At 64.2% G+C, this 461373-nt stretch carries 406 protein-coding genes, 11 pseudogenes and 2 riboswitches (2 of these 419 cut by a window edge); of the genes and pseudogenes, 191 read left to right on the top strand and 226 right to left on the bottom strand.

What is annotated here, in order from left to right; all coding sequences use genetic code 11:
• The 8 genes in view from KH389_RS12455 to KH389_RS12490 are tightly spaced (at most 23 nt apart) and all read right to left on the bottom strand, a layout consistent with a single transcriptional unit that may run on beyond the window.
• A protein-coding gene (locus tag KH389_RS12455) for an O-antigen ligase family protein (protein ID WP_054914458.1) crosses the window boundary here: on the bottom strand, nucleotides 1-296 show its 5' end (the start). 1075 nt of this gene lie to the left of the window's left edge; 296 of the gene's 1371 nt are visible here — the first part of the coding sequence; the start codon lies at nucleotides 294-296; the stop codon falls past the left edge of the window.
• Nucleotides 293-1378: a glycosyltransferase family 4 protein gene (locus tag KH389_RS12460; RefSeq protein WP_100632730.1), complete on the bottom strand. Its 1086-nt coding sequence runs from the start codon at nucleotides 1376-1378 to the stop codon at nucleotides 293-295. The genes KH389_RS12455 and KH389_RS12460 overlap by 4 nt, the downstream gene beginning before the upstream one ends.
• Before the next feature lie 8 nt (nucleotides 1379-1386).
• Nucleotides 1387-2979, bottom strand: coding sequence for a GumC family protein (locus KH389_RS12465; RefSeq protein ID WP_043860605.1), 1593 nt, complete (start codon nucleotides 2977-2979; stop codon nucleotides 1387-1389).
• A 20-nt stretch (nucleotides 2980-2999) separates the two neighbouring features.
• Complete coding sequence (locus KH389_RS12470) at nucleotides 3000-4022, bottom strand: polysaccharide biosynthesis/export family protein (RefSeq protein WP_043860606.1); 1023 nt, start codon at nucleotides 4020-4022, stop codon at nucleotides 3000-3002.
• Between the two features lie 23 nt (nucleotides 4023-4045).
• On the bottom strand, nucleotides 4046-4693 hold the full coding sequence (locus KH389_RS12475) for a CpsD/CapB family tyrosine-protein kinase (protein WP_043860607.1): 648 nt from the start codon (nucleotides 4691-4693) through the stop codon (nucleotides 4046-4048).
• Entirely contained in the window at nucleotides 4694-5440 is a 747-nt protein-coding gene (locus tag KH389_RS12480; RefSeq protein ID WP_043860608.1) for a sugar transferase, read from the bottom strand.
• Nucleotides 5437-6519 carry an NAD-dependent epimerase gene (locus KH389_RS12485; RefSeq protein ID WP_213607420.1) on the bottom strand — a complete coding sequence of 361 codons (1083 nt, stop codon included), beginning with the start codon at nucleotides 6517-6519 and terminating at the stop codon, nucleotides 5437-5439. The genes KH389_RS12480 and KH389_RS12485 overlap by 4 nt, the downstream gene beginning before the upstream one ends.
• Nucleotides 6516-7868: a UDP-glucose dehydrogenase family protein gene (locus KH389_RS12490; protein ID WP_043860610.1), complete on the bottom strand. Its 1353-nt coding sequence runs from the start codon at nucleotides 7866-7868 to the stop codon at nucleotides 6516-6518. The genes KH389_RS12485 and KH389_RS12490 overlap by 4 nt, the downstream gene beginning before the upstream one ends.
• Before the next feature lie 408 nt (nucleotides 7869-8276).
• Between KH389_RS12490 and KH389_RS12495 the strand changes: the two genes are divergently transcribed.
• On the top strand, nucleotides 8277-9974 hold the full coding sequence (locus tag KH389_RS12495) for a sulfatase-like hydrolase/transferase (protein WP_058540222.1): 1698 nt from the start codon (nucleotides 8277-8279) through the stop codon (nucleotides 9972-9974).
• 18 nt (nucleotides 9975-9992) lie between these two features.
• Here the strand turns inward: KH389_RS12495 and KH389_RS12500 are convergent, their stop codons facing one another.
• The 4 genes from KH389_RS12500 to KH389_RS12515 are packed head-to-tail and all read right to left on the bottom strand — an operon-like array spanning nucleotide 9993 to nucleotide 13447.
• A complete protein-coding gene (locus KH389_RS12500) occupies nucleotides 9993-10553 on the bottom strand; it encodes a PqiC family protein (RefSeq protein ID WP_123753060.1) in 561 nt (186 codons plus the stop codon).
• A 17-nt stretch (nucleotides 10554-10570) separates the two neighbouring features.
• On the bottom strand, nucleotides 10571-12226 hold the full coding sequence (locus tag KH389_RS12505; RefSeq protein WP_100632732.1) for a PqiB family protein: 1656 nt from the start codon (nucleotides 12224-12226) through the stop codon (nucleotides 10571-10573).
• Nucleotides 12219-12851 carry a paraquat-inducible protein A gene (locus KH389_RS12510; RefSeq protein ID WP_043860614.1) on the bottom strand — a complete coding sequence of 211 codons (633 nt, stop codon included), beginning with the start codon at nucleotides 12849-12851 and terminating at the stop codon, nucleotides 12219-12221. The genes KH389_RS12505 and KH389_RS12510 overlap by 8 nt, the downstream gene beginning before the upstream one ends.
• Nucleotides 12848-13447 carry a paraquat-inducible protein A gene (locus KH389_RS12515; protein ID WP_043860615.1) on the bottom strand — a complete coding sequence of 200 codons (600 nt, stop codon included), beginning with the start codon at nucleotides 13445-13447 and terminating at the stop codon, nucleotides 12848-12850. The genes KH389_RS12510 and KH389_RS12515 overlap by 4 nt, the downstream gene beginning before the upstream one ends.
• 130 nt (nucleotides 13448-13577) lie before the next feature.
• Here KH389_RS12515 and KH389_RS12520 point away from each other — a divergent pair, with 130 nt between their 5' ends.
• Nucleotides 13578-14498 (top strand): aldo/keto reductase, encoded by a 921-nt coding sequence (locus tag KH389_RS12520; protein ID WP_043860616.1) that lies wholly within the window; start codon nucleotides 13578-13580, stop codon nucleotides 14496-14498.
• Nucleotides 14498-15763 carry an NTP/NDP exchange transporter gene (locus KH389_RS12525; RefSeq protein ID WP_213607421.1) on the top strand — a complete coding sequence of 422 codons (1266 nt, stop codon included), beginning with the start codon at nucleotides 14498-14500 and terminating at the stop codon, nucleotides 15761-15763. Before KH389_RS12520 ends, KH389_RS12525 begins: the two co-directional genes overlap by 1 nt.
• Before the next feature lie 90 nt (nucleotides 15764-15853).
• Here KH389_RS12525 and KH389_RS12530 read toward each other — a convergent pair whose 3' ends face one another.
• A complete protein-coding gene (locus KH389_RS12530) occupies nucleotides 15854-16735 on the bottom strand; it encodes a bile acid:sodium symporter family protein (protein WP_043861212.1) in 882 nt (293 codons plus the stop codon).
• 302 nt (nucleotides 16736-17037) lie between these two features.
• Between KH389_RS12530 and KH389_RS12535 the strand changes: the two genes are divergently transcribed.
• The 3 genes from KH389_RS12535 to KH389_RS12545 are packed head-to-tail and all read left to right on the top strand — an operon-like array spanning nucleotide 17038 to nucleotide 20189.
• Nucleotides 17038-18447, top strand: a complete 1410-nt coding sequence (locus KH389_RS12535) for a circularly permuted type 2 ATP-grasp protein (RefSeq protein WP_043861213.1) — start codon at nucleotides 17038-17040, stop codon at nucleotides 18445-18447.
• Nucleotides 18448-18450: 3 nt separating this feature from the next.
• The gene (locus tag KH389_RS12540) at nucleotides 18451-19401 is read left to right on the top strand and encodes an alpha-E domain-containing protein (RefSeq protein WP_043861214.1); all 951 of its coding nucleotides are present in this window, start codon (nucleotides 18451-18453) and stop codon (nucleotides 19399-19401) included.
• Nucleotides 19398-20189 carry a transglutaminase family protein gene (locus tag KH389_RS12545; protein WP_058540219.1) on the top strand — a complete coding sequence of 264 codons (792 nt, stop codon included), beginning with the start codon at nucleotides 19398-19400 and terminating at the stop codon, nucleotides 20187-20189. The genes KH389_RS12540 and KH389_RS12545 overlap by 4 nt, the downstream gene beginning before the upstream one ends.
• A 111-nt stretch (nucleotides 20190-20300) precedes the next feature.
• On the opposite strand, the gene KH389_RS12550 is transcribed toward KH389_RS12545, so the two are convergent.
• Nucleotides 20301-21482 (bottom strand): acetyl-CoA C-acetyltransferase, encoded by a 1182-nt coding sequence (locus KH389_RS12550; protein ID WP_058540218.1) that lies wholly within the window; start codon nucleotides 21480-21482, stop codon nucleotides 20301-20303.
• Nucleotides 21483-21607: 125 nt separating this feature from the next.
• On the opposite strand from KH389_RS12550, the gene KH389_RS12555 reads away from it, so the two are divergent.
• Nucleotides 21608-22498 carry a LysR family transcriptional regulator gene (locus KH389_RS12555; RefSeq protein WP_213607422.1) on the top strand — a complete coding sequence of 297 codons (891 nt, stop codon included), beginning with the start codon at nucleotides 21608-21610 and terminating at the stop codon, nucleotides 22496-22498.
• Here KH389_RS12555 and KH389_RS12560 read toward each other — a convergent pair.
• From KH389_RS12560 to KH389_RS12585, 6 genes are all read right to left on the bottom strand, one after another.
• The gene (locus KH389_RS12560) at nucleotides 22495-22986 is read right to left on the bottom strand and encodes an Lrp/AsnC family transcriptional regulator (RefSeq protein WP_043861218.1); all 492 of its coding nucleotides are present in this window, start codon (nucleotides 22984-22986) and stop codon (nucleotides 22495-22497) included. The two genes, KH389_RS12555 and KH389_RS12560, sit on opposite strands and share 4 nt — an antisense overlap.
• A 122-nt stretch (nucleotides 22987-23108) precedes the next feature.
• Nucleotides 23109-24401, bottom strand: a complete 1293-nt coding sequence (gene gabT, locus KH389_RS12565; protein ID WP_043861219.1) for a 4-aminobutyrate--2-oxoglutarate transaminase — start codon at nucleotides 24399-24401, stop codon at nucleotides 23109-23111.
• A 52-nt stretch (nucleotides 24402-24453) separates the two neighbouring features.
• Nucleotides 24454-25914 (bottom strand): NAD-dependent succinate-semialdehyde dehydrogenase, encoded by a 1461-nt coding sequence (locus KH389_RS12570; RefSeq protein ID WP_054914469.1) that lies wholly within the window; start codon nucleotides 25912-25914, stop codon nucleotides 24454-24456.
• A 247-nt stretch (nucleotides 25915-26161) separates the two neighbouring features.
• The gene (locus KH389_RS12575; protein ID WP_100632735.1) at nucleotides 26162-27715 is read right to left on the bottom strand and encodes a PucR family transcriptional regulator; all 1554 of its coding nucleotides are present in this window, start codon (nucleotides 27713-27715) and stop codon (nucleotides 26162-26164) included.
• 129 nt (nucleotides 27716-27844) lie between these two features.
• Nucleotides 27845-28888, bottom strand: coding sequence for a polyamine ABC transporter substrate-binding protein (locus KH389_RS12580; protein ID WP_043861222.1), 1044 nt, complete (start codon nucleotides 28886-28888; stop codon nucleotides 27845-27847).
• Nucleotides 28889-29103: 215 nt separating this feature from the next.
• Nucleotides 29104-30495: an aldehyde dehydrogenase family protein gene (locus KH389_RS12585; protein ID WP_054914471.1), complete on the bottom strand. Its 1392-nt coding sequence runs from the start codon at nucleotides 30493-30495 to the stop codon at nucleotides 29104-29106.
• A gap of 106 nt (nucleotides 30496-30601) precedes the next feature.
• Here KH389_RS12585 and ptrR point away from each other — a divergent pair, with 106 nt between their 5' ends.
• From ptrR to KH389_RS12615, 6 genes are all read left to right on the top strand, one after another.
• Nucleotides 30602-31474 (top strand): putrescine utilization regulator PtrR, encoded by an 873-nt coding sequence (ptrR, locus tag KH389_RS12590; protein ID WP_088515131.1) that lies wholly within the window; start codon nucleotides 30602-30604, stop codon nucleotides 31472-31474.
• Nucleotides 31475-31592: 118 nt separating this feature from the next.
• A complete protein-coding gene (locus KH389_RS12595; protein ID WP_043861224.1) occupies nucleotides 31593-32339 on the top strand; it encodes a hypothetical protein in 747 nt (248 codons plus the stop codon).
• A gap of 87 nt (nucleotides 32340-32426) precedes the next feature.
• Nucleotides 32427-32642, top strand: coding sequence for a PLD nuclease N-terminal domain-containing protein (locus KH389_RS12600; protein WP_043861225.1), 216 nt, complete (start codon nucleotides 32427-32429; stop codon nucleotides 32640-32642).
• A gap of 130 nt (nucleotides 32643-32772) precedes the next feature.
• Nucleotides 32773-34716, top strand: a complete 1944-nt coding sequence (locus KH389_RS12605; RefSeq protein ID WP_054914472.1) for a LodA/GoxA family CTQ-dependent oxidase — start codon at nucleotides 32773-32775, stop codon at nucleotides 34714-34716.
• A gap of 5 nt (nucleotides 34717-34721) precedes the next feature.
• Nucleotides 34722-35780 carry an NAD(P)/FAD-dependent oxidoreductase gene (locus KH389_RS12610; RefSeq protein ID WP_244988722.1) on the top strand — a complete coding sequence of 353 codons (1059 nt, stop codon included), beginning with the start codon at nucleotides 34722-34724 and terminating at the stop codon, nucleotides 35778-35780.
• 86 nt (nucleotides 35781-35866) lie between these two features.
• Nucleotides 35867-36691, top strand: a complete 825-nt coding sequence (locus tag KH389_RS12615; RefSeq protein WP_043861228.1) for an ABC transporter ATP-binding protein — start codon at nucleotides 35867-35869, stop codon at nucleotides 36689-36691.
• Here KH389_RS12615 and KH389_RS12620 read toward each other — a convergent pair.
• Complete coding sequence (locus tag KH389_RS12620; RefSeq protein WP_426429156.1) at nucleotides 36659-37447, bottom strand: IclR family transcriptional regulator; 789 nt, start codon at nucleotides 37445-37447, stop codon at nucleotides 36659-36661. The genes KH389_RS12615 and KH389_RS12620 overlap by 33 nt on opposite strands.
• 227 nt (nucleotides 37448-37674) lie before the next feature.
• Between KH389_RS12620 and KH389_RS12625 the strand changes: the two genes are divergently transcribed.
• From KH389_RS12625 to qhpG, 9 genes are all read left to right on the top strand, one after another.
• Entirely contained in the window at nucleotides 37675-39765 is a 2091-nt protein-coding gene (locus KH389_RS12625) for a TonB-dependent receptor (protein WP_058540521.1), read from the top strand.
• Between the two features lie 64 nt (nucleotides 39766-39829).
• A complete protein-coding gene (locus tag KH389_RS12630; protein WP_213607423.1) occupies nucleotides 39830-41140 on the top strand; it encodes an NtaA/DmoA family FMN-dependent monooxygenase in 1311 nt (436 codons plus the stop codon).
• Between the two features lie 3 nt (nucleotides 41141-41143).
• Nucleotides 41144-42082, top strand: a complete 939-nt coding sequence (fepB, locus tag KH389_RS12635; protein ID WP_213607424.1) for a Fe2+-enterobactin ABC transporter substrate-binding protein — start codon at nucleotides 41144-41146, stop codon at nucleotides 42080-42082.
• Nucleotides 42083-42085: 3 nt separating this feature from the next.
• Nucleotides 42086-43090 (top strand): FecCD family ABC transporter permease, encoded by a 1005-nt coding sequence (locus KH389_RS12640; protein WP_054914475.1) that lies wholly within the window; start codon nucleotides 42086-42088, stop codon nucleotides 43088-43090.
• Complete coding sequence (locus KH389_RS12645) at nucleotides 43087-44124, top strand: FecCD family ABC transporter permease (RefSeq protein ID WP_213607425.1); 1038 nt, start codon at nucleotides 43087-43089, stop codon at nucleotides 44122-44124. The genes KH389_RS12640 and KH389_RS12645 overlap by 4 nt, the downstream gene beginning before the upstream one ends.
• Nucleotides 44125-44293: 169 nt before the next feature.
• Nucleotides 44294-46207: a sigma-54-dependent Fis family transcriptional regulator gene (locus KH389_RS12650; protein WP_088515045.1), complete on the top strand. Its 1914-nt coding sequence runs from the start codon at nucleotides 44294-44296 to the stop codon at nucleotides 46205-46207.
• A gap of 5 nt (nucleotides 46208-46212) precedes the next feature.
• On the top strand, nucleotides 46213-47946 hold the full coding sequence (locus KH389_RS12655) for an ABC transporter ATP-binding protein (RefSeq protein WP_116055342.1): 1734 nt from the start codon (nucleotides 46213-46215) through the stop codon (nucleotides 47944-47946).
• The gene (qhpE, locus tag KH389_RS12660) at nucleotides 47936-48616 is read left to right on the top strand and encodes a subtilisin-like serine protease QhpE (RefSeq protein WP_213607426.1); all 681 of its coding nucleotides are present in this window, start codon (nucleotides 47936-47938) and stop codon (nucleotides 48614-48616) included. The genes KH389_RS12655 and qhpE overlap by 11 nt, the downstream gene beginning before the upstream one ends.
• Entirely contained in the window at nucleotides 48609-49913 is a 1305-nt protein-coding gene (gene qhpG, locus KH389_RS12665; protein WP_213607427.1) for a flavin-dependent monooxygenase QhpG, read from the top strand. Before qhpE ends, qhpG begins: the two co-directional genes overlap by 8 nt.
• A gap of 4 nt (nucleotides 49914-49917) precedes the next feature.
• Here qhpG and KH389_RS12670 read toward each other — a convergent pair whose 3' ends face one another.
• Nucleotides 49918-51237 carry an alginate export family protein gene (locus KH389_RS12670; protein ID WP_213607428.1) on the bottom strand — a complete coding sequence of 440 codons (1320 nt, stop codon included), beginning with the start codon at nucleotides 51235-51237 and terminating at the stop codon, nucleotides 49918-49920.
• Between the two features lie 303 nt (nucleotides 51238-51540).
• Between KH389_RS12670 and ccsA the strand changes: the two genes are divergently transcribed.
• The 6 genes from ccsA to KH389_RS12700 all read left to right on the top strand — a co-directional run bounded on the left by ccsA (nucleotide 51541) and on the right by KH389_RS12700 (nucleotide 60259).
• On the top strand, nucleotides 51541-53727 hold the full coding sequence (gene ccsA, locus KH389_RS12675; protein WP_244988705.1) for a cytochrome c biogenesis protein CcsA: 2187 nt from the start codon (nucleotides 51541-51543) through the stop codon (nucleotides 53725-53727).
• Nucleotides 53728-53967: 240 nt separating this feature from the next.
• A complete protein-coding gene (peaA, locus tag KH389_RS12680; RefSeq protein WP_213607523.1) occupies nucleotides 53968-55485 on the top strand; it encodes a quinohemoprotein amine dehydrogenase subunit alpha in 1518 nt (505 codons plus the stop codon).
• Between the two features lie 72 nt (nucleotides 55486-55557).
• Complete coding sequence (gene peaB / locus KH389_RS12685; protein WP_104572474.1) at nucleotides 55558-56988, top strand: quinohemoprotein amine dehydrogenase maturation protein; 1431 nt, start codon at nucleotides 55558-55560, stop codon at nucleotides 56986-56988.
• A gap of 1 nt (nucleotide 56989) precedes the next feature.
• Nucleotides 56990-57313, top strand: a complete 324-nt coding sequence (gene qhpC / locus KH389_RS12690; RefSeq protein ID WP_213607429.1) for a quinohemoprotein amine dehydrogenase subunit gamma — start codon at nucleotides 56990-56992, stop codon at nucleotides 57311-57313.
• Between the two features lie 31 nt (nucleotides 57314-57344).
• Nucleotides 57345-58502: a quinohemoprotein amine dehydrogenase subunit beta gene (peaD, locus tag KH389_RS12695; RefSeq protein WP_082405698.1), complete on the top strand. Its 1158-nt coding sequence runs from the start codon at nucleotides 57345-57347 to the stop codon at nucleotides 58500-58502.
• Nucleotides 58503-58558: 56 nt separating this feature from the next.
• Entirely contained in the window at nucleotides 58559-60259 is a 1701-nt protein-coding gene (locus KH389_RS12700; protein ID WP_210014419.1) for an AMP-binding protein, read from the top strand.
• 56 nt (nucleotides 60260-60315) lie between these two features.
• Here the strand turns inward: KH389_RS12700 and KH389_RS12705 are convergent, their stop codons facing one another.
• The 6 genes from KH389_RS12705 to KH389_RS12730 all read right to left on the bottom strand — a co-directional run bounded on the left by KH389_RS12705 (nucleotide 60316) and on the right by KH389_RS12730 (nucleotide 70101).
• A complete protein-coding gene (locus KH389_RS12705) occupies nucleotides 60316-62313 on the bottom strand; it encodes a peptidase U32 family protein (RefSeq protein ID WP_078480936.1) in 1998 nt (665 codons plus the stop codon).
• 139 nt (nucleotides 62314-62452) lie between these two features.
• Nucleotides 62453-67726 (bottom strand): putative Ig domain-containing protein, encoded by a 5274-nt coding sequence (locus tag KH389_RS12710; RefSeq protein ID WP_104572472.1) that lies wholly within the window; start codon nucleotides 67724-67726, stop codon nucleotides 62453-62455.
• A gap of 120 nt (nucleotides 67727-67846) precedes the next feature.
• The gene (locus KH389_RS12715; RefSeq protein WP_058540207.1) at nucleotides 67847-68392 is read right to left on the bottom strand and encodes a GNAT family N-acetyltransferase; all 546 of its coding nucleotides are present in this window, start codon (nucleotides 68390-68392) and stop codon (nucleotides 67847-67849) included.
• Nucleotides 68385-68924, bottom strand: a complete 540-nt coding sequence (locus KH389_RS12720; RefSeq protein WP_043861237.1) for a phage tail protein — start codon at nucleotides 68922-68924, stop codon at nucleotides 68385-68387. The genes KH389_RS12715 and KH389_RS12720 overlap by 8 nt, the downstream gene beginning before the upstream one ends.
• Before the next feature lie 35 nt (nucleotides 68925-68959).
• Nucleotides 68960-69517 (bottom strand): phage tail protein, encoded by a 558-nt coding sequence (locus KH389_RS12725; RefSeq protein ID WP_116053949.1) that lies wholly within the window; start codon nucleotides 69515-69517, stop codon nucleotides 68960-68962.
• 29 nt (nucleotides 69518-69546) lie between these two features.
• Nucleotides 69547-70101 carry a phage tail protein gene (locus tag KH389_RS12730; protein WP_054914486.1) on the bottom strand — a complete coding sequence of 185 codons (555 nt, stop codon included), beginning with the start codon at nucleotides 70099-70101 and terminating at the stop codon, nucleotides 69547-69549.
• Between the two features lie 433 nt (nucleotides 70102-70534).
• Between KH389_RS12730 and KH389_RS12735 the strand changes: the two genes are divergently transcribed.
• Nucleotides 70535-71308, top strand: coding sequence for an ABC transporter ATP-binding protein (locus tag KH389_RS12735; protein ID WP_043861240.1), 774 nt, complete (start codon nucleotides 70535-70537; stop codon nucleotides 71306-71308).
• A 30-nt stretch (nucleotides 71309-71338) separates the two neighbouring features.
• On the opposite strand, the gene KH389_RS12740 is transcribed toward KH389_RS12735, so the two are convergent.
• On the bottom strand, nucleotides 71339-72265 hold the full coding sequence (locus KH389_RS12740; protein WP_229590118.1) for a class I SAM-dependent methyltransferase: 927 nt from the start codon (nucleotides 72263-72265) through the stop codon (nucleotides 71339-71341).
• 259 nt (nucleotides 72266-72524) lie between these two features.
• Here KH389_RS12740 and KH389_RS12745 point away from each other — a divergent pair, with 259 nt between their 5' ends.
• The 8 genes and pseudogenes from KH389_RS12745 (at nucleotide 72525) to betI (ending at nucleotide 82892) form a co-directional block, all read left to right on the top strand.
• Nucleotides 72525-73865, top strand: a complete 1341-nt coding sequence (locus tag KH389_RS12745) for a diguanylate cyclase (RefSeq protein WP_173925049.1) — start codon at nucleotides 72525-72527, stop codon at nucleotides 73863-73865.
• Nucleotides 73866-73923: 58 nt separating this feature from the next.
• Nucleotides 73924-75000, top strand: coding sequence for a hypothetical protein (locus KH389_RS12750; protein WP_196932212.1), 1077 nt, complete (start codon nucleotides 73924-73926; stop codon nucleotides 74998-75000).
• A 188-nt stretch (nucleotides 75001-75188) separates the two neighbouring features.
• The gene (locus tag KH389_RS12755; RefSeq protein ID WP_213607430.1) at nucleotides 75189-76088 is read left to right on the top strand and encodes a proline iminopeptidase-family hydrolase; all 900 of its coding nucleotides are present in this window, start codon (nucleotides 75189-75191) and stop codon (nucleotides 76086-76088) included.
• A 269-nt stretch (nucleotides 76089-76357) separates the two neighbouring features.
• Nucleotides 76358-77725 (top strand): annotated as a pseudogene (locus tag KH389_RS27320) (APC family permease).
• Nucleotides 77726-77883: 158 nt separating this feature from the next.
• Complete coding sequence (locus tag KH389_RS12770; protein WP_213607433.1) at nucleotides 77884-79380, top strand: aldehyde dehydrogenase family protein; 1497 nt, start codon at nucleotides 77884-77886, stop codon at nucleotides 79378-79380.
• 10 nt (nucleotides 79381-79390) lie between these two features.
• Nucleotides 79391-80575: an iron-containing alcohol dehydrogenase gene (locus KH389_RS12775; protein ID WP_054914492.1), complete on the top strand. Its 1185-nt coding sequence runs from the start codon at nucleotides 79391-79393 to the stop codon at nucleotides 80573-80575.
• 60 nt (nucleotides 80576-80635) lie between these two features.
• Nucleotides 80636-82078, top strand: coding sequence for a purine-cytosine permease family protein (locus KH389_RS12780; protein ID WP_043861246.1), 1443 nt, complete (start codon nucleotides 80636-80638; stop codon nucleotides 82076-82078).
• A gap of 166 nt (nucleotides 82079-82244) precedes the next feature.
• Nucleotides 82245-82892: a transcriptional regulator BetI gene (gene betI, locus KH389_RS12785; protein ID WP_052504246.1), complete on the top strand. Its 648-nt coding sequence runs from the start codon at nucleotides 82245-82247 to the stop codon at nucleotides 82890-82892.
• Nucleotides 82893-82896: 4 nt separating this feature from the next.
• On the opposite strand, the gene KH389_RS12790 is transcribed toward betI, so the two are convergent.
• The 3 genes from KH389_RS12790 to KH389_RS12800 form a co-directional block, all read right to left on the bottom strand.
• Nucleotides 82897-83067, bottom strand: a complete 171-nt coding sequence (locus KH389_RS12790; protein ID WP_173925048.1) for a hypothetical protein — start codon at nucleotides 83065-83067, stop codon at nucleotides 82897-82899.
• A 140-nt stretch (nucleotides 83068-83207) separates the two neighbouring features.
• A complete protein-coding gene (locus tag KH389_RS12795) occupies nucleotides 83208-83894 on the bottom strand; it encodes a hypothetical protein (protein ID WP_213607434.1) in 687 nt (228 codons plus the stop codon).
• A gap of 67 nt (nucleotides 83895-83961) precedes the next feature.
• Entirely contained in the window at nucleotides 83962-84684 is a 723-nt protein-coding gene (locus KH389_RS12800; protein ID WP_213607435.1) for a hypothetical protein, read from the bottom strand.
• Nucleotides 84685-84772: 88 nt separating this feature from the next.
• On the opposite strand from KH389_RS12800, the gene KH389_RS12805 reads away from it, so the two are divergent.
• Nucleotides 84773-85405, top strand: coding sequence for a dTMP kinase (locus KH389_RS12805; protein WP_104572467.1), 633 nt, complete (start codon nucleotides 84773-84775; stop codon nucleotides 85403-85405).
• Nucleotides 85406-85430: 25 nt separating this feature from the next.
• Here the strand turns inward: KH389_RS12805 and KH389_RS12810 are convergent, their stop codons facing one another.
• Nucleotides 85431-85646: a TIGR02450 family Trp-rich protein gene (locus tag KH389_RS12810; RefSeq protein ID WP_054914496.1), complete on the bottom strand. Its 216-nt coding sequence runs from the start codon at nucleotides 85644-85646 to the stop codon at nucleotides 85431-85433.
• A 133-nt stretch (nucleotides 85647-85779) separates the two neighbouring features.
• Nucleotides 85780-87090, bottom strand: coding sequence for an MFS transporter (locus KH389_RS12815; protein ID WP_104572466.1), 1311 nt, complete (start codon nucleotides 87088-87090; stop codon nucleotides 85780-85782).
• Nucleotides 87091-87350: 260 nt separating this feature from the next.
• Here KH389_RS12815 and KH389_RS12820 point away from each other — a divergent pair.
• Both KH389_RS12820 and KH389_RS12825 read left to right on the top strand, forming a co-directional pair.
• A pseudogene (locus KH389_RS12820) lies at nucleotides 87351-88314 on the top strand (bifunctional GNAT family N-acetyltransferase/nucleoside diphosphate kinase regulator).
• 318 nt (nucleotides 88315-88632) lie between these two features.
• Complete coding sequence (locus KH389_RS12825; protein ID WP_213607436.1) at nucleotides 88633-90075, top strand: tetratricopeptide repeat protein; 1443 nt, start codon at nucleotides 88633-88635, stop codon at nucleotides 90073-90075.
• A 43-nt stretch (nucleotides 90076-90118) separates the two neighbouring features.
• Here the strand turns inward: KH389_RS12825 and KH389_RS12830 are convergent, their stop codons facing one another.
• The 3 genes from KH389_RS12830 to KH389_RS12840 form a co-directional block, all read right to left on the bottom strand.
• Nucleotides 90119-90844: a hypothetical protein gene (locus KH389_RS12830; RefSeq protein WP_196932219.1), complete on the bottom strand. Its 726-nt coding sequence runs from the start codon at nucleotides 90842-90844 to the stop codon at nucleotides 90119-90121.
• Nucleotides 90845-90927: 83 nt separating this feature from the next.
• Complete coding sequence (locus tag KH389_RS12835) at nucleotides 90928-94461, bottom strand: hypothetical protein (RefSeq protein ID WP_213607437.1); 3534 nt, start codon at nucleotides 94459-94461, stop codon at nucleotides 90928-90930.
• A gap of 78 nt (nucleotides 94462-94539) precedes the next feature.
• Nucleotides 94540-94857 (bottom strand): hypothetical protein, encoded by a 318-nt coding sequence (locus KH389_RS12840; protein WP_043861263.1) that lies wholly within the window; start codon nucleotides 94855-94857, stop codon nucleotides 94540-94542.
• 224 nt (nucleotides 94858-95081) lie between these two features.
• Between KH389_RS12840 and KH389_RS12845 the strand changes: the two are divergent.
• Nucleotides 95082-95222, top strand: a pseudogene (locus KH389_RS12845) (IS3 family transposase); the annotation flags it as partial.
• Between the two features lie 38 nt (nucleotides 95223-95260).
• A complete protein-coding gene (locus tag KH389_RS12850; RefSeq protein ID WP_213607438.1) occupies nucleotides 95261-95614 on the top strand; it encodes a hypothetical protein in 354 nt (117 codons plus the stop codon).
• A gap of 132 nt (nucleotides 95615-95746) precedes the next feature.
• On the opposite strand, the gene KH389_RS27765 is transcribed toward KH389_RS12850, so the two are convergent.
• Together KH389_RS27765 and KH389_RS12860 are read right to left on the bottom strand one after the other, a co-directional pair.
• Nucleotides 95747-96112, bottom strand: a complete 366-nt coding sequence (locus KH389_RS27765) for a LysR substrate-binding domain-containing protein (protein ID WP_420831965.1) — start codon at nucleotides 96110-96112, stop codon at nucleotides 95747-95749.
• Nucleotides 96009-96356, bottom strand: a complete 348-nt coding sequence (locus KH389_RS12860; RefSeq protein WP_213607440.1) for a LysR substrate-binding domain-containing protein — start codon at nucleotides 96354-96356, stop codon at nucleotides 96009-96011. The genes KH389_RS27765 and KH389_RS12860 overlap by 104 nt, the downstream gene beginning before the upstream one ends.
• A gap of 56 nt (nucleotides 96357-96412) precedes the next feature.
• Here KH389_RS12860 and KH389_RS12865 point away from each other — a divergent pair, with 56 nt between their 5' ends.
• The 3 genes from KH389_RS12865 to KH389_RS12875 all read left to right on the top strand — a co-directional run bounded on the left by KH389_RS12865 (nucleotide 96413) and on the right by KH389_RS12875 (nucleotide 98410).
• On the top strand, nucleotides 96413-96664 hold the full coding sequence (locus KH389_RS12865; protein ID WP_244988723.1) for a carboxymuconolactone decarboxylase family protein: 252 nt from the start codon (nucleotides 96413-96415) through the stop codon (nucleotides 96662-96664).
• Nucleotides 96665-96839: 175 nt separating this feature from the next.
• Nucleotides 96840-97436, top strand: coding sequence for an anti-phage protein KwaA (gene kwaA, locus KH389_RS12870; RefSeq protein WP_244988706.1), 597 nt, complete (start codon nucleotides 96840-96842; stop codon nucleotides 97434-97436).
• A 2-nt stretch (nucleotides 97437-97438) separates the two neighbouring features.
• Nucleotides 97439-98410, top strand: coding sequence for a Kiwa anti-phage protein KwaB-like domain-containing protein (locus KH389_RS12875; RefSeq protein ID WP_213607441.1), 972 nt, complete (start codon nucleotides 97439-97441; stop codon nucleotides 98408-98410).
• A gap of 468 nt (nucleotides 98411-98878) precedes the next feature.
• Here the strand turns inward: KH389_RS12875 and KH389_RS12880 are convergent.
• Nucleotides 98879-99072: pseudogene (locus KH389_RS12880) on the bottom strand (transposase); the annotation flags it as partial.
• A gap of 330 nt (nucleotides 99073-99402) precedes the next feature.
• On the opposite strand from KH389_RS12880, the gene KH389_RS12885 reads away from it, so the two are divergent.
• The 4 genes from KH389_RS12885 to KH389_RS12900 all read left to right on the top strand — a co-directional run bounded on the left by KH389_RS12885 (nucleotide 99403) and on the right by KH389_RS12900 (nucleotide 102662).
• On the top strand, nucleotides 99403-100032 hold the full coding sequence (locus tag KH389_RS12885; protein ID WP_213607442.1) for a YaaW family protein: 630 nt from the start codon (nucleotides 99403-99405) through the stop codon (nucleotides 100030-100032).
• The gene (locus KH389_RS12890; RefSeq protein ID WP_213607443.1) at nucleotides 100023-100991 is read left to right on the top strand and encodes a hypothetical protein; all 969 of its coding nucleotides are present in this window, start codon (nucleotides 100023-100025) and stop codon (nucleotides 100989-100991) included. Before KH389_RS12885 ends, KH389_RS12890 begins: the two co-directional genes overlap by 10 nt.
• 685 nt (nucleotides 100992-101676) lie before the next feature.
• Nucleotides 101677-102108: an N-acetyltransferase gene (locus KH389_RS12895; protein ID WP_213607526.1), complete on the top strand. Its 432-nt coding sequence runs from the start codon at nucleotides 101677-101679 to the stop codon at nucleotides 102106-102108.
• 53 nt (nucleotides 102109-102161) lie between these two features.
• Nucleotides 102162-102662, top strand: coding sequence for a DUF4019 domain-containing protein (locus KH389_RS12900; RefSeq protein WP_213607444.1), 501 nt, complete (start codon nucleotides 102162-102164; stop codon nucleotides 102660-102662).
• Between the two features lie 320 nt (nucleotides 102663-102982).
• On the opposite strand, the gene KH389_RS12905 is transcribed toward KH389_RS12900, so the two are convergent.
• Together KH389_RS12905 and KH389_RS12910 are read right to left on the bottom strand one after the other, a co-directional pair.
• On the bottom strand, nucleotides 102983-103297 hold the full coding sequence (locus KH389_RS12905) for a hypothetical protein (RefSeq protein ID WP_213607445.1): 315 nt from the start codon (nucleotides 103295-103297) through the stop codon (nucleotides 102983-102985).
• Nucleotides 103287-103736: a hypothetical protein gene (locus tag KH389_RS12910; protein WP_213607446.1), complete on the bottom strand. Its 450-nt coding sequence runs from the start codon at nucleotides 103734-103736 to the stop codon at nucleotides 103287-103289. Before KH389_RS12910 ends, KH389_RS12905 begins: the two co-directional genes overlap by 11 nt.
• A gap of 172 nt (nucleotides 103737-103908) precedes the next feature.
• On the opposite strand from KH389_RS12910, the gene KH389_RS12915 reads away from it, so the two are divergent.
• Nucleotides 103909-104181 (top strand): helix-turn-helix domain-containing protein, encoded by a 273-nt coding sequence (locus KH389_RS12915; RefSeq protein ID WP_213607447.1) that lies wholly within the window; start codon nucleotides 103909-103911, stop codon nucleotides 104179-104181.
• A 283-nt stretch (nucleotides 104182-104464) separates the two neighbouring features.
• Nucleotides 104465-105613, top strand: a complete 1149-nt coding sequence (locus KH389_RS12920; RefSeq protein WP_244988707.1) for a tyrosine-type recombinase/integrase — start codon at nucleotides 104465-104467, stop codon at nucleotides 105611-105613.
• 110 nt (nucleotides 105614-105723) lie between these two features.
• Here KH389_RS12920 and KH389_RS27325 read toward each other — a convergent pair.
• Nucleotides 105724-105891: pseudogene (locus tag KH389_RS27325) on the bottom strand (IS5/IS1182 family transposase); the annotation flags it as partial.
• 385 nt (nucleotides 105892-106276) lie between these two features.
• On the opposite strand from KH389_RS27325, the gene KH389_RS12925 reads away from it, so the two are divergent.
• Nucleotides 106277-106888 (top strand): hypothetical protein, encoded by a 612-nt coding sequence (locus KH389_RS12925; protein WP_213607448.1) that lies wholly within the window; start codon nucleotides 106277-106279, stop codon nucleotides 106886-106888.
• 206 nt (nucleotides 106889-107094) lie between these two features.
• Here KH389_RS12925 and KH389_RS12930 read toward each other — a convergent pair whose 3' ends face one another.
• On the bottom strand, nucleotides 107095-111123 hold the full coding sequence (locus KH389_RS12930) for an NACHT domain-containing protein (RefSeq protein WP_213607449.1): 4029 nt from the start codon (nucleotides 111121-111123) through the stop codon (nucleotides 107095-107097).
• A 485-nt stretch (nucleotides 111124-111608) separates the two neighbouring features.
• On the opposite strand from KH389_RS12930, the gene KH389_RS12935 reads away from it, so the two are divergent.
• Complete coding sequence (locus KH389_RS12935) at nucleotides 111609-112991, top strand: tetratricopeptide repeat protein (protein WP_213607450.1); 1383 nt, start codon at nucleotides 111609-111611, stop codon at nucleotides 112989-112991.
• Nucleotides 112992-113002: 11 nt separating this feature from the next.
• On the opposite strand, the gene KH389_RS12940 is transcribed toward KH389_RS12935, so the two are convergent.
• Nucleotides 113003-114222 (bottom strand): IS3 family transposase gene (locus KH389_RS12940; protein ID WP_213607451.1). Its coding sequence is split into 2 segments (ribosomal slippage): nucleotides 113003-113874 and nucleotides 113874-114222, totalling 1221 coding nucleotides; the frame shifts between segments, so codons are not numbered across the junction.
• 68 nt (nucleotides 114223-114290) lie between these two features.
• Here KH389_RS12940 and KH389_RS27770 point away from each other — a divergent pair.
• Nucleotides 114291-114377, top strand: coding sequence for an SEC-C metal-binding domain-containing protein (locus KH389_RS27770; protein ID WP_420831971.1), 87 nt, complete (start codon nucleotides 114291-114293; stop codon nucleotides 114375-114377).
• A gap of 275 nt (nucleotides 114378-114652) precedes the next feature.
• Nucleotides 114653-114805 (top strand): annotated as a pseudogene (locus tag KH389_RS12950) (sigma 54-interacting transcriptional regulator); the annotation flags it as partial.
• A gap of 117 nt (nucleotides 114806-114922) precedes the next feature.
• Here the strand turns inward: KH389_RS12950 and KH389_RS12955 are convergent.
• From KH389_RS12955 to KH389_RS27520, 11 genes and pseudogenes are all read right to left on the bottom strand, one after another.
• Nucleotides 114923-115681 carry a hypothetical protein gene (locus KH389_RS12955; RefSeq protein ID WP_213607453.1) on the bottom strand — a complete coding sequence of 253 codons (759 nt, stop codon included), beginning with the start codon at nucleotides 115679-115681 and terminating at the stop codon, nucleotides 114923-114925.
• The gene (locus tag KH389_RS12960) at nucleotides 115681-116574 is read right to left on the bottom strand and encodes a TIR domain-containing protein (RefSeq protein WP_213607454.1); all 894 of its coding nucleotides are present in this window, start codon (nucleotides 116572-116574) and stop codon (nucleotides 115681-115683) included. The genes KH389_RS12955 and KH389_RS12960 overlap by 1 nt, the downstream gene beginning before the upstream one ends.
• 133 nt (nucleotides 116575-116707) lie before the next feature.
• Nucleotides 116708-117883, bottom strand: a complete 1176-nt coding sequence (locus KH389_RS12965) for a hypothetical protein (protein WP_213607455.1) — start codon at nucleotides 117881-117883, stop codon at nucleotides 116708-116710.
• Between the two features lie 256 nt (nucleotides 117884-118139).
• Entirely contained in the window at nucleotides 118140-118805 is a 666-nt protein-coding gene (locus KH389_RS12970) for a hypothetical protein (RefSeq protein ID WP_244988708.1), read from the bottom strand.
• An 85-nt stretch (nucleotides 118806-118890) separates the two neighbouring features.
• A complete protein-coding gene (locus tag KH389_RS27330) occupies nucleotides 118891-118968 on the bottom strand; it encodes a hypothetical protein (protein ID WP_338053210.1) in 78 nt (25 codons plus the stop codon).
• 89 nt (nucleotides 118969-119057) lie between these two features.
• On the bottom strand, nucleotides 119058-119546 hold the full coding sequence (locus tag KH389_RS12975) for a hypothetical protein (RefSeq protein ID WP_213607456.1): 489 nt from the start codon (nucleotides 119544-119546) through the stop codon (nucleotides 119058-119060).
• A gap of 45 nt (nucleotides 119547-119591) precedes the next feature.
• Entirely contained in the window at nucleotides 119592-119807 is a 216-nt protein-coding gene (locus KH389_RS12980; protein ID WP_213607457.1) for a hypothetical protein, read from the bottom strand.
• Nucleotides 119804-120200 (bottom strand): annotated as a pseudogene (locus KH389_RS27335) (diguanylate cyclase domain-containing protein); the annotation flags it as partial. The gene KH389_RS12980 and the pseudogene KH389_RS27335, both read right to left, overlap by 4 nt.
• 152 nt (nucleotides 120201-120352) lie before the next feature.
• Nucleotides 120353-120643 carry a hypothetical protein gene (locus tag KH389_RS12990; protein ID WP_213607458.1) on the bottom strand — a complete coding sequence of 97 codons (291 nt, stop codon included), beginning with the start codon at nucleotides 120641-120643 and terminating at the stop codon, nucleotides 120353-120355.
• Nucleotides 120644-120722: 79 nt separating this feature from the next.
• Complete coding sequence (locus KH389_RS12995; RefSeq protein WP_213607459.1) at nucleotides 120723-121241, bottom strand: amino acid ABC transporter permease; 519 nt, start codon at nucleotides 121239-121241, stop codon at nucleotides 120723-120725.
• Complete coding sequence (locus tag KH389_RS27520; RefSeq protein WP_274611464.1) at nucleotides 121241-121375, bottom strand: hypothetical protein; 135 nt, start codon at nucleotides 121373-121375, stop codon at nucleotides 121241-121243. Before KH389_RS27520 ends, KH389_RS12995 begins: the two co-directional genes overlap by 1 nt.
• Before the next feature lie 129 nt (nucleotides 121376-121504).
• On the opposite strand from KH389_RS27520, the gene KH389_RS13000 reads away from it, so the two are divergent.
• From KH389_RS13000 to gmtX, 5 genes are all read left to right on the top strand, one after another.
• Nucleotides 121505-122809, top strand: coding sequence for an SIR2 family protein (locus KH389_RS13000; RefSeq protein WP_244988710.1), 1305 nt, complete (start codon nucleotides 121505-121507; stop codon nucleotides 122807-122809).
• Nucleotides 122806-124527: an ATP-binding protein gene (locus tag KH389_RS13005; RefSeq protein ID WP_213607460.1), complete on the top strand. Its 1722-nt coding sequence runs from the start codon at nucleotides 122806-122808 to the stop codon at nucleotides 124525-124527. The genes KH389_RS13000 and KH389_RS13005 overlap by 4 nt, the downstream gene beginning before the upstream one ends.
• Nucleotides 124528-126329: 1802 nt before the next feature.
• Nucleotides 126330-127787 carry a gamma-mobile-trio recombinase GmtY gene (gmtY, locus tag KH389_RS13010; protein ID WP_213607461.1) on the top strand — a complete coding sequence of 486 codons (1458 nt, stop codon included), beginning with the start codon at nucleotides 126330-126332 and terminating at the stop codon, nucleotides 127785-127787.
• Complete coding sequence (gene gmtZ / locus KH389_RS13015; protein ID WP_213607462.1) at nucleotides 127777-130368, top strand: gamma-mobile-trio integrase GmtZ; 2592 nt, start codon at nucleotides 127777-127779, stop codon at nucleotides 130366-130368. Before gmtY ends, gmtZ begins: the two co-directional genes overlap by 11 nt.
• On the top strand, nucleotides 130343-131011 hold the full coding sequence (gmtX, locus tag KH389_RS13020; RefSeq protein WP_213607463.1) for a gamma-mobile-trio protein GmtX: 669 nt from the start codon (nucleotides 130343-130345) through the stop codon (nucleotides 131009-131011). The genes gmtZ and gmtX overlap by 26 nt, the downstream gene beginning before the upstream one ends.
• Nucleotides 131012-131217: 206 nt before the next feature.
• Here the strand turns inward: gmtX and KH389_RS13025 are convergent, their stop codons facing one another.
• The 3 genes from KH389_RS13025 to ydiJ form a co-directional block, all read right to left on the bottom strand.
• Nucleotides 131218-131622: a DUF2251 domain-containing protein gene (locus tag KH389_RS13025; protein ID WP_078480972.1), complete on the bottom strand. Its 405-nt coding sequence runs from the start codon at nucleotides 131620-131622 to the stop codon at nucleotides 131218-131220.
• A 78-nt stretch (nucleotides 131623-131700) separates the two neighbouring features.
• Entirely contained in the window at nucleotides 131701-132420 is a 720-nt protein-coding gene (locus KH389_RS13030) for a TraX family protein (protein WP_213607464.1), read from the bottom strand.
• Between the two features lie 37 nt (nucleotides 132421-132457).
• Nucleotides 132458-135496 carry a D-2-hydroxyglutarate dehydrogenase YdiJ gene (gene ydiJ, locus KH389_RS13035; protein ID WP_213607465.1) on the bottom strand — a complete coding sequence of 1013 codons (3039 nt, stop codon included), beginning with the start codon at nucleotides 135494-135496 and terminating at the stop codon, nucleotides 132458-132460.
• 159 nt (nucleotides 135497-135655) lie between these two features.
• Here ydiJ and KH389_RS13040 point away from each other — a divergent pair, with 159 nt between their 5' ends.
• From KH389_RS13040 to KH389_RS13050, 3 genes are all read left to right on the top strand, one after another.
• Nucleotides 135656-136552, top strand: coding sequence for a LysR substrate-binding domain-containing protein (locus tag KH389_RS13040; RefSeq protein WP_078480977.1), 897 nt, complete (start codon nucleotides 135656-135658; stop codon nucleotides 136550-136552).
• A 211-nt stretch (nucleotides 136553-136763) separates the two neighbouring features.
• Entirely contained in the window at nucleotides 136764-145364 is an 8601-nt protein-coding gene (locus KH389_RS13045; protein WP_213607466.1) for a glycoside hydrolase family 94 protein, read from the top strand.
• A gap of 26 nt (nucleotides 145365-145390) precedes the next feature.
• Nucleotides 145391-146113, top strand: a complete 723-nt coding sequence (locus tag KH389_RS13050; RefSeq protein ID WP_043862791.1) for a Crp/Fnr family transcriptional regulator — start codon at nucleotides 145391-145393, stop codon at nucleotides 146111-146113.
• A gap of 18 nt (nucleotides 146114-146131) precedes the next feature.
• Here the strand turns inward: KH389_RS13050 and KH389_RS27775 are convergent, their stop codons facing one another.
• Complete coding sequence (locus tag KH389_RS27775; protein WP_081315094.1) at nucleotides 146132-146218, bottom strand: hypothetical protein; 87 nt, start codon at nucleotides 146216-146218, stop codon at nucleotides 146132-146134.
• A gap of 456 nt (nucleotides 146219-146674) precedes the next feature.
• Here KH389_RS27775 and KH389_RS13060 point away from each other — a divergent pair, with 456 nt between their 5' ends.
• A complete protein-coding gene (locus KH389_RS13060) occupies nucleotides 146675-147382 on the top strand; it encodes an MgtC/SapB family protein (RefSeq protein ID WP_043862787.1) in 708 nt (235 codons plus the stop codon).
• A 6-nt stretch (nucleotides 147383-147388) separates the two neighbouring features.
• On the opposite strand, the gene KH389_RS13065 is transcribed toward KH389_RS13060, so the two are convergent.
• The 4 genes from KH389_RS13065 to KH389_RS13080 all read right to left on the bottom strand — a co-directional run bounded on the left by KH389_RS13065 (nucleotide 147389) and on the right by KH389_RS13080 (nucleotide 149643).
• Complete coding sequence (locus KH389_RS13065) at nucleotides 147389-148306, bottom strand: pyridoxal-phosphate dependent enzyme (protein ID WP_054914512.1); 918 nt, start codon at nucleotides 148304-148306, stop codon at nucleotides 147389-147391.
• A 52-nt stretch (nucleotides 148307-148358) separates the two neighbouring features.
• Nucleotides 148359-149045 (bottom strand): helix-turn-helix transcriptional regulator, encoded by a 687-nt coding sequence (locus KH389_RS13070; RefSeq protein WP_054914513.1) that lies wholly within the window; start codon nucleotides 149043-149045, stop codon nucleotides 148359-148361.
• Nucleotides 149046-149140: 95 nt separating this feature from the next.
• Complete coding sequence (locus tag KH389_RS13075; protein WP_043862785.1) at nucleotides 149141-149410, bottom strand: hypothetical protein; 270 nt, start codon at nucleotides 149408-149410, stop codon at nucleotides 149141-149143.
• Nucleotides 149411-149433: 23 nt separating this feature from the next.
• Nucleotides 149434-149643, bottom strand: a complete 210-nt coding sequence (locus tag KH389_RS13080) for a hypothetical protein (protein ID WP_043862784.1) — start codon at nucleotides 149641-149643, stop codon at nucleotides 149434-149436.
• 220 nt (nucleotides 149644-149863) lie between these two features.
• Here KH389_RS13080 and KH389_RS13085 point away from each other — a divergent pair, with 220 nt between their 5' ends.
• Nucleotides 149864-150775, top strand: a complete 912-nt coding sequence (locus tag KH389_RS13085) for a LysR substrate-binding domain-containing protein (RefSeq protein WP_043862783.1) — start codon at nucleotides 149864-149866, stop codon at nucleotides 150773-150775.
• Nucleotides 150776-150900: 125 nt separating this feature from the next.
• Here the strand turns inward: KH389_RS13085 and KH389_RS13090 are convergent, their stop codons facing one another.
• The 7 genes from KH389_RS13090 to KH389_RS13120 form a co-directional block, all read right to left on the bottom strand.
• Nucleotides 150901-152172: a DUF2599 domain-containing protein gene (locus KH389_RS13090; RefSeq protein WP_078480984.1), complete on the bottom strand. Its 1272-nt coding sequence runs from the start codon at nucleotides 152170-152172 to the stop codon at nucleotides 150901-150903.
• A 36-nt stretch (nucleotides 152173-152208) separates the two neighbouring features.
• Entirely contained in the window at nucleotides 152209-152703 is a 495-nt protein-coding gene (locus KH389_RS13095) for a DUF2599 domain-containing protein (protein ID WP_116054000.1), read from the bottom strand.
• A gap of 283 nt (nucleotides 152704-152986) precedes the next feature.
• Entirely contained in the window at nucleotides 152987-154027 is a 1041-nt protein-coding gene (locus KH389_RS13100; protein WP_043862780.1) for an ABC transporter substrate-binding protein, read from the bottom strand.
• A gap of 133 nt (nucleotides 154028-154160) precedes the next feature.
• Nucleotides 154161-155321 (bottom strand): acetylornithine deacetylase, encoded by a 1161-nt coding sequence (gene argE, locus KH389_RS13105; RefSeq protein ID WP_043862779.1) that lies wholly within the window; start codon nucleotides 155319-155321, stop codon nucleotides 154161-154163.
• Nucleotides 155314-155988 (bottom strand): DUF1028 domain-containing protein, encoded by a 675-nt coding sequence (locus tag KH389_RS13110; protein ID WP_043862778.1) that lies wholly within the window; start codon nucleotides 155986-155988, stop codon nucleotides 155314-155316. The genes argE and KH389_RS13110 overlap by 8 nt, the downstream gene beginning before the upstream one ends.
• 10 nt (nucleotides 155989-155998) lie before the next feature.
• The gene (locus tag KH389_RS13115) at nucleotides 155999-156409 is read right to left on the bottom strand and encodes a RidA family protein (protein WP_003182257.1); all 411 of its coding nucleotides are present in this window, start codon (nucleotides 156407-156409) and stop codon (nucleotides 155999-156001) included.
• Entirely contained in the window at nucleotides 156409-157740 is a 1332-nt protein-coding gene (locus KH389_RS13120) for a flavin-containing monooxygenase (RefSeq protein WP_420831966.1), read from the bottom strand. Before KH389_RS13120 ends, KH389_RS13115 begins: the two co-directional genes overlap by 1 nt.
• Nucleotides 157741-157906: 166 nt before the next feature.
• Here KH389_RS13120 and KH389_RS13125 point away from each other — a divergent pair, with 166 nt between their 5' ends.
• Entirely contained in the window at nucleotides 157907-158422 is a 516-nt protein-coding gene (locus KH389_RS13125) for a GNAT family N-acetyltransferase (protein WP_058540185.1), read from the top strand.
• A gap of 61 nt (nucleotides 158423-158483) precedes the next feature.
• Here the strand turns inward: KH389_RS13125 and KH389_RS13130 are convergent, their stop codons facing one another.
• Entirely contained in the window at nucleotides 158484-159506 is a 1023-nt protein-coding gene (locus tag KH389_RS13130) for a DNA-binding protein (protein WP_116054003.1), read from the bottom strand.
• 177 nt (nucleotides 159507-159683) lie between these two features.
• Between KH389_RS13130 and KH389_RS13135 the strand changes: the two genes are divergently transcribed.
• Nucleotides 159684-160634 carry a site-specific integrase gene (locus tag KH389_RS13135; protein ID WP_213607467.1) on the top strand — a complete coding sequence of 317 codons (951 nt, stop codon included), beginning with the start codon at nucleotides 159684-159686 and terminating at the stop codon, nucleotides 160632-160634.
• A 42-nt stretch (nucleotides 160635-160676) separates the two neighbouring features.
• Here KH389_RS13135 and KH389_RS13140 read toward each other — a convergent pair whose 3' ends face one another.
• Nucleotides 160677-160892 (bottom strand): TOBE domain-containing protein, encoded by a 216-nt coding sequence (locus tag KH389_RS13140; RefSeq protein WP_043862773.1) that lies wholly within the window; start codon nucleotides 160890-160892, stop codon nucleotides 160677-160679.
• Nucleotides 160893-161133: 241 nt separating this feature from the next.
• Between KH389_RS13140 and KH389_RS13145 the strand changes: the two genes are divergently transcribed.
• On the top strand, nucleotides 161134-162309 hold the full coding sequence (locus KH389_RS13145; protein WP_213086009.1) for an acyl-CoA dehydrogenase family protein: 1176 nt from the start codon (nucleotides 161134-161136) through the stop codon (nucleotides 162307-162309).
• A gap of 10 nt (nucleotides 162310-162319) precedes the next feature.
• Complete coding sequence (locus tag KH389_RS13150; RefSeq protein ID WP_043862771.1) at nucleotides 162320-163420, top strand: sigma-54 interaction domain-containing protein; 1101 nt, start codon at nucleotides 162320-162322, stop codon at nucleotides 163418-163420.
• On the opposite strand, the gene KH389_RS13155 is transcribed toward KH389_RS13150, so the two are convergent.
• The 13 genes from KH389_RS13155 to KH389_RS13215 form a co-directional block, all read right to left on the bottom strand.
• Complete coding sequence (locus tag KH389_RS13155) at nucleotides 163421-164830, bottom strand: MFS transporter (RefSeq protein ID WP_236176280.1); 1410 nt, start codon at nucleotides 164828-164830, stop codon at nucleotides 163421-163423.
• Between the two features lie 6 nt (nucleotides 164831-164836).
• Nucleotides 164837-166057 (bottom strand): acyl-CoA dehydrogenase family protein, encoded by a 1221-nt coding sequence (locus KH389_RS13160; RefSeq protein WP_043862769.1) that lies wholly within the window; start codon nucleotides 166055-166057, stop codon nucleotides 164837-164839.
• 28 nt (nucleotides 166058-166085) lie between these two features.
• A complete protein-coding gene (locus KH389_RS13165) occupies nucleotides 166086-167924 on the bottom strand; it encodes an ABC transporter ATP-binding protein (protein ID WP_116054009.1) in 1839 nt (612 codons plus the stop codon).
• Nucleotides 167925-167927: 3 nt separating this feature from the next.
• Entirely contained in the window at nucleotides 167928-169577 is a 1650-nt protein-coding gene (locus KH389_RS13170) for a dipeptide ABC transporter ATP-binding protein (RefSeq protein ID WP_058540182.1), read from the bottom strand.
• Nucleotides 169574-170464, bottom strand: coding sequence for an ABC transporter permease (locus KH389_RS13175; RefSeq protein ID WP_063611979.1), 891 nt, complete (start codon nucleotides 170462-170464; stop codon nucleotides 169574-169576). Before KH389_RS13175 ends, KH389_RS13170 begins: the two co-directional genes overlap by 4 nt.
• Before the next feature lie 29 nt (nucleotides 170465-170493).
• Nucleotides 170494-171546, bottom strand: coding sequence for an NADP(H)-dependent aldo-keto reductase (locus tag KH389_RS13180; protein WP_100632764.1), 1053 nt, complete (start codon nucleotides 171544-171546; stop codon nucleotides 170494-170496).
• 22 nt (nucleotides 171547-171568) lie between these two features.
• Entirely contained in the window at nucleotides 171569-172912 is a 1344-nt protein-coding gene (locus tag KH389_RS13185; RefSeq protein ID WP_054914522.1) for an LLM class flavin-dependent oxidoreductase, read from the bottom strand.
• 25 nt (nucleotides 172913-172937) lie between these two features.
• Nucleotides 172938-174173, bottom strand: a complete 1236-nt coding sequence (locus KH389_RS13190) for an acyl-CoA dehydrogenase family protein (RefSeq protein WP_104572449.1) — start codon at nucleotides 174171-174173, stop codon at nucleotides 172938-172940.
• A 25-nt stretch (nucleotides 174174-174198) separates the two neighbouring features.
• A complete protein-coding gene (locus tag KH389_RS13195) occupies nucleotides 174199-175131 on the bottom strand; it encodes an ABC transporter permease (RefSeq protein ID WP_054914524.1) in 933 nt (310 codons plus the stop codon).
• Complete coding sequence (locus tag KH389_RS13200) at nucleotides 175128-176843, bottom strand: ABC transporter substrate-binding protein (protein ID WP_116054012.1); 1716 nt, start codon at nucleotides 176841-176843, stop codon at nucleotides 175128-175130. The genes KH389_RS13195 and KH389_RS13200 overlap by 4 nt, the downstream gene beginning before the upstream one ends.
• Nucleotides 176844-176898: 55 nt before the next feature.
• Entirely contained in the window at nucleotides 176899-179028 is a 2130-nt protein-coding gene (locus tag KH389_RS13205) for a TonB-dependent receptor family protein (protein WP_244988725.1), read from the bottom strand.
• 297 nt (nucleotides 179029-179325) lie between these two features.
• Nucleotides 179326-180465, bottom strand: a complete 1140-nt coding sequence (locus KH389_RS13210) for a glycerate kinase (protein ID WP_054914526.1) — start codon at nucleotides 180463-180465, stop codon at nucleotides 179326-179328.
• A gap of 134 nt (nucleotides 180466-180599) precedes the next feature.
• Nucleotides 180600-181700 (bottom strand): sugar diacid recognition domain-containing protein, encoded by a 1101-nt coding sequence (locus tag KH389_RS13215; protein ID WP_213607468.1) that lies wholly within the window; start codon nucleotides 181698-181700, stop codon nucleotides 180600-180602.
• A 160-nt stretch (nucleotides 181701-181860) separates the two neighbouring features.
• Here KH389_RS13215 and KH389_RS13220 point away from each other — a divergent pair, with 160 nt between their 5' ends.
• The gene (locus tag KH389_RS13220) at nucleotides 181861-183165 is read left to right on the top strand and encodes an MFS transporter (RefSeq protein ID WP_078480999.1); all 1305 of its coding nucleotides are present in this window, start codon (nucleotides 181861-181863) and stop codon (nucleotides 183163-183165) included.
• Between the two features lie 135 nt (nucleotides 183166-183300).
• Entirely contained in the window at nucleotides 183301-184308 is a 1008-nt protein-coding gene (locus tag KH389_RS13225) for an aldo/keto reductase (RefSeq protein WP_213607469.1), read from the top strand.
• Here KH389_RS13225 and nahK read toward each other — a convergent pair.
• From nahK to KH389_RS13240, 3 genes are all read right to left on the bottom strand, one after another.
• On the bottom strand, nucleotides 184286-186934 hold the full coding sequence (gene nahK, locus KH389_RS13230) for a hybrid sensor histidine kinase/response regulator NahK/ErcS' (protein ID WP_213607470.1): 2649 nt from the start codon (nucleotides 186932-186934) through the stop codon (nucleotides 184286-184288). The genes KH389_RS13225 and nahK overlap by 23 nt on opposite strands.
• Nucleotides 186864-188027, bottom strand: coding sequence for a nitric oxide-sensing protein NosP (gene nosP, locus KH389_RS13235; protein ID WP_213607471.1), 1164 nt, complete (start codon nucleotides 188025-188027; stop codon nucleotides 186864-186866). The genes nahK and nosP overlap by 71 nt, the downstream gene beginning before the upstream one ends.
• Before the next feature lie 219 nt (nucleotides 188028-188246).
• Nucleotides 188247-189428, bottom strand: coding sequence for a porin (locus tag KH389_RS13240; RefSeq protein ID WP_043860154.1), 1182 nt, complete (start codon nucleotides 189426-189428; stop codon nucleotides 188247-188249).
• A gap of 337 nt (nucleotides 189429-189765) precedes the next feature.
• Here KH389_RS13240 and KH389_RS13245 point away from each other — a divergent pair, with 337 nt between their 5' ends.
• Nucleotides 189766-190836, top strand: coding sequence for an enoyl-CoA hydratase/isomerase family protein (locus KH389_RS13245; protein WP_043860155.1), 1071 nt, complete (start codon nucleotides 189766-189768; stop codon nucleotides 190834-190836).
• A gap of 16 nt (nucleotides 190837-190852) precedes the next feature.
• Nucleotides 190853-192004, top strand: coding sequence for an acyl-CoA dehydrogenase family protein (locus KH389_RS13250; RefSeq protein ID WP_213607472.1), 1152 nt, complete (start codon nucleotides 190853-190855; stop codon nucleotides 192002-192004).
• Nucleotides 192005-192071: 67 nt separating this feature from the next.
• Here KH389_RS13250 and KH389_RS13255 read toward each other — a convergent pair whose 3' ends face one another.
• From KH389_RS13255 to pedF, 3 genes are read right to left on the bottom strand one after another with little or no spacing between them, the layout of a single operon-like run.
• Complete coding sequence (locus KH389_RS13255; RefSeq protein WP_213607473.1) at nucleotides 192072-192998, bottom strand: quinoprotein relay system zinc metallohydrolase 1; 927 nt, start codon at nucleotides 192996-192998, stop codon at nucleotides 192072-192074.
• Between the two features lie 8 nt (nucleotides 192999-193006).
• A complete protein-coding gene (locus tag KH389_RS13260) occupies nucleotides 193007-193762 on the bottom strand; it encodes a quinoprotein dehydrogenase-associated SoxYZ-like carrier (RefSeq protein WP_043860158.1) in 756 nt (251 codons plus the stop codon).
• Between the two features lie 3 nt (nucleotides 193763-193765).
• Nucleotides 193766-194203 carry a cytochrome c-550 PedF gene (gene pedF / locus KH389_RS13265; protein WP_043860159.1) on the bottom strand — a complete coding sequence of 146 codons (438 nt, stop codon included), beginning with the start codon at nucleotides 194201-194203 and terminating at the stop codon, nucleotides 193766-193768.
• Between the two features lie 273 nt (nucleotides 194204-194476).
• Between pedF and exaA the strand changes: the two genes are divergently transcribed.
• Nucleotides 194477-196348 carry a quinoprotein ethanol dehydrogenase gene (gene exaA, locus KH389_RS13270; protein ID WP_043860160.1) on the top strand — a complete coding sequence of 624 codons (1872 nt, stop codon included), beginning with the start codon at nucleotides 194477-194479 and terminating at the stop codon, nucleotides 196346-196348.
• Between the two features lie 102 nt (nucleotides 196349-196450).
• The gene (locus KH389_RS13275) at nucleotides 196451-197101 is read left to right on the top strand and encodes a pentapeptide repeat-containing protein (protein ID WP_043860161.1); all 651 of its coding nucleotides are present in this window, start codon (nucleotides 196451-196453) and stop codon (nucleotides 197099-197101) included.
• Nucleotides 197102-197118: 17 nt separating this feature from the next.
• Here the strand turns inward: KH389_RS13275 and KH389_RS13280 are convergent, their stop codons facing one another.
• Complete coding sequence (locus tag KH389_RS13280; protein ID WP_043860162.1) at nucleotides 197119-197763, bottom strand: response regulator; 645 nt, start codon at nucleotides 197761-197763, stop codon at nucleotides 197119-197121.
• Between the two features lie 156 nt (nucleotides 197764-197919).
• On the opposite strand from KH389_RS13280, the gene KH389_RS13285 reads away from it, so the two are divergent.
• Both KH389_RS13285 and KH389_RS13290 read left to right on the top strand, forming a co-directional pair.
• The gene (locus tag KH389_RS13285) at nucleotides 197920-198456 is read left to right on the top strand and encodes a PQQ-dependent catabolism-associated CXXCW motif protein (protein WP_213607474.1); all 537 of its coding nucleotides are present in this window, start codon (nucleotides 197920-197922) and stop codon (nucleotides 198454-198456) included.
• A 45-nt stretch (nucleotides 198457-198501) separates the two neighbouring features.
• Nucleotides 198502-199167 (top strand): response regulator transcription factor, encoded by a 666-nt coding sequence (locus tag KH389_RS13290; protein WP_043860164.1) that lies wholly within the window; start codon nucleotides 198502-198504, stop codon nucleotides 199165-199167.
• Here the strand turns inward: KH389_RS13290 and KH389_RS13295 are convergent, their stop codons facing one another.
• Nucleotides 199168-199971: a hypothetical protein gene (locus KH389_RS13295; protein ID WP_213607475.1), complete on the bottom strand. Its 804-nt coding sequence runs from the start codon at nucleotides 199969-199971 to the stop codon at nucleotides 199168-199170.
• A gap of 592 nt (nucleotides 199972-200563) precedes the next feature.
• Here KH389_RS13295 and KH389_RS13300 point away from each other — a divergent pair.
• Nucleotides 200564-201637: a 3-deoxy-7-phosphoheptulonate synthase gene (locus KH389_RS13300; RefSeq protein ID WP_043860165.1), complete on the top strand. Its 1074-nt coding sequence runs from the start codon at nucleotides 200564-200566 to the stop codon at nucleotides 201635-201637.
• 133 nt (nucleotides 201638-201770) lie between these two features.
• Here KH389_RS13300 and KH389_RS13305 read toward each other — a convergent pair whose 3' ends face one another.
• From KH389_RS13305 to KH389_RS13330, 6 genes are all read right to left on the bottom strand, one after another.
• Complete coding sequence (locus KH389_RS13305; protein ID WP_213607476.1) at nucleotides 201771-202925, bottom strand: hypothetical protein; 1155 nt, start codon at nucleotides 202923-202925, stop codon at nucleotides 201771-201773.
• A 370-nt stretch (nucleotides 202926-203295) separates the two neighbouring features.
• A complete protein-coding gene (locus KH389_RS13310; RefSeq protein WP_213607477.1) occupies nucleotides 203296-204576 on the bottom strand; it encodes a hypothetical protein in 1281 nt (426 codons plus the stop codon).
• A gap of 11 nt (nucleotides 204577-204587) precedes the next feature.
• Nucleotides 204588-205817, bottom strand: coding sequence for a hypothetical protein (locus tag KH389_RS13315; RefSeq protein ID WP_213607478.1), 1230 nt, complete (start codon nucleotides 205815-205817; stop codon nucleotides 204588-204590).
• A gap of 116 nt (nucleotides 205818-205933) precedes the next feature.
• Nucleotides 205934-206944: a hypothetical protein gene (locus KH389_RS13320; protein WP_213607479.1), complete on the bottom strand. Its 1011-nt coding sequence runs from the start codon at nucleotides 206942-206944 to the stop codon at nucleotides 205934-205936.
• Nucleotides 206945-206967: 23 nt separating this feature from the next.
• Nucleotides 206968-207888 (bottom strand): hypothetical protein, encoded by a 921-nt coding sequence (locus KH389_RS13325; RefSeq protein ID WP_104572440.1) that lies wholly within the window; start codon nucleotides 207886-207888, stop codon nucleotides 206968-206970.
• A gap of 72 nt (nucleotides 207889-207960) precedes the next feature.
• Nucleotides 207961-212094: an RCC1 domain-containing protein gene (locus KH389_RS13330; RefSeq protein ID WP_213607480.1), complete on the bottom strand. Its 4134-nt coding sequence runs from the start codon at nucleotides 212092-212094 to the stop codon at nucleotides 207961-207963.
• A gap of 76 nt (nucleotides 212095-212170) precedes the next feature.
• On the opposite strand from KH389_RS13330, the gene KH389_RS13335 reads away from it, so the two are divergent.
• From KH389_RS13335 to KH389_RS13380, 10 genes are all read left to right on the top strand, one after another.
• Nucleotides 212171-212452 carry a peptidylprolyl isomerase gene (locus tag KH389_RS13335; RefSeq protein ID WP_043860171.1) on the top strand — a complete coding sequence of 94 codons (282 nt, stop codon included), beginning with the start codon at nucleotides 212171-212173 and terminating at the stop codon, nucleotides 212450-212452.
• Nucleotides 212453-212521: 69 nt separating this feature from the next.
• Nucleotides 212522-214363, top strand: coding sequence for an extracellular solute-binding protein (locus tag KH389_RS13340; protein ID WP_244988726.1), 1842 nt, complete (start codon nucleotides 212522-212524; stop codon nucleotides 214361-214363).
• Nucleotides 214360-215418, top strand: a complete 1059-nt coding sequence (gene yejB, locus KH389_RS13345; RefSeq protein ID WP_058540166.1) for a microcin C ABC transporter permease YejB — start codon at nucleotides 214360-214362, stop codon at nucleotides 215416-215418. Before KH389_RS13340 ends, yejB begins: the two co-directional genes overlap by 4 nt.
• Nucleotides 215418-216440 carry an ABC transporter permease gene (locus KH389_RS13350; RefSeq protein WP_213607481.1) on the top strand — a complete coding sequence of 341 codons (1023 nt, stop codon included), beginning with the start codon at nucleotides 215418-215420 and terminating at the stop codon, nucleotides 216438-216440. Before yejB ends, KH389_RS13350 begins: the two co-directional genes overlap by 1 nt.
• Before the next feature lie 28 nt (nucleotides 216441-216468).
• Complete coding sequence (locus KH389_RS13355; protein ID WP_058540164.1) at nucleotides 216469-217863, top strand: sigma-54 interaction domain-containing protein; 1395 nt, start codon at nucleotides 216469-216471, stop codon at nucleotides 217861-217863.
• A gap of 726 nt (nucleotides 217864-218589) precedes the next feature.
• Nucleotides 218590-219981, top strand: coding sequence for a GntP family permease (locus KH389_RS13360; protein WP_058540163.1), 1392 nt, complete (start codon nucleotides 218590-218592; stop codon nucleotides 219979-219981).
• A gap of 10 nt (nucleotides 219982-219991) precedes the next feature.
• A complete protein-coding gene (gene hbdH, locus KH389_RS13365; protein WP_213607482.1) occupies nucleotides 219992-220762 on the top strand; it encodes a 3-hydroxybutyrate dehydrogenase in 771 nt (256 codons plus the stop codon).
• A 68-nt stretch (nucleotides 220763-220830) separates the two neighbouring features.
• Complete coding sequence (eco, locus tag KH389_RS13370) at nucleotides 220831-221310, top strand: serine protease inhibitor ecotin (protein WP_054914544.1); 480 nt, start codon at nucleotides 220831-220833, stop codon at nucleotides 221308-221310.
• 91 nt (nucleotides 221311-221401) lie between these two features.
• The gene (locus KH389_RS13375; protein WP_038611202.1) at nucleotides 221402-221677 is read left to right on the top strand and encodes a peptidylprolyl isomerase; all 276 of its coding nucleotides are present in this window, start codon (nucleotides 221402-221404) and stop codon (nucleotides 221675-221677) included.
• 150 nt (nucleotides 221678-221827) lie between these two features.
• Nucleotides 221828-224278 carry an autotransporter family protein gene (locus KH389_RS13380; protein ID WP_213607483.1) on the top strand — a complete coding sequence of 817 codons (2451 nt, stop codon included), beginning with the start codon at nucleotides 221828-221830 and terminating at the stop codon, nucleotides 224276-224278.
• 3 nt (nucleotides 224279-224281) lie between these two features.
• Here KH389_RS13380 and KH389_RS13385 read toward each other — a convergent pair whose 3' ends face one another.
• The gene (locus tag KH389_RS13385) at nucleotides 224282-224908 is read right to left on the bottom strand and encodes a LysE family translocator (RefSeq protein WP_043861489.1); all 627 of its coding nucleotides are present in this window, start codon (nucleotides 224906-224908) and stop codon (nucleotides 224282-224284) included.
• A 101-nt stretch (nucleotides 224909-225009) separates the two neighbouring features.
• Between KH389_RS13385 and KH389_RS13390 the strand changes: the two genes are divergently transcribed.
• Entirely contained in the window at nucleotides 225010-225342 is a 333-nt protein-coding gene (locus KH389_RS13390; RefSeq protein ID WP_058540160.1) for a hypothetical protein, read from the top strand.
• Here KH389_RS13390 and KH389_RS13395 read toward each other — a convergent pair.
• Entirely contained in the window at nucleotides 225335-226024 is a 690-nt protein-coding gene (locus KH389_RS13395) for a metallophosphoesterase (RefSeq protein ID WP_058540159.1), read from the bottom strand. The genes KH389_RS13390 and KH389_RS13395 overlap by 8 nt on opposite strands.
• Before the next feature lie 84 nt (nucleotides 226025-226108).
• On the opposite strand from KH389_RS13395, the gene KH389_RS13400 reads away from it, so the two are divergent.
• The 4 genes from KH389_RS13400 (at nucleotide 226109) to KH389_RS13415 (ending at nucleotide 227411) form a co-directional block, all read left to right on the top strand.
• Nucleotides 226109-226336, top strand: coding sequence for a hypothetical protein (locus KH389_RS13400; protein ID WP_043861486.1), 228 nt, complete (start codon nucleotides 226109-226111; stop codon nucleotides 226334-226336).
• A gap of 62 nt (nucleotides 226337-226398) precedes the next feature.
• Complete coding sequence (locus KH389_RS13405; protein WP_043861485.1) at nucleotides 226399-226623, top strand: hypothetical protein; 225 nt, start codon at nucleotides 226399-226401, stop codon at nucleotides 226621-226623.
• Between the two features lie 119 nt (nucleotides 226624-226742).
• On the top strand, nucleotides 226743-226955 hold the full coding sequence (locus KH389_RS13410; RefSeq protein WP_043861484.1) for a hypothetical protein: 213 nt from the start codon (nucleotides 226743-226745) through the stop codon (nucleotides 226953-226955).
• A gap of 204 nt (nucleotides 226956-227159) precedes the next feature.
• A complete protein-coding gene (locus KH389_RS13415) occupies nucleotides 227160-227411 on the top strand; it encodes a hypothetical protein (RefSeq protein ID WP_043861483.1) in 252 nt (83 codons plus the stop codon).
• A gap of 53 nt (nucleotides 227412-227464) precedes the next feature.
• Here KH389_RS13415 and KH389_RS13420 read toward each other — a convergent pair whose 3' ends face one another.
• The 4 genes from KH389_RS13420 to KH389_RS13435 form a co-directional block, all read right to left on the bottom strand.
• The gene (locus tag KH389_RS13420; protein WP_078480403.1) at nucleotides 227465-227647 is read right to left on the bottom strand and encodes a DUF6021 family protein; all 183 of its coding nucleotides are present in this window, start codon (nucleotides 227645-227647) and stop codon (nucleotides 227465-227467) included.
• Between the two features lie 84 nt (nucleotides 227648-227731).
• On the bottom strand, nucleotides 227732-227911 hold the full coding sequence (locus KH389_RS13425; protein ID WP_080922870.1) for a hypothetical protein: 180 nt from the start codon (nucleotides 227909-227911) through the stop codon (nucleotides 227732-227734).
• A 104-nt stretch (nucleotides 227912-228015) separates the two neighbouring features.
• Complete coding sequence (locus KH389_RS13430) at nucleotides 228016-228189, bottom strand: hypothetical protein (protein WP_167400190.1); 174 nt, start codon at nucleotides 228187-228189, stop codon at nucleotides 228016-228018.
• A 121-nt stretch (nucleotides 228190-228310) separates the two neighbouring features.
• Complete coding sequence (locus KH389_RS13435) at nucleotides 228311-229354, bottom strand: ABC transporter substrate-binding protein (RefSeq protein WP_054914548.1); 1044 nt, start codon at nucleotides 229352-229354, stop codon at nucleotides 228311-228313.
• A 192-nt stretch (nucleotides 229355-229546) separates the two neighbouring features.
• Here KH389_RS13435 and KH389_RS13440 point away from each other — a divergent pair, with 192 nt between their 5' ends.
• Nucleotides 229547-231499 (top strand): oxidoreductase, encoded by a 1953-nt coding sequence (locus KH389_RS13440; protein ID WP_116054065.1) that lies wholly within the window; start codon nucleotides 229547-229549, stop codon nucleotides 231497-231499.
• A 45-nt stretch (nucleotides 231500-231544) separates the two neighbouring features.
• A complete protein-coding gene (locus KH389_RS13445) occupies nucleotides 231545-232147 on the top strand; it encodes a helix-turn-helix domain-containing protein (protein ID WP_043861479.1) in 603 nt (200 codons plus the stop codon).
• A 47-nt stretch (nucleotides 232148-232194) separates the two neighbouring features.
• Here the strand turns inward: KH389_RS13445 and KH389_RS13450 are convergent, their stop codons facing one another.
• From KH389_RS13450 to KH389_RS13460, 3 genes are all read right to left on the bottom strand, one after another.
• Nucleotides 232195-232368: a hypothetical protein gene (locus KH389_RS13450; RefSeq protein WP_167400191.1), complete on the bottom strand. Its 174-nt coding sequence runs from the start codon at nucleotides 232366-232368 to the stop codon at nucleotides 232195-232197.
• Between the two features lie 40 nt (nucleotides 232369-232408).
• Nucleotides 232409-232603: a hypothetical protein gene (locus tag KH389_RS13455; RefSeq protein ID WP_054914550.1), complete on the bottom strand. Its 195-nt coding sequence runs from the start codon at nucleotides 232601-232603 to the stop codon at nucleotides 232409-232411.
• 82 nt (nucleotides 232604-232685) lie between these two features.
• A complete protein-coding gene (locus KH389_RS13460; RefSeq protein WP_043861503.1) occupies nucleotides 232686-233201 on the bottom strand; it encodes a DUF4142 domain-containing protein in 516 nt (171 codons plus the stop codon).
• Nucleotides 233202-233397: 196 nt separating this feature from the next.
• Between KH389_RS13460 and KH389_RS27525 the strand changes: the two genes are divergently transcribed.
• Nucleotides 233398-233532: a hypothetical protein gene (locus tag KH389_RS27525; protein WP_255001044.1), complete on the top strand. Its 135-nt coding sequence runs from the start codon at nucleotides 233398-233400 to the stop codon at nucleotides 233530-233532.
• Nucleotides 233533-233795: 263 nt separating this feature from the next.
• On the opposite strand, the gene KH389_RS13465 is transcribed toward KH389_RS27525, so the two are convergent.
• From KH389_RS13465 to KH389_RS13490, 7 genes are all read right to left on the bottom strand, one after another.
• On the bottom strand, nucleotides 233796-234854 hold the full coding sequence (locus KH389_RS13465; protein WP_043861477.1) for a linear amide C-N hydrolase: 1059 nt from the start codon (nucleotides 234852-234854) through the stop codon (nucleotides 233796-233798).
• Nucleotides 234855-235401: 547 nt separating this feature from the next.
• Entirely contained in the window at nucleotides 235402-235752 is a 351-nt protein-coding gene (locus KH389_RS13470) for a copper-binding protein (RefSeq protein WP_078480399.1), read from the bottom strand.
• Entirely contained in the window at nucleotides 235749-238907 is a 3159-nt protein-coding gene (locus tag KH389_RS13475; RefSeq protein ID WP_058540155.1) for an efflux RND transporter permease subunit, read from the bottom strand. Before KH389_RS13475 ends, KH389_RS13470 begins: the two co-directional genes overlap by 4 nt.
• Nucleotides 238904-240388 carry an efflux RND transporter periplasmic adaptor subunit gene (locus tag KH389_RS13480; RefSeq protein ID WP_213607484.1) on the bottom strand — a complete coding sequence of 495 codons (1485 nt, stop codon included), beginning with the start codon at nucleotides 240386-240388 and terminating at the stop codon, nucleotides 238904-238906. Before KH389_RS13480 ends, KH389_RS13475 begins: the two co-directional genes overlap by 4 nt.
• Nucleotides 240385-241641, bottom strand: coding sequence for a TolC family protein (locus tag KH389_RS13485; protein ID WP_213607485.1), 1257 nt, complete (start codon nucleotides 241639-241641; stop codon nucleotides 240385-240387). Before KH389_RS13485 ends, KH389_RS13480 begins: the two co-directional genes overlap by 4 nt.
• Nucleotides 241642-241741: 100 nt before the next feature.
• On the bottom strand, nucleotides 241742-242083 hold the full coding sequence (locus KH389_RS27340; protein ID WP_054914555.1) for a hypothetical protein: 342 nt from the start codon (nucleotides 242081-242083) through the stop codon (nucleotides 241742-241744).
• 340 nt (nucleotides 242084-242423) lie between these two features.
• On the bottom strand, nucleotides 242424-242594 hold the full coding sequence (locus KH389_RS13490; protein ID WP_167400192.1) for a hypothetical protein: 171 nt from the start codon (nucleotides 242592-242594) through the stop codon (nucleotides 242424-242426).
• Between the two features lie 225 nt (nucleotides 242595-242819).
• Here KH389_RS13490 and KH389_RS27585 point away from each other — a divergent pair.
• The 3 genes and pseudogenes from KH389_RS27585 (at nucleotide 242820) to KH389_RS13500 (ending at nucleotide 246154) form a co-directional block, all read left to right on the top strand.
• Nucleotides 242820-243131 (top strand): annotated as a pseudogene (locus tag KH389_RS27585) (site-specific integrase).
• A 71-nt stretch (nucleotides 243132-243202) separates the two neighbouring features.
• Nucleotides 243203-244789 carry an ABC-F family ATPase gene (locus KH389_RS13495; RefSeq protein WP_043861471.1) on the top strand — a complete coding sequence of 529 codons (1587 nt, stop codon included), beginning with the start codon at nucleotides 243203-243205 and terminating at the stop codon, nucleotides 244787-244789.
• A gap of 171 nt (nucleotides 244790-244960) precedes the next feature.
• Nucleotides 244961-246154, top strand: a complete 1194-nt coding sequence (locus KH389_RS13500) for an MFS transporter (RefSeq protein WP_213607486.1) — start codon at nucleotides 244961-244963, stop codon at nucleotides 246152-246154.
• Here the strand turns inward: KH389_RS13500 and KH389_RS13505 are convergent.
• A complete protein-coding gene (locus tag KH389_RS13505; protein WP_420831941.1) occupies nucleotides 246148-247179 on the bottom strand; it encodes an alpha/beta hydrolase family protein in 1032 nt (343 codons plus the stop codon). The genes KH389_RS13500 and KH389_RS13505 overlap by 7 nt on opposite strands.
• A gap of 133 nt (nucleotides 247180-247312) precedes the next feature.
• A complete protein-coding gene (locus tag KH389_RS13510; RefSeq protein ID WP_054914558.1) occupies nucleotides 247313-247924 on the bottom strand; it encodes an FMN-dependent NADH-azoreductase in 612 nt (203 codons plus the stop codon).
• A gap of 128 nt (nucleotides 247925-248052) precedes the next feature.
• On the opposite strand from KH389_RS13510, the gene KH389_RS13515 reads away from it, so the two are divergent.
• Together KH389_RS13515 and KH389_RS13520 are read left to right on the top strand one after the other, a co-directional pair.
• Nucleotides 248053-248961: a LysR substrate-binding domain-containing protein gene (locus KH389_RS13515; protein WP_043861502.1), complete on the top strand. Its 909-nt coding sequence runs from the start codon at nucleotides 248053-248055 to the stop codon at nucleotides 248959-248961.
• Nucleotides 248954-249313: an MmcQ/YjbR family DNA-binding protein gene (locus KH389_RS13520; RefSeq protein WP_043861467.1), complete on the top strand. Its 360-nt coding sequence runs from the start codon at nucleotides 248954-248956 to the stop codon at nucleotides 249311-249313. The genes KH389_RS13515 and KH389_RS13520 overlap by 8 nt, the downstream gene beginning before the upstream one ends.
• A gap of 63 nt (nucleotides 249314-249376) precedes the next feature.
• On the opposite strand, the gene KH389_RS13525 is transcribed toward KH389_RS13520, so the two are convergent.
• Together KH389_RS13525 and KH389_RS13530 are read right to left on the bottom strand one after the other, a co-directional pair.
• Nucleotides 249377-249778 carry a DUF1294 domain-containing protein gene (locus KH389_RS13525; protein WP_236066268.1) on the bottom strand — a complete coding sequence of 134 codons (402 nt, stop codon included), beginning with the start codon at nucleotides 249776-249778 and terminating at the stop codon, nucleotides 249377-249379.
• A gap of 1 nt (nucleotide 249779) precedes the next feature.
• Nucleotides 249780-250610, bottom strand: a complete 831-nt coding sequence (locus tag KH389_RS13530) for an undecaprenyl-diphosphate phosphatase (RefSeq protein WP_213605661.1) — start codon at nucleotides 250608-250610, stop codon at nucleotides 249780-249782.
• 284 nt (nucleotides 250611-250894) lie between these two features.
• Here KH389_RS13530 and KH389_RS13535 point away from each other — a divergent pair, with 284 nt between their 5' ends.
• The 9 genes from KH389_RS13535 (at nucleotide 250895) to KH389_RS13575 (ending at nucleotide 259027) form a co-directional block, all read left to right on the top strand.
• Entirely contained in the window at nucleotides 250895-252529 is a 1635-nt protein-coding gene (locus KH389_RS13535) for a methyl-accepting chemotaxis protein (protein ID WP_043861500.1), read from the top strand.
• A 151-nt stretch (nucleotides 252530-252680) separates the two neighbouring features.
• The gene (pnuC, locus tag KH389_RS13540; RefSeq protein WP_100632791.1) at nucleotides 252681-253247 is read left to right on the top strand and encodes a nicotinamide riboside transporter PnuC; all 567 of its coding nucleotides are present in this window, start codon (nucleotides 252681-252683) and stop codon (nucleotides 253245-253247) included.
• Nucleotides 253244-253795, top strand: a complete 552-nt coding sequence (locus KH389_RS13545; protein ID WP_078480387.1) for an AAA family ATPase — start codon at nucleotides 253244-253246, stop codon at nucleotides 253793-253795. The genes pnuC and KH389_RS13545 overlap by 4 nt, the downstream gene beginning before the upstream one ends.
• A 295-nt stretch (nucleotides 253796-254090) precedes the next feature.
• Nucleotides 254091-254543, top strand: coding sequence for a hypothetical protein (locus KH389_RS13550; protein ID WP_370409168.1), 453 nt, complete (start codon nucleotides 254091-254093; stop codon nucleotides 254541-254543).
• 1 nt (nucleotide 254544) lies between these two features.
• Nucleotides 254545-255117, top strand: coding sequence for an adhesin (locus KH389_RS13555; protein WP_213605662.1), 573 nt, complete (start codon nucleotides 254545-254547; stop codon nucleotides 255115-255117).
• 65 nt (nucleotides 255118-255182) lie between these two features.
• On the top strand, nucleotides 255183-256178 hold the full coding sequence (locus tag KH389_RS13560; RefSeq protein WP_043861462.1) for a hypothetical protein: 996 nt from the start codon (nucleotides 255183-255185) through the stop codon (nucleotides 256176-256178).
• 60 nt (nucleotides 256179-256238) lie between these two features.
• The gene (locus KH389_RS13565; protein WP_043861461.1) at nucleotides 256239-256919 is read left to right on the top strand and encodes a C39 family peptidase; all 681 of its coding nucleotides are present in this window, start codon (nucleotides 256239-256241) and stop codon (nucleotides 256917-256919) included.
• A gap of 33 nt (nucleotides 256920-256952) precedes the next feature.
• The gene (locus KH389_RS13570) at nucleotides 256953-257693 is read left to right on the top strand and encodes a hypothetical protein (RefSeq protein WP_213605663.1); all 741 of its coding nucleotides are present in this window, start codon (nucleotides 256953-256955) and stop codon (nucleotides 257691-257693) included.
• 47 nt (nucleotides 257694-257740) lie between these two features.
• Entirely contained in the window at nucleotides 257741-259027 is a 1287-nt protein-coding gene (locus tag KH389_RS13575) for a hypothetical protein (protein WP_213605664.1), read from the top strand.
• Nucleotides 259028-259115: 88 nt separating this feature from the next.
• On the opposite strand, the gene KH389_RS13580 is transcribed toward KH389_RS13575, so the two are convergent.
• Nucleotides 259116-260441 carry a sigma-54 dependent transcriptional regulator gene (locus tag KH389_RS13580; RefSeq protein WP_043861458.1) on the bottom strand — a complete coding sequence of 442 codons (1326 nt, stop codon included), beginning with the start codon at nucleotides 260439-260441 and terminating at the stop codon, nucleotides 259116-259118.
• 323 nt (nucleotides 260442-260764) lie between these two features.
• Here KH389_RS13580 and KH389_RS13585 point away from each other — a divergent pair, with 323 nt between their 5' ends.
• Nucleotides 260765-261031: a hypothetical protein gene (locus KH389_RS13585; protein WP_054914565.1), complete on the top strand. Its 267-nt coding sequence runs from the start codon at nucleotides 260765-260767 to the stop codon at nucleotides 261029-261031.
• Nucleotides 261032-261148: 117 nt separating this feature from the next.
• Here KH389_RS13585 and KH389_RS13590 read toward each other — a convergent pair whose 3' ends face one another.
• Genes KH389_RS13590 through cobW form a run of 4 tightly spaced genes read right to left on the bottom strand, consistent with a single transcriptional unit; the run spans nucleotide 261149 to nucleotide 267652 of the window.
• Entirely contained in the window at nucleotides 261149-261817 is a 669-nt protein-coding gene (locus KH389_RS13590; protein ID WP_229589463.1) for a vWA domain-containing protein, read from the bottom strand.
• A complete protein-coding gene (locus tag KH389_RS13595; protein WP_213605665.1) occupies nucleotides 261814-262821 on the bottom strand; it encodes a magnesium chelatase ATPase subunit I in 1008 nt (335 codons plus the stop codon). Before KH389_RS13595 ends, KH389_RS13590 begins: the two co-directional genes overlap by 4 nt.
• Before the next feature lie 7 nt (nucleotides 262822-262828).
• A complete protein-coding gene (gene cobN / locus KH389_RS13600) occupies nucleotides 262829-266578 on the bottom strand; it encodes a cobaltochelatase subunit CobN (protein ID WP_213605666.1) in 3750 nt (1249 codons plus the stop codon).
• 3 nt (nucleotides 266579-266581) lie between these two features.
• Nucleotides 266582-267652, bottom strand: coding sequence for a cobalamin biosynthesis protein CobW (gene cobW, locus KH389_RS13605; RefSeq protein ID WP_213605667.1), 1071 nt, complete (start codon nucleotides 267650-267652; stop codon nucleotides 266582-266584).
• 98 nt (nucleotides 267653-267750) lie between these two features.
• Nucleotides 267751-267949, bottom strand: a riboswitch (cobalamin riboswitch).
• 56 nt (nucleotides 267950-268005) lie between these two features.
• A riboswitch (cobalamin riboswitch) is annotated at nucleotides 268006-268234 on the top strand.
• Between the two features lie 113 nt (nucleotides 268235-268347).
• Here cobW and KH389_RS13610 point away from each other — a divergent pair.
• The 6 genes from KH389_RS13610 to KH389_RS13635 all read left to right on the top strand — a co-directional run bounded on the left by KH389_RS13610 (nucleotide 268348) and on the right by KH389_RS13635 (nucleotide 274627).
• Nucleotides 268348-268533 (top strand): CbtB domain-containing protein, encoded by a 186-nt coding sequence (locus KH389_RS13610; protein ID WP_043861453.1) that lies wholly within the window; start codon nucleotides 268348-268350, stop codon nucleotides 268531-268533.
• 11 nt (nucleotides 268534-268544) lie between these two features.
• The gene (locus KH389_RS13615) at nucleotides 268545-269234 is read left to right on the top strand and encodes a CbtA family protein (protein ID WP_054914568.1); all 690 of its coding nucleotides are present in this window, start codon (nucleotides 268545-268547) and stop codon (nucleotides 269232-269234) included.
• Nucleotides 269234-269638, top strand: coding sequence for a cobalamin biosynthesis protein (locus KH389_RS13620; protein ID WP_213605668.1), 405 nt, complete (start codon nucleotides 269234-269236; stop codon nucleotides 269636-269638). Before KH389_RS13615 ends, KH389_RS13620 begins: the two co-directional genes overlap by 1 nt.
• A gap of 28 nt (nucleotides 269639-269666) precedes the next feature.
• Nucleotides 269667-270413, top strand: coding sequence for a precorrin-4 C(11)-methyltransferase (gene cobM, locus KH389_RS13625; RefSeq protein ID WP_043861450.1), 747 nt, complete (start codon nucleotides 269667-269669; stop codon nucleotides 270411-270413).
• 295 nt (nucleotides 270414-270708) lie between these two features.
• Nucleotides 270709-271323, top strand: a complete 615-nt coding sequence (locus tag KH389_RS13630) for a response regulator transcription factor (RefSeq protein ID WP_043861449.1) — start codon at nucleotides 270709-270711, stop codon at nucleotides 271321-271323.
• Between the two features lie 7 nt (nucleotides 271324-271330).
• Complete coding sequence (locus KH389_RS13635; protein ID WP_213605669.1) at nucleotides 271331-274627, top strand: transporter substrate-binding domain-containing protein; 3297 nt, start codon at nucleotides 271331-271333, stop codon at nucleotides 274625-274627.
• An 8-nt stretch (nucleotides 274628-274635) separates the two neighbouring features.
• Here the strand turns inward: KH389_RS13635 and KH389_RS27780 are convergent, their stop codons facing one another.
• The 3 genes and pseudogenes from KH389_RS27780 to gntR all read right to left on the bottom strand — a co-directional run bounded on the left by KH389_RS27780 (nucleotide 274636) and on the right by gntR (nucleotide 277064).
• Nucleotides 274636-275208, bottom strand: a complete 573-nt coding sequence (locus KH389_RS27780; protein WP_420831972.1) for a methyl-accepting chemotaxis protein — start codon at nucleotides 275206-275208, stop codon at nucleotides 274636-274638.
• Nucleotides 275209-275220: 12 nt separating this feature from the next.
• Nucleotides 275221-275955 (bottom strand): annotated as a pseudogene (locus KH389_RS27785) (PAS domain-containing protein); the annotation flags it as partial.
• An 89-nt stretch (nucleotides 275956-276044) separates the two neighbouring features.
• Entirely contained in the window at nucleotides 276045-277064 is a 1020-nt protein-coding gene (gntR, locus tag KH389_RS13645; RefSeq protein ID WP_054914573.1) for an HTH-type transcriptional regulator GntR, read from the bottom strand.
• Nucleotides 277065-277271: 207 nt separating this feature from the next.
• Between gntR and KH389_RS13650 the strand changes: the two genes are divergently transcribed.
• Nucleotides 277272-277811, top strand: a complete 540-nt coding sequence (locus KH389_RS13650; RefSeq protein ID WP_043861445.1) for a gluconokinase — start codon at nucleotides 277272-277274, stop codon at nucleotides 277809-277811.
• A 100-nt stretch (nucleotides 277812-277911) separates the two neighbouring features.
• Complete coding sequence (locus KH389_RS13655; RefSeq protein WP_043861444.1) at nucleotides 277912-279264, top strand: GntP family permease; 1353 nt, start codon at nucleotides 277912-277914, stop codon at nucleotides 279262-279264.
• Between the two features lie 80 nt (nucleotides 279265-279344).
• Here the strand turns inward: KH389_RS13655 and yiaY are convergent, their stop codons facing one another.
• From yiaY to KH389_RS13675, 4 genes are all read right to left on the bottom strand, one after another.
• Nucleotides 279345-280493, bottom strand: coding sequence for an L-threonine dehydrogenase (yiaY, locus tag KH389_RS13660; protein ID WP_054914574.1), 1149 nt, complete (start codon nucleotides 280491-280493; stop codon nucleotides 279345-279347).
• 78 nt (nucleotides 280494-280571) lie between these two features.
• Nucleotides 280572-282134, bottom strand: coding sequence for a threonine ammonia-lyase, biosynthetic (gene ilvA / locus KH389_RS13665; protein ID WP_043861442.1), 1563 nt, complete (start codon nucleotides 282132-282134; stop codon nucleotides 280572-280574).
• A gap of 190 nt (nucleotides 282135-282324) precedes the next feature.
• Nucleotides 282325-282777 (bottom strand): PACE efflux transporter, encoded by a 453-nt coding sequence (locus KH389_RS13670; RefSeq protein WP_043861441.1) that lies wholly within the window; start codon nucleotides 282775-282777, stop codon nucleotides 282325-282327.
• Nucleotides 282778-282933: 156 nt separating this feature from the next.
• Nucleotides 282934-283605 carry a DUF3313 domain-containing protein gene (locus KH389_RS13675; RefSeq protein WP_043861440.1) on the bottom strand — a complete coding sequence of 224 codons (672 nt, stop codon included), beginning with the start codon at nucleotides 283603-283605 and terminating at the stop codon, nucleotides 282934-282936.
• A gap of 81 nt (nucleotides 283606-283686) precedes the next feature.
• Here KH389_RS13675 and KH389_RS13680 point away from each other — a divergent pair, with 81 nt between their 5' ends.
• A complete protein-coding gene (locus KH389_RS13680; RefSeq protein WP_054914577.1) occupies nucleotides 283687-284334 on the top strand; it encodes a DUF1345 domain-containing protein in 648 nt (215 codons plus the stop codon).
• Between the two features lie 278 nt (nucleotides 284335-284612).
• On the top strand, nucleotides 284613-284870 hold the full coding sequence (locus tag KH389_RS13685; protein ID WP_043861439.1) for a DUF1652 domain-containing protein: 258 nt from the start codon (nucleotides 284613-284615) through the stop codon (nucleotides 284868-284870).
• A 9-nt stretch (nucleotides 284871-284879) separates the two neighbouring features.
• On the opposite strand, the gene KH389_RS13690 is transcribed toward KH389_RS13685, so the two are convergent.
• From KH389_RS13690 to KH389_RS13730, 9 genes are all read right to left on the bottom strand, one after another.
• Entirely contained in the window at nucleotides 284880-286958 is a 2079-nt protein-coding gene (locus KH389_RS13690; protein WP_058540139.1) for a putative bifunctional diguanylate cyclase/phosphodiesterase, read from the bottom strand.
• A gap of 229 nt (nucleotides 286959-287187) precedes the next feature.
• A complete protein-coding gene (locus KH389_RS13695) occupies nucleotides 287188-288690 on the bottom strand; it encodes an efflux transporter outer membrane subunit (protein WP_116054217.1) in 1503 nt (500 codons plus the stop codon).
• A complete protein-coding gene (locus KH389_RS13700) occupies nucleotides 288687-291794 on the bottom strand; it encodes an efflux RND transporter permease subunit (protein WP_213605671.1) in 3108 nt (1035 codons plus the stop codon). Before KH389_RS13700 ends, KH389_RS13695 begins: the two co-directional genes overlap by 4 nt.
• Nucleotides 291791-294889 carry an MdtB/MuxB family multidrug efflux RND transporter permease subunit gene (locus KH389_RS13705; protein WP_058540138.1) on the bottom strand — a complete coding sequence of 1033 codons (3099 nt, stop codon included), beginning with the start codon at nucleotides 294887-294889 and terminating at the stop codon, nucleotides 291791-291793. Before KH389_RS13705 ends, KH389_RS13700 begins: the two co-directional genes overlap by 4 nt.
• A complete protein-coding gene (locus KH389_RS13710; RefSeq protein WP_078480367.1) occupies nucleotides 294886-296172 on the bottom strand; it encodes an MdtA/MuxA family multidrug efflux RND transporter periplasmic adaptor subunit in 1287 nt (428 codons plus the stop codon). The genes KH389_RS13705 and KH389_RS13710 overlap by 4 nt, the downstream gene beginning before the upstream one ends.
• Before the next feature lie 256 nt (nucleotides 296173-296428).
• Nucleotides 296429-296929 (bottom strand): thiol peroxidase, encoded by a 501-nt coding sequence (gene tpx, locus KH389_RS13715; RefSeq protein WP_043861433.1) that lies wholly within the window; start codon nucleotides 296927-296929, stop codon nucleotides 296429-296431.
• 152 nt (nucleotides 296930-297081) lie between these two features.
• Nucleotides 297082-298359, bottom strand: a complete 1278-nt coding sequence (locus tag KH389_RS13720) for a serine/threonine transporter (RefSeq protein WP_043861432.1) — start codon at nucleotides 298357-298359, stop codon at nucleotides 297082-297084.
• A 228-nt stretch (nucleotides 298360-298587) separates the two neighbouring features.
• The gene (locus KH389_RS13725) at nucleotides 298588-299790 is read right to left on the bottom strand and encodes an amino acid aminotransferase (protein WP_043861431.1); all 1203 of its coding nucleotides are present in this window, start codon (nucleotides 299788-299790) and stop codon (nucleotides 298588-298590) included.
• A gap of 137 nt (nucleotides 299791-299927) precedes the next feature.
• Nucleotides 299928-300944 (bottom strand): Ldh family oxidoreductase, encoded by a 1017-nt coding sequence (locus KH389_RS13730; protein ID WP_213605672.1) that lies wholly within the window; start codon nucleotides 300942-300944, stop codon nucleotides 299928-299930.
• Between the two features lie 148 nt (nucleotides 300945-301092).
• Between KH389_RS13730 and KH389_RS13735 the strand changes: the two genes are divergently transcribed.
• The 6 genes from KH389_RS13735 to KH389_RS13760 all read left to right on the top strand — a co-directional run bounded on the left by KH389_RS13735 (nucleotide 301093) and on the right by KH389_RS13760 (nucleotide 306363).
• Nucleotides 301093-301962 (top strand): MurR/RpiR family transcriptional regulator, encoded by an 870-nt coding sequence (locus KH389_RS13735; RefSeq protein ID WP_043861429.1) that lies wholly within the window; start codon nucleotides 301093-301095, stop codon nucleotides 301960-301962.
• Between the two features lie 29 nt (nucleotides 301963-301991).
• Nucleotides 301992-302750, top strand: a complete 759-nt coding sequence (locus KH389_RS13740) for an ABC transporter substrate-binding protein (protein WP_054914583.1) — start codon at nucleotides 301992-301994, stop codon at nucleotides 302748-302750.
• Nucleotides 302751-302859: 109 nt separating this feature from the next.
• Nucleotides 302860-303579 carry an ABC transporter permease gene (locus KH389_RS13745; protein WP_043861427.1) on the top strand — a complete coding sequence of 240 codons (720 nt, stop codon included), beginning with the start codon at nucleotides 302860-302862 and terminating at the stop codon, nucleotides 303577-303579.
• On the top strand, nucleotides 303576-304286 hold the full coding sequence (locus KH389_RS13750) for an ABC transporter permease (protein ID WP_043861426.1): 711 nt from the start codon (nucleotides 303576-303578) through the stop codon (nucleotides 304284-304286). The genes KH389_RS13745 and KH389_RS13750 overlap by 4 nt, the downstream gene beginning before the upstream one ends.
• A gap of 24 nt (nucleotides 304287-304310) precedes the next feature.
• Nucleotides 304311-305555 carry an NAD(P)/FAD-dependent oxidoreductase gene (locus tag KH389_RS13755; protein ID WP_054914584.1) on the top strand — a complete coding sequence of 415 codons (1245 nt, stop codon included), beginning with the start codon at nucleotides 304311-304313 and terminating at the stop codon, nucleotides 305553-305555.
• A 19-nt stretch (nucleotides 305556-305574) separates the two neighbouring features.
• Nucleotides 305575-306363: an amino acid ABC transporter ATP-binding protein gene (locus KH389_RS13760; RefSeq protein WP_043861496.1), complete on the top strand. Its 789-nt coding sequence runs from the start codon at nucleotides 305575-305577 to the stop codon at nucleotides 306361-306363.
• 99 nt (nucleotides 306364-306462) lie between these two features.
• Here KH389_RS13760 and KH389_RS13765 read toward each other — a convergent pair whose 3' ends face one another.
• Together KH389_RS13765 and KH389_RS13770 are read right to left on the bottom strand one after the other, a co-directional pair.
• Entirely contained in the window at nucleotides 306463-306756 is a 294-nt protein-coding gene (locus KH389_RS13765; RefSeq protein ID WP_054914585.1) for a hypothetical protein, read from the bottom strand.
• A gap of 158 nt (nucleotides 306757-306914) precedes the next feature.
• Complete coding sequence (locus KH389_RS13770) at nucleotides 306915-308645, bottom strand: hypothetical protein (protein WP_213605673.1); 1731 nt, start codon at nucleotides 308643-308645, stop codon at nucleotides 306915-306917.
• Nucleotides 308646-308842: 197 nt separating this feature from the next.
• On the opposite strand from KH389_RS13770, the gene KH389_RS27530 reads away from it, so the two are divergent.
• From KH389_RS27530 to KH389_RS13795, 5 genes are all read left to right on the top strand, one after another.
• Nucleotides 308843-309634, top strand: a complete 792-nt coding sequence (locus KH389_RS27530; protein WP_153046083.1) for a hypothetical protein — start codon at nucleotides 308843-308845, stop codon at nucleotides 309632-309634.
• Nucleotides 309635-309636: 2 nt separating this feature from the next.
• The gene (locus tag KH389_RS13780; protein ID WP_054914588.1) at nucleotides 309637-311277 is read left to right on the top strand and encodes a hypothetical protein; all 1641 of its coding nucleotides are present in this window, start codon (nucleotides 309637-309639) and stop codon (nucleotides 311275-311277) included.
• Between the two features lie 37 nt (nucleotides 311278-311314).
• Complete coding sequence (locus KH389_RS13785; RefSeq protein ID WP_058540130.1) at nucleotides 311315-311953, top strand: glycine zipper domain-containing protein; 639 nt, start codon at nucleotides 311315-311317, stop codon at nucleotides 311951-311953.
• A 30-nt stretch (nucleotides 311954-311983) separates the two neighbouring features.
• Nucleotides 311984-312445 (top strand): DUF4870 family protein, encoded by a 462-nt coding sequence (locus tag KH389_RS13790; RefSeq protein WP_052504253.1) that lies wholly within the window; start codon nucleotides 311984-311986, stop codon nucleotides 312443-312445.
• A 306-nt stretch (nucleotides 312446-312751) separates the two neighbouring features.
• Complete coding sequence (locus KH389_RS13795; protein ID WP_043861344.1) at nucleotides 312752-313567, top strand: gamma-glutamyl-gamma-aminobutyrate hydrolase family protein; 816 nt, start codon at nucleotides 312752-312754, stop codon at nucleotides 313565-313567.
• Nucleotides 313568-313647: 80 nt separating this feature from the next.
• Here KH389_RS13795 and KH389_RS13800 read toward each other — a convergent pair whose 3' ends face one another.
• Entirely contained in the window at nucleotides 313648-314565 is a 918-nt protein-coding gene (locus KH389_RS13800) for a LysR family transcriptional regulator (RefSeq protein ID WP_213605674.1), read from the bottom strand.
• Nucleotides 314566-314677: 112 nt separating this feature from the next.
• Between KH389_RS13800 and araD1 the strand changes: the two genes are divergently transcribed.
• The 4 genes from araD1 (at nucleotide 314678) to KH389_RS13820 (ending at nucleotide 320261) form a co-directional block, all read left to right on the top strand.
• Complete coding sequence (gene araD1 / locus KH389_RS13805; RefSeq protein ID WP_058540128.1) at nucleotides 314678-315676, top strand: AraD1 family protein; 999 nt, start codon at nucleotides 314678-314680, stop codon at nucleotides 315674-315676.
• Nucleotides 315677-315739: 63 nt separating this feature from the next.
• Nucleotides 315740-317056, top strand: coding sequence for an MFS transporter (locus tag KH389_RS13810; RefSeq protein WP_371920431.1), 1317 nt, complete (start codon nucleotides 315740-315742; stop codon nucleotides 317054-317056).
• 30 nt (nucleotides 317057-317086) lie between these two features.
• Entirely contained in the window at nucleotides 317087-318643 is a 1557-nt protein-coding gene (locus tag KH389_RS13815; protein ID WP_058540127.1) for a UxaA family hydrolase, read from the top strand.
• Nucleotides 318644-318674: 31 nt separating this feature from the next.
• Entirely contained in the window at nucleotides 318675-320261 is a 1587-nt protein-coding gene (locus tag KH389_RS13820; RefSeq protein WP_213605675.1) for an aldehyde dehydrogenase (NADP(+)), read from the top strand.
• A gap of 67 nt (nucleotides 320262-320328) precedes the next feature.
• On the opposite strand, the gene KH389_RS13825 is transcribed toward KH389_RS13820, so the two are convergent.
• The gene (locus tag KH389_RS13825) at nucleotides 320329-321951 is read right to left on the bottom strand and encodes an ankyrin repeat domain-containing protein (RefSeq protein ID WP_213605676.1); all 1623 of its coding nucleotides are present in this window, start codon (nucleotides 321949-321951) and stop codon (nucleotides 320329-320331) included.
• Between the two features lie 34 nt (nucleotides 321952-321985).
• Nucleotides 321986-322315: a hypothetical protein gene (locus KH389_RS13830; protein WP_043861351.1), complete on the bottom strand. Its 330-nt coding sequence runs from the start codon at nucleotides 322313-322315 to the stop codon at nucleotides 321986-321988.
• Between the two features lie 319 nt (nucleotides 322316-322634).
• Between KH389_RS13830 and KH389_RS13835 the strand changes: the two genes are divergently transcribed.
• Nucleotides 322635-323708 (top strand): NAD(P)-dependent alcohol dehydrogenase, encoded by a 1074-nt coding sequence (locus KH389_RS13835; protein ID WP_043861352.1) that lies wholly within the window; start codon nucleotides 322635-322637, stop codon nucleotides 323706-323708.
• Between the two features lie 9 nt (nucleotides 323709-323717).
• Here the strand turns inward: KH389_RS13835 and KH389_RS13840 are convergent, their stop codons facing one another.
• The gene (locus tag KH389_RS13840; RefSeq protein WP_054914596.1) at nucleotides 323718-324740 is read right to left on the bottom strand and encodes a hypothetical protein; all 1023 of its coding nucleotides are present in this window, start codon (nucleotides 324738-324740) and stop codon (nucleotides 323718-323720) included.
• A 125-nt stretch (nucleotides 324741-324865) separates the two neighbouring features.
• Between KH389_RS13840 and thpR the strand changes: the two genes are divergently transcribed.
• Together thpR and KH389_RS13850 are read left to right on the top strand one after the other, a co-directional pair.
• Nucleotides 324866-325408: an RNA 2',3'-cyclic phosphodiesterase gene (gene thpR, locus KH389_RS13845; RefSeq protein WP_043861354.1), complete on the top strand. Its 543-nt coding sequence runs from the start codon at nucleotides 324866-324868 to the stop codon at nucleotides 325406-325408.
• A gap of 44 nt (nucleotides 325409-325452) precedes the next feature.
• Entirely contained in the window at nucleotides 325453-326163 is a 711-nt protein-coding gene (locus KH389_RS13850; protein WP_054914597.1) for a hypothetical protein, read from the top strand.
• A 150-nt stretch (nucleotides 326164-326313) separates the two neighbouring features.
• Here KH389_RS13850 and KH389_RS13855 read toward each other — a convergent pair whose 3' ends face one another.
• The 4 genes from KH389_RS13855 to KH389_RS13870 all read right to left on the bottom strand — a co-directional run bounded on the left by KH389_RS13855 (nucleotide 326314) and on the right by KH389_RS13870 (nucleotide 330104).
• Nucleotides 326314-327207, bottom strand: coding sequence for an AraC family transcriptional regulator (locus KH389_RS13855; RefSeq protein ID WP_054914598.1), 894 nt, complete (start codon nucleotides 327205-327207; stop codon nucleotides 326314-326316).
• Between the two features lie 105 nt (nucleotides 327208-327312).
• Nucleotides 327313-327660, bottom strand: a complete 348-nt coding sequence (locus KH389_RS13860; protein WP_043861356.1) for a cupin domain-containing protein — start codon at nucleotides 327658-327660, stop codon at nucleotides 327313-327315.
• Nucleotides 327661-327669: 9 nt separating this feature from the next.
• A complete protein-coding gene (locus KH389_RS13865; RefSeq protein WP_104572362.1) occupies nucleotides 327670-329076 on the bottom strand; it encodes an NAD(P)/FAD-dependent oxidoreductase in 1407 nt (468 codons plus the stop codon).
• Entirely contained in the window at nucleotides 329073-330104 is a 1032-nt protein-coding gene (locus KH389_RS13870) for an ABC transporter substrate-binding protein (protein WP_213605677.1), read from the bottom strand. The genes KH389_RS13865 and KH389_RS13870 overlap by 4 nt, the downstream gene beginning before the upstream one ends.
• 176 nt (nucleotides 330105-330280) lie before the next feature.
• On the opposite strand from KH389_RS13870, the gene KH389_RS13875 reads away from it, so the two are divergent.
• Complete coding sequence (locus tag KH389_RS13875) at nucleotides 330281-331762, top strand: PucR family transcriptional regulator (protein ID WP_213605678.1); 1482 nt, start codon at nucleotides 330281-330283, stop codon at nucleotides 331760-331762.
• Nucleotides 331763-331765: 3 nt separating this feature from the next.
• On the opposite strand, the gene KH389_RS13880 is transcribed toward KH389_RS13875, so the two are convergent.
• The 8 genes from KH389_RS13880 to KH389_RS13915 form a co-directional block, all read right to left on the bottom strand.
• Nucleotides 331766-332704 (bottom strand): LysR family transcriptional regulator, encoded by a 939-nt coding sequence (locus KH389_RS13880; RefSeq protein ID WP_213605679.1) that lies wholly within the window; start codon nucleotides 332702-332704, stop codon nucleotides 331766-331768.
• A gap of 27 nt (nucleotides 332705-332731) precedes the next feature.
• Nucleotides 332732-333706 (bottom strand): quinone oxidoreductase family protein, encoded by a 975-nt coding sequence (locus KH389_RS13885; RefSeq protein ID WP_213605680.1) that lies wholly within the window; start codon nucleotides 333704-333706, stop codon nucleotides 332732-332734.
• 125 nt (nucleotides 333707-333831) lie between these two features.
• Nucleotides 333832-334140, bottom strand: a complete 309-nt coding sequence (locus KH389_RS13890; protein WP_043861362.1) for an AzlD domain-containing protein — start codon at nucleotides 334138-334140, stop codon at nucleotides 333832-333834.
• On the bottom strand, nucleotides 334130-334846 hold the full coding sequence (locus tag KH389_RS13895) for an AzlC family ABC transporter permease (protein ID WP_043861363.1): 717 nt from the start codon (nucleotides 334844-334846) through the stop codon (nucleotides 334130-334132). Before KH389_RS13895 ends, KH389_RS13890 begins: the two co-directional genes overlap by 11 nt.
• 161 nt (nucleotides 334847-335007) lie before the next feature.
• Nucleotides 335008-335505 carry a VOC family protein gene (locus KH389_RS13900; RefSeq protein ID WP_213605681.1) on the bottom strand — a complete coding sequence of 166 codons (498 nt, stop codon included), beginning with the start codon at nucleotides 335503-335505 and terminating at the stop codon, nucleotides 335008-335010.
• 37 nt (nucleotides 335506-335542) lie between these two features.
• Nucleotides 335543-336481: a DNA-binding transcriptional regulator DsdC gene (dsdC, locus tag KH389_RS13905; RefSeq protein ID WP_213605682.1), complete on the bottom strand. Its 939-nt coding sequence runs from the start codon at nucleotides 336479-336481 to the stop codon at nucleotides 335543-335545.
• Nucleotides 336482-336495: 14 nt separating this feature from the next.
• Nucleotides 336496-337848, bottom strand: a complete 1353-nt coding sequence (locus KH389_RS13910; RefSeq protein ID WP_116054272.1) for a D-serine ammonia-lyase — start codon at nucleotides 337846-337848, stop codon at nucleotides 336496-336498.
• A 37-nt stretch (nucleotides 337849-337885) separates the two neighbouring features.
• Nucleotides 337886-339229 (bottom strand): GntT/GntP/DsdX family permease, encoded by a 1344-nt coding sequence (locus KH389_RS13915; RefSeq protein WP_078480339.1) that lies wholly within the window; start codon nucleotides 339227-339229, stop codon nucleotides 337886-337888.
• A gap of 217 nt (nucleotides 339230-339446) precedes the next feature.
• Between KH389_RS13915 and KH389_RS13920 the strand changes: the two genes are divergently transcribed.
• Nucleotides 339447-341159 carry an amidase gene (locus KH389_RS13920; protein WP_043861368.1) on the top strand — a complete coding sequence of 571 codons (1713 nt, stop codon included), beginning with the start codon at nucleotides 339447-339449 and terminating at the stop codon, nucleotides 341157-341159.
• 201 nt (nucleotides 341160-341360) lie between these two features.
• On the opposite strand, the gene KH389_RS13925 is transcribed toward KH389_RS13920, so the two are convergent.
• The 5 genes from KH389_RS13925 to KH389_RS13945 all read right to left on the bottom strand — a co-directional run bounded on the left by KH389_RS13925 (nucleotide 341361) and on the right by KH389_RS13945 (nucleotide 347865).
• Nucleotides 341361-342596: a saccharopine dehydrogenase family protein gene (locus KH389_RS13925; RefSeq protein ID WP_043861369.1), complete on the bottom strand. Its 1236-nt coding sequence runs from the start codon at nucleotides 342594-342596 to the stop codon at nucleotides 341361-341363.
• 26 nt (nucleotides 342597-342622) lie between these two features.
• Nucleotides 342623-343720 (bottom strand): carboxynorspermidine decarboxylase, encoded by a 1098-nt coding sequence (gene nspC, locus KH389_RS13930; protein WP_043861418.1) that lies wholly within the window; start codon nucleotides 343718-343720, stop codon nucleotides 342623-342625.
• A gap of 157 nt (nucleotides 343721-343877) precedes the next feature.
• A complete protein-coding gene (locus KH389_RS13935; protein ID WP_058540112.1) occupies nucleotides 343878-346283 on the bottom strand; it encodes a TonB-dependent siderophore receptor in 2406 nt (801 codons plus the stop codon).
• A gap of 110 nt (nucleotides 346284-346393) precedes the next feature.
• Complete coding sequence (locus KH389_RS13940; RefSeq protein ID WP_054914610.1) at nucleotides 346394-347359, bottom strand: DUF4880 domain-containing protein; 966 nt, start codon at nucleotides 347357-347359, stop codon at nucleotides 346394-346396.
• Entirely contained in the window at nucleotides 347356-347865 is a 510-nt protein-coding gene (locus tag KH389_RS13945) for a sigma-70 family RNA polymerase sigma factor (protein WP_043861372.1), read from the bottom strand. The genes KH389_RS13940 and KH389_RS13945 overlap by 4 nt, the downstream gene beginning before the upstream one ends.
• Nucleotides 347866-348031: 166 nt before the next feature.
• Here KH389_RS13945 and KH389_RS13950 point away from each other — a divergent pair, with 166 nt between their 5' ends.
• The gene (locus KH389_RS13950) at nucleotides 348032-348778 is read left to right on the top strand and encodes a hypothetical protein (protein WP_058540110.1); all 747 of its coding nucleotides are present in this window, start codon (nucleotides 348032-348034) and stop codon (nucleotides 348776-348778) included.
• A 52-nt stretch (nucleotides 348779-348830) separates the two neighbouring features.
• Here KH389_RS13950 and KH389_RS13955 read toward each other — a convergent pair whose 3' ends face one another.
• Both KH389_RS13955 and KH389_RS13960 read right to left on the bottom strand, forming a co-directional pair.
• Entirely contained in the window at nucleotides 348831-349262 is a 432-nt protein-coding gene (locus KH389_RS13955) for a hypothetical protein (RefSeq protein WP_043861374.1), read from the bottom strand.
• A 50-nt stretch (nucleotides 349263-349312) separates the two neighbouring features.
• Nucleotides 349313-349609: a DUF3144 domain-containing protein gene (locus KH389_RS13960; RefSeq protein WP_043861375.1), complete on the bottom strand. Its 297-nt coding sequence runs from the start codon at nucleotides 349607-349609 to the stop codon at nucleotides 349313-349315.
• 221 nt (nucleotides 349610-349830) lie between these two features.
• Between KH389_RS13960 and KH389_RS13965 the strand changes: the two genes are divergently transcribed.
• Entirely contained in the window at nucleotides 349831-351507 is a 1677-nt protein-coding gene (locus KH389_RS13965; protein ID WP_054914613.1) for an MFS transporter, read from the top strand.
• Nucleotides 351508-351548: 41 nt separating this feature from the next.
• Here the strand turns inward: KH389_RS13965 and KH389_RS13970 are convergent.
• Nucleotides 351549-352781 (bottom strand): annotated as a pseudogene (locus KH389_RS13970) (M20/M25/M40 family metallo-hydrolase).
• 106 nt (nucleotides 352782-352887) lie between these two features.
• Between KH389_RS13970 and KH389_RS13975 the strand changes: the two are divergent.
• The 3 genes from KH389_RS13975 (at nucleotide 352888) to KH389_RS13985 (ending at nucleotide 355158) form a co-directional block, all read left to right on the top strand.
• Complete coding sequence (locus KH389_RS13975; protein ID WP_213605683.1) at nucleotides 352888-353289, top strand: GFA family protein; 402 nt, start codon at nucleotides 352888-352890, stop codon at nucleotides 353287-353289.
• A 137-nt stretch (nucleotides 353290-353426) separates the two neighbouring features.
• Nucleotides 353427-354605, top strand: a complete 1179-nt coding sequence (locus tag KH389_RS13980; protein WP_080922866.1) for a GGDEF domain-containing protein — start codon at nucleotides 353427-353429, stop codon at nucleotides 354603-354605.
• A gap of 31 nt (nucleotides 354606-354636) precedes the next feature.
• Nucleotides 354637-355158 carry a GNAT family N-acetyltransferase gene (locus tag KH389_RS13985; RefSeq protein WP_043861419.1) on the top strand — a complete coding sequence of 174 codons (522 nt, stop codon included), beginning with the start codon at nucleotides 354637-354639 and terminating at the stop codon, nucleotides 355156-355158.
• 35 nt (nucleotides 355159-355193) lie between these two features.
• Here KH389_RS13985 and KH389_RS13990 read toward each other — a convergent pair whose 3' ends face one another.
• On the bottom strand, nucleotides 355194-355793 hold the full coding sequence (locus KH389_RS13990; RefSeq protein WP_058540104.1) for a DMP19 family protein: 600 nt from the start codon (nucleotides 355791-355793) through the stop codon (nucleotides 355194-355196).
• Between the two features lie 184 nt (nucleotides 355794-355977).
• Here KH389_RS13990 and KH389_RS27345 point away from each other — a divergent pair.
• The 7 genes and pseudogenes from KH389_RS27345 to KH389_RS14020 all read left to right on the top strand — a co-directional run.
• Nucleotides 355978-356520, top strand: a pseudogene (locus KH389_RS27345) (GNAT family N-acetyltransferase); the annotation flags it as partial.
• Between the two features lie 69 nt (nucleotides 356521-356589).
• Nucleotides 356590-356889 (top strand): nuclear transport factor 2 family protein, encoded by a 300-nt coding sequence (locus KH389_RS27350; protein ID WP_274611465.1) that lies wholly within the window; start codon nucleotides 356590-356592, stop codon nucleotides 356887-356889.
• Nucleotides 356890-356979: 90 nt separating this feature from the next.
• Complete coding sequence (locus KH389_RS14000) at nucleotides 356980-357603, top strand: SMI1/KNR4 family protein (protein WP_054914615.1); 624 nt, start codon at nucleotides 356980-356982, stop codon at nucleotides 357601-357603.
• Between the two features lie 19 nt (nucleotides 357604-357622).
• A complete protein-coding gene (locus KH389_RS14005) occupies nucleotides 357623-358141 on the top strand; it encodes a GrpB family protein (protein ID WP_054914616.1) in 519 nt (172 codons plus the stop codon).
• Between the two features lie 100 nt (nucleotides 358142-358241).
• Nucleotides 358242-358823, top strand: a complete 582-nt coding sequence (locus KH389_RS14010; RefSeq protein WP_100632819.1) for a hypothetical protein — start codon at nucleotides 358242-358244, stop codon at nucleotides 358821-358823.
• A gap of 173 nt (nucleotides 358824-358996) precedes the next feature.
• Complete coding sequence (locus KH389_RS14015; protein WP_043861384.1) at nucleotides 358997-359293, top strand: hypothetical protein; 297 nt, start codon at nucleotides 358997-358999, stop codon at nucleotides 359291-359293.
• A 97-nt stretch (nucleotides 359294-359390) separates the two neighbouring features.
• On the top strand, nucleotides 359391-359915 hold the full coding sequence (locus KH389_RS14020) for a M15 family metallopeptidase (protein WP_100632820.1): 525 nt from the start codon (nucleotides 359391-359393) through the stop codon (nucleotides 359913-359915).
• Nucleotide 359916: 1 nt separating this feature from the next.
• On the opposite strand, the gene KH389_RS14025 is transcribed toward KH389_RS14020, so the two are convergent.
• The gene (locus tag KH389_RS14025; protein WP_213605685.1) at nucleotides 359917-361119 is read right to left on the bottom strand and encodes an MFS transporter; all 1203 of its coding nucleotides are present in this window, start codon (nucleotides 361117-361119) and stop codon (nucleotides 359917-359919) included.
• A gap of 137 nt (nucleotides 361120-361256) precedes the next feature.
• Here KH389_RS14025 and KH389_RS14030 point away from each other — a divergent pair, with 137 nt between their 5' ends.
• Entirely contained in the window at nucleotides 361257-361844 is a 588-nt protein-coding gene (locus tag KH389_RS14030) for a TetR/AcrR family transcriptional regulator (protein ID WP_100632821.1), read from the top strand.
• A 48-nt stretch (nucleotides 361845-361892) separates the two neighbouring features.
• Here KH389_RS14030 and KH389_RS14035 read toward each other — a convergent pair whose 3' ends face one another.
• From KH389_RS14035 to KH389_RS14050, 4 genes are read right to left on the bottom strand one after another with little or no spacing between them, the layout of a single operon-like run.
• Nucleotides 361893-362378: a DUF2165 family protein gene (locus KH389_RS14035; protein ID WP_244988634.1), complete on the bottom strand. Its 486-nt coding sequence runs from the start codon at nucleotides 362376-362378 to the stop codon at nucleotides 361893-361895.
• A 13-nt stretch (nucleotides 362379-362391) separates the two neighbouring features.
• Complete coding sequence (locus KH389_RS14040) at nucleotides 362392-363828, bottom strand: efflux transporter outer membrane subunit (protein WP_213605686.1); 1437 nt, start codon at nucleotides 363826-363828, stop codon at nucleotides 362392-362394.
• Nucleotides 363825-366926 carry a MexW/MexI family multidrug efflux RND transporter permease subunit gene (locus KH389_RS14045; protein ID WP_043861391.1) on the bottom strand — a complete coding sequence of 1034 codons (3102 nt, stop codon included), beginning with the start codon at nucleotides 366924-366926 and terminating at the stop codon, nucleotides 363825-363827. Before KH389_RS14045 ends, KH389_RS14040 begins: the two co-directional genes overlap by 4 nt.
• Nucleotides 366923-368020, bottom strand: a complete 1098-nt coding sequence (locus tag KH389_RS14050; RefSeq protein ID WP_210015374.1) for an efflux RND transporter periplasmic adaptor subunit — start codon at nucleotides 368018-368020, stop codon at nucleotides 366923-366925. Before KH389_RS14050 ends, KH389_RS14045 begins: the two co-directional genes overlap by 4 nt.
• 155 nt (nucleotides 368021-368175) lie before the next feature.
• Between KH389_RS14050 and soxR the strand changes: the two genes are divergently transcribed.
• Both soxR and KH389_RS14060 read left to right on the top strand, forming a co-directional pair.
• On the top strand, nucleotides 368176-368628 hold the full coding sequence (gene soxR / locus KH389_RS14055; protein ID WP_058540094.1) for a redox-sensitive transcriptional activator SoxR: 453 nt from the start codon (nucleotides 368176-368178) through the stop codon (nucleotides 368626-368628).
• A gap of 726 nt (nucleotides 368629-369354) precedes the next feature.
• Nucleotides 369355-369522 (top strand): hypothetical protein, encoded by a 168-nt coding sequence (locus KH389_RS14060; protein WP_158255587.1) that lies wholly within the window; start codon nucleotides 369355-369357, stop codon nucleotides 369520-369522.
• On the opposite strand, the gene KH389_RS14065 is transcribed toward KH389_RS14060, so the two are convergent.
• Nucleotides 369510-370310 carry an aminoglycoside phosphotransferase family protein gene (locus tag KH389_RS14065; protein WP_213605687.1) on the bottom strand — a complete coding sequence of 267 codons (801 nt, stop codon included), beginning with the start codon at nucleotides 370308-370310 and terminating at the stop codon, nucleotides 369510-369512. The genes KH389_RS14060 and KH389_RS14065 overlap by 13 nt on opposite strands.
• Entirely contained in the window at nucleotides 370303-370917 is a 615-nt protein-coding gene (locus KH389_RS14070; RefSeq protein WP_043861398.1) for a hypothetical protein, read from the bottom strand. Before KH389_RS14070 ends, KH389_RS14065 begins: the two co-directional genes overlap by 8 nt.
• A gap of 217 nt (nucleotides 370918-371134) precedes the next feature.
• Here KH389_RS14070 and KH389_RS14075 point away from each other — a divergent pair, with 217 nt between their 5' ends.
• Nucleotides 371135-371824 carry a B3/B4 domain-containing protein gene (locus tag KH389_RS14075; protein WP_100632828.1) on the top strand — a complete coding sequence of 230 codons (690 nt, stop codon included), beginning with the start codon at nucleotides 371135-371137 and terminating at the stop codon, nucleotides 371822-371824.
• Nucleotides 371825-371841: 17 nt separating this feature from the next.
• On the opposite strand, the gene KH389_RS14080 is transcribed toward KH389_RS14075, so the two are convergent.
• The 4 genes from KH389_RS14080 to KH389_RS14095 form a co-directional block, all read right to left on the bottom strand.
• Nucleotides 371842-372327 (bottom strand): P-loop nucleotide/nucleoside kinase family protein, encoded by a 486-nt coding sequence (locus KH389_RS14080; protein ID WP_213605688.1) that lies wholly within the window; start codon nucleotides 372325-372327, stop codon nucleotides 371842-371844.
• Between the two features lie 69 nt (nucleotides 372328-372396).
• Nucleotides 372397-372828: a carboxymuconolactone decarboxylase family protein gene (locus tag KH389_RS14085; protein WP_213605689.1), complete on the bottom strand. Its 432-nt coding sequence runs from the start codon at nucleotides 372826-372828 to the stop codon at nucleotides 372397-372399.
• Nucleotides 372829-372855: 27 nt separating this feature from the next.
• Entirely contained in the window at nucleotides 372856-373476 is a 621-nt protein-coding gene (locus KH389_RS14090) for an FMN-dependent NADH-azoreductase (RefSeq protein WP_213605690.1), read from the bottom strand.
• Entirely contained in the window at nucleotides 373473-373919 is a 447-nt protein-coding gene (locus KH389_RS14095; RefSeq protein ID WP_213605691.1) for a GNAT family N-acetyltransferase, read from the bottom strand. The genes KH389_RS14090 and KH389_RS14095 overlap by 4 nt, the downstream gene beginning before the upstream one ends.
• A gap of 89 nt (nucleotides 373920-374008) precedes the next feature.
• Here KH389_RS14095 and pdxR point away from each other — a divergent pair, with 89 nt between their 5' ends.
• Nucleotides 374009-375406, top strand: coding sequence for a MocR-like pyridoxine biosynthesis transcription factor PdxR (gene pdxR / locus KH389_RS14100; RefSeq protein WP_213605692.1), 1398 nt, complete (start codon nucleotides 374009-374011; stop codon nucleotides 375404-375406).
• A gap of 95 nt (nucleotides 375407-375501) precedes the next feature.
• Nucleotides 375502-376371, top strand: coding sequence for an AraC family transcriptional regulator (locus KH389_RS14105; RefSeq protein WP_213605693.1), 870 nt, complete (start codon nucleotides 375502-375504; stop codon nucleotides 376369-376371).
• A 124-nt stretch (nucleotides 376372-376495) separates the two neighbouring features.
• Here the strand turns inward: KH389_RS14105 and KH389_RS14110 are convergent, their stop codons facing one another.
• Together KH389_RS14110 and KH389_RS14115 are read right to left on the bottom strand one after the other, a co-directional pair.
• A complete protein-coding gene (locus tag KH389_RS14110; RefSeq protein WP_213605694.1) occupies nucleotides 376496-377443 on the bottom strand; it encodes a FecR domain-containing protein in 948 nt (315 codons plus the stop codon).
• The gene (locus KH389_RS14115; RefSeq protein WP_213607531.1) at nucleotides 377440-377955 is read right to left on the bottom strand and encodes a sigma-70 family RNA polymerase sigma factor; all 516 of its coding nucleotides are present in this window, start codon (nucleotides 377953-377955) and stop codon (nucleotides 377440-377442) included. Before KH389_RS14115 ends, KH389_RS14110 begins: the two co-directional genes overlap by 4 nt.
• A gap of 187 nt (nucleotides 377956-378142) precedes the next feature.
• On the opposite strand from KH389_RS14115, the gene KH389_RS14120 reads away from it, so the two are divergent.
• Nucleotides 378143-380590 carry a TonB-dependent siderophore receptor gene (locus KH389_RS14120; protein ID WP_058540085.1) on the top strand — a complete coding sequence of 816 codons (2448 nt, stop codon included), beginning with the start codon at nucleotides 378143-378145 and terminating at the stop codon, nucleotides 380588-380590.
• A 173-nt stretch (nucleotides 380591-380763) separates the two neighbouring features.
• Here KH389_RS14120 and KH389_RS14125 read toward each other — a convergent pair whose 3' ends face one another.
• The 4 genes from KH389_RS14125 to KH389_RS14140 form a co-directional block, all read right to left on the bottom strand.
• On the bottom strand, nucleotides 380764-381987 hold the full coding sequence (locus tag KH389_RS14125; RefSeq protein WP_213605695.1) for an amidohydrolase family protein: 1224 nt from the start codon (nucleotides 381985-381987) through the stop codon (nucleotides 380764-380766).
• A 61-nt stretch (nucleotides 381988-382048) separates the two neighbouring features.
• On the bottom strand, nucleotides 382049-382288 hold the full coding sequence (locus KH389_RS14130; protein ID WP_058540084.1) for a DUF2790 domain-containing protein: 240 nt from the start codon (nucleotides 382286-382288) through the stop codon (nucleotides 382049-382051).
• 78 nt (nucleotides 382289-382366) lie between these two features.
• Nucleotides 382367-382837, bottom strand: a complete 471-nt coding sequence (gene cynS, locus KH389_RS14135) for a cyanase (protein WP_043861410.1) — start codon at nucleotides 382835-382837, stop codon at nucleotides 382367-382369.
• Between the two features lie 29 nt (nucleotides 382838-382866).
• Entirely contained in the window at nucleotides 382867-383508 is a 642-nt protein-coding gene (locus KH389_RS14140; protein WP_054914637.1) for a carbonic anhydrase, read from the bottom strand.
• Between the two features lie 111 nt (nucleotides 383509-383619).
• On the opposite strand from KH389_RS14140, the gene cynR reads away from it, so the two are divergent.
• The 4 genes from cynR to KH389_RS14160 all read left to right on the top strand — a co-directional run bounded on the left by cynR (nucleotide 383620) and on the right by KH389_RS14160 (nucleotide 389380).
• Nucleotides 383620-384519: a transcriptional regulator CynR gene (gene cynR, locus KH389_RS14145; protein WP_116054324.1), complete on the top strand. Its 900-nt coding sequence runs from the start codon at nucleotides 383620-383622 to the stop codon at nucleotides 384517-384519.
• Nucleotides 384520-384655: 136 nt separating this feature from the next.
• The gene (locus tag KH389_RS14150) at nucleotides 384656-385660 is read left to right on the top strand and encodes a sensor domain-containing diguanylate cyclase (RefSeq protein ID WP_081315089.1); all 1005 of its coding nucleotides are present in this window, start codon (nucleotides 384656-384658) and stop codon (nucleotides 385658-385660) included.
• A 210-nt stretch (nucleotides 385661-385870) separates the two neighbouring features.
• Nucleotides 385871-386239, top strand: coding sequence for a hypothetical protein (locus tag KH389_RS14155; RefSeq protein WP_078480310.1), 369 nt, complete (start codon nucleotides 385871-385873; stop codon nucleotides 386237-386239).
• Nucleotides 386240-386944: 705 nt separating this feature from the next.
• Complete coding sequence (locus KH389_RS14160) at nucleotides 386945-389380, top strand: membrane-bound PQQ-dependent dehydrogenase, glucose/quinate/shikimate family (RefSeq protein WP_213607532.1); 2436 nt, start codon at nucleotides 386945-386947, stop codon at nucleotides 389378-389380.
• Between the two features lie 65 nt (nucleotides 389381-389445).
• Here KH389_RS14160 and KH389_RS14165 read toward each other — a convergent pair whose 3' ends face one another.
• The 5 genes from KH389_RS14165 to KH389_RS14185 all read right to left on the bottom strand — a co-directional run bounded on the left by KH389_RS14165 (nucleotide 389446) and on the right by KH389_RS14185 (nucleotide 397297).
• Entirely contained in the window at nucleotides 389446-390900 is a 1455-nt protein-coding gene (locus KH389_RS14165; protein ID WP_213605696.1) for an efflux transporter outer membrane subunit, read from the bottom strand.
• Nucleotides 390897-394070, bottom strand: coding sequence for an efflux RND transporter permease subunit (locus KH389_RS14170; RefSeq protein ID WP_213605697.1), 3174 nt, complete (start codon nucleotides 394068-394070; stop codon nucleotides 390897-390899). Before KH389_RS14170 ends, KH389_RS14165 begins: the two co-directional genes overlap by 4 nt.
• Nucleotides 394067-395224 (bottom strand): efflux RND transporter periplasmic adaptor subunit, encoded by a 1158-nt coding sequence (locus KH389_RS14175; protein ID WP_213605698.1) that lies wholly within the window; start codon nucleotides 395222-395224, stop codon nucleotides 394067-394069. The genes KH389_RS14170 and KH389_RS14175 overlap by 4 nt, the downstream gene beginning before the upstream one ends.
• Nucleotides 395225-395344: 120 nt before the next feature.
• Entirely contained in the window at nucleotides 395345-396247 is a 903-nt protein-coding gene (locus KH389_RS14180; RefSeq protein ID WP_054916663.1) for a GGDEF domain-containing protein, read from the bottom strand.
• Nucleotides 396248-396424: 177 nt separating this feature from the next.
• Entirely contained in the window at nucleotides 396425-397297 is an 873-nt protein-coding gene (locus KH389_RS14185) for a universal stress protein (protein WP_043859950.1), read from the bottom strand.
• 333 nt (nucleotides 397298-397630) lie between these two features.
• Here KH389_RS14185 and KH389_RS14190 point away from each other — a divergent pair, with 333 nt between their 5' ends.
• From KH389_RS14190 to KH389_RS14200, 3 genes are all read left to right on the top strand, one after another.
• Nucleotides 397631-398053 (top strand): NUDIX hydrolase, encoded by a 423-nt coding sequence (locus KH389_RS14190; RefSeq protein WP_213605699.1) that lies wholly within the window; start codon nucleotides 397631-397633, stop codon nucleotides 398051-398053.
• A 310-nt stretch (nucleotides 398054-398363) separates the two neighbouring features.
• The gene (locus tag KH389_RS14195; RefSeq protein WP_201023423.1) at nucleotides 398364-399011 is read left to right on the top strand and encodes a hypothetical protein; all 648 of its coding nucleotides are present in this window, start codon (nucleotides 398364-398366) and stop codon (nucleotides 399009-399011) included.
• On the top strand, nucleotides 399004-399588 hold the full coding sequence (locus KH389_RS14200; protein WP_157811410.1) for a hypothetical protein: 585 nt from the start codon (nucleotides 399004-399006) through the stop codon (nucleotides 399586-399588). Before KH389_RS14195 ends, KH389_RS14200 begins: the two co-directional genes overlap by 8 nt.
• A 100-nt stretch (nucleotides 399589-399688) precedes the next feature.
• Here the strand turns inward: KH389_RS14200 and KH389_RS14205 are convergent, their stop codons facing one another.
• Nucleotides 399689-400915 carry an MFS transporter gene (locus KH389_RS14205; RefSeq protein ID WP_043859956.1) on the bottom strand — a complete coding sequence of 409 codons (1227 nt, stop codon included), beginning with the start codon at nucleotides 400913-400915 and terminating at the stop codon, nucleotides 399689-399691.
• 353 nt (nucleotides 400916-401268) lie between these two features.
• On the opposite strand from KH389_RS14205, the gene KH389_RS14210 reads away from it, so the two are divergent.
• Nucleotides 401269-401517, top strand: coding sequence for a hypothetical protein (locus KH389_RS14210; protein WP_231390615.1), 249 nt, complete (start codon nucleotides 401269-401271; stop codon nucleotides 401515-401517).
• A gap of 59 nt (nucleotides 401518-401576) precedes the next feature.
• Here KH389_RS14210 and KH389_RS14215 read toward each other — a convergent pair whose 3' ends face one another.
• The 12 genes from KH389_RS14215 to KH389_RS14270 form a co-directional block, all read right to left on the bottom strand.
• The gene (locus KH389_RS14215) at nucleotides 401577-402146 is read right to left on the bottom strand and encodes a DJ-1/PfpI family protein (protein WP_116054342.1); all 570 of its coding nucleotides are present in this window, start codon (nucleotides 402144-402146) and stop codon (nucleotides 401577-401579) included.
• Nucleotides 402147-402232: 86 nt separating this feature from the next.
• A complete protein-coding gene (locus KH389_RS14220) occupies nucleotides 402233-403567 on the bottom strand; it encodes a di-heme oxidoreductase family protein (RefSeq protein ID WP_213605700.1) in 1335 nt (444 codons plus the stop codon).
• Nucleotides 403564-404865: an ABC transporter substrate-binding protein gene (locus KH389_RS14225; RefSeq protein WP_116054345.1), complete on the bottom strand. Its 1302-nt coding sequence runs from the start codon at nucleotides 404863-404865 to the stop codon at nucleotides 403564-403566. The genes KH389_RS14220 and KH389_RS14225 overlap by 4 nt, the downstream gene beginning before the upstream one ends.
• Nucleotides 404852-406894 (bottom strand): TonB-dependent receptor plug domain-containing protein, encoded by a 2043-nt coding sequence (locus KH389_RS14230; protein WP_116054348.1) that lies wholly within the window; start codon nucleotides 406892-406894, stop codon nucleotides 404852-404854. The genes KH389_RS14225 and KH389_RS14230 overlap by 14 nt, the downstream gene beginning before the upstream one ends.
• Before the next feature lie 319 nt (nucleotides 406895-407213).
• On the bottom strand, nucleotides 407214-407729 hold the full coding sequence (locus KH389_RS14235) for a hypothetical protein (RefSeq protein ID WP_116054351.1): 516 nt from the start codon (nucleotides 407727-407729) through the stop codon (nucleotides 407214-407216).
• 95 nt (nucleotides 407730-407824) lie between these two features.
• Entirely contained in the window at nucleotides 407825-408085 is a 261-nt protein-coding gene (locus tag KH389_RS27790; RefSeq protein ID WP_116054354.1) for an RHS domain-containing protein, read from the bottom strand.
• A gap of 198 nt (nucleotides 408086-408283) precedes the next feature.
• The gene (locus KH389_RS14245) at nucleotides 408284-408733 is read right to left on the bottom strand and encodes a hypothetical protein (RefSeq protein ID WP_078480297.1); all 450 of its coding nucleotides are present in this window, start codon (nucleotides 408731-408733) and stop codon (nucleotides 408284-408286) included.
• A 352-nt stretch (nucleotides 408734-409085) separates the two neighbouring features.
• Nucleotides 409086-409703 carry a hypothetical protein gene (locus tag KH389_RS14250; protein WP_147303878.1) on the bottom strand — a complete coding sequence of 206 codons (618 nt, stop codon included), beginning with the start codon at nucleotides 409701-409703 and terminating at the stop codon, nucleotides 409086-409088.
• Nucleotides 409704-409708: 5 nt separating this feature from the next.
• Nucleotides 409709-414358 (bottom strand): RHS repeat-associated core domain-containing protein, encoded by a 4650-nt coding sequence (locus KH389_RS14255; protein WP_244988635.1) that lies wholly within the window; start codon nucleotides 414356-414358, stop codon nucleotides 409709-409711.
• 116 nt (nucleotides 414359-414474) lie between these two features.
• Entirely contained in the window at nucleotides 414475-414654 is a 180-nt protein-coding gene (locus KH389_RS14260; protein WP_058540718.1) for a hypothetical protein, read from the bottom strand.
• 138 nt (nucleotides 414655-414792) lie between these two features.
• A complete protein-coding gene (locus KH389_RS14265) occupies nucleotides 414793-415389 on the bottom strand; it encodes a hypothetical protein (RefSeq protein ID WP_148071514.1) in 597 nt (198 codons plus the stop codon).
• 294 nt (nucleotides 415390-415683) lie between these two features.
• Nucleotides 415684-416259, bottom strand: coding sequence for a hypothetical protein (locus KH389_RS14270; RefSeq protein WP_213605701.1), 576 nt, complete (start codon nucleotides 416257-416259; stop codon nucleotides 415684-415686).
• 325 nt (nucleotides 416260-416584) lie between these two features.
• Here KH389_RS14270 and KH389_RS14275 point away from each other — a divergent pair, with 325 nt between their 5' ends.
• The 5 genes from KH389_RS14275 (at nucleotide 416585) to KH389_RS14295 (ending at nucleotide 422681) form a co-directional block, all read left to right on the top strand.
• Nucleotides 416585-416893 carry a DUF6124 family protein gene (locus KH389_RS14275; protein ID WP_054915325.1) on the top strand — a complete coding sequence of 103 codons (309 nt, stop codon included), beginning with the start codon at nucleotides 416585-416587 and terminating at the stop codon, nucleotides 416891-416893.
• Between the two features lie 148 nt (nucleotides 416894-417041).
• The gene (locus KH389_RS14280; RefSeq protein WP_213605702.1) at nucleotides 417042-417572 is read left to right on the top strand and encodes a sigma-70 family RNA polymerase sigma factor; all 531 of its coding nucleotides are present in this window, start codon (nucleotides 417042-417044) and stop codon (nucleotides 417570-417572) included.
• On the top strand, nucleotides 417569-418549 hold the full coding sequence (locus KH389_RS14285; RefSeq protein WP_213605703.1) for a FecR domain-containing protein: 981 nt from the start codon (nucleotides 417569-417571) through the stop codon (nucleotides 418547-418549). Before KH389_RS14280 ends, KH389_RS14285 begins: the two co-directional genes overlap by 4 nt.
• Before the next feature lie 97 nt (nucleotides 418550-418646).
• Nucleotides 418647-421112 (top strand): TonB-dependent siderophore receptor, encoded by a 2466-nt coding sequence (locus tag KH389_RS14290; protein ID WP_081315130.1) that lies wholly within the window; start codon nucleotides 418647-418649, stop codon nucleotides 421110-421112.
• Between the two features lie 1407 nt (nucleotides 421113-422519).
• Complete coding sequence (locus KH389_RS14295; RefSeq protein WP_078480115.1) at nucleotides 422520-422681, top strand: DUF2986 domain-containing protein; 162 nt, start codon at nucleotides 422520-422522, stop codon at nucleotides 422679-422681.
• Nucleotides 422682-422691: 10 nt separating this feature from the next.
• Here the strand turns inward: KH389_RS14295 and gcvA are convergent, their stop codons facing one another.
• The gene (gene gcvA / locus KH389_RS14300; RefSeq protein ID WP_100633997.1) at nucleotides 422692-423579 is read right to left on the bottom strand and encodes a transcriptional regulator GcvA; all 888 of its coding nucleotides are present in this window, start codon (nucleotides 423577-423579) and stop codon (nucleotides 422692-422694) included.
• Between the two features lie 129 nt (nucleotides 423580-423708).
• On the opposite strand from gcvA, the gene KH389_RS14305 reads away from it, so the two are divergent.
• Nucleotides 423709-424344, top strand: coding sequence for a glutathione S-transferase family protein (locus KH389_RS14305; RefSeq protein WP_244988636.1), 636 nt, complete (start codon nucleotides 423709-423711; stop codon nucleotides 424342-424344).
• A 22-nt stretch (nucleotides 424345-424366) separates the two neighbouring features.
• Nucleotides 424367-425413, top strand: coding sequence for an LLM class oxidoreductase (locus tag KH389_RS14310; protein ID WP_088515344.1), 1047 nt, complete (start codon nucleotides 424367-424369; stop codon nucleotides 425411-425413).
• 3 nt (nucleotides 425414-425416) lie between these two features.
• Here the strand turns inward: KH389_RS14310 and KH389_RS14315 are convergent, their stop codons facing one another.
• From KH389_RS14315 to KH389_RS14325, 3 genes are all read right to left on the bottom strand, one after another.
• Nucleotides 425417-426067, bottom strand: coding sequence for a hypothetical protein (locus KH389_RS14315; RefSeq protein ID WP_213605704.1), 651 nt, complete (start codon nucleotides 426065-426067; stop codon nucleotides 425417-425419).
• Nucleotides 426068-426109: 42 nt separating this feature from the next.
• Nucleotides 426110-426841, bottom strand: coding sequence for a carbon-nitrogen hydrolase family protein (locus KH389_RS14320; RefSeq protein WP_213605705.1), 732 nt, complete (start codon nucleotides 426839-426841; stop codon nucleotides 426110-426112).
• Nucleotides 426842-426979: 138 nt separating this feature from the next.
• Nucleotides 426980-427462: an Lrp/AsnC family transcriptional regulator gene (locus KH389_RS14325; protein WP_043860522.1), complete on the bottom strand. Its 483-nt coding sequence runs from the start codon at nucleotides 427460-427462 to the stop codon at nucleotides 426980-426982.
• Between the two features lie 130 nt (nucleotides 427463-427592).
• Between KH389_RS14325 and KH389_RS14330 the strand changes: the two genes are divergently transcribed.
• Nucleotides 427593-429053, top strand: a complete 1461-nt coding sequence (locus KH389_RS14330) for an L-lactate permease (RefSeq protein ID WP_213605706.1) — start codon at nucleotides 427593-427595, stop codon at nucleotides 429051-429053.
• Here KH389_RS14330 and KH389_RS14335 read toward each other — a convergent pair whose 3' ends face one another.
• Nucleotides 429054-429863, bottom strand: a complete 810-nt coding sequence (locus tag KH389_RS14335) for a sulfite exporter TauE/SafE family protein (RefSeq protein ID WP_213605707.1) — start codon at nucleotides 429861-429863, stop codon at nucleotides 429054-429056. It lies immediately after the preceding gene.
• A gap of 105 nt (nucleotides 429864-429968) precedes the next feature.
• Here KH389_RS14335 and KH389_RS14340 point away from each other — a divergent pair, with 105 nt between their 5' ends.
• Nucleotides 429969-430766 (top strand): AraC family transcriptional regulator, encoded by a 798-nt coding sequence (locus tag KH389_RS14340; RefSeq protein WP_043860525.1) that lies wholly within the window; start codon nucleotides 429969-429971, stop codon nucleotides 430764-430766.
• A 1-nt stretch (nucleotide 430767) separates the two neighbouring features.
• Here KH389_RS14340 and KH389_RS14345 read toward each other — a convergent pair whose 3' ends face one another.
• Nucleotides 430768-431652, bottom strand: coding sequence for a DMT family transporter (locus KH389_RS14345; RefSeq protein ID WP_058540706.1), 885 nt, complete (start codon nucleotides 431650-431652; stop codon nucleotides 430768-430770).
• Nucleotides 431653-431775: 123 nt separating this feature from the next.
• Here KH389_RS14345 and KH389_RS14350 point away from each other — a divergent pair, with 123 nt between their 5' ends.
• Both KH389_RS14350 and KH389_RS14355 read left to right on the top strand, forming a co-directional pair.
• Nucleotides 431776-432339 (top strand): helix-turn-helix domain-containing protein, encoded by a 564-nt coding sequence (locus KH389_RS14350; RefSeq protein WP_054915334.1) that lies wholly within the window; start codon nucleotides 431776-431778, stop codon nucleotides 432337-432339.
• Nucleotides 432340-432377: 38 nt separating this feature from the next.
• Complete coding sequence (locus tag KH389_RS14355; RefSeq protein ID WP_043860528.1) at nucleotides 432378-432875, top strand: hypothetical protein; 498 nt, start codon at nucleotides 432378-432380, stop codon at nucleotides 432873-432875.
• Between the two features lie 21 nt (nucleotides 432876-432896).
• Here KH389_RS14355 and KH389_RS14360 read toward each other — a convergent pair whose 3' ends face one another.
• The gene (locus KH389_RS14360) at nucleotides 432897-433379 is read right to left on the bottom strand and encodes a MaoC family dehydratase (protein WP_054915335.1); all 483 of its coding nucleotides are present in this window, start codon (nucleotides 433377-433379) and stop codon (nucleotides 432897-432899) included.
• Nucleotides 433380-433415: 36 nt separating this feature from the next.
• Entirely contained in the window at nucleotides 433416-434033 is a 618-nt protein-coding gene (locus tag KH389_RS14365) for a LysE family translocator (RefSeq protein ID WP_043860545.1), read from the bottom strand.
• Nucleotides 434034-434181: 148 nt separating this feature from the next.
• Here KH389_RS14365 and KH389_RS14370 point away from each other — a divergent pair, with 148 nt between their 5' ends.
• Entirely contained in the window at nucleotides 434182-434634 is a 453-nt protein-coding gene (locus KH389_RS14370; RefSeq protein WP_043860530.1) for an Lrp/AsnC family transcriptional regulator, read from the top strand.
• 102 nt (nucleotides 434635-434736) lie between these two features.
• Complete coding sequence (locus KH389_RS14375) at nucleotides 434737-435357, top strand: helix-turn-helix transcriptional regulator (RefSeq protein ID WP_229589228.1); 621 nt, start codon at nucleotides 434737-434739, stop codon at nucleotides 435355-435357.
• On the opposite strand, the gene KH389_RS14380 is transcribed toward KH389_RS14375, so the two are convergent.
• From KH389_RS14380 to KH389_RS14395, 4 genes are all read right to left on the bottom strand, one after another.
• Complete coding sequence (locus tag KH389_RS14380) at nucleotides 435340-436233, bottom strand: sterol desaturase family protein (protein ID WP_213605708.1); 894 nt, start codon at nucleotides 436231-436233, stop codon at nucleotides 435340-435342. The genes KH389_RS14375 and KH389_RS14380 overlap by 18 nt on opposite strands.
• Nucleotides 436234-436331: 98 nt before the next feature.
• The gene (locus KH389_RS14385; protein ID WP_100633977.1) at nucleotides 436332-436862 is read right to left on the bottom strand and encodes a glyoxalase superfamily protein; all 531 of its coding nucleotides are present in this window, start codon (nucleotides 436860-436862) and stop codon (nucleotides 436332-436334) included.
• A 178-nt stretch (nucleotides 436863-437040) separates the two neighbouring features.
• Entirely contained in the window at nucleotides 437041-437886 is an 846-nt protein-coding gene (locus KH389_RS14390) for a TIGR03915 family putative DNA repair protein (RefSeq protein ID WP_054915340.1), read from the bottom strand.
• Nucleotides 437883-439103, bottom strand: a complete 1221-nt coding sequence (locus KH389_RS14395; RefSeq protein WP_213605709.1) for a putative DNA modification/repair radical SAM protein — start codon at nucleotides 439101-439103, stop codon at nucleotides 437883-437885. Before KH389_RS14395 ends, KH389_RS14390 begins: the two co-directional genes overlap by 4 nt.
• A 280-nt stretch (nucleotides 439104-439383) precedes the next feature.
• On the opposite strand from KH389_RS14395, the gene mrdA reads away from it, so the two are divergent.
• Together mrdA and KH389_RS14405 are read left to right on the top strand one after the other, a co-directional pair.
• Complete coding sequence (gene mrdA, locus KH389_RS14400; RefSeq protein ID WP_213605710.1) at nucleotides 439384-441276, top strand: penicillin-binding protein 2; 1893 nt, start codon at nucleotides 439384-439386, stop codon at nucleotides 441274-441276.
• A 101-nt stretch (nucleotides 441277-441377) separates the two neighbouring features.
• Entirely contained in the window at nucleotides 441378-442448 is a 1071-nt protein-coding gene (locus KH389_RS14405; RefSeq protein ID WP_244988637.1) for a transketolase-like TK C-terminal-containing protein, read from the top strand.
• Here the strand turns inward: KH389_RS14405 and KH389_RS14410 are convergent.
• Nucleotides 442437-442883 carry a MarR family winged helix-turn-helix transcriptional regulator gene (locus KH389_RS14410; protein ID WP_043860537.1) on the bottom strand — a complete coding sequence of 149 codons (447 nt, stop codon included), beginning with the start codon at nucleotides 442881-442883 and terminating at the stop codon, nucleotides 442437-442439. The two genes, KH389_RS14405 and KH389_RS14410, sit on opposite strands and share 12 nt — an antisense overlap.
• Before the next feature lie 131 nt (nucleotides 442884-443014).
• Between KH389_RS14410 and aceE the strand changes: the two genes are divergently transcribed.
• On the top strand, nucleotides 443015-445687 hold the full coding sequence (aceE, locus tag KH389_RS14415) for a pyruvate dehydrogenase (acetyl-transferring), homodimeric type (RefSeq protein WP_213605711.1): 2673 nt from the start codon (nucleotides 443015-443017) through the stop codon (nucleotides 445685-445687).
• A 107-nt stretch (nucleotides 445688-445794) separates the two neighbouring features.
• Here aceE and KH389_RS14420 read toward each other — a convergent pair whose 3' ends face one another.
• A complete protein-coding gene (locus KH389_RS14420; RefSeq protein ID WP_213605712.1) occupies nucleotides 445795-446112 on the bottom strand; it encodes a DUF2388 domain-containing protein in 318 nt (105 codons plus the stop codon).
• Nucleotides 446113-446267: 155 nt separating this feature from the next.
• Between KH389_RS14420 and KH389_RS14425 the strand changes: the two genes are divergently transcribed.
• Genes KH389_RS14425 through KH389_RS14435 form a run of 3 tightly spaced genes read left to right on the top strand, consistent with a single transcriptional unit; the run spans nucleotide 446268 to nucleotide 449167 of the window.
• Nucleotides 446268-447326, top strand: coding sequence for an NAD(P)-dependent alcohol dehydrogenase (locus KH389_RS14425; protein ID WP_213605713.1), 1059 nt, complete (start codon nucleotides 446268-446270; stop codon nucleotides 447324-447326).
• A 37-nt stretch (nucleotides 447327-447363) separates the two neighbouring features.
• Nucleotides 447364-447987 carry a glutathione S-transferase family protein gene (locus tag KH389_RS14430; RefSeq protein WP_043860541.1) on the top strand — a complete coding sequence of 208 codons (624 nt, stop codon included), beginning with the start codon at nucleotides 447364-447366 and terminating at the stop codon, nucleotides 447985-447987.
• Nucleotides 447965-449167, top strand: coding sequence for an MFS transporter (locus KH389_RS14435; RefSeq protein WP_078480128.1), 1203 nt, complete (start codon nucleotides 447965-447967; stop codon nucleotides 449165-449167). The genes KH389_RS14430 and KH389_RS14435 overlap by 23 nt, the downstream gene beginning before the upstream one ends.
• Nucleotides 449168-449447: 280 nt before the next feature.
• Here the strand turns inward: KH389_RS14435 and KH389_RS14440 are convergent, their stop codons facing one another.
• On the bottom strand, nucleotides 449448-450338 hold the full coding sequence (locus KH389_RS14440; RefSeq protein WP_054915345.1) for a DMT family transporter: 891 nt from the start codon (nucleotides 450336-450338) through the stop codon (nucleotides 449448-449450).
• Nucleotides 450339-450443: 105 nt separating this feature from the next.
• Between KH389_RS14440 and KH389_RS14445 the strand changes: the two genes are divergently transcribed.
• Nucleotides 450444-451775 (top strand): aminotransferase-like domain-containing protein, encoded by a 1332-nt coding sequence (locus tag KH389_RS14445; RefSeq protein WP_054915346.1) that lies wholly within the window; start codon nucleotides 450444-450446, stop codon nucleotides 451773-451775.
• Between the two features lie 10 nt (nucleotides 451776-451785).
• Here the strand turns inward: KH389_RS14445 and KH389_RS14450 are convergent, their stop codons facing one another.
• The 3 genes from KH389_RS14450 to KH389_RS14460 all read right to left on the bottom strand — a co-directional run bounded on the left by KH389_RS14450 (nucleotide 451786) and on the right by KH389_RS14460 (nucleotide 456330).
• On the bottom strand, nucleotides 451786-454074 hold the full coding sequence (locus tag KH389_RS14450; protein WP_213605714.1) for a TonB-dependent receptor: 2289 nt from the start codon (nucleotides 454072-454074) through the stop codon (nucleotides 451786-451788).
• Between the two features lie 81 nt (nucleotides 454075-454155).
• Complete coding sequence (locus tag KH389_RS14455) at nucleotides 454156-455274, bottom strand: aryl-sulfate sulfotransferase (RefSeq protein ID WP_213605715.1); 1119 nt, start codon at nucleotides 455272-455274, stop codon at nucleotides 454156-454158.
• Between the two features lie 66 nt (nucleotides 455275-455340).
• Nucleotides 455341-456330, bottom strand: a complete 990-nt coding sequence (locus KH389_RS14460) for an ABC transporter substrate-binding protein (protein WP_078480130.1) — start codon at nucleotides 456328-456330, stop codon at nucleotides 455341-455343.
• Nucleotides 456331-456376: 46 nt separating this feature from the next.
• Between KH389_RS14460 and KH389_RS14465 the strand changes: the two genes are divergently transcribed.
• Together KH389_RS14465 and KH389_RS14470 are read left to right on the top strand one after the other, a co-directional pair.
• Nucleotides 456377-457504, top strand: coding sequence for a GlxA family transcriptional regulator (locus tag KH389_RS14465; protein WP_238596423.1), 1128 nt, complete (start codon nucleotides 456377-456379; stop codon nucleotides 457502-457504).
• A gap of 27 nt (nucleotides 457505-457531) precedes the next feature.
• Nucleotides 457532-458008: a hypothetical protein gene (locus KH389_RS14470; protein ID WP_043860504.1), complete on the top strand. Its 477-nt coding sequence runs from the start codon at nucleotides 457532-457534 to the stop codon at nucleotides 458006-458008.
• 161 nt (nucleotides 458009-458169) lie between these two features.
• Here the strand turns inward: KH389_RS14470 and KH389_RS14475 are convergent, their stop codons facing one another.
• Together KH389_RS14475 and KH389_RS14480 are read right to left on the bottom strand one after the other, a co-directional pair.
• Nucleotides 458170-458649: an HIT family protein gene (locus tag KH389_RS14475; RefSeq protein WP_213605716.1), complete on the bottom strand. Its 480-nt coding sequence runs from the start codon at nucleotides 458647-458649 to the stop codon at nucleotides 458170-458172.
• Nucleotides 458646-459116, bottom strand: a complete 471-nt coding sequence (locus KH389_RS14480) for a hypothetical protein (protein ID WP_054915351.1) — start codon at nucleotides 459114-459116, stop codon at nucleotides 458646-458648. The genes KH389_RS14475 and KH389_RS14480 overlap by 4 nt, the downstream gene beginning before the upstream one ends.
• Before the next feature lie 113 nt (nucleotides 459117-459229).
• Here KH389_RS14480 and KH389_RS14485 point away from each other — a divergent pair, with 113 nt between their 5' ends.
• Nucleotides 459230-459532, top strand: a complete 303-nt coding sequence (locus tag KH389_RS14485) for a DUF7693 family protein (RefSeq protein ID WP_043860502.1) — start codon at nucleotides 459230-459232, stop codon at nucleotides 459530-459532.
• Here the strand turns inward: KH389_RS14485 and KH389_RS14490 are convergent.
• The 3 genes from KH389_RS14490 to xth form a co-directional block, all read right to left on the bottom strand.
• On the bottom strand, nucleotides 459529-459858 hold the full coding sequence (locus KH389_RS14490) for a hypothetical protein (protein ID WP_043860501.1): 330 nt from the start codon (nucleotides 459856-459858) through the stop codon (nucleotides 459529-459531). The genes KH389_RS14485 and KH389_RS14490 overlap by 4 nt on opposite strands.
• A gap of 72 nt (nucleotides 459859-459930) precedes the next feature.
• Nucleotides 459931-460656, bottom strand: a complete 726-nt coding sequence (locus KH389_RS14495; RefSeq protein ID WP_213605717.1) for a DUF72 domain-containing protein — start codon at nucleotides 460654-460656, stop codon at nucleotides 459931-459933.
• On the bottom strand, nucleotides 460653-461373 hold the 3' portion of the coding sequence (gene xth / locus KH389_RS14500; RefSeq protein WP_043860499.1) for an exodeoxyribonuclease III. The gene runs 68 nt beyond the window's last position; 721 of the gene's 789 nt are visible here — the last part of the coding sequence; its start codon lies beyond the right edge, outside the window; the stop codon is at nucleotides 460653-460655. The genes KH389_RS14495 and xth overlap by 4 nt, the downstream gene beginning before the upstream one ends.

The raw sequence follows: 461373 nt of genomic DNA on the forward strand, positions 1-461373 counted from the left end.
CACATGGAGCTGCGCAGGCGTTCGCCCGGCAGCTGCCCCACGGCCAGTTGCAGCAGCAGCACCATGGCCAGCGCGGCGCCGATGAATTTCGAGGCGGTCAGCTCGCTGTCCTTGAACAGGCCCTCAAGCGGCACCAGGGTGATGATGGCCAGCAGGCCCCACGCCGGGCGGCGGTACAGCACCAGCACGCCGGCCAGGCCGATCACCGCGCCGGGGGCCAGGAACGGGTAGGGGCTAGCCAGCAGTACCACGCTGACGATCGCCAGCAGGCCGATCAGGGACAGGGGAATGATCATGCGCAGGTCTCCTTGGCCGCACCTGCCGTGCCGCGATAGACCTGGGCCCAGCGTTGCGCCAGCGTCGGCAGGTGATAACGTTCACGTTGGGTGCGTCGTGCCTGGGCGATCAGCTCGCCGGCCTGGGCCGGGTCGAGCATCAGCGCTTCGAGCTGGGCGGCCAGTTCGTCCACCGCCAGGGGCGGTGCCAGCAGCCCGCTGCGCCCGTGCTCGATCACGTCGGGGATGCCGCCGACACCAAAGGCCACCACCGGCACGCCATCCTGCATGGCTTCGAGCAGGATCATCGGGGTGCCTTCGGTGCGCGAGCTGATCACCAGCGCATCCAGGCGCGCCATCCATTGGCGCATGTCTTCCTGAAAGCCTGGCAGGCGGATGCGCTCGTGCAGCCCGGCGGCATCGACGCGGGCCTGCAGGGCTTCGCGTTCCGGGCCGTCGCCGAGCATCACCGCGTCCAGGTGCGGGTGGCGCTGGCACAGCGGGATCAGCGTATCGAGGAACAGGTCAGGGCCCTTTTCGCTGCTCAGGCGCCCCACGTAGCCGGCCAGCCAGCGTTCGTGGCCGTGGGCATGGGCGGGCAGGGCGCCAGCATCCGGCAGGCCGTTGGGGATGACATCGAGCTTGCGCTGCGCCACGCCGGCACGCAGGTGGATCCGGCGGATGCTCTCGGCCACGCACACCACCTTGCCGATGGTGGCGGTGCGGCACAGTTGCAGGCTCAGCCAGGTGTACAGCCGCTGCTTGCGGCTGCTGGGGGTGAAGCCGTGCTGGGTGGCGACCATCGGCAGGCGCCACAGGGTGGCGCCCACCCAGCCGAACAGCAGGCCCTTGAAGTTGTGGCTGTTGATCAGCGGCTGCTGGCTGCGGTACTGGTCCAGCGCCCGCAGCACCTCGCGCAGTCCGTTGCAGGTGCGACAGTCCACGCCGGCGGCGGCAAAGCGCGCCACCAGCGTCTGCGGCGCGCCCAGAAACAGCACCACGTGCTGTCCCGGGGTGGCCTGGCAGTGGTCCAGCAACATCCGTTCGGCGCCATAGAAGCCGCCACTGCCCAGCAGGTGGATGATCGGCCGCTGCGGGCTCATGGCTGCGTTCAATTGCGCACCCAGTGCACCAGCCGTGGCAGCGACCAGCCCTTGTGCGGGTTGTGCGTTTCCGGGGTCTGGTCGTTGATCACCAGCAGTACCGGCAAGCCCAGCTGCTGGGTGATCTGCGCCGGGTGCTTGAAGCGATGGTCGAAGAACTCGCGCACGTACACCAGGGCGATGCCCAGCAGCAGGCCGGTCAGCATGCCGAACGGAATGATCAGCATCGGCTTGGGAAAGGCCGGCTCGGCGGGCTCATAGGGCGCACTGAGAATCCGTGCGTTGGACACGTCACCCGACAGCAGGCGCTCGCCACGGGCTTCCTCGTAGCGCTGGGTGTAGGTGAAGAACGCCTTGTGCAGGGCATCGATCTCGGTGTCCAGCTGACGCGCCTTGCTCTGGGTTTCCTGCAACTGGTGCACGCGGCTCTTGTAGTCGGCGATGCGCTGGGTTTTCTGCGCGATCACGTTCTGCACCACGGCCAGGTCCTTCTCGCGCTCCTGGATACGGTTGGCGACGATCTTGAGAAACTGCTGGCGGGTCTTGGCGATCTGCTCGCGCTGCAGCAGCATCTGCTCGCTGCCGGGCTGGAACACTGCCAGGTCGCTGACGTAGGTCAGTACCTGGGTGGTCAGCTGCTCGCCCAGTTGCTTGATCTCGCGGTCCTCGAAGGCCACGTTGTCGACGGTCTGGGTGAAGGTGAAGGGGAAGGCGAAGTCGCGCATGTTGGCGTTGCTGGCCGCAGCCAGGCTGGTCTTGAGGTATTCCAGCCACTGCTGGCTCTGCAGCAGGCGATCGCGGTACTGGTTGAGTGCCTGTTCCTCGGTGTTGATGGCATTGAGGCGGAAGGTGATCTCTTCCTTGGGGTCGGACGAGCCGATGCCTTCGAGCATGCCCAAGCGCTTGCTTTCCAGGTCATCCATGCGCACCTGGTACTGCATCTTCTTCTGCTCGTAGAACTCCTGCGGCAGTTCGTTGGACTGCAGGTTCTGGCGGTTGCGCAGGTAGTTGTCGAGCAGACGGCTGACAAACAGCGTACCGACCTTGGGGTCGGGGAAGCTGTAGGTGATGGACACCACGTTGGAGCCGGGCAGGGTCTCGATCTTCAGGTCCTTTATCGCGTCGTCGGTCAGGGTGTCGAGCTGGGTATCGCGTACCGGGTCGACCTCCAGCCCGAACAGGCTGCGCACCGGGTTGACCACATACTCGCGCAGCGGGTTGACGATCAGGCTGCGGATCGGCCCGAACACCAGGCGCTGCAGCAGGCCGGGGGGCACGTCATACAGGCCCTCGTCGCGCAGCTGGGTGATGGTCTGGCGGATCAGCGTGGGTGAACGCAGGATGTTGCTCTCGGTCTCCATGTCGGCCAGCGAAGGCGGAATGAACTTGTCGGTCTCCTGGGCCAGGGCGGTGTTGGTATCGCTCTGGGAGAGCTTTTTCGACTGCACGATCACTTCGGCCGTGATGTCGAAGCTCTGCTTGAGCACCAGCGGCAGCAACAGGGCAATCACTGCGAACACCAGGAATACCCGCTTCACCAACTGACGGTTGGCGAAGAGGATCCTGAAGAATTCATGCAGGTAGTTTTCTTTGGTAGTCATGCGCGTGCACCTGCCTGGGTTTAGTTATCGCTGTCTTTGTTGTCGACGCGGTAGGAGAAGCTGAAGCCCACCCCCTGGAACAGCACCACGTCGGCCAGTTGCCGGGCCAGTTCGCCGGCGCTGGCCAGCTTGGTCTTGGGCACGTAGAGCATGTCGTCGGGCTGCAGGTAGGCCACCTGCGCGGCGCTGGCGTCCAGGGCCTTGTCGACGTTGTAGGGCACGGCCTGCACCTGGTTGCCGTTGCGCCGCATGATCACCACCGAGTCGAGCCGGGCCTTGAGGCTGGGCCCGCGGGCCAGGGTCAGGGCTTCGAGCACCGATACCGGGCGCCGGATCGGATAGGCGCCGGGCTGGGCCACCTCACCGAGCACATAGATCTCGTTGACCGCAGTGGACTTGAGCATCACGTCCACCGTCATGCGCCCGGGCAGGTCGGCGTAGCGCTTGTTGAGGAAGGTCTGCAGTTGGGTGACGGTCATGCCCTGCAGCGGCACCGCGCCCACCTCCGGAAAGCTGGCCTGGCCGTCGGTGCCCACGGTGATCTCGCGGCTCATGCCGGTGGCGGGGTGGTTGAGGGCGCTCTTGAGGTTCTGTTCGTTGGTCAGCGGGCTGATCACCTGCACGGTCATCTGGTCGCGGTTGGGCTGGAACAGGCGCTTGTTGCGGTAGGCCTGCTGGATGGCCTGGCGCGCTTCGTCCGGGGTCATCCCGGCGACGTTCACCGAGGTGTTGGCCCGTGGCAGTTCGATGGTGCCATCGGGCAGCACCAGCTGGTTGCCGTTGAGCGAGCTGGCCGCAAGGAAGCCCAGGCCGACGGTGTCACCGGGCTGGATGCGATAGGCCTGCGAGCCGCTGGTGCTGATATGGAAGATCACATCGAGCACGTCCCCCGGGCGCAGCGCCTGCTCGCCGCGTGGCAGCTCGGTGTCCTGGGCGTTGGCCGCGTTGGCAGTCATGATCTGCACCGGCATCTGGCGTGGCTCCTGGCTGGTGCAGGCTGCCAGAGGCAGCAGCGCCAGCAGGGCGAACAGTTTCACATTCATAGCGTCATCCTTAGCCTGGCTGCTCAGAGATTGTTGTAAAGCCATTTGGGCATGTAGTAGCGGCGTCGGTTGAACACGCTGCCGATCAGCTTGGCGCCGGCCTGGGTCAGGCGCTGGGCGGCGGCCTGGGCGACCTCCCAGCGGGTGTCCTCGGCGGTGACCACAAGGATCACGCCATCGACCAGGGTGCCGATCACCAGGCTGTCGACGCTGGAGTACACCGCCTCGCCGTCGATGACCACGAAGCGGTAGTGCGCGCTGAGCTGGCTCAGCAGGGCACGCAGGCGGTCCGGGTTGAGGCGTTCGTTGCCACGCCGGTACTGGCCGCACGGCAGCATGTCGAAAGGCTGGTCGGACACCCGCACCAGGCAGTCCTGCAGCACGGGCGGGGTGTCCTGCTCGAACAGCAGGTCGCGAAAGCCGGGCAGCTTCTGCAGGCCCATCTGCTGGGTCAGGCTGTTGCTGGTAGGGCTGCTGTCCACCAGCAGTACCGGTCCGCCGCTCATCAGCGTCAGCTGCTTGGCGAAGGCCAGCGCACTGGTGCTGGTACCGCTGCCGGTATTGGCCGCGGTCAGCAACAGCACGCGCTGCTCCTGGTCCAGCACGGTGGACGTCAGGTTGGTTTCGCTGGGGGTGGCGATGGTCAGACTTCTCGAAGTAGAACCGTCCATTCAACTTGCTCCGTGGCCGCTGAAGACTTTGAAGGGGGTCTTGAGCAGGATCTTCAGGTCCAGGCTCAAGCTCTGTTCGGCGATGTAGCTCAGGTCAAGCTCGACCCGCTGGTCGAAGTCGATGTTGCTGCGCCCCGAGATCTGCCACAGGCCGGTCATGCCGGGGTAGATGCTCAGGCGCGCCAGGTGGCTGTCCTTGTAGCGATAGGCGTTGAAGGAGGTCGGGCGAGGGCCCACCAGGCGCATTTCGCCGCGGATCACGTTGAACAGGTTGGGCAGCTCGTCCAGGCTGCTGCGCCGCAGGAAGCTGCCGATGCGGGTTACGCGCGGGTCCTTGTCGATCTTGAAGTCGATGGCGTCGGCGCCGTGCTTGTTCAGGTGGCGCACCGACTCCTTGAGGTCCTCGGCGTTGGCGACCATGGTGCGGAACTTGTACATGCCGAAGCTGCGCCCGCGGTAGCCGGTGCGCTGCTGCACGAAGAACACCGGGCCGGGGCTGCTCAGCTTGACCAGCACGGCCAGCACCAGCAGCAGCGGTGAAATCAACAGCACGATCATCAGCGCACCGATGAACGACAGTACGCGGTTGGTGCGCGACAGCGTCCAAGGCCGCCCGCCGGCGCGCCCGGTCATCCAGCCACGGCCCTGCATGTGAATCGCCGCATCGATGCGCATGCGGTGATTGGGGTCCATGCGTTTGTCCTGGCGCAGGGCCTGGGTTTCAGCACTTTTCTGTTGGCCTGTCATACCACCCTCCGTTGATGCTCGGGCGCGGCAACCGGCGTTTGCCCGATGGACCGCACAGCGTCGTCGGGCGTGTGCGCGTAATAATCGACGAACCAGGCGACGAAGCGGCGCAGCCCTTCGTCTAGCGAGATGCACGGGGTGAAGCCGGTGGCCTGGGCTAGGGCACTGGCATCGGCGCAGGTGTCCAGCACGTCACCTGGCTGCAGGGGCAGCAACTCGACCTGGGCGGTGCGCTGCAGGTGTTTTTCCAGCAGCGCCACGTAGTCGGTCAGCGCCACCGGCCGTTGCCCGCCGATGTTGTAGATGCGCCAGGGCGCGTGGCTGCTGGCCGGGTCGCTGGCCAGGCGGTCCCAGGCCGGGTCGCTGACCGGGGCCAGCGGGATCAGGCGCACCAGGCTTTCGACGATGTCGTCGATGTAGGTGAAGTCGCGCTGGTGCTGGCCGTAGTTGAACAGCTTGAGCGGGTGGCCCTGGCTGATGGCCTGGGCGAACTGGATGGGCGACATGTCCGGGCGCCCCCACGGGCCGTACACCGTGAAAAAGCGCAGCCCGGTGGTGGGGATGCCGAACAGGTGGCTGTAGCTATGGGCCATCAGTTCGTTGGCCTTCTTGCTCGCGGCGTACAGCGACAGCGGATGGTCCACTGCGTCCTGCACGGCATAGGGTGTGCGCTGGTTGCTGCCGTACACCGAGCTTGAGGAGGCATACAGCAGGTGCTGCACCGGATGGCGGCGGCAGGCCTCAAGCATGTTGAGGAAACCCACCAGGTTGCTGTCCACGTAGGCGCGCGGGTTGTCCAGCGAATAGCGCACCCCGGCCTGGGCGGCCAGGTGGATCACCACCTCGGGGGCGACCTCGGCGAACAGCGCCTCGATGCCTGGGCCGTCGGCCAGGTCCAGGCGGCGCAGGTCGAAATCGCCGGCCTGGGCCTGGACCCAGCGCACGCGGTCTTGCTTGAGCGCGGGGTCGTAGTAGTCGTTGAAGTTGTCCAGGCCCACGACCTGATGGCCGTCGCGCAACAGGCGCAGTGTGCAGTGTGCGCCGACGAAGCCGGCCGCACCGGTGACCAGTATTCTCATGGCGCCGATACCTGCGGTTGTACCTGGCGCAGGCCGATGCCGCTGTAGGTCAGGCCGAAGGTTGCCACCTGTTCGGGGCTGTAGAGGTTGCGTCCGTCGATGATCAGGCGTTGACGCAGCTTTTGCGCCAGCAGGTTGAAATCCACCACGCGGAAGGTTTTCCACTCGGTGCAGATCACCAGCGCATCGGCATCTTCCAGGGTGTCGTCACGGGTGGCGCACAGTTGCAGGTCGTCGCGGTAGCCATACAGGCGCCGGCATTCGGCCATGGCTTCGGGGTCGAAGGCGCGCACCGTGGCGCCCTCGGCCCACAGCGCCTCCATCAGGTAGCGGCTGGGGGCTTCGCGCATGTCGTCGGTATTGGGTTTGAAGGCCAGGCCCCACAGGGCGATGGATTTGCCCTTCAGGCTGCCGGGGAAGCTGCGCTTGAGCTTGCTGAACAGGATCTGGCGCTGGCTGTCGTTGATTTCGCTCACGCTCTGCAGCAGGCGCAGCGGCATGCCGCTGTGTTCGGCGGTATGCAGCAGCGCACGCAGGTCCTTGGGGAAGCACGACCCGCCAAAGCCACAGCCCGGGTAGATGAAGTGGTAGCCGATGCGTGGGTCCGAGCCGATGCCCTTGCGCACCGATTCAATGTCGGCACCGAGGAACTCGCTGAGGTTGGCCAGTTCGTTCATAAAGCTGATGCGCGTGGCGAGCATGGCGTTGGCCGCGTACTTGGTCAGCTCGGCGCTGCGGTTGTCCATGAACATGAGCTTTTCATGATTGCGGCAGAACGGCGCGTACAGCTCGGACAACTGCTGCTGGGCCTGGTCATCGGCGGTACCGACGATGATCCGATCCGGGCGCATGCAGTCGGCCAGGGCGCTGCCTTCCTTGAGAAACTCGGGGTTGGAGACCACCCGCACCTGCAGTTGATGCTTGCCCAGCCGGTCGAGTTCCTCGCGGGCGAGCGCGGCCACCTTGTCGGCGGTGCCCACCGGCACGGTGGACTTGATGATCAGGGTGCGGTGCGCCGCCATCAGGCCGGCGATCTGCCGGGTGACGCCCAGCACGTGGGAAAGGTCGGCCGAGCCGTCTTCGTCCGGTGGGGTGCCGACTGCAATGAAGATCAGCTCGGCGTGGGCGACGGCATCGCTGGCCTGGGTACTGAACGACAGCCGACCTTCCTTGATGTTTTCCTCGAGCATGCCCGACAGGCCAGGCTCATGAATAGGTGGAACACCTTGTCGCAACTGACTGATTTTATGGGCGTCTACATCGACACAAAGTACCCGGTGACCTACGTCAGCCAAAGCGGCAGCTTGCACAAGTCCGACATAACCGGTGCCAAATACGCTCACATCCATGCTGGCGTGCCTCGTATGGAGTAATGAAAGTGAAACAGCGGGTGTGAATTCGGTATAGACCAGCTGAGCCGGTTTGTGTCAAACCTATGGCATGTATCTGTAGAGTTACAGGTGGTAGGAGTTCCACTGTTTTGCCATCAACCCTTTTCCAATCCGTACCTTAGCGTCGAAATGGGCTGGCACTTGGCCGGTTGTCAATGCGATGAACGGTCGTAGCCCGCGTAAAACGTGGCTCGTGGAATGTGGGTTGTTTCGCGAATGCATCAGATTCCCGCTTGAAAAACGTCATAATCGGCGCCCTGCATTTCGTCATTTTTTTGACAAACTGTGGTTTGCGCTTTGTCGGCATCCTGCTACCGTGTGGGAAACCTCAGTGGGCTGGGGGGAAACATTTCTGGCGGGGAAGTCATGCGCGTTTACATCAAGGGACTGTTGCTGCTGGTCTACCTTCTGAGTTTCCATGCGTACTACCTCGAGCGTCTCGAGGCGATCGGGCTGGGGGTGGCACTGGTGTTGTATGCCGGTGTATTCGTGCTGCTGGTGGCTGCCCTGTGGCTGTGCGCGAACATACGCCAGGGCCTGGTGCGCTGGCTGTTTGCAGTGGGGTTCTGTGCCAGCGCGGTGTTTTTCGACGCCTATACGCGCATAACCGCCGAATACCTCACCTACAGCGCCTTCGTTTCGATGGTGTATTCGGGTGGGTTCATCGGCGAGGCGCTTGAGCAGTACCACAGCGTGATCCTGGGGGTCGCGGCCAAGGGGCTGCTGTTGCTGCTGGGGCTGGGCCTGCGCCCGGACCCGGTGCAGCGGCTGCCCGGCACCCTGGCGTGGGCCGCACCGCTGCTGGGCCTGGCGCTGTTGACCGGCATCCTGTTCGTGCGTGCCGGCGAGGGCGCACGCGGCCTGCCGGTGATGTACACGCCGCTGGCCTACCTGAACCTGTTCCTCTACGAATCGCTGCACGACAGCGTGGGCCCGCGCCAGCCAGTGACGCTGGCGCGCAGCGGCCCGCCATTGGCGCGCGATATCGTGCTGATCATCGACGAGAGCGTTTCGGGCAACTACCTGGACCTCAATACCCCCAACGGGGTCACCAGCAACCTCACCCACCCCCAGCCGGGTGCCAGCATCTTCAACTACGGCTATGCCGCCTCCATCGCCAATTGCAGCGCCGACACCAACGTCACGCTGCGCTACGGCGGCACCCGCAGCGATTACCTGCGCATCAACTCGACCCTGCCGTCGATCTGGCAGTACGCCAAACAGGCCGGGCTTGGCACCGTCTACATCGACAGCCAGCGCACCGGCGGCAACCTGCAGAACCTGATGGATGCCACCGAAAAGCGCGACATCGACCAGTTCATCCAGTTCGATACCACCCCGGTGCGCGACCGCGACATGGCCGCACTGCAAAAGCTCGTGGAGCTGCTGGGCGACGGCAAGCCGCAACTGATCGTGATCAACAAGGTGGGGGTGCATTTTCCGGTGCACGACAAGTACCCGGATGCGTTCATGACCTACACGCCGGCGTTGCCGCGGGGCCACTATGCCGACATCGCCGATACCGGTCAGCGCGACGGGTTCAGTGGTACCCCGCAGGACTGGGTGCTGTACCGCAACTCGTACAAGAACAGCGTGCTGTGGAGCGTGGGCGAATTCTTCAAGCGCCTGTTTGCCCAGGCCGACCTGAGCCAGGCGGTGATCATCTACACCTCCGACCATGGCCAGGACCTGCATGAACGCGGCAACCCGGGGCTCAACACCCATTGTGGCGAGAACCCGGTTGAGGAAGAGGGCCTGGTGCCGCTGGTGGTGATCCAGGGCCAGGGCCTGAAGACCCTGGACTGGCAGGCGCAACTGGCGACCAACAAGGACCGCTCAAGCCACTACAACATCTTCCCCACGCTGCTGCAGTTGCTGGGGTATGACGCCGCGGCGGTCGAGCCGATCTACGGACACGCGCTCAACGTGCCGACCAACGATCCGTTCAGTTTCAACTACCGCTTCAATGCACGCCTTGGTGCCAAGCCCGAGTTCAAGCATATCGACCTGGACGTGGTGGTCACACCGGGGCCGCAGGGCATGCCGGTGGGCACGGCCCAGTGAGCTGACCGGGCCGATGCCTCAGGAACCGGAGGCCGGGCACCCGGCCCGGGTGTCATCGGCCGCCTGGGCTATCAGCCCTGCAAGACGCGCCACGTTGCGTTGCTGGGCTGCTACCAGCTCGGCAATCCCGGTGCCCGCCGCACTGCGTACCAGGCTGTGGCAGCGCAGGGCGGGGCGGTTGGCATCGCCGCCCAGGGTACGCAGGCGCCAGCGCGCCTCCAGCAGGGCGTATTGCCCGGGTACCGAGTCGAAGCGCTGCACCTCCAGGCGCAGGCCCAGGGTGCGCGGTGCATTGCTGTTGAGCTGGCCGCTCAAGGCGCTGCGCAGTTCATCCACCAGGCTGGCGCCCCACCATTCACTGTCGAGCACCGCCAGGCCGCTGTCGCCCTGACGCACGACGATCTGCTCGCGGTCGACCTGGGGCGGCACGCTGATGGACTCTATGCGCACGTTTACCGCACGGGTCGCCCCGGCCTGCAGCTGCGCAGGCACCAGGGTGTGGTAGTGCACCGGCTCGCTGCGACAGGCCGCCAGCAACAGCGCGATGCCAAGCAGCGAAGGTTTGAGCAGATAGGTCATGGGGCGGGCTCCAGTGCTCATTGGCGCGAGGAAGGTTGCAAGGCATCGGCAGGGGCATTGTCGGGCCGCCCGCGCAGCAGCGACTCGGGGTTGCGCTTGAGGTAGTCGGCCAGCTCGCGCATCGAGCGGGTCATGCGGCCCAGGTCGTCCAGGGTCTGCGACAGCTGCTCACGCTGTGGCGAGTCGTCGGCCAGGGTCGCATTGGCACTCTTGAGCGTGGTGCTCATGTCCTGCAGCGTGCCCTCGATGCCGGGCAGGGTCTTGCCGTTGAACTGCTTGAGCGCCTTGCGCAGTTCCACCAGGTTGGCGTCCAGGTTGCCGGCGATGCGTTCGATGGGCAGCTTGTTGATCTTCTCGACCATGGCCTGGAACTGCTCCTGCAGTTGTTCCAGGCTGCTGGGGATGGTCGGGATGGTGATGGGGCGCGCGCTCGGGTCGAAGGTCACCTTGGGCGCCTTGGGGTAGAAATCCAGGGCGATGTACAACTGCCCGGTCAACAGGTTGCCGCTGCGGGCCTGGGCGCGCAGGCCGTTGTCGATGAAGGTGCCCATCAGGCGGACGCCGGCCTGTTCATCGTCAGGGTTGTGATTGAGCACCTTGAGCATCTTGGTATGCGCCTGGCCCAGGCGTTGCGGGTAGATCACGATGCCCACATTCACCGGAAAAGTGCGGGTCTTGGCGTCGAAGTCGAGGTTGATGGCGACGACCCGGCCGAATTCCATGCCCAGGAACTCCACCGGTGCGCCCACCTTGAGCCCGCGCAGCGACTGGTCGAAGCGCAGCGCCAGGTACTGCGCCTTGCCCGCCGGCGGGGCGAGGGCGGCGGGGCGGTCGTCGAAAAGCTCGAAGGTCTTGTCCTCGGCTGCCGGCTGGTCGTCGGGGCTGTAGTCCGGGGCCCTGAAGGCCACGCCGCCGACCATCAGCGACGACAGCGACTCGGTGCGCAGGGCAAAGCCGTTGGCACCCACCTCGACATCCACGCCGCTGGCGTTCCAGAACCGCGTGTTGTCGGTGACGAAGGCATCGTTGGGGGCGTGCACGAACACTTCGACATTGACCCCTTTGCCGTTGGCGTCCAGCGCGTACGACACCACCTGGCCGACCTGGATCTTGCGGTAGTACACCGGCGAGCCGACGCCCAGCGAGCCGAGGTCGGAGGCATGCAGGTTGAAGCGCTTGCCGGGTTCGCCGTAGGTGATTGGCGGAGGTGTCTCCAGGCCGGTGAAGGTCTTGGCGCGGGTGTCCGACTGCCCGGCATCGGCGCCGATGAAGTCACCGGAGAACAGCGTGTCGATACCCGTTACGCCGCCCGCACCGATGCGCGGGCGCACCACCCAGAACAGCGAGTCCTGGCGGGTGAAGTTCTCGGCCTGCTTGACCAGCTTGATGGTGGCGGTGACGCTCTTCTGGTCCTGGCTGAGCTCCACTTCGCTGACCTGGCCGATCACCACGTTGCGGTACTTCACTGCTGTCTTGTTGGCCTCCAGCCCCTGGCCGGTCTTGAAGGTGACCTGGATACTGGGGCCTTCCTGCAGCCAGTTGTGCACCACCAGCGAGATGCCCACCAGCACTGCCACGATCGGCACGATCCACACCAGCGACACGCTGAAGCGCCGGGTCTGCACCGCCGGGCGAGCCGGTTGTGCCGCGCTGTGGTTGCTGTCTTCACTCATGCGCGGGTTCCTTGCCGTTGGGCGGTTGCCAGATCAGGCGGGGGTCGAAGCTCATGGCCGCGAGCATGGTGAACACCACCACCATGCCGAAAAACAGAATGCCCAGGCGCGGCTCGATGTCGCCCAGGGCCTGGAACTTGACCAGCGCGGCAACCAGCGCCACCACGATCACATCGAGCATCGACCAGTAGCCGATCAGCTCGACGAAGCGGAACAGCTTCGAACGCTGGCGCTGGGCCCAGGTACTGCCGCGCTGCACCGTCACCAGCAGCAGGCCCAGGGCCACGAACTTGGTGGCCGGCACCGCGATGCTGGCGATGAAGATGATCAGTGCGATGTCCCATGAGCCATGGGCCCAGAACTCGAGCACGCCACTCATGATGGTGCTGTCGTCGCCGGCACCGAACAGCTTGGTGTTCATCACCGGCAGCAGGTTGGCCGGGATGTAGAACACCAGGGCGGCGATCAGGTACGCCCAGGTTCGGGTCAGCGACTCGGGCTTGCGCTCATGCAGCGGCGCTGCGCAGCGAGGGCACTGGGTGGGGTGGTCGCGGTTGTCGCAGGCCAGCCCGCAGGCATGGCACAGCACCAGGCCCAGCTCGCTGGCCAGCGGCGGCGCGTTCAAGACAGGTACACCCACAGGTCGCGGATATCGCGCCCGGCCAGGCGGATCATCAGCAGGCTCAGGGCGGCCAGGGCGATCAACCCCAGGCCTGGCAGCACATCGAGCAGCCCGGCCAGCTTGAACACCGCCACCATCGACCCCAGCAGGCACACCTCCAGCATGCTCCACGGGCGCAGGGTTTCCAGCCAGCGCATGCACAGGCTGAAGGCCGGCGAGCGGCGTCGGCCCAGGGCATGCACCAGCACCCACAGCAGCAGCAACAGCTGGAACATCGGCGCGATGATGATCGCGATGGCGGCCACCAGGGCGATGAAGGTGATCGGCCCGGTGGCCAGGGCGCGCACCGAGTCCCATAACGTGGCGCTGTTGTGCAGGCCTTGCAGGCTGATGCTCATCACCGGGTAGAAGTTGGCGAACATCCACAGGATCGCTGCAGTGAGGCTCAGCGCCAGGCGCTGCTGTACATCCAGGCCGTTATGGCGCTGCAGCACGGCGCCGCAACGCAGGCATAGCGCTTTCTGGTGTTTGGCGAGCTCGACCCGTTCATACACGCAGTCGCAGTGTTCGCAGATGATCAACCGATCGGTGCTGGCCACGCTTGGCACTCGCAACAGGGACTAGCTCAATATAGAAGCGCATGGCAATTGAGCAAATCGGCGCCGTTGGGCCATGGTCTATGCTTGACCCTTTGACCCCTTCCAACGCCGCTTTGCAGGAGGCCTGCGCATGCCTACGCGTCGCCGTTTTCTCGCCACCAGTGCTGCCCTGGCCGCTGGCCTGGGGCTGCTGCTGAGCCGCCCGCACGCCCTGGCGCAGCCCCACACGGCGCTGCTCGAGCGCAAGGTGCCGTCCACCGGCGAGGCCTTGCCGGTGATCGGCGCCGGCACCTCGGGCAGTTTCGAGGTGACGGCGGGTTCCCCCGAGTACCAGCAGCTCAAAGCGGTGCTGCAGGTGTTCTTCGACGGTGGCGGCCGGGTCATCGATACCTCGCCCAACTATGGCGGCGCCGACGCGATACTGGGCCAGTTGCTGGAGGAGGGCGGTTGGCGCGAGCGCACCTTCCTGGCCACCAAGATCGCCGCCGACAGCCAGGCTGCGGCGCAGGCGCAATGGGCCCAGACGCTGCGCAGCCTGCGCACCGACAAGGTCGATCTGCTGCAGGTGCACAACCTGCGCGACTGGCAGCGCCAACTGCCCTACGCCCGTGAACTCAAGGCCCAGGGCAAGACCCGTTACGTGGGCGTTACCCATTACACCGATGGCGGGCTGGACGAACTGGAGCGCATCCTGCGCCGCGAGCCGCTGGACTTCATCCAGATCCACTATTCGGTGAATGCGCCTGGCGCCGCGCGCACGGTGCTGCCGCTGGCGCAGGACAAGGGCGTGGCGGTACTGATCAACCGCGCCTTCGACGATGGCAGGCTGTTTGCCAGGGTCAAGGGCCAGCCGTTGCCGGGCTGGGCCAGCGAAGCCGGCATCGGCAGCTGGGCGCAGCTGTTTCTCAAATTTGCCCTCAGTCACCCGGCAGTGACGACCGTGATCCCGGCCACCAGCCGCCCGGACCGTCAACGCGACCAGCTCAAGGCCGGCAGTGGCGCGTTGCTCGACACGGCCCGGCAGCAGGCGCTGATCAAGATGTTCGGCTGATGCGCCTGCTGGGCCGGCTGTTCACCTTTCACGACGACGAAACCCCGGCGGTGGTGGGCGGCCTTGCGCTGTTCTTCCTGCTGTTCGCCGGCTATTTCATGCTGCGACCGGTACGCGAGACCATGGGGGTGGCCGGCGGCATCGACAACCTTCAATGGCTGTTCACCGGCACCTTCATCGTCACCTTGCTGGCATTGCCGCTGTTCGGCTGGGTGGTGGCGCGGGCCCGGCGGCGCAGGATCCTGCCCTGGACCTACGGCTTTCTGGCAAGCAACCTGCTGGCCTTCGCCCTGGTGTTCGCGGTGCAGCCCGACAACCTGTGGGTGGCCCGGGCGTTCTACATCTGGCTGTCGGTGTTCAACCTGCTGAGCATCTCGCTGGCCTGGAGCGTACTGGCCGACCTGTTCAGCAACGAGCAGGCCAAGCGCCTGTTCGGGTTGCTGGCAGCCGGTGCGAGCCTGGGCGGGCTGGTGGGGCCGATACTGGGTACCCTGCTGGTGGGCGTGGTCGGGCATGCCGGGCTGGTGTTGCTGGCCACGCTGTTTCTGCTGGGCAGCATCGGCGCGGCAACCTACCTGCAGCGCTGGCGCGACCGTGCGCCCTTGCCGGCGGAGGCCGAACACCCGCGCTCCCGGCCGCTGGGCGGCAACCCGTTCGCCGGGGCCGGCGAGGTGCTGCGCTCGCCCTACCTCTTGATGCTGGCGCTGTTCGTGGTGCTGCTGGCCAGCATCAGTACCTTCCTGTACTTCGAGCAGGCGCGGCTGGTGGCACAGACCTTTACCGATCGCACCCGCCAGACCCAGGTGTTCGGCCTGATCGACACCGTGGTGCAGGCGCTGGCGATCCTCACCCAGTTGTTTTTCACAGGGCGCATCGCGCGGCGCATGGGGGTGGGCGTGTTGCTGGTGGCGGTGCCGCTGGTGATGGTGGCCGGCTTCCTGTGGCTGGCCCTGGCCCCGGTGTTTGCGGTGTTCGTGGTAGTGATGGTGGTGCGCCGTGCGGGGGAGTATGCGCTGGTACGGCCGGGGCGCGAGATGCTGTACACCGTGCTGCCGGCCGAGCAGAAGTACCGCGCCAAGAACTTCATCGACACGGTGGTCTATCGCGGTGGCGATGCGCTCAGTGGCTGGGTCAAGCGCGGGCTGGATGTGCTGGGTGAGCACCCGCAACTGGCGATGCTGATCGGGGCGGGGATTGCGCTGGGGTGGGCGGCTACCGGGGGCTGGCTGGGCAGACGGCAGCGGCGATTGGAGCAACGCAATTGAACGGTGTTGGCTTGCTTCGCCGGCAAGGCCGGCGCCTACAGGGGGTTGCGCCGTTCACAGAACCCCGTAGCAGCCGGCCTTGCCGTGCAGTCAGTCGAGCACTGCCACCGGTTCCGGGTTGCGGCTCACCCACCAGCCAAACCCGGCGGCGGTAAAGAACATGATCAGGCTGTACAGCGCCGCCGGAATGGCCATGGTCGAGTTGTTGAGCAGGGTCGGGCTCAGCGCCAGTGCAATCGCCAGCGTACCGTTGTGGATGCCGATCTCCATGCCGATGGCGATGGCCTGGCGCTTCGGAATCTTCAGCATCCGCGGCACATAGTAGCCCAGCCCCAGGCTCACCAGGTTGAACAACAGCGCGGCTGCGCCTACCAGGGGCGCGTACTCGACCACCGTGGCCCAGTCTTTCATCAGCGCCAGCATCACCGTGCCGGCCAGGAACAGCGCCGCCACCAGCTTCATCGGTTTCTCCATGCGCGCCGCGAAGGCCGGGGTCAGGCGCCGCACCAGCATGCCCAGCGCCACCGGCACCAGCACGATGGCAAACACCTGCAGCACCTTGGCGAACTGCAGCGGGATGGCCTGGTCGGCGCTCATGAAGTAGCTCAGCGACAGGTTGACCAGCAGCGGCATGGTCAGGATCGCGATCAGCGAGTTCACCGCCGTCAGCGTGATGTTGAGCGCCACGTCACCGTGCGCCAGGTGGCTGAACAGGTTGGCGGTGGTGCCGCCGGGCGAGGCCGCCAGCAGCATCAGGCCGACCGCCAGGGCCGGTGCCAGGCCAAAACCGTTGGCAATCAGAAAGCAGATGAAGGGCAGCAGCAGGATCTGGCACACCAGGCCGATGACCACCGGCTTGGGGTATTTCACCACCCGGGCGAAGTCGGCCAGGGTCAGCGAAAGCCCCAGGCCGAACATGATGATGCCCAGCGCAACGGGCAGGAAGGCGGTCAGCAATGGCGAAGCGGTCATGGCAGCAACTCGCAGAAAAGAGGTGTCGGCATTCTAGGCCACCAGATCGCCATGTGCTGCTGGGGAGGCCCCGTAGATACAAGTCTTTACGAAAAGGTGCGCAGCGGGCACCGGGCAGGTTGCGCGCACCGTTATGGGGCAAATGCATGCACCGCTCGGGTCGCCCGCCGCGCTCAAGGGGCGTGGCAGAGCGATTCCCGGGCGTTGGGCACAGCCCTTGCTAAAGTCTGTTGAAAGGCCCGGGTACTGGAAGACAGCAGCCAATTAGAAGAAGCCGTTACGAACACGGCGAGGAGTGGGGTATGTCCGGAGCTTTTTTTGACGAAATGTATGCCGCAGGGGGCCAGTGTCGCCCGCATTACCGCGAGTTTGCCCGCTGGCTGGCGGACACGCCGCTGGAACTGCTGGCGCAACGCCGCCGCGAAGCCGACCTGCTGTTCCACCGCGCAGGCATCACCTTCACGCTCTACGGTGACGAGCAGGGCACCGAACGCCTGATCCCGTTCGACATCATTCCGCGCAGCATCAAGGCCAGCGAATGGCAGGTAATCGAGCGTGGCTGCATCCAGCGGGTGCAGGCACTGAACATGTTCCTGGCCGATATCTACCATGAACAGCGCATCCTCAAGGCCGGCATCATCCCGGCCGAGCAGGTGCTGGCCAACGAGGGCTACCAGGTGGCCATGCGCGGCCTGGGGCTGCACAGGGGCCTCTATGCGCATATCGCGGGGGTGGACCTGGTGCGCGATGGCGACGGCAGCTACTACGTGCTCGAGGACAACCTGCGCACCCCCAGCGGCGTGAGCTACATGCTCGAAGACCGCAAGATGATGATGCGCCTGTTCCCCGAGCTGTTCGCCGCCCAGCGCATCGCGCCCATCGACCATTACCCCAACCTGCTGCTCGACACGCTCAGGAGCGCCAGCCCGCTGGACAACCCCACGGTGGTGGTGCTGACCCCGGGGCGCTTCAACAGTGCGTACTTCGAGCATGCGTTCCTGGCCCGCGAAATGGGGGTGGAACTGGTGGAAGGCGCCGACCTGTTCGTGCGTGACGACCGCGTGTTCATGCGCACCACCTGCGGCCCGCAGCCGGTGGACGTGATCTACCGCCGGCTGGATGACGCCTTCCTCGACCCGCTGACCTTCAACCCCGAGTCGATGCTCGGGGTGCCCGGCCTGATTGCCGCCTACCGCCTGGGCAACGTGGTGCTGGCCAATGCGGTCGGCACCGGGGTGGCGGACGACAAGTCGATCTACCCCTACGTGGGCGAGATGATCCGCTTCTACCTGGACGAAGCGCCGATCCTGAAGAACGTGCCCACCTGGCAGTGCCGCAAGCCGGCCGAGCTGTCCCATGTGCTGGCCAACCTGGAGCACCTGGTGGTCAAGGAAACCCAGGGTTCGGGCGGCTACGGCATGCTGGTGGGGCCGGCGTCGACGGCAGCGCAGATCGAAGCATTCCGCCTGCGCCTCAAGGCCCGCCCGCAGGACTACATCGCCCAGCCCACCTTGTGCCTGTCCACCTGCCCGACCTTTGTCGAAAGCGGCATTGCCCCGCGCCATATCGACCTGCGCCCGTTCGTGCTGTCGGGCAGCCAGACTCGCCTGGTGCCCGGCGGCCTCACGCGGGTGGCGCTGCGCGAAGGCTCGCTGGTGGTCAACTCGTCGCAGGGCGGCGGTACCAAGGACACCTGGGTGGTGGAGGACTGAACCATGCTTTCAAGAACCGCTGCAGACCTCTACTGGATGTCGCGTTACCTGGAGCGCGCGGAAAACCTCGCGCGCATGCTCGAAGTGAGCTATTCGCTGTCGCTGATGCCCCAGGCCGGGCGCAGCGACGGCCACGCGGAGCTGGCCATGTCGCTGCTGGCGGCCGGCACGCTGGAAGACTACAAGGCCCGCCACGGCGCGCTCGACACCGAGCACATGCTGCACTTCTTTGCCCTGGACGAGGCCAACCCCGGCAGCATCTACTGCTGTTTGCGTGCGGCGCGCAGCAATGCCCACGCCGTGCGCGGGCGCATCACCGCCGACATGTGGGAGAACATCAATGCCACCTGGCTGGAGATGCGCGCCATTGCCGGCAACGGCCTGGGCCGCTACGGCATCAGCCAGTTCTGCGAATGGGTGCGGGAGCGTTCGCACCTGTTTCGCGGGGCCACCTCGGGCACCATCATGCGCAACGAGGCCTATGGCTTCATTCGCCTAGGCACCTTCATAGAGCGCGCCGACAACACCTTGCGTCTGCTGGATGCGCGCTACGAGATGTTTGGCGAGGAGTCGGAGGAGGTCAGCGACAAGTCGGCCCGTGGCTACTACCAGTGGAGCGCCTTGCTGCGCGCCCTGTCGTCGTTCGAGGCGTTCAACGAGATCTACCGCAACGCACCGAACGCCGAGCAGGTTTCGGAAATGCTGCTGTTGCGCGCCGAGGTGCCGCGCTCGCTGCATGCCTGCATCCAGGAGCTGGACCTTGAGCTGTCCAACCTGCCCGGCATCAACGGCCGCCCGGCGCAGCGCCTGGCCGCCGGCCTCAACGCTCGCCTGCGCTACACCGGCATCGACGAGATCCTCGATGCAGGCCTGCACGCCTGGCTGATCGAGTTCATCGATCAGGTCCGCGACCTGGGCCAGGCCATTCACGACGCCTACCTGGAGGTGGTATGAAACTGTCCATTCGCCACGACACCACCTACAGCTATGCCAACGAGGTGTGCACCAGCATCCAGTTCCTGCGCCTCACGCCCCAGGACAGCGAGCGCCAGCGGGTCATCGACTGGCAGGTGGACATGCCGCGCAAGGTGCGCAGCCAGCTCGACCCCTATGGCAACGTGCTGCATGTACTGACCCTGGACGAGCCCCACGGCGAGATCGTGCTGTGCGCCCACGGCCAGGTGGAGATCGACCCCACCCGCGAGGTGGAGCCGGACCTGCAGTCACCGCTGCCGTTTCTGCGCAGCAGCCCGCTGACCGCCGCCGACGATGCGCTGCTGGCGTTTGCCGCACAGCATTGCGGCGAGCGGCGCGACAGGGCGGCGCTGATCGAGCTGATGAATGCGCTGGCCGAGCACATGCCCTACAGCCCCGGCACGACCGAGGTGGGCACTACCGCAGCCGAGTCGTTCGCCAGGCAGGCGGGGGTGTGCCAGGACCATACCCATGCGTTTCTGGCCTGTGTGCGCAGCCTGGGTATCCCGGCGCGCTATGTGTCGGGCTACCTGTGCACCGAGGACGCCACGCACCTGGCCAGCCATGCCTGGGCCGAAGCCTGGCTGGGGGAGGGCTGGTACAGTTTCGATATCACCAATCGGCTGGCCAGGCCCGAGCGCCACCTGAAGCTGGCGGTGGGGCTGGATTACCTGGATGCGTGCCCGGTGCGCGGAATGCGCCGGGGCGGGGGGATGGAGCACATGCTGGCCAAGGTGCAGGTGGAACTGATGGTGCAGGTGCAGTAGCCAGGCGATGCAAGGTGTCGACGCCATCGCGGGTCAAGCCCGCTCCCACAGGATTGCCGGGGCCCCTGTGGGAGCGGGCTTGACCCGCGACGAGGCGCTGCAGATCGAGGGTCAGGCGCGCTCGATGGCCAACGCCACACCCTGCCCACCACCGATGCACAGGGTTGCCAGGCCCTTCTTCGCATCACGCTTGATCATCTCGTGCAGCAACGACACCAGCACCCGGCAACCCGAGGCACCGATCGGGTGGCCCAGGGCAATCGCGCCGCCGTTGACGTTGACCTTGCTCGCGTCCCAGCCCAGCTCCTGGCCCACCGACAACGCCTGGGCCGCGAAGGCTTCGTTGGCTTCGATCAGGTCCAGCTGATCCAGCGACCAGTCGGCCTTCTGCAGGCAGCGACGGGTCGCGCTGACCGGGCCGATACCCATGATCGCCGGGTCCACGCCCGCATTGGCATAGGCCGCAATGCGCGCCAGTACCGGCAGGCCCAGGGCCTTGGCCTTGGCCGCGCTCATCAGCAGCACCGCCGCTGCGCCGTCGTTGAGGCTCGAGGCGTTGCCCGCCGTCACGCTGCCGTCCTTCTTGAACGCCGGCTTGAGCTTGGCCAGCGACTCGGCGGTGGTGCCGGCGCGGGGCTGTTCGTCGGTGGCGAACACCAGCGGCTCACCCTTGCGCTGCGGGATCTGGATCGGGGTGATCTCGTCGGCAAAGCGGCCGGCCTCGATGGCCGCGCAGGCCTTTTGCTGCGAGGCGGCGGCAAAGGCGTCCTGGGCCTCACGGGTGATGGCGTACTTGTCCACCAGGTTCTCGGCGGTGATGCCCATGTGGTAGTCGTTGAAGGCATCCCACAGGCCGTCGCTAATCATGCTGTCGATCATGCTGGCATGGCCCATGCGCAGGCCGGTGCGCGCGGCAGGCAGCACGTAGGGGGCCAGGCTCATGTTCTCCATGCCGCCAGCGATGATCACGTCGGCGTCGCCACAGCGGATCGCCTGGGCGCCCAGGTGCAGGGCCTTGAGGCCCGAGCCGCAGACCTTGTTCAGGGTCAGGGCCGGTACCGCATGGGGCAGGCCGGCCTTGATCGCGGCCTGGCGCGCCGGGTTCTGGCCGCTGCCGGCGGTGAGCACCTGGCCCAGAATCACCTCATCCACTTCGCTGCCGGCCAGCCCGGTCTGCTCCAGCAGGCGGCGGATCACCGCTGCGCCCAGCTCCGGGGCCGGGATGGCGGCCAGCGAACCCTGGAAACTGCCGATGGCGGTACGAGTGGCCGCGACAATGACGACGTCTTGCATGGAATATTCTCCTTGTTAGTGGTCCAGTGGCGTGAGTGTTGCGCCATTACATATATTTGTTAAGTTGATTTTTGAGATGGATTGATCGATAAACCTCAACAATTCCCCCTTTTGCCGGAGTCAGCATGACCGTCAAGCAGCTGCGTGCCTTCTGGGCAGTGGCCCAGAGCCTGAGTTTTGCGGTGGCCTGCGAGCGTCTGCACCTGTCGCAGTCGGCACTGAGCCTGACCATCAAGTCGCTGGAGGAGGGCCTGGGCGGGCGGCTGTTCACGCGCACCACGCGCAACGTCACGCTGACCCCGGAAGGCGAATCGCTGCTGCCCCTGGCGCGCCGCCTGCTTGCCGACTGGGACAACGCCGAGGACGAGATCCGCCAGCGCTTCACCCTGCAGCGCGGGCGCGTGACCATTGCGGCGATGCCGTCGTTCGCCGGCAACCTGCTGCCGCCCATCCTGAAGAACTTTCGCACCCGCTACTCGAACATCGGGGTCACGGTGAACGACGTGATCAACGAACAGGTGCTGGAGATGGTGCGTGACCGCCAGGTGGAGCTGGGGGTGGCGTTCGAACCGTTCGAAGGCTCGTCGCTGGTGTTCTCGCCCCTGTACGTCGACCGGTTCACTGCCGTGGTGCCGCTGGATTCGCCCCTGGCCGCGCTGGATGAAATCGACTGGCAGACCTTGCTGCAGCAGCCGTTCATTACCTTGCAACGGCCCTCGAACGTGCGCGTGATGCTCGAAGAGCACCTCAAGGCGCGCGGCATGAAGCTGGCGGTGGAGTTCGAGAGCCATCAACTGGTGACAGTGGGTCGCATGGTGGCCAGCGGGCTTGGGGTCAGCGCGGTGCCGGCCCTGTGCGCCGGCCAGATGCACGAGCTGGGCGCGCGCTGCATCACCCTGCGCGACCCGGTGGAACGTGCCATCGGGGTGCTGAGCAAGCCGGGCCACGAACTGTCGGCTGCGGCCCAGGCGTTGTTCGACAGCCTGCATGAACAGCAGGCCGAGGCCAGGCGCTAGACGGCGGCGAGCAGGCTGCGCAGGGGCACCTTGTTCTTCATCACCGGCGACTTGATCACGATGTAGCTGAAGTACTTCTCGATGCCGATGTTCTGGTCGAGGATGGTTTCCATCAGCTCCTGGTAATGCTGGATGCTGCTGGTCAGAAAGCGCACCAGGTAGTCATAGCCACCGCTGATCAGGTGGCATTCGAGCACCTCGTCGATGTTGCGGATGCTCGATTCGAATTTCTGAAAGTCGGAGCGTTTGTGGTCGCTCAGTGTGACTTCGGTGAAGATGGTTACCGAGTTGGCGAACTTGGCCAGGTTCAGGTGGGCTTCGTAGCCGCTGATATAGCCTGCCGCCTCGAGTCGCTTGACCCGTTGCAGGCACGGGCTGGGCGACAGCCCCACGGCTTCGGCGAGGCTGACGTTGGTCATGCGGCCGTCTTTCTGCAACTGGACCAGGATGTTGATATCGATCCGATCGAGCTTGGTTGCCGCTTCCATTCCTGACTCCTGAAATGCGGGATGACAAAAAAACACACTTTCACCCACGGGGCCTTCGCTGGCAAGGCCGCTCCCGGCGGGAGCCGGCATTGCCAGCGAAGGTGGCGCCGCAGAGGGGCGGATTACGCCGTAGCGCGGGTCAACGCCTGGTCGAGCATGCGCAGCGCTTCGGAAATCTGCGCCTCGGTGGTCACCAGCGGTGCCAGGAAGCGCACCACGTTGCGGTACACGCCGCACTTGATCACCAGCAGGCCGGCTTCACGGGCCTGGTCGATGATGGCCTGGGCCAGGTTCGCGTCCGGGGTCTGCGCGGCGTCGTCGGCCACGATCTCGATGGCCTGCATGAAGCCCAGGCCACGCACGTCGCCGATGCACGGGTAGCGGTTCTGCAGGGCCAGCAGGCCTTCACGCAGTTGCACCGCACGCTGCTCGCCCTGGGCCAGCAGGTCTTCTTCCTCGAACAGGTCCATCACCGCCAGTGCAGCCGCGCAGGCCACGGCGTTGCCGCCGTAGGTGCCGCCCAGGCCGCCCGGGGTCGGCGCGTCCATGATCTCGGCACGCCCCACCACACCCGACAGCGGCATGCCGCCGGCCAGGCTCTTGGCCACGGTCACCAGGTCAGGCTGGATGCCCGAGTGCTGGAAGCCGAACGGCTTGCCGGTACGCCCGAAGCCTGCCTGGATCTCGTCCAGGATCAGCACGATGCCGTGGCGCGTGCAGCGTTCGCGCAGGGCACGCAGGAAGGCATCGGGGGCACGCAGGAAGCCGCCATCGCCTTGCACCGGCTCGATCAGGATGGCCGCCACGCGGTCGGGGGCCACGTCGGTGGCGAACAGGTGGTCGAGTTCGGCCAGGGCGTCGTCACTGCTCACGCCGCGGTATTCGTTGGGGTAGGTGGCGTGGTAGATCTCGGCCGGGAACGGGCCGAAGTTCTGCTTGTACGGCTGGCTCATGCCGGTCAGGGTGACGCCCAGCAGGGTGCGCCCGTGGAAGCCGCCGCGGAACGAGATCACCGCCGGGCGGTTGGTGTAGCCACGGGCGATCTTGATGGCGTTCTCCACCGCTTCGGCGCCGGAGGTGAACAGCACGCTCTTGTAGGCTTCGCCGCCACCGACCATGGCGTTCAGGCGCGCTGCCACGTCGATGTACGACGCATAGGCCACCACCTGGAAGCTGGCATGGGAGATCTCGCCCACCTGGCGGCGCACGGCCTCGACCACACGCGGGTGGTTGTGGCCGACGTTGAGCACGCCGATGCCGCCGACGAAGTCCAGGTAGCGCTTGCCGTCCACGTCCCACAGCTCCGAACCCTGGGCGTGGCTGACCACGATCGGGTGGGCGGTGGCGATGCCGCGGGGTACGTGCTGCTCGCGCAGGGCCAGCAGGCGTTGATTTTCAGTCAGTGCAGAATTCATGGTGCAGCTCCATTAACTAACGATGGTGTCAGGGGTTCGGGAACGCAGGTATTCAGTCGAGGCCGCCCATGTGCCAGGCCTTGATTTCGAGGAACTCGTCCAGGCCGTACTTGGAGCCTTCACGGCCGGTACCGGACTGTTTCATGCCGCCGAACGGGGCCACTTCCATGGAGATGATCCCGGTGTTCAGGCCGACCATGCCGAACTCCAGGCGCTCGCCCACACGCCAGGCGCGGCGCATGTCCTGGGTGAAGTAGTAGGCGCCCAGGCCGAACGGGGTAGCGTTGGCGATGGCCAGGGCCTCGGCTTCGTCCTTGAAACGGAACAGCGGGGCAACCGGGCCGAAGGTCTCTTCGGTGGCCAGCAGCATGTCGGTGGTGGCGTCCAGCAGCACGGTCGGCTGCACGAACAGGCCGGTGTCGTCGGGCATGCCGCCAATCGAGATGCTGGCGCCTTTTTCCACCGCATCGCCGATGTGGCTGGCTACTTTTGCGACGGCGGCGGCGTTGATCAGCGGGCCTATGGTCACGTTCTCGCCCAGGCCATCACCCACCTTCAGCTCGGCCACCGCAGCCCGCAGGCGCTCGGCGAAGCGGTCGTAGATGCCGTCCTGCACCAGAATGCGGTTGGCGCACACGCAGGTCTGCCCGGCGTTGCGGAACTTGCTCAGCATCACCCCGGCAATCGCCAGGTCGAGGTCGGCGTCGTCGAACACGATGAACGGCGCGTTGCCACCCAGCTCCAGGCTCAGGCGCTTGAGGGTGTCGGCGCACTGGCTCATCAGCAGCTTGCCGATGCGCGTGGAGCCGGTGAACGACAACTTGCGCACGGCCTGGTTGGCGGTCACTTCGCTGCCGATGCCGGCAGGCAGGCCGGTGAGCACGTTGAACACCCCGGCCGGGATGCCAGCACGATCTGCCAGTACCGCCAGGGCCAGGGCCGACAGCGGGGTCATCTCGGACGGCTTGACCAGCACGGTGCAGCCGGCGGCCAGAGCCGGCGCGCATTTGCGCGTGATCATCGCGTTGGGGAAGTTCCACGGGGTGATGGCCGCCACCACGCCGATCGGCTGCTTGAGCACCAGGATGCGGCGGTCGTTGGTGGGCGCGGGGATGGTGTCGCCGTAGATGCGACGGGCCTCTTCGGCAAACCATTTGACGAAGCTGGCGCCGTAGCCGATTTCGCCGCGCGACTCGCTCAGGGGCTTGCCTTGTTCGGCGGTCATGATCAGCGCCAGGTCTTCCTGGTTTTCCAGGATCAGGCTGTACCAGGCTTCCAGGTGACGTGCGCGGGTGGCGGCGGGGACTTCGCGCCAGCTTTCGAAACGGGCCTGGGCGGCCTCGATGGCGCGTCGCGTCTCGGCGGCGCCGAGGGCCGGGACCCGGGCGATTTCGCTGCCGTCGGCGGGGTTGATCACGGCAATCGTTTCGCCGTTGTCGGCATCGATCCAGCTGCCATTGACGTAAGCGCGTTCGACAAGCAGCGAGGGGTCACGCAGTGTGCTTTTCAACATGGAGAGGGTGCCTTCTACGGGTCCGGTGAATGGCACGATTGTAAGAACAGGCACGCAGTGACCGATGCCGAGATGGCCGCTTGGGCCAGGCATAAATGCCGTATTGAGGGGGTTGGCAGCACACTATGCTGCGGGGGGTGTTCGAGGTGTCTCCAGCGCCGGTCAAGCCCGCTCCCGCAAGGCCACTGACGGCCTGCTGGAGCGGGCCTGGCCTCGCCACAGGGCGGTACAGGCAGCAGATTGTTTGTCAGGCGTCGTTCTGCAGGCGGTACATCTCGGTCGCCACCTGCAGCTGAAAGCGCGCCTGCGGGTTCTCCATCGACAGCTGCAGCAGCTCTTCGATGCGCTCCACGCGGTAGCGTAATGTGCTGATGTGGATGTCCAGGCAGCGGGCGCTGCTGGCCAGCTGAAAGCCTTCGCTGGCCAGGGTGCACAGGGTTTCCATGAGCATGGCGCCGTTCTTGTGCCGGGTCAGCGGGGTCACCAGGCGCTCCAGCAGCATGCGCCGTGCATCGTCGTCGCCCATCAGCGCCCGCGGAAACAGCACTTCGTCAAACCCATGCAGCTTGCCCGGGCGCAGCAGCGGCAGCAGGGTGGCCACATCTCCGGCGCCCTGGGCCATGCCTGCCACGCCCCGGTGCACGCGGCTGGCGGCCATGGCGCCGCCGTCCAGTCGAATATGCTTCCAGATCGACTCGGGCACCACATCGGCCGGCACGATCAGGCTGATCTGGTTCAGCGACACCGACAGCAGGGGCGCGATTCCCAGCCCCTGCATGATCTCGGTGATGCGCTCGGCCTGCTCCTTGCGCCGCTGGAAGCCCTCGCGGCTGAGGGGAATCGGCTCGTCCAGCAACACCAGGCACACGCGGTAGTCGCGGGTATGACACCAGCCGGACACCAGCGCACGTTCGATGGCGCGCGGCGTTTCGGGGAACTTGCCTTCCAGCAGCCCTGCCACCAGGGCATGGCCCAGGCGGTTTTCCTGGTCCAGCAATTCGCGTTGATGGGACAGCTGCAGGGCGGCGATCAGCGCAGCATGTTCCACTGCGCGGCAGTGCAGCTCCTCGAAGCTGTCCCGCTGGCCCTTGAGCCACACCACCCCGACCCGCTCGCCCTGCAGGCGGATGGGGCAGCCCAAGCGAAACGCGCCGGCATCGGCGTCCAGCTCCAGCACCTGCGGCTCGACCCCCTGCAGCAGGTTGGCCTGCTCGTTCAGGTGGCGCATCACGGCAAGCTCCACGGCGTCATTGGCCGGCTCGCTGGCCCCCAGCACACTGCCGGAGCTGGCCACGATCAGCGCCGGCAGTTCCAGGGCGCTGGTGAGGGCGCTGGCCAGGCTCTGCAGGTTGTCGGCCTCGATGGCAGCGCGGGTGAGCATGCGGTGGATAAGGTCGGAGCGACGGATGATGCGGGTCTGGAAGTTGATGATCTGTTCGAGAACCTGCTGGGTGATGTCGCTGAAGGCGACTTCCCAGGGCAGTTCCAGCAAAGGGAAACAGCAGCGGTCGGCCTCTTCGATGGCCGCCTGGGGGAAGTGTTCGTGAAAGTGCGGGACTGCCATCACGACCCCGGCCAGGCCCAGCTCGGCCAGCCGGCGAACCATGTCACGGCATTTTTGCGGGTCTTGCGGCCAGTTGTAGCCGGTGGTCAGCAGCAGGTCGCCCTTTTTCAGCCAGTTGAAGATGTCGGGGTGATCGACGATATGCACCCACGCCAGGTCGCGGTCCAGGCATTGCCTGCCCGCGACCACGGTGGCCTGGCTGAGGGAGGTCTGTTCCAGGGCTGTGGCGAGTTTCATGTGCAATCCACGATCCAGACACGATAGAGGATCGCAGTCTAGCGGACTGGACATGGCTGCGGGGAGGGCCCTGGACAGGAGAATAGAACCTGTGCGCTGATCATCCATGAGGCGCACAGGGAGGGGAAATCAGGACTTGCTAGCCCAGGCGTTGAACTTCTGTTCAAGCGTTTCTGCGTTCTCGAGCCAGAACTCGACGTTTACCCGCAGTGCATTCTTCTGGTTCTCTGCCGCGGTGGGCAGGTCGTCAGCCAGCGACTTGTCGAGCATTTCGGCGGCCTTGGTGTTGGACGGGCCGTAGGCCATCTGCTCGGTGTAGAGCTTCTGCTGCTCAGGCTGCATGGCGAACTTGATGAAGTCGTAGGCCTTGTCCAGGTTCTTGGTGCCGCGCGGGATGGCCCACTCGTCGAACTGGTACAGGTTCTGGTTCCAGACGATCTTCAGGTTGCTGCCGCTCTGCTGTGCAGCGTGGATGCGGCCGTTGTACGAGGACGCCATCACCACATCGCCAGCCACCAGGTACTGCGGCGGCTGTGCACCGGCTTCCCACCACTGGATGTACGGCTTGATCTCGTCCAGTTTCTTGAAGGCGCGGTCCACACCTTCTTTGGTGCTGAGCAGCTTGTAGACTTCGGCAGGCGGCACGCCGTCGGCCATCAGGGCGAATTCCAGCGAGCCACGGGCAGACTTGCGCAGGCTGCGCTTGCCCGGGAATTTCTTCACGTCCCAGAAGTCGGCCCAGCCGGTAGGGGCGACCTTCAGTTTGTCGGCGTTGTAGGCCAGCACGTTGGACCACACGAAGATACCGACGCCACAGCCGTCGTCACTCTTGGTGCCTTCGATCCAGTCGCCCGGCGTGCCGAGGCGTTCGTAGTCGAGTTTTTCGAACAGACCTTCTTCACAGCCACGGGCACGGTCGGTGTCTTCGGTATCGAGCACGTCCCAGGTCACGGTCTTGGTGTCGTTCATGGCGATGAGCTTGGAGATTTCACCGTTCCACTCGCCAGCGATCACCTGGGTCTTGGTCTTTTCTTCGTAGGGCTTGTAGAACGCGGTGACCTGCGCGGCCTTGCTCGCGCCACCATAGGAGATCACCGTGAGCTTGTCGGCAAAGGCACTGTTGGCCAGCATCAGGCCACCGAGCACGGTGAGGGTGAAGAGTTTTTTCGACATTCGAACGCTCCAATCAAGACTGTTATTTCGAGTTATGTTTGGCAGTTGCAAGCGGGCGCAAAATAGATGAAAGGTGCTGATTTTTATAGTGGCAAGGTGCCTGCTGTGTTTGAGAGTGAGTTGAGGCTAATGGATAAGCGCTGCCATGGGTATCTATTAAACGCAGGATAAGCCTATTTTTTTATCCTGCGCTTTATAGGAAGGTGCTTTGTACTTTAGTGGCGATCGAACCATACGGTCTGCGCGTTGCAGAACTCGCGAACGCCGAAGTGCGAGAGTTCGCGGCCAAAGCCGCTCTTCTTCACCCCTCCGAAGGTCACGCGAGGATCACTGGCGCTGTAGCCGTTGATGAACACGCCGCCGCACTCCAGTTCGTCGGCCAGTTGTCGGGCCAGTGCCGCATCGCGGGTGTACACGGTCGAGGTCAGGCCGAATTCGCTGTCGTTGGCCAGCTGCAGGGCGTGGCGCGCATCCCGGGCAGTGATGATCGAGGCCACCGGGCCGAACAGCTCCTGGCGGAACGAGGTCATCTGGTCGGTGACGTCGGCCAGTACCGTGGGCGCGTAGTAGTTGCCCGGGCCTTCGACCTTGTGCCCGCCCAGCAGCAGCGTGGCGCCTTCGGCCAGGGTGGCCTGGACCTGCTGGTCGAGCTCGTCGCGCAGGTCATGACGCGCCATCGGCCCCAGGTAGGTGTCGGCCAGCAACGGGTCGCCCATCACCAGCGCGCGGGTTTTCTCGACGAACTTGCGGGTGAATGCCTCGACCACGCCGGCTTCGACGATCAGCCGCTTGGCTGCCGCGCACACCTGGCCGGTGTTCTGGTAGCGGCCGATCACGGCAGCCTGCACGGCGGCATCCAGGTCGGCATCGTTCAACACGATGAACGGGTCGGAGCCGCCCAGTTCCAGTACGCATTTTTTCAGCGCGGCACCGGCCTGGGCACCGATGGCGGCACCGGCACGCACGCTGCCGGTAAGGGTCACGGCGACGATGCGCGGGTCGACGATGGCCCTGGATACGCCCTCAGGCGTCACGTTGAGCACCTCGAACACGCCTTCGGGGAATTCGGCCTGCTGGAACGCATCGCGCAGCAGGTAGGCCGAGCCCATGACATTGGGCGCGTGCTTGAGCACGTAGGTGTTGCCGGCGATCAGCGCGGGTACCGCACCGCGCAGCACTTGCCACAGCGGGAAGTTCCACGGCATCACCGCCAGGATCGGGCCCAGTGGGCGGTATTCGATGTGGGCCTTGGCGTCGGGTACCTGGGTCGGCTCGGGGGCCAGCATGGCCGGCCCGTTCTCGGCGTACCACTCGCACAGCTGGGCGCACTTTTCCACTTCGCCGCGGGCCTGGGCCGCAGGCTTGCCCATTTCCAGGGTAATCATCCGCGCCATGGCCTGGGCGTTGTCGCGCAGCACGCCGGCGAGTTTCACCAGCAGGGCCGAGCGGGTGGCCAGCGGGGTACGCCGCCAGCCGGCAAACCCGGCAGCGGCGCGGCCCAGGGCGGCGTCCATCAGTGCGTCGGTTTCATAGGCGTAGTGGCCGATGCGTTCACCGGTGGCCGGGTTGATCGAGAGGGCATGGGTGTGGCTGGTTATGTCGGTCATGGCGGGCGTTCCTGTCAGAAGGGAAACAGGGGCCCAGCGTAATGCCGTGCTAATCTTTCGAAAACTGAATAATAAAAACGGTTTCTTTCACGTTTGGAGAATGTTTTTGGACCTGGTACAGCTTGAGATCTTCACCGCCGTGGCCGAGCACGGCAGCATCAGCGCAGCCGCCCAGCACATCCACCGCGTGCCGTCGAACCTGACCACGCGGATCAAGCAGCTGGAAGCCGACCTGGGGGTGGAGCTGTTCATTCGTGAAAAGCTGCGCCTGCGCCTCTCGCCGGCCGGCTGGACCTTCCTGGAGTACGCCAAGCGCATCCTGGCCTTGGTGGAGGAGGCCCGCCTGACCGTGGCGGGGGAGGAACCCCAGGGGGCGTTCTCGCTGGGCTCGCTGGAAAGTACCGCAGCGGTGCGCATCCCCGCGTTGCTGGCGGCCTACAACCAGCAGTACGCCAAGGTAGAGCTGGACCTCTCCACCGGGCCGTCGGGCACCATGATCGAGGGCGTGCTGTCGGGACGCCTGGCGGCGGCCTTCGTCGACGGCCCGGTGCTGCACCCCTCGCTGGAGGGCGTGCCGGTGTTCGAGGAGGAGATGGTCATCATCGCGCCGCTCAACCATGCGCCGATTCACCGTGGCCAGGACGTCAACGGGCAGAGCATCTATGCGTTCCGGGCCAACTGTTCGTACCGCCATCATTTCGAGCGCTGGTTCACCCAGGATGCCGCCGTGCCGGGCAAGATCTTCGAACTGGAGAGCTACCACGGCATGCTCGCCTGCGTGAGCGCAGGGGCGGGGCTGGCGCTGATGCCACGCAGCATGCTCGAGAGCATGCCGGGGTGCGCCACGGTCAGCGTGTGGCCGATGTCGCAACGTTTTCGCTACCTGCGCACCTGGCTGGTATGGCGCAGCGGCACGGTATCGCGCAGCCTGGCGATGTTCGTGAAACTGCTGGAGGAGCGGGGCGCGGTGCTCCAATAGTGCGGCGTGGCGCCACTGCGGTCTGGCGGTTATCGCACTTTTTGCGTTTTTTTGGCTCTATTCATCGCCAGGCCGCGTCGATCCCCGACGCGGCCCGTGAATTCAGACCCCGGTGCCGATGGTTTATCCGCTTTGCGTTCCACCCCAGCGCGTGCTGCGCCGGCTGTTGCTGGCGGGCACGCTGATGGCCTGCGCCGCTGGCTGTACCCAGCAGCAGGGGCGCGATATCGCCACCCAGCTGGGCAACGGCCGGCCCCAGGAACTGTTCCAGACCAGCGTCGATCGCATGGCCACGCTGTCGATGCAGGACAACCTGCAGAGCCTGTACCTGTTGATGAGCAAGCTGTACCTGCGCAACCCCAACCAGTGGCGCGAATCGGGCTTTCTCGATGCTGCCAGTGCCGAGCGGCAGATCCGCCAGGCCATCGAGCAGCGCCAGGCCTTGCCGCAGCTGGGCGAGCGCCGCGACCTGGCGGCACTGAGCTATGCCCTGAGCCCGGAGTTCAGGGGCGACCGCGTTGGCGCGTTCATCTACGCCATCGGCAGCATGCTGGTGACCGCCCATGGCGGGCGTACCGAATTCTTCATCACCGACACCATCGACCCGCAGTTCGTCAGCAACGCAGCGCGCAACATCGAGAAGGCCACCTGGCTGCTGAGCCAGCGCCAGGATGCCAATGGCGTGCTGTTGCTGTTCTCCAACGAAATCTCCGAGGCGGGCAGCAACCTGAGCTTTGCCGTGGAGTTCGGCAAGATCGTCGCGCGCCTGGACCTGCTGACCCAGATGCTCGACGAGCGCTACCGGCGCATCGGCCTGAACTATGCGCAGAGCCTGTTGCTGATGAACTTTCTGCCGGTGCAGTGAGGTGTCTGCCTGGCGCCTTTGGGCGCAGATTCACTGAACCATCGCGGCGTCGCCTGACCTAACGCAATACCATTCGGGAGATGACGCATGCAAAACAACGGTTATATCTGGATCACATTGGCGGTAATCCTGGCCCTGGTGGAACTGTGGGCCATCAAGAGCATCATCGGCAGCAAGAGCAAGGCCGACCGCAAGATGTTGTGGATCGTGCTGGTGGTATTCGTGCCGCTGGTCGGCCTGATCGTGTGGGGCGTGGCGGGGCCCAAGGCGATCAACAACAACGCGGCCTCTCGCAACGGCTGACTCAACGGCGCAAATTGAGCTTCGGATTGCTGGCTGACATGGCCATTTGACACCCCTCCATTCGCCATCTAGCGTTGAGCGCGAAATTGCGCATTCGCGCAGACCCCACTGGCAAGGAGGCTAGACGGCCATGATCAGCCCGGCATCGATCAAATCCATTCGTGTGCACCCAGGGCTCGGCGTTGCCCGTGTCGGCAACGCCGATGGCGATGAGGAGTACGTACTCGCCGCGCAGGTGCCAGGGGCACTGGCCAGCAGCGCCGACGGGCAATTTCGCGATGCCAGGGGCCAGGTGCGGCGCCAGGCCGTGCGCTTTCGCCTCTATGCCGAACTGCACGATGGCACCGTACAGGAGCTGAGCCTGGACGACGGCGTGCAGATCGAATGGACCGTGGAAGTCGCCAACCTCAAGGCCGGCTGGTACGCCTTCGAAAACGCCATGGACCTGCCCGGCCAGTACGCCATCGCCGAAAAACGGCGCAACCCGCACGTGACCGGCACGCAGCGCCAGGCCCTGGACATCCGCCCCGGCCCCAGGACCATCAGCGGCCGCCGCCAGCAAGGCAAGCCCTTCCATTTCGACACCGGCACCTTCCACGGCAAACCCGTGTACCTGGGCGAACTGCGCACCGACGAGGCCGGGCGCCTGATCGCTCTCGGCGGGCACGGCCACAGCGCACCGCGGGTGGACAAGACCCCACCGACAACCTTCGCCAACAACGACGACTGGCACGACGACGTGTCGGACGGCCCGGTGTACGCACGGGTGACGTTCAACAATGGCCAGAGCCTGGATGCCGAGCCCGGCTACCTGGTGGTGACGCCCCCCAACTACGCGCCAGGGCTGTTCGGCGTGGTCACCATGGAAGAGGTGGTGCGCGACCTGTTCGTGCGCCAGGGTCAGCTGCCGGCCGAGCCGGGCTGTTCGTTCACCCGCGATATCTGGCCGATCTTCGAGCGCATGACCCACATGCAGTGGACCAACCAGGGCCTGTTCATGCTCAGCGGCCACGGTTCGCCACTCGATACCCAGAACCCCGACGTGGTGGCCCGGCTGGCCGACCCCGGTGAGGCCAGTGCGGACTTTCGGCGCAAGGTCTTCGCGCTGTTTCGCGACCCCGCCAGCACCGCCGAGTTCGCCCCGGCGCTGTTGCCCCTGTACGGCGACTATTACGGCGACTACGACCTCGACCCCCAGCCGCCATCCGCGGTCGGGCTCGCGGTCACCCCGCTGATGTACCAGGCCTTGAGCCAGTGGGTGCAAGGCGAATTCGTCGCCGACTGGCAGGGCGCGCCGGTGCCGGCAGACTTCGACACGCTCGAACCGCGCGCCCAGGCCCAGGCGCTGGACCGCGCCGGCCTGCATGAATGCCTGGGCGGCCCGTTCCACCCGGGCATCGAACTGACCTGGTTCATGCGTGTGCCCAGCGTGTGGCGCAGCCCTTATCGCCTGGCGGTACTGCCCCAGGGGCAGGCGGTGCGCCAGGATTTCGGTGACGAACTCACGCCACAGGTGTGCCTGGCACCCCAGGGCCCGCTGGACGGCGTGGGCCCGGGTTCGCTGACCCGCGCGCTGGGCGTGCCGTGGCAGACCGACGAGGCCTCGTGCCTGTCGGATGCCGAGTACGAGCCCAGTACCTACCTGTCGTTCCCCAGCTACTGGGGGGCCCGCGTGCCCAACCAGGTACTGAGCAGCGAGGCGTGGGAGCGTGTGGGCGCAAGACGTACCACGCCAGCGCAGCAGCTCAAGCATTTTTCCTACCGCGAGGACTGGCTGCGCGACCTGAAGGGCAGCTACTTCACGCGCATCAACCTGATGGTGAGCCACTGGTGGGAGTTGGGCATTCTGCTGGCCCATGACGCCACCCCCGAGGCGACCGCACTGGGGTTGCCGGCGCGGGCCTGGATCGAAAGCGGGCGGCCCGAGCGGGTCACCGGCTCCAATGCCAAGCTCGACCTGCTGGCGGTGATCGAGGCCCTGGATTCGCCGCCACCGTTGCTGGGCGAGACCGAACTGGAGCCGCCCAGGCAGAAGGTACCGCCACGTCGTCGGCTGCGCAGGGACGAGATTTGAACCCCGTGCACGACGTGCTGGTGGTGGGCGCCGGGCCGGCCGGCACGGCGCTGGCCATCCGCCTGGCGCAGGCCGGGTTGCAGGTGGGGCTGGTGGAGCGTGAACCCGAGGCGGCGCTGCGCCCCGGCGAGTGCCTGTCTCCCGAGGCGTTGCCTGCACTTGCCGCACTGGGGCACGCCGACCTGCTCGACGACAGCACCGTGGCGCGACGCTGCTGCGGCGTGCAGTCGATCTGGCTGACCAGCGAGCCGGTATTTCGCGACTACTTCTGCGAGCGCGCCGCCCATGGCGCGTTCCTGGAACGACGGGTGTTCGACGCCCGGCTGCGGGAAAGGGCGGCGGCGCTTGGGATCACCCGTGAAGACGACGTGCGGGTGACCCATGCCGATTTTGCCGATGACGGCATCACCCTGGGCGGTCGGCGAGGTGAACACCCCTGGCGCGGGCAGGCACGTTTCGTGGTGGATGCCACCGGCAAGGCCAGTTGCATCGCCCGGCTCGGCGGGGCACGGCGCCAGCGCCTGAGTCGTCAGGTGGCCGTCGCGGCGCGCCTGCCCCGAGGTGGCTCGGAACTGGCCGACACCGAGTGGCTGCTGATCGAGGCGGATGCCCAGGGCTGGTGGTCCGGGGCCACCACCGCCAGCGGCCAGCGTCACCTGGTGCGCTTCTTTCCCGGCGGTGACGGTCAGCGCACCGCGCCGCAGTTGGCCGAGCAACTGCAGCGCACGCGCCTGATGCAGCGCTATGCAGGTGCCGACGAACTGGCCGCAGCGCAGGTTCAGGTACTGGATGCCGGCTGCAGTGCACTGCAGCGCTGTGCATCGGCGCACTGGCTGGCAGTGGGCGAGGCGGCCATCGCCTTCGACCCGGTGTCGTCCCAGGGGCTGACCCACGCGCTGGGTGCCACCGACCTGGCTGCCCGCGCCATCCTGGCCAGGTTGCAGCAGGGCCGTCTGGACCTGCTGCACCAGTACGACCGGCACACCCGTATCACCCTGGGGCATTCGCTCAAGGGCCTGGCGCGGCACTACGCGCAGTGCCAGCCGTTGATGGCCGCGGGCTGAGGGCAGGGCGCCGGCGTTCCGGATTGCGGAATAAATTCCTCATCTGCAATACTGGCGCCGAATCCCTTCACTGGAACACCCTCTCCATGACGTATCGCCTGCAGGCTGACGCCGTGACGCTTCGCTACGACCAGCGCACGATCTCCACGGACCTTTCGGTGGCTATCACCGAAGGGTCCTTTACCGTCATCGTCGGCCCCAATGCCTGTGGCAAATCCACCTTGCTGCGGGCCTTGTCGCGCCTACTGGTGCCTTCGAGCGGCACGGTGCTGCTCGATCAGGTCGATATTCACACGCTCGCGGCCAAGGACGTGGCCCGGCGGCTCGGCCTGCTGCCCCAGAGCGCGGTTGCGCCCGACGGCATCACCGTGGCCGACCTGGTGGCCCGCGGGCGCTACCCGCACCAGTCGTTCCTGCGCCAATGGTCGCAGGCCGACGAACAGGCCGTGACCGCAGCCATGCAGGCGGCGCAGGTCAGCGAGCTGTCCGAGCGCCTGCTGCAGGAGTTGTCCGGCGGCCAGCGCCAGCGGGTATGGATCGCCATGGTGCTGGCGCAGCAGACGCCGGTACTGCTGCTCGACGAGCCCACCACCTACCTCGATATCGCGCACCAGATCGAACTGCTGGAGCTGCTGGCCGAGCTCAATCGCCAGGGCCGCACCATCGTCGCGGTGCTGCATGACCTCAACCAGGCGTGCCGCTATGCCTCGCACCTGATCGCCATGAAGGCCGGCGCCATCGTCGCCCAGGGCGACCCGGCGCGCATCTTCACCGAGGCCCTGGTGCAGGAGGTGTTCGGCGTGGCCTCGATGATCATCGCCGACCCGGTCAGCGGCACGCCGCTGCTGGTGCCCTTGTCGCGCGAGCGGGCGGTGGTGTCAGGCGCCTTGCCACGGCAGGCCGCCGGTTGACTGGTTGACCCGGCTGGCCGCCCGGAACAGCGCATCGCGGTCTTCGGGCGTCTTGAGCTGACCCAGGTCGGTCACCGTGGTCACCACACACACGATCTCGCCCTGGGCGTCGAACACCGGCGCGGCCTGCCCGGTTACATTCGACAGCAGGTGGCTGGTCTTCTCGGCCCAGCGGCTGCTGCGCACCTCGTCCAGCACAGCCTTGGCCGGCGCCGTGCCGCGAAAGTGCGCCGGTTGCAGCTTGCGCGCCGCATCGATGGTGGCCTTGGGCAGGAAGGCCTGGAACACCAGCCCGCAGGCGGTGTTGTCGATGGGCAGCACGTCGCCCAGGGCCAGCGGGTTGATCGAGAAGAACGCGCTGCGGTACCAGCGCACCAGCGTCGGGCCACGGTCGGTCCAGATCGCCACGCCGCCGCTGGCCGCATGCTGGTGGGCCAGCGCCTTCATGTGCTGCGCGGCGATCTCCACTGCATCCACCCGCTTGAGCGCACCGATACCGATGCTCAGCGCCGCCGGGCCCAGGTCGTACAGGCTGCTGGCCGGGTCCTGCCTGGCCAGGCCCTCCTTGACCAGACTCTGCAGATAGCGGTGCGCGGTGGACGCGCCGGTCTGGGTGCGCCGCGCCACTTCCCCCAGGGCCAGTTCGTGCTCGGCGCTGGCCAGTACGTTGAGAAAGCGGGCGGCGATGGCGACGGACTGAATGGTGCCCGAACGTTTTTCGCCCGGCGCGTGCGGGGCGTCATCCGCAGCTGGAATGGTTTTTTTCAACGGGCCTCTCCTCATCGCCGGCTGGCGGCTGGTCCTCATCAGGCATCAAGTGCGCGCCGCTTGTGCGCGGCGTCGGTGCGCATGATACCGACTTTTCCGAGCGCTGGCCGGGCCCCTGGATTTACCACATTGCAGAATGAATTCTCTATTGAGGAATTAAGTGGCCACATGATACCTTTCGCACAAACGATTATGATTATCATTTGGAGCGTATCTTGAAGGCCTATTCACCCCTTGAACTCACCTGCGGTTTCAGCGTGCTGACCCTGGCGACCGTGCTCGGCATGGCGCCTGCGATGGCCGATGATGCCGTTGCTGCCCCGGGCAAAGGTGCAGTCACTTTCGAACCGATCATGATCACCGGGGAAAAGCTCGAACGTGACCTGAAGAACACCGCCTCCTCGGTGTCGGTCAAGACTGCCCGCGACATCGAGCGCCAGAACACCGGCAACGCCAGCGTGCATGAAGTGCTCAATGACGTGCCCAACGTGATCTACACCGACTCGGTAGGCGCGCCGATCATCCGCGGCCAGGACACCCAGGGCCCGAACAACGGGCAGAACCAGTTCTGGGGCGGCACCGTGCCACGGGCCACCATCAACCTGGACGGCCACTACCTGAACTACAACGAGATGTTCTTCGGCGCCACCTCGGTGTGGGACGTGGACAGCATCGAGGTGTTCCGCGGCCCGCAGACCACCTCGCAAGGCGCCAACGCCATCGCCGGCGCGATCATCGTCAACACCAAGGACCCGACCTTCACCCCCGAGGCCGCCTACCAGGCCGAGATCGGCAACTACAACGCCAAGCGCACCTCCATCGCGCTGTCCGGGCCGCTGATGGGTACCGACCTGGCCGGGCGCCTGGCGGTGGACTACTCGGCGCGCGATACCTTCATCGACTACACCAACCCCAACTTCCAGAAGGGCAAGACCGACCACGACTTCAGCGCGCTCACCACCCGCGCCAAGCTGCTATGGCTGCCCACCGACATCCAGGGGCTGGAGGCCAAGTTCACCTTCTCGCACAACGAGAGCAACCGCCCCACCCAGGAAGCCGCCTCGGCGCCGTACCACAAGCTCGATCACACCACCACGACCATGCCCAGCTGGGAGCAGAGCACCAACACCAGCGTGCTGGACGTGAGCTACGACTTCGACAACGGCCTCAAGCTGATCAACCAGGCGCAGTATTCGTTGTCCAGCGTGCAGCGCTACACCGGCATCCCGGGGCAGGGCGACGCCGACATCAAGCAGAAGAACCTGTCCAACGAAACCCGCCTGGTGTTCGGTGACCAGCACAGCGTGCTCAGCGGCGCCACCGGCCTCTACGTGGCGCGCACCAGGACCGACGAAACCCTCAACCTGGCCGGGCTGTCGGCGTTCGACGACACCAAGGAAAACCTCGGCCTCTTCGGCGAGCTGAACTACCGCCTGAGCGACCTGTGGACCCTGAGCACGGGCCTGCGCTTCCAGCAGGACCGTATCGAGCGCGACGGCAACTCGGTGCTGGCGCCCACTGCGCTGGACTACCAGAAGACCTTCACCGCCGTGCTGCCCAAGGTATCGCTGGCCTACGCCGCGACCCCGGACTGGACCGTGGGCGCGATGGTCAGCCGCGGCTACAACCCGGGCGGTGTCTCGCTCAACCTGTCGACGCGCCAGTGGCAGTACTTCAAGGAAGAGTCGGTGTGGAACTACGAGCTGTTCACCCGCGCCAGCCTGCTCGATGACCGCCTGCGCCTGAGCGGCAACCTGTTCTACATGGACATGAAGGATTCGCAGTACAACATTCCGGTGGTGATCTCCACCGGGATCAGCCAGTCCTACACCATCAATGCCGAGAAGGCTCACGCCTACGGCATGGAACTGAGCGCCGACTACCAGCTGCTCGACAGCCTGACCCTCAAGGCCAGCGCCGGCACCCTGCGCACGCGCATCGACCGCATCACCAGCAACGACAGCTACCAGGCCAACGAGTTTGCCAAGTCGCCCGGCTACACCCTGAGCTTCGGGCCCAGTTGGGACGTGACCGACAAGCTCAACCTGTCGGCCCAGGTGCGGCATATCGACGGCTACTACTCCGACACGGCCAACAACTCGTCCTATTCGGTCGACTCCTACACCCTGACCGATGCCCGCGCCAGCTACCAGTTCACCCCGGCGGTGGAACTGTACGGCTACGTCAAGAACGTGTTCGACGACCGCTCGGCCACCTACCTGCAGCAGAACCGCGGCATTGGCGGCACCGAGGCGAGCATGACCACGCCACGCATGTTCGGCGTGGGCGTCAAGGGCTCGTTCTGAATCAACCCACTGTCAACGGCGGCCCTGGGGCCGCCGTACTCGATCACTTGCACCCGGAGCTTTGATGACCTCGCCCAAGCGACTCCATATCGGCCTTTCACTGGCCCCCACCTGGCTCAGCGGCGACGCCTGGCGGCGCGCCGACAGCAACGTCGAGGGCCTGTTCACCAGTGCCTTCGCCATCGATCTGGCGCAGCGCGCCGAAGCCGCGCACCTGGACTTCGTGTTCCGCCCCGACGTCAGTTGCCTGCCGGTGGAAATGCTCGAAAGCGGCCCTGGCTTCACCAGCCTCGACCCCACCATCCTGCTGGCCGCCGTGGCCCAGCAGACCTCGCACATCGGCCTGGTGTCGACGGTGTCGACCACCTTCTATCCGCCGTATGTGGTGGCGCGCCAGCTGCAATCGCTGAACTGGATCAGCAACGGGCGCGTGGGCTGGAACATCGTCACCGCCTTGCAGGGGCACGAGAACTTCGGCCTTGAGCAGATGCCCGACGCCGACGAGCGCTATGCGCGGGCGGCCGAGTTCACCGAGCTGGTGCACCAGCTGTGGGGCAGCTTCCCGTTCGAGGCGCTGACCATCGACCGTGCCAATGGCTGCTATGCCGACACCACCCAGGTGCGCCCGGTCAACCATGAGGGCACCTACCTCAAGGTCAAGGGCCCGCTGAACCTGCCAGCCTTCCCCGGCACGCGCATTCCGCTGATCCAGGCCGGTGCCTCGGAGTCGGGGCGGGATTTCGCCGCCTCGGTGGCCGACCTGGTGTTCGCACCCACGCCCGACAAGGAAGCGGCGCTTGAACTGCGCCGTGACCTGGGCCGGCGCGCCGAACGCCACGGCCGCTCGGCGCAGGCGATCCGCCTGCTGCCGGGCCTGAGCCTGTACCTGGCCGACACCCGCGAGCAGGCCCGGGCGGTGTTCATGCAAACCCACGGGCGCATGAACCGCGCGCGCAAGCTGGCCTCGATCAAGGAAATGACCGGGCTGGACCTGGCCGACTGGCCCCTCGACCGCCCGGTGACCCGTGCCGACCTGCCGGTGGTTGCGCCGGACGCCTCCAGCCGTACCCACAGCAGCCTGCTGCGCCGGCTGATCGAGCGCGAGTCGCTGAGCATCGACCAGCTGCTGCTGCGCCCCGAGGTGATCTCGGCGGCGCACTGGCAGGTGGTCGGCACCGTCGACGATGCCTTCGAGCAGATCGCGGACTGGGCTGCCAGTGGCGCCATCGATGGCTTCATAGCCGCGCCCGGTGGCTCGGTCGAGTCGCTGAACCTGTTTCTCGACCAGTTGATGCCACGCCTGGTGCAGGCCGGCCTGTTCCGCGAGGGCTACAGCGGCTCGACCTTCGCCCACCACCTTGACGAGCAGGGCTAGACGATGAAAAAGATTGTGGTGGCCGTGCTGGCCATCGTCGCTGTGGCCAGCGCCTCCCTGTGGCTGGCCCGGCAGCCCGCCGAGCTTGCGGACGAGGCGCCGACGGCGTCGGCGCAGGCCTCGCCCAAGCGCATCGTGTCCACCTCGCCGAGCGTGACCGGCATCCTGCTGGCCATGGACGCGCCGTTGGTGGCCAGTGCCGCGACCACGCCCAGCCGCATCTCTGATGCCAAGGGCTTCTTCACCCAGTGGGCCGAGGTGGCCGACCAGCGCGGCGTGCAGGTGCTGTACAAGAACCTGGTGTTCGACCTCGAAGCGGTGGTCGGGCAGGCGCCCGACCTGCTGGTGGTGTCGGCCACCGGCGCCGACAGTGTGCTGCCCCACCAGGCCGAGCTGCAGGCCCAGGGCATCGACACGGTGGTGGTCAACTACGCTAACCACAGCTGGCAGGAGCTGGCGCGCCAACTGGGGCAGGCCAGCGGCCTGCAGGCGCAGGCCGAGGCGGCCATCGAGCGCTTCGACGCCTACGCCGCGCAGGCTGCAGCGCGCATCACGCCACCTGCCGGCGCGGTCAGCGTGGTGGGTTACAACCTGGGTGGCAGCTATTCGGTAGCGCGCCTGGACAGCCCCCATGCGCAGCTGCTGGCAGCTCTCGGGTTCGCGGTGGCCGGCTTGCCGCAAGGGTTGCAAGGGCAGGTCAAGCGCAGCTCCGACGTGGACTTCATCTCCCGTGAAAACCTCTCGGCGGCCATCACCGGCGACACGGTGTTCCTGCTGGGCGGCAGCGACGCCGACGTGCAGGCGTTTCTCGCCGACCCGGTGCTGGCCAACCTGCCGGCGGTGGTGCACAAGCGGGTGTATGCACTGGGGCCCAGTTCGTTTCGCATCGACTACTACTCCGGGCGCGAGATGATCGACGCCGTGGCGCGGGCGTACCGCTGAGCCATGGTGCGATCAAGACGTTGTCAGGGCCTGCTGCTGGGGCTGCTGTTGCTGGTCGTGGCGGTGCTGGCGAGCCTGGTGGTGGGGTCGCGCAGCATCGGCGTGGCCCAGGTGTTCGAGGCGCTGTCGGCCTACGACCGGCTCGATGACCAGCACCTGATCGTGCGCGAACTGCGGGTGCCGCGCACGCTGGTGGCGATACTGGCCGGGCTGGCGCTGGGCCTGGCCGGTGCGATCATGCAGGCGGTCACCCGCAATCCGCTGGCCGAACCGGGCCTGCTGGGCATCAACGCCGGGGCCGGGGTAGGGGTGATCGTCGGTGTGGCCGTGCTGGGCCTGAGCAGCATGAGCGGCTACGTGTGGTGCGCCTTCGTCGGCGCCGGGCTGGCCGGGGTGGCCGTGTTCATGCTGGGCCGTGCCCAGGAGACCGGCACCAACCCGGTGCGCCTGGTGCTGGCCGGCGCCGGTCTGTCGGTGATGCTGGCCTCGGTCACCGGCATCATCATCCTCAATGCGCCGGCGCAGGTGTTCGACCAGTTTCGCCACTGGGCATCGGGGTCGCTGGAAAAGAGCGGCTTCGAGGCGGTGGGCGTGCTGGCGATGGCCGTGGTGCCGGGCGCTGTCACGGTGCTGGCGCTGGCCGGCAGCCTCAATGCCATGGCCCTGGGCAAGGACCTGGGCCTGGCGCTGGGGGTGAACGTGCGCCTCACCTGGCTGCTGGCCTGCCTGGCGGTGATGCTGCTGGCCGGCGCTGCCACCGCCGCCGCCGGGCCGATCGGCTTTGTGGGGCTGGTGGCGCCGCACCTGGCGCGCCTGCTGGTGGGCCCGGACTACCGCTGGATCCTGCCGTACTCGGCACTGTTTGCCGGCGTGCTGCTGTTGGGGGCCGATGTGCTGGGCCGGGTCGTGGCGGCGCCGGCGGAAGTGGCGGCGGGTATCGTCGCGCTGCTGATCGGCGGGCCGTTCTTTATCGCGCTGGTGCGCACATTCCGGTTGAGCAAGCTATGAACACTACCGCTACACGGGTCGTCCGCCTGGCCGCCCTGTCGTTTCGCTGGCAGCCACGGGGGTTGCTGGTGTGTGCCGTGCTGGTGCTGCTGGCCCTGGGGCTGGGGGTGCTGCTGCTGGGCATCGGCACCTTGCCGTTGACGCCGGGCCAGGTGCTGGCCAGCCTGCTGGGGGCAGGGCCGAGCCCGACCACCGAGCGCATCGTGCTGCGCGTGCGCCTGCCCCGGGTGCTCACCGCGTTGTGCGTGGGCGCTGCATTGGGCATGGCCGGCTCGATCTTCCAGTCCATCTCGCGCAACGCGCTGGGTTCGCCCGACATCATCGGTTTCACCACCGGGGCGGCGAGCGGGGCGATCGTGCAGATCATCCTGTTCGATGCCGGCCCGCTGGGGGCGTCGCTGGCGGCGGTGATCGCCGGCGTGGGCACCGCTGCGCTGGTATTCGTGCTGTCGATGAAGGGCCGCACCACCGGCGGCTATCGCCTGGTGCTGGTGGGCATCGGGGTGGGCGCGATGCTCTCGGGGCTCAACACCGTGCTGCTGGTGATGGGCAACCTCGACCAGGCCATGTCGGCGCAGATCTGGCTGGCCGGCTCGCTCAACACCCGCACCTGGTCGCATGTGCTGCCGGCGGCGCTGGGCCTGCTGCTGGTGGTGCCGGTGGCGGTGTACCACGCACGGCGCCTGAACATCCTCGAACTGGGTGACGACAGCGCCGCCCAGCTGGGTGTGGCGGTGGAGCGTACCCGCTTGCTGATGGTGATGGCGGCGGTGGGCCTGACCGCGATCGCCACCGCGGCGGCCGGCCCGATCAGTTTCATCGCCCTGGCCGCGCCGCAGCTGGCACGGCGCCTGACCACCTCGGCGCAGGTGCCGCTGGTGAGCGCAGCGCTGATGGGGGCGGTACTGCTGTTGGCCGCCGACCTGCTCAGCCAGCGTTTTGTGGCCAACCTCAACCTGCCCATCGGGCTGACCACCGGCCTGCTGGGCGGGGTGTACCTGCTGTGGGTGCTGGCGCGCAATCGGCGCGCCTGAAAGAAGGACGACACGTCGCGATTCATCACCTTTACGTAAACGTAACCTTGTGCCACTCTGCCGATCAGGTTGTCGGCGCCTGCGGGTGACGGCCCTGCAAATCTCAAGCACACTCCCTTGAGTTACATTGCCTTAAGTGCACAACGTTCGACGGGCGCTGGAGTAAGCGATGGCACGCACCATTCTAATAAAAAACGCCGCTGACCCTTTGCAGGAGTCACGCCAGGCACGCATGAAACTGGTCCATGACGGGGAGTTGCCGCTGGGCATGTTGCGCGACGAGATCGATGCCTCGTGGCGGCGCAGCCTCGGCCATGGCCTGAGTTGCCTCGAAGGCGAGCGGCACGAGCTGGCCGCCCCGCAGCGCGGTGAACTCAAGCGCCTGCTGGAAAGCAACCGGCTGCTGATCGACGCCGCCACGCCGGAGCTGGAGTACCTGGTGTCGCGCCAGGGCAAGGGCGGCATCATCATCCTCGGCGACGCCCAGGCCAACGTGCTGGCCATCGAGGGCAACACCGAGCCACTGCGCCAGACCGGGTTGCGCGACCTGCACCCGGGCAGTTGCTGGAGCGAGTCGGTGCGCGGCACCAATGCCATCGGCACCGCCGTGGTGGAAGGGCGCCCCACGCTGATCAACTGCGGCGAACACTACCTGGACCGCCTGAGCCCGTTCTCCTGCACCTCGGTACCGCTGCGCGACCCGCGCGGCGAGATCATCGGGGTGCTCGACCTGACCCGCGAAGGCGTCATGGCCCAGCCCCAGGACAACCTCTCGACCCTGCTGCTGGCTGCCGGCAACATCGAAAGCCGCATGTTCGGCCTGTGCTACCCCGAGCAACTGGTGGTGGCCTTCCACAACCGCCCGCAGTACCTGGGCAGCGCCTGGCACGGCCTGCTTGCCCTGAGCCTGGACGGCGAGGTGCTGGCGGCCAACGACCAGGCCTGCGCCTTGCTGCAGGTATCGCGCGCCGCCCTGGTGGGGCGCAGCTGCAGCGACCTGATCGGCGAACGCTCCAGCGCCTTCATCAGCCGGGTATGGCAGGGCGGCATCAGCAGCGTGCAGACCGCCAAGGGCGAGTTCTACTTCCGCTCCCAGCACCTGCCGCGCCAGCCCGTGATTGCCGCGACACCTGCACCCGCTGCCCCGGTGGCCGCGCAGAAGAGCGTCGACCTCGAGGCCCTGGCCGGGCGCGACAGCAGCCTTGCGCGCACCTTGCGCATGGCCCTGCAGGGCCTGAAGAACGAACTGCCGGTGCTGCTGCTGGGCGAAACCGGCACCGGCAAGGAAGTGGTGGCGCGCGCCCTGCACCAGGCCAGCCCGCGTGCCGGCAAGCCGTTCGTGGCGGTCAACTGTGCGGCCATACCCGAGGGGCTGATCGAGTCCGAACTGTTCGGCTACCGCGAAGGGGCCTTCACCGGCTCGCGCCGTGGCGGCATGGTCGGGCGCCTGATGCAGGCCCACGGCGGCACCCTGTTTCTCGACGAGGTGGGTGACATGCCGCTGGCCCTGCAGGCACGCCTGCTGCGGGTATTGCAGGAGCGCCGGGTGGCGCCGCTGGGCGCCGGCGAAGAGCAGGACATCGACGTGGCGGTGATCTGCGCCACCCACCGCGACCTCAAGCGCCACGTGCTTGAGCAGCAGTTTCGCGAAGACCTCTACTACCGAATCAACGGCGTGAGCCTGCGCCTGCCGGCACTGCGCGAGCGCGACGACCTGGGCACCCTGATCGACAGCCTGCTGCACAAGTTCGGCGCCCACGGCGTGCGCCTGAGCAAGGAGCTGGCCGCGTTGCTGAACAACTACGACTGGCCCGGCAACATCCGCCAGCTGGAGATGGTGCTGCGCTCGGCGGTGGCCATGCGCGAGCCGGGCGAGCCACTGCTGGGCCTGGAACACCTGACCGACTGCCTGCTCGAAGACCTCAGGGGCAGTACCCAGCAGCCCGGCAGCATCCGCGAAAACGAGGAGGAGCTGATCCGTGGCGCCCTGGCGCGTCATCACGGCAACATCACCGCGGCAGCCGATGCCCTGGGCATCAGCCGCGCCACGCTGTACCGCAAGATCAAGCAGCTGCGCAGTTGAACCGCCTGGGTCGAGTGCTGCTGCGCCTGGTCAATACCGACGACCCGCAGCTGATGCGCCGGGCGCTGGCCTGGCTGTACGGCTTCGTGCGGCCCCACGGGCGGGCGATCGGCGTGCTGCTGGGGTTGTCGCTGGGCGCCTCGCTGCTGGTGCTGGCCCAGCCCTGGCTGGTCAAGACCCTGATCGACGAGGGCCTGCTGGCCAAGGACTTCGAGGTGCTGTGGCACATGGCGGCGATCATGGTTGGCGTGGGGCTGGCGAGCACCGTGCTGTCGGGGGTCAACCGCTACCTGCACACGCGCCTGTCGGGGCGCATCCTGTTCGCCCTGCGCGACGACCTGTATGGCCACCTGCAGCAGCTGTCGCCCAGCTTCTACGGGCGCAAGCGGCTGGGCGACATCCTTTCGCGGCTCGATGGCGACGTCGCGGAAATCCAGCGTTTTGCGGTGGATTCGCTGTTTTCGGCGGTTTCCAGCCTGATCGGCCTGGTGGGCGCGGTGAGCCTGATGCTGATGCTGTCGTGGCAGCTGACCCTGCTGCTGGCGGTGCTGATTCCCATCGAGGTGCTGTGGCTGCGCTGGATGCGGCGCAAGGTCGAGCGCGAGGTGCGCCAGCTGCGCGAACGCTCGGCCGATGTCTCGTCGTTTCTGGTCGAGACCCTGCCGGCGATGAAGTTCATCCAGGCTGCGGGCCAGCAGCAGCGCGAAGCCGGGCGCCTGGGGCGACTGGGCCAGGGCTACATGGGGCAACTGCTCAAGGTGCAGGTGACCGAGTTCCTGACCCAGGCGGTGCCGGGCACCCTGACCTCGCTGTGCCGCGCCGCGGCGTTTCTGGTGGGCGGCTACTGGGTGATCCAGGGCACCTGGCAACTGGGCGCGCTGATTGCCTTTTCCACTTATCTGGGCATGGCGGTGGGGCCGGTGCAGAGCCTGTTGGGCCTGTACGTGGCGGTCCAGCGCATGGCCGTGAGCCTGGGCCGGGTGATGGAGTTGCAGCAGGAGCCGGTCAGCGTGACCCAGCCGGCCGCGCCGCAGCCGATGCGTGACGGCGGCGGCGAGCTGCGCCTTGAAGGAGTGTGCTTTGCCCATGAGCAGCGTCGTGGCGCGGTGCTGCAGGATGCCCGGGTGTGCATCGGCGCCGGGCTCAAGGTTGCCATCAGCGGCGCTTCGGGGGTTGGCAAGTCGACCCTGATCGACCTGCTGCAACGCTTCTACGACCCGGACCAGGGGCGCATCCTGCTCGACGGCCAGGACCTGCGCGACCTCGATCTGCTGGCACTGCGCCGGCGCATTGCGGTGGTCAGCCAGGACATCGTGCTGTTTCGCGGCACCCTGGCGCAGAACCTGGCCTACTGCCGGCCCGACGCGAGCCGTGCAGAACTGGAACAGGTGGTGGGCCTGGCGCGCCTGGACAGCCTGGTGCACAGCCTGCCCCTGGGCCTGGACGGGCCGCTGGGTGAACGTGGGCAGCAGTTGTCCGGTGGGCAGAAACAACGCATCGCGATTGCCCGCGCCCTGTTGCAGCAGCCATCGATCCTGGTGCTCGACGAAGCCACCTCGGCGGTCGACGAGGCCACCGAGCGCGAGGTGATCGCGGCCATCGACCAGCTGTTCGCCGGGCGCACGCGCATCCTGATCAGCCATCGGCCGTCCACCCTGGACGGCGCGGACCTTCACCTGCACCTCGAGGACGGGCAATTGCGCTGTGTACAGCCGCAGCCCGTGCGGCATGGGCACTAGCCTGCGTGTCGGGGTGATCGACAGCGGGTGCTCGGCGCATCAGGCCGGGCCTATCGCCGGTGGCCGGCGTTTCTGGCTGGAGCACGGCGAGTTGCGCGAGGGGCAGGTGCAGGCCGATGTCCTGGGGCATGGCAGCCGGGTACTCGACTGCCTGCTGGCCCAGGGCGGTGCCGGCGAGGTGCTGGTGGCGCAGGTGTTCGACCGCCACTGGCAGACCTCGGCATTGCAGGTGGCGGCGGCGCTGCTGTGGCTGGTGGAGCAGGGCGCGATGCTGGTCAACCTGAGCCTGGGCCTGCAGCAGGACCGCAATGTACTGCGTGCGGCCTGCGCCGTGGCCGTCGAGGCCGGGGTGCTGCTGTGCGCATCGAGCCCGGCGCGCGGTGCGCCGGTGTACCCGGCGCGTTATCCGGGGGTGATTCGGGTAACCGGCGATGCCCTCTGCGCGCTGGGCCAATGGTCGTGGCTCGACACGCCCCAGGCCGATTTCGGCGCTGCGGTCGATCCGGCCAGCGGCGTGGCGGGGGCGAGCCTGGCCAGTGCGGCGCTGTGCGGCCAGGTGCGCGCACTGTTGACGGCGCAGCCGAACGCGGGTCGCGAACAGGTACTGGAGCATCTGCGCCAACAGGCCGCCTTCATTGGTGCAGAACGCCGTGGGGGCGTGCATGGCTGAGCCGCGCATCCTGATACTGGGCGCCGGGCCCGCAGGCGCGGCGTGCGCCATGGGGTTGCAGCGCCTGGGCTACACGGTCGAGCTGGTGTGTGACTGGCGCCGGTTCGAGGCGGTGGAGGGCGTGTCCCAACGGGTGCTCGACGGCCTGCGCCATGCCGGCCTTGGCAGCGCACTGGAACAGGCAGCCATGCCCGCGCGCCGCCAGGTGCACTGGAACGGCCAGCAGCAATGGCTGAACCAGGAATGCCTGCTGGACCGCCGCCGCTTCGATGCCGCCCTGCGCGATGACCTGCGCCGGGCCGGCGTGGGCTTGATCGAAGCACGGGTGAGCAAACTGCACAGCACGGCGCACGCGCACCAGGTGCAGCTTAACGATGGCCGGGTGCTGCATGCCGATTTTCTGGTGGAGGCACGCGGGCGCCAGGCCCCGTTGACGGCGAGCCGCCTGCGCGGCCCCGAAAGCGTCAGCCTGCTCAGTGTGTGGCAGGGCGCGCCGGCCGAGCCGGTGTCGGCGGTGCAGAGCCTGGCCGACGGCTGGGCCTGGATGGCGCGCCTGGCCGATGGCCGCTGCTATTGGCAGATCAGCCTGGACAGCAGCGCCGGCGGTCTGCCGGGCAAGGCGCACCTGCCTGAGTACTGTGCCCGGCGTCGGGGCGAATCGGCACTGGTGGCCGAGGTATTCGGCGCGGCGGCCGGGCAGGCGGTGCCGGTGCATGCGCGCAGCAGCACGGCGATCCTGGCAGGCGCATGCGCGGGGCACAACTGGCTGCGCATCGGCGACGCCGCCATGGCGGTGGACCCGCTGTCGGGCAACGGCATCTTCCAGTCGCTTTCCTCGGCCCTGCAGGCGCCCGCAGTGATCAACACCCTGCTGCGCCGCCCCGGGCAGCAGGCGCTGGCCCTGCGCTTTCATCAGGAACGTATCGAGCAGCTGTTCCTGCGCTTCGCCCGCATCGGCCGGGATTTCTATGCCCAGGAGGCAGACAAGGCCGGGCAAGCGTTCTGGGGCCCGCGCCAGGTGTGGCCGGATGCGCAACCACTGCACCTGGCCGGGGACTTCCGCCAATGGCAGGTGCAGCAGCGCCCGGTGGTGAGCCACGGCTTCATCGAACAGGCCGAGGTGGTGGTGGGGCCCGACCAGCCGCTGGGTATCTGGCACCTCGACGGCGTGCCGCTGGCCCCGTTGGTACGTGGGGTTCAGGCCGGTCAGCCATTGCAGTGGCTGCTGCACGGCAGGCCGGCGCCGGAACAGGCCAGGCTGCGCGGCTGGCTGGCCGCGCAGGGGTACCCGGTGTGACACCTCAGAAAAAGGTGCCCACCAGCAGTTGCAGGTAGGTGCTGGTGTCGCTGCTGCCCAGCTGCAGGCCGCCGTTGTCGGCACTGCGATCAGGCTTGTAGAAACCCAGCAGCGGGCTGATCAGCAGGTGCTCGTTGACCATCCACTCCACGTACAGGTCCAGCTCGCGGCCACCCAGGTTGCCACGCGCCTTGTCCAGGGTATCGAAGTCGAAGTACAGCGCGCCAAGGGTCAGGTTCTCCCGTGGCGTGGCCTTGAGGCCCACGTGATGCACCTGGCTGTTGCTGTTGAACGGGCCGGCATAGTTGGCCGCGACCTCGCCCTGGAACCAGGTGCCGTAGCCGCGGCTGGCCCCGTAGAACAGCGGGTCGAAGGCATTCGAGAAGCGGCTGTAGCGGTAGGTGGCGGTCGGGCTCCAGGGCACCTCGGAGAAGGTCCAGGCGCCTTCCAGGTACCAGGCGTTCTCGCGCCCGCTGCGTTTGTCCTGGGTCACGTATTCGGCGGCCACCTCCAGGTCCTTGACCCCCAGGCTGCCGCGCCCGCGCAGGCTGACAGTATCCATGCCATCGCGCTCCTGCAGGCCCAGGATCGACGCATAGCGCCGGTCGACATCCAGGCCGCGAATCCATGAAATGCCCAGGGTGCCGGCTTCGCCCACCTGTTCGAGGTTGGCGATGGCAAGCTCGGTATCGGCCTGGTAATGGTTGTCCGACTTCAGCCACATCAGGTCGCCGCGCAGGCCCTCGCTGCCGCCCAGGCGCAGTACGGCCGTGCGGTCGAAGGCCTTGCGCGCGGCCAGGTAATAGGCGCCGCCGCGGTTGAAGTTCGCGCCCAGGTCGACCTTGCCAAGGTTGACCGGATCACCCTGGATCAGAAAGCCGTCGCCCAGGGTCAGCGTCTGGCGGCCGGCGGAAACGTCCACGCCGTCCTTGCCCAGCGCCGGGAACAGGTCGCCGGAGCGCCAGCCCAGGTAGGCATCCTCGACGCCGGTGCGCCGTTCGCTGCCCAGGGTCAGGCCGGCGGCGTCGCCGTCGCCCCAGGTACCGGAGCTGACCAGGTTGAACGCGCCGTAGGCCGTGCCCGCAGCGCCCAGTGCCTGGCTCGCGCTCAGCCCATACTTGACGTAGCCCTCGCGCCAGGCACTGCTGCCGGGCTGACGGTTGCCGCCCACCGCGTAGCTTTCGTCACTGTGAAATACGCCGAACAGGGCCTCGAGGTCGGCGTTCAGCACGCGGCCCTCGTTGTTGTACAGCTCGTGGGCCTGGGCGCTGCAGGCCATGAGGGCAAGCGTCAGCGCCAAGGGCGTGCGGGCGGCTCGAATCATCGGTGTGCTCCTTTCTTGTTGTTATCGAAGGTGTGCAGCGAGCTGCACCGGCCCAAGCAACTACTGCGCCATGCCTGCACGACGCGTTCAACCCGATGAAATGTCGGCGATTTGTCTCCCAGCCCGGCGAGATCGAGGCGGGCCGTACTGTCTCAGCCGCCCATCGACTGTCTCAGAACGGCACACACGCACGCACTCCCAGGATGCCTTGAAACCGGCCAAGCTGCTGTTCTGGCAGGTGAAACCTGGCCTGGCGCAGTACTTGTATGGCCGCTTGCACAACAACAAGAAGGAGTAGGCGTCGTGAGCGATCTGCGATGGGATACGTGCTGGCCACCGGCCCTGGGGCTGCTGCTGTGCTGCGCGCTGCTGTGGTGGCTGCCCCAGGTGGGCAACCTGCTGCTGGTGCTGATTGCCGGGCTGGTGGTACTGGGCGCCGTGCGCGCCCGGCTGCGCCAGATACTCTGGCGGCTGGCGCTGGTGGGGCTGTGTGCGGCGTGCCTGAGCCTGGTGATGCACCTGCTGGCCGACCATTTCCAGCTGCGCTACATCTGGCTGTACAGCAGCGCCACGCTGCCGGCCTACCTCAAGGTCGCCAACCTGTGGGGCGGCGATGAAGGCACCGTGCTGCTGCTGGCTACCCTGTGCATGGGCATCGGCGTGCGCAATGCCGCGCTGCCGGGCTGGGCCGGGCGCGCCAATGCGCTGGTGGCGGCCTGGTACACCCTCACTGCCGCAGGGTTGGGGCCGTTCACGGCAACGCCGGCCGACTGGCTGGCGGCCCAGGCGAGCCAGGGCATGAACGCACACCTGCAGACGATCTGGATGGCGTTTCACGCGCCGCTGATTATCGCCGCCTATGCCTGGGCCATCGCCCCGGCCGGTGCTGCGCTGGATGCACTGGCACGTACCGGCGACGCCTACGGTGCGCTGGCATGTACCTACGGCAGGCGCGCCTGGCTGGTACTGACCGCCGGCATCGGCATGGGCATGGTGTGGGCGCTCGAAGACTTCACCTTCGGCCAGCTATGGCACTGGGACCCGGTGCAGACAGCCGCCTTCGCGGTATGGGCGATGCTCGGCGCGTTATTGCACGGGGCACGGCGCTGGCGGCCGCAGGGCCGCCACTGGCGCGCGCTGCCGCTGTTCAGCCTGCTGACTGCCGCGCTGGCCTGCATCGCCATGTCGGTGACGCGCAGCGAGGTGCTGGCCAGTTCACACCGCTATATCGGTACCACTTCATGGCTGGGGCACCTGGCGCTGGCGGGGGGCATCCTCGGCCTGATGCTGTGGTTTGCCTGGCGAGCGTTGAGGCGGCCGGCGGCGCAGGCCCGCCCAGTGCGCCGGTCGGCTTCGGACTGGGGGCTGGACCTGTCGATGTGGCTGTTCGCCGTGGCCGCGTTGCTGGCGGTGGGCCAACTGCTCGGCGCTCATGTCGGTCAGTGGCTGGCGCTGGAGAAGGCCTCGGAGCTCAAGCCGTTCTTCGAGACCCTGGCCGTGTGGGCCAGTGCCGAGGAGCTGGCCGGTCTGCGCCGGGCCTTCGATCACTGGGACGTGGACGGCCATGCCCTGGGCAAGTGGCTGATGCCCGTCATCGGCTTGCTCGGGCTGCTCGGCGGGTGGGTGTTCCTGCGGCGCAGCCTGCCGGCGCGCTACGCCGGCCTGATTACCCTGGGCATGGCGCTGTGGGTGGCGCTGACGGCCTGGCGCGGTGCCTGGCTGACCTCGCGCTACACCGGCGAAGGGGTGCTGTCCCAGCGCATCGTGCAGGTGCTGCCGTGGCTGGACGCGGCCCTGCTGGCCGGAATGTTCCTGCTGCTGGCGTGCCTGGCCTGGGGCTTGCGGGTACTGTGGCGCAGCCGCCGGCTCGGCACCCTGCGTCATACGGCGCCGTTGGCGCTGATTCACGGTGGGGCGATGGTGGCGCTGGCCGGTGGCCTGCTGGCCACGGCACTCAATACCTACATGCCCATCAATATTGCCCCGGCTTCATCACCGCAGGCGTGGCACCGGGTGGCCGATCAGTTGCAGGTGCGCGTGCTGCCGGTAAGCAGCCAGCAGAACTTCTCGGGCTACCAGGCGGTGGCGCAGGTGCAGTTGCGCAGCGACGACCAGGTCATCGCCGGGCACGCGCTGTTCCAGGACCGGCGCGCATTGCCGCCGGCCTATCAGGGCCCGGTGCGACAGCTGTGCGAAATCCTCGACTACCGTTATGCACGCCATGTGGGCGACCCGGGCTATGTGCTGCACCCCTTCATCGTGCGCGGCTGGGCCCAGGACCTGCAGGTATGGGTACCGGCCTCGCCACGCCTGATGACGGCCGCCGGCACGCTGGACGGTGGCGACGCGATCCAGGGGGTGATCGTGGTACGGCGCTATCCGTTCGTGTCGCTGGTGTGGCTGGGGTTGCTGGCGATGGTGCTGGGTATGCTGGTGCTGCCGGGCCAGGCTCACCCGGCCAGGCAGTGGTCTCAGCTGTCTCAGAGTTAGACAGTCATCGCGAAATTGCACGCCCGGGCAGCGCTTTAATCAATGTTGTTTATCAGGAGTATCCAGTAACTATTTGTTAAACAAGGAATTGATTTTGTTGGCATGCACTCTGCTTTGTGTGAGTCAGATGTGCAGTACAGCCCCTCGCCGGGCGCGGACGATTTATAAAAACAATACCGTGGAGGCCTGACCTTGAAGACAACACGACTCCGGCATTACCTGAGTGCCGGCACCCTGGCCATGCTGGCCTGTGCTGTTCTGCCCCCCGCCGTGGCCGAAGATGGCAAGGCGATTCTCAATGCCAAGTGCATGGCCTGCCATACCCCCGAGGGCAACGACGCCCTGAGCCGCATCAGCCACCAGCGCAAGACCCCCGAAGGCTGGCTGATGAGCATTGCGCGCATGCAGTTGATGTACGGCGTGAAGATCAGCGATGAAGACCGTCGCTCGGTGGTCAAGTACCTGGCCGACAGGCAGGGGCTGGCACCCAGCGAGACCGATGGCATGCGCTACGCGATGGAGCGGCGCCTGAACACCGTGGAGAAGTTCGACGAACCCCTCAACCAGATGTGTGCCCGCTGTCACTCCGGCGCGCGGGTGGCGCTGCAGCGTCGGCCGCTGCAGGAATGGGAACGCCTGGTGGAGTTCCACCTGGGGCGCTGGCCGTCGCTGGAATACCAGATGATGTCCCGCGACCGCGACTGGCTGGGGCTGGCGCGCAACGAAGTGGCGCCCCAGCTGGCCAAGGACTACCCGCTTGAGAGTCAGGCCTGGAGCGACTGGCAGAAGAGCAAGCCGGGCGCCGACGCACTGCCGGGGCAGTGGAGCTTCAGCGGCCACATGATGACCAGGGGCGATGTGCGCGGCGTGATGAGCGTGACCCACGACAGCGGCGACACCTTCAACATCGAGGTCAAGGGTCAGTATGCCGACGGCACGCCGTTCAATGGCAGCGGCTCGGCCATCGTATACAACGGCTACGAATGGCGCGGCAACCTGAAGATCGGCGATGTGCGCATGCATCAGGTATTCGCGGCCCTGAACGGCGAGATGAAAGGGCGCATGTTCGAGACCGAGCACGACGAGCGCGGCCTGGACTTCAGCGCGGCCAGGCAGGACAGCCCCCGCCTGCTGGCGGTACAGCCGGCGTTCATCCGCGCCGGCAACGAGGCCGAGCTGACCCTGGTGGGCAGCGGCCTGTCCGGCACCCCGGACCTGGGCGCAGGCGTTGAGGTGGTCAAGGTGCTGGAAAGCACCCCGCAGCTGTTGCGGGTCAAGGTCAAGGCGGCAGCCGATGCCGCGCCGGGGCTGCGCAACGTGGCCCTGGGTGCGCTCAAGGGCCTGGACCTTGCGGTGTACACCGAGGTCGCCGAGGTCAAGGTGGTGCCGGCGTATTCGGTGGCGCGCATCGGCGAGAACGGCGGCACCACGCCCAAGGTGCAGGGCCGCTTCGAGGCCGAGGCGTGGGGCAAGGGCGCCGATGGCCAGCCTTACCGCATCGGCTACCTGCCGGCCAAATGGACGGTGGAGCCGTTCAACGAGCAGGCCAGGGACGACGAGGACGTGAAGTTCGCCGGCACCATGCAGCGCGACGGGGTGTTCCTGCCTGCCGGCGCCGGGCCGAACCCGCAGCGCAGGATGATGGCCAACAACGTCGGCAACCTGAAGGTGATCGCCCAGCTGGAGGAGGGTGGCCTGCAAGGCGAAGGGCAACTGATCGTCACGGTGCAGCGCTGGAACAGCCCGCCGCTGCCCTGACCGCGAAGGCGGTGGGCGAGCGCGTCTCGCCCGGCTTTGCCACGACGAATCGTCACATTTGCGGAGGTCACCATGGGTGCATTATTGAATCTGGTCGAACGTAACCTGCACGAAGTGCGGGTGGACGACGACCGCATGCTGTTCCACATCCCCAGCAGCTCGCTGTTCGCCACCGATGACGTTACCGGCGGCATCATCGACGCCCTGCGCGTGCAGAGCTGCACCAGCGAAGACCTGGTGCTGCGTCTGGCCGGACGCTTCGCCGGGCAGGACGTCAACGAGACCCTGCGCGAGCTGATTGCGCTGGAAGTGGTCAACGACGGCTCGCCGCTGACCCCGGAGCTGGGCATCAGCCGGGTCGAGCGCACAGCGCTCAACACCGTGGTGCTGAACGTCAACACCGGCTGCAACCTCAGTTGCACCTACTGCTACAAGGAAGACCTGGACAAACCCTCGGCCGGCAAGAAGATGGGCGCCGACACCGCCGAGGCCTCGGTGGAGATGCTGCTGCGCGAGTCGCCCGACGAGGAGCGCTACAGCGTGGTGTTCTTCGGCGGCGAGCCGTTGTCCAACCGCCCGCTGATCGAGCACATGGTCAACTACTGCGAGCGCCGCTTTGCCGAGGCCGGCAAGCAGGTGGAATTCATCATGACCACCAACGCCACGCTGCTCACCGAAGAGATCGTCGACTACCTCAATGCCCATCGCTTCGGGCTGTCGGTGAGCATCGACGGGCCCAAGACCGTGCACGACCGCAACCGCATCACGGTGGGCGGGCAGGGCACCTACGACGTGGTGCGGCGCAAGGTCGACCTGCTGCTGTCGCGCTACCGCAGCCGCCCGGTGGGCGCGCGGGTGACGCTGACCCGTGGCATCACCGACGTGGAGACCATCTGGAACCACCTGTTCAACGAGCTGGGCTTTGCCGAGGTCGGCTTTGCGCCGGTCACCTCGGGCGACATGTCCGACTTCAACCTCACCGGCGACGAACTGGTGGAGGTGTTCGCCAACATGAAGGCCCTGGGCCGGCGCTACCTGGAGGCGGCGCTGGAGCACCGCAACATCGGTTTTTCCAACCTGCACCAGCTGATCACCGACATCCACGAAGGCCACAAGAAGGCGCTGCCCTGTGGGGCCGGGCTGAAAATGCTGGCGGTCGACCACAAGGGCGAGCTCAACCTGTGCCACCGTTTCACCGGCTCCAGCCTGCCGACCTTCGGCAACGTGCACGGCGAGGTCAAGCAGGCCGAGCTCAACGACTTCCTGTCCCAGCGCCTGGACCGCAGCGGTACCGGCTGCGACACCTGCCACATTCGCAACCTGTGTTCCGGCGGCTGCTACCACGAAAGCTACGCCCGCTATGGCGACCCGACCCATCCCACCTACCACTACTGCGAACTGATGCGCGACTGGGTGGACTTCGGCATCGAGGTCTACAGCCGCATCATGGCCGCCAACCCGGCCTTCATCAGCAGTTACATCACCCCGCGGAAGGCGCACTGACATGAAACATCTGAAGCCGCTGAACAACAAGGCACTGATTCTGGAACAGGCCGCTGCCGAAGACCGTCTCGAGGAAGTGGTGGCAATGAGCAGCGTGGCCGGGTGCACCGCCACCACCGACCCGGGCTGGGAAGTGGACGTGTTCGGGGGGGGGGCGTCGCTGTGCCAGCCGATGGAGGCAGACCTCTATGGCTGCTCCGACCCGTGCTGGTGGCCGGCCCAGGTGCCGGACATGATGAGCACCTTCCCCGACTGGAACAAGGACGCGCAAAGCTCCGACGAGGGCTGGCGCAACCTCACCACCGTGTTCCCGAACGACAAGTGACCTGACGACAAGAATAAAAAAGGATACCGCTATGAAGCTTCAGTTCATCGGCCGCATGGCCGCGACGAGCTTGGGTCTGTTTGCCATCTGCACCGCTGCCGGTGTCGGCCTGGCCTTCGCGGCCAGCGACGTACCCGCCAACGCGTCGGGGCCTGCGCTCAAGCCGGGCAAGGAATACCTGCTGGCCACCAACTACCCCAACAACCTGCACCTGATCGACGTGGCCAGCGACACGCTGTACAAGACCTGCCAGATGCCCGATGCCTTCGGCCCGGGCGCGGCGCAGGTGGCGCCGGACAAGAAGGTCGCCTACGTGCTCAACAACCACTACGGCGATATCTACGGCATCGAGCTGGACACCTGCAAGACGGTGTTCCATGCGCGCCTGGCGTTCAAGCCGGGCGAGCAGGCCAAGTCGATGCTGTCGCTCGCCGTCAGCCCGGACGGCAAGGAACTGTACAGCGTGGCCAACCCCACGCAGATTCTCAACGACCACTATGCGGTGCAGGCGCCGCGCCTGCAGGTGTACGCCACCGACGCCGGGTTGAACGCCCAGCCGCTGCGCACCTTCGAGGTGCCGAGGCAGATCTCGATCATGCAGGCCGCGGACGACGGTAGCCTGTACATGGCCGGGCGCGACATCTACAAGCTGGACGTGAAGACCGGCCAGTACAGCGTGGCCTTGCCCACCGGCAGCTGGAAGCGCCCGCTGTACAGCCCGCCGGACCTGCTCTACATCTGGTCTCACCAGACCGCCCGGCGTGATTTCTCGTTGCTCTACACCGCCGCCAAGTACAAGGACGAGAAACAGGACGCTGACACCGCCGACTTCGTCTACGGCTACGTCAGCGTCGACCTGACCACCGGCAAGACCCAGGTTCAGGACTTTGCCCCGGTCACCGAGGTGTACTTCACCGGCATGCGCTCGCCCAAGGACCCCAACCAGATGTTCGGCGTGCTCAACCGCCTGGCCAAGTACGACATCAAGCAGCAGAAGCTGATCAAGGCCGCGAACCTGGCGCATTCGTACTACTGCATCAGCTTCGACAAGGCCGGCAGCAAGCTGTACCTGACCGGCACCTTCAACGACGTGGCGGTGTACGACCCGGACAGCCTGGAGCTGGTGGCGAACATCAAGCTGCCAGGCGGCGACATGGCCACCGGTACCGCACAGGTATTCACCCGCTGACTCAACGCAGGCGGGCAACCACCTGCGCCGGCCCATAACAATCACAAGGGGCAACCATGAATCAACCGAGCTATACCCAGGGGCGTCAGGACAAGGACCTGCTCGCCATGACCATCGGCGCGGCGTTCGACGCCACCGCGGCCAGGTTCGCCGCGCGTGAAGCGCTGGTGGTGCGCCACCAGGGCCTGCGCTACAGCTGGCAGCAACTGGCCGAGGAGGTCGAGCGCCACGCCCGGGCCCTGCTGGCCCTGGGGCTGCAGCGCGGCGATCGCCTGGGCATCTGGGCGCCCAACTGCGCGCAGTGGTGCATCACCCAGTTCGCCAGCGCCAAGGTCGGCGTGATCCTGGTCAACATCAACCCGGCCTATCGCAGCAGCGAGCTGGAATACGCGCTCAAGCAGTCCGGCTGCAACTGGGTGATCTGCGCCGACGCGTTCAAGACCAGCGACTACCACGCGATGCTCCTCGGCCTGGTGCCGGAGCTGGCCAGCGTCGCCCCCGGCAGCCTGAACTGCCAGCGCCTGCCGGCCCTGCGCGGCGTGGTGAGCCTGGCCGAGCAACCGCCCACAGGCTTTCTGCCCTGGGCGGGCCTGCAAGGCATGGCCGAGGCGGTGACCGTGCAGGCCCTGGCCGAGCGCCAGGCCGGCCTGCACTGGCACGACCCCATCAATATCCAGTACACCTCCGGCACCACGGGTTTCCCCAAGGGGGCAACCCTCAGCCACCACAACATCCTCAACAACGGCTACATGGTCGGCGAGAGCCTGGGCCTGACCGAGCACGACCGGCTGGTGATCCCGGTGCCGCTGTACCACTGCTTCGGCATGGTCATGGGCAACCTGGGCTGCCTGACCCATGGCTCGACCATGATCTACCCCGGGGATGCCTTCGACCCGCTGAGCACCCTGCGCGCCGTTGCCGAGGAGCGCGCCACCGCGCTCTACGGTGTGCCGACCATGTTCATCGCCGAACTGGACCACCCGCAGCGGCATGAATTCGACCTGTCGAGCCTGCGCACCGGGATCATGGCCGGCGCCACCTGCCCGATCGAGGTGATGCGCCGGGTGATCGACGAGATGCACATGAGCGAGGTGCAGATCGCCTATGGCATGACCGAGACCAGCCCGGTGTCGCTGCAGACCGCTGCCGAGGACGACCTGGAGCTGCGCGTCACCTCCGTGGGGCGTACCCAGCCGTGCCTGGAGAGCAAGCTGGTGGACAGCGACGGGCTCACGGTACCCCGCGGGCAGATCGGCGAGCTGTGCACCCGTGGCTACAGTGTCATGCTCGGCTACTGGGAAAACCCCGAGGCCACCACCGCGAGCATCGACCACGAGGGCTGGATGCACACCGGCGACCTGGCGGTGATGGACGAGCAGGGCTATGTGCGCATCGTCGGGCGCAGCAAGGACATGATCATTCGCGGGGGCGAGAACATCTACCCGCGGGAGCTGGAGGAGTTCTTCTTCACCCACCCGGCCATCGCCGACGTACAGGTGATCGGCATTCCGTGCAGCCGTTATGGCGAGGAGATCGTGGCCTGGGTCAAGTTCCACCCCGGACACAGTGCCAGCGAAGACGAACTGCGCGAATGGGCCAGGGCGCAGATCGCCCACTTCAAGGTGCCGCGGCACTTTCGCCTGGTGGACGAGTTCCCCATGACGGTCACCGGCAAGGTGCAGAAGTTTCGCATGCGCGAGATCAGCATCGAGGAACTGACCCTGGCCAGGCAAGGCCAGCTGGCGGCCAGGGGGTAGGCCTGCGCCGCCGGGTGCGGGCGGTCATGCAGGGCGCATGACCGCCCGGGCGGCACTCAGTGCGTGCCGCGCGGCACGGTCTTGAGCAGGTCCTCGGGGCTGATATGGCCCACGATGTGCTTCACGCTGCCCGGCTGCGGCAGGTCGAGGATGTGCCCCTTCATCTTGCCGATCACGTGCATCTCGCACGGCTTGCAGTCGAACTTCAGGGTCAGTACCTCGTCACCGTGAATCAGCTGCATGGGCGCAACCTTGGTGCGCACGCCGGTGACGCCCTTGGCCTGTTTGGGGCACAGGTTGAACGAGAAGCGCAGGCAGTGCTTGGTGATCATCACCGGCACTTCGCCGGGCTCTTCGTGGGCCTCGTAGGCCGCATCGATCAGCTTGACCCCGTGGCGGTGGTAGAAGTCGCGGGCCTTCTGGTTGTACACGTTGGCCAGGAACGACAGGTGCGACTCGGGGTATACCGGCGCCGGCACCGTCTCGGCCTTGCGGCCGCCGCGCGGGTGCGCGGCAACGCGGGCGGCGGTGAGGCTCTCGATCACGTCGCGGCGCAGCGCCTTGAGCTGGGAGTTGGGAATGAAGTACGCCTGCGGCGCATCCAGGCGAATGCCGGTGGCGTGGTACTGGGTGGTGCCCAGCTGGCCGAGCAGGTCGTGCAGTTGCTCCAGCGCCTGCTCCGGCTTGTTGGCCGGGCCGAACGGGCCGGGCAGGGTGGCACTGGCGCTGATGCCTTCCTCGCTGGTGGCGGTCAGCTCAAGGCCGTGTTCACGCAACTGCGCGACCCAGCCCAGGCCGATACGGCGTTCGGCCGACGTCTTCTGCAGCGCCTGCTGCCAGTTGTGGTCCAGGTTGCGGCTCAGCGGATGGTTGGGGCGCAGCTGGTGCAGGCCCTTGGGCATCTCGTTGGGCTCTACGCGGTAGCGGTAGCGCTTTTCGCCGTCTTCGTCGAACTCGCCCCTGGCCTCGGCGATGTTGGCACGAAAGCCGACCACCTCACGCTTGACCAGCACGTTCAGGCCGTCGCCGTTGGACAGCGGTGCATGGGTGACCACCTGCAGGTCGCGCTTGCCGACCTTTTCCACCACACCCACCGGCAGGCCGGTGAAGGTGGGCGAATCGAACGCGCCGATGTCGATCTTGCGCTCGCTCACGAAGTAGTCGGTGCTGCCGCGGTGGAAGGTCTTGTCCGGGTCGGGCACGAAGAAGTGCGCGGTATGGCCGCTGGAGGCGCGGGCCAGGTCGGTGCGGTCTTCGAGCACTTCGTCCAGGCGCTGGCGGTAGTAGGCGGTGATGTTCTTCACGTAGCCCATGTCCTTGTAGCGGCCCTCGATCTTGAACGAACGCACGCCAGCCTCTACCAGGGCGCGGATGTTGGCGCTCTGGTTGTTGTCCTTCATCGACAGCAGGTGCTTCTCGTAGGCGATCACGCCGCCTTTTTCGTCCTTGAGGGTGTAGGGCAGGCGACAGGCCTGGGAACAGTCGCCACGGTTGGCGCTGCGTCCGGTCTGGGCGTGAGAGATGTTGCACTGCCCGGAGAACGCCACGCACAGCGCGCCATGAATGAAGAACTCGATGGCCGCGTCGGTTTCGTCGGCGATGGCGCGGATTTCCTGCAGGTTCAGCTCGCGGGCCAGCACCAGCTGCGAGAAGCCGGCCTGGTCGAGGAATTTGGCCCGTGCCAGGGTGCGGATGTCGGTCTGGGTGCTGGCGTGCAGCTCGATGGGCGGAATGTCCAGCTCCATCACCCCAAGGTCCTGCACGATCAGCGCGTCGACGCCGGCGTCGTACAGCTGGTGGATCAGCTTGCGCGCCGGCTCCAGCTCGTTGTCGTGCAGGATGGTGTTGATGGTGGTGAACACCCGCGCGTGGTAGCGGTGGGCAAACTCCACCAGCCCGGCGATATCGCTCACCTCGTTGCAGGCGTTGTGGCGGGCACCGAAGCTCGGGCCACCCAGGTACACCGCATCGGCGCCATGCAGGATCGCCTCGCGGGCAATCGCCACGTCGCGGGCGGGGCTGAGCAATTCCAGGTGATGCTTGGGTAGGGACATGTCTTTTTAGTCTGGCTGGTCACGGTAGCCGCGCATTGTAGCCGCGCAACGCGCTGTCGGCACCTTTGCCGACAGGCGTCATGCAGATTGACCAGCCCCCTTCGCCGGTGAGGCCGGCAAAGGGGCGCCAGGGCAGGGGTCAGAAGCGCCCGTCCAGGCCGATGCGGAACATCTCGTTGCGCTCGTCGGTGGCCAGCGCGGTCTTGTACGAGAAGCCCAGGCGCCAGCTCTGGCTGAGGCTGAAGTCCAGGCCCAGGTCCAGGTCGACGAAGTTGCTGTCCATCGGGTCGGGTGACAGGCGATACAGCACGCCGTCGTTGGTCTGGTCGGTGTAGCGCATGCGGTAGTCGTCGCTGTGGCTGAAGTTGTGACCCCACGCCAGCCCGACCCGCGGCGTGAGCACGCCGGCGCCGGTCTGGATGTCGTAGCCGCTGCGCACGCCCAGGAACGAGGTGAAGGACCGCTGGCGCTGTTGTTCGTACGACAGCCCGTAGATACCGCCGCCCCGTTCGCTGAAGTCGTCCAGCTTGGTGAAGCTGGCATTCAGCCGTGTGTACGGCGCCAGCGACAGGGCGCCTTCGCGGTACTCGTAGCTGGCGGTCAGCGAGGCGAACAGCTGGTCGGCGTCGCGCGAGCCATGGGCATAGCCGTTGGACGGGTCGGCAGTGACGTAGCGGCGCGAGTCGAAGCGGATGCGGTTGTAGCCCAGCAGTGCATCGATGTAGATCTCCGACAGCGGGTTGACGCTCAGGTACGCCGCCAGGCCCAGGGCGTCGGCCTCGCTGCGGGTGTCCCGCTCGCCGATGTCGGCGCGGTCGTTGCCGTAGCCAAAACCGATGCCCACCACGGCCCTTGGCGACAGGCGATAGTCGACGCCGGCGCTCAGTCCGTAGGTGACGAAGCTGTTGTCCTTGGCGCCGCGTGCGTGGTTGGAACCGGTGTTGATGAAGCCATCGGTCCAGTAGGCCACGGCCTCTTCGACGCACTCGCCTGAGGTGGCGCGGGCGGTGTCGCGCTGCTTGCGACGGGTGTCGTCCGCGTCCTCGTCGTCATTGCCCTTGCCGTTGCCTTCGAGCTCGTCGCGCAGCGCCTTGCCCAGGCTGCCCAGGCCGAGGTTGTCGCGGCCATGTTGAACGTTGGCGTTGAACGAGTTGCGGTCACAGGTAGGGCGGTGCAGTTGCTCCAGGCGCCGGTTGAAGTTGTCCATCTGGGTGCTGGCAAAACGATCCGCTGCGCGCGATTGCGCGTTGAGCAGGCCGATCACTTCGGCGTCCTTGCTGGGGTCGGGACGTGCCTGCACGCTGAAGGTCACGGTGCCGGTCGCGCTGGCACCGCTGGTGCTCTCCAGGCTGAAGGTGACCACTGCTGTGCCGGCAAAGGCAGCGGCAGGCACGAAGCGCAGGTTGAAACCGGACAGGGCGGCACGCGCTGCTCGCGCAGGGGCCATCGATGTCAGGCTGGCATGCCCGGCTGACGCTGGGCTCAACGACAGCACGCGGGCGCGCAGGAACGGCCCTCCGGTGGCCCCACGGGTAAGGTCGACGCTGGCGACAGCACCGGGGCTGAGCGCCTCGCTGGATGACACCACGGTGACCACCTGGGCGGCGATCGCCAGGGTAATGCTGCGGCTGCCGGTGGCGCCGTTGGCATCGGTGGCGGTAACGGTCAGCGTGGCGTTGGCGGCCTCGGTCGGCGTGCCGCTGATCACCCCGGTCGCCGGGTCGAGCTGCAGGCCATTGGGCAGGCTGCCGGCGCCGATGGCGTAGCTGTACGGCGCCATCCCGCCGCTGGCACCCAGGCCGAAGCTGTAGGCGCTGCCCACGGTGCCTGGCGGCAGTGGGCCGGAGGCCGGGCTCATTACCAGCGTCGGTGGGGTGATGGTGAGGCTCACCGTGGCGGCTGCCGAGGTGCCGCCCGGGCCGGTGGCGGTGTAGGTGAAGCTGTCAATGCCCGAGTAACCGGCAGTCGGGGTGTAGCTGATGCGGGTGCCACTGACCTGCGCAGTACCGTGCTGTGGGTTGCTGGCCACGGCCACGCTTGTGACCGGGGCACTGCCCAGGCTCAGGGTCAGCGGGTTGTTGCGGCTGTTGGCGGCCACACCGGCCGACACGTTGCCGACCACGGGCGCCTGTGCCACGACTGTCAGGCTCAGCGTACGGCTGCCGGTGGCACCGTTGGCATCGGTGGCGGTAACGGTCAGCGTGGCGTTGGCGGCCTCGGTCGGCGTGCCGCTGATCACCCCGGTCGAGGTGTTGAGTGTCAACCCATTGGGCAGACTGCCGCCGATGGCATAGCTGTACGGCGCCATCCCGCCGCTGGCACCCAGGCCGAAGCTGTAGGCGGTGCCCACGGTGCCTGGCGGCAGCGAGCCTGACGCTGGGCTTAGCACCAGGGTTGGCGGGGTAACGGTAACGTTCACCGTGGCAGGTGCCGAGGTGCCGCCCGGGCCGGTGGCGGTGTAGGTGAAGCTGTCAATGCCCGAGTAACCGGCAGTCGGGGTGTAGGTGATGCTGGTGCCACTGACCTGCGCAGTACCGTGCTGTGGGTTGCTGGCCACGGCCACGCTGGTGACCGGGGCACTGCCCAGGTTCAGGGTCAGCGGGTTGTTGCTGGTGTTGGCGGCCACACTGGCCGACACGTTGCCGACCACGGGCGCCTGCGCCACGACTGTCAGGCTCAGCGCCTGGCTTGCCTGGAAACTCTGGCTGTCAGTCACCCTGACGGTGAAGCTGGTGGTGCCGGGTGCGGTTGGCGTACCGGTCAGGCTGCCGGTCGGGGCCAGGGCCATGCCGGACGGCAGGGCGCCCGAAACGATGGTGTAGCTGTACGGCGCGGTGCCGCCACTGGCACTGATGCTGGCCGTGTAGGGCACGTTCTGGGTGGCGTTGGCCAGTGTGGTCGTGCCGATAACCACGGTGGGTGGCGTGATGGCGAGGTTGACGGTTGCAGGCGCCGAAGTCCCCCCCGGGCCGGTGGCGGTATAGGTAAAGCTGTCGATGCCGGCATAGCCTGGGGTCGGGGTATAGGTGAAACCCGTGGCCCCGGTGATGCTGACGGTGCCATGTGCAGGGGGTGTCACCACGGCCAGGCTGGTGGTCGGCCCCCCGCTGAGGCTTGCGCTGATCGTGCTGGCGCCGCTGTTGGCTGCGAGGGTTTGGTTGATATTGGCGGCTACCGGCGCTTGCTGGCCAACCACGAAGGAATAGGGACGCACTCCGGTGAATCTGTTGGTATCACTGGCCCGCACCCCGAAAGTGAACGTACCGGCGGTGGTTGGTGTGCCACTCAGGGTGCCTGTGCTGGTAAGGCTCATTCCTGCAGGCAGCGCGCCGAAGGCGATACCGTAGTCGAAGGGTGCAACCCCACCGCTGGCGCTGATCGACGTGCTGTACCCCGTGCCCACCGTAGCTGCGGGCAAGGTAATCGGCGTGATGTCTATGAAGGGCGTGGCAATGGTGAGGGTATAGGACTGACTGACGCTGGTGAGGTTGCTGGAGCTGTCGACCGCAGTGACGCTGAAGGTGTAAGTACCGGGGCTGGAGGGGCTTCCGGTCAGGGTACCGGTACTGGAAAGGGCGATTCCGGTCGGTAGGCTGCCACCGTTGATGCTGAAGGTGTAGGGCGCGACACCCCCACTGACGGTGAGCTGTTGGCTGTAGCTGCTGCTGTAAATGGGGGCTGGCAATGTCGCCGGGGTGATGGCCATGCTGCCGGCAACGATGGTCAGTGTATAGCTGCGCGTGCCGGTGTAGCTGAACGCGTCGGTGGCCCTGGCCGTGAAGCTGAAGTTGCCGCTGCTGGTCGGCGTGCCGCTGAGCGTGCCGTTGGATGCCAGGGTCAGGCCGCTGGGCAAGGCTCCAGATGCAAGCGAAAAGGCGTAGGGCGCGTTACCCCCGCTGGCAGCCAGCGAGGTGGTGCTGTAGGCGATACCGGCAGTACCCGCAGGCAGTGATGCAGGGGCGATGCTGATGGTCGGGGAACCGACGGTAACGGTCACGGTCGCCGGGGCAGAGGTGCCTGCACTGTTGGTGGCGGTATAGGTGAAGCTGTCCGTGCCTGCATAACCGACCGTGGGTGTGTAGGTGACGCTGGTGCCGCTGGCCGTTACTGTGCCGTGGCTTGCTGAGGTACTGATGGCCACGCTGCTGGCGACGCCCCCCGAGAGGCTGAGTGTGACAGGGTTCGCGCTGCTGTTGTGGCCGACAGAGGCGCTGACCGGGCCGGCAACCGGCGGTGCAATGTAGGTGAAGGCATTGGTCAACGACGCCGAGCCGGCGGCAGTGGTGACACTCACGTTGACCACGCCGGCGTTGCCGGCCGGGATTGTGGCGGTGATCTGGGTGGGGCTGTTGATGGTCCAGCCGGTTGCCGATACCCCACCAAAGGTGACGCTGCTGGCGCCGGTCAGGCCGGTGCCCGTGAGGGTCACGCTGGTGCCACCGCCGATGGGGCCTGAGTTGGGGGTGACGGTGTTCAGGGTCGGCACGGCGAGGTAGGTATAGGCATTGACCGAAGTGGCACTGCCCCCCGGCGTGGTGGCCACGACATTGACGGGCCCGGCGGCATGCGCGGGCGCAATGGCGGTGATCGATGTCGAACTGTTGACGGTGAAGCTGCTTGCCGGTGTGCCGCCAAAGGTGAGGCTGGTGGTGCCGGTCAGGCCTGTGCCTGAGATAAACACTTGATTGCCGCCGGTGGTGGCGCCGGAATTGGGCGTAGCGATGGTCAGGGTCGGTACGGCGAGGTAGGTGAAACCATTGGTCAGCGTGCTCGTACCGCTTGCCGTTGTGACCGTCACGTTGACCGGGCCTGCCGTGTAGGCGGGGACGGTGGCGGTTATCGAGGTCGGGGAAACGACGATGATGTTGGTAGCGGGCACACCAGCGAATGTCACGTCGGTGACACCGACAAAATTGGTGCCGGTCAGGGTCACAGAGGTGCCGCCGATGGCGGGGCCGCTGCCGGGCGATACGGCGGTCAGGGTCAGGGGCGGTGTTGCGCCTGTGACCTTGAGGGTGTAACGGGCCTTGCCCACGACGTCGTTGCTGTCAAGGGCCGAAATCCAGAAATCGTAGTTGCCGATGGCTGTGGGGGTGCCATGCAGGGTGGTGGTCGCACTTCCAGGCGACGTTTCCAGAACCAGACCGGGCGGCAGGCAGTTGGTCGGCATGCTGGTGTCATCCTGGTCACATTCGTACCACTCGAAGATCGGCATGGCGCCGCCGGTGGCGGTGATAGTGAAAGTGTCTATCGGTGTGTTGACCGCCACATCCGGCAGGGCGGTGCCACTGGCGGGGGAAAGGGTCGGGGCGGCACTGGCCTGGCCGCACAGCAGCAGCGAGACGAGCATCAGGCCCAGCAATGCAATGCTGCGGGCCATGCGGTGACGAAGGTCAATCAGGGATCTGTTCATGGGGCTTCCTGCCAGGTAGCGGTATTACTCGCTTGCGGCGCGGGTCAAGAGTCATCGGAACAACCCGTATGCCGTGACTGGCAGTGCGGGTTTTGCAGCGTGGAGGTAACGGCGGCGTGGTCAGGGTTCCATGGGGGCACCCTCGGCACAGGTCTGCGTCAGTGGCCGTTGCATCTGCAGGTACAAGCCCTGCTCGCTAACTACCTCGAAGCCCAGGCGCGCATACAGCCGGCGCGCCGGGTTGAACGGCTCCACACTCAGGGCACAGCGCGTGTGCTGGCCGTCGGCCAGCGCGAGCACCGCAGCCAGAAGGGTGCTGCCCAGCCCCTTGCCCTGCCAGGCAGGCAGCAAGGCGATATCGACCACCCGCACTTCGCTGGCGTCCACCTGCAGGCACAACCTGCCGATCGGTTGCCCCTGGTGCTCCAGCAACAGGAATTCGGCCGAGCGATAGTGCAGGGCGTAGTGGCGTTGCTGCAGCTCGGCTTGGGCGTGCAGAAACGCGACCCGCTGCGCGTCGGTCCACCCTGGTGCGGCACGCACCTCTTCCCAGCGGCGCGTCACGAACAGCGCGCGCAGAAACCCGTCATCCGCCTCGGCCTGCAGGCGCAGGCCGGGAACGAACGACGATGGCAACAGGCGGGCCAGGCGCTCGAGGCTAGTCATTGCGGATCGGGTACTCCCCTTCGACGCAGATGCAGTACGCCAGCGCCAGGTAGGGTTGCATCAGGTTGCGCTCGATGTTGCCGTTGCCAGTGCCGGCGTCAGTCATGCTGCCTTCGGCCAGCGTCTGCGTGGTGCCCACAGTGTTGTACAGGTTGATGTTGCGTGGCTGGGCGAGGTAAGTGGTGGTGCTCGGGATGTCGACCCTCTGGTCCGGCTCGGTACCATCGCGCGCGGTGAACCCATGGTTGTGTGGCGGGTAGTTCAAGGAATTGAGCGCTACCTTGTCGGCGCCAGCGGTACTGGCGAAGGCTGCGTTTGGCAACCCGGTACCCTGGCCGGCTCCCATCACCACACGACCATTGAGATTGGGCAGCATGAACGTGGTCTTGCCATCGCCGCCGAATCGGTTGCCGATCACCGAAAACAGCACGCTGTACTGCTGGATCAACAACGAACGCCCGTCGCAGGGAAGAAAATTCTGCGGCACGAAACTGTAGGGCAGAAGCCTGATTTCACCATAGAAAGCGTCCATGGAATGCTCTTTCCTTGATTCAGAGAGGGGTGGGCTTACTGCTGCGACGGGTAGATCCCGGCCAGCGCGATGATGTAGTTGAGCGCCATGCTGCCCATCAGGTTGGCATGTGGTTGCCCGCCGCCTGGCGCCACCGACACTGCCGCGGAATTCAGTGTGACGTTGGGGTTGGTGCCGCCGTTGCTGTACAGCCCCTTGGTCGAGCTTTGCGCGGTGAAGACCCCGAGCGTGCGCGAGGCCGGTGCCTGGGTGTCGACCGGCGAGGCGGCATCGGCCAACTGCGTGCTGGCGTAAAAGGTATGCGAGTGAGCGGGCATGTGTTGCACGCCAATGGAGGTCTGTGCACTGCCCATTGCCTGGCCCAGGTTGCGCTGCGTGAGGCCGGGGCCTGCGCCGGCGCCTACCGGTACCCGGCCGCGCAGGTCGGGCAGGGCGAAGGTGTTGACCCCATCACCGCCATAGGTGGTGCCCAACAGCGTGAACAACACCTGGTTCTGCTGGATCGACAACAGCTGGCCATTGCACAGTGCCCAGTCCTGTGGCTCGTAGTTGCCTGCGAACAGACGGATTTCCCCGATAAAGGCTTCAGACATGGTTCATTCCTTGATGTGAAGGAGCGTGTTCACGGGCGCGGTGGGTAAACGCCAACACTGGCGATGCAGTACTGCAGCACCAGCGAAGGCTGCATGTTGTCCAGGGGCTGTTGGGGTGGCGTGGGCTGAATCGTTGCCGGGTTGAGCGCTTGCTGCTTGCTACTGTCGAACTTGACGTAGGTGCTGCGCGAAGCGACCGGTGGGGTTGCCAGGTTGGCACTGGTGGCCGGGAACGCACCGGCCGGCCCGCTGTTGCCCAGGGCATCGGATACATAGACCTCATGGGTATGCTGGGCGAGTGCGGCGGCGGGCAGTGTTTCTTTCTCGGTGCCGGCTGACTGGCCCTGGGTATGATTGCTCAGGCCGGGGTCAGGGGTGCCGGTGCTGTTCCGGGCCAGCGCGGTGCGCCCGCGCAGGTCAGGCAGGGCAAACAGGTTGTTGCCGGAGCTGCCGAACTGGGTGCCGAGCAAGGAAAACAGTGCAGCGTTGGTTTGGGTGGATAACAGGCGTCCGTCGCACGGCAGCCAACCCTTGGGCACGAAGTTGTACGGGAACAGGCGGATTTCACCCACGAAAGGTTCCATATGAACAAACCTCCATCATGTTTCTCAGGCACCAAAAAAAACCCACTTGCAGGCAAGTGAGTGACAATCACGGCAGAGCTGACTAGCTAGGTAAGGCGGTTATCGATCACGGCTTGTGGCCGTTCCAGCTTCCATCTGCGCTTCTTCATGAGCGTTCCTTCCATGGTTGCGATAACAGGCAGAGGGTCCGGCGAAGCGGCCCTCGGGAGGTGGGTTGATGCTAGGCGAGGTAGTGACGCATTGCCATCACTGAAAATGGGTATTTCGACGATTTTTTTCAAACGATTGTTTGACGCGGGGCGGCTGTCGGTAATCTGGCGCCAGACACACGTCGCGCCCGGCATTCATGGGCACCTGGCCGTGCCCTGTAGCCAGTGGCTGCGTGCTGTGGAAAGATCCGGGTTCTTTTCCGTGCCGCACTGACGAGCAAGCCATGATCGATTTCCACAATGTCACCGCCTACCAGCAGCACAACCGTGTGCTGGACGGTTTCTCCCTACACATCGGTGCCGGCGAGAAGGTCGCCATCCTGGGCCCCAACGGGGCCGGCAAAAGCACCCTGCTCAAGCTGATCACCCGCGAGCTGTACCCGGTGGAGCGCGAAGGCAGCCACCTGAAGCTGTTCGGCAGCGACACCGTCAACCTGTGGGCACTGCGCAGTCGCCTGGGGTTCGTGTCCCAGGACCTGCAGGAAGACTACACCCCGCACACCCAGGCGCTGGATGTGGTGGCGTCGGGCTTTTTCGGCGCCATCGGTGCCCATGGCCATCTGCAGCCCGATGACGAGCAACTGGCGCAGGCGCGTGCGCTGCTGGCCGAGGTGGAAATGGCCGGGTACGAAAGCACCATGTTCCAGCGCCTGTCCACCGGGCAGAAGCGCCGCCTGCTGCTGGCCCGCGCGCTGGTTCACCGGCCCAGTGCGCTGATTCTCGACGAGCCGGCCAACGGCCTGGACATGGGGGCGAGCCTGGGCATGCTGAGGTTGCTGCGCAGCTTCTGCGCCGAGGAGCACGCCATGATCATCACCACCCACCATATCGACGAGATCATCCCGGAGATCGAGCGTGTGGTGCTGCTTAGCCAGGGGCGCATCGTGGCCGACGGGCCCAAGGCCGAGGTGCTGACCAGCGCGGCACTGTCGCAGCTGTACCAGACGCAGCTGCGCATCAGCGAACAGGATGGCTGGTACCGTTGCTGGCACGCCTGAACCGGCCTGCGTGCGGCCGGCTCGGCGGGGTCAGGGCACAGGGTTGATGAACGGGCCGCCGGTGAACTGCACGAACAGCTGGCGGTACTCTTCGTTTTCCGGGTCGATGATCAGTGCCTGACGCAGGAACTCCAGCCCCTCGCGAGCGTTGTCCAGTTGGCAGCTGAGGGCAAAGGCCAGGTACAGGTGATAGGCGTTGAAGAAGTCGAACGACAGCGCCACCTTCACCAGGTGCAGGGCGCCGGTCAGGTCCTGGGCCCGCAGGCGCGTGCCGATCTCGTGATTCAACTGGGCGCCATCCTTGATCATCAGGTTCGCCAGGCCGACCTGCTTGCGCAGTACAACCGTATGGCCGTTGCCGACCTTGGAGTCGGTCTGCTCGACGCTTTCGACCAGCCAGTGCCCCAGCCCGACGTTGTTGATCAGGTTGACGGCCCGCAGCATGCTCTGCAGGGAGAACACCAGGTGATGGCCACGCCACAGGTGCGCGTCGATCGTGCTCATGTCGACGCGCTTTTCGTAGGCGTCGATCATCTGTTCCAGGGTGGTCAGCGCGCGGATGCGGTCGGTGGGCTCGGCGTTGCGGTTGGGGAAGATGCAGAAGAACACGCCACCGTCCTTCACCACCCGGGATGACTCCACGTAGGCCGCCAGCAGGTTGGGCACATGCTCGATGACGTGGGAAGTGATCAGGTAGTCGAAGGTCTGGTCGGCAAAGGGGATATCCAGGAAGTCGCCCAGCGCGTCGACCCTGGCGGGCTCGACGTGGTAGTTGGCCTGTTCCTGCTTGTAGTGCGTGTAGTCTTCCAGGTCCTGCGGGTACAGGAATGCCTCGCCATCGCAGGGGGCCAGGTTGATGCAGTCCGGCAGGTAGAACGCATTATGCGCGGCGGCACCGATCTCCAGGCCGCGGCCCTGACAGTATTTGCTGGCCAAGGCCATGCCTTTATGGTTCATCGACGCTTGCTTCCTCTGAAAAAATGCCTTGCGCAGGCTATCGGCAGGGCCGCGCAAGTATTGAGCCGGGTACGCAGCGCTCGCGTTCAAAGACTTCCCGCGCAGCGTGCAATAGAATACCCGGCGGGCGAACCCGGTTGGTTCGTCCAGTGCCGAAGCCTCTTGTGATTCGTGTAGGCATCAGGCTTCTTGCTGAATTGAAAATAGGCCACACATGCCAAGCGTTTCCCCGGAAGTACAAGCCAAAGAATGGCACAGCATGGTTTCCCAGTACCCATGCACGCTGACCCAATCGTTGCAGGGCCTTGTCGAGCGCAACAAGGTCATGCTGGCCGCGCGGTTCTATGAACACATGCTGGCCGACCCCAATGCTTCGCTGATCCTGTCCCACGACGAGGTCAAGAGCCGCCTGGGCAGTTCGATGCAGGCCTGGCTGGTGCGGGTCTATTCGGTGTCGCCCACCGATGACTGCATGCCGCTGGTTGCCCTGCAGAAGCAGGTGGGGGAAGTGCATGCGCGCATCGACGTGCCGCTGCACCTGGTGCTCAGTGGTGCGCGGCACCTGAAGAAGTTGCTGTTCCAGCTGATTCTCGAACAGCAGTGGGCCAGCGAGGCGCAGGCATTGCGCCTGGCCAGCGAAACCATGGACCTGGCCATGGAAATCATGAGCCACGCCTATTCGCGGTCCCATGACCGCAACTCGCGCAACGAGGAAGGCTACCGGCTGTTCTCGGTGCTGCAGAACATCAGCACCGAGCGCGAGCGTCAGCGCGGCGCCTTGCTGGACTGGGAAAACAGCCTGATGTTCGACCTGGCCATGGGCTCCAACGGCGTGAACCTGCCCAGGCTCGCGGCCTCTGATTTCGGCCTGTGGTTCCGTCACAAGGGCGCCTACGCCTTCCAGAACACAAGCGAAAGCGATCAGATCCTGAAGATCATCCGTCACATGGATGACGTGTTGCTGCCCATGTTTCTTGCCTCGATGCACGAGCAGGAGACGCGCATGCGCCTGCTGCGCGACATTCGCGACCAGACCAAGAGCCTGATGTTCAACCTCGACAACCTGTTCAACACTGCCAACGAGCTGGAAAGCGGCCGCGACGTGCTCACACGCATGCTCAACCGCAAGTTCCTGCCGGTGGTGATCGGCAACGAGATCGCCATCGCGCAGAAGACCGGGCAGACGTTTTCGGTGTTCTCGGTGGATATCGACAACTTCAAGTCGATCAACGACAACTTCGGTCACGAAGCCGGCGACGCGATTCTGCAGCAGATCGCCGAGATCCTCAGCAGCCACAGCCGCGCGGGGGACTACGTGTTCCGCATGGGGGGCGAGGAGTTCCTGATGATCCTGGTGGACATCGACAGCGCCAACGCCATGAAGGTGGCGCAGAAGTTGCGGCGCAAGGTCGAAGCGGAAAAGCTGCAACTGACCGAAGGCCGCAGGCACCAGGTCACCGTGAGCATCGGCATGGCCACCTACAACGGCCACCCCGACTACCAGCACCTGCTGCGACAGGCCGACCAGGCCATGTACCAGGCCAAGCAGGGCGGCCGGAACCGGGTGGTGGCGTACGGGGAACTGACCTCGCCGGAGTGACAGGCCAAGCCTGATGGAGGCGACGATGCACACGCCAAGGCGCCTCTGGCGCAGCGTTATGTGGTTGACAGTGCTGTGGCTGACGGCCAGTGGCGCGCTCGCCGCCGAGCGCGGCCACTGCGGGCGCCAGGCCGGCCCGCAGTGCCTGCACAGCTTCGCGTTGCCGGCAGGTGCAGGCCAGATGCATTACTACGCATCGCGCGCGCCAAGGCCCGGCGACCCCCACGGCCCGCAGACGGCACTGCTGATACTGCACGGGCATCCGCGCGATGTCGGGCGCAGCTTCGAGGCCGGCTTGCAAGCGGCACGTGCTGCGGGCCGGTTGCCGCGTACCCTGGTGGTGGCGCCGCTGTATCAGGTGGCGCCGGCGCAGGCCGGGCGTTGCAGCATGCCGGACACGCCCGGCGCTCAACCGGGCGACGCGCTGTGGAGCTGTGCCGGCTGGCTGGCGGGGGCTCCCTCGCTGGGCGCCCATCCGCTTGGCGCCTTTGCGGCACTGGACGCCTTGCTGGGCGAACTGGCCCGGCAGTGGCCGAGCCTGCGCAGTGTGACCCTGGTGGGATTTTCGGCCGGTGCGCAGATGCTCCAGCACAGCATCGGTTTTGCCGCCGACCCGCCGGCGGGTGTGGCGCTGCGCTATGTGATCGCCGACCCGGGCAGCTGGCTGTACTTCGACCCGGTTCGCCCCGTGCCCCTGCGGGGCGAGCGAACGGTGCCGTGGGAGGCCTGTGGTACGGGGGGCTGCACCTGGCGCTTCGACGTGCCGGCGACGTCCCCGGCCTGTGCCTATGACCACTGGAAGTACGGCACCCAGTCGCTGCCTGGCTATCTGCCGCGTACCGGCGCGCAGGCCCGCGCACACTATGCGGCGGCCCAGGTCGATTACCTGGAAGGTGCCCTCGACAGCAGTGCCGACAAGGGTACGTTCTACCCGATTCTCGACAAATCCTGCGCGGCCATGTTGCAGGGGCCTTTCCGATTGCAGCGAGGGCTGGCGTATGCCGCCTATGAACAGGCCGTGCTCAAGCCGCGCACGCCCAGGCGCATGGTCATCGTGCCAGGTTGCGCGCATGACGTGGCCTGTGTACTGGGCGCCGATGCAGCGCGGCCCGTGCTGTTCGCGCCGCCGCCCTGAGCGTGCCGCAGCGCCACGGTAGGTCAGGAAAATAATTCAGGACCAGCCCATTTTTTTTCGCTTGTGCCAGCCCCTTCGTGCCCTAAGACTCGAGCAGGGCGACGACCGCCTGTTCCCGCGTCAGTACCGGGCTTGCGGGTTCGGGGGCGTGCGCCAACAGAATAAAAATCACAAGGTTGGAGGTGCTCGTGAGTGACTACGCTGCTGTGCCAGATGAAAGCGGCCATATCGATGTGCCGGGTGGGAAGGTCTGGTACCGGCTCAACCGCTCGGCCAACAGCGGTGCCGTACCGCTGATCGTGCTGCATGGCGGCCCCGGCAACTCCCATGACTACCTGCTGCCGCTGCTCGAACTGGTGCCTGACCGCAGCGTGGTGCTGTACGACCAGCTCGATTGCGGACGCTCGCAGCGGGTGGGCGACACACGCAAATGGACGCTGGAGCGTTTTACCGACGAGATAGATGCCGTTCGCGAGCACCTGGGCCTGGGACAGGTGCATCTGTTTGCCAGCTCGTGGGGCTGCAGCATCGCCATCAACTATGCGGCCCGGCAGCCGGCCGGGCTGTGCTCGCTGGCGCTGTCGGGGCCGTTGGTCGATGCCAAGCGCTGGATGGCGGACTGCGAGCGATTGAAGGCGCAGTTGCCCGACCACCTGCAGGCGGTGATGCGCCGGTGCGAGGCGCAGCGCGACTTCACCAGCCCCGAGTACCTGGAGGCGGTCAACGCGTTCTATGTGCGTCACCTGTGCCGCGTGCAGCCCTGGCCGCAGATCGTGGTCGACACGATGGACAATTGCGCGACCGAACTGTACGGCTACATGTGGGGCCCCACCGAGTTCTTCGGCACCGGCACACTGGCGGACCTGGACCTGACCCCGAAGCTGGCGTCGATCGAGGTGCCCACGCTGTTCATGTGCGGGGCCCACGACGAAGGCACCCCCGAATCGGGCCGGGCCTTCGCGGCGATGGTCAGGGGCGCCGAGTTCTGCTGCATACCCGAGGCCTCCCACATGCCGCATATCGAAAACCCCGAACCCTTCTTCAGGCACCTGCGCGCCTTCATTGCCAAGGCGACCCCGCGCACCTGAATGCCGTCGGGTCGATGCACAGCCAGGGCGGCACCGCTGGGGATCATTCCGCCGACGACTGATTGCATGCGCAATGGTCGCTTGTTCGCCTGGTGGCCCACTTTGATACTTGCCCCTTGCAGGAAGCAGCCCCGGTACAGCGCACGCAGCCCCGCGCGCGCTGTACCGACCCTTGAAGTCATGGATAAAACTATAAAAAACAAGTCGACCCAGGCCCCTGGCGAAGCAGGGGGTTGCGCCTCGACGATCTATTGCTTCGGAGATTGCCCATGTCGATTGCCAATGCGTCAGATACCCCCAGTACACAAGACCCGGAGCAGGCAGGGCTCAAACGGGTACTGAGCTTTTCCGATGTGCTCGCCTATGGCCTGCTGTATTTCGTGCCCATCGCCCCGGTCAGCGTGTTCGGGCTTATCTACAACACCTCCGCCGGCATGGTGGCGCTGGTGTACCTGGTGGCCGCCGTCGCGATGATCTTCAGCGCCATCAGCTACAGCCAGATGGCCAGGAAGATCCCCCTGGCCGGCTCGGTCTATTCCTATGTCACCCACGGCACCAACAGCAGCCTGGGCTTCGTGGCCGGCTGGGCGATTCTGCTCGATTACCTGCTGCTGCCGGCACTGCTGGCGGTGCTGGGGGCGGCGGCGCTGTCGGCGCAGTTCCCGCAGGTGCCGACCACGGTGTGGCTGGTCACCTTCGTTGCGGTGCCCACGGCGGTCAACCTGATGGGCATCGAGATGAATGCCAGGTTGAGCAAGGTGCTGCTGCTGATCTAGCTGGTGGTGCTGTTTCTGTTCGCCGCCTTCGCCACCTCTCGCATCATCGAACTCAAGCCGACCCTGGAGCACTTCATCGCGCCATTCTACAACCGCTCCGACTTCTCCATGGCCATGGTGTTCGCCGCCGTACCGATTGCAGCCCTCAGCTACATCGGATTCGACGCGGTGTCGACCCTGAACGAAGAGGCCAAGGGGGGCGGGGAGACGGTCTCCAGAGCCACGATGATGCTGCTGATGCTGGTCACGGTGCTGTTCGTGGGGCAGGTGTACCTGGCGGCAGTGTTCGTGCCGCTGGGCACGGTGTACCAGGGCGCCGCTGCCGACACCGCGTTCTATACCCTCAGTGCCGAGATCGTCGGGGCCTGGTTTCTGCCGGTGATCACCCTGACCAGCGGCATCATCGCGCTGATGGCCAACACCCTGGTGTCCCAGGCGACCACGGCGCGGGTGCTGTTCAGCATGTCGCGGGACAAGCGCCTGCCCGCGTACCTGAGCCGTATCAGTGCCCGCACCAACGTGCCTGCCAACGCCATCGTCACGGTTGCGCTGGTTTCGTTCGTGGTGGCGTTCGCCGGGGCCGGCTATCTGGATGTGATGGTGACCCTGGTCACGTTCGGCGCGCTGACCGCCTACATCCTGTTGCACGTGTCGGTGATGATCTACTTCAGGAAGATCGGCCAGGCGCAGCTGTTCAGCCATGGGGTGTCCCCGGTGCTGGGCGTGCTGCTGTTGAGCTATGCGCTGTGGAGCACCAACGTGCACGCCAAGGTGCTGGGCGCCGCCTGGATGCTCGGCGGCCTGCTGATTGCCTGGGTGATGCGCCGGCGGGGGGCGCCCTCGCTGACCTGGACTGACTGACTGCACGCTGCTGCCCATGCATCGCCTGGAACAATGCCCGCTCATGCGGGCATTTTTTATTGAAAATAAATTCAGTAACGGCCTTGATCTTTATTGAAGATATTTTCAGTATCGCCTAGGATTGCCCCAGCCTGACAAGAACAAGACGGGGTATTGCAGTGACACGACTCAAAGACAGGGCCTATTGGCTCGACAAGGCAGCAACGTTGCCGCTGGAGGGCAGGGCATTCATCGACGGGCGCTATGTGGACGCGCAAGACGGGGCGACCTTCTGCACCCGCAGCCCGGTTGACGACGCCGTGCTCGCGGCGGTGGCCCAGTGCGCGAAGGCCGATGTGGACCTGGCCGTGGCTGCTGCGCGGCGCAGCTTCGAGGCCGGCGTGTGGAGCGAGCTGGCGGCCCGCGAGCGCAAGGCGGTGCTGCTGAAGTGGGCCGCACTGCTCGAGGCGCATACCGACGAGCTGGCGCTGCTGGAGACCCTGGACAGCGGCAAGCCGATTGCCGATACCATTGGTGCCGACCTGCCGGGCACGATCTACTGCCTGCGCTGGTTTGCCGAACTGATCGACAAGGTGCACGGTGAGGTGCCGGCCACCGACCCGCAGTTCTTCGGCACCGTGACCCAGCAGCCGCTGGGCGTGGTGGCGGCGGTGGTGCCCTGGAACTACCCGCTGCTGATGGCCGCCTGGAAGTTCGCCCCGGCCCTGGCAGCCGGCAACAGCGTGCTGCTCAAGCCGTCGGAGAAAACCCCGTTGAGCGCCTTGCGCATCGCCGCCCTGGCGATGGAAGCGGGTGTTCCGGCTGGGGTGTTCAACGTGCTCCCCGGTGATGGCGCGGTAGGGCGCGAGCTGAGCCTGCATGGCGACGTCGACTGTATCGCCTTCACCGGCTCCGGCGCGGTGGGGCGGCAGATCGCCCAGAACGCCGCCGCCTCCAATCTCAAGCGTGTATGGCTGGAGCTGGGCGGCAAGTCGGCCAATATCGTCATGGCCGATTGCGCGGATATCACCCAGGCCGCGCAGTCGGCAGCAGCGGCGATCTTCGCCAACATGGGCCAGGTATGCAGCGCCGGGTCGCGTCTGCTGGTGCAGCGCTCGGTGATCGAGCCGCTGCTGCGCGAACTGCTCGTGGCCACCGACAGCTATTACCCGGGGCACCCCCTGGACCCGGCCAGCGTCACGGGTGCGATCATCGACGCGGTGCAGTTCGAGCGCGTCCAGCGCTACATCGAAACAGGCCGGCACGAGGCGCAGTTGCTCAAGGGCGGCCAGGCGCTCTCGCCGGTGGGGGCAGGCGCCTACCTGGAGCCGACGATCTTCCTTGCCCCGGACGCAACCGCGCGTATCGCCAACGAGGAAATCTTCGGCCCGGTGCTGGTGGTGATTCCCTTCGACACCCTCGATGAGGCCATCGCCATCGCCAACCAGACCGAGTTCGGCCTGGCGGCGGCGGTGTGGTCATCCGACCTTGGAACCATTCACCGCGCCACCCGCCAGCTCAGGGCCGGCACGGTGTGGGTCAACTGCTATGACGAACTGGTGGACATGAACTTCCCGTTTGGCGGGTTCAAGGAGTCCGGCAATGGCCGGGACAATTCGGCCCATGCGCTGGGCAAGTACACCGAATTGAAATCCACCATCCTGCGCTGCCGTTGAGGTCAACCCCATGCAAAACACGCTTTCAGCCTTGAACCCGCAACAATGGACCGTGCCACTGCCCATCGAGTACGGCCCGGGTGCGCGTCATCACCTGGCCAGGCTGTGCCGGGACTTCAACATCAGCCGACCGATCATCATCACCGACCAGGGCTCGCTGCGCCTGCCCTTCGTGGATGAACTGCAGCGCAGCCTGACCGAGGCGGGGCTTGCCTGCGGCCTGTACGGCGGCATCGAGCCCAACCCCACCGACCAGTCGGTACTGGCCGGTGCCGCAGCCTATCGGGCCTGGGGCGCCGACGGCATCATCGCGCTGGGGGGCGGCAGTGGCCTGGACGGCGGCAAGGCGGTGGCCCTGGTCGCCCGTCAGCAGCGCAGCGAGCTGTGGGCCTTCGACTTCGACAAGCCGGTGCCGGCAGGTTTCAGTGCGGCGGACTTTGCGCCGGTGATCGCGATTCCCACCACCGCCGGCACCGGCGCCGAAACCGAGAGCACCGCGATGCTCACCGACACCGGGCGCGGCATCAAGGGCTGCGTGTGGCACCCACGGGCGCGCCCGGCGGCGGTGATCCTGGACCCGGAGCTGACCCAGAGCCTGCCGGCCAACCTGACCGCATGGACCGGGTGCGATGCGATCATCCATGCCCTGGAAGCCTACTTCGTGCCCAGCTTCAACCCGCTCAGCGATGGCGCCGCGTTGCAGGCATTGACGCTGCTGTGGGGCTCGATCGACACCGCCGTCGAACGCGGTCACGACCTGGAGGCGCGGGGCAACATGCTGATCGGCTCGTGCCTGGCCGGCGTGGCGTTTCTCAAGGGCCTGGGGCTGGTGCACGCACTGAGCCATATGGTGGGCGCCACCTACAACACCCACCATGGGTTGACCAACGCGGTCATCCTGCCGGTGGTGCTGCGCTACAACCAGGCGCAGATCACCCCGCGCCTGATGCCGGTGGCGCAGGCCCTGGGCTTGCCGGACGCCGAGTTCGAGACCTTCTACAACGCCGTGTGCGCCTTGCTCGACCGCCTGGAGATTCCCAGGTCGCTGGCCGAGCTCGGGGTCCGCCAGGCCGATGTCGGCGCCGTGGCACGCAAGGCCATGGGCGACCCGGCGCGGCTGACCAACCCGCGCGACAGCACCCAGGCGCAACTGGAGGCGCTGTTGACCCAGGCGATCAACCACGCCCGCGATTGATGAACCCGCTGTTTTCCGCTTAGCCGTGCAACCAGACCAATAAAAAAAGGTGCAACTGCCATGTCTGCCTCCCACTCGGCGTCCAAGGGACGCCTGAACCTTGAAACACGCTCCATCGATTACGTCCCGCTCGCAGAGCGCCACGGCAAGGCGTGGCACCTGTGGCCCATCTGGTTCTGCGGGGAAGCGCACCTGACCACCCTGGCGGTGGGCATCATCGGGGTCGGCATGGGCGCCAACCTGTTCTGGTCGGCGGTGGCGATCTTCCTGGGCTGCGCCTTCGGCACGCTGTTCATGGCCGGCCATTCCACCCAGGGCCCGCAGATGGGCCTGCCGCAACTGATCCAGTCGCGCCCGCAATTCGGCTACCTGGGCGCGTTGCTGGTGTATGTGGTGGCCATCGCCACCTACGTGGGCTACAACGCCTTCAACCAGTTGCTGGTGGGCCAGACGCTGCACGAACTGTTCGACGTTCCTGAAAACGGCTCGGCCATCGCCTTCTCGCTGCTGGCGATCGTCATGGCGATTGCCGGCTACAACACCTTCCACAAGGTGCAGCGGCTGCTGGCGTTCGTGCTGATCGCGGTGATGCTGGTGTTCACCGTGGGGCTGTTCTTCTTCGTCAAGCTGCCAGCCGATCAGCTGAGCGTCTCGGACTTCAAGGCAACGCCGTTCCTGGCGCAGTTCTTCGTGGCCGCCGCGTATCAACTGAGCTGGGCGATCTACGTGTCGGACTACTCGCGCTACCTGCCGGCCAACGTCAGCGTGCGCTCGTCGTTCTGGTGGACCTACATGGGCGCGATGATCGGCGGGGTGTGGATGATGCTGATCGGCGCCCTGGCCGCGGCACTGAGCCCGGGGCAGAACCTGGCCAAGGGCCTGGTGATGCTGGGCAACACACTGTTCGGCGGCTTCGGCGAATGCCTGCTGATCCTGGCGGTGCTGAGCCTGGTGACCAGCGCGGCGCAGAACTTCTACGGCGCCTCGATCACCTTGCTGAGTATCGCCGACACGGTGAAGACCCAGACCTCCACCTTGTTCAAGCGCATCGTTTCGATGTTGCTGGTGGGCGGGACCGCGATCGCCATCGCGATGACCGCCTCGGACAACTTCGTGAAGGACTTCGGCGACTTCCTGGCCATCCTGCTGTACCTGTTCACCCCGTGGACGGCGATCAACCTGGTGGACTTCTACAAGGTACGCCACGGCAAGTTCTCGATTACCGAGATCTTCAAGCCCAACGGGATCTACGGGCGCTGGAACTGGCGCGGCATCGGCGCCTACGTGGCAGGCTTCGTGGCCATGCTGCCGTTCTCCAGCACCGGGCTGTATACCGGCTACGTGACCACGCTGCTCGATGGCGCCGACATCAGCATGCTGGTGGGCCTGGTGGTGTCGGCGCTGGTCTACGGGTGGCTGTGCCGCACCCAGGACATCGCGGCGGAGCTGTCGCGCATCGATGAACTGGACAAGGACCTGGAGCGCGGCCTGAGCGCCAACTGAGCCTGTCGACGATTGCCCCGGCGTGCGCAACGCACGCCGGGGCAATCGCCATTTCCTGTCACTTGCCCGGGCAAAAGTTGCTAAATTGTCGCCTCGCTTGGCGACTGAGATGTAGCCGCTGTCCGGAGACCGGGGCCATGCCCCGCAGTGCACAGGTTGTTGACGTATGAGCAGTGAGCCCGAAGTAACCCAACCCAGGAAGCGTCGAACCCGCATCGACCCCGAGACGCGCCGCAAGGCCATCATCGAGGCGACGATGCAGTGCATCACCCGCTATGGCCACAGTGGCAGTACCCTGGAGCGCATCTGCGCGCAGGCCGGGGTGTCCATCGGGCTGATCGGCCATCACTTTTCCAGCAAGGAAGAGCTGATGCTGTCGACCTACCAGGAACTCACCGACCAGCTGCGCGAAGAAACCCGCAAGTACCTGGCGGTGCAGGGCGGCACCCCCGAGGACCGTCTGCTGGCGATCATCCGCTCCTCGTTTCGCGGGCAGATCTTCAACGAGTTCATCCTCACCACCTGGCTGGGGTTCTGGGGGGCGGCGGTATCGTCGGAGCAGCTGCGCGCCTTGAACAAGAAGCTCTATGCCGACTATCGCAAGGAACTGGAGTCGGTGTTCAAGGCCATCGGCAAGGCACAGGGCACGCAGATAGACGCCAAAAGCGCGGCGTTGACCATCACCGCGCTGATCGACGGCTTCTGGCTGGAATGGGCGCTCGACCACAAGGCCTTCAGTTCGAAGAAGGCCGAGAAGTGCTGCATTGTCACGGCGCAGATGTTCGTCAAGGGCGCCGAACCGCTGCAGCCTTGAACGGCTAGGCGAGAAACTCCGGCTCGGCGGGGGGCGCCTGCGGGGTGTCCTCGCGGATGCTGATGTACAGCGCCGCACCGCACACGCCCACCAGCCCCACGCTGGCGATCACGATCTCGCCCAGCAGCATTCCCACGATCAGCAACAGCAGGCTAAGCCGGCAGAACAGGGTCATGGCTGTCTCCTTGGCAGTTGGATTGTTGTGCGGCCTACCTTATACGTTCGCCATGGCTGCATGCAGCACCGGCGCGTTGCCATGGCATTGCTTCCCTGTGCTTTGGCCGAATTACCACCTGCGCCCAGGCCGGGCGAGGGCTACTTCGGGGGTGATGGGCAAGACGTGGCCGGGGCGCTAGCCGTGACCGGGCAGTGGCTCAGAAACGCCTGCAGACCTTGCTGATAGTCGTCCGCCGGCATCAGCTCGCTGTGCCTGGCAATCAGGCAGGCCATGCCCTTGGCGCGCATGTCTGCGCTCGCCACGTGGTAGAAATCCGGCGTTTCCAGCAGGTGTACGACTTGCTCCCAGGCCAGGACCGTCTTGCCGCCCCGGGCCTTGTCCAGCGTGAAGCCCTGATCATCGAAGCTCAGCTTGTACGTGTCCTGGGCCGATTTCAGGGGTGCCCGAAGCCTGGCCTCGATCAGGCGCTGGTTGAGCCCGCGTACCGGTGCCCGGGGCTTGGCGTGGTTGGCGGCGATCCGCGCTTGCAGGTGGCCGAGCCAGCGCCCGGAAAAGCGCCACCACAGCGGGATGAACACCAGTGTGAACAGCAGCAGGGCGATGGCTTTCTCCGGGGTGATGCGTCGCTCCGGGAGATACACCGCCAACAGGGCGCCGATCAGGCACAGGGCGAACATCAGCGGGCCGATCAGGCGGCTCTGCCACCTGGCGAAGGTGGCCAGGGCGCGGGCCTGTTGCGCGTCCTGCTTGAGCAGTTCCTGCTTCAGCGGTTCGGCGATCCAGGACTGGAGGTGGTCGGGGGTGATGCGGTAGTGCAGTTCCATGAGGGGGAATCCGAGGTCCGTCGGGGAGGGCGGCAGTCTACCGGCTTGCGCGCTGCAGGGGCGCGGCTCAGGTGGGAAACTGCGCCATGTGCCGCTCCACCCACGCGTACAGCTGCTCGTCGAGCTGCGTGCGCTGCTGGTTGAAGCGGGTTTGGCAGGCGTCGAAGAGCAGGTCCTGCTGGATCCGTATGGCCAGCTCGACGTGGCTTTCATCGGCATGGGCCTGGCGCAGGTGCTGCTGGCGCTGATCGGCCTGCTCCAGTGTGTGCGCCAGGGCATCGAGCTGCAGGTGCCTGAGTTGGGCGATGGCCTGGGGCAGGTGAAAGTGCAGGGCACTGTCAAAGCCTTCCCATTGCTCGAAGGCCAGCCATTCGTGGATCACCATGAAGCAGCGCAGCGCCGGGGGCAGTTGATCCAGGCGCTCGAAATCCAGCCAGTACTGGCGGGGCAGCTGTTCGGCGGTTTCGATGGCCTGGGCGATCAGGTCCAGGGCGCGTGGCTTGTCCTGGTGATGGTGGCGCAGAATGCGCTGGGTCAGGGTGAAACGCGCTTCGTCCAGGGCGGTCAAGGCGCGGCTCAGGTCGTAGCCCGCACTGTGCAGGTACTGGCGGGCCTGGTGGTGTGGCAGACCGGATTTTTCCATCAGCACCTGCAGCAGTTCGGCCTTGTACAGCTCGGCGGCCTGCTGCGGGTTGCCGGCGCAGCGTTGCAGCAGGGCCCGGGCGTGGCGCAGGCCGATGGGCAGGGCGCTGCGCAGTTGCGCAAGGGCCTGGGTGAGTGTCGGGTCCATTGACGGAGGTGCCTCGGTGTCTGCTGGGGAGCGGGTGTGCAAGAATGCCGGCTCATGACTGATGGACACAACCAGAGGCGCAACAACAATGAACCGTCCGCTTTTCGTTTCGCTGGATGGCCCCAAGGGAACCGGCAAGACCACGCTGCTGGAAGCCGTGACCCAGGCACTGCGGGCTGACGGCAGAAAGGTGGTACGGCTGTCCGAGAAAAACAGCGACCCCGGCCGGGGCGAGACGATGGCGCTCGTCAACGCACTGGTCAGAAACCCCAGCCGGTCGCTGGAGTGGGCGGTTTGCGAACGCCTTGCCGAGAGCCGGGCCTGGATTTCCCGCCAGGTGCTGACCAGGCAGCCGCCCAACAGCATCATCCTGATCGACCGCTGGTATCCATCGGATGCGGCGTTTCGCCGGATAGTGCCGTTTGCCGAGATTCTGCGGTTGAACCTCGAGCGCGAGGTGAGTGTGCCGGACCTGCACGTAGGGGTGGTTACCAGCCCGCAGATTTCGTGGGCGAGGGCGGCGGCCAGAACCCGAGGGCTGGGCAGTACCGTGATGTTCAGCCTGGAGGAGCAGGTTGCTGCCACGCAGGCATTCGAGCAGGCGGTTGCGGATAACGGGTGGGTGCTGTGCCGTAATGAAGGCACGGTTGAGGAGGCGGTGAGGCAACTGGTTTGCGAGATCCATGCTGCCAGTCAAAGGATTCACAAGGCGATCGGTTGATCGTCCCATACCCAGAATGTGCCGTTCAGCACCATCCGATTTTCCAGCGCTGGCTATCCCTGAGTTCCTGCCAGTCGAGCAGTTGTTTTCGCCCGCTGTGCACGGCCTGCAGTTCGATCTGCAGGGGTGTGCCGTGCTCATCGCAAATCAACTCGGTGACCAGGAAGTGCTTTTCACGGTTGACCGGCTGGCAGGCGGTCCACTTTGACAGCCCAAGCTTTCGTGGATTGAAACGGTTCATGCGTCCTCCGGCAGTTTCGAGCAGATTGCGAGTTGCCCAAGAGGCTGTCGACTGCTGAAGCAGTGCCTCTCGACCCAAGGTGAACGCTCGATCAACGCGTTCGGGGTCTCGGGACGCTCCACTGTAGCCTCTTTCAACCAGGCTCGCAGTGTGGCGCGGGCTTGGGGGCGGCCTGGCCGTTGACCGCATCGGGCATCGGCGGGTGATCCTGCACAGCCTGCATCAGGTCTTCTGTCAGGCGCAACTCGGCACCGGTAGGCGAAAAGGTTGCCGAGGCCGTGAACGGCGCAGGATTGACCGGTACCGGGCGCTTGCCGCGACGCCAGACGAAAAACGTCACCATGCTCAGGTTGACCACCGCGAAGGCCCAGAACAGCCCGTTTTCGCCCAGCGATGTCATGACCGGCGAGATCATCAGCGGGCTCATGGCAGAGCCCAGCGAGTTGATCAGCAGCAGGCCCTGAATCATGGGTACCAGCGCCTCGGGCGACGCGCGGTCTGCTGCATGGCTGACCGCTACCGGGTAGAGCGCGAACACGCCGCCGCCCAGCAGGAACAGCAGTGCGGCCAGCAGCGTCGCGGACAGCGGCAGCAGTACCACGGCCAGCGACAGCACGCTGCATACCCCCGCCAGCACGGTCAGCACTTCCAGGCGGTCCCTGCGGTCGGACCAGCGCCCTACGGGATACTGCAGCAGCATTGCCCCGAGAATCGTCCAGGCCATCAGGCTGCCGACTTCGCCGATATCGTGGCCGATACGCTGCAGGTACAGCGGAAGCAACGAATACACGGCGGCAATGGCCACCCCTGAGCCAAAGCAACCCACCAAGCCGGTAGGCGTCACCCCCAGCAGCTGTCGTGGTTTGAGCGGCTCGACCTGGTCGAGCAGCGGCGACACCCGCGGCAGGATCACGATCGGCAGCACCGACAAGGACGCGAGCATGCCGGCGACCATGAATGGCGCCGTGTCGCCCCAACCGGTGATCTCGCCCAGGGTTGCCTGGCCCAGCACGCCAGCGCCGTACAGGGCGATCATGTAGAGCGCTAGCAGGCGCCCGCGGATCTTTGCGTCACCGGCCAGCAGCAGCCAGCTTTCAATGACCAGAAACACGCCGACGGTGGCCCAGCCGTTGATCAGGCGCAGCACGAACCAGCCCCAGGTGTCATAGAACATGCCCTGCAGCAGGATGGTGACGCCAATCAGCGAGGCGAAGCTGCTGTAGGCACGGATATGGCCGATCCGCAGGATCAGCCGGTCGTTGAACAGGGCGCCTAGCGTAAGGCCGATGAAGTAGGCCGAGGCGACGATACCGATCATCGTGGCCGATTCCCCGGCTTCGCCCAGGCGCAACGTGGTCAAGGACGACAAGGCACCATTGCCCAGGGCGATGATGAACAGGCCCAGCAGGGGCGCCAGCGCCATGGCCAGCAAACGCGGAGACATAAAAACCTCGAGTGACCTGCTGCACGGCGCCTTCGGGCAGTACGCGCGATGTATCGAACGGCAGGAAAGGGCCAGCCAGGGCAGAGCGATGCCCCCTGCAGACTGTAGAAAAGGAGGCGAGATTTTAAGCATTGCGCGGCATTTGCCAAGTCACTTTGCTGCGACGTTGGGACGCAGGCGGTGAGGGGGGAGGAAAGTGCGCAAACTGTTCGCCATTCTGGCGTTATGTCTTAAGATGGCCGGTTGCCGAAAGAACCGTCATGGCTATCGCCATGAAGGGCTTTCATCCTTTGCATATCAAGTGTGGTGAAGATGAACAGGCCTTTCATTTCGCTGTGCCCTGAAATTACCCGGGCACATGCGCTGACGTTGATGGACTGGTTGGAAGACGAACGTGTTACCTGCTATCTGAGTGATTCGCGTGATGTTTCTCGCTCCATCGAACAAGCCATCGATCGGACTCAATTGCCGATCCTGACCCATCTATTCAATCGGGGCGGCCGATTCTTCATGGCCTATGACCGGCATGACGCCCCCGTCGGCTTTGTCCGCCTCGTCAAGACTGGCTCCAACTGCGAGATCGTCCTGGTCATCGGAGACAGCGACAAGTGGGGCCGAAACCTTGGCGCCCGTACGATTCGCGAAGGCATGAAACTGGCCTTCCTCGACATGCGGGCCAAGAAGCTCATCGCCAAGATCCACCCGGACAACACGCGCTCGCTGAAAGCCTTTGTACGCAGCGGCTTTGTGCTGGAGAGCGAAACCCCGACATTGAAGTCATTTGCCATGACGATGGGGCGCTACCTCACGTTCTTGCGCGAAGGTGCCGTGGGCGACTCCACCGGGATCTACATCACAGAAATCGACAAGGCCAGGCTCGAGGGCCTGATCGCGCTAGAGGAAGGCCCGACCGTGGTGGAACTCGAGCATGAGCTCGAGCGGGCCATCGTCGTCAAGCCGCAGCAGGTGGCGCGCAATGTCGTCACGATGAACTCCAGGGCCTTGTTGCAGCTGGACGACGAGGAGATCGAAGTGGCGTTGGTCTACCCCGAAGACGCGGACAGCAGCACCGGCAAGCATTCGGTGTGTTCCGACATCGGCGCCGCGATCCTGGGCTATCAGGAGGGGGACGCCATCGACTGGCGAATCGCTGATCGAACCCGCCGGATCGAGATCCGGAAAGTGCTCTATCAGCCCGAGGCTGCGGGGCATTTCCACCTGTAGCTGCACTTTTAGTGGATGGTGGCTATACAGTGGCTATGCTTGGCGTTTCGCAACCCGGCTCCACGAGCCACCTGATGCTCGATTCCAAGGACGGACCATGCACGCTGAAAGGGATGGCACAAACATAACCGGTGTGATTCGAGCCTACGGCGCAAGGTCTCTTGAGACCGAGCCAGCCTGGGCTGCGTTGAATGACACTGGCGGTGCGAGCGCCGCGATTGACGATGACGGGAATGAGGCTGCTGAAAGTACCGACAAGGACGCTTTCGGTCGCGCCATGAAGAAGAAGGCTGCCCTTGACCCGTTCAGAGGCTTTGCGTGAGTGCGCAAGTCTGGATGGCGAAATATGGTGCCCTGCGCACCACGCCAGAAGCTGCAGGCAATGGCTGCGCGCAGCAGACCGTATCGGTGCTGCTGGAGGAAGGCTGTACCCTGTGCGATCAGGGCGAGTTCGATGCCGCACAGGCATGCTTTCGTGCCGTTGTGCAGCAGTGTCCTGACTGGGCTGTTGGCCATAACAACCTGGGTTGGGCCTTGCAGCAATCGGGGCGCAACGAGGACGCAATTTCGAGCTACAAGGCTGCGATCAGCCTGCAGCCTGCCTTCGACCTGGCCAGGGCCAACCTGGCCTTTTTGCTGGCCACGCTGTATGGCCACATGGGCCAGCACGATTCGGCCCGTGGCATGTGGGAGGTCCTCGGCGAACTGTACCCGCGCGATCCAGAGATCCTGGAGCAACTCGTCAGCACTTCATTGCGTACTCACGACCTTGACGCTGCGGGCCTGTGGGCTGCGCACTATGCCTCTGTAGTTCGTGGTGACGAGCGCAGCCTGTCTCAACCCGGTGCCTGCGAAGGGCGTGGTGCTGTATCGAGGGCTTCGCGGGCGAAGCTGGCCCACGACCTGGAGCAGTTACGCTATTTGCGAGACCACCAGCTGATTGGTCCGCGTCTTGAGGCGGAAATTGCTAGCTATCAGGCAGCTCTCCAACCATTCGAACAGCCCAACAGTTTGGCAACACCCCCGGCCAACGTCGCTGCGCTGCCCCCGAGCTACGGGCGTAATGTGCACCAGTTGCAGGCTCCGCGACTGCAAGAAGGGGCCTTGAAGATGAGCCAGGCGCTGCTGCGAGCTGAACGCGATTACCTGGAGAGCCCCCTGGGCCTGGTCGTGATCGACGACTTCCTGTCTGCTGATGCACTGGCGCTTGTGCAGGCGTTCTGTTTGCAGTCCACCATCTGGCATACCGACCGATATGCTCATGGTCGGCTCGGCGCGTTCTTCAGGGAGGGTTTCAATTGCCCGCTTCTGCTGCAGGTTGCCGATGAGATTCGGCGTTGCTTCCCCCAGCTTATCGGCAAGCATCACCCATTGCTTCAGATGTGGGGGTTCAAGTACCAGCATGACCAGCCTGCGACACACCCCCATGCAGACTTTGCCGCTGTGAACGTGAACTTCTGGATCACGCCGGACGAGGCAAACCTTGACCGCGACTCGGGAGGGCTTGTGGTCTACGACGTCGAGGCGCCCTTTGACTGGGATTTCGAAACCTACAATCGCCAAGGTGATCGAATTGCCGCCTTTCTGAAGGAGGCTGGAGCCCGGCGCACAGTCATCCCTTACAGGTGTAATCGCGCTGTGATTTTCAACTCAGATCTGTTCCATGCCACCGCGCCACTGGCTTTCCGGCCGGGCTATCTCAATCAACGGGTCAATGTGACGCTGCTCTTCGGGGAGCGTGGCAGCGCGCCAAGGCAATGAGACTGCCAGCCCGGTGAGGTAGCCACCGGGCTGGCAGCATCGGCTATTCGCCTTGCGTGCGGATGTCTACCTGCATGCTACCGACGTTGTCCGTCAGGCCCGCACCATAAATCCCGTTGAGGTCATCGTTGATGCACAGTTGCAAGCCCCCCGACTGTCCTGCCGGCACCTTGACCTGAGGCCCAACCAGAAACGGTGCGTTGTCGCCAATGCGGCCGATCAGGGCCCCCTCGAACTGGCCGGGCAGGGTATAGCCTTGCTTGGCGCGATAGTTCGTGTTGCCGGCCGGGCCTGTTTTCCCTGTTGCCGGGTTGGAAGTCCAGGAGCCTTGCGCTGCAATCAGGGTGACCTGGCGGCCAGTCACTGTCAGGCCGCTTTGCTGCCAGGCTTGATTGGCCTGAATGGTCACGGTAACCGGATACAGGATGTTCACTGCATCACTGACGCTGGAGGCGTCGAAACCCGCTTTGCCAAGGGCTTCATTCATCTCGGTGGCCGGTGTGGCTGGCAGCACTTTCGGGTTGAGAATGGTTTTCCCGACGTCAAGCGCGGTCAGGTCCGGGTAGGTGGTGTGCAGGATGATTGCGAGTTGGGTCGCGGTCAGGGGCGAGAAAACCTCGATCACGGCTTCGGCCACTGCGGTGTTGTCGGTGGTAGCCCCTCGGGCACGTGACTGGAGCTGGGCCAGTGCCTCTTTGACCGCCTCAAGGGGGCTCAGCCCTTGTTGCTTAAGAGACTGCAGGATGCTGATCAGGGTTTCGGTGCTCATGCTGTTTACCTCTCGTAGTCGCTGTTTGTAATGGGGTGAATGACGCAGTTGAACGGTGGATCTTCTTGCTCGGCATGGCGGCGTCACTGATAAGCGAGCACCAGCGCAGTTGATAGCTCCACAGGCGAGATGGCGGGGTACGCCACCTTGAGGCCTGTCGCGGTGTCCGTTACGGGGTAACCTGCCTTTGCCATGGCGCGCGCCATCTCTGATACGTCAAGCTGTGGGAATGCCTTCAACAGATTGACTGCGCACAGCTCTCCAGGCACGCCCTGGCCACGCTGGGAGGCGGCAAACTGCAACGGATCGGGATACGCCAGGGCGAGTACGGTCGCCAGCTCAAGGGGTGGGGTATCAGGCCACACAGCAAGCAGGCCATTGCTGGTCTCAATGGCCGGGTAGCCGCCTTGCGCCATGGCGATGGCCAAAGTGTCCGGTGTCAGGTTCGGGAATGCCGCTATCAACTGTGTACCGCACGCGCTCCCCTCGATAGTGAGGGCATGCAGCGCGGTGGCCATTTCTGATGCGGTTGCATAGGGCGTAATCGTCACCTCGACGACGGCCGACGGCACGCCCGCTACGTAGTTCACCTGGTCAGCGCCAGGCAGCGCCCAGACCTGCACCTGGTAAACGGAAGGCGAATGCGAAGGGCAGGGTAGAGCGAAGTCTGCATGCTCGACGCCGCTTTCCTCCCGGGCGTGCAGCTCAATAACCAGAGGGGCAGCCCCTTTCTTCTGCGCCAATGCCTGGTAGCGCAATGCACCAGCAACCGAACGCCAGCGCAACGCAACATTGCTGCCGATACTGCTGGCCTGGAAGTCCTGGGGCTGGCCTGGACGTACAAGCGTCAGCGGCTCGCTGTCTGGACTCGCTACGGATGCATGCCCACCCTTGGCCGTTACGCTGAAGCGATAATCCCCCGCTGGGGAAGCCTCTTCGAAAATGAATGCGTATGTCGCAGGTGGGAGCGACTGATCTGCGCCGGGCTCGATCTGGACCCTATCGGTCGCACTCCCGGGCAGGCGGGTAGAGAGCTCGTACGAGGAGGCCCCGGCAATCGGTGGCCAACTCAGCTGCACTCCATATGCTGGCGCCGGGACCGTGGTGTCTGCTTGAGCGCTGGGTTGGGCCGGCGCTGTCAGCCGGTTGAAGGGAGCCGCCGCCCAGCGGGTGGCCGATTGTTCATGAACACCCTGGACCTGGGCCGTGTAAGGGCCTGAAGGCCACTCTGGGCCAAACTCGAACTGGGTCTGCCGGGCCGCACCCGCCAGGTCCGGGTTGTTCAGCAGGATGGTCGCGGCACTGTCGAGCAATTGCGCGTGATAGCGCGCATTGCCCTGGCCACCCCCCCAGGTCAGAGTGACCACACGGTTGGTGATGGTGACTCGCGGATCAACAGGCGGGCTCTGTGTCGCGGTTCCTGTTCCTGTTCCTGTTCCTGTGCCGCCAGTGCCAGTGCCAGTGCCAGTGCCAGTCCCTGTGCCTGTGCCAGAAAAGAAATCTGCAACCGCGACTACGGCCCCGGCGACCAGGGCCCCAGCAGCGCCGGCCCCCGCCTCTGCGGCCGTGGCTGCGGCAAGGGTCTCTGCAGCTGTCGCAACAACAGCATCTGCTGCTACACCGTCGATCAAGGCCTGGCAGGCAAGAGTAGCGGCATAGGAGGCCGCGGCTTTTCCCGCGGTGAGACCAATGACGGCAGCAATGGCCTCTCGGTTTTTCACCAGGGCTTTGACAAATGATTCAGCTGCTGCAGCCAGAGCACGTTCGATGTAGTTGCCCAACTCGGAAAAGCTGATCGAGTTGGGTAGGGGGATCGACACCAACCCTGGAAATGGAATCGCTACCGCGGTGAGGGAGGTCTGCGCGACGCAGAGCGTATAGGACCCATCGAGGACCAGCGTTACCCCCTCATCATTTTCCTGGGTACCAAACGAGACATTCACGCGGAATTTCGACTGTAGAAGCTTCTCGAAGGCGAACCCGACGAGTTTGCCGCACCCGGCGCTGCCCTGGTCGGAGAGTTTCTGCAGTGTCTTGATGAAATCGATGGCGTTGGTCAGATACTCGAAACTTGGCCAGTTCGTCACCTGGAAGCCACCGTCCTTGCTGTACCGAAGCCCCAGGGATGTGCCAGCGGGCAGGAACGGTGGGTAGTTCGATAGCGCCGTGAGCGTACCGTCGACCTGGGTGTTTCCCTTCGCGTTTCTGGTGGCTTTCACGCGGACGTCGACGCCAAATTGTTCCTGCATGAACCATAGGCTGCCAACGAAACCCATAGAGGATTTCTTCTCGACGGTAGACAGCTCGAACGCAGGCCCGCCGATGGGCTGTGAGGCGCGTGATGCCGCGATGGTCACGATGAAGAGGTCGATGGGCTTGCCCAGGCTGATATCGGCAGTGACGCCATCCTCGGCAATCTGGATCGTGCCGACCACTTCCAGGGTCTTGACGAGTGTCAGGTCGAACAGCGCCCTTATGTTGAACCCATTCTGGTAGTCGATGCTGGCGCTAAGTTGACGATCGGGCAGGTCCCCCTCGGCAGGGCATGAGAATGTCTCCAGTCTTGCGAGTTGGCTTCCAGCGGCCGAGCGGTAATACAGCTCGCTGCCTGCCTTGAAGGTGATGTCGATGAGCGAGGTCGGCCACGGGGCCCCCGGGATGCATTGGTTGAACACATCACCGATCGACAGTGCCTTGTCGACTTTTATGCTGGCCACCTGGGGTTTGCCGTTGTGCAGGTAGATGTACCCGGTCAGCTGGGCTGAGCCGACTCTGACCGTACCCTGGACCTGGAATGTTCGTTGATCATCGTTGTCGCCATAGCGAGCGAATATCCCGAACACCAGGCGCTGGAAGGTAATGCCACGCATCTGGTCGCCGAAGAGCCTGGTAACGCTTTGATCGGGTTCGGCACTTTTCAAGCAGGCTGAGAAGGTTCTGTTGACCTCGTCCGAGTTCAGTACCCCTTCGAACAGATACTGCTTCTCATCAAAAAGGGACACACGCAGCTTGCCTTTGACATTGAGCTGTCTGGCTTCCTTGAAGCGATATCGAACCTCGACCTCTTCAAAGCCGAACAGCTTGAACAAGCGGATGTTCGGCAAGCTGGCCAAGTAGATCGCGTCACTCACCGCCTTGCCGGCGACAGTCCCTCTAGCCAGCACCGCGGAGAGTGAAAGTTTGTCACCGTCGCCAGAGGGCGAGGCGTACCCTATTTCAATCAGGCTGCCGAACAGCTTGATATCGTCGAGGCTTACCGTCAGCCAAAACCCCGCTGTATTGGTCATCGGCTCGGTGGCCCTGGAGACACTGAGTGGAACCGGCGATTGCGGGAAAATCTTGTCCAAAGAGGTGTTCGGGGGGACCGCCCCGTTGCCGAAATGACTGAATGTGAAGAACCCGGCATCCATCACCCTCAGATATTCGGCCGGAAGCTCGATATCGAAGGCTTTGTTGAGTTCAGCGAGAACATTCCACCCCTGTGCATCCTCTGTTCCCAGGTCTGCATAGATCAGGCTGTACTGGCGTGACAGGTCCAGCTGGCACTTGCTTCGGGCGGCGATCTTGCGACCAAAAATCTCCGACCAGGCAAAGTGCGCCGTAACGCGGATATCCATGGGCGAGGGGCCCTCCCGCAGGCAGGTACATCAATGCGGTGGGGCATAGTGACATGCCCCACCGTGGAGGAGTCAGGCCTAGGCTTCGAATTTCCCGTCTTTGTATTTGCCTTCGGAGACTTCAACGTTGAGCGCCTGGACGACCTTGGCGTCACCACCAATGGCGTCGGAGATCAGGTCCATGGGGGGTGCAACTGCAACGTATACCTGGTCGGTGGCGCCGACAGCGACTTCGAGAAGTGTCTGCAGTACCGCGTCTGCGGCTTCGCCTTTGGAGGTGACAGTGAAGATGAACGGCTTATCGGCAGTCGGTGCGGAGTTGGGGATGTTGAGCGAAGCTTTGTAGGTCTTGTTGTCGATCAAAAACTCAGCATTTACTTTGGCACTGATACCCATTCTGAGAGCTCCTTGCTGCATGGACTGGGGGGGAGGTGGCCACCTTCCTGGTGACGCGACGGTGGCGCTTGGAAAAGTAGTAGGCACTCGGCGATATAGCAAATGGCCACGATCTTTTTTTGCCTCGCTGCAGGTGCGTTGCGGGCGCGACATTCCTTCGCTCGTGGGCTACCGGGGGCGGCCACGCAGGTAAAGAAGGTGTCTGCAGCATCCGTGGCGATTCAATGAGCGCTTCGCTGGCACAGCAGGATATCGGTCACTTTTTGATGCAACGCTACAACTGGCAGCGACCGCATCAGTTCAACAGCGGGCTAGCGCCCGCTGTTGCTGAGGAAAAACTTAACGCAGTGTCCGGGATGAGTTAACCACTACAGTATTGACCTCTTGTAGGGTGAGAGTTTCGATGGAGCAGGTGGTGGAACGGGAGATCTGGGGTAGGGCGGAAGTCGTGTTCGGTGGGTGTCTGGCGGATGAAGTCAGCATCATGCTTGAATCCTATGAGCGTAAGCCCGGGAAGGATGAACTGCTTCGAGTCACGCCTGTATTGATTGGGGAAGTCTCCTATCGCGCATTTCTCGACGCGTTGTGCGCGAAGTCTCGTAAGGACGTGAGGGTCTACGACCACGACTGGCATATCGAACTTCGTTCTGGACTGTGGCTTCACCTTGTCAGAGGACTCCAGCGGCAGCTGGTTGTCCAGGGCCATGCTAGCGAGCGTTTGGCAGAAGACTTCTTGGCTCATGAGATTGGAATCTGATCGCTTTCACTCACTGAATCTGCCTGGCCAGTAGTGGGCGCAGCAACGCGGAGTTAACGGATCTTCCCGCCACCACTTCTATTTTCGGCCTCTGTGCTAGGGATCACGTTCAGAGGCAAGCAGCAGCGTGGATTATACGTTCACACGGCTGATCGGCTCGAACCAAGTCGGAAGAAGTTCTGGGAACCGGGCCTTAAGCCACTCCACGAAAATATCAACTACTGGAGAGAGGTGGGACTGACTGGGGTAGAGGATCGTGACGCGCCTTGGCCTAGGCCTAAATGGCCGGAGAATTTCCACCAGTGCACCACTGGCCAAGTGTGCATCGAGAATGACACCTGGAGCTTGAACTATCCCGAAGCCCGAGAGAGCGCATTGTACGTAGCTTCCAGACTCATTCACGGTCACCAATGATCGAGGGCCGTATTTTCTTTCTTTCCCGTCCACGATGAATTGCCAGGCAAGTGGGCGATTGCTCGGCCTGACAGGAAACCACACCGTGGTGGCCTGACAATTCTTCCACGGTTTTCGGTTCACCTCTCTCGCTCAGGTAACTTGGAGATGCGCAGGTGATCATGCCCGCCATACCGATCGGGCGCGCAATGAGCGTCGAGTCGGGGAGGTCGCCCAAGCGCAGTGCACAATCTACACCCTCTGCGACCAGATCGACTGTCCTGTCAGTCACCCCAAGGACAATCTCGATGCCGGGGTATTCCCGGTTGAAGTCTCGTAGAGCATTCACGAATCGCTGCTGCGCGAAGGCTGCAGGCGCTCGTAACTGGGTATTGCTGGGGCGCGATTTGGGGCGATGACACGCTTCCCTTCAAGACCTTCAGCCTGCTGAACATTGGCATGCTGACCGCGATGAGCCAGCACCATGAGCTGAGCGTTCATGTCAAAGGCGCACTTACCAACGGCGTAACCAAGGACGAAATCCGCGCTGTCCTGATGCAGGCGGGCATCTACGCTGGCGTGCCACTGGCCCTGGCAGCATTCCGCATGGCCGACGATGCGATCAGGGCTTGGGAAGAAGAGCATGGCGCCCGATAAGCCCGCACTGCCTGGGGTCTAGCGTTGCTGATCCCGAGCATTCCTCTACAGAACCAGTCTATCCCCCTCTAAACGACTAGCCTGAAAGGTGGCCAACTGCTATCTTCAGGCCGTTTCTGCTTGACCCATTCGATCTGATGATCAGTTCATAGGACATCCTCAACGGAGAACAATCATGAAGGATGATTGGCTGATCAAAGTAATGCTTTATGTCCTTTCATTGTGGTTGCTCTTCGTTTCACTGTTGATCATGTCCTATGATGCTACGTTACTGACCAACGTGGCGGAGGCCGTGAAACAACGTGATCTCAAAGCATTGTGCGATGATTTCAACGTTAAAAACCTGGTGTTTGTCGTCAGTACACTCTTCATTCTGGTGGGTGGACTTATCCTCTGGCTGCTCGCAAACAGCTATCGAGGAGGGTGGTCGATCACGTGCCGCGTTTCAGATGTAAGCGACGAAAATCACGAGCACCTTGAATTTTTGGCGACCTATGTCATGCCACTTGTTTTCACGGATGTTGAAAGCAAACGTACAGTGTTGAACCTAGCCTTGATGATTGTAGCGATTGGGGCGATCTACGTAAAAACCAATAAATTCTATTCCAACCCCACTCTTGCGATTCTGGGTTTCAAAATTTTCAAAGCAACGATCCACGACAGAGGCGAAAAGCAGTTTGTAGTCATTTGTCGAGGGCAACTGACCGATAAGAGTGTAATTCGTTACATTCGTATAGATAACAACACCTGTTTGGCTAAACTGGATAAGTAAATATGTTCACTGGCATTGACGCTATCACCCGATCTCCTCATGTCTCAGGCGAGGCCTTCTTCCTTACTGAATCTGCGAATGGTCTTGCGGTTAGCTCCGTTCAGCTGGAGCCCGCAGTTGAAACGGAGCTGACGCGTGCATTCGCTTATCGCTTGCAGAAAGCAGTGGTAGAGCCAAATGACGGCAAAGCTGCCGTCCCTCTGGTCTCCACCGCGTTGGAGCGCGACAAACTGGTCATGGAGTATGACGATGTCGCGATCGGGCATTTGCCTGCGGAATTCAACGAGATCAGCCGCGTTTTAGCCTTTGGCATCAATGCGCCGGCTCCGAGATTCGACTTTAACCAGCAGAGTCTGTCGCAGGTGAAAGGGGTGGTGTATTTGCTTAGCGATGGCCAAGGGAATAGTGTCGTCCTGTACCAGCACAAATACCCCGTGTCACTGCACAAAAAAACCAAAAGCTCATTCTGTAGCTTCAATGGCCGCACGCTTGGTAAGGTCAATTATGATGCAATCGATATCAACGATACGATTGACGTCTTCTACTATGGCGGCAAATTCTACACGCTGAATCTGTCGCTTTTGGAACGCTTCTACGGGCTGGAACAGATCATCAATAACCTTGCTCACTCAGCGACGCCGCTGATTCTGGCGCTGGGGATTCTCAACATTGCAGGTGTGGCTGCTCCAGGTGATATTTTCAAGGATATGTATCGTGATCGTGCTTTCATGCGGCGCCTGGCTATGGTCTCGAAGGGCAACATTGTCCGACAAGGCTTGAACGTCGCTCAAATCCAGGGTGTGATGGCCAACTTCCCTATATTTGCTCGGACGATTGACCTCGCAGGCGGGATGGTCAACTTGTCCACGAAAGAGCAGAAGCGGAATTTCATCAGGTTGCTCAACAATGAGGCATCATTCACCGCACTGGATCAGACTCCATTCTTGGCGGTGGAAAAAGACTCTGCTGCGTAACCCAGCACACACTCACTTTTCCCAAGGACTGACGACGTATCAGGCATCTGACGCTCTCCGTCCGAAGGGCGTCATAACCTCCTATCGCGTCGTGCGGGAACGATTCATGACGATGTTAAGTGCTTCTACTCAGCAAATGACCAATGAACCCGGTGGTTCTTTGGGAGACTGCGCTCTTTGCGGCGAAAAAAATGTGATCCTTAAAGAGTCTCACAGCATTCCGAAATTTGCTTACGATTGGCTTAAAAGAACATCTCCCACACAATATATTAGGTACAGCTTAGACGTTAACGTTCGACGCCAGGATGGCCCTAAAGAGTATCTCTTGTGTGGAGAGTGCGAGGGAAGGCTTTCTATTGTAGAGAAAGCTCTGGCCGAGAATGTGTTCCGCAAAGTGGCCAATTATCGAAAGCAAAGTTCTAAAATCACCATCACGATTCGGGCTTCTAATTCCTGGATTTTTTGCTACTCGGGCGTCAGCGCCTTGCTGGTCGGAGTGACACCGCCTCGCTCTGCTGGAGCTGGTTGACCCATCGACGCAGGGCCGACTCCACCAAGCCGAGCGAACGGGCTGCTTCGATGTGGCTGTAGCCTTGGTCGAGCACCAGGCTGGCAGCTTCGCGTTTGAGCTCGGGCGTAAAGGTACGACGTTGCTTGGTCATCAGACACCTCTCTATGGCGAGCATTCTCGCCTAAAGGGTGTCCGGAATCATTAGGCCACTACACCCATGGAGCAAGCGTCGCTGCAATGCGTTGCATGGCGTCTGCTCTGCATTCCTCAATCAGTGAGCTCCAGCCTGACTCTCCAGCGGGAAGACACGCGTGTGTCTTGTGGCTAAAATCAGCACGCCCGTACTGGCCATAGGCAATCATTGCTTTGATGATCGGCCACTTTAGGAATGCTTACAGGGGGATACATGGAGTCAGTTGTTCCGAGAGACCGGTCGATATCCGATCTCTTATCACGTGCCGCATCAGCGGATCTGGAAGTCTTGGCCGACCTGATCACCGACAATGGCAAGGGCAGGATTGCCCTCGACAGCGACGTGAAGGCAACCATCATAACCCGGAAGGTGCAGGGCCGCTTGCAATCTATTTCGAGCCTGCTTGAAAAGGAAATTTGTGCGTTCGGAAGCAACACCATTGTTTCCGCAATCAAATCGAAGAGCATCGACTACCTCGAGGTCGCGACGGATGTCGCCAAAAAGCTGGACGGAAAACCCTCCGCACAAGATGACATCTTCGCCATTGAGGAAATCATCATCCGCCAGGCCATGGACAAATACATGGGAGACGAAGCGCTCAAGGACTATCTGAGCGGCGGCAATCTCGCTGGCTACATCAATGAAATGGTGAAAACGCTGATGTTGTCTGCCGGTAGCCTGGGCGGTATGGCTGCCACTGGTGGCGGGGCGGGCTTCGCCAGCGCATTAGGAGGCCGGGTGCTCTCAATGGTTGCAGCTCCACTTGCTATCGGAGCCGCAGGACTCGCGATTTACCAGGCTTCGTCGCCTGCGTTCCGGATCACCATTCCTGCCGTGCTGCAGATCGCTAAGCTACGGCGCGCACGTTACGACCAAGACTTCGAGGCCTACACGGAGAAACTGAAAGCATGTTTGTAAACGTTGACGCGCTTGTACGCTCCTTGCCTGATATCCCAGATGTCCTGGCCAAACTGCATAGCGGAGATTACACGCTTTGGGGTGGCGTAGTCCGACACTCAAAGGGAACCCAGAAGGCTGGCCAGATCGTCGGGCACCTCCTTTTTCCGGGCGACTCAGGGTATGTCCAAGAGAGCCTAAAGAACCTGCAATCCACTCTATCCAGTGGCCTGGGGTCGCTTCAAACTGGCATGGATCAAGTGCAGCAGAGCATGAATGTGCTCCAGGGACTACAGTCGGCCAATCTCGTAATGAGTGGGCTCAACCTCGCGGTGACTACCGTGGGCTTTGTCATTGTGTGCAAAAAACTCGACAAAATTAGCCGGGAAATGGAGAAACAATCAAAAACGATCGCAGAGACCTGGCAGCTGGTGAGCGAGGCTCACGAACGGTACCTACTCGCTGATGAAGCTCGCTTTCGAGGCCTACTAAGCACCGCAATACAGTTCTGCGAAGAAGGCGATGCTCAGCAGCTCAGGATATTGATTGGATCGTTCAATGAGCAGTATGAGTTCACCAGGCTTCTCCTGGAACGGCATTCGCGGATGGCTACCAGCAACGTTGCATTTTTTGACCAGGTTTCACTGCTGCAAAACCGATTAGTAAACCTTGGTTTGATGATGTCCCACGTTCAGTTGAAGGCTGGTTCTCACAAGTACGCCCGACAAAGCCTGACGGAGCTTGCTACCGACATCGCCAACCTCAACGCTTCTCGGGTAAAGGCTTTGTCCAACGATCGCAGTGTTGCGTCAACGATCACTCATGAGCAATTTGCTGGTCTGACTCGTTTCCTGCAGGACGGAACCCAGATGACGCCGTCTCTGACATACCAAGCTGATCTCATTGAGCTTGAAGTGAAACATCCTGGGCTGCTTCAGCATGCGACCGAGGCGCGGGAAATTTTGCTGATAGCCGCGTGAGCTATTAATCCGGTCGCCGCCAACGAAACGCGATGCCCGAAGCTGCCATTAATGCCGGGGAGGGCAGTTGCAAGCGAAGCGCGCAGGCCTTTAGCCATAGGTACGAGGATGGAAGCCCGCAGGGCCAAGACCCCGACTCAGTCGGGGCTTGGTTCACGACAGCCGTGCCCAGCCCGGTGTACTGCGAGTGACGCCACCGGTAGCGCACGGTCACAGTCAGAGCGACGGCCCACCTGCATGCTTACGCTGCCACTGGGACGCCGGCATATGCTTTCGGATTCCAATGTCCGGCCAAACATCTTCCGTAGATCGAGAGCGTTGGCTGAACTAGACGATAGAATTTAGGATGGGTCTCTAGCTGCTGGATTATGGTTTTCAAACCGGGCAATCAGGGATGGCGGGGCTGGTGAAGCTGAGTGCTGGAGAGATGGAACGTAACGGATTGATTCGAGGGGTGTATGGTCAATTCAGGCAAAGTCAGGTTTTCGGGGGCTGGTGACATCATGAACATTTCTAACATGACATCTGATTTAACATAATATACATTATGCGTACTATCGTATCATCCGCTCAAGACTACGCCAGGCCAGATTTCAACCCTGAGCCCCCCGTGCTTTCCCACCACGAATCGCTTTGCGGCATACTCACAAGCTTTGCACCGCTTGCACGCACTTCAAGGGACGACATGGTAAGAACATTTGAACCGCAAGACATGGAACGCGTCCTCGACATCTGGTTGCGCGCTTCGATCAAGGCCCATGACTTTATCGACGCGTCGTATTGGCAATCCAATGTCGTGGCAATGCGCGAACTCTACATCCCTGCATCACAGACAATTGTCATCGAAGACAAATCGGCGGTTCAGGGATTTTGCTCGTTGCTGGACAACCAACTGGCGGCACTGTTCGTGGACCCTGACCAGCAAGGCCGTGGGCTGGGTCGTCAATTGCTCGAACACGTCAAATCGTTGCGCACCGAATTGAGCCTGGCGGTTTACAAGGAGAATTCACGCAGCATCGCTTTTTACCAGTCCCAGGGTTTTACAGTGATCAAGGAGCAGATCGATCCGCAGACTGGCCATGCCGAATACCTGATGAGCTACAAGAGCCACCTTTAAACGTCTGGACGCCACATTCGTCCGTTGGACCCCTCAACCTTCGAGGTTTTTGCATGAAGCAATGTTTCGCCGTTCTAAGCAGCCTGTTACTGATTGCCGGTTGCGATGTTTCATTCAACACAAACGCCAACGGTACACAGGCGTCCGCAGTCGTAGTATCCGATCCAGGCTCTGCGCAACAGCAACGCCTGGTGGTCGATACCGCTGTGCAGTTCCTGATGTTGCTCGATGCCGGAAGAACCGACATGACCTGGGCCACAGCGGGCTCCGCGCTCAAGGCAACCACGACCGAGTCGAACTGGGTAAAAGGAATCGGGACGTTGCGCATGGGCCTGGGCGAGCTGAAGCAACGTGATCGAGCACAGATCACCTTCACCAAACAGCTGCCTGATGCGCCGCCTGGGCATTACGCTGCAGTTCAGACCCAATCGGCCTTTTCGAACCTCACCGTCACCGAGGCTGTGCTGCTGGCTGAAGAAAACGAACAGTGGCGCGTTGTCGGCTACAACCTCAGTAAAACCGTCGAAGTTGCTGCAAAAATGCGGCTCTTCTAGTTGCGTTGGTGAGGTTGGATTCGCAGCGGATCAAGGATGCCCCTGCTCCCCGCTAAACTAGCCTTTTCTTATAACTCAACTAAAGGACTATTATTGGTACCATCAAAAAATATACTAAGCCCCCATGCTAGGGGGCCTGATGGTGAAACGGGCAGCGCTAGCCGCTCCTATGGATGGCTTACGCCAGCCCTCGCCTACTGTATCTCATTGATTTCAGTTTTATGCCTTGCGGGTGACAAGTCTCTGATTTCCGCACGCACAAAAACACCACGAAAGTGGTTTTAATGCAAGGAGTATCCCCCAAATTTCCAGCTAGCAAATCAAAGCATGCTTAGAAACTTAATGCGCTTCGCACATTCCTCTAGGGAGGAGAGCGAACCATCTGAGATGATCTCAAGAGGAGATCGCCCCTTGAAATAATCGTTGTCGTTCTTCATGGTCATGAAGTCTTGTCGATTACGTGAATTGCTGAAAATTTTTTCCAAGTCGCTGTTTATACTAATCAGAAGACTGGCCCGAAAGAGTTTTTCCTCTGATTTGAAACTATTGGAAGCAAGAATTTTATGTATCAGCCATTTATCAGCACCCCATCTCTTTAGGGCGGCAGTTGCCAGCGTAAGGTCGTCACGCTCCATCAGTCACGCTCCTTTTCGGGAGTCCGACAGAGGCTTCGTTAATAAGATTTTCCAGAACTACAGATAACCATTTTTGAAATTGCTCCAGCTCGGCGTCGTTTGTGCTAGAGTTTGAACTCGCATATATGCTCCTGGAGCTCTTTATTTGCATGGGGCTAAGTTCGAAATCATCCGAAAAAAGACGCCCAGAAAGGGTTCTATAGGCATAGCCATCTAGTTCGATATCTTGCCGGTAAATTGTGGCTGCTTGCAGGTCTAGTACAGCCTCTACCTGCCATCGCTCTGTATTTGTCATCGCTGGTGGGACAGCTAGCTGCAGACCAATAATTGCTTGAATTGCAGAAGGCTTATCAAGCTCATAGAACAAATCAAGAACGCTTTGTCCCTTGCTGAAGGCCTGAATCTCTATCACCTCATCATGCGCATGAAGATCTAGCATGCAAGCGATCAAAAATGGTGATCGTCCATCGCCACTCAGGACCTCGGAGAATGTATTGAGGGTTGCCCGTAGCCCCACCATAGCGTACCTCCCGCTAAAATGAACACTATAGATTGTAGCTCTATAGGGCTCAACAGGGCTTCATCATTCCTTTTGTGGATTAGAAACGCAAATGGAGCTCAAGCAAGCCCTCGCCCAAGCGCTGCGTAAGATCAGAACGAGCCGAGGGCTAACCCAGGAGGACCTGGGAGATGTCAGTAGCCGGACCTATGTGAGCACCCTTGAACGAGGCCTCAAAAGTCCCACGCTCGAGAAGCTTGTCGAGCTCTCAGTTCGCATGGATGTCCATCCTCTCAGCCTCCTTACAGAGATCTTCCTATTGACCGGAGAGGAGCCTGATCTTGAGGCTTTGTTCACGAGGGTCCGTCGAGATTTGCATATGTGATGGTGATTGCCCTCGAGAGGGGGCTTTCGGGAATATGTAATATCCGATAACTGTCAGACCCGGATATTGCATATTGAGGTAATCAGTAGGATCATGTCGGCACCCTCAGTTGCCTGCCCAAGCGATTCCCATGTCCGTACCTGCTATGCCACATCCGTTGTTTGAAACCTATACACGATTTGGTGAGCTCAACTTTAGCTCTCTGAGAAAAGAAAATCGTTCTGTCATTTAGTACCTTGAGCAGTTTTCTGAACAGGTCCAAGCGCTTGAAGGCTACCATGCCGTGCGCAGTTTCCTCAGGTCTTATGCCGGCAACGAGGCCACGTTCAATTCTTATCGTACTCACGTAGAGCGATTGCTGCTGTGGACTCTAATCAAGGCGCGAATACCTCTGCTTGAAATGCGACGCACCCATGCTGAAAGTTTCATGGAATTCTGCCTTGCACCGGATATTGCTTGGATCGGGCCGGTGGTCAAATCCCGCTTCAACCGCCATGGTGCGCGCAAAATAAACGCGACGGATACGTACGTGGTGAACCCCGATTGGCGGCCATTCAGCCACACTATTTCCAAGGAGGAACGTAAGCGCGCTAAGGAGCACAACCGCCCTATTCCATCCGGCACCTACAAACTTTCTCAAGGCTCTATTGCGCAAATCTTCGCGGTGTGTGGCAGTTTCTTCCAGCACGCGATAGACGAAGGGTACTGCGAGCAAAACCCGTTTCGGGCAGTTAAGCAGAAGAGCAAATACAAACAACGTAACACTGACAACAACGACACTCGGATCCTGACTACGTTGCAGTGGGACTTCGTGCTAGAAACCTCCGAAAATCTGGCTGCCGCAGACCCTCGGCATGAGCGTACGTTGTTCATCGTGGCAACTATATTTGCTATGTATTTGCGGGTTTCTGACCTTGTTGGGCGCGATAACTGGCAGCCGACAATGGGCGATATGCGCAAGGATAGCGCGGGCAACTGGTGGTATCACGTGGTGGGCAAAGGCAACAAGGCAGGAAAAATCAGCGTTCGTGACGACTACGTCGAAAATTATCTTAAGCGATGGAGGCTGCACCAAGGGCTATCTCCCCTGCCCGGTTTCCGCGAAACTACGCCGTTGATTTCCACCCAGCGTGGGCGCGCCGGGCTTTCTGATCGGCATGTTCGATTGCTGCTTCAAGTAGTGTTCGATCGCGCACTGGTACGCATGCAGACTGAAGGCTGGCCGGACGAAGACGTTGGCCGCTTGCGTGCCGCTTCACTGCACTGGTTGCGGCATACCTCGGCGACGTTCGACGCACCATATCGAGATATGAAGGACCTACAGGTTGATCTTCGCCACAACAGCCTAAGTACAACACAGAATGTCTATTACAACTCTGAAGACGAGAAACGGGCGTACTCAGTAAAGCGCTTGCCCATGAAGGAGCGTTGAGTCCTTTCAGATCCAGCGGTCGCTCGCCTAGGTGGATTTCGACTCATCGCTTTTTCGCTTCGGAAACGAGCTAAGACAAACATCCGTCCCGCGTAGCGAAGCAGCGAAACTTGACGGGCAGCGACCTCCCGGATCATCTGCCGTCCCTCATGTTCTGGACGCGTCACGCGTATATAGCCCGCATCCGCACGCTCTACATTCTCTTCGCCATGCAATAGCTGAACGACCTCCGTCACGTCAGCTAGGTTCGCGGCAGTTCCGTGAACGTGATGTACTAGGTCGACTCAGCATCGGTAAGTTTCTTACGCTGAGGGCGATCGTCCGAACCCGGTTTCCGAGGAGCTGCTGGGGCATTGAGGCATCGAGATGATCACGTCAGAAAAAAAGCGCTCACCGACCTTCTTCAGCAATTGGACCAACTAGGTAGGCGGAAAGCTCAGGGATGCGGGAACGGTGCCGCGTGCCCTCGCCTACCGGCGCCCTCGAGGCTTCACTCTATGCGCTTCGGAGCGTCTGTAACGGTCGAATAGAGTGTAGACCGACTCCAGTCTTTCGAATATGCATAGCTAAAAGCTACCATTGCTCACTGCATGGGGCGCGCTCGTTATCAAACTCGCGCCTGGTGCAGGTCAGCCAGCCAACCGGCCTACTAAGGATAACCAGATGCGCACCACCATCATGACGCAGTTGCAGGCATGGGCCCGTCAGTTCGAACGTCAATCCGACCCTGAGTCAGACCTGGACGATGAAGACTTTTTCCTCGATTACAAGCTGCTGGGCGTAGCGTCGTTCGTCAAACATGTCGCGTTCGAGCACGATGACCTGGAACTTTTAGCGTTGGCCTCCAAGGTAGAAATGCAAGTCGAACGCGTGCTCGCGCTGCAGAATGAAGCCGAGCATGAGCGTCTGTCTGCTCAAGATCAATCCTACGCGCAGCATGAACGCGTTCGGGAAGCATGCATCCACTACTTCTATACCGAACCTGCCTTCACAGTGGACATGTCTAAATACCGCTCGATGATCGAGGTGGCCGGAGCGTTCTCCGATCCTCACAAGCTGACCGGCTTGATGAACTATATCGACGCTGATCGGGTGTTGAGCAAAATTTATGACCGGGTCAAAAGTCGCCTGAGCCGCTCGACGCTTGACGCCGGAACGTCGCCATCGTTCGAAGACGTAAGCCGGGCTTACAACCTCGAACTGGCGGAAGTTTACCGGTTAGCCGACCTTCATGTCTCGCGCGTGTTACAGCAATATGCAGTAGCGGCTGGCTAGTCGGCATCCTCAGGCGCACCGCGGCGCACCAGGCCCCTCCCGCCGTGAGCGTGTCGTTCACTACGTTGCTACGAGATACCACGGCAAAGATGCGAGACTACTCGGATAATTGGCGGTGTCGAAAGAATATTCGCAGCTATCTGCCATATCAAACAAGAGTAGAGCCATGGCGCTCCACTCTTGCGGGCTCATGGAGCGCTGACGCTTCATTTTCCGATTTTTTTTTCTTTCGCGGTAGCTCGCCTCTCGCGCTTTTCCGCTTTGCCTTGCTCATAGCCAGACTCTTTGCGTGCTTTAGCTGCTGTGCCAGCATCAGTAAGGTCCAGAACAACTACAGACGTCTTGCCCCTCAAATCTGCCGGCAACTGAGCTTCAAGCGCGATCTTGAGTGCTTCAGGTGTCTGATGCTTCACACCCTCTGGCGATGGCTGGATCTTATGCACGCCCCCGAACCAAAAGACCACATAGATCCCCTGCCCTTCAGTGTTAGGCGCCCGTGCATAAGTCTGAAGCTGCCCACTATGGCCGTACCAAAGGTGGCTGTGGTATGTGTGCTTTGCTTCAAGCGGGAGATATAGAGTTCCATCCGTTACCATCATGTCGGCTCGTGTTCCCCCTGAAGAAGCAGCTTCAGGGTACACGTCGAAGTTACCGTAAAACCTCAAGCGATCACGAAGCTTATCGGCAAGCACGTCGCGACAATCGTTCTCTATCTTCGGCCGACCTGCATTCCAGTAGAGGCTCCAGAGGTTCAGCGGCGAGGATTGGACTTCTTCAGCGATTTCGCGCAGCACCATCAGGGTCAATGCGCGGAGATTCTGGACATTGATGGGGCCTTTGTTCTGGATCACCTTCGCCAAGTCCACAGGTTCAATCAATGGGCGTGCCTGAGACCTGGCATCACGGCGATAGACCTCGAGATCATGCTTGAGCACCAGTTCCCAAGCCGTACCTTGGGCAGCAGCTATCAGCGATATGAAGGTGCACTCCACTCCTGAGTCATTTGCTAATCTGAGTGACTTGATCACTTTGGTGGTATCGACCCACATCCGATCGTAATGCCCCTCTATTGCTGGGGATCGGCGGATGAAAAACTCAATCAACAACTTGCTGACGGTGACCGTCGTAGCAGGATCCGCAAAAAACCCTCTCTGTGGATAATCGTCGACTACCAGGCGATGGATAGCCTGATCATCTGAGGCCTCTAATGCCTCCGTGAATGCATCGCTGAACGTCATCGGATGCACACACACTCCGAAGAATGCCCATCTCAGTCGATCTTCGATAAAATTCCACGGAAGGCTCGTCTGGCCCTGCGGCCCGCTCCGGCCATTGAAATCCTCAAGGTATTCGTGGGTAATTTGGATTAACTCCTCGTCGTGAATGTTCGCCCGCGCGAGTCTAAGGACGGACTGTAACCGTATTCCTTTCAGTTGATTGGGATGTTGCAATTGCGCTCTCACAGCCCAGGACTGCAGGTCCCCATCTATCCGTCTTTCTGCAAGAATCTGCAACAGATCACTCCATGATCCGTCATCGGAATGCATCAGCTGTTCAAATGAGTCCCGGGCAGTGGGGAATGCGCGCTCCAGCTCACTGGCACAACGAATTTCCAGACGGTCTCTAAGATGAGGGTCTCTCAGGTTGTTGCTGGATCTCAATGCCGTGATTACTTCTGAGATCGGCAATTCGGCAAGGTCCAGGCCCCGATCCAAGCGCAGGGAAGCCGAAGCAGCGTAACAAACGGTACGTGGCAAATGGCCCCCACTAACCAGCCCATCAATTGCAACACCTGCAAGGGCCTCACCTAGCGCCTCATTGATTGCTGGTATGCCGCTTCGTTTATTCAGAGCGAGTGGATAGTTGCCGCAGTAGATTTCGGCGCCCCAATACATGAGCGTCTGCAGCTGCTGGTCGGTAAGAGCTTGGGCGGTCTGGCACTCCTTTATGAAGAGAAGTAGCACATTCTCAACGCTTCCTGACGCATGAGCCTCGAGAGTTTTGACTTCCGCTTCGTGCATTTTTAGGCAGGCCGTTACAGTGGAGACCACTTCAGGATCTAGGTCATCCCGTAGCAATTGAATGAGCCAATCAGGGGCTCGATCACCTTGTTGCAGAACCCAATTCGAAACCTGCCGACCTACATACACACCCCCGACCCTTGCGAGCAGCTCGCGTGAGTTCACAACGAGGCGCACCCTCTGTTCATTTGGTGCAATCCCGAGGGCGCGCATACCTATCGCAATCGATCCGCAATCCGCAACATCTTGGTCGGTAAGATCGACTATGTCTGCGATTAGAATGTCCAGATCTTCATGCTTCGCGATCCATTCCTGCGCGGCTCTCTTGAAGACTGAGTCATTGCCAACAATCACTCCAGTCGCCACCAACAGACATGCTAACTCCCTGGGCGTGATGTCAAACTTCGAAAGCACGGCAATGCCGAACACCGATGCAAATGCATGCTCCGTTGAGCCCTTGCCTGCCTTTGGGTGCCAGCGCTTCGGGTCGTCCATGATTAAGGCCGGCCACAGATTTTCGGATGCATGCCACGCGACATCACGCACCGCGTAGGTTAGGGACCCGGTGCTTGGAGTATTGCTCTTGGGCCACTGGCTGAGCGCCTCATACACAGGCTTCATAGTCTCAAGCAGTCGGTTTATGTCAGCCCCAACCAGTTGCGACGGCGGGATAGCGCAAAAGAGCTGCGCCATCGAACGTAGGTTTCCAGCTTCGTGCTCCACCGCCCCGCTCAAGCGCTCAATTCGTGACCAAATCTCCTCAACTGATGGGCCAGCACAATGGAGCCATGCTGAAACTGCTACACGCCGGCACCATTCCACACCGGCCTGGCTCAGCACCATGCCCCAACATGCGTCAGCTGCAACTGCATGTGGCCGACCTACAGATAATGCTTCAAGGAGCATGTTTACTCGGTAGCCTGAGGTTTCCAGGCTCAGCATCTGAAGGGCTTGGTCGACGATGTCAGGAGTGATCAACCCAACTGTTGTTATTTCTGCTGGACTCCATCGCTGTGGGGCCCAGCGGAAGAATGGGTCGCGCGCCCCAACCTCCCTGAGGACAATCAGTCTCGAGCCGACAGGTAACTGTGCCGTGTCGCCGTGGAGCAGTAGTGTCTCGGGGTCTCGCTGGACAAGCCGCTTCGCTTCATCCAGCGCCCCCTGGCTAACCAGATGCCCTGCATACCACGCATACAACGGGCGAACTGCGTCGGCCGCTAGGCCGTCTGGTGAGACGATTAACGCCAGCGCGCGCTCGGGATGGAGCTTTGGATTGCCAAGGCCATCAGTCACAAGCCTTGCCAGAAAGCGGCCCGCCAAAAACTCCTGAATGCTGCGATGCAACGGCTCGAACACGTCACCATTCTTGATGAACAGAGCGGTATCCAACACAACACCCAATTTGACCCGTTCTAGCTGTAAGTCGTCTGACGTGATAGCTGAACCATGACCGAGCGCGGAGGGCTTGACGCGATGCTTGCCTGACAGCAGCAGTGTAAGACTGACTCGACCGGCAATATCCAACCGACTCTCCAGGGTCAAAGCACCTCGGTGGGCATCCTCCTGTTTTGTATCGTTGTGCTCAAAAGCTAAATGCTCTACGCCGTTTTGGTACAGTTTGAACCGCGTTAAGTCAACGAGTGAGTCTAAATTGGTTTTCGTGAGGAACTTCAGGCCCAATGGGGTCATAGCGAAAGCTGTTGAGCGTATCGCCTCCAGGCTGGAGAGGAACTTGCGTGGCTCATCGCAACCGAGCACCTGGAGCACTTGCATAGACTCGTCTTCCTCTAAGGGAAGCAGCTGTGCAACAACAGGATTCATACCTCTTGAAGCACCCTTATCGCCATAAGCCAGACTTAGGCGCCCGCCGTCATGCCAGCTCTCTGCTCGACAACTTACCCGCCACCTGACGTCAGGAGTACGCTGCAATGCCCTTGCGATGCCCCTGGCTTCTTCTACCGGTATCTCGTCAAGCGCATCGATGTAGACCGTCGAGCCGGGTGAGATAGGCTGGTCCACCACGGCATATGCGGGATGACTAACCTCACCCTCTAGGGACGCAAGCTGTTTAAGCGCCTCTGACTTACCCATGCCAGGGGCGCCGAGTAGAACAATAAACTGCTCATTTTTGAGGCTGCTCAGAGGTTGCTTGTCCTTCGGCTCATCGGGATTGCGGCCGGTTGTGATGAAACGGTCAAGTGGGGCAATGGTCATGTCAGGGCGGGCCAGGCGTTCTTGGATCCAGCATGATACAAGAAGGCTGGACTAAGCCGGCCCCCCATAGTGACCGGGGCGTGCCGAGATGTGGTGGTGGCCAGCAATTATTCACCGGGCTGGGGTACCATAATCCTACTTTCGTCAGCCGAGATGGCGCTCATCTTCACTCCGTCCGTGACAGCATGCGGCTGGATCTAATCCGGAGCGTGTCCTCGCCGACAAGACCAAACCTGCATGAGATGATCAATGGACGACATAGAACTCGCATTTGGGGCATCTGCCGAAGTCGGACGACTTTACAAGGAAGGCAAACTTTCAGCGTTGATACGCCGATTCTGGCCTTATCGTTCCTTCGAGGCCTCGCTGTAGCTTTCTGCGATCGCCTGGATCGGAACCTTGGAAATGTTGCCCTGGCCGAAAAGATCCATAGTTTGGCCCAGCGCGGGATGCTGAACGGGACGGCCAAGCAGCAGCTTCGCATTTTGCAAGTCAATGGTAACAAAGCTGCTCACCCAGAAGGCTATGACTTCGTCGATCTAGACTTTCCACAGCTGGCCGCAGAGGCGCTGGAGGCTGCAAGAGGCCTCGTAGAGTGCTTGTACACTGCAGCCCATAAAGATGTGCCCGCTTACGATTTAGCAATTGTAGAGTCGGGCTCGCTAAAGGAAATGTGCGCACGTGCCATGCTCGATCGAGACCCTGAAGCAATGAGTCAGGCAGGTGAGTACTTTCTGGAGAGGGCCGAGCAGTTTCCAAAATTCGGGCTCACAAGACCGGATAGGTATCACATTGACGCCGGTGCCGACATTGAACACTCGATGTTCTGGTTCAAGCAAGGTGCAGATAACGACCACCCCAATTGTGCCTACAGGTACGGCTACTACCTGATCCGGCATTTGAACGTAGAGCGCAATCAGGAGATTAGGGGCGAATGGTACATCACGAAGGCCGCGGATGCCGATCATCCAGAGGCTGTTTTGTACCTAGCTCAAAGCGCACTTGAAGGCCTGGGCAGTTTCACGATCGATGAGGTACACGCCCTGGAGCTCTTCGAGCGGGCAGCGGAGTTGGGGAGTCTCAAGGCAGTCTCCCAAGTGGGTGCAATGTACGCGTCTGGCCGCGGTTGCGAGGTGTGCCCTCAGAAGGCCGCGCAGTACACCTTGAAGGCGGCCTATGCTGGCGATCCTCAGGCTCAGTACAATCTCTCAGTACTCTATGCGAACGGGACCAATGGACTGAAAAGCGAGAGCGAGGCCATTAAATGGCTTCAAGAGTCGGCTGCGCAGGAGTTCCCTGAGGCGGTCTACGACTTCGCATGCTACATCATGGAAGGACATGTGCCTGGACGTGCTCCAGCCGAGGCCGAGGCAGAGTTTGAAAAAGCAATGCAGTTCGATAAGTTCAGGGCGCGCGCGGCTGTATTGGCTGCGCAGATGATCTACGAACGAGAGCATTCTCTAGATGACCTCATACGCGCAGCCGAGCATCTTCAGGCGTGCTATGAGATGGTCGTAAAGGAGGGAGGTCAAGATGACCTAAAGGAGTTGTGTTTAGAGGCTTGCAAAGACGTTGTGGGTGCTTTGCGTGAACACATCAATAAGCACGGTACTGCTCCTAACATGAAATGCAGTGACGTGTTCTGCTCGCTTTTTTTCGACCAAGACTGTGTGCCAGTTGCTGATCGGGAGACTCGGTGGATGCAGGTTGTGGAGACGCTCGTTACCTTGGGGCAGAGCGATGCTGAGGCCGGGACACAGTACCTCCTGCGTGAGGCCTGCCTCCCCACTCGCAAGAAGGTGAGAATTCCTGAAGTCGTGCAGATGGCTGTGTCTAGTCCTGAAATAGGTTTACACCTGTTCAGGTAGGCCGATAGGCCTCAAAACGCCCGATGCACCGCATCGGGCGTTTTGTTTTTCAGGGCCATATGGGGCCTTTCTGTGTTGTAGATCTGTACTGCCTCATCAACCATCTGCCTCGCTTGCTCCAGATCTTCAGGGCTACTCAACAGCAGCTCCATCTTGAGGATTCCGTTGATTCGCTCAGCCAGCGCGTTCTGGTAGCAGTCATACCCATCAGTCATGGAGCACTGAACGCCGTGCCGTTGGTGCAGTGACTGGTATAGCGCCGAGCAATATTGGATGCCTCGATCCGAATGGTGGACTAATGGCTGGCGACGACGTCGCTTTCGTAAGGCCTGCTTGAAGGCTTGCGCTACTGACTCGGCATGCAGGCTTTCATGGACGTGGTGACCAACAATTTTCCTGGAGTACGCGTCCGTTACCAGGCTCAGGTACAGCGGGCCGTTGCGTGCGGGCAGATAAGTAATGTCGGCAACCCAGACGTGCTCCGGCCTTGTCGGAACGACTTGGCTTGGACCGGGCTTGATTAAGTTGGGATGGCGGTAGAAGCGATGAAAGCTCTGTGTTGTCTTGTGGTATGCCCGCTTGGGCAGTACCAGCAAACGGCGCTCTCCCAAGACCTGAAACAGTCTATCTCGGCCGACCTGGAATCGTTTGTCAGGTTGGCAATGCAGCAAATAGTGCAGCTTACGGGTACCCAGACGGGGCTGGCGCAGCCGGACTTGCTGAACAAACTGAACCACCCGATCTGCCTGGCGCTCTTTGCCATCAGCAGCTCGGTTGCGCTTGTAGTAAGCCTGTCGACTGATGCCTAGAAACTGACAAGCCCTGGCAATGCTCAGTCCTGCGACTTGACCTTGCGAGAGGACTTGCCGGATCGCTTTTTTACGACCGAGACACCATAGTCATTTTTCAGAACATCAACGACCGTTTCAAAGAACTGGGCCTTCTGGCTCATCAGCTCAAGCTGCTGCTCAAGCTCTTTGATCCGCTGCTCTGGAGTGAGCGTTTTGGGGTCAGACATCGCGCAGCTCCTCTCGTCGCGGATCGAGGCCCCCTGGCTCCAATCCTGCCGACCGTGCTTACGCAACCATACCAGAACCGTCGACCGTCCCTGGATGCCATACCGCACCTGGACCTGCTTGTAGGTCAGTTCGCCTTTTTCAATCTGATCAACCACCGCCAATTTAAAAGACAGTGAGTAATCACGCTGTGTGCGCTTTACACCTTGCTCCATCTGACTCTCCGGAAATTCGGGATGGGAGGTGTAAACCTTATTCAGGACGGGACACTGCTCTAATGCCAATGTCTTTTAGTGCACCTAAATCTGGCCGCAATGAGCGCTGCTACTGTGGGTCAGGCGTAAAGTTCAAGCGCTGCTGTGGCGCCTGATTCACTCGGCCCAAGACTATAGCCTCATCTGCTGATAACGCCCCGTTGTAGCGCCTGCATCGGGTCTGGACAATGCCCAGCGCCAACTGAATTGTAAGCGTCCGGCGAACTCACCTTCCGAACTCCAGCATTAAGGGGGATGGTGTCCGCGTATTTTTAAGCGGACGCGATCACCCTTATCGCCAGGATTTCCATGCGCCTATGAAGCTCTTACACGAAACTATTCAAGGCCCAGGTCGCTCAGTAATGCCTGCAAGCTGGCGCAACCGTGTCCAGTGTCGCCATCAACCAATGTGCAGCTGGAGAAAGCAATCAACGCCTGTCACTTCCGTAAAGACCTGTATTACAGGCTGAACGTGGTAAGCCTGCAACTGCACCCCCAGCGTGATCGGCCAGGTGACATTCTGCCTCTGGCCAGACACTTCATTGAAAACCGGCTGAGGGTATGAGTTGCATCAAGGTCACAAAATGGGAGAAGCATCTTTACAGCTCCGAGACAGGGCATCTGAAGGATGGCCTGCACGTGAAGGAGCTGCCAACGTAGCTTAGCCCTTTCGCACTTCGAACCCTACAAGCTTCTTAGGTAAATTGTTGAGCCTTTCAAACCGTAGGACGCCTCCAGGCGAGCTCGGCCACGCTTCCTTGAGATTGTCGGAGACACGCACCGTGTTCACGCCAGAGCTCAGCTTGGAAGCTTCCCAGACGCATTGGCCGATTGCTTTTGGCTGCCTGAAAGCTGAAGTGCCTACAAGGGTAACGATTGCGTGACTGATGGAGAGGCCGGCGCCAATGGAGAGGCTCGGTAGCTGGAATCGCTCAGCCAAGAGCTCATTAACAATCTGCCTGGTCTCTGTGACGCACTCATTAGCGGCCAGATAGGCGTCGCGAACTGTTTGAGCCCGATCGTTCGTATCCACCTTGAACAGAATGAGAGCACCATCACCAAGGTACTCGGTGACATGTCCATCTTTGAACTGCACGGTGGTGGCCAAAGCAGGCAGCAGCGCTGAAGTCTCGTAGAAGACCCTCTGGAACCCACTCTCGATAGGAGGAAATTTCTGAAGATTCTGTAGGCGATCAGTGGAGTTACGCATGTCAACAACGAGGGCAACGAACTCCGTCACCTCCGGTTCCCCGCTCTGCACAAATGGATGGCCAGGGATATTGCTCTCAGTCCCCGCGTACACCTCGAACGATCTGGTTGCGCTCTCCAAGACCATTCCGACTTTGCGCCACGTGCGGATTGCTTCGTCAAGGCCCTCCACAGCAGCTTTGCGGACAAGAACTCTTTGGTTGTTATCCATCACACCAGCTTCCTGAAATGCCGTTTAACTTTGTCCCAGACCTGCTTCTCTTTAGCGTCTGTCATGTTCTTCGGGTAGTAGATGATGCTTAGGCCTTTGAGGTCGCTGGGGAGTTTTACGTCAGCTCCTTGCGGCGCCATAAGCACTGTACGTTTGCGACCAAAGCGCCCTACGAAAAGCCCAAGCTCGAACAAAACATTGTCTCGCGGCATGGACTGCTCCAGCTTACGAGACGTCACGAAGTCATCATCGTTGGCAATGGCCACAGCGAAATCCGCACGACTCATTTCTTCTTCAAGGTCATCCATGGGGTAACTGGAGAGATGAAAAATTTGAGGCATGCTCCATGGCGCGTATTCCAGGAGAGCCTCATGCTCGAAGTGCTGTATGCCGCTGTCGACAACGGGAAGCGCCTCAGCAGAAGAAATAGCGAAAATGCGGTGCTTCTCACGCGGCTTCGCTACATTGGCATTTCGGATGGCGATCCGTTTTGCCAAATCCAAGGCGAAGGCCTGCGATGCTGCTGGGAACTCCTGAAGGAAAGCTTTGAAATGCTCACGTGAGAGTTGCACTGCCACAACCTCTTCGCGAGCCGTTACCGTACTCGTGCGAGACGTCGGGTGTACGGCGGCGATCTCTCCTACGTAGTTCCCTGATTCAAATGAGTCGACCAGCACGTGCTTGCCGATACTGATTCTCACCGATCCGGTCAACAAGAAAAAGACGTCTGTCGTTTGCTCACCAAGGGTGATGAGCTCCTGAGAGCTTTGAAATTCCTTCAGTTCACCATGCTCTGCCAGGTAGGTAGCACGCGTCGCGTCCTGTTTGACGAGCGGCTGCACCATGAGCTGCTCAATCAGCTCAGCCTGATCATTTTTGAAGCGCTCCAACATCTCCGCATCCCGTGCCTAATGATGGCCAGATGATGTCTCCGAACAGACTGCAATGCAACTATTGCTTAGCCGAATAGAGCTATCCGAGCAAGCCAAAGTGAAGTCCTCAAATACCCGGATCCTTGGCCCCGTATTAGGATGAACGGGGGGCGCGATGCCGCTCGATCTGCCGCGGCGTGCCATGTCTAGCGATAAACTCCAGCATCGCATCTTGGATTGGCCACTCTAGGTCGAACTCACCGTAGGTCTTGGTCAGCGACGGCCAGGCCGCTTTCAAGAGTCCCTTTCGTCGATATGGTGGAGCCAACCAGATCCAATGCAGCTCCCGGGGGCTTGCGGCCTCCGCATAGAATCCACAGGCGCCTGCGATAGCGCCCTCATCGCTTACGAACAAGTGGCCACGCCACTCTGGAGATGCTGGGTTATCCGCGCTCCCGTCCCACTGCACTCGGTCGTACCCAAATTCAAGGCGAAATGCCCGGGCCCGCTTCAGTACCTCATCGTGCATCCATAGTGGACTATCTGGCCCCACGAGAAGACTTCCATCCTTCACGGGCATTAGCGCAATGACGCGGGGATCTGGTTGCGGGTTGATCGTACTCATCCGGTCTTGATGTATAGAGGAGTGCCGACGCTCATCGGCAGGATCATTCTGTACGTAGCTGAGCCGACAGATACTACATTCCACAATGGGCGTTTCTAACGGGGCCTCATACTTAGAGCCCTGGATCTCGAGGCGTACCGGACCATCGCCTGAGGAAATTACTGTGAAATGCATCCCCTGAGAGTCGGCATGAGTGGTAGCCTCCATTTCAACTGCAGCTGAATGTCCTTCAACCTGCAGAACTATCCTCCTACTCGAACGCCGATGCTCATACTCAACCACTGCCAACTCACTTTCAGTCAGAATACGACGACTGCTTAATTGGCCTACTAGTTTCCGCACCAGGTTGCTTGGGTCGACTTGTAGTCCAAGGTGCTCTAGATGGATTAGCAGGTCTGCAACGCCGATTTCGCTAAACCCTTCAAAAGGAAATGGTTCATCTCCTATCTGTTCTGGTCGGTAGCACAGGGTCAGAGTGGGGATGTCAAGAGCTGAAATCAGATCTTGCAGGATGTACTCAATTGCGCAGCCTCCGCGCCGCTCTTCCATACCCAGCTTGTCCGCTAGCTCGGTGAGGGAGATGTAGCCATTCTCGGCGAGCTTACGCTCAATTGCAGAGGTCCTGTTGATCGCATTCTCTCGGCGGTCCTCGTTGAGGATTTTGCAGAGCCCCTGTAGTGCTTCGCGAGAAATCTTATAGGCCATGCGTTTGATCCTTCAAAAAATCGGCATAGTGATGTTACCTCAGTCCTGGCGTAACCTCATCCGCTCGGTACCAGCTCAAGGGTAGGAACTGCCTCCAGTTCTGATCTACATCTGCCGCCACGCGCCACCCACCACTTAAACAAGAAACCAGGTACTTTGCACCGCACTAGGCGTGCAGTGCTGCTCAGCTAATCCTGAGCCCCTGAGCTTGCCTCCGCGAGCCAAATGCAGGCCTTAAAAGCCCAGGGGTGTGGCTTCACGACTTCTTCCGAGTGCGCTTGGTCTTGTTTGCTTCCAACGCGCACGCGAACAGCGCCATCTCGACGTCAGCGACCCGCCAGCCGGTTCTACTCGCTCCCCTTGCGAGTCCGCATTCGGGTCGCTCGATGCCTCGTTGATCCAGTTCAGCGACTATGGCTGTGCACCGAGCCTGGAATGTCACATAGCCTCGCTTCCATGAGTAGTGGTGGATCGCCATCAGATCACCTGACTCAGCAAGATGCTTGCGTATCTGCTCGTCCAGGCTGCCATGAATGTCCGGCCGCAAGAATCTCAGGACTTTGGTCCCGTAGGTCAAACCAAGCCCGGGCAAGTCGAGCGCAGCCTCGATTGCCCTGCTGGGCTCGTCGAGATTCTGAAGGACCACGTTGAAGCGCTCGAGCAAGTTGACTTGCCCCAGCTCGGCCTCGAAGCGCGCGCGGACACTCCCACCGCCGCCCCAGGCGATAACCTCACGGAGGAATTCGGTCGGCGGCAGGTCAATTCTTCGCTCTGCAGCAATCCAGGCTCCACGCTCCTCTAGAGAGCGTATCCACCTGAAGTCTGGCGGTGCGTCTGCCGGGTAGCCGTAAAGCCCATGGTTCGAACTCCCCCAAGAATAGGATGAGAGGTACTTGGGTAGATCCGTTACTACAATTGCCATTAATCTCTCCGGCCAAGTTCTCTGCGCGAATGCAGCCTCGATTTGCGGGTTAAGGTAAACCCCGGCCGCCCCCGAGAAGCTCAGATCAGCCGCGGATGTACTCGAGGGCTTTTTCTCCACCAATCCAAGTGCGGTTCAGCATCTCTACGACCATGGCCGTCATCGAGCTCCCCCAAGGATCTAGGACAAGATCACCCTCCTCGGTCAGAGGATCAGGGCAGACACGTACATAAGGTCGTCGGCGGAGCGGCGCTAGTCGCTCTGGGTGAGCTGGCGCATCTCCACAATGTCGCTGGCTTGCCGGACAACATGTACGAAATTCCAATCTTGGGGGGTCTCACCCTGCGCCAGCTTGGAAAGCCGAGATAGATCATCCTTCGGAATTCGGGAGCCCCACACCGATTCCACTAGCAATCCTCTTTTTCGGAGGCCGCGCGTCTTGATGAAGCGTTCATCGCTGGCAATCTCGGCAGCCAGTGTTTTGAACAGCGACTCAAGCTTCGCGTTTTCGGCCGCTGCTATTATTTGATATCGGTCTTCGTGCCTTTCAATGAAATCGACAAGAAAGTCGACCAGATCATCGTACCAGTCGGCATTAAATGCACAGAACCTGGTCAGGCCTTGACTTGCATACGTGTACCTCAGGCGGTGGACCTGCCCCTCTCTTCCCTTAAACTCCTTAGGGAGTGCTTCAAGGCATTCAGCGATGGTTGGCGCAAGAGCATTCTGACGTTCTAGCAAACTCTCCCTCCCGCCGGAGTCCAGGATCTGATTGCCGATTATCACTCAAGCATCGAAGATCTGCCGGGAGTAGAAAATTAGGGAGGGTCTATATGTCGAAATCGCCGCGGCCATTGCCGGCGTATCCAGTATCACAAAGCACCCGTCGGTAACGCTGACTACTTCAGCCTCAATCAAGGTCGCGCCTGCAGCTTTCGCCGAGTCCAGTAAGGGCTTGGCTATCTGTCCAAGATCATCTAGCAGTACTTCATTGTTGCTCATCGGGCCTCCTGCTCGATTAGCGGCCTTCGCCTGTGCAAGCAGCCTACGAAAAATATGCTGACTTGATTACGTCCACTTCTATTGGCCTCATAAAATGCTTTGTCCGCAGCGCTACCAGGAGGCGGCATCAGCTGCCGACGATTGGAGTATGTATTGCCAAACCAATGCTGGAGTGTAGATGCGAGCTTGCATAATGCGTGGTGTGGGCGATTTCAAGACTATTATGCTCTGGCGTAACTTTTCTGCAACCAACCGCGCGCCTTCCGGCGAGGTACTGGGACGTCCGAGGGCAAACGCGTCACCACCCGAACGTGCTGGCAGGTTATCCAGCCGTGAGCAACAGTGTCGGATCGCATTGGCTATCTGACGAGGCGCCTTGTCGCCTGCCAAATTGGTGCACCCTCCTCCGCAAGTCTTATTGCAAGGAGGGATTTTACGATACGGTAGGTTTGGCAGTTGGCCTGGTGTCGCGACCGATGTTCTTCAGTGTTCCATTGTTTGATACGCGACGTAGAGAGCACCCGCGAGAACATACAGCGTTGATATCACACGCCCAACGACGCAATCCCGCGCTCTACTGCATCAATGGCACCTGCCAGGTAGCCCGAAAATTCGAGCGACCATTCGCTACCCACGCCGATCAGATGATCGGCCCAAGGGCCGGATGCTGCGGCATTTGACGGGGCCGAAGCATGCTGTGAGTTACCGGCCCAATCAGCCTCCACCGCCGTGAACGGATCCGCAGCCCAGTCCTTGATGAATTCTGCCGTTGGCAAAGCGCCCATCGGGCCAAACATGCGCGCCAAGGCGTGGTAGTTGCCATACCACTTGTTCATGCCGCTGATCTGAATAGCGATTTCCTGGGGGGGACGCCTGCTGGGCGTCGAGTGGCGCGGTTTTCATTGTTATGGCTCCTCAACGGTGATCGGTCTTGAGCCTGCGCTCAAGGTGAATCGAGTAACGCGACATGCTGAAGCAGAACAGGAAGAACATGCCGCCAATGAACAGGAACAGCTCCCAGTACACGCCCTGCCACTGAGTGCTGGCGCGAATGGCCGTCGACAGGGCGATGGGATCGAGTAGGCCGATGAACACCACCAGCGTTGTGTCCTTGAACAAGCCGATGAACGTGCTGACGATCATCGGGATCGAGATCTTCAACGCCTGCGGCATGATCACCAGGCGCTGCGCCTTCCAGTAGTCCAGGCCAAGCGCCTGTGCGGCCTCCGTCTGGCCCTGTGGCAGCGCTGCCAGCCCGCCTCTGATCACCTCCGCCATGTAGGCGGTGGAGAAAATGGTCACCATGATGATGACCCGCAGGATCAGGTCGAACGACGTACCGGGTGGCAGGAAGTAGTTGAGTAGCAGCGAAGCGGTAAACAGTAAGGTGATCAGGGGAACACCGCGCACGAACTCGATGAAGGTGACGCTCATCACGCGGATAGCAGCTTGGCCTCAGTGCCGCGGTTGCGCTGGACATAGGCGCCGACCGGGAACCGGTGGATGAGCAGCGTTTTGGCGGGATCACGCCAGCCAAGCTCACAAAGCATTTGATAAAGGCGAGACATAATGCCCTTCCGGCGTCGTAGCACCGATGTCATTATGCCAACACTGCGTTGCCCACAGGTTTCATCACGCGCACTCGACTGGCCCATAGCATGCCATCGTGATACGCCACACCTTCAAGGATCGTGTTGATGTCCAACGAAAGCGCCCCACCAGCCGCAACCTCTTCTGAAGATGCCGTAGCCCCCCCGCCACCTGCTGACAAACCTGTGGAGCTTGATGCCAACCGCAAGGGCCTTCAGGCCTACTTGGCACCAGGGGCATCTGACTGGGCGCCTTTGAATGAAGAAGCCTATATCGTCCTCAAGGGCGCACCACCACCTGACCCTGCACGGATCGTTTCCAACCGCACAGCGCTGTCGGACATGCTCGCTGCGGCACTGCAAGTTCCCAATCTTGGCTTTTTGGCAGGAAGTGGGACTTCGCTTGGTGCACCAGGCGGGCCAAGCATGTGGGATCTATGGAAGCGCTCCATGTGCACACCCGGCTCAGGGGATCCCACTGAAGCGGCAGCGCGCGTGATGGATGTGGTGCGGTACAAAGAAATAATCAATCCAAACATCGAGCACTTCCTTTCTCAGTGCGACGCCTATCTCGCCTTCAACAAAGACGTGACCGTTGAAGGGTTCGTCAGCGAGGTCAAAGCAGTCATCCTGGATGCATGCTCGGCATTCCTGCGGGCCCCGAACGCCGAAATTTCTGCATACAGGCAGTTGCTGCAGAAGCTGGCGAGACGACGAGTACGAGATCCTCGCCTGAAGGTCTTTACCACAAACTATGACATGTGCTTCGAGACAGCAGCCTCTGACCTCGGGATGATGGCCATTGATGGATTTTCCTATACGCGTAGGCGGCGGTTCGATGGAAAGCATTTCAGCTACGACATCGTCAGGCGAGAGGTGGAAGGTCATGAGTTCGCCGAAGGTGTGTTCCAGCTACTGAAGTTGCATGGATCGGTAAGTTGGAGCAGAGAGGGAAAAGACATCTATGAGGACGCAGCGCCTACACCTGCGAACGCGTGCCTCATCTACCCAGCCAAAGGCAAGTACCAGCAGGCATTCCTGCAGCCTCACCTAGAGCTTCTGTCACGCTACCTGGAGTTTCTGCGTCAGCCCAACAGTTGCCTCATCGTGGCGGGCTTTGGCTTCAACGATGATCACCTCTCCGAGCCAATCTTCTCAGCCATCCAATCTAACCCGAGCCTGAAACTCATACTCTGCGATTTCCAGTGCATCACGCACCTGCATAACCGGGGACACCATGGCTCAAGCGACTATTGGGGCAGATTCCATGACCTCGCCAAGCGTGGCCTGGACATCCACTTCGTCAGTGGTTCGTTCAGCGATCTGGTCAGCCACATTCCGCACCTGAGAACAGCTTCACCAGCAGAGCAGTTGGCGAATGCCGTCAGGCGCCTGGGGAGCCAAAACGCATGAGTGCTCTCGACGGGATTCTGGCCAGCAATCTCAAAATTGGCGTGGTTTCGAGTGTGAGTGCCCACCTGGTAAAGACAAACCTGGCGCATGCCGGGAATGTGAGCGGCCAATACTTGGGCCACAACCGTTACGGCAAAGGTGAGGTCGGCGAGCTTGTGCTCGTTGAAGGCCAGCAAGCAGTGCTGCTAGGGCGCATAACCGAGGTGACGCTGCCTGACAGGGATCGCTCGGAGATTTCACAGGACTTTGCCGGTAGCCGCCAAATCGATGCAATCGGCTTCATACGCCTTCTGGGCTCCGTAAACCCGCATTCATTGCGAGTCACAGCAGGAGTTAGCTCATACGCACGTCTTGGCGATCGGGTCTACTCCGCCCCCGGAGAATTTATTTCCCAGATCCCTTTGTTGACCTCAACGGGGGTAGACGGTGCGCCACCTGAGGTAGCGTTGAGTCTTGGTCATGTTGCCGGGGATGGCGGATTTCCTATTGCCATCACTCCCGAAAAAATATTCGGACGGCACTGCGCAATCCTGGGCTCCACAGGCGGAGGCAAGAGCTGGACGACATCCAAGCTGATCGAGGAGTGTCGCCGCTTCTCAGCCAAAGTCGTGCTGATCGATGCCACGGGCGAATACCGATCGCTCGTTGGCGATGACACGGTTCATTGCCACCTTGGCAGCCCTCTCCACCTGGCTGGAGGCTCTGTAGAAGTCGCGATTCCGCCGACGAGCTTCACCGAGTCCGACTTCATAGCCCTCTTCCAGCCATCGGGCAAAACCCAAGGCCCTAAGCTGAGGGAGGCGATCAAAAGCCTCCGACTCGTACATCTCGCACCTGATCTGTTCCCGAAGCACATCGTCTGGAAGGTAGACCAATCGAAAGAGGTCTATCGCGAGGCCATGAACAGAGGCAACAATGCAAGCCTTGTAGGAAATCCAACAACGCCATTTAACCCTCGCAAGCTGGTACCTCAGTTGGTGCAGGAGTGTTGCTACCCGACCGCTTTCAACGACTCAGAGCGTTTTGGGGGGGCAAGTAACGAGATCTCACACTGCTCATCCCTGATGACCCGCATCCTCGGCGTGATGGAATCGCCGTCGCTGGGATGCGTCTTCAGTCCCGCTGCCGGCCTTCCCAGTTTCGTAGATCAACTGGACAACTTCATTAACAGCGACAAGAAACTGTTCAGGGTCTGCTTGAGTTCAATTGGATACGAGTTCAACGCCCGTGAGGTTGTGGCCAACGTTATCGGCAGACTTCTACTGCAGCGAGCCCGGGGTGAGGTCTTCAGGAAAAGGCCGCTAATCACCATCCTAGACGAGGCCCATAACTTTCTGGGCAAAACCGTCGGAAACGAGGATGACCTACAGAATCTGGATGCTTTTGAACTGATCGCGAAGGAGGGTCGAAAATACGGGCTGAACATTTGCCTGGCGACCCAGCGACCGCGCGACATAACCGAAGGCGTGCTCAGTCAGATGGGTACCCTGCTCGTCCACCGGCTCACGAACGACCGTGACCGTGAAGTCGTTGAACGAGCCTGCGGTGAGATTGATCGCTCCGCTGCAGCATTTCTGCCGAACCTCAAGCAAGGCGAGGTAGCGATGGTGGGTGTGGATTTCCCGATCCCGGTTACGATTCAAATCAGTCGACCAACCCAACCTCCCATATCGGATGGGCCAAGCTTCCAGAGTAGCTGGGGATCACCGGGGCACTGAACTGATGCGTATGGGGCATGCCCTGATCAGATCGTGAGCAACCTGGTGATGAACAAGTTGCGCACCGATCCCAGTGCTCCATCCAAAACGACTTTTACTTCTGTCTTGATGAATGCCTTAACCAAAGCATTGGATGAGTCTGAGCAAGCGCGCAGGGCGTTGGACTCACGGCTTGGAAGTTAGAACTGCTTTCCTGCCGGCAGACCCAAGATCCACAAATTGCAAGGTATGGAATCTGCTTCGGGTCGTTTGAATCGCCCCTAAATTCGTAGCCTCTTGATGTTAGCTCCTGGCCGGTAGCGGTTAGGGTGAACGGCAGCTATGGGTCGACTGCTGCCGTTCACGACTGACAGCTTCAGACTAAGCATGCAGAGCTGCAGAGTGGGATGGCCACTATTGACCCAGGCGTATTTTCTCCAGGTATGCTAATGCAGTCAGCAGTTCGGCAACAGACTGTGGCCTATGGAGATCGACGCCAGTTTGACGCGCCACCAGTTCAATTACAGCATCACGAGTCAATCCTGATTTTTGAGCCACCAGCAGGGCACATGAGCGCGCATGTGACGCACGGTGCGAGAGTGGCTCAGTATCATCCAGCAGCTTTTTCTTATGCGAATTGAAAGACATTTTTGCCTGAGTATTACTCGTCAACCTTGCCGGTAACGTTACTGCTTCGTCATGGGGTTGTTCAAGGGCCGCAATGGGTCGTTAGCTGCCGGTCGTGAGTGGCCGCTGTCGACCCATACAGTGCTCGGCAGATGCCGATTCATGGGCATACGTCGTCGGCCAGCTCAAGCATCTCTGCCAATGTCCCTCCATCGACGGCATGAGCGTCACGCCGCCCCTACGCCTGGTGGAGCAGCTCGCGATAGTGCTTCGTCGGCTCCTGGATCAGCGCGTCGGCTCTCTTGGAGCAGGTGGTACCACTCATGGACGGTAACCCCAGAGGTCGCGAGGTCTTGATCACCAATCGATCAACCTGTATGAACAGCTACATCCGATTCAACCCATCTCTACGTCCGTAGGTTGATCACAGAATGAGGATGATTGCTTGAGTATTGCTAAGACGACACGATTGTTCAGTACCCAGAGCGAGGTCAATGCCAATCAGCTCCTAGCTGCTGGCTGGACGTTGCTTCTAGTCGCTGATAGACAAGAGGGCGAGCACCGGTGGGTCCACTATCTATTTGGCTGGCAACACGAGAATCAGCCTCAGGAGCTCACCTTTAACGGCATAGAAGATGGGCCCGCGCCATTCTGATAAACGAGAATTATTCCTGGCGCGGCGGTTCACTCTAAAAATTTAACTCTGGAGCTAGCAGAAATGTAACCGACTCTCGTAAGGCTCCCGCTGGAGCGGCGTTTGAAGCAGTCGGCACTGGCGCATATCCTGCCGTAGAGTTCCGCACAAATACGGCAACTAAGTATAATGATACTGTACATAATAGTGCCCCCTAGGCTAGAAAAATTCTCTTGCCTCCTTTGGCACTCGCTGCTATTTTCCAGCTCACCGATCCTCACTTAATTTTAATAGAGACCGAACTTGGAGCAGGCATCTGTATCGCTTATTTGAGGCTGATGATTTTAGCGTGCAGATAGAATATATGGCGGTGGATAATTTTGGCGTCACTCACCCAGTGCCCCACGATAATCGGCCTCGCTATTTGATGTGCGGCGCCGGCAGGCGCCACCACTCGCGCAACTTGACTAGGACACAAAGTTTACGGCTTAAGCTGTAGCGCCCACAGATGTTGTTCTTTAGCGTCGTCGATCATTGTGCCTGACGGCTGCGAGGTCAAATAATGACTATTGTACAATCCATCGCCAAGATTGTTGTCGACGACTCCGGGCTTCAGAGTGAAATGACAATACTTATAACCGAGAATGGGCCGGTTACGGTATTAATTGACTACCTGCTAGCCAATCAGCACCTCAGTCCAGTTTGGCAGCGATTGGTGACGCAGGCGACAAAACTGCTACTGGAATATATGGAGGCTAATCATCACTACTTCTCCGAACCGCATGAACTATTTCAAGCTTTTGCTACCCATCTCTATACAGGCACCATAGACGACAATGGGCTAGACGACTCTGGCCTAGGGTGGATTCCAACTAGCCGGGAAACATCCAATCGTTTCATCTCTGCACTTGAGGGCTTAACCGACTACGTCGCTATCAGATACAACACGCCAAATATGAACCCTCTGACCACGGCGAGCACCTACGATCAACGGCTGAACTACGCAGCGTGGTACCGCCGTAACATAAATAACTTTTTAGGTCACATTGAAAGCAAAGCCCTTCCTGATATTGTCATGAAGGCTCGCAATGTGCGAGGACGGACCACGCTCAGAAAAATCGATAATGATGCGGTCGCGTTCCCTGAGAGGTTGTTCCAGAGAATGTATATGGAAGGTTTCGGCTCGGCTTCTGATCCTAGATGCGCAGTACGGGATCAACTGATACTGATCATGATGCACGGTGCAGGTCTACGCGAAAGCGACACTCTACATTTATGGATAATGGATGTTGGAGACCACCCCCTAATCGAAGGTGGGGCCATGGTCCGCATCTACCACCCAGAAGATGGGGCAGCGCCAAACAAATGGAGAGGGCGCCGAGGCACAACCACTCGTGGAGCATATCTAAGAGAGAATTATGCGCTAACAGCCCGAAACCTTCTCCAAGGCACTAGACGTGTTGGATGGAAGACCAGGTTGGTCGACCACTGTGATAATTACATTCAGTTGCACTGGTTTCCCACACGTTTTAGTGTCCTTTTCATGGCGCTATGGCAAGTTCATATCCGTTATTTGGCCCGCGTAGAACGCGACCACCCATATGCTTTCGTCTCTTACGAAAAGTCCGCCATCGGCGCCCCTTACACTCTTCAAGCGTTTAACGGCAACTACAAGCGGGCGCTAGCGCGAATCGGCGAAATAGCTTCCAAGTCTGAAGGTCGATCTACCCATGGGCACCGACACGCTTATGGACGGCGCTTGAGCAGGGCCGAAATTTCTCCTGAGATTATCCGAAAGGCGATGCATCATACCTCTTTAGAATCGCAGAAAGTATATACCACACCAAGCATTTCTGAAATCTCTTCTGGACTCAAGTCCGCCGAGGAGAGGCTTAACGCGTGCGCCGATGAAGAAAAACGTGCTCCCTTAGTCAACGTTTTGGATGAAACTTTATCAGCGCTATTAGCGGGTATCGAATCGCCACGCGAAAGGTATAGAGGGAGAAAGTATGACAAATAAAAAACGGCGAGGCTCCAGAGACGGTCGTTCGTCAGACCTTAATTTTAGCTGGGTTGTTCAGGAACGAGGTGAAACGTGGGAAAGCTGGCGTCAACTCTTGTCCAGATGGATAGTCACACAGGCTGGCTCCGTAAGTGTGAAAATAAATGCAATGAATTGGTTCCTGGCTCAATACCTACCAATAGTGCAAGGCGGGGCCAGTCCTGACCTGTTCTTTCAGACCGCCGATAACAGCCTTCTACCGGAGTTGGGGCCACTCCTGGAGGCATCCATGACACCTACCGTCGCGGTGAAGAATCAGAACTGGATCGTTGAGTTTCTCGATTGGGTCATCACGGATAGCTATACCGAGCCTAATGATCATGGTGTCCCTATTGCCTTAGTAAAGAACCCACTGGCCAAACGCAAGCATAAGGCGCTGATCACGGAGACCGTTCACAATCCCTTGCCGTATTCTTACATCAGGGAACTGCGCGAAATATTGTGTCCTCTACCTAGGTCGACATTTCGAGACTGGGAATGGGCTCAATGCCAGTCTGGCCAATTACGCTCCGATTTCGGAGACTGGTTTCCTGTCGATGAGTCGATCGTCGATAGGGCCGATGTCGATTGTGCCTGGCGCTATAAAAATAAAAGATACGAAATTTGGTCTCCCGTTAGAGCCGTTGCATTGCTCATAAAGCTTCACCTGCCGCTCCGAACTTATCAGGTACGCTTTTTGGATTCTGGAGAAGCAGACACTTGGAGGTACGAGCGAGGCAATTGGGTTCTTAATCAACACCATAGTTTCTCAATGGGTCTTGAAAAAAATCCATGGAACCGAGGAGTCTTTTGCCGTATCCACAGCCAGGATATAGGCGAGGTAATGACGGGCCTCTATATCAATACAAACAAAACGGCGGACCAAAACAAAGAGGCTCGTGAGCGTGGCTACACGATTCCCTGGCAGAACGAAGACGTTCTATACTGGTTAGAACGGCTGAGGAATTGGCAAGAAAAATATAATCCTATTGAGGGTCCTACGCCTTGCTCTAATTTACAGGAAAAGCACACAGGAGCTGTAAAAACTGCCGAGCAAAAGAAGGACATGGGCGCAGTTTGCTTCCTCTTTCGGGATCCCACGGCAACGCCAGGAGAGCGCGATAAGCCGATTACAAGTTACTCACTAGCCTCTCCTTGGTATCGATTGCTTTCTGAGTTGGAGGGTCGTATTGCCGCACGAGGCCAGACCTTGGCAAATGGTTCAAGATTGGTTCTAGTGCAGCCTATCGACACACGAGCAAATACACTTCCGACCAAGACTTATTTTCCTCTACACAGCCTGCGCGTTTCGCTTTTGACGTGCTACGCCATGGAAGGCCTTGTTCCAATCCAAGTACTTTCAAAACTAATTGCTGGTCATTCCAGGATCATCATGACCCTGTACTACACCAAACCGAGCCCAGCAATGATCTCAAAGGTCATGAACAATGCAAGTGAGCGCATAAATGATGTACAGGATGAAGGACTGAAAGTCTTTCTTCAAGATGCAGATATGCGTCTAATCCAGTCTAAAACGGCCTTCCACGATATTGGCGCTATTGAAATCGCGTTAGTGAACAGAAACGCCCTTGGCTGGGAGCAGCGGCACATAGGTTTATGCCTTGTTGGCGGAAATAGCGCTCGATCAAACGAAATGAATAGCATCGGTGGATGTTGGAACGGCGGAGAATTTATCGGTCCGAGCGGCAAAGGCGGTATTTATGGTCCCGTTCCACACGGTCTAGAAAATTGTGTCCGCTGTCGGTGGTTCATCACGGATGCACGCTATTTACCTGCGCTCGTGGCTCACCTAAACATGTTGAGTTATCGGGCATCTCTAGTTTCATCGCTTGCTGTCGAGATTGAACAGGAGCGCGATGCCTTGCTCGATGAGAGGTACTTCGCTGAGCAGGAGAAACGACCTTTCCTCATGCAAAGGGAGCTGCAACAAGCCGATAGGCGCTTTGAGAAACAGATCAAAGAAGCTGATGAGTATGCGAAAGATCTGGTTTCATGCTTCCAGGTCATCAGCAGGATTGTCACTATTGAGGAGGGCCGGGACACAGACGATTCGGCCACCAAGCTAGTAGCTGTTGGTTCCATGGAGGACATCCACCAGCCGATTTCCTTCATCGAAACCAGCAGCGAGCTGTGGCAGTTATCCCTGCTTTGTGACAACGCTGAGATCTATGCTGATATGACTGATGAGTTGAGGACCACGCCTGCCATCGAAAAGCGCTCACGTGCCCTGAATCGACTGCTTATGCAAGGCGGCTATGCACCTGTCTTGATGGGAATGGATGACCGCCTCCAGCTCATAGCAGGAAATGCGATGATGAGGTCTATGGCATTGGCCGTGTCCCCAAGAGACCAATTGGAAGGTTTTCGAGAGGTCTCTGACCTACTTGAAACCGGAGAGGCTTTGAGGCTGCTCCCTGCTGCCATGGAGCAATTAGAGCGTATTACAAAGCAGTCGGTTACGAAGCTCGGGGACCTTATAACAACTACGTCCAAGCAATTACGGGAGGCCATCCGTGATAGATCCGCAACTGATATTTGAAGAGCTCTCAGCTCAGGCTACTAAACAGCAAGCAAAATCACTGGCGGTTCTTCATGCTGTGCTGAAGTCACACGAAAAAACGGGGAGCCGCAATTTCTCGATTGCCACGATCGCCAGGCTCTCTGTTGAAGCGGGAGGGCCATCAGTCTCAACGATTCGGAACACAGGCGGCTTCCGATTCAGGCAGTTAATCGAGGCTTGGGCTGCAAGTGTGGGCACGGATAGGAAATTTCCTGGGCAGTCGAAGCAAGAGGGCACACCAAGCGACAATGAACTAGTTCGACTTATCAATGACCCAGCGCTGCGAGCTGTGTTCACGCAAGTTCTGGCAGAGCGTCGGCGATATCTGGCTGAGCTCAACTTGCTCAAATCCCAACAGACGATTGTTATCGACCGCCGCCCTAATACGGTACAGATATCTTCAGACAGAGCATCAGTTCAATTGCTGCCTTCACTCAAAGGTGTCCTGAGTGAGATGGAAATTTCAGCTCTCAGTGCAGCGATTTCAGACGATTTTTTTGATACGCAAGGCTGGAAGGTTACGAGCGCGGGGCAGGTCAAAGGGGAGTCAGGGGAAATTTACAAGCACGGATACGTGCCTGCGATCAGGAAAATACTGAAAGAAACGGAAACACTTGACTGATTTCAGCGAGTAGGCATAGTACAGATGGTTAGTACACATACTAACCATCCTTCTCGGCTGGAGCGCCCGTGATTGCTAGGTCTTGGTGCCTTAGTGCACTTTGCAGATCCTATCTCTGGCTATTTAGTTGAGTTATATTGAAATGTGGAAAGCAGCTGGTCACGCCTACCTGTACCCTGCCCCCTTCTGGTCAATTTGCTGCCTCATCAGGCAAACAATTTCAGCGCATCATCATTCCACTCATGGCCCTGCTCCGACCAGCCGTTACCCACAGGTGGTGGAAATGCCGTATGGCAATAGCCCTGCTTGCCCGTGAAATCAAACACGGCATGAGGGCGATCGTTGATCAGCAATACCGCCTTGCTATGGTCCATGGACCAGCCGACCTTCACTGTCGAAGGCTTTTGCCGATCAGTTACCTCGTCCACGTTGTAGATGTGCAACGCATCCTGGATCGGGTTCTCGGTAGCCGTGGTGTCAAGTGCATAGAAGTAGCCGGTCTCCTCGTCGTCCTCGAACACCACAACAAAGGCCCCCTCCTGTGCGGGCGCCTCGATTACAGTGGCTTGGCCTACGATGAGTTCCTGCTCTGCTGCGAGGTAGATGGGCATGCGAACGGTCCTTGTCACCGATTAAAAAGAAGGCGCGAATGATGCCTAGCCTTGCGTAGTGCTCGCAAGGCCCGGCACTCACATAAGTTTGCGTATGACCTGCAGCGCGCCAAGATGCACCGGGTAGAACCAGTACGCCCAATGGCGTACCGGCCAGATGCCGGTGGTGAGAGTCATGCGTAACAGCCACAGGCCGAACAGCGGTGCAAGGAACGCGGTGCCGAGTACCGCCAGTGAGTAGGCGTCCACTTCCATCGCCCTCGCCCACAAACTGCTGCGGGTATTGACCGCCACGCTGAGCAAGGCCGGCACCAGCCATACCGGCCCCGGCCGCTTGATGGCCAACAACAGGGCCGCCGGCAGCAGGCAGCCGAGAAATCCGTACATCAGCCGCTCGTCCAGCCAGGCGGCCGCGACAGCGGCGCCCACGGCCAAGGCGGCACTGAGCGTGTTGCGATGCTGAAAGCCCCAGGCAATCAGCAGCCCTAGGGTCAGGGTGAACATCACATTGAGGGCGCCCAGCGCACTGATGGGGCGGTAAACCCCTTCGGATATCACGCTGAACACCAGCATCCAGCCCAGGTAGCGCGTGTTGCTTTGGCTGAGCAACTGGCCAGGGCGCGAACGCGCGACGTTGGCGGCGATCGCCAGGCAGAACAGCGGGAACGCCAGCCGTCCGGGTATGAACAGGGCGTGGGCGTCGGGCCACAACAGGCGCAGATGATCCAACAGCATGGTCAGCATGGCCAGCCACTTGATCAGGTCCAGCGGGATATCGCGCCGTGTCGCTACAGTCATGGCTCCTCGTTTGGGTCAATGGAAGGCCAGGCCATCATCACACTTGCCGGGCTACCCGCGCCAGCAACACCTCAAGCGGGTGCTGCAACCCCTGCCCCTGCTGGCGCTTGACCTGGCTGCGGCACGAATAACCATCGGCCAGCAGCCGGCCACCCTGCCCATGCCGGGCCACGATCGGTTGCCAGGACTGCTGGTAGATGATCGCGGAGGTGGCCACGTTGCGGGTCTCGTGACCATAGGTACCGGACATCCCGCAGCAACCGCTCGCAAGCACTTGAAGCTTGAGCCCCATGCGTTCGAACACCTTCTGCCACAGCGCGATCGCCGCCGGCTCGTTGGTCTTTTCGGTGCAGTGCGGCAGGAACTGGTAGACCTCTTCGTCGACCACCGCTGCCGATTCGGGCAGCACCGACGCCAGCCACTCCTGTGGCAAGGCCACGGTCGGGGCACCGTCGTTGCCCAGGGTCTTGCGGTATTCCTGGCGATATACCAGGGTCATCGCCGGGTCCAGGCCCACCAGGGGTACGCCCGAGGCCTGCAACAGCAGCAGCGACTTGGCGTTGAACTGCGCAGCCTTGGCGAACGCCCCCAGAAAGCCCTGCACCTGCAACGGCTTGCCATTGGGTGCAAACGGTGCCAGGTACACCTGATAGCCGAGGCGGCTGATCAGCTCCAGCCACTGGGCTGCCAGAGGCGTTTCGAAGAAACGGGTGAACGCGTCCTGCACCAGGATCACGCTGCGCTTGCGCTGTTCGTCGGACAACGCGGCCAGGGCGCCCACACTTGCCTGCTTGACGTTCCAGCGCTTGCACTCGGCTTCGAAGTCATGGGTGCTCAGCAGCGGGCTGTCGACCATGCCGGCCATGTGCTGCAGCGCGTAGCGCACCGGTGTGGCGGCCATGATCGCGTTGTACAGTCGCGGCAAGCGCGCCAGGTGCGGGATGCTGAACTCCAGCGAGCCGATCAGGTAGTCCTTCATCGGGCGCAGGTAACGACTGTGGTACAGCTCCAGAAAGCGCGAGCGAAACTCCGGTACGTTGACCTTGATAGGGCATTGCCCCGCGCACGACTTGCACGCCAGGCAACCGGACATCGCCTCGTACACCTCATGGGAGAAGTCCTTGCGCCCAACCAGGCGCGCCAGGGAGTTCCAGGTGCGCTGCGCTACACCGGTTACCCTGCCCGCTCCCGCCAGGTTCAGCACGTCCACCCCCGCCTCTCCCTGGCGGCGCAGCCATTCGCGAATCAGCGAGGCACGGCCCTTGGGCGAGTGGATGCGGTTGCGCGTGGCCTTCCACGACGGGCACATGGCGTCGTTGGGGTCGAAGTTGTAGCACGCGCCGTTGCCGTTGCAGTGCACGGCGCTTTCATAGTGTTGCCACACGCGCTCGTCGATGGTGCGGTCCAGGTCGCCGCGCAGGGTTACCGCGTCCACCTCGGTCAGGCGCGCCGCCGGCACGCTCGACGGGGTGGCGATCTTGCCAGGGTTGAGCTGGTTGAACGGGTCGAACGCGGCCTTGAGGTCCTGCAGCGCCGGGTACAGCTCACCGAAGAAGTCCGGCACGTACTGCGAGCGCAGGCCCTTGCCGTGCTCGCCCCACAGCAGGCCCCCGTACTTGTGCGTAAGCGCCGCGACCGCGTCGGAAATCGGCCGGATCAGCTGGGCCTGGGCCGGGTCCTTCATGTCCAGGATCGGCCGCACGTGCAGCACGCCGGCATCCACATGGCCGAACATGCCGTACTGCAGGCCGTGGCTGTCGAGCAAGGCGCGAAACTCGAAGATGTAGTCGGCAAGGTTCTCCGGCGGCACAGCGGTGTCTTCCACAAAGGGCTGCGGGCGTGCCTCGCCCTGCACGTTGCCCAGCAGACCGACCGAGCGCTTGCGCATGGTGTACACCTGGTTCACCGCCTGGGCACCCACCGCCAGGGTATGGCCCAGGCGCACCACCGAGGTGTCGCGCTGCAGGTGCTGGATGAAGGCGTCGACGGTCTGTTCAAGGGCATCCAGGTCGTCGCCGCTGAACTCGATCAGGTTGATGCCCAGGGTCTGGGTGTCGGGGTGCGGCGGGAAATACTGGGCCACGCCGTGCCACACGATGTCCTTCATCGCCAGCATCAATACCTTGGAGTCCACCGTCTCGATCGACAGCGGGCTGTGCGCCATCAGCGCCTTGGCGTCGCGCAGTGCATCCATGAACGCGGCGTACTGCACGTTGACCAGGATCGAGTGTTTGGGGATGGGCAGCACATTGAGCCTGGCCTCGACGATGAAGCCCAGCGAGCCTTCCGAACCGCACAGCACGCTGTTGAGGTTGAAGCTGTCCGGGGTTTCGCGCAGGTGCGCCAGGTCGTAGCCGGTCAGGCAGCGGTTGAGCTTGGGGAAGATCGCCTCGATCAGCGCCGCCTTGCCGTCGGCAATAGCCTGGGCGCAGCGATAGACTTCGCCGACCTTGTCGGTACGGGCGGTACAGGCCTGCAACTGCGGGTTGTCGATCGGTGCGGTGTCCAGGCGAGCGCCACCCAGCAGCACGGTGCTCAGTTCGAGCACGTGGTCGCGGGTCTTGCCATAGGTGCAACTGCCCTGCCCGCTGGCATCGGTGTTGATCATGCCGCCCACGGTGGCACGGTTGGAGGTGGACAGTTCCGGCGCGAAGAACAGGCCGTGGGGCTTGAGTGCGGCGTTCAGCTGGTCCTTGACCACCCCGCTCTGCACCCGCACCCAGCGCTGCTCGACGTTGATCTCGAGGATGTTGTTCATGTGCCGCGACAGGTCGACGATGATCCCGTCGGTCAACGACTGGCCATTGGTACCGGTACCGCCGCCACGCGGCGTGAGCACCACCGAGCGATGCTGCGGCTGGGCGACCAGGCGTGCCAGCAACTCGACATCCTGCGCGTCACGGGGGAACACGGCCGCCTGGGGCAGGCGCTGGTAGATGGAGTTGTCGGTGGCCAGCACGGTACGCAGGCCCATGTCGCGCGCGACCTCGCCCCTGAAGCCCTCGCTCTGCAGTGCATCGAGAAAACGCTGGTAATGGCTGGCGGGGACACGGTCGGGGGCAAGCAGAGCAATCATGACAAGGGATCCTGAGGCGATATATGACGCAGCGTCACATTCAAAACACGTATGCTTGGCAGCCAGGCAAGGTCTGCCGCATGCTTTATGGGGCTATGTTCCCGTGTGCGGCGCGGGCCTACAACTGAATTTCGTGTGACTTTTGCATGAGCTTTATGAATGAATCCAAGACGACTCACCCCTTCCATGTCGGTGCTTATCGCGTTTGAGGCCTCGGCGCGCCATGGCAGCTTCACCAAGGCGGCCGAAGAACTGGCGCTGACCCAGAGTGCGGTCAGTCGCCAGGTGCAGGCGCTGGAGGCGCAACTGGAGGTGGCGTTGTTCAGCCGCGTGGGCCGGCATATCGAGCTCACCGCCGCCGGCGCCCTGTATCACCACGAGCTGGCCGCGGCCCTGGCCCGCATTCGCAACGCGACGCTGCAGACCATCGCCCACAAGGCCGGCGACGGGCCGCTGCACCTGGCGGTGCTGCCCACGTTCGGCTCCAAGTGGCTGCTGCCGCGCATGAATGACTTCTACCGCCGCCACCCCGGCGTGCTGGTGCACATGCATTCGCGCATTGCCCCGGCCGAGCAGGACAAGGATCAGATGCACGCCTTCATCAGTGTCGGCACCGGGCATTGGCCCGGTCATGTGGCGCATCGGCTGCTGTCCGAGACGCTGGTGGTGGTGGCCAGCCCTGGCGCCCTGCCCGGCTACGCCAGCCTGACGCCGGCGGACATCTCGCAGCAGGCTCTGCTAAGCGTGGTGTCACGCCCCCATGCCTGGGCCGACTGGTTCGAACAGAACGGCCTGCAGCACCGGGCCATGCGCATGGGGCCGGGCTTCGAGCTGACTGCCCACCTGATCCAGGCGGCGGTGGCCGGTATCGGCATCGGGCTGGTGCCACGCATCCTGGTGCAGGACGAGATCGCCAGCGGTGAGCTGGTGGCCTTGTTCGAGCCGGTGGACAGCGGGCGTGGCTACTACCTCACCTACGCCACGCGCTATCAGCAGTTGCCAGCGCTGCAGGCGTTCACCCAGTGGCTGCTGTCGGTCGAGTTTCCCGACAGCTGAGCGGCGTTACCGGCGCCATGTAGGAGCCGGCCTTGCCGGCGAAGGCACTGACGCCGTTGCCACAAGGTGCGCGCTGCCCTCTTCGCTGGCAGGCCAGCGCCTACCGGTTGCCGGGCACAAAGCCCACTGTGTTCGCTAGCGAACAGACGCCTGCGCCATGCGTCGCCACACTGGGGGCCAGACCCCGCGACGCGAGCACCTACAGGCCTTTATGGATAATTACTGGAGCCGTGCACGCGCCAGCCTGCGCAACGCAGGCCTTTGGCGCACCACACCCCGCAAGTTCGAATACGAAGCCATCCTGCGCTCCGAACTGTTCAGCGCCGAGCAGATGGCCGCCCACGGCACCTTTCTGGCCCAGCATCACGCCCTCAGCCCCCGCAGCGGCAAGGACACCCTGCTGGCACGGCTGGCCGACAACGAACGGACCCTGGCCAGCAGCTGCGCGGTGCTGATCGCCGAACAGCCCACCGCGCGACGGGTCACGCCGGCGGCCGAATGGCTGCTGGACAACTACTACCTGGTCGAAGAACACATCCGCATCGCCAAGACCCACCTGCCCAAAGGCTACAGCCGGGAGCTGCCACGCCTGGCCAACGGCGTGTCCAGCGGGCTGCCGCGGGTGTATGACATCGCCCTGGAAACCATCGCCCATGGCGATGGGCGCGTCGACGTGGACAGCCTGAGCCACTTCGTCGAGGCCTACCAGAGCGTCACCTCCCTGGCGCTGGGCGAGCTGTGGGCCATTCCGATCATGCTGCGCCTGGCGCTGATCGAAAACCTGCGCCGGGTCGCCTCGCGGGTCATGGCCAGCTGGGCCGACCGCAACCTGGCCAACGACTGGGCCGACCGCCTGCGCGAGACCGCCGGGCGCGACGCCAAGAGCGTGGTGCTGGTACTGGCCGACATGGCGCGCTCGCAGCCGCCGATGACCGCCGCCTTCGTCGCCGAGCTCGCACGCCGCCTGCAAGGCCAGAGCGCCGCGCTGATCCAGCCGCTGACCTGGGTGGAGCAGATGCTCGCCGAATCCGGCCTGAGCATCGAGCGTCAGGTGCAGCTCGATGCCCAGCAGCAGGCAGCCGACCAGGTCTCGGTCAGCAACAGCATTGCCAGCCTGCGGCTGCTCGCCACCAGCGACTGGCGCGAATTCGTCGAGCACATGAGCCACGTCGAACGGGTGCTGCGCAGCGATCCTGCCGGCATCTACCCAGCCATGGACTTCGCCAGCCGCGATCATTACCGGCATGTCATCGAACGCCTGTCCCGGCACAGCGCACAGTCGCAGGCGGCAATCGCCCGCGCCGCCGTCGAACTGGCCGCCGGTGCACCCAGCCCGCTGCCACACGCCAGCGCCACCACCCATGTGGGGTTCTACCTGGTCGGCGCCGGGCGAGCGCAGCTCGAGCGCCGCGTGCACGCCGGCGTGGCGCTGGGCGAGCGTTGGCGGCGCCTGCTGCATCGCGCGCCACTCACGTTCTTCCTCGGCCCGGTGGCGCTGCTCACGCTGGGCCTGAGCGCACCGCTGCTGTACACCACGCTGCGCGATGGCTGGCCACTGGCAGTGCTGCTTGCGCTGGCCCTGCCCACGCTGGTGATGACCAGCCGCCTGGCCATCGACCTGGTCAACTGGCTGGTGACCCTGAGCGTGACGCCCCGCCTGCTGCCGCGCCTGGATTTCAGCGAGGGCCTGGCCGCTGAGGCGCGTACTTTGGTGGTGGTGCCCACGCTGATGGCCAATGCCGCCGATATCGAGGAGTTGGCAGAGGGGCTGGAAGTGCGCTTTCTGGCCAATCGTGACGAGTACCTGCACTTTGTCCTGCTGACCGATTTTCTCGATGCGCCCAGCGAAACCCTGCCTGAAGACGCCGCGCTGATGGCCCTGGCCGCCAGCCTGATCGAGGGCCTGAACCACAAGTACCCGAACGATGCGCGCTTCGTGCTGCTGCACCGTCCGCGGCGCTGGAACCCCGCCGAGCAGGTATGGATGGGCGTGGAACGCAAGCGTGGCAAGCTGGCCGATCTCAATGCACTGCTGCGCGGGCACGGTGAGGGGCGCTTCATGTTGCAGGTGGGGGATGTCCAGGTGCTGGAGGCGGTACGTTACGTCATCACCCTGGACACCGACACCCAGCTGCCGCGCAATGCGGCCCGCCAGTTCGTCGGGGCCATGCAGCACCCGCTCAACCGCGCCCAGGCCGGCAGCGGCTACGCCATCCTGCAACCGCGGGTCGGCATCAGCCTGCCCAGCGCGGCGCGCTCGCTGTATGCGCGACTGTTCGGCAGCGACGCCGGCGTCGACCCGTACACCCGCGCAGTGTCGGACGTGTACCAGGACCTGTTCGAACAAGGCTCGTTCATCGGCAAGGGTATCTACGACGTGGATGCGTTCGAGCAGGCGCTGCAAGGCTGCCTGCCGGACAACCGCATCCTCAGCCACGACCTGATCGAGGGCTGCTACGCCCGCAGCGGGTTGCTCAGCGATGTTCAGGTGTTCGAAGAGTACCCGGCCCGCTACAGCGCCGACGTCAAGCGCCGCCACCGCTGGATTCGCGGGGACTGGCAACTGCTGCCGTGGGTGTTGCCCTGGGCGCCCACCGCTGGCGGCACCTATGCGCGCAACCGGCTGGACGCCCTGGCCCGCTGGAAGCTGTTCGACAACCTGCGCCGCAGCCTGGAGCCCGGTGCATTGCTGTGCCTGTTGCTGTGGGGCTGGCTGGCCTCGGGCCGGCCCGGGCTGTGGACCCTTGCCGCGCTGTTGCTGGTATTGACCCACGCGGTGCTCGGCACCCTGCTGGAGATGCTGCGCAAGCCTGTCGACGTACCCCTTGCGCAGCACCTGTGGGCGGCGCTGCGCGGCTGCGCCCTGCACTTTGCGCGCGCCGGCCTGCACCTGGCCTGGCTGCCGTACGAGGCCTACTACAGCCTTGACGCCATCGTGCGTACGCTGTGGCGCATGCTGGTCAGCAAGCAGCGCCTGTTGCAATGGAGCCCGTCACGGGAAGTCGAACGCACCAGTGTCAATCGCCTGGGGGCCTTGTACCGCAGCATGTGCAGCGCCCCGATACTGGCCCTGGTCGTGGGCCTGTGCCTGCTGCCAAGCCCCATGACCCTGGCTGCGCCCTTGCTGCTGGCGTGGCTGGCCAGCCCGGCACTGGCCTGGTGGATCAGCCGCCCCTCCCCGCGCGCGCACTTCGACCCCACAGCCGAAGACCTGCGCTTTCTGCGCAACCTTGCACGCCAGACCTGGGCGTTTTTCGAGCAATACGTCGGCCCCGACGACCACTGGCTGCCCCCCGACAACGTGCAGGAAATGCCGGTTGCCCGCATTGCCCACCGCACCTCGCCCACTAACATGGGCATGGCCTTGCTGGCCCACCTGGCCGCCCACGATTTCGGTTACCTGGGCGGCGGGCGGCTGCTCGAGCGCCTGCAGTCCATGCTCGACAGCATGGACGGGCTGGAGCGTCACCAGCGCCACTTCTACAACTGGTACGACACCCTCACCCTGAAACCCCTGCCACCGCTGTACGTCTCCACGGTGGACAGCGGCAATCTCGCCGGTCTGCTGCTGACCTTGAAGCCCGGCCTGCTGGGCCTGGCCGACACACCGCTGGATGACCCGCGCCAGGCCCAGGGGTTGCTCGATACCTTGGAAGTCTTCGGCCAGGCCTTGACCAGTGCCGGCCTGCCCGCCACCGAGGTACAGGCGTTATGCCGGCGTCTGCAGGCACCTCAGCCACACGATCTGGCGCAGCTGCTGCAGGACGCACTCGACCTGCCGGCGCCCGCCGACGATCCGGACGCGCGCTTCTGGTTCGACAGCCTGCAACGTCAGTGCACCGAGCAGCGCGACGAACTGCTGCGTTTTGCCCTGCCTGCCACCAACGAACCGGGCACGCGGCCGCCGACCGGTTGCTGGCGCGACCTGGCGCGGCTGGACGCCGAGCAGTGGTGCGCTGCCGATCGCCCGCAGGTGCTGCAGGTACAGGCCCTGGCCCGCCAGCGCATGCAGCAGGCGGCGCAGCTTGCCCAGCGCCTCGAGGCCATGGCCGACATGGACTTCGGCTTTCTCTACGATGCCCGCCGCGAGTTGTTCGTGATCGGCTACAACGTCGATGAGCGACGCCTGGACAGCGCCTTCTACGACCTGCTGGCGTCCGAAGTTCGCCTGACCAGTTTCGTGGTCGTCGCCCAGGGCCAGGTGCCGCAGGAAAGCTGGTTTGCCCTGGGGCGCCTGCTGACCAGCAATGCCGGGGTGCCGGTGCTGCTGTCGTGGTCCGGCTCGATGTTCGAGTACCTGATGCCGATGCTGGTGATGCCCAGCTACGAAGGCACCCTGCTCGACCAGACCTGCCAGGCGGCCGTCACCCGCCAGATCGAGCATGCCAGCCAGCTGGGCACGCCCTGGGGCGTTTCGGAGTCCGGCTACAACACCGTCGATGCGCACTTGAACTACCAGTACCGCGCCTTCGGCGTGCCGGGGCTGGGCCTCAAGCGTGGCCTGGGCGAGGACAACGTGGTCGCGCCCTACGCCAGTGCCCTGGCACTGATGGTCGCGCCCGCGGCCGCCTGCCACAACCTGCGGCGCCTGGCCAGGCAGGGGGTGGCCGGGCGGTTCGGGCTGTACGAGGCGGTCGACTACACCCCGGCACGCCTGCCCCCTGGCTCCGATGCCGCCGTGGTGCGCTCGTTCATGGCACACCACCAGGGCATGAGCCTGCTGGCCCTGACCTCGCTGCTGCTGGGTCAGCCCATGCAGCGGCGCTTTGCCGCCGAGCCGGCCTTCCAGGCCTGTGCCCTGCTGCTGCAGGAGCGCGTGCCCAAACGCGCCACGCAATACCTGCATGCAGCCCAGGCGCCTACCGTCGACGATGCCAGCCAGGGCAATGAAACCAAGCTGCGCGTGTTCACCGACCCGGACCGTCGTCGGCCGGCCGTGCAACTGCTGTCCAACGGGCGCTACCACGTCATGGTCAGCAATGCCGGTGGCGGCTACAGCCGCTGCAACGACATGGCGGTAACGCGCTGGCGCGAAGACATCGCCAGCGACAGCCTTGGCACCTTCTGTTACCTGCGCGACGTGGCCAGCGGGCATTTCTGGTCCACGACCTACCAGCCCACCCAGCATCGCGCGCACAGCCAGGAAACCGTATTCACCGATGCCCGCGCCGAGTTTCGCGTGCGCGAGTTCAACTTCGACTGCCACACCGAGATCGTGGTGTCCCCCGAGGACGATATCGAGCTGCGTCGCCTGCACCTGACCAACCGCGCCCGTACCCGGCGCACCCTGGAGCTGACCAGCTACGCCGAAGTGGTGCTGGCCTCGGCCATCAGCGACGCGCTGCACCCGGCGTTCAGCAAGCTGTTCGTGCAAACCGAGCTGGTGCGACCGCTGCAGGCGATCCTGTGCAGCCGGCGTCCGCGTGCCAGTGACGAAGCCGTGCCGTGGATGTGCCACCTGCTGGCAGCCCACGGGGCGGACATCGAGCAGATCTCCTACGAAACCGACCGTGCCCGCTTCATCGGCCGCGGCCGCACCCTGCAGGCGCCGGCCGCGCTGACGGATACCTGCGAGCAGCTGTCCGGCACTGCCGGCGCGGTGCTCGACCCGGTCGTGGCCATCCGCTGCCGTATCAGCCTGGAGCCTGGCCAGAGCGCCACCATCGACCTGGTCACCGGGGTGGCCGACAGCCGCGAGGCCTGCCTGCACCTGATCGACAAATACCGCGACCGGCACCTGGCCGACCGGGTGTTCGACCTGGCCTGGACCCACAGCCAGGTGCTGTTGCGCCAGCTCAACACCTCGATGGCCGATGCCAGGCTGTTCGAGCAGATGGCGGCCTCGGTGCTGTATGCCAACTCTGCATTGCGCGCCGAAAGCGCCGTGCTGGCCAGCAATCGGCGCAGCCAGTCGGGGCTGTGGGGCCAGGCGATCTCCGGGGACCTGCCCATCGTGCTGGTGCAGATCGCCGACCCGGCCAACATCGAGCTGGTGCAGCAGATGGTCCAGGCCCATGCCTACTGGCGCCAGAAAGGCCTGGTGGTGGACCTGGTGATCTGGAACGAAGACCAGGCCGGCTACCGCCAGCAACTGCAGGACCTGATCATGGGCCTGGTGACCTCCGGGGTCGAAGCGGCCCTGCTGGACCGCCCGGGCGGCATCTTCGTGCGTCCTGCGCAGCAGCTGTCCAGCGAAGACCGCACGCTGATGCGCTCGGTGGCACGCCTGATACTCAACGACAGCCATGGCAGCCTGGCCGAGCAGGTCCACCGGCGGCGCATCGAGCCGGCCCTGGCGCCGTTCACCCCCAGCCTGCTGCAAGGGCCGCAGAGTGCCGGCTACACGCTGCAGCCGCTGGCCATGGCGCCCACGCTGGGCAACGCCTACGGCGGCTTCAGCGCCGACGGCAGTGAATACATCATCAATCATCGCCCAGGCCAGCCGACCCCGGCGCCCTGGGTCAACGTGCTGGCCAACCCCGGGTTCGGCAGCATCGTCTCGGAAACCGGCGGTGCCTACAGCTGGTACGAAAACGCCCACGAGTACCGTTTGAGCCCCTGGCACAATGACCCGGTCAGCGACCCTGGCGGCGAAGTGCTGTACCGCGAAGTGCTGTACCTGCGCGACGAAGATTCCGGGCAGGTCTGGTCGCCGACCCCGGCGCCCTGCCCGGGCAGCGGCGCCTACCGAACCCGCCACGGCTTTGGCTACAGCGTGTTCGAGCATGTGCAGGACGCCATACACAGTGAGCTGTGGGTGTTCGTGGCGCTGGATGCGCCGGTCAAATTCTCGCGCCTGGTGCTGCGCAACACCGGCGATCGTGCGCGACGCCTGTCAGCGACCTGCTACGTGGAATGGGTGCTGGGGGACTTGCGCAGCAAGTCGGCCATGCACGTCGTCACCGAAGCCGACCCGTTCAGTGGCGCACTGTTTGCGCGCAACGCCTACTCCATCGAATTCTCGGGTCGCGTGGGGTTTCTGGACTGCGACTGGCCCCAGGCCGGCCTCAGTGGCGACCGGGTCGAGTTTCTGGGGCGCAACGGTACCCTGGCCGACCCGGCAGCCCTGCGCCGGGCGCGCCTTTCGGGGCGCCTCGGCGGCGGCATGGACCCCTGTGGTGCGTTGCAGGTAAGCGTCGAGCTGGCGCCTGGTGAAAGCCGCGAAGTGGTGTTCCGCCTGGGCGCCGAGCAGGACGCCAAGGCCGCCACCCGGCGGGTGCAGCAGTACCGCGGCGTACGCGCCGCCAACGTCGAACTGGCGCGGGTCACGCAGCACTGGCGCACCACCCTGGGCAGCCTGCGCATCCACACCCCGGAGCCTGCGCTGGACGTGCTGGTCAACGGCTGGCTGATGTACCAGGTGATTGCCTGTCGCTTCCATGCCCGCAGCGGCTATTACCAGTCCGGCGGTGCATTTGGCTTCAGGGACCAGTTGCAGGACAGCATGGCCATGGTGCACGCCGACCCTGCCAGCAGCCGCGCCCACCTGCTGCTGTGTGCCCGCCACCAGTACGTGCAGGGCGACGTGCAGCACTGGTGGCACCCGCCGATGGATCGCGGCGTGCGAACCCGTTGCAGCGACGACATGCTCTGGCTGGCCCTGGCCACCAGCCGCTATGTGCAGATCACTGGCGACACTGCGGTGCTGAACGAGCCCGTCGGCTATCTGGACGGTCGCGCACTCAACAACGGCGAGGAGTCCTACTACGACCTGCCCGGTCATTCGCCCCTGCAAGAGCCCCTCTACCAGCATTGCCAGCGCGCGCTGGAGCACGGCCTTTCCATCGGGGCCCACGGCTTGCCGTTGATGGGCAGCGGCGACTGGAACGACGGCATGAACAAGGTGGGCGAGCACGGCATAGGCGAAAGCGTATGGCTGGGCTTTTTCGCCCACGAGGTGCTGCGTCGGTTCGCCGAAACGGCGCAGTTGCATGGCGATGCCCGCTTTGCCCAGCGCTGCGGCGAGCAGGCGCGGCGGCTGCGCAGCAACCTGCAGGCCCATGCCTGGGACGGCGCCTGGTACCGGCGTGCGTATTTCGATAATGGCCAGCCCCTGGGGTCGGCCAGCAACCAGGAGTGCCGCATCGATTCCATCGCCCAGAGCTGGTCGGTACTGTCGGGCGCCGCGCCCCTGGATCACTGCCGCAGTGCCATGGCGTCGCTGGACCGCCACCTGGTGCGGCGTGATATCGGCATCGTGCTGCTGCTGGACCCGCCGTTCGACAAGGGCACGCTCGACCCCGGCTACATCAAGGGCTATGTACCGGGGGTTCGTGAAAACGGTGGCCAGTACACCCACGCCGCCGTGTGGGCGAGCATGGCGTTCGCCCGCCTGGGCGACGGCGCCCGCGCCTGGGAACTGATGCGCATGATCAGCCCCCAGAGCCAGGGCCATGCCACCCGCATCGACACCTACAAGGTGGAGCCCTACGTGATGGCGGCGGATGTCTACGGTGTGGCGCCCCATGCCGGGCGCGGCGGCTGGAGCTGGTACACCGGTGCGGCCGGATGGATGTACCGGCTGATCGTCGAATCGCTGCTGGGGGTGGAGCGCCAGGGCAACACCCTGCTGCTGCAACCGCTGCTGCCGCCCGAATGGTCGGGCTTCAGCCTGCAGTACCGGTATGGCGCCAGCGTTTATCACATCGATGTGCACCACGGCACACAGGCCGTACAGGTGCTGAGCCTGGATGGCGGGGTGATCGACGGCACAAGCCTGTCGCTGGTCGATGATGGCGCCGAGCATCAGGTCACCTTGCTGTGCGCTGCATCGGCAACCGCGACGTTACCCTTGCTAAAGGGAGTACCCTAGGGCCTTACCCTATGGATGCCGGCCCCATGTCCCATGATCCAGCCAGCGGGCAGAACCATCTGCTCGCCGCCCTGCCCGACCCGGTACGCGAGCGGCTGCTGCCGCACCTTGAGCAGGTTGCCTTGCCGCTGGGCAAGGTGATCTACGAGCCGGGCGACAGGCTGACGCATGTGTACTTTCCCACCGATGCCATCGTTTCGCTGCTGTATGTCATGGAAAACGGCGCCTCGGCGGAGATCTGCGTGGTGGGCAATGAGGGGCTGGTGGGCATTGCGGTGTTCATGGGCGGCGAAAGCACCTCCAACCGTGCCGTGGTGCAAAGTGCCGGGCTTGCCTGGCGCTTGCCGGGCCAGCGGCTCAAGGACGAGTTCGACCGCCATGGCGAGCTGTTGCTGCTGATGTTGCGCTACACCCAGTCGCTGATCACCCAGATGGCACAGACCGCCGTGTGCAATCGCCACCACTCGATCGATCAGCAGTTGTGCCGCTGGCTGCTGCTGTCGCTGGACCGCCTGACCGGTAACGAGCTGAACATGACCCAGGAGCTGATCGCCAACATGCTGGGCGTGCGCCGCGAAGGCGTCACCGATGCGGCCGGCAAGCTGCAGCGCCTGGGGGTGATCGAGTACAGCCGCGGGCACATCAAGGTGCTCGATCGGCCGCAGCTGGAACGACTGAGTTGTGAATGCTATGCGGTGGTGCGCAGTGAAACCCAACGCCTGTTGCCCTACTTGCCGTTACGTACCTAGTTTTCCATACCCAATACCCTACGGTACGTAACTCGTTACCGGTGCCAGGTTCTTGTAGAACCTCAATGCCTGATCATTTATTCCAAAGCAAAAGCCGAGAATCACATGGTTTCTCTATCGATCAAGGTTGATCTGCGGATGCCATTGCTGGCCCAGTTGACGCCATCGGGGAAAGTTACGCGTGCTGAACCCTCTGCCCAGGCTGGCACACTCATTCACTTGCAACAAAAGCCTTGACCGGCTCGCACCATGGCGTTACGTTCTCGCCCGCATTTTTGCAAGCCTGCACAGGAGTCCTGCATTGGACAGTTGCCCTAGTCGATTGCGACAGGTACAGCCGGCGAGCTAGTCCAGCAGACCCTTCTGCCACTGCTCGCCGAACACGGTGGTCAGTGGCGATCCGCATCCCTGGCGGGATGACGCATCTTCATTTCCCCTCCCCGCTTGACGCCCCTCATCGTGACGAGGTGTGTCGGCTGCTCGTACCCGTTGCCATCCCCGAAATCTTTACGCGCACAAGTGCGCTGACGCCGGCTGTCTGCCGGTGCCTTGAGGTGGTTCATGGATTGGAAAGTATTCTTGCTGCGCGTGGCTGTCGCGCTGGTACTGGGGGCGCTGATCGGCGCTGAACGTCAACTGCGTCAGCGCCTCACCGGGCTGCGCACCAATGCGCTGGTGAGCACCGGCGCCTGCCTGTTCGTGCTGGTGACCCAGGCCGTACCGGGCATGCTCCCGGCCGACGCTTCGCGGGTGGCGGCCTATGTGGTGTCGGGCATCGGTTTTCTGGGCGGCGGCGTAATCATGCGCGACGGCATGAACGTGCGCGGCCTGAACACCGCTGCCACGCTGTGGTGTACCGCCGCCGTCGGTGTGCTGTGCAGCCTGGGGCTACTGCTTGAGGCGAGCCTGGGCAGCCTGATGGTTCTATGCGCCAACATCCTGCTGCGTGACATCGCCCAGCGGCTGAACCAGCAGGATGTGTTACCGGCCAGCGAGGCCGAGCAGCGTTACGAGGTGCGCATCGTATGCCGCGCCGAAGACGAGATCCAGGTACGCAGCCTGATGCTGCACAGCTTTGGTAGCAGCGGCCTGCGCCTGCAATCACTGCACAGTGAAGACCTGCCCAACCCGGCCAAGCTGGAGGTGCGGGCCGAGTTGATGGGCGACCCGCAGGCGCCCTCGCAGCTCGAGCACCTGGCCAGCCGGGTGAGCCTTGAGAAAGGCGTCAGTTCGGTACGCTGGCAGGTATTCGAGCTGGCGTCGGACTGACCCGCTTCAGCAACTGGCGCGCCACTCGCGGATCTGTTCGTGGGTGGCCGTCACCCCGCCGCACACCACCACCAGCACCGACTGATATGCCTTGAGTGCCTCACTCGGTGCATAGGCCAGCGCCAGCGCTGCACCACAGGCCGGCTCCACCAGGATACGGTGGTCGAGCAGAAAACGTTCGCAGGCATCCAGCGCCTGAGCGTCAGTCACCACATGGCTGTGAATCGGCCGTTGCTGGCTGAGTTCGAAGGCCTGCTGGCATACCTGCTTGGCCCCCAGCGAGGTCGCCACGCTGGTCACTGCGGGCAGGGCCGTCGGGGCCTTGCTGGCCATCGCGGCAGCCAGCGAGGCGGCGCCGTCGGTCTCCACGGCAAATACCGGCACGTCAGCCCAGTCGTTACGTGCCAACCCCTCGCACACCCCGGCCAACAGGCCGCCCCCGCCCACCGAGAGCACGATCGCATCGGGCTTGAACCCACTGATGACCACCTCGTCGATCAGGCTGGCATGGCCTTGCCATAGCAGCGGATCGTCGAAGGGGTGGATGAAGGCCGCGTCGTCGGTGAGCAGCGATTGCGCATAGGCATTGGCCTCGTGCCAGGCGCTGCCGTGCACGATGACCTCGGCGTCCTCTTGGCGAATCAGCTGCCTGGCGCGTTCGGTGGTGGTTTGCGGCACCACCACGGTCACCGGCAAGCCCAGGCAGCGGCCCGCATAGGCCACCGCAATACCGGCGTTGCCCCCCGACGAGGACACGAAGCGGCGCTTGCCTTGCCTGGCATAGGCCTGGCAAGCCAGGCCCACGCCACGCAGCTTGAACGAGCCACAGGGCTGCAGGGCGTCGAGCTTGAGCCACACGTCCTGGCCGCTGGCCAGGCTGAGCGGGCGCGAAGGTACCAAAGGGGTTTCGAGATGCAGGGACATACCAGGCTCCAGGTCAGGCCAGTTCGACGATCGATTGAATTTCAACGCTTGCTCAGCGGTTGCGGATTTCATCGAGGTAGTTGTAGATGGTGTAGCGTGTCACCCCGAGTGCGGCGGCAGCTTTCTCGACGGCGCCCTTGACGATGAACAGTCCGCCATCGTGCATCTGGCGCACCGCCTCGAGCTTCTGCGCCTTGGCGATACGCCGGCCCTGGCTGCGTGCGTCGTGCAGGGCCGCATCAATGATCTGCGCCATCAACTGCTCGAGGTCGGGTTGGTTCTCGGTGGGCTCGCCGGGGGCTGCCCCGGTGCCGGGCAGCAGCTGTTCCAGGCACGCCTGGGCGGCGGCGATGCCACTGAAGTCGGTGTTCACGCACAGGCTGGCATAGGGCTCGCCCAAGGCGTCGCGGAACACCGCAGTGGCACTGCGCAGGGTCTTGCCGTCGCGGCCCAGGCTCGGGTAGTTGCCCACCACCACCGGGGTATGGCTGCCCTTGTCGCGCAGGGCCTGCAGCACCGCATTGAACCCCTGGTCTTCACGAGGCCCGGCCAGTACCGGGCTGCCGATCTGACGCCCACTGACATGCCCGTTGGCAATGGCAATCACCGAATGTTCCGGCCGGGTCAGGTCGTGCAGGACCACCTCGGTGGTGCGTCCCAGCACAGTGCCAAGCATCTGCACCGTTGCGTGCAGTACGCCCAGCACCAGCTGGCGTTCAGGGGTTGTATCGAGGGCCATCGAGCGCACCACAAGAAAAAACGAACCGAGAAAATATCAACATAAAGTTTAATTTTCAACGGTTCGTTAAAATCATCGCAGCACAAAATCGCGTGCTAGCCACCATCGGTATCGATATCGGCATCAGTGCGCGGCTTGCGCTCACGTTGTGGCTTGAAGTCAGGGCTGTAGGGGTTTTCCTTGTGAGGTTCGGGTGTATTGCTCTGCTCCTGCCCTCCTTCGTCCGGGCGTCCGGCATCCTGCAACGGCACCTCCACATCGCGTTCAGGCAGGCTCTTGCCATCGTCCGGGCGTTTCCAGGTTTGCGGCAGCGGTTGTGGCTGGTCTTCAGCAACGGGCTCGCGGTTGCGCGGGTCATGAATCATGCTTGGCGTCCTCCAGTACAGGTTCAGCGTCGTTCATCCGACAGTGGCGTCGGCTCGTCAGGTTCGGGCACTGACGGGTTGGTGTCGGGAATGCCCTCGACGTCGTTAGGGTGTTCGCGGCGATCGTCGTCGCCACGCACGTTCGGGTCAGTCACCGGGTCGTGTTCGCGTCGCGGGTCGTTGAGCGGGTCCTTCCACAGGGGGTCATCCTGCGGGCGTGGATCGATAGCCATGGCGGTCACCTCAGGTCGTGGTCCGACAAATGCGGGCCCTGCAGTTTTTCGAGGCCCCTGGACGTGGTAGGTGCCAGCCAGCCGATCAATGGTCAGGGGCCGCGTACTCGCCAGCGAAGGAAAAATATGCTCTGTGCCCCGCAAAATCCGCTGCAACCTGCGGGGCACGCAAGGCCAGCACGCGGTAAGGTAGGCAAAAACTACAACCTGAGGTGTTTGCGTGGCGTCCTATACCCTGCGTCAGCTTAGATATTTCGTCACCACGGTCGAATGCGGCAGCGTGGCCGAAGCCTCGCGCAAGCTGTACATCGCACAGCCATCGATATCCACGGCCATCAAGGGGCTCGAAGACGGGTTCGGCGTACAGTTGCTGATTCGGCATCATGCCCAGGGGGTTTCACTGACCCCGGGCGGTGCGCGGTTCTACCGCAAGGCTCAGGAACTGCTGCGCATGGCCCATGAGTTCGAGCAGAACGCCCTGGCGGACAACGACGTGGTGAGTGGGCAGATCGACATCGGCTGTTTCGAAACCGTCGCCCCACTCTATCTGCCGCGGCTGATCGCCGGGTTTCGCCAGCGCTTTCCGGGCGTGGAAATTCGCCTGCGCGATGGCGAGCAGCAAGAGCTGGTACAGGGGCTGACGGCCGGCCGCTTCGACCTGGCGATCTTCTACCAGCATGACCTGGACAGCACCATCGAAACCGAGCCGCTGACCGCGCCGCAAAGGCCCTACGCCCTGCTGCCTGCTGGCCATCGCTTCGCCGGTCAAGCCCAGGTCTCGCTGCGCGACCTGGTACTTGAGCCGATGATCCTGCTGGACGTGCAACCCAGCCGTACCTATTTCGTGAGCATTTTCGAGGAACTGGGCCTGAACCCGAACATCGTGTTCGGCTCGCCCTCTATCGAGATGGTGCGCGGCATGGTCGGCCAGGGTTTCGGTTTCGCACTGCTGGTGACGCGGCCACGTTCCACCATCAGCTATGACGGCCAGCCACTGGTGTGCGTGGATATCGCCGAAGACGTGACCGGTTCGGCACTGGTGGCCGCCTGGCTCAAACGTGCGCAGCTGACCAAGCCTGCGCAGTTGTTCGTGGATTACTGCAAGGAGCAGTTCAGGCTGTGGCTGGCGTGAAAGCGGGCCGATCACTGCACGCTGTAACTGCGTCTGCCTGCCAAGTGCTTAGTTTCAGCAGGTATCAATAAAGCGACAACTCACGACCTGTGCTCGGCCGCAATAAAGTGCGGGCCTGCAACAACCTAGGGGTTGCAGTTGGCCTTGACCGCCGCCTCGTGGGACACATAAGGGCGATGCGGCTCGATGAACCAGGATGCTTTGGTTCGGTACGTGGTCAGCAGGCAGACGAACTGGCGACGCATGCTGTTGGTGTTGCTCCACTGCCGGTCACTGCCGGCCTTGTTGAGCAGCTCCTGGAACGCCAGGTCGGTTTGGTCTGCGGCAATAGTGCGGGTACAGGCGGAAGGCTTGATTTCCAGGCTCCACTGGTTGCCATTGATCGCGCCCCATTTCACCGAGTCTATGTAGCGCGGGCAGCGGCCTGGCACCGGTTTCGGAGGCACGACCCCGGTCGAACCTGTTTCGGCTTGATCGGCAACGATAAAGTCGAAGCGAAAGTGATCATTGATGTTGGCAGGTGGCGTCAGCCGCACAATGGGCACGATGATGCCGGTGTCGGCCCGAAACTCCTTCTGGTTGAGCCTGGCAGCGGCCAGCCCGTTCGGTACCCCTGCCGGCCAGTGGGCAGGCACACCCACTGGCATATAGAAGAATGCCTGGATGGGCAGGGTTCTGGCACGACCCGCCGGCCATGTCGTAACAACAAGTTCGTTCTGCTCGCTGAACCCTTCTGCGGCCAGTATGTTTTTCATCTGCAGCATGAGCATGAAGTAACCGGCACTGTTGGCAACGCCCCTGCGCATGTCGAAGCCGCATTGATTCAGCGGGCGGTACTTGGCGGGCTGGTACCAGATCCCGAGCCATTGTTGTGGCGTGGTAACGCCCTGGCTCTGGCATGGCCGGCTGTGTGGGTAAACAACTCCCTCGTAGACCATGGTGCCGCAGGGTGTGTTCCTGAACCAGTTCCAGCCATCCATGCTGTAGGCGCACTGCACCATCAGCAGGTCCTTGCCCGCTGGCCTGCGGTCCTGGGGATACATGATCAGACCGTCGTTGAATCCCCACGCCACTGATCTGAACCTTGCGTCGTAACGTATGTAGGAGAACGACGTTCCGCCACTTCTCGCCGAGGTCGGGCTAGGGTCCCAGATGCGAAATGCCCCGGGGTTCTGCGGCCGCTGGGTGACGCGCATCAGGACACCGCTGCATAGAAACGGCGGTTTGCCTGAATCACCGCAATGCGAGTTGCCTGCGCTGTAGTTGTACCTGAGGTCGGCTACGGTGGCGTTGCCGTCCTCCAGCGAGCTGCGTGGTGAGCCAGGCGCCCACTGTGCCAACCCCGGCGCACTGGCTGCTACGCACCCCAGAAACATCAACATCTTTAACCTGTTCATGGTCCACTCCTTGTGCTGCAGTGCTGAAACTGCCTGTCAACGTGGCGTCGGATTGCAACCGGCAGCCACCGATACGCGATGAGACACATCGGGTCGAAAAGGCTCCAGGTTCCAGGTTTTCTTGTAGCGGGCGGTGGCCAGGTGGCACACCAACTGACGACGCATGCCGCCCCCGTTGTCGAGGCGCCAGCGCCAGTCACTGCCGTAGCGCTTGTACAGCTCCGTGTAGGCGGCGTTGGTTTCGTCCTGGCGGATGCGTCGTCCGCAATAGGTAGGCGTGAGCTCCAGGGTCCAGGCGTTCTTGCGGATGCCTGGGTCGTAGCGGTAGCTCCACTGCCCCGACTCGAAGTAGCGCGTGCAACGTGCGCGCGCAGCGGCTTCGCCAGGCGAAGCGTCGACGGAGGAAAGCTCGCTGCTCGACGCCTGGGTGCCTGGCGCATGAGGCGTCGACTGCTGGCTCGGATGGATGCAGCCAGTCAGCAATACTGCTGCCAGCAAACAACAAGCTCTGGTGGCAAGAGGGATAGGCATCACCGGCTCCTTTGGCAGGATTGCCCATGTCGATCACACTTCAGGGGTTGCCATTGGCTGCCATTGCGGGCTGGTGACGCGCATACGGGCGGCGCGTCTCGATGTTCCAGGGGGGCTTGTTCGGTACGGACAGGCCGGGCCAGCGTATGTCGCAAGGTGTTCATGTCGCTCTCCCACTGTCTGCCCAACGGCAAGGCAAACAGTAACGGTGAGCAACACCAGCCCGCTACTGACAGAAGTATCAGTAGCGGGGGCTAAGGCCAGGGTGGGATATTGGCTCGAATCAGCGCGCCGCCCAGGCATTGAAGCGTTGTTCCAGCTCCTCGCCATGGTCAACCCAGAACGCCGCATCCACTGCTCGCGCCTGGGCCAGGTTGGCTTCGGCAGTGGGCAACTGCTTCTGTACTTCGGCTGGCAGCAAACCCAGGGTCTGCTTGTTTACCGGGCCATACGGAATGTTTTCCGAGAACACCTTCTGCGCCTGTGGCTGGCTGGCGAACGCAATGAAATCCTCGGCCAGTTTCTTGTTCGGCGTACCCTTCACCACCGCCCAGTATTCAGGGTCGAACAGGCTCTGCGGCCATACGATGCTCAGCTTCATGCCCTCCTTCTGCGCAGCCGCGATGCGCCCGTTGTACGCCGCGCTCATCACCACATCGCCGGCAATCAACCACTGCGCAGGTTGCGCCCCGGCTTCCCACCACTGGATGTTGGACTTGATCTGGTCCAGCTTGGCGAACGCGCGGCTCACCCCTTCAGGGGTGCCGAGCACCTTGTACAACTCATCGGGCTTGACGCCGTCGGCGAGCAAGGCGATCTCCAGGGTGTACTTGGCGCCCTTGCGCAGGCCGCGCTTGCCGGGGAAGTCCTTCACGTTCCAGAAGTCCGCCCATGAGGTCGGCCCCTTGGCCAGCTTGGCATGGTCGTAGGCCATCACCATCGACCATACATAGGTGGCCACGCCGCACTCGGTGAAGGTGCCGGGCACAAAATTGGCCTGGTCACCGAAACGTTGCGGGTCGAGTTTCTCGAACAGGCCTTCATCACAGCCGCGCAACAGCTCGGGGCTTTCGACCTCGACCACATCCCAGCTGGTGTGGCCGACGTCGACCATGGCCTTGATTTTCGACAGCTCGCCGTTGTACTCGCCTGCCACCACGGTGCCCGCACCGCTGGCATTGAATGGCTGGAAGTAGGCCTTTTCCTGTGCCTGCTTGGTGGCGCCGCCAAACGAGATGACGGTCAGGTTCTGCGGGGCGGCAAACACGGCACTGCTCAACAGGGCCAGGGCAAACGGAACGCTGCAACGCAAGGATCGGGTCATGGCTCACTTCCTCGACTAGGCCGGCACGCTCGTGCGCGCCGGCGGGGTTTTGTTAGGCGACCGCGGGTACGGTCGTCCTGCTCTACGGCAGTAAAAGGTGCAACGTTGGCCGGCTCGTATGCCGATCTGTGTGTTATGTCTCGCTCAAAAACGCCGCCAGACGCTCCATCAACCGGTCACAACCAGCCAGCTGTTCGACGCTGACGTATTCGTCCGGCTTGTGTCCCTGGTCCATGCTGCCCGGCCCGCAGACCACCGCCGGTATCCCGGCCTGGTCGAACAGCCCGCCTTCGGTGCCAAAGGCCACCGTGCTGAAGGCATCGCTGCCGCACAGCCGGGCAATCAGCTGCGCCGCCGCGCTGTCCGGTGGCGTGGCAAGCCCCGGGTAGCTCGACAGTGCTTCGAAACGAATGCCGCTGTCGGCATTCACCGCCTGCATCGCCGGCACTACTTCGCGCGCGGCAAACGCCTGCAATTCATCGGCCACCGCTTGCGGGGCGAACGCCGGCAGCGCCCGCACCTCGAAATCGAAACGGCAATCGGCCGGCACGATGTTCAGCGCCGTGCCGCCCTGGATCGTGCCCACCTGCACGGTCGAAAATGCCGGGTCAAATCGTTCGTCGTGAAGCTCCGGCGCCGCCAGGCGCGTACCGATTGCGCCCAGCTGGCCGATCAGCCGCGCCGCCTGCTCGATGGCGTTGACGCCATAGGGCGCGTAGGCCGAATGACAGGCCGCGCCGTGCACATGGCAGCGCATGGCCAGCTTGCCCTTGTGCCCGAGCACCGGCTTGAGTTCGGTGGGTTCGCCGATCAGGCACAGCGCCGGCATCGGGATACGCCGTGGCAGCACCTCGAGCAGGCTGCGTACCCCCAGACAACCCACCTCTTCGTCATACGAAAACGCCAGGTGCACCGGGCGGCGCAACGGGCTTGCCAGAAACAGCGGCACCGCCGCCAGCACCGAGGCCAGGTAGCCTTTCATGTCGGCAGTGCCCCGGCCGTACAGCTTGCCGTCCTGCTCGCTCAGGTCGAACGGCGGCACCGTCCAGGCCTGGCCGTCCACCGGCACCACATCGGTGTGTCCGGACAGCACCACGCCGCCCTCCACACCCGGGCCGATGCTGGCCAGCAAGTTGGCCTTGGTGCGTTCGGCGTTGTAGATCAGCTCGCAGTCCACCCCCAGATCGTCCAGGTAATCGCGCACGAACTCGATCAGCGCCAGGTTCGAATCCCGGCTCACCGTGGCGAAGCCGACCAGCTGCGCCAGCAGGGTGCGGCTGCGCCATTCACTCATCGCCGGGCACTCCGTAGCTGGGCGCCTGCGTCGGGTCCAGGGCGCGGGTCAGGTAGTCCTGCAACTGGGGTTCATAGGCGGTCCACAGTTTGTGCAGTTCGCCGATGGGATTCTCGTCGGCCCAGTCCACCCGCAGGTCGACGATCGGCCAGGTCAGGTCGCCGACCACCGACAGTGCCGCCGAGTGCACCGCCCCGGCCTCGCCGCCTGCGGCCTGCCCCGCCTGCAATGCCGTGAGCAACCGGGCGGCCAGGCAGCCCTCGCTGCGCTCGAAGGCCTCGACCATGCGTTCGATCACCGCGCTGCTGGCCAGCAGGTTGCCGGCGGCCACGCATTGATCGCCTGCCACTGCATTGTGGGTGCCCAGTGCGTGGCTGCCACTGAAGAGTGCGGTGCGCCCCTGGGCATCCACCACCGCTACCTGACGGTACTGGCCATAGCCATTGCTCGACAGCGCCTGGTCCAAGGCCGTGGCAGGTGCCAGCCCGTCGGCCAGGCCATCGAGAATCTGCGGGCCCAGCGCCGGCAACGTGATGTTCTGGCTCGACACCGCGCCCACGCCGGCGCGCAGCCAGGGGCAACGCGCGCCCACGGCGATGCTCGACGAGCTGATGGCGATACCCAGCTGACCGGTTTCGGCGCAGCGTCCGACGATAGAAAAAGTCATGTGCCGCTCCTTATTCGGGGATCACCGCGATCACGTCGATTTCCATCAGCCATTGCGGTTGGCCCAGGGCACTGACCACCAGCCCGGTGGAAATCGGAAACACGCCCTTGAGCCATTTGCCGACCTCCTGGTACACCGGCTCGCGGTAGCGCGGGTCGATCAGGTAGGTGGTGGTCTTGACGATGTGGCTCAGGTCGCTGCCGGCTTCTTCGAGCAGTTGCTTGACGTTGCGCATGGCCTGCTCGGCCTGGGCCCGCGGGTCGCCAAGGCCGACCAGTTGACCGTCGAAATCGGTGCCCACCTGGCCACGCACGTAGACCGTGTTGCCGGCACGCACGGCCTGGCACAGGTCGTTGTCCAGGGTCTGGTTGGGGTAGGTATCCTTGGTGTTGAACATGCGGATGCGGGTATGGGTAGGCATCAACGTACTCCCAGTTTCTGGACGTTGGAATCACAGTGGGCGGCAGCCTCGCGTTGCGCGGCGTCGCGGTAGTCGAAATAGGTGCGCTGTTTCACGATGTGCTCGGCGATGTGCCGGGCGTCGTGCCACACGCCCCAGATAAAGGCGGAGCCACGGCGCGACAGCCACGGCAGGCCGACGAAATAGATCCCCGGTTCGCGGGACACACCGCGCTGATGCTGTGGCTTGCCGTCGGGCTTGAAGGCATCGACCTTCAGCCAGCTGTAGTCGGTCGAGTAGCCGGTGGCCCAGATGATCGAGGTGACACCGGCCTTGGCCAGGTCCAGCTCAAGAATCGGCTGGGTCAGGCACTGCGGGTCTGGCAGCATGTGGCGTGCTTCGGGTTCTTCGGGCAGGTCCAGGCCGTTGCGTGCAATGTAGTCGTCGGCGGCATCCAGCAGCGCCAGGTAGTTCTCGTCGCCGCGGGCGATGTTCTCGGCCAGGTTGGCCTCGAAGCTGACCACACCTTGATCGAATGCGCGGGTCAGGCCCACCAGCGTGATGCCCTGGTGGGCCAGCTTGCGAAAGTCCACGGTATGTCCGCCACGGGCACCGCTGACCGCGATGGTCACGTGCTCCTTGCCGGGCTGCACGCCTTCGGCGTCCCACAGGCCGAGCACCCCCAGCCACCAGCAGAAGTCGCGATTGCGGTAGGCGCGTGGCGGGCGATCGTGCGCGCCCACCGACAGGTACACCTGCTTGCCGGCGCGCTGCAGTTCATCGGCGATCTGCACACCCGAGGAGCCCGCGCCCACCACCAGCACCGCGCCTTCGGGCAATTGCCGGGGGTTGTGGTAGTCGGCCGAATGCAGCTGGGTAATGCCGGGAAGCTGCGGAGCGATGGGCGGGATCACCGGGCGCTGGAACGGCCCGGTGGCCACCACCACCTGGTTGGCCTCGATCAGGCCCATGGAGGTCTGCACCGTAAAGCCCGAGCGACCTTCGTTGCGTTCGACCTTGAGCACTTCGACACCGGTACGAATGGGCGCGTCGATCTTCTTGGCATAGGTCTCGAAGTAGGCCGCCACCTGATCCTTGCCGGCGAAGGCGTCGGCATCCAGGCCTTCGAATTCCAGGCCCGGGAAGCGGTCGTGCCAGGCCGGGCCGTTGGCCACCAGCGAGTCCCAGCGACCGGTGCGCCAGGCTTCGGCGATGCGGTTGCGTTCCAGCACCAGGTGCTGCACCCCGAGGCGGCCCAGGTGCTCACTCATGGCCACGCCGGCCTGACCGGCGCCTACTACAAGCGTATCAATTCGGGTTTTTTCAACGGTCATGGCTGTGCGCTTCTGCATGAGGGGGTTGCCCGCATTCTGTGCGCCGCCGGGTATTAGCGAAATTATGATTTATGTCGCCACTGGCAAGGAAAAAGCGTGCCCCCGTATTGCCCATGCCGGGGGCGCTTGCACAACCCTGGTGCTTTGCACAGACTGCGTGGGTTCCCATTGCAGAGCGTGCCCGATGTCCTTTTCCATTCGCCTGGCCACCCCTACCGATGCTCCCCTGCTGCCTGACATAGAGCGCTCTGCGGCCCAGGCCTTTGTGCAAGTGCCGGCACTGGCGTGGATTGCCGAGCACACGGTGCTCAGCAGCGTCGAGCACCTGGAGTTCGTGGCTGCCGGGCTCGAGTGGGTGGTGGTGGATGGGCGGGACCGCCCAATTGGGTTCGTGTGTGCCAGCGCGTTCGATGAGTCGCTGCACATAGAAGAGCTGGCGGTGGATCATGCGCAGCAAGGCCAGGGCCTGGGTCGGCGATTGATTGCGGCCGTGCGCGCGCATGCCGAGGCCCAGGGCTTCGCGGCCCTGACCCTCACCACCTTTGTGGCGGTGCCGTGGAATGCACCGTTTTATGCACGGTTGGGTTTCGAGAGACTGGAAGAGGCGTCGTTAAGCGGTATGTTGCGCCGGCAGATGGCGTACGAGGCTTCGCGAGGGTTGCAGGGGCGGTGTGCGATGCGCTTGTCATTGCGCGACTAGCTGGCGCCCCAAGACGCCGGCAAGGCCGGCTCCTAGATTCGCTGCAACGCACCCTGCCCTGTCAGGGGTGAGTCGGCAGCCCTGTCTGCTCGGCTTCAGCTTGGTCTGAGGCTTGCTCCTTTGCCTTCAAGGCCTCCAGCTCTGCATCGCGCTGCTCGACCTGCGCCTGCAATTGCTCGATCACCTGCTGTTGCTGGCGTTGTTCACCCGCCCCCTGCTCCACCTGCTGCCCCAGCACCTGGTTCTGCCGCAGCAGCTCCTCCCGCGCACCCAACGACTGCGCCAGGCTGGCCATCAAGGTCTTGATCTCCTGTGCCTGTTGCGCCTGCTGGTCCTGCAGCGCCTGCCGCTCACGCTGCACCTGCCGCGCCTCCACCAGCAAGCGCTCGTTGTCGCGGTTGAGCCGCGTCAGTTCGTCCTGCTTGACGATCAGGCTCTGCTGCAACTGACGCACCTCGACCTGCAACTGCTGTACCTGCGCCTCATGCCGGCGCTGATCCTGCTCGCGCTGCTCACGGGTGGCGGTGCGGTAATGCTCCAGCGCATCGCGGGCATGCTGGTGCTTGTCTTCCAGCGACTGGATCTGCTCGTCCTTGTCGTTCAGGCGCAGGTTCAACTCACCTACCGCCTGATTCAAGGTGGCATTGCGCGTCTGCTCGGTCTGCAGGGTACTGCGGGTCGTGGCCAGCTGCGCCGACTCACCCGCCAGCGCCTCGGCCTGAATCTGGTGTTGCTGCTGCAGGGTCGCCAGCGCCTGCTGGATCGCCTGCAGTTCGCCCTGCAAGGCCGCCTTTTCATGGTCGAACACGTTCTGCGCCGCTTCGATACGTGCGTCGCCCTCCTCCACCAGTTGCTGGGCCAACTGACTGACCAGGTTGGCCAGGGCTTCGCTCATGCCCGGCTTGTCCGCCGCCAGTGTCGGTTGCTGCGCGTCCAGCTCCTTGAGGTAGCGGTGAATCGTGGTCTTGGACCCTGTGTTGCCCAGCTCGATGCGTACGGCATCGATACTGGGGTGTTCGCCACGGGCCAATAGCGCCTGACGCGCCTTCTGCACGATTGCCTTGTTGATACCGCCACGGGCCATGGGTGCTCCTACTATTTCGTAATGTGGTGCGTACTATGTATATACATACTAAATGAAATTGAAAAAATGCCTATAGAAATCAGAATAAAAGATGAAATAATCACGGCTTATCACATGTGATAGGCAAAAAACGCCCGGTTGCAGTCGCTCAGCCGTACACCGATGGAGAACCTGCCGATGAACAAGCTCGATCGCTACCTGGACGCAGCCGTAAGGGACAACACGCGGCGCAGCTACCGCGCGGCCGTGGAGCATTTCGAGGTGAGCTGGGGTGGCTTTCTACCGGCCACGGCCGACAGCATCGCGCGCTACCTGGTCGATTACGCCGAGCAGCACTCGATCAACACCTTGCGCCAGCGCCTGGCCGCGCTGGGCCAGTGGCATACCAGCCAGGGCTTTCCCGACCCCACCAAGGCGCCGCTGGTGCGCCAGATGCTCAAGGGCATACGCGCGGTGCACCCGGCGCAGGAGCGCCAGGCAGCCGCCCTGACCCTGGAACACCTGCAGCGCACGGTCGACGCACTGCACACCAAGGCCGCACAGGCGCAACAGGCGCACTGCCTGCCCGAGCTGCTGCGCGCACGGCGCGATGTCGCCCTGCTGCTGATCGGGTTCTGGCGAGGGTTCAGGGGCGATGAACTGGCGCGCCTGCGCGTGGAACACATTCAGGCCCAGGCGGGCGTGGGCATGCAGCTGTACCTGGCGCAAAGCAAAGGGGACCGGCAGGGCCGCGGGGTCAGTCATCGCACCCCTGCCCTGAAGAGCCTGTGCCCGGTACAGGCCTACATCGACTGGATCAGCGTGGCGGGCATCGCCCGCGGGCCGGTGTTTCGCAAGCTCGATCGCTGGGGCAACCTGGGCGAGCAGGCGCTCAACAGTGGCAGCCTGATCGTGCTGCTGAGGCGGATTTTTGCAGATGCCGGGCTACCCGCCAGCCTCTACAGCAGCCACTCGCTGCGTCGTGGCTTTGCCACCTGGGCCAGTGGCAATGGCTGGGACATGAAAGCGCTGATGGCCCACGTGGGTTGGCGCGACGTGAAATCGGCGCTGCGCTACGTGGATGCGTCGGTGTCGTTCGGGGAGCTGGAAGTGTTGCCGGCCAGAAGGGACGTGCTGACAGCCGACTGAGCATTGCGGTGAGGCCACCCGGCGCTCACCGTCACACCCCTCTCACAGCTTCGCGATCGACACCTCGGTCGATTTCACGAACGCGATCACCTCGCTGCCAATCCTCAGTTCCAGCTCATGCACCGACCGCGTGGTGATCACCGAGGTGACGATGCCGGCCTGGGTCTGCACGTCGATTTCCGAGACCACCGGCCCCTCGATGATCTCCTTGATGGTGCCCTTGAACTGGTTACGTACGTTGATCGCCTTGATGGTCATGGTGTGGCTCCTTAGCAGTTGGGAGCACCGTCGTTGCAGTGCGTGAATGCAGAGTGCACCGCAAAGATAAAAATCAAAAAGAATAAATAACGACAAATATAGATCCGTTTGGAATATGAAAAGCTGTATATCAAAATTCCTAAAAGTTATTTATTTAAGGTTTTTTAGATCATTTAGCATCGACAGGGCCCGGCCTTGAGGCCCGAACCTTTTTGCACAGGTAACCCGCGTGAGCGCCACGTTGCATACCCCTCGATCGACCCCGCTGCAGATTGCCCGCGACCTGGCCCAGACATTCAGCCGCAGCGTGGTAGAGCGCGACCGCAAGGGCGGCACGCCCAAGGCCGAACGCGATGCCCTGCGTGCCAGCGGCCTGCTGGCCCTGAGCATCCCCCGCGAGTTCGGCGGGCTGAACGCCACCTGGAGCCAGACCTTCGATGTGGTGCGCGAATTCGCCCGGGTCGACAGCTCGATTGCCCATGTGTTCGGCTTTCACCACCTGATGCTGGCCACCGTGCGTCTGTTCGGCGCACCTTCGCAATGGCAGCCCTGGTACGAGCTGACGGCGCGCAAGAACTGGTTCTGGGGCAATGCCCTCAACCCCCTCGACACCCGCACCATCGTCAAGCACCACGGCAGCTGGCGTGAATTCTCCGGCAAGAAGAGCTTCTGCTCGGGCGCCAGCGATTCACAAATGCTGATTGCCTCGGCCGTCGACGAGGCTGCCGGGGGCAAGCTGCTGATTGCCGCGATACCCAGCGGTCGCACCGGCATCACCCTGCACGACGACTGGCACAACATGGGCCAGCGCCAGACCGACAGCGGCAGCGCCACCTTCGAACGGGTACGCGTGGAGGAAGGCGACCTGCTGCTCGACCCCGGCCCGCTGAGCACGCCGTTCGCCTGCCTGCGGCCGCTGATCGCCCAGCTGCATTTCGCCAACATCTGCCTGGGCATCGCCGAAGGCGCGTTCGAAGAAGCGCGCCAGTACACCCTCAACGAGACCCGGCCCTGGTTCAAGTCCACAGCCCTTGATAGCCGCGACGATCCTTATGTACTGGGCCACTTCGGCGACTTCTGGGTACGCCTGCAAGGCGCCCGGCTTTTGCTCGACAACGCCGCCGGCGAACTCGACCGGGCCTGGGCCAAGGGCGCCGCGCTCGGCGCAGACCAGCGCGGCCGCGTGGCGGTGGCCATCGCCACCGCCAAGGTGGCGGCCAGCCGCGACGGCCTGGAGCTGTGCAGCAAGGTCTTCGAGGTCACCGGCGCCCGCGCCACGCAGGCCTCGGTGGGGCTCGACCGGCACTGGCGCAACCTGCGCACCCAGAGCCTGCACGACCCGCTGGATTACAAACTCCACGAACTGGGCGACTGGGCCTTGAACCAGCGCCTGCCGATTCCGACGTTCTATTCATAGTGTGATTGCCATGCAATTGTTGACCCTACCGCCCTCGCCCGCGTTGGCCACCTCGATCCGCGCCACCGCGCAGGTGTTCGAAGACCCCAAGTCACGTGCGCTGCTGGCGCACCTGCAACAGGTGGCGCCCAGCGAAGCCAGCGTGCTGATCATCGGCGAGACCGGTACCGGCAAAGAGCTGGTGGCGCGCCACATTCACAACCTGAGCGGGCGACGTGACAAGCCGTTCGTGGCCGTCAACTGCGGCGCGTTTTCCGAATCGCTGGTCGAGGCCGAGCTGTTCGGCCACGAGAAAGGCGCCTTCACCGGCGCCCTGGCGGCCAAGGCCGGCTGGTTCGAAGAAGCCAACGGCGGCACCCTGTTCCTCGACGAGATCGGCGACCTGCCGATGCCGATCCAGGTCAAGCTGCTGCGCGTGCTGCAGGAGCGCGAAGTGGTGCGCCTGGGCTCGCGCAAGAGCATTCCCATCGATGTGCGGGTACTGGCCGCCACCAACGTGCAGCTGGAAAAGGCAATCAATGCCGGGCACTTTCGCGAAGACCTCTATTACCGTCTGGACGTGGTCAGCCTGGAGCTGGTGCCGCTGCGCGAACGCCCCGGCGACATCCTGCCGCTGACCCGCCACTTCATCGATGCCTACAGCCAGCGCCTGGGCTACGGCCAGGTGCGCCTGAGCGCCCAGGCCGAGCACAAGCTGCGCACCTACGGCTGGCCAGGCAACATCCGCGAGCTGGAAAACGTCATCCACCACACCCTGCTGATCTGCCGCGACGGCCTGATCGAGCACGACGACCTGCGCCTGTCGAACATGCGCATCGAACGCCAGGACGACAGCCCCAGCCAGGACGACTCGGCCCAGGCGCTGCTCGAGCGGGCCTTCCAGAAACTCTTCGAGGAACAGGCCGGCGCGTTGCACGAACAGGTCGAGGACGCGCTGTTGCGCGCGGCCTACCGCTTCAGCCACTACAACCAGGTGCACACCGCCAACCTGCTGGGCCTGACCCGCAATGTCACGCGTACCCGCCTGATCAAGATCGGCGAACTGGCGGTCAATCGCCGCCGGCCCACCGGCGCCACCCAGGGCGAGCGGGTGCTCAACCTGTCGATCTGATCAGCCACGCGCGGCATACACCGCATTGCCGGCGTCCGCTGCCAGGCGCCGGAACACCAGTGCCGAGGCCATGCACGCCAGCCCGCACAGCAGCATCACCCAGGCCACGTCGCTGGTGACGGGGGTGGTGTGCCCGCGCAGGTTCATCAGCACCCCCAGCAGCGAGGCGGCCAGCCCCACCGACAGGCTCATGCTCAACTGCACCGTCATCGCCGACAGGCTGCTGGCCCGGCTGCTCAGCGCCGCCGGTACATCCGCATAGGTCAGCGCGCCCAGGGTGCTGAACTGCAGCGAACGAATCACTGCGCTGGCGAACAGCATCAGCACGATCACCCAGTACGGAGTATCGCTGGTAAAGCTGGCACAGGCCCCCAGGGTCAGCCCGGTGAGCAGCGCATTGCCGGTGAGCGTGCGACGGATGCCGAAGCGGCGCACCACGCGCACTGCCAACAGCTTCATCAGAAACGCCCCTGCGCCGCCCGCCAGGGTCAGCAGCCCCGCATGCAGCGGGCTCAGGCCAAAGCACAGCTGAAACATCAGCACCAGCAGGAACGGGCCCGACGAGGTACCCAGGCGCAGCAGGTTGCCGCCCCAGAAGCTGATGCGGTAGCTGGGAATGCGCAGCAGCGACAAGTCCAGCAGCGGTTCGGCGCAGCGCCGTGCATGGCGGATGTACCACGCGCCGCACAGCAGCCCCGCCCCGATCATTACTGCCACCCACGCTCGTGGCAGCAGGCCGTGGCCCAGCGCCTCGAAACCGAACACCAGCGCCCCCAGCGCGGTGCCGCTGAGCAGCAGCCCGCGCACATCCAGTGCCCGCGCACGAACCCCGGGATAATGCGGTACATGGCGTAGCACCAGCACGATGCCCACCAGGCCGATGGGCAGGTTGATCAGGAAGATCCAGTGCCACGACACGAACGTCACCATCAGCCCGCCCAGCGGCGGCCCGATCATCGGCCCGATCAGCGCCGGAATGGTCAGGTACGACAGGTTGCGCATCAGGTCTTCGCGCGGCGACCAGCGCAGCAGGATCACCTGCCCCACCGGCACCATCATCGCCCCCGCCGCGCCTTGCAGCATGCGCGCCAGGCACAGCTGCAGCAGCGAGGTGGAGGCCGCGCAGGCCAGCGACGACACGATGAACAGCACGATCGCCACCACGAACAGCCGTCGTGGGCCGAAGCGGTCGGCGGCCCAGCCACTGACCGGCACGCACAGCGCGGCGGCCAGCATGTACAGCGACACCACCAGGTTCATGCGCACGCTCGGCGCGCCGAAGTCGCTGGCCATCTGCGGCAAGGCCGTCATCACCACGGTGGAGTCGATCAGTTCCATGCACAGCGCGCAGCCGATGATCATCGGCACCTTGCGCGAAACCGGCCGCAAGGCCGGCAGGGGTTCGGCCATGGTCACTCAGAACAGCCCCGAGGTCGGCGGCGGCGTGCCCTTGAGGTACCAGGTGCCGACCGCCGAGGCCTTCCAGTGGCGCGGGTTGTGGTTGGCCACCGTACGCGCGTTGCGCCAGTGCCGGTCGAGGTTGTGGCTGCGCCCGGTGGTGGACGCACCGCCCACATCGAACAGCAGCTCAGCGGCCCGCAGCGCCGATTCGGCGGCAATGTACTGGGCCTGCGCCACGTCGATGGCGGCCTGATCCACCGCCTGCGGGTCCAGTTGCAGGGCCCAGGCGCGGTCGATCACCGCTGCAGCCTTGAGCACCACCGCTTCGGCGGTGAAGGCGCGCGCGGCCACTTCGCCCACGCTCAGTTGCACATAGGGGTCGTCCACCGACTGGCTGGCGCTGCTGTGCTTGATCGGTCGCGCATGCTCGCGGGCAAAGCGCACTGCATCCTCCTGGGCATTGCGCGCGATGCCGGCCTCCACGGTGGCGAGGAACAACTGCAGAAACGGGGTGACGATTGTGCGCTTGCCCTCTTCCACGGTGCGCGGACGGATCTCGCTGGCCAGCACCTGCACATCGTTCAGGCGCGTGGTGCCACTGGCGGTCAGGCGCTGGCCCATAGCGTCGAAGTCGTCCACCAGCTCCAGGCCCAGGCGATCGCGCGGCAGCACGAACGACACCGGTCTGTCCTGTTCGTCCAGCGCCACGGCGCTGACCCAGTCGGCGTACAGCGCGCCCGTGCTGTAGTACTTGCTGCCGCTGACGCGAAAGTGCTCGCCATCGGGCACGATGCGCGCGCTGATCGCGCCATTGGCGCCGCCCACCTCCCAGCCTGCGTTGCCCAGCACGGCACCGTCCAGGTAGCGCGCGAACCAGCGCTGGCGTTCCTGCTCTGCACCGCTATGGTCGGCGGCCAGCAGCCCTTCGACGAAGGCAAAGCCCGGGCGCAGGGCCTGGGCCACATTGGAGTCCACCGAGGCCACCCGCAGCAGCAGGCCGATCACGTCGCTCACCGAGCCGCCGGGGCCACCGTAGGCGAGCGGGATGCGCACGGTATAGAGCCCTGCGGCGGCCAGCTGGCGTATGGCGTCATACGGCAGCTGGCGCTCACGTTCACGCTCGGCTGCACCGGCCGCAATCTCGGGAAGCAAGGCATCCAGGCGTTGATGCAGGTGCGCAACGCTGGTCAGTGCGTGTTGGGGGGCGTGTTTGGGGACTTCGGACAAATGCGGCATGGGCGCCTCCTTGGGCGTTTGAAAACTCTCAGGCAGATTCGGTAGCGGGTGTTTCGTCGAACTGGCCAGCGGCCTGGCGACTCCACAACCGGTGGTACTGGCCGCGCTGGCGCAGCAGCTGTGCATGGCTGCCGTCCTCGATCAGGCGGCCCTTGTCGAACACCAGGATGCGGTCCAGGTGCGCCACCGTGGACAAACGGTGCGCGACCACCAGCACGGTCTTGCCGTGCATGATTTCGTCGAGTTTTTCCTGGATGAAACGCTCGGTGAGCGAGTCCAGGCTGGAGGTGGCTTCGTCCATCACCAGGATCGGGGCGTTCTTGAGCAGCACCCGGGCAATCGCGATGCGCTGGCGCTGGCCACCCGACAACTTGACCCCGCGCTCGCCCACCAGCGAGTCGTAGCCGTGTTCCATGCTGTCGATGAAGTCGTCGGCGCCGGCGCGGCGGCTGGCATGCACCACGTCCTCGAAGCTGGCCTCCAGGCGCCCGTAGTGGATGTTCTCGCCGATGCTGCGGTGGAACAGGCCAGGTTCCTGGGGGATCAGGCCGATCTGCTGGTGCAGTGAATGCTGGGTCACTTCGCGCACATCGCGTCCATCCACCAGCACCTGGCCGCTGTTGACGTCGTACAGGCGCAGCAGCAGGTTGAGCAGGCTCGACTTGCCCGAGCCCGAGGTGCCCACCAGGCCCACGGTCTGCCCCGCCGGGATCACCAGGTTCAGGTGCTGGAAGATCGGCTTGTCGGGCGCATAGCCGAAGCTCACATCGCGAAACTCGATGTCGCCGCGCACCGGCGGAAGCGCCCGTGCGCCGGGAAGGTCCACCACCTCGTGGGGCCGCACCAGGGTGCGCACGCCGTTGGCGATGTTGCCGGTGGCCTCGAAGAACTCCAGAAAGCGCCGCGACAGGTTGCTCACGTCATTGATGATCAGCAGCGACAGGCTGGTGGCCATGACGAAGGTGGCGATGTCGATGCGCCCCACGTACCACTGCTGCAGCGCAAGCCCCAGCATGCCCAGCTTGAGGGCCACGCCGCCGGCCGACTGGAACCAGCGGATCTTCTCCATGTACCAGAACGAGCGGTAGGCCGCGTCCACCTCGCGGTCAAGGTAGTGCCCCAGGTAGCCGTGCTCGAAAGGCTGGCGGGCGAACAGGCGGATGTTGGTGAGGTTGCTCACCGCGTCCACCACCTTGCCGTTGCTGGTGCTGCGCGCCGCCGAATACTGCTGCGCCAGCGGGTGGCTGCGCCGCGCCAGAACATAGCAAACGCCAATGAACAGCAGCGACCAGCCGAGCATGAACGCGGCCAGCAGGCCCGAGGCGCTCCACAGCAAGGCGGTGGCCAGGCTCAGGGTCAGCGCCAGGCCGAGCATATCGAACAGCAGGATGCCCAGGGTCTGGTTGACCCCCAGCGCCACCTCGGCGATGCGGTGCGCCAGCGCCCCGGCGAACTCGCTGCTGACAAAGCGCTGGGAATGGCGTTGCAGGTAGGCGAACAAGGCATGGGTCACGGTTCGCCGCTGCAGCGGCAGCACCTTGATGTGGCAGGCGGCGGCGCTGCGGGCGCTCAGCAGTTCCAGCACCAGCAGCGTGCCGAACAGGCTCAGGGGCGCCACCAGCCCCGGCAGCGCGGCATGCACCGAGGCGGCCTCGGTCACCTGCCGGGTGATCAGGCCCAGCGCCCAGGGGATCAGCACCGCGCTGACCACGGCGATGCACTGCAACAGCAGGATGCTTGAGTACCAGACCTTGTAATTGCCGATGCACAGGCGCACGAAGGCCAGCGGCGTGTCCGGCAGGTGGTCGATCTTCCAGTGGTGCAGCCGTCGTCGCGGCGTGTGGCGGGTCGAGAAATGCAGGCTCATGGTTCAGATCGCCAACTTGAGGAATTCGAACGAGGTACGACGGCCGCTTTCCAGGTGCGGAATGGCCTCCAGCAAGGCCAGGGTGTAGGGATGCTGCGGGTGGTCGAACACGTCGCGTACCGCCCCGCTCTCCACCGCCACGCCGTCCTTCATCACCAGCACCTCGTCGCTGACCTGGTTGATCACCCCCAGGTCGTGGGAGATGAACAGGCACGCCAGGCCCAGGCGCTGCTTGAGGTCGTCGAGCAGTTCGAGGATCTGCGCCTGTACCGACACGTCCAGCGCCGACACCGGCTCGTCGCACACCAGAATCTGCGGCCCGGCGGCCAGCGCGCGGGCAATCGCGATGCGCTGGCGCTGCCCGCCCGACAGCTCGATGGGGCGCCGGTCGAGCAGCGCCGCGTCCAGGCGTACCAGGCCCAGCAGTTCCTCGGCCCGCCTGCGCCAGTCGGCGCGCTTGTGCCCGGCCACCTCCAGCGCCTCGAACAGCACGCGCTGCACGTTGTAGCGTGGGTCGAAGGAGCTCAGCGGGTCCTGGAACACCACCTGGATGCTGCGCCGCAACTGACGCTTGTGCGCCTCGGAAAGCTTCAGCCAGGGCTGGCCCTTGATCTGGATATCGCCGCTGTCGGGGGTTTCCAGGCCCAGGATCATGCGAGTGAGGGTGGTCTTGCCCGAGCCCGACTCGCCGACGATGCCCAGGGTCTTGCCGCGGCGCAGTTGCAGCGACACCTGGTTGACCACGGTGCGCATCTGCCCGTCCGGGCCCTTGAACGCCTTGCTCAGCTGGCGCACCTGCAACAGCGGTGGCTCCTGGGTCGGCGCCACGATGGCCAACGGCGTTCGTGCTGCCCCCGGCGTGCGCCGAAAGTGCACCGCCCGGCCGGCACGCAGCAGAAACTGCGTGTAGGGGTGCTGCGGGTCGTGCAGCACCGCCTCGACGCTGCCCTGCTCGACGATCACGCCGTTGTGCATCACCGCCACGCGGTTGGCCAGGCGCGACACCACCGCCAGGTCGTGGCTCACGATCAGCATCGCGGTGTTCTCGCCGCGCAGCGATTCGAGCAGGCTCAGCACCTGCGCCTGTACCGTGGCGTCCAGCGCGGTGGTCGGCTCGTCGGCAATCAACAGGCGCGGGTTGCAGGCGATGGCCGAGGCGATCAGCGCCCGTTGGCGCAGCCCGCCGGACAGTTGATACGGGTACTGGCGGGCGCGCAGTTCCGGCTGCGGCACGCCGACGGCGCGCAGCAGCTCGATCACCCTGGCCTGGCGCTGCGCGCGGTCGAGCCCGGTATGCAGCTGCAGCGGCTCGGCGATCTCCTTGCCCACCGGGCGCAAGGGGTCCAGCGCGCCCAGGGCATCCTGCATCACGAAGCCGATCTGCGCGCCGCGCACCTGGCGCCAGGTGCGCTCGTCGAACTCGCGCAGGTCGTGCCCGGCAAAGTCCAGGCGGCTGGCCTGCACCTGGGCATGGGCGCCGGTCAGCCCGGCCAGCGTGCGTGAGGTGACACTCTTGCCCGACCCCGACTCGCCCACCAGCGCCAGGCACTCGCCCTGGTGCAGCTGGAAGCTGATGCCCTTGAGGGTGGGCACGGCCTGGGCGCCAAAGCGCACGTGCAGGTCCTGTACATCGATAAGCGGTGCGCGACTCATGGGCGTTTACCTTCGCTGCGGCGCAGCAGTTCGCGGCCGATCGTACTGATCGAGACCACGGTCAATGTGATTGCCAGGGCGGGCCAGGCCACCAGCCACCAGGCGTTGGCCAGGTAGTTGCGGCCCACGGCGAGCATGCCGCCCCACTCCGGCTCCGGCGGCGGCGCGCCAAAGCCCAGAAAGCTCAGGGCCGCGCCCGAGACGATGTTGCCGCCGATGCCGATGGTGGCCAGGATCAGGATCGGCTTGATCGCATTGGGCAGTACATGGCGCAGGATCACCGCGTGCCGGCCCAGGCCCAGGGTGGTGGCGGCCTCGACATAGCCGGCACCGCGCACCACCAGGGCCTGTGCGCGCACCAGGCGTGCATAGCGCGGTACGCTGGCGATGCCCACGGCAATGATGGTGTTCAACTGGCCCTGGCCGAAGAAGGTGATGATCACCAGGGCCAGCAGCAGGTCGGGGAATGCCAGCAGCACATCCACCCCGCGCATCACCGCACCGTCCAGCCAGCGCGGGCCGAGCCCCGCCGCCAGGCCGAACAGGGTGCCCAGCAGCAGGCCGATGGCGGTGGCCGACAGGCCCAGCACCAGCGACGGGCGCACCGCGTACACCAGCCGGGTGAGGATGTCGCGGCCGTTTTCGTCTGTGCCCAGCCAGTACAGGCTGTCGGGGGCACGAAACGCCTGGCGTGCACTGGCCTCCAGCGGGTCGCCCGCCACCAGCCAGTGCGGCTGGATGGCCGCAATCACCAGCAGCAGCACGAACAGCCCGGCCAGCACCAGGCCCGGTCGGATGGCCCAGCGCCGCACCTTGCGCCGCCGGGCCACGAACAGCGGCTCGGCGGCAATCAGGCCGACGCTCGCGCTTTGATTGATGGGCGCCATGGGCACCTCCACAGGCTAGGGGTTGCGGCTCAGGGCGCCGGGTTCGGGGTGTGCGCGTGGATCTGCTCGATGCGCGCCAGGGTCTCGCCGCTCAGTTGCAGCTCAAGCGCGCCGATGTTCTCGCGCAGTTGCGCCAGGCTCGTCTGCCCGGTCAGGGCGCTGCTGACGAACGGCTTGCCGATCACCGCAGCCAGGGCCAGTTGCGCGGGGCTCACGTCCAGCTCGCGGGCCAGTGCCACGTAGGCGGCAATGGCCTGCTGCGCCGACGCGCTGTCGTAGCGGTTGAAGGTGCGGTACACCGATGACAGGCGCGAACCTTCGGGCCGTGCACCGCCCAGGTACTTGCCGGTGAGTGCGCCGAAGGCCAGCGGCGAATAGGCCAGCAGGCCCACCCCTTCGCGGTGGCTGAATTCCGACAGGCCGCCTTCGTACAGGCGGTTGAGCAGGCTGTAGGGGTTCTGGATGCTGACGATGCGCGGTAGCCCCAGCACCTCGGCCTGGCGCAGGAACTGCCCTACCCCCCACGGGGTTTCGTTGGACACGCCGATATGGCGGACCTTGCCCGCCTGCACCTGCTCGGCCAGCACCTGCAGGGTTTCGCCGATGGCAATGGCCTGCGGGTCGTCGACATACGGGTACTCGCGCTGGCCGAAGAAGTTGGTGCTGCGGTCGGGCCAGTGCAGCTGGTACAGGTCCAGGTGGTCGGTCTGCAGGCGCTTGAGGCTGCCGTCCAGCGCGGCGACGATGTTGGCGCGGTCGTGGCGGCTGAGGCCATCGCGGATATGTGTGCCGCTGCCGGGGTTGCGCGAGGGGCCGACGATCTTGCTGGCCAGCACGATATCGCTGCGCCGGCCGGTCCGGGCCAGCCAGGTGCCGATGAAGCGCTCGGTGCTGCCCCAGGTGTCGGCATGGGTCGGGGTCGGGTACATCTCGGCGGTGTCGACCAGGTTGACACCGTGGTCCAGCGCCAGGTCCAGCTGCTGGTGGGCGTCCTGCTCGCTGTTCTGGTGGCCCCAGGTCATGGTGCCCAGGCCGATGACGCTGACCTTGATGTCGCTGTTGCCCAGTGTGCGGTAGTTCATGGGGTGTGCCTCGCTAATCGGTTCAGACGGCCTCTGCCGCACGTTGGTACTGGCTGGCCGGGTACGGCAGGCCCAGGTGGTCGCGCAGGGTGCTGCCGGTGTATTCACGGCGGAACACCCCGCGCTGCTGCAGCAGCGGCACCACCTGGTCGACGAACACCTCGACCCCCGAGGGGAACATGTCGGGCATGATGTTGAAGCCATCGGCGGCGCCGGCGCGGAACCAGTGCTCCAGGGTGTCGGCGACCTGTTCCGGGGTGCCCACCAGCAGGCGGTGGCCCACCAGGATGCGCCGCGACAGTTCGCGGATGGTCAGGTTCTCGCGCCGTGCCAGGTTCAACTGGGCTTCGAGAAAACCGTGCGAGCCGCGCTCGAATTCGCTGACCGGGCCAATACGCTCCCACGGCAGCGGCGCGTCCAGGTCCAGCTCGTCGGGGGGCAGGCCGATGCGAAACGCCAGTTGCTGCACCAGCCCCGCCTCGCCGCTGTAGGCGTTCAGTTCATCGAAGCGCGCACGGGCTTCGGCCTCGGTGCTGGCGATCACGGTGGACAGCCCCGGCATGATCTTCAGGTGATCGGGGTTGCGGCCCCACTGGCGTGCGCGCTGTTTCATCTCCTGATAGAACGCCTGGCCGTCGGGCAAGGTGGTCTGGGTGGTGAAGATCGCGTCGGCATAGCGCGAGCCCAGGGCCTTGCCGCCCTCGGACGAGCCGGCCTGTACCAGCACCGGCCGGCCTTGCGGCGAGCGCGGCAGGTTGAGCGGCCCCTTGACCGAAAAATGCTCGCCCACGAAATCGATGCTGTGCACCTTGTGCGGGTCGGCGAACTGGCCGCTGGCGGCGTTGCCGATGATCGCGTCGTCCTCCCAGCTGTCCCACAGCTTGAGGGTCACGTCGATGAACTCGTCGGCCCGCGCATAGCGGTCCACATGGCGCGGCGCACCGGCCAGGCCGAAGTTCTGCGCGGCGGCGTCGCCGGCGTTGGTCACCACGTTCCAGGCCGCCCGGCCGCCGCTGATGTGGTCCAGCGAGCTGAAGCGCCGCGCCAGGTTGAACGGGTCGTTGTAGCTGCTGGACGCGGTGGCGATCACCCCGATGTGCCGGGTGGCCAGGGCCACGGCCGTCAGCAGCACGGTCGGTTCCAGGCGCCCGGCCGGGTGCTGGGCGATGTCGCCCGCCAGCGCCGGGCCGTCGGCGAGGAAGATCGCGTCCAGGCACCCCCGCTCGGAAATGCGCGCGATGTTGCGGTAGTACTCGACGTCGAGGTAGGCGTTGGCCGGTACTTCGGCCTTGCGCCAGGCGCTGGCATGCGCGCCGAAGCCGAGGATGTTCATGCCGATGCTCATCTGTCTTGCGGTCTGGCTCATGGCTGCTGCTCCTGAATGAAGGCGGTTACACCGCGCTGGCTTCGTCGCGCACGGTGGTGCCGTCCTGGGCATGCAGCGCACGCCAGGCAGCACCGGGGCTGACGCCGTTGAGGTAGTAGTTGCCCAGCGCGCGCTCGCGGTAGATCGCCGGGTTGTGCGAGGCCAGGGTGCGCGCATTGCGCCAGTGCCGGTCCAGGCGCCGGGCCTGGCTGGTGGCCGACGCGCCGCCCACCTCGAACAGCAGGGTGGTGACTTCCAGCACCTGCTCCAGCACGATCTGCTGGGCCTGGAAGGTGCGGATATCGGCCTCGACGTAGTCGGCTTCCTGGGCGCTGTCGTTCAGCTCGGCCTGGTGTACCCGCTCGAGTACCTCGGCGGCAGCCAGCACCAGGGTTTCGCTGGCATAGGCCAGGCTCGACAGGCGTCCGATCACCCGCTGCACCAGCGGGTCGTCCTTGGGGCTGGACTGGCCCGGCACGCCGAAGGCGCGGGTGCGGCCCTGGACGAAGGCGGTGGCATCGCGCAGCGCGGCGCGGGCGATGCCGGCCAGGGTGGCGAGGTGGAACAGCTGATAGAACGCCGAGATGTACGACTCGGCGCGCAGCTCGCCGGGCTTGAAGCGGCGCAGCACATGCTGCTCGGGCACCGCCACCTGCTCGAAGCGTGTGGTGCCGCTGCCGCTCAGGCGCTGGCCGAAACCGTCCCAGTCGTCTTCACGGGTCACGCCGGGGGCGTCCACTGCCACCACCACGCTGACGAAATCCTTGTCGTGCATGGCCACGGCCGCCACCCAGTCGGCGTAGATAGTGCCGGTGCAGTAGTACTTCTCGCCGTTCAGGCGCCAGCCCTCCTCGGCGGCCTCCAGGCTGACCGAGTTGGTGCTGCTGTCGCTGCGCTCGGCCATTGCCGCGCCCCACAGCTGCCCGGCCACCACCTTGGCGAACCAGTAGTCCTGGGACGCCGGTTCGCGGGCCGACAGCCGCCCTTCGACGAAGCCGAAGTGCGCGCGCACGATCTGCGGCAGGTTGGAGTCGGCCTCGGCCAGGTCGATCAGCAGGCCAAACAGCACCGGCAGGCTGATGCCGCCCCCCCCATGCGCCTGGGGCACGCGCAGCGCCGTGAAGCCGGCATCGCGCAGCAACGCCACGGCCTCGAAGGCCAGTTCGCGCTGCTGTTCTCGCGCCACCGCACCCTCGCCGATCTGTGCGAACAGCGGCTTGAAGCGCGCCTGCAGCGCAGTGTAGGAATTGGATTGGGTCATGACAGGTCCTTGCTTGGGGGTGGCATCACACGGCCTTGGCACGCGGGTCCACCCAGTGATTGATCAGGTCGACGAGAAAGTTCACGACCACGTAGATCGCCGCCGCCAGCAGGGTGATGCCCAGCAGCAGCGGCACGTCCTTGGATGTTGCGGCGTCGAGCATCAGCCGGCCGATGCCCTGGCGCGAGAACAGCAGCTCGATCACCACCGCACCGCCGAGCAGGCTGGCGAACACGAAGCCGGACAGGGTCACCAGCGACACCAGCGCATGGCGCAGCGCGTGTTTGAGGCGCACGCCGGTTTCGGACATGCCGCGGGCGCGTGCCATGGCGATGAAGGGTTGTTCGAGAATGTCTTCCAGTTCCTGGCGCAGTACCTGGCTGAGCACCGCCGCCACCGGCAAGGCCAGCGCCACGCTCGGCAGTATCAGCGCCTGCCAGCCGCTGGAGCCGGACGGCGGCAGCAGGTGCCAGCCGAATGCGAACACCAGCAGCAGGCCCAGGCCGATCACGAACGAGGGCGCCGACGACAGCACCAGCTCCGTGCCCGACACCAGCGAGCGCAGCCACGGCGCGCGGTTGGCGGTGAGCACCGCGACCAGCACGGCCAGCAGCACCGCCAGTACCGCCGCGGCCAGCGACAGTTGCACGGTGGCGCCCAGTTGCCCGGCGATGATCTGCCCCACCGGGATGCGCAGGCGGTACGACTCGCCCAGGTCGCCCTGGGCCAGGCGCCCCAGGTAATGGCCGTACTGCACGATCAACGGCTGATCCAGGCCGTATTCGGCGCGCACCTGGGCGATCAGCTCGGCACTGGGCATCGCCTCCGGCCCGCCGAGGATGGCCAGTGCCGGGTCGCCGGCGCTCAGGTTCAAGGCCAGGAAGGTCAGGGTCGCCGCGCCCCAGAGCACGCCGATGCCGGCCAGCAGCCGACGGAGTATCAGGCGCAGGGTGTTCATCGGGCCTCCTGGTCGAGCCATACGCTGGTGAAGAACGGGGTGTTGTGCGAGGTATCGAAGATCACGCCCTTGACCGCCTTGCGGTAGGCCACCAGCACATGGCTCTCGTACACCGGTACGGCCGGCACGGTTTCCACCAGGCGTTGCTGCGCGGTGCGGTACAGCGCGGCCAGCTCCACCGGGTCGGTGGAACGGCGCGCCGCCGACAGCGCCGCATCGAGGGCGTCATCGCGAAAGCGCCCGGCGTTCTGGCCGATGAGCTTGGGCGTGCTGATCGCATTGCTGTGGTAGAGGATGTACAGCCCGTCGGGGGTGTTGGTGTGCCAGTAGCCGCCGGCGATTGCCTGAAAGTTGCTGGCATAACGGCGCTCGGTGACCTGGGCCAGGGGCAGCAGATCGATGGCCAGCTCGAAACCGACCTTCTTGAGGTCGGCCTGGATGGCCACTGCCACGCTACCGGGGAAGGCGCCGGTCTCGTACATCAGCAGGCGCGCCGACAGGCGCTGGCCGTCCTTGACCCGGTAGCCCCTGGCGTCACGTTCGCTCCAGCCGGCCTGGTCGAGAATGCGGTTGGCCTCGGCCACGTCATAAGCCAGCACATCCTTGAACGCGGGGTCGTAGTAGCGGGTGTTGGCGGCCAGGAAATCGCCCTTGGGCTGGTACTCGCCAAAGCCGGTGATCCAGGCCAGGCCGTCGCGATCGATGGCCTTGGCCACGGCACGGCGCACCTGCACGTCCTGGAACGGGAACTGCTCGACGTTGAAGGTCAGGCTGCGAAACGGGTTGGCCTTGCGGATGCGGCTGCTCATCTGCAGGTCGGGGTTGCTGCGAATGGCCCTGGCGTTCTGCGCCGGCGCGTCCACGGTGAAGTCCGACTGGCCGGACTCGAGCGCGCTGAAGCGGATCATCGGCTCGGGCACGATGCTCAGTTCCAGGCGGTCCAGGTAGGCCTCGCCGTTGTGCCGGGTCACCGGGGGCGCCCAGTTGTAGCCCTTGCGTTTGACAAAGGTGGCGCCCTGGTCGCGGGTGTAGCTTTCCAGCACGAAGGGCCCCGAACCGATGGCATGCTCGGCGATGGACTTGGGCGCCTCGAGGATCTGGCGCGGCGAGATCATGCTCAGCCAGGACTGCGCCAGCACGTCCAGGAACGGCGAATAGGGTTCGCGCAGGTGCGCCTCGAAGGTGTACTCGTCGACGATGCGCCCGTCCACGTAGGGCGCGATGTACGCGGCGGCCAGCGGCGACTTGGTGGCCGGGTCGCGCATGTGCTCCAGGTTGATCTGCACGGCGCGGGCGTTGAATTTCTCGCCGTCGCTGAAGGTCACGTCATCGCGCAGGTGGAAGGTGTAGGTCTTGCCGTCCGGCGAGATGTCCCACGACTTGGCCAGCCACGGCGAGATGTTGCCCTGCTCGTCCTGGTACAGCAGGCAGTCGAACAGGATGCGCCCCAGCCACTGCACGTTGCCGTGGGAAATCGAATGCACGTCCAGGGTGGTGGTGTCGGACGCCGTGGAAATGCGCAGCGTGCCGCCCGGCTTGCCTGGCGCGGCTTCGCGGTAGTCCTCGGCGGCGTAGCTCAGGCTGCCGTCGCGCAGCACGCCGTCGGCGCTCGATACGCTGTTGCGCGGCGCTTCGCTGGCCGGTTTGCAGGCGCCCAGCGCCACCACGCTGGCGAGTACGGCCAGGCGTGCGAGCCTTGTGATCAGGGTCATGTGCTTCCTCCGCCAGCACCGCGTGCAGGTGCACGTCGGCGCTGGCCGCGCTGGCTTAGAAGTTGTAGGTCACGCCGGTGAAGGCGCCGAAGCCGTCGCCCGGGTACAGCGACGCGACGTCCCTGCCCTGGGAGTTGTAGGTCGGCAGCACGGCGGTCACGTAGTCCTGGTCGGTGATGTTCTTCAGGTCCAGGTACACCTGCCAGGTCTTGCCCGGGTCGTCGTAACCCAGGCGCGCGCCCCACAGCGTGTAGGACGGCGCGTAGAAGCTGTTGGCGTAGTCCACCGACGTCTTGGAGGCGGTGCGCACGTTGACCCCGGCGTAGAAACCGCTGGCCCACTGGTACTGCAGCTCGCCCTGATACACGTGCTTGGGCAGGCCCGGCAGTTCGTTCTTCTTGAACAGCGGGTCGTTCTCGTAGTGGAAGTCGTTGAGGGTGTAGGCCTGGCGCCAGGTCAGGCTGTCACCGTTGGCGCCTTCCCACAGGCGGGTGCTAAGGCCGGCCTCGATGCCCTGGTGGATGGTGGGCGTGGCATTGGAGGTGGACACCACCGCGGCAGAGGTGGCGGTGGCCGGCAGCACTTCGACGTTGAGCAGCTCGTTCTTGACCCAGGATTTGTAGAACGCCAGGCTGCCGTCGAAGATCCCCGACTTGCCCTTGATACCGAACTCCACGGTGTTGGCCGCTTGCGGCACCAGTGGCTTGGCGTAGTTGCTGGTGACCCCCGAGCCGGAGCTGGACCAGGAGCTTGGCGGGTCGATGGTGCGGCTGGCGTTGGCGAACAGCTGCACGTCCGGGGCGATGTAGTAGCGCAGGCCGATACGCGGGGCCAGCTTCCACTCGTCGTACTTGTAGTGGCTGGGCAGGCCGCTGGTGTTGGGGCGGTCGCTGTAGGTGACGTTGATGTCACGCTTGATCTCGATCGCCGACACGCCGGTGGCCAGGTACAGGTTGTCGGTCAGGCCCAGGTCGTTGCCCAGGGTGAACACATGGTCGAACGAGCCGTCGTACTCGACCTGCTTCTGCAGAATGCCCAGGTCCTTGTCGCCCTTGTAGGTGCGTGCGCCGGAACGGATGTGCTGGGTGCTGCTCCAGCCCGCGGTGGTGGTGCTGGGCAGGCCGAACAGCTGGTCGGTGCGACTGTACTTGAGCGAGTAGTTGATGTCGCGCCAGTCCCAGTAGTTGGGGTTGACGGTGCTCTTGCGGCTGAGGAACTGCGGGTAGTTGTGGTACACCAGCCCGGCTTCGAGGGTGGCATCGTCATCGAAGGTGTAGGTGGTCTTGCTGCCGACCCAGGTCGAGCCGCGCTTGGTGGAGTCGCCACGGGTGGCGTAGGTGGCGGCGTTGGTCTGTTTGGAGTTCTTTTTGAGCTGCGCCAGGGTCAGGGTGCCCGAGTTCTCGTGGTATTCCTCGCGGTAGCGGATGTACAGACGGGTTTCGAGCTTGGGGTTGAAGCGGTAGCCGAAGTTGCTGACCACCCCCTTGGCCTTGGTGAAGGTGAAGTCCTGGTAGCCATCGCGGCGAGCGTTGTCGACGCTGACGTAGTAGTCGGCATTGCCGGCCACGCCGCCGGTGCTCAGGGTCTGCTTCTGCCAGCCGAAACTGCCGCCTTCGAGCTTGATGCGGTTGCCCGGTGCGGTCAGCCCGGAGTTGGTCACGAAGTTGATCGCGCCCCCCAGTGAAAGTGCGCCGTATTCGAAGGCGTTGGCACCGCGCAGTACTTCGGTGTAGTTCAGGCCCTGGGTATCCAGAAGTTCATAGGGCGTGCCACCGGCGCCGGTCAGTGCAAGGCCGTCGAAGAGAAACTTGGTGCCTTCGCGGAAATAGCCGGGCGAGGTATTGGCGCCGGAGCCGCGAATGGAAATCTTGATGGCGTCGTTGCCACCGGCAGCTTGTGCGTAGACGCCGGGCTGGTACGCCAGGGTGTCTTCCAGGGTGGCCGAGCGGCCCTTTTCGACTTCAGCCTGGGTGACCAGGCTGGTACCGCCGGCGACCTCGTCGAGTTTGCTCTGCGCCGCCTGCACAGGGCTCTGTTTGGCGGCCTGCACGGTGACCGTACCCAGGCGCTTGTCGCCGCTGGTGTCGGTGTCGGCGGCCGAGGCCAACGGGATGAAGGTTAATATTGCGCTGCTTACAGCGAACAGGGATGAATGTCGCAATACTGCCGAAGTTGCCCAATGCACGCGTTTCAAGGTCTTGCTCCCCACCTGATTAAAATTAGGCGAGTTTCTATTGGTATAGTCAATCTCACAGGGACTATTGCAGCGAGCGTGCCAACTGGCGAAGTGCCTTGTTTAAAGGGGTTTAGTTATAAAGCGGCAAGTAATCGGGTGTTGTATTCGAGGGCTAGTGTCGGGAGGGTGTTGCCAGGCGAACAGTTGCCAGTTGCTGATCTATGTATATAACCGGCAAGGCCGGCGCCTACAGGTTGGCCGCTATCTGTAGGCGCCGGCCTTGCCGGCGAAGCAGCAGTGGGCTTGTTACAGACCCTGGTGCAAGGCCCACAGCCGAGCGATGTCCCGCGCCCTGTCGCGTAGCAAAGGCGCCGCCTGCTCGCACGCCTGCTGCAGGCTCATCGGCCCGCTGGTCAACGCAAATGCCGCATCGATGCCATGCTCATACAGCGCCTGGTAGCCCTCGCCCAGGGTGCCGGCAATCACCACCACCGGCACGCCGTGACGCCTGGCTATGCGCGCCACACCGAACGGGGTCTTGCCGCGCAGGGTCTGCGCATCGAAGCGCCCCTCTCCGGTGATCACCAGGTCGGCACCGCGTACCGCCGCCTCCAGCCCGGCCAGCTCGGCCACCACTTCGACCCCAGCACGAAACTGCGCGCCCATGAAGGCCTTGGCCGCAAAGCCCATGCCGCCCGCTGCGCCACAGCCCGGAAACGCCCGAACGTCTTCCTCCAGCAGGCCGGCGCAATGGTCGGCAAAGTGCCCCAGTGCATGGTCGAGCAAGGCGACCTGGGCGGGGCTCGCCCCCTTTTGCGGGCCGAAGATCGCCGAGGCACCATTGGCCCCGCACAGCGGGTTGTCGACGTCTGCGGCCACTTCCACCTGCACGTCGAGCAGGCGCGGGTCCAGCCCGCTGCTGTCCAGCCGGGCCAGGTGCGCCAGGGCCAGGCCGCCCGGTGCCAGTTCAGCGCCCTGGGCATCGAACAGCCGCAGCCCCAGCGCTCGCAGCATGCCACTGCCGGCATCGTTGGTGGCACTGCCGCCGATGGCCAGGATGATGCGCTGTGCCCCGGCATCCAGCGCCGCGCCGATCAGCTGCCCGGTGCCATAGGTGCTGCTGCGGCATGCATCGCGCTGGGCGAGGCCGAGCAGTTGCAGGCCGCTGGCCTGGGCCATTTCGATGATGGCGGTGTGGCTGTCGGCCAACCAGCCCCAGTGGGCCAGTACCGGTGTGCCGAGCGGGCCCTGCACCTGCAGGCTGCGCTGTTCGCCGCTGCAGGTCGCCACCAGGGCCTGCAGGGTGCCCTCGCCGCCATCGGCCATCGGGCAACTGACCAGCTCGGCCTGTGGCAAGGCATCGGCCAGCCCCCGAGCGATGGCAGCGGCCACGTCTTCGGCGCTCAGGCTGTCCTTGAACGAGTCGGGGGCGATGACGATTTTCATGCGGTGTGCTCCTTATCCAGATGAGCTGCATGCTGACAGTTGCGCCGGCGGCGGGCGTCGGTCGGATGCACAGGCGGGCGCAGGGTTATTTGTTCAGTTGGACAATGCACCGACCAAGCGGCCCGCACAGGCAATCAACTGTTCACGGGCAACAACTGCAACCCCAGGTACAGGCTCAGCATCCCTTCCAGCCGCATCGGGTCCACCCCGCTCAACTCGGCCACCCGTTCCAGTCGGTAACGCAAGCTGTTGCGGTGAATGCCCAGCGCCTCGGCGCACGCCTGGCTCTGCCCGTCGTGGGCGCACCAGGCCCGCAGGGTGGCCAGCAGCTGCCCGTTGCTGTCCTTGGCACGCAGCCGTTGCAGCGGTTGCAGCAGTTCGTCCAGTGCATCGTCGTTGCGATGACGCCACAACAGCGCCGGCAGCCGATAGCGCGCCAGGGTCAGCAGGCGCTGGCGGGGCAGTACCTCGCGCCCGTAGGCAAGCAGGTCGCGCACCCGACGATAACCGCGGCGCAGGTTGTCCAGCCCTTCGGCCGGGCCAGCCACTGCCAGGCGCTGCACGGTCCAGCCCTGGGCCTGCATCTTGTCCAGCAGGCGCTGTTCGTCCAGCGCCACCGTCGCCGGGCGGCACCACAGCAACGACTGACGTGCCGGGCTCACGCACCAGCTGTCGGGGTAGCGCAGCATCAGCCAGGCCGCCAGCGGCTCGGCCGCCGGGCCCTCCTCCAGCTCGAACAGGCACGGGATACGCGTGAGCTGGGGTTTGAGCCCCAGTTGCCGAGCCTCGTCCACCAGCCGGGTGGCGTCGCTGTTGCCGCCCAGCAGCAAGGCCAGCAGGTCGTCGCAGCGCTGCTTGCGCCATTGCTGCTGCACTTGCAGGTGCCGTTGGGCCAGCAGCATCTCGGCGGTCATGCGCACCAGTTCGGCGTACGTGCGCACCTGCTGCGGGTCGCCGGTGATGCCGAGCACGCCGATCAGGCGCCCGTCCAGCAGCAGCGGCAGGTTCACACCCGGCTGCACGCCCTTGAGGCACCTGGCGGCCTCTTCGTCGAGCTCGACGATGCGCGCGTTGGCCAGCACCAGTTGCGCGCCTTCGTGGCGGGTGTTGATACGCTGCGCCTCGCCACTGCCCAGGATCAGCCCCTGGCTGTCCATGACATTGACGTTGTAGGGCAGAATGGCCATCGCACGGTCGACGATATCCTGTGCCAGGTCGTGGTCGAGCTCGAACATGGGCGGATCCTTGTGGTCGCAATGGTTGGTCGAGGGCACAGCGGTGCAGCGCAAAGGCTGTGCAAAAGCACAAAGACAGCGTCCTCTGGCTCAAACAGACTCGTCATGACAACTGCCTCGACGCAGTTGCGGCGATAAACATAAAAACAGAGAGAGAATCATGTCATACCGCCCTGCCCCTGACCAAGGCCACGACATCGACCGCAACGCGCTGTACCGGCGCATCACCCTGCGGCTGATCCCGTTCATCTTCATCTGCTACCTGTTCAACTACCTGGACCGCGTCAACGTCGGCTTCGCCAAGTTGCAGATGCTCGACGCGCTGAAGTTCAGCGAAACCATCTACGGCCTGGGTGCCGGCATCTTCTTCATCGGCTACGTGCTGTGCGGCCTGCCCAGCAACCTGGCGCTCAACCGCTTCGGGCCACGGCGCTGGATCGCGCTGATGATGATCGCCTGGGGCACGCTGTCGACCTGCCTGCTGTTCGTCACCACCCCCATGGAGTTCTACGTGCTGCGCCTGTTCACCGGCGCCGCCGAAGCGGGGTTCTTCCCGGGTATCGTGCTGTACCTCTCGCGTTGGTTCCCGGCGCAGCGGCGCGGGCGCATCATGGCGCTGTTCATGTCGGCGATCCCGGTGTCGGGGCTGCTGGGCGGGCCGTTCTCGGGGTGGATTCTCAACCACTTCGCCGCCGGCCAGGGCGGCCTGGCCGGCTGGCAATGGATGTTCCTGATCCAGGGCGTGCCTACCGTGGTGCTCGGCTGTCTGGCGATCGTGCTGCTCAGCGATGGCTACGCCAAGGCCGGCTGGCTGACCCCGGCGCAGCGCCAGGCGGTTGAGGCCGACCTGAACGCTGACGCGGCGGCCAAGCCGAAAACCGCCAGCGACAGCCTGCTGTCGGTGCTGGCCAACCCGTTGATCTGGACCTTCGGCTTCATCTACTTCTGCATCCAGAGCGGCGTGTATGCGATCAACTTCTGGCTGCCATCGATCATCAAGAACATGGGTTTCGACGATGCCCTGCTGATCGGCTGGCTGAGCGCCATCCCGTACCTGCTGGCCGGGCTGTTCATGCTGCTGGTGGGGCGTTCGGCAGACCTGCGCAACGAGCGGCGCTGGCACCTTGTGGTGCCGATGCTGATGGGCGCGGTGGGGCTGCTGATGGCGGTCAACTTCGCCCACAGCCCGGTGATCGCGATTCTGGGCCTGAGCATCGCGACCATGGGCGCGCTCACCGGCCTGCCGATGTTCTGGCCGATGCCCACTGCCCTGCTCACTGCGGGCACTGCGGTGGCGGGCCTGGCGATCATCAACTCGGTGGGCCAGATGGCCGGGTTCCTCAGCCCGTACCTGGTGGGCTGGATCAAGGACCAGACCGGCTCGACCGACGTGGCGTTGTATTCGCTGGCGGGGTTGATCGTGGTGGGCAGCCTGGTGGCGCTGCGGGTGTCGCGTTCCAGCTGACGACCGCTTCGCCGGCAAGGCCGGCTCCTACGGGCCTGAGGGCCGTTCACACGATTGTGCGGGAGCCGGCCTTGCCGACGAAGCTTTCAACCCTGTAAAACAGCTCGACCCCCTCCCGCAAAAGGATGCTCGAGCATGATCTACCGTCCCCTGGGCCGCAGTGGCCTGCAGGTTTCCGCCCTCACCCTGGGCAGCATGATGTTCGGCGAGCAGACCAGCACCGAAGACTCGCTGCGTATCATCGACAAGGCCTGGGACCAGGGCATCAATTTCATCGATACCGCCGACGTGTACAACGCCGGCCGCTCCGAAGAAATCGTCGGCGAAGCCATCGCCCGCCACCGTCACGACTGGGTGCTGGCCTCCAAGGTCGGCTTCGGCCCGGTCGACGGCCTGCCCAACCGCAGCGGCCTGAGCCGCAAGCATATCTTCAATGCCATCGACACCAGCCTCACGCGCCTGGGCACCGATTACCTGGACATCTACTACCTGCACCGCGAAGACCACGCCACCCCGCTGGAGGTCAGCGTGGCAGCCATCGGCGACCTGCTACTCCAGGGCAAGATCCGTCACTGGGGCGTGTCGAACTTTCGCGGCTGGCGCATCGCCGAGGTGTGCAACCTGGCCGAACGCCTGGGTATCCCCAAGCCCGTGATCAGCCAGCCGCTGTACAACATCGTCAACCGCCAGGCCGAAACCGAGCAGTTCACCGCTGCAGCCTTTCACGGCCTGGGCGTGGTGCCCTACAGCCCGCTGGCGCGTGGGGTGCTCAGCGGCAAGTACGCCCCCGACGCCACCCCCGACGCCAACAGCCGCGCCGGGCGCCAGGACAAGCGCATCCTCGAGACCGAATGGCGCAGCGAGTCACTGGCCATCGCGCAGAAGATCCACGCCTATACCCAGGCCAAGGGCGTGGGCATGGTCGAGTTCGCCATTGCCTGGGTGCTCAACAACCAGCACGTCAGCTCCGCCATCGTCGGCCCGCGCACCGAAGCGCAGTGGGACACCTATGGCGGTGCGCTGCAGGTGAAGATCACCGCCGAAGACGAAGCCTTCATCGATTCGCTGGTTACCCCCGGGCATGCCTCCACCCACGGCTACAACGACGCAGCGCACTTCGTCAGCGGGCGCCAGCCACGCTGAGTTCGCAACCGATCAGGTGGCTGATGGCGGCCTTGAGCTTCATCGGCCGCACCGGTTTGTGCAGCAGGCTGTGGCCCAGGTCGCGCACCTGCTGCTTGAGCTCCACGCTGTAGTTGGCAGTGATCATCAGGGCCGGCAACGGCGTGTGCCGCTGCGTATTGATCGACCCGACCGCCTCCAGGCCATTGCGGTCGTTGTCCAGGTGATAGTCGACGATCAGCAGGTCGGCCCACTCGCTGTCCAGTGCCACCTGGCGGGCCAGGTCCTGTTCGCTCAGGGCGGTGACCACCGAGCAGCCCCACTGCTCCAGCAAACTGCGCATGCCCGCGCAGATCGCCGCATCGTTGTCCACCACCCAGATACGTGCGCCGTCCAGGCGTTCGGTCAGCGGCTCGACCTGTGACGGTTGCGGCTCGCGCCGGGGCGCACGCTTGCTGCGCGGTACCTCGATGGAGAACACCGAGCCCTTGCCCGGCGTGGAGCGCAGGTGCACGCGGTGGCCAAGAATGCCGGCGATCTTGTCGACGATGGCCAGGCCCAGGCCCAGGCCGCGATCCTGGTCGGGACGCTGCAGGTCGCCGCGCTTGAACTCCTGGAACACCTCGGCGCACTTGTCGGGGGCGATGCCGATGCCGGTGTCCCATACCTCGATGAACACCCGCTGCCCACGCCGCCGGCACCCGAGCATCAGGCGCCCCTGCGGGGTGTAGCGGATGGCATTGCTGAGCAGGTTGCGCAGGATGCGTGCCAGCAGCTGGATGTCGCTGCGCACCCGCAGGCTGCTGCGCACGTAGCTCATGCGCAAGCCTTCGCTGGCGGCGGCATGGGCGTACTCGGCGGCCAGGTTGTCGAGCAGGTCGCTGACCGCGAAGGTCGCGACATCGGCCTTGATCACCCCGGCATCGAGCTTGGAGATGTCGACCAGGGTGCCCAGCAGGCTTTCGACGTCATCCAGCGAATTGCTGACGTTGCGCACCAGCGCCGGGCTTGCACAGTTCTGCTCCTGCAGCGCGCTGGTGAACAGGCGCGCGGCGTTGAGCGGTTGCAGCAGGTCGTGGCTGACCGCGGCAAGGAACTTGGTCTTGGACAGGTTGGCCTGGTCGGCCTCCTGCTTGGCCTCGCGCAGGCGCGCTTCGGCGCGGCGCCGCTCTTCGATTTCGCGCAGCAGTTGCTGGTTGAGCTGGGTGAGTTCGGCGGTGCGCTCGCGCACCCGCAACTCCAGGTTCTGGTAGGCCTGGTGCAGGGCTTCGGCGGTACGCCGGCGTTCGGTGATGTCGCGGATCAGCACGAAGATCCCCACCACCTCGCCGCTGGCCAGCTGGTTGGGCACATAGGAGCGCAGCATGTAGCGCTCCTGGCCGTGGGCGTTGGTTTCGGCGAACTCGAACGTCACGCTCTCGCCCGACAGTGCCCGCTCCACGTAGCTCTCCAGGCGCTGGTAATGCTCGGAGCTGTGCACCTCGCGCAGGCTCTGGCCGAGCATTACCCCGCGCGGCCAGCAGTACCACTGCTCGTACACCTTGTTGGTGAACTCGTAGACCAGGTCGGCGTTGAGGTAGGCGATCAGCGCCGGCACGTGGTCGGTGATCAGGCGGATCCAGCGCTCGCTCTCGCTCAGCGCCTCGGCATGCTGATAGCGCTCGGTGATGTCGGTGAAGGTGTTGACGAAACCGCCGGCCGGCAGCGGATGGGTACGGATTTCGAGCATGCGCCCGTCGAACAGGCGCTGCTCCAGTTCATGGATGCTGCGCCCGTTGGCATCGGTGCTGGCCGGGGTGAGCAAGGCCAGCTCGCTGTCGGCGATCACCTCGGCAAAGTCGCGATGGGCGGCAATCGGGGCCAGCCCGCTGAGTTCCAGAAAGCGCCGGTTCCACAACTCCAGCACGCCGTCGGCATTGACCATGGCCACGCCCTGGGACAGGTTGTCGACCGCACGCTGCAGCAGGTGCGACTTCTGCGCCACGGCCTGTTCGCGGCGCTGGGTTTCGCTGAGCTTGATCTGGGTGATGTCGGTGAACAGCATCACGCAGCCGCCGCCCTGGGTCGGCCGCTCGCTGACCTGCAGCCAGCGCCCGCCCTGCAGGCGGTACACCATGTGCTCGGCGCTGGGGCCGCGTTGTTCTTCGCAGAACAGCCCGGTGCTCTGCATCAGCCGCTTGATCTCGGCCAGACGCATGCCGCCGATGATGCGGATGCGGCTGTTGGCCCAGAACGCCTTGAAGCGCTGGTTGAACAGCACGATGCGCTGCTGCGGGTCGAACAGCACGAAGGCGTCGGAAATGCTTTCGATGGCGTCCACCAGGTACTGGTGCGCGGTTTCGGCGCGCAGCCGCGCATCGCTGAGCAGGTGGTTGCTGGCCTTGAGTTCGGCCATGGCCTGGTTCAGCGCATCGGTGCGCTCGCGCACCTGCTCGGCCAGCACCACCGAGTGCTGGAACGCCGCATACGAGTCGTCCGGGCGCGCGGCGCCCGATTCCTGGCGTTCGATCAGGGCGGCGTTGATACGGCTGAGCTTGCGGTTTTCATGCTGCAAGCGGGCGATCAGCGCGGCCTGGTCAATGTCCACGGCGTGCACGGGGCTGGCCAATGGCGACGCCGGTGAACGTCTGGTTGATGTGCATGCCATTGAACTGTTCTCCATAGGAGTTGAACCCCACCACAGGCTGCTGCTGCAAAAAGGCGCCGACGGCTTCGAACTCGGCGCTGCCTTCCAGCTCCAGGCGGCGCAGGAAGCAGTCGCAGCCGATGGTCAGCAGCAACGGCCCGAGGCGTTCGCGCAAGCCGTCGAACAACGCGCTCAGGTTGGGCAGCAGGGGCCCGGGGCGCATGGCGGTGAGCACGATGCCGTTCTCCACCGCGCAGTAGAAACTCAGGCTGCCGTCGTCGTGCACCTGCTGGATGGCCCGCACGTAGTAGCGCTCGTTGATGCGCACCGCCAGCGGGTGGGCGGCGAAGGTGCGGTGGTCGAGCTGTTCGGGGGGCACGCCGATCAGCGCGGCGTACTCCTGCGCGGCGGGTTCGGCATTGAGCTCGTAGACCCGGCGCAGGGTACTGTCGGCGCGGGTGACCACGAGCTTTTCCTGGCGCGGCTGGATGTGATGGGTGGTGAATACCTCGAAATCCAGGCTGGTATTGACCAGCAGCACCACGGCAGCGCTGCTGTGGAAGGCGCCGTCGAAGTACACATGGGTGTGGTGCAGGTAGTTGTCGTCGCCGGCCGAGCCGCCGAAATGCGGGATGTCGCCCAGGGCGGCACTGAGGGCGGCAAGCACGGTTTCCTCACGGCTGGACAGCCCGTCGAGCAGGGTCAGGGCGAAGCTGTGGCCCTTGATCGGGGCCAGGGTGTTGCTGCGACAGTCGCCCACCAGGCGCTCGACCATCTGCTGCGCGTCGATCAGGCTGAAGTACTGCATGGGGGCGATGAGTTCGGCGGCAATCGAGAACATCCGGTAATCGAAGCCCAGCGCGGTGATGCAGCCGCGGCCGTAGCCTTCGGGGGTGATTTCGCCGGCGCTGGTGCAGCCTGCCAGGCGGATGCCGCCCAGGCTCTGTTGCAGCGAGTGGGCCAGGGCTGGCAGGTCGTATTCGGCGGAGCAGAAGAACAGCACGAAGCCCAGGTGCGGGTGCAGCAGCTGACGGGCCAGGTCCTGTGCGGCCTCTTCGGCGACACTGGCGCGCGAGACGGCACTGACAATGCCCTCGGCGGGGGGTTGGTGCATGACGGCCTCCGGCGGGGGCTTTAACGGATGGGCCCAGTGTACGAAGGGGCTGGAGGGGGTCGAATGCTACTTGGGTAGTGGGTGGGGGTGGCATTGGTTGTAGGTTTGCAAGGGGGGTGCCCTTTCGCTGGAACGCCGGCGCCCACAGGTTTGCCACTGACGTTAAGAACAGTGGCATCGCTGTGGGCGCCGGCTTGCCCGCGAAGGGGGCGACGCGGTTTACCAGGTCAGCACGGCACCCAGGGCCAGCGTATCGGTGTCTTCGTTCTGGCTGCTGCCCTCATGCCCGCGGATTTCGAACTGGTTGTATTCGGCTACCAGGGTGAGGTTGGCATTGATGTCGCGGAACAGCGCGATGCCGCGGGTCTCGTAGTCGGCGCCGGTGTTGACCGCGCCGTTGCCGTCGTCCTTGGTCTTGCCGTACGACAACGCCAGGCGGTTCTTGCCGAACTTGTACGAGCCCTGCATCAGGTAGCCCTTGCTGTCGACCTCGCGCAAGGTGGCTTCCCCGGCGTTGTTGGTGAAGAACGGGTTGATGCCCTTGGCGGTGAAGCCGGAACCGGTCAGCGAGAAGGCGCCCATCTTGGCCTGTACGCCATAACCCAGGCCCTTGGAGGTCACCGAGTCGACGTTGTGGTCGGTGTTGTCCGAGGTCTGGTAGCCACCGTTGATCCAGCTGTAGATCTTGGCGCCCCCCAGGTCGAACTGGTAGGTGATCTCGCTCTCGGTGCGCGGATTCTTCTGGTAGGCCTTGCCCACCGCGCTGTCATCGTTGGTATCGACCGGGTCCATGATGCCCACGGCGATGCGCAGGCCATCCATCACCGGGGTGCGATAGGTGATCTGCGCAGTGGGGAACGGGTACGGGTAGCCGGTGCCGATGTTGCCGAACGATACGCCGCCACCGTCCACCAGGCCGAGGGTGTCACTGACCTGGCCATAGCCGGCCAGCAACTCGTCGAGCAGGATGTTGGAACGGGCGAACAGGCCGAAGTCCTTGCCGATCAGTACTTCGCCCCACTCCGAATTGGTCACGGTGCCGTAGAACTGACGCACATCGATGGCCGTGTCGGTGCCGTTGGTTTCACTGTCGTTGATGGTGACCCAGAACGAAGCGCGCCCGCCCAGCTTGAGGTCGTCGATCTGACGGGTCATGTTGAAACCCAGGTAGTTGGGCAGAAAGCCCATCTTGACCCGGGACTGGCGACGGTCGAACTGCTCGCCGTCACGGTCGACCTTGCTGTTGACGTAGAAGGCGTTGATGTAGCCGTCGGTGGAAAAGGTCGTGTCGTCCTTGTCGTACAGCATGATCTCGGCCTGGGCCAGCGGGGTCAGGCCCAGCGCGGCAAGGCTCGCCACCAAGGGCAGGAAACGTGTATGGGCATTCTTATTGTTGTGCATGACGCTCTCCGCAAACGGGTGGACGGTTGTCGGAGGCGATTATCGAAAAGCGGCGCCGCGCGCCCTACGCTGCCTTGGGGGCAAGGCGCTGCTGCTTTGGCGAGGCGCGAGGTGCCAGGCACCGGGGAACTAATCCTGTGTCCGCCAGTGTCACAAGGCTAAAGTGCCAGCACCCGCTCCGGATGGCCGAGACCACCATGCAAAAATGCAGACAGGCACTGCAGTTTTGTCGATTGTAATGGGCAAAATTGCACTGTTACGATCCGACGATCCTTGAATTCATCTCCACGGCGCGACAAATCATGTGGAAAATCAATAACAAAGCAGGGAGACAGCGATGACCGCGCAAGCGCATTCCCCGGTCGATACCAACGTACTGGCTACCGTACGCAACCATGTAGGCCATCTGACCCTCAACCGCCCCGCCGGCCTCAACGCCCTGACCTTGCCGATGGTGCGTCAGCTGCAGCAGCAGCTCGACGCCTGGGCCGTCGACCCGCAGGTTCACGCAGTGGTACTGCGTGGCGAAGGCCCCAAGGGTTTCTGCGCCGGCGGCGACATCCGTTCGCTGCATGACAGCTTCAAGGCAGGCGATAGCCTGCACCGCGACTTCTTCGTGGAGGAGTACGCGCTGGACCTGTGCATTCATCACTACCGCAAGCCCATCGTTGCCCTGATGGACGGCTTTACCCTGGGCGGCGGCATGGGCCTGGCCCAGGGCGCGGAGCTGCGTGTGGTCACCGAGCGCAGCCGCCTGGCCATGCCCGAAACCGGCATCGGCTACTTTCCGGACGTGGGCGGCAGCTATTTCCTGTCGCGCATCCCCGGTGAACTGGGCACCTACCTGGGGGTGAGCGGCGTGCAGATCCAGGCGGCCGACGCGCTGTACTGCGGGCTGGCCGACTGGCATGTCGACAGCGCCAGGCTGAGCACCCTGGATGAACGCCTGAACACGCTCAAGTGGAGCGAGCACCCGCTCAAGGACCTGCAGGGCGTGCTGGCCAGGCTGGGCACCCAGGCCCTGGACAACCCTCCCCTGGCTGCGCTGCGCCCGGCCATCGACCACTTCTTCGCGTTGCCCGATGTGGCCAGCATCATCGAGCAACTGCGTGCCGTGACCGTCGGCGACAGCCACGAATGGGCACTCAAGACCGCCGACCTGCTGGCCACGCGCTCGCCCCTGGCGATGGCGGTGACCCTGGAGATGCTGCGTCGCGGGCGCCACCTGAGCCTGGAGGACTGCTTTGCGATGGAGCTGCACCTGGACCGGCAATGGTTCGAGCACGGCGACCTGATCGAAGGTGTACGCGCGCTGATCATCGACAAGGACAAGCAGCCTCGCTGGAACCCCGCCACCGTCGCCGAGCTTTCACGCTCGCGGGTGGATCAATTCTTCGAAGGCCTGTGAGGGCCGGAGTACGCACATGCAAGACCTGGAACTGACTGAAGAACAGATCATGATCCGCGACATGGCGCGCGACTTCGCCCGTAACGAGATCGCCCCGCATGCTCAGGCCTGGGAAAAGGCCGGCTGGATCGACGATGGCGTGGTGGCCAGGATGGGTGAGCTGGGCTTGCTGGGCATGGTGGTGCCCGAGCAATGGGGCGGCAGCTACACCGACTACGTGGCCTATGCACTGGCGGTGGAAGAGATTGCCGCCGGCGATGGCGCCACCGGGGCGTTGATGAGCATCCACAACTCGGTTGGCTGCGGCCCCCTGCTCGCCTATGGCAGCGACCTGCAGCAGCAGACCTGGCTGGAGCGTCTGGCCACCGGCCAGGTGATCGGCTGCTTCTGCCTTACCGAACCCCAGGCCGGCTCCGAGGCGCACAACCTGCGCACCCGTGCCGAGCGCGTGGGTGATGAGTGGGTGATCAACGGGTCCAAGCAGTTCGTCAGCAATGCGCGGCGCGCGGGCCTGGCGATCGTGTTTGCGGTGACCGACCCGGAGCTGGGCAAGAAAGGGCTGTCGGCGTTTCTGGTGCCGACCGACAACGAAGGTTTCGTGGTCGATCGCAGCGAACATAAGATGGGCATTCGCGCCTCCGACACCTGTGCGGTGACCTTGAACAACTGCCGTGTGCCGGCAGCCAACCTGCTGGGCGAGCGTGGCAAGGGCCTGGCGATCGCGCTGTCCAACCTTGAGGGTGGGCGTATCGGGATTGCGGCTCAGGCGCTGGGCATTGCGCGTGCGGCGTTCGAGGCGGCGCTGGTGTATTCGCGTGACCGCATCCAGTTCGGCAAGCCGATCAACGAGCACCAGAGTGTGGCCAACCTGCTGGCCGACATGCAGGTGCAACTCAATGCGGCGCGGTTGTTGATACTGCATGCGGCGCGTTTGCGCAGTGCGGGCAAGCCGTGTTTGAGCGAGGCTTCGCAGGCCAAGCTGTTTGCTTCGGAGATGGCCGAACGGGTGTGTTCCAAGGCCATCCAGGTGCATGGTGGGTATGGTTACCTGGAAGACTACCCCGTGGAGCGATACTACCGCGATGTGCGGATCACGCAGATCTATGAGGGCTCGAGCGAGATTCAGCGCATGCTGATTGCGCGGGAGTTGAAGCACTATCCGTTGTAAATGCGCGGTTTGATGTGATGCCGGGCCACCATGGCCTGTCAGCCTTGTTGGCCCGGCCCCAGACCTTCTAGCGATCCACCCGTTTGAGCACCTGCCGCTCATACTGCGGGTACAGATGGCTCACGCTGCGAATCAGCTCGTACTGACTCAACGCTATGCCCGCAAACCGCTGGGGTATCGGCGTGGCAATCACCTCGGTCATGTCCAGCCCCTGCGCCGCACTCTCACGCATCACCTTGTCCAGCCACCCCAGGTAATCAACCATCTGCGCAAACGGCGCACGGTCCGTGGCCAGCGGGCCGTGCCCCGGCACCAGCACCTTCCACGGCAGCGCCTCGAGCCGCTGCAGATCCTGTAGCCACACCGCCAGGCCAGGGGTGTTGGGCGTGGTCAGCGCACGCTGGTAGAACAACAGATCGCCGGCAAACAACACTCCGGTCTTTTCATCGAACACCGCCAGGTCGGCACCGCTGTGACCGGTCAAGGCCAGCAGCCGCAACCGGTGCGAACCAAACGCACGCTCACCCGCCGCCACCTGTTGGTCGGGCAGGCGCACCTGGGTGCCACGCATCCAGTCACCTACCATGCGGTACATGTTCTCGGCCAGGCCATCCCCCTGCTCCTCCAGCAACTGCGTGGTACCAGGCAGTGCACCGACAGGCACACCGGCAAAGGCCTGGCTGCCCAGCGCGTGATCGGGGTGGTGATGGGTCAGCAGCACCTGCACCACCGGCTGGTCGGTGACGCTTTCGATGGCTTTGCGCAAGGCCTGCCCATAGCGCAGCGACGGACCGCTGTCGATCACCACCACGCCAGCCTCGGTGACGATGAAACCGGTATTGACGATGTTGCCGCCGTTGGTACGGGAGAAGTGCTCGGTGCTGCCCTCCAGCACATAGGTGCCGGCCGCGATCTGGCGCGGCGCCAGGCGATAGTCCAGGTCGGCCAGGCTCGGCAGGCTGACACACGCCAGCAACAGCAACAGTACTCGCATCACGGTCCTCACTCGATGGCAGCGTCGAACTGGTTGCCGTTGTTGTCACGCAGCACCAGGCGGGTAGCCCCCTGGTTGAGCAGGTCGAAGCCCAGGCTGGGGTTCTCGCTCACGGCAGGAAACAGTTCGAGGGTGGCCAGCGACTGGCCCTGGGCATCGAACAGCTCGGCGTGTTCGATGAAGAATTCGGGGATGCCGCCAGTCAGGCCGTTATCCATCGGGTGCGACACGTCCAGGCGCACGCGGCTGAAGGCTTCGCGCGGGTAGCGTGCACCCAGTACCTGGCCCAGGCGCTCTTCCCAGCCGGGCTGGCTGCGTACCACGCTGGGCGCCGTGCAGCCACCGCCGGCGGCATCGATCAGGCTCGAACCGATGTGCCAGGTACCGTCATCGGTCAGCACGGCCGCCCGCAGCGGGGTGGCCTGCTCGATGCGTATGCGCACAGCCAGCCACGGCAGAACCTGCGGGCCGGGATGGAAATCGACGACCCGCGGTATCGGGTTGAGTTCGGCCCACACGAGTATGCGCTGCACCTTGCCCGGCAACGCCCGGGCATCGACCTGCAACGGCACCTGTCGGGCGTCCTCGGCGAATGGCGGGGCAATCACCCGCACGCGCTCATCAAAGACGTAGGGCTCATCCTGGAGCCACTGTTTGCGATAGAACTCCCACATCACCGACGGCACCGGATCGGCACCCGGCTGTATTGCACAGGCCGGGCCGGCCAGCAGCAACGCGGCCAACAGCAACGGTACCCGGCGCATGGCCTATTCCTCGATGTGCACGCTGTCAAGGTAGGTACGCACCGCCCACAACGCTTCCTGGCTCAGGTAGTCGGCCATCTTGGGCATGTACACGCGCCCGTCACGCACCGCGCCGTTGCGTACCCGCTCCACGAACCATTCATCGCCCGCCTCGCCCTCGTCCAGCAGGCGCAGGTCGGGGGCGATGCCGCCGGACTTGGCTTCCAGGCCGTGGCAGGCCGCGCAGTTCTGGTTGTAGGCCGAGGCGCCGATGGACACTGCCTCGTCATGGTTGGGGCCGTTGCGGTAGGGGTTGGTTTCACGCCACTCGTCACCGAGTTTTTCCAGGGTGCCGGTGTTGACCGCCGACGGGGTCACGTTGCCATGGGCGAACACCGCCCCGGTACTCATCAGGCCGGCCATCAGCACGGCGCTCATCCAGGCGTTTTTCACTGTTGTCATTGTTCTGCCCTCGACTGCTTTGTCTGTACGGTTTGCACGCAGGCACCTCGCGATACCGGGGTGCTGCCGGGCATCTTAGAAAGCGCACTCCAGCGCCCCCATGCTGCTTTGGTGGTCGCGTGCTACTCCCTTGGTAGTAGGGCTTGTGGGGCAGTGCCAAATCATGCGCCGACTGGGACATTTTCCCGCTCAGGGCGGGAGTTTTTCCGTATCTGCGCAGGCGGCGACGATCCAGTCTAGGCAGGCACAAAACCTCCATTGGGAACACCCACTATGACAATAAGATCGTTACCCGCCGCGCTTTCCCCACTGTCCATGGCTGTGCAGGCCGTCCTGCTGGTCTCGAGCCTGGCCCTGGCACCGGCGGCCAACGCCAAGCCGGTGACCTGGGAAGACATCGCCAACGACCACCTCAACACCCAGAACGTGCTGCAGTACGGCATGGGCACCAATGCCCAGCGCTGGAGCCCGCTGGCCATGGTCAACGACAAGAACGTGTTCAAGCTGACCCCGGCCTGGTCGTACTCCTTCGGTGACGAAAAGCAACGCGGCCAGGAATCCCAGGCGATCATCAACGACGGCGTGATCTACGTCACCGGCTCCTATTCGCGGGTGTTCGCCCTGGACGCCAAGACCGGCAAGCGTCTGTGGACCTACAACCATCGCCTGCCGGACAACATTCGTCCGTGCTGTGACGTGGTCAACCGTGGCGCTGCCATCTTCGGCGACAAGATCTACTTCGGTACCCTCGATGCCCGCGTGATCGCGCTGAACAAAGACACCGGCAAGGTGGTATGGAACAAGAAATTCGGCGATCACAGCGCCGGCTACACCATGACCGGCGCCCCGACCCTGATCAAGGATCAGAAGAGCGGCAAGGTGCTGCTGATTCACGGCAGCTCCGGTGACGAATTCGGCGTGGTCGGCCAGCTGTATGCACGCGACCCGGAAACCGGTGAAGAAGTGTGGATGCGTCCGTTCGTCGAAGGCCACATGGGCCGCCTGAACGGCAAGGACAGCACCCCTACCGGCGACGTCAAGGCGCCGTCCTGGCCGGACGATCCGACCACCGAGACCGGCAAGGTCGAATCCTGGAGCCACGGTGGCGGCGCCCCATGGCAAAGCGCAAGCTTCGACCCCGAAACCAACACCATCATCGTCGGCGCCGGCAACCCTGGCCCGTGGAACACCTGGGCACGTACCTCCAAGGACGGCAACCCGCACGACTTCGACAGCCTGTACACCTCGGGCCAGGTCGGCGTCGACCCGACCACCGGTGAGGTCAAGTGGTTCTACCAGCACACCCCGAACGATGCCTGGGACTTCTCGGGCAACAACGAACTGGTGCTGTTCGACTACAAGGACAAGGACGGCAAGCAGTACAAGGCCACCGCGCACGCTGACCGCAACGGCTTCTTCTATGTGGTGGACCGCACCAACGGCAAGCTGAAAAACGCCTTCCCGTTCGTGGACAACATCACCTGGGCCAGCCACATCGATCTCAAGACCGGTCGCCCGGTCGAAAACGAAGGCCAGCGCCCGGCCAAGCCATTGCCAGGCGAAACCAAGGGCAAGCCGGTGGAAGTCTCGCCACCGTTCCTGGGCGGCAAGAACTGGAACCCGATGGCCTACAGCCAGGACACCGGCCTGTTCTACGTACCGGCCAACCACTGGAAAGAGGAATACTGGACCGAAGAGGTCAACTACAAGAAAGGGTCGGCCTACCTGGGCATGGGCTTCCGCATCAAGCGCATGTACGAGGACCACGTAGGTTCGCTGCGTGCGATGGACCCGACCACCGGCAAGGTGGTGTGGGAGCACAACGAGCGCCTGCCGCTGTGGGCCGGCGTGCTGGCCACCAAGGGCAACCTGGTGTTCACCGGTACCGGCGACGGCTACTTCAAGGCCTTCAACGCCAAGACCGGCGAAGAGCTGTGGAAATTCCAGACCGGCAGCGGCATCGTTTCGCCACCGATCACCTGGGAACAGGATGGCGAGCAGTACATCGGCGTGACCGTCGGCTACGGCGGTGCAGTACCGCTGTGGGGTGGCGACATGGCCGAGCTGACCAAGCCGGTGGCACAGGGTGGATCGTTCTGGGTGTTCAAGATCCCGGCCTGGGATACCAAGACCGCCAAGCGTTGATCTGAGCGTTTTCGCGGGTCAAGTTCGCCACCACAAGGGATCACCAAACCTGTGGGAGCGGGCTTGACCCGCGTCTGCTTTCAAACTGCCAAGGAGATTCCCATGAAGTATCTGCCCCTAGTGCTCGCCGTCGCCCTGTCCCCGGCTTTTGCTGCCGACGACGAACTGGAACCACAGCCGCTGAAGATCAACGGCTGCATCATCCAGCCTGAAAGCCAGTGCCCCGGCGCCAACCTGCAGAACGCCGACCTGAACAACCAGGACATGCGCAAGATGAACCTGGCCGGTGCCGACCTGCGTGGCGCCAACCTGCGTCACGCCAAGCTCGACCTGGCCAACCTGGAGAAAGCCAACCTGCAAGGCGCCAACCTCACCCGTGCCAGCCTGCAGCAAACCAACCTGCGCGTGGCCAACTTCACCGATGCCACGCTGATCGCGGTCCAGGCCTGGGGCATGTACGCCCAGGGCGCCAACTTCAATGGTGCCAACCTCAGCGCCGCCTACCTGGAGTTTGCCCGCCTGTCCGGCGCCAAGCTGCACAATACCAACCTGCAAGCCGCCGACCTGGAAATGACCTGGCTGAGCAGGGCCGACCTTGTGGGGGCGAACCTGGCCGATGCCAACCTGCAGGAAGCCAAGTTCGGTGAAAGCAACCTGGAGAAAGCCGACCTGCGCGGCACTCGCCAGCACTACGCCAACTTCCAGGACAGCAACATGGAAGGCTGCCAGGGTTGCCCGAGCACCTGGGACTAGGTGCCTGCGTACACAGCCTACGCCGCTATACGCAGCAGGCCGGCTTCGATTGCCAGGTGCACCAGTTCGGCATGGGAGCTGACCTGCAGCTTGCTCTTGAGCAAGGTCAGGTAGTTGGAGACGGTCTTGGCGCTGATGCACAGCTGCTGGGCTATCAACCGGGTCGGCGTGCCCTTGGCCAGCATCAGGAAGATTTCGATCTCGCGCTGGGTCAGCCCCTGCAGCCGAGCATTGCCGCCACCCTGCCCCGGGTGCGGCTGGCAGGCCAGCTGGGTGGCCAGCGGTTGCTCGATGTAGGCATGCCCCGCCAGTACCCGGCGCACGGCTTCAAGCACCACCGCCGGCGCTGCCGCCTTGGACAGAAACCCGCAGGCCCCCGCGTCCAGTGCCTGGCGAACCAGGCCCAGCTCGGTGTGTTCGCTGAAAAACAGCACACGCAGTTGCGGCAGGCGCTGACGCAGGCGCCGGGTGGTTTCCAGGCCGCTGATGCCGGGCAGGTCGAAGTCCATGATCACCAGGCCGGGCAGTTCCTCCTGCACCTGCTGCAGGGCCTCCTCGCCGCTGCCGGCCTCGCGAACTGGCAGGCCATTGAGCCCTTCGCCCAGAAAGTGGGCCAGGCCCAGGCGGATCATCGGGTGGTCGTCGACCAGCAAGATGCCCATCGCGCAGTACTCCTGTAGTGGCTATACCCCATGCTAGAGCCGCTGGCGAGCACGGCCGCTACTACTTTGGTACTGCCCGCGCTGTCGATGGTCGCATTCACAAAGCGCCAGTACTGGCCTGTAATACCAGGCATAACAAAAACGAGACTGCCGACCATGCTGCTGCGTGCCTTGTTCGCTTCTGCCTGCCTGACCCTGGCGCTGCCCGCCAGCGCCGACACGGCGCTGTTCACTGCCGACGGCTACCGCGCCACCCTGTACCGCAGCCCTACCCCCCATCAGGCGCCGCCGGCGCAGACCCTCGACACCGCGCAGCTGCAGGCCCTGCTGCAACAGCAGCCACCGCCGTTGCTGATCGACGTGTACAAGCGCCCCTGGCTGCATGGCCGGTTCATCGACAGCGAGCCGCATGCCAACCTCCCCCACAGCCACTGGCTGGCCAACACCGGCGATGGCCAGCTGGACGACGCCTGGGCCCGCTATTTCAGCCGCCACTTGCAACGCCTGAGCCATGGCGACAAGCAGCGCGCCATCGTCTTCTACTGTCGCTCCGATTGCTGGCTGAGCTGGAATGCGGTCAAGCGCGCCGATGCACTGGGCTACACGCGGCTGTACTGGTACCGTGATGGCCTGGATGCCTGGGAGAATGCCGGGCTGCCGGTACACCCCGCGACACCCGAAGCGTTCCCCTGACTACTGTCTGCCTAGCGGTCAACCACAACAATAAGGTGCAAAGCCATGTACAAGATTCTGATCGCCGACGACCACCCGCTGTTTCGCGAAGCGATCCACAACGTCATCACTGACGGCTTCCCTGGCAGCGAGGTCATGGAAACCGCCGACCTGGACAGCGCCCTTAGCCTGACCGGCCAGCATGATGACCTGGACCTGATCCTGCTGGACCTGAACATGCCCGGCATGCATGGCCTTGGCGGGCTGATCAACCTGCGCAACGAGGCGCCGACGATTCCGGTGGTGATCGTCTCGGCCGAGCAGGACAAACAGGTGGTGCTGCAGGCAATCACCTATGGCGCGGTGGGGTTCATCACCAAGTCGTCGCCGCGCTCGCAGATGACCGATGCCATCGAGCAGATCCTCAACGGCAACGTGTACCTGCCGCCCGACATCATCCGCACGCAAAAAAGCACCGGCCGGCGCAACCAGAGCGAGCATGCAGGCTTTGCCCCGGAGCTGCTGCAGGCGCTCACCCGCAAGCAGTTGCTGGTGCTCGAGCGCATGACCAAGGGGGAGTCGAACAAGCAGATCGCCTACAACCTGGATATCGCCGAGACCACGGTCAAGGCCCATGTCTCGGCGATTCTGCGCAAGCTCAACGTGCACAACCGGGTGCAGGCGATTCTCAGTGCCGGCGATATCGACTTTACCGCCTATCTGCGGCGCTGATCAGCCGGCGCCGGGTAGCGCAAGGGTCTTGCCGCTGCCCACCGGCCCCATCGACAACAGGGTTTCGGCCAGGGTCATGGGAACGATCATGTCCTTGGCGTTCTGCGCCTTGTAGTTGATGTCGGCATCGATGTGCTGTTGCACCTGCGCCGCATAGTCGGCCGGATATTGAGCCTTCTCGATTGCCGGCAGGCTGTTGTAGTGAGCCTGCACTTGCTTGAAGAAGTCCGTCATGCGGCCGGTGGTGTTGTATTCCTGTTGCGCCTTGTCGCTGACCTCGCGACGCCATGCCTGCTCCTGGCGGGTGGACTCCTCGAACGCGGCGCGCCGTTCGTTGACCGTGAAGGTGCCGCTGTCATCGTAGGTGATCAGCGCCAGCTGCTCGCGCGACAGGCCGGCGAACGGGTTTTCAACGGTCTTGCTGCCCACGGTCAGCGTCGCGTTCACGAACGCAGTGGCCTGTTCGGCCCGGGCCAGCAGCTCGGGGTCATCGGTGGCCGGTACTTCCTTGTCGTGGGCGGCCTTGTTGGCCGAATACGCAGCGCCGGTAATCTTGTCGAGCAGCGACCTGGCCAACGCACCGAGTGCCGAATGGCTCAGGCCGGTATCGCGCTCGCTGGCACGGGTGGCACTTGCGGCCAGTTGACGGGCCAGGTTGGAGACACTGCTGGTATCCTGCCCGGCGTAGGCATTCAGGGCCCTGGCGCTGCTGCTGTTGCCATGGTTGATGCCAAGGCTGGTAGGGAGGGGGCTTGCACCGGTGGTGCGGGTGGTAATGGCCGATGTGTAGTCGTTCACATGCATCGGGAGACTCCATGTGGTGGTATGCACGTCTGTGCGGCGTGCGCTGACAACGCTCCGGTGCCAGCAATCGGGCGCAAGCCTAACGCCATTTGCCGGTTGCATCCAGTTGCGCGCCTGAAGTAAGCTCGGGCAATCAACTGGAGCACAGCATGTCGTCTATTTCCCTCACTCAAGCACTGCACACAGGTCGCGTATCGCACCTGGCGGCTGTGCCTGCGTGCGCGGCACTGCCTGCCAGCGGCTTTTATTTTGGGTATTGGTTTAGCCACAGGCGCCGCTGATACCCACACCGGCGCCCACTCCTAGGGCCGCCGAACACGAGAATACTCAACCCCCGGTCGGCCCTGCCCACCGGGGGTTTTGTTTTGGGCGCCGTACACCACCGACATCGATGAGGATTGCAGCATGAACCACAGCACCTATTACCGTTACCAAAGCCTTGCCTGGCGATTTAGCCACTGCCGTTCGGGCCAGCCAGCCGCCTCCGACCGGTCCAGTACAGGTGGCACGCAAACACCGACACGAAATCGAACATCTCGCTAGGGCCGAAGGCGCGGGACCGAACCCGCCTTCCGCCCAAGGAAACCCGACCATGCAAGCGTCCACCCAAGCCCTGAACCTGTCCCAACCCCAGGCTGTCGCAGCCAACAGTAGCCTCAACCTGCGCCTGCCCAGCCCGTTTCAGCTCAAGCAGCAACTGCCCTTGTCCAGCGCCCTTGGCGGCCAGGTCGAGCGCCACCGCCAGGCGGTGAAGGCGATTCTCGACGGCGAGGATGATCGCCTGCTGGTGATTGTCGGCCCCTGCTCGCTGCACGACCCCCACGCTGCCCTCGAATACGCCGAACGCCTGGCTGCCCTCTCCCGCCAGGTTGATGACCAGTTGTTGCTGGTGATGCGTGCCTATGTCGAAAAGCCTCGCACCACGGTGGGCTGGAAAGGCCTGGCATACGACCCGCACCTGGATGGCAGCGATGACATGCAGGGTGGCCTTGCGCTGTCTCGCCAGCTGATGCTGGGCATGCTCGAACGGGGCCTGCCGGTGGCCACCGAACTGCTGCAGCCGATGGCAGCAGGCTACTTCGATGACCTGCTGAGCTGGGCGGCCATCGGTGCACGCACCACCGAATCGCAGATTCACCGCGAGATGGTCAGCGGCCTGGGGCTGCCGGTCGGATTCAAGAATGGCACCGACGGCGGCGTGGGTATCGCCTGCGACGCCATCCGCAGTGCCGCGCATGCCCACCGCCACTTCGGGCTGGATGCCCAGGGGCATCCAGCGATCGTCGAGACCCTTGGCAATCCTGATACCCACCTGGTGCTGCGCGGCGGCCACCAGGGCCCCAACTACGATGCCGCCAGCCTGGAGCAGGCACGCCAGGGCCTGCACAAGGCCGGCATCCGCCCACGTCTGATGGTGGACTGCAGCCATGCCAACAGCGGCAAGGACCCACTGCGCCAACCTCAAGTGTTCAATCAGGTGCTGCAGCAACGCTTGCAGGGTGACCGCTCGATCATCGGCATGATGCTCGAAAGCCATTTGTTCGAGGGTTGCCAGGCACTGGGCAAGGCCCCCCTGCGCTACGGTGTATCGATCACCGATGGCTGCCTGGGCTGGGGGGCCACAGAAGCCTTGTTGAGCGAAGCGGCCACTAGCCAACGCGGGTAGACACCTGTCGCCCCGACGAGGGCGCCTCGGCGCCCCTCACATAGGCAGAATGTTAAGGGGCAGGCAGGTCAGACGTTCTGGTCCTGCCGTTCCAGCTTGCCCAGGGGCAGTGGGTTGGCCGCTGTCGCGTCGATTACCGAAGGGCCTGATCGTTCGGGTCGTAGATGAATAGGCGTCCATCTGTGGGCATCGGGCGCAACTGAAGCAACGGCAAGGTACGGCCCGTATCGGCGAAGTAGTCGGTCTGGAACCGCTTGCCACCTGCCAGGCCATCGCCCGCAAAGTAACTGGCCCTGCTGTAGAGCAGCGCCTCAAGCGGCAATCCAAGCGGCGCACCGGCGGGCCAGGCCGCTACAACCATTTCATTCCAGCCAAGGCCATCGTTGAGCTGTTGGCGGATCTCGTTGGCCACCCGAAATTGTTGCGCCGCCGGGGAGAACCAACAACCTGAGTATGGGCTGCCACGGAAGCGCGCCAACCATGCCGCTGCCGAATCGATCCCCGCTGAGGCGCAAGAAAGCCGGAAGTCGCACATATCGGCCCGCCCGCCAGTGCTACCATCGAAGGGGTACACGCACCGTAGAGACAAGGGTCTGGTCGCCGGTGCCGCTTCTTCACGTATCACCAGCCCCTGCGCCTTGTAGGTACGCAGCACCTTGCTGTCGGCGCGAAAATAACTGAAGGACACGCCATTGCCGCGTACCGAATTGGAGCTCGGGTTCCACGCACGGAAGTTGCCGACATCGGTCGTGCGCAGCAGTACACCACGGCAGTAGAAGGCGCCCCGATTGCCCCGGCAGGTGTCGTCGCCATTGCCGGTGTCGAGGTAGCGTGTGTTGAGCCGTGCCGCCACCCGGTAGCCATTGTCCAGTTGGTCTTGCTGACTGAAACCGAAGACCTGCCCCTGCGGTTCGCCAAGCTGCAAGCGCAGTAGCGGCAGCCATGTACCGGTGGCCTGGAAGTAATCGCGTTGGCTGCTCTGGGCGCGCAACAGACTGCCGGCTTGCCCGGGGTCATAGAACACGCCCTGGATCGCGAGTTGCCCCGGCGCCTGCGCATTCCAGCCGTTCACCACCACCTCGCCCAGGTTGGCCGCTGGCTGGGTGGCCTGGTACGGCTTGCCGTGGGCCAGCGCCGTAAAGCGATCAAACAGCAAGAACCCCGCGCCCGAGCCCAATGTCGTCGGCACATGGTCTTTGCGCACAAAGATGAAGCGCATGTCGGTGCCTTCGGCGGCGTCAGGCACCCAGAACTTCTCGGCCTGGTTGGGCATCAGCGTGCGCAGCACGATGCCGCTGCAGGCAAAGGCAGGTGCGCGCCCCACGCACTGGGACGCGGTACTGGCGTAGCGCGCATTCAGCAGCGCAGCGGTTTGTGCACCCCCAAGGGCGTACGCTGCACTCTGTACAAGGCACAAGGTGCAGCCCAGGCACAGTGAACGCATCAGGTTCCTCATCGTCGACTCCTTGGCAGCGTGGCTGCGATCAGTGGATACCGGCTTGGATAGCCTGGTTCGTACTCGCCCGCCCCGAGAAGGCAGTGCCAGCAGAGGGTTTCAGGTACGATTGCTCACCTTCACTCCGTAGCTCACCGTGCTGCGGCGCTTGTCGGTCGCAGTGAAGCCCCCTGGTTACCTCCATGCCCTATGCCTTGCGTTGTCACAGGTTCTGGTCCAGGGGGTCGAAGGTGAACACCTGGCCGTTGGCCGCCGTCAGATCGACCCGTAGCACAGGAATGACCTTGCCGGCCTGTTGGTAGTAATCGCGCTGGATGTACCGGGCACCGTTCAGCCCGCCACTGCCACGGATAAGGAATGCAGCCTCGAGTGTGAGCTGCGGGCCGATGTTCTGCGGCCAGGACGCGATGATGATTTCGTTCCAGGCGCCGCCATGGGCACGCACTTCGATACTCAACTCGAAGGCCGCAGCACTGGGGTCGAAGGCGCAACTGCTGAAGGGGTTGGCGCCATAGCGGCTGCGCCAGGCGCTGACACTGTTGATGTTCTGCGAGGCGCAGCTGGCCCGGCAGCTGTTGGGGATGACACTGCTACTGGCATTGGCCGGGTAGGCACAGCGCATTACCAGTGTATGGCGTGCGGGTGCTGCAAGCTCGCGGTAGATGAGCCCTTCGGTACCGGCCAGGCGCTGCGTACCGACATCGCTACGTATGTAGGAGAACGACACGCCGTTGCGTGTCACGGAGTTGCTGCTGGGGTTCCATGCGTGAAAACCGGAGGCGCCATTCACTGCACGGATCAGCACCCCGCGACAGTAGGCGGCTGCCTGCCCGTCGCGGCATTCGCTCAAGGCATCCCGATAGCGGTGCTCAAGGCGCTCGGCCACGCGCCTGCCATTGTAGAGCTGCTCTTGCTGCGCGAAGCCGAACACCTGTGCCTGCGGATCGCCAGGCGCAATCCGCAGGATCGGCACCCAGAGGCCGGTGGCCTGGTAATAGGCCAACTGATTGCGCTGAGCGCAGCGCAGGCCCCCGGCCTGCGCGCTGTCATGGAACAGTGCCTGGATGGCAAGCTGCGCCGGCGCCTGTGCCTGCCAGCCAGACACCAGGACCGCCCCGGGCGATACCGTGTCTTGCACAGCCTGAAAAGCCTTGCCAAGCGCTGCTGCGCTCAGACCATCGAACAGCAGGTAGCCGCACCCGAGCGCCAGGCCCGCCATGCTGCGGTCGTTGCGCAGGAAGACAAAGCGCAGGTCGCTGCCGGCAACGTCCTTGAGCGCCCAGAAATCTGCGTTCGCACTCTGCGGTACGCTGCGCACCAGTACGCCGCTGCAGGCGAAGGCAGGACTTCTGCCCACGCACTGTTCGGGCGTGCTGGTGAAGCGTGCATTGAGCCACTGCGCCGTGCGGGTGCCTTCCTGCGCGTGCACCGGCGCAAGGCAGGCGCACAGTGCCAGCACACCGCACAGTCTCAAGATGCCCATGTGTGCGCGCCTCATTTGAGCTGCTGCACAGCGGGGTCATAGGTGAAGGGCTGCCGATTGGCGGCCTGCACGTCCAGTTTGACCAGCGGTAGCCAGCGGCTGGTCTCCTTGAAGTAGTCCTGCTGGAACGACTGCCCCCCGGCCAGGCCGTTGGTACCCCCCACCTGCCCCAGGTAATGCGCAGTGGCGCTGAAGAAGAACGCTTCGATCGGCAATTGCGCTGCAATGTCCTGCGGCCAGGTAGGGACCATGATTTCATTCCAACCGGTTAGCCCCGGGACTTTCTGGCGAATCTCGACCATCAGTTGCAAGGCCGTGGCGTCGGCGCGGAACGCACAGCTTCTGAACCGATTCCCAGCAGTGGAGGCGGACCAGGTGGCGACGCTGTTCACCGGCGGTTGTTTTTCGTCGCACCAGCCACGAAAGGTGCAGGTGTTGGTTGATACCGCATCGTGCGTGGCGCCGTCGGCGACGTACAGGCATGCGGCAGGCAGGGTGTGTACTACAGGGGCGGCGGTTTCGCGAATCAGATAGCCTTGCGGCCACACCACCACGTTGATGGCCATGTCACTGCGCAGGTAGCTGAAGGACACGCCGCCGTTCTTCAGCGCACGGGGGGCCGGATTCCAGGCCTTGAAGTTGCCCGTGCCTGTCGAGCGCAACAGCACCCCGTTGCAATCGAACCCGGAGCGGCCGCTGATACAGCCAGGCCGGGTGTCGGCGTAACGCTGGTTGAGGCGCCGGGTGACCCTGTAGCCATTGTCCAGTTGGTCCTGCTGGCTGAAACCGAACACCAGACCATTGCCATCGCCCAGGTGCAGGCGCACCACCGGCAACCACTGGGCCGTGGCGTCGAAGTAGGCGCGCTGGCTGCGTTGGGCTGCCGCCAGGGCACCGGCCCGGGTGACGTCGTAGAAGATGGCCTGGATGGGCAATTGCGCGGGCACCTGGGCATTCCAGGTACTGACCACCACGCCACCGGCACTGCTGTCGGCCTGATACGGCCTGCCCAGGCCCACGGCCGTCAGCCGGTCGAACAGCACGAACCCCGAAGGTGCTGCCAGCCCGTCAAGGGCGCGGTCCTTGCGCAGAAAAACCAGTTGCGCGGCATCGTCTTTCTTCCAGAACGTTTCGACGTCGCTGGCTGGCACTGCGCGCAGCAACACGCCGCTGCAGGCAAAGGCCGGTGCGCGTCCTACGCACTGTGCCGGTGTGCTGCTGTAGCGCGCATTCAACTGCATCGCTACCTGCGGGCTCCCGACGGCATGGGCGCTGCCCAGCAAAACGCACAATGCGATGCCACAAATCAGTTTGCTCGCAACGTTCATACAGGTCGCCTCCCATGGCGCGCCGCTGTTCAACGAATGCCGGCCGGGTAGCCCAGCTCATACTCTGTCGTGACTTCGGAACTGACCAGGTTGTCGTAGAGGTCCAGGTACACGGCCGTCTGTGCGCCCAACCCTATGCCCCACACCCGGTACGGAGCCAGGTTCAGTGCCTCGGCGAGGCTGTTGGCCGGCGATGGGTAGAGCCGTGCCAGCGCCTCGAAATCCTCGTTGCTCGGCAGGGTGTAGCCCTCGTCGCGGGCCTTGGCCTGCGCCTGTGCCCAGGTGGATCGATACGCCGAGCTGAGCAGGCGCAGCTCACGCACGCCGCGCACACTGAGCACGTAGCTGGAACTGGCCCCTGCCGCGTTCTGCGCAGTGACGGTGATGTCGCCATTGCCCCATACCGAGACCTGTCCATCGGGATCGACCCTGGCAATGCCCGTGTTGTCCACGCTATAGCCGGTGGCCCCTGGCTGTGCACGGGTGTAGCGGGCATAGTCGGGGATGGTCGGTGGCGTCCTGGCCAGGTTGTGCTCGTCGAAGAACACGACATAGCGTCGGCTGGCCAGGTTGAGTGCCTGTGCAGCAGTGAAGCCTTCCTTGATCAGCAGGGTGACCACGCCCGATCTGCGCGGCGCCGAGCGCGGCGCCTGCGCGGTGTAGTAGACCTGCAGGGTCTTGCCGACATTGGCGTCGACATAGCGCTTTTCGATCGGCAAGGTGACGGGTTTGCCGGCATTGCGCGCCGCGATCGGCCAACTGATCGTGGTGATCGCCTGGCCTTGCGCATCGGCAAGGTAGATCGTCAAGGTGGTCTGGAACGCCAGTACTACCGCGTTATTGTTATCAACCCCCTGGACGGTGATGTTCAGCCCCGTGGCCGGTACCTTTTCAGGGTCCAGCTCGGCGCCCTGCAAGGCTGCCACTTCGGGCAGGCGAAGGGTGGGGTCCGGAGGTTGGGTAGTGTCTGCATGCGCATTGAACATGCTCGCGCAAACGCATAACACCAGTGCCGCATAGGTACGTCTGATTGCGTCCATCAACGGTTGCTCCTGCCGTGGAGTCAGTGGGGCTGGCTGATGCCCATCGCGTAGCCTTTCTGGCTTGGGCTGGCACTGCTTACCTGCAGCGTTGCCAGGTCCAGGTAGGTGGGCGAGCCGTTCGTATCAGTAGCACCCAGAAAGCCTTTTTCCGTCATGTTCGGCAGGCCCAGGTTCTGCGCCTTCAGATAGCCCGCGAGGTCGTCTTTTGCCGCCGCGTACACAGCGCTGAAGCGACTGAAGTCGTCGGCTGTAGGCACGTCCAGGCCATAGCTGGTGGCGGCTAGTGCGGCGCCTGGGGCCTGCAGCTCGTGGTCGTAGCTCAACAGGTACAACCCCCTGACCCCTCGGACCGTCAGTGTGTAGCTGCCGATCGAGGCACCGGCAGCGTCCAGTGCGGTAATGGTGACCGGCGGATCCTCTGCATTGCCCAGCAGGCTGACCTTGCCGCTGCTGTCGACACGGGCAACGTTGATGTCGCTGCTTTCGTAGTTGACGGCCTGTGCGTTGGTGCGGGTGAACTGTGCGTAGTCAGGCACTTCTGGCGGCGGGCTGGGCACCTCGGCGGCGGTGCGGAACACGATGTAGTTGCGGCCGCTGAGGTCGACTGTCAGGGGCGCAGCGAAGTTCGCCTTGATGGTGAGTGTCAGTACCTGCGACTTCACCCCGTCGACCTCGTAATACACGCGCAGTTGTTGGCCCTCACGGCCAAGCAATATGCTTTTCGCAATATTTTCCCACACCGCCAGTCGGTCGTTGTTCGGGGTGGGCCTTACCTCGTCGTAGAGCACCTTGTTCTGCTCGTCGAGCACAAACAGCTTCAGCACTTTGTTGTGCCAGCTGGCACTTCTTTGTACCTCTGCACGGGTGAATTCACCCACTGTACCGAGGTCGAGTGCCCCTTCGCTGACGTCGTTCATCTTTGGCACGGTGTAGTCGGTCATGTCGTCAAACTCCCGCAGGTAGGCAACCGGCGCCAGGCAGCGCCGATTGCAGGGTCATATCGCTCAAAGGCCTCAGGCGCCTGGCGCGCCAGCCCATTCGCCGTCGGCCTCGGCATTGACATCTACCCGGTGGCCGGTGGTCACCTTGTTGCGCAGCGCCGCCTGCACCGCCGCACTGTCGCCACCGCCCTGCGGTTGGCCCCACGTCACCACGCGCCCGTCTGACGTCAATGCGGCGAAGCCGTTGGAGTTGGCGTACACCGCACGCACATGTTTCAGTTGGTCGGACACCCGGCTGATATCGCCGCCGGCTTCAGAACGCCCCCAGACCGCCACGGTGCCGTCGCTGCACAGGGCGGCGAACGCCCATGCGCTGCCGGTGACCTGAATGACATTGCGCAGGTTGGCCACAGGCTGTGGCACGTTGCCGCCGTTGTTCGCGTTGCCCCAGGCCACCACCGAACCGTTCCTGCGCCGGGCACAGAAGGCATGCCAGGTGCTGGTGACCTCCACGATGTCAGTCAGACCTGCAATTTCTTGCGGCACCGAGCCGCCATGGCTGCCAGCCCCCCAGGCCACTACCTGGCCGGTGGCACGCAAGGCGCTGAATGCCTGGGCCGTAGCCCCCTCAAGGGTGACGATATCGGTCAACTGGGCGATTGCATCCGGTACCGTGCCGCCATATCCGGCATTGCCCCAGGCAACGACACGATTGTTGGTGCGCCGTGCGGCAAAGGCGGCAAAGTTGCCCTTGACGTAGTAGATGTCCTTGAGGTCGGCGATATCGTTGGGCAAGCTGCCGCCGTTGGCGGCACTGCCCCAGGCTACCAGCGAACCGTCGGCACGCTGCGCTGCAAAAGCGCTGCCGGCACCGTAGACAGCGGTGAAATCCGTCAGGTTGAGGATCCCCGGCGGAATGGTCGCGCCCTCGGGCCCCACACCCCAGGCAATGAGGCGGCCGTCGGCTTTGCGTCCGACAAACGCCCTGGCATTGCTGCGCACTTCGACGAAATTTCCGGTTTCACCTTTAGGCATGGAACCGCCCTCGCCCGCCTGGCCCCAGCACTGCACAGTGCCATTGGTCATGCGTGCGGCATACGCGCTGCGCGTGCAACTGACTTCAGCGATGTCGTCGCGGGTCTGCAATGTCGGCGGAATAGCTGCCCCGTAGGCAATACTGCCCCAGCCGACGATATCGCGCTCCCCCCCTGAGCGTTCGTTGCGCAGGGCGACAAACGCTGCACTGCCATTGACCGCGGCGTCGATTCCGTTGCCGATGATGTTGGCCGGGTTGAGCTGCACCTCATCGGTTTGCGTGCGCACGCGCAGCGCCTTCCAGGGCTGCTTGTCCATCCAGGTAGTGCCTGCGGTCCAGGTGGGCTCGTCCAGGTAACGCCATTCGGCGAGGATCGGCTGCAGGCTTTGCGCATTGAATGCGCTCAGAATTCGCGAGGTACTGGAGGCGCGGTAAGTGCTCGCGCCGTAGCGGGCGCCGAAAATACGCAGGTTGCCGCTGCCTATCACACGGTTTACGAAATAGCTGTTGGACGGCGAGCGTTCCTCCGGGCCGCCGCTGCTACGCTGCAGCGTGTATTCGAGCTTGATCGTGGTGCGATTGCTGGCGTTGATCGTGGCATAGGGTACCGACACGTCGAGGGCCTTGCCCTCGTCGCCCGCCGTTACCACGATCGTGCGGTTGAAGTTGCCTGCCGGCAGCTCGCTGTACACCCGTACGGTCACCCTGTCACCGCGCAGCAATCTGGCCACGGTGTCGATCCGATACGTTGCACCATTGCGTACATCGTCCGGGTTCAGCTGGTTGTTGGCGGTCGCCTGCACGAATATCGGCAGCGGCAGCGCCGCACGCTGTACCCGCAGCGTGACGGTGCCGGACGTCTGCTCGCGGCCATCGAAGCGGTACACCACGTACTTGACCCGTACATTGGCATCGATGTTGGCCAGTACGAACCGTGCATCGATAGACTGCTTAAGCTCACGTGTCTGATCTTCCAGTATGTACAGGGTGACGCTCGTCGAGCCTTGGGGGGCATCGCCATCCCAGAGCAGTTCCACTTCATCGCCAAGTTTGAGCTGGGCCTCGGCTGGGATCGTGACCACTGCATCGCCCACAGGGCGCAGCGTGCCATTGACCGCGCCCTCCACCACCGGGTCGGGCAGCAGGAACTGGCGCTCTTTGCGACGCAACGAAAGCATGGCAGACACGCGAGTCGGCTGGCGGTCTTCGATGACCTGGTAGTACACATCGGCTGCCACTGTCAGGTAGTTGCTCCATTTGGCGTGCTCGAAGGTGAACGTCACTTGCTTGTCGAGATTGTTCTTGGTCACCTTCATCAGATCGTCGAAGAAGGTACCGCCCGCGTCGGACCACACCACCCTGATGGTCTGGTCGAGTTTCATTCCGGTGTACGGCTCGATGATCACATCGACGCTGGCGAGGACATCAGGATCCAGTTCACCGTCTTGTGCCTGCGGGCAACGGGGTGCCGGCAGTTCCAACTGCGCCACGCCCACTTGCAGCGTGAGAGCCTGTGATTCCAGAGGGCGCCCCAGGCCCTGCCGGCTTACGGTGTAGCTGACTTCGAGCGAACCGCCGCTGAGCGGCTGAATGTTCTGCGGCCCGTTCACGGCAAACGAGATGTCTTTTCCTGCGCTGGCGCTGGTGACCGTTTTGGCGTCCTTGTAGAGCAACGTGCTGCCATCGGAACCGGTGCCTCGCCAGGTGATCTCGATGAAGTCGTCCTTCTCCAGCTGGGCCGCTGCCGGTACCACCACGGTCGCCGTTGCCAGTGTGGCCTCCAGCACGCCGTCGACCGCTTCGGTCACTTGCGGGCTTGGCAGCTTGACGGCGGCGCCGATAAAGTTTGCACCCACACGCCGGGAGGTCTGTTCCTTGCCATTGACAGGCTTTCGGGTGAACCAGGTTCTGCCAAAACCCCGCGCCAGCATCTGCACGTGGGCATAGGGAATCTTGAATACCAATATCCGGGGGCTGCTCAACGTTTGCGAGTACTTCAGGGCAATGATCTGGCCTTGCGCCGTGGTGCCTACCCAGTACAGGGTAATCTCATCCCTTGCCTTGAAGCCGAACACCGACAGCGCCGCCACTTGTACTTCCAGGCCATCTTGCGCCACCAGCGCCACATCGATCGGGTCGCCCTCCACGGCTTGCGAGTCTGGGTTGACGATGATGGGCGGCAACAGTTTGTTGGGGTCGATCGATACCTCGATGTAACCGCGCAATGACCAGTCGCTTGCGGGATTGAACACTTCGTCCCAGATCCAGTACACAAGCACCAGCTTTTCGCTGTCGCCGGCCTCGTAGATGAGCTCGGCATCCACCTCGATGACGAGGTCGTTGCCCACCTCGTCAGGTTGCACGATGTACTCGACGATCGAGCCGCCCCAACTCAGGCGAATGGTGTCGTACTCGCGCATGTTCGGGTACGCCGGTACGGTGACTTCCACGCCATACAGCTCGCCATCAAGGAAGTCCTTGATGTCTTCTTCACCCACCACGCCACCGATTGGAGGGCTGGTCAGAAACGGTGGCAGCAACTTGTAGTGCCCGGCGCGATCGGGTTCAGGGTCGTTTCCGCCGGGGTACTTGAGGCGTGCCAGTACCTTGAGCACCAGCGAAGACTCCTTGTTGGTGGAGCCTGCACGCGTGATCACGTAGTAGAGGTCGTGCACGCCCTCCAGCACCTTTTTGGCCGGGATGTAGGTTTCGATGTTCTGGCCGAGCTGCTCCTCGCGGACACTGACCTTCACCGCCGCGATGTTGCTGGTGCCATAGAACACCTCGATCAGATCCCCCGCCAGCATGTTCGGATACGGCTGCACGAATACCTGCATTCCGCGCACCGAATTGACCATCCCCTTGTTCACGCCAACCTGGGCGCCTTCGGTGTATACCGGGGTGATGTAACCTGGAATGTAGATGCGTCGCAGGGCCAGGGTGCCGGCTGCAAATCCTCCGAATGCCGGCGGCCCTCCCACTATGGCATTGAACAGGTCGATCATCGTTTGCAAGCCCGATTGGGTCCCGGGGACAATCAAGTTGTTCGTCATGAAGTTTTCTCCAATCCAGGAAGCCCGAAAGGTATGAACGGGGGAATGGGCTGGAAATGATTCAAAGGCAAAATGTACGAGGCGCACAACTGACACAAATACCAGGTGCCCGGCCAAGGCACGTGCGCACAGGGGGAGGAAATCGCGCGCCGATTGCGCTAGGCTGCACCTTTACTCACCAGGAGCATTCTCCATGGCAAAAGCCACCGCCCGTCACATCCTTGTCGCCAGCGAAGACAAGTGCAACGAACTCAAGGCACAGATCGAAGCCGGCGCCGACTTCGCCGAAATCGCCAAGGCCAACTCCACCTGCCCCTCCAGCCGCCAGGGCGGTGACCTGGGCTCGTTCGGCCCCGGCCAGATGGTCAAGGAGTTCGACACCGTGGTGTTCAGCGCACCGGTGAACACTGTTCAAGGCCCGGTGAAGACCCAGTTCGGCTATCACCTGCTGGAAGTGACCAGCCGCCAGGACTGATCGGCCTTGGCCGCATCTGCCGGCCGTGTCGAGGGTCGGCCCGCTCCTGTGAGAGCGGGCTTGACCCGCATTGTGCTGTTCGCCCTTGCCCCGCTGCTGTTTCTGCTGCCTCCCTGGCAAACCCTGATCGCCGCCCCCAGCCACGCCCTCACCGTTTATGGTGAAGCCCCCCGCTACCGCGCCTCGTTCAGCCATTTCGACTACGTCAACCCGCAAGCCCCGAAAGGTGGAAGCCTGCGTCGCTCGGCGCTGGAAATCGGCGGCTTCGACCATGTGCTGCCCTACATCGACGAGGGCACCGGGGTCAGCGAGGTGGACGGCTGGCTGTATTCACCGCTGGCCATTCGGTCACTGGACGAGCCCTATACCGTGTACGGCCTGATCGCGCAAAAGCTCGAGCGCAGCGCCGATGGGCTGTGGCTGCGCTTCTACATCGACCCGCGTGCGCGTTTTGCCGATGGCCGGCCAGTGCGTGCCGAGGATGTGCGCTTCACCTACCAACTGCTGCTGCGTGAAGGCAATCTCAAGTACCGCACGCAGTTTGCCGACGTGGCTGCTGTGGTGGTCGAGACGCCCCTGCAGGTACGCTTCGACTTCAAGAACAATCAGAACCGTACCCTGGCCCTGGACCTGGCGTCGCTGCCGGTATTGCCCGAGCACGCGCTCGACCAGGATGCATTCACCAACGGCGGCGGCTTCCAGGCGCTGGTGGGTAGCGGCCCGTACCGCATCGCACGGGTCGACAACGGGCGCAGCATCACCTTCGAGCGCAACCGCGACTGGTGGGCACGGGACCTGCCGGTCAATCGTGGGCGCTACAACTTCGACCAGCTGAAGATCGAGTATTTCGGCGACACCGACGTGGCGCGCCAGGTGCTGCGCGGTGGCGGTTACGATTACAACCGCGAGTTCTCCGCCACCGGGTATTCGATCGGCTACAACGGCCCGGCCCTGGACGACGGGCGCCTGCAACGTGCGCACCTGGCCCGAGGGGCGCCGCAGAACGCCCAGGGTTATGTGTTCAACCTGCAGCGCCCGATGTTCCAGGACCGGCGCGTGCGCCAGGCGCTGGGCCTGCTGTGGGATTTCGAATGGAGCAACCGGCAGATGATGCGCAACCTGTACATCCGCCAGCAGAGCTTTTTCGCCAACAGTGCGCTGGCCGCCCGCGCCCTGCCCGACCGCGCAGAGCTCGCCCTGCTCGAACCCCTGCGTGCCCAGGTGCCGGCCGAGGTATTCGACCGGGTGTTCGAGGCGCCGCGCACCGACGGCTCGGGGCTGATCCGTGACAAGCAGCTGCAAGCCCTCGCTCTGCTGCAGCAGGCCGGCTGGCGCCCGCAGGGCGATCAGCTGATCAATGCCCGGGGCGAACCGCTGAGCTTTACCTTCCTCAATGGCCAGTCGGGCCTGGAGCGCCTGCTGCTGCCGTGGAAACGCAACCTGGCGCAGATCGGCATCACCCTGGACATACGCCGCATCGACGCGGCCCAGTACGTCAACCGGCTGATGGCCCGTGACTACGACATGATCGTCACTGGCTACCCGGTGTCGCCCTCGCCCGGGCCGGAGCTTTACAGCTACTTCGGCTCGGCGGCGGCTACCGACCCTGGCTCGAACAACTACATGGCCCTGCAGGACCCGGCGGTGGACAGCCTGATCGACGGCCTGGTCAAGGCCGCGAGCCCGGCCGACATGCTGCGCCATGCCCATGCGCTGGACCGGGTGCTGCAATGGAACTACTACTGGATCCCCAATTACTACCCGCCCGGCGCCTCCACGGTGTGGTGGAACCGCTTCGGCATCCCCAGGGTGCAAGCCAGCAATGACCCGGCGCTGGACACCTGGTGGGAGGTCAGCCCCACCCCGCTGACCACGGCGCAGATGGCCGAGCGCCTGGAGGCTGCGCCATGACTGCGTACATCCTGCGCCGGCTGCTGCTGATACTGCCCACCCTGCTGATCATTGTGCTGGTGAACTTCGTGATCATCCAGGCGGCACCGGGCGGCCCGGTAGAACAGGCCGTGGCGCGCCTGCAGGGTATCGGCGGCGGTGCGCCGGGGGCCGGCAGCGACACGCTGCACAGCGACTCGCGGGCCAGCCGCGGGCTGGACCCCAAACTGCTGGAGACCATCAGACGCCAGTACGGCTTCGACAAGCCGGCCCACGAGCGGCTGTGGCTGATGCTCACTCGCTACGCCCAGCTGGATTTCGGCAGCAGCTTCTTTCGCGGTGCCAAGGTCACCGACCTGATCCTGGACAAGTTGCCGGTCACCCTCTCACTGGGCCTATGGGCCACCCTGATCACCTACCTGGTGTCGATCCCGCTGGGCATTCGCAAGGCCATACGCCACGGCAGCGCTTTCGATGCCTGGAGCAGTGCGCTGATCGTGATCGGCTACGCGCTGCCAGCGTTTCTGTTCGCACTGTTGCTGATCGTGCTGTTTGCCGGTGGGACCTCGCTCAACTGGTTTCCGGTGCGCGGGCTGGTGTCGGAAAACTTTGCCGAGCTGAGCCTGGCCGGCAAGCTGGCCGACTATTTCTGGCACCTGGTGCTGCCGGTGGGCTCGCTGGTGATCGGCGGTTTCGCCACCCTCACCCTGCTGACCAAGAACGCCTTCCTCAACGAGATCACCCGCCAGTACGTGGTCACCGCGCGGGCCAAGGGCCTGAGCGAGCGTCGGGTGCTGTACGGGCATGTGTTTCGCAACGCGATGCTGCTGGTGGTGGCGGGCATTCCCCAGGCGCTGATCACGGTGTTCTTCGCAGGCTCGCTGCTGATCGAAGTGATCTTCTCGCTCGACGGCCTGGGCCGCATGAGCTACGAGGCGGCGGTGTCGCGGGATTACCCGGTGGTGTTCGGTTCGCTGTTCATCTTCACCCTGTTCGGCCTGTTGATCCGCCTGCTGGGCGACCTGTGCTACACCCTGGTCGACCCGCGTATCGACTTTGCCACGAGGCAACACTGATGCGGCGCCTGTCGCCGTTGTCCAGGCGCCGGCTGGCGAATTTTCGGCGCAATCGCCGCGGCTGGTTCTCGCTGTGGGCGTTCGGGCTGCTGTTGCTGCTCAGCCTGGGGGCGGAGCTGGTGGCCAACGACAAGCCGCTGCTGCTGGGCTACCAGGGCAGCCTGTACTTCCCCGTCTTCAAGCGTTACACCGAACAGCAGTTCGGCGGCCAGTTGCCGTTCCAGCCCGACTACCGCAGCCAGTACGTGCGCCAGCTGATCGAGGGCCAGGGTGGCTGGATGCTGTTTGCCCCGATCCCCTTCAGCGCCGACACCCCCAACTACGACCTGCAGGTACCCACCCCCAGCCCACCCACCGCCACCAACTGGCTGGGCACCGACGACCAGGCGCGCGACGTGCTGGCGCGGGTGCTGTACGGCACCCGTGTGTCGATACTGTTCGCCCTGCTGCTGACCGCCATCAGCACCGTGATCGGCGTGGCCGCCGGCGCCCTGCAGGGCTACCACGGCGGCTGGGTGGACCTGATCGGCCAGCGCCTGCTGGAAGTGTGGTCGGGGCTGCCGGTGCTGTACCTGCTGATCATTCTCAGTGGTTTTGTGGAACCCGGCTTCTGGTGGCTGCTGGGAATCATGGCGCTGTTTTCATGGCTGGCACTGGTGGACGTGGTGCGCGCGGAGTTCCTGCGCGGGCGCAACCTGGAATACGTGCAGGCCGCCAGGGCGCTGGGCCTGCCCGACCGGCTGGTGATCGTGCGGCACATTCTGCCCAATGCGATGAACGCCACGCTCACCTACCTTCCGTTCATTCTCACCGGGGCCATCTCGACCCTCACTGCACTGGATTTTCTCGGTTTCGGCATGCCCGCCGGCAGCGCCTCCCTGGGCGAGCTGGTGAACCAGGGCAAACAGAACCTGCAGGCGCCATGGCTGGGGTTTACCGCATTCTTCACCCTGGCGTTGATCCTTTCGCTGCTGGTGTTCATCGGCGACGCATTGCGCGAGGCGTTCGATCCACGGGCATAATCGCAGCCTCATTACGGCGGAGCGGCCCATGCAAGACAGTGACAGCCTCAAGGACTACCAGCGCGTGCGCCAACTGGCGATCCGCTCGCTGTTCGAGATCATCGAGCAATCCAGCGAGGGAACGATCATCGTCGATCGCGATGCACGAATCGTGTGGATGAACCAGCGCTACGCACGGCGCTTTGGCCTGGAGGACGCCAGTGCCGCGATTGGTCAGCCGTGTGAAAGCGTGATCCCCGGCAGCCAGATGCGCGACGTGATCACCCAGGGCCGGCCGATTCTGCTGGACATGCTCGACACGCCCAAGGAGCCGCTGGTGGTGATGCGCCTGCCGATCCACGATGCCGAGGGCGCGGTGATGGGCGCCATCGGCTTTGCGCTGTTCGATGAGCTGCACAGCCTTTCGCCGCTGCTCAAGCGCTATGCCAGCATGCAGCAGGAACTGGCCTCGACCCGCTCGCTGCTGCGAGCGCGCCAGGCCAAGTACAGCTTTGCGCAGTTCATCGGTACCAGCGCCGCAAGCCTTGAGGTCAAACGCCGCGCGCGGCGTGGGGCCAGCAGCGATTCGCCGGTGCTGCTGCTGGGTGAGACCGGCACGGGCAAGGAGTTGCTCGCCCATGCCATCCACGCCGCCTCGCCCCGCGCCCACAAGCCGTTTGTCAGCATCAACAGCGCCGCCATCCCGCACGATCTGCTGGAGGCCGAATTCTTCGGCACCGCGCCGGGTGCGTTCACCGGCGCCGACCGCAAGGGCCGGCCGGGCAAGCTGCAGGTGGCCGAAGGCGGCACGCTGTTTCTCGATGAGATCGGCGACATGCCGCTGGCGCTGCAAAGCAAACTGCTGCGCGTGCTGCAGGAAAAGGAATACGAGCCGGTGGGTTCCAACCAGATGCTGCAGAGCGATGTGCGGGTGATTGCTGCCACTTCGCGCGACCTTTCGGCAGCGATGGCCCGCGGGGAGTTTCGCGCCGACCTGTATTACCGCCTGAACGTGCTGCCGATCGAGGTGCCGCCATTGCGTGCCCGGCTCGATGACCTGCCGGCGTTGAGCGAGGCGATTCTGGAGGAGCTGGGCAGCCGCCATGAGCTGCAGGCACCGGCACAGGCGCTGCTGGCCCGACATGCCTGGCCGGGCAACATTCGCGAGCTGCGCAACGTGTTGGAGCGGGCCACGCTGATGGCTGACCAGCAGCAACTGACTGCCGCCCAGGTGCAATCGGCATTGGGCCCGTTGACGCCCCTTACAGTCGACACCGACCCCATAACCGACTACAGGCAGGCGTGCGAAGCATTCGAGCGCCAGTTGCTGGAAAACGCCCTCGCTCGCTGCGCCGGGAATGTGCCGCAGGCCGCGCGTGAGCTGGGGTTGGGGCGTTCGACGCTGTACAAGAAGCTGGCGGCTCTGGGGATAAAGTCTCAATAGAGAGACTGGCATCTCAACCTGGAGACGGCCTTGCTGATGAATCGGCACAACGCGGTCATAGACCTGTTTGCGCGGTGTGTCAGGCAGTCCGCATATGCAGGTTTTGCTGGCGCTGCGCACCAGATCGCGGGGCAAGGCCCGCTCCTACGGCCTGCCGGCCAGAGGCGTAGGAGCCGGCGTTGCCGGCGAACGAGCGCGAAGCGGTCGTAGACCCTGACTGCGCGATGTATCAGGCAGATCGCATATGCAGGTTTTACTGGCGCTGCGCACCAGATCGCGGGCAAGGCCCGCTCCTACGGCCTGCCGGCCAGAGGCGTAGGAGCCGGCCTTGCCGGCGAACGGGCGCGAAGCGGTCGTAGACCCTGACTGCGCGATGTATCAGGCGGACCGCATGTACAGGTTTTACTGGCGCTGCGCACCAGATCGCGGGCAAGGCCCGCTCCTACGGCCTGCCGGCCCGAGGCGTAGGAGCCGGCCTTGCCGGCGAACGAGCGCGAAGCGGTCGTAGAACCAGAGTGCACGGGGTGTCATGCAGACCCCGTGTGCAGATCCCCATGCGCTGCAAGCGCACGTACGCCACCGCCAGTCTCAAACCAGAGACAATCATTCGATAAATTCCACTGGAATTAATATTTATCCTTACAAATCAATAGTTTATTAACATGGCACGGTCTTCGCTAAGGGCTGCATCCCAACAAAAACAAGATGCACCCAAGGAGACACTCGATGAGTGTGATCATTGCCCTGGCAGCCCTGGCGCTGCTGATGCTGGCGGCCTACCGTGGCTACAGCGTGATTCTTTTTGCCCCCATCGCCGCCCTCGGTGCGGTGCTGCTTACCGACCCTTCCGCCGTCGCGCCCGCCTTCACCGGGGTTTTCATGGAAAAGATGGTCGGGTTCATCAAGCTCTATTTCCCGGTATTTTTGCTCGGCGCCGTGTTCGGCAAGCTGATCGAGCTCTCGGGTTTCTCGCGCTCGATCGTGGCTGCCGCCATTCGCCTGCTAGGCACACGCCAGGCCATGCTGGTGATCGTGCTGGTGTGCGCGCTGCTCACCTATGGCGGCGTGTCGCTGTTCGTGGTGGTGTTCGCGGTGTACCCGTTCGCCGCCGAGATGTTTCGCCAGAGCGATATCCCCAAACGTCTGATACCAGCCACCATTGCCCTGGGTGCGTTCTCGTTCACCATGGACGCCCTGCCGGGCACCCCGCAGATCCAGAACATCATCCCCAGCACCTTCTTCAACACCACCGCCTGGGCCGCGCCTTGGCTTGGCGTGATCGGTACGCTGTTCGTGTTCTGCACCGGCATGCTGTACCTGCAGCGCCAGCGCAACAAGGCGCAGCGCGCCGGTGAAGGCTACGGCAGCGACTTGCGCAACGAGCCCGAAACCGCCGCCGACCTGACCCTGCCGCACCCGCTGCTGGCGTTGTCGCCACTGCTGCTGGTGGGGGTGATGAACCTGCTGTTCACCCACTGGATCCCGGCGTGGTACGGCAAGACCCACAGCCTGAGCCTGCCCGGCATGAGCGCCCCGGTACAGACCGAGATCGCCAAGCTGACGGCCATCTGGGCGGTCGAGGCCGCCCTGCTGCTGGGCATCCTGCTGGTGCTGGTCAGCGCCTTCGGCGCCATCCGCACACGCCTGGCAGAGGGCAGCAAGAGCGCGGTCAATGGTGCCCTGCTGGCGGCGATGAACACGGCGTCGGAATACGGTTTCGGCGCCGTGATCGCGTCGCTGCCAGGCTTTCTGGTATTGGCCGATGCGCTGCGCAACATTCCCAACCCGCTGGTCAACGAAGCCATCACCGTGACCCTGCTGGCCGGCATCACCGGTTCTGCATCCGGCGGCATGAGCATTGCGCTGGCAGCCATGGCCGACAGTTTCATCAGTGCGGCGCACGCGGCGAACATTCCGCTGGAGGTGCTGCACCGAGTGGCCGCGATGGCCAGCGGCGGCATGGACACCCTGCCGCACAACGGCGCGGTGATCACCCTGCTGGCGGTGACCGGCCTGACCCACCGCGAAGCCTACAAGGACATCTTCGGCATCACCCTGATCAAGACCCTGGCAGTCTTCGTGGTGATCGCTACCTTCTACGCTACAGGCATTGTCTAAGGAGACTTCCATGAGCCTTGCAGGAAAAGTCGCACTGGTTACCGGTTCCACCAGTGGCATCGGCCTGGGTATCGCCCAGGCATTGGCCGGCGCTGGCGCCGATGTGATTCTCAACGGCTTCGGCGACGCCAGTGCAGCGCTTGCCGAGGTGGGCCGGCATGGCACCCGGGTGGGGCACCACGCGGCAGACCTTGGCAGCGTGGAGCAACTGAACGACCTGTTTGCCTATGCCGAACGCGAGTTCGGCGGGGTCGATATCCTGGTCAACAATGCCGGCATCCAGCATGTCGCCCCGGTGGAGGCGTTCCCGATGGAACGCTGGGACGCGATCATCGCGCTCAACCTTTCGGCGGTGTTTCACAGCACCCGCCTGGCACTGCCCGGCATGCGCCAGCGCAACTGGGGGCGGGTGATCAACATCGCCTCGGTGCACGGGCAGGTCGGCTCGGTAGGCAAGGCCGCCTATGTGGCGGCCAAGCACGGGGTGGTCGGGCTGACCAAGGTGGTGGGCCTGGAGACCGCCACCAGCAACGTGACCTGCAACGCCATCTGCCCCGGCTGGGTGCTCACCCCGCTGGTACAGAAGCAGATCGACGATCGCATCGCCAGCGGGGTCGACCCGCAGCAGGCCCAGCAGGACCTGCTGGCCGAAAAGCAGCCCTCGCACGCCTTCGTCACACCGCAACACCTGGGCGAGCTGGTATTGTTTCTGTGTAGCGAAGCCGGCAGCCAGGTACGCGGCGCCGCCTGGAACATCGATGGCGGCTGGCTGGCCCAGTAGCCATCGGCCTGGGGCGCAGGTACCGCTGGCCGGCTACGACTGTCATTTTCAAACCGCAAGGAGCTTTTATGCGACCGCTTTCCCTGACCGCCCTGGTCATGCTGCCCCTGGCTTTCAGCGCCCCTGTTCTCGCAGCCAGCCTCAAGGATGTGGCCCCTTATCCCGAAGCCGAAAACGGTTTTGTGCGCCAGGTGATCCACCTGCCCGAGCAGAAAGACGAGTCGGCATTCAAGGTTGAGGTACTGGCCGGCAAGACCCTCAAGGTGGACTGCAACCTGCAGCGCCTGGGTGGCAACCTCGAAGAAAAGACCCTCGAAGGCTGGGGCTATAGTTACTACCGGCTGGACAAGGTGATGGGCCCTGTCTCTACCCTGATGGGCTGCCCCGACAACAAGAAGATCGACGCCTTCGTGCCGGTGGTCGGCGATGGTTTCCTGCTGCGCTACAACAGCAAGTTGCCGGTGGTGGTCTACACCCCCAAGGACGTGGAAGTGCGCTATCGCATCTGGTCGGCTTCCAGCGACGTGAAACGCGCCACGGTGGAGTAACCCGCCAAGGCGTGGGTTCGGGGCACGGCGCGCCAAGCCGCCCTGCCCCGAATCAGGCATAATCGCCGGTTTTACCCGTAACAGAGGCAACATGAAAGCACAGGCCCGTCACATCCTGGTCAAGACCGCCGAAGAGGCCGAACAGCTCAAGCAGCGCATCGCCAAGGGCGAAGCCTTCGATGTGCTGGCGAAAAAGTACTCCACCTGCCCGTCGGGCAAACGCGGCGGCGACCTGGGCGAAGTACGCCCGGGACAGATGGTGGGCGCCATCGACCAGGTGATTTTCAAGAAGCCGTTGCGGGTGGTACACGGCCCGATCAAGAGCAAATTCGGCTACCACCTGGTGCAGGTGTTCTACCGCGATTGAGCCCTCTGCCCTGATCGACAGGCGTGCCATCGGTCAGGCGTTTTTGCGCCAATGTGCACATTTCCGATGACCACCTATCATTTCTGCCAGTTGCGACCGCCGTCGCAGCCCTGTATCGCTTGGGCCGATCGCTAGCCCAAGGAGGACGAAATGAGCCCGCCCAGCCGCGTTGCCCTGGCGTGCCTGCCGTTGCTGGGCCCGTGGGCCCTGACAAGTCAGGCGGACTGCACCTTCGCCCCTACCGGCGGCAACGATCGTTATGTCTGCGACAGCGGCATTGGCACCTCCCTTGTCGACCCTGGCGGTGACAACACGCTGATACTGCCGGCCGGGGGCAGCGGCACCCTCGCCGGCAGCGTGACCTTCGGCCCCGGCGCCGACCGCGTCGAGATGGCGTCGGGCATCATCACTGGCGTGCTCGATCAGGGCGCGGGCATCGACACCTTCATCATGACCGGCGGGCAGTTGCAGGCCTTGCAACAGGGCAACGGCCGCGACCTGTTCCAGATGAGCGGCGGACGCATCATCGGCGCCTTCGAAGATGGCGATGTGGCCTACATGAGCGGAGGGCGCATCGGGCGCGTCGACATGAAGCTGGACCGCAACCTGTTCGACATGTCCGGCGGCATCATCGACGCCAACCTGGTCACAGGCTTTGACCGCGACACGGTCATCGTCAGTGGCGGACGCATCGGCGGCAACATCAGCGTCAGCGGCGGCGACGACAGCGTGACCATCAGCGGTGGCGAGGTGGTGGGCAATGTACTGCTCAGCTTCGGCGACGACAGCTTCACCTGGCGCGACGACGGCATCGTGCGCGGTGCGGTGCTGATGGGCGACGGCAGCGACCAGGCGCTGCTGGCCAACCTCGACGAAAGCCGCCTGGGGCTGGTGCGCCAGGTGGACGGCGGCCTGGGCAGCGACAGCCTGGTACTGGACCATACCCGCAGCAGCCTGGGCGCGCGCTATACCGGTTGGGAGCGCATGGCCCTGACCAACGCCTCGGTCTTCAACCTGGATGACCACCTGGTTCTTGGAGACCAGGGCACGGGTACCGGCACCTTGCTGATCGATGCCACCAGCCAGCTGGTGGCGCGCACCGGCCAGGTGACGGCGTTTGCCGGCGGCACATCGGTGAGCGTGAACAACGCCGGGCTCATCGACCTCAGCAGCGGCGCCAATGCACTGGGCCGCCTGACCCTCGACGGCAACTACGCAGGCAGCAACGGCGTGCTCAAGGTCGACAGCGTGCTCGAAGGCGACGGCGCCGCCTCCGACCGGCTGGTGGTCAACCAGGGCTCGCTGGCCGGCAGCACTGCCCTTCAGGTGAACAACCTGGGCGGCAGCGGCGCGCTGACAGCGGCCGATGGCATCCAGGTGGTCGAGGCCGGCCCTGGCACCACCAGCACCAGCACGGCGTTCAGCCTTGGCCAGCCCTTGTCGGCCGGGGCCTACCAGTACTACCTGTTCAAGGGCGGGGTCAGCGCTGGCAGCGAGAACAGCTGGTACCTGCGCTCGAGCGTGGTCGCGCCCCCGGTATCGGCGCCGCCCCTGCCCGGCCAGCCACCGCCACCGGTGGTGCCGGCGCCCGTGGCCGCCCCGGGTACCCCGCCACTGCCCACCCCGGTCGCCGGACAGGCCATCGTGCTGTACCGCGCCGAAGTGCCGGTGTACGCGGTGGCCAGCCGCGCCGCGGCCATCATCAGCCTGTCGACCCTGGGCACCTTCCACCAGCGCCAGGGCGAGCAACGCCTGCTCGACGAACAAGGCCCGGTGGCCGCCGGGTGGGCCCGCACCTTTGGCGAGCACCTGCGCCAGCAGTGGTCCGGCACGGTGTCGCCAAGCCTGGACGGCAACCTGAGCGGTTTCGAGGTGGGCCATGACCTGTATGCGACGCACACCGACGGCGGTTATCGCCAGCACGCCGGGGTGTATGTCAGCCATAGCCGGCTCGATGGCGATGTCAAAGGCTTCGCGCTGGGTTTCGAAGACAATGCGGTGGGCGATGTCCGCCTCGATGGCGACAGTGTCGGCGCCTACTGGACGCTGATCGGTCCCGGGCAGTGGTACGTGGACACAGTGCTGCAGTACACCGATCTGGACGGCCGCGCCCGTTCCGATCGCGGCGTGAAGCTCGATCTGGATGGGCATGCCCTGGCGGCCTCGGTGGAGGCCGGCTATCCGCTGGCATTGAGCGCGCGCTGGGTGGTCGAGCCCCAGGTGCAGGTGATCGCCCGCAAGGTCGACTTCGATACGCGCAGCGATGGCATTTCAACGGTCACCCAGGACAGCCAGACCAACTGGACCGGTCGCGTTGGCGCACGAATCAAGGGCAGCTACCTGGCCGGCAGCGTGCCGCTGGAGCCCTACCTGCGCAGCAATGTATGGCGCAGCAGTGGCGGGCGCGACACCCTGCGGTTCGACGGGGGCGAGCCGATCAGGACTGATCAGGCCGCCACCTGGATGGACGTGGGCGCCGGCCTGAGCGCCCGGCTGAGCCCCGCCGTGGCGGTGTACGGCGCAATGATCTACAGCGCCAACCTTGATAGCCGCCAGCAGGAATCGATTGGCGGCACCCTGGGGCTGCGCATCCGCTGGTAGGGCTCAGGCCCGGCGTGCGGCGAGAAGGCCGAACCCCGCCAGGCCCAGCAACGATGCGCTGACCCGGTTGAACAGCCGACGCGGTGCAGGCTGGTTGAACCAGCGCTGCATGTACGCCCCCAGCCAGCCGTAGATGGCGATGGCCAGCCACTCCAGTACCAGGAACATCGCCCCCAGCACGGCGAACTGCTCGGCCACCGGCGTGGCGCTTGTCACACTGACGAACTGGGGCAGGAACGCGGTGAAGATCAGGATGGCCTTGGGGTTGCCCGCCGCCACCAGGAACTCCTGACGCGCCAGGCGCAGGGTACCCACGCCGCGTGCACCGACCTGCGCGGCCTCGCCGACCGGTGCGCGCCACAACTGCCAGGCGATGTAGAACAGGTAGCCGGCGCCCAGCACCTTGACCAGTAGGAACAGGTATTCACTGGTATGCAGCACCACCGCCAGGCCCATGGCGGCCAGTACGATCATCCCGGCAAACGCCAGCAGGCGGCCGGCGCCAGCCAGGCAGGCCGTGCGCAGGCCGTAGCGGCTGGCGTTGTTCAGCGACAGCAGGTTGTTGGGGCCAGGGGCCATGTTCAGGGCGAAACAGGCCGGGATGAATAACGCGAGGGTGGTCAGGTCCATGAGGGGCTCCGGTGGCTGGGGCAACGAGTTTCAAATGCCCTGCCGGCCAGCGTCAAGTCATGTATGATCGCGCGCTTCTCGAAATCTGCCAGGAGGCGACCATGCGCCCGAACAGGGTAGGCAGCGGCAATATGATGGTCTTGCTGATGGCTGGCTTCCTGTTGATTCTGGGTGCCCTGGCGATGGCCCTGCTGAACCTGCAAGACCTGCAGGCGGGCAGCGTGACCAGTATGGTCAGCAACCGTATCCGGCCAGTCCACCACGTGACCCATACGCTGCGTGACAACCCCGACGCGTTTCATGCCGCGATCCTGTTCAAGATGGTGTTCAGTGGCCTGATGCTGCTGGTTGGCATCGCGTTGTCATGGGTATCGATACGCCAGCTCAGGCGAACCCCCACCAAGCCCAACGGTGACCCGTGGTGGTTCATCTAGGCGTCTGCAGTAACTCAAGGCTGGCAAGATCAAGCAGGCTGAAGTGTCCGCTTGCCCAGCCGCCGGTATCGAGGTGCCAGACATTGCCCAGCACCTTCACCTCGCGCAGCGTGGTGTGCCCGACGATCAGCGCACGCAAGCCCTGAACCTCGCCAGTGTCGCCCTGCTGCAAGCGTCGCCGCGACCATTGGCACACTTCCTGAACATCGGCTGAAGGTTCGCCTGCCAGGTGCTCGCACAGTGTCTGCCAATGCGCGAACGGGCAGTCGGCGTGCAGCAGGCCAACCAGGCCTTCAGGGGTTTGCAGCTCCAGCGCCAGGGGCATCTGTTCGAAGGCGGCCACAAAGCGGGCCTGGGCCTGCGCATCCAGGTCGAGAAACCAGCCGCCACCACTGGCGCGGTACATCGCCTGGTCCAGCCAGTGGCCCCGCACGTGGGCAATGGCCAACGCTTCATGATTGCCTTGCACCGCGTGAAACCAGGGTTGATCGAGCCATGCCAGCGCCTGTTCGCTGTCGGGCCCACGGTCGACCAGGTCGCCCACGCTGAAAAGCCGATCGATGGCCGGATCGAACCCGACGGCATCCAGTGCCTGCTGCAGGCGCTGGAAGTGCCCATGGACATCGCCCACCGCGATATCGCGGCCACGACGGTTGGCCCGTACCTGCACCCTGGCGCTCATGCTGTGCCTCCCCTCTTCTGTTGCCGATGGTGTCGCCTGCTAGAATGCACCCATTTGAACGCAATCAGCCCATCCGAGGTATCCATGGGTATCAAGAAGTCCTCCGCAGAACTCAAACGTGACCTGAAGCTGGTCGCCACCGACCTTGAGCGTACCGCCGGTGAAATCAGCAAGCTGGCCGAGCGCATCAAGGACGTCGACGTGGTGGCGGTGCTGCACCTGATGAACCGCCTGTACCGGGACTCGGACAAGCTCAAGGCCTATGCCGACGAGGTCAAGGACGGGCGCATAGTGCGCGGCAAACCCGATTGAGGCTGGGGGGGCCAACTGCCGGCGCACTGCTACACTTAATTCGCCGAAGGGAGGAATGCGCCATGTCCGACAAAGAGATCACCACCCTGCTGACCCTGATCAACCACCGTCAGGACCGCCTGGCCGTGGCCTGCAAGGAGATCGCCGACTGGATCGACCGCCAGGGCGATGTACCGGTGGCGGGCAAGATCCGCGACACTCTCAAGGCCGTCGAAGCCGACGAGGTGCTGGTGAAGAAGACCCTGACCTCCCTCACCCTGGACCGACCGCTGCCGCGCTTTCGCTAGCCGCTGACAGGCAGGCGCATCGCCCGTTCCGATGGAATTGTTGTCGCAATATCAATATGATAGCGGCCTGTCGCACGCCGTTCGTGCGACAGTGGACAATGACTCGGGAAGGATTACTCGTGAAAGATTTTGTTATCAGCGTCAACAACGTGGTGCTGTACGTGGCACTGGCCGTCATCTGGATTTCCGGCCTGTTCATGTTCAGCCAGAGCTTCCTGGCTGGCCTGGGCACATTGATTGTCGGTACGCTGACCTGGTGCATCGTTTCCGGCTTCTGGTTCGTCCAGTCGGCCACCTACGAAGAACTGCGCAAGCTCAACAACAAGCCCTGACGCCCCGGCGTAGCGCTTGACCCACTGCCCCGCGGCGTTGCCCGGGGCAGTTCTGTTTCAGGGCCCTGCTGCCCGCCCCCCTCCCCGCAACCTGCTGTAACGCAACCGGTCGCCCCCTCGCGACATCCGGTGGAATCCCTGCCGCCCTGGCCTGTCGGAAGCTGTGCAACGCCCTTCATACCCATGAACACTGCGAGGCAGGCAATGACCAATCAAACACTGCAAAACGAAGTACTCACCCGGCTGTACCACGCCCACCCGAACGGGTTGGGCAAGGAAGTGCTGGACAACTTCGAAGGCGAAAAGGCGGTGGCCGAGACGCTCAAGCAACTGCAGGACAAGGGGTTGATCCAGGACGGTGCGGTCACCGTTGGGGCCGACGATGAACCGTCAGTGCGTTACCCGATCAAGCTCAGTGCGGCGGGTGTGACCGCGGCCAAGGCAGCCGGCGGCTGATTGCACGGCTGATTGCAAAAAGGCCCGGCATTGCGCCGGGCCCTTGTTTGCGGCTACTCGCCAAGAAGCGGTGGCTTGCGTGGTTCTGGCCCGCCCTTGGGCGCCTTGGCCGGGCCTACCGGATCCACCTGCGGGTCATCCAGGTCTGGCGAATCGGGATCAAAGTCCAGCGTGTCCCGTTCAGAGGCGTGCTCGGATGAATGCGGTCCTTCTGGTTTGTGCTGATTACCGGTCATCAATACCTCCACGTCGTCGAATGGGGCCAGGCATCCGGGTGTCTGCCAGCGATTCCTCCAGCCCCCTGGCAGACGCCTCTGCGCTCAATCATTGGGCAGCGGCATGTCTTCGTCATCGGGCACGCCATCACCGCTGGCCGGGTCTTTCCAGTCCTCGGGACGATCTGGCGTGAACACCGGTGGGCGTGCCAGCGGATCGACGTCTTCGGGAGCCGTCGTCGGTTGGGTGGGGTCTTGGGCTTGGGCAGTCACTTGGTCAGTCATGGAACACCTCGCCAGCAAAGGCCCGGAACATCCGGGCCCTGTCAGTTGGAGGTCAGGCCGGGGCCAGGGTGCAGCACACGCGACGAATGGTGAAGCCGGCAGGGCTACGGGTCTTCGGGCTGGTCATCGTCATCGTCGAGCAGACCCCAGGCATCATCGTCCTCGTCATCCTCATCCATACCGCCCGCCTCTGGCTCGGGGGCAATGTATTGATCGTGAAATTCGTGGTCGAGCAGGTGGTCGTGCTCGGGTTCGTGGATATCGTCGTCATCGTGCATGGAACGGGCTCGCCGGCGGTTCTGGTAAGCGCGTATTTAACCAGAATTTGAAGGGGCGCCGCGCGCCCCTTCACAGCTGAGCCCGCTCCTGCAGAACGGCGCAGGAGACGGGCTGCAACGGCTACTTGGTAGCCCAGGCGTTGAACCGCTCCTCCAGTTCGTCACCATGATCGACCCAGAACTCGACATTCATCGACAGCGCTCCTTGAAGGTTCTGCGGCGAGGTCGGCACCCAGCTGGCCAGCGACGGGTCCAGCTTTGCCGCGGCCTGGGTGTTGGTCGGGCCGTAGGGAATCTGCTGCACATAGCGCACCTGCGCTGCCGGGTCGTTGGTGTAGGCGATCAGCCGCTTGGCCTGGTCGACATGTTTGGAGCCCTTGATGATGGCCCAGTAGTCCATGCCGTACAGGCTGCCGGGCCATACCACCGCCAACGGCGCACCGGCCTGCGCGGCGCTGGCGATGCGCCCGCTGTAGGTGGAGGTCATCACCACGTCACCCGCCGTCAGCCACTGCGCCGGCTGCGCGCCTGCCTCCCACCACTGGATGTTGGGCTTGAGCTCGCTCAGCTTGGCAAAGGCGCGGTCCACGCCCTCGGGGGTGGCCAGTACCTTGTAGACGTCCTCGACCTTGACGCCGTCGGCCAGCAGTGCGAACTCCAGGTTGTACACCGCACGCTTCCTCAGGCCGCGCTTGCCCGGGTATTTGTTCACGTCCCAGAAGTCGGCCCAGGAGGTGGGCGCCTGGGCCAGTTTGTCGCGGTCATAGGCGATCGCCACGCTCCACACCAGCGCCGCCGAGCCGCACGCCTGGGCAGCGTCCGGGATCAGCTCGTCGGCATGCCCCAGCTGCTTCCAGTCGAGGGGTTCGTACATGCCTTCGTCGCACCCGCGCATCAAGTCAGGCCCTTCGATCTGCACCACATCCCAGTCCACATTGCCAGTGTCGACCATGACCTTGATGCGGGCCATTTCACCGTTGTACTCGCTCTGGATCAGCTTGCTCTTGTCCTGGGCACTGAACGGCTGGAAGAACGCCACGTCCTGGGCCTTCTGCCCGGCACCGCCATAACCCACCACGACCATCTGTGGAGCTGCCTGGGCACTGCCCAGGCCCAGGGCAAGCAGCACTGCATACAGGCCTGGTTTACGCGGGAACGCTTTCATCGATGGATCCTCCTGCGGGTACCACTCGGCCTGGCGCCGGCGTGGTCCACTTTCTTGTTTTTGTGAGGTAAGCCCCTGCACTGGGGTGTCTCGACGCTAATCAAACCCAAGTAAAAAAACAAGTTGATTTTTTACTGTCGGTACACTTTCATAGAAAAATAATAACAACACCCCCGCTGGAGCCTGACCACCATGTCGACCGCCTTCGCGCACCTGTTCACCCCGTTGCAGATCCGTGGCAAGCGCCTCAAGAACCGCATCATGTCCAGCGGCCACGACACCTCGATGCCCACCGACAACCTGGTCAACGAACAGCTGATTGCCTATCACCAGGCCCGGGCCGAAGGTGGTGTGGGGCTGATCGTGCTGCAGGTGGCCGGCGTACACGACAGCGCCCGCTACACCTCCCACGTGCTGATGGCCACCGATGACGCCTGCATCGAGGGGTATCGCCGGCTGGCCGAGACCTGCCATGCCCACGGCACCGTGGTGCTGTCGCAGATCTTTCACCCGGGGCGCGAGATCATGGAGTCCAGCGACGGCTTGCTGGCGGTGGCCTACTCGGCCTCGGCGGTGCCCAACGAACGATTCCGGGTGATGCCGCGCGAGCTTGACCAAGGCATGATCGACGAGATAGTGGCCGGCTATGCCGCGGCGGCGCGGCGCCTGCATCAGGCGGGCGTGGACGGCGTGGAGGTGGTGGCCAGCCACGGGTACCTGCCCGCCCAGTTCATCAACCCACGGGTCAACCGGCGTAGCGACGGCTACAACGGCGACCTTGAACATCGTTTGCGCTTTGTGCGCGAGGTCATCGCCGCGGTGCGTGCCAGCACCGACGAACACTTCATCATCGGCCTGCGCATCAGCGCCGATGAACGCGACGCCGAGGGCCTGAGCGAAGATGAATCGCTCGGCGCGGTGAAGGCCCTGCAAGGGCAACTGGACTATGTGCATATTGTGGCCGGCACCTCGGCGTCCCTGGGCGGCGCGGTGCATATCGTGCCGCCGATGGCCATCGAGGCCGCCTATCTGGCCCGCGAGGCGGGCACCTTCAAGGCCAGCCTGGACATTCCGCTGTTCGTTACCGGGCGCATCAACCAGCCCCAGGAGGCCGAGCTGATACTTGCCCGCGGCCAGGCCGACGTGTGTGGCATGACCCGCGCGCTGATCTGCGACCCGCAGATGCCGAACAAGACCGACAGCGGCCGGGCCGAAGACGTGCGTGCCTGCATCGCCTGCAACCAGGCCTGTATCGGGCACTTCCACAAGGGCCTGCCGATTTCGTGCATCCAGCATCCGGAGACCGGGCGCGAGCGGCAGTTCGGCCAACTGCAGCCTGCCACACTGCGCAAGAAGGTGATGGTGGTGGGCGGCGGCCCGGCCGGCATGAAGGCTGCCGCGGTAGCGGCGGCCCGTGGTCATCAGGTCACCCTGTATGAGGCGGCCGCCCAACTGGGTGGCCAGGTGCTGCTGGCGCAACTGCTGCCACGGCGCAGCGAATTCGGCGGTGCCAGCACCAACCTGCAACGCGAGATGCAGTTGGCCGGCGTGGAGGTGGTGCGCAATACCCGGGTCGACCGCGCGCTGGTCGCGCGCGAGCAGCCGGATGCCGTGATCGTCGCCACCGGTGCCGCGCCCTACTGGCCGGCTTTCGAGCGCGGCGGCGAGTTGCAGGTGGTCGACGCCTGGCAGGTGCTGCGCGAGCAGGTACAGGTCGGTCGCTCGGTGATGGTGATGGACTGGCGCTGCGACTGGATCGGGCCGGGCATCGCCGAACGCCTGACCCGCGCCGGGCATCAGGTGCAACTGGCGGTCAACGGTACCCACTGCGGCGAGAGCCTGCCGTTGTATGTGCGTGACCAGATGGCCGGCGAGCTGCACAAGCTGGGCATCCCGATCACGCCCTATGCGCGGCTGTATGGCTGCGACGACAGCAGCGTCTACCTGCAGCACACCGCCAGCGGCGAGGCGATGATCTTCGAAGGCATCGACACCCTGGTGCTGTGCCACGGCCATCACCCGGTCGACACCCTGGCCGGCGAGATCCAGGACCTGGCCGCAGTACACCGCATTGGCGATTGCCTGGCGGCGCGTACCGCCGAGGAAGCCATCTATGAGGGTCTTAAAGTCGCCGCGAGCCTGTGAGGCTGTTTATACTCCGGGCCTTTGCAGGGCTGATCGGATAACGCCATGAGCAACAACAGCAAGCTGCCGCCCACCGCCGAGGACGGCAGCGCCGCGCCGCACTTTCTGGGCACGCGCATTCGCGGGCTTCGCAAGCGTCGCGGCATGACCCTGACCGAGCTTGCGCAACAGAGCGAGCTGACCGCCGGCTATATCAGCCAGCTGGAACGCAACCTGTCGTACCCCTCGATACCGGCACTGTTCAATATCGCCCGCAGCCTGGGCGTGACCATCCAGTGGTTCTTCGCCAGCGAGGCGGTCACCGCCCCCGAGGACAGCGGCTACGTGGTGCGCCGGCAGAGCCGACTGAGCGTGCATTACGAAGACGGCATCGTCGACCAGTTGCTCACCCCGCAACCCAACCGCGAACTGGAGATGCTCCACTCGCGTTTTCCGCCAGGCACCTACAGCCAGCAGAGCTACAGCCATGAGGGCGAAGAAGCCGGGTACGTGCTGTCCGGCCGCTTCGAGCTGTGGGTGGGGGATCGCCATTTCGAACTCGGCGAAGGCGATAGCTTCAGTTTCTCCAGCCAGGAGCCGCACAAATACGGCAACCCGGGTGAAGTGGATGCGGTGGTGATCTGGGTGATCACCCCGCCCACCTTCTGAGCCCTGCGCCCCAAGCCTCGGCTGACTGGGGCGCACGTTCGCTCAAGCTAGTTGTTGGGGGGTTGCCGAGGCGCCGGCTCCGCAGGGGGCGTGTCGGGCTTTTGCATCTGCAGGGAAGACTTGCTGCGATCGGTATCCTTGTCGACATGCTCGGGCTCGTTGAAGCACCCTTGCAGCATCGACAGGCTGGCTACCAGCAACGCCAACGCTGTCAGTTTCATGACGTTAACCTCCAGGCACTGCCGGCATTGGCAACGCCCCTCAGTGGAAGATAAAGGCATTGGCTTCCTTCACCAGCTCGCGCCACTCGCGACTGCTGATGATGCCCGCCACCTCGAGTGCATCGGCGGCCATCAACGCCTTGTCGTAACGCTGCTCGGCGTCCAGTGACGCATGCTCGTGGACCAACGCCTGTCGCCAGTTCTGCAACGCCTGCCTTTTGTCCGTGTCGTTCATCGTCACCTCTCCTCTACGACTGGAACGGTGCGTACTGCATTGCCAATGGCCAGCGCGTGCGCACTGGCCAGCGGGCATTCACTCAGGGTTGGGCTGCATCACCGCCATGTGCGCTGGCAAGTGCCCTGGCCTTGGTCAGATGCTCTTTCAGCGTGGGCAGGGTTTTCTCGGCGAACGCCTTGAGCTCGGCATCGGTGCCGTCCTTCACATAGTTCTCGAACAGCTCGATGGTGGCCTCGTGCGCCTTGACCTGGTTGTTGGCATAGGCCTGGTCGAACGACTTGGCGCTACGCAGCTCCAGAATCATCGCCTTGGCCTTGTCCATCAGCATGGCATCATCCGAGACTTCCAGCTTTTTGCTGGCAGCGATGGCCTTGAGCTTCTCGTTGGCGGCGGTATGGTCCTTGACCATCATGTCGGCAAAGGCCTTCACGTCGCTGGCGCTGCCCTTCTCCTGGGCCAGCTTGCCGGCTTCCACTTCGGCGATGCCTTTGGCCGAGGCGTCTTCCACGAAATCGTCGGCGTCCTGGGCCGCGTGTACCGCGCCTGCCAGGGTAAACGCCAGCGCAAAAGCACTGCTTCGCAACAGGGTATTCATCATGAAATCCTCGTTCTGTTTTTCGGGAACTGCGTTTGAGGTACCGCTGTTCATGTGAGCGCGTGGCGGCGTGGGTGGTTCATCTTTTTTGCCTGGCCTGTTTGCGGCCGTCGATACACGGGCAAAAAAATTGAATTAGCCCGACACCCGCCCGGTCCAGACCTATGAACGCAGTAAATCTGACGAGGTAACAGCAATGACTATCGAAGCAGAGACACTCGTACAACTGACCGACGCCCTGCGCAAACGCGGCCTGACCCGCGTCTCGGACATCACCTTCATGCGCGCGCCCTACCGGCACAATCACCGCTGGACCTGCACGGTGAAATAGCAATCATTCAGACCAATCCCGTAATTTTCACAAGCCTTTCACATTCGAAGGCTTATGGTTGACCCAGCTCCTAGTAGAAACCTTTAAGCCCGCTCCCCCCCATCGCGGGCTTTTCTTTGTCTGGGATTTGGGTTGTCACAGGCAGGCTGATGACCGAGCCGCCTTTTGTTCAACGCACACAAAAGCGCTCGACCTCATGATTGCCGAGGCGAGCGCTGTTGCGTCCTGAGTGTAAATGTCAGGGATCAAGTCGCTGGTGCAATTCAAATCCCCTCGAATTTGAACGGTGCGGACTCTTCGAAGCGGGCGGACACTTCGCCGGCATACACGTTTGCCTGGTTCGGCCCCAGGTCCAGCTTCTTCACCTTGCCGGTTTTCTGGCTGAGGTCCAGCTTCTTCAGGTCAACCCAGAACGTATTGGGCGTGACTGCGGACTCGAAAAAATACTGCTTGTGTTTATGGTCCGCCACGGTGCGCCAGCGCGTGGATGAGATATTGGGCTGATCTGGCGTTGTAATGCCGTACGGCACCGAGACGTTGCGAATCACACTGAACACACTGGCCAGTGACAGCCGCGCATCCTCATGCTTGGGCACGGCATTTACGTAGAAGGACGCACGCGCAAAGCGATCAGGCGAGCGGTTGGTGCCAGGCAACATCTGTGTTCCGTCAATGCCTTGCCAATAAGCATACATTTCCAACTGCTCGTCGAACTTCGGCGAGTTCGTCATCACTTGATATTTTCTGTCGTGGTGAATGACTTGCTTGCCATCGATATATTCAACGATTGCGCTATCACCCGACGCATCGGACATTGAAAGGTGGAGCGTTGCCAGGCGGGTTTCCTTCGGAACCTTGGATGTCACCACATGAAACGGTTCGGCCTTGAGCGCCTCGACCGCTTCAGCCACGGTCTTGAAGTTATCCAATACGTACTGAGCCCATGCCGAGATACTGAGCCCTGGCTTGCCCTGTTCGAGTGCTGGATATTCTGATTCCACCAGCCACAGCAGGTTTGCAGACAACCCGGCTTCGTTGATGCCGTCGGTGGTGGAAATATCGTAGCCGGACGCAATGACACTGCCGTACTTCGACGTCCAGGTAACCGAATTGGGGCCTGCCTCACCGTGGCGCTTCATGCCCTGGGGGAACACCCACAGGTTGGTTTCCACATCCTTCGCCCAGTCCATTGAGCGTGCCGTTATGATCTGTTGGTTATCTCCAAGAAAAACCAGCCGCGTGCAGGCGTGCACCACGGGTATCGATGAACAGAAACCGACCAGGGCCAGTGCAATTCCTTTTGCTGCGGGTGAAAGTTTCATTCCTTTGATTTCCTTGACCAAACTGATTATCAACACGCGCGAGCCCAGGCCTTCAAGCGAACGTGCAAGCACCTGGCTCGGTAATGACAAATAGTGTCTGATCGTCAATGACGACAAACATCAGCCAATAAAGCACGGACATATCAGAAATCAAGATTTGAGGGGACAAACAGCGTTCGCTTACAAGTACCGCAGCCTTGGCTTACCCCACTTGGGTCGATTCGGTGTTTTTCCATTTTGTGGTTGCACGGGGCGCGGATGCGCCGGCCGAGCTGGTCCAGGTCGGTCATACCCGTCAGATCGGCGAAGGCTTCGTCGATATAAAGGAAAGATGTCAACCCATGGAGATCAGTTTGAATGAACAGTTGGCGGGGTTTAGAGCAAGTTTCCGGCGTCCATAGACCACACGCATTTTCACAGAAATGGATCACGTGGTGTCCATGGTAAATACGCGAATTGTGGCGACGAACAGATGGCGGATTTTAGCAAGGGCAGCCTTTCCAAACCGGCACGACAGAGCGTGCCGGTAGTTCTCATCGCTACAGCCTTATTTTTTAATGGAAACGATTGCGGCTTTGCCATCCTTTACCCTAAAGGAAAACGATACATGGTCTCCGACCTTCAGACCTGCCAGCTGATCCTCCGTCACTGAAAAGGCCATAGTCATTGGGGGCCATTGCACCGCTGGCACAGCTCCGTGGGAGATGGTCACCGTATGCTTCGAAGTATCCATAGCCTTGATGGTTCCCTCAGCGTCAGCAACTGGAGCCTGTTTTGTTTCCTGCTCCATCTTCATGCCCTCCATACCATCCATTTTCATACCCGGCATGTCCTGCGAGTAGGCAGAAAGTGAAAACATAAACGCGGTACTGGCAGCTGCGATCAGGGTCAGTTTCATACGAATTTTCCTTGTGGTTTGATCGGTTCAACGATGAGGTGCCGGCGACGCATCAGGCGATAGGCTGCCGGAATGACAAACAGGGAAAGCAAGGGGGCCGTGACCATGCCGCCGACCATGGGCGCGGCAATGCGGCTCATCACTTCGCTACCAGTGCCACTGCCCAACAGGATCGGCAGCAAACCGGCAATAATGACCGCCACGGTCATGGCCTTGGGTCGAACGCGCTGCACAGCGCCTTCACGAATCGCTGCCACCAGCCCGCGCTCAGTGCTGTCGCCGAGGTCTTCCCGTTCGGCCCAGGCATTCTTCAGGTAGAGCAGCATGATCACACCAAACTCGGCGGACACACCGGCCAAGGCGATAAAGCCGACCCCGGTGGCGACCGATAGGTTGAATCCCAGCAGATAGAGGAACCATGCTCCGCCCGTAAGTGCGAATGGCAGCGTGGCCATGATCAGCAAAGCCTCATCGAAGCGGGCGAACGTCAGATAGAGCAGCACGAAGATGATCAGCAGCGTGGCAGGCACCACCAGCTTGAGTCGTGCGTTGGCCCTTTCGAGAAATTCAAACTGTCCTGAATAGCTCAGGCTCATTCCGGGCTGCAACTTGACCTGCTCACTGACGATTCGGCGCAGATCGGCGACCACCGAGGCAATGTCTCGACCACGCACATCGATGTATACCCAACCCGAAGGTCGTGCGTTTTCGCTCTTGAGCATCGGTGGGCCATCCGTGACCTTGACCTTCGCCACTATGCCGAGGGTGATCTGGCTCCCTAGCGGGGTATAGATCGGCAATTGCTCCAAGGCGCCGACCGAATCACGCCACTCCCGTGGGTAGCGCACGCTGATCGGAAAACGGGCGAGCCCTTCAATGGTCTCCCCGACATTTTCACCACCGATAGCACCGGCCACGATGGACTGCACATCGGCAATATTCAGCCCGTAGCGCGCGGCGGCTTTGCGGTCGATATCCACGTCGATGTAACGGCCACCGGTCAGGCGCTCAGCCAGAGCTGAACTGACACCAGGCACACCCTTGGCAACGCGCTCTACCGCCTGAGTAGCGGCGTCGATCTCCGTCAGGTTGGTGCCGGCAACTTTCACCCCGATGGGACTCTTGATCCCAGTGGCCAGCATGTCGATACGGTTGCGAATCGGTGGTATCCAGATATTCGTCAGTCCAGGGACTCGCACCACTCGATCCAGTTCTTCCACCAGTTTTTCCTGGGTCATGCCTGCACGCCATAGCTCGTGCGGTTTGAATTGAATGGTGGTTTCGAACATCTCTAGCGGCGCGGGGTCGGTGGCAGTTTCCGCGCGTCCCGCTTTACCGAAGACATGTTCGACTTCGGGCACGGTTTTGATCAGGCGGTCGGTCTGTTGCAGCAATTGCGCTGCTTTCTGTGCCGACAAGCCCGGCAAAGCCGAAGGCATATAGAGCAGATCACCCTCGTCCAGCGGCGGAAGAAACTCACCACCCAAGCGCGACATTGGCCATAGCGCACTGACAAAAATCAGTAGCGCCAACAGCAATGTGATCTTAGGTCGACGCAAGACCATATCCAAAGCCGGCTGATAGATTCGGATCAGCCAACGGTTTAACGGGTTCTGCTGCTCATTGGGTATTCGCCCTCGAATCCAGTAGCCCATCAGCACGGGCACCAGAGTCACAGACAATCCCGCCGCTGCGGCCATGGCGTAGGTCTTGGTGAACGCCAATGGGCCAAACAGCCGTCCTTCCTGAGCCTCAAGGGTGAATACCGGAATGAACGACAAGGTGATGATCAATAGGCAGAAGAAAAGTGCCGGGCCTACCTCTGCCGCTGCTTCAGTCATCACATGCCAATGACGCTCCCCCGTTAGCTCCTCATCCGGATTGGCTGCGTGCCAGGCCTCGATTTTCTTGTGGGCGTTTTCGATCATCACTACGGCAGCATCGACCATGGCACCAATGGCGATGGCTATTCCGCCCAAGGACATGATGTTGGCGTTGATACCCTGGTAACGCATGACGATGAAGGCAATCAATACACCAACCGGTAAGGAGATAATCGCCACCAGGGATGAGCGCAGGTGCCAGAGGAAGATCCCGCACACCAAGGCGACGACGATGAACTCCTCGATCAGCTTGTGACTGAGATTATCGACAGCGCGGTCGATCAGCTTGCTGCGGTCGTAGGTGGTGACGATTTCCACACCAGCCGGCAGACTGCTTTTCAGTTCATCGAGCTTGGTCTTGACCGCTGCAATGGTTTCGCGAGCATTCTTGCCGCTACGCAAAATCACCACACCACCGACGGTCTCACCTTCGCCGTCGAGTTCGGAGATGCCCCTGCGCATTTCCGGCCCTAACTGAATCGTGGCGACATCACCCAGGGTCACCGGCACACCGCCTGAACCCAACTTAAGCGGGATCGCTCGAAAGTCATTAAGTGTCTTTAAGTAGCCCGACGCCCGCACGATGAACTCGGTCTCTGCCATCTCCAACACGGCACCACCGGTTTCCTGGTTAGCTTTGCCGATAGCCTCGCTCACCTCGACTTGCGTGATGCCGAGGCTGGCCAGTTTGAGCGGATCGAGCTGCACCTGGTACTGCTTTACCATGCCTCCCACGGTAGCCACTTCCGCAACGTTGGGCAAAGTCTTGAGTTCGAACTTGAGGAACCAGTCCTGAAGAGCGCGAAGCTGTGCCAGGTCGTGTCCGCCACTGCGATCTACCAGTGCATATTGATAGATCCACCCCACCCCTGTCGCATCCGGCCCCAACGCCGGCTTGGCACTGGCAGGCAATCGACTTTGTATTTGGCTCAGGTATTCCAGCACCCGCGAACGGGCCCAATACAAGTCAGTGCCGTCTTCGAACAACACGTAAACGAAGCTATCACCAAAGAAGGAGTAACCACGTACCGTCTTGGCACCCGGCACCGAGAGCATGGTGGTGGCTAACGGATAGGTGACCTGGTTCTCGACAATCTGCGGCGCCTGGCCTGCGTAAGGTGTACGGATGATTACCTGTACATCAGAGAGATCGGGCAGCGCGTCTATAGGGGTGCTCTGCACCGACCAAATGCCCCAAGCCGTAACGAACAGTGTCGCCAGTAGCACTAGGATACGGTTGGCCACTGACCAACGAATCAGGGCCGCGATCATGGCTGGCTCCCCGATTTATCCAAGCGATCCACACGCAAACCATCATCGGTTTGAGTAACTCCGATACGAACCTTGTCACCCGTTTCAAGTTCCTGCATCAGTGCCGGTTTGGCAAGCGGGAAAGTCATCGTCATACCAGGCATGCCCAACGTCTTGAAAGGGCCATGGGCAAGAGTGACCTCTTTGTCGTTGATCTCAACAATCTGCCCATCCGCTTCATGTAAGCTGGAGCCTGCTGCACCTGGTGGTGACTCGTCCTCCGCCCCTATGACAACGCCCTTAAGGCTGGCCTCCGAGTCGAGCAGGAATTGGCCAGACGTAACCACCTTCTGACCTTCTTCCAAGCCCTTCAGGATCGCCGTTCTACCATCGCTTTCCTGCCCAAGTTGGATCTCCACAGGACGGTAGCGACCCGCGCCTGCGGCGAGCATCACCAGAGCACGTCGACCAGTGCGAATGACGGCCTCGCTTGGCACCCACAGGACACTCTGCTCGGTCGAGCGGTTCAGACGTACCTCCGCCGACAGACCTGGTCTCAGGTGACCGTCAGGATTGGGCAGCTCCACCCGCACACGAATTGTGCGACTGTCCGAGTTGGTCTCGGGCAAAATCGCGCTGACCTTGCCATTGAGTGTTGTTCCCGGAAAGGCAGGCAGGCGCGCTTCGACGGTCTGTCCTACGGTGAGAGTTCCGGCTTCCGATTCTGGAATGGCCACGGCCAGCCAGATACTGCTCAAGCCGTTCACACGTGCCAGAGTATCGCCAATCGCCACGGTCATGCCTGCACGAACATTCAATTCTTGCAGCACACCACCTATAGGGCTGGTGAGCGTCAAGTAAGGCTGAACCTTGCCACTACGCCCGACCTGAGTGATCAGTGCCGCTGGCATTCCCGTGAGCAGTAATCGTTGGCGGGCCGCAGCCAGTAGCTCAGCATCCCCGCTGCGTTTCAGGGCAAGGAACTCCGTCTGGGCGGCTGCCCACTCTGGCACTAGGATATCCGCCAATGCCGCGTTGGCCTTGAGCACGTCACCGGGAGCATGGGCGTAGACCCGCTCCACAAAACCACTGGTGCGAGCCTGAATCACCGCGACATCACGCTCGTTGAACGCCAGGATGCCTGTCACATTGAGGCTGGAATCCAGGACACCACGGGTGACGGTCGCAAAACGCAGCCCGAGATTTTGAGTCAAGCTCGGATCAATACTCACAGTTGCCCGATCCCCTGCACCGCTGGCGTACTGGGGAACCAACTGCATGTCCATGAAGGGGGATTTACCCGGCTTGTCGAATTTTTGTTGCGGGTACATGGGATCGTACCAATACAGGGCTTTCCGCTCGTTTGGAGAATTGAGGCTCTGCTCTGGAACGGTACTTGGCACTTCGCTCATGCGCAGATGAGCGAACCAGTACCCACCGGCTACACCCAATGCCAACGAGATGCCTATCACCAATGACCCACTCCATTTTTTTAGGCTCATTGGCTGGTCTCCCCATAAGCGAAATACAGGCGCGCACTGGTCAGCGCTCGTTGCTCCTCCACGTCGATCTGTTTGAGGCGCGCTTCGACGAGTTCACGTCGGGCGGCAACCACGGCGCTCAAATCGCCTTTGCCCGACCGATAACTCGCCATACTGAGTTCGACCTTTTCCTTGGCCAGAGGCAACAGGCTTTCCTGATTTCGACGCACCGCACGATTCAGGCGCTCATAGTCGGCCAGTTCGCTCTCCAATTGCTGAGTGTGCTCGCGTGACAGGGCTTCGCGCTCGGCCTCGAGCTGGCTGAGTTCAGCCTGCTTGGCAGCGATTTTGGGGGTTTGGCGCGAGTCAGGAAACAGAGGTAAATCCCAAGAAAATTGCACGCTGACCATATCGCCGAACTCACGGCCACGATGCTGGTAATCCACTTCCCAGCTCCAGTCCGACTGCTTCTCTGATACGGCTTCCCGAACCTTGGCCTGCGCTTCGCGGGTCATCGGTGCAAACGCAGCCAACTCGGGATGGTGTTGCAGCCTATGGGAGTAGCCTGAGGTGTCGACCGGCCATTCAGGAAAACTACCCACAGGCTTGTCGTTAGCGGCAGAACCAATCCAGCGTTTGAGAGCCGCTTGTGCTTGCGCTCTTTGGAGAGTCAGATCGTCCTGTTGTTCTGCCAGTTTGGCTGCTTCTTGTTTGGGTGTCACCGCGTCAGCAGGTTGAGCGCGGCCACCGGCAATCTGAGCCCGTACAGTATCGGCTAGCAGGAGATTTTCTTTGTAAAAGTCCTGAAACAGTGCAACTTTGCGCTCAACCGAGTAACTACTGATCCAGGCCAATGCCGTGGACTGGCGTACCTTCAGACGTTCGACTCGACGCTCCGCAGAGGCGCGATCAATAGCTGCATCGGCGACCTCAATCCGCGCTTTGCGCTTGTCGCTGTTGGGCATCTCCTGTCTGACCCCGACCATTTGCATGGTCATGAAGTCTTGGTCGATGCTCCAGCGATCCGGGCCCCCAATGGGGTAGTTCTGCACGCCCATCAGCAGCTTGGGATCAGGTAATTCACCGGCTGGAATAGCTGCACTGCTGGCAGCTTGAATTTTGGCATCTTGTGCGGTCAGCGACGGCGCATTGTTTTCGGCCAGACGCAGAGCTTCATCGAGCGTCAATGGCGCAGCGAAGCTCGGCAATGCCAGCACGCTTGCCGCCAAGCCGGCCATAAGAGACCAGCCTGTGCAATTGCACTTGGAGTTCATGTTTACGATTCCTGTGATCATCCACTGCACGCGAAAAAATGGAACGCGCGCAGCTAGTCCATCCCGCTAATGCGGAATGAGGCTCAATGTTGGAAAGGAATCAAACGCGTGGCGGTCGCCATACCCCGGACGGGGTCTGTACAGGCAGAGAATCGCTGATGAGGGAAAGCACTACGGGGCTGAACACGGTCACAGGAGGCTTGAAGATTGAGACTTGCAACATACCGCCCGACTTGCACTCCTGGCCCGGCTTGCAAGGTTTGCCGTGTTCGACAGGGCTTTTCATGTCGTTGCAACAATCCATGCCCATGTCGTCCATCATAGCCATACCCATGGTCTTCATCGGGCAAGGTTCTGTCGGTGCCTGAACCCCCGCCATCCCACTGAGGGGAAGCGCCAGGCTGATCAAGAAGATGAGACAAAACCGCAGGTAGCGTTTCATGGTCTGGAGTGTATTCGCTGAAAATGGCTCTTACAATTGGGCACTGATCATCAAAAAAATGTCGTCAACCTCCAAAGCAGGCAATCAAGCCTTTTAAAAATTAAGCCAGTATTACGCGAAAAAAATTAACAACTTGGCCGAGACAGGCATTGCGAGGCAGTTCCGTAAGGGCTCTCTTGGAATCACGCCCCCCTATTGTCTGGGGTAGATGCCTGGAACAAGAGTTTTCGCTTCAGGCAGGGCCTCCCTATTCAAGGCTCGCTCGATAGTCCGCGTTGAGTATTTTCACTCAGGCACCTATGTGTATGCCTGTGCCTGCAGCTTGACCCCACCGCACACGTCAAGCCCGCTGGCGATATCCGGTAATGAGCAGCACTACACCAGGCACCAGAAAGCCGACCGCGGTGTAGCCAAAAGCAGCTTGCCCAGAGGCGCCGACTGCGGCGAACGCAGCGCCGATCGCAATCAGTGGCGCCGCAGCGTAGTAGAACGGTTTGGCTTTATTGGCCATATCTAACCTCCTGTTTGACATACTTTTTTATAACACATCAGTCCGCCGAAAGGCGCGGGCCTGGAGAGCTGTTGCCGTGGCAAACGAAGAACTGGCCGGGCCGCTGTGGCGGCGCGCAAGCACGACGGCAGTAGCGGCCCGCAGACAAGCATGCGGGCAAAAAGGAAGAAACCCGGGGATGAGCACGCTGGGGAGCAACAGGCCGTGGTACCGGGTTTGCGCAAAATGGCATCGAAATCAGCCACTCCCACCAGTCCTTTTGTGTTCCAGCCGGGTAAAGGCGGGATGTAGATCAGGCAGGCAGGTGTTACAATCAGGCACTTCAAGCTCGCGCTCAAGGCGCTGGGCATCCGTGAACGTCGGCAGTACGACACGCGCCACACCTACGCAACCATGTGCCTAATGGCTGGGATGAACCCCGCGTTCATCGCGAACCAACTCGGCCACAGCGTCGAGATGTTGCTCTCTACCTACGCAAAATGGATCAGCTCCTCCTCGGATTGGAAGGAGCTGGAGAAGCTGCCGTCCCGTATCTGACGGGCCCAAAATCGGCCCCAAAAGGTCGGCGGCACCTAAACACACCTCTGGACACCCCGCAGGATAAGCACTTGATTTCTACCGCTAACATCACCATGCAGTTTGGCGCCAAGCCCTTGTTCGAGAACGTCTCGGTCAAGTTCAACAATGGCAACCGCTACGGCCTGATCGGCGCCAACGGCTGTGGCAAGTCGACCTTCATGAAAATCCTTGGCGGCGACCTGGAGCCGTCGGCCGGTCAGGTGATGCTCGAGCCGAACGTGCGCCTGGGCAAGCTGCGCCAGGACCAGTTCGCCTACGAAGAATTCACCGTGATCGATACCGTGATCATGGGCCACGAGGAACTGTGGCGGGTCAAGGCCGAGCGCGATCGCATCTACTCGCTGCCGGAAATGACCGAAGACGACGGCATGGCCGTCGCCGAGCTGGAAACCGAATTCGCCGAGATGGACGGCTACACCGCCGAATCCCGCGCCGGTGAACTGCTGCTGGGCCTGGGTATCCCCCTCGAACAGCATTTCGGCCCCATGACCGAAGTCGCCCCAGGCTGGAAACTGCGTGTGCTGCTGGCCCAGGCACTGTTCTCCGACCCTGAAGTGCTGCTGCTCGACGAGCCGACCAACCACCTGGACATCAACACCATCCGCTGGCTGGAAAGCATCCTCACGGCGCGTAACAGCACCATGATCATCATTTCCCACGACCGTCACTTCCTCAACAGCGTGTGCACCCACATGGCTGACCTGGACTACGGTGAGCTGCGTCTGTTCCCGGGCAACTACGACGAGTACATGACCGCCGCCACCCAGTCGCGCGAGCAACTGCTGTCGGACAACGCCAAGAAGAAGGCCCAGATCGCCGAGCTGCAGACCTTCGTCAGCCGCTTCTCGGCCAACGCCTCCAAGGCCAAGCAGGCCACCTCGCGTGCCAAGCAGATCGACAAGATCCAGCTGGCAGAGGTCAAGCCATCGAGCCGCGTCAGCCCGTTCATCCGCTTCGAGCAGACCAAGAAGCTGCACCGCCAGGCCGTGACCATCGAGAAGATGTCCAAGGGCTTCGACGGCAAGACCCTGTTCAAGAACTTCAGCTTCACCGTCGAAGCCGGCGAGCGCGTGGCGATCATCGGCCCCAACGGTATCGGCAAGACCACCCTGCTGCGCACCCTGGTCGGCGAGCTGACCCCGGATGCCGGCGAGGTGAAATGGACCGAAAGCGCCGAAGTGGGCTACTACGCCCAGGACCACGCCCACGATTTCGAAGAGGACCTGAGCCTGTTCGACTGGATGGGCCAGTGGACGCAGGGCGAGCAGATCATCCGCGGCACCCTGGGGCGCATGCTGTTCTCCAACGACGAGATCCTCAAGTCGGTGAAGGTGATCTCCGGTGGCGAGCAAGGCCGCATGCTGTTCGGCAAGCTGATTCTGCAAAAGCCCAACGTACTGGTGATGGACGAACCGACCAACCACCTGGACATGGAATCGATCGAGGCGCTCAACCTGGCGCTGGAAAACTACCCGGGCACGCTGCTGTTCGTCAGCCACGACCGCGAGTTCGTGTCCTCGCTGGCCACCCGCATCATCGAGCTGAGCCCCAGCGGCGTGATCGACTTCAGCGGTACCTATGACGACTACCTGCGCAGCCAGGGTGTGTTGATCTAAACGTCGTACACAAGCTTCGCCGGCAAGGCCGGCTCCTGCAGGGTGCGTGGTTTTCGCGACCCGGGTGGGGGCCGGCCTTGCTGGCCACAGCTTGTTCGTTAGCCTGCTTTCTTTTCCTGCCCGCTCCCGCCATCATGGTCGCCTCCAACCGCTTGCCTGCGAACGAGCCCCATGTCTGCCCCGCCCTCTTCTGCTGCACTCAGTAACGAGTCGGTTACCCGACAGATACTGTCGATCGTCTTCTACACCTTCATCGCCTTCCTCTGCATCGGCCTGCCGATCGCGGTGCTGCCCAGCCACGTGCATGACACCCTGGGGTTCAGCGCGGTCATCGCCGGCATCACCATCGGCCTGCAATACCTGTCCACCCTGCTCAGCCGCCCCATGGCCGGACGCCTGGCCGACAGCCTGGGGACCAAGCGCGCGATCATCTACGGGCTGCTGGGCATCGCGCTGAGCGGCGTGCTGACCTGGGCATCGGCACTGGCCGTGCACCTGCCAGTGATGAGCCTGGCGGTGCTGCTGGCTGCACGGGTGGCCCTGGGCATCGCGCAGGGCCTGATTGGCGTGGGCACCCTGAGCTGGGGCATCGGCCAGGTGGGCGCCGAACACACCGCGCGGGTGATTTCCTGGAACGGTATCGCCTCCTATGGCGCCATCGCCATCGGAGCACCGCTGGGGGTGATCTTGGCCAGCGAACTGAACTTCGCCACCCTGGGCCTGAGCCTGACCGCGCTGGCAGCAGCGGCGCTACTGGTGATACGCAACAAGCCCTCGGTGCCGGTGGTGCGTGGCGTGCGCCTGCCGTTCTGGGCCGCCTTCGCACGGGTGGCACCGTGCGGCGTGGGCCTTACCCTGGCCTCCATCGGCTATGGCACGCTGACCACCTTCGTCACGCTCTTCTATATAGAACGCGGCTGGAGCGGCGCCGCCCTGTGCCTGAGCGCCTTCGGCGTGTGCTTCATCCTGTCGCGGCTGCTGTTCGTGAACGCGGTCAACCAGTGGGGCGGCTACCGCGTGGCAATTGCCTGCATGGGCGTCGAGGCCCTGGGGCTGGCATTGTTGTGGCTGGCGCCGTCACCGCTGCTGGCGTTGGTCGGCGCGGGGCTGAGCGGCTTCGGCCTGTCACTGGTGTACCCGGCACTGGGGGTCGAGGCGATCAAGCAGGTGCCCAGTTCCAGCCGCGGCGCCGGGCTGGGGGCCTACGCAGTGTTCTTCGACCTGGCCCTGGCGATTGCCGGCCCGGTGATGGGCGCCATCGCTGCGCACCTGGGCTACGCCTCGATCTTCTGTGTGGCGGCGCTGCTGTCACTGGCCGGCGTGGGCCTGACACTGGTGCTGTTGCGCCGCGCCACGGCTCAGTGATCGACCGCACTCAGGCCGACACGCTCGACGCCCCCCAGGGTGCGGGTGAAGAAGCGCGTGGCTTCGGCCTGCAACGACAGGTGGATGCCGGCGCGGTCCACCCCTTCGGCATCGGTGCACAGCGTGGCCATGTGCTGCAGTTGGGATGCGTCGCACGGGGCCATGAACACGAAGTGCCCGGCACCCGCCAGCAGGCGGTAGTTGGGGGTGATCGGCAGTTTGCGCGCCAGTGCCTGGGCATTCTTGTCGATGGCCAGCAACTGGTCGCGGTCGCCGCTGTAGATCAGCGCGGGCACCTTCACATCGGCCAGCGCGTGGCGTCCGAACATCAGGCTCAACGGCGCCATCAGCAGCAATGAACGCACCCTGGGGTCGGCATGGGGCAGCAGGTCGTCACGGTCTGCCACCAGCACCCCGTGGGCCTTGCAGGCATCGGCGTCCAGCGGGTTCTGCTGGCAGTAGCGGCGCAGGCGTTGCAGGTCTGGTCGGGCACCGGACAGGATCAACGCCGTCTCGCCACCGGCCGAGTAACCGATCATGCCCACCTGCCCGTCGCTGACGTAAGGTGCAAGCAACGGATCGGCAAGGGTCGCGGTCAAGGCGGCACTGATCTGCAGGGGCCGGCCATAGAGGTTGCTCAGGGTGCCAAGCCGGCTGTGATCGCTGGCGTTGTCTCCCGGGTGCACCACCGCCACCACCACGAAGCCCCGGCGTGCCAGGGCGCTGGCCAGGTCATGAAGCGCCAGTGGCGTGCCGGTGTTGCCATGGGACAACATCAGCAACGGGAAGCGGCCCATTACCACCGCGCCTTCTTCGGCCACGTGGACCCGATAGCCGTCGACCTGATGCCACCGGGCGATGTCGCTGGATGGGTAGAACGCCAGCGCCTGCATCGGCTGGCCGTCCACCGGGTCGGTCACAGCCATGCGATGCAAGCCGACACTCCAGTGCTGCGCGGGCTCGGCCTGCACCAGCAGGCAGCAGCTCCACAGCACCAGCATCAAAAATGTTCGAACCCACCGCATCGTTGCTCACCCTGCCCGGCCCGCACCTGTGACCGGTACTGACAAGCATAGAGCGGGCCAGGCCGGGCTGGATGAAAGGTGCATGAAAAAGCCGACTTGCGGGGTGACCGCAAGTCGGCTTTTCGACAGGGGCTCAGGCAGCCGCGAACAGTTCGCTGTCGATCTGCGCCTGGGCGGCCTGCATGGCATTGCTGCGGTGCTCGTCGCCGTAGGCCAGGCCATGGGCGCGCACGAACTCGACGTCGGTGATGCCGATAAAGCCCAGGAACACCTTGAGGAATTCCTCGTGGGCCACACCGGTCGGCTGGCCGACGTGCAGGCCGCCGGAGGTCGACACCACGATCACCTTCTTGTTGCCGCACAGGCCTTCAGGCCCGGCTTCGGTGTAGCGGAAGGTCTGGCCGGCGACGGCAATGCGGTCGATCCAGGCCTTGAGCTGGGTCGGCACGGTGAAGTTGTACATGGGCGCCGCGATCACCACCGCATCGGCCGCCAGAAACTCCTGCAGGGTTTCACTGCTGAGCCTGGCTTCATGTTGCTGCGCCGCATCGCGCAGCTCGTCAGGCGTGCCGGCGGCAACCAGGGTCGCGGCCGAGAAATGGCTGATGGCATCGGCGGCCAGGTCCCGGTAGACCACCTGCGCCGAAGGTTCTGCCGCTTGCCAGGCGGCGACTACACGCTGACTGAGCTGGCGAGAAGCGGAGTTGTCGCCGAGGATGCTGGAATCGATGTGCAACAGTTTCATGGGGCTCTCCTGAATGAGGATCGGCTGGCGATCACGATGGGGAGGATGCTACCGGGATAGCCAATAGCTGATAAGATCGCAAATTCGCACTTCTTCGTCCCACTGGCAGGACAATGCCCATGACCGGCATGCAAGACCTCAACGATCTGTTCTATTTCGCCCGCGTGGTGGAGGCCGGCGGCTTCGCGGCGGCCGGGCGTCTGCTCGGTGTGCCCAAATCCAGGTTGTCGCGGCGCATTGCCGAACTGGAGGAGCGCCTGGGCACGCGTCTGCTGCAGCGCACCACCCGGCAACTCAAGCTCACCGCCGTGGGCGAGCGCTACCTGCGCCATTGCCAGGCCATGCTGCTGGAGGCCGAGATGGCCGACGAAGCGGTGGCCAGCATGACCAGCGAACCGCGCGGGCGCTTGCGGGTGTCGTGCCCGGTGGGCCTGGCCCATGAGTTCCTGCCCGGCGTGATCAGCGCATTTTTGCAACAGTACCCGCAGGTACAGCTGGACATGGTGCTGCTCAACCGCCGGGTCGACCTGATCACCGAGGGCATCGACGTGGCCCTGCGTGTGCGCGACCTGGGCGACGAAGACCCGGCACTGGTCACCCGCCGCCTGCGCCAGGCGCAGATGCTGCTGGTGGCCGCACCTGAGTTTGCCGCCCGGCACCCTGTCAGCTCCCCTGCCGACCTGGCCAGGGTGCCGGTACTGGGCGCGGTCGAGGCCGACCGCCTGGTGCACCTGCGCCTGCTCGACGAGCAGGGCCACAAGCAGGACCTGACCCTGGAAGCGCGCCTGGCCATCGACGACTTCGTGGTGCGCAAGGCCGCCACCCTGGCGGGCCTGGGCTTCACCACGCTGCCTATCATGCACTGCGAGGCCGAACTGCAGCGCGGCGAACTGGTACGCCTGCTGCCGGGCTGGTCACTGCCGGGCGGTTACCTGCAGGCGGTGTACCCGCACCGGCGCGGCGTGCTGCCGGCGGTCAGGGCGTGGATCGATCACCTGGTAGCCTCGTTCGAGGAATGCGGAGAGCGTTATGTCTGAGCGAAAAATGACCGAGGCACAGGTGGCGGCATTCTGCCTGGGCCTGCCCGGTGTGCAGGAAGACTACAAATGGGGTGGCGTGCGCGTGTTCTCGGTGGCCGGCAATAAGATGTTCGCGGTGATGGACCTGGCGGGTGCAGGCTTGTCGTTCAAGGTCGACACCGAGCTGTTCCTGGGCTACGTGGACCGCCCCGGGGTGCGACCGGCGCCGTACCTGGCGCGGGCACACTGGATCAGTGTGGCGCAGCCTTATGCGATGGGGCGTGGGGAACTGGAAGAGTTGCTGCGCCGCTCGCATCAACTGGTGGTGCGGCGATTGCCCAAGCGCGTACAGGTCGGGTTGCTGCTCTGAGGCCGATGGCTTTCGCCGGCAAGGCCGGCCCCTGAAGGCGCCGACCTTGCCGGCGAAAGCGCTCTAGAACCCGAACAATCGCCCGGCAAGAAACAGGTAGTCGGCCCAGAACACCTGATGCCCCAGCACGATCACCCAGAACACCAGCTGATAGGACAACTTGCGTGTCTTGTGCCGGAACACCTGCTGCGCCAGCAGCGCGCCTGGCCAGCCACCGACCAGTTCGCAGGCATGCAGCACCTTCTCGGGGGTACGCTGCCCCTGGCCGCGCGCCTGACGCTTGTCGTAGCCATACAGCCCGAAACAGCCAAGGCTCGCCAGCCCATAGGCCGCCAGCCACAACCAGTTGCCTGTGCCCACACCCAGCTTCAGTGCGCCCAGCACCGGCAGCAGGCACAGGGCCACGAATGCCAGCAACTTGAGGCGCAGGTGGCGCATGGGCGGGCGCGTTTCGATGCGGGCCATCTCAGCCGTGCGCCACGGCCCAGTCGACCCAGCCGAACTGCCAGGTCGCCAGGATCACCAGGCCAAATGCGATACGGTACCAGGCAAACACCGCGTAGCTGTGGCTGGCGATGAACTTGAGCAAGCCGCGCACCGCAATCATCGCGAAGATGAACGACACCACAAAGCCGATGGCGAACACCGGGAAGTCATCCGGCTGGAACAGGTCACGGTACTTGTAGCCCGAGAACACCGCCGCCCCGACCATGGTCGGCATCGCCAGAAAGAACGAGAACTCGGTGGCGGCCTTGCGCGACAGGCCGAACAACAGCCCGCCGATGATCGTCGAGCCCGACCGCGAAGTCCCCGGAATCATTGCCAGGCACTGCGTGCAGCCGATCTTCAGCGCATCGGTCCAGCGCATGTCATCGACCTCCTCGGCACGCACCACGTGCTGGCGGCGCTCGGCCCACAGCATGATCACCCCGCCCACCACCAGGGCCACCGCCACCGTGATCGGGTTGAACAGGTACTCATGGATCAGGTCGGCGAACAGCACGCCCAGCACCACGGCGGGCATGAAGGCGATCAGCAGGTTGAGGGTAAATCGCTGGGCCCGGGCCTGGCGGGGCAGGCCCACCACCACGTCCAGGATCTTGCGGCGAAATTCCCACACCACCGCCAGGATCGCGCCCAGCTGGATGATGATGTTGAACGCCATCGCGCGTTCGCCGCCAAAGTCGATCAGGTCGGCGACCACGATCTGGTGACCGGTACTCGAAATGGGCAAAAATTCCGTCAGACCCTCGACGATGCCGAGAATCACAGCCTGCATGGCGGTCCAAAAATCCATCATTCCCCCGTAAGACATTGCCGCTGGCAGGTCTCATCATTCGTTATTTGATTGCCCGAAACCGGGCATATTACGGCGACACTCCGTCGCAAAACCGAAGGAAATGCTACCCCGGCCTTCAGAACTGCCCCGTGAAGGCCGAAATCCTAACAGAGCGCTCGTGCAAACGCTGCCGCTCGACGCGACAGCGCTCTACTAATCAATCACTTAGCCCTTGGTCGAGTAGGTTGTTTCGGTAAAGCGTGGTTGGATGCGGACAATAACAAGAACATAGGGTGACCTTCATGAAGACTTTACGCAGTATGTCGATCAGCCGTCGGCTGTGGCTCATCCTGGTGGTGGCGGTACTGATGCTGGTGACCCTGGGGCTGCTGATGCTGCGTCAGATCCACGGTGACCTGTACCAGGCAAAGGCCGAAAAGACCCGGCACGTGGTCGAAACCGCAGCCGGCGTGCTGGCCTATTACCAGGGGCTGGAAGCCAGCGGTACCCTTACCCGCGAGGCCGCCCAGCAACAGGCGCTGAGTGCGGTGCGCGGGTTGCGTTATGACCAGGACGACTACTTCTGGATCAACGACCTGGGCCCGAAGATGATCATGCACCCCATGAACCTCAAGCTCGAAGGCCAGGACCTCTCCGGCATTCGCGACCCGGACGGCTATGCGCTGTTCAACGAAATGGTCGCGTTGGCCAAGGCCCAGGGCGCCGGCAGCATCGACTACCGCTGGCCCAAGCCCGGTGCCAGCGAGCCGGTGGAAAAAACCTCGTACATCCAGCTGTTCAAACCCTGGGGCTGGGTGATCGGCTCTGGCGTGTACATCGACGACATGCACGCCGAGTTCGTGCGCCAGCTTCGCGACGCATCGCTGCTGGGGGTGGTCATCGCGCTGATAATGGCACTGGTGGTCATGCTGATCGCCCGCAGTATCACCCGCCCCTTGCAGGAAGCCGTGGATGCCATGGGCAACATCGCCAGCGGCGAAAGCGACCTGACCCGTCGCCTCGACACCCATGGGCAGGATGAAGTCACCCAGCTGGGCCTGCACTTCAACACCTTCACCGCCAAGCTGCAGCAGGTGGTGACCCAGTTGCAGGGCGCCGCCCAGGCCCTGGGCCATTCGGCCGGGGACGTAGGCAGCAACGCCGGCCAGGCGCACCAGCGCAGCGAACAACAGTCGCAGCAGATGGAACAGGTGGCCACCGCAATCAACGAGGTCAGTTATGCGGTGCAGGACGTAGCCAGGAACGCCGAGCACGCCTCCAGCGAGATGCAGGACGCCCAGCAGCGGGCCGAACAGGGCCGGCAAAGCATTCATGGCAGCCTGCTGAAAATCGACGAGCTGTCGGGCACCATCGACCAGGCGGTGCAGGTGATCCAGGCCCTGGCGGGCCAGAGCACGCGTATCGGCAGCGTGCTGGAGGTGATCCGTTCGATTGCCGAGCAGACCAACCTGCTGGCACTCAACGCCGCCATCGAGGCCGCGCGGGCGGGTGAACAGGGTCGCGGGTTCGCCGTGGTGGCCGACGAAGTGCGCCTGCTGGCGCAACGCACCCAGCAGTCGACGGCCGAGATACAGCAGATGATCGAGCACCTTCAGGGCCAGTCCGAGGCTGCGGTCAAGGCGATCGATGCCAGCAGCCTGGCCTCGCGCGAGACGGTCGAACAGGCCAGCGAGGCCGGTGCCAGCCTGGATGCCATCAGCCAGGCACTGCACAACCTCAGCGCGCTGAATGCCTCGATTGCCAGTGCCACGCTGCAGCAGTCGCATGTGGTCGAAGAGATCAACCACAACGTCACCCAGACGGCCGAGCTGTCGCGTCAGACGGCCGTGGCGGCGCACCAGTCGAGCAGTGCCGGGGCCGCATTGAACCAGTTGAGCGAACAGCTGGGGCAGTTGCTGAGGCAGTTCCGGGTCTGACCGCAGCCTGCACCTCGCCGGCGGCCGACTTCTGCAAGGCTCGACATTGCCTCAGCAGGAGCCGGCCTTGGCGGCGAAGTGCTCACCCAAGGCTGGCACCTGACGTGCCACAAGGTACAATCGCCGCCCTGCCCCCCTTCAAGGAACGCCGATGTCCGGCCTGGAACTGTACGCTGCCGTGCTGGGCGTCATCGCTGTATGGCTCACGACCCGCCAGAACCCCTGGTGCTGGCCCATCGGCCTGCTGGTGGTGCTGCTCTACAGCTGGATCTTCTTCGACTTCAAGCTGTATTCGAACATGCTGCTGCAACTGGCGTTTGCCGTGTTCCAGCTCTATGGGTGGTGGCAGTGGACACGCCCCGGCGAGGATCGCCCGATCCGGCAGGTGACCTACCTGGGTACCGCGCCGCTGCTGTCGGGCCTGGGCGTGGGCCTGCTGGCCAGCCTGGCCCTCGGTGCGGCCATGGCCACCTGGACCGATGCTGCAGAGCCCTGGCTGGACGCCACCCTCACCGCCTTCAGCCTGGTGGCGCAGTTCTGGATGGCGCAAAAGCGCGTGCAATGCTGGCCGTTGTGGATCGTGCTGGACGTGATCTTCGTCGGCCTGTTCCTCTACAAAGGCATGTACATCACCGCCGCGCTGTATGCGCTGTTCACCCTGATCGCCCTGCAGGGCTGGCGTAGCTGGCGACGTGACCCGGCCTTGGCCAGCCCATGAAGGTCCTGGTACTGGCGGGCCCGGAATCCAGTGGCAAGAGCTGGCTGGGCGGCGAAATCCAGGCGCATTTCGGTGGCGAACTGGTAGGCGAGTACGTGCGCCACTTCATCGACGAGCAGCGACGCGACACCTGCTACGCCGACATCGACCCCATCGCCCGCGGGCAGCTGGTGTGGGAGGATGCGGCCCGCGCGCGCCAGCCCGAGCTGCTGATACTCGATACGCACCTGCTGAGCAACATGCTGTGGAGCCGCGTACTGTTCAACGACTGCCCGGCGTGGCTGGAACAGGCGCTGCTGGCACGGCGCTACGACCTGCACCTGTTGCTCAGCCCCGCAGGCGTGCCCTGGGTCGGCGACGGCCAGCGCTGTCAGCCACGGCTGGAGGAACGCCAGGCGTTCTTCGAAGCCAGCCGCCAATGGCTGCAACGGCATGGCCAACCCATGCACGTCATCGAGGGCGACTGGGCATACCGCCAATCGACGGTACTGGCGGCCGTACAGGCGCTGCTGGAAGGCAAGCCCCCGGCCTGCGCCACCGAGTGTTAACCCGGCGTTACACACCCGGCCACCTCAACCGCCGATCCAGAGCACTTGCGCCCAACACGCGGTGACGTGTTAAGCCGGTGATACACCCACCCTCGGGGCACGCCGGGCATCTGCGCTGCTGCAAGGCCTGTAAAAAGGACCAGCGGTTGTATCACCGGTGATACAGATTGTCCGACCGGCCCCTGCCCCGTGCGTTATGCCCTTGATTCGCTGGCACAAAGCAAAAGCGGCACAGCTTCTGCTCTCCTTCTCGCAACGCTGATAGGGCCAGCGCACCGAAGAAGGAATCGCTGCCGTGGGGAATCACACCAACAAGCTGCTGAGTCTTTTCGTCATGGGCTGTGCGCTGGGCGCCAGCACCCTGAGCCTGCCGATACTGGCCGCCGGCGACGGCACCATCATCATCCAGCGCCAGGTTCAGCCCCGTTCGGCCGTTCGCCCGACCGGCACCCCCGACCCCCGCCCCATGACCGTCAATGCCAATCAGTCGCCACGCATCCTGAGCCAGACCAACGAGCTCAGCGATGGCGACTTTGCCGGTGTGGCCAGCGGTGCCAGTGTAAACCGGGTGTTGATGCCCGACGCGTCCGGCAACATCCGCGGCATGGGGGCCGTGCCCACCAGCCTGCCGGGCCTGCGTGGCGGCGCCGGGCCTGGCGCAGGGGGCGCCAACAGCATCTCCAATTCGGTCAACCAGAACGTGCAGCGTGGCCTTGCGCCGCTGCAGATCCTGACCGGGGGCCGTTGAGATGAACCACTCACTGCTGTTTCTGGCGCTGGCCTGCAGCGCGTCGGCCCTGGCCGCCCAACCGGTCAATGACAACGCCACCATCAACGCCAGCGGCCAGGGCTACAAGGGCAACATGACCATCAACCAGGCGGCTGGCGACCAGCAGCAACAGAACAACAGCCGCGCCATTGCCATCAACCCCGATGCCACCGCCACCACCCAGGTGCGCCAGCGCATCGACACCCCTGCCAGCAGCGCGATCAATGCCCGCGCCAGCATCGGTGGCAACGCCTTCACCAACGGTAACGGGATGATTGGGATCAACCAGTCGGCCGGTGCCAACACACAACAAGTCAATGCCGTGCGGGTAAGCATCAGTGCCACCGCGCAGAGCATCGACGACAGCGTCCTCGACCAGCAGAACGTGGCGCTGTCAAACGGCTCAGGCTCGACAGGTCAAACCCCCGGCAGTCGCCAGGTCGCTACCAGCGATCAGGCCTTCACCGGCAGCCGTGGGGTGATCCAGTTGAACCAGAGCGCCGGGGTCGGGAACCGAATGGCCAACACCCTGAGCGTACGGGTCGCAGATTGACCCGAGCAGTTCACAACGCAGCACAACACAACACTTAACAACTAAAAACAATGCGGAGAAACACCATGAAACCCACAATGGCACTCAAGCCTCTGGTATTCGCACTCGCAGCGGTCATGGCAGTTGCTGCACAAGCGGGCGGAAACAACGGTGGTCACAACGGCGGACACAATGGCGGCAATAACGGCGGCAACAACAATTCCAGCGCGCTGCTCGCCCTGCTGGTAAACGCCGGCGCTGGCGCCACCGTGATCGATACCCAGGGCAATGGTGGTAACGGTGTGCTCAACGAGAACACCCGCAACAACGGCACCATGGACAACTCGGCAAACGGCTCTCAAGGCAACCTGGGCGCCAACGTGGCAGCCGGTGACGGCAACCAGCAAGACAACGTTGCCGCCATCGCCACCGCCGACGAACGCTTCATCTTCGGCAGTGCGGTTGCTGTTTCCAGCGCCACCCAGACCAACACCAGCAACATCGTCAACAACTTCTCTACCCAGAACAACGCCAATCTCACCAATTCGGCGAACAACAGCTCCGGCAACATCGGTGTCAACGTGACCGCCGGCGACTTCAACCAACAGAAAAACAACCTGGCAATCGCCGTGTCCGGCGGCCGTGTGGCCGTGGCCAGCGCAGCCGCCAACCAGTCCACCTCCGGCCTGAGCGTCAACAACAAGGCCGACCGTACCTACACCAAGGAAACCCTCGGTGGCGCCTTTGCCGCCTATGGCCAGTACGAAGGCGAAGGCCACGGCTACGTGGAACGCAAAGACGACAAACCCGGGCACAACGGTGGCTGGGATGATCGTGGCGGCAACAAACCACAGAAAGACAAGCTTACCTTCACCGAAGAAGGCAGCTTCGTACTCGGTGGCGTCTACACCTACCAGGTGCTCAAACCTACCGGCTGGGCCAACCCTGTGGTCAACAACGCCAACATGAGCAACTCGCTCAATGGCGTGTCGGGCAACGTGGGCGCCAACGTGTCGGCCGGCTCGGGCAACCAGCAGAGCAACTCGCTGTCCATCGCAGCAGGCTGCCGCGCCTGCCTGTAAGCTGAAAAAGGACGGGGCCCCCAGGGGCCCCTTTCCTGCCATCTACACGGTGCGAAGACCATGCGCATTGCCCTGCTTGCCGCATTGCTGTTTCTGGCCAGCCTGGCCGAGGCCGCACAGATGCCCATCGCTGCCCTGCCGGGCGGCAATGTCATTTACAAGCCCATCCAGAGCATTCGCGAACGACGCTTCGCCGACCTTGTACAACAGAAAACCGATTTCAGTTGCGGCGCCGCCGCCCTGGCCACCGTCCTCAAGCAGGCCTACTGGCTGGACGTCGACGAAGAACACATCATCGACGGCATGCTCGCCCACGCCGACCAGCAAGTGGTCAAGACCCAGGGCTTCTCCATGCTGGACATGAAGAAATACGTGGAAAGCATCGGCATGCGTGCCCGGGGCTATCGGATCCCGCCCGAGAGCCTGCAAAGCGTCACCATTCCAGTGGTGGTGCTGATGGACATTCGCGGCTACAAGCACTTCGTGGTGCTGCAACGCACCGAAAAGGACTGGGTGTACATCGGTGACCCGGTTCTGGGCCACAAACGCTACAAGTTCGATGATTTCGTCAAAGGCTGGAACGGCATCATCTTTGCCGTCATCGGCCCTGGCTATGACAAGGCCAACGCATTGCTCGACCCGCCACAACCCTTGACTGCAAAAAACAAGATCAACGGGTTCAGCCCGGTAGACGATGCGCAGTTGATGGATTTTGGTTTCATACAAAGTGATTTCTTCTAATCAGAAGGGGCATGAAGCTCCGGGGAGCACCCGATGAAGACTTCAACCTGGCTGGTTGCCGCCTGCCTGGCCGCCAGCTTGCCTGCCCATGCGCAGTTCAAGCCCATCGAGATCAAGGACCAGGAACTGTCCGAACTGCGCGGACGCTATGTGATGCCAGGGCGCATCATCAGCTTTGGCGTGGTGATGAGCAGCACCTGGCAGAACGCCCGCGGCGACAGCATCGGCGCCACCGCCAGCATGCAAGTGCAGCAGTCCTCGTTCAAGCCTCAGTTCTATGTCTCGCTCGACACGCGCGATGGCAACGGCGCCCCGGTAACCCAGGGCAACGGTACCGTCACCGGCGGGGCCGGCCTTGGCACGACCCAGGGCGTTACCCAGTCGGTACGCGCAGCGGGCGACTACAACACGGCCTACAACAATGTCTCGATCAACGTGAAGGAAGCCAACAGCGCCCCGGCGGCGGGCAAACCACAGGGTCAGTTGCTGGGTAGCGGGCAGACCATCACCGGCAGCAATGGCGCCGGCACGCTGAGCGTTTCCGCCACCGGCAAGGGCATCCAGCTGGGTATCCAGGCCAACAACAACCAGGGCAATACGGTGCAGCGCCTGGCCCAGGGCGGGCTGCTGCAGGCCACCACGCTCCTGGGCGGCAACAACGCCGTCAACAACATCACCCAGCTCAATGTGGTACTGCGCAACAACCTGCCTACTGCCGGGGCCTTGAACTGCAACCTGGATCAACTCAAGGGCCTTCGTATTTCCGGATATTGATCTACGCTCTGTCTCAATTCACCGCAGTTGGAAGGGACGGCTAACCCATGCATCGATCGTTTTCGTTGAAGGCAGTGGTCTGTGTGAGCACTCTGGCGTCTTCAGCGCTGCTGCAAGCGGCGCCAGATCCGCAAGTTGAGGCCCTGAAACAGGAGTTGCAGGCACTCAAGCAACGTTATGAATCCCAGCAGCAGGCACTGATGGTGCTCGAGCAGCGGGTCCGCCAGGTTGAAGAGCAACCCGCGGCACCCCCTCAGCGCCTGACCCGCTCGCCAGCGGCCTCCACCCGGTCAGGCCAGGTGGCTACTGCATCCGGGGCGGCCCCCGGCACCGGCAGTTCCTACGGCGAAGCGCTCAAGGGCGATTCGGAACCTGCGCAGAGCGTGTCCAACCTGTACGACGAGGCCAGCGGCTTCTTCGGTGGCGGCAAGTTCAGCGTCGAGACCGGCATCACCTACGCCCGCTACGACACCCGCCAACTGATCCTCAACGGTTTCCTCGCGCTGGACTCGATTTTCCTGGGCAACATCAACCTGGACCGCATCAAGGCCGACAACTGGACCCTGGACCTGACTGCCCGATACAACCTCGACCAGCGTTGGCAGTTCGATATCAACGCCCCCATCGTCTACCGCGAGTCCACCTACCAGTCCGGGGGCGCCGGCAACAACGCCCAGGGCGTGACCGAACAGACCGTCACCCGCGACCCGACCCTGGGGGATGTCAACTTCGGGGTGGCCTACAAGTTCCTCGACGAATCGGAAAACAGCCCCGATGCGGTGCTCACCCTGCGGGTCAAGGCGCCCACCGGCAAGGACCCGTTCGGCATCAAGCTGATCCAGGACCCGAACAACGACAGCCTCGCCTACCCCGAAGACCTGCCCACCGGCAACGGCGTATGGTCCATCAGCCCGGGCATCTCGCTGGTCAAGACGTTCGACCCGGCAGTACTGTTCGGCAGCCTGTCCTATACCCATACCCTGGAAGAGTCGTTCAGTGACGTCAGCTCCACGTCCGGGGTCAAGGTGCCGGGCAAGGTCAAGCTGGGCGACAGCTTCCAGATCGGCGCCGGTATCGCCTTTGCGCTGAACGAGAAGATGAGCATGTCGTTCTCGGTGTCCGACCTGATCGCGCGCAAATCCAAGATCAAGTCGGCCGAAACCGGCGACAGCTGGACCTCGGTACCCAGCAGTGATGCCAACGCCGCCTATTTCAACGTGGGCATGACCCTGGCCGCCACCGACAACCTGACCATAGTGCCCAACCTGTCGATCGGCCTGACCGACGATGCGCCGGACTTCACCTTCAGCCTCAAATTCCCTTACTACTTCTGATCTGCGCCGACGCCATTCGCCAGCAAGGCTGGCTCCTACCTTCGGGTAGGAGCCAGCCTTGCTGGCGAATGGACGTAGCGTGGGATCTTCAGCGAATCTGATGCTTGTGCAGCAACCGGTAGAACGTAGGCCGCGACACCCCAAGCACCTTGGCCGCAATGCTGAGGTTGTCACTGTGACGATTGAGCACGTCACACAGCGCCTGGCGCTCGGCGCGGTGCTTGTAGTCTTCCAGGGTACCCATCGGCGTCATCTCGACCTGCGCGCCCTGCAACCCGAGGTCCTGGGCCTCGATCTGCCGCCCTTCGGCCAGCACCAGGCCGCGACGCACGCGGTTGGCCAGTTCGCGCACATTGCCCGGCCAATCATGCTTGCCCATCGCCATCAGCGCGTCTTCGCTGAAGGTGCGCGGGCGCCGGCCGGTTTCCTGGCTGTAGAAACGCGAAAAGTGGCTGGCCAGCATCGACAGGTCGCCATGCCGGTCACGCAGCGGTGCCGTCACCACCTGCAGCACGTTGAGCCGGTAATACAGGTCTTCGCGAAAACGCCCGCTGGTGATCGCGCTCTCCAGGTCGACATGGGTCGCAGCCAGCACGCGCACGTCCACCGCAATCGGCTGGCTGCCGCCCACCCGTTCGATATGCTTTTCCTGCAGAAAGCGCAGCAGGTTGGCCTGCAGTTCCAGCGGCAGGTCGCCGATCTCGTCGAGAAACAGCGTGCCGCCGTTGGCAGCCTCGATGCGCCCGACCTTGCGCTGGTGCGCGCCGGTGAAGGCGCCCTTTTCGTGGCCGAACAGCTCGGACTGGATCAGGTGTTCGGGAATCGCCCCGCAGTTGATCGCCACGAACGGTTTGTCGTGGCGCTGCGACTGCCGGTGCAGGGTGCGCGCCACCAGTTCCTTGCCGGTACCGCTCTCGCCTCGAATCAGCACCGGTGACTCGGTGGGCGCCAGCTTGCTCAGCAACTTGCGCAGTTCGCGGATCGGGCGGCTGTCACCCAGCAGTTCGTGCTCGGGCTCATCCACATGCAGGTTGCCCTTGCCGCGCAGGCGTGCCATGCCGAATGCGCGACCCAGGGTCACCTGCACGCGGGAGACATCGAATGGCAACGTATGGAAGTCAAAAAACCACTCGCACACAAAATCACCCACGTTCTGCGCGCGCAGCTCCTCGGCGCTGAGCACCGCGATCCACTCGGTACCGCTGCGGCTGATCAGGTCCTTGACCGCATCGGGGTGCTGCAGGTGGCTGGCGTGCAGGCGCAGCAGCCCCACATCGCAAGGGTGCTCCAGGGCAGTGGCAAGGGTGCAGGTGCGCACGTCCCAACCTACGCTGCGCAGGCCTGGCAACAAGCGGTGGCAATCGTCACAAGGGTCAACGATCAGCAAGCGGCGGTTCGGTACCGGTTCCAGCATGACCTTTCCTTGGCGCCAATTATTGGAAATGTTAGTAGAAACAGCATGTTGTATGGCCCGTCTGTAACAGTAGCAACCAACGTCAGAATGCCCACTACCGTCCGTCTGCAAATACGGCCTTGCTTTCGGCTCGGTAGAATTTTCCTGTTAATTCAACGTCCCAGATGTTGCCAATGAATGCAGATTGTCAGCACCGATTAAAAAAACATTACTTGCAGTGTGACCTGACCCACTACTGCGTGCATCAGTACAAGTAACCTGCCGCAGGGAACACACCTTGCCGCAACTTTTTCAATGTTTGGGACCACAGAGAGACCGAACCCATGAACGCCCCGCTCCGTGTCAACGAAGCACTGCTGATTGCCGACCACGCCTTCGAACCTTTCCAGTGCGTCGCCTGGGATGTGCCTAACGGCACTGGCGAACTCAGCCTGGCGGTAATCGACCGGACCAGCACCCGTATCGGCAGCAAGCAAGTTCCAAGCAGCACCTATTCCGACCCGCAGCAATTGGCACACCTGATCGAGGAAGTGCGCGCCGAGTTGAGCCAGAAAGGTTATGACTTGCAGCCGTGGAGCATGCCGAAGTAACTTTCTGGCCTGCCCCGTTCATGCAAAAGTGCACCCACCGGGTGCACTTTTTTTGTTTGTGAAGTGTGCGCCGGCGGCTGCGGCAGTTGGCCGCAGTTTACGGCCCAAGTACTTGTTTCAACGCAAGTTGAACTGTTCCAGGTGTTGGTATTGCGCACCCAGTTCCAGCGCCATTTGCCTGGCGCGGCCCAGGCGAACCGGTGCGCTTTCCATGTCCACCAGCAGGCTGCTGCACGGCAGTGCCTCCAGCGCCGGCCAGGCCTTGAGCCGGCCATCGGTTAGGATCAGGCAGTGCTGCACCTCATTGGGGTAGCGCCGCTGGCGTTGGGTCAGCCATTGCCGGGCCTGCTGCAGTGCCTCGAGCAGTGGCGTGCCTCCGCCGGCGCCGAGCTCCGCCAGCCAGGGCTGCAGCGCAGCAGAGGCCTTCAGGCCGTGGCGCTGCCAGCGCGGTTCGCGGCCGCTGGCCGTGAGCAGGGCGAGCCTGGCGCGGGCCCGGTACGCCTGGTCGAACAGTTCGGCCAGCAAACCCTTGGCCTTGCTCAGTGCCTGGTAACGCCGGGTAGACGCCGACGCATCCACAATCACCAGCCAGAGCTGCGTCGGCGCGGCGGTGCGCTGCGCCCAGCACAGCTCGTCGCGCTGGCGCGGGCGGCCCTTGAGCAGGGTGGCAGGCCAGGCCACGCTGCCCTGCCCGGCTGCCCGGGCACGCCCGCGCGGGCCCCGGTCGAGCTTGCCTGCACGGGGCCTGGCATCCGCCGCTGGGTGCGAGCGCGGGCGGATGCTCAAGGCTTTTTTGGCCAGCGCGGTACCTCGCGCCGAGCGCCCACAGCCACCGGCTGGCCTGGCAGCTCACCCCACTGGCCACTGCCCAGGGGCTCGCTCGACGGGCTCGATTGCCCCTGGGGCTGAGCGTCGGGGCGAGGCGGTTGCTCGGCGGGCCGGTCATGGCGCCGATGGCGCAAGGCAAACTCTGCCACCGCCTCGATATCCTCGGCCTCGATGCCCGGTGCACTGCGCCAGGCCGCATGGGCACGGGCGGCACGCAACCAGACCAGGTCGGCGCGCAGGCCGTCGACCCCGGCCTCGAAGCAGCGCTGGGTGATCTGCGCCAGGGCCTGGTCATCCAGGGCAATCTGTTCCAGGCGTTCGCGTGCCTGCTGGCAGCGCTGGCGCAGCTCGGCCTGGGCATCGGCCCACTGCGCGCAGAACGCCTGCGGGTCGCTGTCGAAGTCCAGCCGGCGGCGGATGATCTGGCCGCGCGCCTCGGGCAGCGGCTGGCCCTGCAGGGCCACATTCAGGCCGAACCGGTCGAGCAACTGCGGACGCAGCTCGCCCTCCTCCGGGTTCATGGTGCCGATCAGCACGAAGCGCGCACTGTGCCGATGGGAAATGCCATCGCGCTCTACCCGGTTGGTGCCGCTGGCAGCCACATCCAGCAGCAGGTCGACCAGGTGATCGGGCAGCAGGTTGACCTCGTCGACGTACAGCACGCCGCCATCAGCCTTGGCCAGCACACCCGGCGAGAACTGGGCGCGGCCCTGCCCAAGCGCAGCATCCAGGTCCAGGGTGCCGACCAGGCGCTCCTCGGTGGCGCCCAGCGGCAAGGTCACGAAGGGCCCCTCGCCCAGCAGGTCGGCCAGGCCCCGGGCCAGGGTGCTCTTGGCCATGCCGCGCGGGCCTTCGATCAGCACGCCGCCGATCCTGGGGTCGATGGCCGTCAGGCACAGCGCCAGCTTCAGGTCGTGGGCGCCGACCACGGCGGCCAGCGGAAAATGTACGGGTTCGCTCATGTCTGGCTTATTCCTCTGCGTCCAGCAGTTGCTCTTCCAGGGCCTGTCGATACTCGCCCGGAGCCTGCCACAGCCCGCGCTGCTGGGCCTCCAGCAAACGTTCGGTGATGTCGCGCAGGGCCTCGGGGTTGTGCTGGCGGATAAACTCGCGGGTCGCGGCATCGAGCACATAGGCCTCGGCCAGCGACTGGTAATGATGATCGTCGATCAGGTGCGTGGTGGCATCGAAGGCGAACAGGTTGTCGACCGTCGCGGCCATCTCGAACGCGCCCTTGTAGCCATGGCGCTTGACCCCGTCGATCCACTTGGGGTTGAGCGCACGCGCACGGATCACCCGGTTCAGTTCTTCCTTGAGGGTGCGAATGCGCGGGCGATCCGGCTGGCTGTGATCGCCGTGGTAACTGGCAACGCCGGCACCGGCCAGGCTTTCTGCCGCCGCGAGCATGCCGCCCTGGAACTGGTAATAGTCATTGGAATCGAGCAGGTCGTGCTCATGGTTGTCCTGGTTCTGCAGCACCGCCTGCACCTGGCTCAGGCGCCGGGCAAAGGGTTCGCGCGCGGCGGTGCCGTCGTCCGAGGCGCCATAGGCATACGCGCCATGGTTGAGGTAGACCTCGGCAAGGTCTTCACGGCTGTGCCACAGACGGCCGTCAATGGCGTTCTGCACCCCGGCGCCGTAGGCGCCGGGCTTGGAGCCGAACACCCGCCAGCCGGCCTGGCGCTCGGCCTGCTCGGGGCTCAGGCCAGCGGCCAGCAGTTCGGCACGCTCGCTGCGCACCTTGGCCGCCAGGGGGTTGAGGTCATTCGGCTCATCCAGTGCCGCCACGGCCTGCACCGCCGCGTCGAACAGCTTGATCAGGTTGCCGAACGCATCGCGGAAGAACCCCGAAACGCGCAGGGTCACGTCTACCCGGGGGCGATCCAGCAGGCTCACCGGCAGGATCTCGAAGTCGTCCACCCGCTGGCTGCCGCTGGCCCATACCGGGCGTACGCCGAGCAGGGCCATGGCCTGGGCGATGTCGTCGCCGCCGGTGCGCATGGTGGCCGTGCCCCATACCGACAGGCCGAGCTGGCGCAGGTGGTCGCCGTGGTCCTGCAGGTGGCGTTCCAGAATCAGGTTGGCCGAGGCGAAACCGATGCGCCATGCCGTGGCGGTGGGCAGGTTGCGCACATCCACGGTGTAGAAGTTGCGGCCGGTGGGCAGCACGTCCAGGCGCCCGCGGCTGGGCGCCCCGCTCGGCCCCGCCGGCACGAAACGCCCGTCCAGCGCCGCCAGCAGGCCCTGCATTTCGGCCGGGCCGCAGGCATCCAGCTGCGGCGCCACCTGGGCCCGCAGCGCCTGCAGCACGGCCTCGACGTCGGCGCTGTGCTGGTGGCTGGCCGGCGCCCCGTCGAGGGTCTGCTCGATCAGGCGGGCGGCATACAGTTCAAGCCGCTCGCGGGTGTCGCCGTTGGTCCGCCAGGCCTCGCTGCTCACCTGTGCCAGGCTGGGCGGCCGTGGCCCTTCCCAGGCAAGGCCCAGGTCGCAGTCCAGCGGGTCGAAGCCCAGCCCCAGGCCGCGGGCCAGGGCGCGCAGCAGGCTGGCATTGGGGCCGCGCCCATCACCACGTTCCACCCGCAGCAGGGCCAGCAGCGTGTCGATCCGCAGGCGTCCGTCCGGCGATTGGCCGAACACATGCAGGCCGTCGCGAATCTGCGACTCCTTGAGGTCGCACAGGTAGGTGTCCAGGCGCGGCAGCCACACCGCCGCATCGTCCAGCGCGCCTTCCAGCTGCAGCTCGCGGTCGATGTGGTTGTCGCGCACCAGGTTGAGGATGTCGCGCTGCAGTTCACGGGCCCGGCGCGGGTCCAGCAGTTGCGCCTCGTAGTACTCGTCGGCCAGCAGTTCCAGGTCGCGCAACGGCCCGTAGGTTTCGGCGCGGGTCAACGGCGGCATCAAGTGGTCGATGATCACCGCCTGGGTGCGGCGCTTGGCCTGGGCGCCCTCGCCCGGGTCGTTGACGATGAACGGGTAGATGTTCGGCAGCGGCCCCAGCAACGCGTCCGGCCAGCACCCGGCTGACAGGCCGACGCCCTTGCCCGGCAGCCACTCCAGGTTGCCGTGCTTGCCCACGTGGATCAGCGCATCGGCGGCATAGGCGTGGCGCAGCCAGAAGTAGAACGCCAGGTAGCCATGCGGCGGCACCAGGTCGGGGTCGTGGTACACCGCACTGGGGTCGACCTGATAACCGCGCGCCGGCTGGATACCGACGAAGGTCAGGCCAAGGCGCAGGCCGGCGACCATCATGCGCCCGCTGCGAAACATCGGGTCCTGCTCCGGCTCCCCCCAGCGCTCGCGCACCGCCTGCTGGTTGGCCTGGGGCAACAGGGCGAAGGCGGCGCGGTAATCGTCCAGCGCCATGCTCTGCGCACAGGGGCGCTGGTCGAGCGTGTCGAGGTCGTTGCTGACCCCGCCGAGCAGGGCCTGGATCAGCGCCGTGCCACTGTCTGGCAACGGCCCCACCGGGTAGCCCTGGGCCTGCATGGCGCGCAGGATGTTGAGCGCCGCCGCCGGGGTGTCCAGCCCCACACCGTTGCCGATGCGCCCGTCGCGGGTCGGGTAGTTGGCCAGAATCAGCGCCACGCGTTTTTGCGGGTTGTCCAGGCGCGCCAGCTCGCACCAGCGCCGGGCCAGTTCCGCAACAAAATCCATGCGTTCCAGGTGCGGCTTGTAGCACACCACGTCCGACTGGCTGCGTTCGCTGCGCCAGGCCAGGTCCTTGAAGCTGATCGGTCGGCTGATGATGCGCCCGTCCAGTTCCGGCAGGGCAATGTGCATGGCCAGGTCGCGGGCCCCCAGGCCCTGTTCGCTGGCCTCCCAGGCCGGCTGGTTGTCCTGTGCGCAGATGGCCTGCAGCACCGGGATGTCGCGCCGGAACGGGCGCAAATGCGGCTGCTGCGGGCTGGACTGGGCAAAGCCTGTGGTATTGATGATCAGGGCCGCGTCGACCTGGTCCAGCCATTGCTCGACCTGGTCCAGGCAGGCTGCCTCCTTGAGGCTGGCCACGGCAATCGGCAGCGGGTTGAGCCCCGCGCCTTGCAGACGCTCGCAAAACGCATCGATGAACCCCGTGTTGGCGGCCTGCAGGTGCGAGCGGTAGAAGATGATCGGCGTCACGGGCTGGCCGGGCTGCCACAGGGCACGCCAGCTGTCCACGCTCGCCTGGGGGTGTTGCGGGTGATAGACACTGGTGCGCGGCAACTGCTGCGGCTCGTCCCAACGGTAGTCGCGGCCCAGCCATTGGCTGGCCAGGCACTGGAACAGGTTCAGCGCATTGGCCTTGCCGCCCTGGCGCAGGTAGTGCCACAACCGTTCGGCCTGGGCAGCGGGCACCGTGCTCAGGCTGGTCAGCTCAGGGTCCGGGCGGTCGTCGCCCGGCACCAGGATCAGTTGCACGCCCCGCCCCGCCAGCGCCACCAGTTGCTCCACGCCATAGCGCCAGTAACCGATGCCGCCGTGCAGCGACACCAGGATGACCTTGGCATGGCGCAGCACTTCGTCCACATACAGGTCGACCGAAGCATGGTTCTGCACCTGCATCGGGTTGGCCAGGCGCAGGCTGGGGTAGTCGTCCGGCAACTGCTGGGCGGTTTCGGCCAGCAGTGCCAGGTGCGAATCACCGCTGCAGAGAATCACCAGGTCGGCGGGGGTCTGGCCGAGGTCGGCGATGCTGTCGTCCGGCACAAAGCCGCCGGGCTGGGTCCGCAGCAGGTGCATGGGTCAGGCGCCCAGTGCGGCGCGCAGGCTGGCTTCGAGTTGCACGGCGTCAAGGTCCTGGCCGATCAGCACCAGGCGCGTGGTACGTGGCTCGTCGCTGCGCCAGGCGCGGTCGAAGTGCTTGTCGAAGCGCGTACCCACGCCCTGCACCAGCAGACGCATCGGCTTGCCCGGAATGGCCGCGAAGCCCTTCACGCGCAGGATGCCGTGCTGCACCACCAGTTGGGTCAGGGCATCGAGCAGCAGGCTTTCGTCGGCCTGGGGCAACTCGATGGAAATGGAGTCGAAGGCATCATGGTCGTGATCGTCGTGGTCGTCATCGCCGTCATGGTGCGAATCGTGGTGGGTACGACGCGCGTCGATGTGCTGCTCGGACTCGGCGCCCAGGCCCAGCAATACGTCCAACGGCAGGCGGCCGCTGCTGGCCTCCACCACCTTGACCGCAGGCGGCAGTTCCTCGGCCACCTCGGCGCGCACCCTGGCCAGGTCGTCGGCAGCGATCAGGTCAGCCTTGTTCAGCACCACCAGGTCGGCGCTGGCCAGCTGGTCGGCAAACAGTTCGTGCAGTGGGGACTCGTGGTCCAGGTTCGGGTCGAGCTTGCGCTGGGCGTCCACCTGGTCGGGGTAGGCAGCGAAGGTGCCGGCGGCCACGGCCGGGCTGTCGACCACGGTGATCACCGCATCGACCGTGCAGGCGTTGCGGATTTCCGGCCACTGGAAGGCTTGCACCAGTGGCTTGGGCAGCGCCAGGCCGCTGGTTTCGATGAGGATATGGTCCAGGTCGCCACGGCGCGCCACCAGCTCGCGCATCACCGGGAAGAACTCTTCCTGAACGGTGCAGCACAGGCAGCCGTTGGCCAGCTCGTAGACGCGCCCGTTGGCTTCTTCCTCGGTGCAGCCGATGCTGCACTGCTTGAGGATCTCGCCATCGATGCCCAGCTCGCCGAACTCGTTGACGATCACCGCGATGCGGCGGCCCTGGGCGTTGTCGAGCATGTGCCGCAGCAGGGTGGTCTTGCCCGAGCCGAGGAAGCCGGTAACGATGGTGACGGGGAGTTTGGCCAGTGTTTTCATGGGGGTGCCCTTGGCAGGATGGCGGGCATGCAGGACGAGAGCCGCAGGAGCCTTGCTGCCTGAGCGCATTCGCCACCGGATCACCCCGCCCGGTTGAAAGTCGGAAACTGTTCGAGGCAGGTCTCCTGGCTCGCGCTGTGCCGGCACGCCTGCCGGCAGCATCGACGCCTTCCCGCCCGGGGCAGTGGCACGGCCGATGCCGTTCAACGCTTACAGTTGCGGGGGCAGCCACGGCTTGAACCGTATTCCCGTCTTAGCTGCAGCCAGGGCCGCAGAACCTCGAAGCGGCTAGGCTACGCAGTGGTCCGGGGCAGGTCAACCGCTGTATTGACGGATGCCGGCGCGCATGATTTGCTAGCCGCATTCGTTCGGGTGCCTTTTTACAAGGTGAAACGGGAAACCGGTGCGTCAGCCGCTTCTGCAAAGAAGCAGCGACAAATCCGGTGCTGCCCCCGCAACGGTAAGCGAGGAAAGCGTCTTTACCACTGTGCCAGCTGTGCGGCATGGGAAGGTGACGCCCTCAGGCTGAGCATGCTGCCAGCCCTCGCAAGCCCGGAGACCGGCCCGATACAGTCATGACAAACCCGCGGTGGGCGGGCGCTGTTGAACCCCTGGGCGAGCCTCGCGCAGGGGTTGGCCGCGCTTGCCTGTTGCCGATAGCCCCGACGACACGACAACAGCAAAAGGAACGCGCCATGCCCATCAGTACCGCCAGCCAGCCCCTCGTCACCCCCACTACCCTCAGCCAGCGCCTGGCCGTCGCCATCGGTGCCTCGCTGCTGGGCCTTTGCCTGGTCTACTTCGCCGGCTTCTCGCACATCGAGGCGGTGCACAACGCTGCCCACGATACCCGCCACAGCGCCGCGTTCCCTTGCCACTGAGACCTGCCCCGATGATCAAGCGCATTGCCCGCACCGCAGGCTTTACCGGCCTGCTCGCCGCCCTGCTGCTGACCCTGCTGCAAAGCTTCTGGGTCGCACCGCTGATTCTGCAGGCCGAAACCTACGAGAACCCGGCACCGGCCGCCCAAACCCATGAGCATGCCGACGCCGCGGGTGAAGGCCACCACCACGATGCCGAGGCCTGGTCGCCTGAAGACGGCTGGCAGCGCGTGCTGTCGACCACCGGTGGCAACCTGGTGGTGGCGGTCGGCTTTGCCCTGATCCTGGCTGCGCTGTACACCCTGCGTGCGCCGGGCCGTACCGCCACCGGCGCAGCCTGGGGGCTTGCCGGGTTCGCGGTATTCTGCCTGGCGCCCACCCTCGGGCTGCCGCCAGAGCTGCCGGGCACTGCCGCCGCCGACCTGGCGCAGCGTCAACTGTGGTGGGTGGGCGCCGCGGCTGCCACCGCTGCCGGCCTGGCCCTGATCGTGTTTGCGCACAACTGGCTGCTCAAGGCGCTGGGTGTGGCATTGCTGGTTGTTCCGCACGTGATCGGTGCGCCGCAGCCGGAGGTGCACGAGAGCCTGGCGCCGCAAGCACTGGAGGCGCAGTTCAAGGTAGCGTCGCTGTTGACCAATGCCGCGTTCTGGCTGGCCCTGGGCCTGCTCAGTGCCTGGCTGTACCGTCGCCAGCCAGCCTGATGCAGTTGTATGCCGGGCTGGGCTGTCGTCGCGGCTGCCCGGCCCGCGAACTGGCCGCCCTGCTCCAGCAGACCCTGTTCGCCCATCACCTGCCCGCCTCTGCCCTCGCCGGGCTGGCCAGCATCGACCTCAAGGCCGGCGAACCCGGCCTGCATGAACTGGCCAGGCAACTGGGGTTGCCGCTGGTGTTCTTTTCGGCCGCGCAACTGGCCCCCTTCGAAAGCCGCCTGAGCCACCGTTCGCCCACGGCGTTCGCCCTCAGCGGCTGCCATGGGGTGGCCGAAAGCGCCGCGCTGGCCCTGGCCGAGCAACGCGGCGGCGCCAATGCCGCACTGCGCCTGCCACGCACCGTGCAAGGCGCCGCCACCCTGGCATTGGCCTGGGCCCCGCCGTTTGACGGATAATGCCGCGCAATCTTTCCAAGGATTCATCATGACCGTCTATTTCATCGGTGCCGGCCCGGGCGACCCCGAGCTGATCACCGTCAAGGGCCAGCGCCTGATCCACAGCTGCCCGGTGATCATCTATGCCGGCTCGCTGGTGCCCGCCGCCGTGCTCGAAGGCCACCGCGCCGAAACCGTGATCAACAGCGCCGAACTGCACCTGGGGCAGATCATCGAGCTGATGCGCACGGCCCACGCCAACGGCCAGGATGTGGCCCGCGTACACAGCGGCGACCCTGGGCTGTACGGTGCGATCGGCGAACAGATCCGCCACCTGCGTGAACTGGGTATCCCGTTCCAGATCATCCCTGGCGTGACCGCCGTGGCTGCCAGTGCCGCCCTGCTCGAATGCGAGCTGACCCTGCCGGACATCGCCCAGAGCGTGATCCTGACGCGCTACGGCGATACCTCGCCGATGCCGCCGGGCGAATCGCTGGGGAGCCTGGCCAGCCACCAGGCAACCCTGGCCATTCACCTGGGGGTCAAGCACCTGGCCAGAATCGTCGAGGAACTGCGCCCGCATTACGGCAGCGACTGCCCGATCGCCGTGGTGCACCGCGCCACCTGGCCAGATCAGGACTGGGTGCTGGGCAGCCTGGACGACATCGTGCAACGGGTGCAGGCCAAGGGCTTTCGACGCACCGCACTGATCCTGGTGGGCCGGGTATTGGGCAGCGATACCTTCAGCGAGTCGGCGCTCTACCGCGCCGGGCATGCGCACCTGTACCGACCTTGACGGCCATTGAAGGCGGCCCTCCCGGCCCGATGCCCGGCGCGTTCCCATGGGCCCGCCTGCCAATTCAACAGCCTCTGCAAGCGACAACTGGCCCAGGCGATAGGAAATCGGCTACAGAACTTTCGAGCGCCTTGTAAGAAAAATCCTCTAATCGAACTGATTTCTTCCTCACTTCTATACTGGACGTACTCCTGCTGAGCGTTTCCACGTATCTTGGCCGCCTTGCCAGAGCCTGGGCAGGCGTCGCCCCGAACGGTTCGGGGCCTGGATCACCTCTCTGACAAGGAGTTGCGCGATGCCCAAAGTCTTGATCGTTGATGACCACACCACCATCCTCTTCGCCATCCGCACCCTGCTGGAGCGCGATGGCTACAACATCGTCGGTGAAGCCCGAGACGGCGCCAGTGCTGTCGAACTGGCGCGCAAGCTGCAGCCTGACGTGGTGATCCTCGATCTGGGGCTGCCACGCCTGGATGGCCTGAGCGTGCTGGAGCGACTCAGCCAGTTGACCAACCCGCCACGTATCCTGGTACTGACCGGCCGCCCACCCCGGCTGTTCGCCCGCCGTTGCATCGAGTCCGGTGCCTCGGCATTCGTGCGCAAGGACGAAGACCTCGATATCCTGAGCGCCGCCCTCAAGGCCGTGCTCAACGGTTACTCCTACCTGCCCGATGCGTCACGCTTCAATGACCGGTCAAGCTCGGAACTCCAGCGCCTGGACAAGCTGTCCAACCGTGAGTTCGAGGTGCTGCGCCAGTTGGCCAAGGGCGCCAGCAACGGCGAAATCGCTACGGCGATGATCCTCAGCGCCAAGACCATCAGCACCTACAAGACCCGCATCATGGAAAAGCTCGGGGTGGTATCGCTGGTTGAGTTGATCGATGTGGCCAACCGCAACGCACTGACCTGAGCCGCCCATGACCAAGCGTTGCCTGCCTGCCCTGCTGCTCGCCTGCCTGGTGCAGTGGCTGGCGATAAGCGCCATGGCACAGGAGCCGGGGGTTGCCCGCCAACTGCTCGGGCGCTCGGTCAGCAGCAGCGCGCCACCCCCGCTGACCCTCGCCGAACGTCGGTGGCTCAAGCACAAGCAGGTGCTGCGCCTGGGCACCTCGGCGCCGGACTACCCGCCCTTCGACATCAATGTGAGCCAGCACGACTATGAAGGGGTCAGCGCCGACTTCGCCGGCCTGATCGGCGAGCAGTTGAAGATCCCGGTGCAGGTGCTGCAGTTCCCGAACCGTATCCAGGCCATCGCCGCCCTGCACAGTGGCCAGATCGACTTGCTGGGCAGCGCCAACGGCTACGAAGCCGCCGACAGCGCACTGGTGATGAGCCAACCCTACGCCGACGACCAGCCGATCATCGCGACCCCCGTCGGCGTGAACCATGACCCTGACGACCCGCTCGACGGGCTGACGCTGTCGATGGTCGAACACTACCTGCCACCGCCGCTGGTCCGCCAGCTCTACCCCCGGGCAAACCTGCAACTGTACGCCTCGACCATGTCGGCCCTGTCGGCGGTGGCCCTGGGCCAGGCCGATGCATTCATCGGCGACGCGATCAGTTCCGACTACCTGATCGGCAAGAACTACCGCGAAAGCCTGCAGATCTCCCACTACGTCAAACCCCAGCGCTCTTCATTCGGCTTTGCCCTGGTGCGCGAGAACACCGCGTTGCTGGACCTGGTGAACAAGGCATTGGGCAGCATCACCGACAGCGACCGGCTGAACGTGATGCGCCGCTGGACCAGCGGCGTGAGCAGCATCCTGCTCAACCGGGCGGACATCGCGCTGACCGACGAAGAGCGACACTGGATCGCGCAGCATCCCAGCGTGCGCGTGGTCATCAACAAATACTTCGCGCCCCTGAGCTTCTTCGACGAAAACCAGCACTTTCGCGGCATCACCGCCGATGTGCTGGCGCAGATCAGCCTGCGCAGCGGCCTGAAGTTCCAGATCATCGAGACCGACTCGGTGCCCACCATGATCAGCATGGTCGAACAGGGCGAAGCCGAGGTCGTCGGCGCGCTCAATTATGGTGAGCAGCGCGCCAGAACCCTGGCCTTCACCCGCCCCTACCTGGCCAACCCGCGGGTGCTGGTGACCAGCGTGCGCGATACGTCGATCCGCCACCCCGACCAGCTCGACGGCAAGCGCCTGGCGATCATTCGCGGTACACCGGTGAGCGCCGAACTGCGCCAGCGCTATCCCGCCATCAGCCTGATCGAAGTCGACGACCCGCTGGCACTGATGGAGTACGTGGCCCAGGGCCGCGCGGACGCGGCGCTCAGTTCGCAGATCAACGCCGCCTACTTCATCAGCCGCATGTTCAAGGACCGCCTGCGCATCGCCACCCTGCTGGACGACACCCCGGCCCTCGCCGCCTTCGCCACCGAACGTTCTTCGCCACTGCATGCGATATTGGAAAAATCCCTGCTCAGCATCCCGCCCGAGCAGATGACCCAGCTGGTCAATCGCTGGCGCATCAACGCCCTGATCAGCGACACGCCCTGGCGCAACTACCGCTCGCTGGTGCTGCAGATTCTGGGCATCGCGGTGGCGCTGGTGCTTGCCATAGCGTTGTGGAACCGTTACCTGCGCAAGCTGATGCAGCAACGCGCCGAGGCCGAGCAGGCCCTGCAACTGCAGCTGCGCATCAGCGAACACCTGCTCGAAGAGCTGCATGTGGCCAAGGAACAGGCCGACAGCGCCAACCACGCCAAGAGCACCTTCCTGACCACCATGAGCCACGAGATCCGCACCCCCATGAACGCGGTGATCGGCCTGCTCGAGCTTGCCCTGAAGGATGCCGCACAGGGCCGCACCGACGAGCACTCCCTGCAGGTGGCATTCGATTCGGCCAGCAGCCTGCTGGAGCTGATCGGCGACGTGCTGGACATCGCCCGCATCGAATCCGGACACATGAGCCTGGCGCCACAACCCACCGACCTGGGTGCGCTGGTACGCAGCACCGTGCAGGTGTTCGAAAGCAGCGCCCGTCTCAAGGACATCAGCCTGACCCAGGACCTGCAGCCCCCCGCCGCCCTGGTGGAGATCGACCCGCTGCGTTTTCGCCAGATCCTGTCCAACCTGCTGGGCAATGCCATCAAGTTCACCGAGCGCGGCGGCGTCAGCGTGCGCCTGCAGTGCCAGCCCACGCCGTGCGGCAAGCAGGTGCACATGCACCTGGCCGTCGAGGACAGCGGCATCGGCATCAGCCAGCCGGACCAGCAGCGCCTGTTCCACCCCTTCATCCAGGCCGGCAGCCAGCCGGCTCGCCAGGGCACCGGCCTGGGCCTGGTGATCAGCCGGACCCTGTGCGAACTGATGCAGGGCAGCCTGGAGCTGCACAGTACCCCGGGCCATGGCACCCAGGTCACGGTCAGCCTGCCGCTGATGCTGGCCAGCACTGCCAGTCAACCCGAGGAACCGGCCCAGGAGCCAACGGCGCAGGCCAGCCAGCGGCTGAACATCCTGGTGGTCGACGACTACCCCGCCAACCTCATGCTGCTGGAAAAGCAGCTGAGCGTGCTGGGCCATCGGGTGACCCAGGCCAGCGACGGCGCGGGCGGCCTGCAGGCCTGGCAGGCCGGGCGCTTCGACGCCGTGATCACCGACTGCAACATGCCCGGTATGGACGGCCACCAGCTGGCGCGCGAGATTCGTGCCCAGGAAGCCCAGGCGAATCGCCCGCCCTGCCTGATACTGGGCCTGACCGCCAACGCCCAGGCCGACGAACGCGAGCGCTGCCTGGCGTCGGGCATGGATGACTGCCTGTTCAAGCCGATCGGCCTGGGCGCCTTGAGCCGTCACCTGTCGGGGGTGGATACCCCCGAGCCGCAGGCGCCACCCGAGCCCCGCGCCGAGGACAACAGCGGTTTCAACATCGACAACCTCAAGCACCTGACCCTGGGTGACCCACGGCTGATCAAGCGTCTGCTGACGGAGCTGGAGCGCAGCAGCGCCGAAGACCTCGAGGCGTTGCGTGCCCTGGGCTCAGGCGCGAGTCGACAGCAACTGCGCAGCCTGTCGCACCGCATCAAGGGCGGCGCCAAGATGCTCAAGGCCCATGGCCTGGTGGGGCACTGCGATGCGCTGGAGCAGGCCTGTACCGGCAAGGCCCCAGACAAGGCCATCGAGGCGTTGCTGGCGGCGCTGGAACAGAGCCTGAAGGATCTGCATGAACACCTGCAGCGATCCATCGCCGCCGGTTGAGATGCGGCTCAGTGCAGTTGCAGGGTCGAGTTGATCTGGCTGATGGCGTCCACCACGTGCTGCGAACCCTGCTGGATTTCCAGGATCACTTCCCCCGCCTCATTGGCCAGTTCCACCCCCAGCCCGGTGCGGCTGAGGCTCGACTGCATGCTGGCCACCGCATTGAGTGAAAGGTCGTGGTTCTGGCGCACCACATCGACGATCTCCAGGGTCGCCTTGCTGGTGCGTGCCGCCAGGCTGCGCACCTCGTCGGCCACCACGGCAAAGCCGCGGCCGTGCTCACCTGCCCGCGCCGCCTCGATGGCGGCGTTCAGGGCCAGCAGGTTGGTCTGGTCGGCAATGCTGCGGATGGTCTGCACGATCTGCCCGATCAGTTCCGACTGCTTGCTCACCGCATCGATGCTGCGAGCTGCGGCATTGAGCTCGCGGGAGATCTCCTCGATCACCTGCACCGTATGCTGCACCACTTCCGAGCCCTTGCGCGCGCAGGCATCGTTCTGCACCGAGGTGGCGTGGGCCGCTTCGGCCGCCGTCTGCTGGGTACACACCTGGTGGGTGATGTCGCTGGCAAACTTGACCACCTTGTACAGGCGGCCACGGGTATCGAAGATCGGGTTGTAGGAAGCTTCCAGGTACACCATCTGCCCGAGTTTGTTCTTGCGCTCGAAACGATGGGAATGGTACTCGCCGCGATTGAGCGCGGCCCAGAATGCCTTGTAGGCGCTCGACTCGCTCTCGCTGCGGTGGCAGAACAGGCTGTGGTGCTGGCCAATGACTTCCTCGGCCCGGTAATGCATGGTCTTGAGGAAGTTCTCGTTGGCGCGGATCACATTGCCTTCGGGGGTGAACTCGACCATCGCCATGGAACGGCTGATGGCATTGATCAGGCTGTCGCTCTCATGCTCCTCGACCACCCGCCGGGTGATGTCGGAGGCGACCTTGATCACGCTGGTGACCTGCTGGTTGGCGCCGAACACCGGCATGTAGCTGGCCTCCAGCCACACATCGTGCCCGGCCTTGTCGCGCCGCAGAAAGGTACCGCTGTGGGCCTCGCCCCGCGCCAGGTCGCGCCACAGGGTGCGGTACGCATCGCTCTTGACGTAGTCGGGCTCGCAGAAAATGCGGTGGTGCTTGCCGATGATTTCCTCGGCGGCATAGCCCAGGGTGGAGCAGAAACGCTCGTTGGCTTCGAGAATCACCCCGTCGGGGCTGAACTCGATCATGGCCATCGAGCGACCTATGGCCGCAAGCTTGGCATTGGAGTGGTGTAACGCTTGGGTGCAACGCTCGATTTCAGCCAGGTCAGACTTGCGATGGGCGTTAAACATTGGTTACCACTCCATTGGCGGTTTTTGCTCAGCATAGATGCACTTCTGTACCCTGCAAGCCAACTGCCATCACCGTTTATCACCCCACGTCAACTGCTTTCGCGCACCATCAGTTCGAAGCCCAGGTCCTGGGTGCGCGGCTGCCCGCCCTTGCCGTCGAGCAACGCCAGCAGCGCCTGCGCAGCCTGCCGCCCCACGGCAGCGCGCGGGGTGCGAATGGAGGTCAGGCGCGGAACCAGGTGAGCCGATGCCGGCAGGTCGTTGAAGCCCACCATCGCCACCTGCCCCGGCACCTCGATGCCCTGGCGCAAGGCCTGCAGAATCGCGCCCTGGGCCAGGTCGTCGTTGCAGAAGAACAGCCCGTCCACCTCCGGGTGACGCTCGAGCAACTGGCTGAACAGCTCGCCGCCCAGGCCGATGGATGACGGCTGCGGTGCGAGCATTTCCAGTGCCGGGTCATAAAGCCCTGCATCGTCCAGCGCCTGGCGGAACCCGTCGGCGCGTTGCATCACCCGAGGATCGAGCTGCGCGGCAATGAAGCCCAGGCGCCGCCGCCCGCGTTCGATCAGGTGCCGGGCAGCCGCGCGCCCGGCCTGCTGCTGGGAAAACCCGACCGAAGTGGCCGTGTCCGGCCCACCCAGCTCCATCATGTGCACGCAGGGCACACCACTGGCGGCCAGCATCTGCTGCGACGCCTCGGTGCGGTCAAAACCGGTGAGCAGCATGCCGCACGGCTGGTAGGCCAGGTAGTTGCGAATCAGGTTCTCCTCTTCGGCCACGTCGTAGTGGAAGTTGCCGATCAGCACTTCAAGGCCGCGCGGGCGCATCACGTCGTGGATGGCTTCGAGGGTTTCGATGAACAGCTGGTTGGACAGCGACGGAATCAGCACCACCACCGACTGGCTCTGTGCCGACGCCAACGCGCGGGCTGCCGGGTTGGCGACATAGCCCAGCGCTGCGGCAGCATCCTTGACCTTCTGCACCAGTTCCGGGGCAACCGTGCTGATGCCGCGCAGGGCGCGCGAGGCGGTGATCGGGGAAACCCCGGAAAGCCTGGCCACTTCAGCCAGGGTGGGACGACCGGTAGTACGGGAGCCAATGCGGGTCATGGGTGCTTTTATTTTTCGGCTTGCAAAGAGAAGGGAACGGGCACTAAGGTAGCGCTGTCTCAGACGTCAGGCAATGCATAACTGCAGGTGCACGGCGATGAGCGCCCAGACTGCTTTTACAAAACCAATAACATCCGGGTGGGAAGCCGCCGAGGCGTTGTCAGCCTCGGCCAAAGATAGCGCTATCTCGCCCCGCAGGAGGTACCGATGAACTCTCCCCTGTCCGCTATTGTGGTGATGGGCGTGGCTGGCTGCGGCAAGAGCTGCGTCGGTTCTGCCATCGCCGATTGCAGCGGCGGCCGCCTGATCGAAGGCGATGCCTTTCACCCTGCCGCCAACATCCAGAAGATGAGCGCCGGCATTCCCCTTGACGATGACGACCGCGCTGGCTGGCTGATCCGCCTGGGCGAAGAGCTGCAGGCCACCCTCAAGGCCGGCGAACGGCCGATCCTCACCTGCTCGGCGCTGAAAAAGCGCTACCGCGACGCCCTGCGCCACGCCGTACCCGACCTGGGCTTCGTGTTCCTCGAACTGACGCCCCAGGAAGCCGAACGCCGCGTGCTGGCACGCCCCGGCCACTTCATGCCGGCAAGCCTGATCGACAGCCAGTTCGCCGCCCTGGAGTCGCCGCGCGGCGAAACCCTGACCCTGACCCTGGACGCCACCCAACCCATCGCCCAGCTGGCCCGTCAGGTAGACACCTGGCTAAAGCCCTGCGGTGAGTCGGCACTGGCGCGAACTGCCTGATTTTCCGGCAGTTTTCCGGCTCACCAAAGATAGCGCTGTCTCGACTGCTGCACGCTGTAAAAGTTCCGCCCACAACAATGACAATACGAGGCACTGAACCATGTTCGGTCTGGCAACTGATACCTACCTCTTGCTCGATGCACTGGTGACCATCATCGGCCTGGTGCTGCTGATCACCCACTTCAAGGTGCACCCTTTCGTGGCGCTGACCCTGGCCGCGGGCTTTCTGGGCCTGACCTCCGGCATGCCGGTAGCCAAAGTGATGAAGTCGTTCCAGGACGGTTTCGGGGGCGTACTCGGCTTTGTCGGGATCGTGCTGGCACTGGGCACCATGCTCGGCAAGCTGATGGCCGATTCCGGCGGCGCCGACCAGATCGCGCAAACTCTGATTCGCGCCTTCGGCAAGCAGAAGGTGCACTGGGCCATGATGTTCGCCGCCTTCCTGGTGGGCATCCCGCTGTTCTTCGAAATCGGCTTCGTGCTGCTGATACCCCTGGTGTTCATCGTGGCCCGGCGCACCGGGGTATCGCTGATCAAGATCGGCATTCCGCTGCTGGCCGGGCTGTCGGTGGTGCACGGGCTGGTGCCGCCGCACCCGGGCCCGCTGCTGGCCATCGGCGTGTTCGGCGCCGACATCGGCAAGACCATCTTCTACGGGCTGATCGTGGCGCTGCCCACGGCGATCATCGCCGGTCCGCTGTACGGCACGTTCATTTCGCGGTACATCCCCGGCTCGCCGTCCCAGGAGCTGATGGACCAGATCGCCCGCGAAGCCGAGCGCACGCAACTGCCCAGCTTCGCCATCACGCTGGTGACCATCCTGCTGCCGGTGTTCCTGATGCTGCTCAAGACCTTCGCCGACGTGGTACTGCCGGCCGAGCACATCTTTCGCCAGTGGATGGACCTGATCGGGCACCCGATCACGGCGCTGCTGGCAGCCCTGCTGCTGGCCTTCTACACCTTCGGCTCGGCCCAGGGCTTCAGCCGCCAGCAGATCATGAAGATGCTCGACCAGAGCCTGGCGCCTACGGCGGCAATCGTGCTGATCGTGGGCGCTGGGGGCGGCTTCAAGCAGATGCTGGTGGATACCGGTGTGGGCAACGTGATCGGTCAGATGGCGGTACAGGCGCAGATCTCGCCGATCATGCTGGCCTGGCTGGTGGCGGCGGTGATTCGCATCGCCACGGGCTCGGCGACGGTGGCGACCATTACCGGTGCGGGTATCGTGGCCCCGGTGATCGGCATGATACCGGGCGTGAACCGCGAGCTGTTGGTGCTGGCCACGGGGGCCGGCTCGCTGATCCTGTCGCATGTCAACGATGCGGGCTTCTGGCTGGTCAAGCAGTACTTCAACATGACCGTGGCCGAAACCTTCAAGACCTGGAGCATGATGGAAACCATCCTGTCGGTGGTGGGCATCATCTTCATCATGCTGTTGTCGCTGGTGGTCTGACGGCATCGCCGCAAAGCCAGCCCACAGGTTCTGGCTGTACGGCAGAACCCTGTGGAAGCTGGCTTGCCAGCGAAGATGCGCTAGAAGGCTGCCTTGAAGATCGCCTCGATCTCGGCCTGGCTGGCCCGCCGCGGGTTGGTCAGGCCGCAGGCATCCTTGAGCGCGTTGGCCGCCAGGGTCGGCACATCCGCCACCCGCGCACCCAGCACCTCCAGCCCCGGCGGGATCTCGATATCGTCGCTCAGTTGCACGATGGCCTGGATCGCCGCATCGGCACCCTGCGCCGCGTTCAGCCCCTCCACCGCCACGCCCATCGCCTGTGCCACATCACGCAGGCGCGCCGCGCTCACCGCCGCATTGAACCGCTGCACATGGGGCAGCAGCACCGCGTTGCACACCCCGTGCGGCAGGTCGTAGAAGCCACCGAGCTGATGCGCCATCGCATGCACGAACCCCAGCGAAGCATTGTTGAACGCCATGCCGGCGAGGAACTGCGCATAGGCCATGTTCTCCCGCGCGGTCAGGTCCTGCCCGTCGATCACCGCCTGGCGCAGGTTGCGGCTGATCAGCTCGATGGCCTTGAGTGCGCAGGCGTCGGTGATCGGCGTGGCCGCCGTGGATACATAGGCCTCGATGGCGTGGGTCAGTGCATCCATACCGGTGGCCGCCGTTAGCGACCTGGGCATGCCGACCATCAGCGCCGGGTCGTTCACCGACAGCAACGGGGTGACGTTGCGGTCGACGATGGCCATTTTCACGTGGCGCGCCTCGTCGGTGATGATGCAGAAGCGCGTCATCTCGCTGGCCGTACCGGCCGTGGTATTGATCGCGATCAGCGGCAATTGCGGCTTGGCGGAGCGGTCGACCCCTTCGTAGTCGCCGATGTGCCCGCCATTGGTGGCACACAGGGCAATGCCCTTGGCGCAGTCGTGGGGTGAACCGCCGCCCAGCGAAATCACGCAGTCGCAGTGCTCGCGCTTGAGCATCGCCAGGCCCTGCTCCACGTTGGCGATGCTCGGGTTGGGCTTGGCGCCGTCGAACACCACCGAGTCGATGTCACGCATCGCCAGCTGCTCGGCGATTCGCTGTGCCACGCCGGCCTTGGCCAACCCGGTATCGGTGACGATCAACGCCTTGGCAAAGCCATAGCCGACAATGGCGGTCATGGCTTCGTCCAGGCAGTCGATGCCCATGATGTTGACGGCTGGGATGAAAAACGTGCTGCTCATGGCGGTATTCCTCAGGCTTTATATCTCTGCCTCAAGGATCCGCCCGTGGGCCGCAGGGCATGTTGATCCAGCGCAAAGTCAGCCAAGAAACAGCCGATAGGCCGGGTTGTCGGTCTCGTCCCAGTAGCGATAGCCCATGCCGTCGAGGGTGCCTGGCAACTGCGCTAGCTCATCGTCCGGCACCTGCAGCGCCACGAATACCCGCGCCTCGGCAGCCCCGTGGTTGCGGTAGTGGAACAGGCTGATGTTCCAGCGCTTGCCCAGGCGCTCCAGAAAGCCCAGCAAGGCGCCAGGACGCTCCGGGAACTCGAAGCGCAGCACCCGCTCGTCGAGCGAGGGGGCCGAGTGGCCGCCCACGGTGTGGCGGATATGCAACTTGGCCAGCTCGTTCTCGGTCAGGTCCAGCACCTCGTAGCCCTGCCCGGCCAGGCTGGCCAGCAACTGCGCGCGCGGGTCGGTGTGCGGGTGGGTCTGCACGCCGACGAACAGGCGGGCCTCCTTGCCGGGCTGGTAGCGGTAGTTGAACTCGGTGATCTGGCGCTGGCCCAGGGCCTGGCAGAAGGCGCGGAAGCTGCCCGGCTGCTCGGGGATGGTCACCGCGATGACCGCCTCGCGCTGCTCGCCCAGTTCGGCGCGTTCGGCCACATGGCGCAGGCGGTCGAAGTTGACGTTGGCACCGGAGTCGATTGCCACCAGGGTCTGGCCCGTCACGCCGCGGCTGGCCACGTACTTCTTGATCCCGGCCACCGCCAGCGCACCGGAAGGCTCGGTGATCGAGCGGGTGTCGTCGTAGATGTCCTTGATGGCCGCGCACAGCTCGTCGCTGCTGACCGTGACCACTTCGTCCACGTAATGCCGGCACACCTCGAAGCAATGCGCGCCGATCTGCGCCACCGCCACGCCGTCGGCGAAGGTGCCGACCTGGGGCAGCACCACCCGCTCGCCAGCGGCCAGCGCGGCCTGCAGGCAGTTAGAGTCATGCGGCTCGACGCCGATCACCTTTACCTGCGGGCGCAGGTACTTGACGTAGGCGGCGATGCCGGCGATCAGGCCGCCGCCGCCCACCGGCACGAAGATCGCGTCCAGCTCGCCCGGTTGCTGACGCAGGATCTCCATGGCCACGGTGCCCTGCCCTGCAATCACGTCCGGGTCGTCGAACGGTGGCACGAACGTGGCGCCTTCGCTCTGGGCCAGTTGCAGCGCATGGGCCAGCGCCCGCGGGAAGCTGTCACCGTGCAGCACCACATTGCCGCCACGCGAGCGCACCCCTTCGATCTTCAGCGCCGGAGTGGTGGTGGGCATCACGATGGTGGCGCGCATGCCCAGTTCACGGGCGGCCAGCGCCACGCCCTGGGCATGGTTGCCGGCGGACGCGGTGATCACCCCGCGCTCGCGCTGCTCGGTGCTCAGGCGACTGAGGCGGGTGTAGGCCCCGCGGATCTTGAAGGAAAAGGTCGGCTGCAGGTCTTCGCGCTTGAGCAGCACGTTGTTGCCCAGGGCCTCGGACAGCGCCCGGGCGGGCTGCAGGGGCGTCTCGATGGCCAGGTCATATACCGGTGCGGCAAGAATCCTTCGCACATAGTCCGACAGCAGGCTGGTGGCGCTGGTCGAGGTGCTGGGGCAGACGGTAAGGCTGGTCATCGGTGACTCCTGGTTTTTTTTGAAGTGCCCAGGAGTCAGAAAGGAAAAACCCGCCTCCAGGGCGGGTTAGGTGCAAGGTGCTCGCTAGCCCGCCAATCTGATAATGGCGGTAATAATGCTGTGCGAAGGCAACGCTGCGAATAAGGTCATCGCAGCGAAACTAGCCCAGGGCCTTTTTCAAGTCAATCATTCATTTTGCGCTCGTGCAGGCTTGCACGCCGCGTTCGTGCGCCGATTCGGGCACGCCGAACACCCGGTCGAAGCCCCACTGGAACACGAAGGCGTACACGAAGAAGAACACAAACAGCGCAAGGTTGGTGCCCAGTGCCGCCCACAGGCTGATGTCCAGCCACCAGGCCACCACCGGCAGCAGGATCAGCACCAGCCCGCCCTCGAAGCCGATGGCATGCAGCAGGCGCCGTACGAAGGTGCGGCTGCGTCGGGCCTGACGTGCCTCCCAGAACTCGAACAGGTAGTTGTAGAGCATGTTCCAGCCCAGGGCCATGCCCGACATGATCACCGACAGCACGGTGGAATGGGCCATGCCCTCATCGAAGGCCAACGCCAGGGCCGGTGCGACACAGGCCACCGCGATGACTTCGTACAGAATGGCCTGGGTGATCTTGCGGGTAACGCCTTGCATGACGGGCTCCTTTCAACGGTATGCCGCGCAGGCTAGGCTGATTGAAGCCGGGTTTCAATGGTGAAGCGGTCAACTGTCGTCGGCCGCAGGGGCCGGCAGACCGGCCAACACGCTGCCAGGCCATTGCGGGGCTCCCCGAATGGCCTGGCACAGGGCTCAATGGCCCTTGAGCTTGAGGTAGGACTGGTGCAGGTCGGACGCCCAGCCATCGAGCACTGCCTTCACATCGTCGGCCTTCATCACCTGGCTGTCGTTTTCCAGCGGCTTGCCACTGCCCTTGCGCACCACCTGGGCGAGCACCTTGTTGTTGCCGCCATCCAGAAACTGCGCCTCGGTGGCGATATCGGTTTCCTGGTCGCGGATGCCCGAGGCCGTGCTCACCGCTGCCGCCACCAGCGCCACCGGAATCACTTCGTATGCCTTCAGGCCCTCGGTCTTGCTGCTGACGGCCGTGATCGCCGGGCGTACCACGATCACTCCCGGGCCAGGGCCGGTGGCCAGCGGCAACGACTTGCCCAGCTCGCGCTTGAGCGCCTGGTCGTAGTAGTGGGTGATGCCTTGCAGGGTGCTCTGCGGAATCCGCGCGGTAGGTTGCGGCTTGGGATACAGCTGGCTGGGCTCGATGTATACGCTGGTGTAGCGGTCGAGCTTGAGGTTCGGGTCGATCCAGCGCATCACCGTGGCACCGGAGGGCGAGGTGGTCTGCTTGAGACGGCTGTAGTCCTTGAGGAACCCGGAGTACTCGTCGGGCTGCACGGTGCTGCTCGAACAACCGGCCAGGCCCAGCCCGGCCAGGCACAGGGTGCCGATGATCAATGCGTGTTTCATGCGGTCGCTCCAGTGGCGCCTGAAGAAAGGCTTCCTAGGTATAGGCTACAGTTGGCGGTGCATCCATCGACGTGAGGCAACATGGCATTCCACAAACTGGCCCATACCCACCCGCGCCTGAGCGCCGCCGCACTGGTCGGCTGCCTGGGCGGCGTGTTCATCCCGGCAGACAACCTGGTGCAACACATCCTGGCGGGCTGGAACCTCGGGGTCTGGCTGTACCTGCTGCTGGTGTTCTGGCTGACCCTGCGGGCAAAACCGGGCCAGGTGCGCAAGGTGGCCTGCATCGAGGACGAAAATGCCGGGCTGGTGCTGTTTACCGTGAGTATCGCGGCCATCGCCAGCCTTGCCGCAGTCACCCTGCAACTGGCCAGCAGCAAGGGCCTGACCGGCAGCACCCAGGCCCTGCACTACCTGTACACCGGCCTCACCGTGGCCGGCTCGTGGCTGCTGATCGGCACCATCTTCAGCCTGCACTATGCGCGCCTGTTCTACACCAGCACCGCCAAGCAGCCGCTGCTGCGCTTTCCAGACGAGGAGCGCAACCCCGATTACTGGGACTTCCACTACTTCTCGTTCACCCTCAGCGTCGCAGTGCAAACCTCCGATGTGGGCGTCGCCGGGCGTGAACTGCGCCGCGTGGTGCTGGCCCACTCGGTGATCGGTTTCGTGTTCAACACCGCGATTCTGGGTTTCACCATCAACATCGCCGCCGGCCTGCTCAGCTGAGCCCGCCGCTGGTCTGAAATACCCGTGGCCCCACCCTGCCCGCTTCAGCGGCCATGACAGCCTCACCCGCCGCAATGCGGACCACGCAAACGCTTGCGCAACCCACACATAGCAAAAAGCCATTGTGACGCAGGTCAAACATCCTGCAACGGGGCGCAAACAAGCGGCGGACAGCGGCCGCATCGGTGCTATGGTTAGGGTCTTGGCCTTCCCTGGGCAGCGTGTCCCGGGTACAGGCATGCTCAGCGAATCGGGGTCAGCTGTAAAAGGAGGCCGGCATGAACAAGCTCACGTTTCCCAACGCCTGCCAGATGATGCGCTGGCACTTCCATCCCCTGGGCTTTGAAGCCAGCATGGATGCACCGCGCAGCATGGTGGCGCGCGTGTTCGACCGCGCCACCGGCGAAACCCTGCTGGCGATTGCCGGCATTCCGTGCGCCACACTGATGGCGGCGTCGGATGTGGAGCGCATCATCGAAGCGGTGGAAGACGAGCTTGAAGCGTTCCAGCCCTCGTGTGCGCTGCGCTCGGCCTGACGCTGGCGCTCAGGCCTGCCCCACCGCCAGTCTCTCGATATCAGCCATGAAACGCTCGGCCGGCAGCGGCTGACCGAGCAGGTACCCTTGCAACGAATCACACCCCAGACGGGTCAGGAAGTCCTGCTGGCGGTCGGTTTCCACCCCTTCGGCAACAATCCTCAACCCCAGTGCCTGCCCCAGCGCCACGATGGCCGACACGATCGCGGCATCGTCGCTGTCCTGCTCCAGGTCGCGCACGAAGCCACGGTCGATCTTCAGCTCGTTGGCCGGCAGGCGCTTCAAGTACATCAGGCTTGAGTAGCCGGTACCGAAATCGTCGATGGACAGGTCCACGCCCATGTCCGACAGGCGCTGCAACACCATCAGGCTCGCATCGGCGTCGTGCATGGCGGTGGTTTCGGTGATCTCCAGGGTCAGGCTGTTGGCCGGCAGGCGATGACGCTGCAAGGCCGACGCCACGCTGTCAACCAGCCCGGCATGGCAGAACTGGATGGCCGAAAGGTTCACTGCAACCCGCCAGTTTTCATAGCCCTGGTCCATCCAGCTGCGCATCTGGCGGCAGGCCTCGTCCAGCACCCACTCGCCGATGGGGATGATCAACCCGGTTTTTTCCGCCAGCTGGATGAAGCGATCGGGCAGCAACATGCCGTGCTGCGGGTGCTCCCAGCGCAGCAGGGCCTCGGCACCGATAGGCTGGCGCCCCACCGCATCGAACTTGGGCTGGTAGAACAGGCGCAACTGGCGCTGCTCCAGCGCCATGCGCAGGTCCTGCAGCAACTGCAGCTGCAGGCGCGCGTTGCTGTTCATCGACACATCGAAAAAGCTGTAGGCGTTCTTGCCGGCGCTCTTGGCGTGGTACATGGCCGCGTCGGCATTGCGCAGCAGCTCCATCTGGTCGGCGCCGTTGCCGGGGTACAACACGATGCCGACGCTGGCGGAGATCTGCAGGCTCTGCTCGGCCACCCGGAACGGGCGCGACACCAGGTTGACCTGCTTGGCGGCCACCCCCACCGCGTCTTCAGGCTCGTCCAGCTCCACCAGCAGCACGAATTCGTCACCGCCGATGCGCGCCAGGGTGTCCTGGCTGTGCAGGTGGCCACGCAGGCGCATCGCCACCTCCTTGAGCAACTGGTCGCCGGTGTGATGGCCGAACGCGTCGTTGACCGGCTTGAACCCGTCCAGGTCGATGAACATCAGCGCAAAGCAGCCGCCCTGCTCTGCCACCTTGGCGATGGCCTGCTCGATACGGTCGGTCAGCAGGCTGCGGTTGGGCAGCCCGGTGAGGGTGTCGTGCAGCGCCAGCTGGGTCAGCTCCTGGTTGGCCAGGGTCAGCGATTGCGCCAGCTCCGCAGTGCGCGCCTCCAGGCGTGCATCCAGCACCGAGGTCAGCAGCGCCACCGCCAGCACCGCCAGGGTGGTGATCAGCACCAGGTAGTCCAGGCCACTGCCGCTGAGCCCACCGTCCAGCGCGCCACAGAAGCTGCCGTCGGCAAAATTGGCCGCTGCCATGCCGGTGTAGTGCATGCCGACGATGGCAATGCCCATCACCACGGCGGCGCCGCCGCGAATCTGGCGTACATACGGGGTATTGCGGCGCAGGCGGAAGGCGATCCACAGTGCGGCCACCGACGCGCCTACTGCAATCAACAGCGAGGCGGCGAACAGCAGCGGGTCGTAGTCGATGCCCGGTTGCATCTGCATGGCGGCCATGCCGGTGTAATGCATGCTGCTGATGCCCGCACCCATGATCAGCGCCCCCAGCGCCAGCACGCGGCCCGGCAGGCTCGGCTGGCTCACCAGCCACAGTGCGAAGCCCGACGAAAGCACCGAGATCACCAGCGACAGCGCGGTGAGGCTCAGGTCGTAGCCCAGCTCGATGGGCAGGCTGAAGGCAAGCATGCCGATGAAGTGCATCGACCAGATCCCGGTGCCCAGGGCCAGAGCACCGCCGACCATCCACAGGTACGCGGCACGGCCCTTGGCGGTGGCGATGCGCCCGGTCAGGTCCAGCGCCGTGTAGGACGCCAGAATCGCCACGCACAGCGAAATCAGGACCAGCGAGGAGGAATAACTACCGTTGAGCATGAAGGTTCCAAGGCCCGGTTGACGGGCGCTGTCCCGGCCCGGTGAAAAACCGATGATTGTACTCAACCTTTAGCGAAACGCACGGAGTTTCCGAGGGATGGCGGGATGTTTTTGGCGAATGGCCATCAGGCTTTGGAACCGCGTCGCGGCCTTCGCCAGCAAGGCTGGCCCCTACAATCACACCGCGGCCTGTAGGCGCCGGCCTTGCCGGCGAACGCCTCGACGCACACTACCTGTCGGTCGCGGTACGCTCTTCAGCAGCAAGGCTGGCTGCCTCCCAGCCGCCCCCCAACGCCGCAATCAACTGCACGCTGGCCACCAGCCTGCCCTGCAGCAGGTTCAGCACGCTGCGTTCATTGCTCAACGCGGTGGTCTGCACGTTCACCACGTCCAGATACCCGATCAGGCCCGCCTTGTACTGGTTCTCGGTCAGGCGCAGCGACTCGCGCGCCGACGCCAGCGCCTCATCGCGCACCTGCGCCTCATCGGCATACACCTTCAGCTGCACCAGGTAGTTTTCCACCTCTTGGAAGCCATCCAGCACGCTCTGACGGTACTGCGCCACAGTCTGGTCGTACACGGCCTTGGTACGGTCGACCTCGGCCGAGCGCTTGCCGGCATCGAACAGGGTCACGGCCAACTGCGGCCCCACCGACCAGAATCGGTTCGGCAAGCTGATCCAGTCGCTGAAGCTGCTACTGCTGTAGCCACCGCTCATGCTCAGGGTCAGGTCCGGGAAGTACGCCGCCCGCGCCACGCCGATATTGGCGTTGGCCGCCATCACCTTGCGCTCGGCCGAGGCAATGTCGGGGCGGCGCTCCAGCAGCTGCGACGGCAGCGCCAGCGGGATCTGCGGCAAGGCCGGTATGGTGGTGCTCGGCGCCAGGGCAAATTCGGCCGGCGCCTTGCCCATCAGCACGGCAATCGCATTCTCGAACTGCGCCCGCTGCCAGATCAGGTCGATCAGGTCGGCCTGGGTGCTCTTGAGCTGGGTCTGTGCCTGGGCCACCGCGTCCTTGCCCGAAACCCCGGCGCGGTACTGGTTCTGGGTCATGGTCAGCGAACGCTGATAGGCCGCCAGCGTGGCCTCGAGCAGGCGCTTCTGCTCGTCGATCACACGCAGCTGCAGGTAGTTCTGCACCAGCTCCGACTGCAGGCTCAGGCGTATCGCCGCCAGGTCCGCCAGGCTCGCCTCGGCACTTGCCTCGTTGGCGTTCAGGCCCTCACGCAGCTTGCCCCACAGGTCGGCTTCCCAGCTCACGCCCAGCTGGGCGCTGTACGTGTCGCGGATACCGCTGCTGTTGTTGCTCAGGCTCGAACTGCTGCTGCCGGTGCCCTGGCTGGAGCGGGTCTTGCCGGCGCTCAGGTCGAGGCTGGGAAACAGCGAAGCCCGGGCGCTGCGCACCAGGGTCTGGGCCTGGCGGTATTGCGCCTCGTACTGGGCCACCGTCTGGTTGTTGGCATTGAGCTGCTCGACCAGACCGTTGAGCTGCGCATCGCCGTACAGCTCCCACCAGGCCCCGCGCGCCAGGGCGTCGGACGGGTTGGCCTGTGTCCAGCCCTCAGCGTACTTGAACGCCACCGGCTCCGGCGCCTGCGGCCGGTGGTAGTCGGGGCTCAGGGTACAGGCGCTGAGCATCGCCAGGCACAGGGCCGAGGTCAGCAGGCGCGAACCACGGGCCGCCAGCACGCGCTGCAGGGAAGGTGGACAAACATCGGCAGGTCGGGTCATAGCGGGGTTTCCAAAGCAGCGTCGGTACGCACGCCGCGCCAGTGATTGAAGCGATGGCGCGAGCGGTCCAGATAGAGGTAGACCACCGGGGTGGTGTAAAGCGTGAGGATCTGGCTGAACACCAGCCCGCCAATGATGGTCAGGCCCAGCGGCTGGCGCATCTCGGCGCCCTCGGCGGTGCTCAGCAGCAACGGCAAGGCGCCCAGGATCGCCGCCAGGGTGGTCATCAGGATCGGCCGCAGACGCAGCAGGCAGGCCCGACGAATCGACTCCTGCGGGCTGAGCCCTTCATGGCGCTCCAGCTGCAGGGCCAGGTCGATCATCAGAATCGCGTTCTTCTTCACCACCCCGATCAGCAGGAACAGCCCCAGCAGCGAGATCAGACTGAACTCGCTGCCGACCACGTACAGCGTCAGCAGCGCCCCTACCCCGGCCGATGGCAGGGTCGAGAGGATGGTCAGCGGGTGAATGTAGCTTTCATACAGAATCCCCAGCACCAGGTACACCGCCAGCAAGGCGCCGAGGATCATCCAGGGCTGGCCCTCCTGGCTCTTGGTGAAGGCATCGCCGGTACCGCCAAGCTTGGCGATCACGTCCTCGGGCAGGCCGACCTTGGCCACCGCGCGCTCCACCGCGGCCAGCGCCACGTCCTGGCTGACGCCTTCTGCGAGGTCGAACGAGATGTCCTCGGAGGCGAACTGCCCCTCGTGGCTGACACGGTCCTCGGCCAGGCTGTTCTCGTAATGGGCAAAGGTCGACAGCGGCACGCGCGCGCCGTCGGCGGTGATCACCTGTACCTGCTCCAGGGTGCGCGGGTCCTGCGCATACTTGGGGTTGACCTCCATCACCACCTGGTACTGGTTGAGGCTGTCGTAGATGGTCGAGATCTGGCGCTGGCTGTAGGCGTTGTTGAGCACGGCGGTGACCATGTTCATGTCGATGCCCAGGCGCTTGGCCTGCTCGCGATCGACCACCAGGGTCACCTGCTGGGTGCCGCTGCCTTCGCGGGCGTCGATGGCCGTCAGCTCCGGCAGCGCCTTGAACGCCGCTACCACCTTCGGGTACCACTCGCGCAACGCCGTCAGCTCGCCACTTTGCAGGGTGTAGAGAAACTGCGAGCTGCTCTGCTCGCGGCCACCGCCAAACTGCAGGTCCTGGTCGGCCATCAGGAACAGCCGCCCGCCGGGTACCTTGGGCATCTCCTTGCGCAGGCGCTCGATGATCTTCTGCGCCGACTCCTTGCGCTCCTTGATCGGCTTGAGGCGCACCAGCACCATGGCGTTGTTGATGCCGCTGTTGCCGCCGATGAAACCGGCCACGCTCTGCACGGCCGGGTCCTTGAGCAAGGCGCGCCGGTAGATTTCCATCTTCGGCTGCATCACCGCGAACGACAGCCCGTCGTCACCCCGCACAAAGCCCATCAGCTGGCCGGTGTCCTGCTGCGGCATCAGGGTCTTGGGCACCACCACGTACAGCGCCACGTTGACCACGATGGTCACCAGCAGGCTCAGCAGGGTCAGGCGGCGATGGCGCAGCGCCCAGCCCAGGCTGCGGTCGTAGCCGGCCATCATGCGCTGGTTGAGACGCTCGCTCCAGCGCTGCAGGCGGGTCTGCTCGCCGGGGGCGTGAGGTTTGAGCCAGCGCGCGCAGAGCATCGGCGTGAGCGTCAGCGACACCACCAGCGACACCAGGATGGCCGCCGCCAGGGTGATGGAGAACTCGCGGAACAACGACTCGACGATGCCGCCCATGAACAGGATCGAGACGAACACCGCCACCAGCGAGGCGTTCATCGCCAGCAGCGTGAAGCCCACCTCCTTGGCACCGAGGAAGGCCGCGGCCAGCGGCGCGACGCCTTCGTCGATATGCCGCGAGATGTTCTCCAGCACCACGATGGCGTCGTCCACCACCAGCCCGGTGGCGAGAATCAGCGCCATCAGCGACAGGTTGTTGAGCGAGAACCCGCACAGGTACATCACCGCGAAGGTGCCCACCAGCGACACCGGCACCGCCAGGGTCGGGATCAGCGAGGCGCGCAGGTTGCCCAGGAACAGGAACACCACCAGGATCACCAGCGCCACCGCGATCAGCAGCGTGTGTTCGGCCTCCTTGAGGGTGGCCTTGATCACCGGCGAGCGGTCCATGGCCACGTTCAGTTGCACGCTGGCCGGCATCAGGTCCTGCAACGCCGGCAACTGCTCCTTGATGCTCTCGATGGTCTTGATGATGTTGGCGCCGGTCTGGCGGTTGATCACCAGCAGCACCGCGTCCTTGTCGTTGAAGAAGCCGCTGTTGTAGCGGTTCTCCACGCCATCGGTGACCTTGGCCACGTGGCTCAGGCGCAGCACCGAGCCGTCCTGGTAGCGAATCACCAGCGGGCCGTAGTCCTTGGCTTTCTCCAGTTGATCGTTGGCCTGTACCTGCCAGCTGCGCTGGGTGTCCTCGATGAAGCCCTTGGGCCGGCGCACGTTGGCGTTGGCGATGGTCTGGCGCACATCGTCCAGGCTCACGCCGTACTGGTTGAGCAGTTGCGGCTCCAGCTCGATGCGCACCGCCGGCAGCGAGCTGCCGCCGATCTGCACCTCGCCCACACCCGGCACCTGGGACAGGCTCTGGGACAGGATGGTGGAGGCCAGGTCGTAGAGCTGGCCCTTCTGCAGCACATCGGAGGTCAGCGACAGCACCATGATCGGTGCCTGGGCCGGGTTGAACTTGTTGTAGGTGGGCATGCTCTTCATGCCGCTGGGCAGCAGGTTGCGCGTGGCATTGATGGCCGCCTGCACCTCGCGTGCGGCGCCATCGATGTCGCGCCCCATGTCGAAGCCCAGGATCACCCGCGTGGAGCCCTGGCTGGAGCGGCTGGTCAGGGTGTTGACCCCGGCGATGCTGCCCAGCGAGCGTTCCAGCGGGGTTGCCACGGTGGAGGCCATCACCTCGGGGCTGGCCCCGGGCAGGCTGGCCGACACTACTATCACCGGGAAGTCCATCTGCGGCAGCGGCGCCACCGGCAGCAGGCCGAAGCTGACCCCGCCCAGCAGCATGATGGCCAGGCTCAGCAGCATGGTCGCCACCGGGCGACGGATAAACGGGCCGGAGAGGTTCATGCGTCGGCCTGTTGCGGGTCAGGCTGACGGCGCCAGCGACGCGCCAGGCGGTCGAAGTACAGGTAGATCACCGGCGTGGTGAACAGCGTCAGCACCTGGCTCACCAGCAGCCCGCCCACCATCACCAGCCCCAGCGGCTGGCGCAGCTCGGCGCCCGAGCCGGTGGCGAGCATCAGCGGGATGGCCCCGAACAGCGCCGCCAGGGTGGTCATCAGGATCGGCCGGAAGCGCAGCAGCGCCGCCTGGTAGATCGCCGTCTGCGGGTCCATGCCCTGGTTGCGTTCGGCCTCCAGGGCAAAGTCGATCATCATGATCGCGTTCTTCTTGACGATACCGATCAGCAGGATGATGCCGATGATCGCGATCATGCCCAGGTCGTTGCCACTGATCATCAAGGCCAGCAGCGCGCCCACTGCAGCCGAGGGCAGGGTCGAAAGGATGGTCACCGGGTGGATGTAGCTCTCGTAGAGCACGCCGAGCACGATGTACATGGTCACCACCGCCGCCAGAATCAGCAGCAGGGTGCTCGACAGCGACGCCTGGAAGGCTTCGGCCGCGCCCTGGAAGCGGGTCTGCACGCCCAGCGGCATGCCGATCTGCTGCTGCACCTGTTCGATGACCTTGACGCCCTCGCCCAGCGACACGCCTTCGGCCAGGTTGAACGACATCATCACCGCCGGGAACTGGCCGATGTGGGCAATGGCCAGTTGCGCCTGGCGCTGCTCCACATGGGCCAGGCTCGACAGGCGCACCTGCGCGCCATCGGTGGTCTTGACGTAGATCTGGTCGAGCACCCTGGGCCCAAGGTCGGCCGCCGCAGCGGCCTGCAGCACCACGCGGTACTGGCTGGCCTGGGTATAGATGGTGGAGATCTGGCGCTGGCCGAAGGCGTCGTACAGCGCGTTGGTGATTTCCGACACGTTGATGCCCAGACGGCTGGCGGCGTCGCGGTCGATCACCAGAAACACCTGCAGGCCCTTGTCCTGCAGGTCGCTGGCCACATCGGTCAGCTCGGGGCGATCATGCAACGCATCCACCAGCTTGCCGCTCCACTGCGCGAGCAGGTCGGCATCCGGCGACGACAGGCTGAACTGGTACTGGGTGCGGCTGACGCGGTCTTCGATGCTCAGGTCCTGCACCGGCTGCATGAACAGGCGAATGCCCACCAGCTTGTCCAGTTGCGGTTGCAAACGGGTGATGACCTGCGAGGCAGTGATGTCGCGCTCGCCGTGGGGCTTGAGGTTGATCAGCAACCGGCCGCTGTTGAGCGTGGCGTTGTCGCCGTCGACGCCGATGTACGACGACAGGCTCTGCACGGCCGGGTCCTGCAGGATCACCGCGCTCAGCTCCTGCTGGCGCTGGCTCATGGCGGCGAACGAGATCGACTGCGGGGCTTCGGAAATACCCTGGATCACCCCGGTGTCCTGTACCGGGAAAAAGCCCTTGGGCACCGCCAGGTACAGCAGCACGGTCAGGCCCAGGGTCGCCACCGCCACCAGCAGGGTCAGCGGCTGGTGGCGCAGCACCCACTGCAGGCCGCGACCATAGTGGGCGATCATCCAGTCGATCCAGGCACCGCTGGCGCGGTAGAAGCGCCCCTGTTCCTCTTCCCTGGGCTCGCGCTTGAGCAGGCGCGCGCACATCATCGGCGTGAGGGTCAGCGACACCACCAGTGAGATCAGGATCGCCACCGCCAGGGTGATGGCGAACTCGCGGAACAACCGCCCCACCACGTCGGCCATGAACAGCAGCGGGATCAGTACCGCGATCAGCGAGAAGGTCAGCGAGATCAGGGTGAAGCCGATCTGCCGGGCGCCCTTTAGCGCGGCCTGCATCGGCGTCTCGCCCTCCTCGATATGCCGCGAGATGTTCTCCAGCATCACGATGGCATCGTCCACCACGAAGCCGGTGGCGATGGTCAGGGCCATCAGCGTGAGGTTGTTGATCGAGAACCCGGCCAGGTACATCACGCCGAAGGTGCCGATCAGCGACAGTGGCACGGCGATCGACGGGATGAGGGTGGCGCTGGCCCGGCGCAGGAACAGGAAGGTCACCAGCACCACCAGCACGATGGCGATCAGCAGCTCGTGCTGCACATCCTTGACCGAAGCACGGATGGTCTGGGTGCGGTCGGTGAGCACCACCACGTCCAGCCCTGCCGGCAGGTTGTCGGTGATCGACGGCAGCAGCGCCTTGATCCGGTCGACCACCTCGATGACGTTGGCCCCAGGCTGGCGCTGGATGTTCAGCAGCACTGCCTGGCTCTGGTTGGCCCAGGCCGCCAGGCGCTCGTTCTCGGCGCCGTCGACTATCTCGGCAACGTCCTTCAGGCGCAGCGGCGCACCGTTCTTGTAGGCCAGGATCAGGTTGGCGTATTCCTCGGGGGAGCGCAGCTGGTCGTTGGCGTCGAGCATCGAGACCCGCGTGGGGCCGTCGAAGTTGCCCTTGGGCTGGTTGACGTTGGAGGCGCCGATCAGGGTGCGCACGTCGGCCAGGTTCAGCCCGGCCGAGGCCAGCGCGTCAGGGTTGACCTTGATGCGTACCGCCTGGCGCTGGCCACCGGCGATGCTGACCATGCCCACACCGCTGATCTGTGCGATCTTCTGCGCCATGCGCGTGTCGACCAGGTCGTTGAGCTTGGGCAGCAGCATGGTCTTGCTGGTGATGGCCAGGGTCAGTACCGGGGTATCGGCCGGGTTGACCTTGTTGTACACCGGCGGCGCCGGCAGGTCGCTGGGCAACAGGTTGCTGGCCGCGTTGATCGCCGCCTGCACCTGCTGCTCGGCGACGTCCATGTTCATTTCGAGGCTGAAGCGCAGGGTCAGTACCGAGGCACCGCCCGAACTGGTCGAGGCCATCTGGGTAAGCCCGGGCATCTGCCCGAACTGGCGCTCCAGCGGCGCGGTGACCGCGCTGGTCATCACCTGCGGGCTGGCACCGGGGTACAGGGTAATGACCCGGATGGTCGGGTAATCGACCTGGGGCAAGGCCGCCACGGGCAGCAACGTGTAGGCGATCAGGCCGGCCAGCACGATGGCAAGCATGCTCAGCGTGGTGGCGACCGGGCGCAGGATGAACAGCCGCGAAAGGTTCATGCGCCAGCCTTGCCCTGCTCGCCCGGCGTGGCCGAGAGGTCTTTCTTGTCCTGGCCCTGCAGGTGCTGGCCTGGGGTGGCGGGCACGTCGCTGCTGTCGTTGACCACTTCTACCTCGCTGCCGTCACGCAGGCGGTCGGTGCCTTCGAGCACCACGCGCTCGCCTTTGGCCAGGCCTTCCTTGACCACCGTGAGGTCGCCGTCGCTGGCGCCGAGCTTGAGGCTGCGGATGGTCACCTTGTTGTCGCCGTCCATCACGTAGGCGAAGGTGCCGTTGGTGCCGAACTGCATCGCGGCCGATGGCGCCAGCACCACATCCTTCAAGGTATCGGCCAGCAGGCGCACGTTGACGAACTGGTTGGGGAACAGCATTTCATCCTGGTTTTCGAACCCGGCCTTGAACTTCAGGGTGCCGGTGGTGGTGTCGATCTGGTTGTCCAGGCTGCTCAGCACGCCCACCGAGAGCTGCTGGGTGTCGCCGCGGTCCCACGCCTGCACCGGCAGCTGGGCTCCGCTGCGGTAGCGCGACAGCACGGTGCTCAGCTCGGTTTCCGGCAGGGTGAAGACCACGGTGATCGGCTGGGTCTGGGTGATCACCACCAGTGCCGTGGTGTCGTTGGCCGCCACCAGGTTGCCGACGTCCAGCTGGCGCAGGCCCAGGCGCCCGCTGATGGGGGCACGAATCCTGGTGAAGTCGAGGTTGAGCCTGGCATCGCCCACCGCCGCCTGGTTGGTCTTGATGGTGCCCTGGTACTGGGCTACCAGCGCGGCCTGGGTATCGAGGGTCTGCTTGGCGATGCTGTCTTCGGCGAACAGGCCCTTGTAGCGCTCAAGGTCGATCTGGGCGTTTTTCAGCTGCGCCTGGTTCTGTGCCAGGGTGCCTTCGGCCTGCTGCAGGGCGATCTGGTAGCTGCGCGGGTCGATCTCTGCCAGCAGGTCGCCGGCCTTGACCCGCTGGCCTTCCTTGAAGTTGATCTTGACCAGCTCGCCGCCCACGCGGCTGCGCACGTTGACCGTGTTGGTCGCGGTCACGGTGCCCAGGGCCTTGTAGTACAGCGGGAAGTCGCCCACGGTGGCCGGCGCCACACGCACCGGTACCGGCCCGCCGAACGCGCCGAAACCTGGCCGCCCGCCCCCCGGCTTGCCTGCGCCCGGGGCCTTGGTCGCCGGCGATGAAGGCCAGAATACCCAGCACAGGCCGGCAATCAGCAGCAGGACCAGCAGGCTCAGCAGCCAGCGACGGGAGTGACGAGGACGGGCGGTTTGCATCGGTTGATCGGCCATTGTGCGGAAAGACTTCTCTTGAGGAGGCTGAACGATAAGCAGTAGAGCGGTTTTAGCAAAGCGCCTTTACCGGCTATTTACCTAGAGCTGACGTTGGCAAAGTGCTGAACTATAAATAAAAACGGCCTGGGCTAAGGCCAGGCCGTTACAACTTTTTTCAAATAACCTTTCTATTTCAGCACCGCCCCCCTGTGGGAGCTGGCTTGCCAGCGAAGGCATCCATGCGGTGCATGAAAACTCGCGGTGCCTGAATGCGTTACTTCAGTACCGCCAGCGCCGCGTCGTAGTTCGGCTCTTCGGCGATTTCCTTGACCAGTTCGGCGTGCAGCACCTTGTCGTTTTCGTCCAGTACCACGACTGCACGGGCAGTCAGGCCCTTGAGCGGGCCGTCGGCGATGGCCACGCCGTAGTTCTGGATGAATTCGGCACCACGCAGGGTGGACAGGTTCTTGACATTCTCCAGGCCTTCGGCGCCGCAGAAGCGTGCCTGGGCGAACGGCAGGTCGGCCGAGATGCACAGTACCACGGTGTTGGCCAGTTCGTTGGCCTTGGCGTTGAACTGGCGCACCGAGGTGGCGCAGGTCGGGGTGTCGACGCTCGGGAAGATGTTCAGCACTTTACGCTTGCCGGCGAAGGAAGCCAGGGTCACGTCGGACAGGTCGCCCGCCACCAGGGAAAACGCAGGTGCCTGGGCACCGACTTTCGGCAGTTCGCCGTTGACCTGAACCGGGTTGCCTTTGAGAGTCACTTGAGCCATGAAAGAAGTCCTTATGCGGGGGTGAGTAAAGGACCAGAGTTAAGCATGAAAGTGCCCCGACACCTATGGGGCAGCGATAAATTGTTGAATATCCAGAGAGTTTTTGTGGACAAAGAGCGAGCAAGGGTGTGCACCCCTGCCCGCCCCCGGCCTCAGCCGACCAGCGAGTAGACGATGGCGCTGATGGCCACCAGGCCCACCACGACCACGAACACGTTGGACAGCGCGCCACTGTACTTGCGCATCGCCGGCACGCGGCGGATGGCGTACATCGGCATCAGGAACAGGATCGCCGCGATCACCGGGCCGCCGAACGACTCGATCATGCTCAGGATGCTGGGGTTGAGCGTGGCCACCACCCAGCAGATCACCAGCATGAAGGCTGCGGTGAACCGGTCCAGGGCCTTGGCACCCGGCCGCTTGCCCGTCTTGAGCACCAGGCCCTTGAGGCCTTCGCTGGCACCGATGTAGTGGCCCAGGAACGACTTGGCGATGGCGATGAAGGCAATCAGCGGTGCAGCGAACTCGATGGTCGGGTTGCTGAAGTGGTTGGCCAGGTACGACAGGATCGACAGGTTCTGCGCCTTGGCCTCGGCCAGTTGCGCCGGGTTCAGGGTGAGCACGCAGCTGAACACGAAGAACATCACCATCGCCACCATCAACAGGTGCGCGCGCCGCAGGATCTGCCCGCTGCGCTCGTCGGCGTGCTCGCCGTAGCGGCGTTTCTGGTCCACGGCAAAGGCCGAAATGATCGGCGAGTGGTTGAACGAGAACACCATCACCGGAATCGCCAGCCACAGGGTGTGCACGAATGCCGACCCCGATGGCAGCTCGGTGGCGGTCGTGAGGATGCCGCCGTTCCAGTGCGGTATCAGGAACACCGCCAGCAATGCCAGGGCCACGATGAAGGGGTACACCAGCAGGCTCATGACCTTGACGGTGGCCTGCTCGCCGCAGCGCACGATGACCAGCAGGCCCAGGATCAGCACGAACGACAGCAGCACCCGCGGCGGCGGCGCCATGTGCAGTTGATGCTCCATGAAGCTGCTGACCGTGTTGGTCAGGGCCACGCTGTAGATCAGCAGGATGGGGAAGATGGCCAGGAAGTACAGCAAGGTGATGCAGGCGCCGGCGCTGAGGCCGAAATGCTCCTCCACCACTTCGGTGATGTCGGCACCGTCACGCCCCGAGAGCACGAAGCGGGTCAGGCCACGGTGTGCGTAGTAGGTCATCGGGAAGGCCAGCAGCGCGAGGATCAGCAGCGGCCAGAAGCCGCCGAGGCCGGCGTTGATTGGCAGGAACAGCGTGCCGGCACCGATGGCGGTACCGAACAGGCCCAGCATCCAGGTGGTGTCCTGCCGGGCCCAGCTACCTAGGGCGGCGGGGGTCGATTCGAAGCGTTGATCAACGCTCGGGGCCTGCTCATTCATCCGGGTGCAACTCCGCTCGCAAGACTGCAACATCGCTGGGAGTGGCCAAACAGACGCATCGGCGCACCCCAGCTGTAAAAGAGGGGCGCGATTGTGCGCGCTTTGGTTGCACTTGCAAAGCCCTTGCCGAGGAGTGGTTGCACCTGCCGGCAGCGCAGCGCCGGTCAAGCCCGCCCCCACAAGGCCATCACTGTACGTGTGGGAGCGGGCTTGAGCCGCAACTGGCCGTTATGCGGTCTTGTGCACCGCCGCGAACGCCTCGGCCACCTGCTGCAGGTTGTCCGGGCGCACGCCCGACATGCACACCCGGCCGCTGTCGATCAGGTACACGCCGAACTCGTCACGCAGCCGGCGTACCTGCTCCACGCTGAAGCCGGTGTAGCTGAACATGCCGCGCTGGCTCAGGAAGAAGTCGAAGTTCTGACCCGGCAGCAGCACCGCCAGTGCATCCACCAGCGCCTGGCGCATGTCCAGGATACGCAGGCGCATCCCCTCCACTTCAGCCTGCCACTGGGCATTCAGGCCGGCATCGCCAAGCACCGTCGCAACCAGTTGCGCACCGAAGTTGGGCGGGCTGGAGTAGTTGCGGCGCACGGTCGCCTTGAGCTGGCCCAGCACGCTCTGCGCGGTGGCGCTGTCGTCACAGACCACCGACAGGCCGCCAACCCGCTCGCCATACAGCGAGAAGATCTTGGAGAACGAGTTGCTGACCAGGCACGGCACGCCGGCGCGGGCAAACTCGCGAATGGCGTAGGCGTCGGCGTCCAGGCCTTCACCGAAGCCCTGGTAGGCGATATCGAGGAACGGAATCAGCTCGCGCGCCTTGACCACCTCGATCACCTGCTGCCATTGCGCCTGGTTCAGGTCGACCCCGGTCGGGTTGTGGCAGCACGGGTGCAGCAGCACGATGCTGTTGGCCGGCAGGGTCTGCAGGGTGGCGAGCATGCCGTCGAAGTCCAGGCCACGGGTGGCCGGGTCGAAGTACGGGTAGGTGTTGACCTTGAACCCGGCGCCTTCGAAGATCGCGCGGTGGTTGTCCCAGGTCGGGTCGCTGACCCATACCTGCGAGTCGGCGAAATAGCGCTTGAGGAAGTCGGCACCGACCTTCAGCGCACCCGAGCCGCCCACGGTCTGCACGGTGGCCACACGTGCGCCACCCACGGCCGGGTGATCGGCGCCGAACAGCAGCGCCTGGATCGCCTGGCGGTAGCTGCCCAGGCCTTCCATCGGCAGGTACAGCGAGGCTTCGTGGGGCTGGTCGGCCAGGCGTTTTTCCGCCTCGCCCACTGCCGCCAGCTGTGGCACCACACCGGCGGCGTCGTAATACAGGCCGATGCTCAGGTTGACCTTGTTGGCACGCGGATCGGCCTTGAAGGTCTCCATCAGGGAGAGAATCGGATCGCCGGCATAGGCATCGACATGTTTGAACACAGCGTGCAGCTCCTTGGGTCTGGGCAAATCGTGAAAGACGCTGCCGAGGATACCTGTAGCCGCCGATTTGTGACATGACCCTGGATGCAACTGATCAGTGCAGCTGCGCATGCATCCGCCGGCGAAAAGGCCGCGGGTCACCCCTTGGCCAACACCTGCAACTGCTCGAACTCCTGCGCCGTCACGCTCACCCCGTCCCGCGCCGACGCCTCGCGCTCACGCAAGCGCCGCTCGCCGGGCATGCGGGTCAGGCCTACCGCCTGCATCTGTTCCACCAGTTCACGGCTGCGCTCGGCAAAACGGCTGCCTTCGGCCTTGGTCGGGTCGATCACGATCACCAGTTGCCCGGTCCACGGGGTCTTGGCGCCCGGGTGCTGCGACCAGTCGAACTCGAACGAGAAGTTGCCGCCGGTCAGCGCCGCGGCCAGCAACTCGACCATCATCGACAGCGCCGAGCCCTTGTGCCCGCCAAAGGGCAGCAAGGCACCGCCGTCGAGAATCGCCTGCGGATCGCAGGTCGGCTGCCCGTCGCGGTCCACGCCCATGCCTTCGGGCAACTGCTCGCCCTTGCGCGCGGCAATCTGCACGTCACCATGGGCGATGGCGCTGGTGGCCATGTCGAACACGATCGGCGCATGCCCGGCACAGGGTGCGGCGAACGCGATGGGGTTGGTACCGAACAGTGGCTTGCGCGCGCCGTGCGGCACCACGCAGGTCATGCTGTTGACCACGCTCAGGGCCACCAGGCTTTCTTCGGCAAAGGGCTCGACATCCGGCCACAGGGCCGCGAAGTGATGCGAGTTGTGTATCGCCAGCACCGCAATGCCGGCACTGCGGGCCTTTTCCACCAGCAGCGCCCGCGCCGCCTCAAGCGCCGGCTGGGCAAAACCGCCCCCGGCATCGACCCGTACGTAGCCGCTGGCCACGTCCTGCACCTGGGGCACCGCCGTGCCGTTGACCCAGCCACTGGCCAGGGTCGACACATAGGCGGGAATCCGGAATACCCCGTGGCTATGGGCGCCGTCGCGCTGGGCGCTGGCGCAGTTGGCGGCCAGCGTGCGGGCAACCGATTCGCTGGTGCCGTGGCGCACGAAAATCTGCTGCAACAGGCGCTCGAGGTCGGCCTGGGGCAAGTGGTGAACAGCTGCGGACATCTGAAGCTCCCTTGTTGGAATTGGTATGGGCGACAGCAGTGAGCGATAGCGGACTTTCCTCCGATTGACAGCAAACTGTCAAATGTTGACTTGATGACAGAAAACATTCATTTTCTATTCCCAGCGCAACCGCCGTCGAGAATCGTCCGTGAGCCAACCGATCAAGCAACGCCTGGAAAACAGCCTGCAACATGCGGCGGCCTCGGGTCGCAAGATCGCCACGTACATGCTCGCCCATTTCACCGACCTGCCGTTCGAGACCTCGGCCAGCCTGGCGGCAAAAATCGGCGTCAGCGAATCGAGTGTCGGGCGTTTCTGCCGCTCGCTCGGCTACGAACACCTCAAGGCCCTCAAGCACGATCTCAAGGACGACCTGGGCGATGGCCCATGGCTGGTCGGTGATCGGTTGCAAGAATTTCGCCAACAACAGGGCAAGGACGACATCGACCGCGCGCGCAGCCTCGAGCTGGAGGTCGCCGCCCTGGTGCGGGTCTACGAGTACAGCCGCACCGAGGCCTGGCACACCGTGGCCCGGCGCCTGGCCGAACGGCGCCGGGTATTCATTGCCGGGTTCCAGACCGAGCGCGGTATCGCCCAGTGCATGAGCCACCTGCTGCAATACCTGCGCGATGGCGTGCAGGTGGTGGACGGCAGCGCCGGGCACTTCGGCGAAGTGCTGCTCAGCGCCTCGCACGACTGCGCGCTGGTGGTGTTCGAGGCGCGCCGCTACTCGCGCCACGCCCTGGTGCTGTGTCGCAAGGCACGCGAAGCGGGCATCCCGGTAACACTGGTTACCGACACCTTCTGTGACTGGGCCGATGCCAACGCCGACGAGGTGTTTCGCATCCCCACCGAATTCAATCTGTTCTGGGAGTCCACCGCGACGATGCTGTCGTGGGTACACCTGATGGTCAACGAGGTCTGCAAGAAGCTCGGGCCGGATGTTGAAAAACGCTTGGAAGCAACTGCCGCTCTACACAACGAATTCGTTGGCTACACGTCAACGAGCAAACAATAGCAAGAGTGCAATCAACCACGAGGTGTTTTATGAAACCCGTCCTCCGCTTTGCAGGCGCATGCGCGCTGCTGTTCGCCGGCATCACCTCGGCCCAGGCCGAAACCCTGAAGATCGCCACCGAAGGCGCCTACCCGCCGTTCAACTACGTCGACTCCAAGAACCAGCTGCACGGCTTTGACGTGGACATCGCCAAGGCCCTGTGCGAACAGATGAAAGTCGAGTGCACCGTGGTGGCCCAGGACTGGGAAGGCATCATCCCGGCGCTGATGGCCAAGAAGTACGACGCCGTGGTGGCCTCGATGATCAACACCGAAGAGCGCCGCAAGAAAATCGCCTTCACCAACCACTACTACAAGACGCCGCTGTCGGTCGCAGTGCCCAAGGACAGCGAGATCACCGACGCGCAGACCGACTTCAAGGGCTACACGGTGGGCGCGCAGTCCTCCTCCACCCAGGCGATCTACGCCGAAGACGTGTATGGCAAGGCCGGTGCCGACGTCAAGCTGTACCCGACCCTGGACGAAGCCAACGCGGACCTCGCCGCCGGGCGCCTGGACGGGGTGATTGCCGACAAGTTCCCGCTGCTCGAATGGCTGGGCAAGGCAGGCAAGGACTGCTGCAAGATCCTGGGTGACGTCAAGGGCACCACCGCCGATGCCTCTATCGCCGTGCGCAAGGAAGACGAGGCGCTGCGCGAGCGCCTGAACAAGGCCCTGGACGAGATCGTCGCCAACGGGACTTACCAGAAGATCTCCAGCAAATACTTCGACTTCGATATCTACCAGTAAGACCGCATTCGCTGGCAAGCCAGCTCCCACAGGGTTTTGCGTCAACCGCGACCCTGTGGGAGCCGGCTTGCCGGCGAAGAGGCCCTGTTGTCTTGCCGAGGGTTCGCGCATGATCGAACAACTGTCCCTGTTATCCTTCGCCAGCGGCGGCTGGGGCCAGGCCCTGCTGGCCGGCGCCCTGGTGACCATTTCCCTGGCCCTGGCCTGCCTGCCCATCGGCCTGCCGCTGGGCCTGGGCGTGGCGCTGGCCGCCCGCTCGAAAAAACGCTTTCCGCGCGCCTGGGCCACCGTGTTCTCCACGGTATTTCGCGGCCTGCCCGAACTGCTCACGCTGCTGATCATCTATTACGGCTGCCAGATCGCCGCGCAGAAGATCCTCACCGCCATGGGCTACGAGGGCGAGGTAATGATCAATACCTTCCTCGCCGCCATGATCGCCTTCAGCCTGGTGTTCGCCGCGTTTTCCAGTGAAATCTGGCTGGGCGCGTTCAAGACCATTCCCAAGGGCCAGTACGAGGCCTCGGCCGCGCTGGGCCTGAGCAAAACCACCACCTTCCGCAAGGTGGTGTTCCCGCAGCTGGTACGCATCGCCCTGCCGGGCCTGTCGAACAACTGGCTGTCGCTGCTCAAGGACACCTCGCTGGTGTCGACCATCTCGCTGGTCGACCTGATGCGCCAGACCAACCTGGCCGTCAGCGTGACCAAGGAGCCGATGTTCTTCTACACCGTGGCCTGCCTGGGCTACCTGCTGTTCTCGGCGCTGTCGGGCCGGGTCTTCGCCTATATCGAACGCCACACCAGCCGTCACCTGCGGAGTGCACGCACATGAATCTCGATGCCCTGCTGGCGTTCTTCGTCGACCCCGACCTGCTCGAACGCTACGGCCCGCGCTTTATCGACGGGCTGCTGGTCACCGGCAAACTGGTGGCCATCTCCTTCACCCTGGGCGCCCTGCTGGGCCTGCTGCTGGCGCTGGCGCGGCTGTCTAACAACGTGCTGCTGCAACGCCTGAGCGCCGGCTACATCTACTTCTTCCGGGGCTCGCCGCTGCTGGCGCAGCTGTTTCTGCTGTACTACGGGCTGGGCTCGCTCAAGAGCTTCTGGCAGGACGTCGGCATGTGGTGGTTCTTCCGCGAAGCCTGGTACTGCACCCTGCTGGCCTTCACCCTGAACACCGCCGCCTACCAGGCCGAGATCTTTCGCGGCAGCCTGATGGCCGTGGCCCCCGGGCAATACGAGGCGGCCAGGGCACTGAGCCTGAAGCGCTCGACGACCTTCTTCAAGGTGATCCTGCCGCAGTCGCTGATCGTGGCCATCGGTCCGCTGGGCAACGAGCTGATTCTGATGATCAAGGCCAGTGCAATCGCCTCGCTGGTGACCATCTACGACCTGATGGGCGTGACCAAGCTGGCCTTCTCGCGCAGTTTCGACTTCCAGATCTACCTGTGGGCCGCGGTGCTCTACCTGCTGATCGTGGAGATCGTGCGCCGCAGCCTCAAACACATAGAAGCCCGACTGGGCCGCCACCTGCGCTGAACCGTAGCCGTAGAGGATTTTTTCATGCATTGCCAAACCATCGTTCTGGGCGCCGGTATCGTCGGTGTTTCCACGGCCCTGCACCTGCAAGCACGCGGGCGCAAGGTGATCCTGATCGACCGTGACGAACCGGGCAGCGGCACCAGCCACGGCAATGCCGGCCTGATCGAGCGCTCCAGCGTGATCCCCTATGCCTTCCCGCGCGAGCTGTCCAAGCTGCTGCGCTACGGCCTCAACCGCCAGCCCGACGTGCGCTACAGCTTCAGCTACCTGCCCAAGGCCGCGCCCTGGTTGCTGCAGTACTGGAAGAACTCTGCCCCGGCGCCCCTGGCCGAGGCCACCCGCGCCATGCTGCCGCTGGTGCAGCGCTGCGTCGAGGAACACGACGCACTGATCGAGGCCGCAGAACTGGGCGCCATGGTGCAGGCCAAGGGCTGGATCGAGGTGTACCGCACCCAGCCTGCCCTGGCCCAGGCCGTGGCCGATGCCCAGGCGCTCAAGCCCTACGGCCTGCAGTTCGAGATTCTCGACAAGCAGCAGTTGCACGATCGCGAACCGGACCTGAGCGCCAACGCCGTGGGCGGCATCCACTGGCTCGACCCCAAGACCGTGAGCAACCCCGGCGGCCTCACCCGCGGTTACGCGGCGCTGTTCGTCAAGCGCGGCGGGCAGTTCATCCAGGGCGATGCGCGCACCCTGCGTCAGGTGGCCAGCGAATGGCAGGTCGACACCCGCCAGGGCCCGGTCACTGCACCGGAGGCGGTGATCGCGCTGGGCCCGCAGGCCGGCGAGCTGTTCCGCCCGCTGGGCTACGACATCCCGCTGGAGGTCAAGCGCGGCTATCACGTACATTTTCATGCCAAGGCCGGTGCTGCGCTCAAGCATTCACTGTGCGACGTGCAGGGCGGCTTCGTGCTGGCACCGATGGCCCAGGGCATTCGCCTGACCACCGGCATCGAGTTCGCCGCCAGCGACGATGCGGCCAACGAGGTCCAGTTGCAGCGCTGCGAAGCCATCGCCCGCCAGCTGTTCCCGCTGGGCGAGCGCACCCAGGACGCGCCGTGGCTGGGCCGACGCCCCTGCCTGCCGGACATGCGCCCGGTGATCGGCCCGGCGCCGCGGCACAAGGGCCTGTGGTTCAACTTCGGCCACGCCCACCACGGCCTCACCCTGGGCCCGGTATGCGGGCGCCTGCTGGCAGAAATGATTACCGGCGAGAACACCTTTACCGACCCGACGCCCTATGGCGCCGACCGCTTCGAACACTGAGATCGCGGAGAACAACAACATGACCGCACCACTGAGCCTTGCCGCTGCACGCCCCGACACGCACCCCGACCCGCGCAAGGTCGTGGTGAGCATCGACGGGCTGAACAAGTTCTATGGCGACTTTCACGTACTGCGCGACGTCGACCTCAAGGTGCGTGAAGGTGAGCGCATCGTGCTGTGCGGGCCGTCCGGCTCGGGCAAGTCGACGCTGATCCGCTGCATCAACCGCCTGGAGATCGCCGAAAAAGGCACCCTGCTGGTCAACGACACCGACCTGGCGCTGACCACGCGCCAGGCCGCCGAGGTGCGCAGCGAGATCGGCATGGTGTTCCAGCACTTCAACCTGTTCCCGCACATGAGCGTGCTCGACAACTGCACCCTGGCGCCGATGAGCGTGCGCGGCCTGTCGCGCAAGGAGGCCGAGGAGCGGGCACGGTTCTACCTGAACAAGGTGGGCATCGAGAGCCAGGCGGGCAAGTATCCCAGCCAGCTGTCGGGCGGGCAGCAGCAGCGCGTGGCAATCGCCCGGGCGCTGTGCATGAAGCCAAAGATCATGCTGTTCGACGAGCCGACCTCGGCACTGGACCCGGAGATGGTCGCCGAAGTGCTGGATGTGCTGGTCAAGCTTGCCGACACCGGCATGACCATGCTGTGCGTGACACACGAAATGGGCTTTGCGCGACAGGTGGCCGAGCGCGTGCTGTTTCTGGACGGCGGGCAGATCATCGAGGATGCCCCGCCCGAGGCGTTCTTCAACAACCCGCAGAGTGATCGGGCCAAGGGCTTCCTGGCGCAGATTCTGCACTGAAGCCGCTGGCCTTTCGCGGGTCACGCCCGCTCCCACAGGGGCTCACGCCGGCCTTGTGGGAGCGGGTTTGCCCCGCGAAAGGCCCACCACGTACTACGCCTAGCGCGCCTGCATCTTCGACTTGATGAACCCGGCCACGAACGTCAGCACCGCGCCGCCGGCACCACCGCCGACGATGCTGCTGATGATCGCCGCCATGTCCAGCGACCCGCCAGCCCCCATGGCGGCCCCGGGCTCACCGGTGATCGCGGCCAGTATCTGGCCCACGATCACCCCGCCCACCCCGCCGAAGATCGAATTGAGCAACGGCCCCATGCTCTGCTTGCTCATGCCGGCGGCATTGCCGCCTACCACACCACTGATGACCTGAATGACCAGACTCACGATGTCCATGGCTATACCCCTGCGCAGCGCTGATTGAGTGACGGCTCAGCTGCGACTACGACTACAGGCACTACCGGCGGCATCGAGACGTCTCGATCCGATCAACGACAGCCAGCTGTTGCGGATACGCGAAGTATAGGACAGGTACACGCCCTGCCCTTGCCCCCTCACACGTCGAAGTTCATGCGCCGCAGCCGCGCATCGATGGCCGGCGCGTTGAGCGCGCGGTTGAACAGCAGGGCCAGCAGCAGCGACAGCGGCACCAGCGTGGGCAAGGCCCCCAGCATGCCGACCAGCGCATTGGGCAGCATGTGCTGCAGGCGTGGCCCGTCCCGCAGCAGGGCGATCGGCGTGTCCGGGAACAACGCCAGCAGCGGCATCAGGCAGAAGGCCAGCACCACGGCGGCCAGCAGCCGATTGCCCGAGCCCTTGCCCATGAAGCGGTTCATGCGGTGCCACAGCATGTCCTTGAACAGCCAGGTGCACAGCAGCCCCACGCCCACCAGCATCACCCCGTTGATCGGACTGGTGAACGGCAGCACCAGGTAATGCTTGAACATGGCCCACACCGTGGCCGGGCCATCGGCCCTGAACAGCACCTGCGGCCCGCCGAACTTCACCTCCAGAAGCTTGCCCGCGCTGAAAAAGAACAGCACCAGCATCAGCAGGCTCAGCCGCCAGAAGTAACCCAGCGCACGGCGCAGCACCAGCCTGGGCTCCAATTTGCTGCGCAGGGCCGTCTGCTGGTCCGAGGCGTTCTTGCGCAGCGCGAAGAAGCGATTGGCCTGCTCGGGGCTGACCGTGCCGTTTTTCACGTCCGACAGCTGGCTGACGTAATTCACGTGTCCAGACTCCTCGATCATGCGCCGGGCCACCGCACGCTCGCTGGCCAGGGCCACCTGTTCGATGTCTGCCGGGTTTTCCAACTGCTCGATCACCCTGTCGAAGTAGCTGGCGGCCAGCCCGTCATCGAACACCACATGCCGGTAGCGGCCAAGCATGTTGCAACGGATGCTGCGCCGTCCGGCACGCACCTGGGCCTGGCTGTAATAGCAGGTGCCGTCCACGCTCAGTACCAGGTCGCCCTTCTCGGGTGTGTTGTCCGGGTAATAGGGCGCGGCGAACCCTTCGGCAGCCCGCTCGATGGTTTCGGGCTCATCCCCCCACTCGTCGACGTAAGGCTTGAGCCAGGTATCGTTGGACTTCAGGTGCACCGAATTGCCGACTGCCTTGGCCGACACCTCCAGGGTGTAGCGGGTGCAGATGAACTTGTCGCCCAAACAGCCGCCGCAGGTCACCTGCCCCCCCATGCAGCCGCACGCCACAGAGCCGCCCACACAACTGGGGCAGTTGTCGCCGCCTGCGCCCATGCAGTAGGCACAACTGCCACTGCCGGTGCGGCCGGAGCCGCCACAGCCCCAGCACTGCGTGCGGCCCTTGCCGCTGCAACTGCTGCATCTTAGCTTGCAACTGCCGTTGCACGCGGTGCAGCGCTGCTTGCCGTAACCGCTGCAGGTGCCGCAGGTATGGCTGGTGTAGAGCGGGTCCAGGGCAAACAGCTTCACCTGCTGGCTGCGTAGAAAATGCGCGGGATTGCTGCCCAGCCCCTTGAGCACACGGTTCTTGTAATGCGCCGCGCCCCTGCCCAGCAGCACTTGACGCTGCTCGGCCATCGACTGCTCGAGCTGGTGTTCGCTCACCGAATTGATCCGCAGCCCCACCGAAGCCGACTCGCGGCGCACTTCGGTCACCAGGCTCCAGCGCCGGCTCACGCTCACCGCGCGCCCCTTGTCCTCGCCATGCTGCACGGTCAGCTCGAGATCGGAGGTGTCATAGCCGCACCCCTGCAGGCGGCTGCGCAGTGCTTGCTCCACGGTGCGGGTGAATGCCTGGGTCATCGTCTACTCCGTCTCAATGCGCGCGTCCTGTTTTCGCCTGCTGGCGTAACGCCACAGAATGCCACGCCGCCCCTGGCGTGCGCTACGCGTCACGTTTCGGTTGTCAGCAATTCTTGTAGGAAACTGCCCAATATGTAGCCCTGTGCTACCATCCCGCGCAGCGGGTCACGCGCGCCATCAGTACAGGGAAGCACTCTTTGAAACACCACACCCCCTCACGTTTCAGCGCACTCGCCCTGGCCTGCTGGCTAATGGCCGGGCTCGCCTTCCAGGCATCCGGCGCGCTGGCCGACCAGTTGATCGGCACCCACCCCTCGGCTGCCGGCCCGATCAACCACATGGAAACCCCGCAGGGGCACGCCTACCTCACGCTGCCCCAGCGCAAGCTGCAGTTGCAGCTGCCAGCGCAGTGGCGCGAAACCAATGTGGAGGGCACCTACGACCTGCAGGGCGAAACCGCCGTGGTGCTCAGCTACCGCACGCCGCAATGCGACTCGCAAAGCGCGCTGGTGGTGTTGTCCGGCACCTCGGCGTGGGGGCCTTACCGCCTGGGCGGCTGTTCCGACATGCTGGCCTTGCAGCGCGCCGAAGACGGCAAAAGCCTGGTGGCGATGCAGCTCAACGGCACGCAGTCGGCGGCCTGGACCTACTCGTCGCTCGACCGGCAGTTCCGCGGCCCGCTGCGGGTCGACCTGCCGAACCTGCTCAAGGGCCTGGCCAAGGCGACGCCAGCCCCTGCCAGGGCCGCAGCGCCACGCCCTGCACCCGTCCAGCACGCCGTGGCCCCGACGCCCCCGCCGCAACCCAGGCCCGCGCCCGCGGTGGCCAGGGTCGAGGCCAAACCGCCAAAGCCTGCCCCGGCAGCAGCGCCATCGGCCGCGCCGCAGGTCACGCCCCAGGTCGCCACTGAAGTGGTCGACCGCGCCAAAACCGCGGCGCCGGCCCAGCGCCGGGTGACGCTCGACCTGACCTCCGAGCTGGAACACTAGCCGTGAACAGCCGCCTGTCGCCCGACCTGACGGGCCGGCCATGGCGCGGGTGGCTGCGCCGGCCTGTCGTGGCACGTGCGTCAACGCCCCGCCAGCAGCAACGCTTCGTGGCCCGCCTGATGCTGGGGCTGACGCTGTGTTACCTGCTCGTCGAGATGGGCTTCAACGCACGCCTGCTGGATGTGGTGGGCGGGCTGGCCAGCCCCGCGCAGGTCGAGTCGATCGAAGTCTACGGACGCCTGATCGCCGGCACCGCCGTGGCCCTGCTGGGCCTGGGCTGGGTACTGAAAAAGGCCTGCAGCCAGTACTGGAGCCTGGGCCGCACGCTGGCCTGGTCTGCGCTGACGGTGGGCAGCTGCCTGCTGGTGGTGTTTTATGCGCAGCTGGCCCTGATCAACCACCTGGTCGCCACCTCCACCCCGCAGGAGCGTGCCCGCGCCGTGCTGGGCGTGCCCATCAGCTACCTGTTGGTGCATCGCGAGTTCGGCCTGAAGGGGCTGGAGCTGGGCACCGACGACTACAAGCGCCCCGAGGGCAAGACCCTGCTGGCCACCCTGCCGATCCTGCTGCAGTCGGTCGATCGCCTCGAAGAGCGGGTGCGCCAGCAGGGCCTGGCCTTCTTCGAACTGTTCGCCGAAACCCGCCGCGGCCCGCTGGCCGACAACTACCAGCGTTACCGCGAGGCCCTGGCCGAGCTGGACGAGCTGTACGGCAACTACCGCCAGGGCAGCCAGCGCTACCTGGACGCCACCAGCCCGGCCGCCATCGCCCGGCATCAGCAGCAGGCCTGGGACGATTACGTGCAGACCCTCAAGCAGCGCAATCGCCGCCTGACCCCAGGCAACGTGCCGCGCCGGCACTGGCCGCAGGTGCGCCGCATGCTGGATGACAAGGGCATTCAGGTGAGTGACAACTGGCAACCCGGCGACCGCGCCGGCTTCAACCTGGCCGTGGCCAAGCGCGTGCAGGGCCATGCCAGCGGCGCCTACGGCACCGAGCTGTTCAAGCATATCCAGGGCGACTGGATCAAACCCGGCCTGTCGCGCCAGGGGTTCTTCGCCGACCCGGCGATCCAGCAGCGCTGGCGTAGCGCGCTGTACCTGCCCGACAGCCTGTCACTCAAGCCCGACTGGTCGCTCGACGCCTATGAACAGGCGATCTACCGCCCGACCCTGCGCCTGGATGCCCAGCAACTGCTCGAAGAACGCCTGGTCGAGCCGGCCCGCTATGGCGAGCGCAACGACAAGGCCGACATCGGCCGAGACAGCTACCGCGCCCTGATCGTGCCGATGATCGCCCTGCTGTTCTCGTTGCTGGGGGCCTTCACCCACCTGTTCAAGTGCACCCTGTTCGCCCTGCGCGCCGTGCGCCCGGTGCCGCGTCGCGCCTACTGGGGTGCGCTGGCGGTGTACGCGGTGGTGGTGCTGGCGCTGCCGATGCCGTTCAGCAACAAGGTCACCGAACAGCCGCTGTTTCTCACCCTCAAGCAGCGAGGCGCCAGCACCCTGGGCGCCATGGGCTGGGTGATCGCCCACGGTGCGCAGTGGACCGCCCAGGTGCAGCCGCTGTTCTACCCGCTCAACGAAGCGATTCGCCTGCACCTGCTGCAAGGCCTGAGTTACGGCTACCACGACAACGACTGATGACAGCGCCCCGCCACGGCCTGAAAGGAGCCCCACCTTGACCCGCTCGACCACCCTTACCCTTGTACTACTGGCTGGCAGCGTGCTGCTCGGCGGCTGCCAGAACTCGCAGATGGGCAGCACCGCACTGGGCGGTGCTGCCGGCTGCCTGGGCGGCGCGATCATTGCGGTCGGCACCGGCGGCAAGCCCGGTGTGGGCTGCGCCATTGGTGCCGCGCTGGGCGCCCCCAGCGGCTACTACATCGGCCGCCAGAAAGACCTGCAGCAGGCCCGGCAGGTGCAGGCCGACATCGAGCGCCAGTCTGCCGACGTAGCCGCCGTGCAGGTCAGTACCCGCCAGGTCGCGGTGCCGGCCGACGAGCGCAATGCGGTGGGCGCCGCCAGCATCGATGCCGTCGACTCCATGCAGGTGAACGTACCCCAGGCCCTGGTCAACAAGCGCGACAAGCGCCTCAAGGAGCCCCTGGGCCGTGTCGGCAGCTACGTGTCCGGTGCCCGCAGCAAGGCCAATGTGGTGGTCACCACCCGCAGCAAGGGCGACTTCAACTACATCGTCAGAACCATCAAGAGCGGCTACAACGGCAAGGTCGCCACCGACAAGGTCACCTACCAGTACCGCGAGCAGACCCGCGGCACCCAGTCGGCGATTCAGGTCATGCACGACGCCCAGGCTTAAGCCTTCCAACTCCAGTGGAGAACAGCAAGCATGCAGGATTTCAAGATTCAACGCCCCGACCCGGATGGCCGCGCAAAGCCGCAAAGCAAGCCGCAAAGCCAACCGCAGCAGCCCGACAGCACCGACCACACGGCCTACTACAAGCCGCGCCACCGCCAGGCGCAGCAGAACCAGAGCAACTACACCCGCAGCAGCGACAACGGCCCGATGCTGGTCTACGTGCTGTACCTCATCAGCCTGCTGGTGGTGGTCACCGCGCCTGCCGGGCTGGTCTACGCCTACCAGAGCCGCGCTGGCGCAAATGACCTGGACCGCAGCCACTACACCTTCCAGATCCGCATGTTCTGGATCGGCCTGTTGCTGCTGGGGGTGGGCGTCATCGGCATACCCTTCGTGTTCGGCTGGTTCGTGCTGGTCGGCTGGGCTGTCTGGCTGCTGTATGCAATCACCACCGGCATGCGGCGCTGGCGCAAGGGCCAGCCGGCCAGCTGAGGCCTGGTTGCCTACGCCGAAAGTCGTACGTTAAATATAATGAACTACCAAGCACGCTAACAATTGACATTAATCCTTATAAAACAAGGTATTGGGTTGTATTTCTATAAACAACATAATGAAATTAGCCTGCCACAGGGTAAAGCCGTTTGACATATTTAACGGCTCTGGCAAGCTATGTCACAGGTTTCGACCGGGAGTCGTCCTTCCAGGCGCTCTCGGCAGTGCTCGAAACCTCAGGTAGCGTCAGCGGTTCCCGATGCGCCTGCACAACAATGACAGGCCGAGCCTGTCCCAAGGTGACATATGCCCAACAGCAACATTGGCAATAAGAATCAGACCCTGCGCAAGCCTGTCGTACTCATGACCATGGGTGCCCAGGAACGCAAGGGCCATGCCTACCAGGTAATGACCCACAAATACATCCAACCCCTGGTCGACCATGCCGGATGCGTGCCGGTTCTGGTTCCGACCTGCTGCGGTACCGAAGACCTCGAGCAGTACCTGGACATGGCCGACGGCGTGTACCTGACCGGTGCCGGCAGCAACATCGACCCGGCGCTGTATGGCCAGGAGAACGAAACCCCGGGCAAGGCCCAGGACCGCGACCGCGACCTGTTCGACCTGCCGCTGGTGCAACTGGCCATCGCCCGTGGCCTGCCGATCTTCGGTATCTGCCGCGGCATGCAGGAAATCAACGTGGCACTGGGCGGCGACATCTACCAGAAGGTCTATGCCGAGCCAGGCTTCAACGATCACCGGGAGAACCCCGATGATCCGGTTGATGTGCAGTACAGCCAGGTTCACAGCGTGCGCCTGGAAGCCGGCAGCTGGCTGCGCGAACTGCTGCAGAGCGATGAAATCCGCGTCAACTCGCTGCATGGCCAGGGCCTGAAGACCCTGGGTGAAGGCCTCGAGCCACTGGCACGTGCCGAAGACGGGCTGGTGGAAGCGATCCATGCACCAAGCCTGTCGCCGTTCCTGTTCGCGGTGCAATGGCACCCGGAATGGCAGGCGGCGCAGAACCCGGACTCGGTGAAGATGTTCGAAGCCTTCGGCCAGGCCTGCCGCCAGCAGGCAGCCAAGGGTCAGGCGGCGAAGAAGGTCGGCTCTACGGCCTGATTCGCGCCAACCGTTTCGCCGGCAAGGCCGGCTCCTGCCGCAGGAGCCGGCCTTGCCGGCGAAGGGCCCGGCCTGTCACCTCACACCCCCAGCGCCTCGATCAGCAACTGCGCCGGCACCGGCAGTTCCACCCCCTTGCGCGTGACCACCTCATAGGGCTCGCTGCGCGAGTTCAACACCAGCGGCAGTTGCGCCAGCATCCCATGCTCGAGCGCGATCCTGGCCGAGTCCCACGGCATCACCGCCACCAGCCCACGGTCCTGCAACAGCAGCGTGAGCGTGGTAAAAGTTGATGAAGTTTCAATGGGATACAGCGGAAAGCTCAAACCCGCCTCACGAAATTCTCGCTCCAGCGTCAAGCGCATCGGCATGTTCACCGGGAACACCACCCAGCGTGAATCGGCCAACGCCTCGAGCCTCAACTCGGCATGCCCCACCAGCGGGTGCAGCAGATTGGCCACCACCACCAACTGCTCCTGATGCCTGGCCCGGCTCACATAGGCGCCCGGTCGTGGGCTCACGCTGGTTCGGCAGATCACCACATCCAGGCGGCCCTGATCGAGCAAGCTGAGCAGGCGGTCGCTGGTGTCCTCGACGATCGATACCGACAGGTCCGGCTGGCTCTCGCGCAGACGCGCCAGGCCCTCCACCAGCATCGGTACCGCCCCCATGATCGACCCCACCGACAGCCGCCCGCCGTGGCCCTGCAGAATACCGATCATCTCTTCGCGCAGGTGCGCCAGGTCGGTATTGATCAGGCGCGCATAACGCACCACGCAGCGCCCCAGGTCATTGGCCTCCAGCCCCTTGCTGGTGCGCTCGAACAGTACCGCGCCCAGGGTCGATTCGATTTCATTGAGGGCCTTGGTCGCGCCCGGCTGGGTAATCGACAGGGCCTGGGCGGCCTTGTGGATCGAGCCCAGCTCGTCGAGGCTGATCAACAGGCGCAACTGGCGCATGCGCAGGCGCGAAGCCATGGTAGTCAGGGGTGGCAGCATAGGTGATTACTTTTGGTTATCCCTCGGTCAACAGCTGTCATTAGGCAGCAAAGCCACGCAAATTTAAAGTGTCGGACAACAGCCCTCCCCACAAGAACAATCAGGAGTCAGCATGCGTCTGATCCAATTCGAAACCCCTGCAGCCGCGCGTCACGTCGGCGTCATCGAAGGCGACCTGATCCAGGTGGTACGCAATACCCGCACCATGCGTGAACTGGCCCTGGCCGCGATTCGCAACACCCGCAGCCTGTGCGACGAAGTGCTCGCCCGCGGCCTGGACGCCACCGCCCACAGTTACGCCCAGGCCCTGGCCGACTGCCGGGTGCTGCCGCCGCTGGACCACGACGACCCCGCCCACTGCCTGATCAGCGGCACCGGCCTGACCCACCTGGGCAGCGCCTCGACCCGCGACAAGATGCACCAGCAGAAAATCGACGACAGCACCGCCCTGACCGACACCGCCCGCATCTTCCAGTGGGGCATCGAAGGCGGCCGCCCGCCCTCCGGCACCGCCGGTGTGCAGCCGGAATGGTTCTACAAGGGCGACGGCTCGATCGTGGTACGCCCCGGCCAGCCGTTCCAGAGCCCCGCCTTTGCCGAAGACAGCGGCGAAGAGCCCGAGCTGGCCGGCCTGTACGTGATCGGCGATGACGGCCAGCCCTACCGGGTAGGCTTCGCCATCGGCAACGAGTTCTCCGACCATGTGATGGAGCGGCGCAACTACCTGTACCTGGCCCACTCCAAGCTGCGCAACTGCTCCTACGGCCCCGAGTTGCGGGTCGGCGAGCTGCCCGCTCACCTGGGCGGCGTCAGCCGCATCCACCGCGGTGATAACCTGCTGTGGGAAAAGGAATTCCTCAGCGGCGAGGACAACATGTGCCATTCGCTGGAGAACCTGGAGTACCACCACTTCAAGTACACCCAGTTCCTGCGTCCGGGCGATGTGCACGTGCACTTCTTCGGCACCGCGACCCTGTCGTTCGCCGACCAGGTCAAGGCCGCGCCCGGCGACGTGTTCGAAATCAGCCTGCCCGAGTTCGGCGCCCCGCTGCGCAATGGCATCAGCGTGACGCCTTCGGCCATCTCACCCGGCGAGGTGAAAGCGCTCTGAACCGCAGGCGGCGCCCCGCGCGCCGCCGCGGCATTTCATAACAACCATAAGAGTGAGATGAGCATGAAAGACACCTCCTTGCAGGCCGCCCCGGCACCTGCCCTGGCTGCCACCGATGCCCAGCGGCCCACCACCGTGCGCTGGCGCATCTTCCTGATCCTGCTGTTGCTGGCCGCGATCAACTACATCGACCGCGCCTCGCTGTCGGTGGCGCTGCCGCTGATCTCGGCGGAATTCGAACTGACCCCGGCCATGGAAGGCCTGATTCTCAGCGCGTTCTTCTGGTCGTACGCACTGATGCAGATCCCCAGCGGCATGCTGCTGGACCGTTTCCAGGTGCGCAACATCATCGGCGCCGCCACCATCGGCTGGGGGGCCTTCCAGGCACTGGCCGGCGGCGCGCACAACTGGATCACCCTGCTGATCACCCGCGTCGGCCTGGGTGTGGCCGAATCGCCGATCATGCCGGCCGGGGCCAAGCTCAACGGCGCCTGGCTGACCCCCAACGAGCGTGGGCGTGGCGCCACCCTGGTGGACGGCGGCGCGCCGCTGGGCACCGCATTCGGCGCGATCATCATCGCCGGCCTGATCACCTGGTTCGACTCCTGGCGCATCGCCTTCGTGATCGCCGGGGTGGGCACCATCGTGGTCGGCATCTGGGCCTGGTGGTACATCCGCAACCACCCTTCCGAGCACCCCAAGGTCAACGCCGCCGAGCTGGACTACATCAACCAGGCCAACGCGGTGGCCAGCGACGGCAACGGGCGCAAGGCGATCCTCAAGGAGCTGCTCAAGAGCCGCTCGGTACTGGCCATGTTCGCCGGCTACGCCTGCTACAACAGCGTGTTCTACGGCCTGCTGACCTGGATGCCGAGCTATCTGCACCAGGCCCACAACCTGGACATCAAGGCCATGGGCGGCGCCACCTTCCTGATCTTCATGTGCGGCTTCGTCGGCGAGCTGATCGGCGGCTGGATCGCCGACAAGTGGAAAGCCAGCGGCGGCCAGCCCAACACCGTGATGCGCAGCATGTTCGCAGGCTCCGCCGCCGTGGCTGCCCTGTGCATCCTGCTGGTGGCCTACACCCCGGATGCCGCGCGGGTCATCGCCCTGCTGTGCGTCGCGCTGTTCTTCATCCGCTGGTGCGGCATGTACTGGTGCCTGCCGGCGATCCTGGGCGGCAAGTCCAAGGCCGGCATCCTGGGCGGCAGCATGAACTTCTGCGGCAACATGGTCGGCGTACTGGTGCCGATCCTGATCGGCCTGATCGTGCAGTTCACCGGCTCCTACTTCCTGGCCCTGATCTTCTTCGTGGTCATGGCCTTCGGCCTGATGCTGTTCTCCGGCCTGATCGACTATCGCGAGCGCGGCCTGGCGTAAGCCCGGCCCACGCCTCTGGAGATGACTGAGATGCAACTCATTACAACAACAGGCAGCGACAGCGCCGCCAATGCCGTGATCCGCCTCAACCCGCTGGACGACGTGCTGATCGCCCGCCAGCCCCTGCCAAAGGGCCTGCACCTGCAGGCCGAGCACATCGAGGTGCTGCAGGCCATCCCGGCAGGGCACAAGGTGGCGGTGCGCGCCATTGCCCCCGGCCAGCCGCTGCGCCGCTACGGGCAGATCATCGGCTTTGCCAGCCAGCCCATCGCCGCCGGCGAGCATGTGCACGTGCACAACCTGGCCATGGGCGACTTTGCCCGCGACTACGCCTTCGGCGTGGACGCCAGGGGTACACCGGCCACCACCGACGATACCTTCATGGGCATCGTGCGCGCCGACGGCCGGGTGGCTACGCGCAACTACATCGGCATCCTCACCTCGGTGAACTGCTCGGCCACCGTGGCACGCGCCATCGCCGACCATTTTCGCCGCGACATCCACCCCGAGGCGCTCGCGCCCTACCCCAACGTGGACGGCGTGGTGGCCCTGACCCACGGCGTGGGCTGCGCGGTCGACCCTGGCGGCGAGGCACTGGCGATGCTGCAGCGCACCCTGGGCGGGTACGCGGTGCATGCCAACTTCGCCTCGGTGCTGATGATCGGCCTGGGCTGCGAGACCAACCAGATCCCCGACCTGCTGGCTGCCCAGGGCCTGAACAGCAGCCACACCCTGCGCACCTTCACCATCCAGGGCACCGGCGGCACCACGCGCACCATTGCCAGCGGCATCGCCCAGGTCAAGTCGCTGCTGGCCGAAGCCGATCAGGTGCGTCGCGAGCCGGTCAGCGTCAGGCACCTGACCGTCGGCCTGCAATGTGGCGGCTCCGACGGCTATTCGGGCATCACCGCCAACCCGGCACTGGGCAATGCGGTGGATCGCCTGGTAGCGGCCGGTGGCACCGCGATACTGTCCGAAACCCCGGAAATCTACGGCGCCGAGCACCTGCTCACGCGCCGTGCGGTCAGCCGCGAAGTGGGCGAAAAGCTGATCGCGCGCATCCACTGGTGGGAAGCCTACTGCGAGCGCATGGGCGCCGAACTGAACAACAACCCCTCAGCCGGCAACAAGGCCGGCGGGCTCACCACCATTCTCGAAAAATCCCTGGGCGCCGTGGCCAAGGCCGGCTCCAGCGACCTGATGGACGTCTACGAATACGCCGAACCGGTGCGTGCCCACGGCCTGGTGTTCATGGACACCCCCGGCTACGACCCGATCTCGGCCACCGGCCAGGTCGCCGGCGGCGCCAACCTGATCGCCTTCACCACCGGGCGCGGTTCGGCCTACGGCTGCGCACCGTCGCCCTCGATCAAGCTGGCCACCAACACCCGCCTGTGGGAAACCCAGGAAGACGACATGGACGTGAACTGCGGCGGCATCGCCGACGCCAGCACCACCATCGAGGAACGCGGCGAACACATCTACCGCCTGATGCTGCGCATTGCCTCGGGCGAGCGCAGCAAGAGCGAACAACATGGCTACGGCCAGAACGAATTCGTGCCCTGGCAGATCGGCGCCATCACCTGAGCCCCTGCCCTCAACCGACAAGGACCCCGCAATGACCTCTGTTCTCGGCCACAACTACATCGCCGGCCAGCGCAGCGCTGCCGGCACCACCGTACTGCAGAGCCTGGATGCGAGCACCGGCGAAGCGCTGGCGTGCACCTTCATCCAGGCCACTGCCGAAGAAGTGGACGCCGCCGCCAAGGCTGCCGCCAGCGCCTACCCGCAGTTCCGTACGCTGCCTGCGACGCGGCGCGCCGAATTTCTTGATGCCATCGCCGACGAGCTGGACGGCCTGGGCGATGACTTCATCGCCACGGTATGCCGCGAAACCGCCCTGCCCGCTGCACGCATCTCGGGCGAACGCGGGCGCACCAGCGGGCAGCTGCGCCTGTTCGCCAACGTGCTGCGCCGTGGCGACTTCCACGGGGCACGCATCGACCGCGCGCTGCCAGAGCGCCAGCCACTGCCGCGCCCGGACCTGCGCCAGTACCGCATCGGCCTGGGGCCGGTGGCGGTGTTCGGCGCCAGCAACTTTCCGCTGGCCTTCTCCACGGCCGGCGGCGATACCGCCTCGGCGCTGGCCGCCGGCTGCCCGGTGGTGTTCAAGGCTCACAGCGGGCACATGGCCACCGCCGAATGGGTGGCCGATGCGATCCTGCGCGCTGCGCAGCGCACCGGCATGCCGGCGGGGGTATTCAACATGATCTATGGCGCAGGCGTGGGGGAACGGCTGGTGCGCCACCCGGCGATTCAGGCGGTGGGCTTCACCGGCTCGCTCAAGGGCGGCAACGCCCTGTGCAATATGGCCGCCGAGCGCCCGCAGCCGATCCCGGTGTTCGCCGAGATGTCGAGCATCAACCCCGTCATCCTGCTGCCACAGGCGCTGCAGGTGCGTGGGGCGGCCATCGCCCGCGAGCTGACCGGTTCGGTGACCCTGGGCTGCGGGCAGTTCTGCACCAACCCCGGCCTGATCATCGGCGTGCGCTCGCCGGCGTTCAGTGACTTTGTGCACGCCTTCGTCGCACAGATGGCCGAACAGCCTGCACAGACCATGCTCAATGCCGGGGCACTGGCCAGTTATGCCAAGGGGCTGGAGCACCTGCACCGCCATCCTGGCCTCACGCACCTGGCAGGGGCCGCGCAGAACGGGCGCCAGGCGCAACCCCAGCTGTTCAAGGCCGATGTTAACTTGTTGCTGCAAGGTGATGATTTGCTTCAGGAAGAAGTGTTCGGCCCAGCCACCATCGTTATCGAAGTAGAAGACGATGCGCAGCTGGCGCTGGCATTGCAAGGGCTGCGCGGACAACTGACCGCCACCCTGATCGGCGAGCAGGCCGAGTTGCTCGAATACCGCTGGCTGGGTGAGTTGCTGGTGGAAAAGGTCGGGCGGGTTCTGCTCAATGGCTATCCGACGGGGGTCGAGGTGTGCGATGCGATGGTGCATGGCGGGCCGTACCCGGCCACGTCCGATGCCCGGGGCACCTCGGTGGGTTCACTGGCGATCGATCGGTTCCTGCGCCCGGTGTGCTTGCAGAACTACCCCGATGCACTGCTGCCCGAAGCGTTGCAGAATGCCAATCCGCTGGGAATCCAGCGGCTGGTCGATGGCGTCATGAGCCGCGAGGCTGTCGGCGCCTGATGCGGGCGCCTTCGCCGGCAAGGCCGGCTCCTGCACCTGCAGGGGCCAGCCTTTCCGGCGACTGGGGTCAACCCTTGTTGGCAGCCAGGCTGTCGACCAGCATTGCGCTCTGCGCATCGCTGGCTTCGATCATCAGCTGCTTCAGGCTCTTGTCGAAGCCCGGGAACGGCGCTTCGAAGTTGAACGTGGACTTGCCCAGCAGCCCGCCCACGTACTGGATACGCGCCGCGTCCCAGCTCACCTGCTTCTGACGGCCCAGGCGCGGGTCGCGCAGGAACACCAGTTGCACCGGGGTAACGCCCGAATAGTCCGCCTTGTCTAGATCGGCACCGGCCGCGATCAGCGCATTGGCCACGGTCTTGTCACGCTGCGTGATGCAGTAGTGCAAGGCAGTCTGGCCCGCGTAGTTCACCGCGTTGATGTCCTGGCTGGCGATCAGGCGCTGGCCCAGTTCCGGGCGCTCCTTGGTCAGGCTGTTGCTCTTGCACAGCTCGTGCAGCGGCGTGTTGCCGAACAGGTTGGCCGTCTTGGCATTGGACAAGGCCAGCAGTTGGTCGAAGTGCGCGTCCGAGCAATCGCGCCACGCGTTCTTCAGGCACATCATCAGCCGGGTATTGCCCTCTGCGGTGGTCTTGAGCGGGTCGGCGCCCAGGCTCACCAGCATGTCGTAGGCATTCTCGGCCACATAGTGGACCGGCAGCTCGGCTTCGGCGACCAGCGGCTTGTTCAGGTCGATGTCAGAGGCCTGCAGCAGGTACTTGAGCGACTCCACATCGGCCACGTAGCCGTCACGGGTAGACTTGCCGGCCAGCGCTTCCTTGAGCTTGTAGTGGTTGGGCGGCACGTCCTGGTACGGCACCAGCACCTGTACATCCAGCTCGCGGTAGATCACGGTCTTGCCGGTGTCCTGCCCCGCCGCGTAGGTTTCGCGTTTTTCGACGGTCTTTTCCGGCCAGTCGGGCGAGGCGAAGTACTGGATCGAATCGCCATCGCGCTGGCCATCCTTGTAGGCAGTGACCTTACGCAGACGGTAGGTGCCGTCGTCGAGCAGCACGAACTCCTCCTGCAGGCCCTCCAGCTTGCCCTGGTTGTAGTGCTTGCGCTCCTGCACCTGGCCGGTCGGGTAGAAGGTTTCCTGCACGCCATCGAGCTGGCCGCTGCCGTCCTTGTCATAGTTGGCGACCACGGCCGGCACCTGCTCGCCATTGACCACGCGCCAGGCCGATTGGGCCAGGGTGCGACCGTTCTGCTTGCTGCCCTCTTCGTGCACCGTGACCTCTTCGCGGGTCTGCAGGCCGCTGGCGCAGTCGAACTGGCTATCGGTCTGCTTCTTGCCGGCGATGACGATGCGCTGCTGCGGCTTTTTCTCGCCGCCGCTGCAATACACGGTCGTGGTGCCGGTCAGTTGGCCGTCATCCAGTTGCGCCTCGATGGCCACCGAGCCGTCGGCATTGTGGGTAACCCAGTCGCCCTGGACCTTGCCGTTCTTGACCTTGAACTCGGAGATCAGCGTGTCGCCTTCCTTCCAGATGATGGTGCCGGACACCGGCTCCTTGGTCTTCTTGTCCACATAGATGGCAGTGGGCTTGCCCTTGCTGCCCTTGGAGGTGGTGACCTCGTCCCACTGGTAACTCGACCCGCAGCCAGCCAGCAACGCGGCAATGCCTGATACAGCCAGTACTTTTTTCACAGAACGTCCTTGGAGTTGAATGTGGCGTGGGGAGTTACTTGATGCGGGTCAGGGTCATGCTGACCAGCTCACCGCCGTCCAGCACCACCAGGCGGTTGCCGTTGTCTTCGACGCGCGCGTTCATCACCGCGGTGCCGTTCTTGTCGCGGGCGACGACGGTGTCACCGTCACGCTTCCACTCGTCGATCTCGTACTTGTCGCCCAGCAGGGTGATGTAGTCCTCGTCCAGCTCTGCGGTACCCACGTTGCTCTTGAAGCCCATCACGCTGGCCTGCACGTTGAACTTGCCTTCGATGGCATCGCTGCCGCAGCCGGCCAGGGCGGCGAACAGCGAGGTGAGCACCAGCGTCTTGATGATTTTCATTAACCGAGTCCTTAGCACGTATCTGTCTTGTGGGTTGCACGCTGGCACTTTCATATCAACCTGCCAGCATGAGCAACCTATGACCCTGTCCTACAATTTAAGTTCACTTCATAAACAACTTTAGATTATTTACTTAACTATCTGTTTTTAAACGAAAGATAATGAAAATAGCCTGGGAACCCGATGATTTGTTTTCTACGCAGATGAGCCCCGCCATGGCCTATGCTCATCAGCTTGACCCGGATCAACAGCCCGCCGCCCGTGCAGGCGCACCCTGCCCCATGAAGTTGCGCGTGTACCCCCTTGAGGAGAAACGACCATGGCCCGCATGAAAGCTGCAATCTTTGTCGAAAAGAACCGCATCGTGCTCGATGAAAAACCGATCCCCGAGGTCGGCCCCTCGGACGCCCTGATCCGCATCACCACCACCACCCTGTGCGGCACCGACGTGCATATCCTGCGCGGCGAGTACCCGGTGGAAAAGGGCCTGACCATCGGCCATGAACCGGTCGGCATCATCGAAAAGCTCGGCGCCCAGGTTAAGGGCTTCACCGAGGGCCAGCGCGTCATCGCCGGCGCCATCACCCCCAGCGGCCACAGCTATGCCTGCCTGTGTGGCTGTTCGTCCCAGGACGGCCCCGGCACGCCGCACGGTTTCAAACCGGCCGGCGGCTGGAAGTTCGGCAACACCATCGACGGCTGCCAGGCCGAATACGTGCTGGTGCCGGACGCCATGGCCAACCTCTCGCCGATCCCGGACGGGCTGAGTGACGAACAGGTACTGATGTGCCCCGACATCATGTCTACCGGGTTCTCCGGGGCCGAGCGCGGCGGCGTGCGTATCGGCGACACGGTGGCAGTGTTCGCCCTGGGGCCGATCGGCCTGTGCGCGGTGGCCGGGGCCAAGCTGATGGGCGCCACCACCATCATCGGCGTCGACACCGTGCCCGCGCGTCTTTCGGTAGCCCGCCAGCTGGGCGCCACCCATGTGGTGGACTTCAAGCAGGGCAACGTGGTGGACCAGATCATGGCCCTCACCCACGGCCGTGGCGTAGACGTGAGCATCGAGGCGCTGGGCACCCAGTCGACCTTCGAGTCGGCGCTGCGCATCCTGCGCCCGGGCGGCACGCTGTCGAGCCTGGGGGTGTATTCCTCCGACCTGACCATTCCGCTGTCGGCCTTTGGCGCCGGGCTTGGCGACTACAGCATCGTCAGCACCCTGTGCCCCGGCGGCAAGGAGCGCATGCGCCGCCTGATGGAGGTGGTGGCCAGCGGCAGCGTCGACCTCAAGCCGCTGGTGACCCACCGCTACAAGCTCGACGACATCGAGGCGGCCTACGAACTGTTCGCGCACCAGCGCGACGGCGTGATGAAAGTCGCGATCACTCCATGAGCACCGCCATCAGGGCTGCATCGCCGGCAAGCCGCTGCTGAGCACCAGGCTGTCGCGGATCTGCCCCGACAGCGCATTGACCCCCGCCATCACCCCGGTGGCGGGGTTCTGCATCAGGCCCTGCCATTCCTCGTTGAGCGCCACATTGAGGATTACCCGCAGCTGCTCGACCATGGCCGGGCGCTCGCTTTCGTGCATCATCGCGCCGATGCCCGCCGAGGCCACCGAGATCAGCGCCCCCACCGCCTTGCCCACCGCAGCCGCCACCGCGCTGGCCGCGCCGCGCGGCACCAGCGTTGCTTCGAGCTGGGCGCTGGCGCGCTTGGCCACCGACGACAGGCCCGTGTCGGACGGCGCCTGGCCTGCCGCCACCGCAGCCTTCTGGATCTGCTCGTTCAACGCCAGGTAGGCCGGCAGGCTCAGCAGTGGCTGGGCCGTGATCAGCTGATGCACCGAGGCGTCGCGTGCGGCCGGCGGGCCGAGGGCGATGGCGGGAATGCGGTTCAGGTGCAGGGCGAACTGGTCGGGGGCGGCGCGGTAGCGCTGGCCGATACCTTGCAGCTGCTGGCCGAGCAGTTGCACGTACAGTTGGGTGGCGCGCTCGCGGATCAGCTGCGGGTTGATTTCCCTGGCCACCGGCTCCAGCACCCGTTCGCGGTACTGCTCCTGCAGGTAGAGCGCCAGGCGGTCCTCGCCGGGCGCGGTCTGCTGGTTCTTGCTGACCTTGTACCAGGCCACCTTGAGGGTCAGCCACTGCTGGGTCCAGTAGCCGGTGAACCACGGAATGAAGTCCGCCTCGGTACGCGCGTGCACTGCGTCTTTCCATACCTTCATGGAGCGTCGCGCATAGTCCTGGGCGGAACGGCTGGCGCCCTCGGAGGCGTCGATGATGTCCCAGTCGACACGTTGCCAGGCGGCCTGGGACAGCACCACCGGGGGTTGCGGCGCTGGTGTCGGCCGGGACCGGGCGCAACCGCCGATGGCCAGCAACAGTGCAAGGGTGCACAGGGCGAGCAGGATGCGCTGGTTCAAGGTCGGCCCCCCGGTGCAGTGAAGCGCTTGCCTGGAGTATAGCGAGCGGCGCGGGAACCACGGCTGGCCTTGGTCGGCGCTGCTCGGTACCCTGTCGGCACCTGCACACATTCAAGGGAGCTTCCATGCGAGGTGAACTGCGAACCCCGGGCGAGCCGTTCAAGCGCCTGTTCATCGCCCTGCCCTGTACCGAGCAGCAATGCCGGGCCATCGGCAAATGGCGCAGCACACTGGGGATCACCCGTGGTCGTCCGGTGCCTGCGGCCAATTTTCACCTGACGCTGATGTTCCTTGGGGAAGTCGGCGTCTCGCGCCTGCCTGCGCTGTGCGACGCCATGGCGGCGGTGCCGCGCCCCGAAGGCCCGCTGCGCCTGGAGCTGGACCGGCTGGTCGCATGGCACCGCGCTGATGCACTGGTGCTGGAGCCCACGCAGACGCCGGTGGCCTTGCGTCAATGGGTGTATGCCCTGCAGCAGGCGTTGCTGCCGCTGGGCGTGGAAGACAGCGTGCGTGAGTTTCGTGCGCACCTGACGCTGGTGCGCGACTACCCGGGTGATGTACCGGAGACGCCGGAGCCACCGGCGTTCAGATTGAACATCGACGATTTCGTGTTGTTCGAGTCCAGTGGCGGCCGCTACAAGCCGATAGCGCAGTGGCCGCTGGCGTGAACCCCTGCCGACCGTGGTGTCGGCGCTGACTGGCAAGGAAGAGCATGTATTACTGGAACAAGGACAATTTCGAAGGCCTCAGGCGCATTGGCGAGGTCTATGCCTCCCGTGAAGGCTTTGCCGGTTTCTCGCGGTATTGCCTGCTGCGCGAACAGGGCCTGAAAAAGCCGGCGCTCAAGGCGCTGGACGAGTTTCTCGACGGTGCGCGTCAGCGGGAGGTGGGCCAGCAGCGGGCGATTGTCTGCGAGATTGCCGACCTTGCCTTCAGCAACAGTGGTGCGCACCAGTTGTTGTCGCATGCCTTGACCCGCTACCTCAGGCAGGTGCTGCGAGCCTGGTGCGACGAGGGCCCGGCGTTGGCCGAGCCTTATCGCTGGATGGGCAAGCTGACGGGCGAGTCGGCGTGGCTCCAGGCGGCACTGGCGCACGACCCTCAGGATCAGGTGGCGTTGCGGCAGTTGGCGCTGGATGAGCTGGGCGAGGTTGATTTCATGGTTCATCACCTGCATGAGTCGGTGTTTCTGGGTGACGTTACCGTTGCGGCGACGAAGCTTGCGCGTGCCAGTGCGCTGGCGCGGTTGATCGAGGCCGAGACGACCCGCAGTTACATTGATGGTGAAGTGTGCAGCCTGCGTGAAATGCTCGAGGCCTGGGCGCAGTATCAGGCGGGTGATCGGGCGGTGGGGTTTGCCCAGTGGTGCGAGGCGCAGGCGCATGAGTTCCGGTTCTTGAAGAGCTACTACTACACCGAATGAGCGGTGGCCCACCGTCGCCCTCAAGATCCCGCGCCGCCCGCGCGGCGCTTCGCCGGCAAGGCCGGCTCCTACATCGGTTGCAACGCAGCCTTGCTCGCCCCCCTGTAGGAGCCGGCCTTGCCGGCGAACGAGCGCCACGCGCTCGCCTCCCTAGAGATAAGCCTGCTCCCGCCCCGGGCTGCGCTCGAAATGCCGCTTGTACTCGCGGCTGAACTGCGACGTGCTCTGATACCCCACCCGATGCGCCACCTGCGCCACACCCAACCCCTCGCCTATCAACATCTGCTGCGCCTTGAGCAAACGCAACCGCTTGAGGTACTGGATCGGCGACAGCAACGTGCAGCGCTTGAAGTGCTCATGAAACGTCGAGGTACTCATGTTCGCCCGCCCCGCCAACGCCTCCACGCTCAACGGCTCGGCGTAATGCTCGCGCAAATGGCTGAGGGCTGCAGCGATGCGCGCAAAATGCCCCTGCTGCTCCACCAGCGCCCGCAGCACCCCGGCCTGCGGCCCACGCAAGGCCACGTACAACACCTCGCGCACTCGCGCCGCCCCCATCACCCGGCTTTCCAGCGGGTCGTGCAGGCAACGCAGCAGCCGCTCCACACTCTCGCGCATCGGCGCATCCAGCGCCGCTGATGTCATGGACTCGGGCGTCTGCGCCGCCACCACCTGGCCAGCCCCCAGCCCCATGCTCTGCACCAGCTCGCTCAGCACCGTGCGGTCGATCGCCACCGACACGCCCAGCAGGGGTTCATCTTCGGTGGCGAAGGTTTCGCACATGAACGGCACCGACAGTGCCTGCACCAGGTAGTGGCCAGCCCCATATTCCAGGGTGCGCGGCCCCAGCCGGGCCAGTTTGCTGCCCTGGGCCAGGATCATCAGGCTCGGTTCGTAGATCTGCGGGCTGCTCGCCACGTAGTGGCTCCAGGACAACACCTGCACCTGCGGCAGGTGGGTGTCGACCGGGCCCGGGCGGGTGGCAAGGGGTTGGATCAGGGCGCAAAGCGTGGCATTGGCATCGGCGTGGCAGGTGAGCTGCATGGGGTACCGCATCAGAGGATCAGACACGCGCATCATCGCAGATTCGCTGCCCACCGCCACTACCGCACGCCCGATCCCGGAGGATCAGGCATGACTATCGGAGCATTACCCCAGGATCAGGTAGGTCTTGCGTACCGTCTGGCGCACGTCCCAGGTGCCCTGGCTGTTGGCGGCAAAGTACAGCGCATCGCCGGCACCGAACGGGATAGGTTCGCCACCCTCGGGGGTGAAGCTGCCCTCGCCGCTGATGATGTAGCTGTACTCGGCCTGCACCACCTGGCGCCGGAAGCGCCCCGGCGTGCATTCCCACAAGCCGGTGCTGGCGCCCTGCCCGGCCAGCTCCTGGTGCAACGCGGTACGCGCCATGGCTACCGGCTCGCCCAGGGGGGCACCGACTGCCGCGCTGGGGCCGAAGGCCGTGTCGTCTTCAAGGTGAATCAGTACAGGGTTCATGTGCAGTCCTCAGGATTTGTCTTCAAGCCCGGCCGGAGCCAGGCGGGCCAGCATGCAGTCGAGACGGCCGGCGGTGTGGCCGGCCATTTCGGCGCGCTCCTTGCGTATCACGGCGTTGCGCACCAGCGAACCGCCCACATAACGCAGCGGCTCCGGCGGGAAGGCCTTGCAGTTGCGCCCCACCAGCGCACAGGTGCTCCAGGCATCCTTGCGCCCCAGGGCCAGGCTGGCCAGAATGCGCCCGCCCAGGCGGCTGGGGCCCACGCCGTTGCCGCTCCAGCCGATGCCGTAGTGGATGTTGCCCTGCTCGCCCAGGCCGCCGAAGGTCGGCAGGCTGTCGTAGGTGCGGTCGATGGGCCCCGACCAGGTATGGGTGATGCGCACGTCATCGAGCATCGGGTAGGTACGGCGCAGGTCGGCCTCGGTCAGCGCGATGCTGCCCGGGTCGTGGCTGAACACCGGCCCGATCCTGCCGCCGTAGGCTATCGCCCCGGTGCCCTTGCCGAAGGCGATACGGCCATCCACGGTGGTGCGGTAGTAGTCGACCATCAGTTGCGAATCGGTGATCGACTCGGCGCCGGTCCAGCCCATCTGTTCCAGGCGGGTCGCCACCGGCTCGGTGAGCACGATGGAACTGTTGACCGGGGTGATCAGGCGCGCCAGTTGCGGCAAGGCAGCCGCCCAGGCATTGGTGGCCAGCACCACCGAGCCGGCACGGATGCGCGCCTGCGGGGTCACCACCTGCACCGGTGTGCCGGGCTGGATATCGCTGACCGCAGTACCCTCGGCAATCACCACCCCCGCCTCCAGCGCCACCCGGCGCATGCCGCGCACCAGGGCGCCGGGTTGCACGGTGGCGTTGCTGCGTTCGAACACGCCGGCCAGGTGCACCTTCGAGCCACAACGGCGCGCCACCTCGGCAGCCGGCACCCGCTCGAACGGCGTCACCCCAAGGCGGGCACAGGCGGCCAGCGTGGCGTTCCAGGTGTCGATGTGCGCGGGGCTGGTGGCCGTCCACAACCAGCCCTTCTGGCGAAAGTGCGCGTCGATCTGGTGCTGCTGGCAGAACTCGCCCAGCTCGCTGATCGCCCGCTCGGCGCTGTGCCCCAGAAACAGCGCCTGCTCCGGGGTGCAGAAGCTCGCCAGGGTGCCGACCTTGGGCCACCACGACATCACGAAGCCGCCGTTGCGCCCCGAGGCGCCCCCGCCGCACACGTCCTGCTCCAGCACCATCACGCGGATATCCGGCTCATGTTCCTTGAGGGTCAGGGCGGTCCACAGGCCGACGAAGCCGCCACCGACGATCACCACATCGGCGTCGTGCTCGCCCTGCAGCGCCGGGCCGGGTTTGAGGCTGGGCTCGGCGCTTTCCAGCCAGTAGCTGCGTTTGAGCGGTGCGCTGGGGGTCAGTTTCATGAGCGTGCCGCCCAGGCGTTGAAGCGCTGTTCGAGCAGTTCGCCGTGGTCGGCCCAGAAGCTTGCGTTCATCGGCAACTGGCCTTGCAGGTTGGGGCTGCCGGTGGGCAGCTCGCTGACCCGCTGCTCGCTCAGCAGGCCCAAGGCCTCGCGGTTGACCGGCCCGTAGGCGATCTGTTCGGCGTAGCCCTTCTGCTGCTCGGCCTTGAGGGTGTGGTTGATGAACTTCAGTGCTTCGTCGCGCTTCTTGGCCCCACGCGGGATGGCCCAGGCGTCCATATCATAGATGCCGCCATTCCACACGATGCGCAGCGGAGTCTGGCCCTGCACCGCGCTGATCCGGCCGCTGTAGGCCGAGCTCATCACCACATCGCCCGAGGCCAGGTACTGCGGCGGCTGGGCGCCGGCCTCCCACCACTGGATGCTGGACTTGATCTGGTCGAGCTTGGCGAAGGCGCGGTCCTGGCCTTCACGGGTGGCCAGCAGGGTGTAGACATCGGCCGCCGGCACGCCGTCGGCCAGCAGGGCGAATTCCAGGGTGTACATGGCGCCCTTGCGCAGCCCGCGCTTGCCGGGGAATTTCTCCAGGTTCCAGAAGTCGTCCCAGCTGGTGGGGGCCACCTTGAGCTTGTCGGCGTTGTAGGCGATCACCGTCGACCACACGAAAAAGCCCACGCCGCACGGCTGTACCGCACCGGGCAGCAGTTGCGCGGCCACGGCCGGGTCGGGGGCGAACTCTTCGAGCAGGCCTTCTTCACAGGCGCGTGCCAGCTCGGGCATCTCCATCTCGACCACGTCCCACGAGACGCTGCCGGTATCGACCATCACCTTGACCTTGGCCATCTCGCCATTGAACTCGCCGGCCACGATACGGGTGCCGGTCTGTGCCTGGTAGGTGTCATAGAAGGCCGCCACCTGTGCGGCCTTGTTGGCCCCGCCGTGGGACACCACGGTGAGGTCGGCCAGCGCCGATGTGCTGCACGCAGCGGCAGCGATCAGGGTGAGCGAAAAGGCCAGATTCTTGTGCATTGTTATGTTCTCCGGGTCGGGATGGCTCAGTAGGCCAAGTGTCGAGCCGCAGCCGGGTCGCCACAATCAGACGCAAACAAGATTCAGCCGCGTACCTTCATACGTTCGTACAAAGCCGTTCAAAGGCGCGCCATGCCCGGTTACACTGGCCGTCACCCTGCCCCGGAAGCTGCCCCATGGCCCTGTCTGTCAGCGACATCATCGCCCTGCCCGAACTGCGCACCCGCGTCATCAGCGGTGCCGGAGGGCTGGGCAAGCCGGTACGCTGGGCCCACGTGTGCGAACTGGCCGACCCCAGCGAATGGCTGGGCGACGCCGACCTGCTGATGACCACCGGCATCGGCATACCCGCCGATGCCGATGCCCAGCGCGCGTACGTGGAAAACCTCGCGGGCGCTGGCCTGGCGGGCATGATGATCGGCGAGAACATGCAGGCCCCGGCCAACCTCGAGGCCTTGATGGAGCGGGCCGACGCCCTGGACTTTGCGGTGATGTTCACCCACTACGGCGTGCCCTTCGCCGCCGTCACGCGGGCCATCGTCGATGCCGGCCAGCAGGAGGAGCAGGCGCGCCGCAATGCCATCACCCGGGTCTACGAAAGTGCCCGCATGAGCATTCAGGGGCTGGGCCTGGGCGCACTGCTCAAGCGCCTGGAAAAGGACGTGCAGGCGCGCCTGACCCTGCTCGACGCCGCGTCGCTGGCGCCCTGGCGCGACGCACTGGGCGGCCTGCCGGCAAGCCAGCGCCAATGGCTGGCGGCCCGCCAGCGCGACACCTCGGGCAACCGGCCGGTGGTGCAGCGCCACGCGCTGGAATCGGGCGAGCTGCTGGTGATGGCGCTGCCGTCCCAGGCCGACTGCCTGCTGGTGGCCGAAGGTGACGGGCTGCTCGACTACGGCCTGTTGCACCATGTGGTGGCGGTGCTGGGAATCGAGCTGGAGCGCCTGCGGGTCGACAACGAGCGCAACCTGCGCCTGGGCTCCGAGCTGCTGGACGACCTGTTGCAGCAGCGTCTGCCGGCGCATCAGGCACAACAGCGCCTGGCCGCCTTCGACATCGGCGCCGAACAGGCCTGCCTGCTGCTCGGCCGCGCCGCCGGGGTGTCACCGGCGGCCTGCGACGAAGCCCTGCAACGCCAGGGTCGTCGCGTGCTGATTCGGGTTCAGGGCGATGACCTGATCGTGCTCGGCGCCGCCGAGTGCATCCCGCAGTTGCAGGCGCAACTGCAGGTGCCGCTGGGGGTGAGCAACCCGCTGGGCCACGCCGGGCGCAGTGTCGAGGCGCTGCGCGAGGCGCGCCTGGCACTGGCCCACACCAGCGCCGCGCAACCGCTGGTGACCTACGCCCAGGCCGGCGCCAGCGTACCGTGGCTGGCGCAGAGCCTGGATGAAGCCGAACGTACCTTCCGCAACGTACTGGGCCCGCTGGCCGACTACGACAGCCAGCAGAACACCCAGCTGCTGCACACCCTGCAGGTGTTTCTGCAACACAACCGCTCGTGGCTGGCGGCGGCCGCGCAGCTGCACGTGCACAAGCAGACGCTGGTGTACCGCATGCGCCGCATCGAAGAGATCACCGGCCGCTCGCTGGACAGTACCGAGGACGTGGCCACGCTGTGGTTCGCCTTGCGCGCGGCGCGCATGGCGGGGCTGGCCTGAGTGCTATGCGGCAGACGCCCCAGCGCGCTGCCATGGCGCCCCCTTGGCGAAGGCCGCCTCCATCCAGTGCTTGAACGCCAGGGTAGTGGCCGTGGTGAAGCGCGCCGAAGGCCGCATCAGGTAGATGCCCGACGCCGAGTCCAGCTGCCACTGGGGTAGCACCCGCACCAGGCGCCCCTCGGCCAGGTCCTGGTGCATCATCCAGTCGCCACCGGCCAGAATCCCCACGCCGCTGCGCGCTGCCACCAGCAGTGCTTCATTGTCATTGCTGATCAGGCTGCCCTGCACCCGCACCGTCTGCTGCCCGCCCTGCCCGTTCAGGCGCCAGTCGGGGAACGAACGCAAGCCGCTGAAACCCAGGCAATTGTGCCCGGCCAGGTCGGATGGCCGTTGCGGTGCGCCGTGACGATGCAGATAGGCCGGCGCAGCGCACAGGATGCGCGTGTGCTCGCACAGCTTGCGCGCCACCAGCCGGTTGTCGGCCAGCTCGCCGACGCGCACGGCCACGTCGAAGCCTTCGCCCACGATATCGACGAAGCGGTCGGCATAGTCGACGTCGACGGTCACCTCGGGGTAGGCCAGGGAAAACCCGGCCACCAGCGGGCTCAGCCAGCGCCGGCCCATCGCCCCCGGCAGCGCCACGCGTAGCCGCCCGCGCACCTGCGCCGCACCGTTGCAGGCCTCGAGTTCGGCCGTGCTGATCAGGCTGGCGGCATGCTGCAGGCGCTCCACCAGCCGCGTGCCCTCGTCGGTGAAGCGCAGTTGCCGGGTGGTTCGCTCCACCAGGCGGATACCCAGGCGCTGCTCCAGAGCCGCCAGGCGCTTGGACAGCACCGAGGCATGGCGTTGCAGCACCCGGCCGGCGGCAGCGAACGAGCCGTGCTCGTGCAGCGCCAGCAAGGTGGCAAATTCATCGGCCTGACGGCTGTCGAAAGGGTCCATCGGTGAGGTCGGCCTCGTGCGCGTCGGTCAGGGGATCAGCACGACCGCCCCCTGGGACCGGCCTTGCTCGATGGCAGCATGGGCGCTGGCCACGTCGGCCAGGGGGTAGCGTTGCCATATGTGCGGCTGGATGATACCCGCCGCCAGTGAATCCAGCACATCCTGCGCGCGCTGCTGGTACTCCTGGGGGCTGGCGGTATGTGCCGCCAGTGACGGCCGGGTGAGGAACAGCGAGCCCTTGGCGTTCAGCGTGCCCACCTCGACCGCTGGGGGCGCGCCGCTGGTGGCGCCGAACGACACCAGCGTGCCGCGCGGGCGCAGGCTGTCCAGCGACGCCTCCCAGCTCACCCGGCCGACCGAATCGTAGACCACATCGACCTTGTGGCCCTGGGTCAGCTCGCTCACCTGGGCCGCCAACGTGGCTGCGTCGAACACCAGCACCGCATTGCAGCCGGCCGCCTTGGCGCGCTCGACGCTTTGCGCCCTGGACACCACACCAATCACATGGGCGCCCAGGTGCCTGGCCCACGGCACCATGATCTGCCCTACCGCCCCCGCCGCACCGTAGATCAGCACACGCGTGCCGGGGCCTACCGGGTAGCTCGCCTTGAGCAGGTACTGGGCGGTGATGCCCTTGAACAGCACGGCAGCCGCGTCTTCGAACGACACGGCAGCGGGCAGCCTGACCAGACGCTCGGCCGGGTACAGGCGTGCACTGGCATAGCCACCCAGCGGCCCGGTGGCATAGGCCACACGGTCGCCCACGGCCACCTCGGTCACGCCCGCCCCCAGCGCCCGCACGGTGCCGGCACCTTCCAGGCCCAGCGCGGACGGCAAGGCAATCGGCACGGCGCCCTTGCGCTGGTTGATGTCCAGCGGGTTGACGCCGATCGCGGCCTGTTCAAGCCACACCTGGCCCGGGCCTGGCGCTTGCACGGCGCCGGCCTGAAGCTGCATCACCTCGGGGGCGCCTACCGCCTGGAGCGTGATTGAAGTCACCATGATGTTGCCTCTTGCAGTGGTTGAAGGTCTGCAAAGGCTAATTAGCGCACCCGTAAACGACAATACAGCGCCATTGCCGAACATATGTGCACCTGATGCAGCAATGCCACATGCCCTTCGGCCCCCTACAGCGCCCGCACCAGCGCCGCTGCCACAATGCCTGCCGCAATCGCCGGCAGCGGCTTTTTCACCAGCAGCATCACCACCGCCGTGCTCAGCAGCGCCAGGCGTGCGCCGTTGTCGCCGTTCACCGCCAACGGCGTCAGCACCGCCACCAGCACCGAGCCGGACATCGCGCTGATGAACTGCTGCACGCGGTAGTTGATGGGCACGAACGACATCACGAACACACCCCCCCAACGGGTGGCCAGGGTCACCAGGCCCATGATCACCACCAGCAGCAGCGTGCCGGCGCCTGCAGTTTCAACGTTCATGCTTGTTCTCCATCCACACCACACCCAGAATGCCGCCCGCCAGCGCGCCCACCACCACGTGGCTGTTCTCCGGCAGGTACCAGTAGGCCAGCAGCGATGAACCGGCCGCCACGATCCAGATCATCAGCATGCGCAGGCTCTTGTGCCCGCCCAGCACCATCGCCAGCAGAAAGCAGCCCATCACCATGTCCAGGCCCAGGCTGACCGGGTCGTGGATCGCATTGCCGAAATGCAGCCCCAGCCAACTGCCCAGGCACCACGCCGACCACAGCGCGATACCGCCGCCCAGCACCAGGCCCAGGCCCGGCTTGCCGGCGTTCAATGCCTGCATGGCCATCGCCCAGTTGGCGTCGGACACCACCAGCATCACGCCGTAGCGCCGGGCAGTGGGCAGCTCGCGCAGCCACGGGTACAGCGTGGCGCCCATCAGCAGGTGACGGGCATTGATGGCGAACACGGTGATAATCAGCGGCACCAGCGGTACCTGCTCGCCCCACAGTTCCAGCGCGGCGAACTGCGAGGCACCGGCGAACACCAGTGCGCTCATCAGCAGGGTCGCCGCGTCCCCCAGCCCGGTCTGGGCTGCAGCGAGGCCGAAGGCCACACCGAACACCACGACGAACAGGGAAATCGGCAAGAGTTGCTTGAAGCCAGCCCAGACGTCGCTCCACGCAAGCCTGGATAGATGCTTCTCTACGGTTGACAAGGCACAGCCTCCTTCGTGTGGCGATCTTGTCATGCACCGGCCCGAAGGGGCGCATGCCGAACCGCTCGTTTTATAGTGACGCACGCGCGCGCTGGCGTGCGGGCGCTACTATGCCCGCACACACGCGCGTCACAAAGCCTGTTGTGCAGTTGTCGGCGAATTTACTCTCGCGCCGGTGCCTGGGGTCGCAAGGCGGCCTCGATGGCGGCGATGTCTATCTTGTCCATCTGCATCATCGCGTCGAAGGCACGCTTGGCCGCAGCCGGGTCGGGGTGAGTGATCGCGGCGGTCAGCGCGCGCGGGGTGATCTGCCACGACAGCCCCCACTTGTCCTTGCACCAGCCGCACACGCTGGCCTGGCCGCCGTTGCCGATGATCGCCTGCCACAGGCGGTCGGTCTCGGCCTGGTCGTCGGTGGCCACCTGGAACGAGAACGCCTCGCTGTGATGGAAGGCCGAGCCGCCATTGAGGCCCAGGCACGGGATGCCCATGACCGTGAACTCCACGGTCAGTACATCGCCCTGCTTGCCGGCAGGGAAGTCGCCGGGGGCACGGTGCACGGCGCCCACCGCGCTGTCGGGAAAGATGCTGGCGTAAAAGGTGGCAGCCTCCAGCGCCGCGCCGTCGTACCAGAGGCAGATCGTGTTCTTGCTGTTCATCGTGGTTCTCCACAGAAAAGCGACAGACCTCTGCAGTCTAGTCGCCCGCGGCGCAACCCTTGAGCCTGTCGATCAGTACCTGCACCCGCCGGGGCAACGGGTCGCGCGGCGGGTGAACCAGAAAGTAGTCATAGCGCCCCGGCTGGGAAAACCCGCCGAACGGCAGCACCAGCTCGCCCTGGTCGATACGCGCCTGCACCAGGCGCTGGCGGCCGATGGCGATACCGGCGTGGTGGATGGCCGCCGTCACGCACAGGTCCGACCGATCGAAGGTCAGGCCGCGCTGCGGCAAGGCGTCCAGCAGCCCCTGCTGGCCAGCCCACAGTTGCCACTCGGCATCGAACACCGCGTTCTCCCAGGCCAGTGCATCGTGCAGCAAGGTGCACTGGCGCAGATTGGCAGGGTTGTCGAACAGCTGGTGCAGCTCGGCATAGCGCGGGCTGCACACCGGGGCGATGGTCTCGCTCATCAGCGCATGGCTGACCAGGCCGGGAAACTCGCCATTGGCGTACAGCAGCGCCAGGTCGATGTTGTGCGTGCGAAAGTCGACCGCATCGTTGCCCACCCGCACGTCCAGCGCGATGTTCGGGTAGCGCTGGTGGAAGTCGGCCAGGCGCGGCACCAGCCAGCATTGCGCTGCGGACGGGCGCGCATACAACGCCACCGCCCCGCGCAGCTCGGCCTCGGGCGATGGCTCCAGGGCATCGCCCAACTGCTCCATCACCCCCTGCAGTATCGCGAACACCCGCTCGCCCTCGGCTGTCAGGCGTATGCGCCGGGTCAGCCGCTCGAACAGGCGCAGCGCCAGGGCCTGCTCCAGGCGGGCGATACGGTGGCTCACCGCACTGGGGGTCAGGCACAGCTCCTCGGCTGCCTGGGCAAAGCTCAGGTGCCGCGCCGCCACCAGAAAGGTGTGCAGGTTGGCAAATTGCGAGCTGTTCAGGCGTGCGCTCAAACGCGGGGGCAGGTTCAGCATCGGGGCAGGTTCCGCTAGTGTCCGGCCAGCAGTGTACGGCCCTGCGCCAGATACGCCTGCATTTCATCGTCCGGCACCATGCTGCCGCCGGTGCCCCACACCAGGTGCGTGGCATTGGCCAGGCGCTGCGCGCTCAGGCCCAGGCGCTGGCGATAGCCCTGCCGTTCCCCGGTCACCCGCAGGAACCCCGGCAGCCCGGCCAGCGCCGAGGGTTCCAGGCGATGGCCCTCGATGGCTTCGAGTTGCGCCAGTTGCCGATACAGCTGCTCGTCGGGAACGGTGTAATAGCCGTCGATCAGGCGCTGCATGGAGCGCCCGACAAACCCGGACGGGCGCCCCACCGCCAGGCCGTCGGCGGCGGTGCGGTTGTCGATGCCGAAGTCGTACACGCTGACCTGCTCGTGCAGCCCGGTGTACACCCCCAGCAGCATGCAGGGCGAATGGGTCGGCTCGGCGAACACGCAGTGCACCGCGTCGGCGAAGATCTGCTTCAGACCGAATGCCACCCCGCCAGGGCCACCACCAACGCCGCATGGCAGGTAGACGAACAGCGGGTGCTCGGCATCCACCCTGATGCCCGCCGCTTCAAGCTGGCGTTGCAGGCGACGCGCCGCCACCGCGTAGCCGAGGAACAGGTTGATGGAGTTCTCGTCATCGACGAAATGGCAGCGCGGGTCGGCCTCGGCCTGCTGGCGCCCCTGCTCCACCGCCACGCTGTAGTCGGACGCATACTCGATCACCTCCACCCCGCAACTGCGCAGGCGGTCCTTCTTCCACTGCCGGGCGTCGGCCGACATGTGCACGCTGGCCTTGAAGCCCAGGCGCGCACTCATGATGCCGATGGACAGGCCCAGGTTGCCGGTGGAGCCGACCGCCACGCTGTACTGGCCGAAAAATGCCCGCGCGCGGTCGCTGTCGAGGCTCGCGTAGTCATCCCCAGGCTGCAGGATGCCCGCCGCCAATGCGAGGTCTTCGGCGTGCTTGAGCACCTCGTAGATACCGCCACGCGCCTTGATCGAGCCGGAGATCGGCAGCAGGTTGTCGGCCTTGAGCCACAGCGCGCCCTGCACGGGTACCTGCGCTTCGGCGCACAGCGCGGCCTGCACCTGCGCCAACGGCAGCAGGGGCGACTCGATGATGCCCTTGCTCACCGCCGTCTGCGGGAAGGCCGAGGCAATGTAGCTGGCAAAACGCTCCAGCCGCGCGCTGGCGTCGTCCACATCGGCCAGGGTCAGCGGCACGTCGCCCAGCGCCTGCGCTGTCGGGGCCAGGCCCGGGTTGAACCAGGTGGTCGGTTGCAGGCGCACCAGGTCGGCGATCAAGGGGTGGCTGTGCTGCCACTGGTCCAGGGTCTTGTCGTGAATCATGCGGTTCTCCAGAAAAGTGACGGTAGTACGGGCAGGCTCATACCCAGTGCGACAGCAACAGGGTCATGCCCAGGGCCACGACCGAAGCCAGCAGTGTCGCGGCGGTGAATTTTTTGAGCGCCTCGCCCAGCGACACGCCCAGGTATTCCTTGACCACCCAGAACGCCGAGTCGGTGACGGTAGTCCAGCCAATCGCGCCGGCGCCAATGGCAATGATCACGATCTCGCGGTTCTGCCCCGGCATCGCGTCCAGCAGCGGCAGCACCATGCCGGCGGCGCTGACCATTGCCACGGTGGCCGAGCCGACCGCCAGGTGCATCAGCCCGGCGACGAACCAGGCCAGCAGGATCGGGTTCAGGTCCCACTGCGACAGGGTGCTGGCCAGTACCTTGCCGACCCCGCTGTCGATCAGTACGCCATTGAAGGCACCGCCGGCACCGATGATCAACAGGATACTGGCCAGCGGGGTGAAGGAGCCGGCAGTCAGCGCCTGCAACCGCGCCATGCCCAGGCCACGGCGCAGGCCCAGCGCCCAGTAGGCGAAGCACACCGCGATGGCCAGGGCAGTGAGCGGGTTGCCGAGGAACATCATCAGCCGGTACAGCCCGGCCTCGGGCGCCAGGGTCATGCTGGCCAGGGTCTTGCCCACCATCAGCAGCAGCGGCAGCAGAATCACCAGCAGGGTCAGGCCCAGGCCCGGCATCGACTGGCCAGCGGCTGGCGTGGCGGCAGGCTCTGGCGCGGCCTGCGCGTCGGGCGCAGCGTGCCGCGGGCACACCAGCGTGGCCCATACCGGGCCGGCAATCACCGCGGTCGGCAGGCCGACGATCAGCCCGTACAGGATCACCTTGCCCACGTCGCCCCCCAGCAGCTGGGTGATGGCCATTGCCGCCGGGTGCGGCGGCAGCATGCAGTGCACGGTCATCAGCGATACGGCCAGTGGCAGGCCGACGTAGAGGATGTTGAGCCGGGTCTGGCGGGCCACCACGTAGATCAGTGGTATCAGCAACACGAAACCGACTTCGAAAAACACCGGTATGCCCACCACGAAGCCCACCAGCATCATGGCCCACGCCGTGCGCTGTTCACCCAGGGCGTCGAGCAGCGAGCGCGCAATGCGTTCGGCGCCGCCCGACACCTCCAGCAGTTTGCCCAGGATGCTGCCCAGGCCGATCACCGCCGCAAGAAAACCCAGGGTGCCGCCCATGCCCTTCTCGAACGAATCGGCGATGGCCGGCAGCGGCATGCCGGCCCCGGCGCCCACCACAAAACTGGCCAGCATCAGGGCCAGGAACGAGTGCACCCGAAACCTGACCACCAGCACCACGATCAGGCCGATGGCCGCCATCAATATCAGTAACAAACCTGCGTCTTCGTGCATGACTTCGCCTTTATTTGTTTTAGTGAGCGATTGCCGCGCAGGGCGCGGTCGGAGGCGATTAGGCGGCACGCAGGCAGGCCTTTACAAAGGATGGTTTTTCAGCGCACAGGTGATCTGAGGTCATCTGCCAGGGCCCTCGCCGGGCGGACACCTGAACCTTAAACCGCTATGATTCCCGCCATCACTCATGACCCCTTTGGCCGCTGGTAACCACCGCATGATCGAAGTCACCGAAGTTTCCATTGCGCAGCTGCGCGCCGCCCTCGAATCGGGCCAGACCACCTCGGTCGAGCTGGTGAAGGCCTACCTCGCCCGCATCGATGCCTACGACGGCGCAGACACGCCCACCGCGCTCAATGCGGTGGTGGTACGCAACCCCGAAGCCCTGCGCGAAGCCCAGGCATCCGACGAGCGTCGTGCCCAGGGCAAGCCCCTCGGCCCGCTCGACGGCATCCCCTACACCGCCAAGGACAGTTACCTGGTCAAGGGCATGACCGCCGCCTCCGGCAGCCCGGCCTTCGCCAACCTGGTGGCCTACCGCGACGCCTTCACCATCGAGCGCCTGCGCGGGGCCGGGGCGATCTGCCTGGGCAAGACCAACATGCCGCCCATGGCCAACGGCGGCATGCAGCGCGGCGTGTATGGCCGGGCCGAAAGCCCGTACAACGCCGCCTACCTCACCGCACCCTTCGCCTCGGGCTCGTCCAACGGCGCGGGCACGGCCACGGCGGCCAGCTTCGCCGCGTTCGGCCTGGCCGAGGAAACCTGGTCCAGCGGCCGCGGCCCGGCCTCCAACAATGGCCTGTGCGCCTACACCCCTTCGCGCGGGGTGATCTCGGTGCGCGGCAACTGGCCGCTGACGCCGACCATGGACGTGGTGGTGCCCTTCGCCCGCACCATGGCCGACCTGCTCGAAGTGCTCGACGTGGTGGTGGCCGAAGACCCCGATACCCGTGGCGACCTGTGGCGCCTGCAGCCCTGGGTGCCGATCCCCAGCGTGGCCTCGGTGCGCCCCGCCGCCTACCCGCAACTGGCGGCGGACAGCGCGGCGCTGGCCGGCAAGCGCTTCGGCATCCCGCGCATGTACATCAACAAGGACCCGGATGCCGGCACCTCGGACAGCCCCGGCATCGGCGGCCCGACCGGCCAGCGCATCAACACGCGGCCTTCGGTGATCGCACTGTGGGAGGCGGCGCGCAAGGCACTGGAAGCGGCCGGCGCCGAGGTGCTCGAAGTGGATTTCCCGCTGGTATCGAACTGCGAGGGCGACCGCCCAGGTGCCCCCACCGTGTTCAATCGGGGCCTGGTGTCCAAGGCATTCCTGCACCATGAACTGTGGGACCTGACGGCCTGGGCCTTCGACGACTTCCTGCAGGCCAACGGCGACCCGCAGCTCAACCGCCTGGTGGACGTGGACGGGCCGAAGATCTTCCCCCACGACCCCGGCACCCTGCCCAACCGCGAGGGCGACCTGGCGGCGGGCATGGACGAGTATGTGCGCATGGCCGAGCGCGGCATCACGCCGTGGGACCAGATCGCTACCCTGCCCGATGGACTGCGCGGGCTGGAGCAGACGCGGCGCATCGACCTGGAAGACTGGATGGACAGGCTGGGGCTGGATGCGGTGCTGTTCCCGACGGTGGCCGATGTGGCCCCGGCCGATGCCGATGTGAACCCGGCCTCGGCGGATATTGCCTGGAGCAACGGGGTGTGGGTGGCCAACGGCAACCTGGCGATCCGTCACCTTGGGGTGCCGACGGTGACGGTGCCGATGGGGGTGATGGCGGACATCGGCATGCCGGTGGGGCTGACCTTCGCCGGGCGGGCGTATGATGACTCGGCGTTGCTGCGCCTGGCCTCGGCGTTCGAGGCTACGGGTTCAAAGCGCTTGATACCGCCGCGAACCCCAATGCTGGCACGCCGTAAATAGATAGAGGTTGGTGCCTATCGCGGGTCAAGCCCGCTCCCACAGAGAACATCACTGGGTCCGAACCCAGCGCACATTTCCTGTGGGAGCGGGCTTGACCCGCGATCGAGCGCGCAGCGCTCGCAAGACCGATCGCCACGAACTATCAGACAAAAAAGGGGGACGCCATCACGGCGCCCCCCTTTTTTTGTCAGCCTGAACCCGTCAGTTCCAGGGACGATCGCCGTTCTCGTCCTTGATGCGGGTAGGCAGGCCCATCACGTCCAGCGCCTTCAGGAACGGCTCGGCCGGCAGTTCCTCGACGTTGGCCATGCGCTGCACGTCCCACTCGCCACGGGCCACCAGCAGGGCCGCCGCCACCGGCGGCACGCCCGCGGTGTAGGAGATGCCCTGGCTGTCGGTCTCGGCATAGGCCTCTTCGTGATCAGCCACGTTGTAGATGAACACTTCGCGTGGCTGGCCGTCCTTGGTGCCCTTGACCAGGTCGCCAATGCAGGTCTTGCCGGTGTAGCCCGGCGCCAGCGAAGACGGATCCGGCAGCACGGCCTTGACCACCTTGAGCGGCACCACTTCCAGGCCCTCGGCGGTCTTCACCGGTTGCTCGGACAGCAGGCCCAGGTTCTTCAGTACGGTGAACACATTGATGTAGTGCTCGCCGAAGCTCATCCAGAAACGCACGTTCGGCACGTCGAGGTTCTTGGACAGCGAGTGCACTTCGTCATGGCCGGTCAGGTACAGGTTCTGCGAACCCACCACCGGCAGGTCGTCGGTACGCTTGACTTCGAACATGGTGTTGCTGGTCCACTGGCTGTTCTGCCAGCTCCACACCTGTCCGGTGAATTCACGGAAATTGATTTCCGGGTCGAAATTGGTGGCGAAATACTTGCCATGGGAGCCGGCATTGACGTCGAGAATGTCGATCGAATCAATGCGGTCGAAATACTGTTGTTGCGCCAGTGCTGCATAGGCATTGACCACACCCGGGTCGAAGCCCACGCCAAGAATGGCGGTGATGTTCTTCTGCTGGCATTCCTCGAGGTGCTTCCACTCGTAGTTGCCATACCAGGGCGGCGTCTCGCAGATCTTGCCCGGTTCTTCGTGAATGGCGGTGTCCAGGTAGGCCACGCCGGTATCGATGCAGGCACGCAGCACCGACATGTTGAGGAAGGCGGAACCGACGTTGATCACGATCTGCGATTCGGTTTCGCGGATCAGCGCCTTGGTTGCCTCGACATCCAGAGCATTGAGCGAAAAGGCCGTGATGTCGGCGGGTACCTTCAGGCTACCCTTGGCCTTGACGCTGTCGATGATGGCCTGGCATTTGGAGATGTTGCGTGACGCGATGGCAATACGACCGAGTTCGTCGTTGTGCTGCGCGCACTTGTGGGCCACCACCTTGGCGACACCTCCTGCACCAATGATAAGAACGTTTTTCTTCAATTTCTTTATCTCTCCTTTCCGCCAGCTTACGAGAGGCTGGACAGGTAGTCGTCAAAACCAAATTCGCGAACCACCTCGACAGTACCGTCAAGTTGTTTCACTACGATGGATGGCATCTTCAAACCGTTGAACCAGTTTTTCTTGACCATGGTGTAGCCTGCCGCGTCGATGAACGACAGCCGATCGCCGATGGCCAGCGGACGATCGAATTGATACTCGCCGAAGATATCCCCGGCCAGGCAGGATTTGCCGCATACCATGTAGGTGTGCTCACCCTCGCTGGGCGCCAGCTTGGCGTTGAGGCGATAGATCAGCAGGTCGAGCATGTGCGCCTCGATGGAGCTGTCGACCACGGCCAGGTGCTTGCCGTTGTACAGGGTGTCGAGCACGGTCACTTCCAGCGAAGCGCTCTGGGTGATCGCCGCTTCGCCCGGCTCCAGGTACACCTGCACGCCGTACTTCTGCGAGAACGCCTTCAGGCGCGCGCAGAATGCATCCAGTGCATAGTCTTCGCCGGTGAAGTGGATACCGCCGCCCAGGCTCACCCACTCGACCTTGTGCAGCAGCTCGCCGAAGCGCTCTTCGATGGTGTTGAGCATCTGGTCGAACAGGCCGAAATCGCCGTTCTCGCAGTTGTTGTGGAACATGAAGCCGGAGATCTGCGACATGACCGCATCGATCTTGACCGGGTCCCATTCGCCCAGGCGGCTGAACGGGCGCGCCGGGTCGGCCAGCAGGTAGTCCGAGCTGCTCACCTGCGGGTTGACGCGCAGGCCGCGCACCTTGCCTTCGGTGGCCTGGGCATAGCGCTGCAGCTGGCCGATGGAGTTGAAGATGATCTTGTCGCAGTTCTCGATCATCTCGTCGATTTCATCGTCGGCCCAGGCCACGCTGTAGGCGTGGGTCTCGCCTTCGAACTTCTGGCGGCCGAGCTTGAGCTCGTAGAGCGAGGACGAGGTGGTGCCGTCCATGTACTGCTGCATCAGGTCGAACACCGACCAGGTGGCGAAGCACTTGAGCGCCAGCAGGGCCTTGGCCCCGGACTGTTCGCGCACATAGGCGATCTTCTGCATGTTGTGCAGCAGCTTGGTTTTGTCGATGAGGTAGTACGGCGTCTTGATCATTTCGAGGCCCCCGGCAAGGCCGGCCAAAAAAAGGACACGCATTGTGCCTTCACTGCACGGGAATCGAAAGCTCGGAAGTGATTTTTGCCCGACGCGGATTTTTCGGGTGCACCCATCGCAGGTCGAACCCGCCCCCACACGGGAGCGGGCCTGGACGTCAGAAGTCCCAGCGAGTGCTGAACATCACGTTGCGCGGGTCACCGTAGTACGAGGAGTTATAGAAGCCGATGTTGGTGTAGTAGTACTTGTCGAACAGGTTGTAGACGTTGACCGACGCCGACAGGTGCTCGGTGAACTGGTAGCGCGCCATCAGGTCGACCAGCCAGTACGGGGTCTGGGTGAAGGTGTCATTGGTGCCCTTGGCGTAGTTGTTGAGGACCTGCCAGCCCTTGCCCTGCCAGCGTGCCCCACCGCCCACGGTGAGCTTGTCGAGGCGCCCGCCAAGTTTGTAGGTGGTGTAGAGGTTGAGCTGATCTTCGGGCTCCCAGGTAGCTACCTTGGCCCCGCCCTGGTCGCGGCTGACCTTGTGCGTGTAGCCGGCCTGCACCTGCCAGCCGGGCGCCAGCTCCCCGGACACCTCTGCCTCGTAGCCCTTGGTTCTGGACTTGATGCCCATGTAGGCGTAGTCGATGTCGGGGTTGGTTGGCCTGGCGTTGTAGAACGTGTCGGCCTGCGGGCGGTTATCTTCGTGCACTTCGAAGTAGGCCAGGCTGGTGTTCAGGCGACCGTCGTAGAACTCACCCTTGATGCCCACCTCGTAGTTCTGGCCCTCGTTGGGCTCGAGCATCCTGTTGCGGCTGTCACGGTAGGCCGTCTGCGGCAGGAAGATATCGGTGTAGCTGGCATACGCAGAGAAGTTGCTGTTGAGGTCGTACACCACCCCGGCATAGGGCACCAGCCGTCCGCTCTCCTGGCTGTCGCTGGTGCCGGTGACCTGAAAGTTTGCCAGGCGGCTGCCCAGCAGCAGCGAAAGGTCATCGGTGACACTGAAGCGCGCAGTCAGGTAGCCGCCACTTTGCCGGGTGGTTTCGTCGTTGCGCTTTGTCACCGAGCCCCAGTCCGGCTCGATGGCCTGGCCGTGCCAGCTCTCCAGATCGTATTCGTTGTCGAAGTAGGTGACGTTGTTGTAGTTGTCGCCCTTCCAGTGCGAGCTGGACACCGAGCCACCCACCACCAGTTGGTGTTCGCGCCCGAACAGGCTGAACGGCCCGGTGGCGTAGAGGTCGCCGCTGTCGCTGGTGGTTTCGCCGGTGTACTTGCGCGAATAGATCGACGACACGGTCGGGGTGTCGGGCGACACCGAGCCCAGTGGCGCGTCATAACCATTGATCTGGTGGTTGTACTGACCCTTGATGACCCAGTCATTGGCCAGGCGATGCTCCAGGGTGGCGAACAGCGTGCGCGAGTACTGCTCCCAACTGCTCCACTTGGCGCCATTGTTGAACGAACGCGGCAGGCTGATGGGGTTGCCCTGGGAGTCGTACACCGGACGGCTGCCCGACCAGCCCGAGCCCCTGGGGTCGCTGTCCTGGTAGTCGGCGCCCAGGGTCAGCAGGGTGTCTTCGTCCAGGTCCACTTCCAGGATGCCGTAGTACACGCTGGTCTTGCGCTCGTAATGGTCCATGAACGAGTGCTTGTCCTGATAGGCGGCCACCGCCCGGCCCCGCACGTTGCCACTGTCGGTCAGCGGGCCGCTGAGGTCGATCTCCGAGCGGTAGTTGTCCCAGGAGCCGGCGCCCAGGTCCACATGCCCCCTGAAGTCGGCCGTCGGCTTCTTGCGGATCAGGTTGATCGTGCCACCGGGGCCGCCCGCGCCGGTGAGCAGGCCGGTGGCGCCCTTGAGCACCTCGACCCGGTCATAGATCGCCATGTCGGTAAGGGTCTGCCCGGCCGAGTACTGCGCGTCACGCAGGGTCGGGATGCCGTCGTACTGGAAGTTGACGATGGAGAAGCCGCGCGAATAGTAGTTGGTACGTTCACTGTCGTAGGTCGACACGGTGATGCCGGGGGTGTGGCGCATCACATCGTCGATGGCGTTCAGGCCGAAATCGTCCATGGCCTGGCGCGTGACCACAGAGATCGACTGCGGGGTTTCCCGCGGGGTCAGCACCATGCGCGTGGCGGTGGCGATGGTGCCCGGCGTGTAGGAGCCGGTGCCTTCGGTGATGGTGCCCAGCTGGTTGGCGCTGACTTCGGTGGCCTGCAGCTCCAGCTGCGCACTGCCGGTGGCCAGCCTTGGCATTACCCGGTAGCCCTCGCCTTCGGGCATCGCCTGCAGGCCCTTGGGTGCGAGCAGCCGCTCCAGGCCCTCGGCGATGGCGTAGCTGCCGTCCAGGCCGCTGCTGTGGATGCCTTGGGTCAGGGCCGAGTCGACCGCGATCATCACCCCGGCCTGCTGGCCGAATGCGCCGAGCACGCGATCGAGGTTGCCGGCGTCGATATGGAAGGCGTGGGTGGCGTGGGCATCGGCGCCGGCCAGTACGCCCTGGCTGGCGCACACGAGGGAAAGCCCGAGGATGGCCGTGCGCAAGGCACCGGCAAGCGGAGTGAGGCGGCTGTGCATAAACAATTCCATGGGTTGAGGGTGTTGGCGATGCGCTGTTTTTCAGCGTCTTCCCTGGTCTTGATGCATGAGATGGAAAAAACTGCCGCCGCTGTTAAAAATAATCGTTCTCAGGCCACGACCACGTTTGCCCAGTAGCCGAACACACGCTGTACCCGTATCGGCAACACACTGGCCAGCAGGTCGAGGCTGGCATCGGGCCGATCGAGGGAGAACGAACCCGACACCTGCAAGGCCGCCACCGCCGGATCGCAGCGCAGTACGCCGCGCCGGTAGCGGTCGAGCTGGGCCAACACCCGGCCCAGTGGCATGCGCTCGGCAATCAGCAGGCCGTCAACCCAGGCCTGGGCGCCCGCGTCGAGGGGTTCGACACTGCCGACCTGCTGCCCGAACGCCACCTGCTGGCCGGCGCTCAAGGTCATGCGGGTGCTGCCGGCCCAGGCGATCGAGGCACTGCCTGCCAGCACCTGCACCTGGGTACCCGACACCCCGGGCAGGCCCTGGCTGACCACCAGCCGCGAGGCGGGCTCGGGGCGTACCCAGCCATTGGCGGTGCGCACCGCCAGCGAAGCACCTTGCCCCAGGGTGAGCATGATCCGCCCCAGGTTGAGCGCCAGCACGTCTGCGTGAGCATCCACGCCGGTGCGGGTATCCAGGGTCAGCTCCACCTCGCCAGACAACGCCACGTGATGACGCTCGCCGGTGGTGGTGCGGTAGTCACTGAACAGTTCCGGCAGCAGCACCCGCTCACGCACGCTAAGGCCAGCCGCCAGTACCACCCCCAGCCCGGCGAAGCCCTTGAGCACATTGCGCCGCGACGCAGTGCCACGTGCCTGCAGCAATCCGCGCGCGCCGGCGGCCGGTAACGTCCTGGTGCCCTGGCGCAGGTCATGGGTGAGCCCGGCAAGACGCTGCCAGGCCAGTTCATGCTGGGGGTTTTCATTGCGCCAGTGCTGGCAGGCCTGCTGCTCGGCCAGGCTGCTGACACCCGACTGCAGGGTGACCATCCACAGCATGGCCTGCTCTACCACGCCGGGGTCCAGCGGCTGGTTGTCGATCCGGGCGAAGCGGCTCATGCGCCGTAGACCGCCGCATAGCAGTGTCGGTAGGCCTTGAGCATGGCCTTTTGCACCACGTTCACCGTCAGGCCCTGGTGTTCGGCGATCTGCGCGTAGGTCAGACCGTCAAGCTGTGACAGCAGGAAGATCTCGCGCACCTTGCTGCCCAGCCCATCGAGCACCTGGCCCACCGCGTCCAGCGCCTCGAGCACCAGCAGGCGAGTTTCCGGGGACGGCACCAGCGCCGGTTCAAGATGCGCCAGCGACTCCATGTAGGCCTTCTCCAGCGCATGGCGCCGAAAGTACTGGATGCACAGGCGGCTGGCCACGGTGGTGAGGTAGGCGCGCGGCTCGCGGTACACCGGCGGTGCCTCGCTGCGCAGGATGCGCACGAAGGTGTCCTGCGCCAGGTCCAGCGCCTGCTCCCGGTTGCCCAGCTTGCGGCGCAGCATCTGCGTCAACCAGCTGTGGTGTTGAACGTAGAGTTCGCCCACCGCATGGTGGGTGCTGGAAAGTGGATGCATCGGCAGGGTTCCGGGACGCAGGCTGACGGGAGTCGTGCATGGTAATACTTCTCATTAGCTTGCGGTGGATTTTTATGATTGCCGCCGAAACAACCTGCTTCACCGACACTGGCAGGCCGGCGCTCAGGTGCAGTACTGTGCGAGGCAGCCAAAGGGAGGGCTGCATATGGATCAAGCGACACTCACCACCTTGTTGACCAAGCTCCGCAATTGCGACCTCGAGGGCGCGGCCGCCGACCTGCAGGCCCAGGCAGTGGCACTGGCGGCCCGAGGGGAAGAGGCACTGTCCGACTTCCTCGCCCGCTATGCCTTCCGCTCGTTGCAGGGCAAGCACAGCCCGGACAAGACATCGCCGGCGCTGGCCCAGGCACTGCACGACAGCGAACAGCACCTGCAGCGGCTTCACGACGAGCGCAAGGCGCTGCTCGACGACATCCACACCTACTTTCTGGAATTCGAGAAGATTGCCGTCAACCTGACCCCGGCACTGATCGAACCGGCGACTTTCAGTGAGCAGAACCGCGACAACCTGCCGTTCATCGAGGACTACCTGAGCGGCCGTCGCGAGGTGGTGGACGATCTCAACCTGCAGAGCGTGCTGAAAAAGCAGATCAAGTTCTACCTCAACCTCAACCTGCACGATGAACGCCCCACGTTGCAGGTCAGCTATCGCAAGACCCACATCCAGCCGGGCAAATCCTGGCGGTTCGTGGAGCTGAGCCAGCAGGCCGGGCAACGCAGCGAACAGTTGAACCGGCTGGTGCAACTGGATACCGAGTGCGATGCGGTGCAGCGCCAGGTATCACGCCTGAAATGGGAGCTGCGCTGCAACGAGGACACCGGCAACCAGCAGGTGGCCGACTTCCAGAAAAAACTGGGGTTGTTCATGGCCAGTGTGGCTGCACAGGCCTGAGGCCGACCGGGTGGCGGCACCGGCCCGGCGCCCTCGCCCGGCCATTCGCGGATCAGCCCAGGCGGCCCCAGACCTGCACCAGCCCCACCAGGTGCACCACCCCGAACCCCAGGCACACCAGCGAGCTCACCACGATGAAGCGCTGGCTGCGCCCGGTATTGGCCAGCACGAAGGGCCCGGCGATACCGCGCAGCAGGTACACCAGCGTGATCGCGCACAACGCCGGCAGCAGCAACGGCAGCGGCGCAATCACGCCCGCCCCCGACAATGCAAAGGCCGCCCAGCTCAGCAGCACCAGCGCAATCGCTGCCGTGACCACCGCCGGAAAGGTCCGGCCCGCCTCCGCCGCCCGGATGAAGCGCTCACCCGCCCCGAACAGGCGATACCAGGACGGCCCCGCGATGATCGTACCCACGTGCAGCACGGCCGCCAGCGCGCTGAGCGCCGCGGCAATCACCAGCGCCAGATTGTATTCACCTGCCATAACGGTTCTTCCTTGTAGGAGCCGGCGTTGCCGGCGAAGCGGGCAACGCGTTACTTGGCCGAACCCTGCATGTACGTCGCAAAGTTGTTGATATGGTCGTCCAGGTTGTCTTCGAGCATCATCCGGTACTGGTCGCAGAAGTACGTGAGCATCGCCTCGCGTGCCTGTGCCATTTCTTCCCCCGACTTGAAGTTGCGCGCACTCACCCAGGCATTGAACCGGGTGGTGCCGAACATCATCGAGGCACTCACCTTGCCCAGGTCCTGGACCTGCCCGAGCTGCTCGTTGGACAGCTCTATATGGGCGTCGGCGCGGTCGTAGAACGAGTCGTCAGCATTTTGCGGCATTGCGTGTCCCTTTCTCATCACGTCTGGTTATTGCAGCCCCCTCCTGCCGTCCGGCCAACCGTCGGCGAGTGGATATCTGCGCGAAGCTGATTATGCTTCAAACGAGCGGGCAGCGCTGCGAGGTGTCTGTGCGCATTGCGTAGTCCGATGACATCAGCCCCAGGGCTTGGGTGAAGTGGCAGTGGGTGTTCCGGCCTACAACAACAATCCGGAGAAAACTCATGGCGACAATCGACAGCACTTCCACAGGCAGTGCGCCCAGGCGCGGGATCACCAAAGAGGAACGCAAGGTCATCTTTGCCTCGTCCCTGGGCACCGTGTTCGAGTGGTACGACTTCTATCTGTATGGCTCCCTGGCGGCGATCATCGCCAAGCACTTCTTTGCCGGGGTCAACGAAACCACTGCCTTCATCTTCGCCCTGCTCGCCTTCGCCGCCGGGTTTGCGGTAAGGCCGTTCGGCGCCATCGTGTTCGGCCGCCTGGGCGACATGATCGGACGCAAGCACACCTTCCTCATCACCATCGTGATCATGGGCGTGTCCACCGCGGTGGTGGGCCTGTTGCCCAGCTATTCGAGCATCGGCGTGGCGGCCCCGGTGATCCTGATCACCCTGCGCCTGCTGCAAGGCCTGGCGCTGGGCGGTGAATACGGCGGCGCCGCCACCTACGTGGCCGAGCACGCACCGCCCGGCAAGCGCGGCTTTTTCACCTCGTGGATCCAGACCACCGCCACGCTGGGGCTGTTTCTGTCGCTGCTGGTGATCCTGGCGTGCCGTACCGTGCTGGGCACCGAGGCGTTCGAGGCGTGGGGCTGGCGCATACCATTCCTGCTGTCGATTCTGCTGCTGATCGTGTCGGTGTACATCCGCCTGCAACTGAGCGAGTCGCCGGTATTCAACCGGATGAAGGCCGAAGGCAAGGCATCCAGGGCGCCGCTGACCGAGTCGTTCGCCCGCTGGGACAACCTCAAGGTGGTGATCATGTCGCTGCTCGGCGGTACCGCCGGCCAGGCGGTGGTGTGGTACACCGGGCAGTTCTATGCGCTGTTCTTTCTGTTGCAGACGCTCAAGATCGACCCGCAGACCGCCAACCTGCTGATTGCCGGTTCGCTGCTGATCGGCACGCCGTTCTTCGTCATCTTCGGCAGCCTGTCCGACCGCATCGGGCGCAAGGGCATCATCATGGCCGGCTGCATCCTGGCGGCGCTGACCTACTTCCCGATCTTTCATGCGCTGACCCAGTACGGCAACCCCGACGTGTTCAGTGCCCAGGCACGCAACCCGGTGACGGTGGTCGCCGACCCGGCGCAGTGTTCGTTCCAGTTCGACCCGGTGGGCAAGGCGCGCTTCACCAGTTCGTGCGACGTGGCCAAGAGCGTGCTGGCCAAGCGCGCGATCCCCTACGTGAACGAAAAGGCCGAGCCCGGCAGCGTGGCGCAGGTGCGCATCGGCAGCACGGTGGTGCCCAGCTTCGACGGCAGCCGCCTGCCGGCCGCCGACTTCAAGACGCAGAACGATGCTTTCGCCGCCACCCTGGGCGCGGCCCTGAAGGACGCCGGCTACCCGGAAAAGGCCGACCCGAACAAGACCAACTACCCCATGGTGCTGTTGCTGCTGACCATCCTGGTGATCTACGTGACCATGGTCTACGGGCCGATCGCCGCGTGGCTGGTGGAGCTGTTCCCGGCGCGTATCCGCTACACCTCGATGTCGCTGCCCTACCATATCGGCAACGGCTGGTTCGGCGGCTTCCTGCCCACGGTGGCGTTCGCCATGGTCGCGGCCACGGGGGATATCTACTACGGGCTGTGGTACCCGATCGTGATCGCGGTGATGACCGCCATCCTGGGTACCTTCTTCCTGCCCGAGACCAAGGACCGCGACATCAACCACAGCTGAAACCGCCCGCCCTCCCGGGTGCCGGGAGGGCGCGGTGCAGCCTACTGCGAGAGGTGCCGGATCATCGCCACCGTCAGGTACAGGCGCGGCGCGATGCTGGACAGTTCGATGTATTCATCGTCGGCGTGCAACCCGGCCCCGACCACGCCCATGGTTTCGAGCACCGCCGGCGTGGCGCTGCCGGGCACATAGGCATAGCCGGCGTCGGTGCCAAAACGCATGGCGATGGGCTCCAGGCTGCGATCGATCTGGCCATACAACTGCTGGGCAGTGCTGGCCAGGGCGGCGGAGCCTTCATTTCTGGCCAGCGGCGGGCGCCCCTTGCGCAGGGTCAGCGTGACCTGCGTGTCGGCGATGAGCCGGGCCTGGCTGATACGTTGCGCGTCGGCCAGCACGCGGTCGCTTTCGGACAGGTCGGCATAGCGCATGTCGGCTTCGGCGGTGGCCAGCGCCGGGATGATGTTGGCTTTCTCGCCGGCCTTGGCCAGGGTCCAGTTGACCGTGGTGCCTTTGGCCGGGTCGCCCAGGTCCTTGAGCTGCACCACCTGGTGCGCCAGCTCGGTCAAGGCGTTGCGCCCGTCTTCAGGGGCGGAGCCGGCGTGTGCCGAGCGACCGCGCACTTCCAGCAGCAGCTAGTTGATGCCGTTGGTGGCCACCGTCACCGCGTCCTTGTTCGGGGGCTCGTAGGAGAAGACGTAGTCATGCTTGCGCGCAAGCTCGGCAATGATCTGCCGGGAGCCGAGCGAGCCCATTTCTTCATCGGGGTTGAACAGCACGGTCAGGGTGGCGTAGTCGTTGAAGCGCACATCCTGCAGCAGCTTGATCGCATGCAGGATCATCGCCACCCCGCCCTTCGCGTCGGCCACCCCGGGGCCATAGGCACGCTCGCCCTCGATGCGAAACGGGCGCCTGGCGGCGGTGCCGGGGCCGAACACGGTGTCGTAATGCACCATCAGCATGAAGCGCTTGCTGCCGCTGCCCTTGAAGGTGCCGACGATGTTGTTGCCCACCGAGGGCGTGGCGGCGCTGGTCTGCACCGTGGCGCCCAGGGCCTCCAGGCGCTTGACCAGCAGTGCACCGACGTCGGTGAGGCCTTGCTGGGTGCCGGTACCGGTGTCCACCGATACCAGGGTTTTGAGGGTATCCAGGTAGCTCGACTGCTCGGCCTTGGCTTTTTCCAGCAGGTCCTGGGCGGGGGAAGCGATGGCGCCGGTACAGGCGAAGGACAGGCAGAGCGCCAGGGCGCTGGCGTAGGGAGGGCGAAACAACGGCATAGGGCGGGGCCTCGGTGCAGGGTGGCAAAAGGGTGTGTTACATGACGGGCAAGGGATCAGCTTAGACTGTCGGCCCTGTATTGCGAGCAACCGGGTTGGACCTTCCATGACACACCAGTACCAGGGCAGCTGCCTGTGCGGCGCCATCCGTTATCAGCTCAGCGCGCCCCTCAAGGCGGTTTCGCACTGCCATTGCAGCCAGTGCCGCAAGGGCCACGGGGCGGCGTTCGCCAGCTACGCCAGCGTCAGGCGCGACGACCTGCAACTGCTGCAGGGAGGCGAGCGGCTCAAGTCGTACGCATCGTCCGAGTCGGTGGCGCGCCAGTTCTGTGGCGACTGCGGTTCATCGCTGTTCTGGTCGCGCTCACAGGGGGACCATGCCGACTGGATCTCGATTGCGCTGGGCATCCTGGACTCACCCATGACGTTCGACAGGCAGCGCCATGTGGAGGTGGCTTCGAAGGCGCCGTGGTACGCAATCGAGGACCATTGGCCACAGGGTCGATAGGGTCTTTTGCACTGTCCGCGACAGGCTGGCCCAGGTTTGCGACAGCCGGCTGAAACGCTTCGCGCAAGCACTGCGAAAAACCGATTCAAACGCTTACAATCGCCGCTTTCCGTGCACTTCACGCAGGCCCGCTCGCCATGGCGCTAGACCCACCCACGATGCTCACCATCACGATCGCCCTCGCCGCGGCCGCCGCGCTGTACCTGGCGATCGAGTGGCGCAGCGTGCGTGAACCCTCGCTGCTGTTCTGGAGCGCCGGGTTCGCCACCATCACCGTGGGCTGTACCCTCGCGCTGCTGCGCAGCAGCGGCCTGCTGCTGATCGGTATCTGGTTCGCCAATGGCCTGCTGGTGACGGCGCACTGGCTGTTCCTGCTGGGTGTCGGGCGTTTCACGCAAACCCAGCTGTCGCGGGGCTGGTACCTGGTCTTCGTGGTATGGCTCGCGCTGCTGGTGGTACCCGAGGAGCCGCAATGGTCCAAGCTGATGCTGCTGGTCAACTCGCTGCTGGTGGCGCTGCTGGCGCTCAAGGCCAGTGCACTGCTGCGCCCGCATGGCAAGTCGTTGAGCGTGGGGGCGGTGCAACTGCGCTACGTGCTGCTGATGCACGGCCTGTTCTACGTGGCCAAGGCGATCACGGCGGTGGTGCCCGGCACGCTGATCGACCTGGCGGCGTTCCGCGGCCAGATCATCCAGATCTCGCTGGTGGAAGGCGCCATGGCAATCATGCTGATTGCGCTGTCGATGACCGGCACCGAGCGCTACCGGCGAGAAAAACGCATCGCCCGCCTGGCCGCCCGTGACCCGCTGACGGCCCTGTACAACCGCCGCGCCCTGGAAGTCCGTGCGCCGCGCCTGCTCGAAGACGTGTCGGCCACGCGGCCCGGAGCGTTGCTACTGATCGATATCGACAACTTCAAGCTGGTCAACGACCTGTTCGGGCATAGCGCCGGTGATCGCCTGCTGGTCGACCTGAGCGAGATGATCCGCGCGGTGCTGCCCACCGGCGCCCTGGCGGCGCGACTGGGTGGCGATGAGTTCGTGATTCTGCTCAACAACGCCCCCACCGAACGTATCCTGGCGCTGGGCGGTGCCTTGCGCGAGCAGTTCCGGCAGGCCGCCGCGCAGCTGTTCCCCACGCCTGCGCCAGTGACCCTGAGCATCGGCGCCAACCTGTTCGACCAGCCGCCGGGCAGCCTCACGGCCCTGATCGAACAAAGCGACAGCGCGCTCTACGCCTCCAAGCGCGGTGGACGTGACAGTATTCGCGTGGTGGACCGCACCGCAGCCGCTGGCGAACCCCTGCACACGCCTTGAGGCAGTACCAATGGATAAGGTGAACAGCAGCATGATCGCCACAACAGCACTCGAACCCTCGCACTGGCCGCTGTACCGCGACCTGCGCCTGCAGTCACTGCAGGACTCGCCGGATGCGTTCGGCAGCACCTACGGCTCGGAGGCCACGCGCACCGATGAAGACTGGTCGGCGCGCTTGCAGGCGGCGGCAAGCTCCGGCCAGGGCCGTGCGTTTGTTGCGCTGGAGGGCGAAGCGCCCTGTGGGCTGGTGTGGTGCAAGCTGGCCGGTGCAGGGCCCGGCGTTGCCGAGATCTTCCAGATGTGGGTCGACCCGGCCTGCCGCGGGCGCGGCGCCGGACGGGCACTGCTGCAGGCAGCGCTGGACTGGGCCCGCCGCCACGACATGCAGCGGGTACGGCTGGGGGTCACGATTCAGGACAGCCCTGCCATGCACCTGTACACCGCGCTGGGCTTCAAGCCGATTGGGCCACCCGAACCGCTGCGCGCGGGCAGCGCGCTGATGTCCCAGGGCATGGAGCTGGTACTGGATACCGTGCAGGCCCGCAACGACTGACACCGCGCGCCCCTGGCAGAACAGGATCCCGAAACCTAATCGGCAGCAAACAGCTGCTGTTGCCGCGCATACGCCACCAGGCGCTCCTCCAGCTGGTCGGGGTCGAGGTAGAAGCGAGTGTCCAGTGCATCCAGCGCGGCCTCGCAGGCCAGGTCGGGCTCATCGGCATAGGTGGGCATGCGCAACTGACGCTCGCCCTGCTCGGCAGGCACTGCCTGGGCGCCGAACAACAGGCCCTTGGCCTCCTCCAGCAGCGCGAGGGTCTGCAACGCGCCGAGTTCGCGTAGCCCCGCGCACGCGCTGGCGTAGTGATCGCCCGAGGAGTTGCCGAAGTACTGGTCGAAACCGCCGTTGTACACCTCGCCCTGCAGCACGTTGACCGCGTAATAGTGCTGCTCGGCCAGTGCCAGCCCGGCAAAGCCCTGGGGCGTGCGGAACACCCGGTCGACCAGCGCAGACCAGTACAGCGCCTGCGGGCTGGCCAGGTACTGCTTGCGCTCCTGGGCGTAGCGCTTGCCGTTCTCGATGTTCTCCCGGTAGCCGCCCTTGCAGGGCATGCACAACCCGCCGGTGCGCGCTGCGGTGCTTGCCAGGATCACGTTGCCGCAGACGCGGCAGGGTTGGTTGTCGCTCATGCGCACCCCATGGTCATTGCGTGGTGAGGGCGCGCCCCTTGCGCGTCGCGCCCAACGTGGCGCACATGCTACAGCGTGCCGGCCTGCGCGATCCAATCGCCTTGGCGCATGGGTTTGGTTTACCCTCGGTGCCGACACCTTGCCCACCCTCGCCCACCCCATGCATTACCGCTTCGAGGCCAAGATGAACCGCATCCCTACCTTCACCACCGCGCGCCTGCAGCTCACGCCCCTGCAATTGAGCGACGCTGCGGCGATCCAGCAACTATTCCCGCAGTGGGAGGTGGTGCGTTATCTCGACAGCCGCGTGCCTTGGCCGTACCCGGACGACGGCGCACTGACGTATGTGCGCGACCTGGCGCTGCCCGCCATGGCGCGTGGCGAGGAATGGCACTGGATGATCCGCCTGGTGCAGAACCCGCTGCAGTGCATCGGCAGCGTGTCGCTGCACGATACCCCCGGCAACCACCGCGGTTTCTGGCTGGCGCCGCAGTGGCAAGGCAAGGGCTACATGCGCGAGGTGTGCGAGGTGATCAACCGCTTCTGGTTCGACACCTTGAATCGCCCGACCCTGCAGGTGCCCAAGGCCGTGAGCAACCTGGCGTCACGGCGCATATCGCTGCGCGAGGGCATGCACCTGCTGCACGTGCAGCCCGGCAATTTCGTCAGTGGCCCGATGCCCCAGGAAACCTGGGAGCTGACGCAGGATGAATGGCGCAAGCGCCGCGGCGACGCCAGCCCCGCAACGCAACCCGCTGGCGAGCTGGAAGCCACCCTGCACTACCTGGAGCAACGCCTGCTGCAGCAGGACGTACGCAGCAACACGGCCTTGCTGTCGACGCTGCTGGCCGATGACTTCATGGAGATTGGCGCCAGCGGCAAGGCCTGGCACAAGGCGGATGTGCTCTCCAGCCTGCCCGTCCAGACATTCAGGGTGCGCACGATCAGCGATTTTCAGGTACGCCCCCTGGCGCCGGACGTTGCGCTGGTGACCTATACCTGCCACAGCGACACCGCGTCGCTGCGCAGCTCGGTATGGCGCAGGCTCGATGGCCATTGGCAGATGACCTTTCATCAAGGCACCCCGGCCGCGTAATGCCGCAAACGGTGCGGCCCCACCCGCGCCGTTTGCCTGCGGCGCCCATGCGCGGCATCATCTGCCGCCCCTGTACAGCGAGCCACCTCGATGACCGATTACCGCGGGCTGATGCTCGAAGACACCCGGCAAGGCGCCAGCGACGCTGCGCTTGCACAGCTGGAGGCCAGCCTTGGCGCGCCCCTGCCGGCTGACTACCGTGAATTTCTCACGACCTGCAACGGCGCCTACCTCGAGTACGACGTAGCGGTCACCCTGGCCAGCGGCGAACGCGAGCTGATGAGCTTCTCGCTGTACGGGCTGGACCTGGACGGCGAATGGGAGTCGAACCCCTACGAGCTGGAACGCGCACGCCAGCGCCCTGGCTACCCTGCCCACGGCCTGCTGCCGATCGGGCGTGACGGCGGCGCCAGCCTGTTGCTGCTGGACCTGCGCGAGGGGCGCCAGCAGGTGGCCGCGATGGTCGCCGCCCTGCCCGCCTGGACCGGCCGCCGCCAGCAAGGCGACGAATACGTGGTGCTGGCCGAAAGCTTCAACGACTACCTGGCCCTGCTGCATGTGGCCGAAGAGACCATCGTCAACCATATCGACAGCTTCATCATCAGCCAGGACAGTGTGCAGGCCACCCTCGCCTGGCTCGATTCCGGCAGCCGCGGCTGGCGCGAACGCCACCGTGAGCGCTGGAACGCGCGGGTAAGCGACTGGCCAATATGACTCCCAGGGAAACGCCGCAATGAAGCTGACCAGTCAGATCCGCCCCTACGACAACCAATGGCCCGAGCGCTACCTGGCCGCCAGGGCAGGCATCGCCCAGGGTTTTGGCAGTGAACTGATCGACATCCATCATGTGGGCAGCACGGGCGTACCCGGCCTTGCCGCCAAGCCGGAGATCGACGTGCTGGTGGTGGTCCAGGCGCATCGGGAAACCGCAGCACGCCACGCCCACATGCAGGCTCTGGGGTACGTGCGCGGCTCCGACCTGTCGCCGGGCCACCACTTCTACCGTCGTGATGTCGACGGTATCCGTACCCACAAGGTGCACGTGTGTGCCCAGGGCCACCCACAGATTGCCTGGATGCTGCGCTTTCGCGACCTGCTGCGCAGCGATGACGACCTTCGCCAGCGCTACCAGGCGTTGAAGCTTGAGCTTGAAGCAACCAATCGTGACGGTATCGGCGAGTACCTGGCCGGCAAGGCGCCATTCATCGAGGCCGCGATGCGTGGCCAGGTGCCGTCGCAGGGCGGCGTCTAACGGGCATATCCGCAATCAGTGGCTATGCTTTGCGCGTGATCCACGCACGTTGCGTCATGCGTTGTTCCGCTCATTCAGCCATTACATGGAATGCAGGCTTATGAAATCGATTCGCTCCCTCGCCCACGCCGTTGCCCTCGCCTCACTCATGACCACTGCCAGCTTTGCGGCCCACGCCGCCGAACTGCCGCTGGGCAGCGAAGCACTGCAAGACCACATCAGCACCCAGGTGCTGGCCGTGGACCCGGGCAACTACCGGGTCACGATCGAAGGCCCGAACAACAGCCAGGTGCCTATCCAGCTAAGCGACCAGGCAAAGGACCTGCACAACCTGAAGGTGGGCGACAAGGTCGACATCACGGTGACCCGTGCCGTGGCCTATGTGCTCAACACCAGTGAGGGCGGCGCGCCGAAGGTCACCGACGAGGCCGGCACCGTGCGCGCCACCAAGGACAACCCCAACCCGGGCGGCGAAGCTTTCCGCCAGGTGCGCGTCACCTCCAAGATCACCGCCATCGACCTCGACGCCCATGAAGTGACCCTGCTGCCGCCCCAGGGCAAGGTGAAGGTGGTGAAGGTCGAGGACCCCGAACTGCAGGCGCGCATGAAGAACCTCAAGGTCGGCCAGACGGTCGACGTGGTGTACACCGAAGTGCTGACCGTGAAAACCTCGCGCCCGTGAGGTATGCTCGCCGAGTCGACTGACTCGAACGGCTCTGGCGCGCCGTTCCCGGCCGGATTTCTCCGGCCAGGAACGCACCGCCCACCACCCGATGGCAGCCGCGCCAGCCACGGGTATTCCATTGGAACACCCCCCTTTTTCACGTCGCTTGACCGTTGCACAGGGGAACCGGGATGAACGCAAAAACAGTGCCTGGCCGCTTGTCATGGGGCCTGCCCTGCCTGCTTGCATTCGCCCTGCTGCTGACCGGCGGCTGCGCCGGCAAGACGGCCGCCAATCGTTATGCCGCCCAGGGTTCCAACTGCTACGCAAAGGCGGTGCCCAGCGCTGGCGAAGGCGGCCTGGCCTGGGGCTCGACCCTGGGCCAGGCCCGCAAGAAATCCATGGACAATTGCATGCGCTACGCCAGCCGCTCCGGTGGCACGCCCAGGACCTGCCAGGTGGTACTGGCCCAGTGCAAGGGCCAGTAACGCATCGGCAAGGCGAACCTGTTTGAACGGACGACGCCCCATCGCACCACGTCTTCACTGCTAGGCTGGATTGATACCCACTGCACAGGTCAGCCCCATGCCCTACTCCCCCGCCGCATTGCAGATGCTCGAACAGCTCGGCATACCGTTGAACGCGGTGATCGAGCGCCATCTGCAGGAGTTCGTCGAAGCCAGCCTGCTGCAGTGGGCCGAGACCGGCCAGGACAACCGAAAGCACGAACTGATCGCCGTGGCCGCTCAGGCCTGGCGCCAGTTGAAAGCGGCTGCCGGTGCCGAGGGCGTGGCGCTTTACCTGGTGTCGGCCTTCAGAAGCGTCGAACGGCAGAAGAGCATCATCCAGCGCAAGCTGGAAAAGGGGCAGAGCATCGAGCAGATCCTTGCGGTCTCGGCCCCGCCGTTCTTCAGCGAGCATCACACCGGGCGTGCCGTCGACATAGGCACCCCCGGCTGCACCGACCTGGAGCCCGAATTCGAAGCGACACCGGCATTCAGATGGTTGACCCGCAACGCAGCGACCTATGGCTTCGAGCTGTCGTACCCGCCCGACAATGGCGCAGGCTACGTGTATGAGCCCTGGCACTGGCGCCATGTAGCCAGCTGATTCAGGCGGGCTGCGGCGCCGCCCGTGCAACCAGGCGCCGGTGGGCCCACACAGCCACCAGCAGCACCAGGGCACCGGCCACCAGCGCCACACCGAAGCCGGCCCGGGCACCGCTGCCATCCACCACCTGCCCCGATACCGCCGCCCCCACGGCCACACCGATGTTCAAGCCGGCCAGCAGCCAGGTCATGCCCTCGGTCAGACGATGTTCGGGCACCAGCCGCTCGACCAGGGTCATGGCCACGATCAGGGTCGGCGCAAAGAACAGCCCCGCCACCAGCACCGCCACACCCAGGCCCGGCAGGCTGGCGACCAGCAACAGCGGCAGGGTCGTGGCAGCGGTTGCCAGCCCACCCAGCAACAGCAGGCGCGGCAAGGGCACCTGCAGCTTGAGCGCACCGAACAGCAGCCCCGCCACGCACGACCCCACGGCATAGGCCGACAGCACCAGGCTGGCCGCCGCCGGCTGGCCGCGTTGCTCGGCAAAGGCCACGCTGACGATATCCACGGTGCCGACGATCATGCCCATCGCCACCATCAGCAGGGTCAGCAGGCGCACGTTGGCCAGGCGGATCACCGAGCCCGAACGATCCCCGGCAGCTTCCCGGGGCTGGATCGGCGGCTCGGTACTGCGCTGGACGACCAGGGCAAACACACCCAGCACCAGCAACAGTGCGGCCGCAAGCAGGCCCGCCTGGGGCAGTACCACCACCGCCAGGCCCACCGACAGCGGCGGCCCGGCAATGAAGCTGACCTCATCGAACACCGTCTCCAGCGAATACGCCGCTTGCAGCTGCGGCTGGCCACGGTACAGGGCCGTCCAGCGCGCACGCACCATCGCCGACACGCTCGGCATGCACCCTGCCAGCACCGCCCCGATGAACAGCGCCCAGTCGCCAGCCCGTTGCCAGGTGCTGGCCAGCACCAGCAGCAGGCCGAGCAGGCTGATGGCGGTGGCCGCAGGCAACACGCGGCGTTGCCCGAGGCGATCCACCAGGCGCGATACCTGTGGCGACAACAGCGCATAGCTCAGCACGAAGGCCGCCGCCACTGCCCCGGCCAGTGCGTAGCTGCCACGCAATTGCGACAGCAAGGTGATGATGCCGATGCCTGTCATTGGCAGTGCGGTACGCGCCAGCAGCCCGGCCAGGGCAAAGCCCAGGGCGCCCGGCGCGGCAAAAAGGTCTCGATAAGGGTTGGCCATCTGATGCTCCAGGGCGGTGAATTGGCCGCTGACACGGCAGCGCGACAACTTACATACGGCATGTATGTATAAAAAGCGTATATTCATACGCACCGAATGTAAATAATCATACGCACCGTATGTAAGGAGACACGCCCATGGCTCGCCGCACCCGTGCCGAGATGGAAGAAACCCGCGCCACCTTGCTTGCCACCGCCCGCAGCGTGTTCAGCGAACGCGGCTATGCCGATACCTCGATGGATGACCTGACCGCCCAGGCCGGGCTGACCCGCGGCGCGTTGTATCACCACTTTGGCGACAAGCAGGGGTTGCTGGCGGCCGTGGTGGCGTTGATCGACGCCGAGCTGGATGCACGCCTGCAGGCGCTCTCCGACACTGCGCAGACGCCCTGGGAAGGCTTTCGCCAGCGGTGCCGGGCGTATCTGGAAATGGCGCTGGAGCCGGATTACCAGCGCATCGTGCTGCGCGATGCCCCAGCCGTGCTGGGGGGCACCTCGACGGACGCGCAACGCCATTGCATCGCGTCGATCCAGGCACTGCTGGAACGGTTGATCGAGCAAGGCGTGGTGGCCGAGGCCGACCCGCAGGCTCTGGCCTCGCTGGTCTACGGCAGCCTGGCCGAGGCTGCGGTGTGGATCGCCCAGGGTGATGACGGCGATGCGCGACTGGCGCGCAGCACCGGCGCACTGGAACTGCTGCTGCGCGGGCTGCTGGCCAAACCATAGGGCATCAAGGCCACGCGAGGGTGGCCCGATTGGGGTGACAGCGGCGCACTAGCCCCACTGCAGGTTGAACACCATGAAGTTAAGCACCACCCACACCACCAGCGCCAGGTGAGTGAGCTGCAGGCCCTCCTGGCGTATCCAGTAGCCGAACCACAGCCCCCCGAGCAGCATGGCGAAAAGAAAGCCAAGGGCTGCGCTAAGCGCCAGGTTCAACCAGGGCCGGGCTGCGTCCAGGCCGCTGCCCAGCAGCAGGTGGTAGCAGCCCGCCCAGGCGGCCAGCACCGCCCCCGCCTGCAGCAGCACGACGACCATCAATGCCGCCCGGTGCACGGCGGGCGAGTGAATGGCCCGCGAGCACAGGGGCAGGTCGATCGCCGGGGCCTGGCGCAGGGGCGCCATCGACAGCGTGCCCCCGACGGCCGCCGCCGAACTGGTAAAAGCCTGCAGGTTGTTGACCAGGGCGATGCTCAACCACAGGGTGAACCCTGCGGCCAGTACCATCTGAAACATCAGCAGTGAAGTTGCAGTATCCACGAAGCGGTCCTCATCAGTTGTTCAGGGTGTTTGCGCTAAGCGTCCTGCCGGCAGGCGCGCGCCAGGCCAGGGCCTTGTACAGGTCCACGGCGTTGCCATAGGAGGCGGCCTGTGCCCGCGCGATGTCCTGGCGCAGACGCAACAGGTCGCGCTGGCTGTCCTTGACCGCCAGGTAGCTGCCCGAACCTGCGCCATAGCGCTGCTGGGCGATGGCGAACGCCGCCTCGCCATGCCGCGCCGCCTGCACCAGGCCGAGCAGGTGGCGCTGGTGCTCGGCCAACTGCGTGACTGCGCCCTCCACCTCTTCCACCGCCACCAGCAGCACCTGTTCGAAGTGCGCCGCCTCGCCCTGGGCCAGCGCCTGGGTACCGCGCAGGCGCGCCCGCACCGAGCCCAGGTCGAACGCTGGCCAGGTCAGGCCGGGCGTCAGCTCGAACGCCCGCGCCGCACTGCCCAGGTCGCCGTCACGCAAGGCAAAGAAGCCGATGAACCCACCCAGGTTCAAACGTGGGTACAGGTCGGCAGTGGCAGCGCCCACATCCTGCACACGGGCAGCCAGCAGCCGTTCGGCCTGGACCACATCGGGCCGGTTGCGGATCAGCTGATCCACATCCCCCAGTGGCAGCTGGCGCGCCAATGGCATCGGCGGCATGTCACCCAGCGCGATGGCGAAGCTGCCGGGGCGCTGGCCTGTGAGCACCTGCAGCCGGTACAGGCGCCGCTGCAACTGGCTGCGCAGTGGCGCCACAGTCGATTGCGCCAGCAGCAGGTTGCTCTGCGCGCTCTCCAGCGCTTCGGGCAGGCCGGCGCCGGCGTGCAACTGCGCCTGGGTCAACTGCACGGTCTCCTGCCAGCTGCGCACCGCTTCTTCGGCCAGCAGCCCTTGCTGGCGTAGCCCCTGGGCCTCGAAGTAGGCCTGGGCCACCTGGGCCGCGATGCTCAACTGCACCTGTTCCAGGTCGGCCGCGGAGGCCTGCGCACGGGATTGGGCGGCGCGCTCCAGGTGATCGAGGCGGCCGAACAGGTCAAGCTCCCACTGCAGGTCCAGCCCCGCCCGCCACGATTCGGACAGGCTGCGGGCCGGCGGCTGCCCCTGCCTGGCCTGCTGCGCCAGGCTGCGCTGGTAGCTCGCGCTGCTGGTCACCGTCGGCAGGCGCTCCAGCGCCTGTTCATCCACATGGGCACGGGCCAGCAGCAGGCTGGCACGCGCCTGCTCGATGGCGTGGTTGTGGGCCAGGGCGGTTGCGATCAGGCGTTCCAGCTGCGGGTCGTCGAAAAAGGTCCACCAGGCTGACGTCGGCTGCACCGGCGTCGCAGCGAAGGCCTGCGCCTGCGGGCTGACCACATGAATGGGCGCCACCTCGGGGGCGTGATATTGCGGCCCGACGCTGCAGGCGGCCTGCAACGCCACGGCGCCCAGCAACAGCGGATAACGGCTGAACCCCTTCATGGCCTTGCCTCCCTGTGCCCAAGCGCAAGGCCCTGCTCGGCCTCCTCCAATTGCTGCTTGCGCGGGCTGTGCACGCGATGGTCACGGGCCAGCCAGGCATACACCGTGGGCAGCACGAACAAGGTGAACAGCGTGCCTATCAACATGCCGCAGACAATGACCACACCCAGGCCGAAACGGCTGTTGGCACCGGCGCCGCTGGCGAACAGCAGCGGCATCACGCCGAAGGTCATCGCGGCGGTGGTCATCAGTACCGGGCGCAGGCGAATCTGCGCGGCGCGGATGATCGCCCCGGCACGGTCGAGGTTCTCGCGCAGCTGGATCTCGTTGGCGAACTCCACCATCAGAATGCCGTGCTTGCTGATCAGCCCGATCAGGGTCACCAGCCCGATCTGCGTGTAGATATTGAGGGTGGCCCAGCCCAGTGCGAGCGGCAACAGTGCGCCGCAGATCGACAGCGGCACGGTGACCAGGATGATCAGCGGGTCCACCAGGCTTTCGTACTGGGCCGCGAGCACCAGGTAGATGACCACCATCGCGGCGAGAAACGCCAGCACCAGCGCATTGCCTTCCTGCACGTACTGGCGCGACTCGGACTGCCAGTCATGGCTGAACTCCGGCGGCAGTTCGCTGGCCAGTTGCTGCAGAAACGCCACCGCCTGCCCCTGGGAAACCCCCGGTGCCGGGATGGCCTGCAGCGTGCTCGCATTCTGCTGGTCAAACTGCAGCAGCCGGTTGGGCTCGACCGTCATCTGCAGCCGCACCACGGCAGACAACGGCACCAGTTGCCCCGCTTCGCTGCGCACATACTGGCGCTCTAGCGCCTGGGGCGTCAGGCGCTGATCCTGGGTGCTCTGCGGGATCACGTCATACGAGCGGCCATACAGCGCGAAGCGGTTGATGTACTGCTCGCCCACCAGCACGGCCAGGGAGTCGCCGAGGGCCTGCATGCCGATGCCCAGGCTGGCGGCCTTGGCGCGGTCGACCGTCACCTTGACCACCGGGTTGTTGTAGTCCAGGTCGCTGTCCACCACCGCGAACAGGCCGCTGTCGCGGGCACGCTGCTTGAGGGTTTCCATGGTCTGGTACAGCACCGGGTAGTCCTGCGCGCTGCGCAGCACCATCTGCACCGGCAGGCCACCGCTGGAGCCTGGCAGCGAGGCCACCTGGAAGGCAAAGATGCTGCTGCCCTCCACTTCGCTCACGGCCTGCTGCAGGTCGGCCTGGACCTGATCGGCCGAGCGCTCGCGGGCCTGCCACAGGCTGAGGTTGATGCCGCCGAAGCTGCTGGCCGGCCCGTCGGTGCCGTTGATGATCCAGGTGTCGGTGGTTTCCGGCAGGCTGTGCATCACCTGGTCGAGCTTGCTGGCGAAGCGCTCGGCATAGTCGAGGCTGGCGTACTGCGGCGACTTGATGGCGGTGAGCACGGCGGCCTGGTCCTCGGGTGGCGCCAGCTCGCGTTGCGGCTGCAGGTACAGCCACGGCAGGCTCAGGCACACCAGCAAGGCGACGCCACCGCTGACCCAGCGACGCGACAGCGAGTGCGCCAGTGCCCGCCCGTAGGCGCTGGCCAGCCCGCCGAACACCTTCTCGGCAAGCCTGGCCATGCGCCCCTCCTGCTGGCCGGGCTTGAGCAGCAGCGAGCTCATCACCGGCGACAGGGTCAGGGCCACCACCCCCGAGACGATCACCGCCCCGGCCAGGGTCAGGGCGAACTCGCGAAACAGCGTGCCGGTGAGCCCGCCGATCAGGCCGATAGGGGCATACACGGCGGCCAACGTGAGGGTCATGGCGATCACCGGCCCGGCGATCTCGCGGGCACCGACCAGCGCGGCGGCCACCGGCGTCTGGCCCTCCTCGATATGGCGGTGCACGTTCTCCACCACCACGATCGCGTCGTCCACCACCAGCCCGATGGCCAGCACCATCGCCAGCAGGGTCAGCAGGTTGAGGCTGAAGCCGAACGCCAGCATCAGCCCGGCCGCGCCGAGCATCGACAGCGGGATCGCCAGCACCGGGATGGCTACGCTGCGCAACGAGCCCAGGCACAACCAGATCACCAGCACCACGATCACGATCGCCTCGACCAGCGTGTGCAGCACTTCCTGGATCGAGGCCTCGATAAAGCGTGCAGTCTCGTAGGCCAGCGCCACGTTGACCCCTGGCGGCAGGGTCTGCTGGATCTGCGGCAGCAGCTTGCGAATGCCGTCGACGATCACCAGCGGGTTGCCCGCAGGCGTCGGGAACAGGCCCAGGTGCACCGCCGGGCGGCCATCCATGGTGGCGCTGGTCTGGGTGGCCGCGGCGCCCAGTTCGACCGTGCCCACATCGCGCAGGCGCACCAGCGCCGTGCCGTCATTGCGAATCACCAGGTCGCGAAAGGCCTCGACACTGGTCAGGTCGGTATCGATGCGTATGTCGGCCAGCACGAACTGGCCGCGTACCTGCCCGGGCGTGGCCTGGTAGTTGTTGCTGCGCACGGCATCGGCCACCTCGGCGGCGGTCACGCCGCGCCCGGCCATGCGTTCGCTGTCCAGCCACAGGCGCATGGCCAGGGTCTGGCCACCGAAGGTCTGGATCTTGGCCACGCCGTCGATGCCGGAAAGCTGCGGCTCGACCACTCGCGACAGGTAGTCGCTGAGTTCGGGAATCGACAGCGTGTCGCTGGCAAAGCCCACATAGGCCACGGCGGTGGAATCCCCGGCCGACAGCTCGACCACCGGGTCGTAGGCCTTGTCCGGCAGGCGGTAGCGCACCTGGTTGACCTTGGCCATGGTCTCGCTCAGCGCCTGGGTCGAGTCGCGGTTCAGCTCCATGCGCAGGGTCACCAGGCTGCGGCCCTGCACCGACGACGAAGACAGGTAGTCGATGCCTTCCACCGACGACACCGCCTGGGTGATCGGCTGGGTCACGAAGCCCTGCATCAGTTCGGCCGATGCACCCGGGTATTCGGTGCTGACGGTAATGGTGGCGGTTTCCAGTAACGGATACTGGCGGATGGGCAGCTTGCCCAGGGCGAACAGGCCGGCCAGCACGATCAGGCTGCTGACCACCAGGGCCAGCACCGGGCGACGCACAAAACTGTCGGTGAACCTCATGAGGCGTCGCCCCCGTCGGCGTTGTGCAGCGTGTCATTGGCCACCTGCTCCACCTGCATGCCGTCACTGAGCTTGAGCTGGCCCGAGACCACCACGCGGTCGCCCGCCTTGAGCCCGGAGGTGACTTCCACCTGGCCCTTCCAGCGCTCGCCGGTGGTCACCTGCACGCGGTGCACGCTCAGGCCGCGTTCCGGGTCGTGGGTGGCGATGAACACGGTCTGGCCGTAGGCGGTGTAGGTGATGGCGGTTTCCGGCACGGCCATCACCCGGGTCGGCTGCGCCGCCGCGAGCTGCACGCTGGCGTACATGCCGGCCTGCAACTGCCCGTCCGGGTTGGCCAGGGTGGCCTGCACCCATACTGCGCGCGCCTTGCCCACCATCGGGTCGATGGCGTTGATGCGCGCCGCAAAGGTCTTTTGCGGCAGTGCATCCACCGCCAGGGCGGCGGTCTGCCCCACCTGCAAGCCCGGGGCGGCATGCTCGGCCAGCGAGAAGTTCACCCGCAGTTGCGTGGCGTCCACCAGGCTGGCCACGGCGTCACCGGCATTCAGGTACTGGCCTTGATGCACGCGGCGGATGCCCAGCTTGCCGGCAAAGGGGGCCCGGATCGCCTTCTGCGCAATCCGTGCATCGACCTGCTGCAGTTCGCCCTCGGCCATCTGCACGGCGGCGGTGGCATTGTCGAGTTGCTCCTGGGTAGTGACATTGGCGGTGCGCAGCTTGCCGATGCGCTGATGCAGGGTGCGGGCATTGCGCAGCTGTGCGCTCAGGCGCACCCGGTCGGCCTGCTCGGGGGCATCGTTGAGCTGCACCAGCAGTTGCCCGGCCTTGACCCTTTGCCCCGACTCGAAGGCGATGCGCGTGATGCGCCCGGTGGTTTCCGCGGCCACCTGCACCTGGTGGGCGGCTTCCAGCTCGCCGGCGGCGAAGGTCTGGCGGGGCGCCTCGCGCGAGGTGACGGTGGCCAGCGCGACCTTGGTCACCGGCCACGCCGCAGTGGCGTGCGCCGCCGAGTCCTTTCTGGTCAGCAGCATGACGACGGCCAGCACGCACACAACAGCGGCGCCCCCTCCCAACAGCATCCTCTTGCCCATCTTTGCTCCGCTCATCGGTGTGGTGTGTTCGCTGCACAGCGCATCCCGTGCCGACGGCTGGCATCGGCACGGCAAAGCGGTTGCAGGAAAGATCGGGCCGGACTATAAAACCTCAACTTAACTTGAGGTCAACACACGTGGCGGCAGAAAAGACGATGGATGGTGCGCGCTCGCTCACCATCGGCGAGGTGGCCAGGCGCAGTGGCGTGCCGATTTCCACCTTGCACTTCTACGAGTCCAAGGGGTTGATCGCCAGCACGCGCAATGCCGGCAACCAGCGGCGGTTTCCGGCGTTGGTGCTGCGCAGCATCGCGATCATCAAGGTAGCGCAGCGCACCGGTATTCCGCTGGAAGAGATCAAGCATGCGATGAGCCGCTACCCGCCCAACAGCAAATTGACGGCGGCGCAGTGGGGTGAGATGTCATCGGCCTGGCGCGAGAACCTGAATGCGCGCATCCGGACGCTGGAGGCATTGAGGGACAGCCTGGACAACTGCATCGGTTGTGGCTGCCTGTCGCTGGATGATTGCCCGTTGCGCAACCCGGGGGATGCGCTGGGGCAGGATGGACCGGGGCCGAGGATTCTGGAAGGGGCTGCCGGGGGGTAGGCGCAGGAGTTGCGGGTGGTCTGGCTGATGCATCGTGCACGCAGGTTTTGCGACCGCTTCGCGCTCGTTCGCCAGCAATGCTGGCTCCTACAGCGCTGGGGCTTCTGCCCGAAGGGCGTAGGAGCGGGCCTTGCCCCGCGAACTGGCGCGCAGCGCCAGCAAAACCTGCGAACGCGATCTGGCTGATGCACCGCGCACGCAGGTTTTGCGACCGCTTCGCGCTCGTTCGCCAGCAATGCTGGCTCCTACAGCACTGGGGCTTCTGCCCGGAGGGCGTAGGAGCGGGCCTTGCCCCGCGAACTGGCGCGCAGCGCCAGCAAAACCTGCGAACGCGATCTGGCTGATGCACCGCACACGCAGGTTTTGCGACCGCTTCGCGCTCGTTCGCCAGCAATGCTGGCTCCTACAGCACTGGGGCTTCTGCCCGGAGGGCGTAGGAGCGGGCCTTGCCCCGCGAACCGGCTGATGCACCGTGCACGCAGGTTTTGCGACCGCTTCGCGCTCGTTCGCCAGCAATGCTGGCTCCTACAACCCTGTGGCTTCTGCCCGAAGGGCGTAGGAGCGGGCCTTGCCCCGCGAACTGGCGCGCAGCGCCAGCAAAACCTGCGAACGCGATCTGGCTGATGCACCGCGCACGCAGGTTCTACGACCGCTTCGCGCTCGTTCGCCAGCAATGCTGGCTCCTACAGCCCTGTGGCTTCTGCCCGGAGGGCGTAGGAGCGGGCCTTGCCCCGCGAACTGGCGCGCAGCGCCAGCAAAACCTGCAAACGCGATCTGGCTGATGCATCGCGCACGATCGTCGGCCAGCAGCAGCCCACCTGCACGCCTGTGGTTTCAAACGGAGCGACAGCGCTCCATCAATCGACCCGCATGGAGCGCAGTCACTCCATATAACCAAGCCCCGCTGCGGCCAGTTTCGCCACCTCAAGGGTGCCGCCCGGCGGTTGATGGTCTTCGAGCAGCCAGCTGACCGACAGGCCCGACCACGCGAGCACCCACTGCAACAACCGTCGAGGTTCCATGCCGCTGGCCTTGGCGACGATCTCGACCCGGTGCGCGAAGCGCCCCGGTGCCAGCGCCTGCTCGCCATCGGGATTGCAGAAAATGTTCGCGTAATCGAAGCCCCGCTCGCCATACAGCCCCTTGGGGTCGATGGCGAGCCAGCCGGCTGCGCCGAAATCGAGCACGTTGCCGTGGTGGATGTCGCCATGCAGTACCCCCACATCGCGCGGCGCGGCCAGCAGTTCGCGGGCGGTGCTGGCGCAGTGCAGCAGAACACCGCCGTGCCTGTCGGCCCCGTGCCACAACCCCTCGAACCACTGCTCCAGTGGCACCAGGGCGGGCATGGGCGTGGCGCGCGGTGCGTGCAGGCGGGCGGCAACCGCGCAAAGGATGCGCGTGGCCTGCTCGTCGTGCCCGTCCTTGACCATCTGTGTCAGTGCATCCGTACCTTGCGCGCGCACCATAAGAAGGGCTTGGCCGTCGTGAGCCAGTACCGGCGCTGCCCCCTCGCCCTGCCACCACGCCATGAGCAGGCTGCCCGCCTGTTCTTCGGCAACGTGCGAAATCTTCAGCATCGCTGGCCTGCCCTGCTGACGCACCGGCAGCAGGGTGCCGTTCAGCGAGTCGAACGGCTCGCCATCGACAGTCAGTTGCCAGCGCTTGAGATAGTCGTCAAACATGCCGTGGCCTGGGTAGCGAGGCGATCATCTGGTCAAAGGCCTCCAGCGCATAGCGCCCTTCCAGGCGCTGCAACGTGGGCAACTGCGCGGGCAAACCGAATTGCACCCTGCCGGGCAGCACCTGCTCGATGGCGCCGTACCAGTTCAGCACTGCTTCCTGCAGGCGCACGTGCAGCTCGAACCTGCTGCGCCGACGCGTGCTGTCGGCCCGGGCCCGCTCCCGTGCCAGCTGCGGGTCGATGCGCGCAACCAGGTAGGCGTCGGCAAAGCCGATGCGCCCTTGAGCGAAGGTCTGCCGGGTGGCGTCCAGTTCCACCTGCCAGTCGCGCTCACTGGCCTCGCCGATCTGCCACAGGCTCCAGATGTAATGCAGCTTGAGCGGGTCGCTGTCGCATACGGCCCGCGAACGGCGCTGCTCCATGGCCAGCGCCGCCTGCCAGCGATCGACGTTGCGTTCGGCCCAGAACGCAGCCGCCCCGAGCGGATCTGTCGCGCGATCGGGCTCGTTCTCAAAACGCCCGTTTTCGGCAATCAACTGTTGCTCGGCGTGACTTGTGCACCAGGTGGTCTTGCCACTGGCGCTGATACCTTCGACTACCACAATCATTGCAACTGCCACTCCGTTGAACAGGGCTTGCTGCAAAGCCCAAAACCGGCCGACATCATACAAGCCGCCGAGCGTGTGCAATACACAGGTGCGTGCACCACCCCATCTGCAGGATAAGAAGAACTGATAAGGCATGAGGCCTAATCATTGGATCTGATAAGGCTCACCGTTCAAGAATGCGCACCTGTTCTGCTCCCCCTGCCTTCTGGAGAAATACATGTCGTTTGTCGTGCCTGTTCTTGACCCGCAGATTGCAGAGATAGCACCTGGGTTCCGTGCCATGAGCATCTGCGTCAAAGCCACGCCGATCACCCGGCCCGAGGTGGCGACCAACGCCCTGACGCAGGCCTGTGAGGCGGTCACGGCCGGCGCCCCGGACTGGGCAGAGGCGCACCTTGCGGCATGGGCACACACCTTCCGGCTGTTCGGCGCCAAGCCGCAGCGCACGCCGTGCTCGGCCGAGGCACTGCGCAAGCGCGTGCTGCGCGACGCCGTGCTGCCGAGCATCGACCCCATTGTCGACCTGTACAACGCCATCAGCCTCAGGTTCGCCGTGCCGGTCGGCGGCGAGAATTTCGCTGCCTACATAGGTGTGCCGCGTTTGACCGTTGCCACCGGTACGGAGCTGTTCGACACCATCAAGGACGGCAGCGCCGCCAACGAATCGCCCGACAAGGGTGAAGTGATCTGGCGCGACGACCTGGGTGTGACGTGTCGGCGCTGGAACTGGCGCCAGGGAACCCGAACGCGCCTGGACGCCGATGCAGAACAGATGTGGTTCATCCTCGAAAGCCTGCCTGCAATGCCCCTGGAGGCACTGCAAGCCGCGGCTGACGAACTGGGCACCGGGCTTTTGCAGATGATGCCGGGCGCCACGATCGACCGGCAGTTGATCGAACTCTACTGAGTTGTGCGCGCCGAGGGTCAGAGCCGGTGAACGCTGATCTCGATCCCCTCCTCGGGGTCGGGCACCCGAAAGTGGCTGGTGATCAGATCGAACTCGGCGTCGGTCGCGGCGAACTCATGCTCGGCGCGGCCGTTGCGAAGGTGCAGCCTGGCCCGGCAAGTCTCATCGCTTGCCTCGATGTAGTGAACGCAGTGCGGCACCTGTGCGGCGTCGGCCAGGGCGCGCAGCCATTGGCGATCGGCAGGCGTGTTGGCCGGAAAGTCCAGCACCACGCTGGTGCCCGCCCTGAGCATGTCGGTAACCAGCGGCCCCATCACCGCCCGCACCTGGCGGGCAAGGCGCACGTAGTCGGCCACCGAGTGGAACTGCTGCGGGTACAGCCTGGAGAGCCAGTGATCCTCGCTCAGCAAGATCGCCGCGTGTTCGGTTGCCAGGGCCTTGGCCAGTGTCGACTTGCCGGAGGCGATCTTGCCGCACATCAGATGAAGCGTCGGGGTGACCATGGCGTTGTCCTGATTGATGAACCCCCATGATGCCGTGCCGGCGCTTGCACCCACAACAGTAGAACGCGCTCAGAGGTTCATGCCGATGGCCAGCCGGTTGAACGCATTCATCAACGCCACCGCCAAGGTCAGGTCGGAAATCTCGACGTCGGAAAAATGGGCTTTCAAGGGCTCGTACAACGCATCGGGGGCGCCCTTTTCGCTGACGTGGGTCAGCGTCTCGGCCCAGGCCAGTGCGGCGCGCTCGCGCTCGTTGAACAGCCCACTGATGCGCCAGCCGGCCAGGCAATCGAGCTTGGCTTGCGCCACCTCGCTGTCACGCAGGGTTTGCGAATGCTTGCCCAGGCAGAAGGCGCAGCCGTTGATCTGCGAAACGCGCAGGTACACCAGTTCGATCAATGGCAGGCCCAGGGAACTGGCGGCCAGTGCGTTGTTGGTGGCGAGCAGGCCTTGGTAGGCCTCAGGCGACAGGGAAGCGAACGGCAGTCTGAGTTGGCTCATGGTGAAACTCCAGTGAAGTGAAAGGGATCAGGCGCAAACCTGTGGGTTGAACAAGGGCTCCAGCGCCAGGCGCGCGCGGCCGGCGTCGATTGCGCTACGCACCGCCTGCTCGCTGCCCACCAGGCCCTGCAGGTAGGTGAAGTGCAGGTCGAACAGCCCGAGGGTGTTGAGTACATGGCGCAGGTACGGCGTGAGAAAGTCTGGTTGGCGCGCCGCCTCGCCCTGGTGAATGCCACCGGAGCCCACCAGCACGTACACCGGGCGGTCGCGCAGCAAACCGACCTTGCCCTGCGGGCCGGCACTGAAGGTGCGGTGAATGCGCAGCACGTAGTCGATCCACAGCTTGAGCGCGGCCGGCAGCATGAAGTTGTGCATGGGCGTTGCAATCAGCAGCACATCGCTGCGCTCCAGTTCCTGGATCAACGCCTCGGACACCTCGAAAGTGGGTGCGTCGAATGGCGTGCGGGTGGTCAGGGCGCGGGCGTAATCGGTATCGAGCGGGGGCAGCGGGCTCGCGCCCAGATCACGCTCGATCAGTTGCAGCCCGGGGTGGCGCCGGCGCAAGGTGGCGACCAGCTCCAGCGCCAGTTGATTGGCATGGGACACCGGCCCCTGCGGGCTGGCGTTGAGCAGCAGTACGTTGTTCATTGCGGGCTCCCCGACTTAAGGCTCTGGGTGAAGTGCATGCCACGGGCCAGCAGCCCCTGGCGAAAATAGAAGCGCTGGGCCAGCGGCATGTGCAGGCCGGTATCCAGCACGAAGTGATCGCAACCGCGCTGCAGCGCCTCGTCACGCACGGCGCTCAGCAACTGCGCGCCCAGGCCGCCGCGTTGCAGGTCGGGGCTTACCACCAGGTCATCGACATAGATGAAGCGCCCGTACAACAGGTTTTCCAGCGGGCGGTAGCCCGCCAGGCCCACCACCTGCTCACCCTCCCACGCCGCCAACAAGCGGTAGCCCTGCGCCGACTGACGCTGCAGCTGCGCCACATAGTCGGCCAGGTCGTTGAGGTGCGGGCGCAGTACACGCATCAGTTCAAAGCTGGCTTCAAAGGCTGCGTGGCTTTCGAGGTGTTGAAGGGTGTAGGCCATGGTCGTCGTCCGCTTTTCAAGAGCGCCCACTTTAAGCAAGCAATGGCTTAAGCTACAGGGCCGAAAAATGAATAAACGACTAGGCCAAGATGCTTTCCTTCGAACTGGACCGCAGCCAGCAGGCGCCGATCTATCGTCAGCTCTACCAGCGCTTTCGCGAATCCATCGCCGACGGCCGCCTGCGCCCAGGTGATCGCGTGCCGGCCGTTCGCGCCCTGGCCTCCGAGCTGAACCTGGCGCGGGGCACCGTGGAGGCGGCCTACCAGTTGTTGATCGGCGAAGGCTACCTGATGGCGCGCGGCGCCGCCGGCACGGTGGTCACCCCGCAACTGACCCCGGTTGCCCCACCCCAACTGGGCCATGGCCTGGCCGCCAGCACCTACCCGACCACCCATTCCGGCGAGCTGCCACTGCCCTTGCAGATGGGCCTGCCGGCCCTGGACGCCTTCCCGCGCAAGCTGTGGACGCGGCTGGCCGGCCGGCAACTGCGTCAAGGCGGCCTGGAAAGCCTGGTGTACCCGGACCCACGCGGCCACGCACCGCTACGGGCGGCGATTGCCACTTACCTGGGCATCTCGCGGGGCATCACCTGCCGCCCCGAGCAGGTGTTCGTGTGCGCCGGCTATCGCGCCTGCCTCGACCTGATTTGCCATACGCTGATGCAGCCGGGCGACCGCTGCTGGCTCGAGGAACCCGGCTACTTCATGGCCCGCAACGCCCTGCAGGAAGCCGGCGCGCAGCTGGTGCCCGTCAGCGTGGACGACCAGGGCCTGGATGTGGAACAGGGCATCGCCCGCGCGGTGGATGCGCGCTTTGCCGTGGTCACCCCCACCCACCAGAGCCCGCTGGGCGTGTCGCTGTCGCTGCCGCGCCGGCTGGCGCTGCTGGCGTGGGCCAACCGGCAAGGCAGCTGGATCATCGAGGACGACTACGACAGCGAATACCGTTATCGCGGCAAGCCCCTGCCCGCCCTCAAGAGCCTCGACCAGCAGGGCCGCGTGCTCTACACCGGCACCTTCAGCAAGGTGCTGTTCCCCGGCTTGCGTCTGGCCTACCTGGTGGTGCCGGCGCAGCAGTGCGAGGCCTTCGCCCGCCAGGCCGACCGGCTGCACAACCACTGCCCTTACCTGCTGCAGGCCACCGTGGCGGCGTTTATCAACGAAGGCCACTTTGCGCGGCACCTGAACAAGATGCGCAATCTGTACGCCCGGCGCCGGCAATGGCTGATCGAGGCATTGCAGCAGCAGTTGGGCGAGCGTTTGCTGATCGATACCCAGGCAGGCGGCATGCACCTGGTAGCCGGTTTGCCCGGCGTGGACGATGTAAAACTGGCCAAGCGCGCGCGGGCCGCCGGGCTGGCGGTGGAGCCGCTATCGCAGTGGTACCTGGCAGGTGCGCCCAGGCACGGGCTGGTAATGGGGTTTACCAATGTTGCCAGTGCGCAGCAGGCGGCGATGGTGGCGCGGGAACTGGCTCGGCTTGCATAGGGGCAGCAACCCCTATCAGAGCAAACCCGGCTAGGCACGACGAGGGGGCAAAGGCGGATGCTATTGCTCACCGCATCTTCAGGAGGTTTTGTTCGGTGACCGACTCAAGCAACAGCCATGCCTACGCAAAACGGTTCGACGCCGTACTCGCCTATATCGATACCTGCCTCGAGGGCGATCTCTCGGTGAGTGCACTGAGCCGCGTCGCCAACTTCTCGGTGTTTCATTTTCACCGGCAATTCACGGCGTATGTAGGCGTGCCGGTTGCACAGTATGTGCAGTTGATGAGGCTTCGGCGCGCTGCGCATCAACTGGTCGGTTCACCGGGTCAGTCCGTGCTGGAGACAGCACTGGGTGCTGGCTTCGAAAGCCCCGAGGCCTTTTCAAGGGCGTTCAGGCGCGCCTTTGGCATGGCGCCGAGTGCGTTCGCCAAGGCACCGAGCTGGCAGGTCTGGAATGCGGTCTTCGTTGTCCCTCACTTTTCCAGGAGTATCACCATGCAGATACGTACCGTAGCGTTCGCCGAAACCCGCGTGGCGGCGCTTCAACATTGCGGGGCGCCCGGCCTCGTCAGTCAAAGCGTCAGTCGTTTTCGTCAGTGGCGCATGCAGAGCGGTCAGTCGCCAGTAGCCGTGAGCCGCTCGTTTGGCATCCCCTATGACAATCCCGATACCACGCCCGCAGAGGCCTTCAGGTTCGCGATTTGCGGCGAGATAGACGAGGCCGTGCTGCCCAACGAATTCGGCGTGCATGAACGGGTCATCCCGGCAGGGCGTTGCGCCGTGATTCGCCATACGGGGTCGCCTGACTACATCGGAGAATCCATCTACCCGCTTTACCGCGACTGGCTACCCTCCAGTAACGAAGAGCTTCGGGATCACCCGTTGTTCTTCCATTACCTGAGCGTGTTTCCCGAAACACCGCAGGATCAATGGCAGACGGATATCTACGTTCCGTTGAAATAGGCGAAGCTGGCGTGTGAAACGGGTTGCCGCTCGGTGGGTGAGTTGCTGGCCGAGCGGCAGTGGTGCCAAAAGCGGACCGTGCGAGCCGATGTCTGAGCCACCGGCCTTCGAAAGTCGTAAATCATCAAACCGGCAGGATGCGCGTCCAGTAACGGGTAATCTGCTGGATTCGGATGGGTAACGAACGGGCGATAGTGTTCAATGTCAGCTCGATGTTGCCAAGCGAGTACGAGCCCGACACCCGCAAGTGGCTGACCTCCGAGGCGCAGCCCAGATAGCCGGGGCAATAGCGCTGCAACTCGTTGATGAGTGTATCCAGCCTCCAGCCCTCCACTACCAGCCGCCCCTGAGCCCAGGCCTCTTCGCCTTTTTTCAACGGCTGCGTGGCAAACAGTCGCTGACGATCAAGTGTCACCGATTGCCCTTGCTCGATCACGACCTCGCCTTCAGCCTGCTCAGGACGGACCGCAACGGCATGCTGGTAGACGCTGAGGCGTGTCAGCCCGTCGAGTTGGCGCACGGCGAAGCGAGTGCCCAATGCGCGCAGATCACCCTGTGCGCTGCGCACCAGCAACGGACGTGAGTCCTTGCCGGTGGTTACATGGACCTCCCCCGCCCGAAGCACCAGCAAGCGCGTGCTGGCATTGAACATGACATCCAGCGCGGTATCGGTATCCAACACCAGCAGGGTGCCGTCGGCAAGAGCCGCTTGGCGCTGTTCTCCGGTGCGCGTTCTGAGGTCGGCCATCCATCTGGGTGCAACGTCATATCCCTGCCATGCCAATGAACTGGCGCCGGCGCCCAGCAACAGCCCCTTGAGTAGCGTGCGGCGATTCGGGCCGCTTTCGCGCAGCGTGGACTTTTCCATGACGTTCCAGGCCAACTGCTGCGGCATGCCGCCCAGGCGCGCCTGCAATTCGGTCAACTGCTGCCATGCCCATTCATGCTCCGCCCTCCGGCAGTGCCAGCGTTGCCACTGCGCGCGCAGCGCCGCGTCTTCAGGGTTCGCGCACAGCTGCGCGAACCACTGCGCCGCATGGCGAAGTGCTTGGCGCTGGGCGTCGGTGGTCACCACGGATTGTCCATCAGGTACAGGAGGCAGCGTTCGGTGGCCCGGGCCATGTACTTGGTTACCGAGCTGGCGGACACCTGCAGGTGCTCGGCGATTTGAGGGTAGGTCAGCCCTTGCACTTGCGACATCAGGAACGCCGTTTTGGCCTTCACGCCCAGGCCGTCAAGCATGCGATCCAGCTCCAGAAGTGTCTGGAGCAACGAAAGCTGTTCTTCGGCAGAAATCTCGAACGACTCGGGCTGCGCGGCGAGCACTTCCAGATAGGCACGCTCCACCGACTGACGGCGAAAACTGTCGATCATTACCCGCTTGGCGATGGTTACCAGAAAATGCCGAGGCTCATTGAGCATGGCCGCCCGGGGTTCACGGCGCTCGGCGAGCAGCACGCGAACAAAGGTGTCCTGGGCGAAGTCTGCCGCCGCCTGCGAACACCCGGTGCGCTTGCGCAGCCAACTGATGAGCCAGGGTTGATGGTCGTTGTAGAGGGTCGCGATAAGGTTGCCAGACGGCATATCCAGGCCAAACAGTGAATAAGAATTAATCGCAATATAGTGAAATGATGGCCTGAGAGCAATCGACTTCTGGCCGTGAAAATCAGGCCAGGAAAAAATTTCGAAACGCGTTGTCACTTTCCTCTCGGCTACGCGACTCCTTTTGCAGACACCTCACAAAATGCCAACAACCGCATCAGGAGTAAGCATGCAGCATCCCCTTCCAGGCTTCTGCACCGCCACGTTGAACACCCCAAGCGCGCTATGCCTTGCCCTACTTGGCGCATCGTTGTTGATGGCCACTCCAGCACTTGGCCACGCGGCTGAAGGCCAGGTAACAGCCCGTACGCTGCATCAGCAGGAATTTGCCATTGAAGCCGGGGCGCTGGCCACTGTGCTGAACAGCTTTGCCACCGAAGCAGGCGTGGTGCTGTCGTTCGACAACGGGCTGACCGAAGGCAAGCAGAGCCGGGGCATCAATGGCCGCTACAGCATCGACCAGGGCTTTGCCGTGTTGCTGAGCGGGTCCGGGTTGCAGGCGGTTGCAGGTGGGGACAACAGCTATGTGCTGCTGCCGGTTGCACCGTCGGGTTCATTGCAACTGGACGCGACCAACGTGACAGGCTCGGGGCTGGGCACCATCACCGAGGATTCGGGGTCGTACACCACAGGTAACACCACCACAGCGACGCGGATGAATCTCTCGCTGCGCGAAACGCCGCAGTCGATCAGCGTCGTCACGCGTCAGCAGATGGACGACCAGAACATGCAGTCCCTGGAAGACGTTGCAAGGGCAGCCACGGGCATCAGCACGGTCAAGGGGTTCGGCACTGAGCGTCCGCTTTACTACTCGCGAGGGTTCCAGGTCGACGACCTGCAATTCGATGGCCTGCCGAGCAGCGTCACGGAAAGCTTCTCGATGGACGTCATGTCGGTGAACAACATGGCCATGTATGACCGGGTGGAGATTGTTCGAGGCGCAAACGGCCTGATGCAAGGGGCAGGTAATCCGTCTGCGGCCATCAACATGGTTCGCAAGCGACCGACACGTGAATACCGGCTCAAGGCAGAGATCGGTGCTGGCTCGTGGGACAACTACCGCACGCAACTCGACGTTGGCGGCCCCTTGAACGCAGAAGGCACCGTGCGTGGCCGTACGGTCCTGATGTACAACAGTCGAAACAGCTACCAGGACTACGCTGACAAGGACAACCAACTGTTCTACGCCATCGGCGAAGTCGACCTGAATGACTCGACCACGGTTGCAGTGGGGGCGTCCTTCCAGCAGGACAACAGTGGCGGCTACGATTGGGGCGGTTTGCCTACCCACCTGGATGGCAGCTCATACAACTTCTCGCGGTCGAAGTCGTTCGCTGGAAAGTGGGCGTACCTGGACAAGATCAACCGCAACGTCTTTGCCGATATCAAGCACAGCTTCAATGAGGACTGGAACCTCACCGTCGCCACTAACCTGATTTGGTCCAATTCGGATTTTCTCGCTCAGGTTGGGTACCACACCAAGGACACCGACTCGACGATGCAGTACTGGCCGAACAGCGCCCGCTACGATGATGAACAGATCAATCTCGACGCGGCGCTCAACGGTGCGTTCAACCTGCTGGGGCGCAAGCATGAGGTGGTGATCGGTACCAACTTGCGGCGTGACAGGCTGCAATACGTCACAGGCTCGTCCAGCGTGAACCCTATCGTCGACATTCTGGACTTCGATACCTCCACATTCCCGAAACCGCAGATAGTCGGCAGCCTGACGCCCAGTCGACATGTGCGCAAGGACAAGGGGATCTATGCAGCCACTCGCCTGAACCCATTCGATGATCTGCACGTGATCCTGGGCAGCCGCTTGAGTTGGGTCGACTACGACACCCAGGGCCCGTGGGAGACGGACCGCTTCAGGGAAAACCGCAAGATCATCCCCTACGGCGGCATCGTCTACGACGTCAATGACACTACCTCGGTGTATGCCAGCTATACCGAGATCTACAAGATGCAGAGCAACTACAGCGTCGACAACAAACTGCTCGAACCCACAACGGGCAGCAACTACGAAGTGGGCGTAAAAAACGAACTGTTCGATGGCAGGCTCAATACCTCCCTGGCGCTGTTCCAGGTGGATCAGACAGGCCTTGCGCAGGTCGTGCCCGAGGCTGGGCGCGTGTGTGGGCCCACGCGCGATTCGCGGTGCTACACCGAGGGCGCCAAAGTACGAAACCGCGGGTTCGATGCCGAGGTCTCGGGCGAGTTGATGCCCGGGTGGAATGCCTCCATGGGCTACACCTACAGCCATCCAGAATACGTGGCGGGTAGCAGGAAGGGTGACACCTATGGGACAGAGAACTCGCCACAGCGACTGTTCAAGGCCGCCACCACCTACCAGTTGCCAGGTAGCCTGGACCAATGGCGAGTCGGAACCAGCGTGTACCATCAGAGCAAGCTGTACCTGAACAGTATTTCGCAGAGTGCCTACAACCTTGTGGACTTGAATGCCAACTTCCGGATCGACCAGAACCTGAGCGTTCAGTTGAACCTCAACAACGTTTTCGACGAGAAGTACTACACCGCGATTTTCAGCCAGGACACCGGAAACTATTACGGCGAACCCCGCAACTTTGCCGTCACGCTGCGCTACGAGAACTAGCCGTGAGCAGTGGTCGATAGGGCGATTTCAAGCGGCTGTAACGGCCGCTTGGACGGACCCTATGCTCACCAGTATCTTCATGTTGAACGGCCAGGCAGTTCGTGCGGGGTGAGCCGGGTGGTGGGCGAGCGAAGTGACAGCTCCGCACGAACAGCCGCATGCATCGAACTGGATCAGAAAGCCACCGAACGCTGACAGGCCGACGTCGCCACGATCTTCCCGCGCTTTAGCACCATCAACCGTGTGGGCAGGTCGAGAATCACGTCACCCACCGAATGCGTCTCCAGCAACACCACGTCAGCAGGCGCACCCGGCACCAACCCATAATCCTTCAACCCCAGCGCTTTCGCCGGATGGGTAGTGAGCATCGACAGTACCGTGGCCTGGTCATCCGCCCCGCCCAGGTGACAGGCCGGAATCGCCAATTGCGCGATGTTGAGCAAGTCGCCGGTGCCAAACGGGGTGAATGCGTTGCGAATATTGTTGGTGGCAAGGCACACATTCACGCCGCCATCACGCAGGGCCCGCACCGGCGTCAGGGTACGGCGCACGTCATGGCTGTCGCCGCGCGCACCGAGGTGCAAGTCGGTGGCGGGCAGGCACATGACGCTGATGCCAGCCTCGCGAATCAAGGCAATGATCTCCCGCTGTTTGTGCGGCGCCACGGCACCCAGGCTGGTCAGGTGACCGACGCATACGCGCCCTTGATAGCCTTGCTCGATGGTCTTGCGCGCCAGGTACTCAATGGTCATGTGTTCGGCGTTGTCGGCGAAGTCCTGATGGAAGTCGATGTCCTTGCCGTAGCGCCTGGCCAGGTTGAATACATAGTCGATGTGGTCATGGGCCGAGTCGTCGTTGTAGGGAATGCCGCCCACTACATCTGCGCCCTTCTCCATGGCCTCAACCATCATTGCCTGCATGCCCGGTAGTTTCAGTATTCCCTCCTGCGGAAAGGCCACCACCTGGATGTCGATGACGTCGCGCAGCTTGTCGCGCAGTTCCAGCACCACATCAAAGCCGGTGAAGCCTTGCACCGGGTCGAATTCGGCGTGGGCGCGTACGTGGGTTGTGCCGGACTGCACCAACGCACGTAGTGCTTGAGTGGAGCGCGCGAGAATGTCGTCGCGAGTCAACGTGGGTTTGAGCTCGGCGGTAACCGCTATCGCCTCCTTCAACGTGCCGGAGCGATTGGCCTTGCGATGCATGATGTTGGCTTTTTCCAGGTGCAGGTGCCCTTCGACAAAGCCCGGGATCAGCACGTGGCCGTGGCCCTGGATTTCCTGCACGGCCTGCACTGAAATTGTCGGCGCGATCTCGACAATCTTGCCGTGGTGCACCGCTACGTCCATCAGCGGTTTTGTATCGTCGATGCGCACATTGCGAAAGATCAGATCCATGACGTTGGCCCTCTATGATGCTGCCCCAAGGCGCATCGGTAAAAAACGAACCATGGGCAGCTCAACCGTTGGAACAGCCGTTACCCATCACTCGGTATTCAAGAATGTGTTTCTGGCCCTTGGAGTCTTCATACGTCATGAGCACAGGTACCACGGCGCAGACGTGCGCGACTTCGCTGATGGAAATGACGCGGGCGATGTCCAGGTGCTGGGCATAGCTGTATTGCTCAACCGGTATCGGTTCGTCGGCCATCGCCGCAGCACAGAAAAAACTCGCTATCAGTACAGGTAACGCCTTCATGTTCAGAGGCCCTCCTCCACATTTTCAAGAACATGGAGCCCGGCAGCCATGCAGCGCCGGGCCCCATGGGTGGGGTGATCAGAACGGTTTGGTCGGCAGGTACTTGCCATCCAGGGTGATCACCGCGCGGGAGCCGCCGTCTGGGTCATCGACCTTCTTGACGTCCAGTTTGAAGTTGATGGCGCTGATGATGCCGTCGCCGAACTTCTCGTGAACCAGCGCCTTGAGCGTGGTGCCGTAGACCTGAATCATTTCGTAGAAGCGGTAGATGGTCGGGTCGGTAGGAATGCCGTTGCCGATGCTGCCACGCAGCGGGATGCTTTGCAGCAGGAGCACGGCATCGGCGTCGAGGCCCAGGGTGTCGGCAACCACCTGGGCTGCGTTGGCCGGCAGCGGGTGCTGACCAAGCAAGGCGGCGGTGACAAAAGCTTCGTGCAGGCCGGTGCCTTCTGCAATCTGAGCGAACGACAGGTCTTTGCGGGCCTTGGCCAACAGGATGACGTCGGTCAGGGCAAGGCGAGTGTCTTGGCTGATTTGTGATTGGATCATGGGGATATCTCCGTGGGTAGAAACTAGGGTTAGTGGGTAGCAACGCAAGCGGTAGGGCTTTCGGCCAGCGACACGAACTTGCCGGTGCGGCTGTCGAAGGCCTGGATGCAGCCGCTTTCGATGTCGTAGACCCAGCCATGCAACGTCACGCGCTTTTCTTCCAGCGCGAGGCGTACCGAGGGGTGTGTCTGGATATTGGCCAACTGCGCGATGACGTTTTCGCGCACCATCGAGGCGACCTTGGCGTGCTGATCGACATGCTGGCGGGCCTCGTTGACCACCCGACCGGAATCGGCGTAGCGCAACCAGCCGGCCACGGCGGGCATGTTGTCCAGGCATTTGCAGGTGGCGATGGCGGTCATGGCGCCGCAGTCGGAATGCCCGCAGATCACGATGTCGCTGACTTTCAAGGCTGCGACCGCGTACTCCACCGAGGCGGACACACCGCCTGGCTCAGGGCCGTAGGACGGCACGATGTTGCCCGCATTGCGGATGACGAACAGGTCGCCCGGCTCACGCTGTGTGACCAGCTCCGGCACCAGCCGGCTGTCGGAGCAGGAGATGAACAGCGCCCGCGGGCTCTGCTGGTTGGCCAGGTCTTTGAACAGGCCGGCACGTTCAGGAAAGGCATTGCGCTGGAATTTAAGGAAACCGTCGATGATGTCTTGCATGGTTGACTCCGTTGGTTCGCGATGCGATGAGGCAAAGGTTACGGAGGCCGTGCAATAAGGTAAAAGTCTCATATATGATTATCTGCATCAGATAAACTTATAGGTACAGGCATGCTGGCGCGCCATATTCAGTATTTTCTTGCGGTCGCCGAACATCAGGGCTTTACCAGTGCCGCGGCGGCACTGCATGTTTCGCAGCCCGCGCTGTCGCAGCAAGTGCGCCAGCTGGAGGAAAGCCTCGGGGCGCAGTTGTTCGATCGCTCAGGGCGCAAAACACGCCTGACCGATGCCGGGCAGGTGTACCTGCGTTATGCATTGCGGGCGGCGCAGGAGCTGCGCGAAGGCAAGCGGGCGATCCATGATGTGGGCGATCTCAGTCGAGGAACGCTGCGCATAGCGGTGACGCCAACCTTCACGACCTACCTGGTCGGGCCGTTGGTGGAAGCCTTTCACAGCCGTTACCCGAACATCACGCTGAACGTGCATGAACTGGCCCAGGAGCAGATGGAGAACCTGCTGCTGAGGGACGAACTGGATGTGGGGATTGCGTTTGATGAGGTGCATGCGCCAGACATCGAAGCCTATCCGCTACTGGTTGAAACGCTTGCCCTGGTCGTTGGTAGCCGACATCCGCTGGCCGGGGCGCGGGCTGTCGGCCTGGAGACGCTGAATGCGCAGTCGCTGATTCTGCTCAGCAAAGCGTTCGCCACCCGCGAACAGATCGACCGCTATTGCAACCAGCACGGCATTCGCCCGCGCGTGGTGATGGAGGCCAATGTAATTGGTGCGTTGATTGAGGTGGTGCGCAGAACCACGCTGTCGACGTTGCTGCCGGCTGCCCTAGCGCAGGAGCACCCAGAGTTGGTGTCTGTCGAGTTGGGGCCGCATCGGCTAGAGCGCACAGCGGTCTTGATGCAGCGCAAGAATGTCTATCAATCTGCGGCTGCCCGTGCGTTTATGGCGCTGGCCAAGGAAGTGGCCGGTGATCTGACGACCAAAACAGATGAGTAGCAGAATACGAAGGGCTTTCAGCGTGCCCGCAACCTCTTCCATGTCGCCATGTACCGACCCATGGCTCGGTACTCAGTACTTGCCCTGCCAGTGCTGCTAAAGTGGCTTATCCATAGGGTTCCGAGGGCTATCGTGTATGTCCGATGCAAGCGAGCTTGTCAATGACAGTGAGGTGTACAGAACCCTTCTGGAGTCGACCAAGGCGATTCCCTGGAAGATTGACTGGGCCTCGATGAAGTTCACCTACATCGGCCCTCAGATCGAGGCGTTGCTGGGCTGGAGCCCTGAAAGTTGGGTGAGCGTGGAAGACTGGGCCATGCGCATGCATGCAGAAGATCGCGAGCATGTGGTGAACTTCTGCGTGACGCAATCCAAGGCTGGCGTGGACCATGAGGCGGACTACCGAGCGCTGACCAAGGACAACGGCTATGTGTGGATCCGCGACGTTGTGCACGTGGTGCGCAATGACAGGGGCGAAGTCGAAGCGCTGATCGGCTTCATGTTCGACATCAGCGAACGCAAGAAGACCGAAGACCAGTTGCTGAGTTTGCAGAAGGAACTGGAGGTGCTCTCGTTCAAGGACGGCCTGACGAATATCGCCAACCGCCGTCGCTTCGACAGCTGTTTCGAGTTGGAGTGGGAACGTGCGCGCCGCGAGCGCCGGCCATTGTCGCTGCTGTTGTTGGACGTCGATTTTTTCAAGCAGTACAACGATTTGTACGGCCATATTCAAGGCGACAAATGTTTGATAGCGATTGCCCAGACGCTGAGTTTGGCGTTGGATGGCCCACGCGACCTTGTGGCTCGCTATGGCGGCGAAGAATTTATCGTGCTGCTGCCCGAAGCCGATGCCGAGGTGGCGCGTAAAGTGGCTGAGCGCTGCCAGCGGTTGATCCAAAAGCAGTCCATCGTGCATGCGCTATCGCCACATGACCACCGCCTGACTGTCAGCATAGGCGCGGGTTCGATGGCGCCAGGCGAGTGGGACAGGCCTACAGACTTCATCAAAGCCGTGGACCAGCAGCTCTATGCGGCTAAAAACAACGGACGGCACCGCATTGAGTATGTGCAGTTGGAGGGGTTGTCGGGCTGTTCAGCAGTTGAAGGTGCAGAAGAACAAACAACTGCCCGTCCTTCATAGAGGGTCATCAGCAGCCACGGTGATGCTGGAGAAAACGCAGCGGCGAGTGCGATTCGAGATTACTGGGCAAACACGGTCTCGGCCGTCGCTAACGGACCCAAGGCTGCCGGTGGTTAACGGCAGCAATTGGCCATAAGCGGACTGTAGACAGATAGCTGGCATTCCTACGCTGGCATTCTAGTAATCTCACAACGCTAAAAAGGAACATTCATGTTGGTCATTCAAATTGATCGGGATAGCGTGCATGCAGGGGATGATCTGGAAAGTCACAGGACATCAATCAGGCTTGATCCTGCAGTAACACTGCGCGCTTTGTTCGAAGCGATCCAAGGTATGGGTTACCTGCCTGACATCAGTGGAGGCAAGGCGACGTGGATTATTTGTTCGTCTGGCAAACACATAGGTGTTTTAGCTCAGCAATGGCCAGAAACTAAATTGTTAATCCCCGCCGAGAGCCTCCTGAGTCAGTATTTTGGGGATACCGAACCTCGCCTTCTGTTCAGATATTGGTGCCAGGCAGATCCAGACCATGTCTTTTCACAGATCAAAGCTGGAAATGAACCGCCGTCTCGATTTTAGGACTGGCGGGGGCTACCTACTGATCCAGAAGCTAATATGCCTGCTTTGGGTTGTGGCGGCCTGTTGCAAAGGTGGGCTACCGAGCTATAGCTGCATCCTTTCGGGTTTGCTAGCCCGAGCACCTTAGGACGTGCAAGCGTCCATCCGTCTCAGCTGACACCTTTTTGCACCCGCTGTTTCGTTTTATGACGGCTGTACGCAGGGCGCATTCGTGCGCGCTGGGTTCCTGGAGTCCCGGTCTACCATCCTGCTTACGGCCGTCACCCTTTGTCGTCGGGTGTTATGGCGACTGTACGCGGGGCGCATTCATGCGCGCCGGGGTCCTTGATCCCTGGTCTGCTAACCCGCGTACAGCTGCCTCCCTTTCGTTCCACGGGCCGCACACGCGGCCTACCGACCGTCCCCATTGTTACTGTTTCCCCAACAATGCTTTTCGACCTTGAGCATTTATCCGCCCCGCCTCGCCCGCCTAAACTGGCCACCGTTTTCAGGCAGCCCTACCGCGCCGACTCCGCAAAGGCCATCCCAACGCCAACACCCTTTCCCAGAGCCTTCGGCGCCCCCCGTATCGAATGATCGCGCACGCCCTTGCGCGCTGATCGCCACACCCCACGGGTTCGATCTTTACCGCTGCCGACTGAATGCCTTGACCCCTGCGCAGAGCCTGCGTGCACTTTCCATTGACTAACGGAACGTATGAAAAAAATGACGGATGACCATCAACCGCAAACTCGGAAGTTTGCACTCGGCACCACCGCAAGGGTGCTGTTTGCCCTGCTGGTGCTGCTCGTATCGCTGGCGATGATCTACGGCGGCTTCAAACTGGTAGCACTCGATGGCTCGCCGTACTACCTGATCGCAGGCGTTGCATACCTGCTGCTGGCAGCGCTGATGTTCCTGCGCAAAAGCGCCAGCATCGCCCTTTCGGTAGCCATCGCCCTGGCAACCTGTGTGTGGGCATTCTACGAAGTCGGCCAGTTCAGCTACTGGGAGCTGCTGCCACGCCTGGTGGTACCGGCAATCATCCTGACCCTCAGCCTGTGGGTCGGCGCAGCCTTGCCCGGCACCTCGGCAAGCACCCGACGCCTGGCCAACCGCTTCGGCTTTGCGGTGTTCGCGGGGCTGATCGCGACCTTCGTGGCGGCGTTCTACCCGCACGGTGCAATCTCCACCCCGCTCGCCTCCACGGCCAAGCCTGCGCCAACCGAAGCCCCCGCCGCGCCGGAAAACTGGGAGTTCTTCGGCCGCAACGCCTCGGGCACGCGCTTTGCGCCGTTCAGCCAGATCACCCCGGCGAACGTCAAGGACCTGCAAGTGGCCTGGATCTACCGCACCGGCCGCAGAACCACGGGCGCCGGTGCCGGCGTGGACGAGAACACCCCGCTGCAGATCGGCAACGTGCTGTATTCATGCACGCCAGAAAACCTGATCACCGCCCTCGACGCCGACACGGGCAAGCCGATCTGGAAGTTCGACCCGCACGCGCGCAGCGCCGAGCACGTGACGTGCCGCGGCGTGGGCTACCACGACATCGACAAGGACGACAGCCTGAGCGCCGAGGTCAAGGCCTCGTATGGCGAGCAGCAGTGCCGCCAGCGCATCCTGGTGTCGTCGGTCGACGCCCGCCTGTTTGCCCTGGACGCACACACCGGCACCCTGTGCCCGAGCTTTGGCGACAACGGTTATGTCGACCTGAAAAAAGGCATGGGTCCCACCGAGAACAGCAAGCGCTACCACCCCACCTCCCTGCCCGTGGTAATGGGCCACCTCACCGTGGTCGGCGGCTGGGTGCGCGACATCGTCGCCAAGGAGCCGTCGGGCGCCGTGCGTGCCTTCGACGTGGTGACCGGTGCGCTGGTGTGGGCCTGGGACATCGGTGCGCCTGAAGGCCAGGACGCAACCGCCAGCGACCACCAGTTCACCCTGGAAACCCCCAACGTGTGGACCGTGCCCACCTACGACAAGGCACTGAACCTGGTGTACCTGCCCACCGGCAACGGCCCACCCGACTACTGGGGTGGCGACCGCAACCAGGCCAAGGAAAAGTACGGCTCGGCCGTGGTGGCCGTCGATGCCTCGACCGGCAAGGCCAAATGGGTGTACCAGACCGTGCACCACGACGTGTGGGACTACGACCTGCCGTCGCAACCGGTGCTGTACGACATCAAGAACGCCCAGGGCGAAAAGACCCCGGTGCTGATCCAGACCACCAAGACCGGCAACATCTTCGTGCTGGACCGCCGCACCGGCCAGCCGGTGACTGAAGTTCAGGAGCTGCCCGTACCGACATCCCCCGCCGCCGAAGGCGAACACCTGGCACCGACCCAACCGCACTCGGTGGGCATGCCGGTGATTGGTGCCGAGCCCCTGACCGAGAAGTCCATGTGGGGCGTGAGCACCTTCGACCAGCTGTACTGCCGCATCATGTTCAAGGACTCGGTGTACGTGGGCCCCTTCACCCCGCCGACCGAAAAGCCCTACATCGAATGGCCGGGCCTGCTGGGTGGCATGAACTGGGGTGGCATCTCCATCGACGAAAACACCGGCATGATGTTCGTCAACGACATGCGCGTACCGCTGCGCATGGCGCTGGTCACCAAGGAAAACACCAGCAAGTTCAAGGTTTCCACCGATGAGGTGCCGGGCTTCATGGGCACGATTCGCCCACAAGTGGCGGGCATCTATGGCGGGGTAAAAATCGACATTCTGCAATCCCCCCTGGGCGTACCGTGCAACACCCCGCCGTTCGGCAGCATGAGCGCCATCGACCTGAACACCCAGAAACTGGTGTGGCAGGTACCGCTGGGCACCGTGCAGGACACCGGCCCCCTGGGCCTCAAGACCCACCTGCCGATCCCGCTGGGCATGCCGACGCTGGGCGGCCCTACCTCGACCGCCTCGGGGCTGGTGTTCTTTGCCGGCACCCAGGACTACTACCTGCGGGCCCTGGACTCGGCCACCGGCAAGGAGGTGTGGAAAGCCCGCCTGCCGGTAGGTGCAGTGGCAGCGCCGTTGATCTACCAGTCGCCGGCGACCGGCAAGCAGTATGTGGTGATCTCGGCGGGCGGCATGAGCCATTCGCCTGATGTGGGCGACTACATCATTGCCTATGCGTTGCCCGACGGTACTGAACAGCAGTAACACGCTGGTGGAAGCCGTATGAAAATAATCCCCGGTTTCGGGGATTATTTTTGCCTGATGGAACGCTAGAGAGAGGCGCCGTCGCACGGCTGCCGGGCCTGCGCGCAGACTTCCCAGCCACCACCCAGCGCCTTGTAGATGCCCACAACCGCCAGCCGTTGTCGGGTACGTGCAGCGGTCAGGGCGCGTCGGCTGGCGTAATCGGCGCGCTCGGCCTCAAGCACATCCAGGTAAACGCCCTCGCCCTCCGAGAACCGCGCCCGGGCAAGCCGCGCCGCCTCGCCGTTGGCCGCCGATTCGAGCAATCGCAGCCTCAGGGTATTGCTCGCAGCCCCGTGGGCCTTGAAGGCATCATCGGTTTCCTGCAACGCGCGCAATACCGTCTGGTCGTACACGATCAACGCCTCCCTGGCGCGTGCCTCGCTGGCGGCAATGCGGGCACGCACATGCCCGGTGTCCAGCAGCGACCAGCGAATCATCGGGCCGATAAAGCTCGACAGCGCGCCCGCGCCACTCATCCCGTCGAGGCTTCCGGTGACCACACCGATGGAGCCCTGCACCTGCACCTCGGGATAGAGGCCCGCCGTCTCGACCCCGATTTGCGCCGTGGCGGCCGCAAGGGCGCGTTCTGCGGCGGCAATGTCGGAGCGTCTCCAGAGTAACGCCGTGGGCTCACCGACGGCGATCGTGCGCAGGGCCAGCGCCTGATCCCCAGGCTCGGCGGCCGGTGGTGTGAACCGCTGCGGCGGCTCGCCCAGCAGGATCGCCAGGGCGTTGACCGAGGCATCACGCCGACGCTCCAGCTCGGGCACGCTCACCTCGACCGAGCGCAACAGGGCCTCGGCGCGCAGCCGGTCGAACTCGGTGGCCGCCCCGGCGTTCACCTGGCGTTCGACCATGCTCAGGCTGTCGCGCTGGCTTTGGCGGGTATCGGCCGCAACCGCCAACTCGGCCTCGATGCCCCGCAGCTCGAACCAGGTGGCCGCCACCTCGGCCGCCACACTCGCCTGCACCCCGCGCAGCAACGCCTCGCGCGAACCGGCCTGGGCGCGTGCGGCCTCCACCGAGCGGCGCACGCGGCCGAACAGGTCGATTTCCCAGGACGCATCGACCGCCCCCCGATAGGTTTCGTTCTGCCGCGACTGGCCAGCCGGTGTCTGCACTTCGCTCCAGCGGCGGTTCTCGTAGCTGAGCGCAGGGCCGCCACGCGGGAGGAAACCCTGGCGGCTTTCGCGCAACATCGCCCTGGCTTCTTCGAGCCGCACGGCAGCAATCGCGATGTCATGGTTGGCGGCAAGCGCCCGCTGCACCAGCCCGGTCAACGCGGGCTCGTCAAAGGCACCCCACCACCGGGCCTCGACGCTGCCGGGGCCAAGCCCGGCAGGCAGCTCATCGAAGCGCGCGGGAAGCTGCGTTGCCGGCAGCGACGGCGCAACGTAGTCGGGGCCCACTGCAGCACACCCGGCCAGCAGCATGAGGGTGGCCAGGGGCGCCAGAACAGCTCGATAGCAACGGCTCATGAACGGCGCTCCTCCAGGGGCTTGGCTGTGGGCGTGTGCCGCTCGAAGCGGGCCGCCAGGCCACGGATCACCACATAGAAAACCGGGGTCAGGAACAGGCCGAACAGCGTCACCCCGAGCATGCCGGCAAACACCGCCACCCCCATGGCCTGGCGCATCTCGGCACCTGCGCCGCTGGCAAGCACCAGCGGCACGACGCCAGCGACGAAGGCCAGGGACGTCATCACGATCGGGCGCAGGCGCAACCGGCATGCCTCCACAACCGCCTCCAGCACACTCGCCCCCCGCGCTTCCAGGGTGCGGGCGAACTCGACGATGAGGATCGCATTCTTGGCGGCCAGGCCCACCAGCACGATCAGCCCGATCTGCACGAACACGTTGTTGTCGCCCTCCATCAGCCACACCCCGATGATCGCGCTCAACAGGCACATCGGCACAATCAGCAGCACCGCCAGGGGCAGCAGCCAGCTGTTGTACTGCGCCGCCAGAATCAGGTAGGCCAGCAACACGCACAGCGGGAAGATGAACAGCGCCGAATCGCCGGCCAGCTTCTGCTGGTAGGTCAGGTCCGTCCATTCGAAGGTCATGCCTTCAGGCAGCATGGCCCCGGCCAGACGCTCCATCAGCGCAACCGCCTGCCCTGAACTCACGCCCGGCATTGCGCCCCCCGAAATGTCCGCCGAGGGGTAGCCGTTGTAGTGAATCACCCGGTCCGGGCCGGAGCTTGGCGTAACGCTGACAAACGCCGACAACGGCAGCATGGCCCCGGCCGCATTGCGCACCTGCAGGCGGCCGATGGCTTCGGCCTGCATGCGGTGGTCCGTGTCGGCCTGCGCCGTGACCTTGTAGGTGCGGCCAAAGCGGTTGAAGTCGTTGACGTACAGCGAACCCAGGTACACCTGCAGTGCCTCGAACACATCGGTCAGGCGCACGCCCTGGCTCTTGACCTGGGCCCGGTCGATGACCACGTCGAGCTGCGGTGCATTGATATCGAGGCTGGTCATCAGCCCGGCCAACTGCCCCGACTCGGTGGCCTTCATCATCAGGATGCGGGTGTGCTGCACCAGGGCCTCCAGCCCCGCGCCGCTGCGGTCCTCGACTTGCATCTTGAAGCCGCCGGTGGCACCCAGGCCGGGCACCGGGGGTGGCGGGAACACCCCAAGAAAACCATCGGGAATACCCGCGAACCTGGCCTGCAGACGCCCGGCGATGGCGGTTGCAGCCAGGTCCGGCGAGGCACGCTCCTTGAACGGGTCGAGCATGATGAACATCACCGCGGCGTTGGGCACGTTGACGAAACCGTTGATCGAAAGCCCCGGGAACGCCACCACGCTTTCGACGCCCGGCTCGGCCAGGGCCAATTGCGACATCTGCCTGGCCACCGCTTCGGTGCGGTCCAGCGACGACGCGTTGGGCAACTGGGCGATAGCCACCAGGTAATACTTGTCCTGCATCGGCACAAAGCCCGGTGGCACGGCATTGAAGCCGAACGCGGTCAACCCCAGCAGGCCGACGTACACCACAAGCACCAGGCCGCTGAGCCGGGCCACCTTGCGCACCGTGTTGCCATAGGCCTGCGGTGCACGCTGGAACGGCCGGCCAAGGGTGCCGAGCAACCGCCGGGCACGCCCGCGCAGGCTGCGGGGGTCGGGCGTAATGCCGTGCTGGCGTGGCTGCAGCAGCAACCCGGCGAGTGCGGGGCTGAGGGTCAGCGAATTGACCGCCGACAGAATCGTCGAGATGGCAATGGTGAGCGCGAACTGGCGATAGAACTCGCCCTGCAGGCCGCTGAGGAACGCCGTGGGGATGAACACCGCAGCCAGCACCGAGGTGATCGCGATGATGGGCCCGGTCACCTCGTCCATGGCAAGCCTGGCGGCCTGGGCCGGCGCCTCGCCGTTCTCGATATGACGCTCGACGTTCTCCACCACCACGATGGCATCGTCCACCACGATCCCGATCGACAGCACCAGGCCGAACAACGACAGGGTGTTGAGCGAAAAGCCCATCAGGTGCATGACCGCAAAGGTGCCCACCAGCGACACCGGCACCGCCATCAGCGGGATGAGCGACGCACGCCAGTTGTGCAGAAACAGCACCACCACGATCACCACCAGCATGATCGCCTCCAGCAAGGTGATGGCCACCGACTCCAGCGAGGCCTGCACGAACACCGTGGGGTCATAGGCAATGCGCGAGGTGAGCCCCGCCGGGAAGTTCGCCTCCAGCCGCTGCATGGTTTCGCGCACCGCCTTGGCAACGTCCAGGGCATTGGCGCCCGGGCTCTGGATGATCTGCAGCGCAACTGCCGGTTCGCCATCGAGCAGGCTGCGTAGTGCGTAAGAGTCGGCGCCCATCTCGATACGGGCCACATCGCGCAGGCGCGTGACCTGACCGTCGTCGCCGGTGCGAATGATGATGTCGCCAAACTGCTGTTCATCGGTCAGCCGCCCCAGGGTGTTCACGGTTACCTGGAACGCGGCGGTGGCGTTGGGCGCCTGGCCGACCGACCCCGCTGCCACCTGCACGTTCTGCTCGCGCACCGCTTCGATCACCTCGCCTGCGGTGAGCCCGCGCGCGGCGATCAGGTCCGGGTCGAGCCACAGCCGCATGCTGTACTCCCCGGCGCCCCACACCAGCACATCGCTGATGCCGGGCAGGCGCGACAGTTCATCGCGCACCTGAAGGTAGGCGTAGTTCGACATGTAGAGCGGGTCGTAGCGTTTGTCGGGAGACAGCAGGTGAACCACCATCAGCATGTCCGGCGAGGTCTTCTGGGTGACCACGCCCTGGTGCTGCACCTCTGCCGGCAGGCGCGGCAGAACCCGCGAAACGCGGTTCTGCACCTGGATCTGCGCAATATCGGCATTGGTGCCCTGGGCGAAAGTGATGGTCAGTACCATCCGGCCATCGGTGGCAGACTGCGACGCCATGTACAGCATGCCCTCGACCCCGGTAATCGCCTGCTCCAGTGGCGCGGCCACGGTTTGTGCGATTACCTGGGGGTTGGCCCCCGGATAGGACGCCGTCACCTGCACGGTCGGCGGCGTGACCGCCGGGTACTCGCTCAGCGGTAGCTGGAAGAAGGCGACGATGCCGGCAATCATCATCAGTATCGAGAGGACGATGGCAAAAATGGGACGATCGATGAAGAAGCGCGGGAATGTCATTGCGCCGCCCCCAGGGTTTGCTGCGCCTTGACGGGCGAACCCTCGATCGAGGTGGGCTGCGGCGTAACCTGCATGTCTGGGCGCACCAGGCCCTTGACCACGATGCGCTCGCCGGGCTGCAGGCCTTTTTCGATCACGCGCAAGCCCTCCACCATCGGGCCGAGTTCGACCGGGCGGTACTGGGTCTTGTCGTCCTTGCCCACTACCAGTACGTAGCGGCTGCCCTGGTCGGTCGAAATCGATTGGTCCGAGATCAGCACCCTGGCCTGTGGCATGCCGGTCTCAAGCTTCACCTTGGCAAACAAACCGGGCGTCAGCTGCCCGTCGGGGTTGTCGACCACCGCGCGAACACGCAGCGTGCCGGTGTTGCGATCGGCGGCGTTGGCCAGAAAATCGACGCGGCCGGGCCGCGCGTACTGCTTGTCGGTGGCCAGCGCCACGCTCACCTTCGCCGCCTGCGCGCCCGCGCCAGGGCGGCTTGACGCGAGCGAGCGCAGGTACGTGCGCTCGTCCACATCGAAGTACACATGCAGGGGGTCGACAGAGACGATGGTGGTCAGTGGCGTCACCCCATTGGTGACGTAGTTGCCTTCGGTGACCAGGGTTTGCCCTACACGCCCACTGATCGGTGCAGTGACCCGTGTGAAGCTCAGGTCGAGCTTTGCAGCGTCCAGCGCGGCCTTTGCGGCATCGACCTGGGCCTGGCCCGCATCGAGCGCCGCAATCGCGCTGTCGAGCCGGTCCCGCGCAACGACCTTTTGCGCATACAGTTGCCGGGCTCGGGCATGGTCTGCCTGGGCCAGCAGCCACGCCGCCCGGGCCTCCTGCAGGCGTGCGGTGGCGGCGTCGAGCGCGGCCTGGAAGGGCCGCGGATCGATGACAAAGAGCTGGCTGCCCTTCTCTACCATGCGGCCCTCGGGCACGCTCACCGCCTGAATATAGCCGGCCACCCGCGGGCGCAGTTCGACCCGCTTGATCGCGGTCAGCGACCCGGTGAATTCGGCATGGGGCGTTACCGGGCGCACGATCACCTCGGCTACCGGAACACTGGGAGGCTTGGCGGGTTCAGTCGCGGGTGCCGTCTCCTTGCACCCGACGCTGGTGAGCGCGACGCTTAGCGCCGCAGTGAAAAGGGTTACGCGTTTGACGTTCATCACATGGCCTTTCGCACGAGTGTCGACCTGCTTTGCGGGGGCAAAGCAACGTTCGCGTACTTATCCGACTTGCCACGTCTGGAAGGTCAAGGGTTTTCTGACATTGGCCATACCCTGGCGTCAGAGCCACACAATCCGGTCCTTGCCCATGCTCTTGGCCACGTACAGGGCACGATCGGCCCGTTTCAAGGTGTCCTCGTAAGCGTGGTCCTCGGGCAGCATGGCCGTTGCGCCAATGCTCACGGTGACCACCGTGTCGCCTGCCCAATAGCGGCTCAGCTCTTTGCGAAAGCGCTCATGCAGACGCTCGGCAAGCTGCAGCGCCTGCTCTCGCTCGGTATTGGGCAGGCCCACCACAAACTCGTCGCCACCCAGGCGGCAGGCGAAATCCGTTGCGCGCAGCGCGCAACGACAGATCTCGGCCACCGCCTGGATGATCTGATCGCCGGCGTGGTGCCCCTGGGTATCATTGATTTTCTTGAGGTTGTCCAGATCGAACAGGAACACCGACGTCGGCACGCGATAGCGTGTCAGGGACTCGTGGTGCAGTTTCAGGTCATGTTCGAGCTTTCTGCGGTTGAACAGACCGGTGAGCTGGTCGGTATCGCTCAGTTCCCTGAGCCTGACTTCCAGTGTGTGCCGTTCGGAGATATTGCTGGCGACCCACAGCACGACCTCCTCTTCGTCCACCCTGAAGTTCAGGGCCTGGATGCGCCCCTCGAACCAGATGGGGTCCTTGGGGCCCTCATCGGGCAGGCCCTTTACGTCCCTGTTGCTCAGCTCGTACTCGGCGACCAGCAGGTTTCCCGTGGCCAGTGCCCGGGCAATCTGCTCCAGAAACCAGTTCGCCTTGTCGGCATTGATCAGGTCTGAAATATACAGGCCGATCAGGCCGGACCCATCGTGGTAATAACGCGCGTCGCGGCCACCAAACACCGCAACGTACTTGCCACTGCGCGACAGAATGAAGGCAGGGTCGGGCAGCGCATCAAGAATCAGGGCCATCTGTGCGGTGTCGATCATGAAGCACTTCTTCTGTGCCGATTGATGAATGGCGTAACGGTAGCCAACAATACCATTACGCCATCATCCGCAACATGGGCCTTGCGGATGCCACCAACGCCGCACGGCGCTTGCGACAGAACCGTTATCGCGTGTGCTGTGCCAAGCGTTTCCGGCCCCCTGCCCTACGTACAGACCCTAGATCGACACCAACACATCGCACTGCGATTCGCTCAGCACGTGCTTGGTGACGCTGCCCACCAGCAGCTCTTCCAGCGCGCTTTCGCCCTGCTTGCCGACCACGATCAGGTCGCAGTCCAGCTCCTGCTCGGTTTCCACGATCCGCCAGGCTGCGTCGCCGTGTGCAATGATCTGCCGAGCATTGGGCAGGCCGGCGGCTTCGCTCAGGGCCGCAAGTTGCTCCACGGCATCCTTCTTGATGGCGTTGCGGTAGTGCGTGAGGGTGTCCTGGTCGATGTAGGCAAAGCGCATGCTGCCCTCGAAGGGCGCTTCGAACGCGTGCATCAGAATGATTTCGGCTTGCGGGGCCACGGCTTTTGCCAGCTCGATGGCACGCAGCGACGAAGGCGAAAAATCAACCGGCACCAGCACGCGGCGGTACGCCTCGCGCGGGGCCTGTTTGACCACCAGCATCGGGCAGTGCATGCGGCTCAGCATGCGCTGCACGGTGGAACCCAGCAGGCGGCGCGCCAGGTTCTGCCCCTTGGCCCCGCATACCAGCAGGTTGGTGTGTTTGTCTTGCACCACACGGGTGATTTCGGTAGCCACCGAACCGGGCGCGACCTGTGTGCCAGCGGAGATGGCGTAGCGGTGGAACAGCATGGCAGCCACTGCACGCAGGTTTTCGCCGGCACTTTCCAGCACGCGATTCAACAGGTTGTCATCGGGTACCACAACCTGCTTGAGGCGCTCGTAAGGCGCGGGGTTGGCAACGTAGAGCAGGTCCAGCGCGGCATGCTGCGCCTGGCTCAGGAGTGCGGCCCGCTCTGCTGCGTTGCGCGCAGAAGTGGACAAATCGGTGGCAACCAGTACGTGCTTCAACGGGCTCATGTGGGGCTCCTTATGCAATGTGGCGCATGCGGATCGAGGCGTTGGCCTGCTGTCGATCCGCTCCTTTCGTGCCGCCATGGTCTCCCGAACCCCATAGGCAGCAGCTTGATTTGCGTCAACCTCAAGGCCAGGCATCTGGCTGCGGCAACAAACTGCAACATGTGGGCAGGGTTCATCAGTGTGCTGCCTGGTTTGTCCTGAACTTGGGAGGGAGGCAAAAACCCGGCAGAGCCGGATGGATGCTTTAAGATCGTGCAGTGTTGAAGGCAGCTGACATCGTTCAGCTTTCGACGCGCTCAACACTCAACAGCAATGAGCCAAGGGGAGAACAACATGGCAGTGGATAAAGCTTGCCCGGTGGTGCTGCGCAGCCGTGAAACGTTGGAGGTTCTGGCGTTCGCGCATCCGTTGGCGGGCCTGCAGTTGGTCAAGGGAAGTGTGGAGCCAGGTGAGCCGAGTGAAGACGCTGCTGTACGAGAACTGTTCGAGGAAGCCGGAATTCAAGGCACGGTGGGACGAAATCTTGGCGTGTGGCGCGCTGAGGTAACCGGGCATGTGTGGGCATTTCATGAGTGTCACGTCACCCACGAGCTTCCCGACACCTGGGTTCAATTTACCCAGGATGACGGAGGGCACGCGTTCAGGTTTTTCTGGCATCCACTCCATAGCGAGCCATCCGACGCATGGCACCCACTCTACAAGGATGCATTGAGCTTCCTTCGACTTGGCCTCACTGAAGCACCCGTGCCCGGCTAGGCGCCATGTCGGCTATTGGCCGAGCACAAACGGGCGGTAGACACGCTGATGGCAAAGTAAACAACGTCAACTACGCTGCTCGCAGTTGCCGCGTAATAGCCGGATCGAGTCCATCTTGTGGCGCCCTGCTACTTCAAACGTCGGCACCTTGGGAGGATTGATGAGTTGCTTACCCCGTCACGGCAGAGTCTCCTGCTCGCGTTGCCACACCGAGAGTGCGCCAGCATTCGATGTAGCCACTCGCACCGAGGGCGAGTGGCGTATTACGGCAAACCCGCTGGCATGGGGCAGTACTACGCCAGAGGTGGTTGTGCTGGGCTTCTCCAAGGGCCCCACTCAGGCTGGGGCACTTGCCAGCACACCTCACGACGACATCGCCTACAAGGGCAGTCGTCTCAATGTGGGCAAGATTCTGGCCCACGTGGGCCTTATCCCCGCCGCCCCGCCTGACAGGCTCAAGCAACAGGTGGACCGCCTTATTGCGGACAACGACGGGCGCTTTCATTTCGCATCGCTCATCCGTTGCACCGTAGAGCGCCACGACCGCAAGGCTGGTACCTGGAAAGGATCAGGCGGCGGGATGCTGGACAAGTTCATTGCCAGCCCGTTCGGCAAGTCGGTGGCCAGCAACTGTACAACGGCCTTTCTTCGCGACCTGCCGCAAGAGACCCGACTGATCGTGATGTTCGGCCTGGGCACGGGGATGAACTATGTCGCGTCTGCCTACGCGCTGTTGCGCCATGCCCGCCCCGGCGCATGGAAGATGATCAACGCCGTGGCCTACACAGACGGCAGAATCACCGTGGTGCATGTCGAGCACTTTGCGGCGCAAGGCGCCTTGATCCCCAACTGGCTTGGGGAAAGGGATCACCCGAGAAGCAGGCTTGGCCTGCTCTCGAAAGCGGCTGTTCAAGCATCAGGGGTCGGCAACTTCAGCGGGGGGAATGGGCATGGCTGATCAACCGGTGCTGGCGGGCAAACACTTCCAGGCGATTCTGGCAAGCGCGCCGCTGAACCAGGCGACGTTTCTTTGCCAGGGTTCGAGCAGCATGCTGTTCGAGCACGGTACCAGGCTCTATCGCCTCACGCTCGAAGGTTGCGGCCACAATTTTCTTGCCCGGCAGTGGGCCCAGGGCAACCGTAATGTCGTCGAGGTCATTCACGACTATGGCGCCGTGGGGCCCTCTGACGCTTCATTCAGGGGAAGCGAAAACGAGTTCTACTGGCTGGCCGAAGTGGAAAGGTTGATAAGCGTGGATGAGGCCAGCGAGCCGTTACTTGCCAGCCTGCTGTCGGGGTTGCTCGACGACAATGATGATCTGCCGGCCAACGCCGTGCTTGCTGAACAGTGCCTGGCCTTGGCCGGTGAGCATCCCGCGCTGGCAGGGGTGTTGATCACACTCGCCAGGGCGGCGGAATTTGCGCAGCGCCATGAATGTGACGTGGATGCCAAGCTCGACAACCTGATGCGCCGCCCCGCTACCGGGGAGCTGGTGTGGACTGACCCGCTGGGCGGGTGTTTCTATGCGCCGTAGATCAGCAATGAAGTGCTGATTTGGGCTATCGAATCTCAGCGATCTGCAAGGCCGCACACGCGGCCCCATCAAGATTGACGTCAGCCCATGCGCCGGGCTGCTAGCAAGGCTGAACCGCCATTCGGTTACTGACCTTGCGCCCCAGCACCAGCACCGTGACAAACCCGCAGCCCACCAGTGCCGTGGCCAGGCTCAGCAGCACCGAGCTGCCCATCTGGTCGACGATGCGCCCGCCAAAGAAAGACCCCAGCGCAATGATCACCTGAAACAAAGCCACGAACAGCGGCATGCCGCGCTCGACATCCTTGGGCGCCACCACGAACATCCAGATGCTGGCGCAGGCCGGAAAGGCACCGAAGGCAAAGCCCCACAGCGCGATCAGCATCACCGCACCGGTCATGCCGGTGGCGAAGTAAGGGAACAGCGCCGTGCTGACGGCAATCATCAGCGCCACCAGCATCAGCGTGTAACGCACGCTGCGGTTGGCGGCAAACCCGGCGAAGACATTCCCCAGCACCCCGGCCACGCCATACAGCAACAGCAGCGAGCCAATGGTCGGCCCATCGAAGCCGGCGCTTTGCTTGAAGAACGGTGCCACATAGGTGTACGCGGCAAAGTGCGCCAGGCCGATCAGCAACACCGCAATCAGGCCGACCCGGGCTTGCGGATTGATGAACAGTGCCGGCAGGTCACTGATGCGAATGGCCTTGTCGGGGTTGAGCCGCGGCAGCAGGAACACCTGGGCCAGCAGCACCGGTACACCCACCAGCGCGGTCACCAGGAAGGTCATGCGCCAGCCCATCAGGCCGCTGAGCCAGGTGCCGACGGGCACGCCCAGCACGGTGGCCAGGGTCACACCCACCATGATGATCGAGGTGGCCTGGGCTACCCCCACACCCTTGGGGGCCAGGCGGCCGCTGAGGGCGATGGCCGTGGCCCAGAACCCGCCGATGCTCACCCCCAGCAGCACACGGCCGAACAGCAGCAGGCTGAAGTCGGTGGCGTAGGCCACCACCGCATTGGCGATGATCATGATCAGGGTCAGGCCGATCAGCAGGTAGCGCCGGTCCATCGCGCCGATGCCCACCGACAGCAAGGGCGCGGCGAGTGCGGCCATGATGCCGGGCAGCGTCACCATCAGGCCGGCATGACCGGCACTGATGCCCAGGTCGCTGGCGACATCGTTGAGTACGCCCACCGGCAGAAATTCGCTGGTCACCAGGGCAAAGGCGCCCACCGCGACCGAGAGAATCGCCAGCCACTGCTGTTTGACGCTCTGTTGATTGTGTTCGGGAAGGCCGCTAGGGGCCTGGCTTGCGCTTGGCATGGTGCTGGGTTCCATGGGGGAAATGACGCCTTGAGCAGGCGCGGGAAGCGGGGAAAAATCGAAGGCGATTATACAAGCGGGTGTTGCAGCGCCGACAGGCGGGCCCTTTGATAGTAATCATCAGCGCTATCGATGAAAGGCCCGTAGTAGAGCAACTGCTGCAGGCCCATGCAAGCTTGGCCCAGCTTGCCGGGCATGCCAAGCCCCGGTACCTGACGCAACATCCGCCAAGGCCCTGCCCAGCGCCTCAAATAATTTGAACCGCCTCTGGGCGAACTCGCCTAATGATCAGCATGTGGATGATCCCACAGGCAACGTGCCAATACCGGCAAGCGCTATCAGAGGTGGTCAACGTGGCTAAGGACGAGAAGAAAAGCAAAGACGGGTCTTCAAAAGCCAGCAAGGATTTGAAAGACAAGAAGTCATCATCGGCAAAGAAATCAGCTGCGGCATCGGCTCTTTCCAAAGCCTCTGAAAAGAAAGAAAAGAAAGACAAGAAAAAAGATGCCGAACCCAAGAAATCTGCAAAAAAATCGGACAGCAAGCCCGAGAAGGCCAAGAAGTCGGACAAGGCAGATAAACCTGCGAAAAAGAAAAAGTGACTGCTGCTGTTGGCTAGGGCTTCATGCCCTAGCCTTCTCATGCTGAGTTACGCTGCGGGTCAACCGTGTTCCGCTGCCAGCATTGCCCTGAACTGAGTGACAGCCTCTGCAGACAGCCCGGCGCCTTCGAACACGGCGCAGGTGAAGCTGACGGGCGCAGGGCCTGGGGCAGTAATGATGCGGTCTGCAATCACCGCAACCGGGCTGTTTCTATAGTGTGCTCGCCCTTCATACCCTGCGGCGTTCTGTTGCAGGAAGCCCGCGCTGTTCGAGGTATGCGCAACCGTGTTCAGAAGCCCGGCCCTCGCAAGCGCCAGTGTTCCCCCGCAGATACCGGCAATGGTCGCCCCACTTGCACGGCTTGCCCGAAGAAAGCCCGAAATATCCGGTGCCAGTTCGCCTTCCCAGGCCGTGCCGCCAATAACGACTACAACGTCCGGCTTCCAATCAAGGCAGTCCTGCAGCGTGCTGTCGACCCTTGCAGCCAGCCCGCCCTGCGAGCTTAGCTGCCCGGCAACTGGGGTGAAAAATCGGGTGTCTATTCCATAAAACGGGGATGCGGTCCCGGCAATAAAGGCATATTCCCAGTCCGCAAAACCGGGTGTCAGTATCAAACCTATCCGTGCCATCAGTCAGAACTCTCCCTATTTCGCGAGACCATAAAGGGGCAGCCCGCAGATTTCAAGGATCGCTTTCGTTGCGCAGGCACAGGCCCCTACAACGATTCAAGAAACGCCCGAATCGCCGCCCGTTCCTTCGCCCCCAGCGTTACATAGCGCTGCCGGGCCACTTGCGCTTCACCGCCATGCCACACGATGGCTTCCTCCAGCGTGCGCGCTCGGCCGTCGTGCAGGTAGCCACTGCCGGGGTTGATCCGCTCACCCAACCCAAGCCCCCACAGCGCAGGGGTGCGCCACTCGCGGCCGTTGGCGAGAAAGTCCTCACGGCCATCGGCCAACCCCTCGCCCATGTCGTGCAACAACAAATCGGTGTACGGCGCGATCCGTTGCTGGCTCAGCGCCGGGTACAGCGGGTGTGTGCCCGTGACCAGTTCGGGCCGGTGACAGGCCGTGCAGCCAATCGCGGCAAACAGTTTTTCACCCTGCACAACCGCAGGCTCGGCCTGCTGCCGGCGCGCAGGCACGGCCAGGTGGGCAAGGTAGAAATGCAGGTCACCAAGCTGCATCGCGTCCAGCTCCGGCTCGCCGCCGTGGGGCGCCTGGGCGCAGGCCTGTTGGGCAGGCGTGCAGTTCTGCTCAGGAGCCAGCGTGGAGGTGATGCCCAGGTCGCCCAGCATGGCGTGGGCGATCTGTTGGCGCAGGTCGGGCTGGTTGGCCTTGAGGCCAAAGCGGCCCACCTCGGCACGCTGTCGCTCCACACTCCACACCTGATTGACGCGCCCGGTCACGCCGTCGGGCTTGGCTTCAGCCGCCATGGCCTGCAGCGTGCTGGCCTCGATGGCCTCCAGCAAACCGAGACCGAATACCGGCGAGCCCACCCGCGCCGAGGTCAACACCCCGTCCAGTGGCCCATAGGCCAGCTCGCGCAGTTCGACACGCGGCATGCGCAGCATCACGGTTTCGCCATCGCCCAGCTGCACCGCGTGCTCCTGCCAGTACACATGGGCCCGCCCTTCCCCCGGCACGCCGGGCACACCTTGGTCGTTGAGCTGGTCGCCATACACAGGATGAGGCTTCGGCCCGCCGTGGGCATCGCGGCCCGGCACGGACAGGCGCAGCAACAGGCTGCGCATCGCCTCCCCCTGCTGCGGCGCCTGGCCACGACCGTTCTTGGGGTGGCAGGCGATGCACGACACCCGGTTGTACAACGGCCCGAGCCCATCCACCGCTTCATCGCGAGACGGTGCGACCACCCACGCCTGCCGGAACAGGCTGCGCCCTCGAAAGAAGCGCTCCAACTGGCCTTCGTCCAGCCCGGCGAAGGGCTGGGCATAGGCTTCACGGTTGACCGCAGTGTGGGTGACATCGGCGCTGGCGAGCGCGCTCACCAGCAAACCGATCGACAGCCCGGCGATGCGCACAACGGTCACTGACCCAGCCCCTCCAGCAACCGCGCCGCCTCTGCCCGCTGCAGCGCGGCCTGGAACTGCCAGGTGATCTCGGTGCGGCCCAGTGCATCCTGGTCGGTTGCCGGCTCGTGGGCCATGCCCTTGTCCTGACGTGCCGCGAACAGGCCCAGCAACGGCTTGGCCTCGGCTTGCCCGGCAGTCAGTGGCGGCGCGGTCAACAACTGACGTATGGCGGCTACGTCATGCCCCGCCGCTTCGGCCGCGTGCAGCCGCGTCCAGAGTTCGTTCAGCGCCTCGTGGGGCAGGCCCAGCCATTGGGTGAACAGCGAACTGATCAGCGCCAGGCGTTCGCGCGAGCTGCCGTTGCCGTAGTCATAGGCGCCGTGCCCCGCGGCAACGAACGGGTCGTGGTACTGCGCGGGCAGCTGCGCATACACACTCGGGCGCACCGGCAGCTTGCGAATGTCGGCATCGGCCAGCAGCGCCTGCCCGGCGTCGGACAACACGTACCGTGCGAACGCCCGGGCACCGGCCGGCGCCTGGGTGCTTGCGGTAATGGCGATGAATGCCGGGTTGAGCCCGCCGTGGGCCGGGTACACGAAGTCCACCGGCTCGCCATTGGCCTTGGCCGAGGCGACGAAGAAGTCGATCGACAAGCCAACCGCTGCCCGCCCGCTGGTGACCTCGTCACTCACCAGCGTACCGCCGCGCGTGACCAGCCGCGCCTGCCCGGCCAGTTCGCTCCACAGGGCCCAGCCGCGCTCCCAGCCATAGGCGCGCAGCACGATATCCAGCAGCACCGGGGCAAACCCGACCCGGCCCGGGTCGGGCAGCGCCACCCGCCCGCGCAAGCGAGCGTCGAGCAGGTCGGGCCAGTCCTTGGGCGTGGGCACGCCCAGCTCGGCCAGCGACGCGGTGTTGATGGCAAAGCCGTAACCTGCCAGCTCGGTCGCCTGGTACAGGTTTTTTTGATCACGCAACGCCAGGCCGCCGATCTGCGCCGGCAGGCCCTCCAGGCTGATACCCAGCGGCTGCCAACTGCCCGCCTTCGCCAGCCGGGTGAAGTTGCCCGGCGACGGCGCCCAGTACACATCCACCCCGCCCTGTCTGGCTTGCAGCAGGTACGGCAAGGCATCGAAGCCTTGGCGCCAGAGGACCTGCAGGCGATACTCCGGGTGGGCCTGGGCAAAGCCATCCTCCACCCGCGTCATCACCTCCTGGGGGTAGCTGGTCATCACCACCACGCTTTGCGGGGCCGCGCTCAGCAGGCCGCTGAACGCCAGCAGCAGGCCCGCCAGCCAGCGGTTACAGCGGCACATTGAATTGCACGAAATATTGACGGCCCATTTCCGGGTAGCCCTCGCTGTACTCGTACAGGCGGTCGAACAGGTTGCGCACGCCGCCCTCGATCAGCACGTCGTTGCTGAAGCGGTAGCCGGTCTTGAGGTTGTACACCGCGTAGCCCGGTGCCATCTGGGTGGCGTCGGAGGTGTTGTAGCGACGCGAGGCCGCCTCCACGCTGGCGGTGTGCTTCCAGGCGTCGAGGTTCCACGAGGCCGAGCCGAACAGGCTGTGGCGCGGGGTGTCGGTGGGGTGCAGGTCGCGGTCGCTGCGGTTCTCGCGGTCGAGGAAGGTGTAGTTGGCTGCCAGCTCCCACTCGCCCAGGTCGCCGTTGATGCCCAGCTCCACCCCCTGGTTGCGCGCCTTGGCGATGTTCTGGAACTGGCCGCAGGGCGCGGCGCAGTTGTCCTGCGCGGGCACAGTGACCTTCTGGATGGAGTCTTCGATATTGGCCACGAACAGCGCCGCGTCCAGCTGCCATTGCGGGGCAACCTGGCCGCTGTAGCCGAACTCGTAGTGCGTGGCGCGTTCGGACTTCAGGTCCGGGCTGGGGATGACCGTACCGAAGCGGGTCGAGTAGCGGTCCTTGATGGTCGCAAAGCGGCTTTTGCGCGCCACGGTGAGGCGCAGTTGGCCGTTGTCATCGGTGCCCAGCAGCGGGTTGGTGTTGGCGAACAGGCCGAGCTGCGCGTTGACCGCGTCGTTGCTGCCGGTGGGTTCGTCGTACAGCACGGCCTGCTTGGGCGAGCTGGCGGTGGTGCCGTAGTTTTCGGCATCCAGGCTCTTGCGGTAGTTGTAGGAAACGCCGCCCACCACGCTGAAAATCTCGTTCAGGCGCAGGGTGTCTTCCAGGGCAATCGACTGGGTCTGGTCGCGAAAGTGGGTTTGCGGGCTGTCGCCATCGCGGGAGCGGTGCACGTCATCCTTGAAGTGGTAGGCGATGCCCAGGCGGTTGTTCTCGGTCATGGCCAGGTCGCCTTCCACCGAGAAGCCGGTGCTCTCGTCGTCGTACTTGCTCGGGAAGCCCTTCTGCAGGTTACCCACCACGCCGTTGCGGTAGGCGAAGCTTTCCAGCGAGTTCTTGAAGGTGTCGTGGTACACGCGGGTTTTCAGAAAGTGCTCGCCAAAGCCGGTTTTGGTGGCGATGAACACACTGGTGTTGTCCGAGCGCGGCCACTCCCACCAGCGTGCGCGCTGGCCGGTCGGCGGCAGCTTGCCGGCATAGGTGGGCTGGCCCTTGCTGCCCTCCTGCTGAACGTAGCCGAGCACGTATTCATCGGTTTCGTTGGGGGTGAAGCCCAGCTTGAAGCTGAACTTGGTGTCGCGGTGGTCGCTGTTCTCGCGCCGGCCGGTGCCTTGCTGGTTGTTGGTGGGTTTGAAGTCGTCGGGCAGCAGGGTGTAGTCGTAATCCACATACGACACCCCGCCCTGCATCCACCACGCGCCCTGGTTGGAACCCACGTTGGCGTAGGTGCGGTAGGCGTTCACGTTGCCGTGATCGGTCAGCTCAAGCCCCCCGCCCACTTCGCCTTCGAATTCCTGCACCGGGCGCCGGGTAACCAGGTTGATCGCCCCGCCCAGGGTGTTGGGGCCGTACAGCAGCGAGGCAAAGCCCTTGTCCACCTGAATGCGCGACAGGTCGTAGGTGGTGAAGCGGCCCAGGTCGATGTTGCCGTCGTAGGGCACGTAGGTGGGGATGCCGTCGATATACACCGGCACCTGCAGGCGATCGAAGCCGCGCACGAACACCACCTGCTCGGCGCGACCGCCGATATAGCCCAGGTTGACGCCGGGGGCCAGGGTGAGCGCGCTGGCGACGGTTTCGCGGTCGTGCAGGCGGATGTCCTTCAGGTCGATGACCGAGCCGCCGGTGGACAGGGTTTCGTCCTGGGGCGCGGAGATCTGGATTTCGCCGAGGGTGAAGGTGTTTTTCTGCTCCGCGAGGGCGGATTCAGCGCCCAGGGCTGCGACGGCAACCAGCAGGGCGTGCGGTGTTAGCGGCTTCATTGCTGCTCCTGTGTCGGCCTTGACGTAGGCGGCGCTCGGGCGACGTTGTGTATTATTTTATATAGCGACCGACGGTTTTTCTGGTCACGACCTCCCCAGGAGGTGATCAGCCGGTGGTTGCTATAGGGGGGAAAGCGGGATGGCACAGGGCCAAACGGCAGGAATGCTAGCGTTGTTCACAGGACGTTACAACGCTGTACACAAAAATATATAGCGAATTGACCAACCCAGAAGCGGGGCTTCTAGCGGCTTTGCGCTCGATGGCAAGGTGTCAGCGGAGTGCCGGCAAGCGCATCGAACCCCCTACCCTCCAGGCGCGCTACATCGTCTGTCGAGGGATGGCATAAATACGTACAAGTTCCTCGTTGCAGGCGTGGTCAAAGAACCTGCTCTCTAGAAAAACGAAGCTCTCAACGAAGCCGCAGGTCGTGAACAGCTGCTTGACCTTGGTCATTTCCATTGAGTCCGTTTCAGGTTGATTCTTGATAAGCGTTTGGCGAAGTGCGCTGGCTGCGGTACTTGGGTATATGAAGAGTTGGGGCACCAACGTGGAGCCACCGCTGGCATCGAAGCGTGTGAAGGTGATGGCAGTCAGCTCTAACTGCCTTTGATTGCTGCGGGCGAGTGCACGTACGGTATTCAATACGAAAACAGCAAGCCCCAACAGAAAATCCGAGATGTCTTTTTTCTCAAGTTTCCTTTGTAATTTTTTTAATCTGCTGTCCCGTGAAATGATGGGGTATTCTTCAAAATCGTCGAACGCGCCTGCCAGGCAACGCAGATCATTGTAGGCTTCTTTTTTTATTATCTTTGCGTACAACCCGTGTAACTTCATCTATTTGAATCTCAGCATATGTATTTTTAATGTAAAACACCGGGGCGCGGCATTGCATATTCAATCCACGCGAACAACTAATCGGGCTCTGCCCACTAAATCGCCCTACCACGGATCATAGTACCGATACCGGTTGTAATGCAGCCTGGTCTCACGGTTGTGATACTGCCCCGAAACCGTGGCGCATTACCCAGCCCTACCTTCCTCGCCCAAGCCGAGCGCTCTTCATGCACCTCACCCCACGCCTTGTACTGCACCGCCCACGCCACCTCACCCTTGTTGTCAGTCAGTTCCTTCGTCGGGCCCAGGTGGTCGCACTGGTACCACGCAATCGCATCAAACGCCTGCGGCTGCATGTGCGTTTACCACAACGGGTCCTGGTCTAAGCTGCAGATGCAAATCTACAGGAGCAGTTGCTGGGAATCATCGACACTGGTCGCGCCCTCAAGGACGCGTCTCGAGTGCCCCAAAGAATGCAAGTAATATAGAGTTCTGCTCTCATGACATATACTGCAAGTAAAGCCATCCAAAGACAGGCAATATCTACTTAACAATCAGGATCGAGAGCCGATAGTAACGAAGACCTCTCCATACTCTTCATCATATATACGTCGCGCCACTGCATACTCCGCACCAAATTCTTTAAATATTTTAGAGTTCCAACTTTCAGAAATTATTAGGGCAACTTCCATGGCTTGCTCCGTGGGAAGCTCATCAAAAACCCCCGTTATCTCTAGCAGGTTCATCCAGAACTGAGTCTCATCTAGACTTTTGCTCAAACTCAAGTGACGCTCAAACATCTCAGGATCGAACAGCTCAGCAACAAAAACCTTATCATTCAAAATATTGAAACTTGGCCATAAAAATCTTGCAAAGCAAACAATAAAGTCCGATGCCAGCTCGTGATTCACATAAATTGCCCTTACATAATCAATGCCTGTTACAGCGTGATCCTTATTGGCATTCACAAAAGAAGAGAAGTCAAATGATTTAATACTATCCAAGTTATTCACCTTTGGGATATTCGTCAGGTACTGGATGGCGCACGCGCCATTTATCTATGAATACACGACCGTCTGGCCTAGTATTTCCGTTGCTTCTTTTATGTTCGGCCTAGCAATATTTCCGTGATTTTTCCCGACCCACGGTACTGCTTCCACGTTCCAGTAATGCGCGGTGGATTGCCCACCTCGTCATGGAACCACTGCAGCGTGCTCGCCGCATTGAGCGCCTGGTTCAGCTTGCCATTGTCGGCATAGGCAAAGCGCTCGTTCTGCGACTGGTCACCCTGACTGGCGGTATGCGCGCCAGCCGTCCCATGGGGTCAAGACGCGGGTCATCACAACACTGGCCACCCTACCAACAGGGCATTTCTCGCATATTTTCGATGAACACTAGGCGCCCTTCATCGCCTACTAAGCTTTCTAACTTAGTCAAGAAACCATCCATGTCTTGGGAGATCAAATAAAATGCCCCCCAGCCATGCTCTTGCGCACGTTGAGAAATCCCAAAATATGCGCAAGAAGATAGCAGACTTTCATACAATGGTTCTTCAATCCGGCTGTCATCTTGCAGGAAGTGCGACAACTCAGAAGGCTCTGGCTTTTCAGTGTGCCTATAGCGGGAAAGAATGCTGTATTTTTTCATGGCTAGCACATAACGCTCATGCGAGGCAACTAAACTGCTAAATGCGCCACCTTTATCTTTGAAGAAAAAATTCGGCATGCCTCCCTTGGGGAATACTCCTGGATGATCAACACTGCCTGAGCCGCGTAAGCAGTAACACCCTCCTAACAATTCATCTAAAATACTTTCAGCTACCTGATTCACATCGAACCCCAGCTTACCATTCGGATCACGCGCCATTACAGCAGAAAGCTCATCATTACCATTTGCCGGTAGTGACGATATACGTTCATTCGCGTATTTTTTTAGATACTTAAATTCCGATCTGCAAATCAAAACTTCGAACATTCTAGCTACCCCGGATAAGTAAATACTATGACTTCGCCTTTCTTGTTTTTCGCGTGCACATGCGGCCCGTCGTGATGAGCAGGAAATCCTTCGCCTACCATATGAGGGTGCCCGTCTGGGTGATCAAAAACTAGCGGCTTAGCGCCTTCTTCCTTCCGTCCTAGCGTACTTCCTCTAGCGCACAGACATGCGTAATTTTTCCCCCTGCTTTCAGAATTAAGCTCGGCAACGAGAATATCCGTTCCTCCTCGACCAACCCTCGGAACTTGAGCATGCTGCTGCGCAAGCCTCAACGCATGCGCACGGCTTCTAGCGGCAACAACTTTCTCCAGTCCGAGTGGGTCCGTCCATTCGATAGGGTTTGGTGCGTATAAGTAGAGATTCAATCCACCCGCGTAACTAATCGGGTCCTTGCTAACAAATCGCCCAACCCCCGGATCATAGTACCGGTACCGGTTGTAGTGCAGCCCAGTCTCCCGGTCGTGATACTGCCCCTGAAACCGAATCGGATTACCCAGTCCTACCTGCCTCGCCCAAGCCGACCGCTCCTCACGCACCTCCCCCCACGCCTTGTACTGCCCCGCCCACGCCATCTCGCCATTGTGGTCGGTCAGCTCCATTGGCGTGCCCAGGTGATCGCACTGGTACCACGCAAGCGCATCAAACCCCTGCGGCTGCATGTGCGTTTGCCACAACGGGTCCTGGTCGAAGTCGTAGTGGCGGCCGCTCCAGTCCGGCTGCTTGTGCAGCCGCACCGGCCCCCTGCGCAGGGCCTGGGCCACCGGCACAAAGCTTCCCGGCTCATACAGGTAATGCACCGTGCGGCCCGTATCGCCTTCATCACGCGGCGGGGCGCTTTCCCACGCCAGTGTGTCGCCGTCCCAGCCAAACAGCGTGAAGCCACAGTCCAGCTCACGCTGGCGCTTGGCCCGTTCAAGCTGATTCCAGCCCGTGCCGGCCTGCGGCTTGTTCGAATAATGCGCAACCGAGTGTTTGTGCAGTCGCCGGCCGAGTGCGTCATAGCTGTACTCGACCTTGAGCTTGTCGTCGCTGTAGCTCTGCAGCCGATCGAACAGGTCCCAGTTGAACTGCGCACGCACGCCGTTGTGCAGCCGTTCGGCCAGGTTGCCGCGCGCGTCGTAGGTGTAATGGATGCCGGCGTACTCGCGCAGCAGGTTGTCCATCAACCTGTTGCGTTTCGGGGCCTGGTCCAGCGGGCGGTTGAGCTGCTGCGTCTTCTCGTCCAGCAGGTTACCCGCCGGGTCGAAGGCGAATGTCTCCACCCCCAGGCGACTGGTGGCCTGCAACAGGCGACCGACAGGGTCGTACTGGTAGGCCAACTGACCACGTCGGCTGTCTTGAATGTCGGTGAGTTGCCCGGCGCCATCGTACTGGTACTGACGCTTGAGCAACGTGGACTTGCCGTCGTGGCTGCCTAGCAGTTGCTCCTGCAGCCGTCCGGCCGGGTCCCAGGCCTGGGTCTGCATCAGCTTGTTGCCCTGACGGCGCGCCACTTCACGGTGCAGGTCATCGCGCTCGTAGCTGAGCATGTCGTGCTGGTCGAGCTTCATGCCCAGCAGGTGGCCGCTGCCGTAGGTCAGCCAACTGACCGTGTGGCCATCGGGGCGTACGGTCGCGATGCGCTGGTTGAGCACGTCGTACTCGTGCGTCCACACCGCCACCACCGGCTGCTGCAACCCCAGGTAATGCTGATGCTCGCGGGTCAGATTGCCCGCCTCGTCATGGAACCACTGCAACTGGCTTGCCGCGTTGATCGCCTGGATCAGCCTGCCGTTGCCGTCATAGGCAAAGCGCTCGGTCTGGGACTGATCGCCCAGCCTGGCGGTACGCTCGGCCAGCCGCCCCATGGGGTCGAAACGCAGGTCGATGCGGCGCTGGCCGACCTGGGTCGAGGCCAGGCGACCGCTGTACGGGTGGTATTGATAACGGGTGGTCAGGCCATCGAAGCCGGTCTCCTGCAACAGGCGACCGACCGGGTCGTACACGAAGCTCGCCTGGCTGGTGTTTTCGTTTTCCAGGCCGATCAGCCGGCCCAGTTTGTCCCAGCGGTAGCGCAGGGTGTGCTCGTTGGCGTCGACGCGCTCGGCCAGAAGCCCGGCGCCGGAATAGGTCCAGGTGGTGCAGCGGTCGAGCGCGTCGAGGTACGCCAGCAGACGGCCTTCGGCATCACGCTCGAAGCGCTCTTCGGTGTTGTCGGGGTGGGTGACCCTGGACAGTTGCCCGGCCTTGTACTCATAGGCGGTCTTGTTGCCCGCTGCGTCGGCGAACTGCACCAGCTGGCCGAAGTCGTTGTAGGCCCACTGGCTGGCTTTGCCGGAGCAGTCGGTGTATTCGAGCAACTGCCCGGCGTCGTTGTAGGCCAGCGCCTTCTGGTTGCCGTTGGCGTCCTTGATCGCACTTACCAGGCCGCTTGGGGTGTAGGCAAATTCGGTCTTGTTGCCCAGCGGGTCGACCGTCTCTACCAGGTTACCGCGCTCGTCGTAGTCGCGCAGCCAAAGGCCACCCTCGGCATCGCGGATCTTAATCAGCTGGTCATGGTCGTCGTAGGCGTAATGCAGCGTGCTGTGGTCGGGACGGATGTGCTGCAGCAGGTTGCTACGCTCATCAAAGCTGTAGCGGTCCTGGCTACCGTCGGGGTGCACGTGGCGGATGATGTTCTTGCGTGCATCACGGAACAGCCATTGCTCGCGGCCATCGGGATGTACGACGCGGTAGGTATAGCCAAGGGCGTCGTAGTAGTACCAGGTTTCCTGGCCGTGGGCGTCGGTGACGTAGGTCAGGCGGATGTTCGGGTCCCACGCCAGACGGGTCTCGAAGCTGCCGTCATCCGCCCATTCATGAATCGCCTTGGCGTGCGGGCCTGTGCCATCCCACTCGAGGTTGAGGCCACGGTCGGTGCGGTCGGTGTAACGGGTGATCAGATGATGCTGGTACTCATAGTGCCAAGCGGCACCGTTTTCATCCTGAGCCGCTACCAGGTCACCCGCGCCGTCGTAGTGATAGGCGCACAGTTGGCGCAGCGGCTTGCCATCGACCACCTGCCACACGCCCTGGATATGCCCCTGCTCATTCAGCAGGGTGCCCAGTTGCAGGTGCACCTTGCTCGGGTCGTCGTCCTGGTAGGTGTTGATATCGGACAGCACCGGCTGGCCGTTGTGGCGATGCTCGTAATGCAGCATGGCACCGGCACCGCTGCGCAGGCGAATGTGGGTCAGGTAAAAGCGCTCGCCGACCTGGGCATAGGTTTCGAACCGATCCTGGCCCCGCACCAGGGTCAGCTGCTGTGCACGGGTGCGCTTGAGGGTCAGGTATTCGATGGGGTCGTGGTGCCAGGTGTCGACCTCGAGCCACGGGAAGTCGTGGCTGCGTCCATCGCTGTCATGCAGCACCAGCCCCTTGTCGACCACATCGATGCAGGTGGTGAACTCGGTGATCCAGCGTGCGCCTATGGTGCCGCTATCCAGCGCGTCGAGCCGCGAGTTGTAGACCCGGGCCCAATCCACCGGGAACGGGCCGGACAACGCGAAGTCCTGATGAACGACGGTCTCGTCGCCGAGCACATGGCCGATGCTGTGGCCGGTACAGGGACAGATACCATTCTTGTCGGTATTGGGGGCCTTTTTGGCCCTGACCTGGCGGCTGACCACCTCGGTCGGGCCTTCACTGTGGATGTGCCGCGCCTGCTGGGTGACCCCGGGGCGAATGCTGGTGGCAACGCCGCGCCTGGCGGGGTGTGCCAGCACGGTTTCCAGCAGGCGGCTCAGCAACCAGGCAATGCTGTTTTGCATGTCAGGGGCGCCCAGGGCTTCGAGGCGATCCGGCACCGACGCGGCCAACCCGTCGAGCGTGTGTACCAGCGGGCGCAGCAGGCTTTCCAGCGCCTCGCCGAAGTGGCTGGCGACATGGTTGTAGGCCGCCTTGAGGTTGCCCTCGGAGGCATTGGCCAAGGCCGACAGCGCCAGGCGCCAGGCGTCAGTGCTCAGCAGCGAGTCGTACAGCGCCGCCTGGGTCATCTGGGTGCGTGACAACTGGTGGCTGGCTGCGGCGTCGAGCTGGCCCCGGGCAGCGGCTTCTATGGCCCTGGCCAGCGTGGTGAACAACAGGCGCGCGGTGTCGGCGGCCTCGCCGAGCATGGCCGGCAACTGGGCCAGCGCCTCGCGTACGTAGTGTTCCAGGGCGCCGCGGATGTTGGCATGCAGGTGGCCGTCGATGATCTCCAGGATCACCGCGCCGATGTTCGCCCCCGGGCGACGGCGCAGGGTCTGGCGGGTCAATTGCAGCACCGGGCGCAGCACCATGCGCGCCTTGGTCAGGCCTGGGGGAAACGGCACTACGCCGATCAGGTTGATGCCCAGGCTGACCCAGTCGAGCGGGTCGGGGGACGGGCTCTCCAGCAGCGTGAGAATGTCGATCAGTACATCCACACCGGCCAGGGCATTACAGACCACCGGCACATTTTCGCCGGCCTGGCGCAGCAGTTGCAGGTTCACCAGGCCGTAGGTGGCCTCGCGCAGCCAGTGGTCGACAGAGACGGCGGCAGCGCCGAGGTCTTCACTGAGCAGGGTTTCGAGTGGGGCAATCGCAATCTGGATCTCACGCTCGCTGGGCGTGGACCCGGTGGGGGAAGCAGACATCGGGAATAGCCTTCCTAGGCAGGGGCGAAGCGCCCTGGGTGGTCCATGAAGGCAAAGGGTACGAGGGCAAGGAATTCTCAGATATGGAGAAACTTCCTGGAGTTGTGTGGGATGTGTCACATAAAGATGTAGATGCCGCGGATATACACCGGCACCGGCAGGCGGTCGAAGCCGCGCACGAACACCACCTGCTCGGCGCGACCACCGATGTAGCCCAGGTTGACGCCGGGGGCCCGGGTGAACGTGCTGGCGACAGTTAAGACAGTACTTTTCGTACAGTGCCTAGAGCGCCCCATCCAGCACGTCACCTACTTCCCATTGACTTGCGTTGCCTACCTCCAATGTTTGGAACTTATGTGGCAGGTGCTGACAGCTCGAGCGCTGCATTTATCGTCACTTCAGTTTTCTACAAAGCCAAGCTCCCCATTGCGCGGCTATGTGCGTTTCCGATCTGGCATCTCGCCCACATACCAGTGGCCTCCATTGGGGAAGTCCAACGTCACAGACTGTTTGGACAACACTGGCCTCTGTCTATACTTTGTCTTGTAGGCGGGTTGCTCCGTAGGATTGTCTGAGTTGAGCCATTTCTTAATGGAAGCGTCGGTAGAATTCAGCTCAATCAGACAGAAGTCAAAATCTGAATTATTTGTCAATTTGAATAGAAGATTTTTTGGATCTTCAGGTGGCGCAGTTAAGGAATCGGCGGTCGTCGCTATAAACCTTCCGCCGGGGTAGAGAACGAAGTCATAAATGGTTTGGGGCGAATTCAATGGGGATTTTGTACCCGTGGTGGGGTCGTTGAATTTTTGGTAGTGAAAATAATTGATCTTACCCTCCATTTCGTTTTGGAGTTGTACGCTGTAGGATGTTGCGCTGGAGATTTTTGCACTCATGATCGATGCTCCCAGGATAGCCACGCGGCTTTGTGTTCCTGGATAGCTTGCTACGTCATTTTGCTTGTCACAACTGTCAACTTTGCCAGTTGCATCGAGCCGATCCAGCCTTGCTGCCTTAGCAATAATGCAAAGCATCCGGCCCCCGCTTCAGGGGCGTTGCGCATGGGGGTGTAGAGCGTGCTGAAGCCCACCCCCGTGAACCTTGCGAGCTCGCAGGCAATCCAGCGAACGGGCCTCGCGCATTGCTACTGCGCCACCCGAACATCAGATGGCAGCTCCACTCAAAAAGGGAGGGTGTTGCAACGGCAATCACCCTCCTCTGTTCGACGCATGCACTACTTAAAAATGCTGACGACGCGAGAGCTGAACTAGGGTCATTTGAGTTCTGTACAGCACCCAAGCTCCCCGTTGCGCTGCCAGGGGAAAAGGTCAGTCTTCGCTTTTTGCTACGCTCACCGCCCATACGCTTCCATCGATTACCGCCACACTAGTTGACCTTCCTGGACGTAGCAGCCATGCGTACCATTTAGAGGGGTCGCCACGGCGAGGTTCGTAGTCGATCCAGCGCCGTAGTACCCCCCCTGGAAACTGCTTCGGTCCTGTATTCACCTCCCCAACCATTTGGTTGTATCTATCGATTATTGACTCGCGCTGAGATTGAACGTCTTTGTCACTTTCGTCCCCCGGAATGTCCTCCAGCGCGGCTATTACCCAGTCGGGATAAGGGGGCTCACCGTATACGCGGAGCAACCCGACAGGAAAACCTGAATTATTTGTAAATTTGAATCGAAGAAGTTTTGGATCTTCAAGCTGCGTTTGGTAGGACTCGGCGGTCGTCGCTATAAACTTTCCGCCGGGGTAGAGATTGAAGTCATAAGTAGTTTGGGGCGATGTTAATGCGGATTTTGTACCCGAGGCGGGGTCGCCGAACTTTTGGTAGTGGAAATAATTGATCTTACCTTCCATTTCGTTTTGGAGTTGTACGCTGAAGGATGTTGCACTCATGATCGATGCTCCCAGGAAAGGCACTCGGCTATGTGCTCCTGGATAGCTTGCTACGTCATTTTGCTTGTCACAACTGTCAACTTTGCCAGTTGCATCGAGCGGATCCAGCCTTGCTGCCTGAGCAATAATGCACAAGCATCCGGCTCCCGCTTCATGGGGGGTGCGCATACCGCTGTAGAACGCCTTGAATCCCCACCCCAACCCCGCTAATCTTGCGACGTCGCTGTCAATCCAGCGACCGGGCGTCGCGGCCCGCTAATGCAAAAGGCGCAACTGCGCCACCTGAACATCAGATGGCGGTTCCACTCAAAAAGGGAACTGCACAATGGTCAAAACCGTCTCCAATCCCCCGCTTACTACTCAACCCCGCAAACGCATCTACACCGCCTTCGGCTGTTGCAACGGTAATCACCCGCCCCTGTTTTCCGTCTGCGAAGGCATCGAGCTGGAAGACGCCCTGGTTCACCTGTCGCTCCAGATCCAATGCGCCAAGGACACCACCGCCCAAGCCTGCGAACGCGCCGACGAGCAGTTCAAGACGCTGCTGATCGCCGCACAGCAATCGCTGGAAATGAGCACCGTACTGATCGACACCGTGCTGGACGGCATGGAAGCAAACGCGGCACCCGAGTAACGACGCAACACACGGGCCGCACACGCGGCCTACCGAGCTCGCCCGCCCACCAAAACCCCGCCTGCCCCCCACATCACGCACTCTCCCCTTGCTGTCCACGGCCCACTGGCACTAGGATGCGACAAATTCTCAAATGCACCTGGCTATCATGCTGAGGTTTTCCGTGTCGTCGCCATCCACTTCCCCCACCCCTCACGCCGATGTTCGTGCGCTGTACATCAACCATCACGCCTGGTTGCTGGGCTGGTTGCGCAAGCGCATGCGCCACGGCGACCACGCGGCGGACCTGGCCCATGACATCTTCGTGCACATCCTCGGCAAGCCGGAGCAGCTGCAGCAGTTGCGTCAGCCGCGTGCCTGGTTGAGCACCGTGGCCCACGGGCTGCTGGTGGAACGCGTGCGTCGCCAGCGGGTCGAGCGGGCGTATCTGGAGGCCATCGCACACCTGCCCGAAGCCGAGGTGCCGTCGCCCGAGTCGCAGCTGATACTGCTGGAAACCCTGGCCCGTGTGGACGCCCTGCTCAACGGCCTGCCGCCCAAGGTGCGCATGGCCTTTCTGCTGTCGCGCCTGGAGGGCCTGAGCTACAAGGAGATCGCCGAGCGCCTGGCGGTAAGCCTGAGTTCGGTGGAGAAGTACATGGCCAGCGCCATTCGCCATTGCTACCTGGCCCAGCGATGAGCCGCCCGCCATTGCCCGAACTGCCCGACAACGTGCTGGACCAGGCCATCGGCTGGCTGGTGCGCATCGAGTCCGACGGCGTCAACCCGCAGCTGCTGGAGGCCTGCCAACGCTGGCGTCAGGCGCACGCGCTGCATGAGGTGGCCTGGCAAGCGCTGCAGAAAAGCGATGCCACCTTCCAGGGCCTGGCCGCACTGCCCGGCTCGGTGGCGCGGGACACGCTGCAACGCCTGCAAGGCGGTCGTCACAGCCGACGCCAGGCGCTCAAGCTGCTGGGCGTGGGGCTGCTGGCCAGCGGCGTTACCGGCTGGTCGATGCGTGACAGCACGCTGGTGCCCTGGGGCGCGGACTACGCCACCGAGGTGGGCGAGCGCCGTCAGTTCGTGCTGGATGACGGCACCCGCCTGCAACTGAACACAGCCAGTGCAGTGGACGTGCAGTTCACCGCCCAGCGCCGGTTGATCGTGCTGCGGCGCGGCGAAATCTTTATCGACACCGGCAAGGACGCCGCCACGGCGGGCGGGCGTCGCAGCTTCTGGGTCAGCACGCGGCATGCACAGTTGCAGGCCATCGGTACGGCCTTTGCGGTGCGTGATGAAGCCAGCGGCACGCGGTTGCGGGTCGAGGATGGGGTGGTGGCGATTCAGGGCAAGGGCCAGCCGGTGATGGTTGCCGCCGGGGAGCAATACCTGATCGATGCAAACGGCAGCCAGCGGGTCGAAACCAGCCCCCTCAATGCCAGCGCCTGGGCGCGCGGGCAACTGGTGGCCAAGCGCATGCAACTGCGCGAGCTGACCGCAGAACTGGCGCGCTATCGCCACGGCTGGCTGCGCTGCGACCCGGCCATCGCGCACCTGGAGGTGTCGGGCGTGTTCCAGCTCGATGACATCGACCAGGCCCTCAGCGCCCTGAGCGATTCGCTGCCGGTGCGGGTGGAACGCTTTACCCCGTTATGGACCCGTATCGTCGCCCGGTAAGGCTGATGAGAAGAAATCTCAAAAACTTTTACGGGTTTTGCCACCCTCTTCGACAGACAGGCAATACACCTCGTCATTCGAAAGGAGCACGCCGTCCATGTCTTCTGCTTTTATCCCCACCCGGCCTTTGCAGCGCAGCGTGCTGGCACTGACCCTGCGCAGTATGTTGCTGGCCGGTGCCACCAGCGTGTCGCTGGCCAGTGCGGCCGCGCAGGCCGCCGAGGCAAGCAGCCGCCACTACGAGCTGGCGGCAGGCCCGCTGGAAGAGTCGCTCAACAGCTTTGCCCAGGTGGCCGGCATCAGCCTGCCGTTCGACCCGGCGCTGGTGCAGGGCAAGCGCGCCCCGGCACTGCGTGGGGACTATGCCGTGCAGGATGGCCTCGAACGCCTGCTGGCCGGCAGCGGCCTCACGGTTACCCGCACCGCCAGCGGCAATTACCTGCTGATTGCCCGTAGCCAAAGCGCAGATGCCCTGGAACTGGGCGCCACCACCATCAGCGGCCTGGGCATGGGCTCGACCACCGAGCACAGCGGTTCGTACACCACCGGCGCCATGCAGACCGCCACCAAGCTGCCGCTGTCGCTGCGCGAAACACCGCAGTCGGTCACGGTGATTACCCGCCAGCGCATGGACGACCAGGGCATGCGCAGCCTCGACGACGTGGTGCAGGCCACGCCCGGGCTGCGCCTGTCGGCCGCGCGCCCGGCCAACAGCGAGTTCTTCGCCCGCGGCTTCCCCATCACCAACCTGATGTTCGACGGCCTACCCACCACCTACAACGCCGACTGGGTGGCCACCGCCGACCTGGCCCCCTATGACCGCGTCGAAGTGGTGCGCGGCGCCACCGGCATGATGCAAGGGGCCGGCAACCCGTCGGCCGCCATCAACATGGTGCGCAAGCGCCCTACCCAGGCGTTCCAGGCCAGCGTGACCGGCAGCGCCGGCAGCTGGGACAACTACCGCAGCGAGCTGGATGTGTCCGGCCCGCTGAACGACAGCGCCAGCGTGCGTGGCCGCATCGTCGGCGCGTACAACGACAAGGGCAGCTATCAGGATTACGCCGGGCGCGAGCGCGGGGTGTTCTACGGCATCAGCGAGTTCGACCTCACCGACAGCACCACCCTGACCGTGGGGGCGTCCGACCAGAACGACAATAACAACATCAACTGGGGCGGCCTGCCGGTGAACCCCGATGGCAGCCACATGGGCTTTTCTCGCTCCAAGACCTTCGGCTACAGCTGGTCGCACCAGGACGTCGAGAACAAGACGGTGTTCGTCGAGCTCGACCAGCGCTTCGACAACGACTGGCGCCTTCACCTGGGCGCGTCGAAAAACTGGTCCGAATTCAAGATGATGGGCGGCGTGCTGGAGCGCAACAACGACGCCACCTACCGCCAGCGCATCTTCAACCAGAACCGCGACTTCGATCAGTCCACCTACGATGTCTACGCCACAGGCCCGTTCACACTGCTGGGGCGCGAGCATGAACTGGTGGTCGGCGCCAGCAAGCGCCAGCTCAAGACCGAAGCCACCGGCGGCACGGTGTTCGTCGATGTGCCGGACATCAACCGCTTCAATCCGGGTGGGCTGGCCAGACCGAACGTGCCGGACATCTACTCCATCGACGACAAGGTCGATCAGGAAGGCCTCTACCTCACCACGCGCTGGAACCTGGCCGACCCGCTGAAGGTGATACTCGGTGCGCGCCTGGACTGGTACGACGCCACGGCCATCTATGACCAGATCAACGACCAGTACTACACCTCGGGCAAGACCAAGGTGGTGCGCAACGTCACCCGTTATGCCGGGGTTATCTATGACCTGGACGACAACCATTCGGTGTATGCCAGCTACACCGATATCTTTCAGCCGCAGACCGAGAAGGACGGCCAAGGCAAAGGCATTGAGCCTATTACCGGCGAAAACTACGAAGTGGGTATCAAGGGTGAGTATTTTGGCGGCGCGCTGAATGCCAGTGCTTCGCTGTTCCAGATCGACCAGCTCAACCGCGCGGCCGAGGTGGCGGATGCAAGCCTGTGCAAGGTCATCCCGGTGGGTAGCTACGGGTGCTATGAAGCGGCCGGCAAGGTGCGCAGCCAGGGCATCGAGTTCGAGATCAATGGTGCGCTGACGCCCAACTGGCAAGTGGGCGCCGGCTATACGTTCGCCCAGGCCAAGTACGAGAAGGATGCCGACAAGGCCAAGGAAGGCCGGCTGTTCGACACCGACCTGCCGCGTCATATGTTCAAGGCCAGTACCACGTACCAGTTGCAGGGTGATCTGAAGCAGTGGCGTGTGGGGGCCAACCTCTATAGCCAGAGCGCGACCTTCAACAAGGGCAGCAATGTGTTCGGCAACTACCATGTCGAGCAGGAGGCGTATGCGCTGGTCGGGTTGATGGCGGGTTACCAGGTCAACAAGCACCTGGACACGCAGTTGAACATCAACAACGTGTTCGACAAGAAGTACTACCAGGGCATCGCCAGCAACTCCACGTGGAGCCCATATGACGTGTTTGGCGACCCGCGCAACTTGATGGTTACGGCGAAGTACAGCTTCTGATGATGCGCCGGGGTCAGCGTGATTGCCGGCATATGCAGATTGACTGATGCACCGTGCATTCAGGCGCTGCGACCGCTTCGCGCTCGATTCGCGGGTCAAGCCCGCTCCCACGCCCTGCGGGCAGAAGCGGATTATGCATGGCTCGATGATCTGTTTCGGGCCGCCAGGCCGTGGGAGCGGGCTTGACCCGCGATCTGGCGCGCAGCGCCAGCAAAACCTGCACATGCAGTTTGCCTGATACACCGCGTACTCAGGCCTTGCGACCGCTTTGCGCTCGTTCGCCGGCAACGCCGGCTCCTACACCCTGCGGGCAGACTCCGCCTCTGGCCGCCAGGCCGTAGGAGCGGGCCTTGACCCGCGATCTGGTGCGCAGCACCAGCAAAACCTGCACATGCGGTCTGCCTGATACATCGCGCACTCAGGCCTTGCGACCGCTTCGCGCTCGTTCGCCGGCAACGCCGGCTCCTACGCCTGCGGGCAGATGCTGCCTCTGGCCGCCAGGCCGTGGGAGCGGGCCTTGCCCGCGATCTGGTGCGTAGCGCCAGTAGAACCTGCACACGCGGTCTGCCTGATACACCGCGCACTCAGGCGTTGCGACCGCTTCGCGCTCGTTCGCCGGCAACGCCGGCTCCTACGGCCTGCGGGCAGACTCCGCCTCTGGCCGCCAGGCCGTGGGAGCGGGCTTGACCCGCGATCTGGCGCGCAGCGCCAGCAAAACCTGCACATGCAGTTCGCCTGATACACCGCGCACTCAGGCGTTGCGACCACGTTGCGCTCGATTCGCGGGTCAAGGCCCGCTCCCACGCCCTGCGGGCAGAAGCGGATTATGCATGGCTCGATGATCTGTTTCGGGCCGCCAGGCCGTGGGAGCGGGCCTTGCCCCGCGATCTGGTGCGTAGCGCCAGCAAAACCTGCACATGCGGTCTGCCTGATACACCGCGCCCTCAGGCGTTGCGACCGCGTTGCGCTCGTTCGCCGGCAACGCCGGCTCCTACGCCCTTCGGGCAGACTCCGCCTCTGGCCGCCAGGCCGTAGGAGCGGGCCTTGCCCCGCGATCTGGTGCGTAGCGCCAGCAAAACCTGTGCACGCGGTTCGCCTGACACACCGCGCATTCAGGCTTTACGACCGCTTCGCGCTCGTTCGCCGGCAACGCCGGCTCCTACGCCCTGCGGGCAGACTCCGCCTCTGACCGCCAGGCCGTAGGAGCGGGCCTTGACCCGCGATCTGGTGCGCAGCACCAGCAAAACCTGTGCACGCGCCCTCAAAGCCTCCCCACGCACAACGCTCACGCTTGCAGCGCAACCTTTAGTAAACTCGCCCCACCGGCAATACCGGCAAGGCTCTGCAGACACCTGCAACCTCCCCGCCATCGCACCGCTTTCAAGCATCTACAGGCCCAGCAGAACCATGAACCGCCAAAAGAAGATCAAGCAGATACTCAAGGCCAACGCCAAGAAGGCCAGCGCCAAGCTGGCCCCCAAAAGCAAACCCAAATACATCTGCAAGGCCGACCGACTGAAGCTGGCTGCCGAAGCCGCCGAAACCCCGACCCCCGCCGCCGAAGGCTGAGCCACACCTGTCACGCAGCGCCCGCCTGCTGCGTTATCCACTCGATGAACGCCTGCACCTGCGCCCGCTTCAAGGCCTCTTTGCGCGTTACCAGGTAATACGCAAATCGCGACGGCCACGGCCTGTCCAGCGCCACCACCAGCCTGCCGTTGTGCAGATCTTCCTGGGCATGGTTGTCCTGCACCAGGGCAATGCCCTGCCCGCTCGCCGCCGCGCGCAGCAGCAACAGGTCTTCATCGTAACTGGCACCGCGCTGGCTACGGCTGTCAGCCTCCACGCCATGCGCTTGCAGCCACAGCGGCCAATCCGCTCGCTCGGTGTCGTGCAGCAATGGGTAGTTCAGGCAATCCTGCGGGCTGTTGATCGGCGGCCCCTCGGCCAGCAGCCGAGGGCTGGCCACCGGTAGTAGCACCGGCGCCATCAGCGGGATCGACTCCAGCCCCGGGTACTGGCCCAGGCCATGGCGCAGCGCAATGTCGATGCGCTCGCGCTGGAAATCCACCAGCCTTGCCGACGCCTCCACCCGCACTTCGATGTCAGGATGCCGGGCACTGAAGTCACCCAGGCGCGGCACCAGCCAGGTGGACGCGAACGACGGCACGGTGCTGATGGTAAGCGTTTGCTCGTGGGTGAACGACTCAAGTTCGAGCAGCGCGTTCTCGATCTGCCCAAAGCCCCGCGACAACCCGGGGAAAAGACGTGCGCCGGCATCGCTGAGCTGCACCCCATGCCGCCCCCGTAGCAGCAGCGTGACGCCCAGACGGTCTTCCAGCTGGCGGATCTGCTGGCTGATGGCGCCGGGGGTGACGCCCATGTGCTCGGCCGCCGCCTTGAGGCTGCCCAGCCGTGCAGCTTCGGTAAAGGCGCGCAGCGCCAGCAAGGGTAGAACGGCGCCCATGGCGTATTCCTTGGTTTAGAAAATCTAAAGTCAAAGCGCAGGACTAATCGTTTTAGTCCCAGGCAATCACTCACTAGCATGGCACCCACACCACGCAACAAGCATTAGTCTGCCTGAGGTATGTGCCCTGTGTCCGATCCTGACCTGATTCTCTACACCGACAGTTCCCCAAACGGCTTCAAGATCACCATCGCCCTGGAAGAAATGGGCCTGCCCTACAGCCTGCGCCATGTGCGCATCGATGAGGGCGAGCACCAGCGGCCCGAGTTTCTTGCGCTCAACCCGCACGGTCGCATTCCGGTGCTGATCGACCGCGCCACCGGCATCACCCTGTTCGAGTCCGCCGCCATCCTGCTGTACCTGGCGGACAAGAGCGGCCAGTTGCTTGGCCACGACGCTCCCGAGCGCTGGGCATGCATCACCTGGCTGATGTTTCACAGCGCCAGCATGGGGCCGTTGCTGGGCCAGCGCGTGCACTTCGAATGCTTCGACAGCGTGCCCAACCCTGCCGCCATCCAGCGTTACAGGACCCTCACCGAAGCCACCTTCGCCACCCTCGATCAGCACCTGGCAAACCAGCCGTGGCTGGGTGGCGCCACCTATTCGATTGCAGACATCGCCACCTTCGCCTGGCTGCATATCGCGCAGCTGGTGGGCTTCGACTTCAGCCAGCAGCCCTGGTTGAGCCAATGGTACGCGCAGGTAGAGCAGCGCCCTGCGGTACAACGCGGCATCCGCCTGCCCGCCCCTGCCACCGGCCCATGAACCCCGACACCAAGGAACAGGCATGAACACCATGACCCACCCCACTGCACCCGCCGTCACCTGCGGCGCGAACGCCGAAGCCTTCGCCCACCACCCCGGCTACCGGCGCATGTTCGCCGCCGATCACCTGACACTGGGCATCTTTCTGCCACTGCGCTTCTACCAGGGCGACATGGCGGTGCTTCACGCCCAGGCGCAGCATGTGAGCGAGATCGAGCGCCTGGGCTTTGCTGCCGTATGGGTGCGCGACGTGCCCTTGTTCGACCCGGCCTTCGGCGATGCCGGCCAGGTGTTCGACCCCTTCGTGTACCTGGGCTACCTGGCCGCCCATACTCGGCACATCGCGCTGGTCACCGGCAGCGCCATCTTCACCTTGCGCCACCCCATCGACCTGGCCAAGTCTGCCGCCAGCCTCGATCGCCTGTCGGGCGGCCGGTTGGTGATGGGCATCGCGTCGGGGGACAGGGCCGTGGAGTTCCCCGCCTACGGCCTGGCCCATGACCAGCGCGGTGAGCGCTTTGCCCACAGCGTGGACTACTTTCGGCAATTGCTGGCGCAGGGCCCTGCGACCATCCGCTCGCCGCTGGGCCAGATGAGCGGCACGCAGTTGCTGCCACAACCGGTCACCGGGCGCATTCCGCTGATCGTGACGGGGTCGTCGCGTCAATCCCTGCAGTGGCTGGGTGAGCAGGCCGATGGCTGGCTGACCTACCCGGACGCCACCCACACGGCGCAGGGCCCACTTCGCCTGGCAGAGAAGGTTCGGGCGTGGCGCTCGCAGATCCCCAACGGCGGGTTTCGCCCGCACATGACCAACGAGTGGATCGACCTGGACGAAGACCCCGACTTCCCGCGCACTCCGTTGCAAGGTGGGTATGTGCTCAAGACCGGGCGCAACGGGCTGATCGCGTTGCTTGGCGAATGGAAGGCAGCGGGCGTCAATCATGCGGCGCTGGGTATTCAGATGGCCCGGCGGCCGGTTGACGAGGTCATTCAGGAATTGGCCGAAGAAGTGTTGCCGCTGTTCCCCACCTTGCAAGGGCCTGCGCCGCTGGCCCAGGGGTGGTAGCACTTATCTGGCGCAGGGGTAGCCCGTTTCGACAGCCGAGGCCACCGCCTCGGCAAAGTCCAGTTCCGGGTTGAGCGCGGCCACCAGGTCGGCGGTCAACGGGGTGTGGTCGTAGAGTTGCTGCACCGCCGCCAATGGCACGGCCTGCTCGTAGTACCACTGGGCAAACTCCACGTAGCCACTGGCCGGTTCGATCAGCAGCGCCAGAAACTCCACCGAGCCATCGTCGAGGTGGTCCGTTGTGACGTTCGGCGCTGCCACCTTCTGCCAGGCCGCGTCGTCAGGGCTTCTCCAGTAGCAGTAGCTCAGCCAGTCCATGCTGAAGGCCGCTTCGTTGAGAAAGGCGGCAAAGGCCGGCGGCACTTGTTGCTGTACGGCCTCGACGAGACGGCTGTCGCCGGCTAACGGGGATTCATGCGCAATCCCCTTGATGGCCGCGCCGAACGGCCCGAAGTGCACAAACCATTCATCGCCCGAGCCATTGCGCATCGACGCCATTTCCTCACCGTCGAACCAGCTCGCGTTGTAGCTGAAATAGCGGTACTCCCATTCGGGGGAGACGATGGCATCGAGCATGGCCAGGGCCTTGGCGCGCTGGCGCAGCGTGGCGATGTCCGGGAGTGTTGCGGGGTCAAGGGGAATCAAGGCGGGCATGAGTGCTTCCGAAGGTCGACGAATTGGGGTGGCGATGGTGATTCAAGCCAGGCTGACAGTGCTCGCTTCTCCCGTGCGTGTGTCATATGCGACCAGGGCTTGCCGGGTGGCGTCGGCAGTGCAAACGCGCTCGCCATTCGGGTTCCAGACCGCGGACTGGCCTGCACCGATGAAGTTGTCGGCGGGGCCTACGCAGTTGGCCATGATCACGGTCATGCCATGCTTGCGGGCCATTGCCGGGTAATGGTTGCAGGCCAGGTCCACGCCCTTCTGCGACTTGGCCACGCTGGCCAGGTACACCTGGGCACCTGCCGCGGCGGCCTGGGATGCATGGGCGGGTTGCAAGGATTCATAGCAGATCGCGGGCACCAGAACATGCCCGCCCTGGCGGAACACCTGCTGCTGGGTACCGGGCGTGAAAAAAGGCAGTTCGTCGGCGTGCAGAAGCTGCTTGGAATACACCGCACGTGGCAGCCCTGGCTGGAAGGCGATCATGCTGATCTGGGTGCCCTCCCTCCCCTGGGTTGGCGCACCCACGGCGATGAGCAGGGTGAAGCGATCGCTCAAGGCCTGGAACGCATCGAGGCGGCTGTCGGTGGGCGCCATCGCCAGGCCACCGGCCAGTTCAGGTTCGTAGCCGGTCAGCGAAAGTTCGGGGAAGACCACCGCATCGGCTCCCTGGCTTGCGGCGGCGTGGATAGCGTCGATGTGTTGGGCGAGGTTCTTTTCGACATCCCCCGGGGTGGCCGAGATTTGCGCAGCGATCAGCTTCATTCGAGTCTCATGTCCCTTTGTCGACGCGGGCCTATGCTGCACCAACATCGTTACCTTGGAAAGTGTGCGGTGTATCAGGCTGATCGCGTCGCAGTTTCTGCTGGCGCTGCGCGCCAGATCGCGGGGCAAGGCCCGCTCCTACAGGCTGGGCACCTGCAACCCGACCTTCACCCGGTCCAGCGCCACAATGGTCTTGAACCAGGTGACATTGGCGTTCTCGGCAAACAACCGCCGCGCCAACGCCTGGTACTCCTGCATGCTGGCCACGGTCAGCACCAGCACGAAATCCACCTCGCCAGTGACGTAGTAGCACTGCTGCACTTCAGGCACCGCAAAGTGCGCCTTCATGGCCTCCAGCGCATCGAGGCTGGTGCGCTCGGCCATCACCTCCACGATGATGGTGATCGGCCGACCCACCGCAGTAGGGTCGACGACGGCGACATTGGCGGTGATGACGCCCCGCTCCTCCATGCGCTTGATACGCCGTTGCACCGCCGCCGTGGACAGGTTGACCTGCTCGGCCACCAACCGTAGCGGCACGGTGTTGTCGCGCTGCACCAGGTCAAGAATGGCGCGGTCGAACTTGTCCAGCGGCTCAGCCGCTACATCGTGAATGGCCATGGAAACCCTGCGAGAAATTTTCTCGAAAACTACCAGAAATCCGCGCCCCTTTATCTGACAGCGAGAAATATTATCGAGCCCCAGCCTGCAGCCGCAGCCCTGGTCGGGACTCACACAGGATATTGCTCGCATGCTCGCACTGTTTCATCTGTCGCCCGTGCTGCTGGTCACGGCCATGCTGGTGGTGCTGCGCCGCCCACCCGTGCACGCCGCCATCGCCGGTACGCTGCTGGTAATGGTGCTGTGGCTGGTCGGTGCTGCCGATACGTGGCGCCTGGGCAGCCTGGTGGCGGCCGCCCAGGACACTGCCGTGCTGTTTGCCAGCACCGCGTTCGTGATCGTACCGGGGCTGGCCTTCGTGATCTTCATCGAGCGCATGGGCGTGAACCTGGCATTCAGCCAGTGGGTACGCTCGCTCGGGCTCGGGCGCGGCGACCAGGTGGTGTTCATCGTGCTCGGGCTGGCCCCGTTGCTCGAAGCCATGACCGGCTTTGGCGTGTCGTTGATCGCCACCGTGCCGCTGCTGCTCAGCCTGTTCGACCGCCGGGTGGCGCTGCGTATCGCGTTGGCCGGCATGGCGATCATGCCGTGGGGCACGCTGGGCCTGGCATCGGTGATCGGCGCTTCCCTGGCCCAGCTGGATGCTGCGGCGCTGGCAGCCACTTCGGCGCTGACCAGCGCACCGGTGTTTCTCGCGCTCGGGGCGATGGCGCTGTACCTGGCCGAGGTTCGCACCTTGCGCGAATGGATGGTGCTGGGCGCTGGCTGGCTGGTATTCGTGGGGGTGCTCTATAGCAGCAGCCGCGGGTTGGGGCCGGAGGTAGCCGGCGTGGCGGCGGGCCTGGTGAGCGCAGCCGTCGTACTGGCCAGCGGGCTGTGGCGCCTGCACAACCACGGCGGCACACGCGGGGCGCGACAATGGCCGCGCCAGGCGTGGCCTTACCTGGTGCTGATCACCAGCATCGTCGCGCTCAAGGCGCTGTGGGCCATCACCGGCTGGCAGAACCTGTGGGTCGTCCAGGGCGCCCAGGTCACCTGGAAGCCGCTTGCCTCGCCGGGCGTGGCACTGATCCTGGTGCTGGTGGGCCTGGGGTTTCACGCGCGAAGCGCACCGTCCCTGCCGGGGCCGGGTACCCGCATCGGCACCGCACTGCTGGCCCGGGCGAAGCGGCCCCTGCTGACGATCTTCTTTTTTCTCGCCATGTCGCAGTTGATGGTCAAGGCCGGCTTTCTGGCGGGCCTGATGCAGCTGCTGACCGGCCTGGCACCGTCCACCGCCTCGTTGCTGGTCGCCCTGCTGGGCGGGTTGTCCGGCTACATGACCGGCTCGAACGTGGGCGGCAATGCGATCTTCATGCCCGCCATCGCCATGCTGCCCGAATACGGCCGCCTGTTGCTCGCGGCGGTGCAGAACAGCGCGGCGGGGCATGCGGCGCTGGGCTCGCTGTCGATCGTGATGCTGATCCTGGGCCTGGCCAGAACCAGCACCAGTGAAGAAGGCGAACTGGTGCGCTTCGGCTTTGCGCTGGTGTGCCTCAACACGGCACTGGTCGCGCTGGCTGCGGGGTTGCTGAGCGTCTGGCTGGGCTAGTCAGGCAACCACCATCACCACCAGCACCACCCCCAGCAGGGCCAGGTAGCACTTCACATGCAGCGCGTCGGGCATGCGCCCGATCCACGGCGCGGCCAGGCGAATGCCGCACCACGAGCCCAGCACCAGCACGGCCAGGGCACGCACATCGATATAGCCGGCAAACCAGGGCCCCAGCGCTTCGGTGCGCCACGCAAGCACGGCGTAGGCGGCAGTACCGGCAATCGCCATCGGCAGCGACAGCGGGTTGGCCGACGCCGTCGCCACGGCCATGCTCGCCCCACGCCTGTGCATCAGCGGCACGCTCATCACGCTGCCGCCTACACCCAGGAATGCGGCCACGGCGCCCATGCCGACACCGATCACGGCGCTGGCTCGACGGCCCAGCGGGCGCATGCCATCGCTTGTGCTCACGGTAAACCCCGGGCGCAACACGGCATCAAGAATGGTCAGGCCAAGGTAGCCGATGAACAGCCAGCGTATCCACGCCCCTTGCACCTGCGTGGCGGCCCATGCGCCAAGCACTGCACCCAGCGCAACGTAACCCAGCAACGGCCGCACCACAGGCCACTGCAAGGTGCGCGCACGGGCATGGCGCAAGGTCGAAAGGCCTGCGCCGAAGATCATCGCCGCCGTGGAGGTGGCCACGGCGATATGCATCGCGGCCTCGCCGATGGCCGCCCCCGGCGCATGGCTCACACTGATAAGGGTAAACAGCAGCGGCACCGCCACAAAGCCGCCACCAAAGCCGAACAGCACAGTCGTCACGCCGGCTACCACACCGAACGCACACAGCAGAAACCAGAACATGCATCGCTTCCAACACAAGGGGGGAGCCACACGTTAACGGCCAGACATGTGGCCAGCCCTCGCGAATTGGCCAATAATCCTCGCGTTCCGGCCAAGGTGCTTCACATGCTCAATATTCCGCTCGCCAGCGTCGACGCCGTCGCCCGCCCGGTGCTCGCCATCGGTACCGACTACCCGCCCGACACACTGCTGCCCACCCATGTGCATCGGCGCGCACAGTTTCTGTATGGCATGAGTGGCCTGATGGAGGTCCAAACCCAGGACGGCAGTTGGGTGATTCCGCCCGGTAGCGGGGTGTGGATACCCGCCGGCAAGCCGCACCAGGTGCTGATGCGCGGGGTGAGCACCCGCAGCCTGTACATAGAGCCGGCGCAGCCGGTGCGTGATACCTCGCAGTGCCAGGCCCTGGTGGTCTCGCCCCTGCTCCATCACCTGTTGCTGGCCACGGCGCACGTACCCGCACTGTATGAAACACACGGTCGCGACGGGCATCTGATTCAGTTGGTACTGCACGAGCTGCGCAGCGCGCCGAGCCTGGCGCTGTTCGCACCCTTGCCAAACGACCCGCGGCTGGCCGAACTATGTCGCAACTTCCTGCGCCAACCCCGCATCGACACCAGCGCCGAGTCCTGGGCAAGTGCCCTGCATTGCAGTGCAAGAACCTTCAGCCGCCTGTTCCGCCAGCAAACCGGGCTTTCATTCGGCACATGGCGCCAGCAGGCCTGCCTGATGGCTGCCGTCACCCGCCTGGCGGCCGGCGCCTCGGTCACACGGGTCGCGCTGGAGCTGGGCTACGACAGCCCCAGCGCCTTTTCCAGCATGTTCCACCGCCAATTGGGCGCCCCGCCCAGTGTTTACCTGGCCACGCTCGACCAGTGCGGCCCAGGGCACGCGGTGGTCTAACTCAGGTATTCAGGGCCGGCTTTGGGCCCAGGCGCCAGCCCAGGTTCATGCCGGCCGCCGCCAGCAATATGGCCAGCGCCCCGGCTGCCTGCAGCGCGCTGAGGGGGTGATCGAAGGCCAGCCAGTCGACCAGGATGGCCACCGCCGGGTACAGAAACGACAGGGCGCCGATCAGCGCCGTGGGCAGTTTCTGGATGGCGCCGTACAGCAGGGTCGACATCAGCCCGGTATGCACCGCGCCAATGGTCAGCAGGTAGGCCCAGGCCTGGGGCTGTGCGGTCATGTCCGGCACCTGCGCCCAAGGCCAGAGCATGGCCGCGCCCACCAGCAGTTGCACCAGCACGATCAGGTGCGGCGGCACGCCCTGCAGGCGCTTGGCGATGATCGCCGCAATCGCGTACAGCAAGGCCGACGCCAGCGCGAGCATCACACCTATCAGGTAGTTTTCCCCGGCCGCCCCCGTCTTGGCCGTCACAATCAGCAGCATGCCGACAAACGCCAGGCCCAACCAGCCGGCACCACTGGCCGAAATCCGCTCGCCGAACAGCAGCACGCCCAGCCCCACCAGCATGAAGGGTTGCGTGTGGTAGACCACCGTGGCCACCGCGATGGAGGCCTGGCTGTAGGCGCTGAACAGCAGCAGCCAGTTGCAGGCCAGCGCAACGCCACCCAGCAGCATCCACCCCCACTGCGCGCGGGTCGGGCGCAGCATGCCAAACACCCCCAGCGCCCAGCACGCCAGGGCCATCACGGCGGCGCCGAACAGGCAGCGCCAGAACACCATCGACGAAGGTGACTGGCCCGACTGCACCACGAACCAGCCGACAGTGCCAGAAATGCACATGGCGGTGACCATTTCGAGGGTGCCGCGTGAACGTGCATTCATGGCGCGCGGTGTCCTGTCGAGGTAAAAACAGAAGGCTGTGTCATCGAACAAAATCCATCAAAACGAACAAGTGGGTGCCATAATGTCCGCCGCCCTCTCTCCCAGTCAACTCATAACGAACAAATGACCATTATATCGAACGATGCGCCGATCATGATTCTGGCCCAGGCCATCAGGCGCGAGCGCTTGCAGTCGGGGATGTCCGTCAGCGATCTGGCGCGCCGCGCCGGCGTGGCCAAATCCACGCTGTCGCAGCTGGAGTCCGGCCTTGGCAACCCCAGCATCGAGACCCTGTGGGCGCTGGCCACGGCATTGGGCATTCAGGTCACGCGGTTCTTCGAGCAGCCGGCGCAGACGGTCACGGTGATTCGCGCAGGCGAAGGTGCGGCGCTCAAGGCCGACGACGCCGACTACGCGGCGACCCTGCTCGCCGACTGCCCGCCCGGCATACGCCGGGACCTGTACCGCGTGCATGCCCAGCCCGGGCAGCCGCACCATTCCCAGGCGCACCCGGCGGGCACTTTCGAGCATGTATTCGTGTGCCAGGGGGCCGCCAGCGCAGGCCCGGCCAGTGCACCGGTGCTGTTGCATGCCGGCGACTACCTGCGCTACCCGGCCAACCAGCCCCATGTGTTCGAAGCCTTGGAGCCCGATACCGTTGCTGTCATGCTGATCGAGCACAGCTGAAGCAACTGCCTGCCCTATCCCTCAGGACCCCCACCCCCATGACCAACCACAGAATCGAGCTGTCAAACGGATGGATCGCCGAGTTTGCCAACCAGGGCGAGTTCCGCATGGATGCCGAAGGCTGGAACCTGGTGCTGCACGGGCCGCAGGGGCAATCCATCCAGTACTTCAACGACCAGATCGTGCTGGTGAACGATGACGACGGCACGCAGGCCAAGGCGTGCCTGCAGCTGTCGGAGGACGGCGTCTACGGTTACCTGAGCACCTCGGTGGGCACCGGCTGGGTGATCGACTTTGCCCGCGGCATGCTTGCCCCGCACCGGGTGGATATTCGTCACTACCACGACGGCTACGACGAGAGCATCGCATTGACCGAGCAGCCGGCCTTCCAGCGTGCACGCCAGTACATTCAGGTGAAGGGGCGATTCGTGTACCTCACCTTCCCGTTCATCCGCGAGGCGGAGTTCCCCAAGGTGTGGGAGCAGTACGTGGCGATTCGTCGGCGCCAGCTGGACGAGCTGTACTTTCGCAATTGAACCCTGCCGCGTGCCGGCGCCCTAGGCACCTGCCGCAGCCAGGTTGCCGGGGTCGCCCTCGGCCAACAGCTGCGCCATGCGTTCACGCGCCGCTGCGTTCGGCAACACCCCGGTGGTCATGCCTTCCAGCACGGTTTCGCCCTGCGCGTTGACGATGCTCAACTGCGCCCGCGCATGCCCGCGCTCGTCCTTGTCCACGATCAGCCAGTGGCAGGTGATTGCATCGCCGGCATACACCGGCCGCTTGAACTCGAAGCTCATGCTGGTCGCCAGCCAGCCGATCTGCCCGCCGATCTCGGTCACCAGGCTGGCCGTCAGCAGGCCATGGGAGATGATCGACCTGAACCTGCGCAGTTCGGCCGAGGCGGCATCGTAGTGCACGGGGTTGTAGTCCCGCGAAAGCTGCGCAAAGCAGCGGATGTCCTCATCGGTGAAGCACCGGGTCACGCTCAGTTGCGCCCCCACCTCCAGGCCCTGTACGGCCCGTGCTCTCAAGCTCTTCATGGCACTCCCCCTGTTCGATTGCCGCGTACATTCTGCCTACCTGGGTAGCTGCCCGCCCAGCAGCACCAGCGCGATGATGACCATCGCCGCCCCCGACACCCGGCTGACCCACAGCGCCGCCGCAGGCCGCGCGCCCAGCACGGCCTGCGATCCAAAGCCCACCAGCAGGTAGATCACCCCGCAGCTGAGCGCATGCACCAGCCCCAGCGCCACGATCTGCAGCGGTACCGGCCACGGCGCCGTGGCGTCGGTGAACTGTGGCAGCAATGCCAGAAACAGCAGGAACACCTTGGGGTTCAGGCCGCTCACACACAGGCCCTTCACCGCCCAGCGCTGCCACGCACCGGCTACCTGCACCTGGTCCGCCTGGGGCACAGTCGGGTGCCGCAGCATGCCGATGCCCAACCATAGCAGGTACCCGGCCCCCGCCACTGTCAGCACCGACAGCGCAAACGGATGCCCCGCCACCAGCGTGCCCACCCCGGCGGCGACGATCAGTGTCGCGATCAGATGCCCCGACAACAGCCCGGCCACGGCGGGCAATACCACCCGCCCCTTCAGCCCGGCCGATATCGCATAGGCCCAGTCCGCACCCGGCGTGATGATGAACAACATCGACACCGCCCAGAACGCCACGAAAACACTCAGGGTCATGGCGCTACCCACGCCAGGGGTTGATCCACGGTTGGCTGCATCGTGCTGCTCCACAAGCAAATTGATGCAGGGAACAATAATGAAATCTTGCTAGAATTTTCTTTCGAAGATAATCGCGACATAGGCCAATAGGGGAAGATCCTTCCAGATGGACCGCATCGACCGGAACATTCTTGCCGAACTGCAAAAAGACGGGCGCCTTTCGATCACCGAACTGGCCGAGCGGGTGGGGTTGAGCCTCTCCCCCTGCCACCGGCGGGTGCGTGCCCTGGAAGAATCGGGGGTGCTGCTGGGCTATCGGGCGAAACTGGACCCCATTGCCCTGGGCCTGACCTTTTCCGCCATGGTCTTCGTCACCCTTCGCGAGGGCGATCGCACGGCGGTCGAGGCGTTCGAGAACGCGCTGGTGGCGTTGCCACAGGTGGTGGATGCGCAGCGCCTGTTCGGCGAGCCGGACTACCTGCTGCACGTGATCACCCAGGACCTGCCGGCCTTCCAGCGGCTCTATGATGAAAGCCTGTCGTCGCTGCCCAACGTGCAGCGGCTCACCTCCACCCTGGTGATGAAGCGCGTGGTGCAGGACCGGCCCTTGCCGTTGTAACCTCGCCGCCCGCCTTCACCCCCACTCAGGAGCACCACTATCCACCGCGCACCCAACGAACCCTGGCAAGGCGACCTGTGGCTGGCCACCGACTACTGCCTGGTGGCCGGGCAGGTCGGGCAAACCCAGGCCCACGCCCACTATGCCCACCAGGTGCTGATCGCCTGCGCTGCCCCGGTGCAGGCGTCGATCCAGGGCCAGGTCGAGTGCGGGCCGCTGCTGCTCATTGCCTCCGGCCAGCCGCATGCGATTCTCAGCGAGCAACCGGCGATCACGCTGTTTGCCGAGCCATTGGCTTTCGAACTGCCGGTGCTGCGCCAGCTCTGCGAAGACGCCGGCGCAGACCTGGAAGGCCTGAACCAACGCTTGCGCGCCCTGCCCCGGCGCCCTTTGCATCCGCGCCTGGCCACCGCCTTGCAACGGGTACGTGCACTGGATGAAAACACCCTGCCCGCCGCGCAGCTGGCCAGTGAGGCGGCGCTGTCGCTCAGCCAGCTGGAGCGCCTGTTCAGCGGTCAACTGGGGCTGTCGGTGCGCCGCCTGGTGTTGTGGCAACGCCTGCGCGTGGCCTTGCAGCTGGCACTGGGCGGTAGCAGCCTGACCGAGGCAGCCACCTGCGCAGGCTTTGCCGACTCGGCCCACCTGTCACGCAGCGTGCGCCAGCAGTTCGGCATCCGTGCCGACCGTACCCTGCGCCACCTGCGCCTAAGGCTGCTGGACTAGCGCACGGCTCAGGGCATCGGGCAGTACGGCAGGTGGATGCTCGGGCTGGTCGCGGCGAAAGGGTTGGCGCAACTGCGCGCCGTAGCCCACCGGGTAGTCCGGAAAGTCGCCGATACCCAGGTCGTCGTCCGCCAGGTGATAGTGCGGCAGGTGCAAGGCGGTACCCAGCAGGCGGTCCCAAACGCTGAAGAACAGCGCGAAGTTCACATCCCCCGTGGTGCCGTACTTGAGGTGATGCAGCCGGTGCACCGGCGCCCAGGCAAATACATGGCGCAGCCAGCCGATGCGCATGTCGACGTTGCTGTGCTGCAACAGCAGCTGGATGGATATGCTGAACGCCAGCAAGGCCGCCACATCCAGCGGCAACCCGCACAGCAGCAAGGGCAAGGTGCCGCCCAGCGCTTCGAGCATCTGGTGCAGCGGGTGCTTCATCAGCCCGTTGAAGCCGTACATTCGGGTCACGCTGTGATGCACGGCGTGCAGGCGCCACAGCAACGGCAGGCGGTGGCTGGCGTAATGCACCAGGGTGATGCCCAGGTCTGCCACCGGCAACGCCAGCAACAGTTGCAGCGCCAGCGGCCAGTCACTCGGCCACAGGCCGGTATCGGGCAGCACCAGGGCAATCAGGGGGATGGCGGCAATGCCGGCCACGTTGAGCGCCTCGTTCACCCCCGCGTGAATCACGTCCCGGGTGCCATCGCCCTGGCTCACATTCCAACGCTCGCGATAGGGCCACAGCCGCTCGCACAGCAGCGACACGCCAATCGCCAGCAACAGCAGAACCGGCAACCAGCCAAGGCTTGCGCCCTCGTCCAGCAGCCACACGGCCGAGCCGACGAATCCAAGGAAAAATACAGGGGCGTACAGGGTTCGCATCGTGAAACTCCAGGCAGGTCAGAGCCTGGAGTTTCGTGTAGCCGCAGCCTGCTCCGCTTGAACAAACGGCGCATCTTCAGCCTGGGGGGAAAGGCCGGTCAGCCCTGGCAGAAGCGAATGCGATTGCCGAACGGGTCGTACACCTCAAGCACCTTGCCCCAGCCCTGCTCGACGATGTCCGGGCGGCCATAGCCGTAGCGCTTGGCAAGCAGCTCGTCGCGCAATTGCTCGATGTTGTGCATGGGGATGAACACCGTCGAGCCAGGGCTCGCGTCGCCGTGGTGCTCGGACAGGTGCAGTTGCAGCCCATTGCGCACGATGCCCAGGTACAGCGGTAGGTCGGCTTCGAAGCGGTGTTCGAACTCCACGCTGAAGCCCAGGAAGTCGAGGTAGAACTCGCGCGCCTTGGCTTCGTCGAACATGCGCAGGATGGGGATAGGCTTGTCGAAGCTCACTTCGCTTGCAGGGGTGGCGGGGGCAAGCAGGGCCGAGGCGGTGTTCCAGTCCTTGTAGCCCAACTGCTGCGCCACCAGCTCCAGTGCGCCGGAGTGGGTCAGCGGCGGGTTCTGCGCCTGCAGGGCGGTACGCAGACGCTTGGCCATCTGTTTGGCCTGTTCGATCGAGATCATCATGTGCTCCTGGTGACGAGGCAGTGTGGGGCTCGCGTTGCCAGGCCTCGACGTTCAAGAGAATGATCGCGTCAGGGGTAACTGCAATGCTTTCACCTTTCCCAACGGGAGCGAGCGGCGGGCAGCATCGGCCCGCGCCGATCATACACAGCCAGGGTGGCACATGGAAAGGCGGCCCTCAGCGCGTTGGCGAATCCCCGCGCCCGATGCGCTTGCCGCCCTGCTGCCCCACCTCCTGCGCCTGGCCGTCGCGCTGCTTGCCCTGGCGCGCCTGGCCCACCAGCCGCGCGATCAGCGGGCCTTCGGGCAGATGACGCCAGAAGCGCCCCGGCATGTGCTGGCGCATGGCATCGGGGTTGACCCGTGCCGGGTTGAAGGTGTGCCGGTAATAGGTGCGCCACAGCTCGGCGCCAGGGTCGTCGGCGTGGCAGGCCCACTGGCGCCATTGCTCGGGGCAGTGCCGTCGGTAGTCCAGGGTGCTGCCATCGAAACGGATGCCATCGCGTGGCGTGGCGATCAGCCAGCGCTGGCGGCCCAGCCGGTCGGCAAAGTGGCCGCTGGCGCTTTGCAGAATGTCGTGGGCCGGTTCATGGAAGGCCACCAGGTCCAGTTGCAGTTGCTCGGCCAGTGCCGCCGGCAATGGCACGAAGCGCACGAAGGCATGCAGGTGATGGGCCTCGCGGCTGACCTGTTTGATGCGCCGCTGCAGCTCGCTGCCCAGCCGGTCGCCCGCCAGCATGGCGGTGCGGTCGCCATGGGCCACGCGCCACAGCACTTCATACAGCAGGTTCCAGCGCTGCTCGCCACGGTAGCGGGCGGCCTGCTCAAGTTGATCCAGCAAGGCGGCCGGCACCCGTGTGCGAAACGGCCCGGGGCCCTGCGGCAATACCGCCGGCACCGCCAGCAGATCGTGCACCGGGCCGTGGGCCCACACCACCTCGGTGGGGTCGATGCCGTGGCCCAGCAGCACGCGGGCCTGGTCGCGCCAGGTGTCGAAGTGCTCGTCGCAGTCCAGCGCGATCATCCCCACAACCCCATCTGCACCGGTGCCTGCGGCTCGCGCAGGCGTTCGCGCAGCAGGCCGCTGCGGGTTTCCGACTGGGGCGGGCGATAGTCGCTGGTGACGATGAACGGGCGCGCCTTGTCCAGCACGCAGCGCAGCTGGATCAGGTCGTCATAGCGAATGCGCCGTTCACGGCGCAGCGCCACCAGGCGTTGCACGCTGCGCAGCCCGATGCCGGGAATGCGCGCCAGCAACGCCGGCTCGGCACGGTTCACATCCAGCGGGAACACCTCGCGGTTGGCCAGGGCCCAGGCCAGCTTGGGGTCGATGTCCAGCGCCAGGTTGCCCGCGCCGCCCAGCAGTTCGCCGGCCTTGTAGCCATAGCCGCGCATGAGAAAGTCCGCCTGGTACAGGCGGTGCTCGCGCAGCAGCGGCGGCGCGGCCAGGGGTACGCTGGTGGGGCTGTCGGGGATCGGGCTGAACGCCGAGTAGTACACACGCCGAAGGCCATAGCCCCGGTACAGCGATTCGGCATTGCCCAGGATGGTGTGGTCGTCGGTGGCATCGGCGCCCACGATCATCTGGGTGCTCTGCCCGGCAGGGGTGAAGCGCGGTGCGTTGACTTCACCAGCCACTGCCTGCTGGCCGTGGTGGATAGTGCCCATGGCCTGGCGAATGGTACGCACCTGCTTCTCCGGCGCCAGGCGCTGCAGGCTGGCTTCGGTGGGCAGCTCGATGTTCACGCTGAGGCGGTCGGCCAGCCGCCCGGCCTGCTCGATCAGCAGCGGGTCGGCGTCGGGGATGGTCTTGAGGTGGATGTAGCCGCGAAAGTTGTGCTCTTCGCGCAGCAGCTGCGCCACGCGAATCAACTGTTCCATGGTGTAGTCGGCGGAGCGGATGATGCCCGAGCTGAGGAACAGCCCGCTGATGCAGTTGCGCCGGTAGAAATCCAGGGTCAGGCGCACCACCTCCTCAGGCGTGAAGCGTGCCCGCGGCACGTTGCTGGAGCGGCGGTTGACGCAGTACTGGCAGTCGTACAGGCAGAAGTTGGTCAGCAGCACCTTGAGCAGCGACACGCAGCGCCCGTCGGGGGTGTAGCTGTGGCAGATGCCCATGCCATCGGTGGCGCCCAGGCCGTCGCGACCGCGCGAGCTGCGCTTGGGGGCGCCGCTGCTGGCGCACGAGGCGTCGTACTTGGCGGCATCGGCCAGGATGCCGAGCTTGGCGATGAGCTGCATGGGGTCCACCTCGATACTGATTATCCATACAGTATTCGCAGATCGCCACGCATGCAAGCGCAGCCTGTCGACCGGGCCGCTGCGGCCTTCATGAAAAAATCTTCATGAACGCTGCGCCCCGCTAACCGGGGAACCTCGGCGCACCCTCGCCCGCCTGCGGACAACCGGCCTTGAGGCACCGCAGCAGCTTGCGTAGGATCGCCGTTCATTCACGCCATCGCGCCCGTTCACTGCCTGCTCCCAGGCCGGTGGTGTATCCGTTTTCCGCAAGAGCCTGCACATGCCCCAGCCTATCCCCCTCAAGGACCACGAGAAAGAAACGCACCTGGTCAATCGCAGGCTGATCGCGTGTGCGCTGCTGGTACTGGTGCTGGTGGCGGTGCTGGTGGGGCGGCTGTACGTGCTACAGGTGGTGCAGCACGACTACCATGCCGCCGTGTCGCAGAACAACCGCGTGCACGTGCTGCCCATCGCCCCCGAGCGCGGGCTGATCTTCGACCGCAACGGCGAGGTGCTGGCCGACAACAAGCCCAGCTTCAACCTCACCATGACCCGCGAGCGTGCTGGCGACACGCCCAGGGTGCTCGACAGCCTGGTGCAGATCCTGGGCCTGGGCGAGGAGGACCGCCAGGGCTTCGAGAAGGACCTGCGCCGTGGCCGCAAGCCGTTCGAGCCGGTGACGCTGATGTTCGGCCTGAGCGAAGAGCAGATCGCCCTGATCGCGGTCAACCAGTTCCGTCTGCCGGGGCTGGACGTGGAGCCGCAGTTCATTCGTGAATACCCCATGGGCGCGCACTTTGCCCACTCGGTGGGCTACGTGGGGCGCATCAACGAGAAAGAAGCCAAGACCCTCGATGCCACCGAATACCGTGGCACCCAGTCCATCGGCAAGACCGGCATCGAGCACTTCTACGAGGCCCAGCTGCACGGCCAGGTGGGCTACGAAGAGGTCGAGACCAACGCCCAGGGCCGCATCATGCGCGTGCTGCGCCACCACGACCCGGTGCCCGGCAAGAACATCACCCTGAGCCTGGACGCGCACCTGCAGCTGGCCGCCGAAAAGGCCCTGGGCGATCGCCGTGGTTCGGTGGTGGCGCTGGACCCGGCCACCGGCGAGGTGCTGGCGATGGTCAGCAACCCCAGCTTCGATCCCAACCTGTTCGTCAAGGGCATCAGCTTCAGGCAGTACGCCGAGCTGCGCGATTCCATCGACCGGCCGCTGTTCAACCGCGTGCTGCGCGGCCTGTACGCCCCGGGCTCGACGATCAAGCCCGAGGTGGCCATCGCCGGCCTCGACAGCGGCGTGATCACCCCGGCCAGCCGGGTATTCGACCCCGGCTACTACGAGCTGCCCAACTACGACCACAAGTACCGCAACTGGAACCGCAGCGGCGACGGCTGGGTGGACATGTACAGCGCGATCATGCGTTCCAACGACACCTACTTCTACGACCTGGCGCACAAGCTGGGGGTCGAGCGCCTGCACGACTACATGAGCGAATTCGGCCTGGGCCAGAAGGTCTCGCTGGACATGTTCGAAGAGTCACCCGGCCTGATGCCCTCGCCCGCCTGGAAGCGCGCCAACCGGCGCCAGGCCTGGTACCCCGGCGAAACCCTGATCCTGGGCATCGGCCAGGGCTACATGCAGGTCACCCCGCTGCAACTGGCGCAGGCCACCAGCCTGCTGGCCAGCAAGGGCGTGTGGCACCGCCCGCACCTGGCCATGAGCATCGGCGACGAGCCGCCGGTAGACCCCAACCCCATGCCCGACATCGTGCTGCATGACCGCCACGCCTGGGACCAGGTCAACCAGGGCATGCAGATGGTCATGCACGCCCCGCGCGGCATCGCCCGCGCCGCCGCTGCCGGGGCGCAGTACCGCATCGCCGGCAAGAGCGGCACCGCGCAGGTGGTGGCGATCAAGCAGGGGGAACGCTACAACCGCGACAAGACCCTGGAGCGCCACCGCGACAACGCGTTGTTCGTGGGCTTTGCCCCCGCCGACCACCCGAGCATCGCCATCGCGGTGATGATCGAGAACGGCGAGGCCGGTGGGCGCGTGGCCGGGCCGGTGGTCCGGGAAATCATGGACGCCTACCTGCTGGACGAACAAGGCCACCTCAAGCCCCAGTATGCGGGCAACGCAGCCGCCGCCGCGGTGCCCCATACCTGAAAGCGCAGCGCCCTGATCGTGTCGACAGCATCTGATTGCATTTGCAATCAGATTGCAGTATCCCTTGCGCTTCTGCCAAGGACCGATCATGGAGCTGCCCCGTGGATTCACTGCCTGCCATCCCCCCTGCCCGACTGGCCGCCCACGCCTGCATTCGCAGCATCGAGGCCGGCCTGCCGTCGACCGGCGCAGCGTCGCACTCGCCACTTTTGCAGATTTTGCAGACCGTGCACCGCATCGAGCACGACCCGGCCGTGGCGGGCAACCTGTGGGTGATCAATGATCGCGCCGACAGCGCGAGCGAGGTGGTCAGCCCCTGGGGCATCTGGTTTCGCCAGCAGGCGCCCAGCCGCGAACGCCCGCTGATCTACCTCACCCAGTCGCCGAGCTCGGCCCGCGTGTCGATGCTGGCCGAGCAGATCGGCCAACGCGGCATCGTGTTCAACGACCTGGAATCGGCCGCCTCGCGCTGGCCCAAGGGCGCGCACCCGTGGCTGCCGTTGTGGCTGTCGGCCAACGCCCAGTGCCGCCCGTACGACCCCGCCAGCGCTGCCGAGGCCCAGGCCATCCTGCTGGCGGCGCTGGACGAGCTGTACGTACAGGGGCGCCACGGCTTCTACTACATGACCCTGCACGATCAGCCGCCGGCAGCCGATGAACCGGCACACGACGATTGCAGCGATGCATTCCTGGGCATGTACCCGTTGCAGCCCACCAGCGCTGCCCGCCCCCAGGTACGCCTGCTGGGCGCCGGCGCCATGCTCCGGGAGGTACGCGCCGCCGCGGTGCTGCTCGACACGCACTGGGGCATCGCCAGCCAGTTGTGGAGTTGCCCCAGCTACACGCGCCTGGCCCGTGACAGCGACGATGCCGCACGCTGGAACCGCCTGCACCCCGAGGCCGCGCCACGCAAGAGCTACCTGCAGTACTGCCTGATGTCGGCCAGCACGCCGGTGATCGCCGTGACTGGCTATGCCCAGCACATCGCCGACCAGCTTGCCCCGCATGTCACAGCGCCCTTCACCGCACTGGGCGCCGACAGCCTGGCGCCGGGCAACTGCCTGGATCGGCGCTGGATAACCTTCAGCGCGTTGCAGGCACTGGCCGGCCAGGGCCTGTTCGACACCCAGGCGCTACCCGCCGCACAGGCCCGGCTGGGCCTAGGCGAATGACGCCCGGGCCTTGAAGCTCGACTGTTCCAGCGCCTGGGCGAACAGCGCCTGTTGCTCGGGCGTGAACTGGCTCAGAAACAGCTCGTCCACTGCCTGCTTGTACACCGCCCACATGCGCTTGCGCAGCGCCTTGCCGCTGTCGGTGATACACGCCAGGGCGCCGCGCCCGTCGCCCGCGACCTTCTTGCGCAACACATGCCCTTCGGCCTCCAGACGGTCGACCAGTCGGGTCAGGTTGTAACGCTCGATGGCCATCACATCGGCCAGCTCGTGCATGCGCCGGCAGCCATCGGGGCCGCTCTCGATGCCCCACAGCGCGTCATACCAGGCGTACACGGGCAGGCCCTGGTCGGCCAGGCGGCGTTCGATTTCGCGAATCAGGTTGCGGTGGGCGCGAATGAAGCTGAACCAGAGGTCAGCAGTGGGTGCAGCCATGAGGGTTCCTCGGGTCAAAGTTATTGCATTTGCAATCATACGGGGCGCATGCCTAGAATCAATTGCAAATGCAACTACTACCAGGCAGGCCTGCCGGCACTGCCCGCCACAACCCCGCAGGAGGATTACCGATGCAACAGCAGCCCCCTCTGTTGAACGACCCAGATCCCGAGCAGACCCAGGAATGGCTTGAGTCCCTGGCCACCGTTGTCGAGGTGGAGGGGCGCTCGCGTGCGCACTTCCTGATCGACCAGATGCTGGACCTGGACGTGTCGCTGCACGGCGACTTTCGTGGCCGCGTCAACACCCCCTACGTCAACACCATCGGCCCCGAGCGCGAACTGCCCTACCCCGGCGACCTGGCCACCGAGCAGCGCCTGAATGCCTATATCCGCTGGAACGCACTGGCCATGGTGCTGCGCGCCGGCAAGCATTCGGGGGTGGGCGGGCATATCGCCACCTACGCCTCGGCGGCGGTGCTGTATGACGTGGGCTTCGACCATTTCTTTCGCGGGCGCACCGCGCAGTTTGCCGGCGACATGGTGTACATCCAGGGCCACTCGGCGCCGGGTATCTATGGCCGGGCCTACCTCGAAGGGCGCCTGAGCGAGGCGCAGCTGGACAACTTTCGCCGCGAGACCGACCGCGATGGCGTGTCGTCCTACCCGCACCCGCGGCTGATGCCCGAGTTCTGGCAGTTTCCCACCGTGTCCATGGGCCTGGGGCCGATCACCGCGGCCTACAAGGCGCGCTTCATGCGCTACCTCGAAGACCGCGACCTCACCCCACGCCAGGGCCGCAAGGTGTGGGCGTTTCTCGGTGACGGCGAAATGGATCAGCCCGAGTCGCTGGCGGCCATCTCGCTGGCCGGGCGCGAAAAACTCGACAACCTGATCTTCGTGGTCAACTGCAACCTGCAGCGCCTGGACGGCCCGGTACGTGGCAACGCCAAGGTGATCCAGGAATTCGAGAGCCTGTACCGTGCTGCCGGCTGGAACGTGATCAAGGTGGTGTGGGGCAGCGGCTGGGATGCGCTGCTGGCCAGGGACAGCAGCGGCATCCTGCGCCAGCGCATGATGGAGTGCGTGGACGGCGAGTATCAGACCTACAAGTCGCAGAACGGCGCCTACGTGCGCGAGCACTTCTTCGGCAAGTACCCGGAACTGCTGGCGATGGTCAGCGACCTGAGCGATGACGACATCTGGAAGCTGGCTCGCGGCGGGCACGACCCGGTCAAGGTGTACAACGCCTACGCGGCGGCCGTGCGTCACACGGGGCGGCCTACGGTGATCCTGGCCAAGACCGTCAAGGGCTTCGGCATGGGCGAAGCCGGCGAAGGCCAGAACATCAACCACCAGTTGAAGAAGATGGGCGACGAGGCGGTCAAGGCCTTCCGCGACCGCTTCGGCCTGGACCTGAGTGATGAGCGCCTCGGCGAGATCCCCTACCTCAAGCCCGCCCCCGACAGCGCCGATGCGCGCTACCTGCAGGTGGCTCGTGATCGCCTGGGCGGGCATGTGCCGGCGCGCCAGGCCAGGGTCGAGCCGTTGCAGGTGCCGGCCCTGGAGGCCTTCGACAGCCAGCTCAAGGGCACCGGTGACCGTGCCATCTCCACCACCATGGCGTTCGTGCGCATTCTCGGCACCCTGCTCAAGGACCCGCAGGTCGGCCGCCTCGTCGTACCGATCGTGCCCGACGAATCACGCACCTTCGGCATGGAGGGGCTGTTCCGCCAGATCGGCATCCACTCCCATGTGGGCCAGCTGTACACGCCGCAGGATGCCGGCACGCTCAGCTACTACAAGGAGAGCACCGACGGCCAGATCATGCAGGAAGGGCTCAACGAGTCCGGCGCCACCTCGTCGTGGATTGCCGCCAGCACCGCCTACGCCAACCATGGCGTGATGACCCTGCCGTTCTACATCTTCTATTCGATGTTCGGCTTCCAGCGAGTGGGCGACCTGCTGTGGGCGGCGGGCGATGCGCGCGCACGGGGGTTTCTGCTGGGCGCCACCAGCGGGCGTACCACGTTGATGGGCGAAGGCTTGCAGCATGACGACGGGCACAGCCACGTGATGTCGGCCACCGTGCCGTGCTGCGTCTCCTACGACCCCACCTATGCCTACGAGCTGGCGGTAATCATCCAGGACGGCATGCGCCGCATGTATGCCGAGCAGGAGGACGTGTACTACTACATCACCGTGCTCAACGAGAACTACGCCCACCCCGCCATGCCCGAAGGCGCAGAGCAAGGCATTCTCAAGGGGCTGTACCGCCTGCCGGTGGAAAAACCGCCGCAGGGCGAGCGGCATGTGCAGTTGATGGGCAGCGGTTCGATTCTGAACGAGGTGCTGGCGGCGGCGGATATTCTGCAGCGTGATTTCGGCGTCAGCAGCGAGGTGTGGAGCGCCACCAGCCTGACCGAGGTGCGGCGCGAGGCGCAGGCGGTGGAGCGCTGGAACCTGCTGCACCCGCTGCAGGCGCCGAAGACGCCATACATCGAAACGCTGCTGCAGGGGCATGCGGGGCCGGTGGTGGTGGCCACGGACTACATGAAGATCCATGCCGACCAGATCCGGCCGTGGGTGACCGGGAGGCGTTTCGTGGCGTTGGGCACCGACGGCTTCGGCCAGTCGGACACACGCGAGGCGCTGCGCCGGCATTTCGAGGTGGACCGCCAGTTCATCGTGCTGGCGGCGCTGAATGCGCTGGCGGCGGACGGGGTGATCGAGCGCGAGGTGGTGGCCGGCGCGATCGAAGCGCTGGGCATCGACCCTGGCAAGGTTGATCCGGCTTCAGTCTGATAGATCGCGGCGTACCCATCGCGGGTCAAGCCCGCTCCCACAAAGACCATGAAGATCCCTGTGGGAGCGGGCTTGACCCGCGATGGGCTCACCTTGCCTGCGGCGCCTTACTGCCCCACCCCCAGCTCATCCTGGGTCAGTATCGCCTTGGCCAGGTCTTCGTCACTGGCCTGCAACCCCGGGTTCTGCTGACGGATACGCTGCAGCATCGATTCCAGGTACACACCGCGAATTTCGCCGCCGCTGGCGATGAACGTCGAAGCATCATCGCGCGCCGGAATCACCAGCTTGTCGTCCTTGAAGGTCGAGTACAACGAGGCGGAAACCCCGGCGGAGGTGGCGACATCGCGACCATCCACACGGGCCAGGGCCGTGCCCAAAGGCAGGCAGAGCACAAGGGAAGAAACCAGCAGTAAACGGCGCATGACGATGCCTCCGTGATGGGGGGGAACCTACATTCATTAGGATAGGCCCCCCAGGCCAAGAGTTCCCGCCAATATCCCTACCCGCCCACCGAAGCCCGCCATGCTGGCTATATTGAAACCCTGGTCCCCATTCCCGAGCGTGACGAGAGGTGAACATGTACACCATTGGCTATGCAGCGCAGCACAGCGAAGCAGCGCTGGCACCCTTCAAGTTCGAACGCCGCGCCCTGCGCCCCAACGACGTGGCGATGCAGATCCTGTACTGCGGCGTATGCCACTCCGACCTGCACCAGGCCCGCGACGACTGGGGTTTCAGCCGCTACCCGATCGTGCCCGGCCACGAGATCGTCGGGCGCGTGACCGAGGTGGGCAGCCAGGTCACCCGCTACAAGGTCGGTGACGCCGTGGCGGTGGGCTGCATGGTCGACTCCTGCCAGCAGTGCGACCAGTGCCGCAAGGGCGAGGAACAGCTGTGCCGCGAGAACAACACGCAAACCTACAACAGCCTGGACCGCATCACCCACGAACCCACCTACGGCGGCTATTCCAAGCACCTTGTAGTGCGCGAGGAGTTCGTGCTGCGCGTGCCCGACGGCCTGGACCTGGCCAAGGCCGCGCCGCTGCTGTGCGCCGGCATCACCACCTATTCGCCGCTGCGCACCTGGAATGCCGGGCCCGGCAGCCGCGTCGCGGTCATCGGCCTGGGCGGGCTGGGGCACATGGCCGTGAAGCTGGCGGCGGGCCTGGGTGCCGACGTCACGGTGCTCAGCCGCACCCCCGACAAACTCGATGATGCGCGGGCGCTGGGCGCCGACAAGCTGCTGGTATCGTCCGACGCCAAGGCCATGGCCGCCGCGCGCTCCAGCTTCGACCTGATCATCGACACGGTGCCGGTGCGCCATGACGTGTCGCCCTACATGTCGCTGCTGGACGTGGACGGCACCCTGGTGATCGTCGGCCAGGTGGGGCCGATCGACGAACAACTGACCGTGCCGTTCATCCTCGGCCGGCGGCGCCTGGCCGGCTCGCCGATTGGCGGGATTGCGCAAACCCAGGAGATGCTCGACTTCTGCGCGAAGAAGAACATTCTGCCGGAGTGTGAAATGATCCGCATGGACCAGATCAACGAGGCGTTCGAACGCATGCAGCGCTCCGATGTGCGCTACCGCTTCGTGATCGACATGGCCTCGCTCGACGACACCACCGGCGCGTGACGCGCCTCACTCCCCTACCGAACCACAAGGGCCTCCCATGCTGCAGATACTCGGCAAAGCTTCCTCCATCAATGTACGCAAGGTGCTATGGGCCTGCACCGAGCTGGGTATCGCCTTCGAGCGCGAGGACTGGGGCTCGGGCTTCAGGTCCACCTTCAGCCCGCAGTTCCTGGCCCTCAACCCCAACGCCATGGTGCCGGTGATCAAGGACGGCGACTTCGTGCTGTGGGAGTCCAACAGCATCCTGCGCTACCTGGCCAACCAGTACCACGGGCAGCACCTCTACCCCGCCGAGCCCCGGGTGCGCGCACGGGTGGACCAGTGGATGGACTGGCAGGCCACCGACCTCAACAAGTCCTGGACCTACCCCTTCCTGTCGCTGGTGCGCCATTCCCCCGACCATCAGGACCCCGAGGCACTGGCGGCGGCATGCAGGCAGTGGACCACCAACCTGCAGATCCTCGACCGCCAGCTCGAATCGACCGGCGCCTACGTCAGTGGCCAGGACTTTTCACTGGCGGACATCGCCATCGGCCTGTCGGTCAATCGCTGGTTCGAAACCCCGCTGGAGCATCCGGATTTTGCAGCGGTTCGGGCATACTACGAGCGTCTGACCGAACGCGAAGGGTTTGTCATCCATGGAAGAAACGGTACCCCGTAACGCCACCGTCACCACCGAAACCTCGGTGCGCCGCCGCTCGCTGCTGGCCGGCTGCAGCGCCCACGCGGTGCACGACGGGCTCACCGACGTGATCTACGTGCTGCTGCCGCTGTGGCAGGCGCAGTTCGGCCTCAGCCTGGCCCAGGTGGGCCTGTTGCGCGGGGCCTATTCCGGGATGATGGCCGGCTTTCAGCTACTGGCCAGCCGCGCGGCCCGGCGCTTTGGCCGCGAGCGCCTGCTGGTAGGCGGCACGCTGCTGGCCGGCGTGGCCTACCTGGTCGCCGGCCAGGCCACCGGCCTGGGTGTGCTGCTGGTGGCGCTGATGCTGGGCGGGCTGGGCGCCAGTACCCAGCACCCGCTGGCCTCCTCGATGATCACCGACAGCCACGCGGCGGGCGGCGGGGTCAAGCAGGCGCTGTCGCACTACAACTTCGCGGGCGATATCGGCAAGGCGGTCATTCCGGGCCTGATGGGCGTGCTGCTGGTGGCCGTCAGCTGGCGTACCGGTGCAACGCTGCTGGGCGTGCTGGGTGTGGCTGCGGCGGTGTTGCTGTGGTGGCTGATCCCCTCCCGGGCCCAGGCCCTGGCGGCGGGCGGCAAGGCGCCGAAGCTGGCCACCGGAAACGGCTCGCCGGGCGGCCTGCGTGCCCTGCTGATGCTGGGCATGCTCGACAGCGCGGTGCGCATGGGGTTTCTGACCTTCCTGCCGTTTCTGCTCAGGCTCAAGGGCGCCGGCACCGCCGGTATCGGCCTGGCGCTGACGCTGCTGTTCGTGGGCGGGGCCTTCGGCAAGCTGCTGTGCGGCTACCTGGGCGCACGCATCGGCCTGCTGAAAACCGTCTCACTCACCGAAGCGGGGACTGCACTGTTGATCGTGCTGGCGGTGGTGCTGCCGTATTCGGCCACGCTGGTGATGCTGCCGTTGCTGGGCCTGGCGCTGAACGGCACCTCGTCGGTGCTGTATGGCGTGGTGCCGGAGCTGGCGGCTGCCGGCAAGCACGAGCAGGCCTTCGCGCTGTTCTACACCGGCACCATCGGTGGCGGCGCGCTGGCACCGGTGGTGTTCGGGCGGCTGGGGGACGTTACCGGGGTGCCCACGGCGGTGGTGGTGCTGGCGGCCACGCTGCTGCTCACGCTGCCGCTGGCGTGGCGAGTGAACAAGGGCCTGGTGGCAGAATAGAAAAGAAGGCGCGGGAGTCTCGGCGCCTTCCTGGTTCTGTGCGGGGTGTGGCGGGGGTTACAGGGGGGAGATGGTACCCAGTGCTCCGATTGCGAAGGCCAATACCAGAAAGCCGAATACAAAAATTGCCATCTTGCCCATGGGAGCTCCTAACTGAGGGGGGTGCGGCTGTCGAAGGCCACATTGTCTGCCCCCTTCTGATCTGGAAACAGATGCAGCTAGCGAGGCAAAAAGCGGATCAGATGAGTTCGGCTCAAAAGCCCAGGCTGGGCGCAACCGTCTACCGCGCCCACCGCCTCGCCCCCGCCACACACAGGATCACCCCCACCGTCACCCCCAGCATCCCCGGGCTGACCTGCTCGCCCAGCAACCCCGCAGCCAAGGCCAGGCCAAAGAACGGCTGCAGCAGCTGCAACTGCCCCACCGCCGCAATCCCGCCCTGGGCCAGGCCGCGGTACCAGAACACGAAACCGATCAGCATGCTGAACAGCGACACATACCCCAGGCTCACCCACGCCGGCAGGCTGATACCCGCGAACGTCGACGGCGCCAGGTACCAGGTCAGCACCAGCATCACCGGCAACGACACCAGCAGCGCCCAGCAGATCACCTGCCAACCGCCCAGCGCCCGCGACAACCGTGCCCCCTCGGCATAACCCAGGCCGCACACCACCACCGCCAGCAGCATCAGCAGGTCACCCTGGGGCGACGCCGCCAAGCCCTGCGACAACGCAAAGCCCACCACCATCAAGCACCCCAGCACCGAAAACAGCCAGAACACCGGGCGCGGGCGCTCGCCCCCGCGCAGCACGCCAAACACCGCGGTGGCCAGCGGCAGCATGCCGATGAACACGATCGAATGCGCCGAGGTCACGTACTGCAGGGCCAGCGCGGTCAGCAGCGGAAACCCCACCACCACCCCAAGCGACACCACGATCAAGGGCATTACCTGAGCCCGGGTCGGGCGCGGTTGCCTGAGCAGCATCAGCAAGGCCAGCGCCAGTACACCGGCAATGGCGGCACGCGCCACGGTGAGGAACACCGGGTCGAATTCCAGCACCGCCAGGCGCGTGGCCGGCAAGGAGCCACTGAAAATCACCACGCCGATCAGGCCGTTGATCCAGCCACGGGTGGCGTCGTCCAGGGTACGAGGTTTGAGAGTCTGTTCCATTGAAGTCACGCTCGACAGGTTGCAGGGGTAAGGGCACGCTTGCCAAAAACCATGCTAGGGCCGACGATCAGCACAATCAAAAAATCGTCATGGATACATCTGCACATGCCTCGCTCGCGCTACAAGGCCCTGGTCGACACCTTTGCCGCCGACATTCGTGACGGCAGGCTCGCCCCTGGCACCCGCCTGCCCACCCACCGTCACCTGGCCGCGACCCATGGCCTGGCCCTGGTCACCGCGTCACGGGTTTATGCCGAACTCGAGCAGATGGGCCTGGTGAGCGGCGAGACCGGGCGCGGCACCTTCGTGCGCGAAACCTCGCTGCCGCCCGACCTGGGCGTCGACCAGCAGGTGGTGGCCGCCGGCATGGCCGACCTGAACTTCAACTACCCGGCATTGCCCGGCCAGGCCGACCTGCTGCGCAGCGGCTTGCGCCAGCTGGCACTGAGCGGCGACCTGGAGGCGCTGCTGCGCTACCAGCCCCATGCCGGGCGCGCCCATGAACGCGCCTGCATCGCCCGGCACCTGCTCGGTTGCGGGCTAGAGGTGAATCCAGAGCAGGTACTGATCGTCAGCGGCGCCCAGCACGGGTTGGCCGTGGTGCTGATGGCCCTGCTGCAGCCCGGCGACGTGATCGCGGTCGACGCCCTCACCTACTCCGGGTTCAAGGTGCTGGCCGAGGCGTTGCGCCTCGAGATGCTGCCGATTCCGGTCACGCCCCACGGGCCGGACCTCGGCGCCCTGCAGCGGCTGTGCCGCAGCCGCCCGGTACGCGCGGTGTACAGCATGCCCACGCTGCACAACCCGCTGGGCTGGGTGATGAGCCTGGAGCAGCGCGAACAACTGGTGTCGATTGCCCGCACCCACAACCTGCACCTGATCGAGGACGCCGCCTACGCCTTCCTGGCCGACGACGCGCCGCCGCCCCTGGCCCAGCTGGCACCGGAGCGCACGCTGTACGTGTCAGGCCTGTCGAAGAACATCGCCACCGGCCTGCGCGTGGGCTTCATTGCCGCGCCGCCGCACCAGGTTGCCGCGCTGGAGCGCTCCATTCGCGCCACCACCTGGAACACCCCCGGGGTGATGACCGCCATTGCCTGCGCCTGGATCGAGGACGGCACGGTGGAGCGCCTGGAAGCCGAGAAGCGCGCCGATGCCCAGGCCAGGCAGGCCATCGCCCGCGAAGTACTGGCGGGCATGCCTTGCGTCACCCACCCCACTTCGTACTTTCTGTGGCTACCGCTGGCCGATGACGCCCGCGCCGAACAGATCGCCGCCGCCCTGATGCGCGAACAGGTGGCGGTGTCCACCGCGCAGCCGTTCGCCACCACCAGTCACGTGCCGCGTGCACTCAGGCTGGCGCTGGGCTCGGTGGACCTGGACACGCTGCGCGCGGCGCTGGCGAAGGTACGCTGGGTAGTGCAGGCGTACTCCTGAAGCCCACGCCTCAGAAGTCGTAGCGTGCACTCATGCCCAGGGTGCGCGGCGTACCCAGCACCCCGGTGTAGGCGCCGTTGGGCGAGTTCCACAGGGTGGTGTAGTAGGTCTTGTCGAAGGCGTTCTTCAGCCACAGCGACACGTCCCACTGGCCCTGGCCCCAGTCGCCGCGCACCCCCGCCGACAGGTTGACCAGCGCATACCCCGGCAACTGCGCCAGGCGCGAATCGTCCACCGTGCCCACCGCCTGCGAGCGCCAGGCGTAGTTGCCGTTCACGTAGGGTTGCAGGCCGTTGTCCAGGTCCCACTGGTAGCTGGCGCTGGTGTTGGCAATCCATTTGGCCGCGCCCACCACGTTATGCCCGCTGAGGTCGCAGGCGGCCGGGGCGCCGGGGCGCAAGGCCACCTCCGCCGGGCATGGGGCGTTGTCGTAGGACAGGTAGCGCACATCGTTCCACGAGCCGTTCAGGCTTAGGGTCAGGCCACGGCTCACCCGCCAGGTACTGTCCAGCTCAAGGCCACGGCTGCGCACGCTGCCGGCGTTGGTCAGGTAGCTGGTGAGGTTGGCGTCGTCGTAGGCGTTGGTCTGGTAGCCGTGCACAATCGTCCAGAACAGGTTGGCATTGAGTTGCAGGCGCTGATCCAGCAGCGTGGTCTTGATGCCCAGTTCGGCGTCGTTGGCCCGTTCGCTACCGATCAGCAGCGAGTCGGCGCCGGCCACCGGGGCGCTGGCCACGCTGAGGTTGACCCCGCCGGACTTCTCCCCGTGGGACAACGAGCCATACGCCAGTACCTGGTCGTTAACCCGCCAGGCCAGGCTGGCCAGCGCCGACGGGCTGAAGCTGTAGAGGCTCAGGTCGCCCGAATCATAGGCGCCCACACGCCCCTGCCTTACCGCTGCCGCCGCACCCGTCACGCTCGCGCCGCCCACCGGGGCATCGCGCGTCACCCTGGCCTGCTTGCGCTCGTAGGTACCGCGCAGGCCCAGGCTCAGGTCCAGGCGCGGGGTCAGGTGCCAGGTGCCCTGGGCAAAGGTGGCGAAACTGTCGGTGTCGATGCTGCCGTGGCCCACGCTGTTCACATCGTTCAATGCGCCCTGCGGGGTGCCGTTCCAGGTGTCGGCCAGCGGCCCGTACTCGGTGAACACGCGGTTCTGCATCTGCTGGCGAAAGTAATAGCCGCCCACCACGTAATCGAACCGCTCACCCAGCGGCGAGGCCAGGCGCAGCTCTTGCGAATACTGCTTGTCGCGGGCCGACTGGCCGACGTTGTGCATCACGTCCACGTTCAGTTCGTCGTCGTTGCGCGGGGTGAAGTCCCACCAGCGGTAGGCGCTGATCGACGTCAGCGTGAAGCCATCGGCCAGCCCCCAGCTCGCCTCCAGCGAGGTGCCGCCCTGGAACACCGTGACACGCTGGTCGGCATCGAGGTTGACCCTGCGCCCGTCGACCAGCGTCGCGCCCACCGCCTGGGCCCGCTGTTCATAGCGGTTGACTCCGTTGATGGTCGGCCCGGTGCTGAACAGCGAGCGCGTGCCGGCGCTGGAGTGCTCCTCGTTGTAGTCGCCGATCCAGCGCAGGCTGAAGTCTTCCTGCGGCTTGAACAGCAACTGCCCGCGAAAGCCCTGGCGTCGGCCGCCGCCCAGGGTGTCGCCGTCGAATTGGTTCTCCACGTAGCCGTTCTCGTCGGTGCGGTAGGCCGCCACCCGCCCGGCCAGCGTGTCGGTCAACGGCCCCGACACACCGCCCTGCACCTGCCGGTAGCCGTCCTCGCCCAGCGACGTCGACACGTTGCCCTGCGGGGTGAAGGTGGGCTGGCGGGTGGCGATGTTGAGCACCCCGGCCGTGGTGTTCTTGCCGAACAGGGTGCCTTGCGGGCCGCGCAGCAAGGCGATCTGCTCGATGTCCAGCAGGTCGAACACGGCCATGCCGGGGCGGCCCAGGTAGACGTTGTCGAGGTAGATCCCGGCGCTGCCCTCCAGGCCGTCACTGGCCGGGTTGTTGCCCAGCCCGCGAATCGACAGGCTCGACTGGCGCGGGTTCATGAACGCCACGTTGACGCTGGGCATGGCCTGTTGCAGGTCCTGCAGGCGATACAGGCGCTGGGCCTCCAGGGCCTGGGCGCCCAGCACGCTCATGGGGGTGGGCACGTGCTGCGCCTCTTCGCTGCGCCGGCGCGCCTCGACCGTCACCGGGGCAAGGGTCGGGGCGTCGGTGGGGGTAGGTTCAGTGGCTGACGCAGGCAGTGACAGCAGGCCCAGTGCGGCCAGGCACAGGGGGCGTGGATAAGGCAGCTTCATCATCGATTCCTTTGGGGGTATGGCGGTACCTCGCTGCGCGTGGTGTGCGTGAGCGTGAGGGTGGGTGCTGGTGCGCTGTGTTCAGGCTTTCAGCCAGGGAATGTCGTCGCGCTGGTAACGGTGCGCGCGGAAGATCGCGTTGTTCTCGCCCGGCAGGTAGCGGCGCGAGGCCGCATCGGGGTAGGCGGAAAAATGCGGGTTGATGTACTCCCACACCACCTCGCCGGCCGGCGTCACTTCGAACAGGCGGCCGAAGTTGGCCTCGGTGATCAGCGTGTTGCCGTTGTACAGGCGCTGTGCACCGCCCATGAAAGGGGTGAAGAAGGCATAGCCGGGGGTATCGGCGTACTGCCATTCGATGCGCCGGGTCAGCGGGTCGATCTCCAGGATGCGCGAGTGCGGCATCGACACGTGTGCCCGCGAAATACCGTTGTCGAACACCAGGATGCGGCCGTTCTCCAGCTCGCTCGGGCAATGCTGCTGCGCCACCAGATCGTGGCCCAGACGCCACAGCACCTCGCCGCTGCCGCGCTGCACGGCGATCACCGACGACACGCTGCGCAGGCTGAGGATCACCTTGCCATCGCGACCCGGGGTCACCGCATTGGTCATGGGCCAGTGGTAGCGCTCGAAGGTGTCGTGCAGCGGGTAGTCCTCGGGGCGCAGGTGCTCCCAGCTGCGCCACTCCCACACCACCTGGCCCTGGCGATCCACCTCCTTGACCACATCGGCATAGATCACCCCGCCCGCCGCCTCGCTGCCGGGAATACCGCCCACCACGCGGCTGGCCAGCTCGGGGCTCAGGGGCTCGACCGTGGTGTACAGCAGGTGGCCGTTGTCCAGCCACTGGGCATCGTGGTGGTGCAGCAGATCGGTGTGCTGCCACACCACCTCGCCTTGCGCGGTGACTTCACTGAAGGCGCCGCCGTGCCATACCGACCAGCCGGGGAACAGCTCGGGGGAGTCGGGGTGGTTGCCGTTGTAGCCCAGGTTGCCGTTGGGCAGTATCACCGCGTCGCGACCGGGGCGCTGGGGCAGCTTCCAGCGGTGTACCACTTCGCCGTCCAGGTCGATCAGGAACACGTTGCCGTCGGCGGTCTGCGGTGCGAACAGGGTATAACCCCCGGCGCTGCGGGCGTGGTCCACGGCAACCAGGCCGGTCCTGTGGCGTTTGAGGGTCGGGGTGTGCAGGGCAGTCATGAGGTTTCTCCGGGTGAGTGGTGCCCTGCCGACGGCAGGTCGGCATGGCAGGTCGAGTTGAAGTGTTTAGTCAGGTTGTGGCAGCAAACTGTTGAAACGGCTATCGAATACCTGTTCAACCTGCAACGGTTTGGGGATCAGGCGCTCGGCGGCGAAGGCATCGGCCAGGCGTTGCTGCAAGGCGATGATCGAAGGGTCGATGGGCACATAGCGCAGGTGCTGGTGCGCCAGCATCTCGCGCACCAGCTCAAGGGGCAGGCGCGTGCTGCCTGCCAGCGCCTGGGCCCAGGCATCCGGGTGGGCGGTGGCCCAGGCCTGCGCCCTGGCCAGGCGCACCATCAGCTCGCCCAGCTGTCGAGCACGCTGCGGGTCGGCCAGGGCCTGGCCGCTGGCGACCGTGAAGTTAAGGCCGGTCTCGGGCCAGGCCGAGCCGTCCACCAGCACCCGGGCGCCGTGGGCGGTGGCCTGCCCGACAAAGGGGTACCACACCGCCCAGGCGTCCAGGTGGCCACTGGCAAAGGCGTTTTGCGCATCGATGGGGCTGGCATAGGCGATCTTCACCTCCCGGGGGCTCAGCCCGGCCTGGCGCAGCGCGGCCAGCAGCAGGTAGTGGCCGCTGGAGCCTTTGGCCACCGCCACGCGCCGGCCCTTGAGGTCGACCACCTGTTGCACCGTCGAGCCTTGTGGCAGCAGCAGCGCATTGTTGTTCTGGGCGCCGTCGGCCACGCCGATGATACGGATGTCGAAACCGCCGGCCTGGGCAAACACCGGCGGCGCATTGCCCACCACCCCCACATCCACCGCCCCGGCACTCAGCGCCTCGAGCAAGGCCGGGCCGGCCGGGAACGGGTGCCAGCTCAGGGGCAAGGTAGGAGTCTGGGCCTCCCCGGCGGCCTGCAGCAGGGTTTGTACCAGCCCGCTCTGGTCGCCGACCCGCAGCGCGGCAGGTGCGGCGCTGACGGCCTGGGCCAGCACCATGCCGGCGCACAGCGCCACGGCGCGCAAGGTGGTGCGGCGGGCGTGCAGGTGCTTGGCAGCAGCAGCGAATAACGGCATTGTCGTCCCCTTGTTTCGTGTTGAACCCAGTATGTCGAGGCCCCCCGTGCAACTCCATGCCAAACACCCCTCCTTTGCTGCCACGCCACCCGCGCCCCGCACGGTGGTGGTGCTGGGTTTCGACGATGCGTTGCTGCTCAATGCGGCCGGCCCGCTGGAGGTGTTCGGCGCCGTGCCGCGCCTGCTGGCCGGCGCGTTCGCACAGCACCCGCCCTATCGCCTGGTACTGGCCTCGCCCGAGGGCGGCCTGATCAGCACGGTGTCGGGCATCGAGGTGATGACCCGTTCACTGGCGCAGCTGGACCTGGAGCTGCGCGACATCGACACCCTGATCGTGGCCGGCGGCCCTGGGGTGGCCGCACTGGAAGCAGACCCGCGCGCGTGCGACTGGCTGCGCCGGCGCCATGGGCAGATTCGCCGGCTGTGCTCGGTGGGCACCGGCACCTTCGCGCTGGCGGCTGCGGGCCTGCTCGATGGCCGTCGGGTGGTGACCCACTGGAAGTTCAATGACGAGTTGCAGGCGCGCTACCCCAGCGTGCAGTGCCAGCCCGACGCGCTGTACCTGAACGACGCCAACCTGTGGACCTGCGGCGGCGCCACGGCGGGCATCGACCTGGCGCTGGCACTGGTGGAGCAGGACCTGGGCCCCCACGCGGCCCTGGCGCTGGCACGCTACTTCACGGTGTTTCTGTGGCGCTCGGCCGGGCAACCGCAGCTCAGTGCCTCGTTGCAGGCACAGTCCAACGCGCTGCGCACCGCACCGGATGTGCGCCTGGCCCGGCTGCATGCCTGGATCGCCGCCAACCTGGATGGCGACCTGCGGGTGGAGCGCCTGGCCGAGCAGTTCGGCATGAGCCCGCGGCATTTTGCCCGGGCCTATGTGGCGGCCACGGGTGACACGCCGGCCCAGGCGGTGGAAACATTGCGCCTTGAAGCGGCGTGCCGCCTGCTGGAGACCACCCGCGAGCCGATCAAGCGCATTGCCGAAACCGTCGGCTTCGGCCGCGAAGAACGCATGCGCCGGGTGTTTCAGAAAGAGCTGGGCACCAGCCCGCTGGGTTATCGTACCCAGGCCAGGGCCCCGCAACCGGGCGTGCCCGTGCCGGTGGCCGGCCAGACCGGCTACCGCCATGTGGAGCGGCCGGGCATCGCGCTGGAGCATCTGGCGCAGTAGATTCGGATTGTCGAGAACGGAGTGATCATGAAAGTTCTGTATACCCTGCTTGCCCTGCTGGCGTTGAGCGGACTGGGTGGCACCGCCTATGCCAAGGCACCGGCCGCAGAGGCGGCGCGCGAGTTCGTGGTCAAGAGCCAGGCCGGGGCCAACCTGGGGCCGATTGCGCTGTCGGCGGCCATGCGCACCAACACCTACGGCCTGCTGACTGCGCAGGTCGGCAGCCAGCAAGCGGAAAAGAGCGTGACGGCGGCCATCAAGGGGTTGCTGCCCAAGTACCAGCCGCAGTGGGACCAGCACCTGGTCGAGGCCTACAGCCAGTCGTTCTCGGCGAAGGAGCTGGCGTCACTGGCCAGCGAAGGTCGCGAATCCAAGTATGCCGACAAGGTGATGAGCAAGCAGCCAGACATCGGCAAGGCCATGCAGGCCAGTGCCAGGCCGGTGCTGATCGAGCTGGTGACCGAGGCGTTGAAGGTGGCGGTGGCGGCGCATCCGGTGAAGTGAGGGGCGTAGTTGCCTGCTGGTGCTGCGCACCCGATCGCGGGTCAAGCCCGCTCCCACAGGTTTGCGCTGCTTCTGTGGGAGCGGGCTTGGCCCGCGATCGAGCGCAAAGCGCTCGCATGGCTCAAATCACACGGGTAGTGCCCCTTCCAACCATAGGTCCCTCATCGCAACGCCTCACGCACACATTCAATGGCTTCACCTACCGAGCGCCCCTGCACCGCTGGCGGGTCTTCGCGCTCACCGAACTCGCGCCACACGAACAGGGTCAGCTCCGCGCCATCGGTGAGCGACTGGCAGCCGGCCCCGGCATAGGTCTGCAGCAGCCGATAGCGCTCATCCTTCCAGAACAGCGCCTCCACCCAGTCGTACACCGGGATGAAGTGAAAGTGAATCGGGTACCCCGGCATATGCCCGTACCGGCTGATGTACAGCCACTTGGGCTGCAACTGGCGCTCCATCACCGCCTGCGTCCTGGCCATCAGCCCGCCCATCTCGGCCAGCGCCGCGTCGGGCAGTTCCGCCAGTGAATCGACCGACTGGCGCGACCCCAGCATCAGATAACCCGGCAACGCCGAAGACAGATGGTGGTTGAGTGCCCAGTGTGCGGTTTCGTGAACGATGAACTCAGCGGGGATCTTCAACGCGCCTTCACCTCGGCCAGCGCCTCGCGCAGTGCCTGTGCATCGGCCAATTCCTGCTTGGCCGTCACGCGCCCGTGCTCCAGTTGCAGCAACAGCACCGTGCCCTCGGCGCCCGGGTAACGCGAGGCCACCCGCCCCTCGCGGTCCAGCAGCACGCGGTAGCTGTAGTCGCGCATGGCCGGGATGGCGAACAGCTTGGCGATCAGCGCCGGCATGCGCTGCACGTCGGCGACAAACACACCCTTGCGCGCCTCCAGGTAGCCCTTGGGCTGCCCCTCCAGCACCGCCTTGACCAGCTTGCCACCCTCCATGCTGCGCGCCACCAGCACCAGGGCAGTGTCGTCGTTGAGGGTATACGGCTGCTCGAACTGGTCGAGCAGGGTCCACGGGGCCACGCGCTCGCCCACCTCAAGCGCCTGGGCAACGATGGGCATCAGGCCCAGCAACAGCACGATCAGCACTCTCACACCACACCTCGTTCATTGGGCTTCGACAAGCCGGCGACTATAGCGCGACTCAGGCAGGCGAAGACATCGCCCGCGCCACCGCATAAAGTGACGCTTTTTTCCGGGAGGTATGGATGAACGCGCCCACTGACCACACCCTCACCGCCCGCGAGGTGTGCCAGCAGCTACGTGACGCCGCCCTGGGGCTGGCCAGCCTGCAGTGCCTGCAGGCGCAACCGGCCAGTGGCGTGATGCAGGTGCAGATCGACGGCTGGCAGTTGAGCCTGGATGTCGAACACGGCCACCTGCACCACTGCCAGCGCTGCCAGAGCCCGGATGGCCGGGTGTACGAGCCTGGCCTGCGCTACGGCACCGACCCGGTCTACCTGCTCAGCACCTGGGAACTGGCCCGGATCGAGCGCCTGCTCGGCGCCTAGCGCTGCGCCATGGCATGGCGCGCGCACTGTTCGTAGTAGGTCTGCTTGATGGCTGGCGGCTTGAGCCGCGAGCGGCTGTTGTAGGTCTGTTCGGTAATGCCCATGGCCGTCATGCGCATCCACGGCTTGGGGAACTTACGCGATTGCAGACGCTTGCGCGCGGCATACAGCGTGACCCCGGACAGCTTGGACTGCTGCGCACCGGCGGCAATCTCCGAACCCCAGCTGCACACGAAGCGGTCATTCTTGTTCAGCGCCTTGGCGTGCGTCGCCAGCGAGAAGGTGGCCAGTGCGCACACGGCCACGGTCATCACGAAACCTCGCATGAAGTCATCCTAACCCGTTGAAAGGCGGCGAGTTTGCCAAGGATGAAAAGGCGTCGGGGCCAGCAAATTGCCTTATGTGTCCTCCAGCAGTTGCAGCAGGCCCAGTGCATCGCCTACCGCAGCGCCGCTGGCGGTGTTGTCGAAGATGCACCAGCACTCCACGCCGGTCTGCAGGGCCTGGCGTATGTCCTGGGCCAGCAGTGCCAGGCGTTCGTGCCCATAGGCGCTGTGATAGAGGCGTGGCGAGCCGTGCAGGCGCCAATAGCGCAAGCCGGCCCAGCCACCTGGCTGCACGGCGCCGATGGGGCTGGGGTCGGCCCCCACCTGGGCAATGCGCCAGCGGTCGAGCAGCGCCCCGGCGTCGGCCCAGGAGGCATGGCGCGGCTCGAACGCCACGGCGCCGGCGTAGCGCTCACGCAGTGCACCGAAGAACGCCTGCGCCACCTGCGGCTCGCAGGCCAGCGATGGCGGGGTCTGCACCAGCAGGCATCCCAGGCGCTCGCCCAGCTGCGTGCACTGCTGCACAAACGCATCCAGCAACCCGGCGCAGTCATGCAGGCGTTGCACATGGGTGATCTGCTTGGGCACCTTGACCGAGAATGCGAAGCCTGGCGGTACCGCATGAGCCCAGCGCGCATAGGTGGCGGGCTGGTGCGGGCGGTAGAACGAGCTGTTGATTTCCACGGCCGGCAGGCGCGACGCATACCGCTGCAGGTGCGTGCCCTGCTCGGCGAACGCCGGCCAGTACGCGCGCGGCAGGCTCCAGCCGGCACAGCCGATGCGCAACAAGGGGCTCATCGAGCGGCCTTGAGTTCGATCCAGGTGGGTGCATGGTCGCTGGCATGCGCTTCGTTGCGCACCCAGGCGTCGACCCCGGCGTTTTTCAGGCGCCTGGCCAGCGGCGGGTTGAGCAGCAGGTGGTCGATGCGCAGCCCCGAGTTCTTCTGCCAGTGCTGGCGAAAATAGTCCCAGAAGGTGTACACCCGCTCGTCCGGGTACAGGTGGCGGATAGCGTCCGTCCAGCCCTGGGCCAGCAGGCGCTGGTAGCATTCGCGGCTTTCGGGCTGCAGCAGCGCGTCCTTGAGCCAGGAGCGCGGGTTGTAGATATCCAGGTCGGTGGGCACCACATTGAAGTCGCCGGCCAGCAGCACCGGGTGCTCGCTGTTCACCAGGCCCTGGGCGTGGGCGATCAGGCGTTCGAACCAGGCCAGCTTGTAGTCGAACTTGGGCCCCGGTTGCGGGTTGCCATTGGGCAGGTACAGGCAGCCGACCTGAATGCCCAGCACCGCCGCTTCGAGATACCGGCTTTGCGTATCGTCCTCGCTTCCCGGCAAGCCGCGGCGCACCTCCAGCGGTTGCGCGTCACGGGCCAGAATCGCCACACCGTTCCACGACGCCTGGCCATGGTGCAGGCAGCCATAGCCGAGGGCTTCGAAGTCAGCCACAGGGAACGCGCTGTCTACCGCCTTGAGCTCCTGCAGGCAGGCGATGTCGGGCTGTTCCCGCTCCAGCCAG

Source organism: Pseudomonas qingdaonensis, from assembly GCF_018398475.1.
Taxonomy (GTDB): domain Bacteria; phylum Pseudomonadota; class Gammaproteobacteria; order Pseudomonadales; family Pseudomonadaceae; genus Aquipseudomonas; species Aquipseudomonas palmensis.

Coding starts and splice junctions, on each gene's coding strand:
- KH389_RS12460 (WP_100632730.1), bottom strand. CDS start 1,378: ATGAGCCCGCAGCGGCCGATCATCCACCTGCTGGGCAGTGGCGGCTTC.
- KH389_RS12465 (WP_043860605.1), bottom strand. CDS start 2,979: ATGACTACCAAAGAAAACTACCTGCATGAATTCTTCAGGATCCTCTTC.
- KH389_RS12470 (WP_043860606.1), bottom strand. CDS start 4,022: ATGAATGTGAAACTGTTCGCCCTGCTGGCGCTGCTGCCTCTGGCAGCC.
- KH389_RS12475 (WP_043860607.1), bottom strand. CDS start 4,693: ATGGACGGTTCTACTTCGAGAAGTCTGACCATCGCCACCCCCAGCGAA.
- KH389_RS12480 (WP_043860608.1), bottom strand. CDS start 5,440: ATGACAGGCCAACAGAAAAGTGCTGAAACCCAGGCCCTGCGCCAGGAC.
- KH389_RS12485 (WP_213607420.1), bottom strand. CDS start 6,519: ATGAGAATACTGGTCACCGGTGCGGCCGGCTTCGTCGGCGCACACTGC.
- KH389_RS12490 (WP_043860610.1), bottom strand. CDS start 7,868: ATGGATGTGAGCGTATTTGGCACCGGTTATGTCGGACTTGTGCAAGCT.
- KH389_RS12495 (WP_058540222.1), top strand. CDS start 8,277: ATGCGCGTTTACATCAAGGGACTGTTGCTGCTGGTCTACCTTCTGAGT.
- KH389_RS12500 (WP_123753060.1), bottom strand. CDS start 10,553: ATGACCTATCTGCTCAAACCTTCGCTGCTTGGCATCGCGCTGTTGCTG.
- KH389_RS12505 (WP_100632732.1), bottom strand. CDS start 12,226: ATGAGTGAAGACAGCAACCACAGCGCGGCACAACCGGCTCGCCCGGCG.
- KH389_RS12520 (WP_043860616.1), top strand. CDS start 13,578: ATGCCTACGCGTCGCCGTTTTCTCGCCACCAGTGCTGCCCTGGCCGCT.
- KH389_RS12525 (WP_213607421.1), top strand. CDS start 14,498: ATGCGCCTGCTGGGCCGGCTGTTCACCTTTCACGACGACGAAACCCCG.
- KH389_RS12530 (WP_043861212.1), bottom strand. CDS start 16,735: ATGACCGCTTCGCCATTGCTGACCGCCTTCCTGCCCGTTGCGCTGGGC.
- KH389_RS12535 (WP_043861213.1), top strand. CDS start 17,038: ATGTCCGGAGCTTTTTTTGACGAAATGTATGCCGCAGGGGGCCAGTGT.
- KH389_RS12540 (WP_043861214.1), top strand. CDS start 18,451: ATGCTTTCAAGAACCGCTGCAGACCTCTACTGGATGTCGCGTTACCTG.
- KH389_RS12545 (WP_058540219.1), top strand. CDS start 19,398: ATGAAACTGTCCATTCGCCACGACACCACCTACAGCTATGCCAACGAG.
- KH389_RS12550 (WP_058540218.1), bottom strand. CDS start 21,482: ATGCAAGACGTCGTCATTGTCGCGGCCACTCGTACCGCCATCGGCAGT.
- KH389_RS12555 (WP_213607422.1), top strand. CDS start 21,608: ATGACCGTCAAGCAGCTGCGTGCCTTCTGGGCAGTGGCCCAGAGCCTG.
- KH389_RS12560 (WP_043861218.1), bottom strand. CDS start 22,986: ATGGAAGCGGCAACCAAGCTCGATCGGATCGATATCAACATCCTGGTC.
- gabT (WP_043861219.1), bottom strand. CDS start 24,401: ATGAATTCTGCACTGACTGAAAATCAACGCCTGCTGGCCCTGCGCGAG.
- KH389_RS12570 (WP_054914469.1), bottom strand. CDS start 25,914: ATGTTGAAAAGCACACTGCGTGACCCCTCGCTGCTTGTCGAACGCGCT.
- KH389_RS12575 (WP_100632735.1), bottom strand. CDS start 27,715: ATGAAACTCGCCACAGCCCTGGAACAGACCTCCCTCAGCCAGGCCACC.
- KH389_RS12580 (WP_043861222.1), bottom strand. CDS start 28,888: ATGTCGAAAAAACTCTTCACCCTCACCGTGCTCGGTGGCCTGATGCTG.
- KH389_RS12585 (WP_054914471.1), bottom strand. CDS start 30,495: ATGACCGACATAACCAGCCACACCCATGCCCTCTCGATCAACCCGGCC.
- KH389_RS12595 (WP_043861224.1), top strand. CDS start 31,593: ATGGTTTATCCGCTTTGCGTTCCACCCCAGCGCGTGCTGCGCCGGCTG.
- KH389_RS12600 (WP_043861225.1), top strand. CDS start 32,427: ATGCAAAACAACGGTTATATCTGGATCACATTGGCGGTAATCCTGGCC.
- KH389_RS12605 (WP_054914472.1), top strand. CDS start 32,773: ATGATCAGCCCGGCATCGATCAAATCCATTCGTGTGCACCCAGGGCTC.
- KH389_RS12615 (WP_043861228.1), top strand. CDS start 35,867: ATGACGTATCGCCTGCAGGCTGACGCCGTGACGCTTCGCTACGACCAG.
- KH389_RS12630 (WP_213607423.1), top strand. CDS start 39,830: ATGACCTCGCCCAAGCGACTCCATATCGGCCTTTCACTGGCCCCCACC.
- fepB (WP_213607424.1), top strand. CDS start 41,144: ATGAAAAAGATTGTGGTGGCCGTGCTGGCCATCGTCGCTGTGGCCAGC.
- KH389_RS12640 (WP_054914475.1), top strand. CDS start 42,086: ATGGTGCGATCAAGACGTTGTCAGGGCCTGCTGCTGGGGCTGCTGTTG.
- KH389_RS12645 (WP_213607425.1), top strand. CDS start 43,087: ATGAACACTACCGCTACACGGGTCGTCCGCCTGGCCGCCCTGTCGTTT.
- KH389_RS12650 (WP_088515045.1), top strand. CDS start 44,294: ATGGCACGCACCATTCTAATAAAAAACGCCGCTGACCCTTTGCAGGAG.
- qhpE (WP_213607426.1), top strand. CDS start 47,936: ATGGGCACTAGCCTGCGTGTCGGGGTGATCGACAGCGGGTGCTCGGCG.
- qhpG (WP_213607427.1), top strand. CDS start 48,609: ATGGCTGAGCCGCGCATCCTGATACTGGGCGCCGGGCCCGCAGGCGCG.
- KH389_RS12670 (WP_213607428.1), bottom strand. CDS start 51,237: ATGATTCGAGCCGCCCGCACGCCCTTGGCGCTGACGCTTGCCCTCATG.
- peaA (WP_213607523.1), top strand. CDS start 53,968: ATGCTGGCCTGTGCTGTTCTGCCCCCCGCCGTGGCCGAAGATGGCAAG.
- peaB (WP_104572474.1), top strand. CDS start 55,558: ATGGGTGCATTATTGAATCTGGTCGAACGTAACCTGCACGAAGTGCGG.
- qhpC (WP_213607429.1), top strand. CDS start 56,990: ATGAAACATCTGAAGCCGCTGAACAACAAGGCACTGATTCTGGAACAG.
- peaD (WP_082405698.1), top strand. CDS start 57,345: ATGAAGCTTCAGTTCATCGGCCGCATGGCCGCGACGAGCTTGGGTCTG.
- KH389_RS12700 (WP_210014419.1), top strand. CDS start 58,559: ATGAATCAACCGAGCTATACCCAGGGGCGTCAGGACAAGGACCTGCTC.
- KH389_RS12705 (WP_078480936.1), bottom strand. CDS start 62,313: ATGTCCCTACCCAAGCATCACCTGGAATTGCTCAGCCCCGCCCGCGAC.
- KH389_RS12710 (WP_104572472.1), bottom strand. CDS start 67,726: ATGAACAGATCCCTGATTGACCTTCGTCACCGCATGGCCCGCAGCATT.
- KH389_RS12715 (WP_058540207.1), bottom strand. CDS start 68,392: ATGACTAGCCTCGAGCGCCTGGCCCGCCTGTTGCCATCGTCGTTCGTT.
- KH389_RS12720 (WP_043861237.1), bottom strand. CDS start 68,924: ATGGACGCTTTCTATGGTGAAATCAGGCTTCTGCCCTACAGTTTCGTG.
- KH389_RS12725 (WP_116053949.1), bottom strand. CDS start 69,517: ATGTCTGAAGCCTTTATCGGGGAAATCCGTCTGTTCGCAGGCAACTAC.
- KH389_RS12730 (WP_054914486.1), bottom strand. CDS start 70,101: ATGGAACCTTTCGTGGGTGAAATCCGCCTGTTCCCGTACAACTTCGTG.
- KH389_RS12735 (WP_043861240.1), top strand. CDS start 70,535: ATGATCGATTTCCACAATGTCACCGCCTACCAGCAGCACAACCGTGTG.
- KH389_RS12740 (WP_229590118.1), bottom strand. CDS start 72,265: ATGAACCATAAAGGCATGGCCTTGGCCAGCAAATACTGTCAGGGCCGC.
- KH389_RS12745 (WP_173925049.1), top strand. CDS start 72,525: ATGGTTTCCCAGTACCCATGCACGCTGACCCAATCGTTGCAGGGCCTT.
- KH389_RS12750 (WP_196932212.1), top strand. CDS start 73,924: ATGTGGTTGACAGTGCTGTGGCTGACGGCCAGTGGCGCGCTCGCCGCC.
- KH389_RS12775 (WP_054914492.1), top strand. CDS start 79,391: ATGCAAAACACGCTTTCAGCCTTGAACCCGCAACAATGGACCGTGCCA.
- KH389_RS12780 (WP_043861246.1), top strand. CDS start 80,636: ATGTCTGCCTCCCACTCGGCGTCCAAGGGACGCCTGAACCTTGAAACA.
- betI (WP_052504246.1), top strand. CDS start 82,245: ATGAGCAGTGAGCCCGAAGTAACCCAACCCAGGAAGCGTCGAACCCGC.
- KH389_RS12790 (WP_173925048.1), bottom strand. CDS start 83,067: ATGACCCTGTTCTGCCGGCTTAGCCTGCTGTTGCTGATCGTGGGAATG.
- KH389_RS12795 (WP_213607434.1), bottom strand. CDS start 83,894: ATGGAACTGCACTACCGCATCACCCCCGACCACCTCCAGTCCTGGATC.
- KH389_RS12800 (WP_213607435.1), bottom strand. CDS start 84,684: ATGGACCCGACACTCACCCAGGCCCTTGCGCAACTGCGCAGCGCCCTG.
- KH389_RS12805 (WP_104572467.1), top strand. CDS start 84,773: ATGAACCGTCCGCTTTTCGTTTCGCTGGATGGCCCCAAGGGAACCGGC.
- KH389_RS12810 (WP_054914496.1), bottom strand. CDS start 85,646: ATGAACCGTTTCAATCCACGAAAGCTTGGGCTGTCAAAGTGGACCGCC.
- KH389_RS12815 (WP_104572466.1), bottom strand. CDS start 87,090: ATGTCTCCGCGTTTGCTGGCCATGGCGCTGGCGCCCCTGCTGGGCCTG.
- KH389_RS12830 (WP_196932219.1), bottom strand. CDS start 90,844: ATGAGCACCGAAACCCTGATCAGCATCCTGCAGTCTCTTAAGCAACAA.
- KH389_RS12835 (WP_213607437.1), bottom strand. CDS start 94,461: ATGGATATCCGCGTTACGGCGCACTTTGCCTGGTCGGAGATTTTTGGT.
- KH389_RS12840 (WP_043861263.1), bottom strand. CDS start 94,857: ATGGGTATCAGTGCCAAAGTAAATGCTGAGTTTTTGATCGACAACAAG.
- KH389_RS12850 (WP_213607438.1), top strand. CDS start 95,261: ATGGAGCAGGTGGTGGAACGGGAGATCTGGGGTAGGGCGGAAGTCGTG.
- kwaA (WP_244988706.1), top strand. CDS start 96,840: ATGAAGGATGATTGGCTGATCAAAGTAATGCTTTATGTCCTTTCATTG.
- KH389_RS12875 (WP_213607441.1), top strand. CDS start 97,439: ATGTTCACTGGCATTGACGCTATCACCCGATCTCCTCATGTCTCAGGC.
- KH389_RS12890 (WP_213607443.1), top strand. CDS start 100,023: ATGTTTGTAAACGTTGACGCGCTTGTACGCTCCTTGCCTGATATCCCA.
- KH389_RS12895 (WP_213607526.1), top strand. CDS start 101,677: ATGGTAAGAACATTTGAACCGCAAGACATGGAACGCGTCCTCGACATC.
- KH389_RS12900 (WP_213607444.1), top strand. CDS start 102,162: ATGAAGCAATGTTTCGCCGTTCTAAGCAGCCTGTTACTGATTGCCGGT.
- KH389_RS12905 (WP_213607445.1), bottom strand. CDS start 103,297: ATGGAGCGTGACGACCTTACGCTGGCAACTGCCGCCCTAAAGAGATGG.
- KH389_RS12910 (WP_213607446.1), bottom strand. CDS start 103,736: ATGCTAGATCTTCATGCGCATGATGAGGTGATAGAGATTCAGGCCTTC.
- KH389_RS12915 (WP_213607447.1), top strand. CDS start 103,909: ATGGAGCTCAAGCAAGCCCTCGCCCAAGCGCTGCGTAAGATCAGAACG.
- KH389_RS12925 (WP_213607448.1), top strand. CDS start 106,277: ATGCGCACCACCATCATGACGCAGTTGCAGGCATGGGCCCGTCAGTTC.
- KH389_RS12930 (WP_213607449.1), bottom strand. CDS start 111,123: ATGACCATTGCCCCACTTGACCGTTTCATCACAACCGGCCGCAATCCC.
- KH389_RS27770 (WP_420831971.1), top strand. CDS start 114,291: ATGTCTTTTAGTGCACCTAAATCTGGCCGCAATGAGCGCTGCTACTGT.
- KH389_RS12955 (WP_213607453.1), bottom strand. CDS start 115,681: ATGGATAACAACCAAAGAGTTCTTGTCCGCAAAGCTGCTGTGGAGGGC.
- KH389_RS12960 (WP_213607454.1), bottom strand. CDS start 116,574: ATGTTGGAGCGCTTCAAAAATGATCAGGCTGAGCTGATTGAGCAGCTC.
- KH389_RS12965 (WP_213607455.1), bottom strand. CDS start 117,883: ATGGCCTATAAGATTTCTCGCGAAGCACTACAGGGGCTCTGCAAAATC.
- KH389_RS12970 (WP_244988708.1), bottom strand. CDS start 118,805: ATGGCAATTGTAGTAACGGATCTACCCAAGTACCTCTCATCCTATTCT.
- KH389_RS27330 (WP_338053210.1), bottom strand. CDS start 118,968: ATGACGGCCATGGTCGTAGAGATGCTGAACCGCACTTGGATTGGTGGA.
- KH389_RS12980 (WP_213607457.1), bottom strand. CDS start 119,807: ATGAGCAACAATGAAGTACTGCTAGATGATCTTGGACAGATAGCCAAG.
- KH389_RS12990 (WP_213607458.1), bottom strand. CDS start 120,643: ATGAACAAGTGGTATGGCAACTACCACGCCTTGGCGCGCATGTTTGGC.
- KH389_RS12995 (WP_213607459.1), bottom strand. CDS start 121,241: ATGAGCGTCACCTTCATCGAGTTCGTGCGCGGTGTTCCCCTGATCACC.
- KH389_RS27520 (WP_274611464.1), bottom strand. CDS start 121,375: ATGTCTCGCCTTTATCAAATGCTTTGTGAGCTTGGCTGGCGTGATCCC.
- KH389_RS13000 (WP_244988710.1), top strand. CDS start 121,505: ATGTCCAACGAAAGCGCCCCACCAGCCGCAACCTCTTCTGAAGATGCC.
- KH389_RS13005 (WP_213607460.1), top strand. CDS start 122,806: ATGAGTGCTCTCGACGGGATTCTGGCCAGCAATCTCAAAATTGGCGTG.
- gmtY (WP_213607461.1), top strand. CDS start 126,330: ATGACTATTGTACAATCCATCGCCAAGATTGTTGTCGACGACTCCGGG.
- gmtZ (WP_213607462.1), top strand. CDS start 127,777: ATGACAAATAAAAAACGGCGAGGCTCCAGAGACGGTCGTTCGTCAGAC.
- KH389_RS13025 (WP_078480972.1), bottom strand. CDS start 131,622: ATGCCCATCTACCTCGCAGCAGAGCAGGAACTCATCGTAGGCCAAGCC.
- KH389_RS13030 (WP_213607464.1), bottom strand. CDS start 132,420: ATGACTGTAGCGACACGGCGCGATATCCCGCTGGACCTGATCAAGTGG.
- ydiJ (WP_213607465.1), bottom strand. CDS start 135,496: ATGATTGCTCTGCTTGCCCCCGACCGTGTCCCCGCCAGCCATTACCAG.
- KH389_RS13040 (WP_078480977.1), top strand. CDS start 135,656: ATGAATCCAAGACGACTCACCCCTTCCATGTCGGTGCTTATCGCGTTT.
- KH389_RS13045 (WP_213607466.1), top strand. CDS start 136,764: ATGGATAATTACTGGAGCCGTGCACGCGCCAGCCTGCGCAACGCAGGC.
- KH389_RS13050 (WP_043862791.1), top strand. CDS start 145,391: ATGTCCCATGATCCAGCCAGCGGGCAGAACCATCTGCTCGCCGCCCTG.
- KH389_RS13060 (WP_043862787.1), top strand. CDS start 146,675: ATGGATTGGAAAGTATTCTTGCTGCGCGTGGCTGTCGCGCTGGTACTG.
- KH389_RS13065 (WP_054914512.1), bottom strand. CDS start 148,306: ATGTCCCTGCATCTCGAAACCCCTTTGGTACCTTCGCGCCCGCTCAGC.
- KH389_RS13070 (WP_054914513.1), bottom strand. CDS start 149,045: ATGGCCCTCGATACAACCCCTGAACGCCAGCTGGTGCTGGGCGTACTG.
- KH389_RS13075 (WP_043862785.1), bottom strand. CDS start 149,410: ATGATTCATGACCCGCGCAACCGCGAGCCCGTTGCTGAAGACCAGCCA.
- KH389_RS13080 (WP_043862784.1), bottom strand. CDS start 149,643: ATGGCTATCGATCCACGCCCGCAGGATGACCCCCTGTGGAAGGACCCG.
- KH389_RS13090 (WP_078480984.1), bottom strand. CDS start 152,172: ATGAACAGGTTAAAGATGTTGATGTTTCTGGGGTGCGTAGCAGCCAGT.
- KH389_RS13095 (WP_116054000.1), bottom strand. CDS start 152,703: ATGCCTATCCCTCTTGCCACCAGAGCTTGTTGTTTGCTGGCAGCAGTA.
- KH389_RS13100 (WP_043862780.1), bottom strand. CDS start 154,027: ATGACCCGATCCTTGCGTTGCAGCGTTCCGTTTGCCCTGGCCCTGTTG.
- argE (WP_043862779.1), bottom strand. CDS start 155,321: ATGAGTGAATGGCGCAGCCGCACCCTGCTGGCGCAGCTGGTCGGCTTC.
- KH389_RS13110 (WP_043862778.1), bottom strand. CDS start 155,988: ATGACTTTTTCTATCGTCGGACGCTGCGCCGAAACCGGTCAGCTGGGT.
- KH389_RS13115 (WP_003182257.1), bottom strand. CDS start 156,409: ATGCCTACCCATACCCGCATCCGCATGTTCAACACCAAGGATACCTAC.
- KH389_RS13120 (WP_420831966.1), bottom strand. CDS start 157,740: ATGCAGAAGCGCACAGCCATGACCGTTGAAAAAACCCGAATTGATACG.
- KH389_RS13125 (WP_058540185.1), top strand. CDS start 157,907: ATGTCCTTTTCCATTCGCCTGGCCACCCCTACCGATGCTCCCCTGCTG.
- KH389_RS13130 (WP_116054003.1), bottom strand. CDS start 159,506: ATGGCCCGTGGCGGTATCAACAAGGCAATCGTGCAGAAGGCGCGTCAG.
- KH389_RS13135 (WP_213607467.1), top strand. CDS start 159,684: ATGAACAAGCTCGATCGCTACCTGGACGCAGCCGTAAGGGACAACACG.
- KH389_RS13140 (WP_043862773.1), bottom strand. CDS start 160,892: ATGACCATCAAGGCGATCAACGTACGTAACCAGTTCAAGGGCACCATC.
- KH389_RS13150 (WP_043862771.1), top strand. CDS start 162,320: ATGCAATTGTTGACCCTACCGCCCTCGCCCGCGTTGGCCACCTCGATC.
- KH389_RS13155 (WP_236176280.1), bottom strand. CDS start 164,830: ATGGCCGAACCCCTGCCGGCCTTGCGGCCGGTTTCGCGCAAGGTGCCG.
- KH389_RS13160 (WP_043862769.1), bottom strand. CDS start 166,057: ATGCCGCATTTGTCCGAAGTCCCCAAACACGCCCCCCAACACGCACTG.
- KH389_RS13165 (WP_116054009.1), bottom strand. CDS start 167,924: ATGAGCCTGCATTTCTCGACCCGCCACACGCCGCGACGACGGCTGCAC.
- KH389_RS13170 (WP_058540182.1), bottom strand. CDS start 169,577: ATGAGTCGCGCACCGCTTATCGATGTACAGGACCTGCACGTGCGCTTT.
- KH389_RS13175 (WP_063611979.1), bottom strand. CDS start 170,464: ATGGCGCCCATCAATCAAAGCGCGAGCGTCGGCCTGATTGCCGCCGAG.
- KH389_RS13180 (WP_100632764.1), bottom strand. CDS start 171,546: ATGAACTACCGCACACTGGGCAACAGCGACATCAAGGTCAGCGTCATC.
- KH389_RS13185 (WP_054914522.1), bottom strand. CDS start 172,912: ATGAGCCAGACCGCAAGACAGATGAGCATCGGCATGAACATCCTCGGC.
- KH389_RS13190 (WP_104572449.1), bottom strand. CDS start 174,173: ATGACCCAATCCAATTCCTACACTGCGCTGCAGGCGCGCTTCAAGCCG.
- KH389_RS13195 (WP_054914524.1), bottom strand. CDS start 175,131: ATGAACACCCTGCGCCTGATACTCCGTCGGCTGCTGGCCGGCATCGGC.
- KH389_RS13200 (WP_116054012.1), bottom strand. CDS start 176,843: ATGACCCTGATCACAAGGCTCGCACGCCTGGCCGTACTCGCCAGCGTG.
- KH389_RS13210 (WP_054914526.1), bottom strand. CDS start 180,465: ATGAAAATCGTCATCGCCCCCGACTCGTTCAAGGACAGCCTGAGCGCC.
- KH389_RS13215 (WP_213607468.1), bottom strand. CDS start 181,700: ATGTTCGAGCTCGACCACGACCTGGCACAGGATATCGTCGACCGTGCG.
- KH389_RS13220 (WP_078480999.1), top strand. CDS start 181,861: ATGTCATACCGCCCTGCCCCTGACCAAGGCCACGACATCGACCGCAAC.
- KH389_RS13225 (WP_213607469.1), top strand. CDS start 183,301: ATGATCTACCGTCCCCTGGGCCGCAGTGGCCTGCAGGTTTCCGCCCTC.
- nahK (WP_213607470.1), bottom strand. CDS start 186,934: ATGGCATGCACATCAACCAGACGTTCACCGGCGTCGCCATTGGCCAGC.
- nosP (WP_213607471.1), bottom strand. CDS start 188,027: ATGCACCAACCCCCCGCCGAGGGCATTGTCAGTGCCGTCTCGCGCGCC.
- KH389_RS13240 (WP_043860154.1), bottom strand. CDS start 189,428: ATGCACAACAATAAGAATGCCCATACACGTTTCCTGCCCTTGGTGGCG.
- KH389_RS13245 (WP_043860155.1), top strand. CDS start 189,766: ATGACCGCGCAAGCGCATTCCCCGGTCGATACCAACGTACTGGCTACC.
- KH389_RS13250 (WP_213607472.1), top strand. CDS start 190,853: ATGCAAGACCTGGAACTGACTGAAGAACAGATCATGATCCGCGACATG.
- KH389_RS13255 (WP_213607473.1), bottom strand. CDS start 192,998: ATGCGAGTACTGTTGCTGTTGCTGGCGTGTGTCAGCCTGCCGAGCCTG.
- KH389_RS13260 (WP_043860158.1), bottom strand. CDS start 193,762: ATGCGCCGGGTACCGTTGCTGTTGGCCGCGTTGCTGCTGGCCGGCCCG.
- pedF (WP_043860159.1), bottom strand. CDS start 194,203: ATGACAACAGTGAAAAACGCCTGGATGAGCGCCGTGCTGATGGCCGGC.
- exaA (WP_043860160.1), top strand. CDS start 194,477: ATGACAATAAGATCGTTACCCGCCGCGCTTTCCCCACTGTCCATGGCT.
- KH389_RS13275 (WP_043860161.1), top strand. CDS start 196,451: ATGAAGTATCTGCCCCTAGTGCTCGCCGTCGCCCTGTCCCCGGCTTTT.
- KH389_RS13280 (WP_043860162.1), bottom strand. CDS start 197,763: ATGGGCATCTTGCTGGTCGACGACCACCCGATGATCCGCCTGGGCCTG.
- KH389_RS13285 (WP_213607474.1), top strand. CDS start 197,920: ATGCTGCTGCGTGCCTTGTTCGCTTCTGCCTGCCTGACCCTGGCGCTG.
- KH389_RS13290 (WP_043860164.1), top strand. CDS start 198,502: ATGTACAAGATTCTGATCGCCGACGACCACCCGCTGTTTCGCGAAGCG.
- KH389_RS13295 (WP_213607475.1), bottom strand. CDS start 199,971: ATGCATGTGAACGACTACACATCGGCCATTACCACCCGCACCACCGGT.
- KH389_RS13300 (WP_043860165.1), top strand. CDS start 200,564: ATGCAAGCGTCCACCCAAGCCCTGAACCTGTCCCAACCCCAGGCTGTC.
- KH389_RS13310 (WP_213607477.1), bottom strand. CDS start 204,576: ATGGGCATCTTGAGACTGTGCGGTGTGCTGGCACTGTGCGCCTGCCTT.
- KH389_RS13315 (WP_213607478.1), bottom strand. CDS start 205,817: ATGCAGTTGAATGCGCGCTACAGCAGCACACCGGCACAGTGCGTAGGA.
- KH389_RS13320 (WP_213607479.1), bottom strand. CDS start 206,944: ATGGACGCAATCAGACGTACCTATGCGGCACTGGTGTTATGCGTTTGC.
- KH389_RS13325 (WP_104572440.1), bottom strand. CDS start 207,888: ATGACCGACTACACCGTGCCAAAGATGAACGACGTCAGCGAAGGGGCA.
- KH389_RS13335 (WP_043860171.1), top strand. CDS start 212,171: ATGGCAAAAGCCACCGCCCGTCACATCCTTGTCGCCAGCGAAGACAAG.
- yejB (WP_058540166.1), top strand. CDS start 214,360: ATGACTGCGTACATCCTGCGCCGGCTGCTGCTGATACTGCCCACCCTG.
- KH389_RS13350 (WP_213607481.1), top strand. CDS start 215,418: ATGCGGCGCCTGTCGCCGTTGTCCAGGCGCCGGCTGGCGAATTTTCGG.
- KH389_RS13355 (WP_058540164.1), top strand. CDS start 216,469: ATGCAAGACAGTGACAGCCTCAAGGACTACCAGCGCGTGCGCCAACTG.
- KH389_RS13360 (WP_058540163.1), top strand. CDS start 218,590: ATGAGTGTGATCATTGCCCTGGCAGCCCTGGCGCTGCTGATGCTGGCG.
- hbdH (WP_213607482.1), top strand. CDS start 219,992: ATGAGCCTTGCAGGAAAAGTCGCACTGGTTACCGGTTCCACCAGTGGC.
- eco (WP_054914544.1), top strand. CDS start 220,831: ATGCGACCGCTTTCCCTGACCGCCCTGGTCATGCTGCCCCTGGCTTTC.
- KH389_RS13375 (WP_038611202.1), top strand. CDS start 221,402: ATGAAAGCACAGGCCCGTCACATCCTGGTCAAGACCGCCGAAGAGGCC.
- KH389_RS13380 (WP_213607483.1), top strand. CDS start 221,828: ATGAGCCCGCCCAGCCGCGTTGCCCTGGCGTGCCTGCCGTTGCTGGGC.
- KH389_RS13385 (WP_043861489.1), bottom strand. CDS start 224,908: ATGGACCTGACCACCCTCGCGTTATTCATCCCGGCCTGTTTCGCCCTG.
- KH389_RS13390 (WP_058540160.1), top strand. CDS start 225,010: ATGCGCCCGAACAGGGTAGGCAGCGGCAATATGATGGTCTTGCTGATG.
- KH389_RS13395 (WP_058540159.1), bottom strand. CDS start 226,024: ATGAGCGCCAGGGTGCAGGTACGGGCCAACCGTCGTGGCCGCGATATC.
- KH389_RS13400 (WP_043861486.1), top strand. CDS start 226,109: ATGGGTATCAAGAAGTCCTCCGCAGAACTCAAACGTGACCTGAAGCTG.
- KH389_RS13405 (WP_043861485.1), top strand. CDS start 226,399: ATGTCCGACAAAGAGATCACCACCCTGCTGACCCTGATCAACCACCGT.
- KH389_RS13415 (WP_043861483.1), top strand. CDS start 227,160: ATGACCAATCAAACACTGCAAAACGAAGTACTCACCCGGCTGTACCAC.
- KH389_RS13420 (WP_078480403.1), bottom strand. CDS start 227,647: ATGACCGGTAATCAGCACAAACCAGAAGGACCGCATTCATCCGAGCAC.
- KH389_RS13425 (WP_080922870.1), bottom strand. CDS start 227,911: ATGACTGACCAAGTGACTGCCCAAGCCCAAGACCCCACCCAACCGACG.
- KH389_RS13430 (WP_167400190.1), bottom strand. CDS start 228,189: ATGCACGATGACGACGATATCCACGAACCCGAGCACGACCACCTGCTC.
- KH389_RS13435 (WP_054914548.1), bottom strand. CDS start 229,354: ATGAAAGCGTTCCCGCGTAAACCAGGCCTGTATGCAGTGCTGCTTGCC.
- KH389_RS13440 (WP_116054065.1), top strand. CDS start 229,547: ATGTCGACCGCCTTCGCGCACCTGTTCACCCCGTTGCAGATCCGTGGC.
- KH389_RS13445 (WP_043861479.1), top strand. CDS start 231,545: ATGAGCAACAACAGCAAGCTGCCGCCCACCGCCGAGGACGGCAGCGCC.
- KH389_RS13450 (WP_167400191.1), bottom strand. CDS start 232,368: ATGAAACTGACAGCGTTGGCGTTGCTGGTAGCCAGCCTGTCGATGCTG.
- KH389_RS13455 (WP_054914550.1), bottom strand. CDS start 232,603: ATGAACGACACGGACAAAAGGCAGGCGTTGCAGAACTGGCGACAGGCG.
- KH389_RS13460 (WP_043861503.1), bottom strand. CDS start 233,201: ATGAATACCCTGTTGCGAAGCAGTGCTTTTGCGCTGGCGTTTACCCTG.
- KH389_RS27525 (WP_255001044.1), top strand. CDS start 233,398: ATGACTATCGAAGCAGAGACACTCGTACAACTGACCGACGCCCTGCGC.
- KH389_RS13465 (WP_043861477.1), bottom strand. CDS start 234,854: ATGAAACTTTCACCCGCAGCAAAAGGAATTGCACTGGCCCTGGTCGGT.
- KH389_RS13470 (WP_078480399.1), bottom strand. CDS start 235,752: ATGAAACTGACCCTGATCGCAGCTGCCAGTACCGCGTTTATGTTTTCA.
- KH389_RS13475 (WP_058540155.1), bottom strand. CDS start 238,907: ATGATCGCGGCCCTGATTCGTTGGTCAGTGGCCAACCGTATCCTAGTG.
- KH389_RS13480 (WP_213607484.1), bottom strand. CDS start 240,388: ATGAGCCTAAAAAAATGGAGTGGGTCATTGGTGATAGGCATCTCGTTG.
- KH389_RS13485 (WP_213607485.1), bottom strand. CDS start 241,641: ATGAACTCCAAGTGCAATTGCACAGGCTGGTCTCTTATGGCCGGCTTG.
- KH389_RS27340 (WP_054914555.1), bottom strand. CDS start 242,083: ATGAAACGCTACCTGCGGTTTTGTCTCATCTTCTTGATCAGCCTGGCG.
- KH389_RS13490 (WP_167400192.1), bottom strand. CDS start 242,594: ATGGCCAATAAAGCCAAACCGTTCTACTACGCTGCGGCGCCACTGATT.
- KH389_RS13500 (WP_213607486.1), top strand. CDS start 244,961: ATGTCTGCCCCGCCCTCTTCTGCTGCACTCAGTAACGAGTCGGTTACC.
- KH389_RS13505 (WP_420831941.1), bottom strand. CDS start 247,179: ATGCGGTGGGTTCGAACATTTTTGATGCTGGTGCTGTGGAGCTGCTGC.
- KH389_RS13510 (WP_054914558.1), bottom strand. CDS start 247,924: ATGAAACTGTTGCACATCGATTCCAGCATCCTCGGCGACAACTCCGCT.
- KH389_RS13515 (WP_043861502.1), top strand. CDS start 248,053: ATGCAAGACCTCAACGATCTGTTCTATTTCGCCCGCGTGGTGGAGGCC.
- KH389_RS13520 (WP_043861467.1), top strand. CDS start 248,954: ATGTCTGAGCGAAAAATGACCGAGGCACAGGTGGCGGCATTCTGCCTG.
- KH389_RS13525 (WP_236066268.1), bottom strand. CDS start 249,778: ATGGCCCGCATCGAAACGCGCCCGCCCATGCGCCACCTGCGCCTCAAG.
- KH389_RS13530 (WP_213605661.1), bottom strand. CDS start 250,610: ATGGATTTTTGGACCGCCATGCAGGCTGTGATTCTCGGCATCGTCGAG.
- KH389_RS13535 (WP_043861500.1), top strand. CDS start 250,895: ATGAAGACTTTACGCAGTATGTCGATCAGCCGTCGGCTGTGGCTCATC.
- pnuC (WP_100632791.1), top strand. CDS start 252,681: ATGTCCGGCCTGGAACTGTACGCTGCCGTGCTGGGCGTCATCGCTGTA.
- KH389_RS13545 (WP_078480387.1), top strand. CDS start 253,244: ATGAAGGTCCTGGTACTGGCGGGCCCGGAATCCAGTGGCAAGAGCTGG.
- KH389_RS13555 (WP_213605662.1), top strand. CDS start 254,545: ATGAACCACTCACTGCTGTTTCTGGCGCTGGCCTGCAGCGCGTCGGCC.
- KH389_RS13560 (WP_043861462.1), top strand. CDS start 255,183: ATGAAACCCACAATGGCACTCAAGCCTCTGGTATTCGCACTCGCAGCG.
- KH389_RS13565 (WP_043861461.1), top strand. CDS start 256,239: ATGCGCATTGCCCTGCTTGCCGCATTGCTGTTTCTGGCCAGCCTGGCC.
- KH389_RS13570 (WP_213605663.1), top strand. CDS start 256,953: ATGAAGACTTCAACCTGGCTGGTTGCCGCCTGCCTGGCCGCCAGCTTG.
- KH389_RS13575 (WP_213605664.1), top strand. CDS start 257,741: ATGCATCGATCGTTTTCGTTGAAGGCAGTGGTCTGTGTGAGCACTCTG.
- KH389_RS13580 (WP_043861458.1), bottom strand. CDS start 260,441: ATGCTGGAACCGGTACCGAACCGCCGCTTGCTGATCGTTGACCCTTGT.
- KH389_RS13585 (WP_054914565.1), top strand. CDS start 260,765: ATGAACGCCCCGCTCCGTGTCAACGAAGCACTGCTGATTGCCGACCAC.
- KH389_RS13595 (WP_213605665.1), bottom strand. CDS start 262,821: ATGAGCGAACCCGTACATTTTCCGCTGGCCGCCGTGGTCGGCGCCCAC.
- cobN (WP_213605666.1), bottom strand. CDS start 266,578: ATGCACCTGCTGCGGACCCAGCCCGGCGGCTTTGTGCCGGACGACAGC.
- cobW (WP_213605667.1), bottom strand. CDS start 267,652: ATGAAAACACTGGCCAAACTCCCCGTCACCATCGTTACCGGCTTCCTC.
- KH389_RS13610 (WP_043861453.1), top strand. CDS start 268,348: ATGCCCATCAGTACCGCCAGCCAGCCCCTCGTCACCCCCACTACCCTC.
- KH389_RS13615 (WP_054914568.1), top strand. CDS start 268,545: ATGATCAAGCGCATTGCCCGCACCGCAGGCTTTACCGGCCTGCTCGCC.
- KH389_RS13620 (WP_213605668.1), top strand. CDS start 269,234: ATGCAGTTGTATGCCGGGCTGGGCTGTCGTCGCGGCTGCCCGGCCCGC.
- cobM (WP_043861450.1), top strand. CDS start 269,667: ATGACCGTCTATTTCATCGGTGCCGGCCCGGGCGACCCCGAGCTGATC.
- KH389_RS13630 (WP_043861449.1), top strand. CDS start 270,709: ATGCCCAAAGTCTTGATCGTTGATGACCACACCACCATCCTCTTCGCC.
- KH389_RS13635 (WP_213605669.1), top strand. CDS start 271,331: ATGACCAAGCGTTGCCTGCCTGCCCTGCTGCTCGCCTGCCTGGTGCAG.
- gntR (WP_054914573.1), bottom strand. CDS start 277,064: ATGACCCGCATTGGCTCCCGTACTACCGGTCGTCCCACCCTGGCTGAA.
- KH389_RS13650 (WP_043861445.1), top strand. CDS start 277,272: ATGAACTCTCCCCTGTCCGCTATTGTGGTGATGGGCGTGGCTGGCTGC.
- KH389_RS13655 (WP_043861444.1), top strand. CDS start 277,912: ATGTTCGGTCTGGCAACTGATACCTACCTCTTGCTCGATGCACTGGTG.
- yiaY (WP_054914574.1), bottom strand. CDS start 280,493: ATGAGCAGCACGTTTTTCATCCCAGCCGTCAACATCATGGGCATCGAC.
- ilvA (WP_043861442.1), bottom strand. CDS start 282,134: ATGACCAGCCTTACCGTCTGCCCCAGCACCTCGACCAGCGCCACCAGC.
- KH389_RS13670 (WP_043861441.1), bottom strand. CDS start 282,777: ATGCAAGGCGTTACCCGCAAGATCACCCAGGCCATTCTGTACGAAGTC.
- KH389_RS13675 (WP_043861440.1), bottom strand. CDS start 283,605: ATGAAACACGCATTGATCATCGGCACCCTGTGCCTGGCCGGGCTGGGC.
- KH389_RS13680 (WP_054914577.1), top strand. CDS start 283,687: ATGGCATTCCACAAACTGGCCCATACCCACCCGCGCCTGAGCGCCGCC.
- KH389_RS13685 (WP_043861439.1), top strand. CDS start 284,613: ATGAACAAGCTCACGTTTCCCAACGCCTGCCAGATGATGCGCTGGCAC.
- KH389_RS13690 (WP_058540139.1), bottom strand. CDS start 286,958: ATGCTCAACGGTAGTTATTCCTCCTCGCTGGTCCTGATTTCGCTGTGC.
- KH389_RS13695 (WP_116054217.1), bottom strand. CDS start 288,690: ATGACCCGACCTGCCGATGTTTGTCCACCTTCCCTGCAGCGCGTGCTG.
- KH389_RS13700 (WP_213605671.1), bottom strand. CDS start 291,794: ATGAACCTCTCCGGCCCGTTTATCCGTCGCCCGGTGGCGACCATGCTG.
- KH389_RS13705 (WP_058540138.1), bottom strand. CDS start 294,889: ATGAACCTTTCGCGGCTGTTCATCCTGCGCCCGGTCGCCACCACGCTG.
- KH389_RS13710 (WP_078480367.1), bottom strand. CDS start 296,172: ATGGCCGATCAACCGATGCAAACCGCCCGTCCTCGTCACTCCCGTCGC.
- tpx (WP_043861433.1), bottom strand. CDS start 296,929: ATGGCTCAAGTGACTCTCAAAGGCAACCCGGTTCAGGTCAACGGCGAA.
- KH389_RS13720 (WP_043861432.1), bottom strand. CDS start 298,359: ATGAATGAGCAGGCCCCGAGCGTTGATCAACGCTTCGAATCGACCCCC.
- KH389_RS13730 (WP_213605672.1), bottom strand. CDS start 300,944: ATGTCCGCAGCTGTTCACCACTTGCCCCAGGCCGACCTCGAGCGCCTG.
- KH389_RS13740 (WP_054914583.1), top strand. CDS start 301,992: ATGAAACCCGTCCTCCGCTTTGCAGGCGCATGCGCGCTGCTGTTCGCC.
- KH389_RS13745 (WP_043861427.1), top strand. CDS start 302,860: ATGATCGAACAACTGTCCCTGTTATCCTTCGCCAGCGGCGGCTGGGGC.
- KH389_RS13750 (WP_043861426.1), top strand. CDS start 303,576: ATGAATCTCGATGCCCTGCTGGCGTTCTTCGTCGACCCCGACCTGCTC.
- KH389_RS13755 (WP_054914584.1), top strand. CDS start 304,311: ATGCATTGCCAAACCATCGTTCTGGGCGCCGGTATCGTCGGTGTTTCC.
- KH389_RS13760 (WP_043861496.1), top strand. CDS start 305,575: ATGACCGCACCACTGAGCCTTGCCGCTGCACGCCCCGACACGCACCCC.
- KH389_RS13765 (WP_054914585.1), bottom strand. CDS start 306,756: ATGGACATCGTGAGTCTGGTCATTCAGGTCATCAGTGGTGTGGTAGGC.
- KH389_RS13770 (WP_213605673.1), bottom strand. CDS start 308,645: ATGACCCAGGCATTCACCCGCACCGTGGAGCAAGCACTGCGCAGCCGC.
- KH389_RS13790 (WP_052504253.1), top strand. CDS start 311,984: ATGCAGGATTTCAAGATTCAACGCCCCGACCCGGATGGCCGCGCAAAG.
- KH389_RS13795 (WP_043861344.1), top strand. CDS start 312,752: ATGCCCAACAGCAACATTGGCAATAAGAATCAGACCCTGCGCAAGCCT.
- KH389_RS13800 (WP_213605674.1), bottom strand. CDS start 314,565: ATGCTGCCACCCCTGACTACCATGGCTTCGCGCCTGCGCATGCGCCAG.
- araD1 (WP_058540128.1), top strand. CDS start 314,678: ATGCGTCTGATCCAATTCGAAACCCCTGCAGCCGCGCGTCACGTCGGC.
- KH389_RS13810 (WP_371920431.1), top strand. CDS start 315,740: ATGAAAGACACCTCCTTGCAGGCCGCCCCGGCACCTGCCCTGGCTGCC.
- KH389_RS13815 (WP_058540127.1), top strand. CDS start 317,087: ATGCAACTCATTACAACAACAGGCAGCGACAGCGCCGCCAATGCCGTG.
- KH389_RS13820 (WP_213605675.1), top strand. CDS start 318,675: ATGACCTCTGTTCTCGGCCACAACTACATCGCCGGCCAGCGCAGCGCT.
- KH389_RS13830 (WP_043861351.1), bottom strand. CDS start 322,315: ATGAAAATCATCAAGACGCTGGTGCTCACCTCGCTGTTCGCCGCCCTG.
- KH389_RS13835 (WP_043861352.1), top strand. CDS start 322,635: ATGGCCCGCATGAAAGCTGCAATCTTTGTCGAAAAGAACCGCATCGTG.
- thpR (WP_043861354.1), top strand. CDS start 324,866: ATGCGAGGTGAACTGCGAACCCCGGGCGAGCCGTTCAAGCGCCTGTTC.
- KH389_RS13850 (WP_054914597.1), top strand. CDS start 325,453: ATGTATTACTGGAACAAGGACAATTTCGAAGGCCTCAGGCGCATTGGC.
- KH389_RS13855 (WP_054914598.1), bottom strand. CDS start 327,207: ATGCAGCTCACCTGCCACGCCGATGCCAATGCCACGCTTTGCGCCCTG.
- KH389_RS13860 (WP_043861356.1), bottom strand. CDS start 327,660: ATGAACCCTGTACTGATTCACCTTGAAGACGACACGGCCTTCGGCCCC.
- KH389_RS13865 (WP_104572362.1), bottom strand. CDS start 329,076: ATGAAACTGACCCCCAGCGCACCGCTCAAACGCAGCTACTGGCTGGAA.
- KH389_RS13870 (WP_213605677.1), bottom strand. CDS start 330,104: ATGCACAAGAATCTGGCCTTTTCGCTCACCCTGATCGCTGCCGCTGCG.
- KH389_RS13875 (WP_213605678.1), top strand. CDS start 330,281: ATGGCCCTGTCTGTCAGCGACATCATCGCCCTGCCCGAACTGCGCACC.
- KH389_RS13880 (WP_213605679.1), bottom strand. CDS start 332,704: ATGGACCCTTTCGACAGCCGTCAGGCCGATGAATTTGCCACCTTGCTG.
- KH389_RS13885 (WP_213605680.1), bottom strand. CDS start 333,706: ATGGTGACTTCAATCACGCTCCAGGCGGTAGGCGCCCCCGAGGTGATG.
- KH389_RS13890 (WP_043861362.1), bottom strand. CDS start 334,140: ATGAACGTTGAAACTGCAGGCGCCGGCACGCTGCTGCTGGTGGTGATC.
- KH389_RS13900 (WP_213605681.1), bottom strand. CDS start 335,505: ATGAACAGCAAGAACACGATCTGCCTCTGGTACGACGGCGCGGCGCTG.
- dsdC (WP_213605682.1), bottom strand. CDS start 336,481: ATGCTGAACCTGCCCCCGCGTTTGAGCGCACGCCTGAACAGCTCGCAA.
- KH389_RS13910 (WP_116054272.1), bottom strand. CDS start 337,848: ATGATTCACGACAAGACCCTGGACCAGTGGCAGCACAGCCACCCCTTG.
- KH389_RS13915 (WP_078480339.1), bottom strand. CDS start 339,229: ATGCACGAAGACGCAGGTTTGTTACTGATATTGATGGCGGCCATCGGC.
- KH389_RS13920 (WP_043861368.1), top strand. CDS start 339,447: ATGATCGAAGTCACCGAAGTTTCCATTGCGCAGCTGCGCGCCGCCCTC.
- nspC (WP_043861418.1), bottom strand. CDS start 343,720: ATGATCAAGACGCCGTACTACCTCATCGACAAAACCAAGCTGCTGCAC.
- KH389_RS13935 (WP_058540112.1), bottom strand. CDS start 346,283: ATGCACAGCCGCCTCACTCCGCTTGCCGGTGCCTTGCGCACGGCCATC.
- KH389_RS13940 (WP_054914610.1), bottom strand. CDS start 347,359: ATGAGCCGCTTCGCCCGGATCGACAACCAGCCGCTGGACCCCGGCGTG.
- KH389_RS13945 (WP_043861372.1), bottom strand. CDS start 347,865: ATGCATCCACTTTCCAGCACCCACCATGCGGTGGGCGAACTCTACGTT.
- KH389_RS13950 (WP_058540110.1), top strand. CDS start 348,032: ATGGATCAAGCGACACTCACCACCTTGTTGACCAAGCTCCGCAATTGC.
- KH389_RS13955 (WP_043861374.1), bottom strand. CDS start 349,262: ATGGCAGGTGAATACAATCTGGCGCTGGTGATTGCCGCGGCGCTCAGC.
- KH389_RS13960 (WP_043861375.1), bottom strand. CDS start 349,609: ATGCCGCAAAATGCTGACGACTCGTTCTACGACCGCGCCGACGCCCAT.
- KH389_RS13965 (WP_054914613.1), top strand. CDS start 349,831: ATGGCGACAATCGACAGCACTTCCACAGGCAGTGCGCCCAGGCGCGGG.
- KH389_RS13975 (WP_213605683.1), top strand. CDS start 352,888: ATGACACACCAGTACCAGGGCAGCTGCCTGTGCGGCGCCATCCGTTAT.
- KH389_RS13980 (WP_080922866.1), top strand. CDS start 353,427: ATGGCGCTAGACCCACCCACGATGCTCACCATCACGATCGCCCTCGCC.
- KH389_RS13985 (WP_043861419.1), top strand. CDS start 354,637: ATGATCGCCACAACAGCACTCGAACCCTCGCACTGGCCGCTGTACCGC.
- KH389_RS13990 (WP_058540104.1), bottom strand. CDS start 355,793: ATGAGCGACAACCAACCCTGCCGCGTCTGCGGCAACGTGATCCTGGCA.
- KH389_RS14000 (WP_054914615.1), top strand. CDS start 356,980: ATGACCGATTACCGCGGGCTGATGCTCGAAGACACCCGGCAAGGCGCC.
- KH389_RS14005 (WP_054914616.1), top strand. CDS start 357,623: ATGAAGCTGACCAGTCAGATCCGCCCCTACGACAACCAATGGCCCGAG.
- KH389_RS14010 (WP_100632819.1), top strand. CDS start 358,242: ATGAAATCGATTCGCTCCCTCGCCCACGCCGTTGCCCTCGCCTCACTC.
- KH389_RS14015 (WP_043861384.1), top strand. CDS start 358,997: ATGAACGCAAAAACAGTGCCTGGCCGCTTGTCATGGGGCCTGCCCTGC.
- KH389_RS14020 (WP_100632820.1), top strand. CDS start 359,391: ATGCCCTACTCCCCCGCCGCATTGCAGATGCTCGAACAGCTCGGCATA.
- KH389_RS14025 (WP_213605685.1), bottom strand. CDS start 361,119: ATGGCCAACCCTTATCGAGACCTTTTTGCCGCGCCGGGCGCCCTGGGC.
- KH389_RS14030 (WP_100632821.1), top strand. CDS start 361,257: ATGGCTCGCCGCACCCGTGCCGAGATGGAAGAAACCCGCGCCACCTTG.
- KH389_RS14040 (WP_213605686.1), bottom strand. CDS start 363,828: ATGAAGGGGTTCAGCCGTTATCCGCTGTTGCTGGGCGCCGTGGCGTTG.
- KH389_RS14045 (WP_043861391.1), bottom strand. CDS start 366,926: ATGAGGTTCACCGACAGTTTTGTGCGTCGCCCGGTGCTGGCCCTGGTG.
- KH389_RS14050 (WP_210015374.1), bottom strand. CDS start 368,020: ATGGGCAAGAGGATGCTGTTGGGAGGGGGCGCCGCTGTTGTGTGCGTG.
- soxR (WP_058540094.1), top strand. CDS start 368,176: ATGGATGGTGCGCGCTCGCTCACCATCGGCGAGGTGGCCAGGCGCAGT.
- KH389_RS14065 (WP_213605687.1), bottom strand. CDS start 370,310: ATGTTTGACGACTATCTCAAGCGCTGGCAACTGACTGTCGATGGCGAG.
- KH389_RS14070 (WP_043861398.1), bottom strand. CDS start 370,917: ATGATTGTGGTAGTCGAAGGTATCAGCGCCAGTGGCAAGACCACCTGG.
- KH389_RS14075 (WP_100632828.1), top strand. CDS start 371,135: ATGTCGTTTGTCGTGCCTGTTCTTGACCCGCAGATTGCAGAGATAGCA.
- KH389_RS14080 (WP_213605688.1), bottom strand. CDS start 372,327: ATGGTCACCCCGACGCTTCATCTGATGTGCGGCAAGATCGCCTCCGGC.
- KH389_RS14085 (WP_213605689.1), bottom strand. CDS start 372,828: ATGAGCCAACTCAGACTGCCGTTCGCTTCCCTGTCGCCTGAGGCCTAC.
- KH389_RS14090 (WP_213605690.1), bottom strand. CDS start 373,476: ATGAACAACGTACTGCTGCTCAACGCCAGCCCGCAGGGGCCGGTGTCC.
- KH389_RS14095 (WP_213605691.1), bottom strand. CDS start 373,919: ATGGCCTACACCCTTCAACACCTCGAAAGCCACGCAGCCTTTGAAGCC.
- pdxR (WP_213605692.1), top strand. CDS start 374,009: ATGCTTTCCTTCGAACTGGACCGCAGCCAGCAGGCGCCGATCTATCGT.
- KH389_RS14115 (WP_213607531.1), bottom strand. CDS start 377,955: ATGCCGTCTGGCAACCTTATCGCGACCCTCTACAACGACCATCAACCC.
- KH389_RS14120 (WP_058540085.1), top strand. CDS start 378,143: ATGCAGCATCCCCTTCCAGGCTTCTGCACCGCCACGTTGAACACCCCA.
- KH389_RS14125 (WP_213605695.1), bottom strand. CDS start 381,987: ATGGATCTGATCTTTCGCAATGTGCGCATCGACGATACAAAACCGCTG.
- KH389_RS14130 (WP_058540084.1), bottom strand. CDS start 382,288: ATGAAGGCGTTACCTGTACTGATAGCGAGTTTTTTCTGTGCTGCGGCG.
- cynS (WP_043861410.1), bottom strand. CDS start 382,837: ATGATCCAATCACAAATCAGCCAAGACACTCGCCTTGCCCTGACCGAC.
- KH389_RS14140 (WP_054914637.1), bottom strand. CDS start 383,508: ATGCAAGACATCATCGACGGTTTCCTTAAATTCCAGCGCAATGCCTTT.
- cynR (WP_116054324.1), top strand. CDS start 383,620: ATGCTGGCGCGCCATATTCAGTATTTTCTTGCGGTCGCCGAACATCAG.
- KH389_RS14150 (WP_081315089.1), top strand. CDS start 384,656: ATGTCCGATGCAAGCGAGCTTGTCAATGACAGTGAGGTGTACAGAACC.
- KH389_RS14155 (WP_078480310.1), top strand. CDS start 385,871: ATGTTGGTCATTCAAATTGATCGGGATAGCGTGCATGCAGGGGATGAT.
- KH389_RS14160 (WP_213607532.1), top strand. CDS start 386,945: ATGACGGATGACCATCAACCGCAAACTCGGAAGTTTGCACTCGGCACC.
- KH389_RS14165 (WP_213605696.1), bottom strand. CDS start 390,900: ATGAGCCGTTGCTATCGAGCTGTTCTGGCGCCCCTGGCCACCCTCATG.
- KH389_RS14170 (WP_213605697.1), bottom strand. CDS start 394,070: ATGACATTCCCGCGCTTCTTCATCGATCGTCCCATTTTTGCCATCGTC.
- KH389_RS14175 (WP_213605698.1), bottom strand. CDS start 395,224: ATGAACGTCAAACGCGTAACCCTTTTCACTGCGGCGCTAAGCGTCGCG.
- KH389_RS14180 (WP_054916663.1), bottom strand. CDS start 396,247: ATGATCGACACCGCACAGATGGCCCTGATTCTTGATGCGCTGCCCGAC.
- KH389_RS14185 (WP_043859950.1), bottom strand. CDS start 397,297: ATGAGCCCGTTGAAGCACGTACTGGTTGCCACCGATTTGTCCACTTCT.
- KH389_RS14190 (WP_213605699.1), top strand. CDS start 397,631: ATGGCAGTGGATAAAGCTTGCCCGGTGGTGCTGCGCAGCCGTGAAACG.
- KH389_RS14200 (WP_157811410.1), top strand. CDS start 399,004: ATGGCTGATCAACCGGTGCTGGCGGGCAAACACTTCCAGGCGATTCTG.
- KH389_RS14205 (WP_043859956.1), bottom strand. CDS start 400,915: ATGCCAAGCGCAAGCCAGGCCCCTAGCGGCCTTCCCGAACACAATCAA.
- KH389_RS14215 (WP_116054342.1), bottom strand. CDS start 402,146: ATGGCACGGATAGGTTTGATACTGACACCCGGTTTTGCGGACTGGGAA.
- KH389_RS14225 (WP_116054345.1), bottom strand. CDS start 404,865: ATGTGCCGCTGTAACCGCTGGCTGGCGGGCCTGCTGCTGGCGTTCAGC.
- KH389_RS14230 (WP_116054348.1), bottom strand. CDS start 406,894: ATGAAGCCGCTAACACCGCACGCCCTGCTGGTTGCCGTCGCAGCCCTG.
- KH389_RS14235 (WP_116054351.1), bottom strand. CDS start 407,729: ATGAAGTTACACGGGTTGTACGCAAAGATAATAAAAAAAGAAGCCTAC.
- KH389_RS27790 (WP_116054354.1), bottom strand. CDS start 408,085: ATGCAGCCGCAGGCGTTTGATGCGATTGCGTGGTACCAGTGCGACCAC.
- KH389_RS14250 (WP_147303878.1), bottom strand. CDS start 409,703: ATGTTCGAAGTTTTGATTTGCAGATCGGAATTTAAGTATCTAAAAAAA.
- KH389_RS14255 (WP_244988635.1), bottom strand. CDS start 414,358: ATGTCTGCTTCCCCCACCGGGTCCACGCCCAGCGAGCGTGAGATCCAG.
- KH389_RS14260 (WP_058540718.1), bottom strand. CDS start 414,654: ATGGGGCGCTCTAGGCACTGTACGAAAAGTACTGTCTTAACTGTCGCC.
- KH389_RS14265 (WP_148071514.1), bottom strand. CDS start 415,389: ATGCTTTGCATTATTGCTAAGGCAGCAAGGCTGGATCGGCTCGATGCA.
- KH389_RS14270 (WP_213605701.1), bottom strand. CDS start 416,259: ATGAGTGCAACATCCTTCAGCGTACAACTCCAAAACGAAATGGAAGGT.
- KH389_RS14275 (WP_054915325.1), top strand. CDS start 416,585: ATGGTCAAAACCGTCTCCAATCCCCCGCTTACTACTCAACCCCGCAAA.
- KH389_RS14280 (WP_213605702.1), top strand. CDS start 417,042: ATGCTGAGGTTTTCCGTGTCGTCGCCATCCACTTCCCCCACCCCTCAC.
- KH389_RS14285 (WP_213605703.1), top strand. CDS start 417,569: ATGAGCCGCCCGCCATTGCCCGAACTGCCCGACAACGTGCTGGACCAG.
- KH389_RS14290 (WP_081315130.1), top strand. CDS start 418,647: ATGTCTTCTGCTTTTATCCCCACCCGGCCTTTGCAGCGCAGCGTGCTG.
- KH389_RS14295 (WP_078480115.1), top strand. CDS start 422,520: ATGAACCGCCAAAAGAAGATCAAGCAGATACTCAAGGCCAACGCCAAG.
- gcvA (WP_100633997.1), bottom strand. CDS start 423,579: ATGGGCGCCGTTCTACCCTTGCTGGCGCTGCGCGCCTTTACCGAAGCT.
- KH389_RS14310 (WP_088515344.1), top strand. CDS start 424,367: ATGAACACCATGACCCACCCCACTGCACCCGCCGTCACCTGCGGCGCG.
- KH389_RS14315 (WP_213605704.1), bottom strand. CDS start 426,067: ATGCCCGCCTTGATTCCCCTTGACCCCGCAACACTCCCGGACATCGCC.
- KH389_RS14320 (WP_213605705.1), bottom strand. CDS start 426,841: ATGAAGCTGATCGCTGCGCAAATCTCGGCCACCCCGGGGGATGTCGAA.
- KH389_RS14325 (WP_043860522.1), bottom strand. CDS start 427,462: ATGGCCATTCACGATGTAGCGGCTGAGCCGCTGGACAAGTTCGACCGC.
- KH389_RS14330 (WP_213605706.1), top strand. CDS start 427,593: ATGCTCGCACTGTTTCATCTGTCGCCCGTGCTGCTGGTCACGGCCATG.
- KH389_RS14335 (WP_213605707.1), bottom strand. CDS start 429,863: ATGTTCTGGTTTCTGCTGTGTGCGTTCGGTGTGGTAGCCGGCGTGACG.
- KH389_RS14340 (WP_043860525.1), top strand. CDS start 429,969: ATGCTCAATATTCCGCTCGCCAGCGTCGACGCCGTCGCCCGCCCGGTG.
- KH389_RS14345 (WP_058540706.1), bottom strand. CDS start 431,652: ATGAATGCACGTTCACGCGGCACCCTCGAAATGGTCACCGCCATGTGC.
- KH389_RS14350 (WP_054915334.1), top strand. CDS start 431,776: ATGACCATTATATCGAACGATGCGCCGATCATGATTCTGGCCCAGGCC.
- KH389_RS14355 (WP_043860528.1), top strand. CDS start 432,378: ATGACCAACCACAGAATCGAGCTGTCAAACGGATGGATCGCCGAGTTT.
- KH389_RS14360 (WP_054915335.1), bottom strand. CDS start 433,379: ATGAAGAGCTTGAGAGCACGGGCCGTACAGGGCCTGGAGGTGGGGGCG.
- KH389_RS14365 (WP_043860545.1), bottom strand. CDS start 434,033: ATGACCCTGAGTGTTTTCGTGGCGTTCTGGGCGGTGTCGATGTTGTTC.
- KH389_RS14370 (WP_043860530.1), top strand. CDS start 434,182: ATGGACCGCATCGACCGGAACATTCTTGCCGAACTGCAAAAAGACGGG.
- KH389_RS14380 (WP_213605708.1), bottom strand. CDS start 436,233: ATGCGAACCCTGTACGCCCCTGTATTTTTCCTTGGATTCGTCGGCTCG.
- KH389_RS14385 (WP_100633977.1), bottom strand. CDS start 436,862: ATGATCTCGATCGAACAGGCCAAACAGATGGCCAAGCGTCTGCGTACC.
- KH389_RS14390 (WP_054915340.1), bottom strand. CDS start 437,886: ATGATCGCGCTGGACTGCGACGAGCACTTCGACACCTGGCGCGACCAG.
- KH389_RS14395 (WP_213605709.1), bottom strand. CDS start 439,103: ATGCAGCTCATCGCCAAGCTCGGCATCCTGGCCGATGCCGCCAAGTAC.
- mrdA (WP_213605710.1), top strand. CDS start 439,384: ATGCCCCAGCCTATCCCCCTCAAGGACCACGAGAAAGAAACGCACCTG.
- KH389_RS14410 (WP_043860537.1), bottom strand. CDS start 442,883: ATGGCTGCACCCACTGCTGACCTCTGGTTCAGCTTCATTCGCGCCCAC.
- aceE (WP_213605711.1), top strand. CDS start 443,015: ATGCAACAGCAGCCCCCTCTGTTGAACGACCCAGATCCCGAGCAGACC.
- KH389_RS14420 (WP_213605712.1), bottom strand. CDS start 446,112: ATGCGCCGTTTACTGCTGGTTTCTTCCCTTGTGCTCTGCCTGCCTTTG.
- KH389_RS14425 (WP_213605713.1), top strand. CDS start 446,268: ATGTACACCATTGGCTATGCAGCGCAGCACAGCGAAGCAGCGCTGGCA.
- KH389_RS14430 (WP_043860541.1), top strand. CDS start 447,364: ATGCTGCAGATACTCGGCAAAGCTTCCTCCATCAATGTACGCAAGGTG.
- KH389_RS14435 (WP_078480128.1), top strand. CDS start 447,965: ATGGAAGAAACGGTACCCCGTAACGCCACCGTCACCACCGAAACCTCG.
- KH389_RS14440 (WP_054915345.1), bottom strand. CDS start 450,338: ATGGAACAGACTCTCAAACCTCGTACCCTGGACGACGCCACCCGTGGC.
- KH389_RS14445 (WP_054915346.1), top strand. CDS start 450,444: ATGCCTCGCTCGCGCTACAAGGCCCTGGTCGACACCTTTGCCGCCGAC.
- KH389_RS14450 (WP_213605714.1), bottom strand. CDS start 454,074: ATGAAGCTGCCTTATCCACGCCCCCTGTGCCTGGCCGCACTGGGCCTG.
- KH389_RS14455 (WP_213605715.1), bottom strand. CDS start 455,274: ATGACTGCCCTGCACACCCCGACCCTCAAACGCCACAGGACCGGCCTG.
- KH389_RS14460 (WP_078480130.1), bottom strand. CDS start 456,330: ATGCCGTTATTCGCTGCTGCTGCCAAGCACCTGCACGCCCGCCGCACC.
- KH389_RS14470 (WP_043860504.1), top strand. CDS start 457,532: ATGAAAGTTCTGTATACCCTGCTTGCCCTGCTGGCGTTGAGCGGACTG.
- KH389_RS14485 (WP_043860502.1), top strand. CDS start 459,230: ATGAACGCGCCCACTGACCACACCCTCACCGCCCGCGAGGTGTGCCAG.
- KH389_RS14490 (WP_043860501.1), bottom strand. CDS start 459,858: ATGCGAGGTTTCGTGATGACCGTGGCCGTGTGCGCACTGGCCACCTTC.
- KH389_RS14495 (WP_213605717.1), bottom strand. CDS start 460,656: ATGAGCCCCTTGTTGCGCATCGGCTGTGCCGGCTGGAGCCTGCCGCGC.